Source organism: Campylobacter peloridis LMG 23910 (assembly GCF_000816785.1).
Lineage (GTDB): Bacteria > Campylobacterota > Campylobacteria > Campylobacterales > Campylobacteraceae > Campylobacter_D > Campylobacter_D peloridis.
Genome location: NZ_CP007766.1, coordinates 863,179 through 1,324,551, shown reverse-complemented (window position 1 = coordinate 1,324,551; position 461,373 = coordinate 863,179). Strand labels below are relative to the sequence as shown.

Here is a 461,373-nt window from a genome sequence, read left to right as displayed (position 1 = left end):
CAGCGAGGAAAATAAAAATTTAAGTCCAAAAAATTTACTTTATGCGATGATGATTATTGTGTTTGCTTTGTTAGTGTTTTTTCCACAAATTTACATAAGAAATCAAATTTATTATATAAGTAGGGATATTGCTGATTTAAGATCGCAAGAATGGGTTTTAGATGAAGAAAATAAAGAACTCCAAAGACAACTTGAAGCACTTTATTTTCAAAATCAAGTTTTGGATTATTTAGATTAATTTTGCGTTTGAATAATTTTTTCTAAAACATATTGTTCAAGTTGATTTTTTGGAATTTCTTCTTTAATAGCTTGGTTGTAAATTTCTTCAGCTATTTTTGAGTATTTTTCATAAGCAAAATATGGAAAATGCAACATCCAAGCTTTTTTTAGTAATTTTTTACTTATGATTTTTCTAGTATAAATTTTAAACAAATCATAACCTATAAATACACAAGCAGTTACAAAAACAGCACTTAGTATGCTAATATGAAAGTCAATGATGGTTAAAAAATAATGCGTTATGATGAGCAAAGGAACTAAAATAAAAACACAAAAAAGTGCATAAATTAAATAAGAATTAAAAACTCTAAATTTAAAATTTAATTTCGCAGGATCTATCATCATTCCTTCATTTAATAAAGCATTGGCTTCTAACAAATCTCTTAAATTAACAGGTTGATTAGAGATTTTAAAAATAAATTTTAAAACAAATTCTTGAATTTTCATTATTTTACCTAAATTATTTTTTGTGATTTTAGCATGTTAGTTTTTAAAAAAAATAAATTTTTAACTCTTGTAAATAACAATATTGTGTTAGAATTCATTTTATTTTATTGTTTGAGAAAGAAAAAATGGCTGATTCAAGATTTATGATGAATGTTAAGGGTATAGCTAAAAGTTTTATACCTAGAAAAATTTATCAAAATCAATTACAAAATATTTTAAAAGAAATTTTAAAATCAAAAAATATAGATAATATTATTACTCGTTTAAATTATTATAATCTGCAAAATGATTTTTTTGATATAAAAAAATTTGAAAATTATGAAAAAATAGGAAAATTTCCCTTTAAAAAAACTTCTTACGCTTATGATGCATATGCGATTAGTAAGTATTTTAATGATGATTTTTTATGGATTAAAGGCTTTGGAGATATTAGTTATAATCTTAAATATCCAAGTATAGCTAAATCAAGACCAGTTGAAAATGGATTTAATAATATCATTTTAAAATTAGATAAAAACAGGCATTTTAATTTTATACAAGATAAAAATCAATTTGAAGATAAAAAGGATTTACTTTTTTTTAGAGGTGCGATTTATCAGTCCCATCGTATTAAATTTTTTGAGAAATATTTTGATAATGAGCGTTGTGATATTGCTCATGTTGGTGGTAGAAAAATTCAAGCTGAAAAATGGATTAAAAAAATAAATTTTAAAATCAACAGAGCCTATCAAACTCAGTTTAAATTTTTACTTTCATTAGAAGGTAATGATGTGGCAAGTAACTTAAAATGGGTTATGAAAACAAATTCCTTAGTCTTTGCACCAAAAATGCGTTATGAGACTTGGTTTATGGAAGGAAAGTTAATCCCCAATGAACATTTTGCTTTAATTGATGATGATTATGAGAATGTAGAAGATTTAATTGATTATTATCTAACAAATCCGCTTAAAGCAAAAGAGATTATCCAAAATGCTCACAATTATATTGAACAATTTTTAGATGAAAAGATGGAATTTTATATAGGAATTTTAGTTTTAGCAAAATATTTTTACTATTCAAAGCAACTGGATTTACCACAAGATATTATTGATTTATTTGATTAAAGGAGCTTAAAATGCAAGAAAAAGAAATAGTATTTTTAAATGATGAATTTATGAAAGCTAATGAAGCAAAAATAAGTATTTTTGATAGAGGATTCATTTTTGGAGATGGAATTTATGAGGTAGTTCCTGTGGTAAATGCAAAAATGGCTGATAAAGAAGAATTTTGGGAGCGTTTTGAGCGTAGTTTGGCACAAATTGAATTAGAATTTCCCTATACTAAAGAAGAATTTGAAGATGTTTTAAAACAATTAATTGCTAAAAATTCTCTCAAAGAAGGTGGGCTTTATATGCAAGTTAGTAGAGGGGTTGCTAGTAGAAATTTTGCGCTTTTAAAGGGTTTAAAGCCTACTATTATGGCTTTTGCTTTTGAATGCAAGGTGATTGAGCATGAATTTGTTAATAGCGGAGTAAGCGTGATTTCAACACCTGATTTAAGATGGAAAAGAAGGGATATAAAATCAATTTCACTGCTAGCTCAATGCCTTGCTAAAGAAGAAGCGGTAAAAGCTAAAGTTTTTGAAGCTTTTATGATAGAAAATGCTTTAGTAACAGAAGCTTCTAGCAGTTCAGTTTTTATTATAAAAGATAAAACTTTAATCACCAAACCTTTTTCTAATGAGATTTTGCCAGGAATTCGCCGTAAAAATATTTTAAAATTTGCTAAAGAATTAGATCTTAAAATAAATCAAAGAGCTTTTAGTATGAAAGAAGTGTATGAGGCTGATGAGGTATTTATTTGTGCGGCTACTTTTTTGATTTTAGGAGTTATAAAAGCAGATAGTAAGATTATCAATGATGGTAAAATAGGCTTTTATACCCAAAAACTAAGAGAAAAATATGTAGAAAAAATTCAAAAAGAGGTTTTTTAATCAAAACCTGCATTAGCAAATTCTTCTGGATGATCAAGTGCGTAGCGAAATTTATCCCAGTCTATTTGTTTATCCCAAATAGCTACGATTAAAGCAGCTACGCTATTGCCACATAAATTTCCTACAGCACGGATTTCAGACATAAATTTATCTACTCCTAAAAGTATAGAAATAGCAGCCACAGGTAAAACTTCGCCTAAATTTGCTCCTAAGCCGTTGTTTGCCTCAGCTATATGCATATTAGATAAAGCTGCAAGTGTGCTTCCAAGTATGATAAAGCCCGAGCCAGTTACTCCAACTGCTCCTTTTGATGCTATCATTAAAACGATTAAAATACTAATTTCATGAGTTAAGGAAAGCTCTACATTGAAAGCTTGTGCTAGAAAAATTAAGCTCATTGCTAAGTATATATTAGTACAATCAAGATTAAAACTATATCCAGTAGGAAGAACCAAACCCACAGTGGCTTTTGAAATTCCTGCTTTTTCAAGTTTTCTCATAAGTGGTGCTAGGGCTGATTCGCTAGAACTAGTAGCAAAAACTATCAAAACTTCTCTTGATATAAAACGCATAAATTTAAAAATATTGACCTTAGCAATAAAGCAAATAATTCCTAAAACTCCAAAAATAAAAAGCAAAGAAGCAAGCAACATCACTACAAGTAAATACCCTAAATTTAGTAAAGATTCAAGCCCGTATTTTGCTACTAAAAATGCCATTGCTGAAAAAGCTGCAATAGGCGAAAAATACATAATGATTTCTAAAATTTTAAAAACAAAACTTTGCATAATTTCTAAAGTTCTTTGTATAGGCTTTCTCTCATCAATTCTCATTAGTGAAATGATAAAAGCACAAGCAATTGCAATAACTAGAATTTGTAAAGTTTTTCCTTCGCTAAAAGCTGCGATGATATCAGTTGGTATAGCATCTTTTAAAATATGTAATATTTCATTTTGTGCATTTAATTCTACATTGTTATTAACAAATTGTGCAACGCTATCTTTATCTAAGGTATTTGGATCAAGATTCATTCCTTTACCAGGTCCTAAAACATTAGCCATAAAAATTCCTATCGCTAAGGCAAAAGTGCTAACTACTTCAAAATATATCAAAGCTTTAGCACCTATACTGCCAACTTGCTTTAGGCTTTCAAGACTAATTACACCTAAAACTATGGTTAAAAATATAATAGGCCCAATTAAAATTTTTAAAGCATGTATGAAATAATCTACACCGATTTTACTAGCTAAAGCTAGTTCTTTATCTAATAAACCAAGGCTAATACCAGCAATAATTCCCAAAACAACCCAAAATCCCAAATTCTTTACTAATTTTTTCATTTTACTTGGTTTTTCATGAGTGATTACTAGCATAAAAACTCCTTTTATTTTATAAGCAGTGTATATTAGCAAATAAAAGTTTGTTTTAAAAGTAAAAATAAATAAAAAATAAATGGAATTTAGATTTTTGATAATTTTTTATCTAATTTTGTATAAAAAAGTAGCATTTTGTAGTATTTTTGTATGATTTATAATGAAATAAATAATGATAATGTTTATCTAAATTTAAGAATTTAAGTAATATACTTGCGACTATGATTTTAAAAATGAATATCATTTTTGGAGTAAAATAGTGTTAAAAAGAATAATTTTATTAATGATTTTTTCATTTTGTTCTATTGTTTATGCTAGAGAAATTGATTATCAAAAAGAAGTTCACTCAATCAAGCAAATTTTAGATGAGAGTATGAATTTATACAAAGAAAATAAAAATTTAGAAGCGAAAAAAAAGGCTGAAGATGCGTATTTTCAACATTTTGAAACCATGGAGGGTTCAATTGGTCGCAATGTAGGTAGAAAAGCCATCATTATGGAGCGTAAATTTGTTAATTTAAGAAAAATGTATAAAGATAAAGAAGATTTTTCTAAAATAGAGGCTTTAATTAGCAGTTTGTATTTTGATTTAGATGAAATAGTTCCTATTTTAGAGAAAGGTTTTCAACTAAAAGCTGAAGTTAGCGATACTAATTACAATGAAGAAGAAGCACAAAAGTCTTCTATAGAAGCAGAAAAACAGCGTCAAGCACAAGCACAAGCAATGTTTGCGGCTTTGCTTGGAGAAGATATTAAAGAGCAAATCCCACAAAATTCAACTCAAAATTTGGCCGCTCAAAAACAAAACACTCAAGAGGATGAAGCATTGTTAGCTTTACAAGAAGCTTCGGCTTTAGATGCAAGATTACAATTTTTGATGGATTCCATGATTTCAAAGCTTGATCAAGCTGCATTAGCTTTTGTAAATAAAGATTATCAAAAAGCTAAAGATTTGATTCAATCAGCATTGTTTGAAGACTATAGAAATTCAAAAGTAGAAGTTTTAGTAGCAAGATACACTAAAGCAGGTGTGGATAAAAAAATTCAAACCAAGCTTAGAACTATTATAAGAAAAATCAATGCTAATACTTTAGATGAAAAAACTATTAGAGATGAAATTGCAAATATATCAGATTTATTATATGAAGCATTTTTAGCTTTACCTAAAGAAGAATTAGCTTTACTTCAGGTTAAAGGCTATGATGAAAGTGCTATAAATGCTAAAAATTATACTAAAGTATATGATGATATCAAAATTGCTTTAAATGATATTTTGCAAAATTATGAAGGCTTTAGCTTAAATAGTATAGATGCTTTACAAAATGTTTATTTAGATATTTTTGAAGCAAGTGGTATGGAAAGTAAAATTGGTGCTATTGATAGTGCTTTAAAATTAAAAATAGAAAGTTATTTTTCAAAAGGTGTTGCACTTATTAAAGCAAGTGCTTCTAAAGAAGAATTAAAACAAAATTTTGACGAGCTTAGCACCTTGATAGAAAGCTCTTTAGATAAAATTCAAGAATCTTCGCCTATGTCTTTGTTTATATGGGCTTTGGGTATTATTTTAAGAGAAGGCTTAGAAGCTTTAATTATCATTGTAGCTATAGTTTCATACTTAGTTCAAAGTGGCAATAAAAAGCGTTTAAATATAGTATATTCAGCACTTTGGAGCGGGGTATTTTTAAGTTTTGTAACGGCATTTTTTATTTCATGGATTTTTAAAGAACAAGCAGGGCAAAGTAGAGAGTTATTAGAAGGTATTACCATGCTTGTGGCTGTGGCATTGCTTTTTTATGTTGGTTTTTGGCTTTTATCTAATGCACAAAATAAAAAATGGACAAATCACATAAAAACTCAAGCAATAGAGGCTATATCAAATAATTCAGCAAAAACTTTATGGTTTAGTGTGTTTTTAGCTGTATATAGAGAAGGTGCTGAGACTATTCTTTTTTATCAGGCTTTATTGTTTGATGCAAAAACAAGCACAGATTATAGTTTTATATTTATAGGATTAGCTAGTGGATTAATTATACTTATCATACTTTATTATTTATTAAAAGCTGGTGCTTTAAAAATACCAGTAAAACAATTTTTTTATATAACTTCATACATTATTTTTTACATGGTTTTTGTCTTTATGGGCAAAGGCATTGGTGAGCTCATAGAAGCTAAGGTTATCACTCCAAGCTTGCTTCCTTTTGATTTTGAAGGAATTTTATGGCTTGGAATTTATCCTTACTATGAGAGTATCATACCTCAGTTTATGGTTTTAATCTTACTCATTGTGGGTATTTTTATAACAAAGCAAATTTCAAATAAAAGGGAAAAAATATGAAAAAAACTTTATTAAGTTTGAGTGCAGCAGCTAGTATTTTAGCTAGTTCAGTTTTTGCAGCAGAGGTGCCAATTGGTGATCCATATGAGTTAAATGGTATGGAGATAGCAGCAGTTTATTTACAGCCAATCGAAATGGAGCCAAGAGGAATTGATCTTGCAGCTAGTTTAGCAGATATTCACCTTGAAGCAGATATTCATGCATTAAAGGGTAATAAAAACGGCTTTCCAGAGGGTTTTTGGATTCCATATTTAAGTGTAGCTTATAAGCTAACAAATTTAGACAATGGCAAAGTAAAAACAGGAACTCTTATGCCTATGGTTGCAGATGATGGCCCTCATTATGGAGCAAATATTAAAATGGATACAGGTATAGGTAATTATGAGTTAGTCTTTTTAATTGATAATCCAGAAAAACAAGGTTTTGGACGCCATGTTGATAAAGAAACAGGTGTTGGTAAATGGTTTGAGCCATTTTCTGTTAAATACAACTTTAAATACACAGGAAAACCAAAGTGATTCTTCCCTAGCTTTTGCTAGGGTTTATTTATGAAATTATTGATTTTATAAATAAATTCTATCAAAGAAGAGCCTATGTCGATTTATTTTGTTCATTTTTTTGGAGTATTTTTTTCTTATGCACTTTTAAGTGCTTTGTTTTTTTATAATCTAAAACATTCTTTAGTGTTTAAACTTGCTTTTGCGGGTTTTGTTTTTTCTTATTTTGCCTTTTTTATTAGTGCTAAGACGCTAAATTATGATTTGTTATATTTTTCTAATGATATTTTATTTGTTTTATTGTCGTTGATTATTATCATTTTTTCTTTTATACAAAATAATTTTTTAAAAGAAAAAATTCAAGCTATTTTGGTTTTTTTAGTATCTTTTGCTTTTGGCATAAAATACTTTCATATTTCTATAGATTTTCCTATATTAAGTTCAAATTTTTTAGATTCTTTAGCGATTAGCTCTTTTGGATTTATTTTGCTTGCTTTTGTTTTATGTTTTGGAGTTTATCTTTTTATGAGATGGCTAAGGGAATTTAAATTTAAGTTTTTAAATTTATTTTTACTCATTATCGTGATTTTTTACCTCAATGAAGCTTTAGCACAAATTTTATTATACCTTATGAGAGAAGGTGTGATAGAAACAGAAAGTTTGTATTTAAGCTATGTGGCAAAGAGTGTGTATTATGCTAAATTTTATACTTATGCATGGTTTTTACTGCTAGGAATTTGTATAGTTTTAGCCTTAAAACAAAGAGTGAGTGAAAATACTAAGAAAAAAGATTTTGATATAGAATTTAGAAAAAATCAAGCAAAAAATTCAACTATAACTAGCTTTAGTGCAAGCATTTTTAGTGCTATGATTTTGAGTCTTTGTATTTTTCTTTTTTATGATTTGCATGCTTCAAGGCCAGTAACTATAGATGAACCAACTTATGTAGAGCCAAACGAAAATGATGAATTTGTTTTTGATGTAGCGATTTTAAGAGATAACAACTTACACCGCTTTGCTTATATTAGCGATGAGGGCAAGGTGGTAAGATTTTTCTTAATCAACAAAAGAGAAGATAAAGACTCTCCAGTAGCTGTTTTTGACGCTTGTAGTATATGTGGGGATATGGGGTATGTTAAAAAAGGCGGAGAGTTAATTTGCATTTCATGTAATGTTAGAATTTTCTTACCAAGTGTAGGTAAAGCAGGTGGGTGCAATCCTATCCCTATGAAATATAAATTTGAAAATGGTAAAGTTATCATACCTTTTTCAGAAATTTTAGATGGGGTGAATTTTTTCACTCAAGTAGTAGAAAAAAAAGTTTATGATCCTATTGATAATACTGAGCTTATTAATCTAAAAGCACCAAAATCTTATGTCTATAAAGGAAGAACATATTTTTTTGCTAATGAAAAAAACTATGAAGAGTTTAAAAATGATCCTTTAAAATACATTGATATAAACAAAACTTCAAAATATAGAATTCATAATTTATTAGGAAGTGATTATGCAGGTTAAGATTATAAAAAATTCTATTTTTCAAAATAAAATTCAAAAATCTTTAGCTTTACTAACGATTTTTTTAGCTACTTTGCTTATGGCTACTATGTTAAACCTCACTTTGGGTATAGGTAATGAAATCACAAAAGAACTAAGAAGTTATGGTTCAAACATTTTAGTTTTGCCAAAAGGTGCAAGTTTAAGTGTAGAAGTGGGTAATAAAATCTATGAGCCTTTAAAAAATCAAAATTTCTTAGAGGAAAGCAAACTCCATACTATAAAAGAAATTTTTTGGAGAAATAATATCAATGCCTTTGCACCATTTTTAGATACTCAAGTAAAAATTCAAACTCCAAATGCAAGTTATGAAAATATCTCTTTGGTAGGAACTTATTTTGATAAGGCTATAAAAGTGCAAGATGATGATGATTTTTATGCGGGTATTAAAGAATTGTATAAATATAGTCAAATCAAAGGAAATTACCCAAAAGATGATAGTTTAGATGAAATAATGCTAGGAAAGGATTTAGCACAAAAATATGATTTAAAAATAAATGATGAAATCACCATTACACAAAATAATCAAAATTTTAAAGTAAAAATTGTTGGTATTATAGACTTAACTCAAGCCTTTTCAAATAAAATCATCACTTCTTTACTTTTAGCACAAAAACTTTCTAAAAAAGAAGGTTTATTTGCCAAAGCAGAAGTTTCAGCTTTAACTATACCTGAAAATGATTTAGCACAAAAAGCAAGACGCGATGTAGATAGTTTAAATCAGCTTGAATATGATCAATGGTATTGCACTGCTTATGTAAGTTCTATTGCCTATCAAATCGCAGAAGACTTTAAAGGTGCTAGCACAAAAGTTGTAAGCGCGATTTCTGATGCAGAAAGTTTAATAGTATCTAAAATTCAATCCTTAATGGCAGTGGTTAGCATTATATGTTTAATCGTATCTTCTATAGCTATATCATCTTTAATGAGTGCAGATATATTTAGAAGAAGAAGTGAAATAGGGCTTTTAAAAGCTTTGGGTGCTAGCACTTTGCAAATTTATATGATTTTTGCATTAGAAGGGGTTGTAGTAGCTTTAATTGGGGCTGTTTTTGGTTTTGCTTTTGGTATAGGAATTTCAGAGCTTATTGCTTTGAGTATATTTAATCATAGTATTGTAATTTCATGGATTATTTTACCAATTTGTTTGTTTTTTGCAGTGCTTATAGTATTTTTAGGATGTTTATTTTCTATCAAAGGAATTTCTAAACTTTCTACTTCAGAGGTTTTATATGGCAAATAATTTTTTTATACAAGAGGTTTTTAAATCTCTTATTTTTTCTTATAAAAGAGTTTGTGTTATTTTTATAGCTGTGTTTATGGGGGCTATGGTTAGTGCTTCTTTTTTTAATATTTATTTTGATATTGATACAAAATTATCTAAAGAATTAAAAGCTTATGGGGCAAATTTTATCATTACTCCAAAAGATGATGAGTTTTTAAGTATGGATGAATTTAATCAAGTCAAGGAAAATTTAAAAGCTAAAGCTTTAACCCCATTTTTATATGGTTTTTATAATCTTGAAAGTTCAAGTGCAGTGGTAGTTGGGGTTGATTTTGCAAATTTAAAGCTTACTAAGCCTTTTATGGAAGTTTTAAAAGGAAGTTTTTCTTTGAGTGATTTTAGTGAAGATAGTGCCTTTGTAGGGGCTGATTTAGCTAAACAATTAGAGCTTAAAATAGGACAAGAATTACAAATTTATAATCCAAGCATTTCTAAAATAGTCAAAGTAAAAATCAAAGCTATTTTAAGAAGCAATGATGAACAAGATGGGGTTTTAATTATCTCTTTAAAAAAAGCACAAGAATTAGCAGCTAAAGAAGCGATAAATTATGCTCAGGCTATTTTGTTAGGTGATTATGAAAGTTTAGATCAAAAAGCAAAAGAACTTAGTAAAGGTAATGTAGAAGCTAAAGTTATAGCTTCAATATCTATTAGCGAAGGAATTATTTTAGAAAAAATAAAGGCTTTAATGGCTTTAATTAGCTTAACCATTTTACTCATTAGTTCTTTAAGTGTAAATACCACTCTTAGTGCGGTGATTTTTTCAAGAAAAAAAGAAATAGCCTTACATCTTGCATTAGGAGCTAAACATAAAGAAATCATTAAGCTTTTTGGAGCTGAAGTGTTTGTTTTGAGTTTGAGTGCTAGTTTGCTTGGTGCTTTTTGTGGGTATTTTTTGGCTAATATTTTTGGATATTTGATTTTTAATGCAAGTATAGATTTTAGATTGAGTTCGGTGTTTTTTGCAGTGCTTGTTTCTTTGGTTTTTGCATTTTTTGCAAGTATTTTACCACTAAAAAAAGCTTTGAAAATCAATGTTTGTGAAAATTTAAAGGGTGAGTGATGAAAAGTATTATAAAAATTTCAAATTTAAATCGTAATTTCAATGAAGTTAAAGCTTTGCGTAATATAAATTTAGAAGTAAAACAAGGTGAATGGCTATCTATCATGGGTCCATCAGGTTCAGGCAAATCAACACTTTTAAATATACTTTCTTTAATGGATACTCAAAGTAGTGGAGAGTATATTTTAGATGGCAAAGAGGTTGGAAATTTAAGTGAAGAGGAAAAAAGTATAATTAGAAGAGAAAAGATAGGCTTGATTTTTCAGCAATTTCATTTAATACCTTATTTAAATGCTTTAGAAAATGTTATGCTAGCACAATTTTATCATTCTAGTATAGAGCAAAAAGACGCTATAATTGCTTTAGAAAAAGTAGGACTTTCACATAGGCTTACGCACTTACCAAGTCAATTAAGCGGTGGAGAGCAACAAAGACTTTGTATAGCAAGAGCTTTGGTAAATGATCCTGAAATTTTATTAGCAGATGAGCCAACTGGAAATTTAGATGAAGCTAATGAAAAGAACATTTTAGAGCTTTTTTGCAAGCTAAAAAAAGATGGAAAAACTATAGTTTTAATCACTCACAATCCAGATTTAGCTAAATTTGCTGATAGAACTATCATTTTAAGTCATGGAGTAATGAAAAGTGAAAATTAAAAATATTATTTTAGTTTGTTTGTGTGTGGTTTTTTTAGGTGCTTGTTTTGAAAACAATAACAAAAATGGTGGTAAAATAGGCTTAAAAACACCAGAAATTGCAGCAAAAAATTTAGAAGGAAAGAAAGTAAAACTAGCTGATTTTGATAATCTTATCATTTTAACTTTTGTAGAACAAGGTTGTGCATCTTGCTTAAAAGATTTACCACTTTTGGAAAAATTAGCTAATGAATACCCAAATAAAATGACTATTTTAGCGTTAGATTCCATAGACAAAGGCAAAGAATTTGAAGAATTTGCAACTAAATATAACTACAAAAATATCACATTTTTACAAGATGATTTAGATATTTCATGGCAAAGATTTAGTGTTTTTGCAGTGCCAACTACTTTCATCATTAAAGATGGCATAGTGCAAGATAAAATCATAGGAGAAAAACCATGGTCGCATTTAAAATCTTCTATAGCTTCTTGGCTTTAGTTTTTTTAGTATTTTTAAATGCATGCTCAAATAACGAATTTAAAGCCTTAAATTCAAGTCAAAACTACATTTTCAAATACAATGGTTTTGAAAAAACTTTAAAAATTCAAAATTCAAATCAAGCTTATGCTTTATTTTTTTTCACTCAAGATTGTGGTGCGTGTAAAGCACAAATTCCTATACTAAATGCACTTTATAAAGATAAAAATTTTACTATCATCGCTGTACTAAACGGAGTTAAAAATCAAGAGGAGGCAGAAAAAATTGCTTTAGAAAAAAGACTAGATTTTCCGCTTTTATATGAAAGTAAAGCTAGTTTGTTTTTATCTAAAGCAGTGGGTGGAATTTATGGCGTGCCTGTGATAGTTTTTTTTGATGAAAATGCTAATATAAATGAAAAATTTATAGGACTTACTCCAAAAGGTATTTTGGAAAATAAAATTAAATTCTTACAATGATTTACTATATCTCTTTAAAATTTTTTACAAATATTAACACAACAAAGTTTAATTTTAAGACTAAATTTACCAACAATACAATAACATTCTACAATCATTTATAATACATTAGTATTTATAAGAAAATTTGTTTAATGAAAGGATATCTTTTATGCAAAAGTTAAGTTTAAATAACCTAGTATGGGGGGGGGAATCGAATAATTTTGATTTAACCCCTTCTAAAAAACTAACTAATCACATCTTACTTTCAAGTATAGTTGCTTCATTACTTTTTTCACCTTTAGCAGCAATTAGTCCTAATGCCTTACCAAGTGGTGGTAAATTTACTCATGGCACAAGTGGAACTATAACTAAACCAAATAACACTACTATGAATATACATGGTAATAAAATTAATTCTGTTATCCAATGGGGTGGTGGTTTTAATATAGGCAATAAAGCTCAAGTAAATTTTGAAGGATCTGGTAAAAACTACCTAAACATAGCTCATGGAACAAATAAATCTACCATAGCAGGTATATTAAATGCAAAAGATAATAATGTATTTTTAATCAATCCTAATGGAGTAATCATTACTAAAACAGGCAATATCAATGCTAATCGCTTTGTAGCTTCTACTTCATCTATGAGTAATGAGGATATGAATAAATTTGCAAATTTATCACAAGAGCAAGGTAATTCTTTCTCTCCTGTATTTAAACCACAAAAAGCAGGTAGCGTAGTAAATATGGGTAATATCAATGCAAATGATGTATTGCTTATAGGCAATAAAGTAGATATACAAGGTGGTAAGGTAGGTAATAAAAATTCTACTACACATTTGGTGGGAAATGATTTAGTATTAAACCCTAGCTCTTTTGCAGAAAATAAAACTAATAATATCACAGCTTTAAACAGCGTTGAGCTTTCAGCTAGCATGAGTGCATTTGAAGATGGTGAATATAAATTTGTAGGTGGTGATAGTTTTACCTTAACTAACTATACAGACAATAACAATAAACTAACTGAAAATAAGGTTCAAAAAATAGATTTTAAACAATACCTTACTATAGATTCAGTAGGTGAATGGGTTATATTTGCTAATGCTTGGAATAACAATAAAGGCGATACAAGAAAAGTAAAAGAATTTAGACTTATAAATAATATAGATTTTAACAATGATTTTAAACCTGAGTATATGGTGGGGTATGTTTTTTATGATTCTAGTAAAAAAGCTTACGATTGGTCTAGTGCTTTTACATCAACTTTTAATGGTAATGGATACACTTTAAGTAATATTAAGTTAGATACCTCCTCTTATTCTTCTACAAATAAGCACAAAGATCATTATGTAGGAATTTTTAGTGGAGTTGGAAATGGCGGTGTTGTTAAAAACTTAAAAGTTGAAAATATCGCTACAAAAGGCCAAAGAGCTACTGGAACTATAGCTGGAGCTTCAGATGGTGGAAGTTTTTATGATATTAGTATGAAAAATATAAAAGAAGTATATGCGACTAATAACTATGCTGGAGGCTTTATAGGGCTTATTAGAGGTGCAAATGTTGGAAATTATGAAAGAATTAGCATAGATGGCATAGAAAAAGTTTATGCTAATGGTTATTCTGTAGTAGGTGCGGGTGCATTTACTGGAAGTCTTAGTGCTGGTATTTTTAAAGACATTAGTATAAATAATGTAGGAATTATTTACGGAACGGCTTCAGGTGGATTTGCTGGCATGGCTGGACAAGCTGGTAGCTTGGCTCCTAATGTAGAAAAAATGATTTTTGAAAATATCAAATTAACAGATTATGATGCAATAGGTGGTAATTGGACTTGGACTGGAGGATTTATAGCTAATTTTTGGGGACATAAAACAAAAGAAGTATTATTTAAAAATATTTTACTTGATGATATTAGAAAAATAACAGCAGAACAAGCAGTGGGAGGATTTATAGCAAGATCAGATAATGGAAAATACGAAAATATTACCTTAAATAATATAGGGGAAATTTCAGCCACTAGAGGCCATGATAGTTCAGGCGGATTTATAGGCATTATAGAAAATGGAGAATTTAAAAATATCAAATTAAATGATATAGATTTAATTAAATTTGTTGGAAATCAATATTATGGTCTTTTTGCTGGAGAAATTTCTAAAGGAAAATACGAAAATATTTCTATAAGTAATGTAAAAAATATAGATATAAAAAATTCTCGTTTTGGGTTGTTTGCTGGGATGATAGGTAAAAGTTATACACCAGGAAATTCAAATTTTAAAAGTATTATCATTCATGATATAAGTAATATAAAATATGATGGATATACAAGTGGTGGATATGGAGATCCTTATTATGGATATATGGGTGTTTTTGCGATAGATGCTAAAAATGCCACTTTAGAAAATATTTTTATATCTTTAAAAGGATTAACTATAAGCAATGATTATAGAGATGATTTGAGATTTCAAACAGCTTTTATATATAATAACGAGAGCAATACCGCTTTTTCTGATAATAATGTTATTTTTAAAAATGTTAATGTCTATTATGATAAGGATTTGTTTTCAGCTTATGATAAAGTAGATAGTGGAAAATATCAAAACAATGTAAATTTTTTACAAAATCAATATGATAACTTTATCGCCTCCGCTCAAACAGCTACAGGATTGCAATATGATAAAACCTCTAATTCTTTTCAAACTACCACAGATTTTAAACTAACAGATCCTATCTTTACCACCATAGGTGAAGGCGGAAATAATCCTAACGAAGTAAAACTTGATGAAAATGATTTGCTTCAAGAAATGATTAAAAAAGAAATAATTGCTAATATCACTAATGGAAAATATAAATTACATATAAGTGATTTATTGAAAATGCTAGAAGATAAAGCAAATTATTCTAATATGGGTGAAGAACAAAAGGTTGAATTTGTAGCTAAATACTTTTTAAGTGGTGATAAAACAAAAGCTTTAGAAGTAGTTCAAAGTTTAGATTTTCTTTTAGCTTATGAAAAAAATGGTTTAAGCACTGCTTCAAATGATAAATTCAAAGGAAATGGTTTTAGCACAAAAGAAAGTATATTAAAACAAGTAAATAATACAACTAAAAATATCAAAGATAAAATCAATCAGCTTAATGATGAATTAAAATCTTTAGCAAATGAATCAAAAGGATTTTTAAAAGATCTTATTGCTAAGCAAAATGAGCTTGATGTAGTTATTAAAGCTTACAATAAATATGTAGTTTTAATCAATAAAGGCTTAGCACATAAAAACGACCCAGAATTTGTTATATTAAAAAACAAAATAGATACCTTAATGAAAGACAGCCAAGATTTAGCGATTTTAATCAATACCAAGCAAAATGAACTATCTACTTGGCAAAACAAAAATAATACAGAAAATTTCAAAGTAATTGGTGCTTTTGCTAATGTGGTATTAAATACTAATCCCAAGTTAGATCAAATCAAAGGCGATGGAGGAGAAGGAGAAGATCCTAATAAACCTGAACTCCCTGAGATTGATTTAGAATTTGAACAAACTGCGTCTTTAAATTTAATAGGTGATGAAAGCTTAGAAGAAGAGGAAGAAGAGCATGAGATAGAAGAAGCAGCTATTACTCAAAGAGCTAGAACTTGTATAGTAAGTGATAATTTTAAAACTATGAATCCTTGTGTGGTTGGAGGCTATTAAATACATACTCAGAAAGAAAAACTTTCTGAGTATTATTGAGTAGTTATTTTTTAAATTAAATTCCATTAACTTAAGTATTTTTTTATAAATATAATATTAACATACATAAATTTTTTCAAACAAAGGATTTATTATGGCAGTATTTTCTCCACGGGGGGGGGGATCGAATAATTTTGATTTAACTCCTTCTAAAAAACTAACTAATCACATCTTACTTTCAAGTATAGTTGCTTCATTACTTTTTTCACCTGCATTTGCCTTACCAAGTGGTGGTAAATTTACTCATGGCACAAGTGGAACTATAAATGTTAGTGGTAATAATATGCATATAAATGGTAATAAAGTTAATTCTGTTATCCAATGGGGTGGTGGTTTTAATATAAATAAAGGTGAAAGTGTAAATTTTGGTGGTAATAGTAAAAACTACTTAAACATAGCTCATGGAACAAATAAATCTACCATAGCAGGTGTATTAAATGCAAAAGATAATAATGTATTTTTAATCAATCCTAATGGAGTAATCATTACTAAAACAGGTAATATCAATGCTAATCGCTTTGTAGCTTCTACTTCATCGATGAGTAGTGATGATATGTGGAAATTTGCAAATTTATCACAAGAACAAGCTGGAAGTTTTTCTCCTGTATTTAAAGCAAATAAACTTGGCAATGTAGTAAATATGGGTAATATCAATGCAAATGATGTATTGCTTATAGGCAATAAGGTTTTATTGCATGCAAGTGCAGGTAATGATAAAGGAAAATTATATTTAAACCAAGTTAATTCCAAAAATACACATTTAGTTGGAAATGAAGTATATGTTGATGTAGCTAATATAAACAAAAATAATAAATTAAATATCACAGCTAAAAATAAAGGTTCTATATATTTAAGTGCTACTGGGTATTATTATAACCCTGAAGCATTAAATATATTTTTAAAATATTCTACACCTTCATATGGGGGATATAAGCACAATGATAAGAACTTTAAAAAAGCACATTTTGTTTCTATAGCCAATACAGAAGACTGGTGGCATTTTGCTAAAGGTTGGAATGAAAATAAAAATGGTTTTAGAACTACTGCAAATGAATATAAATTAGTTTCTAATATAAATTTTGCTGGTAAAAATTATGCAAATTATTGCATAGATGGACTTGGTTGTTCTTCCATGATAGTAGGCAATACCAAAGATAATGCCTTTACTAAAAACTTTGATGGACAAGGTTTTGTATTAAAAGGTATGTATATAGATACAGCAAATTTAACAAATAATGATTCTAAAAAACATTATGTTGGTATATTTGGTGCAACTAAAGAAGCAAGCTTTACAAATATTAATGTAGATTATAGTGGTGGTGGCATTAATGCTAAAAATGAATATGTTGGAGGATTTGCTGGTTATTTAGATGGCTTTGTAGATAGAGCTAGTTTAAAGAATTTAACTAGTTTAAAAAATGATGTCAAAGTTGTAGTTGATTCTGGATATATTACTACTTATGGAACAGGTGGCTTTGCTGGAGATGCTAATGGTATATTTAGAAATATCACCTTAGAAAATATAAAAAATTTTGATGTGAAACATAGTGCTATTGTTGATATACCAGATGAAATAGATGCTTATTGGAAACACTATGCCTATGGAGTAGGTGGTTTTGCTGGTTCTATTTTTGGTTTTGTTGATGGAATTTCTTTAAAAAATGTGGAAAATTTAAGTATTAGAGAAAGTGAAATTCACAAACCTATATATGGTGGTGCATATATAAGCGAGTATTTTATCGGTTTAGGTGGCTTTGCTGGATATATAGCAAATGGAAATTTTTCAAATATATCTTTAAATAATATTAAAAATATAAATTTTAAAGCTACTCGAAGCAAACCTTCATATGATGAAAAATATTTTTGGAGTTTTTCTGAAGCAAACATAGGAGGCTTTGCAGGACGCATTGATGGTGGTAGTTTTGAAGATATAAATTTAAAAACTATACATGGTTTAACTCATGATAAAAATGATAAAGAAAATTCTATAGAATCTTCTTTAGGAGGCTTTGCTGGAGTGATAACTAATGGGGTATTTAATAAAATTGCATTAAATGATATAAAAAATTTAAATATGACTTTATATGGTAATTATAGGGCTATAGCTTATTTGGGAGGCTTTGCTGGAAGTATCGACTTAGGAGATTTTAAAAATATACTTCTTAATGATATTAGTGGTATTAAAATTCAAGCAACTGTTTCAAGTGATACATCTTGGTTGACAGATAAAGGAATTCTATTTGGAGGCTTTGCTGGAAGTATAGGGCAAACATATCTTAGTGAAATTAATCCTCCAAGATTTAATAATATTTCTTTAAAAAACATTAATAATATAAATTTATTCCATATTGAACAAAGTGAGTATTCATATGCAAGTATGAAAATTGGAGGCTTTGCTGGAAATATTGAAGAGGGTAAATATGAAAATATATATTTAGATAATATTAATGGTATTAATGCAAATGGAAGATATGGCTCTATTGGGGGTTTTGCTGGAAATATTTATATTAAGCATAATGATACGAATTTGTATAAAAATATTTATTTGAATAATATAGGAAATATTACTACTAGTGGTAATAGATTTTTGATTGGAGGTTTTTCTGGAGGAATAACCATAGGAGAAGTAGGTGGAAAATTTGAAAATATAATAATAAAAAATATACATGATATTAAACACAATATAAATGGAGATGAACATTTTAGATCTGCAAATATAGCAGGATTTGTTGCTGATTTTCATAGAAGTTATAATCATATATATGGAAAAATAGAGTTTAATGATATTTTTATAGATGGTATAAATAACATTAGCATTAAAAACCCTACCACGCAAAATTCAGCAATTTATGGTTTTGCTCCAAGTTATTATGATAGTGATAGAAGATTTAAATTTAACAAGATTCATGTTTATTTTCATCCAAATACAACATTTACAAATAACAATGTTAAAATATACAAATTTAGTGATAAAATCACTGATAATATGTCTAACATTCACATCTATCATCATGAAAAAGATTTTAAAGATATCATGAGTAATATAAATACAAATAATTTTACTACTCATATATATGGTGATGATAACAAAGATAAAACCTACCAAGAGTTTAAAAGCGAATATAATCTTGCAAAACCAGACATAAAAAAACCAAATATCACAAGTCCAGAACTACCTCAAAACTCAAACCAATCAATCCTTCCTAATCTAGATTTAATTCTTAATGAAAAACCTACTCTAAATAAAGATGATTTAATCTCTAATGCAGTATGGAATGATTATATTATTAAAGATATTGATAAGATTAAATATGTTATCAATATTAGATTATTAGATAAATTGCTAAAAGAATATAAAACTTTAGCCAATAAAACAGAAGATGAACAAGTTAAATTTATCACAGCTTATTTAGGTGTTAAAGAAAATGATGCTAGAGCTTTATTGCAAAGTTTAAGTTTTTTAAATACTTATAAAGATCATGATATAAATAAAGCTCAATTTGAAAATACTGCAAAAAAAGATTTTGAGCAATCCTTTAAAAAAGCAGATGATAAAATCAAAGACTTTAACAAAAACAAAAACTTATGGCATACTAAATTAGACAAACTAAATAAAGAAGTAGTTTCTTTGGGTTTAGATATAGAAAAACAATTAGAACAAAATCAAGCTAAACTTAAAAGATTTATAAAAGCTTATAATGATTTTTTAACCTTAATAGACAAAGGTATAAAAAATGAAAATGATCCTGCTTTTATAGCTATAAAAAATAATATAAAAGAACTAGACAAAGAAGCAAAACTACTTTATGCTAAATTATCTATACAAGAAAATAATCTTCAAATTTTTAAAGATAAAAACAATAACAATAAAGTTATAGTAATAGGAAAATTCAATACATCTTTAATAAATACCCCTAATGTAGACAAACCAACCCAAGGTGGTGGTGTTGAAAATGATGATTATCAAAAACTATCACGCCAAATAGCTAGCTCACAAAAACAAACACCTACTTTTAAATACGAAGAAGAAGAAACCCAAGAAATAGAAGAAGCAGCTATTACTCAAAGAGCTAGAACTTGTATAGTAAGTGATAATTTTAAAACTATGAATCCTTGTGTGGTTGGAAGTTATTAAATACATACTCAGAAAGAAAAACTTTCTGAGTATTATTGAATAGTTATTTTTTAAATTAAATTCCATTAACTTAAGTATTTTTTTATAAATATAATATTAACATACATAAATTTTTTCAAACAAAGGATTTATTATGGCAGTATTTTCTCCACGGGGGGGGGGATCGAATAATTTTGATTTAACTCCTTCTAAAAAACTAACTAATCACATCTTACTTTCAAGTATAGTTGCTTCATTGCTTTTTTCACCTGCATTTGCCCTACCAAGTGGTGGTAAATTTACTCATGGCACAAGTGGAACTATAAATGTCAGTGGTAATAATATGCATATAAATGGTAATAAAGTTAATTCTGTTATCCAATGGGGTGGTGGTTTTAATATAAATAAAGGTGAAAGTGTAAATTTTGGTGGTAATAGCAAAAACTATTTAAACATAGCTCATGGAACAAATAAATCTACCATAGCAGGTGTATTAAATGCAAGTGGTAATAATGTATTTTTAATCAATCCTAATGGAGTAATCATTACTAAAACAGGTAATATCAATGCTAATCGCTTTGTAGCTTCTACTTCATCGATGAGTAATGAGGATATGAATAAATTTGCTAATATGAAAACCTTTGAACAAGGTGCAACTTTTTCTCCTGTATTTAAACCACAAAAAGCAGGTAGCGTAGTAAATATGGGTAATATCAATGCAAACGATGTATTGCTTATAGGACATAAGGTAGATATACAAGGTGGTAAATTAGGCAATGCTAATTCTAAAACACACTTAGTAGGCAATTATGTATATATAGATGCAGATAGTGCAAATTTAAATTCTATTATCAATGTAACAGCCAAAAAAGATGGCTATATACAAAGAAAAATGATAAATTTTGCAAATGATGGTTATAGATTTGGTAACAATGTGAATATAAATAAAGTAAATTACACAGATAATACCAATGTTACCCATAATGGAATTTCTTCTAATTTCAAAAAAGCTCTAACTATAGGCAATATGGAAAATGAAAAAGCTAATGCTATAGAATGGCGATATCTTATAAAAGGTTGGAATGAAGGTTTGGGTGATACTAGAAGTATAGATGAATTTAAATTAGTAGGTAATATCAATTTTGATAACAAACTAATGGATCCTATAGGTATCAATGGTGCTTTTTTTAATAAAACTCTTGATGGACAAGGTTATACTTTATCTAACCTTCTTATCGATGGAAATGAAGGTGGTTTATTTGGAGTTATACAACTAGCTAATATAGGAAATTTAAATATAAATACAATAAATTTTGATTATACAAATGGAATTCCTAGATATATAGGTTCTATGGCATATAGAACTGATAATGCAAATTTTTACAATATAAATATCTCAAATATTGGCGATTTGCTTGCTGCTGGTGAAAATGCTATAGGTGTTGGTGGATTTGCAGGATATATAACATCAAGTAATTTTAACAATATAAGTATAAAAAACATAAAAAGCATAAAAGTAGATAGCAAGGCTGAACAATTATATACTGCATGGATAGGAGGTTTTGGCGGAAGAGTGGATAATTATCCTGTAGGTAGCAACGACCCTGGAGGAGCACCAAATGTATTTAAAAATATAACAATAAGTGGAATAGGAAGTATTTACGCTTCGGTTGGTTATAATTATTGGAGTAATTATGTAAGTATAGGTAGTTTTGCTGGTACTTTATACACAGGTAATTATTTAGAAAATGTATATATATATTTTGATAAAGGTTATACAATCGGCCAAAATGGTTTTAGTAGTTTTTATTTTGGAAAATTAAGCCCAATAGGAAGACCAAATGCACTTAAGAATGTTCATATTTATCACTATGAAAATGATTTAGCTAATGCAACAGCTGATCAAAGTTATGAAAATGATTTTAACCAAAACGGCTATATCCAAAATAAAATCAATATCCACACTTACACAGATGAAACTCAAGAAAGTGTATATAAAGACTTTTTATCTAAAGCAGACACTATAGAAAAACCTACCACCCCTGATAATCCAAATAAACCAAGTGATAGCGATGTTATCTTAGCAAGTGATGATGTAATTAGTGCAAATGATTTAAACAAATGGCTAGGTGAGATATTAAGTGGTAAGTATTGGATTGATATAAAAGATTTTAAAATTCAAGGATTAAGTGAAGAATTAAAGCAAAGCATATCTTTCTTAGAAGCTTTATATGGTCAAAAAGGTATGAAAGAAATACTAGAAGGAATTAGTCAAGAATATAAAAATACTTATGTTAAATTTAACCAATTTGCTATTAACAAAGCAAATCTTTTAGCATTTATCAATGATAAATTAAAACCTTTAGTTGATTCTTCTAATAATGCCTTAGCTCAATTAAAAACCATACAAGAGCAACTTAAAATAGCCATAACTAAATATAATGATTATGTTAAAAAAATCAATGAAAATCCAAGTATAAAAAATGAAGCAACTTTAGCTTCTTTAAAAGCTGAAGTAGATAGATTAAGCAATCTTAGTGGAGAATTAGCCACTACTATAGCTAATAATCAAATAAAACTAGAAACTTGGCAAAAACAAGCTAGTGATAAATCAAATCAACAATTTAACATAATAGGCAAATTTGATAATATAGCTTTAACAATACCTAATTTAGAAAAATTAAACAATTCTAGTGGTATTGAAAATGATGATTATCAAAAACTATCACGCCAAATAGCTAGCTCACAAAAACAAACACCTACTTTTAAATACGAAGAAGAAGAAACCCAAGAGATAGACGAAGCAGCACTAACTCAAAGAGCTAGAACTTGTATAGTAAGTGATAATTTTAAAACTATGAATCCTTGTGTGGTTGGAAGTTATTAAATACACATGTAGCCAAATTAAATTTGGCTACGCTAAATTCCAAAGAAAATTTCAGGTTTTAGTCTTAGCATTAGGCTATATGCAGCTAAGCAAGCTTGTTCTCTTATATAATTTCTTGCTCCTTGTATATGAATGCATTCTTGTAAAAAAGTCCCATCTTTATACATAGCTCCTATATAAATAGTCCCTGCTTTTGTGTTTTTATCATCATCTTCTCCAGCTACACCACTAATTGCTAATGCAAAATCACAATTTGTAGTTTTAAAAACCCCTTTTAACATAAAGTATATACAACGATCAGAATACTCACTCACACTTTCTAAGGTATCATTGCTTACACCTAGCCAAGAATTTTTTAAGCGGTTTGAATAAGTTATCAATGAACCTTCAAAAATGCTTGAAACCCCAGAAATTTCAGTCAGCTTTGAAGCACATAAACCACCAGTACAGCTTTCTGCAAAAGAAATTTTTAAATTTTTATCTAAAAGCTTTTTTGTGATGAATTTTATGGGGTTGTTATCTAAAAATACTTTTCCTTCAAAAAGTTTAAAAACACCTTTTAAAAAACCTTCTAATTTACCATATTGTGTCGCACTTGCTCTAATGCAGATTAAATTCTCAAGCAAAGCACTAGAACTTGTTTGAATTTCAAAAGATTTAGTTAGGGTATCTAGTAAAATATTTGCACTCATTTCATCAATATCTAATAAGCAAAAATAAGTGTAATTTATCTCAGGTTTGTTTAAAATTTGAGGTAATTTTAAATTAATACTAACATTTAACAAATTTATATGACATTGTTCAAACTCACTTACAAAGCTATTTTTGGTATAAATGGATTTTGATGGAACTAAAGTTTCATTTTCTAAAACTAAAACATCATCATTTAAGGTTGCTATAATCTTTGCAATCGTTGCATAATACTCATTTATGCTAAAAATAGTTATATAAGTGTATTCTAAAGACAATTTTTCAAGCAAAAAAGGAAGATCTTTATCAGGCTTGTTTATAAATTTAAGTTCATGTAGTTCTAAAAATCGTTTTTTGTATTCTTCATGAATATAACGCATATAATTTTCATTAACGATGAGTTCATTGCCTATGATGATGATTAAATGTTTCATGATTTTCCTTTTTTTCTTGCGATTATAACAAAAAAATAAGTGCAAATTAAAAGTATTTTAAGTAGAATTTACCATTTTAATTTTTCAAGGTGGATGAATATGGATTATAAAGATACGCTATTGCTTCCTAATACAACTTTTCCAATGCGTGCGAATTTAGCAGAGCTTGAGCCAAAACGCTTTAATAAGTGGTTTGAAAATAACTATGCTTATGAAAAAATGAAACAAAAAAGACAAAGTGCTAGCGAAAGTTTTACTTTGCATGATGGCCCACCATATGCTAATGGGCACTTACACATCGGCCATGCTTTAAATAAAATTTTAAAAGATATCATTATAAAAACGCATTATTTTCAAGGCAAAAAAGTGCGTTTTACTCCAGGTTGGGACTGCCATGGTTTGCCTATAGAACAACAAGTTGAAGTAAAACTAAAAGAAAAAAAACAAAGTTTGAGTAAAAAAGAAATTCGTGAATTTTGTAGGGAGCATGCGAGAGAATTTGTAAATATCCAAAGAGATGAATTTAAGTCTTTAGGGGTGATTGCTGATTGGGATGAGCCGTATTTGACTATGAAAAATGCTTTTGAAGCAGATATTTACAAAGCCTTATGTAAAATCGCTAAAAAAGGACTTTTGCTAGAAAGAAGCAAGCCAGTTTTTTGGAGCTGGGCTGCTAAGAGCGCATTAGCAGAAGCTGAAGTAGAGTATGAGGATAAAGAAGATTATTCTATTTTTGTGGCATTTGAGCTTGATAAAACTTCCCTTGAAAAACTAGGAGTAAAAAAAGCAAAAGCAGTTATTTGGACTACTACACCTTGGACTTTACCTGCAAATCAAGCCATAGCTTTAAATGCAAATGAAAAATATGTTATCACTAAAGAAGGCTTTATCTTTGCTAAAGCTTTACTTGAAGCGATGATAAACAAAGGCTTCACTCAAGGTGAAATTCAAAAAGAACTTTTAGGCTTTGAATTTGAAAATTTAAGTGCTATTAATCCGCTTAATCAAAGAAAATCCACTTTAATTTTAGGCGATCATGTTTTAATGGAAGGTGGAACAGGGCTTGTTCATACTGCACCAGGGCATGGTGAGGATGATTATTATGCGTGTTTGAGATATGGCATTGAAGTGATTATGCCAGTAGATGATGGTGGGTGCTATGATGAAACGCTAAGAGCTAAAGGGCTTTTACCAGAGCATTTGCTAAATGAATTTATAGGACTTCATATTTTTAAAGCAAATGAGCGTATTTTAGAACTACTTGGCGGAGCTTTGCTTGAAAGTTCTAAATTTATACATTCTTATCCATTTTGTTGGAGGACACATAAACCGGTTATTTATAGAGCTACAAAGCAATGGTTTATCTTAATGGATGAGAAAAAACTAGATGGAAAATCTTTAAGAGAATTAGCATTAGAGCAATTAAATAATGTAAAATTTTATCCAGAAAGTGGCATTAAACGCCTTAGCTCTATGATAGAAAATCGTCCTGATTGGTGTATATCAAGACAAAGAGATTGGGGCGTGCCTATAGCATTTTTTAGAGATAAAACCACCAAAGAAGTAATTTTTGATGATGATGTTTTAAACCACATAGTAGGAATTTTTGAAGCAAACGGAGCTGATGCTTGGTGGGATTTAGAAATAAAAGATTTATTGCCACCAAATAGCAAATATGATCCAAATAACTTAGAAAAAGTTTATGATATTTTAGATGTTTGGTTTGATAGCGGTAGCACTTGGGAAGCAGTGTTAAGCTCAGCAAGATATGATGCAGGAGAATACCAAGCTTCGATGTATCTTGAAGGAAGCGATCAGCATCGTGGGTGGTTTCAAAGCTCACTTTTAATTTCTACTGCGATTAATCACAAAACCCCATATAAAAATATACTTACTCATGGATTTACCGTTGATGAGAAGGGGCAAAAAATGAGTAAATCCAAAGGCAATGTGATTTTACCTCAAAATGTTGCTAAAAATTATGGAGTGGAAATTTTAAGACTTTGGATTATGCTTAGTGATTATTCAAGTGATTTAAAAATTTCAGATAATATCTTAAAACAAGTTAGCGAGCAATATAGAAAGATAAGAAATACCATAAGATTTTTACTTGCAAACACTAACGATATAGAATTTTTAGAAACAAAAAATTTCACACTTTTAGATAAGTGGATTTTAATGCGTGCAAAATTAGCTTTTGATGCGTGCGAAAATGCCTTCAAAAAATATGAATTTGCAAAAGGTTTTAGCGTGCTTTTGAACTTTTTAAGTGCGGATTTAAGTGGAATTTATTTAGACATTTGCAAAGACAGATTATATTGCAATGGCAAGGATGATACAAAAAGAACAAGTGCTCAAAGTGCAATGGTTTTAATAGCTAGAAAACTTTTTACTCTTTTAGCTCCAAGTCTTACTTATACCATAGATGAGGCTTTAGAACATGCAAATGCGCTTATAAAAGAAAATGCTAAAGATGTGTTTGATTTGGTGTTAAAAGATGGTTTTGATTATGAATTTGAGATTGAAGATGAATTATTTATCAAATCAAGAGAAAAATTCTTTGAACTTATAGATGTTTTGAAAAAAGAAAAACTTATTAAATCAACTTTAGAGCTATCTTTACAAACTAGTGCAAATGAGCTTTTAAGCGAAGATATAGAAGAAGTAGCAGATTGGTTTATGGTAAGTTTGGTTGAAAGTTTAGATGATAAAAAAGCTTTGAGTGAATTTAAAATAGGTGAACATAGTTTTAAAATCGTGCGTTCTTCATTGCATAAATGCCCAAGATGTTGGAAATTTTTAGCAAAAGAAGAAGAATGTTTATGCCCAAGATGTAATAGCGTGGAAAAAGCAAAAAATGTTTGAACAAGCTTTACCTTTTAGTGTGGTAGTGATTACTTTATTTTGTTTTTTATTTATTACGCTGTTTTTATTTTATTTGGTTAAAAAATTTAAGGATAAATAATGATAACTTTAAAACAAGCTTTGAAATTTTCAAATGAAGAATTAGAAAATCTAAAAAAAGAATTAAACGAAAAAGCACACAAACAAAAGCATTTAGGTGCTTATGTAGAGCAGTTTTTAAATAAAGACTTGAGTGCTTCAGGTGCGGGTGTGCCTATTGCTATAAAAGATAATATCAGTGTTAAGGATTGGGAATTAACTTGTGGTTCTAAAATTTTGCAAGGCTATGTAGCACCTTATGATGCAAGTGTTATTGCAAATTTACGCAAAAATAATTTTGCTCCATTTGGAAGGTGCAATATGGATGAATTTGCTATGGGAAGCACTAGTGCTACTTCTTTTTATGGTAAGAGTTTAAATCCGCTTGATAATACTAAAGTCCCAGGTGGAAGTAGTGGAGGGAGTGCTGCTGCAGTTGCTGCGGGTATAGCTTTAGCAAGTTTGGGTTCAGATACAGGGGGTTCTGTAAGACAACCTGCTGCTTTTTGTGGTTGTGTAGGATTTAAACCAAGTTATGGAAGGGTTAGTAGGTATGGTTTGGCAGCGTATTCTTCAAGTCTTGATCAAATTGGAGTTTTAACACAAAATGTTGAAGATGCAGCGATTTTATATGATGCTATTGCAGGCTATGATGAAAAAGATAGCACAAGTGCAAATATAGCTTTTGAAGCAACCACACCAAAATTAAATTCTAATAGAAAATTAAAAATAGCTGTGATAAAAAATTATATTGATCAGTGCAATGAAGATGTAAAACAAGCTTTGTTAAAAACTATTGATATGCTAAAAGCCAATAATCATGAAATCGTTTATAAAGATTTGATGGATTCTAAATTTGATGTAGCTGCGTATTATATCATAGCAGCAGCCGAAGCAAGTGCAAATTTAAGTCGTTATGATGGCGTGCGTTATGGAAGAAGAAGTGAGCATTGTCAAAATTTGGGCGAACTTTATGTAAACACTAGAAGCGAAGGCTTTGGCGAAGAAGTAAAAAGAAGAATTTTACTAGGAACCTTTGTTTTAAGTAGTGGGTATTATGATGCATACTATATCAAAGCACAAAAGGCAAGAGCTTTTATTAAGAGAAAATACGAAGAAAATTTACAAGATTGTGATTTGATTTTTATGCCAGTTGCTCCAAGCGTGGCTTTTGGTTTTAATGATGTTAAAACTCCAGTGCAAATGTATTTAGAAGATGTATTTACTATTTCAGTGAATTTAGCAGGACTTGGTGGTATAAGTGTGCCAGTGGCTAAAAATGAAAATAAACTCAATATCTCAGCCCAGCTTATCTGCAAAGCTTATGATGAGCAAACCTTGTTAGATGGTGCTTTAAGCCTAGAAGAAATGATTAAAAACAAATAAAGGAAAAAATATGAAAATCATCAAACGCGCTTTAACTTTTGAAGATGTTTTGCTAGTTCCTCAGTATTCTGAAGTTTTACCTAAAGAAGTAGATGTTAAGACAAAACTTACCAAAAATATCACTTTAAATATGCCTTTAATCTCCGCTGCTATGGATACAGTAACCGAACACAGAGCGGCTATAATGATGGCAAGACTTGGTGGTATAGGGGTAATCCATAAAAATATGGACATAGCCTCGCAAGTTAGAGAGATAAAAAGGGTTAAAAAAAGCGAAAGTGGTGTGATTATGGATCCTATTTATATAGGAGCTAAAGCAAGTGTTAAAGAAGCACTAGAACTTATGGCTGAGTATAGAATTTCAGGCGTTCCAGTAGTAGATGAGAATAAAATTTTAATAGGAATTTTAACTAATCGTGATTTAAGATTTGAAAACAATTTTGACAATTTAGTAGAAAATGTAATGACTAAAATGCCTTTAATCACAGCTAAAAAAGGTTCTACTTTAGATGATGCTGAAAGAATTTTTTCTACTAATAAAGTGGAAAAATTACCAATTGTAGATGAAAATAACCGCCTAGAAGGTTTAATCACCATAAAAGACTTAAAAAAACGCAAAGAATACCCAAATTCAAATAAAGATTCTTATGGAAGATTAAGAGTAGCTGCAGCAGTGGGTGTAGGTCAGCTTGATCGCGTGAGAGCTTTAGTAGAAGCTGAAGTAGATGTTATAGTAATGGATAGTGCACACGGACATTCTAAGGGTATAATTGATACGCTAAAAGCAATTAAGGCTGAGTTTAATGTAGATGTAATAGTAGGAAATGTTGCTAGTGCTAAAGCGGTTAAAGATTTATGTGAAGCAGGTGCTGATGCTATTAAAGTTGGTATAGGGCCAGGTAGTATTTGCACCACACGCATTGTTTCAGGTGTGGGTGTGCCTCAAATTTCAGCCATAGATGAGTGTGCGATAGAAGCAAGCAGATACGGCGTGCCAGTGATTGCTGATGGGGGTATAAAATACTCAGGTGATATTGCAAAAGCTATCGCAGCAGGAGCAAGTAGTGTGATGATAGGTTCGCTTTTAGCAGGAACAGATGAGAGCCCAGGGGAGTTATTTACCTACCAAGGAAGACAATACAAAAGCTATCGCGGTATGGGAAGTTTAGGTGCTATGCAAAAAGGAAGTTCGGATAGATATTTTCAAGAAGGAACTGCTCAAGATAAGCTTGTGCCAGAAGGCATTGAAGGTAGGGTGCCTTATGTAGGAAGTATAAAAAGTGTTATCCATCAGCTTTTAGGTGGGCTTAGATCTTCTATGGGTTATGTGGGTGCAGCAGATATTAAAAGCTTTCAAGATAGGGCTGAATTTGTTGAAATTACTGCAGCAGGCTTAAAAGAAAGCCATGTTCATGATGTCACTATCACAGCTGAAGCACCAAATTACAAAGTGAGTAACTAATGGAATTTGAAGATCATATCAAACAAGCTGAGCTTTCGTTGGAAAAACTAAATGATAAAGATTTGAATTTGAAAACCTGTGTTGAAATTTACAAAGAGGGTTTAAAAAATATAAAAGAAGCTAGAACTATGCTAGAAAAAGCTAAGTTGGAAATTGAGCATATAGATGAGTAGTATAGTTGCTTTACAATTTCCAACTTTAGCTTTGAGTGAGTCAAGATTAGAGTATTATTTAAAAGCTGCTAAAGAAAGTGGCGCAAATTTAGTAGTTTTAGGCGAGTATGTGCTAAATAGCTTTTTTAGTGAGCTTAAAACTATGCCAAAAAGTATGATTAAAGAACAAAGCGAAAGTAAAAAAGCAAGTTTGATAAAATTTGCAAAAAAATACGAATTAAGCATTATAGCACCTATTGTTAGTGTTGAAAATGAAGGTTTAAAAAAACTTTGTTTAAAAGTTAGTCCGCAAAATATAAAAAGTTATGAACAGCAAATTTTAATGCCTTATACGCATTGGAATGAGGAGAAATTTTTTAAAAATAAAAAAAATAAAGAATTAAAACTTTTTACTTTTACTCATGAAAATTTAAAATGTGCGTTGCTTTTTGGATTTGAAGCGCATTTTGATGTATTTTGGCAAATGATTATGAAAAAAAAGGTTGATTTAGTTATCATTCCTACAGCTAGCACTTTTGAGAGTAATCAAAGATGGTTAGAGCTTTTAAAAACAAGGGCTTTTTTAAACTCAACAAGTATTTTAAGGGTTAATCGCATAGGAAATTTAAAACAAGAAAATGAGTGGAAATTTTATGGCGATAGCTTTTTTATCGATGCTTTTGGTCAAGTTCAAGAACAACTTGGCGAGCAAGAGGAAATGCTTGTAGTAGAAGTTAATAAAGCAAATGAAGCTAGAAACTTATGGGCTTTTGATAAGATTATTAAAAATTATGAAAATTAGTTTATATTAGGGAAAAATATGAGAAAAATTATAACGCAAATTTTGTTTTTTAGTTTTGTCTTTATGGGAATTTTTGCTTTTACTAGATTTTTAATGCTAGTAAATTTAACCAGTGAAAGCCAAAATTCTTTTATGGTGTATATGTATGGTTTAGCTCATGATATGAGAACTTTTAGTAGTGCTTTTTTACCTTTGTTTTTGTGTGGTTTTTTGACTTATTTTGCATTTATTTTTAAAAATAAAAAAATAAAATTTATTGGGGGGGGGGTAATTACTAAATTTTATTATTATTTTTCTAGTTTTTATGTAGCATTTATTGCTTTTGTCGTTTTAATTTCTGCTTTTATTCATTATTATTATTTTCAACTTTATGCTAGTAAAATCGATATCTTTGTTTTTGGTTTAAAAGATGATGATACTAATGCTATTTTTTCTATAATTTTTTCTGATTATCCTGTTTTAAAAGCTATTTTTCTTGCTTTGATTTTTAGTGTATTTTGTTTTTTTATTAATATGAAAATTTTGCATTTAAAATTTAAAAATATTAAATTACCCTTGATTGTTGCTTTTGTGCTTAATGTTTTATTGATTTATTTTTATATTGTCGCTTTAAGAGGGCATTTTACATATAATGCTTTAAGAGCTTCAAGTTATGAATTTAGCACTATAAAATCTTTTAATGAAATTTCTACAAATCCTTTAATGGCCTTTTCATGGGCTTATAAAGAATACAAAAGTCAGCAAGAATTTAAAAATGTAGATTTAAACCAAATTAAACACTTAGAAGAAAAACTTTTTTCTATATTTAACACTACTTTAGCAAATAAATATCATGCAAAAAATCATATTTATCTAAACATAATGGAAAGTTTTGGTTTTAATTTGATCGAATTTAGTAATGAAAATCTAGATCTTTTAGGAAGTTTAAAAAAACATTTTGATCAAGATTTTGTCTTTGAAAGATTTTTATCTAGTGCAAATAATACCATTGAAAGTTTCAATCGATTAGTGTTTTTGAGTCCAAATATCATTTCAAATGGTATATACCAAAAAGAAAAATTAGCTTTATCACCTTTACAAATTTATAAAAATGCAGGTTATAAAATAATTTTTGTTTATAGTGGTAATGCTTCTTGGTATAACCTTGGAAGATATTTTAACTATCAAGGAGCTGATGAAATTATAGATGAAAATACCTTAATGCAAGAATTCCCACAAGCTAAAGAAACTAAACATAAATACGGCATAGCAGATGAATTTGCATATAAGAAAATTTATTCTATTTTTGAAAATGCTAAAGTTCCGACTTTAGTTATATCTCTTAGTATTTCAACTCATAGGCCTTATATACATAAAAGCAGAAAAAATTTAATTAATGATAATGGCCTAAACAAAAAAATATTAGATGAATTTGTTATAAGCAATCCAAAAAATGCTTTAGAAGCTTTTGCTTATGCTAGTGATGAGTTTGGAAATTTTTTAGATCAAGTAAAACAAAGTCAATTTAAAGAAAAAATCATCATTGCTGCAACGGGTGATCATAGGTTTAGAGATATTAAGATGAATTTAAATTCGCAAAAGGCTTTTGCATATAGCGTTCCATTTTATTTATATATTCCAAAACATCTAAAAAATGGTATTTATTATGATAAAAATCGCATAGGTTCTCATAAAGATATTTTTCCAACACTTTATAATCTAAGCCTTAGTAATACAAAATATTTAAGTTTAGGTGGAAGAAACATGTTAGCACCTATAGATAATGAAAAATTAGAATTTGGCTTTAATGAACTTGTTTGGGTTGATAAAAATGGAGTGTATGAAGGAACAAAAGGATATTTTTTTGAAAGTAATTCAAGTTTAAAAGATACTAATAAAGCTTTTGAGATAGATTCATATCATAAAGAATTTTCAAATTTATATAAAGAATTGTTTCAAAAACAGCTAAATTATAGATTGATAAATCAAGACAAAACAAACACTCCTTAAAAAAGTTTAAATTTTAATTTTAGTAAATAAATGATAGAATTTTGCCTTAAATTTTAAATAATTTTGAGGCAAAAATGCAAAAAATTCATTTTATAGGCATAGGTGGTATTGGAATTTCAGCTTTGGCTAGGTTTTTAAAAGAGCAAGGTTTTATCATTAGTGGTTCAGATATTAAAGAAAGTAAAATCACAAAAGAGTTAGAAAAAGAAGGTATAAGTATAAAAATCCCTCATCATAAAGACAATGTCAAAAATGTAGATTTGGTAGTATATTCAGCAGCCATAAAAGAAAATAACGAAGAATTAATAAGTGCAAAAGAACAAAATATCACAATACTTTCAAGAAAAGAAGCTTTGCCTATGATTTTAAAAGACAAAAGAGTTTTTGCAGTTGCAGGGGCTCATGGTAAAAGTACAACTTCAAGCATTTTAGCAAGCTTGATAGAAGCTTCTGTGATTATAGGTGCGGTTTTAAAAGAAAGTGGCACTAATATGCTTTATAAAGAAAGTCAAAATCTTATTTTTGAGGCAGATGAAAGCGATAGTTCTTTTTTAAATTCAAATCCATATTTGGCTATAGTTACCAATGTAGAAGCTGAGCATTTAGATCATTATGGAAATGATATTACAAAATTACACAAAGCTTATGCAGATTTTTTAAATTTGTCTAAAATTCAAGTTATAAATGCTGAAGATGAGTTTTTAGCAAGTTTAAATTTAAATAATGCAAAAAAACTTTATCCAAGTAAAGATATTGTAAATATTTATATGAAAGTGGAAAATTTCAAGCCAAAAACCTATTTTACTCTTAAGGGTTTAGGGGAATTTAGTGTTTTTGGTATGGGCGAGCATGTGGCTATGGATGCTGCTTTGGCTATTTTGGCTGCAAGTGAATTTATCAGTATAGAAGAAATTAGAACTAGACTTTTAAATTATCAAGGTATAAAAAAGAGATTTGATATTTTATTTGCAAACAAAAATATGGCATTAATAGACGATTATGGACATCATCCAACTGAGATTAAAACTACATTAAAAGCAGCTAATGAATATGCAAGATTAGCTGGGTATGAAAAAACTATAGTTATTTTTGAGCCTCATCGTTATACGCGTTTGAGTGCAAATATAGAGTATTTTAGTGCAGTTTTAGCTAGTGTTGATGAGCTTTATATTTTACCTGTATATGCAGCAGGAGAGACTAAAATAGAAATTAATATGCAAAAATATTTTCCAAAAGCTAAATTTATAAAAGAAATCAAAAGAGAAGAAAACGCCATTTATCTTGATGAAGAACTGATTGAAAATGGTTTAGTGATAGGTTTTGGTGCAGGAGATATAAGTGTAAAACTTAGGGGATTATATGTTTAAGATTTTTTTATATGTATTAGCTTTTTTTGCAATTTTACTTTTTTTTATTTTTTTGCGTAAAAAAATAGGAAAAATTAGTAATTATCTTTTGGTTTTAGTGTTGATTTTAGCTATAGCCTTTGCGGTTAAATTTGAACTAAGTGCTACAAGAAGTGGAGTAGCAAAAAAAGAAATACTTAATGCATTTTTGCAAGGACAAAGTTTAAAATGTAAAGATATTAATATAAGTAAAGAGTATTTTAATTTTGAATACGGCACGCAAAGTTTTGTCTCAAATGGTAAAAATAAGCAATTTAAAGCATTGATTTTTGATATAAAAGATTGCAAGGTAGAAAAATAATGCAAGAGCAATTTTTTAAAAAGTTAGATTTAGATGGCTATATAGGAGAATTTAAAGGACTTTTTGCAAGAGATAAGGATATATTTTTACAAGGTGATAGCAAACTTCATTTTAAAAGAATCAACGAACTTGCCTTGATAGAATTTAACTCCCCGCCCGCACTTAGTGAGTTAAATAGCGCTTTAATTCATCTTAGCAAGCAAGGAATTTTGCATTTAGATCAAAGTTTTGAATTTATAAAAATTTGTAAGTATTTTGAGTATTTGAAAAAATTAAAATTTGAAGAAAGCTTGAAAGAGTGGCTTTTGAAAATAGAAATTCCACAAGCTATAGTAGAACTTTTTGAATATTTTGATGAAAAGGGTGAGATTAAAGAAAGCATTGATGAAAGACTTATTAATCTAAATTTAGCTTTAAAAATGAAAAAAGAAAGCTTAGTGGCTGAGTTTAAAAAACTCACCTATACTAAAAGTCTTAGTGCGTATTTAATCGACACGCAAATTCATCTTATAAATGGCATGGAAGCACTTTTGGTGCGTGGTGGGTTTAATCATGCTTTAAAAGCAAAAGTTATAGGCAGAAGCAGTGGGGGTGGTTTTTATATAGTGCCTTTGAGCGTGGAAAAAATCCAAAGCCAAATAGATGAAATTAAAGACGCTAAAGAAGAAATTTTTTATGAATATGCTAAAAAAATTAGCTTGGTTTTTTATAAAAATTTGATGTTTTTAAAATTTATTAATAATGCTTTTGATTTGTTTGATCACTATAGTGCTAGGGTTTTGATGGCTAAAAAGTATGATTATGAGTTTGTTTTAGCAGATAATTCTACAAATTTGATTTTACATGATTTTGCACATCCTGCTTTAAAGAATGCAAAAAGCGTGAGTATAGATTTTAGTAAAAAAGCTTTGATTATCACTGGGGTAAATGCAGGTGGTAAATCTATGCTTTTAAAAGGAATTTTAAGTGCAGCTTTACTCGCAAAACATTTACTTCCTATGAGAATAAACGCACAAAAAAGCCAAATAGGCAATTTCAAAGAATTTGATGCGATTTTAGAAGATCCACAAAATGTAAAAAATGATATTTCTACTTTTGCAGGAAGAATGCTGCATTTTTCTAAGCTTTTGGGTAAGAAAAATGTTTTATTGGGAGTTGATGAGATAGAGCTTGGAACAGATTTTGAAGAAGCAGCTTGTTTATATACTGAGCTTATTTTAAAACTTTTAGAACAAGATAATAAAATCATCATTACAACCCACCATAAACGCCTTGCCATGCTTTTGGCTAAAAATGAGCAAGTAGAATTAATCGCTGCTTTGTATGATGAGGAATTATCACGCCCAAAATATGAGTTTTTAAAAGGCACTATAGGTAAATCTTATGCTTTTGAAACGGCTTTAAGATATGGTATAAGTGCGAATTTAGTGCAAAATGCTAAAAAACTTTATGGGGAAGATAAAGAAAATTTAGAAGAAATGGTAAGTAAAAATATCAATCTTGAACTTTCTTTACGCAAACAAAGCCAAGAGCTTGAGAAAAAAGAAGCAAGGGTAGATGAAATTTTACTTTCACTTAAAGATCAAAAAGAAAAAAACGAGCAAGAATTAAAAAAACTTATTTCAAATTTAGAATTTAAATACCACAAGGCCATAGAAGAGGCTAAAAAAACCATAAATTTAAAAGATATCAAAGAAAAACAAAGAAGCTTAAACAAAGCAAATGAGCTTAAAAAAAGCATTGTTTTGCCAAGTATGGAGCAAAATGAAGAGCTTAGAGTAGGGGATTTTGTAAAATATGAAAAAATCAAAGGTAAAATCACTGCAATTTCAAAAAATGATGCGATGATTCAAAGCGATGGTTTGAGTTTGCGTGTGCCATTAAAGCTTCTTAAAAAAAGCAATCAAACCCCAACACAAAAAGTAAAATCAAGTGTTAATATAACCCGCCCAAGCGCTTTAAATATGACTTTAGATTTACATGGTTTAAGAAGTGATGAAGCACTTGATAGGCTGGATAAATTTATATCTGATGCTTTGATAGTGGGTTTTGATGAGGTGATAGTTTATCATGGTATAGGCACAGGAAAATTAGCTTTTGCGGTAAAAGAGTTTTTAAAGGCCCATAAAAGTGTAAAAAGCTTTAATGACGCACCGATTAATCAAGGTGGTTTTGGTGCTAAGGTGGTGAAACTTTAAAGATGGCAAAAGTCTTTAAATATAGCAATGAGGTTTAGCAAATGAAACAAGTGATGATTTTAAGTGGAGCTGGGCTTAGTGCTCCAAGTGGTATAAAAACTTTTAGAGCTAGTGGTGGGCTTTGGGAAGAGCATGATGTGATGGAAGTTTGCTCAGCAACTGGTTTTAGAAAAAATCCTAAAAAAGTTTTGGAATTTTATAATAAAAGAAGAAAAGAATTAGCTAGTGTTAAGCCAAATCATGCACATGAAATCATTGCTTTTTTAAAAGAAAAATTCCCAAAACAAATAAGCATTTTAACGCAAAATGTAGATGATTTATTAGAGCGCGCAGGGTGTAAAGAAGTGGTGCATTTGCATGGTTTTTTGCCTGAGCTTAGATGTTTAGAGTGTGAAAATGTTTTTAATATAGGCTATGAAAGTAGTGATGATAAAATTTGTCCTAAATGTCAGAGTAAAAGTGTAAGACATAATATCGTGATGTTTGAAGAAATGGCGCCAAATTATAAGATTTTATATGAGAAATTACAAAATTGTGATTTATTTGTGTGTATAGGCACAAGTGGGCAGGTTTTGCCTGTGGGGGAGTATGCAAGAGTGTGTGCACAAAGTATATTAAATAATTTTGATGAGGATAAACACTTAGAAAGAAATTTCACAAAAGTTTATATAGAAGATGTTTGCACGGCTATTGATAAAATCAAAATCGATATAGAAAATTTCTTGGAAGCAAAATGTTAGAAGCGATTTTACATGGAATTATTTTAGGTATGGGCGTTGCTGTGCCTTTTGGGCCTGTGAATATTTTGATTTTAAATACAGCCTTATCATCTTTTAAAAATGCTTTTTGTGTAGGACTTGGAGCTTTAAGTGCGGATATAGTTTTTTTAATTTTAATTAATCTTGGGCTTTTAAGTTTTGCAAATAATGAAATTTTTAATAAAATACTAGCTGTTTTTGGATTTTTCTTTCTAAGTTTTATGGTGTTTTTAATGCTAAAAAAAACAAGAAATGTTAATCTAAATAAAGTTCATAAAACACATCCTCTAAAGGGTTTTAGTAAAGGATTTTTTTTAAATATTACAAATCCTTATGTGATAGGTTTTTGGTTGAGTGTAGCAGGACTTAGTATGCAAAGTAAAAATTCTTTTGCTTTGCTTTTTGGTTTGGTTGGATTTATTGTGTTTTGGGTTTTTACTTTATCTTTTTTTGTATCTAAATTTAAGGCTCTTGTAAAAGATAAACATATATTTTATATCAACCTTTTTTCAGCAATCATTTTAGAGTATTTTGCTCTTTCATTATTGTATAAAGCTTTTATAGGATAAAACATGCAAGTAGTTGAAATTTTTAAAGAATTGGTTAAATTTAAATCCATTACCCCAGATGATGATGGTGCGTTAAATTACATCGCAGTGGAGTTAAGCGATTTTGAAGCTTTTTTTATAGAAAAAGAAGGGGTTAAAAACCTTTTGCTGACTAAAAAATTTAGCGATGATGGCGTGCATTTAGCTTTTGGCGGGCATGTTGATGTAGTGCCTGCGGGTGAGGGTTGGAGTAGTAATGCTTTTGAACCTTTGGAAAAAGATGGATTTATCTATGCAAGAGGCGCACAAGATATGAAAAGTGGTGTGGCTGCTTTTATGTGTGCGGCTAAAGAAGCTGAAAATTTCAAAGGAAGAATTTCGCTTATTTTAACATCTGATGAAGAGGGTGAGGCCAAATTTGGCACGCTTGAAGTGCTTAAATTTATGCAAGAAAAAAATATGCTACCTGATTTTGCTGTGGTTGCTGAGCCAACTTGTGATAAAAAATTTGGAGATAGTATTAAAATAGGGCGTCGTGGTTCTATTAATGCAAAATTACTCATTAAAGGCAAACAAGGCCATGTAGCATACCCGCAAAAATGCATTAATCCTGTGCATAATTTTGCTTTTGCGTTGAAATTTTTAGCAGGGTTTGATCTTGATCCAGGTGATGAGGTTTTTGCACCATCTAAAATCGTTATCACCGATATACGCGGTGGTATGGAAGTGTGTAATGTCACTCCAAATGATTTAAAATTAATGTTTAATGTAAGAAATTCTCCACAAACTAGCCTAGAAGATGTAAAAGCTTATGTGGAAAAAATTTGCGAAGGGCTTGATTATGAGCTTTGTATAAATCAAAGTTCTAAGCCATTTTTAACTCAAAATGATTCTAAAATCGTGCAAAAGTTAAATGAAAGCGTGCAAAAAATCACCCAAGTGGTGCCAGAGCTTAACACTAAAGGTGGCACAAGTGATGCAAGATATTTTGCTGAGTTTGGCGTGAAGGTTGTGGAATTTGGCGTGTGTAATGATAGAATTCATGCTATTGATGAAAGAGTTAGCATAGAAGAGCTTGAAAAATTGTATTTGATTTTTAAAGATTTGATAGAGAATTTTAACTAGGAAATATTTTTGAAAATGCATAATAAAGAATTTAGAGTAGCCTCTCATTTAAGAGTACCTCGCAACTGACGGCAAGTTAGCCCTCTAAACTTCTGAAATTATAACATTAGTTTTTTAAAATATGATTAATAGGAATTAAAATGTCTTTTGAGCTTGATGTAAGTAGTTATGAAAAAATAGAAAAATTATTTATAAATTATAATTTAAAAAAAGACTTTAAATTTAGAATGATAAAAGGAATTAATGTCTTACATTTTGGTTATTTATGGGGAGCCTGTAAAGAAGCACAAAAAATTTTAGAAAAAAATCAAGAATGTGAAGACTTGTTTGAGTTGATTATGAAAATTTATTCTAAAAGGCGTAAAAATCATCAAGCAAATTTTTTACTTTTGCAATGTTATGAAAATGCTCTAAGAAGCACTTTAGCTGTAAAAATAGCAAATTTATACAATGAATTAGAAGATAATTGGTTTAGATTTGGTAATAATGATGTTTTTAATTTTGCATTAAAAAATCTTTTAAAAAAGGTCAAAAATAGATGTCAAAAAATAGATGATTATAAGAATACTTGGCAAATTTTTGATAATTTTTGTTTGATTGATTTAGAAGAGATATTAATAGATCATTGGAAAGAGTTTGCTTATATATTTAAAGATAAAAAAATATATAAAAATCAAATTTTACCAAGTTTTGGCACAAAAGAACATCTTAAAACAAAGTTAAGCCAAATAAGAAAAGCTAGAAATGAAATCTTTCATAATAAACCTACAAAAATAAAATTTAAAAAAGATTTAGAAATTTTGCTTTTAAGACTTGGTTATAATTTAGAAGATGCTATTGATATTGGAAACATAAAAGAAGCTATTGTTTTAAAATTTAATTATAATAATATAGGTAATTAAAATATTTTTAAGCAAATAAAGGTTTTAAATGATTATTAACGGGCAAAAGCTTGAATTAAAAGAGCTTAGATTTATGGATTATGTTAAAGAAAAGCAATTAAAAATAGAATTTATTGCTTTAGAATTAAATGGAGAAATTATCCCAAGGGATAAATTTGAAAATCTAATTTTAAAAGAAAATGATAAAGCAGAAATTGTTACTTTTGTAGGGGGTGGTTGATGAAAATTAAATTTAATGGTAGTATGGTAAATACAGCTTTTAAAAACACTTTGGAATTTTTTCAAAGTGTGAGTAAAAATGAAAATGATGTGTGGATAGTCAATGGTTTTGCGACAAAAGAAAATTTAGATTTAAAAGAAAATGATGAGCTTTTTTGTATAGAAAAAAACACTTTGCCCCCTTATGAAGCTCTTGATGCGATGATGAGAGCAAGACATACTCCAAAATTGCATGATAAATTAAAAAAAGCAAGTGTGGCAATTTGTGGGCTTGGTGGACTTGGCTCGCATATAGCTATAAATTTGGCAAGAAGTGGGGTTGGTAGGCTTCATTTGATTGATTTTGATGTAATTGAGCCAAGCAATCTTAACCGCCAAGCTTATATGATAGAAGATTTAGGCAAATTTAAAGCTGAAGCTTTAAAAGAACAAATTAGCAAGATTAATCCTTTTATAGAAGTGTTTGCACAAGTTTTAAAAATAGAAAAAGAAAACATAGCCGAGCTTTTTATAAATGATGATATAGTTTGTGAAGCCTTTGATAGTGCAAAATATAAAGCCCTTTTAGCACAAAATTTTCATAAATTTTATCCACAAAAACCATTAATTTGTGGTTCTGGTTTAGCAGGTTATGGAGATAGCAATAGCATACAAACAAGAAAAATAGCAAAAAATTTTTATGTGTGCGGGGATTTAAAAAATGAAGCAAAAGTAGGCAATGGACTTATGGCTCCGCGTGTAAATATTTGCGCAGGACATCAAGCAAATTTAGTTTTAGAGCTTTTAGTGGGTGAGTAATGGATAAATTAAAAATAGGAAAACATGAGTTTAATTCTCGTTTTATTTTAGGTTCTGGAAAATTTTCTTTTGAGCTTATAAAATCAGCCATAGAAGAAGCTAAGGTAGAAATCATCACTTTAGCTTTACGCAGGGTAAATGATAAAGGCATAGAAAATATACTTGATTTTATCCCAAAGCACATTAAGCTTTTGCCAAATACTTCAGGCGCAAGAAATGCTAATGAAGCTTTGCGTATAGCAAAACTTGCAAGAGAGCTTGGTTGTGGGGATATGATAAAAGTAGAAGTAATTGGCGATAGTAAGTATTTATTGCCAGATAATTATGAAAGCATTAAAGCTACTGAACTTTTAGCAAATGAGGGTTTTACACCTTTAGTTTATATGTATCCTGATTTATATGCAGCCCGTGCTATGGTTAGTGCAGGAGCTGCTGCTATAATGCCACTTGGATCACCCATAGGGAGCAATAAAGGCTTAAAAACTAAAGAATTCATACAAATTTTATTAAATGAAATTGCTTTGCCTATTATAGTAGATGCAGGTTTAGCAAACCCTGCACAAGCAAGTGAGGCTATGCAAATGGGAGTAAGTGCGGTGATGGCAAATACTGCTATAGCACAAGCTAAAGATGTAGCTTTAATGGCAAAAGCTTTTGCTTTGGCTATAAAAGCAGGAAGAATGGGGTATTTAGCAGGTTTAGCAAGTGAGGCTATGCCAAGTGCAAGTTCGCCTTTGAGTGGATTTTTAAGGGATTAAAATGCAATTTTATCCTCACATGCAAAAAATTGAAAGTGAAATTTTAACCAAGGTTTTTGATGCACTTAAAAATTTCGATGAAAGTAAAATCAAACCTTTAGATGTTAAAAAAGCTTTGAGTAAGGATTATTTAAATTCAGAGGATTTAAACATTTTACTTTCAAGCACAGCGCAAGATTTTATAGAAGATTTAGCACAAAAAGCAAATTTAATCACCCAAAGGAATTTTGGAAATTCAAGAAGTATTTTTACCCCCTTGTATTTGTCTAATTTTTGCAATAGCAAATGCACATATTGTGGCTTTCAAAAGGGTAATAAAATCAAACGCGCCAAGCTAAATGAGGCTGAAATTCACAAAGAAATGCAAGAGATTAAAAAAAGTGGCTTGGAAGAAATTTTACTTTTAACGGGTGAGGGTAGAGAGTATGCTAGTGTGGAGTATCTTGCTAAAGCTTGCAAGATAGCAAAAGAGTATTTTAAAGTCGTTGGAGTTGAAGTTTATCCTATGAATGTAGATGAGTATGCACTGCTTCATGAAAAAGGTTGTGAGTATGTAAGTGTTTATCAAGAAACTTACAATATCAAAAAATATTCTAAAATTCATATTGAAGGTGAAAAAAGTGTTTTTGAGTATCGTTTTGATGCGCAAGAGCGTGCTTTAAAAGCAGGTATGAGAGGGGTTGCTTTTGGGGCTTTACTTGGCATAGATGATTTTAGAAAAGATGCTTTTGCTACGGCTTTGCATGCGTATTTTTTACAGCAAAAATACCCTCATGCTGAAATTTCATTATCCACTCCAAGATTAAGGCCTATTTTAAATAATAAAAAAATTCATCCCAAAGATGTAAGCCAAACAAGACTTTTGCAAGTATTGTGTGCTTATAGATTATTTTTGCCATTTGCAAATATCACCATTTCAACGCGAGAAGATGCAGATTTTAGAGATGGGGTGATTAAATTTGTGGCTACGAAATTAAGCGCTGGAGTAAGTGTGGGCATAGGAGAACACCAAGGCAATAAAAAAGGCGATGATCAGTTTCAAATCAGCGATATACGCAGCGTTGATGAGGTTTTAGCTATGCTAAAAAATGCAAATTTGCAAGCTATAATGAGTGATAATATCTATGTGGGATAAAAAAATTATTGCCATTAGCACTGATTTTAGCACTCAAGATGATGCTATAAATTTTGTTGAAAAATTAAGTAAAAGCAGTGTTGATGCTCTAGTTTTAAGGCAAAAACAATTAGATGAGGATGGTTATTATGCCTTAGCAAAAGAAGTTTTAAAAATTTGTGCGAAAAAAAACCTTCATTGTATTTTGCATAATTTTTATAGGCAAAGTTTAAAATTAAATCATCGTTTTTTTCACGCGCCTTTAAATTTATTAAATCAAGAACCAAATCTTTATAAATATTTTCATAGTTTAGGCACTTCCATACACTCTAAAGAAGAATTAGAATTAGCTTATAAATTTAAAGTTAATTATGCTTTTTTTGGCCATGTTTTTCAAAGTGCATGCAAGGCTAATTTAAAGCCAAAGGGTATAGAAGAATTAAAAGCTATGCTAAAAATCTCAAAAATTCCCCTTTATGCTATAGGTGGGATAAATACTCAGACTATATTGCAATTAAAAAATTTAAATATAGCGGGTGTATGTATAAGAGAAGCTTTTTATAAAAGTGAAAATTTAAAAGATTATGTTTTAGAATGTAAAAATCTTTTAACCCAAAAAAGGGTTAAAAGATTAAAGCCAGAAGAAATATGCAATTACTGCTAAAGCTACAGAGCAGAAAATATTTAAAACTATTCCTACTTTTACCATTTCTTGTTGTTTGATATGGCCTGTTCCAAATACTATAGCATTTGGCGGTGTTGCAACTGGTAGCATAAAAGCACAAGAAGCGCCTATAGCAATGATTAATGCAAGTCCTAAAGCAGGAACCCCTAAAGTCTCTGCTATAGATATAAATAAAGGCACAAGCAAAGCTGCTGAAGCGGTATTTGAAGTAAATTCTGTTAAAAATACTATAAAAAGGGCTACTATTAAGCCTATGATAAACAAATGTCCATTCTCTATAAAAGAAATCATAGTATCAGCCATTACTTTACTTGCTCCTGAATCTTTTAACACAATACTTAGCGTTATACCACCACCAAAAAGCATCAAAACACCCCAATCTGTATTTTTTTGAATACTTTTCCAATCAATAACCCTAAAACTACAAACTAAAATAGCAGCTAATAATGCAATGATTGAATCAAGGTTTGCTATTTTATGTCCAAAGATACTTGTGATAATTGGGCTAATTTTGCTACTAAAAATCCAAGATAATGCTACAGCTAAAAAGATAACCAAAGTGATAATTCTAGGTCTTGTTAATTCTATATGTTCAGTATGAAGATTTACTTGCATATTAAATTTAGGTTTAAACATAAAATATAAGATAAAAATCATTGCAGGTAAAAAAATCAAAACAATAGGAATTCCATATTGAAGCCATTGTGCGAAGCTAATGTGTAATTGAGTAGCAACTATAGCATTTGGAGGAGTTCCTACTATAGTTCCTATACCACCTATACTAGCACTAAAGGCTATACCTAAAAGTATAAAAACATAAGTATTTCTTTCTTTTTCAGGATCAAGTGAAGCTAACATACCTATGGCAAGTGGAAGCATCATAGCAGCTGTTGCGGTATTACTCATCCACATAGATAAAAATGCAGTTGTTATGAAAATATATAAACTTGATAATCCTAAATGTCCCTTTGCTAATGTAAGAATTTTATGTGCAATCATTTTGTCTAGTTTTTGATGATGCATTGCAGCAGCTAAAGCAAAACCCCCAAAAAACAAAAATATATTAGAATCAGCAAAGCCTGCCAACGCTTTTGGTGTAGGCAATAAACCCAAAATAGCAGCCAAAACAGGAACTAAAATAGCTGTAATTGTAACATGCAAGGCTTCACTAAGCCAAAGTATTGCTATAAAAATTAGCAAAGATAAACCTTGATTAACCTTGGTTTCTCCAAAAGGCGAAAAATAAAGCAAGGCAATGAAAAGCACCAAATCTGCTATAACGATCAGTGTTTTTGTATTTGAACTCATTGAAATTACTCCTTAAAAAAATTGTAGTTTTGTAACATATTCTAGATGAATTTTCTTTTAAATATCAACTTTTTATTTAAATTTTTTATTTAATATCAAATTATGTGAAAAAAAGTAAATTTTTATTTAAATTTATTTTTTGGTATAATTTTTGCTGTTTTATATTTTAAATTCTTTTAAAGATTAAAATTCGAGGAAAAATTATGATAAAAAAAATACTTTTATTATTTTTGGTCTTATTTTTTAGTGCATGTGCGATAAATTCTAAAAATCAAGGTGTTGCAAGGGTAAATGAGGTTATAAAAATTCAAGCTCAATGCTATAATCCTTCAGACTCTAAAGCTTATGAAGCTAAAATTCAAGGGTTAAGATATATTAGCGATGTAGGATTAAAATATTGCTCCAATAAAAGAACAATAGACAAAAGTGCTTCACTAAAGAAAGTTTATATACATAGAATTTATGACTTAAATGAAAATTTAAAATATTCATCATCAAATGGAAAAAATTATTATATTAATGAAAATTTTAATTATTATTTTTATGTATTTTTAAAAGAAGAGTTAGAAAATAGAGGTATTATAGTGGTTGATGATACTCAAAATTCACCTTATATTTTAAGAGTAGATTTAAGTTTTAATGATTTTTATTCTAAATTTGATTCTAATTCGCTTTTTTCTATTGTAGCAAGCCAATTAGAGCTTAAAGATATTAATACAAATAAAAGAGTTAATATAAAAACAAAACAAGAAGTGCAAGGTTTTAACAAAATTACTGATTTGCCTTTTTATACGCAATTACTTATAAAGCAAGTGGCAAATAAAGCTGCTGATATTATTAGTTCTTTGTGAGATGTTTTAATTGCCATGGATTTTCTTTTGCAAGCTTTTGTCCAGCTTGCAAAGAAGAACTTTTGGAGTATTCTTTAGGTATTAGAGAACTTGAAGATGGATTAAAGGTTTATTATTTTTACCAATATGAGCAAATAAAACATTTGATTTATTTTAAACATAAATTTCAAGGATACTTTGTCTTAAATGCCTTAGCAAAATTAAGTTTTGCTAAATTTAAAGATTTTTTTAATCCACAATGTATGATTAATGCTATAGCTTTAGATGATAAAACATATGGAAATTATTCTCATACAGCTATATTAACACATCATTTAAAAACTAAATTTATAAAGCCTATGTATTTTACCTTGCAGGCTAGTTCTAAAATAAAATATAGTGGTAAAAATTTGCAATTTCGTAAAGAAAATAAAAGACTTTACAAACTTTTGAAATTTCCAAAATATCCAGTTATTTTGATAGATGATATAGTTACAAGTGGAAATAGCTTAATGGAGGCTAAAAAAGTTTTGGAAGAAAATAATATAGAAGTTCTTTTTGCTTTAGTTTTAGCTAATGCAAAATTTGATACAATTGGGTATTAATTTTAAGGATTTATATGGAAAATATTTTTAAAAAAGATATGGATATTGAAAATATCGATATAGAAAATTCTATAAAAAGTAGTTATTTAGATTATTCTATGAGTGTTATTATAGGCCGTGCTTTGCCTGATGCAAGAGATGGTTTAAAGCCTGTTCATAGAAGAATTTTATATGCTATGAATGATTTAGGCGTAGGAAGTCGTAGTCCTTATAAAAAATCAGCGCGTATAGTCGGGGATGTAATAGGTAAATATCATCCACACGGAGATGTTGCTGTTTATGATGCTTTAGTTAGAATGGCTCAAGATTTTTCTATGCGTTATCCAAGTATAGATGGTCAAGGTAACTTTGGATCTATAGATGGAGATGGTGCTGCTGCTATGCGTTATACTGAAGCTAGAATGACGATTTTAGCTGAAGAACTTTTAAAAGATTTAGATAAAGATACGGTTGATTTTGTTCCAAATTATGATGATTCTATGAGCGAGCCTGATGTCTTGCCAGCCCGTGTTCCAAATTTATTGCTAAATGGATCAAGTGGTATAGCAGTTGGTATGGCTACTAATATACCACCACATAGTTTAAATGAATTAATTGATGGGCTTTTGTATATTATAGATAATAAGGAAGCATCTTTAGAAGAAATAATGCAATTTATAAAAGGCCCTGACTTTCCAACCGGTGGAATTATATATGGTAAAAAAGGCATAATAGAAGCTTATCGCACCGGCCGTGGTAGAGTAAAAGTAAGGGCTAAAACTCATATAGAAAAAAGAGCTAATAAAGATATTATAGTAATAGATGAACTTCCTTATCAAACCAATAAAGCAAGATTGATAGAACAAATTGCTGATTTAGTAAAAGAAAAACAAATAGAAGGAATTTCAGAAATTAGAGATGAAAGCGATAGAGAAGGAATTCGCGTAGTTATAGAATTAAAGCGTGAAGCTATGAGTGAAATAGTTTTAAATAATTTATTTAAATCTACTGCTATGGAAAGCACATTTGGCGTTATAATGCTTGCTATTTATAATAAAGAACCAAAAGTTTTTTCTTTGATAGAGCTTTTAAAATTATTTTTAAATCATAGAAAAACCGTTATCATAAGAAGAACTATTTTTGAATTACAAAAAGCACGTGCTAGAGCTCATATTTTAGAAGGTTTAAAAATAGCTCTTGATAATATAGATGAAGTAATTGCTTTGATTAAAAATTCTCCTGATAATCCTAGTGCAAAAAATTCCTTAATGCAAAAATTTGGCTTAAGTGAACTTCAATCTAATGCTATTTTAGATATGAAACTAGGACGCTTAACAGGTCTTGAAAGAGAAAAAATAGACAATGAATTAAAAGAATTAATGCTAGAAATTCAAAGACTTGATGCTTTGTTAAAAAGCGAGCAATTATTAGAGAATTTGATAAAAGATGAATTAAAAGAAATAAAATCAAAATTTGATGTTCCAAGAATCACTCAAATAGAAGATGATTATGATGATATAGAAATAGAAGATTTAATACCTAATGAAAATATGGTAGTAACTATAACTCATAGAGGTTATATAAAAAGAGTTCCATCAAAACAATATGAAAAACAAAAAAGAGGTGGTAAAGGCAAATTAGCTGTTACTACTTATGAAGATGATTTTATAGAAAATTTCTTTACAGCAAATACTCACGATACTTTAATGTTTGTAACTGATAGAGGACAGCTTTATTGGCTTAAAGTTTATAAAATTCCAGAAGGTAGTAGAACAGCAAAAGGAAAAGCTGTTGTAAATTTAATAAATTTACAAGCTGATGAAAAAATTATGGCAATAATCCCAACTACAGATTTTGATGAAAGCAAATCATTATGTTTCTTCACTAAAAATGGTATAGTAAAAAGAACCAATTTAAGTGAATATCAAAATATTAGAAGTGTTGGTGTAAAAGCTATAAATTTAGATGAAAACGATGAGTTAGTAACTGCTATTATAGTAACGCGTGATGAAAATGAGTTGTTAAATAATGATGAAAACATTGATGAAAATAATGCAATTGATGGCAGTCAAAACGATGAAATACCTGAAAATTCAGCAGGTAAAATGCTTTTTGCGGTTACGAAAAAAGGTATGTGTATTAAATTCCCACTTGCTAAAGTAAGAGAAATAGGGCGTGTAAGTAGAGGGGTCACAGCTATTAAATTCAAAGAAAAAGATGATGAGTTAGTAGGTGCTGTAGTTATAGAAAATAATGAACAAGAAATTTTAAGTATTAGTGCAAAAGGTATAGGAAAACGCACCGATGCAGGTGAATATAGACTTCAAAGTAGAGGTGGCAAAGGTGTAATTTGCATGAAGCTTAATGCAAAAACAAAAGATCTAATAAGTGTTGTTATAGTAGATGAAAGTATGGATTTAATGGCTTTAACATCAAGTGGTAAAATGATTAGAGTAGATATGCAAAGCATTAGAAAAGCGGGTAGAAATACAAGTGGTGTAATAGTTGTAAATGTGGAAAATGATGAAGTTGTAAGCATTGCAAAATGTCCAAAAGAAGAAGATGAGGACTTAGAAAACGAAGCTAATGCAGATTTAAATTTAGAATAGTAAAATATTGGAATACTTTTTGCTATTTTAAAAAATATTTTAATAAATTGAAGGTGTAAAATGAAAAAATTTCTTTTAATGTTATGTTTGGTTTTTGGTTTTAGTGCATGTGCGCTAGATCAAAGAGGTTTGAATGCTACTCAGCCAAAAGCAGCTACTCAAGCAGCTAGTTCTGATGTTGTAATTCAAAAGGTAGACAAAGAGGATGTGCGTAATATCATTAGAGAAGAAAAAATGCTAGCTAATGATACAAGCACTGATAATGATTTAACATTTACAGCAGTTGGTGAGGGCATTGCTCCTTTAAATACGGTTTCTGTAGGACAAGCTTTAGCTTTAGCAAAAAGAGCAGCAATTACTGATGCTTATAGACAGCTAGCTAGTAAGTTATATGGGGTAAGAGTAAATGGTAAAGATACCGTTAAAGATGCTATGCTTAAAAGTTCAACTATAACAGCTCAAGTAAATGGTCTTATAAAAAATGCTAGTGTTGTTGATCAAGATTTTAAAGATGGTCTTTATAGAGTTAATGTAGAACTTAAAATTGATGCTGACAAGTGGAAAGAATTGTTTGCTTATTAATCCTTGTAATTTTTAAGGCTTTTGCCCAAGATGAATTTATATTTTGGGCTGAGCTTTCTAATAAAAATTTCATTCTTTATCATCAAAACGAAACTATATCTATTGCTATGACAAAAAGCAAAGATAAAAAGCTAGAATATGCCTGCGAACTTCTTTATACTTTAAGTGATTTAGAAAAATTTATTTATGATAGTTTTGGCAATATTGATGAAGAAAAAATGACAAAAATTGATAAATTTAATTTTTTAAACTCACATAAAAACGATTTAGTTGATTGCTTTTTAAATTCTAAAATAGATGTAAAAGATTTTACAAAAACAAATTTAGCAAGTGCTCAAAGTGAAACTTATGTTAGAATTTTACCTTTACGCTTTATAGTTGAATTTCACTCAAATAGTGCAATTGTATATTATTTAAAATAAACACAAAGCTTTTTTTTATACAAAAGTAGTTAAAATAATCAAAAAAATAAGAGTTTAAATGCATAAAAATATACCGCGTTATTTATTGTTTAAGTATCTTCGTTTTGATAAAGAACAACCTTTTATTATGCTTTCAAAAATTTTAGCATTTTTAGGTGTTAGTATAGGGCTTTGTGTGCTTTTAGTTGCAATGGCTATTATGAATGGATTTGATAAAGAATTTGAAAAAAAGCTTTTTACTATGAACTATCCTATTACAATACTTCCTCGCTTTGGAGCAAGTGTGGATGATAAATTATTGCAAGAGTTGAGAAATAAGTTTCCTAGTTTACTTTTTAGTCCCTATATTCATACGCAAGTTATAGCTAGAAATGATTTAAAACTAGAAGGTGGAGTGCTTTTTGGAGTTCATTTTGAAGATGAAAGAAAAATTAATGAAGTAGTTGATCAAGCATTAAAAGAAAAAAAACTTGATAGCTTTGATATTTTGATTGGAAATGGTTTGAAAACTGAATTTAATCTTGATTTTGATGATAAATTGACTTTAATTTTTTCTAATTTAGATGCAAGTGGATTTTCTTTAATTCCAAAAGTGAAGCGTTTTGATGTAAAAGCTTCTTTTTCATCAGGTTTGCTTGCTTATGATAAAGCATATATGTATGTTGATATTAAATCTTTAGCTAAAATTTTATCTTATCCAAAAGGTGTTTATGATGGTGTACATGTATATTCTAATAAACCTTTTGAAGAAATTAAGCAAATTGAGAATTTTTTAGGGCCTAAATTTGCTAGTATAGGTTGGTGGGAGCAAAATGGCAATTTTTTTGCAGCATTAGCTTTAGAAAAAAGAGCATTATTTATAGTTTTAATGCTGATTATTTTAGTGGCAAGTTTAAATATAGTAAGCTCCTTGCTTATGATAGTTATGAATCGTCGTAGCGAGATAGCTTTATTGCTTTCATTGGGTGTTAGCAAACTAGAAATTAAAAAAACTTTTTTTTCTTTAGGATTTTTAATAGGTGGTAGTGGAATTTTTGCTGGTATAGTGCTTGCTGGTATAGCTTTGTGGGTGCTTGGTAATTTTGATATTATTTCTTTACCAAGTGATGTTTATGGTATGAGTAAATTACCACTTGAGCTTTCTGTATTTGACTTTCTTGCCACTATTTTTGGGGCTATTTTAATAGTGAGTTTATCTTCTTATTATCCTGCAAAAAAAGCTACTCAAGTAGATATTTTAGACACATTACGCAATGAGTAAATTTAATAATTTACTCATTTAAGAATTTTTGTATATCATTGTAAAAATTTTCATAGCTTATATCGCTGATTGTTTTGACATAATTGCCTTTTTCATCGATTAAATAAAATTCTCCACTATGTGCTATAGAATAACCCATAGCAGAATCTTTGAGATTTATTTTTTCGTATACAACCCCATAATTTTTTGTAATTTTCTCTAATTCTTTTTCATCTTTTGCTACCAAAGCTGTAGAATCTGGATAAAAGTATTTTACCCATTGACTAGTTTGAGTTATGTTATTATCTCTTTGCGGATCTAAAGATATAAAAAGTACATGAGCTTTATCTTTATTTTTCATTTTATTTAACACATTGCCAATTAAAGCAAGTTCAGTTGGGCAAACATCTGGGCAGTAAGTATAACCAAAATATACTATTAACTTTTTGCCTGCAAAATCTTTTAAGCTAAGAATTCCTTTTTCAGAATTTAAATGAAAGTCGTATTTATTTTTTTGAAAATATTGTGTAGAAATAAAAAAAACACCAACCAATACCAATAAAAATAGACTAATTTTTTTCATAGTGTTACCTTTTTACATCAAAGTCAAAATAAAAATCAAGTGGCTTATCATCATTAAAAAGTTCTATTCTAAAACGCATTATATCAAGAGTGCAAGAGCTTAATACAAGTTTAGCATGATAAGAATTTGCATCCTTTTTAAATTTTGGCACTATATCACCCATATACATATTTAATCCATAAACTCTAGCGTTTAGTTTTTTAAAATCTCCAAGATTGGTAATGTTTAAGTCTAATTCTACCATAGCAGCTATAGGTTTTGGGTTTAAATTAATTAAAACTTGTTTTCCTCTAAAATCATAGCTACAATCTTGTAAATTTAAATCACACTGCAAAGGAGGAAGTGTTGTAAGTAATTCTCTTTTTTTTCCTAAAGTGTATGAAAAATTAGTGTAAAAATAAGCTCCTGCTATTGCTAAGACAATAGCAAGAGTGAAAAAAATAAAATTTCTCATTATTTTTTTATACTTTTTGAATTGATATTTTCTAATTTGATCGTGCTATTATCATCAAAATAAAGTGTTAAATTTGCTTTAGTATCTTGAGTGATATTTTGATTTAAGTTTAACACCATTATATGCATTCCACCTGGCTGTAAAATAGCACTTGAATGTGCTTTTATGGTAATTTGTGGAATTTGAACCATCATTTTTTTACCATTTTCCATTATATGATCATGAATTTCTGTTGTATCGCTTAGTGAGCTTTGTGCTTTAATTAATTTTACATCTTTATTAGAATTATTTTTAATCTCCATAAAAAAAGCTGTTGTTTTAGAATTAGGCGGAGTTTGTCTTACATATGGATCGTTAATAGTAATTTCATTTGCTAAAATGAAAGAACTTAATACACAAAGGCTTAGTATTTTTTTCATAATTATTCCTTTAAATTGAAGTTTTAATCATTAAAAATTATACATTTATAAAATTAAAAATTTATTTATTGTAAAAATATTATAATTTTGATTTTATTATTTAAAAATCACAGAAAGGTTTAAGTTGTTTAAAATTATATTAGCTTTACTTAGTTTGGTTATATTTTCCAATGCAAGTAATCTTGCAAAAATTTATCTTAATGATGGCATAGAAGCTGTTGAAAAAGTCTTAGAACAAGAATTAAGCAAAAAAGATTTTTGGCTAGGAGAATTAAAAGATAAAAATGTTAGTTTGGGTTATTATGATGATAATGTTGCTATTGTGCTTACAAATAAAAGCGATAAAATAATTAGAGTTTATCATTATGATGATGGAAAGATTAAGAAAAAATTTATACAAAAAGATGTTTTAACTGGATTAGCAGGAGATAAGGAAGTAGAAGGAGATTTAATTACTCCTATTGGTTTTTACGAGTTAGGTAAAAAATTTGATCCAGGTGATCCTTATTATGGTCCTTTTGCTTTTGCAACGACTTATCCAAATGTTCTTGATAAAACTTTAGGAAAAACAGGTGGCGGAATTTGGATACATGGATATCCATTAGATGGAACGCGTTTGGATACTTATAAAACTAGAGGTTGTATTGCAGTTCAAAACAATTTATTGGATGAATTTAATAAATTAGTAGCAGATAGAAAATCTTATGCGATGACAGAGGATAAAGATAAAATAACAACTAATGCAAATGAAGTTGCCACTTTACTTGCAAATTTATTTGCTTGGAAGGAAAGTTGGCAAAATAACGATATAAAAACTTATTTATCTTTTTATGATCAAAATATTTTTAAGCATAAAAATAAATACGCTTATGAGCAATTTGCAAAAACAAAAACAAGAATTTTTGCCAAAAATGAAAAAAAGATTATTAAATTTTCAGATTTAAGCATTAGTCCTTACCCAAATATAAAAAATGAAAAAATCTTTAGAATAGGTTTTTATGAGGATTATCGCACGGCAAGTTATAAATTTAAAGGAGAAAAAGTTATTTATGTCAGATTGCAAGATGATAAAATACAAATTTTAGCTGAGCAATAATGGCTTATATAAAACTTGATCGCTTAGCATACGAGTATAATCTTGATATGATTGCTAAAAAAGCTGGCGGATATAATAAAATCATATGTGTTTTTAAAGATAATGCTTATGGCCATGGAGCTAAACTTTTAGCTCCTATAGCTAAAGCAAAGGGTGTTGATTTTGTAGCAGTTAAAAACGAAGAGGAAGCAAGAGAATTAAAAACATTCTTTAAAAATATTCTTATTTTATCGCATCTTCCAAATTCTAATGAAAGTAAAGATTTTTTTTACGCTTTAAATGATAAAAATGATATAAAAAAATTTAAAAAAAATACCAAAATTCATTTGGTTATAGATACTAATATGCATAGAAATGGTATTGCGATTGATGAAATTGAAGAGGTTTTAGTTGCTTTAGAAAAACAAAAGCTACAACTACACGGAGTTATGATGCATTTTGCAGGGAGTGATGAAATTGATGGAAGTTATTTTGTTCAAAAACAAAAATTTCAATTAGCAAAAAATAAAATCTATTCTTTGTTAAAAGATAAAGCAAAAAATCTTATTTTTCATTCTCATAATTCTGAAGCTTTATTTCGCTCAGATAAACTTGAAGATGATGAATATTGCAGAGTAGGGTTAGTGCAATTTGGTTATGCATATTTTAATAAGAATTTGCATAAAGTTTTAAGTTTATGGGCTAATAAATTAAGCGATAGAATTTTAAAAAAAGGACAAAGTGTCGGCTATGGTGGTGTGTATAGTGCTAAAGAGGATATCCATATAGCTACATACGATTTAGGCTATGCAGATGGTTTATTTCGTTATAATGGAAAAAAAGAATTTTTTTTACCAAATGGTAAGAAAATGCTAGGAAAAATGTCTATGGATAGCTTTTCGTGCGAATATAGTGGAGATGAAATTTGTGTTTTAAAAGACGCAAATGATATGGCTAAATTTTTTCATACAATTAATTATGAAATTTTGGTTAAATTATCTCCATATTTAAAAAGAATTGTAATTTAAGCTAAAAGGTATTAAGATAACAAAAAAGGTGAAAATATGGCATTTTTAAATTGGATTATTTTGATTTTATTTTTATTTATTGTATTTTTGCTTATTAATCGTTATGAGAGAAAGATTAAAATTTTGAATAAAAATATCGAAATTTTAAAAAATGAGTGTAAAAAAAATACTGAAAATATAGAGAAAAATAGAATCTTAATAGAAAAAAATAGATCAAATATAGAAGAAATAAAACATCAAGATTGATTTAATCTTGAAGAATTTTTGCTATTAATTCTAAAGGATGTAGAAATTGAGTAGGAATTTTTTTATACTCTAAGGCATTTGAAATTTGCATTCTACATGCTGAACATTCCGCACTTATAATCTCTATATCACTTTTTTGTATATTTTGTGCTTTTTTTATACCAACTTCTAAGGCTTTATCATAATGCTCTGTTTGCATGCTAACACCGCCAAATCCACAGCATTCGTTAGAATTCAAAAGTTCTTTGAAATTATAATTACACTTAAGCAAAGCTCTTGGTTCTTTAAAAACACCTTGCATTTTTCTAGCATGGCAAGGATCATGGTATGCAATTTTTGTCATTATTCTTTTTTTGGTTTTTAAAAGTTCTTCTAAATTTGTATATTCGTATAAATATTTAGTGGCAAGTAAAATTTTTGATGAAACATTTTTAGCTCTTTGGGCCCATTCTTCATCACCTTGCATTTTAAAAAAATGTTCATAATCTATATTTAACATCGCTGAACAAGTTGCCTCAGGAACTATAATATAATCTAATGTTTTTAATTTTTCTTCAAAGTAAATAATATTTTTTTTAGCTAAAACTTCAACACTTTTAAAGTCACCAGTAAAATAATGCGGAGCACCACAACATGCTTGTTCTTTTAATAAATCTACATTGATTTTTAAATGCTTGCAAATTTCTAATAAGGCAAAACCAGTATTTGTGTAAGAATAATTTGCCAAACATCCTATGAAAATTCCTATATTTTTTTCGCCTTGATTATCGATAAAGTCTTTGCATGAATTCAAAAAACTTTTTTTAGATAAAGAAGGTAACAAGCGTTCTTTTTTAATTAAAGCAAAATTAAATTTAGCTTTCATGCCTAAATTTTTATTTTGTAATTTAAAAGCACAACTTTGAAAAACATAGCCTAGTTTTGCTAATAAGTCTAAAATCTTTCTTTGTCTTAAGAGAATAAATGCAATTTTTTTATACCATGCAATACCAAATTTTTTTGCTATATCAAAACGCATTTTTTCAATGGCACTATCTACTCTTAAATGGTTTGGGCAAGCTTCGACGCAATTAGTGCATAAAAAGCATGATTCAAAAGTTTTTTTCAAATTTTTATCAAGCTCTAATTCTTTATTTTCATAAGCACTAATTAAATCTAAAAAACCACGCGGAGATGTACTTTCATCGCGATTTATATCATGTATGGTGCAAACTGGAATACATTTACCGCATTTTACACAAGCATTAGAAATCTCAGAAATATTTAGCATAATCAAACCGTTTTAGAAAAGACTTTTTTATCTTCTGATATTTTCTTAAGATATTTATCAAAACACATGGCAATATTGCGTATTAAAAGCACACCTGTTTCATTAACTTTTATAAATTTTTTATCGATTTCTATAAATTCTTTAAGCTCATTTAATTCTTTTAAATCTTGCTTGAAATATTCAAAGAAATTTATCTTAAAGTTTTGTTCTATTTTTTCTATATTAAGTGCAAAATTGCTCATAAGTTCCATAATAACAGCTTTTCTTAGCACATCATCTTCATCAAGCATAATGCCTTTTTCACATGGTAATTTTCCTTCATCTATAGCTTTTTCATAACTTGGCATATCTTTGAAATTTTGCATATAATGCTTTTTTCCTTCGCCTATACTAGTTAAACCAATACCAATTAAATCTGTTCCACCTTTAGTGGTATAACCTTGAAAATTCCTATGCAATGTTCCATTTTCTAATGCCTTAAAAAGTTCATCTTGTGGTTTTGCAAAATGATCCATTCCTATCATTTTATAACCATTTTGAGTTAAAAATTTTTCACAATATTCTAAAATTTGAAGCTTGATATCAGGACTTGGTAGGGTGTTTTCATCAAATTTTCTCATATTTTTTTTAAGCCAAGGAACATGTGCGTAATTAAAGATTGCAAATCTATCCGGATTGATCAAAAGTGCTTTATCGAGTGTTTTTTTAAAGCTTTCTAAATTTTGATAAGGAAGTCCATAGATTAAATCCATATTAACAGAGCTTATACCCTTTTTTCTTACCATATCTACTGCATTTTTTGTAAGTTCAAAAGGTTGAATTCTATGAATTTCTTTTTGGACTTTTTCATCAAAGTCTTGAACACCAAAGCTTATACGATTAAAGCCATTGTTTATTAAAACATCAGCTTGCTCTTCGTTTAAAAATCTTGGATCAATTTCGCAACTTATCTCACTTTCTAAACTGAAATTAGGAAAAACACTTTTAATTTTTAAAATCAAATTTTCAAGCTGTTTTGCAGAAAAAAAAGTAGGAGTTCCCCCACCAAAATGCATTTGCAAAACACTTCTTTGTGTGTTGATTATTTTGGCTAATAAATCAAGTTCTTTAAAAAGGTAAGCTAAGTATCGTTCTTTGCTTTCTTCTTTGGCAGTATATATGACATTGCAGCCACAAAAATAGCAAGCACTTCTGCAAAATGGTAGATGAAAATACAAAGACAAAGGTGCTTTTTGTTCTTTTAAAGTTTGCAAATATTCTTCATAATTAAAATTTGTATTAAATTCAACAGCCGTAGGATAAGAAGTGTATCTAGGACCTGCTTTAGAATATTTTATAAAATTTTTATAATCTTTCATTGCTTTTACCTTTTTGTAACATTTGTTTGATATCTAAAAAAAGATTTGGATATTGTTTGTGTATATTGTTTACAAGTTTATCTAAGTCAATATTAATTTCTTTTACGCCATTTGATAATTGATTTTTTATTTCATCCATAGCCACAACCCATACATCGTTAAAGTCAATGGGAAATTTTTGATATATAGCCTTTTCTAATCTTAATTCAAAATTATTCTGTTGAATTTTTTGTGCATGTTGAAAAAAATCAGCTAAAGTTTTAACATAAAGCATTATTTTAACTTCATCATTTTCATCTACTATAAACCATGGTTCTAAAGTTTCTTTTGTATTAGAATTTGCTAAGCTTAATTTTATCTCATTTTCATTGATATGGCTTAGATGAAAAATATTTTGCTCTTTTTTGTTAATCCCCAAATATTTTGACAATTCATCAATTATTTTTTGTGATTTTTTTTTACTTATATTGCTCAAATTCTACCTTTGTTTGTGTTTAATAATTTTGCTATTTCTTTTGCATGATAAGTGATTATAAGTTTTGCACCTGCTCTTTTAAACGCAATCATAGTTTCAAGCATTACTTTTTCATAATCAATCACTCCAGCTTTTTGTCCAGCTTTTAATAAAGCATATTCTCCACTTACATTATATACACATAGTGGAAGTTTAGAATGATTTGCTATATCTTTTACTACATCTAAGTAAGCAAGTGCAGGTTTTACCATTAAAATATCTGCACCTTGTTTTTCATCTTCTAAACTTTCACATAAAGCTTCTTTGGCATTAGCAAAATCCATTTGATAAGTTTTTCTATCTCCATAACTTGGGGCAGAATCAGCTACATCTCTAAATGGTCCATAGTATGCTGAAGCAAATTTGGTAGAATAAGCCATAATAGGTAAATTTTCATAACCATTATCATCTAAAGCTTTTCTTAAAGTATGTATAATTCCATCCATCATTCCACTTGGTGCTATGATATCTGCTCCATTTTTTGCATGAATTAGTGCTTGTTTTGCTGAAATTTCTAAAGTTAAATCATTATCTACGCTTTGTGTTTTTGGATCTATAATCCCACAATGTCCATGATCGGTATATTCACAAAAACATAAATCTGTAATGATGATTAGATTAGGAAATTTAGCCTTTATTGCTCTTAAGCTTCTTGCAATCAATCCATCATCACTTAGTGCATCGCTACCACAACTATCTTTTTTATCATTTTTTAATACACCAAATAAAATTATAGCTTTTATATTAAGTTTTATAAGTTCATCACATTCTTTTAAAATTTCATCTAAACTCATTTGATATACACCAGGCATAGAAGAAATTTCATTTTTTACATTTGATCCTTCAACAACAAAAAGCGGATAGATTAAATCATCTACATGGAGAGAATTTTCTCTTACTAAATTTCTAATATTCTCATTTAATCTTAATCTTCTAAAGCGTTTAAACATAAATTTCCTTTTTGTTTGTTAAAATTCTTTAAATTCTAACATATTTTTTGTAAAAAAGGTAAGTAATAATGACTATACAAATTTCTGATATAGCAAAACTTCCTACGCATTTTGGTGAATTTAATATCCAAAGTTTTAAAGAAAACAATAAAGAGCATATTTGCATTTTTAAAGGAAGTTTTGAAAATGAAGTCAATATAAGAATACACTCAGAATGTCTTACAGGAGATGTTTTGGGTAGTTTAAAATGTGATTGTGGAGAACAGCTTGAATTTTCTTTAAAATACATCCAAAAACATGGTGGTATGATAATTTATTTAAGACAAGAGGGTAGGGGAATAGGTCTTTTTAATAAAATTAACGCCTATGCTTTACAAGATAAAGGGTATAACACTATAGAAGCAAATCATCAACTTGGTTTTAAAGCAGATGAGCGAAGTTATGAAGTAGTAGAGTTTATATTAAAACATTATGGAATTTCAAAAATAAATCTTTTAACCAATAACCCAGAAAAACTAAATTCACTAAAAGATAAAGTTGTTTTAAGGGTTCCAATTTTAATCAAGGCCAATCGTTTTAATAAAGACTATTTAGAAATAAAATACAAGCAAATGGGGCATTTAAGTTGAATTTATATTATGAAAAGTTAAATTTTATACAAAATACTCCAAATGATGATTTTTTTAAAAAAATTCAAATATATAAAAACTTACTAAATAAATTTAATGCTATCCATAATTTAACTCATCTTGCTAATATAGACGAAAATATCATTGATAGTTTAAAAATTTTAGATTTTTGTAATATTAATCATGCAAAAAAAATAATTGACATTGGAAGTGGAGCAGGTTTTCCTGCTGTGTTTTTGGCTTGTATTTTACAAGAAAGTGAGTTTTTTCTTTTTGAGCCTAATGCAAAAAAGGCTGCTTTTTTAAGAGTGATTAAAACAGAGCTTGGTTTAGATAAAATAACTATTATCAAAGAAAAAATACAAACTTATCCTAAATTTAAAGTCGATATTATTACCTCAAGAGCCTTAATGGATGTAAAACCTTTAATCAAAATTGCTAAAGGTTTTTATGATGAAAAAACATTGTTTTTACTTTACAAAGGAAGTGAAATTTATAAAGAAATTCAAGGTTTAAGCGAATATAAAATATATAATCAAGGCTATAGAAATTATTGCCTTATAAATGTAAAGGAATGAAATTATGTTAATTTTTGGTCATAGTTTAATAAAAACGCAAAAATTTGTTAAGCTAAAAGATGATTTTGATAAAACTAGTGTAAATTGTTTTGATTATAATGAAAAAGAAATTGCAAAAGCCAAAAAATTACAAATAGATTTTGCTATATTTGCTAAAAATGAAAATGAAATAATACTTTCCAATGCTTTGAATGCAAAATACATTTTAATTGACAATGAACAACTTGCGACAATAGCTTCAAAATTAGCTGAATTTTATTTATTTGATGCAAAAATTTTATTATTAGTGGATGATTTAGAAAATTTAATACATGCACATAAGTTAAAAGTAGATGGGGTTTGTTTAAAATCATATATTAGATAAAGTTAAACCCAAATTGGGTTTAACTTTCACTAAAATTTCTTCTTCTTAGCATCCTCTAAGATATCATTAGCAATTTTATTAACATTATCAGATATTACTGCACTATCATTAGCTATTTTTAAATTCTCTTGAGTTACATGATCAATTTGTGCTACTGAATCATTTATTTGAGTAATACCTGTAGTTTGTTCTTTTATACTCTCACCCATTTCATTAATAGATTGTACTAAGATATTAGTATTAGCTTCAATCTCACCTAATGATTTTTGAGTTCTTTCTGCTAAGTTTCTAACTTCATCTGCAACAACAGCAAAGCCTCTACCATGTTCACCAGCACGTGCAGCTTCAATAGCAGCATTTAATGCAAGTAAATTAATTTGATCAGCAATATCTCCAATAATAGAAGTAACATTTTTAATCTCTTCACTTTGAGCTATTACTTCACTAGTTTTATGAGAAACATTTTGCATAGAAGAAGTAATCTCTTCTAATGCAGCTGCTGTTTCTTCTAAAGAAGAAGCTTGAGAAGCTGAAGAATCTGTTAGGTTTTTAACAGCACTTTGTAATTTAGCACTTTCTGTAGCTAAAAGATTAGCAAATTCAGAAGATTGTCTTAACATACCTACTATTTCTTGACCTAAGACATTAGTAGTAACTTCTACTCCACCTTTAGCATTTTTAACTTCTGTAGTAAAGTCTAATGCTTTATAGCTATCAAATACTCTATTAATTTCATTCATATTAGAACCAACTTTTGCTTCTAATACATTAAGCATTTCATTTAATACATTCTTTAATTCTATTAATTGAGGATTAGCAGGAATTGCTGTAATTCTTGCTGTTAGATTACCACTTTCTATTTCTTTAGCAGTTTCTACTGATTGTTCTACTGCTTTAGTATCTTGTTCTAATGCATTTTTAGTTTTAGTGATGTTTTCATTAATGGCTTTAGCCATAGCTCCAAATTCATCATTAGTTTTTACATTGATTAAAGCAGAATCTTTTGTTTTATGATTGATAAAATCAAAGAAAGAATTTAGGCCTGATTGGATAATGGCAATTGGTCCAAGTAAATATGTAGCAAAAATTTTAACTAAAATTAAAGCAACGATTAGTGTTATAATTCCAATAATAAGTTGAGTTTTTAAAGCTAAATTACTAGCTTCTTCATAAGTATCACTTTCAATCATAGCACAAATGTTGATATTTGGATTTGGAGTTTTATCACATAAAACCGCTTGGGTTACTCCTTTATCATCTTTAGCATAAAATAAAGTATCGATATTATCTGGATCTAATAAACCAGGATCATCTGTGATTGCCTTAGAGATGTTTAATCCTAAAGTTGTTTTGGTTAGTATAAGGTTAGGATCTTGATGAAACATGGTTGTGCCATCTTGAGAATAAACAGCAGCAAATGAATTTTCAGTTTTTCCAAGTTCAAGTGCATCTGATGAGTATTTTTCTAAGCTATAAACACCTGCTACAACCCCTATAAATTTTCCATTTTCAATTAAAGGTGCAGAGTATGATATACCAAATAATCCCAATGTGATTGATTTATAAGGATCGCTTGTATATATTTTCATATCCTTTTTAGCACCCAAATACCAAGGTCTTGTTCTTCCATCAAAACCACCATTAGCATAGCGTTTTTTGCCAGAACTATCATAAGTTACCCCATCTTCTGTTGTTAAAAACACTATTTCAAAGCCGACAAATTTTTCTGTTAATTTTAAAGCGTTGTAAATATCACTTTCGCTATTTAAAATATCATCATTGATTACAGTTTGAGCTAGCGTTTCGATAGCTGCTTTGTTATCAGCCTCGTATGTGTTAAAAATATAACCAACATCGAATAAGACTTTATTGTGGTTTTCTCTTAGATACTCAAAACTACTTTGTTTTGTTTGAAAATAAGCTACACTTCCAATTATAACAATAGTAGCAACAAATAAAATACCAACTAGTATATTTACTTTTGAAACTATACTATTAATTTTCATAGATAAATCCTTTTATTTTTATTAAACCTCTAATTATGTGATAATACATTAAACATAAAAACCAATATAAATAAATAGAATATAATAAAAAATAAATAAAAAGAGATAAAAAAAGTATGATATAAAAGTATAAGAATAACTAGCAAGTTTTTAACTTGCTAGTTTAATTAACTAAAATTTCTTCTTCTTAGCATCCTCTAAGATATCATTAGCGATTTTACTTACATTATCAGCAACCAAAGAGCTATCATTAGCTATTTTTAAATTCTCTTGAGTTACATGATCAATTTGTGCTACTGAATCATTTATTTGAGTAATACCTGTAGTTTGTTCTTTTATACTCTCACCCATTTCATTAATAGATTGTACTAAGATATTAGTATTAGCTTCAATCTCACCTAATGATTTTTGAGTTCTTTCTGCTAAGTTTCTAACTTCATCTGCAACAACAGCAAAGCCTCTACCATGTTCACCAGCACGTGCAGCTTCAATAGCAGCATTTAATGCAAGTAAATTAATTTGATCAGCAATATCTCCAATAATAGAAGTAACATTTTTAATCTCTTCACTTTGAGCTATTACTTCACTAGTTTTATGAGAAACATTTTGCATAGAAGAAGTAATCTCTTCTAATGCAGCTGCTGTTTCTTCTAAAGAAGAAGCTTGAGAAGCTGAAGAATCTGTTAGGTTTTTAACAGCACTTTGTAATTTAGCACTTTCTGTAGCTAAAAGATTAGCAAATTCAGAAGATTGTCTTAACATACCTACTATTTCTTGACCTAAGACATTAGTAGTAACTTCTACTCCACCTTTAGCATTTTTAACTTCTGTAGTAAAGTCTAATGCTTTATAGCTATCAAATACTCTATTAATTTCATTCATATTAGAACCAACTTTTGCTTCTAATACATTAAGCATTTCATTTAATACATTCTTTAATTCTATTAATTGAGGATTAGCAGGAATTGCTGTAATTCTTGCTGTTAGATTACCACTTTCTATTTCTTTAGCAGTTTCTACTGATTGTTCTACTGCTTTAGTATCTTGTTCTAATGCATTTTTAGTTTTAGTGATGTTTTCATTAATGGCTTTAGCCATAGCTCCAAATTCATCATTAGTTTTTACATTGATTAAAGCAGAATCTTTTGTTTTATGATTGATAAAATCAAAGAAAGAATTTAGGCCTGATTGGATAACTTGGAGCGGAAAAAGCAATTTAGCTGAAAATAAATAAATTGTAAAACATGCAATAAACAACACAATTATAGATAAAATTATTTGTTTATATGTTTCTTGAATAACTAATTTTTCTAAGTCCTCTTGCTTTTGTGTTGTGCAAGCTATATAATCAACTTTAGCTTTTGGGCTGTTTATATTTGAGCATATTCCAAATCTTTTTTCATCTGTTCCAACGCTTAGGTATTCAAATGTTTGATAATCACCAAGTTCTTTGTGGTGTTGTTTGAGTAATTCTATATTAGGATAAGGCTTTAAAATCATTGATTTATTATTAGATGCAAAAGGTATAGAACTTGCTGTGTCAAATACAAAGACATTTCCTGGTAATTTTTCAAAAGTCTTTTGTAAAGAAGTTAATAATAAATCCATTCCTAAGATTCCTATTAATTTACCATCTCTTTTGATAGGAACAGAATAAGTAAAACTTGGAAGCTTAGTTACAGAATCTTCATACGCATCACTTATAAATACTCCATCATTTGCTATTGCACCTTTATACCAGTCTCTAGTAGTTGCATCATATTCTGGATCATCAAAGCTAGTGATTGCTCCACCTCTTTTTCTATAATTAACCCCTTGTTTATCAGAGACAGCATCACTAACTATCATTGAGCCATTTGCAAAACCTATATAAAGTGCTAAAGTATTGGAACCTTCTTTAAAAATTTTTAGATTATCTCCAAGAGAATTAGCTATAGTATCAAAATTAGCTAATTGCTCTTTTGGCATAGCATCAATATGTTTTTTAATGGCTAATAATATATCAACATAGCTATTGATATAGTTTTCAACTTGTGTGGTTGTTACGAGTAAGTAATCTTCATTTGCGTTTTTGCTATTTGATATAAGATTATCTCTACTAGAAATAAAAGCCATAATGGTAATGGTTAGTAAAGCTAAGAGGACTATTGTCCCAACGATGAGTGAAAGCTTGTTTTTTAAACTTTTCATAGATTGTTTCACAATGTTCTCCTGATTAATTTATAATTAAAATTAATCAATTGTCTAATAATACATTAAACATAAAAATCAATATATATAAATAAAATATAATAAAAAATAAATAAAAAGAGATAAAAAAGGTATGATATAAAAGTATAAGAATAACTAGCAAGTTTTAACTTGCTAGTTTAATTATCTAAAATTTCTTCTTCTTAGCATCCTCTAAGATATCATTAGCAATTTTATTAACATTATCAGATATTACTGCACTATCATTAGCTATTTTTAAATTCTCTTGAGTTACATGATCAATTTGTGCTACTGAATCATTTATTTGAGTAATACCTGTAGTTTGTTCTTTTATACTCTCACCCATTTCATTAATAGATTGTACTAAGATATTAGTATTAGCTTCAATCTCACCTAATGATTTTTGAGTTCTTTCTGCTAAGTTTCTAACTTCATCTGCAACAACAGCAAAGCCTCTACCATGTTCACCAGCACGTGCAGCTTCAATAGCAGCATTTAATGCAAGTAAATTAATTTGATCAGCAATATCTCCAATAATAGAAGTAACATTTTTAATCTCTTCACTTTGAGCTATTACTTCACTAGTTTTATGAGAAACATTTTGCATAGAAGAAGTAATCTCTTCTAATGCAGCTGCTGTTTCTTCTAAAGAAGAAGCTTGAGAAGCTGAAGAATCTGTTAGGTTTTTAACAGCACTTTGTAATTTAGCACTTTCTGTAGCTAAAAGATTAGCAAATTCAGAAGATTGTCTTAACATACCTACTATTTCTTGACCTAAGACATTAGTAGTAACTTCTACTCCACCTTTAGCATTTTTAACTTCTGTAGTAAAGTCTAATGCTTTATAGCTATCAAATACTCTATTAATTTCATTCATATTAGAACCAACTTTTGCTTCTAATACATTAAGCATTTCATTTAATACATTCTTTAATTCTATTAATTGAGGATTAGCAGGAATTGCTGTAATTCTTGCTGTTAGATTACCACTTTCTATTTCTTTAGCAGTTTCTACTGATTGTTCTACTGCTTTAGTATCTTGTTCTAATGCATTTTTAGTTTTAGTGATGTTTTCATTAATGGCTTTAGCCATAGCTCCAAATTCATCATTAGTTTTTACATTGATTAAAGCAGAATCTTTTGTTTTATGATTGATAAAATCAAAGAAAGAATTTAGGCCTGATTGGATAATGGCAATTGGTCTTAGATTTTTAATAATAGCAAATCTAATTAAAATTAAAGCTATAACAATAGCTATAATAGCAATGATGATTTGTTGGAATAAAACTTTATTTATAGCATCTGTATATACAGCATTATCTGTAATAGAACATACCATATATTTAGGATTTAAACTTTGCACACAAGTTGCAACTTGTGTTTTTCCGTTTTCATCTTTAGCATAAAATAAAGTATCTTGTTTATTTGGGTTGATTAAATCAGGGTTTGATTTTACAGCATTTGCTATGTTGATACTTAAATCATTTTTGGTTAGCATTTTTTTATTATCTTCGTGAAAGGTGATTGTTCCTTCCTTATCATATACTGCTGCATAAGAGTTGCGTGTTTTTCCTATAGCTAATACATCTTTAGAGAAGGTATTAAGATTATAATCTCCACCAACAACGCCTATAAATTTAGAACCAATATAAATTGGCATAGCATAGGTGATTCCTACTTGAGAAGTAGAAGCTGAAACATATGGTTCTGTAGTGATTACATCACCTTTATTTGCTGCTTTGGCTTCTTTATACCAACCTCTATTTCTTGTATCATATCCTTTAGATAAATCTAGTATTTCTCCATCTGATTGATAGTTTTTACCGCTATCTTCAAAGCCAATATATACTAGCTCAAAATTAGCAGATTTTGCTATAGTTTTAACCAAATCTAAAATTTCATTTTCTGATAAATGAGGATTTGATGCAATTTGTTCTTGCAATGCAACTATGGCAGATCTTTTAGCACCTGCATAAGATTCAAAAAATTTCGCAACATCAAACATGGTTTTAATTTGGATTTCTTCTAAATACGAACTTGTTGAATTTTTAGTATTATAGTAGCTAATTGTATTTACAATTACTAATATTGCAATAATTAGCGAACAGGTTATAAAAGTAAATTTGCTTGATAAACTTTTAAAATTAAACATTAATAAATCCTTTTTTAAAAAATTTCAAAACGGATATTATAGTATTAAATAAAAATAAAATCAAATTTCAAATTTATTTTAATAGTTGTAATAGATTTAAACAAGAGTGAGAAAGTATGCGATAAGTTTCATCAAAATCACCACTATACCATGGATCAGGAACTTCATCATATCCTAAATTTAAAGCATAAGAAGTAATTTTTTTAATTTTTTCTTTATATTGTGGAAAATTTTTACTTACTTTATTGAAGTTAGCATTATCCATTACTATAATATAATCATTTTCTTCACACATTTTTGCATTAAGTTTTTGACTAGTAAAGGGATTTGAGATGATATTTTTACTTTTTAATAAAGCTTTTGTTTTATAATGCATATCTTCTCCATCATGATAACCTGAAGTTCCAGCACTAGTGATGATGAATTTTTTGCTTAAATTTGCTTTTAATACAAGATCTTTCATAATAAATTCAGCCATAGGGGAGCGACAAATATTGCCTAGGCAGACAAAAATAATTTTAGTCATAAAAATCCTTGAAATTTTGTGTATTTTTTTCAAAATTATAGCAACAAAATAAAATATTTTTTAAGATTAGTTAAAACTAAGATATAATTTTTTTTCAGCAAATGAAGCATTTTAAAAAGAGTTTTGATAAATAAAACTTTTGATTTTATAATAAGGTTAAATAATGATACAAGCAAAAACTAAGAATAAAATTCCTATTTTAACTATAGCAGGAAGTGATTGTAGTGGAGGAGCTGGTATACAAGCTGATTTAAAAACTTTTAGTGCGCATAATTTATTTGGTATGAGTGTAATTTTAAGTGTGGTAGCTGAAAATACCGCTAGGGTAATTTCTTGTTTTGATATACCTACAAAAATCATTGATGAGCAAATGCTAGCTGTGTATGAAGATATAGAACCAGCTGCTGTGAAAATTGGCATGCTAGGTTCTAAAGAAATTATAACCTGTGTAAAAGAAAATTTATTAAAATTTAAAGCTAAAAATGTTGTGATTGATCCTGTGATGTTTGCAAAAAATGGTTATGCATTAATGCCTTTAGATAATTGTCAATTTTTTAAAGATGAAATTTTGTCTTTAGCTGATGTGCTTACTCCAAATATACCTGAAGCTGAATTTTTATGTGATTTTAAAATTTCTAATGAAGAGGATATGAAAAAAGCAGCTATAAAGCTTTGCAATGAAGGTGCAAAAAGTGTTTTGATTAAAGGTGGACATAGCAAAGAAAATACAAATGATGTTTTTTATGATGGAAAGGAATTTAGTATTTTTAAAGCAGAAAGAATTAATACTAAAAACACTCATGGCACAGGTTGTACTTTAAGTTCAGCTATAGCTAGTAATCTGGCTTTAGGTATGGAAAAACATGAAGCTATAAAATTTGCTAAAGATTATGTTTATGGAGCTATTTTAAATTCTTTAGCATTGGGTAAAGGTTGTGGCCCAACAAATCATTTTTATAAATTTGATAAGGAATAAAATGACAATTAAAAAAATAAGACAAGAAAATCCTTTGGTTCATCATATAACAAACTATGTTAGTGTAAATGATTGTGCAAATGCAACTATAGCAATGGGAGCAAGTGCTGCTATGGCTGATTTTTATGAAGAACAAGCTGAATTTGCTAAAATTAGCTCAGCTTTAGTATTAAATACAGGAACAATCAACCAACTAATAGCAAATTCTATGTTAAAAGCTGTTAAAGAATATATGCTTTTAAACAAACCTATAGTTTTTGATCCTGTTGCTTTAGGCGTGAGTAAAGCAAGAGATGGGATAAATTTTGAGTTATTAAATTTAAAAGGGATAAATATTATAAAAGCGAATGCATCTGAGATGGCTGGCGTTATAGGTTTAGATGGTAAAGCAAGAGGGGTAGATAATACTTTTAAAATTAATGAAGAATTTTTAGAAAAAGCTATGGTATATGCTAAAAAAACTAAGCGTGTTTTAGCTATAACAGGGGAGCTTGATTATATCATTGGTGAAGATAAGATTGCTAAAGTTTATAATGGATCGTTTATGGCTACAAAAATTACAGGAGCAGGATGTATGTGTGCTTCTTTGTGTGGAGTTTTTGCAGCAGTGATAGAAGATAAATTTCAAGCAAGTTTATATGCTTTGCTTAGTTTTGCTATAGCAAGTGAAATAGCGCAAGAAACTTGCAAGGGTAGTGGTAGTTTTAGAGTAAATTTAATGGATGCTTTGAGTAATTTAGATGATGATGATATAAAAAATAGGGCTAAATATGAAATCATTGAAAATTTATCTTGTTGCAAGTAAAGGTTCTAAAACTCAAGATGAGTTTTTAAATACCATAGAAGCAGCTTTAAAAGCTAAAGTTGATATTTTACAACTTAGAGAAAAGAATTTAAATACTTTAGAATTTTACAATCTTGCTTTAAAGGTAAAAAAACTTTGCGATAAATATGATAGTGCTTTTGTGATTAATGATAGAATAGATATTGCTATGGGTGTTAATGCAAGTGGTGTGCATATAGGGCAAAAAGATATGCCTTTGAAAAAAGCAAGAGAACTTTTGGGTAAAGATAAAATCATAGGACTTACAATTAATCATAAGCATGAGCTTATGCATACACAAGGAGCTAATTACCTTGGAGTAGGGGCTGTTTTTTCAACTCCTAGTAAAAAAGATTGTTCTGTGCTTGGTATAGAGGGTTTAAAAGAAATTGCAAATTTAAGTTCTTTGCCTATCGTTGCTATAGGTGGGATAAATGAGAATAATTTATCTTTGCTAAAAGAATGTAAGATTCAAGGCATAGCGGTAATTAGAGCTATTATGGAAGCTAATGATCCTTATATGGCTACTTTAAATTTAAGAACCTCTTTTGATAGTATGTTTATGGGAAAATAATGGTATATTTTATAGGAGATAAAGAATTTGATGGGGTTAAAAATATTAAACTAAATGAAATTAAATTTTATGATTTTGAAATAGATTTAAAAGATTTTGATTGTTTAATTATCAGTTCTAAGAATGCTCTAAAATCACTCATGCAAAGTAAAAGTAAAATTGATTTTAATATTAAAGTTTTTGCAGTAGGTATTAAGAGTGCAAATTTAGCTAAAGAATATGGTTTTAAAGATGTTAGTTATCCTAGTAAATCCTATGGGAAGGAATTGGCAAGTGAATTTTTAAGTGAGTTTAAAAATAAGAAATGTTTATATTTAAGAGCAAAAAAAATCAGTTCAGGGCTTAATGAGTATTTACTAAAAGAGGGGATTTATTTAAAAGAACTCATTGCGTATGAAAATATAGCTTTAAAACCAAAAGAAAAGATCATTTTGCGTCATCCTGCTGTTTTTGTTTTTAGTGCACCATCTAGTGTTGAGCAGTTTTTGAAATTTTATCAATTAAACAAAGAAGATAAAGCTGTGGTTATAGGAGAAAGCACAGCTTTAAAACTTAATAAATTTAAAAACTTATATATATGCAAGGAACAAGATTTAAATTCTTGTATTAAATTGGCTAAGAATTTAGATTTTTAAAAGTTTTTACAAGTAAAAATGCAATAACAAAAACCATTATAAAATCTGCTGCAAATGGAGCCAACCAAACTCCATTTAACCCTAAAAAAATCAATAAAATATGTAGTAATAAAAAAGGTAAGATTAAATTTTGCGCCATAGAAACAATGAAAGAATAAAAAGGCTTGTCTAAGGAAGTAAATACAGAGGTTCCAACATCTCCAAACCAATTAAGCAAAAAGGAAAAACAAAAAACAAACAAAGCATTGCTAGCTAGGGTTAAAAATTCCTCATCGTTGTTTTTATTAAAAAAAGAAACAATGCCCTCATGATAAAAAAAGCTTATAAAAAATATACTCAAAGAAAGTAAAGCTGAACCAAAAAGCATTCTTTTAAAAAGCGTTTTAATTCTTTCTGTGTTTTTAAGCCCATAATTATAACTTAGTGCAGGTTGCATAGCATCGCACATTGCCAAAATAAGCATATAAGTAAAAGTGCTTAAATAAAGTATGATGGAAAAAGCAGCAACGGCTGTATTTCCTGAAATTTCTAATAAAACTTTGTTAGCTAAAATAGTATAAATTGAGCTTGAAATATTAGAAAAAAATTCAGATGAGCCATTGTAAATAATATTTTTTAAAAGTTTAAGTTGAATACTTGGTTTTGTAAATTTTAAAATCAAATCGCCAAAAATAAAAGGGATAATTCCAAGCACTACTCCACAAAACATACCCAAACAAGTTGCCAAAGCAGCTGAAAAAAGTCCCCAACCAAAAACAACAATAAAAAGCCAATCTAAAAAGATATTTATCAAAGCCATACTGATGTTTGCAATCATACTATAATAAGTCTTGCCACAAATCCTTAAATAATTATCAATAGCAAAACCTATGATAGTAACAGGAGCAAAAAGTGCAAACACTTGCATGTATTGGGTGCAAAGTTCTTGTAAATTTGTATCAGCACCTAAAAATACACTCAATTTATTTGCTAAAAAATACCCTAAAATTCCCATTATACAAGATATAACAAAGATTAAGCATAGACAAAAAGAAAAAATACGCCTTGCTTTGTTTATTTTTCCTTTTCCAAGATTGATAGAAATTTGCACAGAGGAGCCTATGGCTATCATATCAGCCAAAGCAAAGCTTATCATGATAAAAGGCATCATTAAATTCATTGCAGCTAGAGCATTTGCACCTAGGTATTTTCCAACAAAAATTCCATCAACAATAACATAAAAATACAAAAAGGCCATGCTAGCAACATTTGGCAAGGCACATTTTAAAAAAAGTTTAGTAGGGTTTGATGTAACATAAAACTCATGTATAGACATAATTTTCCTTTATTAAAAATATTTTAAAAATTAAGTTTTTATAAAATAATCTAATAAAGAGATTCTATACCTTCGATAGTGTCTTTAAAATACGGATCAACAATAATTATGAAAAAATCTTTAAAAAGCATTTATATCACCTAAATTTTAAAAACTTGTAATTGATTTTTAATTATATCAAATTTTTGCCTTGAAAAACTGAGTTAAATCATAGCTTTAGAATGGATATTTAAATTTTTGAAAATTTTAGACAACAAAAATAAGGCAATAAATATAATCAAAACATCTCCTATTAAAGTTGCTAGCCAAACTCCATTTAACCCCAAGAAATAAACAAGAATGTTTAGAAATATAAATGGAAAAATAAGACTTTGCGTAATAGAAATTCCTAAAGAAAACAAAGGTTTATCAAGTGCTGTAAAAAAAGAGGCGCAAAATTTTCCAAACCAAGAAAATAAAAATGAAAATGAAAAAAGTATAGATGCATTTTTTGCTATATCTATAAATTCTTGGTTGTTATCTTTATTAAATATAAAAATAAAATAATCATGATAAAATTGAACGAGTAAAAATACAATTATACCAAGCAAAGCTGAGCCAAAAATCATTTTTTTAAAAAGCACTTTGATTCTGTCTATGTTTTTAAGTCCATAATTATAACTTAGTGCAGGTTGCATAGCATCGCACATGGCTATGATTAGAGCAAAAGTAAAAGTGCTTAAATAAAGTATGATAGAAAAAGCAGCAACGGCTATATTTCCTGAAATTTCTAATAACACGCTATTTGCCAAAATAATATAAAAAGAACTTGATATATTGGAAAAAAATTCAGATGAACCATTGTAAATAATATTTTTTAAAATTTTAAACTGAATGATTGGTTTTGTAAATTTTAAAATCAAATCACTAAAAATAAAAGGAATAAAACTTAAAATAACCCCAGTAAGTATTCCTATACAAGTTGCCAAAGCAGCTGAAAAAAGTCCCCAACCAAAAACAACAATAAAAAGCCAATCTAAAAAAATATTTACTACAGCCATGATAATATTAGCAACCATACTATAATAAGTCTTGCCACAAATTCTTAAATAATTATCAATCGCAAAGCTAATAATGATAAATGGAGCAAAAAGTGTAAACACTTGCATGTATTGGGTGCAAAGTTCTTGTATATCATCATTTGCACCTAAAAATACACTCAATTTATTTGCCAAAAAATACCCTAAAATTCCCATTATACAAGATATAACAAATATTAAACATAGACAAAAAGAAAAAATACGCCTTGCTTTGTTTATTTTTCCTTTTCCAAGATTGATAGAAATTTGTACAGAGGAGCCTATGGCTATCATATCAGCCAAAGCAAAGCTTATGGTTATAAAAGGCATCATTAAATTCATTGCAGCTAGAGCATTTGCACCTAGGTATTTTCCAACAAAAATTCCATCAACAATTATATAAAGGTAAATAAAAATAATGCCGGTCATATTTGGCAAGGCACATTTTAAAAAAAGTTTAGTAGGGTTTGATGTAACATAAAACTCATGTATAGACATAATTTTCCTTTATTAAGATATTTTAAAAATTAATTTTTTATAAAATAATCTAATAAAGAGACTCTATACCTTCTATAGTATCTTTAAAATACGGATCAACAATGATTATGAAAAAATCTTTAAAAAACATTTATATCACCTAAATTTTAAAAATATATATTTATTATAATGTAATTGCAATTATATAAATCTTAATATAAATTTTAAAAAGTTTTAACCGATTTTTATACACCCACAAAAAAGGAGCAAGGATGCAAGTAAATTCGTATTCTCGTGTGGCAATGGAGTCGCAAATTAGCAATAGGAAGGCTGATTTGAATACAAAGCATGAAGATACCAATACCAAAAGTGCTAATAGCACTAAGGATATTGATAAAGATAAGCTTAGTAAGCTTGCTAGCATAGGTGGTAAGGGCATTACAGAACTTTATGCAATAAGTTTTATGCAAGAAACTTTTAGTATGAGTTCAGCAAATGCTTTTTCGCAAGCTGGCGTGCTTGGTATGGCTGATTCTTCTAAGGAGTCTTTATCGGCTATATTATCTAATGTAGATTTTAAAGCTATAGGATATGAGGGTAAGGATATTCTTAGTTTAAATGCAGATGAAGCTAAGGAACTAGTTAGCGAAGATGGGTTTTTTGGTGTAGCAAAAACTTCTCAAAGATTGGCTGATTTTGTTATAAATGGAGCTGGAGAAGACATGGATAAGCTTCAAAAAGGCTTAGAAGGTCTAAAAGCAGGATTTGCGCAAGCGGAAAAAATGTGGGGTGGCAAACTTCCTGATATCAGCTATGAAACCATTGATAAAGCTATTGAAAAGGTAACTCAAAAAATCAATGAATTGGGTGGAAATTCTTTAGATATCAATGCATAAATAATCCCTAGTTTTACTAGGGATTAGTCTATTTTTAATACACTCAAAAACGCTTCTTGTGGTAAATGAACTTTCCCTATGGCTTTCATTCTTTTTTTACCTTCTTTTTGCTTTTCAAGCAATTTTCTTTTTCTAGTTATATCTCCACCATAACATTTTGCGGTTACATTTTTTCCCATAGATTTTACATTTTCTCTAGCTATTATTTTATTGCCTATACTAGCTTGTATAGCTACTTCAAAAAGCTGTCTTGGAACTATTTCTTTCATAGCTTTTACAAGCTCTCTACCTTTGCTTAAAGCTTTTTCATTTGGCACTATAATGCTTAATGCATCTACATTTTCTCCAGCTACTTTTATATCAAGTTTTACAAGATCACCAACTCTAAATTCTATAGGCTCATAATCAAAGCTAGCATAACCTTTAGTAAGTGATTTTAATTTATCATAAAAGTCCATTACTATTTCATTTAAAGGCAAATCATACTCAAGTAAAACACGCTGTGGTGTAATATAATCCATTTTTATTTGTATGCCTCTTTTTCTGCTTAAAAGCGTTATTAAATTTCCTAAAAATTCACTAGGTGTTATAATGGTAGCTTTAACATAAGGTTCTTTGATGTGATCGATTTTATTTACAGGTGGTAATTCGCTTGGATTTTGAATTTTTAAAACTTCCCCATCAGTTTGATAAATTTCATAAGTAACAGTTGGTGCAGTAGCGATTAAGTCAAGATTAAATTCACGCTCAAGTCTTTCTTTGATAACTTCCATATGCAAAAGCCCTAAAAATCCAACCCTAAAGCCAAATCCTAAAGCCAAAGAAGTCTCAGGCTCATAAGTAATAGAACTATCATTTAATTTTAATTTATCAAGCGCATCTCTTAAATCTTCAAATTTATCTGTTTCTATAGGGTATAATCCTGCAAAAACAAAAGCTTTTGCTTTTTCAAAACCACCAATAGCTTCTTTAGCCTTGTTTTTGCTTAGTGTTATGGTATCGCCTACTTGAACATCGGCTACATTTTTAAGCCCAAGCACTATAACTCCTACTTCACCTGATTCTAATTTCTCAGTTTTTATAGGACTTAGTGGATGTGGGTAAAAAAGATCTTGCACTAGGTGCTTTTTTTCTGTGCTCATGATTAAAACTTCATCATTTTTAGCAATAAGCCCATCATAAACCCTAACTAAGGCTAAAGCCCCTAAATAATTATCAAACCAAGAATCATAAATCAAAGCTTTAGTAGGTGCATTCTCATTTAGTTTTGGTGTGGGAACTTTAGTAATGATAGCTTCGATAAGCTCTTTTATACCTTCTCCAGTTTTAGCACTAACACAAATTGCTTCAGAACAATCTATACCTATAATATGCTCTATTTCGTGTTTTACTTTTTCAACATCAGCTGATGGAAGATCTATTTTATTTATCACTGGAATGATTTCAAGATTATTTTCCAAAGCTATATAAACATTTGCTATAGTTTGAGCTTCAACTCCTTGAGAAGCATCAACTACAAGCAAAGCACCTTCACAGCTTGCTAAAGAACGACTTACTTCATAAGAAAAATCCACATGCCCTGGGGTATCGATTAAATTTAAAATGTATTCTTCGTTGTTGAATTTGTAGTTTAAACGCACTGATTGAGCTTTGATGGTTATTCCGCGTTCTTTTTCTATATCCATAGTGTCCATAACTTGATTGCTCATTAATCTATCGCTAATTGCCCCACATTCGCTTATTATTCTATCAGCTAGTGTGCTTTTACCATGATCAATATGAGCGATAATGGAGAAATTTCTAATGTTTTTCATCATGATTCTCTCATTTTTCTTTTTGCCAATCCAATTTGCTCATAAGCATCTATTTCTTTTTTTAATCCTTTATATCTTTTTTTTAATTCATTATTTAAAAAAGAAATATTTTTAGGAGTGGAATTTGCATTTGCAGATATAGCACTAACAAAATCAAGTTTTCTTTTAGTTGCACTATCTTTTGGGTTGTTTCCAATTTTTTGTGTATTTAGAAAATGTAAAATTAGCTCTTGAATATCTTTTGAATTTTTTGTGGAATTAGCTTTTGCTATGAAATCTTCTATATTGTTTATTTTAAGAGAGTTTTTAGAAGCACTTGTTGCTTTTGTTTTATCTTTTTTAGTAAAAAATATAACAGCGATAATTCCTAGGACAATAAAGACAATTAAAGCTATTATTAAAAAAATTAAAAAAGAATTACTCATTGTATTTTCCTATAATTTTTTTGCATAAGATTTTTTAAAATAACTAAGCAAACTTAAAGCTACCATTGATAAAAATCCCCAATAAACATAACTTGGTATATTTACAGAATCACCTGCTGCATAAGAATGCATACCTGTTAAAAAGTAATTTACTCCAAAATAAGTCATTATAATCGCCCAATAAGCAAACATAGAGCATACAGCAAAAGTGTATTGGTTTGCCCATTTTGGAACTAATCTTATATGTAAAATTGCTGCATATACTAATATACTTATTAAAGCCCATGTTTCTTTAGAATCCCAGCTCCAATATCTTCCCCAGCTTTCATTAGCCCATATAGCTCCTAAAAAATTTCCCACAGTAAGTAAGCACAAGCCTAGTATCATCGCCATTTCGTTGATTCTAGTAGCTTCGGTTATGTTTCTTAGAATATTTTCATTGTGTTTTCCATTATTTTTTAACATTGTCAATAATACTAAAACAAAAATTCCAAGTAGGGCACAAAGTCCTAAAAATCCATAGCTAGCAGTGATTACTGATACATGTATAGTGAGCCAATAAGACTGCAATACAGGAACTAAATTTGTAATTTGTGGATCCATTTGACTAAGATGAGCTACACCTAAAGTTACCCCTGCTAAAATAGAAGTTAAAGAAAGAGCAATAGGGCTTTTTCTTGAGAAGAAAATTCCAGATAAAGATAAAGCCCAAGCTATATAAACCATACTTTCATAAGCATTGCTCCATGGAGCACGACCTGCGATATACCATCTTAATGCCAAGCCTAAAGTATGAATAAAAAATGCAAAGATATTAAAAACATAAACGCATTTAAAAACAAAGTCAATGCGAATTTTTGGCATAAGCATTTTAATAAAGACAATAATTAAAAGTAAAAACCCAGCAAACAAATACAATGGGGCAAGATTAACAAAAATTTCACTTTTATTGAAAAAGATTTCTGTGCTTATTTTGTTTGCACTAGGCATTACTTCATGTCCGTATTTATCTTGATAGTTTTTAATTTCGTTTAATGCTGTATGAGCACTTTGCCAATTATTATGCACGATAGAATTTGACACAGCATTAAAGTAAGTTTCTAATAATTTTCTAACTTCATCTCCTTCTTTATCTTTTAAACCAACAAAAGCTTGATAAGGAGATATCCATTGATTATTTGAGCTATTTTGTAAAGGTATAAATTTGAAAATTTCGCCTGAAAAAATTAAATTAAGTATATTAACTCTTTCATCTAATTTGATGATTTCTTTATCAAAAACACTTCTACGATTAGGATTTTTTCTATTTGCATTTTCAACATATTTTTGTAGCTTATAATGCTCTTTAGTAAAAAAGTCTTCAAAACTAGCATATGCAGAAGGTGTAATGCCTAAAATTTTAGAAATTTCTTCATTGATTAATTTACTTGTTGGCATAAAAATAACTTTTTTATCATACCAAGCACTACCATCAAAAATCATGGATATAATGGTGGCTTCTGCACTTTGGTTTTGATATTTTGTATCTTTATAAATTTTTTCCAATACTTCAATAGCTAGGGTATTAAAAGGAACCATTCTTCCATCTGGTTTTTGAACTATTAAAGAGGCAAGTTCTTGGGCATGATTTTCATCTACTTTTATTGGTTCTTTGGCATAAATATTTTGAGTGTTAAAAATACACAATGCTAAAAATAATGCTATTGTAGTTTTTTTCAATGCATCTTGATTGATTAATCTTGCTAAATTTCTAAATCTTGAATGAGGATTTAAAATATTTAAAAACATACCCAAGGTTAGTAAAAAATACCCTATATAAGTTGGTATTTTTCCTGGATCTTTATTTACCGAAAGTATAGTTCCTTGCTCATCTTGGTCATATGAACTTTGATAAAATCTATAGCCTTCATAGTCTAATACATTATTCATAAAAATTTTATAATCAAATTTTTCGTTTTTATTATCAATTTCAACATAACTAGCATAAGACATTGGTGACATTGAACCAGGATAGCGAAGTAGTTCAAAATCTTTTAAATACATCTCAAAAGGCATTTCTATACCTTTAGGGCCCCATCTTAAAAAGAAAGGTTCTCCTGCAATATCTATGCGTATTGGAGATGCATATTCTACCAAGAAAATATTTTTTTTCTCGCCTTTATAATTAAGCTGTAATTCTAAGGCATTAATAGCATTATCTGAAAGCTGTGTTGGCATATATTTAGTGCTTTGTGCAAAGTCTTTAAAATTATTAAGTAAGGAGTTATTCCAGTATTTTGGTTCACCAAAAATTGTAATCAAAGCATTTCTTCCAAGTTCTATCCAGCTAGTTGCAAACCATGTAAAAAAGCTTTCATCTTTTGGAGTGTTAATTCCTTCTAAGGTTTTCTTACCATGCAATGAAGCAAATTTAACCACTAAATTAATATCATTAAAAGAATATAATCTTTGATCCTTGGCATCAACTTTGTTTAAGGATTTTAAAATTCCTTCTTTTCCATCACTCATTGACATAAATTTTAAGTCAAAATCTGCGCTAAGTTTTAAATCTTTATCGATTTTTATATAAGGACTTGGAACATCATCGTTTAAAAATGCAATGTTGATTCCATTAATGTTTTCTATATCTCCTGCTTGAAAAATTAATTCTTTTGCGTTGTTATTTTGAGAAATCATTAGTGATAAAAGTGCTGAAGAATTAGAATCTTCTTTATAAACTTCCTTAGCATCAAGTATGAGATTTTTATAGGTAATATTTATTTTATCATCAGGTAAAAGTAAGTCAAATGAAAAATGATTAGCAAAAGGCAAAGTTGCTATGTATTCAGATTTAGCAGCGCTATAGACTTTATCATCTTTTAAAGTAGCTATATATACATAACTTTTTGAAGTTTCTATTATATTGTTTTTGTCATTTTCTCTAATATGTAAATTTCCTTCAAATCCCATATATCTTGTCATAGCAGAACCCAATAAAATAAATAAAAATGAAATATGAAATATAAATAAAGGAAGCTTTTTTTTGTTAAACATTTTGTATTTAAAAAGTGCGACAAAAAGGTTTATTCCTAAAAGGAATTGCAAAAAACCAAACCATGAACTTCCATAAATCATAGCCCAAGCAGTTGGTGTATTGTAAGCACTTTCTATAAAAGTGGCCAAAGCACAAAAAAGGGCAAAAATTAAAAATAAAACTATAGAAATTTTAATATCTCCAAAAATCAAGAGTTGGTTTTTCATAATTTTTAAGCTCCTAAATATTTTTTTCTTATTTCATCATTACCAATGAGATCTTTTGCAGGTGCATGCATAGCTATTTTTCCATTTTCTAAAACATAAGCATAGTCACTTATTTTCAAAGCTGAAAATGCATTTTGTTCAACTAAAAGTATGGTAATACCTTCTTCTTTTAATTTAACTATGATATCAAAAACCTCACCAACAATTTTTGGTGCAAGTCCTAAAGAAGGTTCATCTAACATTAAAAGTTTTGGTTCACTCATTAGTGCTCTTGATATAGCTAACATTTGTGCTTCACCTCCACTTAGAGTTCCAGCAAGTGCATTTTTTTTGTCTTTTAATCTTGGAAAAAGTCTATACATTTGATTTTTTAAATGCTCATAATTTTCGCCATTGTTAAAAGCACCAATTTTTAAATTTTCTTCTATGGTTAAATTGATAAAAACTCTTCTACCTTCAGGAACTAAGGCTATGCCTTTTTGCACTAAGGTATGCGGTAAGTGTCGTTGTGTATCATAACCCAAAAAACTTACTTCGCCAGTTTTTTTTACACAATTTAACATTGCATTTAAGGTTGAAGTTTTTCCTGCACCATTAGAACCAATTAAGCTAACAATGCTCCCAGTTTTAATGGTAAAATCAATTCCCTTAACTGCTTCTATAAGACCATAATAAACATGTAAGTCTTTAACAACTAGCATTGAAATCTCCTAAATATGCACTAATTACCTCAGGATTTAACACAGCATCCATAGGCTTGCCTTCAAAGATTGTTTTTCCATAATCAAGCACCATAACTCTATCACAGAGTTTATTTACAAATTTCATATCATGTTCTATTAATAATACGCTAATTTTTTTATTATCTCTAATATCAAAAATCAATTTTGCCAAATCATCACTTTCAGTAGAATTCATTCCAGCTGCAGGTTCATCTAATAATAAAAGCTTAGGTTTTGTTGCTAAAGCTCTTGCTATTTCAACTTTTCTTTGTTGTCCATAACTTAAGCTTGTAGCTTTTTCATCGGCTAAATGTGCTATGTTTAATTGTTCTAAAATTTCATATGCTGCTTTTTTGGCATTTTTTTCTTCTCTTGAAAATCTTCCCAAGTGCAAAAAAGCTTCAAAAATTCCATATTTTATACTTTGATCAAAACCGATTAAAACATTTTCTAAAACACTCATGCTTGAAAAAAGTCTAATATTTTGAAATGTTCTTGCTATACCCATATGGACTATTTTATGTGGTTTTAAGTGATCAATTTTTTTTCCTAGAAAAAAGACCTCTCCACTACTTGGCTTATAATTTCCAGTGATAATATTAAATAGAGTTGTTTTTCCTGCACCATTTGGCCCAATGAGACCAAAAATTTCACTTTCTTTTATAGCAAAAGAAGTATTAACTATAGCAGTAACTCCACCAAAATTTTTATGAATATTTTTAAGCTCTAAAATCATTTTTTATTCCTTTTAGAAAACTTAAACAAAATATCTGTTAATTCTTTATCTCCCATAATACCTCTTCTTGCAAATAGCATTACTAAGATTAATATAACAGAAAATACTACCATTCTAAGTCCAGGCATAGCAGGAGTTTCATAACCAAAAATATTCATACTCTCATCTAAGAATCTTAAATACTCACTTCCACCAATTACCAAAATAGCTCCTATAATAGCTCCACTTGTAGAGCCTAAACCACCTAAAACAATGATAATTAAAAGTTGAAAGGTAAATAAAAAGTCAAATTGTTCAGGTGAAACAGAAGCTAAAGCACAGGCTAGCAATCCTCCGCCAACACCTTCTAAAAATGCTGATGTGCTAAATGCTAGTGTTTTAACATTAAAAGTATTAATACCCATTGCTAATGCTGCATCTTCATCATCTCTAACAGCTTTCATAGCTCTACCAAATTTAGAACTTACGATATTTAAAATGATAATTACAGAAAATATTGCAATCCCACCACTCCAGTATAAAGTAGTATGCTTTGGAATATCATTTAAACCTAATGAGCCATTAGTAATAGAAGCAAAATTAATTGCCATTAATTTTATGATAATCCCAAAACCTAAAGTTACAATAGCTAAATAATCCCCTCTAACTCTAAAAACCGCAAAGGCTAAAATTAACGATAAAATCATAGCACAAAAGCCAGCAGCTAATAAAGCTATGATAAAACTAGGTGAGTGAATCATCAAAATAAAACTACTAGGATCTTCCAAAGAAAACTGATCTATTTTGCTTTCGCTTGTAAGTAAGATTAAAGCTGCAACATAGGCTCCAATACATACAAAACCATTTGGTTCTAAAGAAAATTGACCAGTCACGCCATTGATAAGATTATAGCTTACTGCTAAAATAATAAAAATAGCAATATTGCTTAAAATTCCTATTTTATAATCATTGAAAAAATAAGGCGATATAAAAATAAAAGCAAGAGCTATAATAAAAAAACTCAAGTATGTAATTTTTTTTGCAATCATATTAAAACCTACTTTTTTCAAAATTTATACCCAAAATTCCAGTTGGTTTAAAAAGTAAAATTAATACTAAAAATATAAAAGCAAAAGCGTCTTTAAACCCTGAAAGATCTGGAAAAATAGCAACTACAACTACTTCTGTAAATCCGATAATTAAACCACCTAATACTGCACCAGCTACTGAACCTATACCGCCTAAAACAGCTGCTCCAAATGCCTTAAGTCCAATAAGAGTTCCCATACTAGGATCTACTGAAGGATAACTTACTGCCCAAAAAATTCCACCAATAGCAGCTAAAGCTGAACCTAGTGCAAATACTATAGCTATAATGCGATTTGCATCAATTCCCATTAAATTTACAGTGTGTATATCAAAAGCTAAAGCTCTAATGGCAATTCCATATTTGCTTTTATAAAGTATAAAAAGCACGATTAGTAAAATAAAAAAAGTCAAAATTGGAACTAAAATACTATTTATACTTATGCTAAGATTATTAAAATTAATTATAGTTTCAAGATAGCTAGGAACAGGAAAATATTTAGGAGTTGAACCAAATAAAACATTAAAAACATTTTGTATTAAAAAACTAATTCCTATGGCTGTAATTAATAATGAAATTCTTGGTGCTTTTCTTAATGGCTTGTATGCAACTTTATCAATAGCTATACCTAAAGCAGCAGCAAAAAGCATTGCTAAAGATAAAGCCCCTAAAAAGGGAACATTCATATTTGTTACACAAAATAAAGCTGCATAAGCACCTACCATCATGATATCACCATGAGCAAAATTTATAAGTCTTAAAACTCCATATACCATGGTATAGCCTATGGCAATAAGCGCATACATGCTTCCTAAGCTAAAACCATTGATAACTTGCTGTAAAATTAAAGAATTATCCATTTGAACCTTTGAACCTTTTATGGAAAAATTATGTCTTTATAGACTTGTTTTTGATTTTCTATGGATTTTATAACAATAGAACGCGTAGCATTCCCGCTTTTATCTATACTGATAACACCACTTACACCCTCAAATTTGGAAGTAGAATGGATATTATTGTTAATACATTCTGTATTAAAATCATTAATGCATTTTTGCATAGCTTCAAAAATCACAAAATAAGCATCTGCTCCCATAGCACTGAAATTTGGAACTTCTTTGCTTTGCTTTTCTTTCTCATAAGCAAGAATGAAATCTTTAGAAAGTTGTGTTGGTGGGTTATGATAATCAAAACTATCAGTAAATATATATCCTTCAGCTGCATCTTGTGCTAAATTGATAAAAGTTTCATCAGCAACTCCATCTGCTGAACCCATAGGAATATTTAAACCCATAGATTTAGCTTGGCGTACAAATAAAGAAGCTTCAGTGTAATAAAGAGGAAGATAAATAAAATCAGGATTTAAAAGTTTTATTTGTGAAATAATAGCCTTAAAATCTTTATCTCCTGCAGTAACTCTAAATTTATCTAAAATTTTTCCGCCTTGTTTGCTGAATTCTTTTTCAAATGCTTTGGTTAATCCTAAAGAATAATCTGCACTTTGATCGCTAATGATAATGGCTTTATTATAATTTAATTTATTTTTTACATAGCTTGCTAAAGAAGAGCCTTGAAAGCTATCCATAAAACACACTCTACTTGCATACATTTTTTTATTTAAGATTTTATCTGCAGTAGCTGCTGGAGCTACTACGGGAACCTTTTTTTCTTCGCCGATTCTTATTACTTGTAAGGTATTTGCTGTTAGCATTTCACCGATTAATGCATAAGCTTTATTTTGAGAAACTAATCTTGTGCTTGCATTGGCACTTTCGATTTTATCCCCTTTTGTATCTACAACTACAAGATTGATTTTATCACCATTGCTTAAGGTGTTTTTCATAGAATTGGCAACTTTTATGCCATCTAAGGCACTTTGTCCATAAGCAGCGGTCGATCCTGTTAAAGGAAGAACTACGCCAATGTTGATTTCTTTTGCATGGATGATATTGGCAGCTATAATAGATAATATAGCTATGCTAATTTTTTTCATAGTTTAGCCTTTCAAGGATTAATAATAGTTTTATAAACTTGTTTTTGTTCTTGTATTTCTTTAATAACTACAGAACGACTCGCATTACCACTTTGATCTATACTAATAACACCACCCACACCTTCAAAATTTGATGTCGTATGGATTTTTTCATTTATGCATTGTGCGTTAAGATTGTTAGCGCATTCATTCATCGCATTTACCATTACATAATAAGCATCTGCCCCCATTGCTGAAAAAGCAGGAAGTTCTTTGGTTCCATGATCTTTTTCATATGCTTGTATGAATTTTTTGGATAAAGATGTAGGAGGGTTGTTGTAATCAAAACTATCTGTAAATACCACACCATTAACTGCATCTCCACCTAATTCTATGAAGGTTTTATTATTTACACCATCACCTGCACTTAAAAGTTTGTTAAAACCTACAGCTTTAGCTTGTCTAGCTATTAGTGCTGCTTCTGGATGATAAATTGGCATATATACAAAATCAGGATTTATATTTTTAAGTTGAGAAACGATAGCTTTGAAATCTTTATCTCCTGAAGATATAGTTAATTTTTTAAGAACTTTTCCACCATTTTGTTTAAATTCTTTTTCAAAAGCTTTAGCAAGTCCTAAAGAATAAACATTACTTTGATCAACAATCACTACAACGCTTTTTAAATTTAAATCTTTATAAGCATAGTTTGCAAATTTATCTCCTTGAAAACTATCCATAAAACATACTCTACTTGCATAAGTTTTTTTATCTAAAAGTTTATCTCCTGAAGCTACTGGAGCAATTGCTGGAATTTTTCTTTCTTCTGCTATAGATAAAACTTGCATAGTGTTTGGTGTAACAGCCTCACCTATTAAACCTAAAACTTTATCTTGGGATATAAGCCTAGTAGTAGCATTTGCAGCTTCTATTTTATCACCTTTTGTATCGATAGTTATAATTTTTATATCATCACCATTTTTTAATTTTGGATTTAAAACATTGGCTAATTTTATACCCTCATATACATCATGTCCATAAGCTGCCAAACTCCCAGTTAATGGTAATACAACTCCTATTTTTACTTCTGCGCTATAAATTGAGCTTACGCAAAGCATGCTAGCTAGTAAAAGACTTTTTTTCATAATTTAACTCCTTTTTTTGTTATTTTAAAAATGTATTATGCTTTGTTTTTGGTGCAGGTTCTTCTTCTAATAAATCCTTTTGATTAAGCTCTATAGAAAAATTTTGACCTTTTAAATATGCAATGATGTGATTAATATCGTTATCACTTAGCTTTTTTGCGTAAATTCCCATTTGGATATTTTCAGTATCATTGTTTTTATAATAGCCATTTGCATAATCTTTCAAAGAACCCTTAATCTGAGCAGGTGATAAATCTTTTATAGCCCTTTTATTGAAAGAAGTTTTTTCTCCATTATCACCATGACAAACATTACATTTGTTTTGAAAATATATATTTTTTGCTTTTTCTATATCATAACTAGTATTATCATTAAAAGTATAGGTTAATAATGATTTAACATTAAAAGCCATAAGCGAGCTTATAAATAAAAAACTAGTCAAAATAATACGAAACATGGTATTACCTTTTTATTAAATATAAATAAACTCCGATTATATCTAAAAAAAATAAACAAACCCACCTAAGTTTTATTTTTTTAAAAAATTCTAAAATATTAAGTCATTATGCTAAAGCTTATAGAGGTAAGATTTTAAAAATACTAGCATTACATGATATACAAACAAAAGAAGAATTATTTAATAATCTACCAAATGAGTTAAAAATAAAAGATATAAAAATACAAGGATTAAAAGAAGAGATAGTTTTAGAGATATTATAAGCTAAGCCTATAAGGCTTAGCTTTTGTAATTAGAATTTATATAAAGCTTCAAGTCTGATGAATTGATCATCTTTATCGCTTGTACCAGCTGTATTGAAATCTTCTGTTAAATAAGAATAGAATCCACTAAATGTAAGTTTTGGACTATAAGCATAAGATACACTACCTACAAATTCGTTTTTGTCTATATCATTTTTATTTGTTTGCTCAGTTTTACCACCAATATAGTCAAATCCTACTCTTAATGTTTCAGCAAAAGTATAACCTAAACCTGCAAAATAGAAGAAGTTTTCACCATATACATGAGTTAATTGGCTAGTATTTTTAGCATAGAAAATTTGTTGACCTGGAGCGATAACTCTACCTGTATCTTCTAAAGTAACTACAGTTTGTTTATCTTTATCACCATAGCCTAATAAACCTGCTTGGAAATCAAAAGCAGAGATTTGTCCGCTAAATTTAGCAGCATAGAAGTTACCATTGTCTACACCATGATTGTAGAATTTTTCAAAATCGCTATCTAAGCTATTTCCTAGGTATTGACCTTGGATTTTGAAGTTCATATCATTGAATGCAAATTTATAGCTAGCATCTACTGCATATAAGAATGCATTATTAGCTGAATAAGCTGCCCATAATTGGAAAGCAAATGGATCAAAATCACCTAATACAGCAGCACCATATAATGATGATTTAGGTAATTTTGTATCTGTATAATCACCATCATTGTTCCAGTTAAATGCATCAAACCAATAACCTGCGAAAGTTAAACCTTCTATAGAATTATTTACAACTTTAGCACCTGTTCCTACAGCATCATCAGTCCAAATTGAACCAACTTCCATTTTACCGAAAGTTAAGCTTGTAGCATAAGCTTCGTTAGTGTATTCTAAGTAAGCTTGGTTAACAACAAAAGGACTTTTAGTATCTGTTCCTGTTGTTCCTTGACCAAAACCATAGTCAGTTGTTTGGCCATATTGGAATTGAACAAAAGCTTTGAAGTTATCATCTAAAGCTGCTTTGAAATTTAATTGAGATTTAAATTTGTGCTCGTTGTTTTTAGAGCTGTTGTAACCATCGCTAATTACATTACCTTGCTCTTGTCTATCAGATTGGAATCTGTATCTAAACATTCCTGATACATCAACATCTTTTATAGCTTCTTCAAGTGAAACAGCGTTAGCTGCTGAAAAAGCACCTGCAGCTAAAGCTGCTACTAAACTAAGTTTAACTAGTTTCATGAGAATTCTCCTTATTAAAATTAAAACTATGGAGAGTATTATAGCATAGTTTTATATAAGAATTCTTAAAATAAAGAAATATTTATTAATTAACTAAAGAAAATGTGTAGCTTAGTTAGTTTATATAGACTTATAGCTATATAAATCTTTAAAGATCTAGAAAAACTAGATCTTTAAAAACTAAGGAGTTATCTATGAATGTTTGCTTTTACAAATGTAATTATGCTCTTTGAAGGTAAATGTTTAGAAACGAAAGAGGGTGGTTAACATTTTAGCTTTTTAATGATAGAGTCAAGTTTTTGATATTTACCATCTTTAAGATCTTCTAATGCTTCAATTGCTGGTGCAAAATCTTCCATTTCATCAAGATAATTTTCTAAAGCATCTCTTAGAATTTGTGATTTTTTCTTTTTTGAAAATTTTGCTGTTTGATCTAAGCGTTCATAAAGTTCTGTAGAAAGAGTTAATGTATAGCGTTTTGTTTTCATGATGTTTCCTTTATTTTAATTTTATATATTCTTGGCAAGTTTTGCATTTATATTGTGCTTTGCTTATTTGTATTTTTTGATGAATTTCATCTGTTACCTTATGAATTTTACCTTTGCATTTGCAAATATAATCATAGTTTTTATCTTGCTTTTGCGTAGGGTTGTTTGCGTTTTTTAATTTTTGCTGATGCCATTTTTCTATTTTCATATCCTCTTGCAATATATGCTCTAACAGCCATTTAGAAGCTATGATATTTAATTTTTCTTTTAAGTCGTTTGTGCTTTTTATGTTTTGTATAAGATCAATCATGGATTGAATAATACTTTTGTGTATTTTTTGGTGATTGGCAAGTTCAGGATAGCCTATTTTTGCCATATATTTTTCTTCATCGGCAAAATGTTCTTTCATATAGTTAAAAAAATCAGCTAGCAAAAATTTGACTTGACCTTTATGTATAGGTTTATCAGAAATCATTTCAACATTGGCAGCAAGTTCAAATAATTTTTTATGTTGTTTGTCGATAGCATCATTATGAATGCTATATTTATCACACCATTTTGGTAGCATATTTCAACCTTTAGTATAATTTTTTAAAAATTATATTTAACAAATTTTAAATTAAAATAAATTCTTAGTAAAATAAAAATTTATTCTTTAATATATTTTAAATTACAATTACATTCTTTACATTTAAAATTTACTTTCGTGTATTGAATTTTTAAATGAATATCATAAGGAACTTTGTGTTTTTTCTTTTCACAATTGCAATGATAAAAAAATACAGCTGGTTTTTGCTTTTCTACGCTTAAATCCTTTTCGTCTTTTTTTTCTTGACTTTTTCTCCAGTGTTCTATCATCATATCATGTTGTAATATATGCTCAATAAGCCATGAATTTACAACTATATATAGTTTTTCTTTTAAATCGTTGGTTGTTTTAATCTCTTGTATGAGATAAATCATGGATTTTGTTATTTTTTGGTGCATTAATTTATGTTGATTAAGATAAGGATAATTAAGTTCTTTCATATATGCTTCTTCTTCATGGAAGTGTATTTTTATATAGTTGAAAAAATCAGCAATAAGTTTTTTTAATTCTATTTTATATATAGGCTTATCAGACATTTCTTCAACTTTTGCAGCTAATTCAAACAATCTTTTATGCTGATGATCTATTTTTTCATTATTAATACTATATTTTTGCTCCCATTCTGGTAACATGTATTCTCACTTTTTGTGGTTTAAGCTTAATTAATATTTTATAAATAATAGTCTTTAATTCTAATAAAAATTCACTTTAAATTTATACAAAAAAAATATAATTTATTGATTTTATTATTTTCAAGGATTAAAATGTCTACAAAAATTCTTTTATTAGAAGATGATATAAATTTAGGTGAGATAGTGAGTGAATTTTTAGAAGAAGAAGGTTTTGATGTTACTTTGGTTGAAAATGCTCAAGAAGCACAAGATAAAGCATATGAAAAAAATTTTGATTTATGGATTTTAGATGTGAAAGTTCCACAAGGTGATGGTTTTAGTGTGCTTAAAAATTTAAGAGAGTCGGGTAAATATACACCAGCTATTTTTATGACTTCATTGAACACTACGATGGATTTGCAAAAAGGTTTTGAAAGTGGTTGTGATGATTATATTAAAAAACCTTTTGAATTAGAAGAGTTGAAAATAAGAATTAATGCTATTTTAAAACGCTCTTTTGCACATAAAAATGAAGATTATGAAGATCTTGGTAATGGTTTTAAATTTGCACTTATTTCTCAAACTTTATATCATAATGATAAAGCTTTGTCGTTGCCATTGAAGGAGTTAAAGCTTTTAGCCTTGCTTTTAAAAAATAAGGGTAAATTTATAGATACTGCGTATATTTTTGAAGAAATTTGGGAATATGATCAAGAACCAAGTGAGCTTAGTTTAAGAGCTTATATAAAAAATTTGAGAAAAATCTTAGGTAAGGATAGTATAGTTAATCAAAGAGGAAGAGGGTATTGTTATGTATGAAGCCAAGCGTGTTGCGTGGCAAATTCTTTCTTTGTATTTAGTAAGCATAGGAAGTGTGCTTGTAGTGCTTTTTGGAATATGGTATGCAAAGTTGATTGAAGAATTGGTTAATGAGCATACTATAAAACTAAGACAAGAGCATCGCTTTATAATTTCACAAATGGAGAAATCTCGTTTTGAGCCTATAGAAAAAAGTGCTAAAAAAATCGCTCAAATTTCAAAGATTAAATTTGCGATTTTTGATAGAACAAAGGTTTATTTTTCTAATCTTAATTTACCCGCTCAAACTATATTTTTTAATTTTAATAATACAAAAATATACAATAACAACACACTTATTTACATAGCAGATGTAAATTTAAATAGCTTAATGCTAAATAACACTCAAACACAAAATGCTTTAGAAATTTTAGGAGATGTAAATCGCTTGCGTGTATTAATACAAGGTGATGATATTTCTAAGGAACTTGGCTTTATCAGATTTAAAGTAGCTTTAGCTATGGTTTTTTCTTTAATTTTTGTAAGTATAGTTGGATACTTGATACTTAAATTCGCACTCAAGCCTTTGGAGGTGAGAATAAGATTTTTAAATAATTTTATTAAAGATACTACCCATGAGATTAATACCCCAATTAGTGCTATATTAATGAGTATAGAAAGTTTAGAAAGAAAGAAGAATTTTGAAGAAATTAAAGCATTAAAGCGAGTTAAAATAGCAGCTTTAACTTTAAATCATTTGTATTCTGATTTAACTTTTATGAATTTTTCTCAAGCTTATGAAGCTAAAAAAGATTGGATATTTTTGAAAAATTTGATTATAGAAAGAATGGAATATTTTAAAATATTTTTAGAGCAAAAAAATATAAATTTAGAACTTCACTTGGATAATGAAGGAAAGATTTATGCTAATAAAGAGCAATTTTTTAAGATGTTTGATAATCTAATTAGTAATGCTATTAAATATAATGTAAAAAATGGCCAAATTAAAATAACACTTTTGGAGCAAAAACTTATAATAGAAGATAGTGGTTGCGGGATAGCAAAGGAAAATTTAGTAAATATTTTTGAGAGATATTCAAGGTTTAATGAAAATCAAGGTGGTTTTGGTATAGGACTTTCTTTAGTAGATAAAATTTGTAAAGACCATCATATAAAGATAAAAGTAGAAAGCGAGTTAAATAAAGGAACTAAATTTATTTTAACTTGGAAAAATTAGTCTTATTTGTTACTCATTTTGGCTTTTTCTTTGGCGTTGATTAGTGTATTAATAAATGTTTTAAGTTCTTTGGTGTCGTTTTTACTTAGGTTTTTTAGATTATGATTTAACATTTGAGTAACTAATGCTTCGTTGCTTAAGTCGTTATCGCCAAATTCTTTGGCCTTTTGCAAAATTTTTAAAGCTAGTAAATTTTTTACTTCATACATTTTAATCCTTTAAATAAATTGCACTAACAATGCGTTTTGGGGTTTGATTTTTTCTATAAGAAAAAAATCTCTCATCATCAAAAGTACAAAGATTAATATCAAAAATATCTTTAATTTCTAATTCTTTTGCTTGAAATTTAACTAATGCTTTTAAATCTAATTTATTTTCATGTAAAAAAGGTGCAAAATGTTTTTTACTATAAGTTAAAAGCTCTCCATTAAGTTCATAGTTTTTAGCACCAATTCCTGCTGAGATGATAAGTTTTAAATTTTTTGTTTGAGTGTTGAAATTTTTTTGCATTTTTAAAACAGCTTCTTTTAGGATATTTTCAAAACACCCTTTTCTTCCAGAATGTAATGCTGCTATGGTTTTGTTTTTATTATCATATAAAAGTAAAGGCAGGCAATCAGCACTTAAAATACACAAAGCTGTGTTTTTCTCACTGCTAATAACCCCATCAGCATTAAAATGAAAGTCTTTATTGTAATGAGTGATGATATTAGAATGAATTTGATTTAAAAAGATGCATTTTTTTATAGATTTTTCCCAAGGAAAGACATTGGAGTGAATTTTTGCTCTAAAAATATTATAATCAAAACCAAAAGCAATAAAAGCTTTCATAAAATCATTTTCTAATAAAGTGATATGATTTTGTCTACTTGTTGCCATGAAATTTCTTTTTTATAATTTAGTTGTCTGTGTATGTATCTTGCTAAAAGATCACTTTCTATATTAACACGCCTTCTTATAGTATAAGTTTTAAATAAAGTTTCTTTAAAAGTTATAGGAATGATAGTCAAGCGAATACCATCATTTAAAACTTCATTTATGGTTAAACTTACACCATCTATAGCTACACTTGCTTTATTTGCCATAAAAATTTGTAAATTTTCAGGACATTTGATATAAAAGTCTACTCCATTTTCTTTTTTTACGATGTTTGTGATTTCTCCTATACCATCAATATGTCCTTGCATTAAGTGTCCATCTATTTTATCACCATATTTTAATGCAGGTTCAATATGAACAAAGTCTTTTAAATTTTCTACAGCTATATGGGTTCTTGTTTCATAAGAAAGCTCAAGATTAAAACCATCATCAAAAAGCTTTGTAACACTCAAACAAGCCCCATTTACTGCTATGCTATCACCCAAATTTGGCTTGTAAGTAGCTTTTAATCTTAAAGTATTATTTTGATATGATTTAACAAAGGCTAATTCGCGGATTAATCCATTAAACATTTAACACCTTTAATTTTTATGAGATTTTATCTAAAACTTTTAAATTTCAAAAAGTATTTTTAGTGTTTTATTTTAAAAAATATTATATAATTTTTGCCTTTTTTAGTAAAAATGAGGGTGAAATATGTATGATATAATCGTAATAGGCGGTGGGCATGCTGGCGTTGAAGCTAGTGCTAGTGCTGCTAGAATGGGTAAGAAAACCTTACTTTTAACAACCTTAATCGAACAAATCGCTGCTGCAAGTTGCAATCCTGCAATAGGAGGTTTAGCAAAAGGACACTTAGTAAAAGAGTTAGATGCTATAGGTGGACTTATGGGAGAAATTACCGATGAGGCTGGAATTCAATTTAGAATTTTAAACGAAAGCAAAGGCGTTGCAGTGCGGGGAAGTAGAGCACAAATTGATATGGATATGTATAGAATTTGTGCTAGAAATAAGCTTTTAAAGCTTGAAAATTTAGAAATTTCTCAAGAGCAAGTTTTATCTTTACTTATAGAAAATGATGAAGTTAAGGGTGTTAAAACCAATTTAGAAAATACATATTTTGCCAAAAAAATCATACTTACAACAGGAACTTTTTTAAATGGACTTATCCATGTAGGCCAAACTAAGCTTCAAGCAGGTAGGGTAGGTGAGCTTGCTTCTATAAATTTGGGTGATTTTTTAAAGCAAAGTGGCTTAAAAGTAGGGAGATTAAAAACAGGAACTTGCCCAAGGGTAGATGCTAAAAGTATTGATTTTAGTGTTTTAGAACTTCAAAATGGAGATGAAAACCCTAAGGCTTTTAGTTTTAAAACTAAAAATTTTAAACCCAATCAACTTCCTTGTTATATTGCAAGAACAAATCTTACCACTCATGAAATTATAAAAAATAATTTTTATCGTGCTCCACTTTTTACAGGGCAAATTGAAGGTATAGGGCCAAGATATTGTCCATCAATAGAAGATAAAATCAACCGCTTTGGCGATAAAGAAAGCCATCATTTATTTATAGAGCCACAAACTAAAGACGCAACTGAATACTACATTAATGGATTTTCTACTTCTTTGCCTTATGAAGTGCAAATTGCAATGCTAAGAAGCATAAAAGGCTTTGAAAATGCTAAAATTACGCGTTTTGGTTATGCTATAGAGTATGATTATATCGATCCAACAGAACTTAAACACACTTTAGAAACAAAAAAAATTAAAAATTTATATTGTGCTGGGCAAATTAATGGAACAACAGGTTATGAAGAAGCAGCTGCACAAGGATTTATGGCAGGGATTAATGCGGTTTTAGCAATTGACGAGAAAGAGCCCTTTGTATTAAGGCGTGATGAAGCTTATATAGGGGTATTGATTGATGATTTAGTGATTAAAGGTACAAAAGAGCCTTATAGAATGTTTACTTCAAGAGCTGAGTATAGGTTGCTTTTAAGAGAAGAAAATGCGATTTTAAGGCTTGGTGAATATGGCTATAAATTTCAACTTTTAAGCCAAGATGATTACGCTTATATTAGCAATATTAAGCAAAATGTAAATAAGGGGCTTGAGTTTTTATTGCAAACTACATGGACACCAAGCAATCAAAACAATGAATTTTTACAAAGCATTGAAGAGGAAAAGATCACTTCAATAGTGAGTTTGCAAAAAATTGTTGCAAGAGCAAGTTTTAATATAGAAAAATTAAAAAAATTAGATGCAATGTTTGCAAATATGGATGAGTATTCTTTAAATGAAATTTTAAATGAGGCAAAGTATTATCATTATATAGCAATGCAAAAAGCTCAGATTGAAAAAATGAAAACTTTAAGCGAAATAAAAATTCCTGAAAATTTTGATTTTAAAAGCGTGAGTGGTTTAAGCAATGAAGTAGTGGAAAAATTACAAAAATTTAAACCGCCTACTATTTTTGCTGCTTCGCAAATTAGTGGTATAACTCCTGCTGCTTTGGATATTTTGCATATTTATATAAAGATGAAAAAGTAGTTTATAATCATTAATAAAATATTTTAAAAAAGCTATATTTTAGTAAAAGAAAAAATTTATTATTTTTACGATAAACTACTATCTTTTACAATTATAAATCAAACAAAAGGAAGTAAAATGGCTACATCTGAAAGTAGACGAAGCTTTATGGGCTTTGCCTTTGGAACGGTAGCTGCTGTGGGTGGTGCTTTTTCATTAGTTGCAATGAAAAAAACATGGGATCCTCTCCCTAGTGTTAAAGCAGCAGGTATTACTACTGTAGATCTTTCTGGTATGAAAGAAGGGGAATTAAGAACTATTGAGTGGCGTAAAAAGCCTATATTTATCTTAAAAAAAGATGCGGATATGGCAAAAGATAGCAATAGAGATGTTGTTGTTGGTGATGTTGCATATACTGTAGTTATTGGACTTTGTACGCATTTGGGTTGTATACCAGCTTATGCTCCAAGTGAAAAATTATTCAAGTGTGCCTGTCATGGTGGTGAATTTGACACTAGCGGTAAAAATGTATTTGGTCCTCCTCCAAGACCTTTGGATATTCCTCCTTTTAGAATTGATGGAACAAAACTTGTATTAGGTGAAGAAGGTCCAGAATATAAAAAAATGATTGCGGAGGCTTGATATGGCACAAATTAAAAAAGCTAGTGGTATTATAGATTGGCTTGATCAAAGATTAGCTGTAAATAAGCTTTTTAATGTTTTAATGGCTCAATATTGGATACCAAAACAGATTAACTTCTTATGGGCAATGGGTGTTATTTTGACTACTCTTTTTGCTATTTTATTTATTTCAGGTTTATTTTTAGTAATGTATTATAAGCCAGATGTGGCTTTAGCCTTTGATAGTGTTAATAAAACTATCATGCAAGAGGTTGAGTATGGTTGGCTTTGGCGTCATATGCATGGTGTGGCTGCTTCAGTTGTCTTTTTAATCATATATATTCATATGCTAACAGGGATTTATTATGGCTCTTATAAAAAGGGTCGTGAAATGATTTGGATTAGTGGTATGCTTTTATTTGTTGTATTTTCAGCAGAAGCATTTAGTGGATATATGCTTCCATGGGGACAAATGAGCTTTTGGGCTGCTCAAGTTATTACTCAACTTTTTGGTGGAATTCCTTTTATAGGTGATGCTTTGGTTATTTGGATAAGGGGGGATTTTGCGGTTTCTGATCCAACTTTAACTAGATTTTTTATGTTGCATGTATGTTTATTACCAATTGTGATTTTAGCTATCATAGCTTTTCACTTTTATTCTTTAAGAATTCCTCATGTAAATAATGAAATTTCAGAAGAAATTGATTTTGATTTAGAAGCAGAAAAATATTTAGCAGGTGATACAAAAGGCTCTAAAGTGATTCCTTTTTGGCCAGGATTTTTAGCTAAAGATTTCATGTATATTTCTTTATTTATGATTTTTTTCTTTTATTTGGTATGTTTTAAATTTAATTTTGCAATGGATCCAATTAACTTTGATCCAGCAAATTCTTTAAAAACTCCTCCTCATATTTATCCTGAGTGGTATTTTTTATGGAGTTATGAAGTATTGAGAGGATTTTTCTTTGATGTTGGAAGTATAAAAGCTTTTGATATAGGACTTGCAGCCTTTGGTATAGCACAGGTTATATTCTTTTTACTTCCTTGGCTTGATAGAAGTGATGTAGTAAAACCAGCACATGAAAGACCAATGTTTTTTATATGGTTTTGGGTATTATTGATAGATTTAATTGTATTAACAGTTTATGGAAAGCTTCCTCCAACAGGTATTAATGCTTGGATAGGATTTTATGCATCTATGGTATTTTTACTATTATTATTAGTAGTGCTACCAATTATTACTATTATGGAAAGAAAAAGGGGCTAATAATGAGAGAATTAAAGATATTTTTTATAGTTGTCTTTTTCACAGGTTTGGTGTATTGGGGGGTTGAACCTTATGCACATTCAGTAATGAATCCTCCTTCAACTCCAGTTAATTTTGATTTTGCAAAAGCTGATGAGGAATTTAACAAAGCTGAGGTAGCTTTAAAAGAAAAAGCATTATTAGATGCTAATGCTTCAGGGAATGAAAAAGCCATAACTAATGCACAAAAAGCATTAGAGCTTGCTAAAAACCAAGAAGAAGCTACTAAACAGCTATGGGAAAAAATAGCAAAAATAGATTTTAGTAAAGGTAATGCTCAAAAAGGAAAAGAACTTTTTGAAGGAAATTGTATAGCTTGTCATGGTGTAAAAGCAGCTGGAATTCCTGCTACTATCACTGATTCTTCATTGGGTGTAACACCACCTGATTTAAGTGATGCAGGTTCTATTTATGATGAGAAATTTTTAGCTGCATTGATTGTTGATCCGGTTAAGGCTTTGCAAATTTCACATAAATTTAATGATGAAAATCCATTTTTAATGCCTGCTTATCCTTTAAGTGGTGATGAAGTACAAGATAGTCAAGATTTAGCAGATTTGATTGCATTCTTTAAAAATACAGCTAATGATTACGAAAAAGAATTTGATACAAAATTAAAAGCGGATTTAGAAGAAAAATATGCTAAAAATCAAGAATTATCAGAACAAGTAAAAGCAGCATTGATTACAAAAGAATTTAATTTTATGAAAAATAAACACACTTTTGAAAATGCTTGTGGAAGATGCCATGATGTAAAATATGATAATTTTGTTTCAAGTTCAAATATGAATGATTTGAAAAATTATCTTGGCATGACTCCTCCTGATTTATCTATGATGATTCGTTCTAAAGGTGCGCATTATCTTGAAATTTTCATCAATGAACCTCAAAAGAAAATTCATGGCACTGCAATGCCAAGAGTAGGTTTAAATGAAAAAGCACAAACTCAAGTTATTGATTATCTTGAAAAAGTTGGTGATAGCAAAAAAGAAGAAAGAGAACAAACTGGAATTTATATAATGATTTTCTTTGCAATTTTAAGTATTTTTGCTATAGGTTGGAAAAGATCGGTTTGGTCTAAACTTCATTAATCTATAAAATAACGCCATATTTTTTGGCGTTATTTCTTCTATAATAAGCTAAATATAAAAAAAATTTGATACAATATCGCTTCATTTCACACGCATTAATTTCCTTATTAGGTTGCTTATGGGTTAAAGAATGCGGAGGAATAAACCTAATTATTTTATTTTAAGGAGAATTTCATGGTTAGCATGAGAGATTTATTAGAATGTGGTGTGCATTTTGGGCACCAAACAAGAAGATGGAATCCAAAAATGAAAAAATTTATTTTTGGAGAAAGAAAAGGTATCTATGTAATTGATTTACAAAAAACACTTAGATATTTTAGATATACTTATAATATCGTTCGTGATGCAGCAGCTGAAGGTAAAACGATTTTATTTGTTGGAACTAAAAAACAAGCTGGTGGAGCGATTAAAGAATATGCTGAAAAATGTGGTATGCCTTATGTAAATCATAGATGGCTTGGTGGTATGATGACAAATTTTGGAACTATCCGCCAATCAATTAGAAAATTAGAAGTTATAGAAAAAATGGAAGAAGATGGAAGCATTAAACTTTTAACAAAAAAAGAAGCTTTAATGCTTACAAGAAAAAAAGAAAAATTACTAGCATATCTTGGCGGTATTAGACATATGAAAACACAACCTGATATGATTTTTGTAATTGATACTGTTAAAGAAAAAATTGCAGTGCAAGAAGCTAATAGATTAAAAATTCCTGTAGTTGCGCCTTTGGATACAAATTGCGATCCTGATTTAGTTGATTATCCAATTCCAGGAAATGATGATGCAATTCGCTCGGTACAACTTTTCTGTCAAGAAATGGCTGAAGCAATTAACGAAGGTAAAGCTTTAAGAGAACAAGATGGTGAAGTAAGTGAAGAGCAGCCAATTTCTGAAGAAGAGAAAAAAGAAGTTTTAGAAGAAGCTATGAGTGAAGAAGATTTTGAAGGAGATAAAGAATAATGGCTGAAATTACTGCACAAATGGTAAAAGAACTGCGTGAGAGTACTGGCGCAGGTATGATGGATTGCAAAAATGCTTTAAAAGAAACAGATGGTGATTTTGATAAAGCAGTTCAACTTTTAAGAGAAAAAGGCCTTGGCAAAGCTGATAAAAAAGCTGATCGTTTAGCTGCTGAAGGCTTAGTGAGTGTAAAAGTAAGTGATGATTTTAAATGCGCTACTGTTAGTGAAATCAATTCAGAAACTGATTTTGTTGCTAAAAATGAACAATTTATTGCTTTAACAAAAGATACAACAGCTCATATTCAAGCTAAAAGTCTTGAAAATGTTGAGCAGTTGCACTCAAGTGAGATTAATGGGGTTAAATTTGAAGAGTATTTAAAAAGTCAAATTGCAACCATTGGTGAGAATTTAGTTGTGAGAAGATTTGCTACTTTAAAAGCAGGAGTTAATGGAGTGGTAAATGGTTACATTCATACTAATGGCCGTGTGGGTGTTGTTATAGCAGCAGCTTGTGATAGCGAAGCTACAGCTAGTAAGTGTGGAGAATTTTTAAAACATATTTGCATGCATATAGCTGCAATGAAACCAAGTTATTTATCATATGAAGATCTTGATATGGAATTTGTGGAAAATGAATACAAGGCTTTGGTTGCTGAGCTAGAAAAAGAAAATGAAGAAAGAAGAAGATTAAAAGACCCAAATAAACCAGAGCATAAAATTCCAAAATTTGCAAGTAGAAAACAATTAACTCAAGAAGTAATTCAAGCAGCTGAAGAAGCTATTAAAGCTGAACTTCAAGCACAAGGTAAACCAGAAAAAATTTGGCCTAATATTATCCCAGGAAAATTAAATAGCTTTATAGCAGATAATTCTCAGCTTGATAGCAGACTTACTTTAATGGGGCAATTTTATGTAATGGACGATAAAAAAACTATTGAACAAGTAATTGCCGAAAAAGAGAAAGAACTTAATGGAACTATTAAAATAGTTGAATTTATACGCTTTGAAGTAGGCGAAGGTTTGGAGAAGAAAACTGAAGATTTTGCTGCAGAAGTTGCTGCTCAAATTGGTTAAATAATGATCACTTTAAAAGCGGAAAATTTAGGACATAGTTTCGATATTCCGCTTTTTAAAAATTTAAATTTTATTTTTAATGCAAAAGATTGTATAGCAATACAAGGAAGCAGTGGATGCGGGAAATCCACTCTTTTGCATATATTATCCACTCTTTTAAAACCACAAAATGGAAAAATTTTTTATAATAATCAAGATTTATATGCTTTAAACGATGATGATTTATTAAAAATTAGAAGAAATGATTTTGGTATTATTTTTCAAATGCATTATTTGTTTAAAGGGTTTTTAGCTTCTGAGAATATTGAACTTGCTAGTATCTTAAGTAATCAAAGTATGGATTTTAATCTTTTAGAAAAGCTTGGTATTGCTGATTTAATGGAACAAAAAATTACCAAATTAAGTGGTGGTCAGCAACAAAGAATAAGTATAGCAAGAGTTTTAAGTAAAAAACCCAAGGTAATATTTGCTGATGAGGCTACTGGAAATTTAGATTATAAAAATGCTTTAAATGTAATAGATATATTAATTGAATATGTAAAAGAAAATAATGGAATTTTAGTTTTTATCACTCATGATCAAGAACTTGCAAAAAAATGTGATAAGGTTTATTGTTTAAGTAATCATGGAATTTGTTAAGTATTTAGGTGATAATAATGTTGTGATATTCATGCTTTTATTTGCAAGAATGAGTGGTTTGATTGTTTTTTTTCCTTTTTTTTCGCATAATAGCATTCCTTTGGTAGTTAAAACAACCTTAGCTTTGTTTTTAACTATGTTTTTATATCCTTTGGCAAAGCTTGAAGGAAATTCACCTGATTCTTTTTTTATTTTATACCTTCTAAGTGAAGTGATATTTGGTATGATATCAGGACTTATTTTACAAATGATTTTTGCCATATTGCAAATGGCTGGTGAACAAATTTCATTTACTATGGGATTTTCTATGGCTAGCGTGATGGATCCTAGTACAGGTGTTAATTCCCCAGTGATTTCCCAAGTACTTAATTTATTAGCATTATTAATTTTTTTGGCCTTTGACGGACATCATCTAGTATTGCTTTTTTTATCGAATTCATTGGAATATATTAGTTTAGGTGGATTTTATCCTCATGAAAATTTAATGTTATATTTAAACAAAGCTATGGTGAATATTTTTGTGTTAGGTTTTTCTATGGCATTTCCAATTTTAGCCATTTCTTTATTGTCGGATGTGATTTTTGGAATGTTAATGAAAACTATGCCACAATTTAACCTTCTGGTGGTTGGTTATCCTATAAAAATATTTTTATCATTTGCTGTTTTAATAGCAATTTTGATTATTATGATGCAATATTTTAAAAGTTTAATTATAAAAGGTTTTGAACATATGGAATTATTATTTTTCAATATATAAGCAATAAATAATTAAAAATGTTTTACAATAAGATATTGTTTATTTTTTTTGGAGATAGATATGAAAGTTTTGCTAATAAATTCTAATGTTGCTGTATCTAAACTAGTTAGTTTGGGTGTGCAAAAATTAGGTTATGAATTTACCGAAATGTCAAATTTGGATGAGGAAATAGGTTTTTATGATATTATTATTGTTGATCATGAAATGGAAGTTGATTTAGAAAATTTACAAACAAAATGTGAAAGATTGATTTATTTATTACCAAGAAATCAAGAAGGCAAAGAGGGTTTGGAGTGTTTGCATAAACCATTTTTACCTACAGATTTCATTGAACTTTTAAATGGTGATAATGCTATAGAAAATTTAATTTCTCAAAATACAGATACTGCAGATGAAGAAGATAATAAAGAAGAAGATTTTAATGAAGATTTGTTAAATTTTGATGAAGAAAAAGAAGATGAATTGCTTATGGATAATACTCCTTTAGATGGAAATGAATTATTAGAAGGTATTAATATAGAAGAAAATATAGAAGAAAATATAGAAGAAAATATAGAAGAAAATATAGAAGAAAATATAGAAGAAAATATAGAAGAAAATATAGAAGAAAATATAGAAGAAAATATAGAAGAAAATATAGAAGAAAATATAGAAGAAAATATAGAAGAAAATATAGAAGAAAATATAGAAGAAAATATAGAAGAAAATATAGAAGAAAATATAGAAGAAAATATAGAAGAAAATATAGAAGAAAATATAGAAGAAAATATAGAAGAAAATATAGAAGAAAATATAGAAGAAAATATAGAAGAAAATATAGAAGAAAATATAGAAGAAAATATAGAAGAAAATATAGAAGAAAATATAGAAAAATATAGAAGAAAATATAGAAGAAAATACCGCGGCAATGGAAAATTTTGAAGAAGAAATTCCTAAGGTAGAAGAAATTGCAGAAAAAGAAATAAATTTTGACGACTTACCTCAAGATGCTCAATTTATAGGTGAGTATAATGAAAAAATAGAAGCTGAAATCGAAAATGAGCCTCAAGTTGAAGAATTATCAATGGAAGATAAAAGCGAAAAAATGGAATTTGAGGATGAAGAGTTAAGCACCCAAGATAAAATAAAAGAAGAACTTGCGGCTATTGATGAACTTGATGAGGAATTTAGTAACACAGATGAAAATTTAGAACAAGAGCTAAATATAGAAGGTGAAGATAATAATGAAGAATTAGATTTTGATGAAAGTATTTTAGGTGAGGAAAATATAGAGGAAAATATAGAGGAAAATATAGAGGAAAATATAGAGGAAAATATAGAGGAAAATATAGAGGAAAATATAGAGGAAAATATAGAGGAAAATATAGAGGAAAATATAGAGGAAAATATAGAGGAAAATATAGAGGAAAATATGAGCGCAGTTTTAGAAGATGATAAAGATGAATTTGCAAATTTAAATGAAAATGATATTAAACTAGCTTTAGGTGAGGAAATTGTAAATGAGGAAAAAAATACAATAAGCCTTATAGAAAAAGATGAATATGCGATTGATGAAACACAAACCAATCAAGAGGATGAGATGGTAAATGAATTAAGCAAAAGTATAGCACAAACTATCACATCAAGTATTACAGATGATACTTTAAAGGCAGCCTTAAAAGGTATGAAAATGAATATAAACATTAACATAAGTTTTGATGAGAGTAATAAACATTGAGTGGTCAAATTTTAGTAATTTCAGGTCCAAGTGGTGCAGGTAAAAGCACTTTGCTTCAAAGGCTTTTTAAGGAAAAAGACAATATTTATTTTTCTATATCAAGTACAACTAGATCTCCAAGAGCTAATGAAAAAAATGGAGAGGATTATTTTTTTGTTAGTGAAGATGAATTTAAAAAGGGTATAGAAAAGGGTGAATTTTTAGAATGGGCCTTGGTGCATAAAAATTATTACGGGACTTCTTTAGTACCCGTAGAAAAAGCATTAAAAGAAGGTAAAAGTGTTATTTTTGATATAGATGTACAAGGTTTTTGTATAGCTAAAGAAAAAATGCCTGAATATATCACTTCTGTTTTTATCACAACTAAAAACAAAAATGAGCTTGAAAAAAGATTGCTTAAGCGAAATACTGATAAAATAGAAGATATTAGCAAAAGATTGGAAAATGCTAGTGAAGAAATGGCTTATTTGGATCAATATGATTTTTTAATCATTAACGATGATCTTGAAAAAAGCTATAAGCAATTAGAGGCTATTTTTGAGGCCTCAAAATTAAAAAGTAAAAAGTATAATTTAAAAAAAATCCAAAATCAATGGAATAAAGGAGATTAAAATGCATATGCCAAGTGGAACTCAATGGTTGATTATACTACTTATTGTAGTGTTACTTTTTGGAGCAAAAAAAATTCCAGAGCTTGCTAAGGGTCTTGGGAAGGGTATTAAAACTTTTAAAGATGAAATGAATACCGAAGATGATAAAAAAATAGTGCAAGATGATGCACAAAAAATAGAAAAAATCAATGAAAAAGATATTCTTGCAAAAGAAAATGAAGAAGTAAAAAAAGCTTAAGGTTTATATTTTGAAGACTTTGGTTTATCAAAAAATTAAAGAAAAATTAGGAAAAGAAATTATTTTAGAAAGTCCTAAAAATAAAAATTTAGCACATTTTGCTACGCCTTTGGCTTTTTCTTTAGCTAAAGAATTAAGACAAAATCCTATGATAATAGCTAAGGATCTTGCTGAGAAATTAAAAGATTGTGATTGTTTTGAAAGCGTAGAAGCGCTTAATGGGTATGTAAATTTCAAGCTTTCAAAATCTTTTTTGAATTCTTTGGCTACTAAAGCTTTAAATGATGGTGAAGATTTTGCTAAAGATGATAAAAAAGAGCAAAGTTTTTTACTTGAGTATGTGAGTGCAAATCCAACAGGCCCTTTGCATATAGGCCATGCTAGGGGAGCTATTTTTGGTGATACTTTAAGCAGGGTTGCAAAGCATTTAGGATATAAATTTGATACAGAATATTATGTTAATGATGCGGGTAATCAAATTTATCTTTTAGGGCTTTCTATTTTGCTTGCACTCAAAGAACATTGCTTAAATGAAGAAGTAGTTTATCCTGAGGAATACTACAAGGGCGAATATATCATAGATCTTGCAAAAGAAGCTTTTAATGAATTTGACAAAGATTTTTTTATAGAAGAAAATATTTCTAAACTAGCCATTTGGGCTAAGGATAAAATGCTAAAAATTATTAAGCAAAATTTAGCTGATGCAAAGATTTTTATCGATACTTATGTGAGTGAAACTAGTTATTATGATGAGTTAGAAAATACTTTAAAAGCTTTAAAAGCTCACAATGGTATTTACGAAAAAGATGGAAAAATTTGGCTTGCATCTACTCTTAAGAGTGATGAAAAAGATCGTGTGATTATTAAAGATGATGGCAAGGGAACTTATTTAGCCGCTGATATAGTTTATCATAAAGATAAAATGAGTCGAGGTTATGATAAGTGTATTAATATTTGGGGAGCTGATCATCATGGTTATATAGCTAGGATGAAAGCGGCTATGGAATTTTTAGGTTTTAATAGCAATAATTTAGAAATCATCTTAGCGCAAATGGTGTCACTTTTAAAAAATGGTGCTCCTTATAAAATGAGCAAGAGAGCAGGAAATTTTATCTTAATGAGCGATGTTGTTGAAGAGCTTGGAAGTGATGTGCTAAGATATATATTTATTAGTAAAAAGTGTGATACGCATTTAGAATTTGATATAGATGAGTTTAAAAAAGAAGATAGTTCAAATCCTGTGTATTATATCAACTATGCACATGCAAGAATTCATCAAGTTTTTGCTAAAGCAAACAAAAGCGTTAATGATGTTATAGATGTTAAGATTGAAAATTTAAATGAAGATGGTATGAATCTTTTGTTTGAGAGTTTGAATTTAAAAGCAGTATTAAATGATGCTTTTGAATCAAGGTCTTTGCAAAAAATTCCTGATTATTTAAAGAATTTAGCTTCTTTATTTCATAAATTTTATAATGAAAATAAAGTTGTAGGTTCCACTAATGAAGATGAGCTTTTAAAACTTTTTGCTGTGTGTGCTTTGAGTATAAAGACAGCTTTTTCTTTGATGGGGATAGAGGCTAAAAATAAAATGAATCACAATTAGTATTAATTGTGATTTTTCTTTTTAATACTTCTTGTCATCATAAAACTTTGTTCAAAAAATAAAAGCAATGTAACGCTAACACCTATTGCTAAAGCTAATGTTACTGAAAGTGTTGTAAAAAAATAGTCAAAAAATTGTATTAAAAAATTAGTTTTTTCATTTATATTTTCAGATCGTATGAAAGAAATCAAATACAAAATAGCTTTATAAGCATAAATTCCAGGTATCATAGGAATAAGCGCTGGAAAAGCAATAATCTCGGCAGGGGTTTTAAAAATTTTTGCTAAAATCAAGCCTAAACATCCTATACTAAAAGAGGCAATAAAAGTAGCAATCGCCAAAGTTTGAAATCCAAAGTAGCCCATAAGAGTAAAGCGTAATCCATGAGCAATAGCAGCTAATAAAGCTGAAAGTATAAGGGTTTTAAATGGAGGATTGCATATATAAGCAAAACCAAATCCTGTTAAAGCCGCAAAAAACATATCCCAAAGTATAGAAGAATAATCAATCATCTTAAAATTCCAAAATCACTAATACTTAATGTAGTATAAATTCCAATAGCAATACAACAAACTAATATCACCACACTAATAATACGACTAAGTCCCATTAGTATATGATCTTTTAAAATATCAATAATAGAATTTATAAAATAAACTCCAGGTATTAAATATAATATACTAGAACCCAAAGCAACGCTTGCTTCTTGTATGAGTTTTAAATCTACTCCAAAAAATACAATAAAAGAAGATAAAAAAGAACAAAGAATGTATTGGATTCTTAAATCAATTTTTATTTTAGTAAATAAAACTCTTAAACTAAATCCTATTAAAGTGGCTAAAAAAACAAATAAGCACCCATAAAAGTCTCCACCAAAAAGTTTGCAAAAAGCTGAATTTGCAATAGATACTAATAATAAACTAGCAAAAAAAGGAGTTTTTTTAGTTTGAATTAGCCTGTTAAAAGATTCTTTGGCTTCTTCAAGATTAAATCGATGATCATGAATTTGCCAACTTAATGCGCTAAGTTCTAAAATAAGTTTAAAGTTAATATGATTGTGTTTATTAGGTATAATGTAAGTTCTTTGTATGGAATTATCATCTTTATCAAAAATATTTAGTGTGGTATGATGGAAGAAAAAATTCATATTAATTTCATAACCATAAGCATTAGCTATTCTTCCAACACATTTTGAAACTCTTGCTGTGTATGTTCCTGCACTTAAAAAAACACTGATATAGTCAATTAAAAAATTAGTTAAATTCTGAATAGATGGTTTTTTCATAAATTTACTTTAAAATAATTTTCTCAAGATTTTATCAAATTTAAAATATAAAGTATTATAAATTTGAAATATTTTTAGAAAATAAAAAAGATTAATTCTCTTTAATTGCTTGTATTGAATAAAAAAAGTTAAAATTAACTCTTAAAGCAAGGTAACTTATGTTAATTTTAACTTATGGTATTATTTTTCCTTTTTTGAATGTAAAAATAAATAACTAAAATCGCTCCAGTAAAGACAATGCAAGCAATGATAACTAAATGTAAATATTCTTTGATTAAATCTTCATTTTTACCTAAAATATATCCTAGTATGAGTAAAATTAAACACCAAATTCCAGCTCCTAAACTTGTGTAAAATATAAATTTTTTTAAATTCATTCTTGCAAGTCCAGCGGGTAGGGAGATATATTGTCTTAAACCAGGGATTAATCTTCCACTAAAAGTGGATATTTCCCCATGTTTGTTGAAAAACTCTTCAAATTTGGTAAATTTTGCTTCATTAACCCCAAAATATTTGCATATTTTCAAAACTATATTGCGTCCTAAAAAATAACATAAATAATAATTTAGTAAAGCTCCTAAAAGTGCTCCGAAAGTTCCGCAAAACAAACATAGCCAAAAATTAAGTTCATTTTGATGAGCTAAGTATCCAGCAGGTATCATTACCACTTCACTAGGAAAAGGAAAAAAGGAACTTTCTACAAACATAAGAAAAATAATTCCCCAATAACCCCAATCTTTTGCAAGTGTAAGTAAAAAATCAATAATATCACCAAGCATAAACAACCTTTAATTTTTAAACTAATAATATAAGCTTAGTTTTAATGTATTAAAAATATAACATCGCTTTTGCACAAATGATTATTAAAATACATAAAATTAACGCAATTAAGTGAGATTTTAATGGATCTTTTCTTTTTAGAAATTTTGTAAAAAATAAAGAATAACAAGTTAAAATCAACATTATTGCTAGCAATAAAAGTTTGGTAAATAAAAATATACCAAAATTACTTGTAAAAAAATCCCAAAAAGAATTAATTTCATAAAAACTCAAAAGATAAATTCCGCTAAGTAAAAGCAAGATAAAAATGCTAGCAAAAATAAAAATACTTGATTTAGTATAAGCTTTTTTGATTTTATCGCAATCATCTTTGCTTTCGTGTTTATAAGCAAAACTATAAACACACACATCAAAAAACACATAAGCTATAAAAAATATAGCACAAATTATATGAATACAAATAAAAATAAAATGCATATTAATCTCCTTAAAAATCATAGCACAATTTTAAGGAGATGTAAATTTAAAGTTTTTCTAAAATTTGGATAGTTTTGATTTTATCTCCTGCTCTAATGCTATCTAATACCTCTAAGCTTTCTTTGTCTTCGGGACTTATTTGTCCAAAAATAGTATGCACTCCATCCAAATGAGGTTGTGGACTATGGCAAATGAAAAATTGTGATCCACCAGTATCTCTCCCTGCGTGAGCCATAGATAGACTTCCTCTTAAGTGTTTGTGTTTTTGATCGTCGCATTCACATTCTATTTCATAGCCAGGGCCACCTGAGCCTATACCATAAGGACAGCCACCTTGTATAACAAAATTTGGAATCACGCGGTGAAAAACAAGTTCATCATAAAAACCATCATTAGCTAAATTAGCAAAATTGCACACAGTTTGCGGTGCTTCATCAGGAAATAATTCTAATTTCATGTCACCTTTTTCGGTGCTAATGATAGCAAAATTGTATTTTTTGGCATTTTTTGTGTCGATTTTTTTAAGCATAATTGCTCCTATTCTATATTGGTATAAACTGCTTGAACATCATCATCATCTTCTAATTTATCAAGCAATTTTTCAATATCTTGAAGTTGTTCTTCATTAAAGCTTACAGGATTGTTTGCAAGGTATTCAAGTCCTGCTTTTTTAAGCACCAAACCTTTTTTTTCTATGGCATTACTAAGCTCACCAAAAGCAGTGTAATCCCCTATAATTAGCAATTCTTCATCATTTTGCTCAAGTTCTTCAAGTCCTGCATCAATGAGTTCAAGTTCAAGTTCTTCTAAATCTCCATCGTATTTTTCAAGATGAAAAACAGCCTTGTGTGAAAACATAAAAGTTAAAGAGCCATTTTGTAAAATTTCTCCACCATTTTTGCTAAAAATTGCTTTTACATTAGCCACTGTGCGTGTAGGATTATCGCTCATACATTCTACGATAATTAAGGCCCCATGTGCTGCTTTGCCTTCATAGTGGATATTTTTAATATCAGCACTATCTTTACCACTTGCTCTTTTAATAGCTGCATCGATATTGTCTTTTGGCATATTATTAGCTTTTGCAGTAGCTATGGCACTACGAAGTTTTGGATTCATATCAGGATCAACCCCACCTTCTTTTGCTGCTACTTGTATAGCCTTTGCAAGCTTTGGAAAAAGTTTACTCATTTTATCCCATCTTGCTTCTTTAGAGGCTCTGCGGTATTCAAACGCTCTTCCCATAAATTCTCTCTTTCTTATATTGTTTTAAAGTTAAAAGTATAAACTAAGAAGTCTAAATTTGATTTTAAAGGAGTAAAAGAGTGATCAGAAAAGCTAGAAAAGATGATGCCAAAAAATGCATACAATTACTTGCTTTAGCAATGGATCATTTTATTTATAAACTTAGTGGTTACAATGAACATCAAAAAGCCATAGAGGTTTTAGAAAATTTTTTCACTCAAGAAAATAATCGTTTAAGTTATGAAAATATATGCGTTTATGAAGAAGATAATGAAATTTTAGGTGCGATTTGTTTTTATGATGGGGCTTTGGCAGATGAGTTAGATAGGCCTTTAAATGAGCATTTAAAGCTTTTAGGAATTAATGAAAAAGTTTTAAAAGAATGCGAAAATGAGTTTTACTTAGATAGTATTTGCGTGGATGAAAAAGCAAGAGGAAAAGGCATTGCTAAGAAATTAATCGAATATGCTTTTAATGAAGCTTTAAAAAACGACAAAAAGCTTTCATTGATTGTGGAGGATGAAAATATAAATGCAAAAATACTTTATGAAAAAATGGGTTTTAAATTTATAAAAAATAAAATTTTTCATTCTCATAAATACGAATACAGAGAAAAAGGAGAATAAATGATTATAAAAACCAAAAATATCAATTGCCAAAGTTGTGTAAAATTAATCAAAGCTTCGTTAGAGGATGAATTTGGCACCATGCAAATAAATGTTGAAAATAAAAGCATAGAGATTGATTTAAAAGCAGAGCAAGTTGATAAATTTAAAAAACAATTGCAAGATTTAGGTTTTGAGATAGATGAAGCATGAGTTAAAATTAAAAATAGGCAATATGACTTGTGTTAATTGTTCTAATGCTATAGAAAAAGTTTGTGCAAAGATTGATGGAGTAGATGATGTAAGTGTTTCTTATGTTAATTCTAGTGGAGTGTTTTTGCTTAAAGATTTATCTTTAGAATCAAAAATCAAAGAAAAAATTAAAGCTTTAGGTTTTGAAATACTGCAAGATGAACAAAATTTATACAAGTTTAAACTTAAAGAGCTTAAAAATATGAAAACAAAGCTTATTGTGAGTATAATCTTAAGCACTATTGTGATGTATTTTGAAATGTTTGTTCAAGGAAAGATTTCTGCTTTGATACAAATGTTTTTATCTATGATAGTGATTTTTTATTGTGGAAAAGGTTTTTTTATCCATGCTCTTAAGGGGTTAAGGCATAAAAATTTAGATATGAATACTTTGATATCCTTAGGCGCTTTTACTTCTTTTGTGTATTCTTTTTTTGTGTATTTTGAGGTATTTAGCAAAGATGGTTATTTGTATTTTAGCGGTGGAGCGATGATTATAAGCTTTGTTTTGCTAGGTAAATACTTAGAAGAAAAGGCTAAATTTAAATCTTTGGAATATCAAAACAAATTAAAAAATATAGATATTAAAAAAGCAAATATAATCTTAGAAGATGAGAGTATAAAAAGCATACCTAGTGCTTTTGTGAAAAAAGATGATGTGATTTTAGCAAAAGAGGGTGAGAGTGTTGTTGCTGATGGGGTGATTATAGCAGGTGAGGCTGAGGTTGATGTGAGTTTTTTAACAGGGGAATTTTTGCCACTTTTGAAAAAACAAGGTGATGAAATTTTAGCAGGAAGTGTGTTGATTAATGGAAGTTTAAAAATTAAAGCCAATAAAAAGGCAATTGAAAGCTCATTAGAACAAATCAAAGATCTTGTTTTTAAAGCGGGTAATGTCAAAACCCCTTTAGCAAATTTAGCTAATAAAATTTCAGCATATTTTGTAGCTGGTATTATAATTTTTTCGTTTTTTGTGTTTGCTTTTTGGTATTTTAAAGAAGGAATTAACGCAGCATTTTTACATGCTTGTGCCACGCTTTTAATTTCTTGTCCTTGTGCTTTGGGTTTAGCAACTCCTATAGCCATAATAAGTGCTTTAGCAAATGGTGCAAGAAATTTTATCTTAGTGAAAAATCCTGCGGTTTTGGAGAATTTAGCTAATATAAAATTTGCTATTTTTGACAAAACAGGCACATTAAGTAAAGATGATTTAAGTATTTATAAACATAATCTTACTCAAGGTGATTTTCAAAAACTTACGCAAATTGAAAATTTAAGCTCACATCCTATCGCAAAAGCTTTTTCTAAAGAATCAAATACAAGTATAAATTTAAAAGGAAAATTGAGTATTTTAATAGGTAGTGGTTTGCTTTATGAGGAAAATGAAAATGTGTATTTAATAGGCAATGAAAAATTAATGCTTGAAAATGATATTGATATACAAAAAAGCAAGCAATTTTTGCAAGAATTTGAAGATCAAGCACCTATATGTTTGTATTTTGCGAAAAATAAAATTTGTCTTGGTGGAGTTTGCTTAAAAAATGAACTTAAAAGCGAAGCTAAAAATTTGATTAGAAATTTAGATGAAAAAGGTATAAAAAGTGTTATTTTAAGTGGGGATAATCAAAATAGTGTTGTTAAAATAGCCAAAGAATTAAACATTAAGGAGTATTATTTTAACTTAAAGCCAAATGAAAAGCTTAATTTTATAAAAGAAAAAATGAAAAAAGAAAAAGTACTTTTTATAGGTGATGGTATTAATGATGCTCCTGCTTTGAATTTAGCTAATGCTAGTATAAGTTTTTCTAAAGCAAGTGAGCTTGCTAAAAAAAGCGGAGATTTAATTTTAATAAAAGATGATTTATCTTTAATAGCTTATTGTTTTGAGCTTTCTAGAAAAACAAAAAGAATTATCAAAATTAATCTTTTTTGGGCTTTTATTTATAATATTTTGTGTATTCCTATTGCAGCAGGCTTTGTGCCGTTTATCGTTTTAAGTCCGCATTTGGCGGCTTTGGCTATGTGTTTTAGTTCTATAATGGTTGTTTTAAATTCAATAAGACTACGCTAAATTAATTTAAACTCCAAAAATGGAGTTTAAATTTTATAATTCATTAACAGCGCGATATGCTTGATCAATAGCAGCATGCATATAAGCATCCCAATCAGAATCTGAATTAGCTATGGTAATGTTTCCAAAAGGTTTTCTTGCAAGTTCTATTGTTTTTTGTGCTTCTTCACTATCATCAAAAAGACTATTCTCTGTATATGAATAGCAGTGTCCCCAGCGATTTACAACTATAGCTTTTATATCTCTTTCGTGATTAAATCCAGCAGAACCCAACATACCTTGAAGTTGATCGCGGATAATTTTTTCGTGTTCTTCAAAACTCATAGTAAATAATAAATTTCTACCTACTCTAGCTCTATCTCTTGCATCCATTCCCTCAAGATCAATTCCTTGCATAGAAGCAAACACTAAAGGTGAACATACCATATGAACGCAAATTGGTTTTTTAGGATCTCTTGGGTGGTGGTATCCTCCCATATCCACAGGATAATCAAGCTTGGTTCTAGCATAAGGCATTTTTGGAGAGTAAATTTCATGAACGCCAAGTTTTATAAAAGGTTCCCAGTTGCTTATAATAACATTTGTATGCAAAAGTGAAGTTTTTACATTTTTACTTAAAGCATCTTTTTGTTCTTGAGGAAGAGTTGGAATGATGTAAGGGATCATGCTATTATAGTTTGCCATAACTACTTTTTTAGCTTTTACTCTGTAATTTTTGCCTTTATTAACATAAGTTACTAAAGCTCCATCTTTTGTGTTTTCTACATTTATAACAGTGCTATTTAATCTTAGGCGAACTTTATTCTTAGCTAAATCAAGTTTAGAATAATCAAAATGAGCCAAAGTAACTTCATCCATATCTTTACCCTTTTTAGATACTTCAGGAATTAATCTTCTAACCATTAATCTAGCAACTGTAGCATTACCATCAGCACAATGGTGAATGTATGGCTCTTCCATTTCAGCTAATGCCTCTCCTTCTATAGGATCAAGACCAAGTTTATCAAAACCAGGTAAAAAAGAAGCTCTAGCGTCTTCACAAGAAACAGCATCAATTCCTAAAGCCAAAAAGTCATCTGTCATACCTTCAAAGAATTTTACAGCTTGTGGAGAAAGTTTAACTTTTTCTTCTAAGAATTTTTTATAGCTTGTTTTTGCAACATATTCATCTCTTTGTTGCTTATTCATGCCTTTTAAGTAGTCTTTTTCGCTTTTAAATAAAGCAATTAAATCTTTTTTGTCTTTTTCGTTTAATGGAAAATCACCGATAAAAGCTTCAACGCTTCTACCATTGTGTCTACCTTCTGGTATATCATCACAAATTACTTTTCTAGGATTGCCACTTACTATTTTATCTACTCCAAATTCAGTTTTAGAAAAATACACCCCTCTACTTAGTTTTAAATCAGGATAGAAATTTACATCAAAGCGTTTTGCTAATTCATCAATGTCAATTCCTAAAGAATTTAATAACTCTATTACTTCTTTTGAGAACAAAGCATTTGGAGATTGAAAAGTTTCACTACCACCATAGCTTAAAATAGTTCCATCTTCTAATTGTATTTCATTCCTTCTAGCATGTCCACCAAAGTCATCATGGTTGTCAAGAATTAAAATTTTTTTATCTTTGCCAAATTTATTTTGATAAAAACAGGCTGCTGCTAAACCGCTAATACCTGCTCCAACTACAACTAAATCATATTCTTGTTTTGGTTTAATAGCGCTAAAATCAAATTTTTCACCATCTCTTAACATATGAGCAAATTCATAACTTGCATTATTACTACCTCTTAATCCAAGCCATTTTGGTGGGTAGTATTCTTTAGTGAAATCTTCTATTTTAGCTTCTTTACCATAAAGAACTTGCAATGGAGTCATTCCCGCAAGTATAGTTAAAGCCATTCCGTTTAAAAAATCTCGTCTTTGCATTATTTTTCCTTAAAATTAAGATATATCAAGTCTTATTTTAAAAAAATATTTATATTATTATGCTTAATGTCTTTTACTGTTTTGTGAAAATTTAAAATGAGGTTACTTTTTTTCTCTTTTTGTGATTTTTCCATATTTTAGTGAGTAAAAACAACACAGCTATACTCAGAGCTAAAATATGTGATATTTGTGGAATTTTTGCAGATAAAAAATAATGCCAAGATGCTATTAAAAAACAAATATAAGCTAATTTTCTTATTTTTATGAGTTTATTAAAAAACTTAAAAGAACTAATAAACATTAAAGTTAGCAGAAAAAATGCTATAAAGCCACTAAATTCTAAATTTTTATTAAAAGTATCTTTTAAAAAAAATATAAAATTTAAATTTTTTCCAAAAGCAAAATAATTTATAAAATGCACTATAGCCCAAAAAAATGCATAAAAACCTAAAAATTTAGGATAATCTTTTGTATATTTGTATTTTAAAAGTGAGAATAATAAGCTTAATCCAAAAAAGATTAAGCTAAAAATTCCACTATAAAAATAAATAGATTTTACAATATCAAATTCTTGTTTAATTTGATAGAAACTATAAAATATACTTAAAATAAAAAATAAAAATGCTATGATATTGCAGTTTTTTTTACTCATTAAAAATTAACCTTTAAATCCATATCTTTATACAAATGTGCCACTTCTTTTTCATATCCATTAAATATTTGCGTAGGCTTTGTAAAAAATTCTCCCAAAGGACGCTCATTTGCTTGAGACCATCTAGGGTGGGAAACATTTGGATTAACATTAGCATAAAATCCATACTCTCTTGGGTTTGCTAGCTCCCAAGTTGTTTTTGGTTGTTCTTTGGTAAATTCTATTTTAACGATAGATTTTATACTTTTAAATCCATATTTCCAAGGCACTACTAAACGAATTGGTGCTCCATTTTGTCCAAGTAAAGGTTTTTTATACATTCCTACAGCCATAAGTGTTAATGGATGCATGGCTTCATCCATTCTCAAAGCTTCTATATAAGGATAATCAAGAGTTGGAAAAAATGAAGCTTGATCAGCAAATTGGTTTTTATCAAAAAGAGTTGTAAATTTTATAAATTTAGCATCACTTTTAACTTTACATTTTTCAATCAGCGTGCGTAGCTCAAATCCTATCCAAGGAACTACCATAGACCAAGTTTCAACACAGCGAAATCTATAAATTCTTTCTTCTAAAGGAAGGGCTAGCAAATCTTTCATGGTTAAAGTTAAAGGCTCTTCAACTTCTCCACTAACTTCTATTTTCCAATTATTGGTGTTAAAATTTTTTGCAAGTTCTACAGCTCTTTTTTTATCAGTGGAAAATTCATAAAAATTAACATAATTAGTAGCTATTTTTTCATCGCTAATTTTTAAATTATCAGTATTATTGCTAGGGGTAAAATTTAAAGCCATAAGTTTGGATTGAATCAAGCTTGTTCCCACTAAAGCACCTACGCCAAGTTTTAAAAATTGGCGTCTTTTTTTGTATAAATTTTCAGGGGTAATGTTCATAAATTTCCTTTATATGTTTTTTGCAATTAAAACATATAAAAGAAAATGTAAGGATAATTTTTATTATTTTATAAAAAATATTTAAAAAATTATTTCATTTTGCTCTGATAATATAGGATTGTTTTTTGGAAAAGGCGAAGTATTGGTGTAGTATTCTCTTTTTTTCTCAAAAAAACCTTGATGAACTCCTTTGGGAATGCTAAATTTTCTTGCACTATCAGGGTAAAGTTCTAAATATTTAGTTAAAAATTCTTTAAAAACTGGCGCGGCCGTTCTTGCCCCACCTTCTATTTGTTTCATTGGTTTATTATCATCATTTCCATACCAAATGATAGCTTCTATTTCAGGAGTTAAACCACAAAACCATGCATCAATACTTTTGTTTGAAGTACCAGTTTTTCCAGCTATTTCTATGCCATCTACTTTAGCATTACGCCCAGTTCCTTTTTGAACAACATTTTGCATCATATCATTAACTAAAAAAGCTTGACTAGCATCACTAATCCTTCTTTCACCAGAATTATATTCTACAACAACCCTGCCATCTTTATCTAAAACTTTTTTAATTAAAACAAGATCTTTTTGAACTCCATAATTTCCAAAAACAGTATAAAGTTTAGCATAATCATAAATAGAAATACCAAAGCTACCTAAAACTATGGATAAATCAATAGGTATGTTTTTAAATCCCATGTTGGTAAGCTTATCATGGATTACATCAAGCCCTAAAGAAAGTGCTAGATTGATTGTTGCTAAATTCCTTGAACCTGTTAGTGCTTCTTTTAGAGTTATTAATCCTAAAAATTTACCGCCATAATTTTTTGGTTTCCAATCTTTTTCATCTTCTTTACTTGCTTCAAAAATTCTTGAAATATCTGCAACCTTACTCATAGGTGAATAACCCAAATCAATAGCAATTTGATATAAAAAAGGTTTAAAAGAGCTTCCAGGCTGTCTTAAGCTTTGAGTGGCACGATTAAAATTACTTTTTTCGTAATTTACACCACCTACTAAAGCTAAGATATCTCCTGTTTGATGGTTTGCTACTATCATTGCTCCATTTAAAGTGCTTAAATTTGCATCTTTATCTCTTTTGATGATTTCATCATAGCCAAATTTTAAAGCATCATGTGCGATATTTTGAACATCAAGATCTATAGCAAGTTCTATTTTATATCCGCCGCTTTTTAGATCTTTAATACCACTTAGTTGTTTTAGAACCTCTTGAGTTACATAAGGAGCTGCATTTTGAGTTAGTGTATCATCATAAATTTTTGGAATTTCAGCTAAAGCATTTTGGTATTCATCGTTTGAAATCCAGCCAAGATTATGCATTCTTTGAATGACACTATTTGCCCTAGCTAAAGATAAATCTAAATGCCTAGTAGGATCATAAGTGCTTGGAGCTTTTGGCATACCTACTAAAATAGCAATTTCTTTTAAAGTAAGTTCATCTAAATTTTTTCTAAAATATCCAAGTGCAGCTGTCTTAACCCCATAATACCCATGTCCAAAAAAAATAAAATTTAAATATCTTTCTAAAATTTGTTCTTTTGTAAGTAAAGTTTCTATCCTATAAGCTAATAGAGCTTCTTTGATTTTTCTGCTTAAAGTTCTCTCAGGAGTTAATTCAGTATTCTTGATAAACTGCTGAGTAAGAGTAGAAGCTCCTTCCATGGTTTTTCCACCACTTCTTATAATCTTTATAGCTGCTCTAAAAATTGCATCTATATTAACTCCACCATGTTCGAAGAAACTGGTATCTTCTATGGCTACTAAAGCTTCTATGAGTCTTGGAGGAAGCTCTTCATAAGAAGCATAAAAGCGGTGCTGCTCAAAAACATTGGCGACTAATTTTCCATTTTTATCAAAAATTTGTGTAGTAAGTGGTGGTTTGTAATCTTTAAATGTATATTGATTAAAATCTGAATCTGAAAACAAATAGGCAACAAAAATAAAAATTCCTACTGCACAAACTATACAAAAAGAAATAAAAATTTTTAATATTTTCATCATAAGAACGCTTTCAAAAGTTCTATATCAAGCCCTAAAGCAGTGCTTTCATGGCCTATCATTTTTTTAATGTATTTTTTGTGAAAACCCTCACACATTATCGCACCTGCTTTACCTTGGTAAAGCTTTGAATCAATGTATTCTTGCATATGTTTATGATCAAAATGATCTAAGATTAAATCACATTTGCTAAGAGAAAAAAGTTGTTTGTGTTCTAAATTTAATATCATTGCACTTAAAATACTAACATTTTTTCCACTTTGCAAATTTAGCATTTCAAAAGCTTGTGAGTCGTTTTTTGCCTTGGTAAAAATTGCATTTTCAATACAAACTATACTATCTGCAAATAAAACATTTTTAAAATCAGGATATTTTGTAAAAAACTGCCTTTGTTTTTCTAAAACAATTTTTTGCACATAAGAGCTTGGATTTTCTTTTTTTACCAAACTCTCATCATAATCTAAAATGATTTGTTCAAAAGCTATATTTGCTTTTTTTAACAAAGCAACGCGTGAGGGCGAACTTGAAGCTAAATAAAGCATTAAGCAAGACTTTCTTTTATGATTTTTTCAGCATGAATTAACGCTTGATCTATTTTGCTACTATCCTTACCTCCAGCAGTAGCAAAATCATCTCTCCCACCGCCATTTCCACCTAAAATTTGAGCGATTTCTTTTACTAAATTTCCTGCTTTTAAAGGAGCTTCTTTAACACCTGCTGCTATAAGGATTTTACCTTCTTTTTCTTGTAAAAGTAAAATCACAGCTTTATTAAATTTATTTTTAAACTCATCTATCATGGCTTTTATATCGCCATTATCAATTTTTTGCACACAATAAGTAGTTTTATTAAGCTCTTTAGAATCTAAATTTGTTTTGCTTGAATTTTTTAAATCATTTTTTAAATTCGTGATTTCATTTTTTAATTTTGCAACATAATTTAAAATATCTTGGGTTTTTAATTCTTCTTTTACTTGGTTTAATTCTTTTAAATTTTCATTCACATAATCAAGCGCAGCTTTACTTACAACTGCTTCTATTCTTCTAACTCCAGCACTAACCCCGCTTTCTTTGATGATGTAAAAACTTCCTATTTCAGAACTATTTTTCACATGGGTTCCACCGCAAAGTTCCTTACTAGTTCCTAAGGTTAAAACCCTTACTTTTTCTTGATATTTTTCGCTAAATAAAGCTATAGCTCCACTTTTTTTGGCCTCTTCTAAATCTAAAATTTCAATTTTAGCCTCATTTGCTTGCATGATGTAAGCATTTACTAAAGCTTGTATTTGGTTTAATTCTTCATGATTTAACGCCTTTGGATGAGTAAAATCAAATCTTAATTTATTGTATTCTACTAAAGAGCCTGCTTGGCTAATGTGTGAGCCAAGAATTTCTCTTAAAGCATGGTGCAATAAATGCGTTGCACTATGATGTCTTGCAATTTGCTCTCTTTTTTTAGTATCTATACAAGCTATAACTTCATCATTTGTTTTAAGATCTTGTTTTAATTTTACTTTGCTTAGGTTAAGTTCAAAGAATTTTTGTGTATCTAAAACCTCATTTTCATTAATAAAGCCTATATCAGCACTTTGCCCCCCGCTAGTTGCATAAAATGGAGTTTTTTCAAGCATTAACCATGCTATATCTCCTGCTTTAGCTTCGGTTATGATTTTAAAATCTTCATCTAAGATAGCTAAAATTTTAGTTTTTTCTTCATAATTTTCATAGCCACTAAAAGTGTTTTTGCCAAATTTTTCTAATAAAATTTTAAAATCTCCGCTAATTGCCTTATCTCCACTTCCTTTCCAAGAAGCTTTAGCTCTATTTTTTTGTTCTTGCATAAGTTCATTAAATTTAGCCTCATCTACACTAAGATTTTTTTCTCTTAGCATATCTTGGGTTAAATCAAGCGGAAAACCATAAGTATCATAAAGTTTAAACGCAACTTCACCGCTGAAAACATCTTTAGTATTTTTTAATTCTTCATTAAAAATTTCTATACCATTTTCAATGGTACTTAAAAATCTTTCTTCTTCTAGTTTAATTTGCTCTTTAATAAATTCTTTTTTCTCATTTAAGTAAGTATAATGCCCGCCCATTAATTCACAAACCACATCTACAAGCTCATACATAAAAGCTCTTTTAAGACCCAGTAAATATCCATGTCTTAAGGCACGACGCATAATTCTTCTTAAAACATAACCCCTACCTTCTTTATCAAAACCAACCCCTTGAGCAAGCAAAAATACACTCGATCTTATATGATCAGCAATTACTCTATAACTAGCTCCACTTTCATAAGTATAAGTTTTGCCACAAAGTTTTGCAATACTCTCAATAATTGGCATAAACAAAGAACTATCAAAATTGCTAAATTTTCCTTCTTTTATAGCACTAACCCTTTCAAGCCCCATGCCTGTATCAATACTTGGCTTTGGCAATGGGGTAAGCGTGCCATCAGCACTTCTTTCATATTGCATGAAAACTAGATTCCAAATTTCTAAAAATCTATCTCCATCACCACCCATATAATCTTCACTAGAATTAAAATGCTCAGCACCTTGATCATAAAAAATTTCACTACAAGGCCCACAAGGTCCAGTATCGCCCATTTGCCAGAAATTATCTTTATCGCCAAATTTGTAAATTCTTTCTTTTTCTATGTGCTCTTGCCAAAGCTCATATGCTTCATCATCGTTTTCATGGACACTTACATATAATCTTTCTTTAGGTAGTTTTAAAACCTCAGTTACAAATTCCCAAGCATAAGCAATGGCTTGTTTTTTAAAATAATCTCCAAAACTAAAATTCCCAAGCATTTCAAAAAAAGTATGATGGCGTGCTGTATAGCCCACATTATCTAAGTCATTGTGTTTTCCACCAGCTCTTATGCAAGTTTGACAGCTTGTTTTGCGTGGAGGATTTGGGCGTGGGATTTCTCCTGTAAATATGCTTTTAAAAGGCACCATACCTGCATTGGTAAAAAGTAAAGTCGCATCATCAGGTACTAAAGGGCTTGAAGGGGTTATTTCATGTCCTTTTGATTTAAAAAATTCTAAATATTCTTTTCTAATATCCATGGATTTTCCTAGCTAATTTTTTGCTCAAAATAATACCAAAAATACTTTAAATTAAGTAAAACTATCTTATAATCACAATTTTAAATTTACAAGGTTATACAATGAATATTCCTTTTATAGACTTAAATGCTCAATATAATGCGTATAAAAATGAAATTGATAAAGCTATTGGCGAGGTTTTGCAAAGTGCTTCTTTTATTGGTGGTGCAAAATTAGAAGAATTTGAAAGCAATTTGGCTAAATATGTAGGTATTAAACATGCTATAGGTTGTTCAAGTGGTACAAGTGCATTATTTTTGGCCTTAATGGCTTTGGGTGTGGGTAGGGATGATGAGGTAATAGTGCCAAGTTTTACCTTTATAGCTACGGCTGAAATGGTGGCTTTAATTGGTGCTAAGCCTGTTTTTGTAGATATTGATTTTAAAGATTATAATCTTAGCTTGGAAAAAGTTCAAAGTGCTATCACACCTAAAACTAAGGCTGTGATTGCTGTGAGTATTTTTGGACTTATGCCTGATATGTTTGCTCTAAAAGAACTTTGTAAAAGCCAAAACATTGCTTTGATAGAAGATAGTGCACAAAGTTTTGGAGCCAGCCAAAAAGGCGTAAAATCATGTGCTATAGCTGATATATCTTGCACTAGCTTTTTTCCATCTAAGCCTTTGGGTGCTTATGGAGATGGCGGGGCGGTTTTTACCCAAGATGATGAATTAGCACAAAAAATTAAAATTTATTTAAACCATGGGCAAGTACAAAGATATAAACACAAATACATTGGTATTAACGGAAGGCTTGATACTATCCAAGCAGCTATTTTAAATGTGAAATTGAAATATCTAGATGAAGAGATTAAAAAAAGAGAAGCCATAGCAAAAATTTATGATCAAAATTTAAAAAATTGCATTTTACCGCCAAGAAAAGATGGTTTTATGAGTGCCCAGGCTCAATATAGCGTGCGTGTAAAAAATAGAGAAAATTTCATACAAAAATTACAAGAGCAAGGCATACCTACTGCGGTGCATTATCCTTTAGGACTTCATTTGCAAGAAGCTTTTGCTTATCTTGCTTATAAAAAGGGTGATTTAATCAATACAGAGCTTTTGAGTGATGAAATTTTATCCTTACCTATGAGTGCATTTTTAAAAGAAGAGCACCAAGCTAAAGTGATTAAGGCTTTTGAATGAAAATAGGGCTTATAGGTCTTGGTAAAATGGGAAAAAACCATTTAAAAGAACTTGAAAAAAATCCAAATATCAAAGAAATTCATTTATATGATCCTTTTTGTAAAGATGAATTTAAACACTTTTTTCATAAAAATTTTGATGATTTTTTAACACAAAATCTTGATGGTGTGATTATTGCTACTCCAACTTCTACGCATTTAGATATAGCTTTAAAAGTTTTTACTCAAATAAAAAATGTTTTAATAGAAAAACCCTTAGCTTTAAATTTAAATGAAATTTTAAAGCTACAAAATCAAGCTATAAAAGATGGAGTTAGAGTAGGGGTAGGATTTTGCGAAAGATTTAATCCTGCGATTTTAACCTTAAAAGAAAAGCTTTTAAATGATGAAATAATTAGCATAAATATACAAAGAATTTCTGCTTATCCGCAAAGAATCAATGATGTAGGGGTATTAAGTGATCTTAGTGTGCATGATCTTGATTTGATTTATTTTTTAACGCAAGAGAAAATAATAGATGTAAAAATTAATAAAACACATCATCATGCTAAATTTGAAGATGAGGTGATGATTAATTTAAGATTAGAAAATGTTTTAGCGTGTATTCACAATAGCTGGAATGCTAATTTTATCATAAGAAAATTTATTGTTTTGGGTAAAAATTATAGCTATGAGCTTGATTTGAAAAATTATGAACTTTTTATTAATTCGCAAAAAATTGCCAATTTATATAATAACTCCCCTTTATATGGTGAGCATGAGGCATTTTTTGAGCTGATAAAAAATGGAGAAAGTAAGAATTTAGCAAGTATTGAAGATGCATTAAGGGTGCAAGAAATTTTAGAAGGTGCTTAAATGAAGTATGTATTTTTTTTGAATATGGGCGGGGTTAATAAGCTTAGTGAGTGTGAGCTTTTTTTAAAAAATATGTTTAATGATCCTTATATTTTAGGGATTAAAAATGTTTTTTTAAGAAAATTTGTAGCTTTTATAATAAGAAAATCAAGATTAAAAGCTATGAAACAAAATTACGAAAAAATGGGTGGTAAATCTCCGCTTACCGAGCTTACACAAAAATTGTGCAATAAGTTAAATATTAAAACTAAAGAATATAAATTTGATTTTATTAGCTTATATGTCCCTCCTTTTGCAAGTGATGTTTTAAAAAAATATGATTTTAAAGAAGATGATGAGATTATTTTATTTCCTTTATATCCTCACCATTCTAAAACAACGGTTAGTAGTTCTTTAGAAGTGGTGCAAAATGCCCTTAAAAATGCAAATATCAAAACTAAGTTAAGTATTATTGATGTCTTTTATAAAGATGCATTTTATAATGAAATTGTTATTAAACATATTTTAGAAAAAAATAAAAAGCATAACTTTAAAACCTTGATTTTTTCAGCACATTCTTTACCACTTTCAGTGATTAAAAAAGGTGATTTGTATGAAAAACATGTAAATGAGCATGTAGAGCTTTTAAAAGAAAGATTAAAAGATGAATTTGATCAAATTTTGCTTTCTTATCAATCAAAACTAGGTCCTATTAAGTGGCTTGAGCCAAACACGAGTGATGTTTTAGCTAATTTAGAACAAAAAGCTTTGATTTATCCTATATCTTTTTGTATAGATTGTTCTGAAACTATTTTTGAGCTTGGGATAGAATATAGGCATTTGGCTAAAAATGATTATGAGCTTATTGCTTGTTTAAATGATAGCGATGATTTTGTGGAGTTTGTTTTAAATCAAGTCAAAATGTAATTATTTATGCTAATTTTTTATAGCAGTATTAAAAAACATATGATTTTTTCTTGGAATATTTTTTAAATTCCAACTTGATAATTTTTGATTGAAGTTTTTGCATCCACTAAACATACTTTGCGTGCTTATAGCACTACATTTTAACTATTTACCCAGTAAACGGTTAAATCTTTTTGTAATTGTAAAACATTTTGTTTACATCCTAAGTTTCTATACCTATAAATTTTTTCGTAGGTATAATACAACCAAAAACACAAATAAAGTTATAAATAATAAAATCCAGTATTTTAAATAAGCAAAACAAAAAATCAATGTAAAAAAGATTAATATCGTGATAATTTTATTTTTTAACATCTTGTTCTTTTATAGGTTTTAAATAATTTTCTTTAATTAAAATATTAACAGTATCTTTAAATACAGGCAAAGCACTTTGTGCAGCATAATAACTATAAGCCTTAGTTGGATTTCTTACTAAAACGCCTATGGTGTAATGGTGTGTTTCATCATTAGCAAATCCAAAAAATGATGCATTATAGCGATTAGATGTATAACCTTTTCTTTCAGCTATTCTAGCAGTTCCTGTTTTTCCACCTATGATAATACCTTTAGTTTGGGCTTTTTTACCTGTTCCTTTTTCTATTACATTGATTAGAATTTGTTGCATTTCTTTGGCAGCTTTACTAGATAATATTTTATCTTTTTTAACATCTTCATCTAATTTAACCAAGCGACCATTTTGATAAAATTTATTTGCAATTTGTGGGCTTATATAAATACCATCATTATTAAAAACATTATAAGCGGCTAAAAGTTGCATAAAAGTTGTTTTTAAACCATATCCATAGCTTAATACCGATTTTTCAATATCTCTTAAATTTTTAGGGTTTGGAATTTCACCTTTTTGTTCATAAGGTAAGTCAATACCACTTTTTTCTCCAAAACGAAAAATTCTAAGCCCTGATATAATTTCAAGATTACTTAGTCTTTTGGCAATTTTAATCATACCAACATTAGAAGAGTAAGTAATAACTTCTTCCATGCTCATTTTATTTTTTTTGTGATCATCGCGTATAGTAAAGCGTCCTAATTTATATTGCCCACCATCAGTATCAATTATTTCATTTACTTTAATTTTATCTAGCATTAAAGCAGTTGTAAAAATAAAGGGTTTTATAACCGAACCTGCTTCATACCCATATTCTATGGCACTAGCATTTAGCACAGAAAGATCTCTTCCGCGATTTTGCGGATCATATCTTCTAGAACTAGCAAGTGCTAAAATTTTTCCACTTTTACTTTCCATTACTGCAACAATAATTTCATTTGCTTTTAAATCTTCATTTCTTTGGTCAATTTCTTTTTCAAGACTTTTTTGTAGTTTTAGTGATATATTCAAGTATAAATTACAACCATCAATTTTGCGTTGCTGGTTAGAATATAAATTTAAAATTATATTACCACCTATGTCTTTTAAACCTTGAATTTTAGCATTTTGTATAGGATTTAGGCAATCATTGTAGTATTTTTCTAAACCTTTAATGCCTATATTTTTGAAAATTTCACTTTCTTCATCCATATATGTTCTTGTATAGCCAATAACTGGAGTTAAAGAATCTTTTGGCATATACACACGATCTTCTTTGTGTTCTATTATATCAAGGCCTCTTGTCTCCACTCTGCCGTTGTTGTTTGTAAAAGCTCGAAAAAAACCTTGGGTATAAAGTTTTTTTGCTAATTCTCTTAGGTAGCTAGCATTTTTAGAATTAATATTTTGTAATAAAATAAAATTATAACTTCGCTTTTTTTTTGCAAGCATTCTTTTTTTTATATCTTGCATTTGTTCATCACTCGCACCGCTATAAATTTCAAAAAGCTTTAAAAATAAATCTTTTTTATCAGGATTTAAACTCCTTAAATCAATCTCTGCTCTATAAATTTGTCTACTTGAAGTGATGGTAAAATTATCGCTTGTAATGATATTCCCTCTTAATGCTGAAAAATATTGTTCTTTTTCTGTATTAGGAATATGGCGCTTTGAAGTAAGAAAAAATGTGGAGAGTAAAAATAATACCATAAAAAATAGAGCCATACAAAAAGCAAAAGCAACTTTTGAAACTCTATTTCTAATAGTGTTTGAGAGCATATATTAAATTTGTGTTCTTGAAATTTCTTTATATGCATTTATAGCTTTATTTCTAACCTCAAGCATAAATTTCATACTTGACTCAGCTTTGCTAATAGCTATTGCTGCTTGGTGTAAGTCTTTTACTTCTCCTGTGGCAATATCTACCATAGCAGCTTCAGCAGTTTCTTGTGTTTTGTTAAGATTGTTAATTGAATTTTTCAATAAATTTGAAAATTCATCGCCAATATTTGTGTTGTTACTATTATTTGTTTTGTTATTGATATTATTTAATTGATTAATGTTATTAATAGTATTCATTTATATTAACCTCTTAATAAATCTATAGCACTTTGTGCTATGGTTTTAGTGCTTGTAAAAGCACTTACATTAGCTTGATAAGCCCTTGTTGCTTCGATTAAATCGGCCATTTCAATCACTGGATTTATATTTGGAAATGCAACATAGCCTTGTTCGTTTGCATCAGGATGAGAAGGATCATATTTCATACGAAAATCTTTATCATCTCTAACAACTTTATCAACAACCACGCTCATTATAGCAGGTTTTGCATCTTTTTGCGAAGCCGGATCATTTAGTGGGTTTTCATATTCTAAAAAATTATTATCTTTGGCAATTTGTTTATTTAAAAGCTCATTAAAATCAGTCGCTTTAAAAATTACCTCTCTTCTTCTATAAGGCCCGCCTTCTGCTGTTCTAGTAGTATTTGCATTAGCTATATTTGAGCTAATTACATTCATTCTAAAGCGTTGAGCACTAAGTCCGTATCCACTAATATCAAAATCACTTAAATAAGCCATTATCTTTCTCCTAGCCTAATTTAGAACTTGTTTCTATGATGGTTGAAAAAATATTACTTTGCCTTCTTAAAACACCATCTAAAGCAGTAATCATCATAGTATTTTTACTCATTTCTGTAGTTTCTACATCAAGATCTACGGTATTTGCATCATTTCTTGCTAAATGTCCGTCTCTTAAATAAATAGTAGATTTATTTGGATCTGGAAACTTCCAAGGTTTTTGATGGTTTATATCAGTACTTGCTAGTTCAAGTTCTTTAGTATCTTTTCTTTTGAAAATTTCATTTGCTCTATTTACTAAAGCAGTTTCAAATTCTATATCTCTTGCTTTATAAAAAGGGGTATCGACATTTGCAAGATTAGAATTAATCATTTGACTTCTTAAGTTTCTTCCAGCTAATGCATCGACAATAAGTTCTTTTGACTTAAAAGGGCTTATCATAATTTTTCCTTTAAAATAAAGCTTTTACAGAATAAAAGCAAAAATCATTCCAAAATTTTTATGTGATTTCTTAGCTATAAGTATATCTTTTTATAGTAAATTTTTGAAATTTTTAAAGCCACTTTCAAGTGAAACTTTTTCTTCAAGTAGTTTTAAAAAATCTTTTTTTAGAATTTCTTTTGCACCCATAAATTTTAAATGATCATTTGGAACTTGACAATCTATTAAAAAATCGTATGGTTTTAGTGTTTCACAGAGTTTGATTAAGGCAATTTTTGAGGCATCTTTTTTAAGACTTATCATACTTTCACCAAAGAACATTTTGCCAATAATAAGTCCATATAAACCGCCAATTAAAACATCATTTTCATAAACTTCAACACTATGGGCTAAATTTTGCTCAAAAAGTTTTGTATAAACTTGTATAAATTCTTGACTTATCCAAGTTTTTTTTCTTTTTGCACAATGACTTATAAGCGAGTTAAAATCAAAATCAAGTCTTATTTCATAAGTTTTTAAAGCTTTTTTTATGCTTTTTTGTATACGCACTTCATCAGGTAAAAGCACCATTCTAGGAGAAGGGCACCACCAAGTAACAGGATTACTAGTCCATGGAAAAAGTCCTAGACTATAAGCATGAGGTATGAAATTTACTTCTAGTTTTTCACTAATAAAAACAGGTGCATCATCAGGACTTTTTAATAATTTAGAATACAAATTCGATTTTTTCATTTTTAGAAAGTTTGAGTTTTAATTTACCACCATTTTTTAATCTACCAAATAAAATTTCATCACTTAATCTTTCTCCTAATTCTTCAGCAATAATGCGTTTTAACAATCTAACTCCAAATTCTTTATTATTGGTTTTTTTAGCAAGGAATTCTTTTACTTTTTTATCAGCATCTATAGAGATGTTTTTTAAATTAGTGGCCATTAAATCAAGTTCTTTTTGAACAATTTGCTCTAAATTCTCTTGACTTAAATCATTAAAATGTATGATTTTATCTATACGATTTATAAATTCAGGCGCAAAAAAATCTTTTATAGCTTTATTGTTTTTTTCTTTATCGCTGCTTAAAAAACCAAGTTCATTACTTTCTTTTAAGCCTAAATTGGAAGTCATAATGATAATAGTATTTTTAAAATCAGCCTTTAAACCGCTATTATCTGTCAAACTTGCATTATCAAAAATTTGCAAAAAAGTGTTAGTTAAATCAGGATGAGCTTTTTCTATTTCATCAAATAAAACTACGCTAAAAGGATTTTTTCTAATACTATTGCTAAGCAAACCACCATCTTCATAACCCACATAACCAGCGGATGTTCCTATGAGTTTACTTACATCGTGTTTTTGTGAGTATTCACTCATGTCAAATCTTTCAAGATTAAGGTTTAAAATTTGTGCTAAATTTTTAGCAAGTTCAGTTTTACCAACCCCACTTGAACCGGTAAATAAAAACACACCTTTTGGGGTATTTTTGCCTTTTAATCCTGCATAACTTTGTTTTAAAATAGAACATAAAGCTTTAATGGCTTCATCTTGTCCAAAGATGTTTTGTTTTAAATCATGCTCTAAGTTCTTAAGAATTTTACCTTGATCACTTTCATAAATTTTATGAGAATGCGTCATTCTTGCTAAGGTATTTTCTAAATCTTTTATTTTTACTATTTTTTTACTTTTTTTGTCTTCTAGGGCAAAGCTTGCACCAAGCTCATCGATTAAATCAATCGCACTATCGGGTAAAAATTTATCATGCAAAAATTGTTTTGCTAGTTTTATGCTTGTTTGTAAAATTTCATCGCTTAATTTGATTTTATGGAAATTTTCATATTTATTTTTTAAACCTTGTAAAATCAAAAAACATTCTTCTTCGCTTGGCTCATCTATATCAATTTTTGCAAATCTTCTACTTAAAGCTTTGTTTTTATCAAAGGTATTTTTATACTCTATAAAAGTAGTTGCACCTATACATTTTATATTACCATTGCTTAGTGCAGGTTTTAATAAATTTGACATATCTGCATGACTTTCATTGCTTGCACCAGTTCCTACTATGGTATGAATTTCATCTATAAATAAAATAGCATTAGGGATATTTTCTAATTCTTTTATGATATCTTTTAGTCTTTTTTCAAAATCTCCTCTATATTTTGTTCCTGAAAGCAAGCTTGCCATATCAAGACTATAAATCTTTGAATTTTTCAAATGATTTGGAACTTTATTTTGAGCGATAGCTAAAGCAAGACCTTCTATAACAGCACTTTTACCAACTCCTGGTTCACCTACTAAAATTGGATTGTTTTTTTTGCGTCTGCTTAGAATTTGCATTATTCTTTCTAGTTCAAATTTCCTACCAATAACAGGATCTATTTTTTCTTTTTTTGCAAGTTCTACCAACTCAATAGTGTGATTTTTTAGATTTTCAAATTCAGTATTTTGTAATAATTCTTTTATTTTTTCTTCTTCTATTAGGTGTTTTTTTAAAATATTATAAGAATAAGCTTTTTCTTCTTTGCAAAGTGCGATGATAAAATCAATTACACTATTTTGTTTTTTTGAATTTAATTTTTCTAATATATTTTCTAGCACAATAGAAAAAATAGGTTCTATTTCTTTTTTTAAAATTTCATTGTTTTTGGCCAAATAATTTTTTAGCTCATTTTCTAAACCTTGCAAATCTCCATCGCCAATTTCTTCAAGCAAATTTTTAAAATCATTACTTAGTTTAACTACCGCAAAAAGCAAATGCTCGCAAGTGATAAATTCATGATGATTGATAAAGCTTAGATGCTTAGCATTGGGAATAAATGAATCAATTGTTTCTTTAAATTTCATTGTTCTTCTATCCTTGTTTGAAGTGGAAAATTATTAATTTTTGCTGCCATATCAACTTGCTGTTTTTTACTAAGAGCAATTTCTTCTGTATAAATACCACAAACTCCACTTCCTTGATGATGAATTTCAAGCATAATAGCACTAGCTTTTTCAAAATCATGATGAAAGATATTTACCAAAATTTCAATAACAAAATCCATAGTGGTAACATCATCATTTAAAAGCAAAACCTTAAACATTTTAGGTTCTGCTAATTTTTGTTGCTCTAAAACTTCATTTTTTAGACTCATTTAATATCCTAGTGATATCATCTTGCATAGTTTGAGTGGAAACTTTACCAAGGTAGTATTTGACATATTTTTTTGAATCTTTATTCCAAAAATCTGTTAAATCTTGATAGCTTCCATTTTTTAAAACTACTTTAAAAGGAAGCTGTTCCATGTTTTGATAGTTTATATCTTTTAAAGCTTGAGCTATTATTCTATCATTTTCCTTAGAATTGCTTAAAAAATAATATGCACCGTATTTAATAGCAAAGTCTTTTACTGCCTGATCGCTTACATTTTCAAAATGACTAAGCCCAATGATTATAAAATTTTTAGCATTTTTTTGCCATAAGCTAGTTAGATGAGGTGCTTCTTCTTGACAAGGGGTGCAAAAGGTTCCAAAAAAATCAAACATTAAAATTTTATCCTCTTCGCCTTTGATCACAAAGCCATTTTGCGTTCTAACTAGTGTTTTTTCACCTCCATTGACACTTTTTAATAAAATTTCATCATTTATTTTGTATTCTGCAAAAGCAAAATCATTTTCTATTCTTTCTTCTGTTGAACAAGCATTTATTAAAATTGCGAAAATACATGTTAAAAATAAGTAAGTAAATTTTTTCATTTTTTTCCTTTAATAGTGATTTTTCATTGCAGCTCTTGCTTCAAGATCTGCTTGTTTTTTCTTTAAACTTTCTCTTTTATCGTGCAAATTCTTTCCTTTGGCTAAAGCTATTAAAGCTTTTACTTTATTTTTTTCATTAAAATAAAGCTCTAGTGGAACTATAGTAAATCCTTGAGTGCTAATTTTTCCAAAAAGTTTATCAATTTGCTTTTTATGCATTAAAAGTTTTCTAGCTCCTTTTTCTTCGTGTTTATAAAAAGAATGAGTGGTGCTAAGATGGGAGATGTGAGCATTTAATAAAAAAATTTCACCCTTAATAATACGCACAAAGGAATCTTTTAAATTAGCTCTAAAAGCTCTTAATGCAACTACTTCAGAGCCTTTTAGCACGATGCCTGTTTCAAATTTTTCTAAAATTTCATAATCAAAAAAAGCTTTTTTATTTTTAACTATAGTTTTTTTCATTATCTAAGCCTTAAAAACTCCACTTCCACTTCCACTTAAAAAATAAGCATTATCAAAGAAAAATTGCATTTTAGGATAAATTTTTACACAAGGAGCAAACAAGTCGTTTAAATCTGTATTTTTAAATTTTAAAAGTTCGCTAGTTTTTAATGTTTTTAATGTTTTTGCTAATTTCAAGTTGGCTTTTAAATCATATTGACTATTATCAAATGCTTGATATACTTTAGCACTTGAACATTCAATAGAAGGAAAAACGAAATTTAAATTATAAAAATCATCTTCAAAATATTCTATGATTTCTCCACAACCACTTACATTAGCGCTTTCATAACCACTTAAAAAAAAGACTAAATCAGACCCAAGTTTTTGACAGATATTTACTAAATCTTGATGAGATAATTTTAAATTCAAAGCCTCATTAATCATCAATAAAAATGTAACTGCATCGGTGCTACTTCCGCCAAATCCTCCGCCTATTGGAATATTTTTTGTAAGTTTTAGGCTTTTGTCTTTAAAAAAATCTTTCAATTGATTAGCATAGCCAAGATTTTCTAATTCATTATAAGCTTTATGTATAATGGTATCTTGTGTGAAATTCCCTATAATTTCAAAACCATCTTTGTATTTTTCATTACTAAATTCTAATTCGTCAAAAATATTTTTTAACAACACAAAACGCGATTGTAATAAATGATAAGAGCGTAAATCAAATCCAATGATTTTTAAAAAAATATTAGCCTTAGCATAAGCTTTCATTTTTTTAGCTTTTTACTTAAATCATCAAGCTTGATTCTTTCATCACTTATTGCATGTAAATTTTCACTTTTTACTTGTTCGATAAGTTCTTTGCGTAAAATCATTAGTGTTTTTGGTGCTTCAATGCCTATTTTTGCATAACCTTTGCCTGTTTGAACTACTTTTATTTCTATGTTATCTCCAATTTTTATACTCTCATTTTCTTTTCTTGACAAAATTAACATTTTATAACCTTATTTAAGTAATATTGCACTTGTTTATCTTGAATAAAAATAATAGAAAAAAAATCTTTTTCTTCTAAAATATAACTACCTTCATCTTGAATTTCTAAATCGTCCAAAAAAATTTTTTGTCCATTATGTAATTTTTGAGGGTATTTTATCGTATTTTTTCTAAGATTTAAATAAGCTAAAGGGTTTAATTCTTTTTCGTTTTCATAAATAAATTCTCCTTCACTTAGTCGCTCTAATGAGCTTAATGTAGCATTAACACCGAGTTTTCTAGCAAATAATTCACAATATGAGCGTATATAAGAACCTTCACTTACGGCAATTTCTATGGTTAAAAACGGATGGTTATAATGTAAAATTTTTGTATTAAAAATTTCCATAATACATGGTTTTAAATTTACCTCATATCCTTTTTTAGCAAGCTCATAAGATCTTATTCCGTTTATTTTTTTTGCACAATATGCAGGTGGGATATAAGTGATTTTACCCAAAAGTTCATTTTTAACTTTTTCTAAAATTTCTTTTTTAAAAGAATTTACAAGAGTGATTTCTTTAATGTTTTGATTATCAAGACTTAAAGAATGCACTCCAAACCAAAGTGTTGCTCTGTATATTTTTGGATTTTTATTAAAAAAACGAAAAAGTTTTGTGTATTGGTTAAAGGCTATAAGCAATGCTCCTTTTGCAAAAGGATCAAGCGTTCCTGAAAAACCAGCTTTTTTAATTTTGTATCTTTTTTTGATTTTATTTAAAAAAGCGTTTGAACTTATATCACTTGGTTTGTAAGCAACAAAAATTTTATTCATATAACTTTTTCCACAAAACTTGACATAATCATTCTTTCTATGCCTCCAAAATTAATAGTAAGTTTTTCTTCAGCACCTATTTTGCTTACACTTGTAACTCTACCTATTCCAAAAATTTTATGTTTAATTAAATCACCCTTTTTATAAGAACTACTTTGATAATCTAAAGTAAGTTCTTTTTTCATCACATTACTTTCACCAAAGAATCTACTTTTTTCTAATCTTGCACGACTTCCTTTATAAAATCTAGAATTTGCATAGCTTAAATAAAGTTTTTTCTTTGCTCTAGTGATTGCTACATAAGCAAGTCTTCTTTCTTCTTCTATATTGCTTGATTCGCTAGTGAGTGGAAAAAATCCTTCTTCCAAACCTATAATGAAAACATAGTCAAATTCAAGTCCTTTGCTAGCATGTATACTCATAATACAAACTTTATCTTGATCTAAACTATCTTGTTCATTGAGTAAAGATATTTCATTTAAAATATCATCTAAAGTATCATAGTTTCCATGAGAAATTTTATCTTTTAAATTAGCATATAGTTCATCTATGTTTAAAAGCTTATCTTCGGATTCTGGATTATCTTTATAAAATTCTTTGATTTTAAATTCATCTTCTAAAGATAAAATTATTCCAAGTAAGTCTTCTTTTTCTTTGATTTTATGTATGCTTAATATAAATTTTTCTATTTCTTTATCTGTTTTTTTACTAAAAAATCCACTTCCTTGTAAAATACATAAGCTTTCAAACAAAGATAAATGATTTTCTTTAGCATAATTTTCTAGTTTTTCTAAACTTGCATTGCCAAAATTTCTTTTAGGGCGGTTGATAATGCGTTTAAAAGAATAATCATCATTTAAATTTGAGAGTAATCTTAAATAAGAAATGATATCTTTAATCTCAGCTCTTTCATAAAAGCGAATTCCACTTAGTAGTTTAAAAGGAATTTTTTCTTTGCTAAATGCTTCTTCTAAAGCACGCGATAGTGCATTAACTCTATAAAGTATAGCTATTTCACTTGGATTAACTTTTGAATTTAAAAGTTTTGAAATTTCTTTTGCTACTTTAAAACTTTCAATTTTTTCATCATCATTTTGTAAAATTTCTATTTCTTCACCTTTATCCTTTGTGCAAATTAGTGTTTTTCCTAATCTTTTTCTATTATGTTCTATAAGTTCGTTTGCAGCTTGTAAAATAGCATTTGTTGAGCGATAATTTTGCTCTAGTTTGACTAATTTTACATTGTTAAATTGTTCTTTGAAATTTAGGATATTTTCTATTTTAGCACCACGCCAGCCATAAATACTTTGATCATCATCACCCACTACACAGATATTTTCATGAGACGCACAAAGTTTTTTTAGAATTTGATATTGCAGAGCATTGGTATCTTGATATTCATCTACTGTTATGTATTGATAAATTTTGCTTTGTTCTTTAGCAAAATTTTCATCTTCTAAAATTTTATTTGTAAGCATTAATAAATCATCAAAATCCATAAAATTATTTTGTATTAAAAAATTTTCATATTGCTCATAAAGATGAATAATTTCTTCGTAGTTTTTACTTTTTTCATCTTTTAAAAATTCTAATTCTTTTCGAATTTCTTCAGCATTTTTGCTTTGATTTTTAAAATTTGAAATATAAGCTCCAATGCTTGCTAATGAGTTTTTTATGTTTTCACCTGCTAAATCCTTTAAAATTTTCTTTTTATCATCAGTGTCGATAATAACAAAATTATTTGCTCTTTTGATTCTTTCACTATAAAGCCTTAAAAATAATAAACCAAATTTATGAAAAGTACATAGAAGTGGATTGTGTAAATTTTGATCTTTTAAAAGAGCTAAAGCTCTTGTTTTCATTACGCTAGCAGCTTTATTTGTAAAGGTTAGTGTGAGGGTATTTTGCGCAGGAATGCCCACATGATCAATCAAATAAGCAAGTCTAGTGGTGATAGTTTTTGTTTTTCCACTACCTGCTCCTGCTAATATAAGCATAGCTCCATCAATATGCATGATAGCTTCTTTTTGGCTATCATTTAACCCTTGAAGTAAATTCATTTTTTAAATATATCTTTGTTTTTAGGATTATTTAAAAAGGCATTCATAGACTTTTCTTTTAGTTTTTGATCATTTTGCTTTTTGGAATAATTAGAAAAATTGACAAAAATAATATTATCTTCAACTTGAATTTGAGTAATTGCTCCCAAATCCACTTTCACAAAAGTTGCAAAATCATCAGGCCCAAAACCCGCATGAAATTCTATATGTTCATTTGTTAAAACTATGGATTTAAAAGTATATCCACCAAGAGCAAAAACACAATAAGGATTTTTATTTACAACATCTAATTCTGGTGGCAAGGGAGGTTCAAGTGTAACAAATTTTGTATTTACAATGATATTAAACTCAATATCTTCTTGGGTTAAAATTTGTAAACACTCATAAATGCTTTTTTGCATTAAAGTTATGAAATTTTTATTATTTAAAATTTTATCAATCATTGCTTAGCCTTAAAAATTCATCTACTAGTATTCTAACTTGTTTTAAACCTATATTCCAAAATTCATCACTTTCTATGTCAAATCCAAACATAGCTACAAGTTCTTTTGGGCTTTTACTTCCACCACTACTTAAAAATTCAATATAAATTTGAGTAAAATTAGAGCATTTACCACTTTTATATAAGCCATAAAGTGCTAAAACTAAAAGTTGTGCATAAGCATAAGCATAGCAATAAAATGGAGAATGTATAAAATGTGGTATATAAGAATACCATAAAGCATAATTTTTACTTAAAATTACGCTATCTTGAAACATTTTTCTTGATTCTTCAAGCCAAATTTCACTTAGTTCTTGAGCGCTAAGCTCTTCTTTTTTAGCATGAAATCTACGCTCAAAAGTAGTAAAATTAATTTGTCTATAAAGAGTGGCAAAAATATCTTCAATTTTTGCTGCATATAAAGACAAAAGTTCTTCTTTGTTTAAATTTTCTTTAATATAATCAAAAATCAACATCTCAGCAAACACTGAAGCAGTTTCTGCTGTAGTTAGAGGTGTATCTTGGTTTAAAAAACCTACTTTGTAAGAAAGTTTTTGATGTATAGTGTGTCCTAACTCATGAGCTAGAGTAAAAAGATCACGCCTTTGGTTGGTATAGTTTAAAAGTATGAAAGGATGGCTTAGTGGTGTGCTTGAGTGAGAAAAAGCCCCGCTTTGTTTAAATTCTTTAGGATAAACATCAATCCAGTTGTTTTCAAAAGCTTCTTTTGTTATGGTATAAAAATCTTTAGAAAAATTTTCAAAAGCCTTTAAAACTATATTTTTTGCTTGGCTAAATTCAATTTGCATTTCCTTTCCAATAGGTGCATAGCGATCATAATCTTTTAACTTTTTATATCCTAGAATTTTTTTCTTTGCATTGTAAAATTTAGAAACAATATCAAAGCTATTTTCACTAGCATTAATAAGCGCATCAACACTTTTTTTAGAAATTTGATTTCTTATATGCCTTGGGGTTTCTGGGCTTTCATAGGCTCTTAACTCGCAAATGTTAGCAAGTTCACTTTTAATCATATTAAAAATATAAACTAAGAGTTTGTTTTGTTTTTTTAAGGTTTTACTAAAACATTTTGAAGCTTTTTTTCTAATAATTCTATCTTTATCATAAAGTTTGCTTAGAATTTCTTCTTCGCTTAATTTTTGCCCATCAAGATTAAATTTTAAAGCGCTAAAGGTTTCATCAAATAATCTTGCAAATGCATTTGAGCCTGTGCTTGATAAAATAAGCATAACCCGTTCTTCTTTTTTAGAAAGATTGTGTTTTTTGTGTTTGATAAGGTTATGTAAATAAAACTCATAATCCTTGCAAAAAGCGATAAAACTTTTGTTTTTTTCTTCTTTTAGTTCACAAAATTCAAGTTCAAAAAATAAAAGATTTTCTTCTATTTTTTTACTTAAATTTTCGTATTTTGCATAAAAAGCACCTTTGGTTGTATCTTGAGCAAAATTTAAATACACATAAGTTAGTATGTGAGAAAGTTTTAAGATTAATTCTTCATAGTTTTTTAAAGCTTGTAAAAATTGCTCGCTGCTTAAACTATGAAGATTATTTTCATATTGTTTTTTAAATTCACAAGCTTCTTCTTGGGTTTTTTGTAAAAAAAGATTTAATTCTTGCTCATCTTTAAATAAAATATTTAAATTCCAATTATGCATAATTTTAACTTTCTAAAATAAGTTTTTTTAATACAGCCATTCTAATGGCAACACCATTTTTAACTTGAGTTAAAACTTTACATCTTTTATCGGCCATTACTTCATCGCTAATGTCAATATTTCTATGTACAGGACCTGGGTGCAAGATAATGAGATTTTTATCTTTTATCAAATCTTTACTAATACAAAAATCATTGGCATAATCTTTAAGCGATGCATAGGTTGGTATATTATGTCTTTCAGTCTGTGTTCTAAGACTCATGATAATATCAATATCATCAATAATTTCTTTTAGTTTATTTGTTTTTTTTATAGGATAATTTGGCATAAAATGAGGAGGAGCTACTAGAGTAATATCTATACCAAAACGAGGTAATAATTCTAAATTTGAAGCAGCAACGCGTGAATTTTTAATATCTCCTACTATTGCTATTTTTTTACCTTTAATATTATAATCAAAATGTTCCATTATAGTGAAAAGATCAAGTAAAGCTTGGGTAGGATGAGCGTGTTTGCCATCACCTCCATTAACTATAGGACAATGAGTGTAATTTGCTAAAGTATGAGGCACGCCTGAGTTTTTATGTCTAACCACAATAGCATTTGGTGCCATTGCATCTAAATTTGCAGCAGTATCAAAAAGTGTTTCACCTTTGCTAGAACTACTTCTTGAGACATCTAATTTTAAAACTTTAGCACCTAACCTTCTTGCGGATGTTTCAAAGCTTGATTGTGTGCGTGTTGAATTTTCAAAAAAAATAGTAGTAACACTTTTTCCTTCTAAATAAGTGCGTGGTTTTTCATCTAAGAATTCTTTTGCGTCTTTAAATAAAGCCAAAATTTCATCATTGTTAAAATCTTTTGTAGTAATTAAATGCCTCATAAGTCCTCCTTAAATTTTTAAATTTAATTCATTATCCGAACATATTGCACTAAATAAAACATCTGTAGAGCTATTTAAAGCTGTTTCAACGCTATCTTGAATTACTCCTATAATAAATCCAACCGCTACTACTTGCATAGCTATGTCATAATCAATATTAAATAAAGAACACGCTAAAGGGATAAGTAAAAGCGAGCCACCAGCAACCCCACTAGCTCCACAAGCTGCAAATGCAGCTAAAACACTCAAAAGCATAGCTTGTAAAAAATTAATTTCAATACCTACTGTATGAGCTGCTGCAAGGCTTAATATAGCTATGGTTACAGCTGCTCCTGCCATATTAATTGTAGCTCCTAGAGGAATAGAAATACTATATAGGTTATTATTGATATTTAATTTAGAGCAAAGAGCCATATTTACAGGGATATTTGCTGCAGAACTTCTAGTAAAAAATGCAAAAACAGCACTATGTTTTAAGCAAATAAAAATCAAAGGATAAGGGTTTTTCTTTGTGTAAACAAATACAATTAAAGCATTAATTACAAAAGCAACAAAAAACATGGTTAAAACTAAAATTACTAATAATTTAACATAGCTTAAAAGTCCAGCTGCACCTGTTTGAGCAACTGAATTTGCTACAAGCCCAAAAATTCCAAAAGGAGCAAGCTTAACTATAAACTTAACAATTTTTAAAACTCCTTCGTTAATGTCGGTAAAAAGTTGTTTTGCATCATTTGAGCAATGTCTTAGTGCAAAACCACCACCTATAGCCCAAGCTAATATACTTAAATAATTTCCTGAAGATAAAGCGTGGATGGGATTATCTACTATTTGAAAAAGTAAGGTTTTAAATACTTCACCTATATGTGTAGGACTTGTAGTTGAAGCTTTTTCGATATCGGTTAATATTAATTCTACAGGAAAAATAAAACTTATACTAACTGCACTTAAAGACGCTAAAAAAGTTCCAAAAATATATAAGAAAATAATATGTTTTATTTTTTCGCTACCATGATTAAATTCTTTTGTACAAATAGTTGTTAAAATTAAAATAAATACCAAAATAGGGGCTATAGCTTTTAATGCTCCTGTAAATAAAGAACCTAGTATATTAGCAAATACAGCTAAATCTTTAGAGAGCATGCCTACTAAAATTCCTAAAATAATTCCTATGCAAATTTGTAAAATAAGGTTTCCATTTTTATAGTGTTTGATTGCACAAGAGAATAAGTTCATTTATAGCCTTTTGTAGTGATAATTTTTATTTATTCTATCAAAGTAAAGCTTAAATAAGCTTTGTAATTTTTAAGCTAATTTTTGATAGAATTTAAAATTATTTTTTTAATATATAAGGAATAATCATGTATTTATTTACTTCAGAAGTTGTAAGTGCGGGGCATCCTGATAAATGTGCTGATATTATAGCTGATTCTATAGTAGATGAGTTTTTAACTCATGATAAAAATTCAAGAGTTGCAAGTGAAGTTTTTGTCGCAGGAAATAAGATTGTTATTGGTGGTGAAATAAAATCTAAACATAAATTAGAAAAACAAGATTATGAAAATATCGTAAAAAAAGCTTTAGCAGATATTGGTTATGATGGCCATCCTCATTTTAGCAAAAAACAATGCTTGCACCCTGATGAGATTGATGTGATGGTGTTTTTAAACGAGCAAAGCCCTGATATTAATCAAGGTGTTGATCAAGAAGATGGAGAAATTGGAGCAGGCGATCAAGGAATTATGTTTGGTTTTGCAAGTAATGAAGCTAAAGAATATATGCCAGCTGCGATTTCTTATGCAAGAATGCTTTGTGATAAAGTATATAATTTTGCAAAAAACAATCCTGACAAACTTGGGGTGGATATTAAAACTCAAGTTACGATTGATTATGTAAATAAAGAAAATTTTGAAAATTGCAAGCCACAAAGTATTCATACTATTGTAGTTTCAGCTCCTTGTGTTGAAAGTATGAAAATAGAAGATTTAAGAGCTTTGGTGATGGATTTGATTTTGGATTCAAATTTACCAAAAGAGCTTTTTTGCCCAGAAAAAACAAGAATTTTAATCAATCCTACTGGAAAATATGTAAATCATAGCTCATTGCATGATAGTGGCTTAACAGGAAGAAAACTTATAGTAGATAGTTTTGGCGGTTATGCTCCAATAGGAGGTGGCGCACAATCTTCTAAAGACTATACTAAGGTTGATAGAAGTGGGCTTTATGCTGCAAGATGGCTAGCAAAAAATATCGTCGCAGCAGGCCTTGCTAAAAAATGTATAGTGCAGCTTTCTTATGCTATAGGAGTGGCTAAGCCAACTTCTGTAAGTGTGGATTGTATGGGAACAAATACAAGATTAAATGATGATATTTTAAGTGATTTTGTAATGAAAACTTTCCCATTAACTCCAAATTGGATTAAAAACAAATTCAACCTTGATAAACCTAGCAAAGAAACTTTTTTATATGCTGATGTTGCAGCGCGTGGTCAAGTAGGTCAAGCTGATTATCCTTGGGAAAAATTAGACGCAATTGATGAATTTAAAGCATTGTAAAATGAAGCTTTTAAGCTTCATTTTGCTTTAAAAATTTTTTCTTTTATCTTTAAAATTAATATTTCTTTTGGCTTAATTACTGCATTTTCTTTTCCATTAACTGCATGATATATGCTTACATTATAATTATTTGCATAAAATTGCATTAAGAATTTTTGTAATTTATACTCACTTGAAAAATTAAACCAAGCATTATTTGAAGTAGCTATGATAATTTTTGAATTTTTATAGATTTTTTCTTTAGTAGCTTCAAAGCAAATAGCATTAGTAATGAGTTGATTGTTTATGCTGTATTGATTTAATTCTTTTCCTTTTGAAAATTCATCAATATCTAAAAGGTATTTTTTAAAAAAGTTTTTAAATATAGGAATTTCTTCTCCAAAAGGTACAAGATAATGTTTGTTAAAAACTTGTATGTTGCCATTGTCAAATACATAAGTGCTATTATAAAGATGGTTTGGTGTGATGCTAATAGCACCTGTGATGATGATGATTTGTTTTGAAAGTTCTTTTAAAGTCTGTAGATAATTTGGAGCTTTATTTAAAGCAAAGGCAAATGCAGTTTCAGGAAAAACAATAAGCTCTTTACCTTCTTTTATGGCTTGATTTATTTGGTTAAAAATATCTTTAGAATGAATTTGTAAATTCTCTTGTATGAATTTTTGATCTTGAGAAATATTAGTTTGAATTAATTTATAGTCTAAATTTAATGTTTGTGATTGTTTTTGATTATATTGAGCTCCAATTAAAATAAGTATTAAGATAATAGCTAATTTATAGTATCTTGAAATATACCTTTCATAATAAAAATAAGCAATTAAAAACATAGCTATAACACCTTGATAACTTGCATCAAAGATACCATACACACTTAAAACACCCCAATTTAACCAGTCAAAACCAAAAGGATGTATAAAACTAAGCAAGAAAATTCCACATAGTCTTAAAAAATCATATTTAAGAAAAAAACATATTAGAAATAAGATTCCATAAATTAAACCAATTAGTATTATTTCTAAAGGAATTAAATAAGTTAAATTAAAATAAATAGAAGATAATCCTACCCACCAAAACCATAAAATTCCAGTAAAAAAGCCTGTATAAAAATAACCAATTTTACTTTTGTTTCTTAGCAATAAAACTAAACCATATATACTTAAAAATGGGGATATAAGTTCAAAAAATAAATTTTCAAAAAAAGAAAAATAAATAAAATTTGATAATAAAAGTGCAGAAAAAAAGGCTTTTATTATTTTAAAAGTGGTAGAATTAGAATTTATGAATTTAAAAAAAAGGGGAAGAAATGGCAGAAAACGGAAATATTTGGACTTCATTGTTGCCTCTCATTGTGCTTTTTGCGATTTTTTATTTTTTGGTTATTAGACCACAACAAAAACAAGCAAAAGACCATAAATTAATGGTTTCATCCTTAGAAAAAGGGGACAAAATCATCACAAATGGTGGAATAATTTGCGAGGTGGTAAAACCAGAAGAAGATTTTATCAAAGTTAAGCTTAATGATGAAAATGTAGTTGTAAAAATTTCTAGAGATTTTATTGCAAAGAAAATTAATGCGTAGTGGAAAAATTACTTATAGAAGTATTATTTTCTTTGTAGTTTTTCTTATAGGACTTATTTTTTCTATACCTTCTTTTATGCAAACTCAAAGTGGAGCTAAAATAAATTTAGGGCTTGACTTGCAAGGTGGTTTGCATATGTTATTAGGTGTAGAAGTAGAAGAGGCTGTTAAATCAAAGATTAAATCCATAGCCTCTTCTCTTAGCTATTCTATCAATAAAGAAGATATTATAGTGGATAAAATCAAAGTAAATGATACTAGTATTGAATTTAGTTTATTAGATGAAAATGATGTAGCTAAAGTTGATTTGTTATTGAAAGATATCAAAGGTTTAGCTATAAAACATGAAAATTTACACTACACGCTATCTTTAACTCAAGAAGAAATTAAACTCACTCATGAACAAGCTATTTTGCAAGCTGTTGAAACTATAAGAAATAGACTTGATCAATTTGGCCTTGCAGAACCAAATGTTGCAAAGCAAGGTGAAGATAAAATATTAGTAGAACTTCCAGGTATTAAGACTGCTACAGATGAAGCTAGGGCTAGAGAATTGATTGCTAAAGCTGCACATTTGCAATTAATGGAAGTAGATGATGTAAGAATGGATCAGGTAAATAATCTTACTCCAGCTCAAGCTGCTGAGTATGGTGATTTGATTTTTGAAGATGCTAAAAATCCACAAATTAAATATCTAGTAAAGTCCATACCTATTCTTGATGGTTCTATGCTTACTGATGCAAAAGTAGGTTTTGGACAAAGTAATAATCTTCCAGTGATTAATTTTACTTTAAATTCTGAAGGTGCTAAAAAATTTGGAGATTACACAGGAAGTAATGTAGGAAAAAGACTTGCAATAGTTTTAGATAATAAAGTATATTCAGCTCCAAGAATCAATGAAAGAATAGGCGGAGGAAGTGGGCAAATTAGTGGTAGCTTTAGTGTTGAAGAAGCTCATGATGTAGCCATTGCTTTAAGAAGTGGGGCACTTTTAGCACCAGTTAAAATGCTTGAAAAAAGAAGCGTAGGACCATCTTTAGGTGCTGATAGCATCAAAATGAGCATGATAGCTTTAGCAGGTGCGTCTATTTTGGTGATTGCGTTTATGATAATATATTATGGTATAGCAGGAATTTTTGCTAATATTGCTTTAATTGCAAATATCTTAGTTATTATAGCAGTAATGGCTATGTTTGGAGCTACACTGACTTTACCAGGTATGGCAGGGCTTGTGTTAACCGTAGGTATGGCTGTTGATGCGAATGTTATTATTAATGAAAGAATAAGAGAATTATTACGAGAAGGTGCTAGTATAAGACAAAGTGTAGAAAATGGCTATAAACATGCAATGAGTGCGATTTTGGATTCTAATATTACTTCATTAATTACTTCGGTAGTGCTTTATGCTTATGGAACAGGTGCAGTAAAAGGTTTTGCGGTGACTTTAAGTATAGGAATTTTAGTTTCTATGATAACAGCAATTTGGGGAACTCATGGTATGTTTGAAATGTTTATGAATCGCATGGAAAAAAGTAATAATACAAGATTATGGTTTGGATATAGGAGACCTTGATGCAATTTTTTAGTCAAAAACATGTTTATGATTTTATGAGAATGAGATTTGCAGCTATCTCTTTGTCTTTCATTTTATTTTTTGGTTCTATTTTTGTCCTTTTTACTAAGGGTTTAAATTTTGGTATTGATTTTACCGGTGGGACTTTAGTGCAACTTCAATATGAACAAAAAGCACCTTTGGCTGAAATTCGTAAAGCTTTGTCTATAAACGAAAATTTAAAAGGTGCTAGTGTTACTGAATTTGGTAGTGCAAATGAAGTGATTATCCGTTTTTCAGGAAGCAGTGATAGTTTGGGCAGTGATATTGGAGTAAGTGTTGCAAATTTATTAAAAGATACAGGTAAATTTGAAGTACGCCGTGTGGATGTAGTGGGTCCAAAAGTAGGAGATGAACTGCGTAATAAAGGACTTATGGCGGTTGGAATTTCTTTAATTGCTATTTTAATTTACTTGGCTATAAGATTTGAGTGGCGTTTTGCTATGGCTTCTATAGTTTGCGAAATTCATGATATTGTCATTACTTTAGGAGCTATTGCTTTATTTGAAATAGATGTAAATTTAGATATTTTAGCAGCAGTTTTAACCGTGCTTGGTTATTCTTTAAATGATACTATTATTATTTTTGATAGAATAAGAGAAGGGATTAAAACAAGTAAAAATTCAAAACTTGATTTAATTATTAATGAGTCAGTTTCTGCGACTTTATCAAGAACAACTTTAACTACAGGTTTAACTTTAATCACTGTTGTTGTTCTTTATTTCTTTGGTGGTTCAATGATAGAAGGTTTTGCTCTAACTATGATAGTAGGGATTATAGCAGGAACAGCAAGTTCTATATTTGTAGCAAGTCCAGCACTTTTATGGTTTAAATTTAGTGTTGCTGGGTATCGTCAAAAAGAATTAGAAAAAGTCAAAAAAAAGCAAGAAAAAGAAAAACTAAGAGCAATGTATGAAAAAGGAACGATATAAAAATGAATTGGGGTAAGGTTATATATATATTTTTTGCTTTAATGAGTTTAACAACAACTGCAGGATTTTTATATGATCAAAATGAAGTTGCATTATTTATTGCAGCTTGTGTGAATTTGATTTCTACTTTATTAAAAATTGGAGTTAGAAATTTTTTAGCAGCTGAATTATTTGCAAGTTCTTTAGTGGCTGATTTGCATTTAATTCCAGCTTTTGCTTTGATACAAATTAATCCAGAAGCTAATGTAATGGTTTATACTTTAGCTATAGGGGCTTTAATAGCTAATATTTTTTCTATGATATTAGTTATAGTTGATTCTGTAAAAACTCATGAAGAAAACTAGGAGTTAATATGGCTTATGTTGCAAAAGAAATAGAAAAAAAATGGCAAAAAATTTGGGAAGAAAATAAATATTTTGAACCAAAAGATGATTATTCTTTGCCTAAAAAATATATTTTATCTATGTTTCCTTATCCTAGTGGAAGAATTCATATGGGACATGTTAGAAATTACGCTATTGGTGATGCAATGGCAAGATATTATAGAAAAATAGGCTTTAATGTATTGCATCCTATAGGATTTGATAGCTTTGGGATGCCAGCTGAAAATGCAGCTATAAAGCATAAAATTCATCCTAAGAAATGGACTTATGATAATATAGATTATATGCAAAATGAGTTATTTTCTTTAGGTTTTTCTTTTTCTAAGGATAAAATGCTTGCCACTTCTGATCCTTTATATACAAAATTTGAACAAGAATTTTTTATAAAAATGTATGAAAAAGGTTTAATTTATACAAAAGAAGCTGAGGTTAATTGGTGTGAAAATGATAAAACCGTTTTAGCTAATGAGCAAGTTGAAGATGGAAAATGTTGGCGTTGTAATCATGAAGTAGTTAGAAAAAAGATGCCAGGTTATTATGTGAAAATAACTGCTTATGCTGATGAATTATTAAAAGATTTGGAAAAATTAAAAGGTAAATGGCCAAATCAAGTATTAATTATGCAAGAAAATTGGATAGGAAAAAGCAAAGGCCTTAGCTTTGATTTAAAACTTGAAAAAAATAATAAAATTCAGCAAGAAAGTATAAATGTATTTACAACTAGAGCAGATACTATATATGGAATTTCTTACATAGCTTTAGCACCTGAACATAATATAGTTTTAGATTTAATTAATAATAAAAATTTAGATGATAATGTAATAGAAAAAATAAAAAATATGCAAAATCAAACTCCAAGACAAAGACAAAGTTCTGAAAAAGAAGGATATTTTTTAGGTATTTATGCATTACATCCTTTAACAAATGAAAAAATTCCTGTTTGGGTTGCTAATTTTGTATTAAATGATTATGGAAGTGGTGCTATTATGAGTGTTCCAGCTCATGATGAAAGAGATTTTGAATTTGCTAAAAAATATAATTTAACTATAAAACAAGTAATAAAAAAAGATGACAATGATAAATTACCTTTTGTATTAAAAGAAGGAATTTTAATCAATAGTGCTGAATTTGATGGCATAGAATGCAATAAAGCAAGAAAATTAATAATACAAAAACTAGAAAATGAAAAAATAGGAAAAGAAATAACTAATTTTAAAATTAGAGATTGGGGCGTATCAAGACAAAGATATTGGGGAGCGCCTATTCCTATGATTAAGTGCGAAAATTGTGGAGTTGTTCCTCAAAAAATAGAAAATTTACCTATAACTTTACCAGATGATGTAATTATAAATGGAGAAGGAAATCCACTAGATAAACATGAAAAATGGAAAGAATGTATATGTCCAAAATGCGGAAAAAAAGCAAGCAAAGAAAGTGATACTTTAGATACTTTTTTTGAAAGTTCTTGGTATTTTGCTCGTTTTGCAAGTGATAATAAAACTTGGAAAGAAAAAGCAATAGATGAAAAAAGTGCTAATTATTGGATGAATGTTGATGAATATATTGGCGGAATAGAACATGCTATACTTCATTTGCTTTATGCAAGATTTTTTCAAAAAGTTTTAAGAGATTTAGGATATTTAAAAGATGATGAACCTTTTGATAGATTATTAACTCAAGGAATGGTTACTAAAGATGGTGCTAAGATGAGCAAATCTAAAGGTAATGTTGTAGATCCTGATTATATTATAGAAAAATATGGAGCTGATAGCGCAAGATTATTTATACTTTTTGCAGCTCCACCTGCAAAAGAATTAGAATGGAATGATAGTGCTTTAGAAGGAGCTTATAGATTTATAAATAAATTATATGAAAAAGCTATGAATTTAAGTAATGCATCTTTAAAAGATATAGATCAAAATTCTTTAAATAAAGAAGAAAAATATGCAAGGGCAAAAGTTTATGAAGCTTTGAAAAAATCAAGTGAAGTTTATGAGCAAACTTATGCTTTTAATACTTTAATAGCTTCTTGTATGGAAGCTTTTAATGCTTTAAATGCTATAAATAATGAAGATTTATTAAAAGAAGGATTTTATATCATTTTAAATGTTTTAGAACCTATAATTCCTCATGTTTGTTTTGAGCTTAGTGATTATTTGTTTAAATGTGAAAATTTTAGAAAAATACCTTTAAAAGATGAAGTATTTGTAAAAGATAGTTTTGAATTTGTAATTAGTATAAATGGTAAAAAACGAGCTCAAATTGAATTAAATAATTCTTTAAACAAAGATGAAATAATAAATTTAGCAAAAGAAAATGTTAAAAAATGGCTTGATGGAAAAGAAATTGTTAAAGAAATATATGTAGATAAAAAATTATTAAATTTGGTGATAAAATGAAAAAATATTTATTTTCTTTCTTAAGCTTTTTTTTGGTAGCTTGTGGGTATATCCCATCTTCACAAATGGCTAACAAAGTTTTAGGGGAAAATGTTTTTTTAAAGATTAATATTAGCAAGCAAGATCCTGAAAATAGTGTATATATTACAGATATTTTAAGAGAAGCAATGCTAAATAAACTAGGTCGTAAAATTGTAGATGAACATAGTGCAAATAGTTCTATCGTAGTTACCATGAAAAAATTGAATTTTACTCCTATGGTATATGATAGAAATGGCTATGTGGTAAATTATAAAGCAGAGCTTTATTTAGAATTTATCTTACAATATAAAAATGGAAAAAAAGAAATTATAAATACAAAAGGAAGTTATAATTTTGACATTAGTCCAAATTCTATCATCAGCGATCAAGCAAGATTTGAAGCAATAAAAAATGCTTCTAGCGAAGCTTTTGATGAGTTTATTTCTATCATAGCAATTAGAGGGTATTGATGGCAAGCCATATTAATGAGATTGCAAAAGAAACATTAATAAAATTAAAAGAGCGTAAATTATATCCAACTCCAGAAAATTATAGTGAGGTTTTTGAAGAATGTGCTAAAAAAGCTGGTGTTGCGAGTTTTAATAAAGCTAGAATTGAAAAATACACTAATTTACTAGATGAAATTTACAAACAAGAATTAAAAAGAAAAAGTATACATACTATTGATGAGTTTTTGATGTTTTTAGTTTCTAGGCTCAATAGACAAGTTAGCAAAAAATACGAAGATGTGTTTGCATTGCTTGAACTTATAATCCAACAACTTAATATTAGTAAAGACAAAAAGATAAAAGAAATAGTTCAAATTACTCAACATAGATTATCTCAAGCTATGGATATAGAAACTATTTATCTTTTGCGTGCAAAATGGAGAGAATTTAACAAGCATTATGAAGATAGTGAGTTGATAAAAAAACTAGAAGAAATTGGCATTAGATCTTTTTTGGATTTTCATTCTTTAGTTGAAAAATTAATTTTTATGCTAAAAGAGCGTTCGTATGAAAAACAAGCAGAGCTTTTACTTTTAGCTTTAGAACCTTTATTTGGAGATAGTAAAGAAATTGATCTTTTTAAAGAGAAATTAAAAGAGAATCCAAGATTGATATCAAGAAAAGAATTTGCTCATGAATTTTATTTAATGATGCAAAAAAAAGAAGCTATAGATCGATACTATATACAAAAAAATCTTTCTTTTTTTAATAAGCATTTAGAAAGTTTAAATGAGATGGTTTCTAAGCTTTATGATAATAGTCAAGAGGATGTTAAATTTATCAACACTTTAACAAAAGATGAAAACGGGAATGTGCAGGTTAATTTTGATATTTTAAAAGACAAACTTTTGTATGCTAATGAACAAATTGCACAGATAAAAACTCAAATTCAAGCTACAAGCGATGATGAACAAAGAGAGCAGTGGAGTCTTGCACAAGAGCTTAAAAAGTTAGATGAAAATTATAAATTATATGCGGTTAATTATTCTTTGAGTTTTTTTAAAATTAGCAATATCGAATATGTTATTAATACATATGGCATTGATAGTTTTAAAACTATTAGTGAGAAATTTAAAAAAATTCTAAAAGATTTATGTAAGGATATGGAAGAAATTTGGATTTTAGATGAAAATTCTTATTTGATTATACTTCCTGGAAAAAATTTAGAATATGCTCAAATTTTTATAGAAAAAGCATTAAAACTCATCGATGATTATAAATTTATCTATAAAGATGATATAGTAAAGCTTTCAATTGCAACTGCATGTATAGAAAAAAAAGATTTTCATGAAAACGATATTTTAAAAGAATTAATTAATAAAGCATAATATGAAATTTAAAAAATTTTTAAATTCAAAAGCAATTTTTTATCATAAAATCAGTAGATTTTTTATGTTTGCCATGTATAAAAAATACGAAGATTATCTTCCTAAAGTAAAAAATATACAAATTATTGGCACCAATGGTAAAGGTAGCACAGGTAGATTTTTAGCACTTTTGCTTTTAGAACAAGGTTATAAAGTTGGACATTATACGAGTCCGCATATTTTTGAATTTAATGAAAGATTTTGGTTAAATGGGCAGATTGTAAGTGATGAAATTTTAGAAAATGCACATAAAAATTTAGAAGAATTATTTTTAGAAGATCTAAATAAACTTAGTTATTTTGAATATGCTACTTTTTTATCTTTTTTTGTTTTTAAAGATTGTGATTTTATTGTTTTAGAAGCTGGAGTTGGTGGAGAATATGATGCAACGAGTGTATTTAAAAGAGATTTTTGTATTTTTACTAATATAGGTTTTGATCATCAAGATTTATTAGGTAAAAATTTAATTGATATAGCAAGAACTAAATTAAAAGCTATGAGTAATGAGGCGTTTATTAGTTTTAAACAAGATCAAAGTGTATTAGATTTAGCTCAAAAAATAGCAAAAATAAAAAATGTTAATTTGCATATAAATTTTTTAGATCAAAACAAAAACATTTACAAAGTTGTTCAAGAGTATATACAAAAAAATAACTTAGCTTCTTTTTTGCAAGATAATCTTTTTTTGGCTTTAGGTGCTTTTTTAAGAATTTGTAACAAAGATGAAAAGGCATTAATTTATTGTATAAAACATTTATTAAAACTTGATTTAAAGGGAAGATGTGAAAGAATAAAAGATAATTTATATATAGATGTAGGGCATAATGAAATGGCAGCTAAAGTTTTAGTTGAAATTTTCAAGGAAAAAAAAGTTCATTTAGTTTATAATTGTTTTTTAGATAAAGATTCTTATAGTATTTTAAAGGTTTTAAAACCTATTATAAAAATAGTAGAAATTTATCATTATGAAAGCAAAGAAAGAGCATTAGCTGGTGATAAATTGATTGAAAACTTAGAAAAATTAAATATCGAGTATCAAAATTTTTCTAAGATTCAAAAAAATAATTTATATTTAGTTTTTGGTTCTTTTATGCTAGTTGAAAAATTTTTAAGAGGTTATAGTGAAAGATAAATTTACACTGACCATAACAGATGTTAATGGTTCTAGACATTTTTTATTAAGTCAGATAATTAAAAAAGTAGTAATTTATTTTACTTCTTTTGTTTTTGTTGTTATTGTTTTGGGTGCATTGTATATTAATTATTTAGCAGAAAAAAGATCAGAATTGTTAAAAGAACAAGAAGCTTTATCGGCTAAAAATAGTAAACTTTTTTCACAAAATGAAAGCATGCAAAAAAGTTTAGAGGAAAAAACAGCACTTTATAGCGAGCTTCAAACTCAGCTTGCAGATATAGAAGATAATTTAGGATTAAAGCAAGATGAAAGTTTAGATATTCCTGAAAGATTAGAAAAAGTTAAATTAACTAATGATCAAGCGTATTTATTTTTAACTCAAATTCCAAATGGACATGTAATTCCAAATAATGGCATTACCGGTGATTTTGGATGGAGACATCATCCTATACTAAATAAAAAAGAATTTCATCCAGGGCTTGATTTAAGAGCAGCTTTAAAAACTCCTATACATGCTCCTGCTAATGGAGTAGTGGAATATGCTGGTTATAGTAATAATGGTTATGGTTATTCAGTAATTTTAATACATAATTTTGGTTTTAAAACAGTATATGCACATATGACTCGCCAAGATGTTGTTAAAGCAGGGCAATTTGTAAAAAAAGGAGATTTATTAGGTTATACAGGAAACACTGGACTTTCAACGGGTCCACATTTGCATTATGAGGTTAGATTTATTAATAAACTTTTAGATCCTAAAATTTTTATAGATTTAAACCGAAAAAATTATGAACAAATTTTTGATAAAGAAAGGAGAGTTCCATGGCAATCTTTAATAAAGGCTCTATTGCTTCAGTATCCGAAACTACAGTCATTTCAAACGGAGCAAAAATAGAGGGTAAGTTTTTCTTTGATTCAATGCTTCATTTAGATGGTGAAATCACTGGTGTGATTAATTCTTCTAATGTTATAGTTATAGGTAAAAGTGGAGTTTTAAAAGGACAAGTTAGAGCTAGTAAAATAGTCATTAATGGAATTTTTGAAGGAGAGATGAATGTTGATTCTTTGGAAATTTTATCAGGTGGTGTGCTTAATGGAAATATCGTAGTAAAACAATTAAGCATAGAAAATGGCGGAAAATTTAACGGAAGTAGTAAGATAATTGAAAAAGAAGAAGAGCTTGCAACTATAGATGTTAGTGTAGAAAATTCAGAAAATGCAAGCTAAGTTATATGAGTATTTATTAAACAATAAAACAGAACTTGTAATTTGCGAAGATGATAAAGAAGCAGATGAATTAGCTCAAGTTTGTTTGTTTTTAAAATTTAAAACCTTTGTTTTACCTGATTTTAGAGCTGAATTTGGTAGTGATTTACGCTCTTTTTCTAAAGAGCTTTTTGAAATTTGTAAGGTTTTAAATGCTTATCATAAGGAGAAAGAAAATAAAATTTTAATTTCTCCTATAAAGACAATTTTACAAAAATTACCTGGAAAAAATCACTTAAAAAATATTAATTTGAAAAGAAATTCATTTCTTGCTTTGGAAAAGTTTAAAGGAGAAATTTTACATTGTGGATATGAATTTGTAGATATAGTTCAAGATAAAGGTGAGGTTTCAATACGCGGTGATATTATAGATATTTTTGCGATTAACGAAGAACAGCCTTTTAGAATTTTACTTTTTTCAGATGAAATAGAAAGCATAAGGTATTTTGATATTCATACACAAAAATCTATTCCAAATGAAATTTCTAGTATTGAAATTTGTCCATTTTTGAGTGCTTTTAATCAAGAGCAATATGAAAAATTACAAGAAAGAATTCAGAATTTTCAGAGTCAAAGTATTATTAACGATGTTAATTCTTTAGGTTTTTGGTGTATAGATGATTTTTATGATTATTTAAAATTGAATTTTGTTAGTATAAAAAAATTTGATGTAGATGATTTTGAGCAAAATATTGATAAAATCAATCAAAATATTTTGCCTGAGGCAAGATTTTGTAAAGATTTGGTAAGTTCTTATAATTATGATTTTTTTAATTTACATAAAGAACAAAAAATTTTAGTTTTAGCCAAAAATGAAGCACTATTTAAAGTCTTAAATTTACAAGAATTTTCAAATATTGAATTTAAAATTTCTCAAGAAAGAATCAACCTAATAACTCAAGATAAGCTTATTGTATCTTTAAATAAAAAAGAAAAAATTAAAAAAGCCAGAAAGGCTAGTTTAATTTTAGATGAACTTAGAATAGGTGATTATGTTGTGCATGAAGATTATGGCATTGCTAAATTTTTAGGACTTGAAATTATTGCTATAGCGGGTGCAAAGAAAGAATTTGTTGCACTTGGGTATTTGAATAATGATAAACTTTTATTACCTGTTGAAAATTTATATATGATAGATAAATACATTGGTGCAAGCGGTGGAATTCCTTTGCTTGATAAGCTTGGAAAAGGAAGTTTTTTAAAATTAAAAGAAAAATTAAAAGAAAAATTATTTGCTATTGCTTCAAGTATAGTTTCTTTAGCGGCTGCTAGAGCTTTGATAAAGGCAAAAGAGTTAAAAATTTCTCAAAATTTGCAAGATGAGTTTATTAATAGTGCTGGATTTTTATATACTCAAGATCAAACAAAAGTTTGTCAAGAAATTACTCAAGATTTAAAAAGCTCTCAAGTAATGGATAGACTTTTAAGCGGAGATGTGGGTTTTGGCAAAACAGAAATAGCTATGAATGCTATATTTACTTGTGTAAAAAGTGGTTTTAGTGCTTTGTTTTTTGTGCCTACTACTTTACTTTCTACGCAGCATTTTAAAACATTAAAACGAAGGTTTAGGCCTTTTAATATAGAGGTTTTTAAGCTTGATCGTTTTACAAATATCAAGGAAAAAAAGCAAATTATGGCTTTCTTAAAAGAAAAAAAACCTTGTGTTGTGGTTGGAACGCATTCTCTTTTAGGAGTTGAATGTGAAAATTTGGGTTTGGTTGTAATAGATGAAGAACATAAATTTGGGGTAAAACAAAAAGAAAAACTCAAAGAATTAAGTAAAAACTCCCATATTTTATCTATGTCAGCTACTCCTATACCAAGAAGTTTAAATCAAGCTCTTAGCTCTTTAAAATCTTATAGTGTTTTGCAAACTCCACCTGAAGATCGCTTAGATGTAAGAACCTTTGTTAGAGAAAGTAATGATGCTTTGATTAAAGAAGCTATTTCAAGAGAATTAAGAAGAGCAGGACAGATTTTTTATATACACAATCATATAGCAAGTATTGATGGGTGTAAAAAATATCTTTTAGATTTATTTCCAAATTTAAAAATTTTAATCTTGCATTCAAAAATTGATGCAAAAACTACTGAAGAGGAAATGATTAAATTTGAAAATAAAGAATATGATTTATTACTTTGTACTTCTATAGTTGAAAGTGGTATTGATCTAGCAAATGCAAATACCATTATAGTAGAAAACTCAGATCGTTTTGGCATGGCTGATTTACATCAATTAAGAGGAAGAGTAGGGCGTAGTGCTAAACAAGGTTATTGTTATTTTTTAATTGAAGATAAAGAAAGGGTTACAAAAGATTCTTTAAAAAGACTTACGAGTTTAGAAAGCAATTCTTATTTGGGTTCAGGTAGTGTGCTTGCTTATCATGATTTAGAAATTCGAGGTGGTGGGAATTTATTAGGCGTGGATCAAAGTGGGCATATAGAGCAAATTGGTTATAGCTTGTATCTTAAAATGCTAGAAGATGAGATTAACAAACTGAGTAAAAAAGAACAAACTCAAGAGAAAAAAATTGATTTAAAACTCAATATTAATGCTTTTTTAAATAGTGATTATATTAGCGAAGATCGCTTGAGATTAGAACTTTATAGAAGACTTAGTAAATGCATGAGTGTGAATGAAGTATATGAGATAGAAAGTGAGATGAATGATCGTTTTGGTAAACCTGATGTTTTTACTAAACAATTTTTAGACTTAATTATTATTAAAATTCTAGCTAGCAATCATTATAAATTAGTGAGTAATTATGAGCAAAATATTTGTTTTGTTAAAGATGATGAGAGTAAAGAAGTTATTAAGGCAAAAAGCAAAGATGATGATGATGTGATTGAGGCTGTGTTAATGCATTTAAGAAAGAGTGAAAAAGCATGAGTGGGTATGAAATTTTTAAAGCTTTAATTAATGCAAATATTGAGTATAAAGATTTTGAATGGTTAGAAAATAGTAATTTAAGTGAATTTGAAATTTTAATTTCTGTGGTTTTAACGCAAAATACTAACTGGAAAAATGTATTAAAAGCTTTGGCAAATTTAAAACAAGCAAATATCACAAAATTAGATAATTTACAAAATTTAAGCACACAGGATTTAGCACTTTTAATAAAACCAAGTGGATTTTATAATACCAAAGCAAAATATATTAAAAATTTTATTCAAAAATATTTTCAAGATTTTAGTTCTTTTGAAATTTTTAAAGATGCGGTAGATAGAGAATGGCTTTTAGGTATTAAAGGTTTTGGTCAAGAAAGTGCAGATGGAATTTTAAATTATATATGCAAAAAAGAAGTTTTAGTGGTAGATGCTTATAGTGCAAAAATAGCTAATTATTTAGGCTATGAGTATCAAAGTTATGATGAATTAGCAGATTTTTTTAAAAAAGACATAGCTAAAAATCAGCAAGAATTAAGTATTTTGCTAAAAAAAGAATGTGAGTTATATGAGCTTTATCAAATTTTTCATGCTTTAATTGTTTCATTTTGTAAAATGCATTTTCAGGGTAAAAAAGTTTCTTTAGAAGGTGCTGCTATGTTAGATCCTTTAAAATTTTAAATTTATTTTTTATTTAAAAATCTACTTTTTTACTTTTAAAGTGCTATAATGTATTTAACTTCAATAAAAAAGGAGAAGTGATGAATACAAGTATAGTTGGAAAGCAATTTGAGCTAACTGAGTCTATAAAAGAGTATGTAGAAAAAAGTTTTGATGCTTTAAGTAAATACGGCTTAGATGTGATTTCTGCGCGTTGTGTTATAAGTGCTGATGAAAGGCATGGAAAAAAAGGATTTTGGGCTGAATTTAGCATTAATTTAGCTGGTATTAATACTGTAGTGGTTAAACAAAAAGATAAAGATTTATACGCTGCAATAGATTTAGCAATTGATAGAATTTCTAAAGTTTTAAGAAGATTACATGATAAAAATATTACTCACAAACATCAAGATGAGATAAAAGAAAGTTTTGTGTTGCCAAGTGTGGTAGAAGAAGATGAAATAGTCCCAACCGAACTTGAGTTGTATAAGCCTTTAGAAATTGAAGAAGCATTAGAAAAGTTAAAAGCAAGTAAAGATATATTTTTAGTTTTTAACGATATTGATGCTAAAATGAGAGTCTTATTTAAGAAAAAAGATGGAAAATTTGGTTTATATTAAAATAAAACCTAGCCTGATATAGGCTAGGTTAAAATATTTTATTAAAGATTTTATCAATTGCCTGATCAACTTTTTTACCTGTATTTTTAGCCGCATCACTTGTGTTTCCGCCTATGGTATTTGCAATAGAATTTATAACACTTTTTGTATCAAGGTTTACTTTAGGATCTTGCGTTGTTCCTTTTATTATACCTTTAAAATTTGCCCTATCAATGATAACATTAAAAGGTATATTTAATCTCGAACTCTTTGTATCAATTTTACCTTTGTTAACATCAATCTTACTACGATCTGCTAATAAATTTAAGTTTAAATCGATTATATTTTTATTGATATCAATTTTTGCTTGACCATTGCGATAAACATCTTTTGTAATGTCTTTTTGTAAAAGTATCATTAATGCGTTTGTGATAAGATTTTTTTTCAATTGTCCATCAGCTAAATTCATCAATATCACTCCACTTTCTTTTAAAAGATTATAATTGATATCCAAATTTGCTTTAGCTTGGTAAAAATCAGGTAAATCTAAACTTTGAGCTAAATTAGAAAGATCAGTATTTTGTGTTGTGGCATTAAAAATATTATTTTTCAAGGTAGCGTTTAATATGCCATTAAAAATATTTTTACTAACTATACTTGCGTCAATTAAATTGTTTTTAAAATCAAATTTACCTTCAAAGTCAGCTTTTCCTTTTAAATTTCTTTCTACTAAAAATCCAAGTTTTGAAAAATCTTGTAAAGAAATGTTATACATGCTTGTTAAAGCCTGTTGGTTTAGATCAAATTTTCCTTTAAAAGAATTAATATTTGCAAAAGAACTTAGAGCTTTAGCATTAAAATCAATAATAGATTTAGAAATTTTTCCATCAAGATTGATTTTTGCTGAAGTATTTTTTGGAAATTTTTTCTCTAAAAGTTTGGATAATTCTATATCGTTAAAAGAAGAATTAATATTTGCTTTAAAATCACCATTAAGATTGGTAAAGTCAAGTGAATTTAATTTAACATCGGCATTTATATCCCCATAAGCTAGAATTTTTTGTCCTACTAAAGGAAAAATTTGCTCTAATTTTATATCAGATATTTTAGCCTGTAAACTTTTACCATTTGATACTGCATTAATAACCCCTTGCATGATTTTTATATTTGCATCAAGGTTTTGAATTTGATTTGCTTTAAGATCGACTTTAGCATCTAAATTTAAAGGCCCATTAAGTTCTTGCTTGGTTAGTGGTTTTAGTTTATTAAGATTATCTATAAATGCACTAATTTGTGCTTTTAAATCCTTGTTGATAAGATGGTATGAACCTTTTAAGGCGGGAATTTTTGCTATATTAGAATCAAGTAAAGCTTCATAATTAATAAGTGAATTTTTAGCATCAGCTTTAGCTTGTAATGTGAAAGTTGTTTTTGGAAAATCTAAGCCGCTAAATTTTTTAAATTCTGCGGTGTTGATGTTTGCATTGTTTATTTGTGTGTTCAAATTAAAATTACTAAAATCTAGTCCTTGTGACTTTAAATCTAAAATTAATTTAGAATCAATAAAAGCAGGTATAGAAATAGTTTTTAAAAGCTCTGCAATTTCTATATTGTTAGTAGAAATATTTAATATATTATTTTCTAATAATGCCTTTATATTGCCTCCAAAGCCAAGTAAATTAGCTTTTAATTTTTGTAATTGATTATTTGCCAAAATTAAATCACCTTGAATTTCACTTTTACCTTGAAGTTTTATTTTGGCTAGAGATGAAAATTGATCCAAATCATCTAATTTTATATCAAAATCGCTAGATAGACTTTGTCTTTGGATATCATAAATGCTTTTTTGTGTGTATAATTTAAAAAAATTACTTAAAATTTCACTTTTTGATAAGAGTTTATTTTCTTGGATTAAAGATCTTATTTCACCTTTGATATAGCTTTGTTTTGGTAAAGTTAGATTAAAATCTTTTTGGATTAAAGCATTGTTTATAGAATTTGTATAAAAATAAATCAGAGCATTCCCATTAGGTTTTAGATCTTTTGCTTGTATATCGCTTACAATGCTAATTTTTCCTTGAGCATATCTTGGGAGATTGGCAAAATCTAAGACTTGAGCGATGTCAATATTTTTACCTATAAATTCAAGATTAATCGGAGAGAAATTTACAATTTTTGCATTGAGACTAAGATTAGAATCAAATAAAAATCCATTACCTTTTATTGTAAAATCACTACTTTTTCCTATAACATCTCCCTTGAAAGTAAAATCTTTATCGCTTCTTAAACCTAAATTTTTAATATAATTTTGATTTAATCCTAAAAGATAATTTATATTAAATCCTAATTTTAAAGGTGAAATATCTCCTTTGATATTGGCAAAAAAATTATTATCAATATTTGCTTTTATATCGAGTGTAGAGAAGTTAATTTTAAATGTTTCAAATTTGACATTTAAACCACTTTTTTGAGTAATAAGTTGTTCAATTCTTGGTTTTAAAAACGCATTGCCAATATTTGTAAAAAGTAGTGTATATATACTTAATAGTATAAAACAAAATATACCTAAGATGGTGAAAAGAATTTTTTTCATGACAAACCTTTATAGTAATATATCATATAAGTTTAGTTATATTGGCTAAACTTATATGATATATTTTACTTAATTTATTGACAATTTACTTTATTTTTTATATAATATTATCACTCAAAAACAAAGAGTGCTAATAATAACTCATTTTAGAAAGGATAGAAAAATGAATTTTCAACCTCTAGGAAAGCGTGTATTAGTTAAACGCGTTGAAGAAACTAAAACAACTGCTTCAGGTATTATTATACCAGATAATGCTAAAGAAAAACCATTAATGGGTGAAGTTATAGCTGTAAGCAAAGAAGTAGAAGATATCAAAGCAAATGATAAAGTTGTATTTGCTAAATATGGCGGAAGTGAAATAAAACTTAACAATGAAGAATATTTAGTTTTAAATACTGATGATATTTTAGGAATTTTAAATTAAGGATAACAAAATGGCAAAAGAAATATTTTTTTCAGATGAAGCAAGAAACAAACTTTATGAAGGTGTTAAAAAATTAAATGATGCAGTTAAAGTTACTATGGGACCAAGAGGCCGTAATGTATTGATACAAAAAAGCTTTGGTGCTCCTACTATCACAAAAGATGGTGTTAGTGTTGCTAAAGAAGTAGAATTAAAAGATTCTTTAGAAAATATGGGTGCTTCTTTAGTAAGAGAAGTAGCTAGCAAAACAGCTGATCAAGCTGGTGATGGAACAACTACAGCAACCGTTTTAGCTCATGCGATTTTTAAAGAAGGTTTAAGAAACATAACAGCTGGAGCAAATCCTATAGAAGTTAAAAGAGGTATGGATAAAGCTTGCGAAGCTATAGTAAATGAGCTTAAAAAATTATCTCGCGAAGTAAAAGACAAAAAAGAAATAGCTCAAGTTGCTACAATATCAGCAAATTCTGATGAAAAAATAGGAAATTTAATAGCTGATGCTATGGAAAAAGTAGGCAAAGATGGTGTTATAACCGTTGAAGAAGCAAAATCTATAAATGATGAATTAAATGTAGTAGAAGGTATGCAATTTGATAGAGGATATTTAAGTCCTTATTTTATAACAAATGCTGATAAAATGCTAGTTGAATTACAAAGTCCTTATATATTGTTATTTGATAAAAAAATAACAAATTTAAAAGACTTATTGCCTATATTAGAACAAATTCAAAAAACAGGAAAACCTCTTTTAATAATAGCTGAAGATATAGAAGGAGAAGCTTTAGCAACTTTAGTTGTGAATAAATTAAGAGGTGTTTTAAATATATCAGCTGTAAAAGCTCCTGGATTTGGTGATAGAAGAAAAGCTATGCTTGAAGATATAGCTATTTTAACTGGTGGTGAAGTTATTTCAGAAGAATTAGGTAGAACATTAGAAAGTGCTACTATACAAGATTTAGGACAAGCATCAAGTGTTATAATAGATAAAGATAATACTACAATAGTAAATGGTGCTGGCGAAAAAGCAAGTATAGATGCAAGAGTTAATCAAATCAAAACTCAAATCGCTGAGACAACAAGTGATTATGATAAAGAAAAATTACAAGAAAGATTAGCAAAATTAAGTGGAGGAGTAGCTTTGATAAAAGTAGGAGCTGCTACAGAAACTGAAATGAAAGAGAAAAAAGACAGAGTTGATGATGCATTAAGTGCTACAAAAGCTGCTGTTGAAGAAGGTATAGTAATAGGCGGTGGAGCTGCGCTTATAAAAGCAAAATCAAAAATTAGCTTAAATTTACAAGGTGATGAAGCAATAGGTGCTGCAATAGTAGAAAGAGCTTTAAGAGCACCTTTGAGACAAATTGCTGAAAATGCTGGATTTGATGCTGGAGTGGTAGTAAATACGGTTGAAAATAGCAAAGATGAAAACACAGGATTTGATGCTGCAAAAGGTGAATATGTAGATATGATACAATCAGGTATTATAGATCCTGTAAAAGTAGAAAGAGTTGCTTTATTAAATGCTGTTTCTGTTGCTAGTATGCTACTTACTACTGAAGCGACAATAAGTGAAATCAAAGAAGATAAACCTGCTATGCCTGATATGAGTGGTATGGGTGGAATGGGAGGTATGGGTGGAATGATGTAATATTCCTCTCTTTTTTTCTTTTTAAGTATTTTAGTTGCCTTTTTAAGGCAACTTTTCTTCTTTTTTATATTTATGGTATGTTTTTACTTTTGTTGTATTATTATGTAAAATTGGCAATAGAGGCTTTAGATGAAAAATTTAAAAGAAGAGCAATTTTGTAATTCTAAATATGTTAAACCAAAAAGATATACTTATATAGGTAAAGATAATAAAAAATATACTTGGGATTTTATAGAAGCAATGGATAGTGTTTCTGTGTTTTTGTATCATACTCAAAAAGATGCTTTTATTTTTGTAAAACAATTTAGGATTCCATTGTGGGATTATCAAAAACGCCACAATTTGCAGCCAAATGAATTAGGTTTTAGTATAGAATTATGCTCAGGACTTGTAGATAAAAATTTAACCTTAGAAGAAATTGCTATAGAAGAATGTGTTGAAGAGCTTGGTTATCAGCCAAAGCATATAGAAAAAATAGGTGAATTTTACACAGGATTTGGTTCAGGAGTTAATAGACAATTTTTATATTTTGCAAAAATTAACGAAAATGATAAAGTTAGCAATGGAGGAGGAATTGATGGAGAAGATATTCAAGCTGTATGGGTAAAAAAAGATGAATTTGAGCAATTTTCAAAAAATAATCCTATCAAGACACCTTTGCTTGAATATGCTTATTTATGGTTTAAGGGTAAAAAATAAAATTTACCCTTAGTTTTCTTCTTTATTTTCTATGGTTGTATCTTTTTCATCAAGCATTTCTTTGAAAATTTCAAATAGATCTTCAGAAGCTTTTTCAGCATTGATGCATTTATCGATGATTTGGTTTTGAACAAGTTTATTGGAACTATCCTCTTGGCTAGCTAAAGTTATTGCTTGATTCATATTTTCGTGAACTTTTTGATGAGGTAAATTTATTTTACCAAAAGCTCTATTGTTAGAGAATCTTTCTTTGCCAATTCCTGCTATCCATTTTGCTAGCCTACAACTTAAATGATCAGATAGTGTTTTACCAGAAGCATGTATAACTTCGTTGTAGCCATTTAATTTAAAGGCAATATGATCTAGCTTTGCAAGTGAAATAAAAATTTCAGAAGTTATACTTTTTGCATGAGCACTGGTGGAATTTGCATTAGAGATTAATTGGGTAAATTTACTAGAAAATTGAACGATATGTTCATTAGATTCTAATGAAACTTTTTCAACTTGCTCACTTTGTCCATACATTTCATCAGCATTTTGTTTTAGTAAGTTAATGTTTAACTCAACCTCAGAGGTAGCTTTTTGTGTTTTTTCTGCAAGTTTTCTAACTTCATCCGCAACAACAGCAAAACCTCTACCATGTTCACCAGCTCTTGCAGCTTCAATAGCAGCATTTAATGCTAAAAGATTGGTTTGATCAGAAACATCTTTGATTAAGTTAATTACATTGGTTATTTCATCTACGCTTCGATGTAAATTTCCTGCTGTATCTCTTGAGCGATTAGCTGATTCTATAATACTTTGAAGCGATGAAATAATAGATTGAGTGATAGAGTTTAACTCTTGCATATCACCTAATGAAGAATCAGAATATTGCGAAATCATCTCAGCTTTATTAACATTTTCTTGCATATCACCTTGAACATTTGCTATACCTTTTAGAACTCCATTGAGCAACATTTCTAAAAGATGTGTTTCAAGATCTGTTTTACCAAGATCTTTTTGAATTTCTTTTTCATATTTTTCTATTAATTCTTTTTTTTCTTGATGAAGTTTTTTATTTTCTTCTTCCAAAAGCTGAATTTTATTTTGTAATTCTTCATAATCTTGTTTTGAAATTTTGTTTTTTCCAAACATTGTTATTCCTTGGTTTTTGTTTGATGGATTATTTTTTATAATTTGATAAATAAGTGTTTAACTCATCTTTTAATCTTAATTTTTCTTTTTTTAAACTAGCTATTTCCAAGCTATCTAAATGAATTCTGCCTTCTTCAGCATCTTTGATTTTATGATCTAAATCATTGTGCTCTTCAAACAATTTATCAAAGTGTTTATCCTTGCCTTTTAGCTCTGTGATTAAATCTCTAAATTCATGCAACATTGTTTTCCCCTTTTTTATTAATATAAAGCTAATTATAATCTAAATATATTAAATGTATTTTAATTCATCTGGTTTATGCTTGTTTTTGATAATTTTTTTAGCTATTTTAATGCTATCAGCCGTGCCAACTAATAATAATTTAGCACCAGTCCCAATAAGAGTATCTCCTCTTGGCATAGGAGTAAATTTTTTATTTTCTAAAATTCCTACTATACTTACATTTGCCATATCTCTTAAGTGTATTTCTTTTAATCTTTTAAATCTAACCCAAGATTCATCAGGTATTTTTACCTCTTCAAGATCAATAGGGCTATTTTTCTTATAAAGATAGTTTTCTAATAAATTTTCCATATCTGGTCTTGCTGACATAGCACTAAGTCTTTGTGCAACTAATTTTGTTGCAGAAACTATAGAATTTGCACCAAGTTTTTTTAATTTTTCTGTTTCATCTTCATTACTTGAACTTGCTAGAATAAAATAAGGATTAATCCTTTGAAGTTCTTTTTCAAATAATCTTACTGAAGCTATAATAGCAATATTATCAGCTATATTGCTGCTAAGGGTTATTACACCTTTTGCGCTTGAAAGGTTTGATTTTAAAAATGCTATATTTGTATGCGGAGCACTTTCTATATAATAAGGGTAGTTATATTTTTCTGCAATTTCACTGAAATTTTCAATTTCATCTACAACAACAAATGGTATATGATTTTCCCTAAATTGCTGAGCTAATTCTATGGTAAAGTCGTTGTGATAACATATAACAAAATGATTTTTTAATCTAGCAACTTTATGAAGCATTCTTCTTTCCTTAATGATTTTAGACAAGACACCTTTTTTTACTATTTCAATCACCAAACCCATGCAAAAAGTAAATATAGTAAAAGTAGATAATACATATATAACGGTAAAAATTCTTCCCGCTGTTGGTATAGGATTTACTTCGGTATAACCTAAAGTAGTAAAAGTCATACCTGCTTGATAAATAGCATCGTTTAGATTGTAATTGCTTGTTAACATATAGCCAAAAGCTCCAATTAAAGTCATCATTACAACGGCAATAAGCGGAATTCTTAAAAATTTAAGTTGCTCATAAAGCTCATCGTTTAGACTAATTGAAGGTTTTGGAGAAGGGGACCAATTGAGGAATTTTTGAAGCTTTTTTAAAAAAGACATTGCAATTCCTCTGAGTTAGTATTACAAGGATTATTTATTACTTTGTTTTTTAAGAGTTCTTAAAGTTGAAGCAGCAACTCTAACTTTTCTAGTTGTTCCATCTTCTAAAGTAATACGGATAGTTCTTAAATTTGGTAAAAAGCGTCTTTTTGTTTTATTATTAGCGTGGCTAACATTGTTTCCTACCATAGGTTTTTTTCCAGTAATTTGACACATTCTTGACATAAATTTTCCTTATAAAATAAAAATATTTTTGGCATTTTATCTAAAATAAGCTTAAAAAAATCAAATATTAAAAAAATAAATAAAGAAAAATTGATATAAGATATGTTAGAATTATCTTTTTATTATAGTGGAGAAGAAAATGTATGTGGCACCAAGTTTACTTTCTGCAAATTTTTTAAATTTAGAAAGGGAAATTAAAGAAGTATGTGAAGCTGGAGCAGATTTATTGCATATTGATGTTATGGATGGACATTTTGTTCCAAATTTAACTTTTGGACCTTGCGTGATAGAAAATATTTCAAAGATTACTTCTGTGCCATTAGATGTGCATTTAATGGTGCATAATGTAAATGATTTTATAGATTTATTTATACCTATTAAACCTAAATTTATAAGTTTTCATATAGAGGCTGAAAGTCATCCTATTAGAGTGTGTGAATATTTGAAAAAAAATAATATTCATCCAGCTATTGTTTTAAATCCACATACTCCAATTTCAAGTATAGAGCATATTTTGGAATTTGTAGATATGGTGCTTTTAATGAGTGTTAATCCAGGTTTTGGTGGACAAAGTTTTTTACCATTAGTGTATAAAAAAATTCGTCAATTAAGAGAGATGATAGATAAAAATAATTTGAAAGTTTTTATAGAAGTAGATGGTGGGGTTAATGGTTTAAATGCACCTGATTTAGATGAAGCGGGTGCTGATATTTTAGTAGCTGGTAGTTATATATTTTCTTCACAAGATAAAAAAACAGCAATTAACTCTTTAAAGCTTGAATTTTGAGTCAGCAACAAATTGATGAATTAATTACAAAATTAAGTAAGGAAAATAAACCATTTCCTTGGGTTTTAAAAGAGCTTGAAAAAATAGAAGAGTTAAAGCATTATGATTTTGATGTTTATATTTTTGAACTTTTAGGTCTTGGGGTTGAACTTAATGCACAAAATTGTTTGTGTTTAAAAACTAAAAATACAAAAATAAAAGATGAAATTTTTTGTGTTGTAGATATTGAAAGTACTGGAAGTATAAAAAACGGCCAAATTTTAGAAATAGGTGCAGTAAAAATTCAAAATTATAAAGAAATTGATCGATTTGAAAGCTTGATTAAAGTTGATTTTATACCTGAAAATATCACAGAATTAACAGGTATTTCTTTGGATATGATAGAAAATGCACCTTCTTTAAAATTTGTATTAAATCAATTTAAACTTTTTTTAAAAGATAGTATTTTTGTGGCACATAATGTGCGTTTTGATTATAATTTTCTTTCAAAATCTTTGTATGAGAATGATTTTGGTGTTTTATTAAATAAGAAATTATGCACAATAGATTTAGCAAAAAAATGCATTGAAAGTCCAAAATACGGACTTGATACCTTAAAAGATTTCTTAGGTATAAAAAATCAACATCATAGAGCTTTAAATGATGCTTTAGCAGCAAGTGAAATTTTAAAGTATTGTCTAAAAAAAATTCCTTTTTATATTAAAACCACTGAAGAATTGTTACATTTTAGCAAGCAGGCAAAAAATCAATTGAAAAAATAAATTTTTGTTTTAGTTTTATTGATATACTAATTTTTGCATAAATGACGGGAGCTTGTGTTACAGGCTGAGAGTAAGCTAAAAGCTTAGACCGAACCAGAACTAGATAATGCTAGCGTTGGGAAAATTTATCTCACATACCCTTCATTTATCCAAAATTATTTTTAAGGATAAATCATGAAAACTCAAATGAAATTCGCCAAAGAAGGCATATTTACAAAACAAATGCAAATAGTCGCACAAAAAGAACAAGTAAGTGAAGATTTTTTACTTGAAAATATAGCAAGTGGTAAAATTATAATACCAGCAAATATAAACCACAAAGCCTTAGATCCAAATGGCATCGGTTATGGGCTTAAAACAAAAGTAAATGTAAATTTAGGTGTTTCAAATGATTGTGTTGATTATAGTGAAGAAATGAAAAAAGTAGAATTAGCACATAAATTTAATGTTGAAGCTATTATGGATCTTAGCAATTATGGAAAAACTAGTCGCTTTAGAGATGAATTAATAGCTACTTCAAAAGCTATGATAGGAACGGTGCCTGTTTATGATGCTGTTGGATTTTTAGAAAAAGATCTAAAGGATATTAAAGCCAAAGATTTTTTAGATGTAGTTTATCATCATGCAAAAAGTGGAGTTGATTTTATGACTATTCATGCAGGTATTAATTTGCGTGCAGCTAGAGTTTTTAAAGAATGCAATAGAATAACTAATATTGTTTCAAGAGGAGGATCTGTGCTTTATGCTTGGATGCAAATGAATGAAGCTGAAAATCCATTTTTTGAATATTATGATGATTTATTAGCAATTTGCAAAGAATTTGATGTAACTTTATCTTTAGGTGATGCATTAAGACCTGGTTGTACTCATGATGCAAGCGATGGAGCACAAATTGCTGAATTAATAGAACTTTCACTATTAACAAAAAGAGCATGGGAGCAAGATGTGCAAGTAATGATAGAAGGACCTGGACATATGGCTATAAATGAAATAGAAGCTAATATGCAAATAGAAAAAAGAATTTGCAATGGTGCTCCTTTTTATGTTTTAGGGCCATTAGTAACTGATATTGGCGCAGGATATGATCATATAAGTGGTGCAATTGGAGGAGCAGTCGCAGCAGCAGCTGGAGCTGATATACTTTGCTATGTAACACCAGCTGAACATTTAAGACTTCCAAATTTAAACGATGTAAGAGATGGTATAGTAGCCACAAAAATAGCAGCTCACGCAGGAGATATAGCAAAACTTCCTAAAGAAAGAAAAATAGATGATGAAATGAGCAAAGCTAGACAAGATATTAACTGGGAAAAAATGTTTAAATTAGCAATTGATGGAGAAAAAGCTAAAAAAATGTTTAACGAAAGAAAACCTGAAGAGCTTGATTCTTGCTCTATGTGCGGTAAAATGTGTGCAATGAATACTATGAATAAAATTTTAAAAGGCGAAAATGTAAGCTTGATAAAAGAATAAACCCTCATATTGAGGGTTTATTTTAATTAATCTACCACTTGATAATTATAAGGTTTTAGATTTTTATCATCTTCAAGAAGTTTTGCTGGTGGATTGCCATTTATTTCTTGATGTTTATAATAACGATCTCCTGCTTTGTTGCCATTTAAATCTGTTTTATAGCGAATTTCACCTGGGTTGAATTTTTGTATATCTTCAAAACCTAAGTTAGATGTTTTAAAATCTTTTATACCATTTTTAGCTGCAATTTCAGCTAACTTAGCTTGACCTTGTCTTGACATATCAACTGATTGTAAAAGCATTCTTGAAGCTTCTCTAGGATTGTGAAATCCTGTTGAATTTTCTGCACCAACAAAATCTGCTCTAACTTGAGATTTTCTATGAAGCTCTAATACTTCATTTAATTCTGCTGAAATTTTAGCATCATCTGCTTTGCCATCGGTTTGATATTGTGGCATTTTACCAAGCTCAGCACGCATTTTTTCAACATCTTTAATTAAGCTAACTAAAGAATACTCAGCTGTTCTTAAATCATAAGCTACAGAATTTTGTATATCTTTTACTTGTTGTATTAAATAGCTTTCACTTTGAGTATGGCAAGTTTTACAAGCTGAATTTACATCTACTAAAGGTGAAGTTATATTGTGATTTGTAACTTTTTTAGCTCCTTTTCGAATATAAGGCATGTGACAATCCGCACAACTTACTCCATTTGCTGCATGAACTCCACCACTATAAAGTTCACTTTCTGGATGTTGAATTTTTAACATAGGTGCTTTGGTGATTTTATGAACCCAATCGCTTGAAAAATTAGCTCTATGTTTTTCATAATAATCATCAAACATTTCTATTCTAAAAGGTTCTCCTTTTTTCCACTCACTCCATGGAAAAGCTAGCTCTATACCATCAACTTCAATTTGTGTTGGTTGGTTACCATCTCTCCAAGAGTCAAACTCATCATAAGTTTTTTGAGTTCCATTCCACCATTTTTTCGAACTATCATTAGCTATACTTTCACCTATGGTTTTTACTTTAGTGCCTGTTGGTTTAAAATAATACTCAACATGACATTGAGAGCATACTAAAGTTCTCATCTCGCTTCTTGAGGCTTTTATACCTTGTTTTTCATCGGCCTCATAACCTCTTGAAATTAAAGCCTTAATTAACGCTGGTCTTGTAAGTCTTAAACTCATATCTGTAGGATTATGACAATCTGCACATGTTACACCCATTCTTTTTCCACCATGTGGACCACTATGCTCTGGGGAATTTTCTTTAGCACCATTTACAGCAGGAACTGTTTTGATCATAGTCCAGTATTTTGCAGAATTAAACGCAACCCAATCACCTTTTGCTGTATTATTTAAAAGCCAAGGAGTCCATCCACTATGGCAATTCATACATGCTGTTGGTTGACCACCAAAACCCGCAAAACCATGAGCATTTAAAAAATCCTTATTGTTTCTAGCTGTGTCCATTTGATCAACTTGAACCCAAAAATGTCCTCTTTCCTCGTTAGCATCAATACTAAATGGATAACCTGCCCAAAGTATTGTTAATTGTGGATAACGGATTAATTTAGAATACGCTAAATTTCCACCAAATTCTGTTGGATTTGGAGTTTGTTTTTCTACAGCCGTATGCATATCTAAATAATCAGGAAAGTTCTTTCCCCAGTAATCAAAAGTAGGATTTTCATCTCCAAGTTTGACTATTTCTTGGGAAATTATTCCGCCTACTGCTTCATTGGTTTTAGCTGTGATATCTTGATTTAGCCACAGCACACCAGCAATTGCCACTATAGTAGCACTTATAGCACTATATAAAATGCCTTTGTTATTCATTGAATACTCCTTTCATTTAAAATCCTCTTTTATGCCCAACACTTTGATGACAAGATACACAGCTTAAAGAATTATCTTTATGTGGATCTAAAGTAGGGTTGATAGTGTTACTTGCAATTTCTTTATGACATTGTATGCAGTTGTTTTGAACTATTTCTTTACTTTTTGCATTTGCACTTAAATGTGTAGGTAAAGAATCTAATTTAAAAGTAAATGCATAAGCATGTCCTAAACCACTTTGAGCTTTAGCTATCCATTTTTCAAAGAAACTATGTGGTAAATGGCAGTCATTACAACTTGCTAATGTTTTACCATTTATTTCTTTAGAATGTGAAGCTTTTAAATAGTCATTATAAACTTCGTTCATAATATGACAATTATTGCAGCTTTCACTGGCATCACTAAAATAAGAAGTCCCTTTGGCATTATGGAAGGTGTAAATTCCAACGCCAGCTAAAATTACAAGCAAGAAGAGGAAAACAGCAAAAAGTTTTGAGTTTGCTTTTTTCAAAGTCTCTCCTTTGAATGAAGTTTAAGCTACAAGAGCTTGATTGTTATTATATAGCTCATAAATATAAATAAAGTAAATATTAATTTACTTATCATTAATTAATATATATTTAAGAGTAAAAAAGTATTATTTTTTATATTATTTTATTTACAAATAAAACAATAAAATAAATTTAATAAAAAAAATACTAAAATAAAAATATATAAGTAGTTTAGGTAGGTGAGTAATGCAATTTCAACCATCAATGTTTATTAATAGAGAGCTTTCTTGGCTTGCTTTTAATTCTCGTGTTTTAGATCAATGTTCAAAAGATTTGCCTTTGTTGGAAAAGCTTAAATTTATTGCCATATATTGCACAAATTTAGATGAATTTTATATGATAAGAGTAGCAGGTTTAAAGCAGCTTTTTGTAGCAGGAGTTAGCACAGCAGGGAATGACGAAATGACTCCGCTTGCTCAACTTAAAGCTATTAGGAACTATTTACATGAAGAAAAATATGTAGTTGAGCAATATTTTAATAAAATCACTCAAGAATTAGAAAAAGAAAATTTATTTATAAGATCTTATGAAGAATTAGATGAGGATTTAAAACAGCAATGTAATGAACATTTTTTTTCACATATTTTTCCTGTAATTGTCCCAATTGCTGTTGATGCAACCCATCCTTTTCCTCACTTAAACAATCTTTCTTTTTCTTTGGCTGTTAAGCTTTGTGATCCTATGCATCCAGAACTTTTAAAATTTGGTATGATTCGTATGCCAAGGGTTTTACCAAGATTTTATCAAGTAAGTTCTAATATATATGTTCCTATAGAAAGCATAGTGCGCCACCACACTGAGCATATTTTTCCAGGATATAAACTTTTATCTTCAGCTGCTTTTAGGGTTACTAGAAACGCTGATATGGAGATAGAGGAGGAAGAAGCTGATGATTTTATGCTTATTTTAGAACAAGGTTTAAAACTTCGTAGAAAAGGCGCTTTTATACGCTTACAAATAGAAAAAGACGCAGATGAGCAGCTTATAGAATTTTTGAGTTCACATATGAATATTTTTCATAAAGATATTTATGAGTATAGTATACTTTTAAATTTACCATCTTTATGGCAAATTATTTCCAATAAAGAATTTACTCATTTGTTAAGTCCTTTGTATACGCCAAAAATGCTACCACCATTTGGTGATAATTTATCAGTATTTAGTGCAATGGATAAGCAAGATGTTCTTATTTTTCAACCTTATGAAAGCTTTGAGCCTGTTTATCAATTTATCAAAGAAGCTAGTAAAGATCCTAAAGTTGTCTCTATAAGAATGACTCTTTATAGAGTGGAAAAAAACTCAAGCATAGTCCAAGCTTTAATTGATGCTGCAAGCGATGGTAAGCAAGTGACCGTGATGGTGGAATTAAAAGCACGCTTTGATGAAGAGAATAACTTACATTGGGCAAAATCATTGGAAAATGCAGGAGCACATGTTATATATGGAATCACTGGTTTTAAGGTTCATGCTAAAGTAGCTCAGGTGATTAGAAAAGAGGGCGATAAATTAAAAATTTACAACCATTTAAGCACAGGTAATTACAATGCAAGTTCAGCTAAAATTTATACAGATGTGAGTTATTTCACCTCCAAAGAAGAGTATTCTCAAGATACTACAACTTTTTTTCACATATTATCAGGGTATAGCAAAAGCCGTCGTTTAAAAACTTTATCTATGAGTCCAAAACAAATTAAAGAAAGAATTTTAGACATGATAGCTAATGAGGCAAATTTTGGTAAAGAAGGTGCGATTATAGCTAAAATGAATGCTTTGGTGGATGCTGATGTTATAGAGGCTTTATATGAAGCTTCAAATAAAGGAGTAAAAATCGAATTAATTGTGCGTGGAATTTGTTGCTTAAGACCTGGTGTAAAAGGTTATAGTGAAAATATAAAAGTAAGAAGTATAGTAGGAAAATATTTAGAACATGCTAGAATTTTATATTTTAAACATACAACGCCAAATTATTTTATATCAAGTGCAGATTGGATGCCAAGGAATTTAGAAAGAAGACTTGAATTAATGACACCTATATATGATGAACATTCTCGTGCAAAATTAGCTCAAATTTTAAAATTACAATTAAGCGATAATGATTTAGCTTATGAGTTAGATAGCGAAGGGAGATATCGTAAAATTTCATTACAAAATGATGAAAAAATAAATAATTCTCAGCAAACTTTGGAAGAATACATTAGCCGAATTTTTAATACTTTGAAAAAAGATACTGATCAAAGTAGAGCAGCACATTTAGCTACAAAACTTTTTAGGGATAATTAATCCTTGTATTTATTTACAAGGATTATTTCCATCCTTCTATGTAGTTTTTAAGTTTTCTACCAACTTTTGGATGTTTTAATTTTTTAATCGCTGAGCTTTCTATTTGACGTACTCTTTCTCTTGTAACATTTAATTCTTTGCCTATTTCTTCTAAAGTTCTATCACTCTCATCATCCATCAAACCAAATCTCATTCTAATAACAGCTTTTTCTCTGTCGTTTAATTGATCTAAAACTTCATCGATTTGTTCTTTTAAATCATCTTTTAAAATATGATCCATAGGTGAAAGCGATGTTCTATCTTCAACAAAATCTCCAAATTTACCATCATCTTCATTGCTAATTGGAGCTTCTAAAGAAATTGGTTCTTTGGTGATTTTTATAACTTGTTTTACTTTGTCAATGCTTAAATTTACCTCTTTTGCAATAATACTTACATCAGGTTCTTTACCTTCTTTTTGTAGGTATTCACGGATAATTTTATTAATTTGATTAATTGTTTCTATCATATGTATAGGAATTCTAATTGTTCTTGCTTGATCAGCTATTGCTCTTGATATAGCTTGTCTTATCCACCAAGTAGCATAAGTTGAAAATTTATAACCTCGTTTATATTCAAATTTATCAACCGCCTTCATAAGCCCTATATTACCCTCTTGTATGAGATCTAAAAATGGCAAGCCTCTATTTGTATATCTTTTAGCTATACTTACAACTAAGCGTAAATTTGATTTTGCCATTCTAGTTTTTGCTTCATCAGATATTTTTTTACCGCGTTTTATTTGTTCTAAAATTTCTTTAAGTTGATCTTTTTCTAAGTCGAATGAATTTTGACTAGCTTCTTTTGTTTGGATTAGTTTTTTAATCTCCATATAAGTACTAACCATTGTTGTTTCTAACGCACGCTCAGTAATTTCTTCTTTGCTAAGTTTGGTAATATCTTTTAATATATCTGCATGTCTTTGTTTTAGTTCATCTGAAAACATTGGTAAGCGATATTCTAATCGTTTTAATTCTTTATCAAATTCCTCATCGCTTTTTAACGCTGTTTCCATGGATTTTACTATTTCTGATATTAGCTTTGAAGTAGGGCCTAGATCCATTAATTTTTCTTTTAAGATATTTTTTTTAAATGCTATTATTAGTTTATCTAAAAGTTCATCTTCATTCTTTTCTGCACTAATAGTAGAAATTGTTTTTAACCATTCTTTTTTTGCTTTTTCTAAAGCTTTAAAACTTTCTATGACTTTTAATGTTCTTTCATCTTCTTTTTTATTTGTTTTTTTAGGTTTTTTATCATTAGAATTTTCGTTTTCTTCATTTTCATTTTCTTCTTCAGAATCTAATTCTTCCTCATTTTTATCTTCCTCATTTTTATCATCTTCTTCAAAACTTTTAAAAAGTTCTTTTACTCTTCTTTCTCTATTAATTAAAGGTTCTTTATAATCTAATATAAAATCAATCAAATAAGGCACCGAGCAAAATGCATCGATTATTATATCTTCACCTAATTCTATTTTCTTAGAAATTTCTATTTCTTCGTCTTTGTTCAAAAGAGCAATTTGCCCCATTTCTCTTAAATACATTCTTACTGGAGAATCAGATCTACTCCATTCTAGTAAATCATTTTCATTGGCTAAATCAAATTCATTTTCTAAACTCGTATCTTGTAATTTTTGTTTTTCTTCTTGTAATTTTTTAGCTTCTTCTATATTTCTTTTTTTTGCAATTTCAGCAGAAGAAATTAATTCTACTTTATATTTATTCATTAAATCACGAATTTTTTTAGCACTGCTTGCATTTGGAAGTTTTTGAAAATGCTTGACAAGTTTTTCATATGTGATATAATCTTTAGAATTTTCCTTAAATAATGTTTCTAAAGCATTCGTTTCATTAGCCATATTTTTCCCTTTAAGGTAAGTATATAAAACTAAATATTATGCCTAAGTTTTAATTAAAAACAAATAAAATTTTTTTGGAACGACTATTGCTTTAGTTTTTGAAAATTTTAGATTTTAGTTAGGAAAAACTATGCAAAATGGATATTATCAAGCTACTGGTGCTATGGTTACGCAATTTAATCGCTTAGATGTAGTAACCAATAATTTAGCAAATGTAAATACAAGTGGGTATAAAAGAGATAATGTTGTTATTGCAGATTTTAAAAGGATTTTTAAAGAAACTCAAGATGAGTTACCTATACAAAATCATACAAGAGACGCTGCTAGATTTGTAAATACTACAATAGACAGGGTTCCACAGGTAAATCATGTTTATACAAATTTTAGCGTAGGTTCTATGAAAATGACTCACAATCCTTTAGATCTTGCTTTAACACGCGAAGATACCTTTTATTTGATTAAAACCAATAACGGAGAAGTAAGACTAAGTCAAGATGGAAATTTTCAGCTTGATGAGGATGGATATTTGGTTAATCGTCAAGGATATAGAGTTTTAAGTAGTGATTATTTTAACGATCCGCAAAATGATGGAATTCGTATAGGAGACTCTACTTCTTTTATAAATGTAGATAAAAACGGAATAGTAAGTGCTTCTAATCAAAATATCGCAAGATTATTTGTTGCTCAAGTAGATGATTTAAGAGATTTGCAAAAAGATGGCGATAATATGTATAAAATAGAAAATTTAAATAAAATTAGAGATTTGCCAAATTCAAATGCCATAAAGCAGGGTTTTACTCAAGGATCAAATGTTAATCCAGTTACAGAAATGGTAGGATTAATAGAAGCAAACAGAATGGTTGAGATGTATCAAAAAGTTATGACTTCTCATATGGATGATTTAAATCAAGAAGCTATTAATAAATTAGCAAGTACTAAATAAAACTAAGGATAGATAAAATGTTAAGATCATTATATACAGCAGCATCAGGGATGGTATCACAACAAACTCAAATTGATGTAACATCAAACAATATTTCAAATGTAAATACGGTTGGATATAAAAAATCGCGTGCAGAATTTGCAGATTTGATGTATCAAACTATGAAATATGCAGGAACTTCAACCTCAAGTACTACAAAACATCCAAGTGGTATTGAAGTGGGACTTGGAGCAAGGGTAACTGCAATTAGTAAAATTTTTAGTGAAGGAAGTTTAAAGCAAACTTCAACCGCAGGACTTGATATGGCAATTGCAGGTAATAATGGGTTTTTTCAAATTCAAATGCCTGATGGAACTATAGCTTATACAAGAAATGGTCAATTTACAAAAGATGCTGAAGGAAATATAGTTAATTCAGATGGATATAGACTTTTACCTGAAATGACTATACCTGAAGATGCAATAGCTATTAATGTGGCAAGTGATGGAACAATTTCTGTTATGCAACCAGGAAATACAGCTGAAACTCAAATAGGGCAAATCGAACTTGTTAATTTTATCAACCCTGCAGGTTTACATGCTCTTGGAGATAATCTTTTAGTGGAAACTGATGCAAGTGGAGCACCTATTGCAGGTATAGCAGGCGAGAATGGTTTTTCTGTTATCAAACATGGTTTTGTGGAGCTTAGTAATGTGCAGCTTGTTGAAGAAATGACAGATCTTATAACAGGACAAAGAGCTTATGAAGCAGGATCTAAAGCAATTACTACAAGTGATGATATGCTTGGTATTGTAAATCAATTAAAACGCTAGATTAACTAGCGTTTTATAATATGCATTATATTTAAAAAAATACTAAAAAACTCCTAAATATAAACTTTTATAAAATATTCTTCGTATAAATTAAATTTAAAATAAATATAGTAATATTTTGTTTATGTATATTTTATATACATAAAATTAAACAATAACGAGGTACAAAATGAACAGAAGGGACTTCATTAAAAATACCGCTATTGCTAGTGCTTGTAGCGTTGCAGGTCTTAGTGTTCCAAGTAGTGTGCTTGCAAATACTGAAAACAAATGGCGTTGGGATAAATCTGTTTGTAGATTTTGCGGTACAGGTTGTGGAATTTTAGTTGCAAGTTTAGATGGCAAAATTGTCGCTGTAAAAGGTGATCCAGCAGCTCCGGTAAATCGTGGGTTAAATTGTATTAAAGGTTATTTTAATGCAAAAATTATGTATGGAGAGGATCGCTTAGTAACACCTTTGCTGCGTGTAAATGCAAAAGGCGAATTTGACAAAAAAGGGAAATTTCAACAAGTTTCTTGGCAAAGAGCTTTTGATGAAATGGAAAAACAATTTAAAAAAGCATATAAAGAAAAAGGACCTGAAGGGATTGGTATTTTTGCAAGTGGACAATATACCATTCAAGAAGGATATGCTGCTGCAAAATTAGTGAAAGCTGGTTTTAGATCAAACAATATAGACCCAAATGCTCGCCATTGTATGGCTAGTGCGGTTGTTGGTTTTATGCAAACTTTTGGAGTTGATGAACCTTCTGGTTGTTATGATGATATAGAGCTTACTGATACTATTATTACTTGGGGTGCAAATATGGCAGAAATGCATCCAATTTTATGGTCAAGAGTAAGTGATAGAAAATTAAGTAATTTAGATAAAGTTAAAATCGTAAATTTATCTACTTTTTCTAATAGAACTTCTCATATTGCAGATAGTGAAATCATTTTTAAACCAAATACAGATTTAGCTATTTGGAATTATATTGCAAGAGAAATTGTTTATAATCATCCTGAGGCTATGGATAAAGAATTTATTGAAAAACATTGTATTTTTACTACAGGTTATGCTGATATTGGTTATGGTATGAGAAATAATCCAAACCATCCTAAGTTCAAAGCAAGCGAGAAAGATACTGTTGCTAAGCAAAATTCTATTATTTTAGATGAAGAAGAAGCCATATCTTTGGCTTATTTGGGAGTAAAAGCAGGTGATAAATTTGAAATGAAACACCAAAATACCCCTGATGCACACTGGGAAATTTCTTTTGAAGATTTCAAAAAAGCATTAGAACCTTATACGCTTGATTATGTTGCTAAAGTTGCTAAGGGTAATGAAGATGAAAGCATTGAAGAATTTAAGAAAAAACTTCAAGAATTAGCTAATTTATACATAGAAAAAAATAGAAAAGTTGTAAGTTTTTGGACTATGGGCTTTAATCAACACACAAGAGGAACTTGGGTAAATGAGCAAGCTTATATGGTGCATTTTTTACTTGGAAAACAAGCAAAACCTGGTAATGGAGCATTTTCACTAACAGGACAACCAAGTGCTTGTGGAACTGCAAGAGAAGTAGGGACTTTTTCTCATCGTTTGCCAGCTGATATGGTGGTTGCAAATCCTAAACATAGAGAAATTAGTGAAAAAATTTGGAAAGTTCCTGCAAAAACGATTAATCCAAAACCAGGTGCTCCATATTTAAAAATTATGAGAGATTTAGAAGATGGAAATATTAAATTTGCTTGGGTGCAAGTAAATAATCCTTGGCAAAATACAGCTAATGCAAATCACTGGATAGCAGCAGCTAGAGAAATGGATAATTTTATAGTAGTAAGTGATTGTTACCCAGGAATTAGTGCTAAGGTGGCAGATTTAATTTTACCAAGTGCAATGATTTATGAAAAATGGGGTGCTTATGGAAACGCTGAAAGAAGAACTCAGCATTGGAAACAACAAGTTTTACCTGTAGGTGATTCTATGAGTGATACTTGGCAAATTATGGAATTTGCTAAGCGTTTTAAATTAAATGAAGTTTGGGGTGAAACTAAGGTTAATGATAAACTTACTCTGCCAAGTGTTTTAGAAGAAGCTAAGAGTATGGGATATAGTGAAGATGATACTTTATATGATGTATTATTTGCAAATAAAGAAGCAAAAAGCTTCAAAGCAAATGATAATATAGCAAAAGGTTTTGATAATTCTGAAGTATTTGGTGATGAGAGAAAAGTTATAGGCAGCGATGGAGAAGAATTTAAAGGTTATGGATTTTTCGTGCAAAAATATCTATGGGAAGAATATCGCAAATTTGGTTTAGGCCATGGACATGATTTAGCTGATTTTGATACTTATCATAAAGTAAGAGGTTTAAGATGGCCTGTAGTAAATGGTAAAGAAACTCAATGGAGATTTAATACCAAATTTGATTATTATGCTAAAAAAGCCGCTCCAAATTCAGATTTTGCATTTTATGGAGATTTTGCTAAAGAATTGCCAAAAGGAGATTTACTAGCTCCACAAACTAAAGAAAAATATAGTCTAAAAAATAAGGTAAAAATTTTCTTTAGGCCATTTATGAAAGCACCAGAAAGACCAAGTAAAGAATATCCATTCTGGTTAAGCACAGGTAGGGTTTTAGAACATTGGCATAGTGGAACAATGACGATGAGAGTTCCTGAGCTTTTCCGTGCAGTACCAGAAGCACTTTGCTATATGAATGAAGATGATGCTAAAGCAATGAAAATTAATCAAGGCGATGTTGTTTGGGTAGAATCACGCCGTGGTAAAGTAAAAGCAAGAGTAGATTTTCGTGGAAGAAATAAACCTTCTAAAGGGCTTGTTTATGTACCTTGGTTTGATGAGAATGTGTATATTAATAAAGTTACATTAGATGCAACTTGTCCATTGTCAAATCAAACAGATTTTAAAAAATGTGCCGTAAAAATCACCAAAGCATAAAAAATGAATAAAAGAAGAGAATTTTTAGCCTTTACTTTTAAGCTTTTGTGTATAGGAAGTGGAAGTGCATTTTTAGCAAGCTTAGCATTTAGTTCAAATCAGGAGTATTTTTTAAGACCTCCTGGAGCAGATGATGAAAAAGAATTTTTATCAAAATGCATACGATGCGGACTTTGTGTAAAAGCATGTCCTTATGATATTTTAAAATTAGCAACTTTAAAAGATAATGCTAAAAATGGAACGCCGTTTTTTGTGGCTAGAGAAAATCCTTGTAGATTGTGTGAGGATATTCCTTGTATAAGAGATTGTCCTACAAATGCACTAGATCATAAGTATTTAGAGCAAAAAGATGGGATATATAAAACAAAAATGGGTATAGCTATTATCGATAGTGCAAGTTGTGTGGCTTATTGGGGAATTCAATGCGATGCTTGTTATAGGGCTTGTCCTTTGATAGATAAAGCATTGAAACTTGAAGCAAAACGCAATGAAAGGACAGCAAAGCATGCGTTTTTATTGCCTGTTGTTGATCATGAAGTTTGTGTAGGTTGTGGGCTTTGTGAAAAAGCTTGTATCACGCAAAAAGCAGCTATTAGAGTTTTACCTAGAGATTTTGTTTTAGGAAAAGCAGGGGATAATTACATAAAAGGTTGGGATGAAAAAGACGAAAAGCGTTTGCAAGATGTAAATACAGATAAAAATTTCAATCACAATAAGGCTAAAGATTACTTAAATGATGGAGAATTGTTATGAAGTATCTTGTTTTAAGAAAAATTGTTCAATTTTCTATTTTAATATTTTTTTCTTTTAGTGTGTTTGATTTTATATTAAAAGGAAATTTAAGCTCTTCTGTTTTATTTTCTACTATACCGCTTAGTGATCCTTTTGCGTTTTTACAGCTTGCTTTAGCAAGTTTGCAGGTAGATATAGTAGCTTTAAGTGGAGCTTTTATAGTATTTTTATTTTATGCTATTTTTGCTGGAAGAGCGTTTTGTGCTTGGGTTTGTCCTGTGAATATCATTACAGATTTTGCTTATTTTGTTAGAGTAAAATTAGGTTTTAATCAAGCAAGGGTTTTTAATGTAAATAAAAATTTGCGTTATTATGTACTAGTTTTTGTATTGGTTTTTTCTTATGTTTTTTCTTATCCTATTTTTGAGGAATTTTCATATATAGGAATAATTCAAAGAGGAATTATCTTTGGAGGAATTTCTTGGCTTTTTATAGCTTTGATTGTATTTTGTATAGATGTGTTTTTTAGTCCAAGATTTACTTGTTCACATTTTTGTCCTTTGGGAGCTTTTTGGGCGATTAGTTCGCATTTTTCATTATTAAAAGTAAGATATAACTTACAAAAATGCACTAAATGCTATAAATGTCTTGGAGTATGTCCTGAAAAACAAGTGCTTTGGATGATAGGTAAAGAAAATCAAGATGTAAAATCAGGTGAGTGCATAAGATGTGGAAAATGTATTGATGTTTGTGGTGATGATGCTTTAGGCTTTAGTATAATAAATTTAAGGAGAGAAAATGAAAAATAAAATCTTTTTATCCTTAGCAGCAGCTGTTTTGATAAGTGCATGTGGGCTTGCTGTTAAAAGTGTTGATTCAAAAGATATAGGTTTAAGAAAAGCAAGTTTAGAAAATGAAAATGTGGAGTTGTTAGATGTGAAATATTCTCAAGCAATGGCTGGAGAATCTGTTTTAATTGAAAGATCGTTTGAAAATGCTCCGCCTTTAATCCCTCATACTTTAGAGGATATGCTTCCAATTGTTAAAGATAACAATATATGTTTAAGTTGCCATGATAAGGCTATTGCTAAAGATGTTGGTGCTATTCCTCTTCCAAGTAGCCATTATTTTGATTTTAGAACAAATAAATCTACTAAAGATGTTGTTAGTGAAGCAAGATTTAATTGTACTCAATGTCATGTGCCACAAAGTGATGCAAAACCTTTAGTAGGAAATAGTTTTGAAGCTAAATTTAAAAATGAGGATTTAAAGAAAAAATCAAATTTATTAGATGTTTTAAATGAAGGTGTAAAATAAAACATGAAAAAAATATTTTTAATCTTGCTAATTGGGATTTATTCTTTTGCTTATGAGCTTATACTTGATTCTAATTTAAATGCTTTAAAGCTTGTAGGAAATGATTTGATTGTAGGACTTGATAATGGAGAAATTTATAAATACTCTATTAAAGAGAAAAAAATGCAAAAAATCACTCAGCTAGCTAAGATTAAAAATTTCTATGAAGAAAATTTTAGCCCTAGAATTTATAGTATTGACTATTTTGATGGGGCTATTTTGATTTTAAGTGAAGGTGATTTTGGTAGCAAGAAATTGCATGTTTATAAAAATCATCAACTTGCAAGTTATGAATTATCTAATGATAGTGTAAAAAAAGCTTTGTTTTTAGATAGTGATACTATTTTATTAGCTTTATTAGGTTCTAATATAGAGCTTTTTAATCTAAAAACAAAAAATATTATAAAAAATTTTACTTTTTCTAATTCGAGTTTAAGTGATGTTGTTTTAAATGAAACAAAAACCCAGTTAGTGGCTGGTTTTGAAAGTGGCGAAATTATACTTTTTGATATAAAAAATTGGAAAAAAATAAAAAGTTATAAAAATATCCATAAAGATAATATTTATCAGTTAGATTTTAAAAATAATATTATTACAAGTTGCGGTACAGATCGCAAATTAGGAATTGTTCAAAATAATAATGAAAAAAATATAGAAAGAAATTTTTTAATCTACACTTGTGCTTTAAATATGGATGGTTCTATAGCAGTTTTTGGGGATAATGAAAAAAATATCATAGAACTTATAGACACTAAAAATTTAAAAACAATAAAAAAATTTCAAAATAAAGATTTTTTGCTAGAATATCTTATATTTTTAAATGATAACAATTTCATAGGCGCAGGCTATGAAAATAAAATTTTATTTTGGAGCATAGATGAATCTTTCTAGTGTTTTAATTTTAACTACAGAAGAAAAAATAGAAAAACTTAAAGAGCAAATTCAAAAAGTTCCATGTTGCACTATAGAATTAGTTCAAGATGAGAAAATTATAGTGGTGATTGAAAGTAAAAATTTAGATGATGAGTTAAAAGCATATAAACAATTAGAACAACTTGATGGAGTTGTAAGTATTAATATGGTTTTTTCCTATCAAGATTTAGATGAAGAAAGAGAAAAAATTCTAAAGGCAAATCTTAAAATAAATTCTTTTGATGAAAAACTAAATAATAATGATTTAGAATATTATGGAAATATCTATAGAAAGTATTAAAAAATGGTTTTTCTAATTCCTTTGGTTTTAATTATTTCTTCTATTTTTTTGATTGATCATTTTTATTTTTCTAAAGAAAATGAAATATTAAAAAGCCAAAATCAAATAGAACAAAAACATACCAACAAAGAAAGCAAGCAAAAATACATTGAAGATATTTTAAACCAAAAATAACCATGAGTACACAAGTATTATATAAAAAATTCTTTTGGATTAATGCCTTAGTCGTTGTAGCTTTTGCTTTAAATTTAAGAGCACCTATTACTTCTATAGGACCTATGATAGAATATATACAAGAATACTATAAAATTAATTCTACTTTAGCAGGTATGTTAACAACTTTACCTTTAATTGCTTTTGGTCTTATATCTTTTTGCGTAGCTTTATTTTCACAAACCAAAGCTTTATTTTTTGCATTAGTTTTAATTATTTTTGGAGAAATGATTAGAAGTTATGGTGGAATTTTTGGTTTGTTTTCTGGGGTGTTTTTAATGGGTGGAGGTATTGCTATTGCCAATGTGTTGTTACCTTCGTTTGTTAAAGAAAAATTCGCAAAAAATACACATAAAATTATGGGTTTATATGGATTTATTTTAGGATTTTCTTCTATTATAGGTGTAGCCTTTTCGTTACCTTTACTTAGTATTTTTGATGTTCCTCAGGCTATGTTTTTTTGGGTTATTTTAGCTTTAATTGCTTTATTTTTTTATATCCCACATTTAAAAAATAAAAGGCTATTGCGTCCTAAAAAGAAAAAAATAAATAAAATGAATATTTTTTCAAATTCTACAGCTTGGAAAATAACTATTTTAATGGGATTGCAAAGTTTTTTATCTTATAGTCTTTTTGCTTGGCTTAGTGTTATGATTAGCGAGAAAGGTTATGATATTAATTTTGGTTCAAGTATTTTATTATTATCACAAATCATTGGTTTGCCTGTAGCATTGTTTTCGCCTATGATTTTAAATCAATTGACAAACAACAAGAAAAACTTATATATTATATTATTAAGTTTTTTATATCTTTTGAGTTTTATTATAATTTTATTTTTTAATGCTAAAGTGATGCTATATATAGCGGCTATTTTTATGGGTTGTGCTTCTAGTGGTGTTTTTATTATAGCATTGTTATTTATCGCAACAAAAAGTGCAAATTCTATTATAGCAGCAAAGCTTTCTGCCATGTCACAAGGAATAGGGTATTTAATAGCCGCTCAAGCTCCTTGGATTATAGGATTATTTCATGATTATTTTGGAAATTTTATTTTTGGATTTATTTTGCTTGTTATAGTTGGTATAATTTTAAATATTTTTATATTTTTAGCTTATAAAGCTCCGGTTATTAAGTAAAAATTAAATTAAATTAAAGTCTTTTTAGATAAGATAATAAAAATTTCATTATTGTGAGTTTATAAATGCATTATACTGTGACTGAAGCTTCTATATATGAAGCACAAGGTTTGAAAAAAGAAGCTTTAGAAATTTATAAAAATATTTTAAAACAAGATCCACAAAATAAAAATGCAATTGATGCTATAAGGCGTTTAAGTGGCTTGCGATCAAATCATGAAAATTTAAACTATGAAATGTTGGATTTTTTTGTTCATATGAAAAGTGAAGAAGAAATTAATGAATTTAAAAGGTGGTTGATTAAATTATGAATATAGAAGATTTAGCAAAAATGGCGATTGATGAAGTAAATTCAGAATTAGATAATAAAAAAAATAAGAAAGAAGAATTTACTCCGGTAGTAGAAGAATTAATGCAAGAGCAAAAAATCCAAAAAGCTCAAGATGAAAAAATTAAAGAAGAAATTAATAGAGTAACTCAAGATTTGATGCAAGAACTTGATGAATTAGAGGTAAACATAAAAGAAGAAAAACCAACAATAATCGAAGTAAAAGAACTTGTAGATAAAGAAGAAAATTCACAAAATAATGAAGAATTTTTTTTAAAAAATCTTAGAGAAAGAATTTTGGTATTATTTGAAGGTTTAAAAAATACCAAAGATGAGCATTTAGAAAAAAGACTAGATATAACCATTACTTTTTTAGAGTTTTTGCTTGCAAAAATTGAAGATAGACTTAAAAAATGATAAAGATTTTTTAAGAATAAAAGATTTGTTAAAACCTTACACACAGAGGGTATATTTTGTAGGGGGTTGTGTAAGAAATTCTTTTTTGAATTTAACAAGTGATGATTATGATATAGAAGTTTATGGTATAAAACCAAATCTTTTTGATGAGCTAATGCAAAAACTTGGTGCAAATGGAGTTGGAAAGAGTTTTTTTGTATATAAATATAAAAAATTCGATTTAGCTTTAGCACGTTATGAAAATAAAATTGCAAAAGGCCATAAGGGTTTTGAGGTAAAAGTTTGTGATGATGAAAAAGATGGAGCAAGAAGAAGAGATTTTACAATCAATGCTTTGATGGTAAATATTTATACTTTTGAATTTTTAGATTTTTTCAATGGTTTGAAGGACTTAAAAGAAAAAGTTATAAGACATATTAACGAGCAAAGTTTTATAGAAGATAGCTTAAGAATTTTACGAGCTATTGCTTTTGCTTGCCGTTTTGATTTGAAAATTGCAAAAGAAAGCTTAGAACTTATGCAAAATATGGATATAGCGGATTTATCCAGAGAAAGGATAAATAACGAACTCTATAAAATTTTTAAAACATCAAATCTTGATAAAGCTTATGATTATTTTAAAATTTTAAATTTAGAAGAAAAAATTTTTTTTCATAAAAAAAATGATGAAGATTTTGAAAAACTTTTAAAAAATTCTCAAGCTTATGTTAAAGATGAAGCTTTGTTTTTGTATTTATATTTAAATTTTTTTCATATAGATAAGGTAGATTTTTTCAAAAAAACAAAGTTAAAAAATGAGCTTTTAAAAAAATGTGAGCAAGAATTTATTTTAGAAAAAATTGATGATTTTGCTTTAGCTAAGATCGCTTTAAAAATGCCACTTTGCAAGTGGCTTGGACTTTGGGATTGTAAGCGCATAATGCAAGCAAAAAAATTAAATTTATATTATCATGCTTTTGAAAGTAAAATTAATGCTAATGATTTATTAAAGGAAGGATTTGGTGGGAAAGAACTTGGAATTGAACTTGAAAAAAGAAAATTACAAGAATTAAAAAACTATATAAAGGAGTAAAAATGAATGAATATATTTTAAAAATTTCAAGTAGTGATGAAAAAGGTTTAATTTATAGGATTTCAGATGTTATTTTTAAATATAGAATAAATATTATTAAAAACGATGAATTTGTTGGCGAGAATCGCTTTTTTTTTAGAGCGCATTTAGAAGGTGAGCTTGATATAAAAGCTTTTAAAGGAACACTTGAAGCTATGCTTCCTGATAATGCACAAATTGAAATTACTCCAAAAAGAAAAAAAGATATTATAGTTTTAGCTACTAAAGAAACTCATTGTTTAGGTGAGCTACTTATCCGTCAATTTAGTGGAGAATTTAATGCAAATATTAAAGCAGTTATTGCTAATTATGATATATTAAAACCATTGGTAGACAAATTTAATATACCTTTTCATACTATTTTAGCACAAGATTTAAGCAGGCAAGAGCATGAAGAAAAAATGCTAGAGTGTTTAAAGCAATATGAGTTTGATTATATTGTTTTGGCAAAATATATGAGAATTTTATCTCCTTCTTTTGTAGAACATTTTGAAGGAAAAATAATTAACATCCATCATTCTTTTTTACCTGCATTTATTGGAGCTAATCCTTATAAACAAGCTTATGAGCGAGGAGTTAAAATCATAGGAGCAACGGCACATTTTGTGAATAATAATTTAGATGAAGGGCCAATTATCACTCAAGATGTTATACCAGTTACCCATGAGTATTCTTGGCAAGCTATGCAACAAGCTGGTCGTAATGTAGAAAAAAATGTATTTTCTAAAGCATTGGATTTAGTGTTTGATGATAGGATTTTTATACACGAAAACAAAACAATAGTATTTTAAAATTTGATGCCCAAAATGGCATCAAATTTAACAAGAATAACAAGTTTTAAACTCATATGCTGTTGGTCTAGCTTCAACTGGCCAAACTTGTGTTTCAAATTTCATATGTTGATAATCATCTATAAAAACATCACTCATAACAGGTTTTAAAAAAGCATTTTTACGAATAAGTGCTTCTAATGAACCTCTCAAGGTATGTGGTAATTGTTCTATACCTTTTTCTCTAATTTCATCTAAAGTTAAAGCAAATAAATTTTCATCCATTGGACCAACAGGTTTTGTTTCATTCTTTATACCATCAAGACCTGCCATTAGCAAACTTGTAAAAGCCAAATAAGGATTTGCAGTGCTATCAGGAAATCTTATTTCAACTCTTGCGCTTTTATCATTAATCCCATAAGGTACACGACAACTTGCAGAGCGATTTTGGCAAGAATAAGTCAATATACAAGGTGCTTCAAAACCTGGAACAATTCTTTTGTATGAATTTGAACTTGGATTTGTAAAAGCAGCAACACTTCTTGCATTAGCTAAAATTCCACCTATATAATTAATGGCACATTTGCTTAATTTACCATATCCTTTTTTATCGTAAAATAAATTCACTCCTTCTTTCCAAAGACTCATATGTACATGCATACCGCTTCCATTGTCTCCATACAATGGTTTTGGCATGAAGGTGGCAGTTTTTCCATTTAAGTGTGCAACCATTTTTACTACATATTTATAAATTTGCACATTATCAGCAGCTTCAACTAAGTCTCCAAATTCAACTCCAATCTCAGCTTGACCTTGTGCTACTTCATGGTGGTGAACAAAAGTTTTTAAACCAACCCTTTCTAAAACTTGTACCATTTCAGCTCTAATATCCATACTAGAGTCAATCGGACTTACTGGAAAATATCCACCTTTATTCCTTGGACGATGTCCGCTATTATAGCTGTCTATAAAATCTTTATTATCATTCCACTCACCTTCTTCTGTATCTACTTCATATTTTGCACAATTAGAAGAATCAACTATTTTTACATTATCAAAAATAAAAAATTCATTTTCAGGACCAAAATAAGCCTTATCTGCTATATTGCTTTGTGATAAATATTGCATAGCTTTTTTTGCTATACTTCTTGGACATTTTTCATACATTTGTTCTTTATAAATATCATATACATCGCAAATTACTATTATAGTAGGATCAGCTGTGAAAGGATCTAAAAACGCACTTTTTACATCAGGTTTTAAAATCATATCTGATTTTTCTATAGGTTGCCATCCATGCAATGAACTTGCATCAAAAGGAATTCCATTTTCAAAAGTTTTATGATTAATTGCCTTTATGTTATAAGTAAGGTGGTGCCAAGTTCCTATCATATCTGTAAATCTAAAATCAACAAACATTACCTCATGCTCTTGAGAATAACTAAAAAACTCATCAATATTATTAACAAATTTACCCATTTTGTCTCCTTCTTAAATTTTAAGATTTATTTATTTTTGAGATTGTAGTATATTTTTATTAAATTAAGTTTAAATTAATATTTTTTTTATAGTCAAGTTAAAAATGTTTGTTATGAAATAAAAAATGAAAATAATTAAAAAATTAATTTTCGATTATAGTTTTTTATAATATAATCTTGAATTAGTTTTTATTATAAAGGTGAAAGATGACGCAAGAAGAATTAGATGCTTTAATGAATGCTTCAGATGATTTAGATCTTGAAAATATAGAAGAGTCAAAAGCAGAATCTGAAACAGATTATGAAGATGAGGAAAAAAACAAACAACTTGTTGATAATATGATTAGTGGAGATTATAAAGCAAGGGCTGATATGGCTTGGCCACCACCTCCTCCAAGTAAAGAGCATAAAGTAGTTCATCAATTAGATGATGTTACAAGAGATAGTGAGATAAAAGCTACTGAAATGATGGAGAAGTTAGAAGCTATTAATGATTTTTTTGCAAATTCTGAAAATGAACTTTGCACAATTAGTGAGGCTTTAAACAAAAATATTGAAATTTTTGAAAAATTAAATGCAAAATTTCCTAATGTAGCAAGTTTTAAAGAGGCTATAGATGTAAATAATAACGCTAAAGGTATCATTGATGAAATTACAGGTTGCTTGCAAACTGGCCAAGATGAGGTTATGATGGCTATGGATGCTATGCAATATCAAGATATACATCGACAAAAAATTGAGCGTGTTATTAATGTTATGAGAGCCTTAAGTAGATATATGAGTAGTTTATTTGAGGGTAAAATTGATGATGAAAAACGCGTTGGATCAGCAGTGCATATTGAAGGTGATACTACTGCAGATGTTGTAAGCAATGATGATATTGAGGCACTAATTGCTAGTTTAGGTAAAAAATGATAATACCTGAAATAGTTTCTCCAGCAGGTAATTTTATAAAATTAAAAATAGCATTAGCATATGGAGCTGATGCTGTTTATGCTGGAGTAAATAATTTTTCTTTAAGAGCAAGAACAGCAAGGGATTTTAACTACGAAACTTTTAAAGAAGCTATTGATTATACTCATGCAAAAGGTAAAAAAATTTATGTTACCATCAATGGATTTCATTTTAGCTCCCAAATAGAAGGTTTAAAAAAACATATTATAAAATTAAAAGAAATGAAGCCTGATGCGTTTATTGTAGCTTCTGTAGGCGCTATGCGTTTAGTGAGAGAACTTGCTCCAGAAATTAATCTTCATGTTTCAACTCAAGCAAATATTTTAAATTACTTAGATGCTCAAGTTTATAAAGACATGGGTGCAAAAAGAGTTGTTATTGCAAGAGAGCTTGGATTAAAAGATGCAAAAGATTTAAAAAATAATTGTGATATAGAACTTGAAAGTTTTGTTCATGGTTCTATGTGTTTTGCATATTCTGGTAGGTGCTTAATAAGTTCAGTTCAAAGTGGCCGTATGAGCAATCGTGGTTCTTGTGCAAATGATTGTAGGTTTAATTATGAACTTTATGCAAAAAACCCAGAAACTAATACACTTTTTAGACTTGAAGAAGATGAAAATGGAACTCATGTTTTTAATTCTAAAGACTTAAATTTAAGTTCATATATACAAAAAATTATGCAAGAAAATTGCATAAATGCATTTAAAATAGAAGGTAGAACTAAAAGTGAGTATTATGTAGCATTAACAACAAGAACATACAAAATGGCAGTAAATGATGTGTTAAATAATACTTTTGAATCTAATAAATATGAAAGTGAAATACAAACTTTAAAAAATAGAGGTTTTACAGATGGTTATTTAGTTTCAAGAGCTTATGAAAAAAATGATTCTATAAATCATGATACTAGTATAGAAGAAGGAACTCACCAAGTGCATGCTATAAGTGAAGATGGTGAATTTTTTAAATGTAAAGGTAAAATAGAATTAAACAAAGAATATGAAATTTTAGCTCCATTAAATTCCAATGTAGAGTTAGGAGAAAATAACTTAGGTTTAGTATATGAAAATAACGGAAAAAAATTCATTGTATTTAAACAATTATTAGCAAAAAATAATAAAGAATTTAACGCAATTCATAGTGGGAATGAAAATGAAATTATTTTACCATTTAAGCTTCCAGAATTTAGCTTTTTAAGAAGGAGTGTTGAATGAGATTTGTGTCTATATTGATGGGAAGTAAGAGTGATTATGATATAGTAAAAGAGGCTTTAGGAATTTTAGAAAAATTTGATGTAAAGTATGAAATATTAATTACTTCAGCACATAGAAGTCCTCAAAGAACACAAGATTATATCAAAGAAGCAGAAAATAAAGGTGCTAAAGTGTTTATTGCTGCAGCAGGTATGGCAGCACATTTAGCAGGGGTTGTAGCAGCACATACGACTAAACCAGTTTTAGGCATACCTATGCCAGGAAGTAACTTAGCTAGTATGGATTCTTTATTTTCTACTGTGCAAATGCCAAGTGGTATTCCTGTAGCAACTGTAGCCATAGGTAAGGCAGGAGCTATTAATGCTGCTTATTTAGCTGTGCAAATTTTAGCAATTGATGATGAAAATTTAGCACAAAAACTAAAAGAAGATAGAAAAAAACAACAAGAAAAATTAAAAAAAGATTCTAGCGAGATTGAAGTTTTTCTTTAAGGGATGTATATGCAAACTTATTTGGAATTAAAAGAATTTTGTCAATTAGTTCATCTAAATGAAGATGTTGTTAAAGGTATGATGGCAAATGGTGCTTTAAATTTTAAAGAGGAAGAAGGTAAAATTTATATTGAAGCAAATCAAGGGACTTTTAGCGTAGTGCCAATGAGCTCAAAACAACCTGCTATGGTTAATTCAATGACTTTAGCAGGAGAAAGTTTTGTTGAAAAAACTATAGGAACTATTTTAAATTTACATGAAAAAGTTTTAGATGCCAAAGATGAAACTTTAGAAGCCTTAAAAGGTGAAAATAAATTTTTAAAAGATGCTTTATACTCTATGCAAGAATTATACGATGAAGATAGAAAAACCATAGAAAATTTAAATGAACAGCTTAAATATGCACGCAATGAAGTAGAATTTCTAAAGAGAAAATATAAAATGATGTGGAATAAAACTATCGAAATTTATGCAAATTCACAAGAAAAGCCAGAGGAATTAAAGGAAGAATGATGACTTTTTCTCAGATGATTTTAAAATTACAAGAATATTGGCAAAAACAAGGTTGTGCTATAATGCAACCTTATGATTTTCCTGCAGGAGCAGGAACTTTTCATCCAGCAACTTTTTTAAGAAGTTTAGGGAAAAAACCATGGGCAGCTGCTTATGTAGCTCCTAGTAGAAGACCAACCGATGGAAGATATGGAGAAAATCCTAATAGATTAGGCGCATATTATCAATTTCAAGTTTTAATGAAACCTAGTCCTGATAATATCCAAGAGCTTTATTTAAAAAGTTTGGAAATTTTAGGATTTGATTTAAAATCACATGATATACGATTTGTAGAAGATAATTGGGAAAGTCCTAGTCTTGGTGCTTGGGGGCTTGGATGGGAAGTGTGGCTTGATGGTATGGAAGTCACTCAATTTACTTATTTTCAGCAAGTTGGTGGTATAAGTGTTGATTTAGTAAGTGCTGAAATTACCTATGGTTTAGAAAGACTTGCAATGTATCTGCAAGATGTTGATAATGTGTATGATATAGTATGGAGCGAATTTAACGGAGAAAAAATAAGCTACAAAGATGTTCACAAACAAGGTGAATTTGAATTTAGTAAGTATAATTTTGAAATAAGTGATCTTAAAACTTTAAACACACAATTTGAAAATGCCTATAATGAATGCAAAAATATTCTAAAAGAAGGATTAGCTTTACCTGCGTATGATTATTGTATGCTTGCAGCACATACTTTTAATTTACTTGATGCAAGAGGTGCTATATCTGTTGCACAAAGGCAAGAATTTATGCTTAAAATTAGAGAATTATCTAAAAATTGTGCTTTGGTCTATAAAGAAAGTTTAGATGAAAATTGAAAAATTATATAATTATTTAGATACTATTAGTCCTTTTCAAACACAGAGTTCATGGGATAATAGTGGATTATTGCTTGGCTGTTTGGATGATGAAGTAAAAAGAGTATATTTGAGTTTAGATATAGATGAGTATTTGATAGAAAAAGCAGAGCCAAATTCTCTTTTTATCGTGCATCATCCTTTAATATTTAAAGGTTTAAAAAATATCAGTGGCAAGATATATCCTCAAAATTTAATTACAAAAATGATACGAAAAAACATAGCTTTGATTGCAATGCATACAAATTTTGATTTAAGTCACTTAAATTTTTATTTTGTAAATAATATTTTAGGATTTAAAATTAGAGAAAAAGAAGATTTTTTAATTTATTGTGATGTTGATTTTAGTTTTGAAGATTTAATTAATCATATAAAAAAAGTTTTGAAATTAAATTATATTAGAGTGGTTGATGCGCATCATATAAAAATTAAAAATTTAGCAGTTTGTACAGGTAGTGGTGGAGATTTAATACCAAGTGTTAAGGCAGATTGTTTTTTAAGTGGAGATTTTAAATATCATCAGGCTTTGGAAAGTTATCACAATAAACTAAGCTTGATAGATATAGGTCATTATGAAAGCGAAAATTATTTTAGCGAAATTTTAGCAAAAGATTTGCAAAAATTTGATTTAGAGGTTATAATATCAGTTTCAAAAAATCCATTTCAATATTTTTAAGGATAAACTCAATGAATAAATACTTAGATCAACTTATAAAGTTATCTCAAATTGACAAAGAGCTTGATAGTTTTAGTGTAAAAGTAGAGGATGCAACAAAAAATTTAAAAGAAAAGCGTATTTTGTTAGATAAGATAGAAGAAGAAATTGCTACTTTTAATAAAGATATTAAAGATATAGAAACTCAAAAAATACAAAACAACAACCATATTGCCGAATTTGGAGCAAAAATTAAAGAATTAGCCAAAAAGAGTGCAGCTATCAAAACAGAAAAAGAAGCTAATGCATTAAAAATTGAAGAAGATATAGCTAAAGAACAACTTGATGCAGCAAATGAAGAAATTGAAAGATTGGATAAAATTTTAGACAACAAAGAAAAACTAAAACAAGATCTTGAAGTAAAGAGAAGCGAACTTGAAAATGAAGTGGATGAGGTTGATAAACAAACAAAAGAAGTTCTTGTTGATATAGAAAAAGAAAGACTAGCAATTTATGATAAAAAAGTAAAACTCGTTGGTGAAATAAATCAAAAAGTTCTCACTTTTTATGAAAAAATTAGAAAATGGGCTAAAAATACAGCTGTTGTTCCTGTTAAAAAACATGCTTGTTATGGTTGTTTTATGAGAATTTATGATAAAACTTATTTGGCTGTATTAAAAGGAGAAGAAATCGTTACATGTCCACATTGTGGAAGAATTTTATATAAAGAAAAAGAAGAAAATCAAAATTGATTTTTTTTTACTACTTGCTTGCCATAATTGTTTATATAATTATGGCTCCTTTCTTGCTTATATTAAGTTTTTTGAAACAAAAATATAAACACTCGCTTAAATCGCGTTTTTTTCTTTACAAAAATACAAAACAAAAACAAGGTGAAATTTATTTTCATGCTTGTTCTTTTGGTGAAGTAAAAAGTATGGCTTTATTTTTTAAAGAATTTTCAAATTTTACAATTTCAACCATAACTCAAACAGGTTTTAATGAAGCATTAAAATATACCAAAAAGGTAAATTTTTTGCCTTTTGAAATTTTTATACCTTTTTGGATGAAACCTTGTAAGGTTTTGGTAATTTTTGAAGCAGAGCTTTGGCTTATGCTCGTTTTTATGGCTAAGTTTTATAATGCAAAAGTTATTTTGATTAATGCAAGAATTAGTGATAAATCTTTAAAAAACTATAAACGCTTTAAATTTTTTTATCAATTAGTATTTAGTTATATCGATGAGGTTTTTGCACAGAGTTTAAAAGATAAAGAAAGACTTGAAGCATTGGGTGCTAAAAATGTAATTGCATATAAAAATATAAAGGCAAGTATTGCTTGTAAGGATATTAAAAAATATTCTAAACTAGATGCTAGAGTTATTGTATTTGCTAGTTCACATGAAAAAGAAGAAAAAATTTTGCTTTCTAATATTTCATTAGAAGAAAATGATAGATTAATCATAGCACCAAGACACCCTGAGCGTTTTGCTGAGGTTGAAAATATCTTGAAAGAATATTGTTATAAAAATAATTATAGTTTGCAAAAATTTTCTAATTTAACTATAAAGGAAAATAATCTAAAAGAAGTTTTTAAAGCAAAGTGTTTATTACTAGATTCTTTAGGCGAGCTTGAAAATTTTTATAGAATAAGTGATATAGTATTTTTATGTGGTTCATTTGTTGAAAATATTGGAGGACATAATCCTATAGAAGCTGCAAGGTTTAATAATATTATTATTTCAGGAAAATATTTTTATAATCAAGAAACTTTATATAAAGAAGTTGAGAATTTATATATTTGTGAAAATGTAGAAAAAATTGATTTTCTTTTAAAACAAAATTTAAATCAAGCAAAACTTAAAGAACAAAGTAATTTATGTGAAATAATATCAAGTATAAAAGAAGGTTTAAATGCAAGAAAAAGCTTATAAGATACTAGCAATGCAAGAAAAAATTTCTAATAATTTAGCAAAAGAACTTATAGATAAAGGTTGTGTTTTTGCTATGGGAAAAAAGGTGCTTATAGCAAGAGCTTTAATGAATTCAAAAACTAAATTTATGATACAAAAAATTAAAAAACCAAAAATTCTTTTTGAAGATAATGATATTATTGTTTTAAACAAACCTTATGGCGAAATTAGTGAAAAATTAGAAAAAACTTTTAATGCAAAATTAATCAATAGACTAGATAAAGAAACAAGCGGAGTATTGCTTTTGAGTAAAGAAGAAAAATTTAGATTAAAATGCATTCAAGAATATAAAAAACAAAATGTCTATAAAAGTTATTTAGCTATAGTTGATGGTGTTATTGCAGAGGATCTTGAAATTTGCGAAAAAATTACAACAATTAAAAATAAAAATGGTGCTTTTAGCAAGATAGATAAATTTGGACTTGAAGCACACACGCAGGTAATACCTTTAATGGTAAATGCTAAAAAAACTTTAATCAAAGCCATAATAAAAACAGGAAGAACACATCAAATTAGAGTTCATCTAAATCATATTAAGCATGGTATTATTGGTGATGAAAAATACGCTAGGATTAATGCTACTAGGATGTATTTGCATTCTTATGAAACGCATATTTTTGATTATAAATTTAAAGCTTTTTTAGATGAAAGTTTTAACGCATATGGTTTTGAAGTAAAAAATTTAAATTTTTAAAGCCGTTTAAAGCTAAAAGAATATATAATGAAGCTTTTTAATTTATTAATATATAAGGGAAAATAAAGTGTTTGAAATAGTTAGCGAATCGTTTAAATCTGCTGTTAATAAACTTCGTTTTGTTGATGATGAGAAAGCTTTAAAAAATGCTATAGACACTTTGAAAAAATCCCTTTTAAAAGCTGATGTTCATCATAAAGTTACAAAAGAATTGTTATCTTTAATAGAAAGCGATGTTAAAGCCAATGGTATTGGTCAAAAGCAATTTTTAGATTCTATTAAGAAAAATTTAGAAGAAATACTTAGTGTTAAAGGTAAAAACCAAGGTTTTGTTTTTGCAAGTAAACCTCCTACAATTGTTTTAATGTGTGGTTTACAAGGTGGAGGTAAAACGACCACTACTATTAAACTAGCTAATTATTTAAAATTAAGAAATAAAAAAGTTCTAGTTGCAGCTTGTGATTTGCAAAGACTTGCTGCGGTAGAGCAACTTAGACAACTTGCACAAGCAAATGATATTGATTTATTTTTTATAGAAAATGAAACAAACCCTTTAGTTGTAGCACAGCAAGCATTGGCAAAGGCTAAAAATTCTATTTATGATGTTTTGCTTGTAGATACTGCTGGTCGTTTAGCTATTGATACAGAATTAATGAATGAATTAAAAGAAATAAAAAATATTATAAATCCAGATGAAATTTTTTATGTTGCTGATGCTATGAGTGGACAAGATGGAGTTAAAACTGCAAATAGTTTTAATGAGGTTTTGAATGTTAGTGGAGTGATTTTAAGTAAATTTGATGCAGATACTAAAGGTGGTGTTGCATTGGGTATAGCTAAACAAGTTGGGATTCCTTTAAGATTTATCGGTGTAGGGGAAAAGGTTGCGGATTTAGAGGTATTTATTCCTGATAGAATTGTTAATCGTATTATGGGTGAGGGTGATTTAGCTACATTGGCTGAAAAAACTGCAGCAATCATTGATGAAAAAGAAGCTAAAAAACTCAATAAAAAAATCAAAAAAGGTGAATTTAATTTTAATGATTTTTTAAATCAAATGGAAAGTGTAAAAAAACTTGGAAGTATGAAGTCAATTATTGGAATGATACCTGGTTTATCATCTATGGCTAGCAATATAAAAGATATAGATTTGGATAATTCTAAAGAAATTGTTCATATTAAAGCTATGATTTCTTCTATGACTCCAAAAGAAAGAGAAAACCCTGATTTGTTAAATAATGCAAGAAAACGCCGTATAGCAGAAGGTGCTGGGTTGTCACAAATGGAAGTTAATCGTTTTTTAAAGCAATTTAGCAATGCTGCTAAACTTGCTAAGAAATTTTCAAACAAAAAAGGAATGGAGAATTTTATGAATATGCTTGCACAAGCTAAAAGACCTCAGTGATTAAATTTTTTTTATGGATATATAAGTTAAAATATCTATAACAAAAATTTATTTTTTAGGAGTATTAAATGACAGTGATTAGACTTACAAAAATGGGGCGTAAAAAAAGACCATTTTATCGTATAGTTGTAACTGATAGTAGAAAAAGACGCGATGGTAGCTGGATAGAAAGTATTGGGTATTATAATCCTATGGTTGAGCCTGAGGTGATAAAATTTGACGCAGAGCGTTTGGCTTATTGGAAAAGTGTTGGAGCTAAACTAAGCGATAGAGTAGCAGCTATTACAAGCAAATAAAATGGTTGAAGATTTTTTAAGAGAATATGCAAAATTAATTGTTGATTTTCCTGAAAAAATTGATATTCAAAGGCAAAATTTAGATAATGACTTTGCTGAAATTATCATATATGTAGATCCTTTAGATACCGGAAAATTGATAGGAAAAAATGGAAAATTAATCAATGCTATAAAGACGGTAATTATGGCTTATAAAGTAAAAGATGCAACTTCATATCGTATAACGGTAAAAGCTATTGAATAATAATCTTGTCCAAGTTGCCAAGCTTGGAAAATGTGTTGGTTTAAAAGGTTATGTTAAATTACATAATTTAAGTGATTTTAATGAGCAGTATAAAAAAGGTGCTAGATTTTTTGATAAAAATCAAAAAATTTACACCATAAAAACTTTTGATAAATCAAGATCTATAGTTTTGTTTGAGGGATTTGAAAGTATAGAGCTTGCTAGAAATTTAACCAATATTACACTTTATCAAAGCATAGAACTTACTAGGCAAACTTGCAAATTAAAAAAAGATGAATATTTTTATTTTGACATCATAGGTTGTGATGTTTATGAAAATGAACAAAAACTAGGTGTAGTAGAAGATATATTAGAAAGTGGTGCTGGATTTTTATTTTGCATAAGATGTGATGAGAGCCTACAAGTAAAGGTAAAAAATTTTTATATCCCTTATGTTGATAAATATATTCAAAAAATTGATATAGAAAATAAAAAAATACTAAGCCAATTTGCTTTAGATATATTAGAAAATTCATGAAATATACTTTTGTAAGTTTATTCCCAGAGCTTATTGAGCCTTATTTTAAAACTTCGATTTTATCCCGTGCTATTGGTAATAATTTTCTAAAATTAAATTTTGTAAATCCACGAAAATTTACCAAAAACAAACATTTAAAAGTTGATGATTATAAAATAGGTGGTGGTGCTGGACTTTTAATGCAAGCACAACCTTTATTTGATTGTTTGGATTATTTAAGAAAACAAGATCAAAATACACATTTTATCTTTCTTTTACCTTGTGCTAAGCAATTTAAACAAATTGATGCAAAAAGACTTAGTAAAAAAAAGCATATTTGCTTTGTATGTAGTAGATATGAAGGTTTAGATGAGCGTATAGTAGAAGAATTTGCCAATGAGGTTTTTTCAATAGGTGATTTTATACTTACAGGAGGTGAGTTAGCATCTTTGGTAATGTGTGATGCTATAAGTAGAAATATAATAGGTGTTCTTGGCAATAGTGATAGTTTAAATGAGGAAAGTTTTGAAGATGATTTGCTAGAAGCGCCTTCTTTTTCAAAGCCTTTTATTTTTACAAAAGAAAATAAAAATTTTTATGTGCCTTCAGAGTTTTTAAAGGGAAATCACGCTAAAATCACAGCTTTAAAAACTACTTTAGCGTCTTGCAAAACGAAATTTTTTCGTCCTGATTTGTATCAAAAGCATGAACGCAAATTTTAAGGAATATCATTATGAAAAATAAATATATAGAGCAATTTGAGCAAAAACAAATTGAAGGTAAAAATGTTCCAGAATTTCGTGCTGGAGATACTTTAAGACTTGCTATTCGTATTAAAGAAGGCGATAAAACAAGAATTCAAAATTTTGAAGGTATTTGTATAGCGCGTAGAGGAAATGGTGTAGATGAGACTTTCATTGTCCGCAAAATTGGTGCTAACAATGTTGGTGTTGAAAGAATTTTTCCTATTTATAGTGAAAGTTTAGAAAGCATTAGTGTTTTAAGAAGAGGTCGTGTTCGCCGCGCAAGATTATTCTATTTAAGAGATAGAAGAGGTAAAGCTGCGCGTATTAAAGAGCTTAAAAAATAATTGTGAAATTTAGAACTCAAATGTATGAAGTAGTTTCTTGGGAGCAAGAAATTCAAAATGGTGTAAATATTTCCAAAAAAATAGAAAATGATTATGCCAAAGAAATCTGTATAAGTATGTCAAAAGATAGCTTTATGAAAGATCATAAAGCTCCTTTTGCTATAACTATACATATACTAAAAGGCTCTATTGAACTTGGAGTTTTAAGTGATAAATTTATACTCAATACTTTAGATAGTATAAGTTTAAAAGCTAATCAAATTCATAATCTTACTGCTTTAAAAGATTCTATAATTCGTTTAACTTTATACAAACAAGATTCTTTTGAAAGGGTAAAAGATATCGTAAAATCTTAATTTAAGCCCATTGTTGTATAATTTTAGCTTTACTAAAATAAGGAAAAACGATGAAATGGGCAAAAGATTCTTGGAAAAACTATAAAATTCAACAACAACCTCATTATGAAAATGAAAATGATTTAAAACAAGTTATTGATAAATTAGAAAAACTACCACCTTTGGTTTTTGCAGGTGAAGTAGATAAATTAAAACATTCTCTTGCTAAAGTTGTAAATTCTCAAGCTTTTTTGCTTCAAGGTGGTGATTGTGCAGAAAGCTTTGTAAATTTTGGTGCTGATAATATAAGAGACATGTTTAAAGTTATGCTTCAAATGGCTATAGTATTAACTTTTGCAGGTTCTTGTCCTATAGTTAAAGTAGGGCGTGTTGCTGGGCAATTTGCAAAACCTAGAAGTAATGATTTTGAAGAAATAAACGGGGTAAAACTTCCAAGTTATCGTGGAGATATTATCAATGGGTTTGAATTTGATGAAAATTCAAGAAAAGCTGATCCAAAAAGAATGTTAGAGGCTTATTATCAAAGTGCTACAACTTTAAATTTATTACGCGCTTTTTCAAGGGGTGGTTTGGCTGATTTAAGAGTGGTGCATAAGTGGAATTTGGGTTTTTTAAAAAAAGCAGAACTTGGTAAAAAATACGATAAACTTAGTGAAAAAATCACTCAAGCTTTAGCCTTTATGCAAGCTTGTGGTATAACAGATACTCCAAATCTTTCTCAAACTGCATTTTATACTTCGCATGAAGCCTTGCTTTTGCCTTATGAAGAGGCATTAACTAGAGTAGATAGTTTAAGTGGGGAAATTTATGATTGTTCAGCTCATATGCTTTGGATAGGAGAGAGAACACGCAATGTAAATGAAGCACATGTGCATTTTTTAAGTGGTGTAAAAAATCCACTCGGTGTTAAACTTAGTGCTAATTATGATTTAGATGAAATTAAAAAATTAGTAAATATTTTAAATCCAAACAATGAAGCAGGAAGGTTAAATTTTATCATTCGTATGGGATGTGATAAAATACAAAATGCTTTGCCAAAATTATTTAAAGAGTTAAAACAAGAAGGATTTAACATACTTTATAGTGTTGATCCAATGCATGCAAATACAACTAAATCAGGAAATTTCAAAACAAGAGAATTTGATAAAATTATGCAAGAGGTGCGTGCATTTTTTGAAATAGCGATGAGTGAGGGGGTTTATCCTGGCGGGGTTCATTTGGAAATGACAGGACAAAATGTTACTGAGTGCGTAGGAGGAAGTTTTAATATAACCCAAGATGAACTTTCAAAACGCTATGAAACACAATGTGATCCAAGATTAAATGCTGATCAGGCGTTAGAATTAGCATTTTTGATTGCAGATTTAGTTAAAAAGGCAAGACAATGTTAAAATTTTATGGTATTAAAAATTGCAATAGTGTTAAAAAGGCTATGGATTATTTAAATTCCAAGCAGATTGAATTTGATTTTTTAGATATTAAAAAATTAGATGAGGAAACTTTAAATTTTTGGCTTAGCAAAAGAAGCGTTTTAGAGCTTGTAAATACAGCGGGTATGAGTGCTAGAAAAATAGGATTAAATAAAGAAAAATTACAAAATTTAAGCCAAGATGAGATTAAAATGATGATTTTACAAAACCCAACACTCATAAAACGCCCATTAATTGTAAAAGATAATGAAATTTTTATAGCCAAAGAATATGAGGGTTTTTAAAAATGCTAGAGTAAAAAACTCTAGCATTTAGGAGTTCTCAAAAGAAATTTAGAATTTATATTTAAAGCCTACTTGTCCACTTACATAAGTTTCGTTTTTATTATCTGTTTTACCAGCTAGTATTTGTTTAGCTCCAATACCTGCATTTAGGCTAAATTGCTCATTAATATCTACATTGCCACCTATGATGATTTGTCCATAAGTTTTTTTCTTATCATTGCTTTTTACGCTAGGTAATGCAACTCCATTTAAACTTGCTACATAATCATCTCCATTATTCATAACATATTGTTCTATTTTTGGAGTGATAAATAAATACGATGTTTCGCTCATGTATTTTCTAAATTCAGCACCAAGTTCTAATGAAATGGAATTATTGCTAGCACTATTAACATCTTTTCCAGCAATTCCATTTTCTTTATAACTTGGAGTGTGCCCATAGTAGTAGTTTGTCCCAGCAAAAGGTTTGATAAATAAGGTATTATTACTAAAATCAAAAACATACCCTACATTGGCATTTAAACCAAAGAATTTTCTGTTAAAATCAGCACTATTTATAGTGTTAAATCCTCTATTTATGATATCTTGATTTGTTGGGGAAATTTGAGCATAGGCTTTAACATTCACTTCAACTTTTGGAGTTATATAAATGTTAGAATAAGCACCAAATTGAAAGTTATCTGATTTTTGTGTTAAAAGATTATCTTTTATCTTAGCATTTGCATAAGTAAAATAAGCACCTATTATAGTTTCATCATTTATTTTTCTATCCATACCTATAGTAGCTCCATATAAAGCACCACTATCTCCGTCTATGATGTTTGCACCGCCTATTACATTAGCCCAAATGCTGTTTTTATAATTATCTACATAATTTCCCATATAATCATTTGCAGCAAATCTTATTTGAGATAATTTTGTAGCATAATTTCCATAAGGATTATTCAACATAGCTACACGAGAACCTATAGATACATCATTTGATACATTAATAGTTGAGTTTATACCTGATGAGGCTTGATTTACATTTGAGATAGATTTGGCTGAATCTTTTATATCATTTGCTACTTGCTCTCCAGCTTTATCAAATTTAATACTACCTATTGCATTAAAATCTCCACCAAGCTTAAGCCCGTCTAAAATTTTAGAAACAAAATCTTTATTAGAAGCTGAAACACTAGAATCATTTTTAATATAATCATCGTTAGAAATTTCTCCATCCCCAGCATTGCTAATCATTTCTTGAATTTGTTTTATTTGCTCTTCAATTTTTGCTATGGCTTCATCTATTTTTTCTTTATTAACACCTTCATCATCTTTGGCATCTTCTAAATCAGTTTTAATTAATTCTAGATATTTTTTATCACTTTCTAAAATCATCTTATTGTTATTTACATTTTTATTTGCACCACCGCTAATTAAAAGCTTATTATCTTTAGTAGAAAGTTCATATTTAACAAAATCTTTTACATCTATAGCTCTTACAACTTCATAATCAAGTCCTAAGTCTTTGCTACTCATGCCAACAATACTTTCAAAATTTTTACTTATATTTGCACTGGCTTTGTTTGAGTTTGTTATATCTTCATTAAATCCTTCGCTTGCACTCATGAAAACATAATTATTTAAAGCTAAATCACCAAAGCTTGTTGTTCCTATGGAAAAGTTTGAATTTGTGATATTTGCTTTACCATTTACTTGTATGTGGTTTTGACTTTTATTACCACCTATGGTAAATAGAGTAGATTTATCTGCTGTGAAATTTCCATTTACTTCAAGAGAACCTTGCAATCCATGTCCATCAGCGATTAATATAGCTGAAGATTTTACATCATCTAAAACACCCTCTACAGGATTAGATGAACCTTTTATGCTAAAATCTCCATTAACTATAGACTTTCCATCTAAGCTTTGAAATATCACATCTGTAGCTTCTGTTTTTTTAGCATTAATGGTATAGTTTGTTACATAACTAGCACTTTCAGAGGTATTTTTAAAAGTAAGATTATTAGAATTTAAGTTAATATTTACTCTTGAGAGATCTTTATATTTATCATTAACTATACTATTAGCTAGGTCTGTGTGAAAAAGATTTAGGGTTAAATCACCATTAGTATAATCTTTTTTTAAATTGAAATTTCGTCCATCGCTAGTTTCAAAATACTGGTTCATAGTGCTATCGTTAATAGTTATCTCTTGTGCTAAAACTGCACTGCTTAATAAAGCACTAATGCTAACTCCCATTAAAACTTTACTTGTATGATAAGAAAGTTTCATTTGATTGCTCCTTTAAATTTAAATTGAAAAAAGGCATTATACCCCCCCCCATAAATTTAAGTTTAAAGTAAATGAGAATTTAAAAAAATGTTTAAATTTTTTTTCTTTGGTAAATTTTTTTAATTTTTTTATCTAAATTATAAGTAAATTTAAACAAAGCAGGCACTACTAAAAGTGTAAGTAAGGTTGAGCTAATAAGGCCAAATATAATAGCAATAGCCATAGGAGAATTTCCTTCAAAGCCAGAGCCTTTTGAAAGTGCTAGTGGAAGCATAGAAAAAATCATAGCAAAAGTAGTCATTAAAATAGCTCTTAAACGACTTTTTCCTGCATAAATTAGTGCTTTTTCTACTTCCATACCTTCATCGCATTTTTTATTTGCTACATCTACTAATAATATAGCATTTTTACCTACCATGCCAAAAAGTAAAATGATAGCCACAAGCACAAATAAAGAAAAATGATTTCCCGTGATAAAAATTCCAAAACATGCTCCACCAAAGGCTAAAGGCATGCTTATCATGATGATTAAAGGAAGTATTAAACTAGAGTATAAAGAAGCAAGGATTAGATAAATTAAAATCATTCCCAAAGATATAGAAAACAAAAATCCACTAATGGTATCATCTAAAAAGTCTAAAAAACCAGAATAAGCAAAAGATAAATTGTTATCACCTAAGATATAAGCTAAATTAGATTCAAAAATTTTTCTTACATCACCCAAAGAAATATTTTCTATGCTTGAAGTTAGTTTTATACTAGTAGTTTTATTATGCCTGTTGATTGAAGAAAGATCTTTTTTGTAAGAAAAATCAGCTATGCTAGAGAGTTTTATATTTTCATTGTTTTGATTTTTTATTTCGATTAAATCAAGACTAGATGGATTTTGCTTAAATTTTTTATCAAAGCTAAGTATGATTTCATCTTTAAAATTTTTAAAATCCATACTACCAACACTTAAATTTCCAAAAGAATAAGCTAAAACATAAGCCAATTCTTGAGGATTAATGCCAAGCTTTGCAGCCTTTTCTCTATGGATAGTGATGGCTATTTCTTCTTTTAAATCTCCTTCATTATCATCTATAGTAACAAAACCTTCGTGTTTTAAAAATACTTCTTTCATTCTATCAATGGCTTCTTTTATTAGTTTTAAATCATCACCTAAAATTTGAATTTGAACTGGATCTTCAATGCCTGCTCCTTCTATTTTTGGAAGTTCTAAGACTTTTATTTTTAAATCTTTATATGAGTTTAATTTTTCTTGAAAAATGCTAATAAGCTTAGGCTGTCTGAATTTTCTTTCATTTAAAGGTTTTAATTTTGCATAAATTTTTGCCTTTTTAATTTCTTTTGCATCGTTATACCCTATGAGTAAATATGCATAAGCTATATTTGGATCTTGTTTTATATCTTCATATACTTTTAAGCTTTTTATTTTCATAGCTTCTAAAGATAAATCTTCTTTACTTTCTAATAAAATTTGTATTTGGCTATCTTCTTCTATAGGCAAAAAATCTAAGCCTATTTTTGGTGCTAAAGAAAAGCATAAAAAAATTATGATAATCGTTGATAGGATAAATTTAATTTTATTAGCCAAAATTTTATAAAGTAGATTTTCATAAAATAAATCAAGTTTTGTAAATAAAAATTCACTTTTTTTATAAAATGTGCTTTCACTAGTATTTAAAAATCTAGCACTTAAAGTAGGAATTAAAAACACACTGACAAGATAACTTATAATCACCCCTGAAGCAACACTAGTGGCTAAAACATTAAAAAATAAACCAGGCACTGAATTCATATAAGCAATAGGTATAAACACACACAATAAAACCGCACTAATACTTAAAACACTAAAACCAATTTCTTTAATGCCTTCAAATGAGGCTTCTAAAGGAGGTAAGGTTTTTGCTTTTTTGGCGATACTTTCTATGATAACTATAGCATCATCTATAAAAATTCCTATACTTAAAGTAAGAGCTATGATGGTTAAGCGATTAATATCATAACCTAAAAGATCAATCAAAAAAAAGCTAGAAATGATAGAAGTTGGTAAAACAATAAAAGCTAAAATGGTAGCACTAATATTTCTTAAAAATACATATACTATTAAAAGAGTTAAAATCACGCCAAAAACCATATCAAAAATAACTTGATTAATATGTTTTAAAATATTTTGACTTTTATCATAAACTATTTTTATTTCAATATCATTTCCTGCTATTTTTTGTAATGCTTTTAAGGAATTTTTTATATTTTTTATAACTTTTAGGGAGTTATAGCCAGAAATTTTATTAAGTTCGAGTAATACACCATCTTTTACATCAAGCATTGCAAGTTGTTTTTGATCTTCTAAACCATAGCTAATATTTGCTACATCTTTTAAAAATACACCACTAAAAATGCGTATGTTTTCTAACTCTTTTAAATTTTGTGCTTCAAAATATCCTTTGATTGTAAAATTATCTTTTGAATTTTCAAACTCACCTAGGTATTGTTTAAAATTATGGCTTTGAATGATTTTAGCTACATCAAGTGCGTTAATGTGGTATTTTTGCAAAGCATTAGGTGAAAGATTTATTTGAACTTGAGGTTTTAAAAAGGCTATATCATTAATAACTCCAACACCTGCAATTTTTTGTAAAAAAGGTTTTATATCATTGTCTATTTTACGCATAAGTTTTAATTTATCATTAGAACTTAAAAATAAAGACACAACCGAACCCGCATCCGGTGAGATTTTTTCTAAAGTTGGTTTTGCTGGAAGGTTGATAGTGCTAAGTTTATCTCTAATATCATTAGCTGCGATTTCTAAATTTTTTCCTAGTTCAAATTCAACAATTGAAATAGAAAAATTATTATAACTTGTAGAGTTGATATTTTTAATTCCTTGTATGTTAGAAATTGCATTTTCTATTTCTTTGGTTATTTTTGATTCTATGAATTTTAAATCTCCATTAGCAGCAGTGGTGATTTTAATTAAAGGAATATCTACTTTAGGATAAAGATTAATAGGCATACTAAAAATAGAAAAAACACCAAAGATTATTAATGCGATAAAAAACATTAAAATGGCAATAGGATTATTAATAGCAAAGCGATACAAAATTAATCCTTAGTAATGATTTTTCCTTCTCCAAAAGCACCTGGAGTAAAATTTAAAGCTTCAACTTCTGCATAAATTTTACGCGTTTTTATATCTATACTTGGGTAAATAAGTGTGATTTTACCTTGATATTCTTTTTCATTTGAGTCTATTTTGTAAATGAAAACATCATTTATTTTTACTTTATCTTTAAATTTTTCATCAAAACTTAAAAGTAATTTTACCTTTGGATAAGAAAAAAAATCAAACAATACATGAGAAATTCCACCAACGCCTTCACCTATATCTATGTATTTTTTAGCAATAATACCATCATATGGAGCTTTTAAAGTCTTTTTTTCTATTAAATCTTTATAATATTGTATATTTAAAAATGCTTTTTGTTGTAAATTTTGAGCTTTTTGGAATTCAAATAATACATTCTCATAACTTTGTTTATCAATCACATCTTGAACTTTTTTAAATTTTTCTAAAGAATTCTTGGCGTGATTGAGTGTAAGAGTGGCAAGTTTATATTCATTTTGTGCTAGTTTTAGTGCGATTTGTTCGCTTGTATCATCAAGTTTAAGTAAAATTTGATCTTTTTTAACTTTATCGTTAATATCTACATAGATTGCCTTAACTAAGCCAACGCTTTGTAGGGATAATTTAGATTGATTTTTTGCAAATACATCAAAACTTGCATAAATTTCCTCAGCTTTTAATACCATCAATGAAAGCATGATTAAAAGTATTATTTTCATTGTAAAACCTTTGAATTTATATCAATACCTGCTTTAAAATAATATCTTGCTTTTGCAATTTCATAATCATTTTTTGCAAGTTCAAGTTGGCTTTGACTTTGAAATTTTATTTCAAGTGCGTTTAGGTATTCTACATATGAACAAAGCCCTGCGTTGTATTTTTTTTCTATTGTATTAAAAGCTAAATTAGCAGCATTTAAACTTGCATTTAGGGCGTTGATTTTAACTTTAGAAATTTGAATTTCTTGCAAGAGATTGTCAAGTTCTATATTTATTTGTCTTTTGGTTTTTTCTAGTTCTAATTGGGTGATTTTACTTGCGTATTTTTGTGCTTCTAGGGCTTTTTTGTTTGCACCAAAATCAAATATTCTCCATTCAAAAGTCAAAATAAACCGATTATTTTGTCCATGCTCTTTTAAAAAATTCTCCCCGAAGTTTTTAAATTCTTGAGGTAGTTTTGGATTATAATTCATATCATAAAAGCTAAAATTATTTTGTAAGAATATTTTTGGAAATAATTTAGATTTCGCAGAATCAATCTTAAAATTTTCTAAATTTAATTTTTCTTGCATAAAAGCTATTTCATAACTTTTGTTTTCTTTTGTGTTGGGTTCTTCTAGGATATTTTCAACTGAAGGTATAAAAGAAGTTTTGCTAAGATTAAACATTGCGTTTTTTAATTCATAAAGCTTTAATTCTTTTTGTGCAAATTCATAAACACTAAGTTCGTATTTTGCTTTTATACTCTCAAGCTCGCTTTGACTTGCAAGGCCTGCTTGATAAAATTTTTCTAAACGCTTTAGTTGATTTTGTAAATAAATTTCTTTTTGTTTATAGCTTTGTGTGATACTTTTTAAACTAAGGTAATTAAAGTATAAAATACTAGCATTTAAAGCTATGAAATTTGCCATATTTTCTTTTTCAAGATATGCAAGTTGCCTTAGACTTTGCATGCTAGCAATCTTTGCTTCTTTGTTGCCTCCATCAAAAATCAAAAATTTAAGAGAAAGCGTGGTCATTAAACTTTCTTGGGGCTCTATAATAAAACGATCTTTATTTGAACCTAAATAAGAAATTTCAAGATTTAAATTGGGTAAGTAAGAATTTTCAATGCTATCTTGTTCTAAAATACTTTTGGAAAAATTAAGTTGCTTTTGTATGTAATTTTCATTATTTAGACTCAATTGTATAAATTCTTTTAGATTATTAGCAAGTAAAAAAGAAACTAAAGCTAATAAAAATACAATAATTTTCATTTTTTAAACTTTTTGATTTATTATAAAAAATATAACTTAAAGTAATTATAAAGCAAGAAAATTTCTAAGCAATTTTTTACCATTTTGGCTTAATACAGCCTCTGGGTGAAATTGAATCCCATAAATAGGGTATTTTTTATGTTTTAAAGCCATGATGATTTTATCTTCACTCCAAGCTAAAATTTCACATTTTTTGCCTATATTGCTAACATACAAGGAATGATATAAGCAAATTTTAAAATTTTGTTTAAGTTGGTTAAAAAGTGGATTTGGTTTAAAATTTATGGTTTTTACCTTGCCATGAGTTGGATTTGGAAGTTTAGAAATTTTACCACCAAAAGCATGCACAATGCATTGATGGCCTAAACAAATCCCAAGTATTTTTTTCTTTTTTTTAAAGTATTTAATAGCCTTTAAACTAAGTTTTGATTCTTTTGGTGAATTTGGACCTGGTGAGATGATTAAATGAGAAAAATGGTATTTTTTGAGTTTTTTTGCTTTTTTAAATTTATCATTTTTTATGATTTTGTATTTAATACCAAGTTCTTTTAAATAAAAAGCTATAGTATAGGTAAAAGAGTCATAATTATCTATGATTAAAACTTTCATTATAACTCTTAAAATTAAGCTTTTTGTTGTTGGCTTGTTAATTCTTGAATTTGAGCTTGGATTGCTTGTGCTTGAGCGGTTAAGCCTTGCATTTGCGAGTTATACATATTTATTTGTTCTTCATTAGCATTTGCCATTTTAGCACTAAGTTCTGCTATTTTTTGAGTAATTTGTGCTAGCTTTTCGTATAATTTGCTAAGCATATCATCATCTTTTGAATTTTCTTTATTATTTTCTTTAGGATTTGTTTTTTGTGCTAATTCTTTGACTTCTTTGCTAAATTCCATTTTTACATCAGTTTGTGTTTTTTGCATTTTTTCTTTTGTGTTTTGTTTTGCTTCTTTTTGATTTATTTGTTGCAAAGAAGTGTTTTCTAAAGACTGATTTAAAAACATTTGTTGATTAATTTGCATTTTTTCTCCTTTGGATAAATATCGTCATTATATAAAAAAGTTAAATTTTAACCCTTTTTAAACCCCTTAAAGAATTTATAGCATAAATTTCTTTAGCATTTAAAATTTCTTCTTTGCTAATATCTTTTTCTTTAATAAGTGCATATTTTAAAAGCTCTTGTTTGTAGATACCATTTAGACAATTTTTAGCATAAGGAGTAAAATAAGTATTAGCAATTTTTACAATGATATTAGTTCTTGAACCCTCGCAAAGCATGCCTTTTTCATCAAAAAAAGCTATATCATAGCAAGTATTTTTTTTCCATAATTTTGAATTTACATCATATAAACTACGCAAGGAAGTTTTGTGATGATTTAAAAAATTTATTTTAACAAGCTCATTACTAAGAAGCAATTTATCGCTTGAATTTTCTTTTATATCAAAAAAATCAAATTCATAAAAACCATCTTTAAAAAGTTTTAATTTTACAGCTTTTTTACCTTTTTGTAAAAAAGTGCTTTTGCTAAAATAATGTTTATTTTTATAGACAAAATTGTTGAATTTTTCTAAAGATGTAAAATGCATTTTTTTATCTTTTCTTAGCAGTATATTTTCAAATTCTTTTTTTAATTTTTCCCCATTAAAGCCAAAAAATGAAGCTGAGTTTAAAATTCTTTGTAAATGCTCTTTGAAAAATAAAATAAAGCAATCCTCATAATACATTGTTTCAAATAAATAAAAATTAGGATTTAAAAATTCAGCCTTTAGTTTTAATTCTTCAAATTCATCTTCTTTTTTTGAATCCCACACAAGCCCGCTACCTACGCCATAATGTAAAATTTCATTGTCAGATTTTTTTTCTAAAGTGCGTATGGCTACGCTAAATTTTGCTCTTTTTTTATGGATTAATCCTATGGCACCACAATATATACTGCGATTTTCTTGTTCTAAATTTTGTATGAGCTTGATTGTCTCTAATTTTGGTGCACCTGTAATCGAACCACATGGAAATAGGGCTTTAAAAATTTCAAAATACCCTAAATCTTTTTTTAATTTACCGCTTATTTTTGAAATAAGTTGGTGTAAAGTAGGGTAGGTTTTAACCTTAAAAAGCGTGCATTTTAAAGAATTTTTCTTGATGATTTTAGATAAATCATTGCGTAATAAATCCACTATCATTACATTTTCACTAATAGTTTTTTCATCTTGTTTTAAAAAATTTTTTAAATTCTCATCTTCTTTTATGTCTTTTGAGCGTTTGATTGTGCCTTTCATGGGTTTTGTGGTGATTTTTTTATTTTTTATTTTAAAAAAAAGCTCAGGTGAAAAAGATGCAAGTTCTAAAAATTCATTCTTTATATAGGCTTTATAAGGGGTGTTTTGCTTAGGATAAAGACTTAAAAAACTTTCATATAAATTAAGATTTGATTTTAGTATTATTTTTTGTGTAAGGTTTGTTTGATAGCTTTGACCCTTTGCAATAGCTTCTTTTACTTTGTAAAAACTTCCAAAATATTTTTCTTGATTTAAATTCGATACAAACAAAGGACAAAAGTCTGAATTTGACTTTGAATTTTTAAAAATCTGCCTTGTTTTAAAAGCATAAAAATACAAAAAAGGCTCTTTACTTTCATAGTTTTTATCTTCTAGATATTTATAAAATTCATATTGGATATAGCCTAAAAAATAATACTTTGCTTTATTTTTTTCTATAAATTTAAAGATTTTTTTGCTTTGTTTTTGATTATAAGCTTTTAAGGTGTAAGCTTTGTTAGTATAAATATATTTTCCAAAAATTGCAAACATTATAAACCTAGATTAAAAAATACACCCAAATAGGTAAAGAAATAAATGCAAAAACTATCCCAAAAGCTACTGCACTTACTGCTAGATTAGTATCAAGTTTGGCTTTCATAATCATAGCTGCAACCATAGTCATAGTAGGCATAGCTGATTCAAGTAAGGCTATGATAGCACTTGCATTAAGCTCGAAATTTAAAAGTTTTAAAAACATTAAAAACATAAAAGGAGCAAGTATCATTTTGCTAAAAAGAACTATAAAAGTAGCTTTATAAGAAGTTTTAATACTTAAAAAACCTAAATTTAAACCTATGGCAAAAAGTGCTATAGGAGTAGCACTAGATCCAAGCATACGCAAAGGTTCAAAAATAAATTCAGCAAGTGCGATTGGTTTAAAACAAATTCCTAAAATCAAAGCCACAAAAGGAGGGAAGGTAAAAACTTTTTTAAGGTTTTGTAAAAAATTGCTTTTTTGCTCACTAGCTAATGAGATGATAAAAGGGGCTAATAAAGCCACAGGTAAAGAAGTTGCAAGGGCATCATAAAGTATAATTTCACCCAAAAAATGAGAATCTTGATAAATTCCACTAATAATAGGTATACCAACAAATAAAGTATTGCCAAAACTAGAAAGTAAAAAAATGCTAACTAAAGTGCTTTTACTAAATCGAAAAAAAAGAGCCAAAAGCGTGCAAAAAAGGGCAGATAAAAGAGAGCAAAAAAGAGCAAGTAAAATAATAACAATCAAAGAAAAATCAAAATTTAAATGATAAGCACGCTCAAAAATTAAGCATGGCAAAGCAAATACAATGGCAAAATCCAAAAAAGCACGCGCTTGTTTTTGTTTTAAGATATTGACTTTTTTTGCAAAATATCCGCCAAAAAGTAAGCAAAAAATACTAAATAAAGGGGTAAAAATAAACATATTATTTTTTCTAAGTTAAAAAGCTTTTAACTAAATTTTGAATGAGTAAATTCCATCCATCAACCAAAACAAAAATAAGTAGTTTAAAAGGCATAGAAATCATCACAGGTGGAAGCATCATCATACCCATAGACATCAATACAGAGCTTACAACCATATCAATAACCAAAAATGGTAAAAAAAGTAAAAAGCCTATTTCAAAAGCAGTTTTAAGCTCGCTTATCATAAAGGCGGGGACTAATACTGTTAATGGAACATCATCTATAGTTTTAGGATTTTCTAAATTTCTAATTCTATAAAAAAGTGCCAAGTCTTTTTCTCTAGTATTTTTAAGCATAAAATCCTTAAAAGGTTTAACGCCTTTTGTAAAGGCTTCTTCATAGCCAATTTGTTCTGCTATGTAGGGTTTTATGCCTTCATTGTATGATTTTGTAGCAACAGGCTCCATGATAAAAAAAGTTAAAATCAAAGCTAGGGTAACTAAGATAGTATTTGGTGGCATAGTTTGAGTTCCAAGAGCAGTTCTTAAGAATGAAAATACCACTATGAGTCTTAAAAAAGAAGTCATTACAAAAATAATAGTTGGAGCAAGAGCTAGTATGGTTAAAACTATAACTATATTTAAGGTTGTTACAAGTTGTTGAGGACTATTTGGTGCACTAAGGCTTAAATTTACGGTTGGTATAGTTGCTTCAGCAGCTAAAAGAGTTAAGCTTGATAAAAGTAAAACAAATAAAACCCTCATTTTTTTCCTTGATTAAAAATAAAAGCAATATTTTAGCAATTTTACTCTTAAAAAATGCAATTTTAAATTACTAATTTTGTTGTCTTTTTAAAAATGCTAGAGTAAAAAACTCTAGCATTTAGGAGTTCTCAAAAGAAATTTAGAATTTATATTTAAAGCCTACTTGTCCACTTACATAAGTTTCGTTTTTATTATCTGTTTTACCAGCTAGTATTTGTTTAGCTCCAATACCTGCATTTAGGCTAAATTGCTCATTAATATCTACATTGCCACCTATGATGATTTGTCCATAAGTTTTTTTCTTATCATTACCTTTGATAATGAAATTTGAATTTGAACCAACAAATCCAGCTACATAATCATCTCCATTATTCATAACATATTGTTCTATTTTTGGAGTGATAAACAAATACGATGTTTCGCTCATGTATTTTCTAAATTCAGCACCAAGTTCTAAAGATATGGAATTATTTGTCATGCTTTGAACTTCTTTTGCAAACATACCGCTTTCTTTATAACTTGGGGTGTGTGCGTAGTAGTAATTTATACCAGCAAAAGGCTTGATAAATAATGATGAATTTGGATTAAAAATTCTACCAGCATTAGCGCTGAAACCAAAGAATTTACTATCAAAATCAGCCTTATTAGAATCATTTAACATTACAACACTTTGATCTGTTGGAGAAATTTGTCCATAAGCTCTTAGATTAATTTCCCATTGATCGTTTGGGTTGATTAAAGAATAAATACCAAATTGATAATTATCTGATTTTTGTTCCATAACTCCATCTTTGATGGTTGAATCAGCATAAGTAAAGTAAAAACCAAGCAAAGCATTATCATTGATTTTTCTATCAGCACCTAAGGTAAATCCATATAAAGCACCACTATCTCCATCTATGATGTTTGCACCACCAAAAACATTACCCCAAAAGCTATTACTAAATGAAGAATTTCCATAATAATTATAAACATCACTTGCTAGTGCTGCTATATGGGTTGTAGCAAATTTTTCTACTAAAGCTTTATCTTGATAAGGATTTGAAAGTTTTGCCACTCTTGTTCCAATGGCTAGGTCATTTGCCACACCTATAGATGAATTAACAGAAGAATTTTGAGCATTATTTACTATAGCTTTTGCACTTGCTTTTGTATTTGCTGTAAGTGTGTTTAGATTTTTTCCTGTGGTATCTAGAGTGAGTGCTGCGATAGCATCATTGCTAAGTTTAGAATCTAAAATACTATTTAGCATATTTACAGCTAAATTTTTATTTTCTAAGCTAATATCTTTCATATTTTCAACTAAATCACCACCATCAAATTTTCCACCATTATCTTGTATATCTTGGATTTGTTGTTCTAATTTTTTAATTTGTTCTTGCAGTTCTTTTTCAGCTTGAGCTATGGCCTCAAGCATAGCATCATCGCCAATATATCCTGGTTTTTGGTAGGAATTTTTGTTATATTCTTCATCATATTTTATATTCTTTTTTATATTCTCAAAAGTATCTAAGGCTTCTTTTCTAATATCAATTTCAGATTTTAATATTTTTGCTAAATCTTTTACATTTTCATTAGCACCACCGCTAATTAAAAGACTTTTACCATCATTAGAAACACTAAGTTTATAATCTGTAAATTGAGCCAAATCAGTATCTTCAAAAAATACATTTTTTGGAAGTAAATTGCTTGTTTCAAGCATGCTCGTTATATCTTTAGTATATAGTGCCGTTACTATGTTTTTATCTATATCCTCATTAAAACCGCCTGTAGTTTTTATAGCTACATAGTTGTTTATACCTAAATTTGAAACACTATTTGTGCTTATGCCTATAGCTGAATCTTTTATATTTACATCTCCATCTACAGAGATTAAACCACCTTTTTTATTTGCATCATATATACCGATAAAAGAATTATTTACATTTAAATTTCCTTGTATATTCATATAGCCATCTTTTTGGCCATATCCATTCCATACATCTAAACTAGGTCTATCAAGTTCTTCATTATGTATATTATCATTTGTTATAGGCGAGCTACCTTTAAGTGTAACATTTCCTTTTATATTGAAAGCTTTATTTGCTTCTAAGGCAGTTCTATCAGAATTTAAAATAATTTCTTTTGCTTCTAAATTAACACTATATAAATCATATTTTGCTTCATTAGTTGAAGTGCTACCTACATCTATCCAGCCTGAATCAGATCCTATGGTTAAAACGCCACTTGTTTTGATATTAAATTCTTTTATAGGTTTATCATGGTTTTCTTTACCATAATATGCTTGAATGCTTCCAGGTTGTATTTTTAATTCTATATTTTGTTTAGAATCTAAACTCCAAATTCCATCTTTATAATTGAAATAATCAGTAAAATTTTCATGATTTATTTCTTGTGCTAAAGCTGCACTGCTTAAAAAGCACTAATGCTAACTCCCATTAAAACTTTACTTGTATGATAAGAAAGTTTCATTTGATTACTCCTTTAAATTTAAATTGAAAAAAGGCATTATACCCCCCCCCATAAATTTAAGTTTAAAGTAAATGAAAATCTATAAAAAATAAACAATAATTAGTAATAAATTTTTTACTTTAGCTTGTTAAAATAAACAATAATTTTTATACAAAGGTAATTTATGAAAATTTCTGTGCTTATACTAGCTGCTGGACTTGGCACGCGTATGAAATCACAAAATCCAAAAGTGCTTCAAAAAATTTGCTCAAAAGCAATGATTTTACATATTTTAAAACAAGCTTATAAAATCAGTGATGATGTGTGCGTGGTGCTTTCTCATCAAAAAGAAAAGGTTGAGCAAGTTGTTTTAGAGCATTTTCCAAATACACGCTTTTTAGAACAAGATTTGCAAAATTTTCCAGGTACTGCAGGGGCTTTAAGGGCTTATGAGAGTAAGCATGAAAAAGTATTGATTTTATGTGGTGATATGCCTTTAGTTAGGGCAAATGATTTAGAAAAAATAGCTTTAAATGAGAGTGATTTTAATGTGGCAGTTTTTAAGACAAAAGATCCAAAAAGTTATGGAAGAATAGTTTTAAAAGAAAATAAAATTCAAAAAATAGTAGAAACAAAAGATGCAAATAAAGAAGAACTTGCTATAAATATTTGCAATAGCGGTGTTTATGCTATAAAAGCACAAATTTTAAAAGAAGTTTTACCTTTGATAAAAAATGATAACAAAGCCAAAGAGTATTATTTAACCGATGCGGTATATTTAGCAAAAGAAAAGGGCTATGAAATCGATGCGGTGTTTGTAAATGAGCAAGATTTTATGGGAGTAAATGATAAAATAGAGCTTTGCCTAGCTCAAGATCTTATGCAAGAGGCGATTAAAAAAGAATGGATGAAGCAAGGGGTGATTTTTCACATGCCTGCGACGACTTTTATTTCAGATGAGGTTGAGTTTGTAGGCGAGTGCGAAGTGTATGAAAATGTGCGTATAGAAGGAAAATCAAAAATCATTAATTCTATCATTAAAAGTTCAAGTGTGATTGAAGATAGCATAGTAGAAAATAGCGATGTAGGGCCTTTGGCACATTTGCGTCCAAAATGCAAGCTTAAAAATACCCATATAGGAAATTTTGTAGAATGTAAAAATGCTTTATTAAATGGGGTTAAAGCAGGGCATTTGAGTTATTTGGGTGATTGTGAGATAGATGAGGGCACTAATATAGGTTGTGGCACTATTACTTGTAATTATGATGGGGTTAAAAAGCATAAAACCATCATAGGTAAAAATGTTTTTGTGGGTTCAGATACGCAATTTATCGCTCCAGTTGAAATAAAAGATGAGGTAATCATCGCAGCAGGAAGCACCGTATGCAAGGATGTAGAAAAAGGCTCTTTGTATATTAATAGAGCAAAAGCTCAGATTGTAGAAGATTTTTATTATAAAAAATTAGGTAAAAAATGAAAACTATCTTACTAGCAGTAAGTGGAAGTATAGCTTTTTATAAAGCTTATGAGCTTATTTCTTTATTAAAAAAAGAAGGCTTTAGAGTTAAAGTTTTGCTTAGTTTGGGGGCTTTAAAATTTGGGACTAAGCTTAGCTTTGAAGCTTTAGCAGATGAAATTTTATGCGAAGAAAATGAAAGTTGGCAAAATACTAACAATCATATAGCTTTTAGCAAGACTTGCGATTGCGTGCTTTTTGCACCTGCTAGTATAAATTCTATCAATAAGCTAAACTATGGTATAGCGGATAATTTATTTATCCAAACTTTAATAGCAGTAGATAAAAATAAACCATTTTTAATAGCACCTGCTGCAAATACAAATATGTATTTGCACTTTAGCACTCAAAATTCATTAAAAAATTTAAAAGAACAAGGTTTTATCATCATTAATCCTATAGTTAAAACTCTAGCCTGTAAAGATGAAGGTTTAGGAGCTTTGGCTGAACTTGATGATATAATTTATGCTTTAAAAAGAAGCTTAATGCAAGATGAATTTTTTAAAAATAAAAGCTTTGTTATAAGTGGTGGTGGCACAAGAGAAAAAATTGATGATGTAAGATGTATAAGTAATTTTTCAAGTGGAAAAATGGCAAAAGCAATTGCAGATGCTTTGTATTTTTTAGGTGCTAAAGTAGTGCTAGTTAGCTCAGTAGAGTTTAAAACACCCTATAAATTAGAAAAATTTGAATCTTCTTTAGAATTAAAAGAAAAATTACAAAAATATAAAGATTTTGATGCTTTGATTATGGCTGCTGCTGTGAGTGATTTTACTCTTGAGGCTTATAAGGGTAAGATTAAGAAAAATGAGTATTTAAATGGACTTGATTTAAAACTTAATTTAAACGAAGATATCTTAAAAAATTTAGATTTTAAAGGTAAAAAAATAGGTTTTAAAATGGAATTTGATGAGCAAAATGCCTTAGATAATGCTAAAAAATCATTAATAGAAAAAAAATTAGACTTGGTTTGTTTAAATATTTTAAATGAAAATATAAATTTTGGAAGCGATGAAAATAGCATATGTTTTATCACTAAAGATAGTATCTCTCAAAGTTCTAAACAAAGTAAAGAAAAACTTGGTTTTATTTTAGCACAAGAGTTAAGGAAGCTTTGGTGAATATCATCAACTCAACCCTACCTGTAAGAATGCAAATTTTAGAAAAAAAATCATACAATCGCTATATCATGCTTTTAAATACAAAGAAAATTGAAACAAAAAGCATGATAGAGCTTGAAGTAGGAGAAGAATATTTAGCTGAAGTTTATGAAGATAAAGGAGTAATTTCTTTTAAAAATCTTTTGAAAAAACCTAAAATAAGGCTTTTTGAAGAAGGTATAGAGCTCATTGAAAAACTTTTAGAAATTGGTGATGAAAATGCTTGGTATAAAAATTTCATTATTCAAAAGCTCATAGAAAGTAAAAGCGCTTATGAATTTGAAAATTACAAAGAAATGTTTTTTGCTTTTTTTGAAGGAATTTATCATATACCTTTTGTTTATGAAGGAAATAGAGCTTTGTTTGAGGCTAAAAAAAATGGAGATATTTTAGAGGTGTATTTGTATTTTGAAATTTTTGGTGCTATGAAAATTTTTATTAAAGAAGGAAGGGTTATACGCATTCAAACTCCTTTTGCTAAAGTGGCACAATTTTTAAGCCAATACTTTAAATTTGAACTTACAAATACACTTTTACCAATGTTTGTTTTTAAGAGATTGATGGATATTAAGGGTTAGAATGAATGAGTTAAGACATCTTGCTATAGTAATGGATGGCAATAGAAGGTGGGCTAAAAAAAATGGACTTTTAGAAAAAATTGGTTATAGTCAAGGTGCTAAGGTAGTTGAAAAAATTATTGAAATTTGTATAGAAGAAAAAATTCAAAATCTAACACTTTATGCTTTTAGTACAGAAAATTGGCAAAGACCAAAAGAGGAAGTGGATTTTCTTTTTAGATTATTAGATAAATATCTTGAAGAATCTTTGGATAAATTTATAGCTAATGAAGTGCGTTTTAAAGCTATAGGAAATTTAAGTCTTTTAGATGATAAAATTTATAAAAAAATACAAAATTTTCAAGAAAAGACAAAAAAATATACAAAATTATGCGTCAATTTAGCAATTTCTTATGGTGCTAAAGATGAAATTGTTAGAGCAGTTAAAAAAGTGATTGAAAAAAATCTTGAAATAAACGAAGCAAATATACAAGCTAATTTAGATTTAAGTGAAGATGTTGATTTATTTTTAAGAGTAGGAAGTGCAAAGCGTATATCTAATTTTTTACTTTGGCAATCAAGCTATGCAGAAATTCATTTTAGCCAGACTTTATTTCCTGCATTGACAAAAAAGGAGTTTTCAAACATTATAGCAGAATACAAAAAGCGTAAAAGAACTTTTGGTAAATGATATTTTTTATTATATTAGGACTTTGCATTGGTTCTTTTGTTAATGTGGTGATTTTAAGAACTATAAAAAACCAAAGCATTGTAAAACCAAGATCACAATGCTTTAAATGTGGCAAAACTTTAAAATTTTATCATCTTATTCCATTAATTTCTTTCATATTTTTAAAAGGAAAATGTGCTTTTTGTAATGAAAAAATTTCATTTATATACCCTTTTAATGAGTTATTTTGTGCATTTTTGTTTGTATATTCTTTTTTATCTTTTGAAAATATTTTTGTTGCGTTGATTTTTGCATGTATGTTAGCAATATTTTTAATACTTTCTTGGATGGATTATTATTTAAAAGCAGTCAGTGAAATTTGGCTTTGGTTGCTATTTATTTTAGCTATTGTTTTTGATTTTATAAATGGCAATTGGAAAATAATGTATTTTGAAGAAACTTTTTTATTTAAAGCATGTTTTGGCGCAGGAATGATTTTTTTGCTTAAAAGTTTGATAAATTTTTTTAAAAATTTTAAAAAAAGAGACGAAAATTTAGAAAGTTTAGGGGAAGGTGATGTTATAATAATAGCCTTGATTTTTGGAATTTTTGGCTATGAAAAAGGTTTTTTTATTTTATTTGTTGCTTGTTTTTTAAGTTTTTTATTATTTTTGAAAATAGCAAAAAAAGATTATCAAATGCCTATGATTCCTTTTTTATTATGTGGTATTTTAGTTAATTTAAGCATAGAAAGTATGATATGAAATTAGTTTATAAGTATTTACTTAATCAGTTTTTAAGCACAATGTTATCTTTATTTTTTACTTTATTTATTATTGTTTCTATTGTGTTTTTTATTCAACTTGCTAAAATTACTGCTTATATTGAAATTTCATTTTTTGAACTTATAAAATTATATATTTTTCTTTTGCCAAAAACTTTAGCTTTTACCTTACCTATTTCTTTTTTTATCGCATTAACTTTAGCATTTTATAGACTTTCAAGAGAAAATGAAAGTATAGTTTTATTTGCTTTGAGTGTTGCACCCAGTGTTATTGCAAAATTTTTTATGAAAATTGCAGCTTTAATAAGTGCTTTTATGCTTGTGGTGGTTTTGGTTTTTATACCTATTTCTTTTGAGCTTTTTGACAATTTTGTTGATTATAAAAAAATTAGCACAAAAGTGAATATAAAAACAGGAGAATTTGGCCAAAGATATGGAGATTGGCTTGTTTTTATTGATTCAAAAGATGTAAATGAAAATTATAAAAATATTATAATGTATCATCCAAAAAAAAATGAACAAGATAAAGAACAAGTTATTTTAGCTACACAAGGAAGACTAGAAACAAATGATGGCATTATTACTTTTAAACTTGATGAGGGTAGGGCATATGAAATTAAAGAAGATAATTGGCATATTTCAAGTTTTAAAAATTTATTGATTAAAAGTAAAATATCTTCTAAAAATCTTGATACTCAAAGTTTTTATAAGTACTGGTTTGATATTAATACAAATAAAGACAAAGCTAAAGAATTTGTAATTTATGTTTTAATAGCTTTATTTCCTTTAGCTAGTGTTTTGTTTGCTCTTTCTTTTGGTATTGTGACTTATCGTTATGAAAAAGGTTTTGCTTATTTTGGAATTTTTGTGATTATTTTTGCTTATTTTAGTCTTTTAATTAGCTTTTATAAACCACCATTTATTGCTATTGGATTGATTTTTTCAAGCTTTTTTATAGCTTCTATGGTGTATTTTAATAAAAAAATAGCAAGTAAATACTAATGCTTTTGAAATTAGTATTTTCTTATGATGGTTCTAAATTTCAGGGTTCAGCTACACAACCGCATAAATTAAGTGTTCAAGATGCTTTGGCAAAAGCTTTATCTCATTTAGGAATTTATGAAAAACTTTTATTTGCTTCAAGAACGGATAAAGGAGTTCATGCATTTAATGCAGTTGCTTGTGTAAAAGCAGGTAATCATTTTAAAGATTTTATGTATTTAAAAAACAAAATCAATCACTTTGCTCATCCATTTATCCACATTAAATATATACAAGAAGTTCAAGAAGGTTTTCAGGTGCGTTTTGATGTTACAAAAAGAGCATATCGTTATATTATAAGCCATGAAAAATATAATCCTTTTTTAGCTTCTTATGTGCATTTTTATCCAAAAATTGATTTGAAAATTGCTAAAAAAATAGCTAGTTTATTTGAAGGAGAGCATGATTTTAAATTTTTTCAAAAAGAAGGATCAGACAATAAAACTACTATAAGATTTATTTATAAAAGTAGAGTGTATAGGTATAAAAACTATACTATATTTTATTTTGAAGCAAATGGTTTTTTAAGATCGCAAATTAGAATGATGATGGCAAGTATTTTAAAAATTCTTGAAAAAAAAATGAGTGAAAAAGAACTTTTGGAGCAAATTAATACTAAAAAAGCTTATTGTAGATTATTAGCACCGGCTAGTGGTTTGTATTTGAGTAAAATTTCATACTATAAAAATAAACATTTTTAAAAAAATTGTTTGCTTAAGTTAAAATGATTAAAAACTAAATTGCACCTTCAAGTTGAAGTAAAAAATTTTTAATATCCAAACCACCGGTATATCCACCTAAATGGTTTTTAGCTACAACTCTATGGCAAGGTATGAAAATGGCAAGTTTGTTTTTAGCATTTGCATTTCCTACTGCTCTATAAGCTTTTGGGTGATTGATATATGAAGCAATTTCTTGATAAGTTTTAGTTTGTCCATATGGAATGTCTAGTAAAGTTTGATAAACTTTTTTTTCAAAAAAACTTCCTTGTATTAACAAAGGTATTTCAAATTTAGTCAATTTATTAGAAAAATAAAGATCTAATTCTTCTTTAGCTTGTTCTAAAATCATACATTTTTGTTTTTGAAATTTAGGTTTAAAAGAGCAAAAATCAACGCTAATAAGCTCTTTGGCATTGCTTTGTAAAATGATATAGGCAAAATTGCTTTTATAAAAAGTTTGATACATTTTTATCCTTTATGATAAAACTAACTATTGTATGAATTTTAGATTAATTAATTGTTATTAAAGCAAAAATTTAGTTAAAATAGTGATTTATTTTACAATTAAAGGAAAAATAGTTGAAAATTATATTTTTTAGTTTATTTTTATGTTTAAATGTTTTAGCTTTAGATTTTAGTTGTGATTATGTAAAAGAAAATAAGACAACATTTTTTCAAGAATTTAAACCACAAAATATGCAAGATTTTGCACAAGTTGACTTAAATTGTGAAAGTTCTTTAAAAAATAATAAAATCACCCAAAAATTGTATATGCTTGCAAATGAAATTAGAGGTAGCAATAGTGCTTGTATGGGTGGAGAATATTTTAGTGATTTAAGAAAATTTGATTTTAAACTATTAAAAATAGCTCTTAACCCACAAAGTTATCAAAAGGATTTACAAGATCCTATAGTTCTTGAAAAAAAATTTGCTAAATTAAAATCATATTTTAGATTTTGGGCTTATCAAAGTATAGGTAATTTTAAACTTTTTAAAGAATTTTGGAAAGAATATAACAATGCCATTAACCCTCTAACAATATATTTTCAAACTAATTTTAATTTAGACAAAGCAAGTGCGATTTATTATGCTAGTAATGCTTTGAATGAATTTTTAAATTGGGCTGTAGGGGAAACTAAAATTTTTAAAGATATTTCTAATTTTGAAAAATTTGTAGCTAACCCAAATAATTCTTTAGAACAAATTCAAGAATATATTTATTCTAAAAAAATTAGCAATTTAGAATTAAATAATGGTTTTAAGTCTGCTTTGTTAAATAATAGAGAAAGTCAAATTATACTTGAGTTTATAAAACTTGGTGTAAAAATAAACGAAGGTTATGAATCTTCTTTATTTTATGCATTAGATAGCTATGATAATGTAAAAGTTTTATTAGAAAATGGTGCTATGGTAGATTATAAAAATTCCTTTGGTAAAACTCCATTATTTTATGCTGTTGAATATAACAATTATGCAGTTGCTAAGCTTTTGATAGAAAATAATGCCAATGTTAATCAAAAATACATCAACGATAATGAAAAATTATCTATAGCAAGTATAGGTTCTAATGCACCTTATTATATTACTTTATGTGCATTAGAACATACTTCTAAAAACATTTTTATGCATGCTGCTAATTTTGCAGATGTGAAAATGTTAAAACTATTGTTGGAGCATAAAGCTGATATTAAAGAAGTTGATGATTTAGGCTTTAATGCACTTGATTTTGCTATTTTGGCTAAAAAGGAAGAAAATATTAAATATCTTAAAAGTTTAGGATTAAAAGAGAATGAAAATTTGATGTTTTATGGAGAGATCGAACCATGAAAATTGCTTTAATTAGTGGTGCTAGTTCAGGTTTTGGTTTAGAAACTTTAAAGGCATTAGTAAAGCTTGATTATAAAGTTATAGCTATAGCAAGGCGTAAAGAAAGATTGGATAAATTACAAGAAACTTATGGAGATAAAATTTATCCACTTGTGCTTGATATTAGAGATAAACAAGCAGTTTTTACAGCGATTGAAAATTTACCAAAGGAATATAAAAATATTTCTTTACTTGTAAATAATGCAGGACTTGCTTTAGGTTTGGAAAAATTTGATTTTTTAGATATTGAAGATATAGAAACTATGGTAGATACAAATATTAAAGGCTTTTTATATGTAGCAAGAGCTACATTGCCTTTACTAAGAAAAGCAAAAAATGCCCATGTGATTAACCTTGGTTCAATTGCGGCAAATGTTCCTTATTATGGAGGAAATGTGTATTGTGGAACTAAAGCTTTTATAGCGCAATTTTCTAAAGCTTTAAGAACAGATTTACGCGGAAGTAATATAAAAGTAACCAATATTGCCCCAGGACTTTGCAAGACTGAATTTAGTGAAGTTAGATTTAAAGGTGATATAAAAAAAGCTGATGAAGTGTATGAAAATACTAAATATATCAAGGCTGAAGATATTGCAAAAATTATTACTTTTATTATTAGCTTGCCTGAGCATATTAATATCAATGAAATAGAACTTATGCCTGTTACTCAGACTTGGGCTGGAACTTTTAGCGAAAAAATATAAAACTTAAGGAAAAATATGAGAATTGTTTATTTATTATTAGCTCCATTATTTTTGTTTGCTGATGCACAAACTAATGCAGAGCTTTTTGGAGTATGGACTCTTTTACCACCTGTAATAGCTATTATCTTAGCTTTTATTACTAAAGATGTGGTGCTTTCTTTGTTTATCGGTGCATTAAGTGGAACTTTTATGCTAGGACTTATTGAAAATAGTATTTACCATGCTATTATAGCTTCCTTTACGGGTTTTATTGCTAAAGTAGTAAATGCTATGGCAAGCCCAGGTAATGCAGGAATTTTATTGCAAGTTTTAACTATAGGTGGGGTTGTAGCTCTCATTACAAAAACTGGAGGAACAAAAGCAGTAGCTCTTTGGCTTTCTACTAAAGCTAAACAGGCAAAAAGCTCACAATTTGCTACTTGGTGTATGGGGATTTTTATTTTCTTTGATGATTATGCTAATTCATTAATCGTAGGGCCTATTATGCGTCCAGTGACTGATAAATTTAAAGTTAGCCGTGAAAAATTAGCTTTTATAATGGATGCAACAGCTGCACCTATTACAGGACTTGCTATAATATCTACTTGGATAGGGCTTGAAATTTCACTTATTCGTAGCGGTTATGATTTAATCGATGATGCAACCTTTGTGCATTTGGGTATAGTAAAAGAAGAAATCAATGCTTTTGAAATTTTTGTTCAAACCTTACCTTATAGATTTTATAATCTTTTTATGTTAATCTTTGTTGTTTTGACTATTTATACAGGTAGAGAATTTGGACCTATGTTAAAGGCTGAGCTTAGAGCTAGAGCTGGAAAATTTTCTCACGGGCATGAACAAATTGATAATATAGAAGATAAAGTTTTAGAACCAAAAGAGCATGTAAAATTACAAGCTTCTAATGCTATTATACCTTTGGGTGTTTTAATAGCTTTTTCTTTTATAGGTTTTTATTTTAGTGGCTATAATGCCCTAGAAGATGTGAGTATTAAAGCACAAATTGATGCAGCACCGTTTAGTTTATTTGCTTTTAGAGAAACTTTTGGAGCAGCAGATGCTTCTGTTGTATTGTTTCAGGCTGCACTTTTAGCTACCATAGTGGCTATTATTTTAGGAATGTATAGAAAAATATTTACTTTAAAAGAGGCGATTGCAGTTTGGACTCATGGTTGGAGAACTATGATTATGACCGTGATTATTTTGCTTTGTGCATGGTCGCTTGCTTCTGTGATTAAAGATTTAGGGACTTCTAAATATTTAATTGATTTATTTTCAGATAAAACACCTATTTATTTACTTCCTACAGCAATTTTTATTTTTGCTTCTATTATTTCTTTTTCAACGGGAACTAGCTATGGAACTATGGGTATTTTAATGCCTTTGGCTATTCCTTTGGCTATGGCTGTTGGGGTTCATAATGAATTAAACGGAGTAGAGTTGCATCAATATATGATTATAAACATATCAGGTGTTTTAACAGGGGCTATTTTTGGAGATCATTGCTCGCCAATTTCTGATACAACTATACTTTCTTCTATGGGAAGCAAGTGTGATCTTTTAGCTCATGTTAGCACACAAATGCCATATGCTTTAAGTGTTTGTGCTATTAGCATACTTTGTGGGTATTTGCCAGTTGCATTAGGGCTTAATGTATGGCTTGGACTTGTTTTTGGGGTTATAGCTATGATAGCCTTACTTTTTGTTGTTGGTAAAAAGGTAGATGCATAAATGCATTTTGAAGAAAAGATTACTTTAAATAAAGCATTGTTTTCTTCTTTATATGATGGAGAAATTCAGTGTTTTAACTCACCTTTAAAAGCTTATAGAACTAGAGCAGAATTTTCTATATATCATCATGAAAATGGAGAAATTTCTTATGCAATGTTTGAAAATAAGAAAAAAATTCCTATTGTAAAATTTGATATAGCAGATATAAAAATCCAAGAATTTATGCCTATTTTATTAAATAATCTAAATGAAAATTTAAAACATAAGCTTTTTGGGGTGGAGTTTTTGGCTACAAAGTTGGATTTAAGTGTGACTTTGCTTTATCATAAAAATATAGAGCTAATTACACAAGATTTACAAGAATTAGCAGAAAAATTAAACATTAAACTCATAGCAAGGAGCAGGGGTAAAAAATTTGTATTTAATGGGGAAAATTTAAGACAAGCTTTGAAAATAAATACAAATGAATTTTTATATGAGTTTAATAATGATTGTTTTATTCAGCCTAATACTTTTATCAATGAAAAGATGATAGAATGGGTTGTATCTTGCATTGGGAGTGATTTTAAACAAGATTTTTTAGAGCTTTATTGTGGTTATGGAAATTTTACCATAGCTTTAGCAAGAAATTTTAAAAAAGTTTTAGCCACTGAAATTTCTAAAAAAAATATAGAATTTGCTTTAAAAAATTGTGTTTTAAATTCTATTAAAAATATAACTTTTACAAGGCTTTCTAGCGAAGAATTAAGTCAAGCTTTAAAAAAAGAAAGAATATTTAATCGTTTAAAGGGTATAGATTTAGATAGCTTTAAAATATCTCATGTTTTAGTTGATCCTCCAAGGGCAGGGCTTGATATAAGTGTGATAGAACTTATAAAAAAATACGAAAATATCATCTATATTTCATGCAATCCAATTACCTTAAAAAACAATTTAGAGCTTTTGTGTAAAACACATGAAATTTTAAATTTTGCTTTTTTTGATCAATTTGCTAATACTTCTCATCTTGAGTGTGGTGTGTATTTAAAAAAGAAAAATTAAAATAAAGCATAAATTTATAAAAGTCTTGCTACTATAAATATAGTTGATTTAATCAATTAATTTATATTAAAGGATTTCTCATTTTTTTTCAAAAAATTACTTATCTTAATAGAAAAATACTTCATAAAATTAATGAAATATTAGAACCTTTTGATTTAAAGTCAAGCGATTGGAGAGTTTTTGTATATTTAAGTCATTGTCAATATAGCACCTTAGCTCCAATATGTGAATTTTATAATATGGATAAAGCAATGCTTTCTAGAATAGTATCAAAGCTAAAAAAGCAAGCTTATATAGAATTTTTACAAGCTGAAGATAAAAGAGAAAAAATCATTACTTTAAGTCCAAGAGGTAAAGAAATTTATTTTGATGCAAATGTTCGTATAAGGCAATATGAAAAGGAAATTTTGGATATATTAAAACAAGATGATCAAGATAAGCTTTTGAAATTACTTGATTATATCAATGAAAAAATTTAAAATAAGGATTATTATGGGTCTTAGCAAAAAATATAATTTATTTAATATAAACTTTTTTTGTCTTTTTGGTATAAATTTTATTATATGTCTTGTTTTTTATATGAGTACTATTTCTAGTACTGATTATGCTTTAAGTGTGTTAAATCTTCAAACTAGTACTGCAGGTATTATAATGGGTGCATTTGTTGTTGGTGCTTTATTGTCAAGACTTTATATTGGTTCGATTATTGATGGTATTGATATAAAAAAAATTATCATTTTTTCTCTTTTGGCGTATTTTTTTATAAATTTAATGTATCTTGATTTTTATAATGTTTATGTGTTAATTTTGATTCGTTTTTTAGCCGGTGTATGTTATGGAATTTGCTCTTGTGCTTGCGGTGCTGCTGTTGCAAGGATTATTCCTAGTAATAAAAGAGGTGTAGGTATAGGTTATTATGCAATCAGTGTTGTTTTAACTTCAGCACTAGGCCCTTTTTTGGCAATAAAACTTGACTCTATCAATCAGTTTTGGTTAAGTTTTTTAATAGCTAGTGTTAGTGTTGTTTTTGCATTGTTTTTATCTTTTTTACTTAGAGTTAGAAGGTTTAAAAAAAATTCTACAAGGTATAAAAAATTTAGTATTTATAATTATTTTGAAAAATCTGTTTTAAATCTGGCCATAATAAGTTTTTTAATTGCTTGTCCTTTTGGTGCTATAGTAGCTTATATGAGTGCTTATACTCAAAGTTTAAATTTAAGTTTTGCTGGCTCTATGTTTTTTGTTGTATATGCTAGTTTTTCGATGATTTTTAGACCCTTTGCTGGAGTTATATTTGATAAATATGGAGCGCATATAATAATGTTTTTATCATTATTTAGTTTTGTTTTATGTTTATTGTTGTTAGCTTTTGCGTATAATTTTTATATGATATTAATTGCTGGTGTATTTTGTGCTCTTGGCTATGCAAATGCTACTTCAAGTGCTCAAGCACTTGCTATTAAAATAGCTCCTAAAGATAAAATTGGTTTAGCTAATTCTACTTTCTTTGTAGCGTTAGATTTTGGTATAGGAATTAGTCCTTATTTGTTAGGAACTATAGAACCAATTATTGGATTTTCTTATGTATATGCTTTGTGTGCTATGGTAGTTTTATTTGCTTTGTGTTTGTATTATTTGTTAATTTTCAAAAAACATTCTTTTAATTGATTTTAGATACAATATAAAATCCCAAAATTAAGGAAAATGGTGCAAGATATTAGTAAAATTTTAAATTCCATGAGATATATTGCCATTGTAGGCCTTAGTCCTAATAAAGAAAAAGCATCATATTTTGTTAGCAAATACTTGCAAGATTGTGGTTTTAAAATTTATCCGATTTATCCCAAGGAAGAAATTATTTTAAATGAAAAGGTATTTAGAAGTTTAAAAGAAATTCCATTTTTGATTGATACGGTTGTGATGTTTAGAAAATCAAGTTATGCAAATGAACTTTTTGAAGAGCTTTTGTTTAAAAATGTTAAAAATTTTTGGATGCAACTTGGTATTATAAATGATGAAATAATGCAAAAATGTCAAAAATATGGTATAAATTGCGTTCAAGATCGTTGTATTAAAATAGAACTACAAAAAAAGGTATAAAATTATGATAGAGTTAAATAAAATTTATCAAGCAAAACAAAAAATAGCGGATTTTGTTTTAAAAACCCCTTTTGTGCATTCTTCTTTTTTAAGTGATTTTTTACAGACTGATGTATTTTTAAAATGCGAAAATTTGCAAAAAACAGGTGCGTATAAAATTAGGGGTGCATATAATTGTATAGCTAATTTAACCAAGGAACAAAGACAAGCAGGTGTTATAGCAGCAAGTGCTGGTAATCACGCACAAGGAGTGGCAATTAGTGCTAAAAAATTTGGCATTAAAGCTGTGATAGTTATGCCTGAAGCTACTCCATTATTAAAAGTGAGTGCAACTAAAAATTTAGGTGCTAAAGTTATTTTAAAAGGAGATAATTTTGATGAAGCCTATGCTTATGCTATAGAGTATGCTAAAGAAAATAATTTAAATTTTATTCATCCGTTTGAAAATGAAAACATTATGGCAGGACAAGGGACTTTGATGCTTGAAATGCTAGATGAAGTAAGTGATTTAGATATGATTTTAGCTCCAGTAGGTGGAGGTGGGTTAATCAGTGGTATTGCAAGTGCTGCAAAACAAATAAATCCAAATATTAAAATTATAGGAGTAAGCGCAAAAGGTGCTCCTGCTATGTATGAAAGTTTTCACAATAAAAGTATTATTAATTCAAAATCAGTTAGAACCATAGCAGATGGTATAGCTGTAAGGGATGCTAATAAAATTAATTTTGACATTATTCTTGAGTGTGTTGATGAATTTATTCAAGTCGATGATGAAGAAATAGCTAATGCGGTTTTGTATTTACTTGAAAAACATAAAATGATAGTAGAGGGAGCAGGTGCTTCTTGTGTGGCTGCTTTGTTGCATAAAAAAATTCCTTTGGATGGATATAAAAAGATCGGTGTGGTTTTAAGCGGTGGAAATATCGATGTACAAATGTTAAATATCATTATAGAAAAAGGTTTGTTTAAATCTTTTAGAAAAATGCTTATTAATGTAACATTGATTGATAAACCTGGAGCATTGAGTGCTTTAAGTGATGCGATCAAAGAAGCTAAAGCTAATATAGTTAAGATTGATTATGATAGGTTCTCTACTAAGCTTGAATACGGCGATGCAATGATTTCTATCACTTTAGAAACTAAAGGAAGAGAACATCAAGAGCTTGTTAGAAAAACTCTTTTTGAAAAGGGCTTTAATTTTAATGAAATTTTATAAAAAATCAAATATAATAAACAAAAAATAAATATTTATTAAAATAAGGAGTAAAATGTCACAAGAGAAAATTTTAGAGCCAGATACATTAATTACCTCTAAGACAGATTTAAAAGGTGATATCATTTATGCAAATGATGATTTTTTAAAATACGCTGGTTATAAAATGAATGAAATTTTATATAAACCACATAGTATTGTTAGACATCCTGATATGCCAAGAACCGTTTTTAAATGCTTGTGGGATTATATACAAAATGGAAATGAAATTTTTGCTTTTGTAAAAAATAAAACTAAACAAAATGATTATTATTGGGTTTTTACTAATGTAACCGCTTCTTTTGATGAGCAAGGAAATATAATTAATTATTACTCTGTAAGACGAAAACCTAAAAAAGAAGCTATAGCAACTATAGAAAAAGTTTATAAAATTCTTTTAGATGCTGAGAAAAAAGGTGGAATAAAAGCAGGTGTAGAAGAATTAATGAAAATAGTAAACTCATATGGCATGAGTTATAATCAATTAATTTTAGAACTTCAAAAATAATGGAGTAGAAAATGAAAAAAATGTTTTATATCGGGATAATTTTAAATGCAATAGCAATAATTAATGCTATATATTTTCAAGAATTCTTTTCAGCTTTATTTTTCGTATTAATACTACTTGTTTTTATTGTTTGTATGTATTGTGATAAAACTAATGAGCATTTTATAGATAAGATATTAAAATTAAGCAAAGAGTTAAAAAATGGAAATTTTGATGGACGCATTGTTTATATTAGATGTAATAATAATAAATTAAAGAAAATTGCAGATAATCTTAACAATACCATAGATGGCTTAGAGGCTTATTTAAGAGAAATTAATACCTCAATTGCTTGTTCGCAAAAAGGAGAATATTATAGAAGAGCTATTCCTGAAGGATTAAAGGGTATTTTTGTTCATAATATTAAATTTATCAACAAAGCTTTAGATGATATAGAAAAAACTGGAAAATCTGTATTTAAAAATGCATTATCAAGAAAAATGATGGATTTAAGTTTAAACAATCAAAACCAAAATTTAATCAATGTATCTCTAGCTTTAAATAACAATATTAAACTAATGAGAGAAGTGTTTGGCGATATAAATGTTATTTCAGATACAGCACAAAAAAATGGCCAAGAAGTTGATGATCTTAAAAATTCAGTAGATATGATGATGCAAGTTGCTGAAGAGAGTAAAGGAGTGATTAATACATTTGTTTCTAACTCTCAAAATATTAATTCTATAGTTGCGGTGATAAGAGATATTGCCGATCAGACTAATCTTTTAGCCTTAAATGCGGCTATAGAGGCAGCAAGAGCAGGTGAGCATGGGAGAGGTTTTGCTGTAGTTGCTGATGAGGTTAGACAGCTTGCTGAAAAAACTCAAAAAGCAACAGGAGAGATTACTTTAGCAATACAAGTGATGAATCAAGAAATAGGTTCTATTCAAGAAAATAGTGAAAAAGTTTATAATATCGCTAATTCATCTGATCATAAAATTTTAGATTTTAGCAAAGCTTTTAAAGAGTTAGAAGAAAAAAGTTTATATTTAGGTAGAGAATTTGTAGGTTTTGCATCAAATTTAACCCTTTGTGCTATGAAGATTGATCATATTTTATATAAATCTGATGTTTATTTAACCCTTAATGGTTCAAAAGATAAATTGCAAAATTTAGATCCAATTTCTACCTTGTGTAAAGATGAAGATGCACAAAGTATTTTTTGTGCTTTAGTTTCACCACTAGAATTAGACAGCAAGCGTGAATTGATACAAAAAAAGGCAAATAAAGCAGTAGAGCTTTCTAAAAATGAAATTATAGATAAAGAAATTTATGACACTATAGTTTGTGATATACAAGATCTTGAAAAAGAAAGTAAAATAATAATGGACAAGTTAGAAGCTTAAAGAAAGCTTCTAGCCTTATTTTTCTACAAGAGCTATTTTTAACACCTCTTCTAAATTTTTAACTCCAATAATTTTCATATTTTTTATTACCTCTTGAGGTATGTCTTGCAAATCTCTTTCGTAATTTTTAAGTGGAATTATAGCTGTTTTAATTTCAGCTTTATATGCGGCTATAAGTTTTTCTTTTAAGCCACCTATTGGTAAAACATTACCCATTAAATCAATTTCTCCAGTCATAGCAACATCAGATTTTACTTTTTTGTTGCTAAAAATAGATGCAATAGCTGTGCTTATAGTTATACCCGCACTTGGTCCATCTTTTGGTGTAGCCCCATCAGGAACATGGATGTGTAAATTATACAAATTATAAATATTTTCATCTTTGTTATAAATAAGTTCTTTTGGAGATTTGATAATATTTTGATCGATTAAATTTTTTATAAGACTATGAGAAATTTTAGCTGATTCTTTCATCACATCACCTAGACTTCCAGTGAGTGTTAATTCGCCTTTGCCTTTGATTTTAATAGCTTCTATTTTTAAAACATCTCCACCTACTGCAGTCCAAGCTAAACCATTGACTTGTCCAATTTTATTATCTTTTTCATGCTTTTGAATTTCAAAAACTTTTTTACTTAAGAAATCTTTTAAATTTTTAGCATTGATTTTAATGCCTTTTGTTTCTTTTTCTAGAAGTATTTTTTTAACGCATTTTCTACAAATTTCAGCAATTTTTCTTCTTAGATTTCTCACTCCTGATTCTCTAGTATATTCATTTACTATAAGCTCAATGGCATTTTTTTCAAAAATAATCTCCTCTTTTTTCAAACCATGTTTTTTGATTTCATCTGGTATAAGATATTCTTTGGCAATTTGAAATTTTTCTTGAGGAGTGTATGAGCTTAATTCTATAAATTCCATTCTATCTTTTAATGGAGCAGGAATTAAACTTGCATCATTTGCTGTTGCTATAAAAATGATTTTACTTAAATCAATGTTGAAATTTAAATAATAATCTCTAAATTTTGTATTTTGTTCAGGATCTAAAATTTCAAGCAATACTGCACTAGGATCGCCCCTGTGATTATGACTTAATTTATCAATCTCATCTAAAACCACTACAGGATTACTTTGTTTTGCTTCTATTAAACCCTGTATTATACGCCCAGGCATAGCACCTATATAAGTTCTTCTATGGCCTCTTAGTTCATTTACATCTTCTAAGCCACCCAAGGCAATACGAACTAATTCTCTTTTTAATGCTTTTGCAACAGAATTTGCTAAAGAGGTTTTTCCAACCCCTGGAGGACCAACTAGGCATAAAATAACTTTAGCTCCATCTCTATCTTTTATTTTGCGTTTTTCTAAAAGCTCTTTTACTGCGAAATATTCTTCTATACGCTCTTTTGGTTTTTCTAAAGCATAATGATCTTGATTTAATTGTTTGGAAACATCTGTTAAATTTAATTTTTTCTTTGATGAGTGTTCAAAAGGTATATCTAATACTGTTTCTATATAGGTTTGAACCATAGAAGCTTCTGAATTATCTTGATGAATTCTTTCATATTTTTGAATTTGCTTTTTGATTTCTTTATAAGCTTCTTCATACATAAAAGCTTTTTTCTTTTCTAATTTTTTATTGTATTCTTCAACTTCACTTTCTTTTTGTATATCGCTTCCTAATTCTCTTTGAATTTGTTTTAGTTGCTCTTTAAGAAAATATTCTTTATTAACTTTATCTATTTTGGAATGGACTTTGTTTTTAATTTCTTTTTGAATTTTATTAGCTTCTATTTCTTTGGCTAAATGATCTATTAAATTTAAAAGTTTTGTTTCTAAATTTGTTTCTATAAAAAATTCATAAGCTTGGTGTTTTTTGATTTTAATAGAATTTAAAATCAAATCACAAATTCTACTAGGTTCAACATCTTCTTCTATAGTTCTTAAAAGATCAGGTGGAAAATAATGACTTACCATTGATAAGGCTTTTGCTTTTTCTCTTAAAACTTCCATAATAGCTTCTTTTTTTGTGCTGCATATTGGTTCTTGATGGATTAAGTCTACTAAAGCATATAATGGATTATTTGAAACTTGTTCTATAATTTTTGCTTTAGCATAACCTTGAAATAAAATCTTTATTCTACCATCAGGAAGTGGAACTTTTCTCATGATATTTCCAATAACACCACAATCATAAATATCATCAAAACTTCTTCCTCCTTCTATCTTAGAAGGAGCTACAAAAATCATGCTTTCATTTTGGATTGCTTCATCTAAAGCTTGTATATTTTGTGCATCATTTAAAAAAATAGGTGTAATCATAAATGGATATAAAAACAACTCATCTTCTACTATAACAGGAAGTTTTGCTGGATAATTTTGAATATTTTCAATTTTCATTACATTATACCTTCTTCAAATATTTTTCTATACCAAGGAAGTTCAGGTTTTATCATGTCTATTTTATTAAAATCAGAATTTTCTAATTTATTTTTGTAAATTTCATAACTTTCTTTTTTGTCTAGTTTGTTATAAAGTTCTGCTATGCTTGAGTCTAAATAAAAAACAGCAAGATTAAATTTAGTAAGCATGGTGTCAATTAAATCTTTATATTGAGTATTTGGATAAGATTTGTTATATTCGTTAATTTCTTGTATGGTTTTTAGCATCAAAGCTTGATTGCGATTTGGAACAGCAAAAGAGTCAAATTTAGCTTTTATTTTTAAATATCTTATATAGGCTATATTCTGAGAATCACCAAATTTATTTAGATATTCATCTAAATAAAAATTAGCCATTTCATATTCTTCTTCTACGATATGAGCTTGTGCTAAAATAAGTAAAGTTTGTTCCAATAAAGGATCAGCTATATGCTCAGCAGCCATTGAAGTGTAGTGTTTGTCTGCAGATTCTAAATTTTTTTCTTGCAAGTCTTTAATGATTTGTTCATACCATTGCATAGCACTAAGATTGTATAAATCCTCAGTTTTTTTAGAACTACAAGCTGCTAAAAATAAACTTGTAATGATAATACAAAAAAAAGAAAATTTTTTCATTGATTTTACCTTGATATAAATTTACATAATTTTTATTTAAAAGTATAATTATAGTATTTTTAGTTTATGATTTTGTTAATTTTAAAAAACTAGAATTATAATTTATAAAATAAGCGTTTTTATTTTTGGAACTAATTTTGCTTATAATGTTGTAATTTCTTAGTCAATAGATTTTAGGAGGCACAATGAACTTAGAAGTTAAATGTCCTATTTTGGGTTTTGAAGAAACCAAAAATATGAATTTTTACAAGATTGATGAAGTATTTTACAGATTAAAAAGTCTTGATGGAAAAGATTTTTCTTTTGTGATGATTGATCCTTACATGATTCGTCCAGATTATGATTTTGAGGTTCCTGATTATTATCAAGAATTATTAGCATTAAACGAAAAAACTAATTTTGGTGTTTTTGTTATAGTTGCTGTAAATGAACCATTAGAAGAATCTACTGTGAATTTTTTAGCTCCTGTTGTGATGAATTATGATAATAATTCTTTAGTGCAAGTGATTTTAGATACCACAAAGTATCCAAATTATTTTCAGTCCGAAAAAATTTCTACTTTTATAAAATCATCAAAAACTAATGAATAAAATTTATATTTTAGGAAATGGTGCTATGGCAAGTGCTATAGCTAAAGGACTTGAAGATAGTTATGAAATTATTGTTGTAGCTAGAAATCCAAAGAAAGTTACAAATATTAATGCCAAAATAATATCTTATGATAATTTTGATTTGGAAGGCAAAAATATTCTTTTGGCTTTTAAACCTTATGCTTTAGATGAAGTTGCTAATTTGCTAAAAGGTAAAGCAAGATGGCTTATTTCGGTTTTGGCTAATACTACTTTTGAGCAACTTTATTGTATTAAATCACAAAATTATATAAAAATAATGCCAAATATTGCTGCTGAATTTAAAGCTTCTACGACTGGTTATTTAATAGAGAATGATTTATATAAAGATGAAGTTATATCGGTGTTAAATACTTTTGGGAAATCATTTTTACTACAAAATGAAAAAGAATTTAATGTAGCTATGGTTTTAAGTGGTTGTGCACCTGCTTTTTTATCTTTGGTTGCAGAAGCTCTTTCAAATGCTGGATTAAAAAATGGATTAAAAAATGATTTGAGTTATCAGTTAACTAGATCTACTTTTGAAAGTTTTAGTGCTTTATTAAACCACGAGCATCCTGCTATCATAAAAGAGAAAATTTGTTCTCCAGCAGGAGTTACCATAAAAGGAGTAGAAGCTTTAGAAAAGAAAGCTTTGCGTGGTGCATTTTTTGAAGCTTTTGAGGCAAGTTTAGGTAAATGAAGCAAGCTTTTAGTCTCCTAGAGCTTGCATTTTGTATTGTTGTTTTAGGTTTTGTTTTTAGTTTTTATTATTTGATTTTTTTAAATCCTTCATTAGATAGTATATACTATAATCAAAAACTTTTTGATGAAGAAAAAGAATTATTGAAACAAAGCAGTATGGTTCAAAAAAAGGAGGTTATGATTAACAATCATTATTTTTTTGAGCTAAGTACTAAAAAATTTAATCTTAAATCTTTAACACCCAAAGATTTATCATATCAAAAAGCTTATTTAGATGAAAAAAGCTTTTAGTTTATTAGAACTTGTTTTAAGTATTTTAATTTTTTCTATTATAATAGCTATTTTGAGTAATCCTTCTATACAATTATATGATAAAGTTTTTCAAGTAAAAAAAACCAATGAAGTGTTTTTTGACTTAAATCAAATTTTATTAAAAATTGAAAAAATCCAGCAAGATTGTATTGAGTTTAAATATAATAGCCATTCTTTTGAGTGTTATGTAAGTGCTAGTAATGATATATTTTATGATAATTCTTTAAATAGGATGAATTTTAGCGGGGTTATTTTAGAAGATAATAAAAGTTTTTTTAGCCCAAAAAGTAATTTTTATATTATTGAAAATGCTGTTTTAAAAGGTATTTTTGCTAATTATAAAGATATACATAGTATAAGAAAACAAAAAATATATCCTAGTGATTTTATGTTTGTTTATAATTTAAAAGAACAAAAAATACATAAAATTTTTGTAGAAAATAATGAAAATATTAATTTTTATGGTGATAATTTTAGTGGTTTTTATAATATCTTATATGCGTATATAAAAATATATTTTAATAATGAAAAAATTTTTATGCAAATAGATAATTTGCATGGCGATACAAAAGAATTTTTATTTATGCAAAATATTTCTAAATTTGAACTTGATAGAGAAAATAATTTATTAAAAATAAAAATCTGCGAAAATGCACTCAATGAATGCCTAAGTAAGTGGATACATCTATGAAAAAATCTTTTATAATGTTTTATACTATATTTTTTATTTTATTTATATCTTTTTTGTGTTTTTTTATTATCAAACTCTCATCTTATCCTCTAAGAATTATCAAAGACTTTGCATTTTATACTCAGGCTAAAATTTTGCTTCATAATTCCAAAGAGCTATCAAAATACTTTTTATATCAAGCTTATAATGAGAAAAAAGAATGCATAGAAACCATTTATTTTCAGTATGCAAATTCAAAAATAAGACTTGATTTTGTATATCCATTAGGAGAATGTAAAAATACAAAATTTAAAGCAAATTATGATAATGCCATGTCAATAGTTGCTGTTAATGCCAGTGTGTTAATAAATGATAATAAAGGTGTTAATGAAGAAATTTTTTTACAAAGAAGCTTTTTTATTTATCCTAAGTTTGATTGAATATAAGCTTCAATTCCAATGGCCATCATTTTAACTCCCATTGCCATGATAAAAACCAAAGCAATACGCGAGAATACATAAAGAACAAGTTTGCCTATTACTTTTTCAATGGTTGCAGAAAAGTGAAAAAGTCCAAAGATAAAGGTAAAAGTTAAGAAAATAGAAGCAATGGCAATACCCAAATTTTGATCTTCAGAGATAACAACTATAGTCGAAAGTGTTCCAGGTCCAACTAACATAGGAAAAGCCATAGGAACTATACTTTTTTTCAAAAGTTCTTTGTGATTTAAATCTTGATAGTGTTGAAATTGACTACTAGATGGAGTAAAAAGTAGATTTTTTGTGCTCATTATAATTAAAATCAAACCACCAGCGACTCTTAAATCATTGATATTTATTTTAAATAAATATTTCATGATAAAGGGGCCTAAAAGTAAAAATACTAAAACAATGCAAAAAGCAGTATAAATAATATTTCTAAAAAGTTTTTTTCTTTTATCAGCATCTAATCCCTCTGTCATTGCAAGAAATTGAGGAAGATTTCCAAAAGGATTTAATACAGCAAGGATAGTAATTGATGCAAGCAATATAATATAAATTTCAGATTCTATATCTGAAAACATAATCAACCTTTTAAATTCTAAGCTTGAAATAAGCTTAGAATATTTAATTATAGTCCTTCAAAAGGATTAGTAACAACTTCTTTTCTATCAACTATATAAGGTATAAGTGCTACATGTCTAGCGCGTTTTATAGCAACTTCTACCATTTCTTGATGTTTTTTGCTAGTGCCAGTTAAACGGCGTGGCATTATTTTAAATCTTTCTGATAAAGCGTGCTTTAATAAAGCTGTATCTTTATAATCAATGAAGTCAATTTTTGCTTCAGTGTATTTGCAATATTTGCGTGAATATTTTCTTTTTTCTGCCATGTTATTTTCCTTTAAAATGGTAATTCTGTATCATCATCGTATTTGTCTATATCAATTTCTTTCATAGGTGTTTCTTTTTGAGAGTTATGATATGAATTTTGCGATGGATTTGCTCTAGTTTGTGCTTGAGCAGCGTAAGGATCATAGCTTTGTTCTTGGTGGAAATTTTGATTATGGTTTTGACTAGCAAAGTTATTTTGTTGGTTATTTTGCATAGCCGAACCAAGCATTTCTAAATTTTCAACTTGAACACTATGTTTTGATCTATTTTGTCCATTTTGATCACTCCATTGCTCAAATCTTAAACGACCTTCAATTAAAACTTTACTTCCTTTTCCAAGGTATTGGTTAGCAATTTCTGCTGTTCTTCCAAAAAAACTGATATCGATAAAGCAGGTTTCTTCTCTTTTTTCTCCCATATTAGTGCTGAATTTTCTAGTTACAGCTATAGCAGAACTTCCTATTGCACTACCTGATGGTGCATAACGCATTTCTATATCCCTAGTAAGATTACCTACTAAAACGACTTTGTTAAACATTCTCAGCCTTCTGTATTTTCGCTAGCTTTAATTTCTTTTTTATTTTGTTTAATGCCTTTGCTTAGCTTTTCCCAAGCAGCAATTTCTTTTTTGTTTTCATATTTTACGATTAAAAATCTTATAACTTCTTCTGTGATTCTTAATACCCTTTCAAGCTCTGCGATTAAAGTTGTTGGAGCTTTAAAATAAATCACGAAATAAGTTCCTCTTTCGTATTTTTTGATTTTATACGCAAGTTTTCTTGTCCCCATAGGAACAATGCTTTCAATTTGCGCACCATTTTTGGTTAGGACTTCTTTTATGAATTCCAACTTAGCACTCACTTCTTCTTCGGTAAGTGTTGGTTTTAATATAAATAAAACTTCATAATGTTTCATTAATTTTTTCTCCTTGTGGATATAAAGCCTAAAATTTAGGCAAGGATTTTGCAAAAATGCAAATTTTATTTTATCATAGCTTTGCTTAATTTAACTTTTTAATATAGAGCTAATTTGCAAAAGTGTTGAGATTAAAAATTCTTTTTTTTCTATTTTAGAATTTTTTTTCAATTCATATTCACATTGTGCTAGTGTAAGAAAAATATTTTTATATTGTGGGATTTTTATCATAAACGCTTGTTTTTGCAAATTTTGTGCTACATAAGCAGGAGGAGTATAACCTAAAATTTCTTTTAATTCTAAATTGCCATGTGTTTTTACATGTAAGCTTATTTTAAATAACCTTAAAAAACTAGTATATAAGGAATTAAGTATAGCAATTTCATTATAGTTATCTAATATTTTTTCAAGATCATTTCTTAAGTCTTTTTTTTGCATAAGATTATCAAAAAAGCTTTCAAAGCTAATAGTACTTAAACTATAACAATAATCTTGTATTATTTTTTCATCGATATTTAAACCACTGAATTTATTTAACTCATTAGCTGCTAAATACAAATTTTCATTAAAATTATAAAATAAAGCAAAAAGAGCATTTTGTGTTATTTTTATGTTTAATTCTTGAGCTTTTAAAGCTAGTAATTCTATACCTTCTTTAGCTGAATTTACTTTGTAGAATCTACAAAAATTATTAGAAAAAATTTTTTCTGCTTCATTTTGTTTGGAACTTTCATCATAAATTTCAAGTAAAAAATAATTATCTTGTGAATTTTGACATAAATCAACAAGTTGCTTAAGTTCTTTACTTGGAATTTTTTTTTGAGTTTTGATTTCTAGTAGTTTTTTTTCGCTAAACAAAGAAGCACTAGATAAATAATCATATGCTTGTTTAAAATCATATTCTTCAAAATAAAATTTCAAGCTTTCATCGAATGTAAATTTATCTTTGATAAATTTGGCATAGAGTTCTATTTGAAAATTATCCGCTCCATAAAGTAAGAAAAAATTAGGAATATTATTTTGCTTGAGTAGATTTTGAAGCTGATTTTTATACATTTTTTTCTCTTTCTAAGTTAAAATGCTTAGTTATTTTTCCAAAAATTTTAGCATTTATAATATCTACTTCGCAAATTTCAACTTCTACGCGTTCTAACAAATTTGCTCTTGAACCTATGATGATAACCAAAGCCCCTTTGATTTCATCATCTAATTTTACTTCTAAAGTATTTTGATTTTCCACAACCAAGGCCTTGAATTTTTTTCCTAAATTTTTACTTGCCCATCTTGCAAATTTTCTATCCATAAAATCCCAAGCAACTTTATCTGCCTCTCTTTCTAAAATACTTAATTGCTCACAAGTACTTTGTATATTTAAAAGCAAATAATTAAACATTTTCTCATCTTGATTGATTTTTGCCTTTAAAAGTCTATGTAAAATAAGATCTGAATACCTTCTAATAGGGCTTGTAAAATGAGTGTATTTATCAAAACCCAAACCAAAATGTCCAGCATTTTCGCTAGCATATTCTGCTTTTTTTTGAGCTTTGATAATGAGTTTATCAACCTCTTCTCTTATATTTAACTCATTTGCTAAAGCTTGTATATCCTTAATAAGCTCTATAGCGTTATTTTTAGGGGTTATATCTATACTAAGAGTTGAAAGATCAGCTAGTAATTGATTGATTTTTTTATAATCAGGACTTAAATGGTTTCTAAAAATTCCTATATCTATAAGTTTTGCTGCTGCTTTATTGGCTAAAAGCATGCAATCTTCTATTAGATTATGTGAAGCTGTATCACTTTCTAATCTTGTGCTTATGAGTTTGTTATTTTCATCTAAAGTCATTCTAAGTTCTTGGGTTTTAAACTCGCATGCATTTTTTAAACGCTTTTTGCGTAAAGCTTGTGTGATTTTAAAAGCATCATAAAGCCAATTGATATTGTTTAAATTTTGATGCGTTTTTAAATACTCATCAACTTCATCATAATTAAAACGGCGTTTTGAATTAATAATAGCTTCAAAAAGCTCTTCTTTGATTACTTCATTGTTTTGATCTAAACTTATTTTAAAACAAAAGGCTAGGCGATCTTCATTGGGTTTTAAAGAGCAAATATTTTCACTTAAAGCCCTTGGAAGCATAGGTATAGCAATATGAGGAAAATAAATAGAAAAACCCCTAGCTCTTGCTTCTTTATCAATAGCGCTATATGCATGCACATAAGCACTCACATCAGCTATAGCCACATAAATAGCATGTTCGTTTTTATCATAATAAATAGCATCATCAAAATCTTTTGCATCAACTGGATCTATGGTGCAAAAATTTAAATTTCTAAGATCCTTTCTTGATGGATACATACTTGCATCTACGCTATTTCCATAAGCTTTAGCTTCATTTTCACATAAATTATCAAAAATTGCATTTTTGTTAAAAAGTGCTAAAGAAATTTTTTCATCAACAAAATCATCATCAATATGCCCTATAACTTCTGTGATGTTGTTATTGTGATTTTCTATTTTTAAAATAGTCCCTAAAGGCAAAGTTTTTAATGATTTTTGAGAGGCTTTTAAAGCACATGCAAGTCCAGTTTGTATATTAACCCCAAGCACAGCTTCGCCGTATTTTTTAGTTACAACTAAAGAGGTTTCATGGGCTCGTTTTAGTATCAAAACAACCTTAGCACTAGGACGCTTTTTTTTAAGAGGGAGTAATTTTGCTACAACTATATCAGCATAATTTGCCCCTTTTAAATTTTTATTTTCAATTAGCAAATCTCTTTTAAAAGCAATATCATAGCTTTGTAAAAATCCTGTTCCATTAGCAGAAATGTCTATTTTTCCAAAAGTAAAACCATCTTTTAAATAGTATTTATTTTTATAAAATTTAATAATCTCACAAGTTAATAATTCTCTAATGATTTGCTTGTTTTTATTGGTAATTTCATTAGCATTTAAACCATAGCTTAGTTGATTAAATAATTCTTTCATTTTGCTCTTTTTTAAGATTGATTAAAACTTAAATTTTATCACAAAAGCTTTAAATTTATATTTTTTAGTTATAATCTTTGATTTAAAATTCAAAAATTAGGAGCAAAGATGGCTGTAAGTATTTATTATGATAAAGATTGTGATGTAAATTTAATAAAATCAAAAAAAGTTGCCATTATAGGCTTTGGCTCTCAAGGACACGCTCATGCTATGAATTTAAGAGATAGTGGTGTGGAAGTTATCATAGGTTTAAAAGAAGGTGGGCAAAGTTGGGCAAAAGCACAAAATGCTAATTTTGTGGTAAAAAGCGTAAAAGAAGCGACTAAAGAAGCAGATTTGATTATGATTTTAGCTCCTGATGAAATTCAAAGTGAAATTTTTAATGAAGAAATTAAACCAGAATTAAAAACAGGTAAAACTCTAGCATTTGCACATGGATTTAATATCCATTATGGACAAATCATTGTACCAAGTGGTATAGATGTGATTATGATAGCACCTAAGGCTCCAGGACATACTGTAAGACATGAATTTAGCATAGGTGGAGGCACGCCTTGCTTAATTGCTATCCATCAAGATGAGAGTAAAAATGCAAAAAATTTAGCTTTAAGTTATGCTTGTGCTATAGGCGGGGGTAGAACAGGTATTATAGAAACGACTTTTAAAGCTGAAACTGAAACAGATTTATTTGGCGAGCAAGCAGTGCTTTGTGGAGGATTAAGTGCTTTAATTCAAGCGGGTTTTCAAACCTTAGTTGAAGCAGGGTATGAGCCTGAAATGGCGTATTTTGAGTGCTTACATGAAATGAAGTTGATTGTGGATTTAATCTACCAAGGAGGCATTGCTGATATGAGGTATTCTGTTTCTAATACTGCTGAATATGGAGATTATATTAGTGGGCCTAAAATTATAAACGAAGAAACTAAAAAGGCTATGAAAGAAGTTTTAAAAGATATACAAAATGGAAGCTTTGCTAAAGACTTTATTTTAGAAAGAAGAGCAAATTTTGCAAGAATGCATGCAGAGCGTAGATTGATGAATGATTCTTTGATAGAACAAACAGGGCGCAAATTGCGTGCAATGATGCCTTGGATAAGTGCTAAAAAATTAGTAGATAAAGAAAAAAATTAAGTTGAAAAAAATTAAAAAACAATACAAAGTGCTTTTAGCACTTTGTGTAATTATATTGGGGATTATTCTTTTTGCTTTTAGTGCTTTGTCTTTTAAAAAAACAGAAAATAAGTTTTATGAAATTAATAATAGCACTATAATAGAACAAAATGCTTCATCTTTACAACAATCAAGTATTCATTTTGAAGAGGTAAATTCTACCTTATATGATGAAAAATTAGAATTTCTAGATAAAAATATCAGTGAAATTTTAAATTTAAAAACACATGAATTAAATACTACAAAAAACGATGATAATTTAAGTGAAAACAATGTAAATTATATTGAGAAAAATCAAATTGATTTAAGCGAAAAAGAAACAAATACATCTAAAGAGCAAAATATTTCTTCTTTAAAAAATAATCAGCAAAACAAACAAAATACCAAAAATATCTTACAAACAAAGCCTCAGCTTGCTATCATTATAGATGATATGGCAAGTCATACTCATGTAGATATGCTTAAAAAAACGAATTTAAAATTAATACCATCATTTTTTCCGCCCGATAAGCGCCATCCATATACGGCTGAATTTGCTAAAGATTTTGATTTTTTTATGGTGCATTTGCCTTTGGCTGCGATAAAATACGATAAGGCAGAATTAAATACTTTAAATCCAAATGATAATAAAGAAAAAATTACAAAACGCATTGAATTTATAAAAAATGAGTTCCCAAATTTAAAATTTATAAATAACCATACAGGTAGTTTATTTACTTCAGATGAAAAAGCAATGGAGCGACTTTTTGATGCGTTAAATAAAAATGGCTTTATTTTTGTTGATTCTAGAACAATTGGAAATTCTAAAGCCAAAAAGTTATCTAAAAAATTTCATCAACCATATATTGCAAGAGATATTTTTTTAGATAATGAAGATAATGTAGAATACATAAAAAAGCAAATCATTCAAGCGATAAACGAAGCAAAAAAGAAAGGTTTTGCTATAGCCATAGGACATCCTAAGGAGAAAACTTTTGAAGCTTTAGTTCAAAGTAAAGATTTGTTAAATTCAGTCGAGCTTGTATATTTAAATGAAATTTATTGATAATATTTGCGAATTTAAAGATCTTTTAAATCCTCCTTCTAAGATTTATTACAAAGGAAACTTAAATTTATTAAATTCAAGAAAAATAGCCATTATCGGTTCAAGAAAAATGAGTATGTATACTAAAAATTGTATCAGTGAACTTGTTTCTTGGCTTAAAAAAGCTAATGTTTGTATAGTAAGTGGAGGAGCTTTGGGGGTGGATATTACTGCTGCTAGGGCAGCCTTTCCGCATACTATAGCTGTTTTTGCCAATGGACTTGATGAAATTTATCCTAAGGCAAATAAAAAAGATATAGAAGATATTTATAAAAATGCACTAGCTTTAAGTGAGAATGAGTCAAATTATAAAGCCAAACCTTATGATTTTTTATTAAGAAATAGATTAATTATTGCTCTAAGTGAAGTTGTAGTGATAGCGCAAGCTGATTTAAAAAGTGGTTCATTGCAAAGTGCAAGAATTGCTTTGAGTATGAATAAACCTATTTATGTTTTTGCTCAAAGAAGAAATGAAAGTGAGGGGACAAATTTGCTTTTAGCACAAAATAAAGCAAAATTGATTTATGATTATAAAGAATTTGCGTCAATGTTTGGGGAGATTAAACAAGAGCAAAATCAAGATGAAATTATAAATTTTTTAAAACAAAGTGATGATTTAGAAAAAGCTTTGGAAAAATTTGGTGATAAAATTTATGAGTATGAGCTTGAAGGTTTGGTTGAAATTTCGGGTGTAAAAATAAGGCCTTGCCTATGAAAACCTTAGCTTTAGATATAGGTTTAAAACGCATAGGAATTGCTTTGTGCATTGATAAAAGCATAGCAATGCCACTTAATGCAGTTATTAGAAAAAATCGCAATCAAGCAGCAAAAGAAATTAAAGATTTGATTTTAGAATATAATATAGATGTTTTAGTGGTTGGAATTCCTATAGGTGGTTTAAGCGAAGATGAAATGAAAAGAAGAATTAAACATTTTGTTGATTTAATTGGCTTTGAAAAAGAAATTTTTTTTGTAGATGAAAGCTTTAGTTCAAAAAATGCACAAGAACTTCAGATTGCAAATTTGAAAAAAAAAGATGGTAAACTTGATTCTTTAGCTGCGTATTTAATTTTAAAGAGTTTTTATGGCATTGTTTGATTTGCAAAGTGCTTTAGATGAGATTTATACAAAAGAACAAAAAGAGCAAATTTTGCAAAGTTTTATCGAAGAAAAAAATATAAATATTTTTAGAAATGCTTTGACAATAAATGCATTAGAACTAGAAAAAATTTTAAATAGCGAACAAATTTTATATGAGAAAATAAGTGAATTTTGTTATAAAATTCCATACAAATATAAAAGCAATCTAAGCTCGATGAAAGCTTTTAATGAAGGATTTTTTTATATACAAAATTATTCTTCTTATCTTTGCGCTAAAGCTTTAGATGTAAGAGCAGGCCAAAATGTGCTTGATATGTGTGCTGCACCAGGTGGAAAAAGTATTAATTTAGCTAATTTTATGCAAAATGAAGGTTATTTAGCTTGTGTTGAAGCAAGCAAAGATAGATTTTTTATCCTTCAAGAAAATTTAAAAAAATATGGTGTTAAAAATGCAAAAACTTTTTTAAAAGATGCTAAGAGTATAGGTAGAATATGTCCTTTAAAATTTGATAAAATTTTACTAGATGCTCCATGTTCAACTTTTGCAAAAATGGGTTTAAAAATACAAAAAAACACTAAAGAGATTAAGCAAATTACCAGTTTGCAAAAAAAACTACTTCATTCAGCTTTATTAGCTTTAAAACATGGTGGAGAATTAGTTTATAGCACTTGTACTTTTTTACAAGAGGAAAATGAAGAAGTGCTTGAAAATGCATTTAGAAATAAAGATTTTAATTTACAACTACTTGATTTTGAATTATTAAATGCTGATTTTGTTCAGGCAAAAAGCAAGGAATTTGATTTATCTTTTGCTAAAAGAGTCTTGCCAAATGATTATGTAGATGGATTTTTTATCGCAAAAGTGAAAAAACTTTAAAAATCAATAAATTTAAATGTGAAAAATATTTTTATATGAAAAACTTAAAGTCCTATTTTATGGTATTTTGAGTATAAAATCACATCGTGAAACTCTTGTGAATAAAATGTTAAATTTTTGAAACTTAAATTAAGAAAAAATGAAGAAAATAAATAAAATTATAAAAAATATTAAGCAAAGATAAATAAGCAAAAGCTTATTTATCTCTTAAATTTAACTCGTTGATTAATTTTGCATAAGCTTGATAATCTTTTCTTTTAAGATAAGCTAAAAGTCTTTTTCTTTGTCCAACAAGTTTTAAAAGTCCTAAACGAGATGAAAAATCTTTTTTGTAAATTTTCAAATGTTCTGTTAAGTCTGCAATTCTAGCACTTAAAAGAGCGATTTGAACTTCTGGAGAACCAGTGTCTCCTTCTTTTCTAGCAAATTTTGCAACTATTTCTGCTTTTTTAGCCGAATCTAAAGCCATAATAGACCTCCTGAGCGGTATTTAAAATTTTAAAAATGTAATTATATATAAAAAAACAAAAAATATGCTGAATTTTAAAATAAATATAAAATAAATTTAATTTTTAAACCATAAGATATTTTTGGTATAATAAAAACTTTATAAATTTCAAGTTAGTTATTAGAAAGGATAAATGTGTTATTTACCAAAGCTAGCGAATACGCTTTATTATCTTTAATACATATAGCAAAATCCCAAGATCCTCAAGATGTTGATACTATGTCTAGTGTTTTAGATATACCAAAAAGTTTTTTGGCTAAAATTTTACAAGCTCTTGCAAAAGATGAGCTTTTAAAATCCTATAAAGGCGCCAAAGGGGGATTTGCCTTGGTAAAAAAACCTAGTGAATATACTTTAAAAGAAATCATTAATAGCGTAGAAAAAAAATCTATTAATGTTTTTGAGTGTAGTAATGGAGTATGTCCTTCCCAAAAAGGAGATAATTGCAACATAATGCCAGTGCTTGTAAGACTTCAAAATAAAATAGATGATTTTTTAGTTTCAATTACCTTAGAAGATATCATTAAAAATAATGGCTAAAAGAAATATTCTTACCTTGGTTTTGCCATGGATTGCACCTCTTGTTGCACCTATAGTAAAAGCTAAAAGTTTAACCGTAGTGGCTATGATCATAGCGATTTTAGCCATTATTATCGTGCCTTTACCAAGTATAGTTTTGGATTTTTTTCTTGCCTTAAGTATTGCAATTTCAGTTTTAATCATTTTAATTTCTTTATACATACCTAAACCAACTGATTTAACAACTTTTCCTACTATGATTTTAATTATTACACTTTTTAGACTTTCGCTTAATATCGCTACAACGCGTATGATTTTAAGCGAAGGGCATCAAGGGCCAACCGCAGTAAGTGACATAGTAGCAAGTTTTGGCGAATTTGTTGTGGGTGGTAATTATGTTATAGGTATGGTTGTATTTTGTATTTTGGTTTTGATTAATTTTATGGTTGTAACCAAAGGTAGTACAAGGGTTTCTGAAGTTCAAGCAAGATTTACTCTTGATGCAATGCCTGGAAAACAAATGGCAATTGATGCGGATTTGAATGCTGGTTTGATTGATGAAAAAACCGCAAGAGAAAGACGCCAAGAAATTATAGCAGAAGCAAACTTTTATGGAGCTATGGATGGTTCTTCTAAATTTATAAAAGGAGATGCTGTTGCTGGAATTATTATAACTATTGTAAATTTAATTGGTGGGTTTATGATAGGGTATTTTCAGCATGATATGGAACTTGGAGAATGTGCTTCAACTTATACTATTTTAACTATAGGCGATGGACTTGTGTCTCAAATTCCTGGACTTATTACTTCAACAGCAACTGCGATTATTATTACGCGTGCTAGTAAAGATGAGGATAATTTTGCCGAAGGCTCGATTAATCAATTATTAGGAGAATATAAAACTTTATTAATTGTAGGCTTTATTTTATTTATTTTTGCTTTAGTTCCTGGTTTGCCACATTTTTCTTTAGGTTTTATGGCTTTAGTATTTTTAGGACTTGGTTATATGATAAAACAAGTTCAAGAGGGTAAAATTCAAATTAATGCAATTTCTAGTAAAAAATCTCAAGAAGCTCATGATGAAGAGCAAACTAGCAAACCACAAAAACGCACTGAAGAAGAAATTTTAAAAGAAGAAGAAAATAAAATTACTGATATTTTAAAACTTGAAATTTTAGAATTAGAATTAGGTTATGGACTGATTAAGCTAGCAGAAAGTGAATTAACAGAACGCATTAGATCAACAAGACGCAATATAGCTCAAAGTTTGGGCTTTTTAATGCCTAAAATTAGAATAAGAGACAATTTGCAATTAAAACCAAATGAATATGTTTTTAAACTTAAAGGTGTGGGTATTGCAAGTGCTGAAATTTATCCTGATAAATATCTAGCTATGGATAGTGGGTTTATCACTGAACCTGTTGAGGGTATAGCCACTAAAGAACCTGCGTTTAACTCCGATGCTTTATGGATTGATGCAAATTTAAAAGATGAAGCAACACTAAATGGTTATATAGTTATTGATCCAGCAAGTGTAATTTCAACGCATATGAGTGAGCTTATTAAAGCTAATGCGTCTGAACTTTTAACCAAACAAGAGGTTCAAAATCTACTAGATAAGATTAAAAATGATTATCCTATAGTTGTAGATGATTGTTTAAGAGTAGCTAGTATAGGTTTAATCCAAAAAGTATTAAAAGCCTTGTTAAAAGAGCATATTCCTATTAAAGATATGCTAACTATTTTAGAATCAATCAGTGATATAGCCGAAGTTAGTAAGAGTTTGGATATGATTATAGAGCATGTAAGAGCTTCTTTGGCTAGGGCAATTACAAATTTATATGTAGATGAAAAAGGCCAAATTAGTTTTTATATTTTTGATGCTGCTGCTGCTGCGAAATTAATGGAACATGTGCAGTTTAAAGATGGAACTTATCATTTGATGATAAATGTATCTCAAACTGGAGCCTTGGTAGAAGCATTAAAAGCTGAGCTTGCAAGTGTTGCAAACACAAGAATTAAACCTTTCTTGCTTTGTGTTGAACCACAGCTTAGAAAATTTATTGCAGATATTTGCTCTAATTTTGGCATTAATATCACGGTTTTAAGTTTTGCTGAAATTGCAGAAAATACTAAATTTGAAACCGAAGGTATTATAAAAGTAGATGACTTATAATAAAGGGAATATATGAAAATTTATCATCTTTCGCATACAGATTTAGATGGCTATGCGTGTCAGTATGTGCTAGATTTTTACTTTAAAAATTGTTATTTTTTTAATTCTAATTATGGTAAAGAAATTAATGAAAATTTTAATGTTATTTTTAAAAGCATAGAAGAGGATTTAAAGCAAAATCCTAATGAAGAATTTGTTATATTAATTACGGATTTAAATTTGACACCAAGTCAATGTGAAGACTTTCAAAAGGCCATAGAAGGTAAAAAAATCAAACTACTGCTTTTAGATCATCATCAAAGTGGTTTAGAATGTATGCAAAAATATCCTTGGTATTTTTTAGATAGCTCAAGATGTGCAACGAAAATTGTTTATGATTTTTTTAGTAAATGCTATGGGGAAAATGAATCTTTATCTTCTTTTGTAGATGTGGTAAATGCTGTAGATATTTGGTTGAGTGAGGATAAAAATTTTGAACTTGGCAAGGTTTTATTGGGTATGGTTTCAACGGCTAAAGAAATCAATAAAACAATGTTTGCACAAGAGAATATAAAATATCTTTTTTATCTTTTTGATAAATCAAGACAATTTATCCATAAGAAAAATTCTCATATTGCTTTGGATAATGATTTACATAAAATAAAAAAAGATTTTTTCAAAAAAGAAGAAGATGATACCTTGAGTAATTTAATCTCTAAATTTGTAGTTGAAAGATTAAGCATAAATAAAGAAAAATTTAGTGTATATTACAAAGGACACAAAGGCTTGCTAACTTCTAATATAGGCAATACTTCTGTTATAGGAAATGATTTTTTATTGCAAAATCCTGAATTTGATTTTTTTGTAGATCTTAGTTCAAGAAAAACTTTAAGTTTTAGGGCTAATAATAAACTAGATGTAAGTTTAATGGCTAAATATTTAGTCAATGGGGGAGGGCACAAAAACGCTAGTGGAGGCTTATTTGCTGCGTATAAAGATAGTGCTAATTATGATTTTATAAAAGCTCAATTTATAGATTTAATTAAAAGCAAAGAATTAAAGGAAAATAATGAGAACAAATCATGATTTTAAAGAAGAAATAGAAAATTTACAATACGAACTAAGCATAGTTTTAGAAGCTATGCTTTTGTATGCGGGTGTAAAAAAGACTAAATTAGAAAAAGCTATAGAGCTTTATATAGATTGTATTGATGAAGTTTGTCAAAATACACAAAAAGAAGGGGTTGATGAGATTTTAGAAGTGGTAGAACACTTAAAAAAACATCATAAAGATTTATTTGAATGAAAATTTTATTAATTCTTTTTGTTTGTGTTTTTACACATGCAAGTATTTATGAAGTGCTTAATGATTTTGCTTATAATAAACAAAATACCATAAATTTAAACACAAGTTCTGCTTTACTTTTAGAAGTAAAAGATGAAAAACAAGCATGTGTTGATATTTTGCTTGCCAAAAATAAAGCTTATATAGTAAAAATTTATCCAAAATGCAAAAATCTAAACGAAACATCTTTAAATGAATATTTAAACACAAATTTTTTAAATTTATATACAAAAGATTTAACTAAACTTAGAAAAGAATTAGCTGATATAAAAAATATCATGCGAGATTTTATGATTTATTACACATTAAATCATTCTTTTGCAAATGATATTAGAAAAATGAGCAAAAGTGATAAATTGCAGGTATATACGCTAGATGAAAAAGTGGGTGGAAAAATTTTATACAAGGTTAATGATAAAGCTTGTGTAGTTTTTGATCTTTACTTAGATGAAAATTTGCAAGCAAGTATGCAAATTAGCGGAATGGAAAATTTAGATAAAGCATGCATGGAGTTAATCTCATCCCCTGAATTTAAAGATTTATCTTTTACTAAAGAGGGTATGAGAAAATATAAATTAAAAAACTAATCTAAAAAATTTTAGATAATAAAATTTAAAAATTCTACCAAAAGCCATTTTTTTTCTTTCTATATTAGAAAATACATAAGCTTCTAAGTCTTTTTTTTCTCTTAAAGTAAGATTTTTCATATTAGAACCTTTATTAATATCGCTAAGCGTGATTATAGTATTTTATTCTTTTAAAAAAACTGAAAATGATGTTTTTTATATTTATTTATATAAACTAAAAAAACTTTAGTCTAATAAACTAAATAATATTAAATAATTTTATTTAAAAATAACTTGACATAATTATACTAAAGTTGTATAATTGTTTTGTCACTTAAAAACATTGAGTGCTAAATTTAAAGTCAAGGTCTTAAAGTGAAGTCGTTTAGCAAAAAAGATTTAATTTTAAAAACCATCATAGAAACTTACTTAAATGGGAATAACCCTGTAGGCTCTCATGAATTAAATCATAAAGTTAGCATACCAGCTTCTACTATAAGAGTTTATTTTAAAAAATTAAGTGATGAGGGAATTTTAACTCAACTTCATATTAGTAGCGGACGCATACCAACGATTAATGCTATGAGAGCATATTGGTATGAACAGCTTATTGAGGAAGAAGTGGTTTTAAATGATCTTGATTTATTGAAATTTTTACTTGATAAATTTGAAATTTATGCTTTAGTTTATGGTGGCGATGAGTTAATTTTACAAGACATAGCTGTAGTAAATACTAAGTTTATTATTCTTGATTTTGGTGAAAATGAACTTATTTTAAGGTATTCTCAAGATAATTTGCTTTTTATGCAAAGGCTTGTTGGGCTTGATTTAAAAAGTATAGAAAATTTAGCCTTTAAAGTAAATTTTGAAGAATTATTAGAAAAAATTTTTATACTAAAGCAAGCTAAGATTTACTATAGATACAATGAGAGTAAGGCTTATCAAATTTATCAAAATGATAAATTTGCTAAGCTTTTATCTCCAAAAATAGGATTTTATTTTGATGAAAAATTAAAATTTGAACCCTTGTTTGAGGAAGGATTTATGGGATTAAAGCTTTCGAGTACATTTTTAGGGCAAAAATCAAATATTATTTTTGCAGGAAGTGTGTATTCTGATTTTAAAACAATGTTAAATATTATTAAGGAGGCTGCGTGAGCGAAGAAAAGCAAAATGAAGCAATGCAAGATGAAGCACAAGAAACAATGCAAGATGAAAATGCTGAATTTCAAAAGCTTCAAGAAGAATATAACGCATTAAAAGATACTTATTTAAGAGCAAATGCTGAATTTGAAAATATCAAAAAAAGAATGGAAAAAGAAAAAATTTCAGCAACCATTTATGCAAATGAAAGTTTTGCTAAAGATTTGCTCGATGTAGTTGATGCGCTAGAAGCGGCTATAAGTGTAGAAGCTAGTGATGAGCTTAGTTTAAAGATTAAAGAAGGTGTGCAAAATACCCTTGATTTACTCTTAAAAAAGCTTGAAAAACATATGGTTAAACCTATAGAAGCTGATGGCGAGTTCAATCCAAACCTACATGAAGCAATGTTTCATGTAGAAAGTGCTGATCATGAAAGCGGGCATATTGTTAATCTTTTACAAAAAGGTTATATGATGAATGATAGAGTGATTAGATCAGCTAAAGTTAGTGTTGCAAAATAAATTTTAATAAAAGGATAAAAAATGAGTAAAGTAATAGGAATAGACTTAGGAACAACCAATTCATGCGTTGCAGTGTATGAAAGAGGTGAAAGCAAAGTTATACCAAATAAAGAAGGTAAAAACACAACTCCATCAGTAGTAGCATTTACTGACAAAGGCGAAGTTTTAGTAGGTGATAGTGCTAAACGCCAAGCTGTAACAAATCCTGAAAAAACTATTTATTCTATAAAAAGAATTATGGGCTTAATGATAAATGAAGATGCAGCAAAAGAAGCTAAAAATCGTCTTCCTTATCATATTACAGAAAGAAATGGAGCTTGTGCTATTGAAATAGCTGGAAAAATTTATACTCCACAAGAAATTTCAGCAAAAGTTTTGATGAAATTAAAAGAAGATGCCGAAGCTTTTTTAGGGGAAAAAGTAGTAGATGCTGTTATAACCGTTCCAGCATATTTTAATGATGCTCAAAGAAAAGCTACAAAAGAAGCAGGAACTATAGCAGGATTGAATGTATTAAGAATTATAAATGAGCCTACTTCAGCGGCTTTAGCTTATGGTCTTGATAAAAAAGATAGCGAAAAAATCGTAGTTTATGATTTAGGTGGTGGGACTTTTGATGTTACCGTTCTTGAAACAGGCGATAATGTAGTAGAAGTTTTAGCAACCGGAGGTAATGCATTTTTAGGTGGTGATGATTTTGATAATAAATTAATCGACTTTTTAGCAAGTGAATTTAAAGATGAAACAGGCATAGATTTAAAAAATGATGTTATGGCTTTACAAAGATTAAAAGAAGCAGCTGAAAATGCTAAAAAAGAATTAAGCTCAGCTAATGAAACAGAGATAAATTTACCATTTATCACAGCTGATGCAAGTGGCCCAAAACACTTGGTTAAAAAGCTAACAAGAGCTAAATTTGAAAGTATGATTGATGGTTTGGTTGCTGAGACTATTAGTAAAATCAATGAAGTTGTAAAAGATGCAGGACTTGATAAAAGCGAAGTAAAAGAAATAGTTATGGTTGGTGGTTCTACGCGTGTGCCTTTAGTTCAAGAAGAAGTTAAAAAAGCTTTTGGAAAAGAGCTAAATAAATCAGTAAATCCTGATGAAGTTGTTGCAATTGGTGCTGCTATTCAAGGTGCTGTTATAAAAGGTGATGTAAAAGATGTGTTATTGCTTGATGTAACTCCACTTTCTTTGGGTATTGAAACTTTAGGTGGGGTTATGACTAAAATTATAGAAAAAGGCACAACTATACCAACTAAAAAAGAACAAGTTTTCTCAACTGCAGAAGATAATCAAAGCGCAGTTACCATAAATGTTTTACAAGGTGAGAGAGAATTTAGTAGAGATAATAAATCTTTAGGAAATTTCAATCTTGAAGGAATTCCACCAGCACCGCGTGGTATGCCACAAATTGAAGTTACTTTTGATATAGATGCTAATGGTATTTTAACAGTTAGTGCAAAAGACAAAGCAACAGGCAAAGCACAAGAGATCAAAATAACAGGATCAAGTGGGCTAAGCGAAGAAGAAATCAATAACATGGTAAAAGATGCAGAATTACACAAAGAAGAAGATAAAAAACGCAAAGAAGCTGTTGAAGCTAGAAATGCTGCTGATTCTTTAGCTCATCAAGTAGAAAAATCTTTAAATGAGCTTGGCGATAAAGTAAGCGATGAGGATAAAGCAAATATCCAAAAAGCACTAGATGATTTAAAAGAAACTTTGAAAAATCAAAATGCTACTAAAGAAGAAATAGAAAGCAAAATGAAAGCTTTAAGCGAAGTTTCTCATAAATTAGCAGAAAATATGTATAAAAAAGATGAAAAACCAGCTGATAATAAAGACAAAAAAGACGATGATGTAATAGATGCAGAAGTAGAATGATCCAAAACATGTAGCCAAATTTAATTTGGCTACATATAATTTAATAATACTCTACCACACAAGGATTCATAGTTTTATAATTATCATTTACTATGCAAGTAATAGATCTTTGCTCGCCTTGCGTTTCACCTATTTCTTTCTCTTCTTCCTCTTCATATTTAATTAAATTTAAAGAAGCAGTTTGTTCAAATTCTAAATCAATATTTGGAAATTCTGGATCTGGTTTAACATCTGGTTCCTTCCCACCATCTCCATTTGGTTTGTTTAAATTAGGATTATCAATCAATTGCTCATAATTAAATTTACCTAAAATCACAAAGTGTTCATTTGAATCATTTTTAGATTTATTTTGCCATTTTGATAAAACAATCTGTTTATTATCAATTTCAGTAGCTAGAGTTTTGCTTTGAAATATTAACTTATTTATATTTTTTTTAATAGCTTCAAGTTTAGCATCATCTCTTTCAGCTTTATTACTATTGATTAAATCTACATAGGCGTTATATTTTAAAATAGCATCTTTTAAAGCTGTTTGAGTATTCTTGAGTTCTTGTAGTAAGTTGTTTGTATAATCAACCAGCCATTTAAGTCCATTTTTTTTGTTTTGTAAAAAATCAACTATAAGATCTTGCTCATAAGATAAAGTTTTTTTAACATTACTCTGAATTGCTCTATTTGCGGTTATTGTCTCATCATTTTTCAATAATCCATTTTTTTCAGCATTTTCTAAACCATTGGTTTTATAAGCTAATAAAAAATCTAAACTTTCAACCACCTCTTTAGCTTCTTGTTCGCTTTTACTTATAAGTAAATGATTTTTTATAAAATTAATTCTTTCTTCTTTTGAATTATTGGAATTTAATTTATTGTAAGTTTTTAATAGATCATCTAGAGTTTTAATGTCAACAAAATAGTATTTTTTTATAATGTCTTCTATAATTTCTTTTTGAATAGTATCTTTAAAAAGATCATCTTTTTCTAAAATAGTAATTTCATTTTTTATTTTTTCTACATCTGGTAAATCAAGCAATTCCTTATTATTAGATTGAAATAATCCTATATTTGGTTTTGTGGTTTGATCTTTTGTTGTAAATTCATTATATTTTTGCTGTTCATTTATTTTTACATATTGTTGAAGATTGAATCCACTATAATTCTCACTTCTTGAGCCTGCAAAATTTTCTGCAATATAGTAAAAATTTGAATTATTAAAAGATAATCTAGAGTCTGTGCTTTTACCTATGATTTTACCAACATTATGATTTTCACCAGTAATTCTCATGTTAGAATCAAAAAATAAATTAATACTAGAAAAATTATAATTTGCATTAAAGTTATTAAAAATTATTCCTATTAACCCACCTGTATAAGCTCTTGAATTGCTTTTTATGTAAAATTTACCGATTTTATCAATAGTTATATTGTTAAATATGTTACTAGTGTTTTCTCCAGTAGGTGCATTAATACTTGAAACTTTACCTATAAAACCTCCAGCATAAGCATCAGATGTATTTATAGCTTTAATCTCATTAATATCTTTTATGTATACATTTGTTATTATAGTATTTTTTTTGTTGTTATTAGATCCAGTATCCATAGCACCAGCAAATCCTCCAGAATTTGCACTTTCTATGATACCTATATTGTTTATAGAAATATCACTATACTCTCCTGGAGATAGTATTCCAGCAAGCCCACCTGCTGAGTTTTTACCTAATATTTTATTAATCTCTTCTATTTTTATATTTTCAGTTTTTACTCCTGTAGCACTTCCTATAAATCCACCTGAATATAAACCATCAATAGCTCCTATATTTGCTATGTGAATATTTTTAAAAAACACAAAATCCTTCCAATTGGTTGAAGAAGAAGAAGTACCACCGATAAATCCACCAGCATTATAAATATCACTTTTAATGCTATTGATATTTTTGACATAAATATTTTCAAATATACTTCCTTCGCTACCACTGGCTATAAAACCCCCAACATTACTTCCAGTACTGCTTATTTTCATAGTATTTCCACCATCAATAAGTATATTTTTAAAATTTACATTTTTTTCAGCAATTCCTATAAATCCTCCAACACCAAAAGTATTAGTAGCGGTAATTTTGTTTATGTTTTTTAATGATATATTTCTTATGGTTGAATTTTCAGCAATTCCTATAAATCCTCCAACACCAATATAACTATTATTGGGTGTATATTTTGCATTTATACCACCACCTTTATAATCAATATTAACATTTTCTATAGTTGCATTATTAATGTATCCAAAAATTCCTACATTTTGTTTTTTACCACTTTCGTTTATATTGATGTTAATATTTTCTAACTTATAACCTTGTCCGTTAAATATTTTATTAAATGCATTAGTATAATTTACCCCAATTATCATACTAATGCACTCAAATCCATCTATGCAATAATTAGCATAGTTTTTTCCTTCACTAGCTCCAAAATTTATATTATTAGTTAATCTATATTCACTAGCTGTATTTCTAAAACCTTCTTTGTTATCATTCCAACCTTTAGCAAAATGCCACCAATCTTGCACAGAACCTATACCCACATATTTATATACTTTAAAATTGCTATTTGAATTTCTATATTTATCAAAAACTAAAAAAGAATTAGGATTATAATAATATCCACTAGCATTTAGATACATAGAACCTTTATCTGCAGAAATTTTTATATTTTGAATTTTATCTCCATTTATATTGCCAACATCTACATATACTTCTTTACCTTCTAATGTAATATTATTAGCTGATATAAATTTATCTTTTTCAGTATAGTTTGTATTTGCATTTAAGATTACTTTATTGCCTTGAAATGTAATGTTTTTAACATCAAGAATACCACCCATATTAACTACATTACCACCATTTGGTTTAAACACAGGCGAGAAAGAATTACCTTGCTCTTGTGATAAATTTGCAAATTTATTCATATCCTCATTACTCATCGATGAAGTAGAAGCTACAAAGCGATTAGCATTGATATTACCTGTTTTAGTAATGATTACTCCATTAGGATTGATTAAAAATACATTATTATCTTTTGCATTTAATATACCTGCTATGGTAGATTTATTTGTTCCATGAGCTATGTTTAAGTAGTTTTTGCTATTACCACCAAAATTTACACTTTCACCTTTATTTATATTAAAACCACCACCCCATTGGATAACAGAATTAACTTTATTACCATTTATATGCATATTATTACCACTAACATTTATAGTTCCACTTGTGCCATGAGTAAATTTACCACCACTTGGTAAGGCAAACGCAGGTGAGAAAAGCAATGAAGCAACTATACTTGAAAGTAAGATGTGATTAGTTAGTTTTTTAGAAGGAGTTAAATCAAAATTATTCGATCCCCCCCCCCGTGGAGAAAATACTGCCATAATAAATCCTTTATTTGAAAAAATTTATGTATGTTAATATTATATTTATAAAAAAATACTTAAGTTAATGGAATTTAATTTAAAAAATAACTATTCAATAATACTCAGAAAGTTTTTCTTTCTGAGTATGTATTTAATAACTTCCAACCACACAAGGATTCATAGTTTTAAAATTATCACTTACTATACAAGTTCTAGCTCTTTGAGTAATAGCTGCTTCTTCTATTTCTTGGGTTTCTTCTTCTTCGTATTTAAAAGTAGGTGTTTGTTTTTGAGAACTAGCTATTTGGCGTGATAGTTTTTGATAATCATCATTTTCAATACCACCACCTTGGGTTGGTTTGTCTACATTAGGAGTATTTATTAAAGATGTATTGAATTTTCCTATTACTATAACTTTATTGTTATTGTTTTTATCTTTAAAAATTTGAAGATTATTTTCTTGTATAGATAATTTAGCATAAAGTAGTTTTGCTTCTTTGTCTAGTTCTTTTATATTATTTTTTATAGCTATAAAAGCAGGATCATTTTCATTTTTTATACCTTTGTCTATTAAGGTTAAAAATTCATTATAAGCTTTTATAAATCTTTTAAGTTTAGCTTGATTTTGTTCTAATTGTTTTTCTATATCTAAACCCAAAGAAACTACTTCTTTATTTAGTTTGTCTAATTTAGTATGCCATAAGTTTTTGTTTTTGTTAAAGTCTTTGATTTTATCATCTGCTTTTTTAAAGGATTGCTCAAAATCTTTTTTTGCATTATTTTCAAATTGAGCTTTATTTATATCATGATCTTTATAAGCATTTAAAAAACTTAAACTTTGCAATAAAGCTCTAGCATCATTTTCTTTAACACCTAAATAAGCTGTGATAAATTTAACTTGTTCATCTTCTGTTTTATTGGCTAAAGTTTTATATTCTTTTAGCAATTTATCTAACAATCTAATATTGATAACATATTTAATCTTATCAATATCTTTAATAATATAATCATTCCATACTGCATTAGAGATTAAATCATCTTTATTTAGAGTAGGTTTTTCATTAAGAATTGAATCTAGATTAGGAATAGGACTAGTAATAGTTGGTTTTTCTATATCAAAATCTGTAGTAAAAATCAAACATTTTTTACCATTATCACAATCAATTTCCTTTAAACCATCTATAGTTAAAGCTTGTTTTTTAAAATCAGTGTAGCCTTGGGTTTTATCTGTGTAAGTGTGGATGTTGATTTCACCATTGATATTAGCATTAAAATTTATAAGATTATTTTTCCAATAAGCTTGATCAGCTGTTGCATTGGTTAAATCATTTTCATGGTGGTAAATGTTGATGTTAGAGAAATTAATACCAAAATCTGAAACTTCTTTTATCATTCCAAAAAATTTACCAGATAAACTTTCTGATCCACCACTAGCAAGTATACTAGCTCCTTGATCCATAAACATAAAAATATTATTAATATTAGCTCTATATGTTAAAAAACCTACAAAACCTCCACTATATATACCAACCTCTTTATGACTTGTATCAGTTTTAATACTTTTAATAGTGCCTATATTATTTAAAGAAATATTATTAAAATATCCTCCAGTAATATATCCAGCAAAACCACCAGATGAAGCACTCCTACCTAAACTATCTTTGTTGTTATTTTCACTTATAATATTTTTAATATTATTTAAAGATATATTTTCAAATTTAGCACCACCTCCTAATAATTCTCCAGCAAAACCACCTGTTGCAGTAATTTTTCCTAAACTTTTTATAGTTCCTATATTATTAATGCTTACATTAAATATATCATATGCACCTCCACCATAAAGCCCTATGCTGCCAACAAACCCACCAGCCTTAGCAGTGTTATCTTTTCCACCATAAATGCCATAATCACCAGAAGCAAAAATACTATTAATATTATTAATATATATATTTTTTAATATAGTTCTACCAGCATATATACTATACAAATCTCCAGCAAATCCACCAGCATGTCCGTCTTCATCTCTTATTGTGTTAATATTATCAATATATATGTCTTGAAAATATACATTATCTTTATAGTTACTATCAGGTTGGCTGTAAAATCCAACAAATCCACCAGATGCAGCTTTACCACTTATCTCTTTTATATTATTTATATGTATATTATAATAAGCTCCTCTATAAGCATCTGCTATAAACCCACCAGATCTATGTCTTGCTTGAATTAATCCTATGTTAGATATTTTCATATTATAGAATTTAGAATCTGAAGAACTTGCTATAAAACCTGCTGCATAATAACCAATCACACTCCCACCCATATAATCAACATTTATATTTTTAAAAGTAGCATTTCTAGCGTCTCCAAATATTCCTGCATAATATGTATTATCCAATTTCGTCGTATCTATATTTATATTTTTAAGTGTATATCCTTGCCCATCAAAGTTTTTACTAAACTCACTATTATAATCTTCACCCACAATCATACTGGTAAATTCATTATCTTGTTTTATGCCATCTGCGTTTAAATCTACCCAATAATTTGCATAATTTTGTCCAGTGCATATTCCATTTTTGCAATTAGCATTGAAATTTATATCATTGATTAGTCTATATTCACTTGCAATGGTTCTAAAATCATTACTTTCATTCCAGCCTTTAGCAAAATGCCACCAGTCTACATCAGAACCTATGCTGATAAATTGATTATATGTTTTATTGATTTTATTATTAATAGAATTAAACTCATTATATTGTCTTTTAGGATTATAATAATACCCAGTAGCACTCAAATATGCATTTCCTTTGTTTGCTGTGATATTTATTTTATTTGTTTTAGTTGTTGCAACATCCACATATGCTTCATTAGCTTTTATAGTAAGATTATCAGTTGTAATTTGATTTAGTTTGATATTATTAGTATCTTTATCTAAACTAGTTTCAGCTTGCAATAATACTTTATTACCTTGTAAGGTAACATCATTTGCATTGATATTACCCATATTAATTACATTACCACCTTTAGGGTTTGGTTTAAATACAGGAGAGAAAGCTAAACCATCATTAAAGGTTTTCATATTAGCAAATTCTTGCATAGCCTTACTATCCATCGATGAAGTAGAAGCTACAAAGCGATTAGCATTGATATTACCTGTTTTAGTAATGATTACTCCATTAGGATTGATTAAAAATACATTATTACCACTTGCATTTAATACACCTGCTATGGTAGATTTATTTGTTCCATGAGCTATGTTTAAATAGTTTTTACTATTACCACCAAAATTTACACTTTCACCTTTATTTATATTAAAACCACCACCCCATTGGATAACAGAATTAACTTTATTACCATTTATATGCATATTATTACCACTGACATTTATAGTTCCACTTGTGCCATGAGTAAATTTACCACCACTTGGTAAGGCAAATGCAGGTGAAAAAAGTAATGAAGCAACTATACTTGAAAGTAAGATGTGATTAGTTAGTTTTTTAGAAGGAGTTAAATCAAAATTATTCGATCCCCCCCCCCGTGGAGAAAATACTGCCATAATAAATCCTTTGTTTGAAAAAATTTATGTATGTTAATATTATATTTATAAAAAAATACTTAAAATTAATAATTTATATAATTTTTACAATCTTGTTTAAAATAATTGCGATTAAATTCAGCAAAATTATCGTTATTTGGCACTTTATAGCACTCTGTATAGTTTTTAGCTTTTAAAATTTTTACATAAAAACTAGGTATAGCGATATTGTTTTTTATGCGTTTTGGATTTTGTTCATAAATGATTAAATTTAAAACTTCAAGTTCTTTGTATTTTTTTGCTAAATACCTTTCTCTTTGTTCGATTTCATTCCAAATTTTAGCGTTGATTTCTTTTTTTTGTGGAGTGATATTGCTCATTAAAAAAGTGCTAAGTTGAGCTTGCTTGGTTGCATTCATGGATTGATTAGGCACAACATGCCCTCTTGTATACCCACTTCTTAAATAATCCTCCCAGTAAGTGCGGTATTTTTTAGCTATGTTTGTATCTTCTGAAAATCTTGGGCGTTTTTTGATATGGCCTTGATTTAAAATTTCAGCTTCTAGTTTATAAGCTATAGCCTTAGTGCCTTTGTAATTATAATCATAACAATTGATATAATAATACTTATCCATAAGCAAAGAGCACTCTTGAAAGTATTTTTTAAAACTAGGGTGCAATTCATATTGTGTATAAGCAAAGGCATTAAACACAAAAAAGCAAAGCAATAAAATTTTTTTCATGCTAAAAGTTTCCTTACCATTTCGTTAAGTCTTTTGCCATCAACACTTGCTCCAAAAGCCATTTTAGCTTCTTTCATTAAAATTCCTTGCTCTTTTAGGGATTGAATTTGCAATTTTTCTATAAGCTTTTTTAATTCATTTTCTAATTCTTCATCGCTTAATTGTTTAGGTAAATATGCACTTAATATAGCTACTTCTTGGAGTTCTTTTTGTGCTAAATCTTCTCTAGCACCTTTGCTAAAAGCTAAAGCTGCTTCGTTTCTTTTTTTGATTTCACTTGCAATGATTTTATAAATTCTTTCATTATCAAGCGTTATTCTCTCATCAACTTCGATTTGTTTAAAACAAGCATTGAGTGTTCTTAAAGTATTTCTTTTAAAGTCGTCTTTACTACGCATAGCTTCTTTTATATCTTCTAAAATTTGATCTTTTAAACTCATTTTTTCTCCTTTAAAATTGGATATTTTTAAAATGTGCTATACACACACCTTCTCTAACACCATCATCAATAACTATCAGTTTTTGTTTGCTAAATAAAGCAAAAAGTATCATTGAACCTGCTATGAGGTATTTTTTTCTATTTTCACCAAGATAAATTTTAGCTTTTTTTTGTTCTAAATTCCAAATTTTTAATGCAAAATTAAAAAAATCTTTTTGGTGAAGTATTTTTCCATTTACGCTTTCTTCTAGATAGTCTTTGTATTTTATGCCTTGTTTGTAAGCACAAAGTGTAGTTGGAACGCCTGAATTTAACACAAAGAAATTTCCTTTTAAATGTTTTTTAATATTTTCAGTGATATTAAAAGCATTTAAAGCAAGCTGTTTTAAATGCATAGGGTAGGGGCTAAGATGAATTTTTAATTTTTTATCTTTAATGATAGAAAGATTTTTTGGATATTTTTTAAAAAGTTTTACATAAGCATTTGGTTTTAAATTTTTAAAATGCATTCTTTCATAAAAACTAATAATGCCAAAATCATAGCTTTTGCTAAAATCATCATTTGAAATTTCGCATGAAGCACCCCCTAAATCACAATAGCTTAAATTTTTTCTAAAAAGACTTAAGCTCTTTAGTCGCTCTTGCATACCCAAAACGCTTAATTTTGCTTCGGTTTTTGCATCGATAATCTTTACTTTGAGTTTGAATTCTTTTTCGATTTTTTCAAAAATGCTATAGCTATTTTTTGCCTTTCTAAAAGCAGCTGTAGCAACTGCCATAGCTTTGCTTAAATCATAATTTTTTTCTTGTAAATTTTTTAAAGCATTAAATAATCTTTGCACCGCTTCATCACTAATTAAATCATTTTGCATATTTTTAGCAGCAGCGATGATAAATTCCTCGCTTTTTAATTTGTTTAAATTCTCATCCATCAAAACAGCTCTTAGGGTATTTGAGCCTATATCAATACCTAGCACTAGCTCTCCTTAAAAAAATAAAGTATAATAGCTAAAAATTTTATAAGGAAAACTTATGCTTTTAGGGGTTAATATCGATCATATTGCGGTTTTAAGAGAAGCTAGAAAAGTAAATGATCCAGATTTATTAGAAGCTGCGATTTTGAGTGCAAATTTAGCTGATCAAATCACTATCCATGTAAGAGAAGATCGTCGCCATGCTAATGAATTTGACTTAGAAAATATTTTAAAATACTGCAAGTGTATAGTAAATCTTGAGTGTTCTATAGATATGATAGAATATGCTATAAAATACAAACCTTCACGCGTTACTTTAGTGCCTGAAAAAAGGCAAGAGCTTACAACAGAAGGCGGGCTTAATCTTGAGAATGAAAAACTAAAAGAAGCCATTAATGCTTTGAAAAAAGAGCAAATTGAGGTTTCTTTGTTTGTTGATCCTAATTTAAAAGACATTGAAAAATCATCTGCTTTAAATGCTGATTTTGTAGAACTTCATACAGGCTTTTATGCTAATGTTTATAATGCTTTATATACTAATATCAATCAAACTCCTTATGCATTGCCTGAATTAATTTTAAGTAAAAATGAACTCAAAAAGCTTTTAGAAAATGAACTACAAAGACTAAAACAAAGTGCAAATTTAGCTAAAAGCTTGAATTTAGAAGTGGCTGCTGGACATGGGCTTAATTATAAAAATGTAAAAAATATCGTAGATATCTTAGAAATCAAAGAGTTAAATATAGGACAAAGTATAGTAGCAAGATCAGTTTTTGTGGGCTTAGAAAAAGCTATATTGCAAATGAAAGCTTTGATTAAAAGATGAAAAAAATTGCTATTAGTATAGGGGATATAAATGGCATAGGCATGCAAATTTTATTAGCTTCTCATGATGAGTTAGTAAAGATTTGCAAGCCGTATTATTTTGTGCATTATGATTTAATCAAAAAAGCAAGCAAACTTTTAAATTTAAAACCAAAAGCTAAAATGAATTTAGTTGAATTTGTAAATTGCGAGCAAGAAAATTTTAGCTTTAAAGAAGAAAAAGAGGATTTTGTAATTTATACTTTTTCTCATAAATTAAATTATGAGTTTGATTATAAATTTGAGTTAAATCCTGCTAATTTAGATGCAAAAAGTGGGATGTATTCTTTTTTAAGTTTTCAAGCAGCTAGTTATTGTGCGTATTTATTTTTAGATGCTTTATTAACCTTGCCTATAAATAAAAAAACTTGGCAAATGGCAGGCATAGAATATAAAGGGCATACTGAGGCTTTGAGGGATTTTTTTAAACAAGATGCTATTATGATGCTTGGTTGTGAAAAACTTTTTGTGGCTTTATATACTGAACATATAGCTTTAAGAGAGGTTTATAAACACATTAAAGCCTTAAAACTAGCTCAATTTTTAATAAATTTTTACAAATGCACTTTGTTTGAAAATATAGGAGTTTTAAGTTTTAATCCCCATGCAAGTGATGATGGGGTTATTGGCGGAGAAGAAGAAATAGAAATAAAAAAAGCCATAAAAATGGCAAATGTATTTTTAAAAGATGAAAATTTATCCTTGCTAAATTTAGAAGATATTTCTTTTTTAAAGCAAAAAGAAGCAGAATTAGCTCATAAAAAAGATGTTTTTTTAAGCCAGCCTTTAGTGGCTGATAGTGCTTTTACACCTTTTTCTTTAAGCAAGTGTAAGTATTTAGTAAGTATGTATCATGATCTTGCTTTAGCACCTTTAAAGGCTTTGTATTTTGATGAGAGTATAAATGTAAGTTTGAATTTACCAATTATCCGCACAAGTGTAGATCATGGAACAGCTTATGATAAAGCTTATAAAAATGAAAATATCAATTTGCAAAGTTATATGCAAGCAGCTAATGCGGCTATAAATTTTGCAAAAATCAAAGAAAAAAATAAGTAAAAGTTATTAAAATGATATTCTCAAAATAAATTCTTAAGGAGAATACTTGAGTAGAGATAATGCTATTGCATTTTTTATTTTTATTGTGAGTGTTTTGTGCTTTTTTGTTTGGGGGTATAATTACATCCCTGATAATTCCATGGTTTTATTTGTTCTTGCAAGTGTTTTTGGAATTTTTATGGCCTTTAATGTAGGCGGAAATGATGTTGCAAATTCTTTTGGAACTAGCGTTGGTGCTAAAACAGTTACCATTAAACAAGCTTTGATTATCGCTGCTGTGTTTGAATTAAGTGGTGCTGTGTTTGCCGGTGGTGAGGTAACTAATACCATTAGAAGCGGTATAGTTGTTTTGCCTGATGGGGTTGATCCTATGGTTTTTGTTTGCGTTATGCTTTCGGCTTTGCTAAGTTCAGGAATTTGGCTTTTTATTGCAAGTAAAAAAGGTTTACCTGTTTCTACAACGCATAGTATTATAGGAGGTATAGTAGGTTCAAGCATTGCTATGGGATTTATGTTTTTTGATAAAGAACAAGCTTTTTCTATGGTAAATTGGAATGGCATTTATAAAATTGCTATGAGTTGGGTGATTTCTCCTTTGCTTGGGGGGATTGTAGCATATTTAATTTATGCTTATATTTATAAAAAGATTTTAAAACCTTCTGAAGAAATTAGTTTAAAAGTGAAAGCAATTAAGGCTGAAAAAAAGACTTTTAAAGAAGAATATTTTTTAAATTTAAAAAATAAAACCCATGAAGAGCAAATCAAAGAATTAAGTGCTATTGTTTTAGATGATGAGGAAAATAAAAGTGCTTATAAGTTAAAAATCAAAGAATTAAAAGAAAAAGAAAAAAGTATTGATGTTTTTTCTAAAATGAAATTTCATGTTCCTTTGATTGCTGCTATTGGGGCTTTGATTATAGCTTCTATGTTTTTATTTAAGGGCTTAAACAATGTTTCTACTTTGGATTTAATGCAAAATTTATGGATAGTTTCTATTATAACTATTTTTGCTTATATAGTAACCTTAGCAGTGGTAAGACTTATGAAAAAAACACAGGTTAATAAAACCATAGAAAAAATATTTTCTTGGTTTCAAATTTTTACTGCTTCAAGTTTTGCTTTTTCACATGGAGCAAATGATATAGCCAACGCTCTTGGGCCTTTTGCTGCGATTTTAGATGTACTTAAAAATAATACCATTAATCCAAATTCCCCTGTGCCTTTTGCTGTAATGCTGATGTTTGGTATAGCTTTAGTGGTAGGACTTTGGTTTTTGGGTAAAGAGGTTATTCAAACCGTTGGTTCAAAACTTGCTGAAATTAAGCCAACTACAGGTTTTAGTGCTGAACTTGGTGCAAGTATTGTTATACTTTTAGCCACTCAACTTGGAATTCCAGTTAGTTCAACGCATATTTTAATCGGTGCTATTTTGGGTATAGGTTTATTTAATAAAGATGCTAAGTGGGCTATGATGAAGCCTATTGGTTTAGCTTGGGTGATTACTTTACCAGTAGCAGGAGTGCTTTCGAGTATTATTTTTATTTTCTTTATTAATTTTTTAGGCTTGTAAAATTAATTTTACAAGCTTTTCTTTTGCTTGCTTTGGATTATCATTATTAAGATAAAAATCAATTTTTTGTGGTTTTTTATATACTCTATCGTAGTATTTTATAAGCATTAAAACACAAGATTTTAAATCATTATTTTCATAATTTTGACAAAGTATTGTTTTAAAATCTTTACTTATATAAGGACTAATTTTTTCTACACATTCGTAAAAATAAGATTTTTCAATATGTGCATAAATTTTTAAAATCCTTTCAACGCGTAAATTTAGAGCACACTCACACCATATTTTTCTACCTTTTTGCATTGCATTATATAAGTTAAGAGGTAGGGTTAAATTTCCTATTTGTCTGCTTTCTGCTTCTATAAAACAAATCTTATAAGAATAATTTTTTAAAAAATAAAACAACTCATCCTCAAATGCTTTTTGGCTAGGTTGCTTGCCATAAATTTTGCCAAAACTTGAACCCTGATGATTAGCCAGCTTTTCTAAATTTAAAGCATAAGGTAAAGAATCAATAAGCTCACTTTTGCCACTTGCTGTATTTCCACAAAGGCATAAAAAATCAATTTTCAATTCTTTTTGAAAAAATGCACTAACATAGCTTCTATATGCTTTATAACCACCTTCTAACCTAACAACTCTATATCCTAATTCAGCTAAAATCAAAGCAATAGCTTTGGATCTTTTTCCGCCTCTAGCACAATAAATTCCAACTAAAGAACCTATTTTATAAGCATTATAAATTGTATTAATATGATAACTCATATTTTTACATATATAGCTTGCACCTTTTATCTTAGCTAAGCCTTTATTTTTCTTATAAAGTGTGCCTATTTCTTCGAATTCATCATCATTCAAAGCATAATAATTTTTAGCATTTTTTATATGAGCATGAGTATATTCTCTAGGGCTTCTTGCGTCTATTAAAAGTTCAAAATCATAAGTTAAAAATTTTTGAAAATCAACTTCTTTATACATATTGTTTAAAGGCTTTATATAAGGTTGTATAAATTTTTCCTAAATCACTCCCACAAACCCTTGTTTGTCCTATAGTAGTGATAAAATTTGTATCACCAGCCCATCTTGGTATTAAATGATAATGACAATGAGGTGCTATACCAGCACCTGCTGCACTGCCTAAATTCATACCTATATTTACACCTTTAGCTTGAAATTCTTGTTTTAAAATTTTTACTCCAATTTGCACAAAATGACTAATTTCAAGCCAAATATCGCTTTCTAAATCTTCTATATTTTCTAAGTGTTTATAGGGAATGATCATAAAATGCCCTGGACTATAGGGGTATTTATTCATAATGCCAAAACATTGTTTAGCTCTAAAAATCACTCCAAGTTTTTCATCTTCGTTTAAATTTTGCACACAATGACAAAATGGGCAAAAATCTTTGTCTTTATTGCTAAAATAAACATCTCTCCAAGGTGCGTATAAATACTCCATGGTTATTCCTTTACATAAGAGTGTAAATTTTGAATACTTTTACTAATAAGAGCTTTATTTTTTGGAATCAAAGGTAGAAGTTTTTCATCTTCAATAAGAAAAATTCTAGCTCCAGCTAAAATAGCATTGTTTATATCTTTTTTACTTTCAACATAAAAAATTGCTTCTAAACCAAGATGTATAGCAAAATTATATAATTTTTTCAATTGTAAAATTTTTAGCATTTTAGGAAAAATAATAAAAGCATCAGCACCATAAACTAAACTTTCTAAAATTTGGTATTCATCAAAAATAAAATCAAATTGTATAAGAGGTTTTTCATGGTAACGCCTAAAAAAACTTAAATTTTGTATATCTTGTTTTTCTAAAGGACTTGTTGGTAAGATAATGCCATCAAAGTCTTTTTTGTTAAAATCTAAATTTTTAGCATAAAATAAAATAGAAAGTTTTTGTTCTAATAAAAGTTTGTAAATGTCTTTAGGGTAAAAAGCATTAGAGGCTAAGCTTCTACCTAGCATATCATAAGAAAATAAGGCTTTCTTTTCTTCAAGAATTTTTTGTGTTTTTAAAAAATATTGTTCTAAATTTATTTTTTCAAACATTTTTTAATAGCCTTTAGATGTGCTTTGCTTTCATCTGAATTTGAAAATTCTTTATCATGTAAAGTTTTTTGTAAAATTTCATAAGCTTTTTTGCAATCTTTTAATTTATAATACCCCCAAGCAAGAGAATCAAGATAATAAAGATTATCAGGTTCTTGTTCTAATGCCCAATTGACTAATTCTATACCTTTTGCAATATCTATATCATAATCAATTAAAGCATAACCATAGTAGTTTTGATACAAAGCATCACTGCGAATATCTACACTTTGTTCAAATTTGCTTAAAATAGAAATTAGTCTTTGTTTATCATCAATTCTTTTACTTTTAGGGTTGGTGTAGATTTCAAATTCTAAAATTCCTGCCATAGCTAGGTATTTTTTGTTTTTACTAAGTTCATAATGTTTAAGAGCTAAATCATAAGCTTTTTTATAATTTTTCGTTTGAGTGTATAGAAAAATTTTTGTATCTGCGTCTATGTTATAATCTTGTGTTATTTTTAAAGCTTGCTCATAATCTTTTTGCTGAATTAAAAGTTCAATGATAGCATAGATGTATTTTATATCATTGTTAAGGGTGTATAATTTTTTAAGGGTATTAATACTTGCTTTATTATCGTTTTGCTCTTGATAAATTTTTAAAAGTAAAGTGCAAGTTTTTAAAGTACATCCAAAATTTTTATTAAAATCTTCTAAAGCAATTTTGGCTTTGTTTATTTCATTATTTCTTATATGAAGTTGGACAATTTTTAGCAATAAATGCTCATAAGCAAATATTTTATACGCTTGATTATACTGCTGCAAGGCTTTATTAAACAAACCTTTTTTTGCATAAATATCACCCAATAATTCATAATTTCTATAATCTTTTTCTTTGTTTATGAGTTTAAACACAAGATCCTCAGCTTTTTGATAGTCTCCTTGTTCAAAAGCATATAAAGCGTGCAATCTTGCAATAGATGTTAAATTTAAAAAATCATCTGATAATTTTAAGAGTTCTTGTTTTTGTTTTAAATCATTGCTTAATGATAAAAATAAAGCTTTTTGCAGATAAACACTTTCATTGCTTTCTTTGAATAAGCTAGTGTAAATATCGCAAGCTTGCTGGAATTGTCCATACTCTTCATAAATAAGTGCTTGTAAGATTTTATCCTCGTTTTTTGCTAAGGCAAGATTAGTTAAAATAAAAAATATAATTAATGAAAACAAACCCCTATGCATTCTTTTTTTAGCTCCTCTTTGTGTGTTTTAAAGTATTCCCAAAATGGAAAGGTTTTGCATTGTTTTGGCCTATACTGATAAATTAAACATTTTTTATACATTGTATCAAAAAAAACACAACGATAACCATTTTCATACTTCACTTCTTTAAGGCTATACTTAAATCCTACTTTTATAAGGTATTGGTTTTTAAAAGCTTCAAAGCTTAAATTTAAAAAATTAGCTATATTCTCTAGCTCTTCTTTGCTAGCATAGATATATCCACTTTCTCCAGTGCAACATCGTCCGCCACATTTTTGACATGCATTTTCATCAAAAGAAAAATCATAGTCTTTTTTATATATCATAACTCATAGTTCCTGTAGTTTTATAAATTTCATCAATTTTTGGATTTAAAATATTTTGATTATACATAAAAAGTGTAGGCATAATTGTGCATGGACTTTTGCTATTTTTTTTAATATGCATTAAAACAATTCTAGCGTTTTTTTGTGTATTAGTATGAACGCATTGAAGCTTTATCAATTTAAGTTTAAATTGTGATAAATAAGAACAAATTTCATCTAAAAAACTAGCATCATAACACATAAAAAAATCACCATTTGGCTTAATCAAAGAATTAACTTTAGCTAGCATTTTTTCAAGAGGCATAAATTCTTGATATCTTGAAATACACAAATGCAAATCTTGACTTTTTTGTGTATTTTTTTTATAAAATGGAGGATTAGAAATTAAAACATCAAATTTAATTTTACTTGTATAATTTAAAAAATTTTCGCAAAAGCTTTGAATCTCAAGGTTGTTTTCTTTGGCGTTTTTGTTAGTAAGATTAATGTTTTGTTCTTGGATATCAAGCAAAAAAACTTTAGTTTTTGGAAATTTTTGCTTTACTAAAAGTCCTAAAATTCCACAACCACAACCTATATCTAAAATATTTCCTTTTAAATTTTGCTGAGATAAAAAGTCAAAAAGTAAAAGACTATCATTATTGTAGCGATAGCCTTTTTTGTTTTGAAAGAGTTTTAGCATTTATAAAGATAATCACAAATTTTAAAAGAATCATTTAAACCAACAACTATAGAAGCTCCATTTTTACTCGCTATATCTCCAGCTACAAATAATCCTTTTACATTACTTTCTTTATTTTCATCAAAGCTTGGCACACCTTTTTCATCTACTTCTATAGAGCATTTTTGTAAAAAATCAAGTGGAGTTGAACCACCAATAGCATAAATTATACGATCATAAATTTCATTTGTATCATTAGTAAAATTTACTTTAGCTTTACCATTTTCATCTTCAATGCTAGTTATATCTATGCCAAGTTTTGCTTTTACGCTACCTTCTTCAAAAGCTTTTTGAATATCACTAAGATTGATATCGTTTAATCTTGAGAAAGTCTCTCTTCTATAGCAAAGCGTCACATCATTATTTTTAGCTAAATCTATAGCATATTCTGCTGCTGAATTTCCACCACCTACAACTAAGATTTTTTCGCCTTGACTTGCTGAGTTTGCATTAAAATTTATAATTTTGGTTAAGGTTATAGGTAAGGTATAACTTGGCTTGTTTGGTTTACCCATTCTACCTATAGCAATTACTGCATTTTTGCAAATATAATTTTCATTTGCAGTGCTAACTATGAAATTTTCTCCATCTTTTTTTACACTTTCAACTTCACTAGAAAGTTTTACTTCAAGATTGTGCTCTTTGATGGCGTTTTGAAAAGTTTCTATAGTGCTTTCTCTAGTTCCATCTTCAAAATTTATATGCCCATAATTTGTGCTATCACAACCCTTATAAGCTTTATCAACTCTTTTACCTTCTTTATAAAATTTCACTAAGGTTTGACAGATTGCATCAGCTTTTTCCAAAACTATAACTTCTTTATTTTTTAACTTAGCCTCTACTCCTGCTGCAATACCCGCAGGACCAGCACCAATAACTACCATATCAAAAACTTTCATTATTTCCCTTTTTTTAAAATATTTTAATGCGTAAATGTAGCAAAAAAATAATAATAAATATCAAATACTAAAAATTATATTAAATTTTTAGCTAAATCCTTAGCCCCTTTTAAATCCACTTTACCAGAACCTAAAAGTGGAATTTGATCTACTTTAAAATATTTGCTTGGCTTGAAAATCGCAGGCATATTGGAATTTTTAATTGCTTCGCAAATTCCTTCAAAATCTTGCTCTTGGCATTCTACCAATAAGCATACCATTTCACCTTTTTTCTCATCTTCTAAAGCTATGGCACAAAATTTCACTACTTCTGTGTTGATAAATTTAGCAATTTCTTCTTCTAAGGCTCCTAAAGATATCATCTCTCCGCCAATTTTTGCAAAACGAGAATAACGATCCACTATATACAAAAAACCATCTTCATCTACATGGCCTTTGTCGCCGGTATTATACCAGCGTATGCCATCGATTTCTTTAATAACTTCATCGGTTTTTTCTTTATTGTTTAAGTAACCTACCATAACTTGATGACCACCAATGAGTATCAATCCATCTTCTTTGTGATTTAAACTTTCATAAGTAGATGGATCTACTATGCGTATAGCACTTCCAGGTAAAGGCATACCCACACTACCTTCTTTATTTGCACGATGCAAAATCCAATAATCAGGATCAAATTTATTTGGTAAATTTACACTTGCAACAGGGGTGGTTTCAGTAGCTCCGTATCCTTCAAAAATAGGCTTTTTAAATTTCATTTCAAAAGCAGATCTTACTTCGCTTTTGAGTTTTTCAGCACCTGAAACGATGATTCTTAAACTTTCAAACATAATCGCATCTAATTTTTTATTTCTTGCATAAATACCTAAAAAAGTTGAAGTAGCACACATAATGCTAACATTATTTTTTACTATGGCTTTTGCAACCCCTAGTGCATCTGTTGGATCAGCATGTGTTACGCTTTTAATCCCTTCTAATAAAGGCATAAAGGTAGTTACGGTTAATCCAAAAGCATGAAAAGGTGGTAAAGAGGACAAAACAACATCTTCATTTTTTGCACACAATACATCTGAAATTTGAGCTATATTGCTTAAGATATTGCGGTTATTTAACATTACTCCTTTTGGCATACCTTCACTACCGCTACTAAATAAAATAGCAGCTATGGCAAGATTTTGTTTATTAGGTGCAAATAGTGCTTTTATTAAACAAGTAGGTAAAATGCTTACTAAAGCAAGCATGGAAAAGATTTTAAGTTTTTGTTTTTTAAAACTTGTGATAATATCTTCCATAAAAAGAAGCCTAATATGAGGTTTAAAATCTAATTTTATACCTTTGCTTTCTAATTTTTCTATAAATTTTCTAGAAGTGTAAATTTGATGAATTTGAGAATTTTCTATGGCTTGGTTGATTGCCTTTGTTCCTGCTGTGAAATTTAGATTAACTACTATTTTATTTGCTAGCAATACACTTAAATTGCAAAGTGAGCTAGCCATGGAAGCAGGAAGTAAAATTCCTACACATTCTTCTTTTGGAGCATAATTTCCTTGGGTTGGTTGGATATTTAGCTCATGTGATTTATTTTTTATAAAAGAACTAAAAACTAAACTTAAAGCAAGCATTTTTCTATAAGTAATACCGCCTATTAAAGGATCAACAATAGCTATTTGACTTAAATTTCTTTTTGCACTATCTATCCAAGCTCTAGCAATAGTATGCATACTTTCGCATTGGGATTTCCAAGCAATGAAAGAAAGTTCAAACACCTTTGCTTTAACAATCTCTTTTTTAGTGTGTATTGGTAAGCTTTTTCCAAAAGCAATAGCGATTTTTCTTTTACTTATTTTACGATTTCTTGCTGAAAATTCTTCATCGCTTCTTGAAAAAGCACTTCCCCAAAGCCCTCTAATGTAAAAAGGTAAAATTACTCCATCTTGATCTTCTAATTTTGAGCAAACTAGTTCAAATCCACCTTTAAATTCATTTAATTGTCCGTGGCGTGAAAGCACACCTTCTGGAAAAAGACAAACTAAATTTCCATTTTTTATATGTATAGCAATAAGTTCTAAGCTTGATTTGCTAGAAGCACTTGAAACTGGAATAACTCCAAATTTATCAAGAAAAATTTTAATATACCATTTAGAATAAATACTTTTTTCCATAACAAAATATATTTTTCTTGGTATAGCCATTTGCACTATGGCCCAATCTATAAAAGATATATGATTACCCAGCAATAATGCTCCGCCTTTTTCAGGGATATTTTCAAACCCTTCTACTAATAAACGATAGCGTTGAAAAAAAGCTACGCTCATTAGCAAACGCACCAATGAAAAAGGTAGTTTAACAAGAACATATAAACTACCAAAAAAGGCTACTAAAATAATAAAATAAAACAAATTAATTACATCAAGTTTAGCATAAGCTGCAAAAGTAGCCAGTGCTAAAAATCCTAACATAAAAATATTTTGTATGAAGTTATTTCCTGCTAAGACTTTTCCTAGTTCATTTTCTTTGGCATGAAATTGTATAAGAGAATTTAATGGTATGATAAAAAATGCTCCACATAAACCAAAAATGAAAAATACTACACTATAGCTTAGTAAGTTTTCTAAAAATGGCATTAAAATACTCATTAGAAAAATTCCTAAAGCTCCTAATGGTATCAGACCTAATTCTATATAGTTTTTAGAAAATTTACCCGCAATAATCGAACCTAAAATCACTCCTATACCAGAAAAAGCTAAAGAGCATTGCACATAAAAGGTATTTTCTATAAAAAGATCATTTTTTGCATATACAGGAAAGATTACTAAATAAAGTTGTGATATGGCCCAAAACAATGAAATTCCAACAATACAAAGCCAAATGATTTTATGTGAAAAAATTGTATTTAAATTTGAGGCTAAAAGTTTTCCTTGAAAATATTGTTTTTTATCAAAGCTTAAATTTTTATCTTCTTCTTTTAAATTTGGAAGTTTGTAAGTTAAATAAAGCTCTAACAAAGCAAAAGCGATTAATATAAAACCCAAAGGTGCAATTTGCTGTAAAATATCAGCTTGAGTGTTAAAATTTGATTCAAAAAGTATTTCAAAGCTTAAAGAAAATACAGCCATACCCGCTAAAATAGCTACTATGCTTACTGCATTTACTGCACCATTTCCCATAGCTAAAAGCTCTTTTCCTACTAGTTCTTTTATATAACCATATTTTGCAGGTGAGTATAAAGCAGATTGCACTCCCATAATAAAAGTCATAATAAATGCAAGCCAAAATGCTCCAAGATAATAGCACAAGCAAATAATACAAGTTAATATTACTGAAAAATATGCAGATATTTTCATGATTTTATTTTTTGGAAATTTATCTGCTAAAAATCCAGAAGGTGAAAGCATCAATATAAAAGGTAAAAGCATTAAAGCATTTACAATAGCACTTAATAAAAGTTGAGTATTATCTTCATAAAATTTATAAATGGTATTTTGTATGATGATTTTGTGTCCTAAATCTACAAAAGCATTTATAAAAGCTATTGTTAAAAAAGGCAATATGCCAAAAATCTTTAAAAAATTTCTTTGCATTAAAAACTCCGTTTAAATTTAAAAATAATATTTTATTATAAAAAAATTAAACAGAGTTTTATGTTTTTAGTCTTTAAATTCTACAATTTCATCAAAATTAAAACGCATTTTTTCTACATGTGTAGTTGTTTTAGTATGCCCTAAAGTTACAAGTAAAGATACTCTTTCTTTGTTGGTGTTTAGATTAAGGTATTGATTAATTTTATCTTTATCAAAACCTCCTATAGTGCAAGAGCCTAAATTTAAACTAAAAGCAGCGTTGATAATGTTAGTAAGAGCAATATAGCTTTGTTCTTTAGCATAAGCAAAACTTTGTTCTAAATCCATTTTATCTATAAAAGGTTTGTAAGTTTGTATGCGTTTTGTAAGTTCTTCTTGATTTAACCCTCTTTTTTTAAGTTTTTCTTCAAAATAATCTTTAAAATCTACTCTTGAAACAATGATAATAACAGCAGCGCAATTTGCTACATGGGGTTGATTATTAGCTATTTTGGCAATTTCTTGTTTATGCTTATCATCTTGAAATACTAAAAATTTCCAAGGTTCAAGCCCTAAAGAACTAGGGGATAATCTAGCACATTCTAAGATATATTCTAAATTCTCTTTAGAAATTTTTTCATTAGTATAAGATCTAATTGAAGATCTGTTTTTCATTAGTGTTAAATAATCTTGCATAATATCTCCTTTTTTAAATATCTTATATTTTATAAGCTTTAAAATTGTTAAAATTGTATTTTATTGCTACAATTTTATTTTTACTTCATACAAGTGTTTTAATATTTTGTTTAAAAAAGGTAATTTAATGAAAAAAATAATTTATTTGCTTATATTTTTGATTTTACTAGCTTTGGGGGTGTGGTTTTTCTTTTTTGCTAACAAAGAAGAATATAATTATCTAACTTATGAAGTAAAAAGGCAAGATATCACTCAAAGCATAGAAGCAATTGGCGAAGTTTATGCTAAAAGTCAGGTTGATGTGGGCGCACAAGTTAGCGGACAAATCACCAAGCTTTATGTAAATTTAGGCGATCATGTAAATGAAGGTGATTTAATCGCACAAATTGACAAAGACAAACAACAAAATGATTTAGACATAACCAAAGCCAAACTTCAAAGTGCCAAAGCGAATTTAGAAAGTAAAAAAATAGCGCTAAATATAGCCTCTAAACAATATGAAAGAGAGCAAAAACTTTATGCAAAAAAGGCTGCTTCTTTAGAAAATCTTGAAAATTTAAAAAATACCTTTTATAGTTTAAAAGCAAGTGTAGCAGATTTACAAGCACAAATTACCCAGCTTGAAATTTCTTTAAAAAACGCACAAAAAGATTTAGCTTATACAACAATAACCGCACCAAGTAAGGGTGAGATTATCAATGTAGCAGTTGAAGAAGGACAAACCGTAAATGCCAACCAAAATACCCCAAGTATAGTGCGTTTGGCTGATTTAAGCGAGATGGAAATTCGTATGCAAATAGCTGAAGCTGATATTAATAAAATTAGCGTGGGTAAAAAAGTTAAATTTAGCATTTTAAACGAGCCTGATAAAAAATATGAAGCTATTATCTCAAGTATAGATCCAGCAAATACTACCATAAGCGATGCAACAAGCAATACCAACTTAAATTCAAGCTCTAATACTAGCGCTAGTGCGGTGTATTATTATGCAAGGGTTTTTGTTAAAAATGAAAACAATTTTTTACGCATAGGTATGAGTACAGAAAATGAAATCGCTATTAAAACAGAAAATAATACCTTAGTTATACCAACTTTGGCTATAAAAAGTGATGCAAATGGGTATTATGTAGAAATTTTAAAAGAACAAAACAGCGTTAAAACGCCGGTAAAACTTGGTATTAAAGATAGCTTAAATACTCAAATTATAGAAGGCTTAAAAGAAGGCGATGTGATTATTTTAGGTAAAAACAAAAAATGATACATTTAGAAAATATCCAAAAAAGCATTAATGCTACCCCTATACTAAAAAACATAAATCTTAGCATACAAAAAGGTGAATTTGTAGCTATTATAGGCCAATCAGGAAGCGGTAAGACTTCGCTTTTAAACATCATAGGCACACTTGATGAACCAAGCTCTGGGAAGTATTTTTTAGATGAATTTGAAGTTACAAATTTAAGCAAAGATGAAAAAGCAAGGCTTAGACGCGAAAAAATCGGCTTTATTTTTCAGCGTTATAATTTATTAAGCTTATTAAATGCAAAAGACAATGTCGCTTTGCCCGCTGTTTATGCAGGTAAAAGCAAACAAGAACGCTCACAAAAAGCTAAAGAATTGCTTGCATTTTTAGAACTTGATCATAAAGAATTTTCTAAACCCAATGAATTAAGTGGCGGACAACAACAAAGAGTTTCTATAGCAAGAGCTTTGATGAATGGTGGGGAGCTTATTTTAGCTGATGAGCCAACGGGTGCGCTTGATTCTAAAAGCGGAAAAATCGTTTTAGAAATTTTAACCAAGCTTAATGAGCAAGGCCATACCATAGTCTTAGTAACACACGATAAAGAAATAGCAGCCAAAGCTAAAAGAATCATAGAAATTAAAGATGGCATTATCATAAGCGATAGCAAAGCTAGCACCTTACAAACCCCAAATTCAAAAACCATGCCAAAAGAAAGAAAAAATTTCAATCTTTTAAAAAACCAAATTTTTGAAAGCTTTACTATGTCGCTTTCTTCTATCATCGCGCATAAATTGCGTTCTTTGCTTACTATGCTTGGTATTATTATAGGTATAGCTTCTGTAGTTTGTGTGGTGGCTTTAGGACTTGGAGCCCAACAAAGCATATTAGCTTCCATAAGCTCCATTGGAACCAATACCATAGAAGTAGTTTCTGGAAGGGGCTTAGGCGATATAAGATCAGGCAGAACAAGGCTTAATTTAAGCGATTTAAAAACCTTAAGTTCTTTGTCTTATTTAGAAGCAGTAGAAGCTGATGTTGGTAAAATAGGCGTTGTAACTTATAAAAACAATTCTTTGCAGGCTAGAATTTATGGAGTAGGGCCAAACCATTTAAGGCTTAGAGGGCTTGTAAATACAGCAGGCAGGTTTATCAATAATGAAGATATAAAAGAAAATACCAATATTTGCATTATCGATGAAAATGCTTTGCGAATTTTATTTGATAATATGAGTGCGGCAAATGTTTTAGGCAAAAGTATAATTTTTAACAAACAACCCTTAACTATAGTCGGAGTTTTAAAAAAAGAAAGGGATAATAAAGGCTTTAGGGCTGATGAAAACACCATAAAAATTTACACCCCTTATACTACCTTGATGAATAAAATAACCGGTGATAAACAAATAAGAGCCATAGTTACAAAGGTAAAAGATGATGTAAATCCGGCTTTAGCCGAAGAAGCTATGGTAAAAATTTTAGAAATCAAACGCGGACAAAAAGACTTTTTTACTATAAATTCAGACGCCATTAAAAACGCCATAGAAGAAAACACTGCCACACTAACCTTGCTTATCTCATCTATTGCGGTGGTTTCTTTGATAGTTGGGGGCATAGGGGTTATGAATATTATGTTAGTTTCAGTGAGTGAAAGAACAAGAGAAATTGGCGTTAGAATGGCTATTGGGGCTAGAAAAGAAGATATTTTAATGCAGTTTTTAATAGAAGCGGTTTTAATCTGTTCTTTTGGAGCACTTTTTGGGGTAATGCTTTCTTTTGTGATTATTGAAGTGTTTAATTCTTTAAATATAGGCTTTACCATGATACTTTCTTTAAATTCGGTATTTTTAGGACTTTTAAGTTCGGTTTTAATCGGCCTTATTTTTGGCTTTTTTCCTGCAAAAAACGCAGCCAATTTAAACCCTATCAATGCTTTATCAAAGGAATAATATGAGAATATTTTTATTAGTTTTTTTTATTTTATTTTTTAATGCTTGTGTTGGGGTTAAACTAGAACAAATTAATCAAGAAAAAATTCAAAATGAAAAATTTGAAGAATTTAATGCAAGTAAGCCTTGGTGGGAAAAATATAACAACAAAGAATTAAATTATTTATTACAAGCTATTATAGATAATAATAAAGATATTAATTTAGCTAGAATAAATCTTTTAAGTTCTTTGTCAAAATATAAACTTTTAAAATTAGATTTTTACCCAACACTAAGTGGAAATTTAGGAGCTAATATACGAAAAAATTTAAATAGTGGTTTAAGTAATCATGATTTTTCTAATGGAATTATGTTAAATTATGAGCTTGATATATATGGTAAAATTTCAGATCAAATTTCTTCTTCTATGTTTTTAGCTAAGGCTAGCGAGTATGAATTACAAAAACTAAAACTTGATGTTGTTAATATTGCTATTAATTCTATTTTTGAGCTTATTTATTTTAATGATGTAGATATTTTACTCAATAATCATCTTAAAAATCTTGAGCAAATGCTAGAAATATATACTGCTAAGTTAGATTATGGCAAAGCAGAATATATTGATCTTTTAAATATTAAAAAATCACTATTAAATACTAAGCAAAATATTATTAGCAATCTTCAAAATAAAGAAGAAATTTATAAAAATTTAAAAGATTTATTAGGAGGAAAAAACACCGCATTAATTGATAAAATGCTTCATTATAGTTTAGATGACTTTACTTTGATAAAAAATGATTTTGATATTGATTTAAAAATGTTAGCCTATACTCCACAAATTCAAGCAAAACTTAATCAGTTAAAATCTTCATACAAGGATTATTCTAGTATGGAAAAAAGTATCTTACCAAGTATTAAAATACTTGGCAAGATAGATGGAAATGATGAAAATATAAATGAGAGTTTTAAATTTTTAATTTTAGGAGGAAATGTTGTTATAGATTTACCTTTTTTAGATTTTTATAGAGTAAAGCAAAATGTAAAAATTTCAGAACTTGCTTATACAGCAAAACTTATAGAATACAAAGATGCTTTAGAAAAAACTATACATGAATTTAAACTATGTTACGAAAATGACAAATATTATGCTTCATTGTTAAATTTAGTAAAAGAAATCAATACTAATCAAGCAAAAATTACACAGCTTTATCTAGAAAAATACGAACTAGGACGCAGCGAGTTGAAAGATTATCTTGATGCGGATGCTTTATTGATTAATTCTTTGCAAGAATTAAAAAGAGCTAAATTAGCATGGCTTAAAAATTCAAATTTATATCATAGCATCGTCTTGATTTCTAAGTGAACCTAAAAAGTGTTTCATTTGGTAATAAAAACTAAGGCTATATGTGTAGAATTTCTTTCTTTAAAGGCTTTTTATTTTAAAATGCTTTAATAAATCTAACAAAGGAGATATATGAAATTTGATTTTTATGCAACATTAGTTGTTATGGTTGCAGTATTATTGCTAGGTGTGTTTGTTATAAAAAGAGTAAAATTTTTACGCGATTATAACATTCCTGAGCCAGTGGTAGGTGGCGGTATTGCTGCTATTATTCTTTTAATTTTACATAGTGCTTTTTCATTAAATATCAAATTTGATGAATCTATGAAAGATCCTTTAATGCTAGCATTTTTTTCAAGTATAGGTTTATTAGCTGATTTTGCTTCACTAAAAAAAGGTGGTAGAAAATTAGCAATATTTTTAGTTGTTGTTGTAGGCTTGCTTTTTGCACAAAATATAGTTGGTATAGGTGTGGCAAGTGCTATGGGACAAAATCCACTAATGGGACTTATCGCAGGTTCTGTTACAATGAGTGGCGGTCATGGAACAGGTGCAGCTTGGGCAGCAGAATTTATAAAAGAGCCTTATTTATATTCAAGTGCAACGACAGTTGCTATTGCTTGTGCTACTTTTGGACTTATTTCAGGTGGTATTATAGGTGGACCAGTGGCAAGATACTTAGTAAATAAATATAAGCTAGTAGTTCCAAAACAAAATGATGATAAAGATGCGATTTTAAATTTCCAATCTCCAGAAAAAGAAAGATTAATCACGCCATCATCTTTTATAGAGTCTTTAGCGTTAATTGCTTTATGTTTACTAATAGGTAGTGCTTTATCTAGCTATATAAAAACAAATACAGGTTTTACTTTGCCAACTTTTGTGTATTGTCTTTTTGTAGGGGTAATTTTAAGAAATGTTTTATCAGCTACAAAAATACACCATGTATTTGATAGAGAAGTTTCAGTTTTAGGTAATGTAAGTTTATCTTTATTCTTAGCTTTAGCTTTAATGACTATCAATCTTTGGGATTTAGTAACTTTAGCTTTACCAATGCTAGTAATTTTAGTAGTTCAAGTTGCTATGATGGCTGCTTATGCTATATTTGTTACTTTTAGAGTGTGTGGAAAAGACTATGATGCAGCGGTTTTAGCAGCTGGACATTGTGGTTTTGGTTTAGGGGCAACTCCTACTGCTATGGTAAATATGCAAACTGTTACAAATCATTATGGAATGAGCCATATGGCATTTATTATAGTTCCTTTAGTTGGAGCATTTTTTATAGATATAGTAAATGCTTTAGTGATTAATGCTTTTTTATATTTACCTTTCTTCCATTAAAATCATCTAGCACTAATTTTTAGTGCTAGATTTAATCTTTTTTATCCTTACTTTTACATAAATAATTTAAAAAACACTCTTTACATAAAGGATTTTTAGCTTTGCATGTGTAGCGTCCAAAAAGAACCATGGCTTGATGAAGATAGTTAAGATTATCTTTAAAAATTTTAGTTAAATCTTTTTCAGTTTCTTCGGGAGTTTTTGCTTTGCTAAGATTGAGTCTATGAGAAACTCTAAATACATGCGTATCTACAGCCATGCAATTAGCCCCGCACCATTCTATCATCACTACATGTGCGGTTTTTTGTCCTACTCCTGCTAGAGTTTTTAAATCTTGTTCATTCATGGGAATTTCACCATTAAATCGTTCGCATACTGCTTGAGCCATTTTGATTAAATTTTGAGCTTTATTATTATAAAAAGAGCAAGAATTAATCAAAAGTTTTAAGCTTGATAAATTTGCTTTGGCCAAATCTTGCACACTAGGATAAGCTTTAAATAAAGCAGGAGTTATGAGGTTTACTCTTTTATCGGTGCATTGAGCTGAAAGCATAACACAAACTATAAGTTCATAGGCATTAGTAAAAACTAATTCTGTCTTTGCTTGTCCAAAATGCTCTAAAAATAATTTTTTAATTTCTAAATTTCTTTTCATAAACTTATTGTATGTTAATCGGCTTTAAATAAAGTTTAGATATAATAAAATTAACAAAACTATTTTAAAGGATAAACAATGAAAAAAATTTCTTTAGTTGCTGCGGCTTTATTAACAGGTTTAAGTTTAAATGCTGCAGTGGTTGCAACTCTTGATGGACAAAACATCACCGATACTCAGGTGAATGAATTTTTTGCTCCTATGTTAAGAGGTGCTAAAATTACTGATTTACCAGCTGATCAAAAAAAGGCTGTTATTGATCAATATATCGTTCAACAACTTGTATTAAAGGATGCTAAAGCTCAAAAAATAGAAAATGATCCTTTATATAAAGAAGAATTAGAGCGTGCTAAAGAAGCTATTTTAGTAAATATTTATCAAAAGAAAATTTTTGATTCTATTAAAACTAATGAAACAAAAGCTAAAAAATACTATGATGATAATAAAGCACAATTTGTTAAGCCAGCTCAAGTAAAAGCTAGACATATCTTAGTAACTGATGAAAAAGAAGCTAAAGATATTATTTCTCAACTTAACAAATTAAGCGGAAAAGCTTTAACAGATAAATTTGCCCAACTTGCAAAAGAAAAATCAATCGACAAAGGCTCTTCAGCTCAAGGTGGCGAGCTTGGTTGGTTTGCTGAATCAACTATGGTAAAGCCATTTGCTGATGCAGCTTTTTCTATGAAAAAAGGAACTATTTCTAAAACTCCTATTAAAAGTGATTTTGGATACCATATCATCTTAAAAGAAGATGCTAGAGCAAAAAGCACTATGAGTTTTAATGAAGTAAAAGCAGGTATCGAAAATAATATGAAAATGGAAGAATTTAAAGAGCTTTTAAATAAAAAAGCAGAAGAACTACATAAAAAAGCAAAAGTGGAATACAAATAATGGGTATTTTAGATCTTGTTAAACCAGGCGTATTAAGTGGCGATGATCTAAATATTGTTTATAATCATGCAAAAAAAGAAGGTTTTGCTATCCCTGCGGTAAATGTCGTGGGGACAAATTCTATAAATGCTGTTTTAGAAAGCGCTAAAAAAGTTAATTCTCCTGTAATTATCCAATTTTCAAATGGAGGAGCTAAATTTGTAGCAGGAAAAGCTTGCCCAAAAGCTGATGTATTTGGCGCAATAAGTGGTGCTAAACATGTGCATTTAATGGCTAAAGCTTATGGAGTTCCGGTGATTTTACACACAGATCATGCTGCTAGAAAATTACTTCCTTGGATTGATGCATTGCTTGAAGCAAATATTGAGTTTAAAAAAGAAACAGGTAAGCCTTTGTTTAGTTCTCATATGATTGATTTAAGTGAAGAGGATTTAGAAAGCAATCTAAACACTTGTGAAAATTATTTAAAACAAATGTCTGAGCTTGGAATCTCTTTAGAATTAGAACTTGGTTGCACAGGTGGAGAAGAAGATGGGGTAGATAATACCAATATCGACAATGCAAAATTATACACTCAGCCTGAAGATGTAGCTTTAGCTTATGAAAGATTATCTAAGATTAGTGATAGATTTTCAATCGCAGCTAGTTTTGGGAATGTTCATGGGGTTTATAAACCAGGAAATGTAGTTTTAAGACCAGAAATTCTTAAAAATTCTCAAAATTATGTAAAAGAAAAATTCAATCTTAGTGAAGAAAAACCTATTAATTTTGTTTTTCATGGTGGTAGCGGTAGTGATATAGAAGATATTAAAGCAGCACTTAGCTATGGCGTGATTAAGATGAATATTGATACAGATACACAATGGGCTTTTTGGGATGGTGTTAGAGAGTATGAGCTTAAAAATAAAGCTTATTTGCAAGGTCAAATTGGCAATCCAGAAGGTGATGATAAACCAAATAAAAAATACTACGATCCTAGAGTATGGCTTAGAGCGGGCGAAGAGAGTATGATTAAGCGTTTAGAATGTGCATTTAGCGACTTAAATTGTATAGATAGAAACTAAGAGTTGTAAGCTCTTAGTTAATTTTTCTGTGAAGATTTTAAATTTTTAGAGCAAAATTAACAAAGGTTTATAAAATGGAAGTTAAAACAACAGATGATTTTTCTGATCTTGTATTGCCTGAGGGAAAAGGCAGCACGGGGATTATTGCTTATTTTAAGATTATTTTTATTCCGACTTTATTATATATTTTTGTAATTTTAGGGTATTTTGGCAAAATAGATTTTAAGGTTGAATTGCATAGTGTTGTTATGATAGGAGTGATTTATTTAATAGCTTTGATTTTTGCAAGACATAGTGCTGATTATGCTTCTAGTATTTTTGAACAACAAAAAGATGAATTTAAACTTGTATTAAAACGCTATATTATGAGACATTTTTTAGCTATAGGTAAGGAAACTAAATCCAATGCTAGTTTTGATGAATTTGCTTATGCTTATGTTAAAGATTTAAGGAATGAAAATTTTGCTTCAGTAGGAGCTGCTATTTTTCCTATGCTTGGAATTTTAGGAACTTTTATAAGTATAGCTATGTCTATGCCAAATTTTAATTCTAGTGACACAGCAGGATTAGAGCAAGAAATTTCAGTTTTATTAAATGGAGTAGGAACGGCTTTTTATGTTTCTATTTATGGAATTTTCTTAGCACTTTGGTGGATTTTTTTTGAAAAATATGGTAATAGCAAATTTCAAAAATTATTAAATCGTCAAAAAAATGCAACAAGTGATTTTTTTTGGTCCAAAGAAGAAATTGATAGAAAATACCTTCAAGAAAGTCTAAAGCATTTTGAAAAAATAGGAACAATTTTTGAACATGTTAGTAATGAAGAATTTTTTAAAGAATTAGATAACACTATAGATAGAAAATTTAAAGTATTTCAAGAACTTGTTAATGCTGAAGAAAAAGCTGTAAAACTTAGTAGCGAACATGTAAAACAAACTATGAGTGATTTGTCTAAAACTCAAAGAGAACAAAAAGATATAGTTAAAATTTACTCTGAAATTGCAAATGCGGTAAATATGTTAAATTCTAATGTAAAAGATCTTACACTTAGAATTTCAGAGCAATATAACAGACTTTTAGATATTAGTTCAAATAAAATTACTCATTTAGATAAAAGTGTAAATTTGCTTGATGATAAAATTGAGAATTTTTCAAATAATATAGAAAAATATCAAAATCTTATGTTAGAAAATCAAGCTAAACTTTTTGAGGGCTTTAGAGCAAGTATTATAGAGGGTATGCATACTTTTAAAGAAGCTTATGAAGAAGAAAAGAGCATAGATGAGAAAATTTCTTTAATGCAAGAATTTAAAGAAGAAAGTAAAGAGTTAGATGAGCAAACTACGCAAGTTATTGCAAAGCTTGAAAATCAAAAAGAAGATGAAAAAATAGATGATAAAAAATAGCCAAAATAACGAAGAAAATAATTTTTGGATTGCTTATGCAGATTTAATGGCGGGCTTGCTTTTTATATTTATATTGTTAATTGGAGCTATAGTTGTTAAGTATGTTTTAACCCAAAGTGATTTGCAAATCATAAAAGAAAATTTACAAAAACAAGAAGAACGCTTAAGAGAAAACAAAGAAGAATTAAGTCAAAAAGAAGATATTCTAAAAAATCTTAGTCAAAAATTAACTAATACCTCAAGCACACTTGATAATGTTAATAAACAAAAACAGGCTTTAGAGGCTAATATAACTAAATTAAATCAAGACTTAAATTCAAGCTTAGATGAAAAAGATCAGCAAATTTTTTCCTTGCTTGAAAGATTAAATAAAAAAGATGAAGAAATCAAAGAATTAGAGCGTAATTTTGATGAAGCAAAAACTAAAATCAAAGAATTAGGTTTAATCAAAGAAAATACCATTAAAAACCTTCAGGCTAAATTTGATACCAATATTACTTTAGATTCTAATTCAGGTGCTATAGTTTTGCCTTCTGAAGTGCTTTTTGATACAAATTCTTTTACTTTAAAAGCACATGCTAAAGAAAATTTAAAAACTATATTAACGCAGTATTTTGATAGTATTTTAAAAGATGAAAATATCTTAAATAGCATAGAAAATATAGTCATAGAAGGACATACAGATAGTGCAGGTTCTTATATATATAATCTTGATTTATCACAAAAAAGAGCTTATGCTGTGATGAGTTTTATACACTCATTTTATAAAGATCCAAGATTACAAAAGCTTTTAATGGCAAGTGGTAGGTCTTATTCTGATGTGATTATGAAAGATGGTAAAGAAGATAAAGAAGCAAGCCGTAGAATAGAGATTAAATTTAATATCAATACAAATAATGCTTTAGAAAAGGTTGAAAAATACCTTGATAGCAAGTAGAATTGATGTTTTAAAATATAAAGATTTTGAATTTTTACTCAAAAGAGATGATTTATTAGGTTATATCAATGGAAATAAGGCTAGAAAACTAGCCTTATTTGAAAAAAACAAACATTTATTTAAAAAAGGACAAAGATTTATTTCTTTTGGTTCTTCTCAAAGCAATGCTTTGGTTGCTTTGGCAAAATTTTGTTATGAAAATGATTTTTCGCTTATTTTTGTTTGTGAAAAAATGAGTTCTTTTTTAAAAGAAAATCCTCATGGAAATTTAGAATTTGCATTAAAACATGATGTTGAGTTGATAGAAAATGTAAATTATTCTACAAGAAGATTACAAGCTTTAGCTTTAAAAAAAGAGGATGATATTTTTATAGAAGAGGGCGTGGCTATTAAAGAAGCTGAATTTGGTTATAAACAATTAGCCTTAGAGCTTAATGAGCAGATAAATGAAAATGTAAGTATTTTTTTACCATCAGGCACAGGAACTTCTGCAGCTTTTTTAGCTAAACATAGTAAATTTAAAGTTTTTACATGTGCTTGTGTAGGAGATAGTGCGTATTTAAAAGAACAAATTTTAACTTTAGAGCCAAATTATGATTTTAGCAATTTAACCATACTAAATCCACCTAAAAAATATCATTTTGCTAAGCCTTATTTGGAATTTTATGAGCTTTATGAAGATTTAAAAAAAGAATGTGGAGTGGAGTTTGATTTGCTTTATGATATGGTAGGTTTTAAAACTTTACTAGCCTATAAAGAACAAATTAATGAAAAAATCTTATATATCCATCAAGGAGGCCTTGAAGGAAATATAAGCATGCTAAAGCGTTATGAGTATAAATTAAAAAATGCCAAAATAAAAAATCACTAAGATAATCAAAGGTATAATAAATTTAACATAATAATACCATAGTTTAAAAATACTTCCTTTTAGAGTATTTTGATTAGAAAGTTCATAAATCGCGTCTTTTTTAAGCACCCAACCTACATAAATACAGCAAAAAAATGCAGTTAAAACAAAGAATATATTTCCACTAATAAAATCAAAACTATCGAAAATATTTTTTCCTTTGATGATGGTGATATCTTTTAAAGGTCCATAAGTAAGTATACATGGTAAATTTCCCAAGACAAAAATGCTTCCAAGTGTTAGATTAATAGCGGTATTTTTAGCTAGTTTAAATTTTTCTTCTAAGACACTAATGATTACTTGATAAATTGGCAAGCTTGTAGTAAGTGCAGCGATGATTAAAAGCAAAAAGAAAAACACGCAAATTATACTTCCAAAAGGTATATGTGAAAAAGCAACAGGCAGGGTTTTAAAAACCAAAGATGGACCACTATCAGGAGTTAAACCTACGCTAAATAAAGCAGGGAAAATCATAAAACCAGCAAGAACAGCTATAAGTGTATTTAAAACTCCTGTATAAATAGAAGTTTTGATTAAATTCTCATTTTTATTAAGGTGTGATGATAGGGTTATCATTACGCCAAAGCCTAAAGAAAGAGCAAAAAATACTTGGCCTAAAACATCTATAAATAATTTAGGAGTTATTTTAGAAACATCAGGAGTTAGATAAAATTTTATTCCTTCGCCAGCTCCATCCAAAGTTAAATTTCTTATAACAACTATTAAAAGACAAATGAATAAAAACGGCATAAGGTATTTTACTGACTTTTCTATACCATCAATCACACCTTTTTTTAAAATAATCCAATTAATTATTACAAATATAGTAGTAAAAATTCCTATTAATAAAGGGCTATTTTCTATAGTAGTGCTATAAAATTCGCTTGTATATTGAGCATTAATTGGATTTGAAAGATTAAAATCACCTATAATTATTTTAAAAATATAAGCTAAAACCCATCCGCCTATTACCATATAATAAGCCATAATTCCAAAACTACCTAAAAGTCCCATGTAGCCAACACCTTGCCAAGAATTAGATATCTTAACTCCATCACTTGTTTTTCCACCAAAAGCATCGACTGAATTTAACATTCTGCGTCTTCCTATAACATTTTCAACTAAAATTACAGGAATTCCTATAAAAATCATTGCTATACAAAAGGCTAAAACATAAGCACCGCCACCATTTTCACCTACTAAGTATGGAAAACGCCAAGTGGCTCCAAAACCAATTGTCGCTCCTGCTACAGTGAGTATGTATGTTAGCGTATTGCTCCAAGTTTGTCTTTGCATACTTTTTCCTTACTAAATTTAAATAAAAAATATTTTAAGATAAAAAATAATACCATTATGCCAAATTTTTATTTATTTTTTTATCAAATTAAAGGAAAATCCATGCAAAAAAAGAAAATTTTGTTTTTAGGTGCAGGATATGCTACTTTATCAGCTATAAAAGCTTTGCCTGATGAGTTTTTTGAAAAAGCACAAGTGAGTTTGATTAATAACAATTCTTATCATTATCATACTATTTTATTACATAAGGTAGCTTCAAATGAAGATGTTTATAGTTCAAAATATGATCTTTTTCCTTTATTAAATCCAAAAATTAACTTCATTCAAGATGAAGTTTTAAAAATTTCTAAAGACAAAGTTTTTGCTAAAAATAGCGAATTTGACTTTGATATTTTAGTATGTGGGCTTGGTTTTACTAAAGAAACTTTTGGTATTAAGGGTATGCAAGAATATGCTTTGAGTATAGATAATTATGAAAATGCTTTAAAAATCAATGAAATTATATATGAAAAAATAAAAAATTATAAAACCACTCAAAATGAAGATGATTTAAAAATAATAGTCTGTGGCGGGGGTTTAAGTGGGGTTGAATTTGTAGCTTCTTTGGCTAAAGAGCTTAAAATCTTTTGTAAAAAAGAACAAATTGCATACGAGAAATTAGAACTTTTTCTCATTGAAGCTATGGATCAAATTTTACCTATGTTTGATAAAAGTTTGGCTTTGAAAGCAAAACAAAGACTAGAGGCACTTGGTGTGAAAGTATATGAAAAATCTAAAATCATAGAATGTGAAAAAAATGGTATAAGAATTGATGAGAAAGAATTTGTTAAAGCTAATACTATCATTTGGACTGCAGGAGTTAGAGGTAGTAGCGTTATAGAAAATAGCCCAGATTTTCCAAGCGCAAGATCGCGTATAGAAGTAGATGCATTTATGCATCCATTAAATGTTGAAAATCCATCAAAATACTTTTTTATAGGTGATAATAGTTTATTTAAAAATCCTAAAACTAATACTCCCTATCCTCCAACAGCCCAGCTTGCATTAAGAGAAGGAGCTTATGTAGCTAAAGCTTTAATGGCTATGGTTGATGAAAAAGAATTTAAGCAAGAATTTTCTTTTGTGAGTGGGAATACCGTTTGTTCTATCGGAAATGATTATGCTGTAGGAACAATTTTGCATAAACCAATTAGTGGTTATTTGGCAATAAAACTTAAAATTTTTATAGAAAAACTATGGCAGTATCAGCTTGAAGGAATAAAAGGTTTTTTAAAATAAAGTTAATTTTAAATAGAGTCCTTTAAGGAACTCTATTTAAAAAATCATTTGCATCCACATAACCTATAATGCGTCCTTTTTCCTCGCCTTTGTTAAAAAATATCATCACAGGAGGCCCAAAAACTCCAAATTCTTTCATAAGAGCTAAATCTTCATGGCTATTGTGTGTTACATCTGCTTTTAAAAGTGTGTAATTAGTAAGCAAATTTTGCACTTTAGTATCTGTAAAAGTGTATTCTTCTAAAAGTTTGCAGTTTTCACACCAAGCGGCTGTAAATTCAAGCATAACTGGCTTGGTGGAATTTTGCAATTCTTGCTTGAGTTCTTTTAAGTTTTTAATGGTTTTAAAACTTAAACTAGAGCTATTTTCTTTTGAAGCAAGGTTAAATTCAAGAGGTTTTAGCAAGCTTTTTGAACCCATTGAGCCACCTAAGATTAGACTTAAACTATAAGCTAAAACTAAAATCATACTTGCTTTTTTAAATTTATCAAAATTAGTTTTTGCTTCATCAAATAAACCCATAAAACTAGCAAAAAATACACCTATAATTCCATAAAGTATTAAAATGATATTTGCGCTAAGTATTCTTTCTAGCATCCAAACTGCCATAATGAGCATGATAAAACCAAAGAAAATCTTTACTTTAAGCATCCAAGCTCCACTTTTTAAAAAACTTCCTCCAAGTCCTATTAAAAGCAAAGGTATACCCATACCAAAACTCATTATAAACAAAGAAAGCCCTCCTAAAAATACATCTCCGCTATTGGTAATATAAAGTAAAGCTCCTGCTAAAGGTGCTGCTACACAAGGACCTACAATAAGAGCTGATAAAAAGCCCATGATAGCTACACCAAAAACACCATTTTTTCCTTCTATTTTTTTATTGATAAAATTTTGGAATTTAAGTGGTAGTTGTAACTCATAAAGGCCAAACATAGAAAGTGAGAGCACTACAAAAATACCCGCAAAAATAATGATAATCCAAGGTTGTTGTAATAAGCCTTGCACATTAGCTCCTGCAAGGCCTACTAAAGCACCAGCTATAGCATAAGCTAAGGACATAAAAAAGACATAGACAAAAGATAAATAAAAGCTATGTTTTTTAGATGGTTTGTCTTTGAGTTTCATAGCAATTAATGATGAAAGAATAGGTATCATTGGTAAAATACAAGGAGTAAGTGCTAGCAATAAACCATAACCAAAGAAAGTTAAAAGCGTGATAAATATATTTTGCGTGCTTAAATCATTAGCAATTTGCTCATCTTCATTTTGCTTTTTAAATTGATCCTTAGTGGATTTTATAGCATAAATTCCATTTTGCTTATTAAGTTCATAATTTACATATACAGGGCGATAGCACAAACCTTCTTCTGAGCAACCTTGATAAGTTAATGTGATTTTTGCTTTATTGTTTTTGATAAAATCATCTAGTAATAATTGTGGTATAAAAAGTTCAAGTTGCTTAAAAATTACTTCTTTGTTCTCTCTAATATCAGTTTTTGGAAAATTAAGCAAGGAAGTTATATCGTTAGAATCAAGTTCGACTTTGACTTGATCTTTGTAAAGATAAATTCTTTCTGCAAGATTTATTTTTAAAAAAATTCCTTGATTATCGCTATAGGTATTTAATTTAAAAGCTTCATTAAGCGATAAAACACCATTATTTGAAAAAGCTAAATTTAAAAAAATAAACAATAATGCCAAAAAACGCATTTTTCTCCTTGAGCTTAAAATAAATTTGGCTTATTTTACATATTTGTGGTAAATTTAAGTTAATAATTATCCTAAATTAAGGAGTTTTGCTTTGGATGAGAAAAAATACACCCTTATTAAAGTAAAAAAATCAACACTTGAATATGAAAGTGAGCTTAAAAGACTACAAATTGAGCTTTTGAAATTCCAAAATCATGTAAAAGATAAAGGATTAAAGGTTTTGATTTTAATCGAAGGACGCGATGCGGCGGGAAAAGGTGGTGCTATAAAAAGATTAATTGAGCATTTAAATCCCAGAGGTTGCCGTGTAGTTGCACTTGAAAAACCAAGTGATGTGGAAAAAACACAATGGTATTTTCAGCGTTATGTGGCGCATTTACCTGCAGCAGGTGAAATAGTGATTTTTGATAGATCTTGGTATAATAGGGCAGGGGTTGAACCAGTAATGGGTTTTTGTTCTCCAAATGAGCACAAAAAATTCTTACGCGAGGTGGCATCATTTGAAGAAATGCTACTTGATAGTGAAATTTTGTTTTTTAAATTTTATTTTTCAGTCTCTAAGCAAGAACAAAAAAAGCGTTTTGAACAAAGAAGAAAAGATCCGCTTAAACAATATAAACTTTCTTTTGTTGATGAAAAATCACAAGAATTATGGGATAAATATACTTTAGCAAAATACTCTATGCTTTTAGCTTCAAATACTCCAAAATGTCCATGGGTTATTATAAATTCAGATAATAAAAAGAAAGCAAGAATAAATTTATTTAAGTATTTACTTAATGCCTTAGAATATCCAAATAAAATTAAGAATAAATATTTTAAATTCGATAAAAAATTAGTACGAAGTGGTGAGGATGAAATTCGCAAAATGGAATTAAGTTTAAATGATGAAAAACTTAAAAAATTTGATAAAAAATAAAGGCTAATCTTGAATAATCTTTTTATAGTCCATAATAAATTTAATGAGTATAAAAAAATAAGCTTAAAGGCTTATATTGTTAATGCTTTGTTGCTTGCTTTTTTAATGTTTTTGTTTTTTTATTTATCATTTTTGAGTGCTAGTTATAATTTTGATTTTAAAGCTATTTTAGAATACAAAGATAAAATGATTAATGGCTTTTTTACAAGTTTTTTTATTAGTATTTTATCTTTGGTTGTTGGTGTAGTTTTTGCTTTGATTTTGTGTTATATGAGTCTTTGTAAAATTATAATTTTCAATATGTTTGCAAGAGTTTTTATAGAACTTATTCGTGGCACGCCTTTACTTGTGCAAATTTTATTGATTTATTATATTTTTGCAGATAATTTAGGTTTGGATAATCGCTATGTTTGTGGAGTTTTGATTTTAGCTTTATTTGCAAGTGCTTATATTTGTGAGATATTTAGAGCAGGAATTTTAAGTGTTGATAAAATGCAATATGAAAGCGCTAAAGCTTTGGGGTTGAGTGAATTTGAAATTTATAAAAGTGTGATTTTTCCTCAAGCTTTAAAAAACATTTTAGCACCACTAAGTGGGCAACTTGGTAATTTAATCAAAGATAGTTCCCTTTTAAGTGTGATAGCTATTTCAGAACTAACTCAAAATGCTCAAGAAATCAATGCTTTTACTTTTTCTACTTTAGAAATTTATATTCCTTTAGCGCTTTGTTATTTACTTTTGACTTTACCCATTTCCATTTTTTCAAGAAAGCTTGAAAAGAGTTTTTCTTAAAAGAAAAACTCAAGTTCTTGTTCTTTAAAAATTTCTTTCATTTCCTTAAAATATTTTTGACTTAATGTATCAAAAAAGCCATTTTCTTTTGATTTTTTAATAAATTCATTTAATTCTTCTTTTAATTTAACATTGTTTTTATTTAATGCTATGGCCCATTGCTCAGGAGTTTTTTCAAAAGGGGTAAAAATAGCTTTTGTTTGTTTTGGGTGTTTTTTCCATGCTTTGTAAATACTCATTTGATCATAAATAAAAGCATCAGCTTTTGCTTGAATAACTTCTAAAATGGCTGCATTTTCTTTATCAAAGACTAAGATTTTTGCATTTTTAAGATTTTTTTGAGCGTATAAATGCGCGCTAGTTCCTCTTTTTAAAGCAAGAATTTTACCCTTTTGGTTTAAATCTTTTATGGAATTAATATTTGATTTTGTAGCACTTAATATCGCTAAATTTGCCCTAGCATAAGGCAAGGTAAAATCTATCACTTTTTTTCTTTGCTCACTTATGCTCATAGAAGACATGATTAAATCAATTTTTTGACTTCTTAAAGCAGGTATAAGCCCATCCCAAGCGATATTTTGAATTTTTAGCTTATAATTTTTTTCTTTAGCAAAAGCTTGCAAAAAATCCACACTAAAACCACTTGGATTGCCTTTATTATCACTCATTTCAAAAGGAGGATAAGCTAACTCCATACCTACGATTAAATCTTTAGCATGAAGGGTAAAAATAAAAACAAATAATAATAAAATTTTTTTCATTTTTTAGCTCCAAATTTAGCCAAAGCTCTTTCATAATCTTCTTTTGTATCTATACCTATGCTTTGGCTTTGAATTTTTAACATTTTGATTTTTTTGCCATTTTCTAAGGCTCTTAATTGCTCGAGTTTTTCACATTCTTCTAAGGCTGAATTTTTTAAGTTACAAAATTCTTGCAAATTTTCAACCCTATAAGCATAAATGCCAAGATGGGCTTTAAATTTTTGCTTATAATTTGCTCTTTCATAAGGAAGTTTAGATCTTGAAAAATATAAAGCAAAATCATTACAATCAGTTACTACTTTAACTAAATTTGGATCATCACAAGCTTTTGCATCTACTTCTTTATAACAACTACTCATAAAACAAAGCTCATCTTTAAAAGCATTTTGGCTAAATTCTTTGAATTTTTTAATATTTTGTGTTTCTATAAAAGGTTCATCAGCTTGGACATTGATAATGAGTTCTTTTGGATTTAGTTTTAAAATTTGGCAAGCTTCGTTGATCCTATCAGTGCCACTTTCGTGATTTTTACTTGTTAAAACAGCATTTATATTGTGCTTTTGTGCTATTTTTAAAACTTCTTCATCATCTAGTGCAACGCAAACTTCATCAACTTCTTGCATTTTTTTAGCCGTATAAATAAACATTGGTAAATTATCAATTTCACATAAAATTTTATTTTCAAAACGGCTTGATTTTAATCTTGCGGGTATGATTATCATTGTTTTATCCATTCTATGATAGTTTGTTTTAAATTTTCAAGCTTACAAATTTGATTTTGCTTTTGTGTGTTTGCAAATAAGCTTGCGATATTTGGATGAATTTCTTGCTTAAATTCTTTTGCAAGTTCTTGCATACAAGCTTGTTCATCTTGACACTTTTTGCCATAAATTGCTTGATACATACTTGGAGTAAATTTGCTCCATTGTGCTGTGGAGGTTATGAGCGTGGTGGTGTTAGGATCAAGCATTTTAAAACAAGTGCAAGTGTGAGGATCTAAAAGCAAATGGCTGTATTTTTTAATATAATGCATACATTCATCATCATTACAAAAATCAGCTTCAAAATCCTCTTGCAAAAGCTCTAACTCTTTTTGGCTAAGCTCATAATATTTTTCATTTTTCAAAGCTTGCATAAGCTCTTTAGTGCGTTCATCTTTAAATTTATCAAAAAGCAATCTTTCAATATTTGATGATATGAGTATATCCATAGCTGGAGAAATAGTCTTTTTTAAGCTTTTGTTTCTTAAATCGTATTTGCCTGTATTAAAAAACTCACTTAAGATATTATTTGAATTGGAAGCAATTTTAATTTTTCCTATATTTGCACCCATTTTTTTAGCATAATAAGCCCCCAAAGCATCGCCAAAATTTCCACTTGGAATGATGATATCAATTGGTTTATCAATTTTCAAACTAGCATAATAATGATAAATAATTTGAAAAAGTATTCTTCCAAAATTAACTGAATTTGCAGCACTTAGGCTAAGTTTTTCTTCTTTTAAAATGTTTTTAAAATCTTCATCATTTAAAAGCGTTTTTAAAGCATTTTGTGCATCATCAAAATTGCCTTCAATGGCTATGGATTTTAAATTATTTGCGTTTAAATGCGTCATTTGCAAAGCTTGAGTTTTGCTAGTGCCATTGTTTGGATAAATACAAACTACCTTAATGCCTTTTTTATTTTCAAAGCTTTTAAGTGTAGCAGGGCCTGTATCGCCACTTGTAGCGCACATAATCAAAAATTCATCCTCTTTTTTTAAATGCTCTAAAAGCACTCCAAAAGGTTGCAATGCCATATCCTTAAAGGCTCTTGTTGGCCCATGGAATAATTCATTGATATAAAGCTTATCATTGATTTTTCTTAAATTAATAGGGCAAGTTTTATCATCAAAACCTTCATAAGTTTTTAAGGCTTTTTCAAAAATTTCAAGCTCAAGATCAAAATCAAAAGCAGCAATGATTTTTAAGGCTAATTCTTTGTAATTTAAATTTTTTAAAGCTTCATTGTTAAGTTTTGGTAAATTTAGCGGTGCATATAAAGCATTATTTGGCGCACTTGGGCTAAGTAAGGCTTTTGAAAAGCTTACTTGGTGGTTTTTATCTTGGGTTGAGTGTAGTAACATTTTCTTCCTTTTTGTTAAATTGCTTAATATAATTTTTTAAAATTTGCTTGAAATTGTCTTTTAAAACAATATCAAGATGGATTAATTCTACCTTAAATCCAAAGTCTTTTACCTTAACATAGTCTTTAAAAGTTAGCATTAGGGTATCGCAATTATGTTTTTTTAACAGCTTTTGTAATTCTTCTTTTTTAAAAGCATAATGATCGGCAAAAAAATAACAAGCCCTAGCTTTGATAAAATGCTCATATAATCTAAAAGGCTTTGCAATAGAGCTTATTAAAATGGCTTTTTGATTTTCTTTCACATAAGAATAACGCAAAAAATCTTCATCCTCATATGCTATAAAATCAGCCCTTTTAGCAAAAGATTTTGGCAAACGATAAGCCCCACTAGGCAAGGTAAAATCAAAAAAAGGTTTTTGCTTACTTTGCAATAAAATATTAAGCTTTTTAATGTGAAATTTAGAAAAAGCATCGTCTAAAAGTATGATTTTTGCACCAAGCTCAATAGCCTTTTGTATGCCTTTGATTCTATCTTCACTTACTATCACTCCGCTAATGTGCTTAGTAAGTGCATATTCCATAGCCTCATCACCACTTTCTTTAATACTACATAAAATTTCATCTTTGTTTTTAACGACGATTAAACCTTTACTTTGTCTTTTATAACCTCGTAAAATGATAAAACAATTTTCAAATTCAGCTGCTATAGCTTTGCAAACTGGGGTTTTGCCATTGCCCCCTAGGGTTAGATTGCCTATACTTATAATGGGTAAATTAAAATCAATTTCTTTTTTAAATTTGGTATTTAGCACAGCTATAAGTGCATATAAAAAGCTAAAAGGCAAAAGTAAAAAAGCTAAAATTTTTTGCAAGAAATTGGGTTTAAAAAAATAGCGATCAAGCCAAGTCATATATACTCTTTAAGTGTTGCTGGAAGCTTTCTTTTAAAAGCATTATTTTGCACGCGCTTTAAAACTAGATTTTTTAAATTCTCATCAAATTTTTCTAAGCTTTGATTATTTTCTAAGGCTTTTAAAACTTCATCTAAAACTTCATATTTATAACCAAGATCACCCTCATCACTTTGATTTGGCCAAAGATCAGCACTTGGGGTTTTTTTGATGAAATTTTCATGCAAATGCATAAATTTAGCAAGCTCAAAAACTTCACTTTTATAAAGCGTGGCTAAAGGATTAAAAGCACAAGCTAAATCCCCATAAATAGTTCCATAACCAAGCATAAGCTCACTTTTATTAGAAGTGCCTACTACTAAAGCATTATGCAAAGCAGAATAATCATAAAGCAAACTCATACGCACTCTTGCAGCTAAATTTCCAAAGCGTAAAGGGTTTAAATCTTGACAAATTTTTTCATAAGCACAAAGCACTTCATCAATATAAATAATCTTATACTGAATTTGCAAATCTTTACAAAGCATTAATGCATCATCTAAATTTTCTTTGTTTGAATGTTTTGTTGGCATTAAAAGCACAAAAAGTTTTTCACCCACTGCCTTTTTACAAAGATGAGCTACCAAAGCTGAATCTATCCCACCGCTTAAACCTAAGATGAGATTTTTATTTCCTGCTTGTTCTTTTATAAAATTTATTAATAATTCTTGTAATTTTGTATAATTCATAAAATTTCTTAATGTTAAATTTTTAAAATTATATTTTATTTTGTTAAAAGGAAGTTTATATGCGTATTTTAAAACAAGCTTGTGGGATGTATGAGACAAATTGTTATATCATAGATCATAATAACAAGCAAATTATCATTGATCCAGGCGAAAATGCTTATGAGTTTATCAAAGAAAATGCAAACAAGCCTTTAGCTATTTTAAATACTCATGGGCATTATGATCATGTATATGATAATGCTAGGGTTAAAAAAGCTTATGAAATTCCCATTTATATCCATAAAGATGATGCTTTTATGTTAAAAGATCCTTTTAATTACGGCTTTGAGCACTCAGATGCTGATGTTTTAATAGAAAATGAAAACGAATTTAGCATAGATGTGTTTAAATTTAAATTCCATCATTTTCCAGGACATACTCCAGGATGTTGCATGATAGAACTTGTGGATGAGGATGTGTTTTTTAGTGGAGATTTTTTGTTTTATCGTAGTATTGGTAGGTGGGATTTTCCTTATTCAGATGCAGAAAAAATGAAAGAAAGCTTGCTAAAAGTTTTAGCTTATGAAAAAGATTTTAAACTTTTTCCAGGACATGGAGAAGAAAGTTCTTTAAAAGAAGAACAAAAGGCAATTCCTGCTTGGCTGAGGTATTTTAACTAATGGATAAGATTTTATATTTTCTAAGTTTTTTACTTATTTTAAGTGCTTTATTGAGTTTTTTTAAACCAAAAAATACAGAAATAAAAAAGAAATTTTTTCACAAATGTCCTTGTTTTAAAGCAGTAGAAAATGGATTAATGAGTAGAATTTGTATTTATGCGGGAAGTTTTGGTTTTATGTATTCTGTGCTTTATATTGGTTTTGGAGTATATGATAAAAGGCTTTTTATTATTTTATTTGTATCTTTTGCTATATGGTATTTTGCTTGGATTTTAAAAAAAGAGTAAAAATCTATCATTAAAAATGCTAAAATACTTTTTTAATTATCAAAAAGGGTATTAAAATGAGAAAAAGCATAGCAGAATGGGAAAAACAAGAATTACTTTTGCTTTCTTTGCCCCATAAAAATAGCGATTGGAAGCCTTATTTAGAAGATATTTTGCAAAGCTATGAAGAATTTATTAAGGCTGTGGCAAATTTTCAAAAAGTTTTGCTTATTGCTCCAAGTGAAGATGATTTTAAAAAATTTAAGCACATAAAAAATGTAGATTTTTTTAAGTGCGATACAAATGATACTTGGATTAGAGATTTTGGTGCTATTGATGTGCGTGAAAATGATAAACTCATAGGGCTTGATTTTATTTTTAATGCGTGGGGAAATAAATTTCAAAGTACCTTAGATAATGCAGTAAATTCAAAGCTTTTTACGCAAAAATTATACTCAAAATTAGAAAAAATTGATTTTATTTTAGAAGGTGGGAGTGTTGATTTTAACGGACAAGGAGTAATGCTTACAACGAGTGCTTGCTTGTTAAATGAAAATAGAAATTCACATTTAAGCAAAGAGCAAATTGAAGCTAAGCTAAAAGAAATTTTTGGCTTAGAGCAAATTATATGGTTAAATTATGGTTATATAAAAGGCGATGATACTGATCATCATATAGACACTCTAGCAAGATTTATCAATGAAAAAACCATTGCTTATTGTGTGTGTAAAGATGAAAATGATGAGCACTATAAGCCTTTAAAAGCTATGGAAGAGGAGCTTAATAAAACAGGTTTTGAGCTTTTAGAGCTTCCTTTACCTGCACCAATTTATTATGAAGGTAAAAGACTTGGCGCAACTTATGCAAATTTTGTTTTTGTTAATGATGCTTTGATAGTGCCAACTTATAATGATAAAAACGATGCTTTAGTTTTAGAAAATTTACAAAAAGTATGCAAAGATAGAAAAGTAGTAGGCGTTGATGCAAGAGTATTTTTAAGACAAAATGGCTCTTTGCATTGTTCTTGTCAAAATCATTATGCGGGCTTAAGATGAGTTTGCAAAAAAGCGCAACCATTATCGCAAGTATTTGTGCTATTTTTTTAGCTTTAGTTAAATTTATAGTAGGACTTAGTTCAGGCTCTGTTGCAGTGCTTGCTAGTGCGATTGACTCTTTGGTTGATTTTGCTGTGTCTTTGTTAAATTTTTTTGCTTTAAAAAAATCCTCTCAAGGCTCTAGTAAAGAGTATAATTTTGGCCTTAGCAAAATCGAAGCCTTAATGGGGCTTTTTGAAGGTTTTGTTATTAGTGGGATTGGGGTTTATATTTTTTATGAGAGTGTTTTAAAAATTCACAATCAAGAAAGCGTAGAAAAGCTTGATCTTGGAATTTATGTTATGGCTTTTGCCATGATAGTTACTTTATTTTTGGTGATTTTTTTAAATTATGTTGCTAAAAAAACTAAAAATTTGATTATAAAAGCAGATAGTTTGCACTATAAAATAGACTTTTTAACTAATGCATTAACCCTTTTAGCGCTTGTGATTATAGCTTTTACAAATTATCATTTTATCGATGGTTTATTTGGTATAGCTATAAGTTTATATACGATTTTTTCGGCTTTTAAAATCATAAAAGAAAGCTCTAAAATTTTATTAGATGTAGCTATTGATAAAGAACAAGTTGAGATGATTAAGCAAATTATAAATGCAAATGAAGAAGTTAAAAGTTTTCATCATTTAAAAACCAGAAAAAGTCCTGATATACTTTATGTTAGCGTGCATTTGGTTTTTGAGCCTACAATATCACTTTTAAAAGCTCATAAAATCGGCGATGAAATTGAAGATAGCATAAGAGAGTATTTTAAAGATGATTTTTGGAATATCCATATACACTTAGATCCTTATGATGATTCAGAAGAAGAAAGGAGTAAAAATGAAATTAGCACTCATTCAGCAAGAATTTAAGCAAAATAAAGAAAAAACCATAGAAAAAACATGCGAGCTTATTAAACAAGCAGCAAAAGAAAATGCCGAACTTGTGTGTTTGCAAGAGCTTCATCAAACCCAGTATTTTTGCCAAAGTGAAAATACAGACTTTTTTGATTTGGCTAATGATTATGAAGAGGATGTTAAATTTTGGTCTAATGTAGCTAAAGAAAATAAAGTTGTTTTGGTAACTTCTTTGTTTGAAAAAAGAAGTGCAGGGCTTTATCATAACACTAGCGTGGTATTTGAAAAAGATGGTTTTATAGCAGGAAAATATCGTAAAATGCACATTCCTGATGATCCTTGTTTTTATGAAAAATTTTATTTTACTCCAGGTGATTTGGGTTTTGAACCTATACAAACAAGTGTGGGAAAGCTTGGAGTTTTGATATGTTGGGATCAATGGTATCCTGAAGCTGCTAGGTTAATGGCTTTAAAGGGAGCTCAAATTTTGATTTATCCTACAGCTATTGGTTGGTTTGATAAGGATGAAAAAGAAGAAAAACAAAGACAGCTTGAAGCTTGGATTGGCGTGCAAAGAGGCCATGCCATAGCTAATGGCTTGCCTGTAGTGGCTATTAATAGAGTGGGTTTTGAAAAAGATGAAAGTGGTGTGGAAGAGGGTATAAGATTTTGGGGGAATTCTTTTGTTTTTGGAGCTCAAGGTGAAGAACTTTTTAGAGCTGATGATAAACAAGAATTGTGCAAAATCATTGAGATAGATATGCAAAGATGTGAAAATGTGCGTAGATGGTGGCCGTTTTTACGCGATAGACGCATAGAATATTTTCATGAGTTAAATAAAAGATTTATTGATTAAAAAGGAGAAAAAATGAAAAAAATTTTAGTACCTTTGGCAAAAGGTTTTGAAGAAGCTGAATTTATAGGTATAGCTGATGTTTTAAAAAGAGCAGGGGAGGCTAGTGGAAATTTAGAAGTTATTATTGCTTCACTAGATGATGAGCTTTTGGTGCAAGGTGCTAATGGAATTTGTATAAGGGCTGATATGAGTTTGGCTAGTATTGATCAAGAAAATTTAGATGCAATTGCTCTTGCAGGTGGGTTTGAGGGAATGATGAATTTAAAAAACAATCAAGCTATCATAAAAATCATACAAGATTTACATGCTAAGAAAAAAATCGTAGCGGCTATTTGTGCTTCACCTATGGTATTGGCAAAAGCAGGAGTGATTAATGGAGAGTTTTCTTGCTATCCTGGTTGTGAAGTGGGTATTGAAGGTGTAAGAGTAAATAAAGCAGTTGTGGTAAATGAAAATGTTATTACAGCAGCTGGACCTGCTACGGCTATTTTATTTGGTTTAGAGCTTGCTAAACATTTATGCTCAGAAGAAATTTATCAAAAACTTTATGAAGGTATGCTTGTTCCTTTAACAAAATAAACCCTCGCTAATGAGGGTTTAGCTTATATTTGTTTTATAAGCTTGGTGATTTCACCCTCATGAGGAAATCTATCTACTTCGCAGTTAAATAAGTCTTTTTTAGAATAAATGATTTTACCATCTACTTCTACTATAAAATGTCCACCACCTTTTTCTATGGTAGAAATTTGTGCATCTTTGAATTCATTTTGTATTTCTTCTGCAACCCTTGCAGCTTGTGGTTTGTAGTTTCAAAGATTACAATAATAAATCTTCACTTCCATTTTTTACTCCTTTTTTGAAAGTAAGCTATTATACATTTTTTATCCTTGTAAGTTTTAAATTTAAGGTTTTTTTTTATAATTACAAAAAAATTCAAGGGAAAATATGAGCCAATTTACACATTTACATTTACATACAGAATATTCTTTGCTTGATGGAGCAAATAAACTCAAAGAGCTTGCTAAAACACTAAAAACTCAAGGTGCAACTAGTGTTGCTATGACTGATCATGGAAATATGTTTGGAGCCATTGATTTTTATAAAACGATGAGGGCTGAAGGGATTAAGCCTATTATAGGGCTTGAAGCGTATTTGCATAATCATGATGATTTAAGTGATAAAAGCTCAAGGCAACGCTTTCATATTTGCTTATTTGCCAAAAATGAAATTGGTTATAAAAATTTAATGTATTTGAGCTCACAAAGTTATATACATGGTTTGTATTATTATCCAAGGATTAATAAAAAACTTTTAGAAGCTCATAGCGAAGGACTAATTTGTTCTTCAGCATGTTTACAAGGTGAGGTAAATTGGCACTTAAATACACAAAATGAAAAAAATATTAAATTTGGTGCTAAAGGTTATGAGGGAGCAAAAGAGGCCGCACTTTGGTATAAAAAGGTTTTTGGGGATGATTTTTATCTTGAGATTATGCGTCATGGCATTGATGATCAAAAATTTATTGATGATTCTATCATTAAACTTGCAAAAGAGCTTGATATAAAAATCATTGCAACCAATGATACACACTACACTTTTAAAGAAAGAGCAGCCGCACATGAAGTATTTATGTGTATAGCTATGGGGGTTAAACTTGATGATCCAGGTCGTTTAAGACACGAGGTGCATGAATTTTATGTAAAAACTCCAGAGCAAATGAATGAACTTTTTGCTGATATTCCAGAAGCTATTGAAAATACTCAAGAATTAGCAAATAAATGTAATTTAGAGTTAAAACTAGGCGATCCTACTCCACCTAATTTTAAATTTACTAGAGAATACGCAAAAAAATATAATTTGAATTTAGTAGAAGAAAATAAAGAATTTAGTTTTGATAATGATGATATTGTATTTGAATATCTTTGCAAAAAAGGCTTAGAAGAAAGACTTCAATTTATCGATGAGAGCAAACATCAAGAGTACAAAGATAGGCTTGATTTAGAAATTGACATTATAAAAAATATGAAATTTTCAGGTTATATGCTTATTGTTCATGATTTTATTGCTGCAGCTAAGGAAAAAGATATACCAGTTGGTCCAGGGCGAGGAAGTGCTGCTGGAAGTTTGGTTTCGTATTGTTTGAAGATTACAGATTTAGATCCTATACCTTATAATTTACTTTTTGAGAGATTTTTAAATCCTGAGCGTGTATCAATGCCTGATATTGATGTAGATTTTTGTCAAGATAGAAGAGGAGAAGTAATTGATTATGTAATTGATAAATATGGAGCTGAAAAAGTAGCACAAGTAATTACTTTTGGTAAGCTTTTAGCTAAAGGAGTGATTAGAGATGTAGCTAGGGTTTGTGATATGAGTATACCTGATGCTGATGCATTGGCTAAATTAGTTCCTGAAGAATTAAAAATTACACTAGAAAAAGCTTATGAGCAAGAACCAAAAATAGCTGAGTTTATACAACATCATCCTAAAGGACACCAAGTTTGGGAATTTGCTAAAGCATTAGAAGGGTTAAATAGAAATGCGGGTATGCACGCAGCAGGGGTTGTGATATCAAACGAAGCTTTGTGGAATAAAGCTCCTTTATTTAGACAAAGCAAAAATGATGAACGCCATTTGGTAACGCAGTATTCTAAAGAATATCTTGAAGATGTTGATTTAATTAAATTTGACTTTTTAGGGCTTAAAACATTAACCGTGATTAATAATGCTATTAAGTTGGTTAAAAAAAGATATAACAAAGATATTATATGGGAGAAAATTAATGTAAACGATCCTAAGGTTTATAAAACCATACAAAGTGGTAATACCTTAGGTATTTTTCAAATAGAATCAGGCGGTATGCAAAATTTAAATGCTAGATTAAAACCCGAAAGATTTGAAGATTTAATCGCAGTTTTAGCTTTATATAGACCAGGACCACTTGATAGCGGGATGGTGGATGATTTTATTGATATTAAGCATGGAAGAAAAGCTGCTACATATGCATTTGAAGATTTAAAGCCTATACTTGAAAATACCTATGGGGTTATAGTATATCAAGAACAAGTTATGCAAATAGTGCAAAAAATAGGTGGTTTTTCTTTGGGTGGTGCTGATAATGTGCGTCGTGCTATGGGTAAGAAAAAAAGAGAAATCTTAGATAATCTTAAAGCAGAGTATTTAGAAGGTGCTAAAAAGCAAGGTTATGATGAAAAAAAGGCCGATGATTTGTTTGAACTTATTTTAAAATTTGCTGAGTATGGTTTTAATAAATCTCACTCAGCTGCCTATGCGCTTATAACCTTTCAAACAGCATATTTAAAGACTTATTATCCAAGCGAGTTTATGGCTGCACTTTTAACAAGTGAAGAGAGTAATGTTGATAAGGTTGCAAAATATATAGAAGAAATGAAAAGAATGAATATAAAACTTTTACCGCCAAGTATTAATAAAGCCCAGAGAGAATTTAGCGCAACCAAGCTTGAAGATGGAAGTGAGGCTATAGTTTATGGACTTGGGGCTATTAAAAGTGTAGGAATTCCTGCTATTGAAAATATCATGGCTATACGCAAAGAAAATGGTTTTAATGATTTTGATGATTTTATAAGTTCTATTGATCCTACTAAAATTAATAAAAAAACTATTGAAAATTTGGCAAAATCAGGTGCTTTTGATGAATTTGGTTATACTAGAAAGTGTTTGATAGAAAATATTGAGCTTATTTCAGAAACTAGTAGAAAAATAGCTGAAGTTAAAAGAAATGCAAGCATTTCTCTTTTTGGAGAAGAAGAAATTGCAGGTGATATTAAAGTTAAAATTCATGATAATAAAATTGAATTTGATATTATGGAAAAATTAGGTTATGAAAAAGAAATTTTAGGAATTTATGTTTCAGGACATCCTTTGGATAAATTTTCAAGTCAAATGGAAGGTATAGAATACTTTAAAAGTATGGATTTTGACGAGCTTAAGGGAAATGGTGAAATTTTAATTATAGGTAAAATAGAAGATTTTAAATCCATGATGAGTAAAAATGGAAAAAGATATGCAAAAGCTGTGATTTTAGATTTGTATTCTTCTTTTGATATTGTTATTTTTGAATCTCAAGTTGAAAAGGTTGAAGGATTATACAAAGAAGACAAAGATCAAGCTTTTGCTTTTATGCTAAATTACAAAAATAATGATAGTGATTTAAGTTTTAATCTTAATGAAATTTATACTTTAGATGAAATAAAAGAAAAAGAAATTAAAGCTATTAATAAAAAGAAAAATTTTACAAAAAAAGAAGAAAACAATAACTTCACTCAAGAGCCTATGAAATTTGAAGAAAATATTATAGAGTTAGATATTAATAAGCTTAATAAAGATATGGTTTATGAAATTTATTCTTTAGCAAATTCTAAACATAATCCAAAAGATGCTAATAATAAAAAATTAATTTTAAAAGTTATTGATATGGGAAGTTGCCTACTTTATCATACAGGCTTTGTTATCTCTCAAGAAAGTTTTGATGAGATATCGCAAAAATGTAAAAATTAATTTTTATTAGAGTGTGTAAAAAACGATTAAATATTTACTAATTTTAAGAAAAAATCCTTTTTTATAATTTAAAAAAGACTAATTTTATGTATATTATAAAAAAGGAGGGTTTTGATGGAATTAGAAAATAATGAAAGTTTAAGAAAGAATTTTTTTACTTTAATTTTACTTTCTTTTTGCGGTTCTATAATTTATGGCTTGCCGTATTTTAGAAAGTATTATTATGATGATTATATGAGTCTTTATAATCTTAATAATTTTGAAATGGGGCTTTTGGGTAGTGCTTATGGTTTGTTAGGTTTATTTTCTTATGCTCTAGGAGGATATCTTGCAGATCGTTTTGCTCCTAAAAAATTACTAATTTTTTCTTTAGTTGCTACAGGACTTGGTGGGTTATTGCACTTGTATTTTACTTCATTAAATGCATTGCTAGTTATTTATGGGGTATGGGGAATTACTTCTTTGCTTACTTTTTGGCCATCATTGATGAAAATAGTAAGAAGTTTAGCAAATTCTAAGGAACAAGCTAGAGCTTATGGTATTTTTGAAGGTGGAAGAGGGGTTGTGGGTGCTGCACATTTGGCAATTGCTACGAGTATTTTTGGATATTTTCAAACAAAAGCTTTAGCAGCACAAGGAATAGAAATGGTAATTATTTTTTACTCAGTAGCTCCTATTGTTAGTGCTATTTTATTATTTTTTCTTTTAAAAGATAATATACAAGATGAAAGTGAGAAATTAAAATTAAAAGATTTAGCTTTTCTTTTGAAAAATTCTGCTCTTTGGCTTGTTGTAGCTATTACTTTTTGTACTTATTTTTTCAATATGAGTTTTTATTATTTTACTCCTTATGCGAGTAATATCATAGGAACATCAGCTGTTTTTGCAGCTATTTTAACCGTGTTAGCTCAGTATATTCGCCCTGTTTCTTCTACTATAGGTGGATTTATTGCAGATGGATATGGAAAAGCTAAAATAATGATGATAGGTTTTATTTTAATGGGTATTGGTGTTGTGTTTTTGATGCTTAGCTCTAATTTAAGTGGATTTTTACAAATGAGCATCTTAACTTCAGCTTGTGTTGTGATTTATGTAGCTATGTATTCTAATTTTGGCATATATTATTCTTTATTAAGTGAGGGTAAAATTCCTATGCATTTAACTGGTATGGCTATTGGTATTGTTTCTACTTTTGGATATTTACCAGAAATTTTTGCACCACTTTTAGCAGGAGATTTGCTTGATAGATACCCAGGCGTAAAAGGATATCACATTTATTTTAGTATTATGATAGTTATGGCAATACTAGGTGTGATATTTTGTATGGTTTGGATTAAAAAATACAACAAAAAGGATGTAAAATGAAAGAAATTATTAATAATTTTAAAAATGAAGTAAAAGTGATAGAAAATGAATGGATAATATTAAAAGATGGCACCAAGCTTTCATCACGAATTTGGTTACCTCAAGTTAAAGAAAAAGTTCCTGCGATTTTAGAATATATTCCTTATAGAAAAAATGATGGAACAAGAGGTAGGGATGAACCCATGCATGGATATTTTAGTGGAAATGGATATGCTGTTGTTAGGGTTGATATTAGAGGAAGTGGAGAATCTGATGGATTATTAGAAGATGAGTATTTAAAGCAAGAACAAGATGATGCTTTAGAAGTTATAGAATGGATTGCAAATCAAGAATGGTGCAATGGAAATATTGGTATGATGGGTAAATCTTGGGGAGGATTTAATTCTTTACAAGTTGCAGCAAGAAGACCCAAAAATTTAAAAGCTATTATAGTGGTAGGTTTTACTGATGATAGGTATAATGAAGATATTCATTATAAAGGTGGATGTTTGCTTAATGATAATTTTTGGTGGGGAAATATCATGCTTGCTTATCAATCTCGCTTTGTTGATCCAAAAATAGATTCAAATGGAAGAGAAAAATGGTTAAATAGGCTTGAAAATATGCCTTTATGGCCAGCTTTATGGCTTGAACATACTTTGAAAGATGATTATTGGAAACATGGATCTGTGGGGGAAAATTATGATGATATTCAAGTTCCAGTTTTTGCATTAGATGGTTGGGCTGATTCTTACACTAACACCGTATTTACTCTTATGCAGGGTTTAAAGGTTCCAAAAAAAGCTATTATAGGTCCTTGGGCTCATGTTTATCCTCATGATGGAGCACCTTTACCTGCGATTGGTTTCTTGCAAGAGGCTTTAAAATGGTGGGATAAATGGTTAAAAAATGAAGAAAATGATGTACTTAAAGTTCCTATGATACAAGCATATATTGAAAATAGTATGAAACCAAGTGCGAATATTAAGTCTGTAAATGGGCGTTTTGTGGGTATTGATAACTTTGAAAAAAATATCAAATATAAAAATTATTGTTTAAATCCATATAAGCTAACCCAAAATAAGTCAAATGATATAGTAAAAATTAATACTCCTTTAAATCACGGACTTTTATCTGGAGAATGGATGGGAGCGGGTGTATTAGGAGAAAGCCCTTGCGATCAAAGATTAGATGATGGAATGGCTGTTATATTTGAAAGTGATATTTTAGAGAATGATTTAGATGTCTTAGGTTTTCCGTTATTAAGTGTAAAAATTTCTAGTGACCAAGAAAAAGCTATGCTTTTTGCCCAACTTAGTGAAGTAAGAGAAGATGGTTTTGTAAAAAGGGTGAGTTATGGAGTATTAAATTTAGCTTTAAGCGATGATAAAGAAAAATTTATTGGTTTAAGCGATAATAAATTTATTAATAAACAGCTTAAGCTTGATGCTTGCGGATATAAATTTTCTAAAGGTTCTAAAATAAGATTATCACTTGCAAATTCATTTTGGCCTATGTTTTGGCCTATGCCTAAAATTGCAACCTTAACTTTGGAGTTAAATGAGTGTGAGCTTGCCTTACCTTGTTTTGATGGAAAGGATAGCGATATGATTAACATGCAAGCACAGAGTGCAGCTTTAACTCCTATTACTTTACTAAAAGAAGGTAGAGTGGATAGAAACATCTCTTATGATATCTTAAGCGATACTTGGACTTGTGTAACAGATGGAATTGGCGGAGTTTTTGGTGAAGGGGTTTATAAATTTGATGAGGTAGATGTTTTAGTAGAGCATAATTTAAAAAGAGAATTAAGTCTTCAAAATGAAAACCCACTAAGTGCTAAATATAGTATTATACAAAAAATGAAAATAGGACGACAAGGTTGTATGATGGATGCGGATATAGTTTTAACCCAAACAAGTGATTTGGAATATTTTTATATAAAAGGTGATATGAAAGTCAAAGAAAATGATATACTTATTTTTGAAAAAGAATACAATTATAAAACAAAAAGACATAGTCTTTAATGATTAATTAACTTAAGGATAAATGATGTATAAAAAAATTTTAACTTTTTCATCTTTGGCTTTATTTTTGTGTGCTTGTTATGATAACAAAACATCTTTTGAATACACCCCTAAAGATAGAAGCGAATTAGTTGCTTTATTACAAGATGAAAATATTTCTTTAGATAAAATAAATACAAGTAATATAAAAGATATGAGTTTTTTATTTGCAAAATTTACAAAGGAAAATTGTCAAATGCAATTTAAAGATTATGATATAGCAAATTGCAAATACAATGCGCAAGAGAGAATAAATTTTAATGGTATTGAAAAATGGAATATGGCAAATGTTGAAAATGCAAGTTATATGTTTGCAGGTCTTGTAGATTTTGATAAAAATATTACCAACTGGAATGTTTCAAAATTAAAAAACGCTAAAGGTATGTTTTATTTTACTAGTGAGTTTAATCAAAATTTAAACAATTGGGATGTAAGTAATGTAACTAACATGCAAGAGATGTTTAAGGGTGCTGGAAAATTTAATCAAAATTTAAACAATTGGGATGTAAGCAATGTAACTAATATGCAAGAGATGTTTGCATTTGCAGGAGATTTTAATCAAGATTTAAATTCTTGGAAAGTTTTACAAGATGCAAATACTACAGATATGTTTAAATACACACCTTTAGAAGATCATTTACCTAAATGGTATAAAACACAAGATTTATAATAGCTTTCATTTGGTTTTAATGATGGCTATGGGGGAGGGGTATGCGATTAATTGTAAAAAAATTTATTGAGCTAGATACAAAAGAAGTATATAAAATTTGCAAGTTAAGACAAGATGTATTCATTGTAGAACAGCGATGTATTTATAGTGATTTAGATGATAAAGATTTACAATGTCTTCATGTATTTTATGAAGATAATGCAAATGAGATTATAGGCTATTGTAGAATAGTGCCTAAAGGGATAAATTTTGATACTATATCTATTGGTAGGATTATTGTAAATCAAAAATATAGAAATCAAGGAATAGCGAAGAAATTATTATTAGAAGTATTTGAAATTATAAAAAATAATTATAAAGAATTTAAAGTAAAAATTAGTGCGCAAAATCGTTTAAAAGGGTTTTATAAATCTTTGGGTTTTGAGGAAATTTCAGATGTTTATGATGAAGATGGGATTTTACATATTAATATGCTTATAGACTTAAAAAATGCAAATAATTTTCATAATTCTTAAATGGTGCCCGAGCTCGCCATGTAATTTACCAACCAAATCCCTAAATATCCATACTTTAATGAAATATTTTTCATTTGCACATACTTTTGCACATACTTTGTATTTTATTGTAAAAATGTGTAAAAAAGTGATATTGTTTTGCTAAATAGGTGATGTATTAAAATTTTTAGAGTGTGAATTTCAAGGAAAGAATATTGTGTATTTAAATTCTAACAAAGAAAAATACTGCCTGACTAATGAAGAGTAAGTGTTTAATATATTCAAGAAACAATTTTAAAAATAGAATATTTGCTATTATATGAATTGCCAAAGTAGATTAAATCTTATTTTAAAGATTTAACCCTTAGTATAATTTTAGCTATTTTTTCAAAGCTATAAACATTTTTTAAAATCATTACCATTTAAATTTTTTCTAATATCTATAATTCTACATTATACTATATTAAATATTTTATTTTATGTCCTGCTTATACTGTAAAATAAAATATAAATGCTATGCTTTAGATAGTTTTAGAAGTTAGTAAAGATATTGTATGTTTAAAACAATAACTATTTTAAATGTAATAGTTGTGTTTTAAAAAAGCACTAGCCATATCGAAGATGATGATGCTCAAGTTGGTATTAATGATGAAAATAATAATGGTTGGGAAGATGATGGTTCTTGTGGAGGACAAATTTTTATCTTTAATGGAAAAGATAATAGATGTCGCTCTAAAGACAAATTTTTGGCTTAACTGGGGGTGGTTGCTGTGATAAAGATAAAGTATTTATAGGGCTTATACCTTGTAAAGAAGATAAAAAAAGCTAGCTAAACTCAATAAGCAAAATAGATGTGTAGAAGTTGGTGAATATTGCTCTAAAAAAAATTAAATTCATAGCTTGTATTCAGCATAAAAAAACACATTGTTGTTTTAATTCAAAATTAGCAAGAATATTTAATGAACAAGGACGCCCACAAATTAAAAGAGGTTGGGATTCTTCAAAGAGTCCTGATTGTAGAGGATTTATTCCAGAAGAATTTCAAAAGTTAGATTTTAGTGAAATAGATTTAAGTGATTTTATTGCTGATATTGTTGGAAGTATTGATGTAGATAAAATACAAGCTGATTCTATAAAAATACAAGAAAAGATTGAAAGCAATCTTGAGAATTTAACAAGAAAACCTACTAATTAAAAAGAAAAATAAAATTATAGAAAGGAGATAGAGTTTAGTTAAAAGTTTGTTTGGTAAGCCAAAGGGATTATCCTAAACCCTGCAAAAGCAGGGGATACTCAATAAGCCTTGACATAGCAAAGTGTTAAGAGTATAATTATAAGGATAATTTTTGTTAGCATTATGCTCATCTCCCTTCTGGGCGGTAAATTAACGCTAAAGGGTTGCGCCCCTTTGGCGTTGCACCCTTAATATAATTATATCAAACAAACTCTTTAGCTTCTTTAATACAATTGATGAAAAGATTTTACATTTTATTCCTTAGTGCTTTAATTTTTCACTTTCTTTATTATTTGGTGCTACAAATATAGATGATAATCATATTATCTTTACTTGGGGCTATGGTGAAGTAGCAAATGATATTTTACAAGTTATAAAAGATGTTATATTTTTGCTTCAATTAACTAATAAAAGTAAAGAATCTTTTCATATCAATATCTTAATCAATAGTGATACACTTTATAAAAATCCTTTATTGCAATATAATATAAATAGAAAAATTTCTAAAGATGATAATATCATTTATGCTTTAAAAAATACTTCTAGTATAAATCAAGCTTTTAAAAACTTAAAACAATTACAAGAAGCATTATTAAAAGAAAATATATTTTTAAATTTTATAGACTTAAATAGTAAAGAAAGCCTTTTAAGTTTTTACAATCAAATATTAAGTAATCATCATCTTAAAGATTATTTTTATATAAAAAATAATCAATTTTTTATTAAAGAAGATATAAAAAATAAAATTATATTTCATAATATCAATTCTTCTTCTATTATAAGTAATTATCTTAGCTTGTTAAATGATTTTAATACTTTAAGTAAGATAGAACTTATAAATATATTAGAAAGTTTAAGTTTATACAATCTTTCAACTTTAATACAAGATATACAAAAAAGATACCTAAAACTAGAATATAACTTAAAAAGCTTTGATAAAGATAGTATCTTTTTATCTAATATGATTATGAATGTGAGGTTGAAGTAGAGTTTTGGATTAATATAAGCTTGTTGTTAATTTATGGTTATTTTCATAATATTGGGTATTATTAAAATTTAATAATATCAATAGTTTAAATAATAAAAATTCAGATCTTATGTATTTGATTTTAATATAGATGAATAAATGATATATTTTGATAAATATAAAAATTATTCATGAAGTTTAATATGTATTATTTCGTAATTTTTTATTTTTTTTCCTAAAATTTTACCCCATCCTAATTTGGAGTGAGAGTAATCTCCTAGCTTAAACAGCATTCTTTTATTAAAAATAATTTTAAGATATAAATCAACACAAAATTCATTGTTAGTTAGAAATAATATACTTTCTTTAAGCTCTTTGTATTTTTCTGCGTTTGGAAAGTATTTTAAAGCTTCATCATAGTGTATATCTTTTATATAAATAGCTATTTTATTTTGGTAAGATAGAAATTTTTTTCCTAAGATTAGATTTTTTCCTAAAATATGATTTTTACTTCCTAATTTATTTAATTGTATGTGTCTTATGTAAATTTGATGGGGTATATTTTCTATAATATTTAATTGATTTTGTAAATTAAAAGTGATTTGTAAAATTCTTTCAATATAACTTTTAGGTCTTCTTAAACTTAGTAATAACGGTGCAAAAGGCAGATATCTCTTTGCAATTTTTGTGTCATTGATACCTAACATAGAAAATAGTATTTTAGAAATTCTATCGTTGAAGTTAATATCAAAACTTTTTGGATAATTGTTAAGAGTGGTAATTTCAAAAAAAATCCAAAGAAGATAGTGATTGAAGAAATCAAAAAATAAACTCCATCCATCCCCGCCATCCTCATTCCTAGAGAGCTTGTCTAGTATATAAGAAGGGAGTTGTGATGTATTACCTTGTAGACCCATAAAATTAATCATAATTTCAATGGGAAAATCACTAATATTTTTATTGAATTTTACATATTCGATTTCTTTGTTAGGATGCATTAGGGCATTATTTACCCTTAGAAAAATATCTTCTTTGGGATGATCTTTTAATAATTTTTTAAGAAGTTTATAAAAGGTATAAGAGTTTGCATTGTTCATAATATAGGTTTAATTCCTTTTTTAAAAGGATAGTGTATAGTCACTTTTGAGTTTATGCATTTAATTTTTAATTCACAAAATGAATTAATACTCACAAAGGATGATAAAAATTCTGAAATTATTAATCCTAACTTATAAACTTCACCTAAAGAATAAAATTTAGAATCATCTATACTTATAATACTCATAGTGCCTTTTTTTGTAATATGCTCATCAATTAAGTAGCTTGGTTTTGACTGTATGTCAATTATTGAAGAGGTAAGTAATTGACATACTACTTCAGAAGTTTTATCATCGGGAAAGCTATAGCTTTCTAAAACTTGAAAAAAGGATGTTTTTGTTAAAAGAGTTTGGTAACTAAATGACAAAATAGAAACTAATTTCCATAAAAGATTACCATTGGTTTTAACTTGCTTGATCGACGTTGGAATGGTAATGTTTTTCGTAATAGCATCTTTATAAAAAGGTATAAGATTAATATCGCCTATTTTTAAATGGGTCGGTAAATTTTTATTACAGCATAATACATCTATTGTGATTGTTTCATTTGTATTGTTTGAGGAAAAAAACGATATTTCTTTGAAGTTATCTTGCTTGGAATTTGATTTATTTGTAATGTAGTAAAAATCTTGTATTTTATTTTGCATAAATTCAAAACGTTCAAAATTTTTATAATTTTTTAAAATTCTACTCCCGCTGTCGCTATTATGTGCTTTGACTTGTTTTATTTGAACTATATCATATGCATTTAAATTTGTTCTATCGATGAAAATTCTATATCCATTTTTCGAGTGATTATTGATGATAGGTTCTGCTGTTTTTTCGAAAATATTAATGATTGGTGTTGTCGATAATGAGAATAATTCATTTTTTATAATACAATTTTTAGGAAGTGTCTTATTAAATTTAAAAAAAATGCTAATTAACTTACCTTTACACTCATGTAAAACATCCAAGCCTTGTATTGAGATAAAATTAAATTTTTCAGGCAAAAAAAAGTATTCTCTTAGCAAGGAAAAAGATTCAAATCCTAAGTCATTATAAAATAGGCAACTTTCGTTTGGCTTTAAACCCATAGTTTTAATATTATGGGTATTTATTTTAAATTCTTCTTTTGTGTCATGAGATATGACTTTTATTTCTTCTAAATATTGATGCATATAAAAAAGTAATGTAGATGATGTGTAAACATCATCCCCTAAGTATATACTTAGTTTATCTAAACCTAGATGTTCTATGTTTAAATCTTCTCTACTAACTCTAAGTTGTATATCTAATGTATGATATTGTCTTTCACTTCCTAAAAAAACATTCTCTATATTTAATGGATATAGATATACATCATATACTGTTTTAAATTCACATTCACATTTTTCTATAGATACAGATTTAACTGTACTATTTTTAGGAATAATTAATCTGTTGAGTTTGCTGTTTTCGCTAAATTTGAATTCTTGCATACACATAGAAGGTAGAATGTTGGTGTAATTTGGAGAAAGAATATTAATTAGAGATTCTGCAATATAGGGTATATTTTGATCTAATTCTTGATGAATTTTAGAGGTTAATATTGCTAAATTTTCAATAATTCTTTCTATATCTGGATCTTTACTATCGTAAGATAAAAAAGGGGTTAACTTGGGAAATTTATCTATAAAAATTTTCCGAGCATGATTAAGATAAGCAATCTCCTTTTGATAATAATGTATATCATCTTGTGTCATTTTAGATAACCTCGCAATATCGATTATTTTTAAATATAATTTCAATTGCAAATTCTTTAAAATTATCATTACAAAAAACACATTTTAGTAAAAATGAAAGTTGCCAAGGTTTTAAAGAATCATTATATGTGATAGAATTAATTATAATTCTTTTTTCGTATTTACTTATGAGTTTATGAATTTCTTTTGCCATGTTCAAGCAAAGTTCTGTCGAGCTTAAATTTAGATTTTCCATACTAGATAATCCAAAATCTTCAACACTTAAGCAGTCATCAAGTTTTGCATTAAGCAAAACTTGTATATTATTTTTTATTTCTTGAAATTCATTTTGATAAAAAGGGATATTTTGATATTGCTCATCCAATGAATGAATAATTTTATCCAACAAAGACATTTATTATTCTTTATCCAATTTACCTACTAAAGATAGTTCAAAATTTCCACCCATATATTTAAAGTGAGGACGAACACTCAACCCAATCTTATACCATCCAGGCTCCCCTGGTATATTATCCACTTTTACTTGAGCCCCTCTAAAAGGTCTTCTACTTCTAACCTCTGCTGGTGGATTTTCTTGATCTGAAATATATTGTCTAACCCATTCGTTTAAACCATTTTCAATATCACTTCTTTCCTTCCAGCTTCCAATTTCTTCTCTTTGTAGTACTTTTAGATAATGTGCTAATCTTGAAATTAAAAATACATAAGGCAATTGAGTGCCTAAGCGGTAATTTGTTTCAGCCTCTTTTCCTTCTGGTGTGTTTGGAAATATTTTAGGTTTTAAAGCAGAATTTGCTGAAAAAAATGCTGCATTATTGGTGTCTCTTCTTAGAGTTAAAGTTATAAACCCATTTTCTGCAAGTTCATATTCTCTTCTATCTGTAATCAAAACTTCAGTAGGAATTTTAGCTTTTAAGTTTCCAAAATTTTCATAAAAATAAGTAGGAAGATCTTTTACGCTTCCACCGCTTTTTGGTCCTATGATACTACCACACCACCTGTATTTAGCAAAACTTTCTGTTAATCTTGTTGCGAAAGCATATGCTGAATTTCCCCATAATAGATGATTGTGAGATGCATGAACATTTTCTTTGTAATTAAAGCTTTTGATGGGATTTTCTTCACTATCATAAGGCGATCTTGTCAAAAACCTCGTAACCATTAATCCTGTGTATTTAGAATCTTCATTTTCTCTAAAAGTTCTCCATCTTGTGTATTGTGGACCCTCGAGAAGACTTTGTAAATCCTGAATATTAGCTAATTCTGAATAATTTTCTAAACCAAAAAATTTAGGTCCTAAAGAAGTTAAAAATGGAGAATGACTCATTGCTGCTATGCTTGACATTTTATTTAAAAAAGTCATATCTGGACTTGTAGTGCTTAGTTGGTAATCACCAATTATAGCACCAACTGGTTCTCCACCAAATTGTCCATATTCTGAAGAATAAATATTTTTATAAACAACACTTTGGGTGATGTCTGGATTATTTTCGAAATCTTCTAAAACTTCTTCCTTTGTAATATCAAAAAGATTAATTTTAATATTTTCATTAAAATCAGTTCTTTCTACTAAGAAGAAAAGTCCTCTCCAAGTCGATTCTAATTTTTGAAATTCTTCATTATGTAAAATCTCATCCATTTGTTTTGATAATAAATCATCGATATGGGCAATCATTTCATCAAGTGCAAATTTGTTGATTTTATCTTCTATGTTATCGCTTTCAACTATTGCGGAAATAAATTCGGCTACTCCTCTTTTTGCTATACTATAGCTTTCATCATTTCTAGCATATTTGCTTTTTTCCATAATACTTTCAATAATTGGAGTATCAATTACTTTATCTTTTGACATATTATGTTTCCTTTATTCTTCGTTATTTTCTTTTTTGATTTCTAAAAGCAACTGCTCTTTGGTTTTTTCATTTTTTAGAGCATCTAAAACAGCTTTTCTAAAATTTGGAATATTACCCATGGGTCCTTTTAGAGCCATTAATGCTTCTCTAAGGCGCATTAGTTTATTTAACTCTGGCACTTGTTGCACTATATTATCAGGCGAAAAATCTTTCATACTAGATATTTTTAGGTTGATATCTAATTCTTCAGCGCCTCCACCCAAAGTATTTTTAACATTAAATTGGGTTTTGATGTCTAGTTTTTGCATAACTTGATTAAAATTTATTTTGTTGATAGACACAATTTCTCTATCTTCTAAATTTTGTTCATTTTTACCTGTTAAATTAGCCATTATCATAAGTTTTAAAGGTAATTCTATCTCTGCATTTTGCCCGTTTGTTTTTGCCTTGTAGGTTATATTTATGCGTTCTTTTGGTGCACTTGATCCATCAGACATTTTACTTCCTTATTTTTTGAATTAAAATTTATTTTTTAAATTATACATAAAACTAAATAAAGAATAACTAAGTTTATATTTTTTTATTAGTTTTGTTTTTTGCATAATTATACTCATCACTTAAGTAATCCTTTAATAAGGTTTTTTCCATAAGTTCAACTAGTTGTAAGTATATAATTTTTGCATTATTTTTCATATTGTTTGTTTCAAAAACTTGTGCCATGGCTATTAAAGAATTTATATTACAAAATAAAGAATTATTATAATTTTCATTGTTTATTTCAATGAGTAATTGCTCTACTTTTTTATTTTTATCGGATGTGGTGTGTGTTTTTTTATTAGTTTCTTGATTTTGTTTTACAAAATAATTAAATGTATCTTCTTTACACATTAATTCGCCGTTGTCAAATCTTAACTTGGTAATATCTTTGAATTTGAGAATAAAATTACAAGTTAGTAAATTTAAAATTTTCAAGGAGTGTTCTTTTTGATGATGATGTAAAAAATCACAAAATAGTTTAAATCCTTCTATCCAGAAAGGGTTAAGTGAAAGGTTATTGATAAAACATTTTATTTGATCTAACTCATTCGTATTTTTATCTAATAGTAATTTTATTAAATTTCTATCAGGATATCTTACTTTAGTGACAAAATCTGAATGCGGTGGAAGGGTTTTTAATCTTCCCCAAGCTGCTTCTGCAAACAATGAATAAGCATTAGTATTTTCAATGTTATTTTCTAGTAATTCTATTGCTAGATTATTTAATAATGTTCTGTATTCTCTATCGCTAAGATTAGATAATTTTGTGTTTTTTATATCGATATTTACTTGTGTCACTGGAGATTTAAGAGGTGATTGTTTAGTTTGAGTTATTTCTTCTTTAATGTTTAATTTTGCAAAATTACAATTTAAAATTTCGTGTAATTTTTCAAAATATTCATTTAAACTTTTAGCTGTGACTTGTGAGCATTTTGGTGAATTTTTATTAAATTCATTAATAAAATTTTCAACAATTTGTTTGTATTTCTTTTTTTGATTTAATAGTATAGAAGATGTTTTACTTATATTTTCAGGTTTTTCTCGAAATAATTTTTCTGTAAAAATTATTATTTCTAAAAATATTTTAAAACACTCTTCGTTATTTAATGCTAAACATGATAAAGAAAAGTAAGCGAAAATTTTCATATCCATCGAGTTGTTTTGTAAAATATCTAATGAGTATTCATATACCTTATCCCATTGTATTTTTTCATGATTTAATGTTTTGTATTTTGTCATCTCTTCTTCAAGTAAATGAAATATCTCTAAGTTTTCTAAATTTTCTTCATAATGATCACAGAAAATCATTTTTTATCTCCTAAGCACTATTGAAAGTTTTTTTAATTATAATAAAAAATAAAATTATAGTGTTATTTATTTAAGTATTTTTTTAAGGATGGGAATGAGAAAAATTTTTGTTATGTTGCTCATGGGGTTGTTTTTAAGTTCTTGCTCTAGTGTTGTAAGTGTAAAGATTGATAATATAAAAAATTCTAATTTAAATAGTAGAAATGATGATGTTCCTTTGACTGTTATTGTGTATCAACTAAAAGATGTAAATAAATTTATAAAGGCTAGTGATTTAGAGCTGATTAATAGAGAGGATGCTATACTCGGTAGAGATAAAATTGACTCGATTAGACTACAAATTGCCCCTAAAGATAATATTATTGCTTTTAAAGTTATAGATGAAGAAGTGCCGTATATTGGTATTTTGGTTTTATTTGCAAATAATACTAAAAAGGTAACAAAAATTTGGGCAAAAACAGATGATGCTAATGGTTTTGGAACTAAAAAAACATTAAAATTTGAAATAACAAAAGATGGTGTTAGACATATTTAATCTAAGGAAAATATAATGGCGGATAAGCTAAAAGTAGCTTGGTTTAATGGGCTAAATATTGATAAAATTCATTTTGAGCAACAAGAACGATATTTTGAAAGAAATATTAATCTTAAAACAATTTCAACTTTCAATAATTTATATGGAATAATTGATTTAGAATTTTCCAATGAAATGTTAATGCAAGGAAAAATAGCACTTAAAAGAATTTCTGGAATTGCTAAAGATGGTAGCATTTTTAATGCACCAGAACAAGATGAGCTTCCAGAGCCTTTGGAAGTTAATTATGATTCTTTGGTAAATTCTATTATTGTTATTAAAATTCCTATGGGTTTATCCTCTATAGCAGATATATCTTTACACAATAATATACCTAATTCAAAATACATTAGTTTAAGAAGTGTTGTAGCTTCAAGAATATATGATGATAATACTAATGATGTTTTTAAACATACTGATTTGGAAGATGAATATGAGAATGATAATATTACTTTCTCTCAAGAAAAAATAAGCATTACTTTAGCTAGTTTAAGATTGAAATTGGGCTTTTTAGGTAGTAAAACTCCAGATGAACTTGAAATTCCTATAGCAAAAATCAAAAATATTGATTTAAATAAAAAAATAGAGTTAGATGAAAGTTTTATACCCACTTGTTTAGATTTAAATAAATCTTCGTATATTAAATCATTTTTAGAAGAAATTTCGCATTCAATTAAACAGCATAAAGAAATACTCACTGAAGTATTTAAGGGTATAGATCAAACTAAAAACACCTTGGATTTTAGTACTTATTTATCGCTTAATCTTTTAAAAAAATGGTATTTTATTTTTTCATATATAATCAATAAAGATAAAATACATCCTGAAAATTTATATGAAAAATTAGTTGATTTTCAAGGAGATCTTAGTGCTTTTGGTACTGAAAGCTCCTTTTCTGATTTTATAGTATACAATCATGATGACTTGACTAACACTTTTTTACCACTTACTAATCAACTGAGAGTTTTATTTGCAAAAATAACTTCTCCAAAATATACTATGGCTCAAGTAATTGATAATAACAATGGATTTTATGATTTGTTGTTTGACAATCCTACGGTTATTGAAGAGGGCGAATTATTTTTAGCTATTAGTGCTGATGTTAATCATGAGTATTTATTATATAATTTTAAAACTCAAAGTAAAATTCATACTCAAAGTAGGATAAAAAGTATAGTAACAACACAATTACGAGGGATAAACATAGAGCAAATTTCAAATATTCCATCTTCTATACCTTATTTAAATGGTTATATTTATTACAAGTTAGACAAAAAAGATGAGCTGTTTAAATACTTTAAGGGCGAAAATGTTATAAGTTTATATCTAACAACAAATATAAAAAACCCTGATATAAAAATGTGGGCTGTATTTTAAGGAGTAATATGCAAAAAGAATCACATTTTAAAGAAGGATCTTTACTTTTAGAAAGTGATTTAAAAGGTTTAGAAATCAATAAAGTTGTTGATAATTGCTTGGAAATTCTTTTACTTGTTTATAGATTATCTAAGGTTCATTCTTTGGATGCTGCTTATATAGAGAATTTAAAAGAAAAGCTTGTAAATGAAATATTGGTTTGGAGTTCAAGATTAAGTACTTTTAAAGAGTATGATGAGAAAGATATTATAAAATTAAGATATTGTTTATGTGTATTTGTAGATGAAAGTCTAATGAAAAATGATTTATTTATTAATAGCTCTTGGGCAAATCATACTTTAACCGTGAGGTTATTTGATGAGACTCTAGGTGGTGATAATTTTTACGATATAGCGCTTTCTTGGTTGTCTAATCCATCCAAAAACAAGGATTTTTTGGAATTCATATATGTTTGCTTGATTTTAGGATATAGAGGAAAATATTCTCATGAAAAAGATGTTGAGGAAAAAATTATTTATTTTTGTAACAATATAGCATCGGCTTTAACTCCTCTTATAAATTTAACAGATGAGACAGCTTTTGATAAGGCTTATAATGGAGCTAATAGGGAAAAATTTTGGCAGTATTTTCAACGCAGATTTATGAAATTTGCGTTAGTTGTTATACCTATTGGATGTATTTTAGGTTTTTTCATTTTTGCAATTTTTGATTTGCAAACTCATAATATTAAAATCGATTCTAATATTAGCAGTTTGATTAAGAATATAGAAAAAATATAAGATTACATTTTTTCAATCATTTCTTTACTCCATCCTTTAGGGAGATTTTTTATACTAGGATAATATGGTTTTAAAAGTTCAAAGAAAACTTCTTCGTGGTATCTGCTTATTTGAAAATAGTATTTGCCTAGAGTAGAGGGAGTGTAGAACTCATCCTTTTGGTTGTTTTTTTTAGTGTATTGAATATTAGGTGTGTTAATAAAATTATATTTATATTTGATTCCAAATTTTATTTCATCATTATATTTTAATCTGTTTATAGTTTTTGAATGCAAAATATTTGGAAAATAATCATCTAGATTAATCTCAAAAAACCCATTATAATTAAAATTATAATCAAAATAGTCCACAAAATAACTACCTTGTTTTTCAAATCCCATATTAAATATTTCTTTTTCGTATTTTTTGCTTAATTCATCATTTAAATTTATATAATTTATTTTTGTATCAGCTATATAAGCTGCAGGATTAAAAAGAGAGTTGATTTCATTTTGAAGCATACCTTGAGAAAGTTTTAATATAAAACCGCCTAAGCTAAAAACAAAATAATCATAAAAATACTCATCATCAAAAGTAATCAAATAATCTTTACTTTTTCTATCTTGCCCAGCCAAATAATCTAACATAGTAAGCAATAAGGAATTTTTCTTAATTAAACGATTATTTTTAAAACCTTCTACTTGTCTTTGAGTGATTATTCCTAAATTACCCAATTCTTCATAAAATTCATCATCAAACGCATAAGGTTTCATGCCATTATCTTTATAAATTTGGTCTATATAGCCTTGAATTATTCTTACATTTTCACTATGAATTTCTTTTACATAAGATACGATTTGTTCTTGATTTAGTATAATTGTATTTTTTTCTATTTTACATTGGTATTCTAGGTTTTTTGGGTTTGTTATATGGTAATTGCCTCTAGTTGTTTTTATTTTTTTACCAAGAATATTATCTTCAAAAAAAATCGCTTCAGGTTCAACATAATCATTATTTTTTTCAGCTATCCATAGAGGATTCTTTATTTTCTTAACCTCTTCTTCTAAATTTTCAATACTTGTAGGTATGTATTTTGGTAGGAGTTTATTGCCTTTTTTGTTAAATATGATTTTACCTAAATAAATGCCAAATTTGGGATTATATGTAATGTGGATTTTATTTTCTAAATCAATATGGTTGAAAAAATACCAATAATTTTTTTCGCTAGGGCATATATTATTAAAACATTTTATATTAGTATTTACACCTAGATAAAGTGCATTTGGTTCTTTTCTAGTTTGTAAAAATTGTTCGTGTTTTTTTGTATCTGGTTTCTTGTATCTCATCTTAACTCCTTGATGATACTTTCTTCTATTGCTCTAGCTTCTGCTTCGCTTGGCTGAAAAAAATAAACATCCGGTATTGTTTTATTTCCAAATTTTTGATCTGTTTTATTAAAATAAATATATTGATTGCTATAATAAATATAGTGTTGCAAGACATCATTATTTGGTTTTTTTTGATGCATGTATGCGTGTCGTATTTCGTGTATAATAGTTTTTAATATTTCCTCTGTATTTTCTATATTGTTTATATTGATTTCAATAATAGCTTTGTCTTGATTATAAAAACCAAATAAACTACTATCATCTGATGAGATAAATTCTGTTTTTATATTTAATTTAAATTGATTGTAGATTTCTTCAATTAATTTTTCCCAATACGCAATAGGATAATTTTTATTGGAATTATAGTTGTGTTTTTGTATTGTCTTTTTAATTGTATTTTCATAGTAAATTATATCTTGAAAATAATCCCCATATTTTATTTGCATATTCTTTGTTGATTTGACTTGAAAATATATTTTCGCTAAATCAAACCTATAATAAATATAAGCAATTTTTCCAGCAAGTTGAGGGTAGGTTTTTAATTTTTCAATTGAAAATTGATCTATACACAAAAATGTAGATAATAAAAAATTATAAGCGTCATTAAAATTTGCTATTAAATTCAAATCGAGCCATTGTTTTAAGTATTTAGTATCGCTTGGTATTTTACCCCCAAGCACCCCCTCTCTTACACTATCATCATCTCCAACTCCCACTCTAAAGCTCATATCTATGATGATATAATGATCTTCTAAATTAGGTATAGTTTTTTCACTGCTATAAGCAAATAAAACTATATAGTATTTATAATCTTGTATGTCTTCTTTAGGCTCATTGCTTCTACTTATAGGTAAGCAAAAAGATAAAACATTATCTTCATAGCTTTCATTATAAATCAAATCATCATTTTCAAACAATACCTTAAGATTTTTTTCATCAATATAGCCGTTACAATCATGTAATAGCAAGTCTAATTTTTCTTTGCTTTCACATTCTACAAAAGCCCATTTTAGTTTTTCATCGCTTTCTTTTTCTAGTTGTAAGCTTATATAAGTCCCAGGTGCAAAAGAGGTATTTAAATCTATATTATTACTTGTAAATACAATTTTATTGTTTAGTCTTTGAGGGTATTTAACTTCTAATTCGCAAAGCAATTCTTCTTCATTTACAATATAACTTAAATGCTTTAATAAATCTTCAAACAATACTCCATTAACTATTCCTATGCTGCCATTGCTGCCAAATTCTCCCTTTTCATTAATGTTATAAAGATACAAATCCCCCTTACTCATACTTTCTTTATTCTTGCTTTTTTCTTTTTCATTATTTGGATTTGAAATTTCTATTTCTTTAAAACTTTTAGAGCATTCTTTATCTGTGTATAATCTAACACAATACTTTCCCCAAGTCTTACCTATGCTAAAAGGGTAATCTTTTAAAAAATCAGGTTGTTTGTTGTAATTAATCTCATTGATTTTAAAATAATACTTTCCTTCAGGTAAGCTTCCAAATTTATCTTTAATACTTTCATCATCATAGTAAAAATATGCTTTTTTCTTGGTAGTTTTATCTTTTATATCTTGATAAAAACTAAAAGCAATTTGTTTATTTGATGGTTTTAAATTATCAGCTTTAGCTACTCCACTTCTTGCTATATAAGAAGCTATTAAATCTTTTCCTTTAAAATGATATAAATAAAAACCATCATATTTAAAATAATCTTTATTTTTAAACCTAAGTATAAGTCCTATTTTATGATTGATATAATTATTAAATATTCTTTTGCTATCTTGTAAGGGTTTGGCTAAATAAGCTTTATTATCTTCTAATCTAACTTTAAAACTATGACAATTACTAAAGTCTTTTTCTCTATCAAATCTTATTTTACCTTCTTTATTAGTTTTTAATCTCAATACGCTTTGCTTGATTAGTTTTTCATGATCATACCCTTTTATACTAATGCTAGCATTATCAATAGCCTTGCCATGTTCATCTTGTATGATAAGGCTGATGTAATTTGAAGTAGCAGTGTTGTTTATAATGCTAGTGTTATTGTGGGTTAAATTTAGATCTTGATGGTTTAAATCATCATAAGCATAGTGCTTGCTTATCTTTTTAGGTTCTAATTTTATATTTAAACTATTTTTAGCTAAAACATAGTTTTTAATCTTACAATGATAATAATCATAAGTAATGTTTAAATCTTTGAAAGCATATAAATTATTCTCATCATATTTAAGATAATAATTTATTTTTTCATCATTGAAAGAAAAAATTTCATCTTCCTTTGCGCCTAAAAGAAGTTTTTCATAAAAAAATACTCTTGTTTTTAGTTTATTAAAATCTAGATTATAGTTTTGTTCTAATAAAGCTATATCGATTAATGACTCATCTTTAACAAATATATCACAATTGTTCTCATAAAGATGTAAAAGATTTGACATAGATGAAGCATTGTCAAAAAATATAAGCTTTTTATTTTTATCTTTGTTTTCTAAGATGAAGTGGCTTAGGTTTTTAAGGTGATAAGATACAATCTTAAAATCTTCTTTTGTATCACTTTTTTGATTTAAGTTTTTATTTATTTCTTTATTTTCATTTTTGTTTATTGTTTTATCTTTACTATTTAATTCTTCATTGATAATAAAAGAACTCATATAAGTTTGATAAGCATGTTCTAAATCTTTAAAACCAAGTCTTTTAAACTCATCAATACTTTTATAAAGTTCTTTTCTTGCATTTAAATAAGTATCATTTAGTTTGTTTTTATGAGAGATAAAGATAGTATAAAAACTAGAGTTAAATTCTAATTCTTTTATTGTGTTTTCATCAAATAAAGCTTGCTTATCTTTATCATATAAAACATAATCTTCACAAAAATATAAAGCTTTTAATAGATAGGGTTTTGAATCAATGTTGATGTTGTTGATATCTTGCAAGTTTAAAGTCTTTAGTAGGTATTGTTTATTAGCAATAATACTTAAGCTTTGATTGGAGTTTAAAAAAGTATTTCTTTCTTGTTTTAATTGAAAGCTTAGCTTTTCATTTAAAGATTTAAATAAAGAATTAAAAATTTCATTTTTTATTCTATTATCTTCTTTATAAAGTTTTAAATCCAATTGATATTTTTGTTCTTCTTGTTCAATGATTTTTTCTTGTTCTTTTAAATCTTGTATGTTTTTTAAATATTTTTCATCTATAAAATTGTAAGTTGTAGAAGCTATACTTGTTTTAGTTATAAGTTCTTTTTTCTTTGCTAGAGCAAGTTTGTATTGTTTTGAATGGCTAGGGTAGGGGCGTGGAGTGAAGAGGGAGAAAGGATTGATTAGTTTTTGAAAAAAATCATTTGGATGATCAATACATTGACCATTAGGTGTTATAGAATTACTAGGGCATACAACAGGAGGTTTAATTTTATCTGCGATTTTATTAAGCAAATCTTGAGTATTTATTAGCAGTTTTTTTGCTAATTCTTTAATGTTTTCAGAAAAATAGTAAGATATAACACTTCCTCCAGCAAAAATAATTATACCAAAAATAATTTTTCCTCTAAACAAGATAAGTGCTATTTCTTTGGAAATATCTAAGCCTTTTTTTAAAACAAAATCTTGTATAACTTCTTCTCCTAATTTTACTAAAACTTTAGTTATATCACCATTGTTAATATACTCTAAGGTATATTCAGTAATTTTTAGTTTGCTATCCACTTTATCTGTAATAACTTGAACTTTTTGAATATAAGGTTGTAGGGTTTCTTTAGTGGGAGAGTTAGGGGAGAAAGATATTGTTTTGTCGGATATATTTACACTATTATTAAACAATCCATTGACTTCTCTACTATTCTCTACAATTTCTTGTCCTTCTCTTAGAGCTTCTTTTATACTTTCTTTAATGTTAATAGTGGTATTGTTTTCATTATGAACACTAATATTATTTTCATTTGCATTCATCTAAGGCCTTTTGGATTTTGTTTATTGTATCTTCTATAAAGATTGATACATTTTTGCGGTAATCTTTCCATTCTTTTCCGAGTGTCTTATCGAGAAGTTTTGAGCTATTTGGATCTAAATTATTAAATATATTATAGTTTTCTTTCATGTTTTGAAATATGAAATTTGTATCCTTAGAAGAACACAATTGATTGTTATGAAATAAAAGAAGACCTCGAATTGTTATTTTTGGATAGATTGCCATAGTTTTATACCAAGAACCCTTATTCAAATAGCCTATGCTATCTAAATAATCATAAAATTCTTCATAGTGCTTTATAAATTTAAGTTTTTCTTCAAAAATTTGTTTTTCTAAATCTTTAGTAGAGGCTCTTAAGTTTAGGTATTTTTGTTTCTCATTTGAATTTAAATCGCTTATGAAATTAAGATAATTAAAATAAGTATGTTCTTTGCCATGTAGAAAAATGAAAAGACTAATGTAGCTTTTAAGAGAAACTTCAAAGTACCTATCCTCAAATCCAAATAATTTAGCCACCTTAAAATCAAAAATAGCCTTTTGCATTTTTGTATTTAAATCTCTAAAGTCTTCTAGTTTAGGCTGATAATCATCTACAATTTTAATCATATCTTTAGGACTTGGATTTAAAGTCATTTTTTCAAAAATTCTAAATTCTTGTTCTTTTTTAGGAAAATGATACATTCCCCAATAAATCGTATATAAAGGAGAATAAAGTAATTTTGCAAGCACGGCAAGTATTATGATTAATATAATACAGGGTATATAAAATCTTTTAAGTTTATAAAAAGGTTTTTTCATTTATATTCCTTGATATTCTAAAAATAGTTTTTTATATATTTTTTGTAAAAATTACAATGAAAGTTTTTTAATATTTTAAGCAATTTTTTTACCTTTAAGGTTAGTATTGTTTATTATAGCATTGTTGTACAAATCCCCCTTACTCATACTTTCTTTATTCTTGCTTTTTTCTTTTTCATTATTTGGATTTGAAATTTCTATTTCTTTAAAACTTTTAGAGCATTCTTTATCTGTGTATAATCTAACACAATACTTTCCCCAAGTCTTACCTATGCTAAAAGGATAATCTTTTAAAAAATCAGGTTGTTTGTTGTAATTAATCTCATTGATTTTAAAATAATACTTTCCTTCAGGTAAGCTTCCAAATTTATCTTTAATACTTTCATCATCATAGTAAAAATATGCTTTTTTCTTGGTAGTTTTATCTTTTATATCTTGATAAAAACTAAAAGCAATTTGTTTATTTGATGGTTTTAAATTATCAGCTTTAGCTACTCCACTTCTTGCTATATAAGAAGCTATTAAATCTTTTCCTTTAAAATGATATAAATAAAAACCATCATATTTAAAATAATCTTTATTTTTAAACCTAAGTATAAGTCCTATTTTATGATTAATATAATTATTAAATATTCTTTTGCTATCTTGTAAGGGTTTGGCTAAATAAGCTTTATTATCTTCTAATCTAACTTTAAAACTATGACAATTACTAAAGTCTTTTTCTCTATCAAATCTTATTTTACCTTCTTTATTAGTTTTTAATCTCAATACGCTTTGCTTGATTAGTTTTTCATGATCATACCCTTTTATACTAATGCTAGCATTATCAATAGCCTTGCCATGTTCATCTTGTATGATAAGGCTGATGTAATTTGAAGTAGCAGTGTTGTTTATAATGCTAGTGTTATTGTGGGTTAAATTTAGATCTTGATGGTTTAAATCATCATAAGCATAGCGCTTGCTTATCTTTTTAGGTTCTAATTTTATATTTAAACTATTTTTAGCTAAAACATAGTTTTTAATCTTACAATGATAATAATCATAAGTAATGTTTAAATCTTTGAAAGCATATAAATTATTCTCATCATATTTAAGATAATAATTTATTTTTTCATCATTGAAAGAAAAAATTTCATCTTCCTTTGCGCCTAAAAGAAGTTTTTCATAAAAAAATACTCTTGTTTTTAGTTTATTAAAATCTAGATTATAGTTTTGTTCTAATAAAGCTATATCGATTAATGACTCATCTTTAACAAATATATCACAATTGTTCTCATAAAGATGTAAAAGATTTGACATAGATGAAGCATTGTCAAAAAATATAAGCTTTTTATTTTTATCTTTGTTTTCTAAGATGAAGTGGCTTAGATTTTTAAGGTGATAAGATATAAGATTAAAATCTTCTTTTGTATCTTCTGCAATGGTATTTCTTTGTTTTGTTTTTAAAGAAGTTTCATTGTTAAAATTTGTGTTTTTTATTATAGTGCTTGTATTTTCTTTTGTATTGTTTTCTTGATTTGAATTTTCATCTTGATTTAAGTTTTTATTTATTTCTTTATTTTCATTTTTATTGATTGTTTTATCTATGTTATTTAATTCTTCATTGATAATAAAAGAGCTCATATAAGTTTGATAAGCATTTTCTAAATCTTTAAAACCAAGTCTTTTAAACTCATCAATACTTTTATAAAGTTCTTTTCTTGCATTTAAGTAAGTATCATTTAGTTTGTTTTTATGAGAGATAAAGATAGTATAAAAACTAGAGTTAAATTCTAATTCTTTTATTGTGTTTTCATCAAATAAAGCTTGCTTATCTTTATCATATAAAACATAATCTTCACAAAAATATAAAGCTTTTAATAAATAGGGTTTTGAATCGATGTTAATGTTGTTGATATCTTCTAAAGATAGTTTTTGTATATAGGCTATTTTTAAATTATTGATTACTTGTATAGACATAAGTTTATAATTATTATATTCTTGATTAAAGTGATTAAGATTTTCTAAAAATATTTTATACTCATTGATATATTCTTTTTCATCTTGTATATTATCTAAATATTTAAGACTTTGATTGAAAATATTATTATTGTAAAAATTACAAGAAAAACTATCAAAATTAAATTCTTTTAACAAATTACTATTTTTATCATCTATAGAACATAAAGGAGTAAAGGAATTTTGTATGTTTTTGTAGTAGGGGTAGAGAGAGTAGGCGGTGGATTTGTAAGTTTTATTACTTGTAAAGGAGTCAATTAAATTAAAAGTAAATTTTTTTGCTTCTTCTCTAGAGTTTTCAATATTTTTTATGTTATCAAGTGTCATTCCTAAATCCATAATGGTGGAGATGATAATTGTTAAATCAGCCATTCTATCTATTCCTAAATTAGCTATAGCTTTGCTTACGCTTTTTTCTTCATCCCAAACCAAAATAAAATTGATAATATCGCCAGTAATAGGAATTTTTTTGCAAATTAATCCGCAAGAATTGAAAGTTTCTAAAATAGTATTTCCATAATCTAAAATAGGTTCTATTTCATTCCAAGCTTGTCTAATCTCTTCGGGTATTATTAAGTCATCTTTATCTGACATATTTATTCCTTATATTTTAAAGCTTCTTTTGTAAGCATTAAAGTTTTTTTTGTTTGATTGTAAATTGCAATGAGTTTTAAAATTTCACTCGTTCTTTTTGGAAAAATTTGAATAAAATCATCTTTAAAATCAAATTTTCTTTTTAGATTGGTGTTAAAATAAGTAAACGCATCGCTTTGAAAAAATCGTCCCATTAAAATAATATATTCTTTTCTTTTGATTATTTTTTTATATTTTTGTTCATTCAATGGTAAATCAATATTTAAGCTTGATATTGCTTTATCGTAAGTAATTAAAGCATTTTGCAAAAGCACGAGTTTATCTTCTTTATTTGAAATTTTATTCATTGTTTTTAAAAGTGTTTCTAAAAGTTTTAATGCTTCATTTTTATCATAAGCAAGAGCTAATCTTTGTGGATAATTTTTAGCTTCATTTATAAGTAAATTTGTATTATAAAGAAAGATTAATTGATTGATATTTTTAAGAGAGAAGATATCTTTATTTGAATTTTCAATATACTTTAAAATTTCTTTATTTTCTAGTTTGCTTTGCTCTATAAGATTGGAAGAAATATCAATATAATCTTTTGCAATTTCGTTTTTATGTAAAATTTGATCTGCTAAAACAAAAAAGTTTTGTAATTCTTTTTTCTGATTTAATGTTAGGATATTTTCTATTTGCTTATAATGAGATTTTCTTAAGTTTTCAAGGTTTGAAATATCGTTTTTTTGTACAGAAAAAAAAATTTTTAAAAAATTCAAATCAAGTTTTAGATAAAAAAGTGCTTCATTAAGATAGATGACATAGCTTAGTGTTTTTAATTCTTCTTTGTTCAGATTAAAATAAATCGCCTTAAGTTCTTCTAAGTTTTGTAAATATTCTTTTCGAGTAAGATTGTTGTAATAGTATGTCTGATTGTTTATATTACATTTAAAATTAACTTGATTTAAATTTGTATTTTGTATAAATTTTAAATCCTCATCGCTCAACTCATCAGTACACAAAGCATAAGCGGTGTTGTAAATAAAAAATGTAAAAAAACATAATTTTAATACCCTTTTTAAAATTTTATCTCTCATTTTCTAGCCTTTTAATTTGCAAAGAAGAAGTAAAACAATATTTATTAGTTTTCTACTAAAAAGAATGATTATTGATAAATAACATATCATTTCAAATAATCCATATTTTGAAAAATATCTACCTAAATATATGAAATTTAAAAATACAATTGGTGGAAAGAGTAATAAGTTTTCACAAAAAATACTATACACCCAATCTATAACTTTATTAGAAACACCATATTTATTTTTACAATTTTTACATTTTATTTCTAATTTGCCTGAGAATATATTCCAAATATTTTGTAATTTATTGATTTTTGTTTTACAAACTTCACATTCTTTATAAATAGACATTTATTTTTCCTATATAATTTAAAAATTATCTTTAAAATTTAAATTATTTTTGGCATGCATTTAATCTTCCTTTAGCAAAATTTATTAGACGATTAGGTTTTTAGCGCCATATATTGTTTCGTATAATTCTTGATATTCGGTTTTTAAATTTATATCATACAATAAATTCATTTTTTTATAAGAATTAATCATATTTTCTAATAACTGTTCTTTTTGAGGTATAGAACACATAAGATTTATATCTAAAGTAAAACCAAAAAACAAGATATTATAAGTCATAAAATTAATTTCAAACATTATTTTACCTGGATTATACTTAGATGATAATTTTTCAATTTCACTCATAAAGACAAGCAACTCATCCGCAACATTTAAATAATTATTAATTTCTTTTAAATCAGTGCTATTGGAAATAAAATAAAAATAATTAAGACTATTTTGCATTTGTAAAGTAAATAATACATCCTTATTTTTAAGAGCTACCAAATAAGCATTGTCTAAACCTAAAATTTGCATAAATTTAAAATCTTTTTTAAAATTATGCATATAATTTAATAATTCTTTTTGATTAAGTTTTAATTCTTGATTTAAGTTTTGTCCTACAAAAACTTTTTTAAATTCTTCTTCGTTGCTCCAGAATAATTTAGATATCTCTTTTCTAATTTGATTTTCTTTTTCATAATAATACTTATCCCAAAAGATAAGCTCTAAAGGGTGATAAGCTAAGCTTATAAAAATAATCAAAGCTATAAGCAAACCGCAGGGTATATAAAATTTTTTAAGTTTATAAAAAGGTTTTTTCATTTATATTCCTTGATATTCTAAAAATAGTTTTTGTGTCTTTTTTTGTTTCGTTTAAGGTTTTATTTTGAGTGTTAAGTTTTATCTCATTCATTTGTGCATTCTTTTAGTTTAGATTGTATGGATTTAAGTTTATTAGTTTGTTTTTGATCGAGTCTGAATTTCTTAAAAATATAGATCAATTTTTGAAGGTTTTTTATTAAATTATTATCATCAGTATAAGCATATTTTTCTAATTCTTTATTAAAAAATAATAAAATTCTATTAGAAGTAAAATCAATTTTGCTCATACCATTTAAAATTGTCATAGTTTTAGGGGTATTTAAATCACAAATATAATCTTGTAAAAATTCACTCAAATACATACTAGTAAATCCACTATTATAGCCAATTAGGTCGCTAACATACGTTCCGATTCTAACTACATCAAAGCTATCAAACTTATGAATATCTTTTTGTAAAAAATCCTCTTCTAAACGAGTATTTAGAAAAAATAAAAAATCTTCAAAAACTTTAAATCTTTCCTTATCAAATAAAAAATAAGTTTTATGATTTGTGATATTTCTTTCATTGTATAAAAGATAAAGTATAATATCAGTATTTGAATTTGTTGTAACATGCCCAGCTTGTCTTATAAGCTCAACATCTTCTTCTGTAGGATAGTAAGAGGTTAAAGTTCTTACATCTTCAATACTAGCTTGTATCATCTTAAGATTTTTAATAATCATTTGTGTAACTTTTTCTTGATTATAGTTTTCTTTGCTTAAATTCTTAGCATATTCTAATTCTTCCTTACCTTCGTTTTCACTCCATTTGATTAAAGCACTAAGATTTTCTCTTGCTTTATTTTCATTAGCTTCTTTAAATTGTAAAGCTTCTTGGATAAAGTTATAAGCATTACTAACAATTATAATAAAAACTAATACAATAAAAACTATAATAGAAATTCTTTTTGATATTTTAAGCAATTTTTTTACCTTTAAAGTTAGTATTATTTATTATAGCATTATTAGATACAATCTTAAAATCTTCTTTTATATCATCTATAATGGTATTGCTTTGTTTTGTTTTTAAAGAAGTTTCATTGTTAAAATTTGTATTTTTTATTATAGTGTCTGTATTTTCTTTTGTATTGTTTTCTTGTTTTAAATTTAAAGAAAGTTCTTTGAAATTTATACTTTCTTTTGTATTACTTTTTTGATTTAAGTTTTTATTTATTTCTTTATTTTCATTTTTATTGATTGTTTTATCTTTGTTATTTAATTCTTCATTGATAATAAAAGAACTCATATAAGTTTGATAAGCATGTTCTAAATCTTTAAAACCAAGTCTTTTAAATTCATCAATACTTTTATAAAGTTCTTTTCTTGCATTTAAGTAAGTATCATTTAGTTTGTTTTTATGAGAGATAAAGATAGTATAAAAACTAGAGTTAAATTCTAATTCTTTTATTGTGTTTTCATCAAATAAAGCTTGCTTATCTTTATCATATAAAACATAATCTTCACAAAAATATAAAGCTTTTAATAAATAGGGTTTTGAATCAATGTTGATGTTGTTGATATCTTGCAAGTTTAAAGTCTTTAGTAGGTATTGTTTATTAGCAATAATACTTAAGCTTTGATTGGAGTTTAAAAAAGTATTTCTTTCTTGTTTTAATTGAAAGCTTAGCTTTTCATTTAAAGATTTAAATAAAGAATTAAAAATTTCATTTTTTATTCTATTATCTTCTTTATAAAGTTTTAAATCCAATTGATATTTTTGCTCTTCTTGTTCAATGATTTTTTCTTGTTCTTTTAAATCTTGTATGTTTTTTAAATATTTTTCATCTATAAAATTGTAAGTTGTAGAAGCTATACTTGTTTTAGTTATAAGTTCTTTTTTCTTTGCTAGAGCAAGTTTGTATTGTTTTGAATAGCTAGGGTAGGGGCGTGGAGTGAAGAGGGAGAAAGGATTGATTAGTTTTTGAAAAAAATCATTTGGATGATCAATACATTGACCATTAGGTGTTATAGAATTACTAGGGCATACAACAGGAGGTTTAATTTTATCTCCGATTTTATTAAGCAAATCTTGAGTATTTATTAGCAGTTTTTTTGCTAATTCTTTAATGTTTTCAGAAAAATAGTAAGATATAACACTTCCTCCAGCAAAAATAATTATACCAAAAATAATTTTTCCTCTAAACAAGATAAGTGCTATTTCTTTAGAAATATCTAAGCCTTTTTTTAAAACAAAATCTTGTATAACTTCTTCTCCTAGTTTTACTAAAACTTTAGTTATATCGCCATTGTTAATATACTCTAAGGTATATTCAGTAATTTTTAGTTTGTTATCCACTTTATCTGTAATAACTTGAACTTTTTGAATATAAGGTTGTAGGGTTTCTTTAGTGGGAGAGTTGGGGGAAAGGTTGAATATATTGCCTAAAAAATGAGAGGTATTGCTTATTTCTCCGGTTGCATCTCTACTATTCTCTACAATTTCTTGTCCTTCTCTTAGGGCTTCTTTTATACTTTCTTTAATGTTAATAGTGGTATTGTTTTCATTATGAACACTAATATTATTTTCATTTGCATTCATCTAAGGCCTTTTGGATTTTGTTTAAATAATTACCTATAAAGATTATTATTGCTTTATGATTACTTTTCCACTTTTTATTTATTTCTTCATTAGAAAATTCTAGTGTATCTAATTTTTTAAGTGTATTATAACTTTCTTTCACTTGTTTGAATATTGTCAATTTGTCTTTAAAAGAACATAATTGGGTGTTGTAAAGTAAAAACATTCCTTGAATTGATACTTTTGAGTAAAGAGCCATAGCTTTATACCAAGCTCCCTTATCCAAATAGCCTATGCTATCTAAATAATCATAAAATTCTTCATAGTGCTTTATAAATTTAAGTTTTTCTTTAAAAATTTGTTTTTCTAAATCTTTAGTAGAGGCTCTTAAGTTTAGGTATTTTTGTTTTTCATTTGAGTTTAAATCGCTTATGAAATTAAGATAATTAAAATAGGTTTGCTCTCTACCATGTAGAAAGATAAAAATATCAATGTTGCTTTGAATAAAATTTTGGCAATACCTATCCTCAAATCCAAATAATTTAGCCACCTTAAAATCAAAAATAGCCTTTTGCATTTTTGTATTTAAATCTTTAAAGTCTTCTAGTTTAGGCTGATAATCATCTACAATTTTAATCATATCTTTAGGACTTGGATTTAAAGTCATTTTTTCAAAATTTTTAAAATTTAATTGAGCCTTAGGATGATGATATATTCCCCAATAAATCGTATATAAAGGAGAATAAAGTAATTTTGCAAGCACGGCAAGTATTATGATTAATATAATACAGGGTATATAAAATCTTTTAAGTTTATAAAAAGGTTTTTTCATTTATATTCCTTGATATTCTAAAAATAGTTTTTTATATATTTTTTGTAAAAATTACAATGAAAGTTTTTTAATATTTTAAGCAATTTTTTTACCTTTAAGGTTAGTATTGTTTATTATAGCATTGTTGTACAAATCCCCCTTACTCATACTTTCTTTATTCTTGCTTTTTTCTTTTTCATTATTTGGATTTGAAATTTCTATTTCTTTAAAACTTTTAGAGCATTCTTTATCTGTGTATAATCTAACACAATACTTTCCCCAAGTCTTACCTATGCTAAAAGGATAATCTTTTAAAAAATCAGGTTGTTTGTTGTAATTAATCTCATTGATTTTAAAATAATACTTTCCTTCAGGTAAGCTTCCAAATTTATCTTTAATACTTTCATCATCATAGTAAAAATATGCTTTTTTCTTGGTAGTTTTATCTTTTATATCTTGATAAAAACTAAAAGCAATTTGTTTATTTGATGGTTTTAAATTATCAGCTTTAGCTACTCCACTTCTTGCCATATAAGAAGCTATTAAATCTTTTCCTTTAAAATGATATAAATAAAAACCATCATATTTAAAATAATCTTTATTTTTAAACCTAAGTATAAGTCCTATTTTATGATTGATATAATTATTAAATATTCTTTTGCTATCTTGTAAGGGTTTGGCTAAATAAGCTTTATTATCTTTTAATCTAACTTTAAAACTATGACAACTACTAAAGTCTTTTTCTCTATCAAATCTTATTTTACCTTCTTTATTAGTTTTTAATCTCAATACGCTTTGCTTGATTAGTTTTTCATGATCATACCCTTTTATACTAATGTTAGCATTATCAATAGCCTTGCCATGTTCATCTTGTATGATAAGGCTGATGTAATTTGAAGTAGCAGTGTTGTTTATAATGTTAGTGTTATTGTGGGTTAAATTTAGATCTTGATGGTTTAAATCATCATAAGCATAGTCCTTGCTTATCTTTTTAGGTTCTAATTTTATATTTAAACTATTTTTAGCTAAAACATAGTTTTTAATCTTACAATGATAATAATCATAAGTAATGTTTAAATCTTTGAAAGCATATAAATTATTCTCATCATATTTAAGATAATAATTTATTTTTTCATCATTGAAAGAAAAAATTTCATCTTCCTTTGCGCCTAAAAGAAGTTTTTCATAAAAAAATACTCTTGTTTTTAGTTTATTAAAATCTAGATTATAGTTTTGTTCTAATAAAGCTATATCGATTAATGACTCATCTTTAACAAATATATCACAATTGTTCTCATAAAGATGTAAAAGATTTGACATAGATGAAGCATTGTCAAAAAATATAAGCTTTTTATTTTTATCTTTGTTTTCTAAGATGAAGTGGCTAAAAGAAAGATTATAAAAGCGTAATAGCTTAGAATCTTCTTTGGTGTCGTTTTTCTCTAAATTCTCAAGTAAGGTTTTATTTTGAGAATAATTAAATTCTATAACGCTTTTATAAAGTTCTTTTCTTGCATTTAAATAAGTATTTGTGATTTTATCTTTGTGCAATAAGAATATAGTATAAAAGCTAGAATGATAAGGAAATTTTTCTTCGTTAAATAAGGCTTGATTGTTTTGATTAAAACTTGTAAAACTTTCACAAAAATATAAAGCTTTTAATAGATAAAATTCTGAGTTAATGTGGATGTTATCTATTGTATCTTTTAGTTTTAATGCTTTATAATCTTTTGATATGCTTTTGAGTAAGCTTTTTTCATTAAGTAAAGATGGCGTTTTTTTAACATCATAAAAAGGATAGTAATAATTTTTTAAATCTTTTGAAATCTTACCATCATAATATAATTGAATTCTTTGCATATTTTTAATTTGTGTTTGATGACAATGTGCTAAGTTATAATAATATTTTTCTTCAGAACTTAAATGAGTTTCATATTCTCTTATAAAATCAATAAAAGAAATACCACTATCTTTTAACCAATCTTCTATTTTAGAATTAATCCACCAAAGAATTATCATACCAGTGCCAACAATACTAATGGCTGCTAAAACACCTAACAAGGTGCTACTTGTAATTGCTATTGCACTATAAGTTGTAATGGCTGCTGTGCTTATTATCGGTATTCCTATTGTAAAAATTTGTGAAGCAATAATTTCAGAACCAATTTTTACAGAAACTTTTAAACCATCTTTTGTTTTTTGATATTCTATTAAAGCATCAATTCCACTAAGGGTATTATCTGCTCTTTTTATGATGATTTTAAAAGGGAGTAGGTAGGGTTCGAGATTTTTGAAAATTTGCTTTGCAAAATCAAATAAATTTATACTTGTTCCAGTAGCACCTTTCACGGTTTGAACTTCATTTTGATGCATAAAATTTTCCGTTTTATTTACATCTTCTACTTCTTTAAGTAGTTTTTCTCCTATTTCATCTACACCTGCATCTTTTAAAAGAAATTGCAAATCTTTTTCTGTTTCGTTTAAGGTTTTATTTTGAGTGTTAAGTTCTATTTCATTCATTTGTGCATTCTTTTAGTTTGGTTTGTATGGATTTAAGTTTATTAGTTTGTTTTTGACCGAGTCTGAGTTTTTTAAAATTATAGATTGCTTTTTCTAATTGCATTTTTAAATGACTATCAGTGTGTATTTTTAATTCTTTATTTAAAAACAATAAAACTTTGTCAGTAGCAGTGTTAATTTGACTCATACCATTTAAAATTGTCATAGTTTTAGGGGTATTTAAATCACAAATATCTTGAGGAAATTCACTCAAATACATATCAGTAAATCCACGATTATAGGTGATTAGAACATTAGCATATATTCCAATTCTAATTATATCAAAGCTATCAAACTTATGAATATCTTTTTGTAAAAAATCCTCTTCTAGATAAGTATTTAAAAAAAATAAAAAATCTTCAAAAACTTTAAATCTTTCCTTATCAAATAAAAAATAAGTTTTATGATTTGTGATATTTCTTTCGTTATATAAAAGATAAAGTATAATATCAGTATTTGAGTTTAAAATAACATGCCCAGCTTGTCTCATAAGCTCAACATCTTCTTCTGTAGGATAATAAGAGGTTAAAGTTCTTACATCTTCAATACTAGCTTGTATCATCTTAAGATTTTTAATAATCATTTGCGTAACTTTTTCTTGATTATAGTTTTCTTTGTTTAAATTCTTAGCATATATTAATTCTTCTTTGCTTTCGTTTTCACTCCATTTGATTAAAGCACTAAAATTTTCTCTTGCTTTGCTTTCATTAGCTTCTTTAAATTGTAAAGCTTCTTGGATGAAGTTATAAGCATTACTAACAATTATGATAAAAACTAATACAATAAAAACTATAGTAGAAACTCTTTTTAATATTTTAAGCACTTTTTTTACCTTTAAAAATAATATTGTTTTGTATTATAATCTTATCAAACAAAAGATTAAAACCTTGTTCTTTTATACTACTTGTATTTTCTTTTGTATTGTTTTCTTGATTTGAATTTAAAGAAAGTTCTTTGAAATTTATACTTTCTTTTGTATCACTTTTTTGATTTAAGTTTTTATTTATTTCTTTATTTTCATTTTTATTGATTGTTTTATCTTTGTTATTTAATTCTTCATTGACAATAAAAGAGCTCATATAAGTTTGATAAGCATGTTCTAAATCTTTAAAACCAAGTTTTTTAAATTCATCAATACTTTTATAAAGTTCTTTTCTTGCATTTAAATAAGTATCATTTAGTTTGTTTTTATGAGAGATAAAGATAGTATAAAAGCTAGAGTTAAATTCTAATTCTTTTATTGTGTTTTCATCAAATAAAGCTTGCTTATCTTTATCATATAAAACATAATCTTCACAAAAATATAAAGCTTTTAATAAATAGGGTTTTGAATTAATGTTGATGTTGTTGATATCTTCTAAAGATAGTTTTTGTATATAGGCTATTTTTAAATTATTGATTACTTGTATAGACATAAGTTTATAATTATTATATTCTTGATTAAAGTGATTAAGATTTTCTAAAAATATTTTATACTCATTGATATATTCTTTTTCATCTTGTATATTATCTAAATATTTAAGACTTTGATTGAAAATATTATTATTGTAAAAATTACAAGAAAAACTATCAAAATTAAATTCTTTTAACAAATTACTATTTTTATCATCTATAGAACATAAAGGAGTAAAGGAATTTTGTATGTTTTTGTAGTAGGGGTAGAGAGAGTGGGCGGTGGATGTTGCTTTTCCTCCTAAAGAAGTTATGTTTATTATGAATAGTTTTTTTGTTTTGGTTATTTTTTTAATTGTTGTTAAAATTCCTGATGGTGCTAAATAATACAAAGGTCTTTCATTGATATCTTTTATTAAATATTCTAGTATAATATTTCTAGAAGTTTCATTTTTAACAATATCTTTTAAAAAGTCTAATTCTTCTAGTGTCTGCCTTTTATGAAAATCATCTAAAATAACACTTTTTTCTTGCCAATCTCTAAAACCTGAAATTCTAGCTAAAAAATCTCCAAAATCATAAAGTCCTATATAACAATCTGCAATACCATCTTTAATATCCTTAAGATGTTCCATTAATCCTTTATCTCTCATTTTCTAGCCTTTTTAATTTACAAAGAAGAAGTAAAACAATATTTATTAGTTTTCTAACAAGAAGGATAATTGCTAATAAGTAAAGCACTACTAATAATCCATATTTGACAAAAAAATATCCACCAAAAAATATTATAATTAAAAGCATACTATCTGGAATAAGCAATAAATATATAAAAGTATCATATATCCAGTTTATAATCTTACTAGAAACACCATATTTACTTTTACAATTTTTGCATTTTATTTCTAATTTGCCTGAGAATATATTCCAAATATTTTGTAATTTATTGATTTTTGTTTTACAAACTTCACATTCTTTATAAATAGACATTTATTTTTCCTATATAATTTAAAAATTATCTTTAAAATTTAAATTATCTTCCGCATGCATTTAATCTTCCTTTAGCAATATTTATGAAATAATTATATCTTTTTGCTTCATATATTGTTGGGTATATCATTTCTTGAATTTCGGTTTTTAAATTTATATCATACAATAAATTCATTTTTTTATAAGAATTAATCATATTTTCTAATAACTGTTCTTTTTGAGGTATAGAACACATAAAGTTTTTATCTAGGCTTGAAGCAAATGGGATTAAATTAAAAAGAAAATAATCGGCATTAAAGGCTATTTTCATAAGTGCATAAGTGTCAGGCAATGCATCTATTTTGTTAATAAAAATGATATATCTATCCATAATGCTTATAAAATTATTCATTTCGTTTAAATTGGTAGTGCTATTAGAAGCAAGATAAAAATAATTAAGATTAGTTTCACTTTTTCTTCCAAATATACTTACTTTATTTCTAAGAGCTACCAAATAAGCATTGTCTAAACCTAAAATTTGCATAAATTTAAAATCTTTTTTAAAATTATGCATATAATTTAATAGTTCTTTTTGATTAAGTTTTAATTCTTGATTTAAGTTTTGTTCTACAAAAACTTTTTTAAATTCTTCTTCGTTGCTCCAGAATAATTTAGATATCTCTTTTCTAATTTGATTTTCTTTTTCATAATAATACTTATCCCAAAAGATAAGCTCTAAAGGGCGATAAGCTAAGCTTATAAAAATAATCAAAGCTATAAGCAAACCGCAGAGCATATAAAATCTTTTAAGTTTGTAAAAAGGTTTTTTCATTTATATTCCTTGATATTTTAAAAATAGTTTTTGTGTCTTTTTCTGTTTCGTTTAAGGTTTTATTTTGAGTGTTAAGTTCTATCTCATTCATTTGTGCATTCTTTTAGTTTAGATTGTAGAGTGTTAAGATTTGTCAATGTCTTCTTGTTGAAGTTTTCTAAAATTTTATTAATATTTTCTTTTAGCTTCTCTTTAACTTGATTATCTAAAAAAAAATCTTTACAAATTCTTCTTGTAACATTATCTGTAATTTTATTTAGTTTTCTCATTGTATTTAAAATTATTGCAGTTTTAGAATTATCAAATTTACATGTGAATTTTTTAGAAAGATCTCCAATATAAATATGGGAAAATCCCCAGTTGTTTCCAATTAAAGAAGATGTATAATAAACAATATGTGAAAAATCATGACTTTTGATTTTATTTTGCAAAAAATCCTCTTCTAAACGAGTATTTAGAAAAAATAAAAAATCTTCAAGTGCATCAAATCTTTCCTTGTCAAATAAAAAATAAGTTTTATGATTTGTGATATTTCTTTCATTGTATAAAAGATAGGATATAATATCGTTATTTAAATTTAAAACAATTCGACTAGCTTTTCTTGAAAGTTCCTCATCTTCATCTAGGAATGAATAAATAGTTAAAATTCTTACATCTTCAATACTAGCTTGTATCATCTTAAGATTTTTAATAATCATTTGTGTAACTTTTTCTTGATTATAGTTTTCTTTGCTTAAATTCTTAGCATATTCTAATTCTTCCTTACCTTCGTTTTCACTCCACTTAATTAAAGCACTAAGATTTTCTCTTGCTTTATTTTCATTAGCTTCTTTAAGTTGTAAAGCTTCTTGGATCAATTCGTAAATACCAATAGCTAGGATAAAAACTAATATAATAAAAACTCTTTTTGATATTTTAAGCAATTTTTTTACCTTTAAAGTTAGTATTATTTATTATAGCATTGTTAGATACAATACTTTATATTATTAGATATATTACATTTTTTCAATCATTTCTTTACTCCATCCTTTAGGGAGATTTTTTATACTAGGATAATATGGTTTTAAAAGTTCAAAGAAAACTTCTTCGTGGTATCTGCTTATTTGAAAATAGTATTTGCCTAGAGTAGAGGGGTTTAGTATGCATTTTTTTATGGAGTTTTTATCATGGCAAATAGTATTAGGTGAATCTAAACTAGAAGCCAAATTCAGCTCATCATAATACGACCCATTATATTTGTTAATCTCAAAAAACCCATTATAATTAAAATTATAATCAAAATAGTCCACAAAATAACTACCTCTTTTTTCAAATCCCATATTAAATATTTCTTTTTCGTATTTTTTGCTTAATTCATCATTTAAATTTATATAATTTATTTTTGCATCAGCTATATAAGCTGCAGGATTAAAAAGAGAGTTGATTTCATTTTGAAGCATACCTTGAGAAAGTTTTAATATAAACCCACCCAAACTAAAAACAAAATAATCATAAAAATACTCATCATCAAAAGTAATCAAATAATCTTCATTTTTCCTATCTTGCTTAACTAAATAATCTAACATAGTAAGCAATAAGGAATTTTTCTTAATTAAACGATTATTTTTAAAACCTTCTACTTGTCTTTGAGTGATTATTCCTAAATTACCCAATTCTTCATAAAATTCATCATCAAATGCATAAGGTTTCATGCCATTATCTTTATAAATTTGGTCTATATAGTCTTGAATTATTCTTACATTTTCACTATGAATTTCTTTTACATAAGATACGATTTGTTCTTGATTTAGTATGGTTGTATTTTTTTCTATTTTGCATTGGTATTCTAGATTATTCGGATTTGTTAAGTGATAGCTTTGTCCTTCTGTTGTAGGTGTAAATTTAGGTTCAACATAATCATTATTTTTTTCAGCTATCCATAGAGGATTCTTTATTTTCTTAACCTCTTCTTCTAAATTTTCAATACTCGTAGGTATGTATTTTGGAATAAGTTTGTTGCCTTTTTTATCAAATATGATTTTACCTAAATAAATGCCAAATTTGGGATTGTAAAATTTATCAAGTTCACTATCTATTAAGTATCCAATTAACCAACCTTGTTTTTCGCTAGGGCATATATTATTAAAACATTTTATATTAGTATTTACACCTAGATAAAGTGCATTTGGTTCTTTTCTAGTTTGTAAAAATTGTTCATATTTTTTTGTATTTGGTAAAGACCCTATGTTATTATTCATTATATTATCCCTGTTTTTTCTCTAAATTTACCAGCAGTAATCCTAGCATCTCTTTCACTTGGTTGTATAAAATATAAAGGAGAATCTGTTAAATTCTTTTTTTTATCTTTTGTAACTACAATCTTTTTTCTACTTTCGTAGTAAGTTTCATCTATAAAACATTTTTTTGTTCCATGTTCTACACTATCAAAAAGCAAACATTTTTTATTGTAAGCATTAAAAATATCATGATAATTCCATTGTATATACAAATTTACTGTATTTAAAAAAAGTAATCTTTCTAAGCTATTGTTGGAGTTGATATTTATATGACTAATATAAAAATGTCTAAATTCATGTATGATGGTATCGATTAAATCAATAGAATATGCTTTTAAATTTAAACTTAAAATGTTATTTGCAAAATCATAGGTTCCAGAATCTCCGCTATTAGGACTATTTGTAATTATAGGTAAATCTTTTTCATTTATATTTAATCTTTTGGCAAAGTTTTTTAAAAAATCTTCTATGATTTCTATATTAATATCCTCATTTTGATTTTTTTCAAAAGCAAGTTTATGAATAGGATTTTTATTATAAACTTCCGATGCAACAGTATAAAATTTCTCTCTTTTTTTTATGTATTCATCTCCATCTTTTACGCTTTTTATAAATTCTTCGTTGGCTAAATCAAACCTATAATAAATATAAGCAATTTTTCCAGCAAGTTGAGGGTAGGTTTTAAAAAAGATATTATTATTTGTTTTGTTTTTCTCTTGTAATTTACAACAAGTTTTTAAAAAATCTATAGCTTCTAATACGCTAAAAATATAATTTGTATAAATGATGTCTTTTGCTAAATTGCTGTTGTTTGTGTTATTTATACCCCCAAGCACCCCCTCTCTTACACTATCATCATCTCCAACTCCCACTCTAAAGCTCATATCTATGATGATATAATGATCTTCTAAATTAGGTATAGTTTTTTCACTGCTATAAGCAAATAAAACTATATAGTATTTATAATCTTGTATGTCTTCTTTAGGCTCATTGCTTCTACTTATAGGTAAGCAAAAAGATAAAACATTATCTTCATAGCTTTCATTATAAATCAAATCATCATTTTCAAACAATACCTTAAGATTTTTTTCATCAATATAGCCGTTACAATCATGTAATAGCAAGTCTAATTTTTCTTTGCTTTCACATTCTACAAAAGCCCATTTTAGTTTTTCATCGCTTTCTTTTTCTAGTTGTAAGCTTATATAAGTCCCAGGTGCAAAAGAGGTATTTAAATCTATATTATTACTTGTAAATACAATTTTATTGTTTAGTCTTTGAGGGTATTTAACTTCTAATTCGCAAAGCAATTCTTCTTCATTTACAATATAACTTAAATGCTTTAATAAATCTTCAAACAATACTCCATTAACTATTCCTATGCTGCCATTGCTGCCAAATTCTCCCTTTTCATTAATGTTATAAAGATACAAATCCCCCTTACTCATACTTTCTTTATTCTTGCTTTTTTCTTTTTCATTATTTGGATTTGAAATTTCTATTTCTTTAAAACTTTTAGAGCATTCTTTATCTGTGTATAATCTAACACAATACTTTCCCCAAGTCTTACCTATGCTAAAAGGGTAATCTTTTAAAAAATCAGGTTGTTTGTTGTAATTAATCTCATTGATTTTAAAATAATACTTTCCTTCAGGTAAGCTTCCAAATTTATCTTTAATACTTTCATCATCATAGTAAAAATATGCTTTTTTCTTGGTAGTTTTATCTTTTATATCTTGATAAAAACTAAAAGCAATTTGTTTATTTGATGGTTTTAAATTATCAGCTTTAGCTACTCCACTTCTTGCTATATAAGAAGCTATTAAATCTTTTCCTTTAAAATGATATAAATAAAAACCATCATATTTAAAATAATCTTTATTTTTAAACCTAAGTATAAGTCCTATTTTATGATTAATATAATTATTAAATATTCTTTTGCTATCTTGTAAGGGTTTGGCTAAATAAGCTTTATTATCTTTTAATCTAACTTTAAAACTATGACAACTACTAAAGTCTTTTTCTCTATCAAATCTTATTTTACCTTCTTTATTAGTTTTTAATCTCAATACGCTTTGCTTGATTAGTTTTTCATGATCATACCCTTTTATACTAATGCTAGCATTATCAATAGCCTTGCCATGTTCATCTTGTATGATAAGGCTGATGTAATTTGAAGTAGCAGTGTTGTTTATAATGCTAGTGTTATTGTGGGTTAAATTTAGATCTTGATGGTTTAAATCATCATAAGCATAGCGCTTGCTTATCTTTTTAGGTTCTAATTTTATATTTAAACTATTTTTAGCTAAAACATAGTTTTTAATCTTACAATGATAATAATCATAAGTAATGTTTAAATCTTTGAAAGCATATAAATTATTCTCATCATATTTAAGATAATAATTTATTTTTTCATCATTGAAAGAAAAAATTTCATCTTCCTTTGCGCCTAAAAGAAGTTTTTCATAAAAAAATACTCTTGTTTTTAGTTTATTAAAATCTAGATTATAGTTTTGTTCTAATAAAGCTATATCGATTAATGACTCATCTTTAACAAATATATCACAATTGTTCTCATAAAGATGTAAAAGATTTGACATAGATGAAGCATTGTCAAAAAATATAAGCTTTTTATTTTTATCTTTGTTTTCTAAGATGAAGTGGCTAAAAGAAAGATTATAAAAGCGTAATAGCTTAGAATCTTCTTTGGTGTCGTTTTTCTCTAAATTCTCAAGTAAGGTTTTATTTTGAGAATAATTAAATTCTATAACGCTTTTATAAAGTTCTTTTCTTGCATTTAAATAAGTATTTGTGATTTTATCTTTGTGCAATAAGAATATAGTATAAAAGCTAGAATGATAAGGAAATTTTTCTTCGTTAAATAAGGCTTGATTGTTTTGATTAAAACTTGTAAAACTTTCACAAAAATATAAAGCTTTTAATAGATAAAATTCTGAGTTAATGTGGATGTTATCTATTGTATCTTTTAGTTTTAATGCTTTATAATCTTTTGATATGCTTTTGAGTAAGCTTTTTTCATTAAGTAAAGATGGCGTTTTTTTAACATCATAAAAAGGATAGTAATAATTTTTTAAATCTTTTGAAATCTTACCATCATAATATAATTGAATTCTTTGCATATTTTTAATTTGTGTTTGATGACAATGTGCTAAGTTATAATAATATTTTTCTTCAGAACTTAAATGAGTTTCATATTCTCTTATAAAATCAATAAAAGAAATACCACTATCTTTTAACCAATCTTCTATTTTAGAATTAATCCACCAAAGAATTATCATACCAGTGCCAACAATACTAATGGCTGCTAAAACACCTAACAAGGTGCTGCTTGTAATTGCTATTGCGCTATAAGTTGTAATGGCTGCTGTGCTTATTATCGGTATTCCTATTTTAAAAATTTGTGAAGCAATAATTTCAGAACCAATTTTTACAGAAACTTTTAAACCATCTTTTGTTTTTTGATATTCTATTAAAGCATCAATTCCACTAAGGGTATTATCTGCTCTTTTTATGATGATTTTAAAAGGGAGTAGGTAGGGTTCGAGGTCTTTGAAAAAGCTAGATATTGTATCGTTTGCATTACTTATAAATCCAGTAGCACCTGTGATGGCTTGAACTTCATTTTGATGCATAAAATTTTCCGTTTTATTTACATCTTCTACTTCTTTAAGTAGTTTTTCTCCTATTTCATCTACACCCGCATCTTTTAAAGGAATTTGCAAATCTTTTTCTGTTTCGTTTAATTTTTTTCTAGGTAATTCTTCTTTTTGCAATTCTTCGTTCATTGTTTACACTCTTTTAGTTTGGATTGTATGGATTTAAGTTTATTGATTTGTTTTTGACCGAGTCTGAGTTTTGGATAATTATTGTTTATATTTTCTATTTTCATTTTAAGATAATCATCTTTATAGGCAATAAATTTAATTTTTGAATTTATAAGATTGATATATCTATCAACTGCAATATTAATTTTTTCTATGCCATTTAGAATTGCTATGGTTTTGGGATTATTTAAATCACAAATAGGAGCTATTGAAAGTTCTCTTAGGTACATATTATTAGCAAACGCACCATCTAAGCCAATCAATAGATTAATATATGTTACAATTTCTATTATTTCAAAATCATTATCATTTTTTTTCAAAAAATCCTCTTCTAAACGAGTATTTAGAAAAAATAAAAAATCTTCAAAAACTTTAAATCTTTCCTTGTCAAATAAAAAATAAGTTTTATGTCCTATAAAAGTTTTTTCATTATCTAAAAGATAAAGTATAATATCCATATTTATTCTTAAAACAATTCGACTAGCTTTTCTTGAAAGTTCCTCATCTTCATCTAGGAATGAATAAATAGTTAAAGTTCTTATATCTTCAATACTAGCTTGTATCATCTTAAGATTTTTAATAATCATTTGTGTAACTTTTTCTTGATTATAGTTTTCTTTGTTTAAATTCTTAGCATATATTAATTCTTCTTTGCTTTCGTTTTCACTCCACTTGATTAAAGCACTAAAATTTTCTCTTGCTTTGCTTTCATTATCTTCTTTAAATTGTAAAGCTTCTTGGATGAAGTTATAAGCATTACTAACAATTATGATAAAAACTAATACAATAAAAACTATAGTAGAAACTCTTTTTAATATTTTAAGCACTTTTTTTACCTTTAAAAATAATATTGTTTTGTATTATAATCTTATCAAACAAAAGATTAAAACCTTGTTCTTTTATACTACTTGTATTTTCTTTTGTATTGTTTTCTTGATTTGAATTTTCATCTTGATTTAAGTTTTTATTTATTTCTTTATTTTCATTTTTATTGATTGTTTTATCTTTGTTATTTAATTCTTCATTGATAATAAAAGAACTCATATAAGTTTGATAAGCATGTTCTAAATCTTTAAAACCAAGTCTTTTAAATTCATCAATACTTTTATAAAGTTCTTTTCTTGCATTTAAATAAGTATCATTTAGTTTGTTTTTATGAGAGATAAAGATAGTATAAAAGCTAGAGTTAAATTCTAATTCTTTTATTGTGTTTTCATCAAATAAAGCTTGCTTATCTTTATCATATAAAACATAATCTTCACAAAAATATAAAGCTTTTAATAAATAGGGTTTTGAATCAATGTTGATGTTGTTGATATCTTGCAAGTTTAAAGTCTTTAGTAGGTATTGTTTATTAGCAATAATACTTAAGCCTTGATTGGAGTTTAAAAAAGTATTTCTTTCTTGTTTTAATTGAAAGCTTAGCTTTTCATTTAAAGATTTAAATAAAGAATTAAAAATTTCATTTTTTATTTTATTGTCTTCTGTATAAAGTTTTAAATCAAATTGATATTTTTGTTCTTCTTGTTCAATGATTTTTTCTTGTTCTTTTAAATCTTGTATGTTTTTTAAATATTCTTCATCTATAAAATTGTAAGTTGTAGAAGCTATACTTGTTTTAGTTATAAGTTCTTTTTTCTTTGCTAGAGCAAGTTCGTATTGTTTTGAATAGCTAGGGTAGGGGCGTGGAGTGAAGAGGGAGAAAGGATTGATTAGTTTTTGAAAAAAATCATTTGGATGATCAATACATTGACCATTAGGTGTTATAGAATTACTAGGGCATACAACAGGAGGTTTAATTTTATCTGCGATTTTATTAAGCAAATCTTGAGTATTTATTAGCAGTTTTTTTGCTAATTCTTTAATGTTTTCAGAAAAATAGTAAGATATAACACTTCCTCCAGCAAAAATAATTATACCAAAAATAATTTTTCCTCTAAACAAGATAAGTGCTATTTCTTTGGAAATATCTAAGCCTTTTTTTAAAACAAAATCTTGTATAACTTCTTCTCCTAATTTTACTAAAACTTTAGTTATATCACCATTGTTAATATACTCTAAGGTATATTCAGTAATTTTTAGTTTGCTATCCACTTTATCTGTAATAACTTGAACTTTTTGAATATAAGGTTGTAGGGTTTCTTTAGTGGGAGAGTTGGGGGAAAGGTTGAAGCCACTGCTAAAAAAATCGAAAGTATTACTTGCTTTTCCTATTCCTTCTCTACTACTTTCTATAACCTCTTGTCCTTCTCTTAGAGCTTCTTTTATACTTTCTTTAATGTTAATAGTAGTATTGTTTTCATTATGAACACTAGTATTATTTTCATTTGCATTCATCTAAGGCCTTTTGGATTTTGTTTATTGTATCTTCTAGAAAAGGTAATATATCCTTACGATAATTCCTAAAATTTTCTTTTAATGTCTTATCGAGAAGTTTTGAGCCATCAGGATCTAAATTATTAAATATATTATACCCCTCTTTTATTTTTTGTAACATGAAATTTCTATTTTTAAAAGAACATAATTGATTGTTATGAAGTAAAAAAGAGCTTGGAATTGATATTTTAAAATAAATTGCTGCATTTTTATATTCGGTTCCCTTATCCAAATAACCTATGCTATCTAAATAATCATAAAATTCTTCACAATGCTTTATAAATTTAAGTTCTTCTTTAAAAATTTGTTTTTCTAAATCTTTAGTAGAGGCTCTTAAGTTTAGGTATTTTTGTTTTTCATTTGAGTTTAAATTACTTATGAAATTAAGATAACGAAAAAAAATTCGTTCATTACCAACTAAAAAGTAAAATGTGTTAGCATAATTTTGAAGAGAAGCTCGGTAATACCTATCCTCAAATCCAAATAATTTAGCCACCTTAAAATCAAAAATAGCCTTTTGCATTTTTGTATTTAAATCTTTAAAGTCTTCTAGTTTAGGCTGATAATCATCTACAATTTTAATCATATCGTCAGGACTTGGATTTAAAGTCATTTTTTCAAAAATTCTAAATTCTTGTTCTTTTTTAGGAAAATGATACATTCCCCAATAAATCGTATATAAAGGAGAATAAAGTAATTTTGCAAGCACGGCAAGTATTATGATTAATATAATACAGGGTATATAAAATCTTTTAAGTTTATAAAAAGGTTTTTTCATTTATATTCCTTGATATTTTAAAAATGGTTTTTTATATATTTTTTGTAAAAATTACAATGAAAGTTTTTTAATATTTTAAGCAATTTTTTTACTTTTAAGGTTAGTATTATTTATTATAGCATTGTTGTACAAATCCCCCTTACTCATACTTTCTTTATTCTTGCTTTTTTCTTTTTCATTATTTGGATTTGAAATTTCTATTTCTTTAAAACTTTTAGAGCATTCTTTATCTGTGTATAATCTAACACAATACTTTCCCCAAGTCTTACCTATGCTAAAAGGGTAATCTTTTAAAAAATCAGGTTGTTTGTTGTAATTAATCTCATTGATTTTAAAATAATACTTTCCTTCAGGTAAGCTTCCAAATTTATCTTTAATACTTTCATCATCATAGTAAAAATATGCTTTTTTCTTGGTAGTTTTATCTTTTATATCTTGATAAAAACTAAAAGCAATTTGTTTATTTGATGGTTTTAAATTATCAGCTTTAGCTACTCCACTTCTTGCTATATAAGAAGCTATTAAATCTTTTCCTTTAAAATGATATAAATAAAAACCATCATATTTAAAATAATCTTTATTTTTAAACCTAAGTATAAGTCCTATTTTATGATTAATATAATTATTAAATATTCTTTTGCTATCTTGTAAGGGTTTGGCTAAATAAGCTTTATTATCTTTTAATCTAACTTTAAAACTATGACAACTACTAAAGTCTTTTTCTCTATCAAATCTTATTTTACCTTCTTTATTAGTTTTTAATCTCAATACGCTTTGCTTGATTAGTTTTTCATGATCATACCCTTTTATGCTAATGCTAGCATTATCAATAGCCTTGCCATGTTCATCTTGTATGATAAGGCTGATGTAATTTGAAGTAGCAGTGTTGTTTATAATGTTAGTGTTATTGTGGGTTAAATTTAGATCTTGATGGTTTAAATCATCATAAGCATAGCGCTTGCTTATCTTTTTAGGTTCTAATTTTATATTTAAACTATTTTTAGCTAAAACATAGTTTTTAATCTTACAATGATAATAATCATAAGTAATGTTTAAATCTTTTAAAGCATATAAATTATTCTCATCATATTTAAGATAATAATTTATTTTTTCATCATTGAAAGAAAAAATTTCATCTTCCTTTGCGCCTAAAAGAAGTTTTTCATAAAAAAATACTCTTGTTTTTAGTTTATTAAAATCTAGATTATAGTTTTGTTCTAATAAAGCTATATCGATTAATGACTCATCTTTAACAAATATATCACAATTGTTCTCATAAAGATGTAAAAGATTTGACATAGATGAAGCATTGTCAAAAAATATAAGCTTTTTATTTTTTTCTTTGTTTTCTAAGATGAAGTGGCTTAGGTTTTTAAGGTGATAAGATACAATCTTAAAATCTTCTTTTATATCATCTATAATGGTATTGCTTTGTTTTGTATTGTTTTCTTGATTTGAATTTAAAGAAAGTTCTTTGAAATTTATACTTTCTTTTGTATCACTTTCTTGATTTAAGTTTTTATTTATTTCTTTATTTTCATTTTTATTGATTGTTTTATCTTTACTATTTAATTCTTCATTGATAATAAAAGAACTCATATAAGTTTGATAAGCATGTTCTAAATCTTTAAAACCAAGTCTTTTAAACTCATCAATACTTTTATAAAGTTCTTTTCTTGCATTTAAGTAAGTATCATTTAGTTTGTTTTTATGAGAGATAAAGATAGTATAAAAACTAGAGTTAAATTCTAATTCTTTTATTGTGTTTTCATCAAATAAAGCTTGCTTATCTTTATCATATAAAACATAATCTTCACAAAAATATAAAGCTTTTAATAAATAGGGTTTTGAATCGATGTTAATGTTGTTGATATCTTCTAAAGATAGTTTTTGTATATAGGCTATTTTTAAATTATTGATTACTTGTATAGACATAAGTTTATAATTATTATATTCTTGATTAAAGTGATTAAGATTTTCTAAAAATATTTTATACTCATTGATATATTCTTTTTCATCTTGTATATTATCTAAATATTTAAGACTTTGATTGAAAATATTATTATTGTAAAAATTACAAGAAAAACTATCAAAATTAAATTCTTTTAACAAATTACTATTTTTATCATCTATAGAACATAAAGGAGTAAAGGAATTTTGTATGTTTTTGTAGTAGGGGTAGAGAGAGTTATTGGAAAGATTAAATGCTTGTTGAGTTTTATTTGCACTGAAATAAAGAATTTTTTGCGTTGGTTTTTTGATTAAAGAAACCACAGCGCCTGGTCCAACTATACTCCCAATATAATATAACGGTTGTTTTTGAAAATCTTGTTTTAAGAATTGAAATGCTTGCTTTCTAATTTGATCATTTGAGATTATAAGTTTAATGGCTTTATAAAAGACTTCGGCTTGTTCAATAGCTTCATCTTGTTTTGTGTTGTCATCTAAAATTATATTTTCAACTCCAATAATTTTTATTACAAAATGTCCAAATTCTAAAGCCGTCATAACTGTAGAGTCAAATATACCATTTACTAAATCATCAATATGTTGCAAAATATTCTTATTGTTAGACATTTTATTAGTCCTTTATTTTATTTAAATAGATAAAATATACTAAAATAATTTTATAAAATAAATAAAAAACTATTGAAAAAATAATTTTTAAATTTGTATTTAAATGAAAGAATTCTAACAAATCCATAAAATAATTCCACAATATAAACAAAATTAAAATATCATTAAAAATGCTATATAAAAAAATAAATAATGAATTTGCTTTATATTTGGCTTTACATTTTTTACAAACTAGTTCTTTACCAAAGCCCAATAAAAATACATTTGATGCATTTTGTAATTTATTGATTTTTGTTTTACAAACTTCACATTCTTTATAAATAGACATTTATTTTTCCTATATAATTTAAAAATTATCTTTAAAATTTAAATTATTTTCCGCATGCATTTAATCTTCCTTTAGCAAAATTTATGAAATAATTAAGTTTTTTTGTTACATATATTGCTTCGTATAATTCTTGATCTTGAAATTTTAAATCCGCATCATGAAATAAATTTATTTTTTTATAAGAATTAATCATATTTTCTAATAACTGTTCTTTTTGAGGTATAGAACACATAAGATTTGTATCTAAAGTAAAACCAAAAAACAAGATATTATAAGTCATAAAATTAATTTCAAACATTATTTTACCTAAATTATACTTAGATGGTAATTTTTCAATTTCACTCATAAAGACAAGCAACTCATCCGCAACATTTAAATAATTATTAATTTCTTTTAAATTAGTAGTGCTATTAGAAGCAAGATAAAAATAATTAAGATTATTTTGCATTTGCAAACCAAATAATACATCCTTATTTTTAAGAGCTACCAAATAAGCATTGTCTAAACCTAAAATTTGCATAAATTTAAAATCTTTTTTAAAATTATGCATATAATTTAATAGTTCTTTTTGATTAAGTTTTAATTCTTGATTTAAGTTTTGTTCTACAAAAACTTTTTTAAATTCTTCTTCGTTGCTCCAGAATAATTTAGATATCTCTTTTCTAATTTGATTTTCTTTTTCATAATAATACTTATCCCAAAAGATAAGCTCTAAAGGGTGATAAGCTAAGCTTATAAAAATAATCAAAGCTATAAGCAAACCGCAGGGTATATAAAATCTTTTAAGTTTATAAAAAGGTTTTTTCATTTATATTCCTTGATATTCTAAAAATAGTTTTTGTGTCTTTTTTTGTTTCGTTTAAGGTTTTATTTTGAGTGTTAAGTTTTATCTCATTCATTTGTGCATTCTTTTAGTTTGGTTTGTATGGATTTAAGTTTATTAGTTTGTTTTTGATCGAGTTTGAGTTTCTTAAAATTATAGATCGCTTTTTCTAATTGTATTTTTAAATGACTATCAGTGTGTATTTTTAATTCTTTATTAAAAAACAATAAAACTTTGTCAGTAGCAATGTTAATTTGACTCATACCATTTAAAATTGTTATAGTTTTAGGGGTATTTAAATCACAAATATAATCTTGTAAAAATTCACTCAAATACATATCAGTAAATGCACAATTATAACCAATTAGAGTGTTAATATACATTCCAATTCTAACTACATCAAAGCTATCAAACTTATGAATATCTTTTTTCAAAAAATCCTCTTCTAAACGAGTATTTAGAAAAAATAAAAAATCTTCAAAAACTTTAAATCTTTCCTTATCAAATAAAAAAGAAGTTTTTTGATTTGTGATATTTCCTTCATTATATAAAAGATAAAGTATAATATCAGTATTTGAATTTGTTGTAACATGCCCAGCTTGTCTCATAAGCTCAACATCTTCTTCTGTAGGATAATAAGAGGTTAAAGTTCTTACATCTTCAATACTAGCTTGTATCATCTTAAGATTTTTAATAATCATTTGTGTAACTTTTTCTTGATTATAGTTTTCTTTGCTTAAATTCTTAGCATATTCTAATTCTTCCTTGCCTTCATTTTCACTCCATTTGATTAAAGCACTAAGATTTTCTCTTGCTTTATTTTCATTAGCTTCTTTAAATTGTAAAGCTTCTTGGATAAAGTTATAAGCATTGCTAGCAATTATGATAAAAACTAATACAATAAAAACTATAATAGAAATTCTTTTTGATATTTTAAGCAATTTTTTTACCTTTAAAGTTAGTATTATTTATTATAGCATTATTAGATACAATCTTAAAATCTTCTTTTATATCATCTATAATGGTATTGCTTTGTTTTGTTTTTAAAGAAGTTTCATTGTTAAAATTTGTATTTTTTATTATAGTGTCTGTATTTTCTTTTGTATTGTTTTCTTGTTTTAAATTTAAAGAAAGTTCTTTGAAATTTATACTTTCTTTTGTATTACTTTTTTGATTTAAGTTTTTATTTATTTCTTTATTTTCATTTTTATTGATTGTTTTATCTTTGTTATTTAATTCTTCATTGATAATAAAAGAACTCATATAAGTTTGATAAGCATGTTCTAAATCTTTAAAACCAAGTCTTTTAAATTCATCAATACTTTTATAAAGTTCTTTTCTTGCATTTAAGTAAGTATCATTTAGTTTGTTTTTATGAGAGATAAAGATAGTATAAAAACTAGAGTTAAATTCTAATTCTTTTATTGTGTTTTCATCAAATAAAGCTTGCTTATCTTTATCATATAAAACATAATCTTCACAAAAATATAAAGCTTTTAATAAATAGGGTTTTGAATCAATGTTGATGTTGTTGATATCTTGCAAGTTTAAAGTCTTTAGTAGGTATTGTTTATTAGCAATAATACTTAAGCTTTGATTGGAGTTTAAAAAAGTATTTCTTTCTTGTTTTAATTGAAAGCTTAGCTTTTCATTTAAAGATTTAAATAAAGAATTAAAAATTTCATTTTTTATTCTATTATCTTCTTTATAAAGTTTTAAATCCAATTGATATTTTTGCTCTTCTTGTTCAATGATTTTTTCTTGTTCTTTTAAATCTTGTATGTTTTTTAAATATTTTTCATCTATAAAATTGTAAGTTGTAGAAGCTATACTTGTTTTAGTTATAAGTTCTTTTTTCTTTGCTAGAGCAAGTTTGTATTGTTTTGAATAGCTAGGGTAGGGGCGTGGAGTGAAGAGGGAGAAAGGATTGATTAGTTTTTGAAAAAAATCATTTGGATGATCAATACATTGACCATTAGGTGTTATAGAATTACTAGGGCATACAACAGGAGGTTTAATTTTATCTCCGATTTTATTAAGCAAATCTTGAGTATTTATTAGCAGTTTTTTTGCTAATTCTTTAATGTTTTCAGAAAAATAGTAAGATATAACACTTCCTCCAGCAAAAATAATTATACCAAAAATAATTTTTCCTCTAAACAAGATAAGTGCTATTTCTTTAGAAATATCTAAGCCTTTTTTTAAAACAAAATCTTGTATAACTTCTTCTCCTAGTTTTACTAAAACTTTAGTTATATCGCCATTGTTAATATACTCTAAGGTATATTCAGTAATTTTTAGTTTGTTATCCACTTTATCTGTAATAACTTGAACTTTTTGAATATAAGGTTGTAGGGTTTCTTTAGTGGGAGAGTTGGGGGAAAGGTTGAATATATTGCCTAAAAAATGAGAGGTATTGCTTATTTCTCCGGTTGCATCTCTACTATTCTCTACAATTTCTTGTCCTTCTCTTAGGGCTTCTTTTATACTTTCTTTAATGTTAATAGTGGTATTGTTTTCATTATGAACACTAATATTATTTTCATTTGCATTCATCTAAGGCCTTTTGGGTTGTATTTATCCATTGTCTTTGTTGAATTGAAAATTCTTTATGTAGATATTTCCAATTTTCCTCTGTTAATCCATCGGGAAGTTTTGTTGAAATATTTAAATCTAAATTATTAAATACTTTATAACTTATTTTCATTTTTTCAAACATTAGGTTTCTATCTATAAAAAAACATATTTCAGAATTTAAATTTAGAAAAAAACCATATAACAAAATTTTAATCATATTTGCCAAACCTTTATACCAAGAACCCTTATTCAAATAGCCTATGCTATCTAAATAATCATAAAATTCTTCATAGCGCTTTATAAATTTAAGTTTTTCTTCAAAAATTTGTTTTTCTAAATCTTTAGTAGAGGCTCTTAAGTTTAGGTATTTTTGTTTTTCATTTGAGTTTAAATTGCTTATGAAATTAAGATAATTAAAATAGGTTTGCTCTTTTCTTATCACTGAAAGAAATACTCTAGCGTAATTTTGAAGAGAAGCTTGGTAATACCTATCCTCAAATCCAAATAATTTAGCCACCTTAAAATCAAAAATAGCCTTTTGCATTTTTGTATTTAAATCTCTAAAGTCTTCTAGTTTAGGCTGATAATCATCTACAATTTTAATCATATCTTTAGGACTTGGATTTAAAGTCATTTTTTCAAAATTTCTAAATTCTTGTTCTTTTTTAGGAAAATGATACATTCCCCAATAAATCGTATATAAAGGAGAATAAAGTAATTTTGCAAGCACGGCAAGTATTATGATTAATATAATACAGGGTATATAAAATCTTTTAAGTTTATAAAAAGGTTTTTTCATTTATATTCCTTGGTATTTTAAAAATAGTTTATAAAATTTTCTATAAAAATCATAATGATATTTTTTATACTATTTATTGTATTACTAATATTTGGCATTCTAAAATTTTAAAATATAGTATTTATTTTCAAAAAAAATACTATATATTTACTCTGCTTTAATTTCTCCACCTTTAACAACAAGACCCTTAGAATCTATCACTACTTCTACTCCACCTGCTTTAATGATAACACAATCTGGTTTAGCATTAATCAATGTTTCTCCTACTTGTATAGTTGCCTCACTATCAGCCCTTAGATAATGAGTTGTTTTTGCATAGGTAGTGATATTATCAGCCACCATACTTGTATTTTTATCGCTTTCAAATCCCATGGATTCATTGCTTGTAAAAAGAATATTGTCTTTACTTTTATAATCTATCTCTTTTTCGCTCAAGACTTGTATTTTATTGCTTGTATTTATATTGTAATAACCTTCTATAATTTCTTTTTTGTTTCCTTTAACATTTCTAGTTTCATCTTTATGTATAATGGTATTTTTGTTTGCGCATATTTCAGTGTCTTTATTTTCTCCTATATATTCACTTGAATTTTTAGCTACTCTTAACTTGTTGTCTACTCCTACATTTAAAGTGTTAGATAATCCAACTATGGTGTCTTTAGATAAACCTACATTTATTAGATACTCAGCACCAACATTGACATTTTTAGCTAAATCTATGGTTTGCGTATGAACTTTTTTAATTCTTTCATTATAAATTCCATCCACCATAGAATCTTTATCATTTAAAATTCTTTGAGTAAAGTTGTGCTGAACCAATTCATCATAATCTCTTTCTGCTTTTAGATAGATTTGTTCTTTATCTTTTAAGTTGGATAAAGTTAGTTCATTGTATCCTTGTTCATATACTCCTATAGTTTTAGAGCTAATGGAAGTTTTGTGATCATGGTGTGGCAACGATACAAGAGGATCATTCACCCCATTATATAAACTTCCACTAATAAAAGGCTTGTCTATATCATCATCTAAAAATGAAATAATAACTTCATCTCCTATTCTTGGTGTATGATAAAAACCTGAATGATTGCTTGCTACATTACTAGCTACTCTTAAGAATGGACTATGGTGATACATGTTTGTTTTATTATCTAATTCTTCTTGATTAGCATAAAGATTAATCCTTACTTTTACTCTTCCATATTCATCTGTGTATATGGTATTTCTTTGATTTTCTATATTAGAATCTTCTCCTATAACTATACCCATGGTATTAATTGGAGGTTTTGGTTTGGATTTAAAACTAGGTGTAAAGGTTAAAAAAGATGGGGTAAGGGTTAAATTATTTGTATAAGATTTGCTTAGATTTAAGTCTTTAATATTTAAATTATCATTGGTATTGATAGTATTAGCTAAAATAGCATCATCAATTAAAATTTGTTCTTTTGCTATAATGGTATATTCTTTGGTGGTTTCTTCTTGAATATTAATTTTAATACTTTCATTTAAACTAAGATGATAAATATTGCTTTTTGCTTTTAGTATATTATTAAGCATAGTATTTCTTTTTTCTTTTAGGGTAGGGGATTGTTTTAAATTAATATTTTGTGTAAAGGAATACTCACTTTCATAAGAATGCTCATTATAATGTGTATTGGCATTTTGTGCTTTAGTGCTTAAGGAATATAAACTTAAAGGTTGTTTGGAATTATTACTAGAATGAGTAAAAGCATTAGTTTGTATTTGTTTTTCTTTATTTAGTGCGTAAATACAAGTTTCATTAAGATGGTTGTTGATATTAGGATTAAAAACTATATCTTTTATTTTGCCTTTATGAGTATAAAAATCATAAAAATAAATATTATCTTTATCTTCATAAAAATAAATACCATGATTGTGTGCTAATCTTGTGATAAATTCTAAATCACTTTCATTGTATTGAGAAATTAATTCTTTAGTTTCATATATATGATGAATATTAGAAAAATCAATGTTTTTATTTAGCTTGGTGTTATAATAGGCTAAGGTTTGTTTAATTACTTCTATTATGTTTGTATGAGTATAAATACGATTTGCTTTATTAAAATCAAGTCTTATTAAAGGAGAATGCAAGTTAAACTTAAAAAAATGTTTATGGTTTAATTGTTTAAAATTTTCTTTTACAATATTGCTAGCACTGCCTTGATTAACACCTAAATAGTCAACATAAGATATTATTCCCCGATAAATCATATCAATATTAGTTGAAAAGTCTATCTTTTTGTTTTCATAAGGATTTTTAATTATAAGTGAAGCTTCTTTATCAATAAGCATATTAGGATTAAATTCAATATTATCATCACTAAAAATATCATTATTGATATTTTCATAAAAACCTTCACATTCACATAAAAAGATCTGATCCAAGCTTTCTTTTATAATGGCTTTTGTGATTTTAAAATCAAGTTTGTTAATTTTTAAATTAAGATAAGAGTTGTTTGTATTCATTAAAAAACCTTTGTTGGTATTGGGATTGAAATACAATTGAGTGTTTCTTGAAGATTTTCATATTCATTTATCCAATACAATTGTATTTTTTTTGCCCCAAAGGGTGTAACAAGCGTAAAATATCTAAAATCTTCTATTTTAAGATTAAAAATTTTATCAAATTCGATATAGTTCATTAAGCCGTAATCTTTAAAATCACATTCTTTGTATATAGATTTTAAAAATTTTGGTATTTCATTGACAATGAAAAGTATTTTTATTTTTTCTTTTGATAGATTAATAGTTAGTTCTTTTACTATATTATTTGGATATTCTTGTTTAATGATATCTAATAATTGTTTGTTGCTACAATTTTCCAAGCTATCAAGTTTAATTTCAAAATCTTTTTTAATTTCTAATTTTGTAGGTGTATATTGTAATTTATGCTCTTTATTAGATTGTGGCAGCAGTATATTAATTTCTTTTTTATCTTGAATAATTATTTTAGCAATACCCATAATTTTTGTATTTAAATCTAATAAAATTTGTAAGTCTTTTTTAGAGATTATGTTTTCTATATCTTTTTTAAAACTATTTAGATTTAAATTTTCACTAGATAAAAATTGCATAAGTTTATTTAAAAATATGGGTTGAGGAAGTATCATAGTTCTTTCAATCTTAAATTTTTAAGTTCTTTTAAATTTATAGCTCTAATTAAAATTCTTTCTTCTGATTGTATTAAAGCAAATTCTTGTAATTTTTCTAAAGCTTCTTTATATTCTAAATATCCTAGAGGTTTATCTTCGCTAATACTAAAAAAACTTAACCTCCATTCTACTTCTTCATTTTCATCATCTAGTTCAAAATTTTCCCAAGGTTCTTTAAATAAAATAGTATCTGTATCTTCACTAAGAGTAAAATTTACTATTGTTTTGTCTAATGCATCATAAAGTTTAGGCATAGCCTCATAAGCTTCTTCCCAACGCTTTTGTAAAAGTTTTAAATCTTTCATAAATTTTTTCCTTAAATATAAAATGAAATTATAACTAAGAAATTTTATATTAAATCATAAGGAAAGTATTTATACTGTTTAAATTCTTCTTTATCCAAATTCATTAGTTTTACAATTGCAGCACCTTCAAGATCCCAGGTATCTAAAGGATCCCTTAACCTTGTATGTTTTTTCATATATTTATGTAAAAACTCAATATCTTGTGTGGCTATAAATTCTTTAATCAGTTCATGTTCTTTGCAAGCACATTTGCGTTCTAAATTTAACTTCTTACCCTTAGAACCTATAAAATGTAAAAACCAATCTCTATTGAGTATATCCCTTCTTTTTCTCTCATCTTCTTCTATTAATTCTAGCAAACAAGTAGTATCCATATCTAATAATACTCTAACGCAAAGTTCAATAGCATTTCCCCTGTAATAGCCAATATCAATTGCAAATTCTAAACGATTTTTTTCTTTTTCTAGTATGTATGCTTCTAAATCTTTTTTAACTATGTTTATATCATCACCGCGAGAGTATTTATCTAAAGCAATACATTTTTTTCCATCTGTTATAGAAAAAAAATAATTTTCCCTTCTTTCATCTCCTAGTGGAAGTTCTAAGAGTCTTTTTTCATCTTCTTTAACTTCTTCTTCCCATTCTAATATACGTTCAGTAAAATACGCTTCATCTTTCTTAGTATTTCTTAACATTTTCTATCCTTTAGGTTTTTTAATTTTATTTGCATCTTTATCTAAATAATGAATGGTTTCTTTGCCTCCTTCATCAACATGAAATAAATCTTTTCTGATTTCATCATTGCTATTTTCCTTAAGAAGTTTTTTTATTTCCTTTGCTTGTTTTTCCCCTACAATACCAAGTCTATTTTTATCCTTTTCTGTTATCCAATCATCACTCATTTGCTTAGTTTTTCTATTTAACTTGCTTGTTCCAAACTTAGCTTCTGCGATGATATATTTTGGATTTTTATTGGGGTTATAATAAATTCCATCAATTCCTTGATGAATTTTATCATCAAGTCCTTGAACTTTGTTTAAGCTAATTCTTTTATAGCCTTGATTTAAATAATGCAAATGCATTTTAGCTTCGCCATAATTTCCTTTTTGTTTATTGCTTAATTTATCAATGCCATTTAATTTTTGTATCTTTTTTTCCATATTTGCTAAAACTTTTTTAGCTTCTTTTTGTTGTGCTTGAACTTCTTTTAAAAATACTTGTTGTTTATTTACTTGTTTTCTTCTTTGTGCTGCTTTTAGCTTACCTCCTATCCCTTCCCATCTTATCTTGTCCCATTTAATCTTAGCAAGAGGATTAGCTTGTATTTTAGCTAAAGCAAATTTAATCTTATTTTTCTTAGGTATAGCTAATATAGGATAACCTTTATTACTTACCCCTATTAAACCCATTTGTAATACAGAATGTTTATGATTTACTTTATGATTTGAATAAGTATGAGCAAATACTAAAGCTACTTTAGTACAAGGTCCTCCTAGCATAGGTGGATTTACACATCCACTTATACTAGCTCCTTGTATTTCGTTATTAAGCATAATAGGAACATTATCTGATTTTATTCTTTTAGCATTCTTTGCTTTTAACTTAACCTTACCTCCATGTATACACAATAAAGTATTATCTTCTAATATAGGATGCAAACAAGAAGTATCAGGACTTATATCAATATCTTCTATTCTAGGAAGAGTTATTTTTCTTTTTTTAGCCATAAAAAGCCTTGTGGGTTTTTAAACCCACTAAGATTATATTAAATCATAAGGAAAGTATTTATATAAAGCTAATCTTATTTTGTTTAATCATTCTGGCACGATTGATAAGAGCATAAAGGGCTAGAAATTCATCGTTATAGGTAGAAGTGTAATTATATTTTTCTAAAAATATAATAACTTCCCCATCAAACTCAATACTTCTGTATTCTATAATTTCTGCTTTAGCATTAGTGATAAAAGAAATATATTTATCTCTTTGTTTATCGTGTTTGATACCTGCTCGCATTGGTTTAAGTGCTTCATCATACCAAATCACTTCTAAATTTTCTTCTTTGATGATTCTTAGTGCTACTTCTTTTGTTAGATATTCTTTAATATCTTTTCCATCATATTTTTTCGCATATAATTCATCTGCAACATTTTATCAATAGCTTCTTTTTCACTATCAAAAGAATAGTTAAGACTAACACTCCCCCCTTTCTCCAACATAGAAAGTTTTATATTTATTATTGTTAGGATTAAACCACATAGTAAGATGATATTCCCCTAAATGTTTATAAGAAGGATACCAAGTTGTATTAATCAACTTTTCTTCTTCTATAATTAGTTCTGCTTGTTCTCTTGTTGTTTTTTATCCTTTGTTTAGTCTATAAAATCTATATTAAAATACTTACAAGTTAAAGTAATATATTCTAAATCATTATCAAAATATATGTTTATCAACATCTCTTCTTCTTTTTCAATATAGCCTGTTATATCATCCCAATTATTTCTTATCAAATCTATAAAATTAGCTTCTAATTGATTAAAATTTTTACAATATGATTTTGAATGTAGTAACTTATAATCATAAAAAATAATTTGCAAATCTTGTATATCTTTTTTTTCTGATTTAAAAAATATTTCTAAAGTTTTTTCATTCATTGTGATAGAATAAACAAAAAAGTCATTTTTCAAATCTATTTTTACATCCTTAAGGTAAAATTCTCTTTTGAATAAACTTCCATGCTTTAAATTCTCAAATTTCATTATTTTGCCTTTTTAAATAATTTTCTACAATATCTAAATCTTTATGAGATATTGGCTCTACTAAACCCTGTGACATTCTATACTTTGTTGGATCTTGAGGATTTATATGTTTAGTATATTCTATTTTATGAGGTGTATCAATTATTCTCTTTGATGTCTTCTCATAATGTGGTTTACCATCTAAATCATATCTGGTGAGTTTATCTTTTGTCTTTATAGAAACACTATTATGTCCTCCATTTAAAGTATTTTTTATTTCCATGGCTCTTTGTTTGATATTTAAAATAATCTCCCCATCTTCAAGAATATAATCAGGACTTCTAGGTTTTGGAGTATCTTTAGGCCATATTCCATTATGTTTATAAAGATGAACTTCTTTATCGCTTACCCTACCTTTTTTATTTTCATTTTCCAAATATAAAAGCATTTTTGCTTTCTCTTTACTTTTTTCTCTTCTCCTTCTTTGTGCTGCTTTTAGCTTACCTCCTATCCCTTCCCATCTTATCTTGTCCCATTTAATCTTAGCAAGAGGATTAGCTTGTATTTTAGCTAAAGCAAATTTAATCTTATTTTTCTTAGGTATAGCTAATATAGGATAACCTTTATTACTTACCCCTATTAAACCCATTTGTAATACAGAATGTTTATGATTTACTTTATGATTTGAATAAGTATGAGCAAATACTAAAGCTACTTTAGTACAAGGTCCTCCTAGCATAGGTGGATTTACACATCCACTTATACTAGCTCCTTGTATTTCGTTATTAAGCATAATAGGAACATTGTCTGATTTTATTCTTTTAGCATTCTTTGCTTTTAACTTAACCTTACCTCCATGTATACACAATAAAGTATTATCTTCTAATATAGGATGCAAACAAGAAGTATCGGGACTTATATCAATATCTTCTATTCTAGGAAGAGTTATTTTTCTTTTTTTAGCCATAAAAAGCCTTGTGGGTTTTTAAACCCACTAAGATTATATTAAATCATAAGGAAAGTATTTATACTGTTTAAATTCTTCTTTATCCAAATTCATTAGTTTTACAATTGCAGCACCTTCAAGATCCCAGGTATCTAAAGGATCCCTTAACCTTGTATGTTTTTTCATATATTTATGTAAAAACTCAATATCTTGTGTGGCTATAAATTCTTTAATCAGTTCATGTTCTTTGCAAGCACATTTGCGTTCTAAATTTAACTTCTTACCCTTAGAACCTATAAAATGTAAAAACCAATCTCTATTGAGTATATCCCTTCTTTTTCTCTCATCTTCTTCTATTAATTCTAGCAAACAAGTAGTATCCATATCTAATAATACTCTAACGCAAAGTTCAATAGCATTTCCCCTGTAATAGCCAATATCAATTGCAAATTCTAAACGATTTTTTTCTTTTTCTAGTATGTATGCTTCTAAATCTTTTTTAACTATGTTTATATCATCACCGCGAGAGTATTTATCTAAAGCAATACATTTTTTTCCATCTGTTATAGAAAAAAAATAATTTTCCCTTCTTTCATCTCCTAGTGGAAGTTCTAAGAGTCTTTTTTCATCTTCTTTAACTTCTTCTTCCCATTCTAATATACGTTCAGTAAAATACGCTTCATCTTTCTTAGTATTTCTTAACATTTTCTATCCTTTAGGTTTTTGAAAAAGTGCTAATATTTCTTTTTCGTATTGACTTTGTTTTAAAATTTCATAAAAATCTTTATCATAAAAAGTTCCAAGCTTTTGTATATCTACATTATGACTTGCAAATTCTATTAAAATGTCTTTTATTGGGTATTCTTTACCATCAAGGTCTAATCTATCCTTAAAATTATCTAAAAAAATAAGCAACGCAGGGGCTTTTACTCCAGTATGATATTCTATAATAGAATCTGCACGCAATAAATTATGTCTTAAAAGCTGTAAAAATCTTGATACTCTTCCCTTTACTTCATAAGCGAGCATTTTCTGAATCGGCGCTAAGTAATACCTTCCTACTATATTTAGATCATATGGTATATTTTTTAAATCTATTTTTAATCCATGTTTAAAAAGTAAATAAATAAGATCGCTATGCACAAACATAACTAGTAGTTTTTCATCAAGCATCTCTTTAGGGTAACGCTTTATTAATTCTTGAAAGAAAAAATCAAGTGTTTCATCATCTGCATCGCAAAATCTTATATTAGGCGTTTGATTAAGTCTAATATTTTCAAAAAATGTAGTATCGATTTTACTATCAAGATTATCCAAGATAAACTCTAAAATATTTTTAATTTCTGTGCTCAACTTATGTTCTAATGCAACAGATAAACCAAATTTGTTTTCTTTAGTAATTACTACTTTATAGCCTAATGTTCTAAGAAATTTAGCATATTCTAGTTTATCAAAACGCAAACAAGTATGCATCACTTCATCACTAATAGGAATATGAAAGCCTTGAGATTTTGCATTTTTTACAAGAGTACTAAAAAAATCCTCATCTGGCATTGCATTGCTTGTCGTTCCTTTTGGTACATAAAAACAAAGCTGAGTGATATGTTTGTATTGTTCATTTTGCAAAGGAATTATTTTTTCTAAAATAATCTTAGCCTGCTTATAATCACGCGCCTTAACAAGCTTACATAATAATTCATAGCTTGGATTATCCATATCAAATACTGCTTTATACCATGAAGGTGGATTATTTTGTAAAGGGCAGTCGCTAAATATATTGTTTGATTGTTCTACTAATTCGCTTGGTAGATTCCATTCGCTTAAATCGCAGTCAAAAGATTTTGCTCCATGAAACATAGAATTGATATTTTCAGCTTTTTTTGGTTTCCATTTAGATAAATCACTTTTAAAAGACTCACAATCACAAAACATATCTTCAAAATCTTTTACATTTGTAACTTTCCACTTGCTTAAGTTTGCATTAAAATCTTTTAATCCTTTAAAAAGTCCATTCATGTATTTGATTTGGCTCACATCCCAAGACTCTATCCCGCTAAAATCTTTCCTATTTGTATGCAAATGAATGATTTCCATAGAATAACTAGCAAAAAGTTGATTTAGGTCTTTTATATAACTTAAATCAATTTGCCCTAAAGATATAAATTCCATCTCTACTAATATTTTTAATTCAAAAAGATTAAATGGAATATAGCAAAGATTTGGATGTTTTGGTTTAAATTTGCCTTTTTTATCATAAAAAGCACAATCGCGCAAAGTGCTTTCTATGCTTTTACCTTTTATAATATCTTCTAAAATCTTTCTTAGTTCGTAAAGACTGCTTTTTTTAAGTTCTTTCCTTACGCTCTTGCTATAATCTTTATAACCATCATTATTATAATCAATGCAAATAAATTCACTAAATTCTATATAAATACCATCTCCTATATTTTTACCTTTGTTAGAATCTACTACAACTTTATCGATTAACTCATTTATAGCATCATCACATATTTTTAAAATGTCTTTGTCTATGCTTTTAATAGTGCCATTTTGTAATAAATTTAAAGCTTTTAAAACTTTAAAATTTTGTACAGCATCTATAAGCTCTTTAGGAGTTTTTCCTAAAATTATTGTAGTTTCTTGTGTTGAAACTTTATTTACATCTTTTTTTTCTCCATTCTCCTTAGCCTTTTTTATAGCATCGTTTAAAAGTTTGGAGCATTCATCACGATATTTACCCAATAAATCAAAGTCAGTTTTTCCATTAATTTCACAATGAGAAGAATCATATGCTGGTAAATTATATTTTTTTCTAATTTGCTCTGAAGTCATTGCTCCTGCATCTTTTAAAAGCTTTTTATTTCTAGATCCTCTTGCATCATCTAAAGGAGTTCTTGGGGTAGCAAAATTCACATTAGCTCCAAGTTCGATTAAAAGCTTTGTAACCTTATAAGTTTCAGGTTCGCTTACAGCTTCAAATAAAAGAGTTTCATTGTGTTCACTCTCTTGAATAAGTCGGGTTTGCATATCTACATTAGCTCCTCCTTTAATAGCTAGTTCTAATAATTCATAATTATTTTGCATAACCCAAAAATGCATAGGAGTTCTACCGGAAAATCCTTCATTATGCACTTCAAATTTAGCTCCACGATTGACTAGATATTGTATGATTTGAGAATTTGGGTTTTTAGCATTGAGTATATATGCGTAGATTAGAGCGTTTTTATAAATATTAGGCTCGCCTTCTACTTCTTTCATTAAGATGTATTTTTCATTAGCTTCTTTGATATGTTTCATGTCGGGAAAAGCAAAATTATATTTAGGATCTTTTAAACTTAAACCATACTCATCAAATAAATAATCTAAAATAGAAAAATCATTATTATTTTCTTCACAAGCAAATGCGGCCCTTAATAAGCTTGCTGCTGGATCAAATAAAGATAGCTCATAATCTTCATTATTATGATGGTATGTAAAATGTGCCTCATAAAAGCTTTCTTTTATGGGATAATCTTTTAAAAGATTTTTAACATTTTCTAAGTCATTATTACTAATAAAATCAAATAATTGTTTTTGAATTTGCATTTTTTCTTCAAAACTCATAGCTTTGATATCTTCTAATGTTTTCATTGTTTTTCCTTTAGTTTTTTTGTATTTGTTTGTTTTTGTTTAATTCTTCTTCTATATGAACAGGGTCATTTAAATTTAATCTTTTTATTACTATTTTATTAGGTGCTGCTCCTTTGATATGGTGTAGATATATTTCTTTAAATATTGTCTTTATGCTTCTGTGAGCATGTCTGTGGTAGATAAAACCACTTCTTGATCCTTTATGGTTTTTATTGTCTTTATTAAATATCTCTAGATTAGTTATATTATCTATTAATTTTGTGTAATGATTGCATAAAAATAAATAATCAAGCTCATATTCTCTAGCAAGTTTTAACTCAAAGCTTATTTGTTCTGTTAAAGCTTGATCTTGAACATTTTTAACCTCTACTAAAGTAGGGTAATCATTTAGCGTTACTAAAAAATCAGGTATGGTGTGATTAAAACCTTTAGTATTAAAATTAGTATCTAGTTTTCTTCTATTAGATAAATACCTAGTTGATCTTTTAGTAAAAAGCATAGAAGCAGCATATTCTCCTGCATCTCCTATATCTTTAGAATTGATATTTTTATTTTTTTGTTCTTCTTGGTTTGGAGTGGTGCTTTGTTTTTGTTTGTTTTTATTTGTCTTAGATGGTTTTTTCTTTTTATTGCTATTATTAGCATCATCTTTTTCATTATCACCAGCTTGTTGAGGGTTTTGAAGATCTTTGATTGTTTTTTTATAATCTTTAGCTTTTTCTTGATTTCTTTGTAAAAATTCAAGTCTGCCCAGTAAGCTTAGTTCTTTTGGTGATTTGTTTTGCTTATCTCGTAATCTGCCAATTTCTTTCTTTAATTTTTCTTCATCTCTAATAATATCTTTTAAACTTTCATCATCTTTAAGCAAGATTTTAGTCATTTCATCTGCTTTTTTCGCGCAAGCTTTTTTAATACCCATTGCTTGTTGTATTTTATCATCTTCTGTAAAATCTCTATTGTCATTTAAAGCTTGTAGGAATTCTTTAGGACTTTGCAAAACTAAATTAGGATTTTTTATTTTAGCTATGCTTCTTTGAAAGCTTAAATCTATATTTTTTTCTCCCTTTTTTCCCTTTCTAAAATCAGTCACTACAAAGCCCTTATCTTCTAAAGGCACAGGATCAAAGTGTAATGTTTCATTTTTATCTAAAGATACTAATCTTGGTATTAAAACATAAATTCCTTTTTCAAAGCATTTATCAAAAAAATCTGCTTCAACTTTAGCTATACCATCTTTTACTTCAAAGCCATCATATCCTAGCTCTTCATTTAAACTTTTGATATCATTATCTTTACTTGTATAAACATCGTAAAATATATCATAGTCTTTAAAATTTTCAGTATTTCTTGATAAAGGTTTATCTTTTCTTTCTTTATAGGCATCATTTAGCGTATTAATATTCTTCTTATCAAAATAAGCATTGATTGTATTATTTCCATATTCATCGTTGCTAAATAATACTTCTTTATCCTTTATTATTTTATCTCTTGCTTCTTCTCTTGTTTTTATTTGGTTTTGCTCTGAAGTTTTATCAATGCCTATAGTTTTTCCATCCTCGTCTATAAGATAAACTTCGGACTCGCCCTTTTTTTTCACTTCTTTTACTTCTTCCACTTCTTTTCCATTTTGTGTTTGCAAATGAAAAGGACTGTAAAAATACAATTTACAATTTTCTAGTATATAAACCTTTTGAAATTCTTTAATATGAAAATTGACATCAGTAAAGTTAATTTTTATCACTCTACTCATTATCCTTGGCTTTTTTTATGGCATCGTTTAAAAGTTTGGAGCATTTATCAAGATATTTACCCAATAAATCAAAGTCAGTTTTTCCATCAATTTCACAATGTGAAGAATCATATGCTGGTAAATTAAATTTCTTTCTGATTTGCTCTGAAGTCATTGCTCCTGCATCTTTTAAAAGTTTTTTATTTCTAGATCCTCTTGCATCATCTAAAGGAGTTCTTGGGGTAGCAAAATTTACATTAGCTCCTAGTTCGATTAAAAGCTTTGTAACCTTATAAGTTTCAGGTTCGCTTACAGCTTCAAATAAAAGAGTTTCATTATATTTACTTTTTGGATCAAGCAAGGTTTGCATATCTACATTAGCCCCTCCTTTAATAGCTAGTTCTAATAATTCATAATTATTGTGTCTAGCCCAAAAATGCATAGGAGTCCTACTGGAATATCCTTCATCATGCACTTCAAATTTAGCCCCACGATTGACTAGATATTGTATGATTTGAGAATTTGGATTATCGGCATTGAGTATATAATAATAGATTAGGGCATTTTTGTAAATATTAGGCTCGCCTTCTACTTTTTTCATTAAAATATATTGATCATTAGCTTCTTTGATATGTTTCATATCAGGAAAAGCAAAATTATATTTAGGATCTTTTAAACTTAAACCATACTCATCAAATAAATAATCTAAAATAGAAAAATCATTATTATTTTCTTCACAAGCAAATGCGGCCCTTAATATCAAATTTATAGGTTCAAATAAAGGATATTCTTCATTTTTATTTTTAAAATGAAGTTCGTAACAAGATATTTTTACAGGATAATCTTTTAAAATATCTTTTACCTTGGCCAAATCATTATCATCTATAGCTTCAAGAACTAAATCTTCTAATTCATCTTTTTGTTTATAATTCATAGCTTTGATATCTTCTAATGTTTTCATTGTTTTTCCTTTAGTTTTTTTGTAATTTTAGTTTTAATTCAAGAAAATTGCTTTTAATCTGCTCTTAAATCACCTCCTTTTACCCTTAAACCTTTATCATCTATAATTACTTGCATTTTTCCTACTTGAAGTATAATCTTATCTTTTGTTTGTGTGATAGTGGTATTTTTACCTACTTGAGAGATGATTTGTTCTTGTGCTATTAGAGTGCTTTCTTTATTAGCTAAAGTATTTATTTCATCAGCTGTAAAGGAACAATTATTTTTAGCTTTAAAACTAATAGAATCATCAGCTTCAGCTTTGAAATGTTTCTTATTTTTTTCTTCCAATATTGACTTTATATCAACTTCTTTTTTATCTTGAATAATTATTTTAGCAATACCCATAATTTTTGTGTTTAAATCTAGTAAAAATTGTAAGTCTTTTTTAGAGATTATGTTTTCTATGTCTTTTTTAAAATTATTTAGATTTAAATTTTCACTAGATAAAAATTGTATAAGTTTGTTTAAAAATATAGGTTGAGGAAGTATCATAGCTCGTGTAATCCTAATTTTTTAAGCTCTTCTAAACTCATAGCTCTAATCAAAACCCTTTCTTCTGATTGTATTAAAGAAAATTCTTGTAATTTTTCTAAAGCTTCTTTATACTCTAAATATCCTAAAGGCTTATCTTTGCTAATGCTGAAAAAACTTAGCCTCCATTCTACTTCTTCATCTTCATCATCTAGTTCAAAATTTTCCCAAGGTTCTTTAAATAAAATAGTATCTGTATCTTCACTAAGAGTAAAATTTACTATTGTTTTGTCTAATGCATCATAAAGTTTAGGCATAGCCTCATAAGCTTCTTCCCAACGTTTTTGTAAAAAGTTTAAATCTTCCATAAAATATCCTTGTGTTAAAATAGCATTATAACTAAAAATTTTTATATTAAATCATAAGGAAAGTATTTATACTGTTTAAATTCTTCTTTATCCAAATTCATTAGTTTTACAATTGCAGCACCTTCAAGATCCCAGGTATCTAAAGGATCCCTTAACCTTGTATGTTTTTTCATATATTTATGTAAAAACTCAATATCTTGTGTGGCTATAAATTCTTTAATCAGTTCATGTTCTTTGCAAACACATTTGCGTTCTAAATTTAAATTCTTACCCTTAGAACCTATAAAATGTAAAAACCAATCTCTATTGAGTATATCCCTTCTTTTTCTCTCATCTTCTTCTATTAATTCTAGCAAACAAGTAGTATCCATATCTAATAATACTCTAACGCAAAGTTCAATAGCATTTCCCCTGTAATAGCCAATATCCAATCCTGTTTCTAAACGATTTTTTTCTTTTAATAGCATAAGTGCTTCTAAATCTTTTTTAACTATGTTTATATCATCACCACGAGAGTATTTATCCAAAGCAATACATTTTTTTCTATCTTCTATACAAAAAATACAAGTTTGTCTATCTCCAAAAGGAAGTTCTAAAAAAATTTCTTCGGATTTCTTGATATCTTCTTCACACTTTATTATATGTTTCGTAAAATACGCTTCATCTCTCTTAGTATCTCTTAACATTTTCTATCCTTTAGGTTTTTTAATTTTATTTGCATCTTTATCTAAATAATGAATGGTTTCTTTGCCTCCTTCATCAACATGAAATAAATCTTTTCTGATTTCATCATTGCTATTTTCCTTAAGAAGTTTTTTTATTTCCTTTGCTTGTTTTTCCCCTACAATACCAAGTCTATTTTTATCCTTTTCTGTTATCCAATCATCACTCATTTGCTTAGTTTTTCTATTTAACTTGCTTGTTCCAAACTTAGCTTCTGCGATGATATATTTTGGATTTTTATTGGGGTTATAATAAATTCCATCAATTCCTTGATGAATTTTATCATCAAGTCCTTGAACTTTGTTTAAGCTAATTCTTTTATAGCCTTGATTTAAATAATGCAAATGCATTTTAGCTTCGCCATAATTTCCTTTTTGTTTATTGCTTAATTTATCAATGCCATTTAATTTTTGTATCTTTTTTTCCATATTTGCTAAAACTTTTTTAGCTTCTTTTTGTTGTGCTTGAACTTCTTTTAAAAATACTTGTTGTTTATTTACTTGTTTTCTTCTTTGTGCTGCTTTTAGCTTACCTCCTATCCCTTCCCATCTTATCTTGTCCCATTTAATCTTAGCAAGAGGATTAGCTTGTATTTTAGCTAAAGCAAATTTAATCTTATTTTTCTTAGGTATAGCTAATATAGGATAACCTTTATTACTTACCCCTATTAAACCCATTTGTAATACAGAATGTTTATGATTTACTTTATGATTTGAATAAGTATGAGCAAATACTAAAGCTACTTTAGTACAAGGTCCTCCTAGCATAGGTGGATTTACACATCCACTTATACTAGCTCCTTGTATTTCGTTATTAAGCATAATAGGAACATTATCTGATTTTATTCTTTTAGCATTCTTTGCTTTTAACTTAACCTTACCTCCATGTATACACAATAAAGTATTATCTTCTAATATAGGATGCAAACAAGAAGTATCAGGACTTATATCAATATCTTCTATTCTAGGAAGAGTTATTTTTCTTTTTTTAGCCATAAAAAGCCTTGTGGGTTTGAAGTATGCTTTCTAATTGCTCATCTTTAGCATAAAGAAGTTTTTCTTCCAAAGAACAATCAAAATTTGAAGGAAAAGGTTTTATGGTATCCTTGCTTAGAAATTTTTGCCAAAGTATAGAGTTTTTTTAAAAACTTTTAATTGTAAGGTTAACTTTTTCATTTTCAGCTAGTTGTAAGACCTTTTTAAAGAGTTCTATAAAATCATTACCATCGCTTGTTATAAAATAATTCGATAGATTTGTAATGTCGCTACTAATATTATCGCCCCAAGGTGGCATGAGAGATAAATTTTCAATATCCCAAATTATTTGTTTTGGAGTAAAATTCTTAAATTCTTTTTGTATATTCTCTAGTTCATTTAACGCCAAAGAAGCTTGTGAAAAATTTAATTCACCTTGATATACTTCATTCATTAAGATAGGGAATCTGCTCCCCCAATTTCCTTTTTCAAGATGATAAGCCACATTGCTAAAAAATGCATGTAAAAAATCACCATTGCCTATTTCATACCAAAGATCATTTATATTAAAACCCACCATTGATTTTCCTAAATTTACTTAGTTTTAAATTGAATAAGTATATCACAATTTAATTTAATGCGAATTTTTTGTTTTATTTTTTCTTGTATTTCTTTAGATATATTTTGTCCTCTAGAATCTATAATGAAGATTTGTTCAGTTTTTGGTGGCAAATGTTGCAATCTTTGTTGATATTGTTTGGTAATAATATTAATTAAATTGTTTACACTGGATGTTTCATCAAGATTATAGTTTTTAATTTCAATGCTAGAACCATTTTTGTATAAGTCTGGACGAACAGAATGTTTCGTTCCGTATGGAACTTCCTTGCTATTAAGAAAAGATTTCTGTTTTTCATAATCATGGTATAATTTTGATATATCTTCTTCAGATTCTCGCCAATGAGGTTTTTTAGGTATATTTGATATAGATATTTGTTTTATTTTGCTATCGTTTTTATTTTCATTTTCCAAATATAAAAGCATTTTTGCTTTCTCTTTACTTTTTTCTCTTCTCCTTCTTTGTGCTGCTTTTAGCTTACCTCCTATCCCTTCCCATCTTATCTTGTCCCATTTAATCTTAGCAAGAGGACTAGCTTGTATTTTAGCTAAAGCAAATTTAATCTTATTTTGCTTAGGTATAGCTAGTATAGGATAACCTTTATTACTTACCCCTATTAAACCCATTTGTAATACAGAATGTTTATGATTTACTTTATGATTTGAATAAGTATGAGCAAATACTAAAGCTACTTTAGTACAAGGTCCTCCTAGCATAGGTGGATTTACACATCCACTTATACTAGCTCCTTGTATTTCGTTATTAAGCATAATAGGAACATTATCTGATTTTATTCTTTTAGCATTCTTTGCTTTTAACTTAACCTTACCTCCATGTATACACAATAAAGTATTATCTTCTAATATAGGATGCAAACAAGAAGTATCAGGACTTATATCAATATCTTTTATTCTAGGAAGAGTTATTTTTCTTTTTTTAGCCATAAAAAGCCTTGTGGGTTTGAAGTATGCTTTCTAATTGCTCATCTTTAGCATAAAGAAGTTTTTCTTCCAAAGAACAATCAAAATTTGAAGGAAAAGGTTTTATGGTATCCTTGCTTAGAAATTTTTGCCAAAGTATAGAGTTTTTTTCTAATGAGAAATTCCAAAAATCATCTTTGTTATTATAAACATAGTCTTTATAATCTATAAAATTTACAAAGTTGATATTTACATTTTTTTGCTTAGAAAGCATACCTTGTATGTTTTCTTCTTCTGTGTTTTTTGGAATTTTATTATAGTTTTTAAGATAATGATTTATTCTATTGTTATTTAAGTTTTGATTTTCAAGTTCATTTAAAAGTTCTTTAGAATAATAATTTAAAAAATAATTATTTGCATATTCTTCTATATGCTCTTTAAAGCTTCTTTTATAAATTAACTCATCATAACTAATAGGGTAAGATTTTAAAGTATTATTTTTAGAATTTAATATATAATCATACCCTGCAAAAAAATAAGAAAAATCCATAAAAGCATAATCAGCACTTATGCCTTTACAAAGACTTAAAAAAATATTTTCAAGTTCTAAGATGATTTTTTCATCTTTACTTAAATTTAACTCTTTTTGAAGTTGTTCTTGGGTTTTTGGGATAAAACCATAATTAAGTTTATCTTCATAATTTTTTACTAGATAATTTAAATTTTCATCATTAAGATTAAAAGTAAGGTATAGTGATGAGTTGAAATAAATATCATATTTATTAAAGTAGGGCGCTAGATTATCTTTTTCTATAAGAGTATTGATTTGGCTTTGAGAGAAATTTTCTCCTTTTTCATCCCAAAAAGGTAAATTAGGGGAGAGGTTTTTAAGAGTTCCTATTTCACTTAATTCATCTTTTTGATAATATCTATGTAAAATGTATTTGCTTTTATCCCTACATAAACGATTATAAATTTGAGTATAATTTGAAGGTAAAAAATTTAACCATTCATCCTCACTGTGTAGATTTATACCTTCAAATTTATCAATACTAAAACAAGCTTTAAGTTCTTGTATAGCTTTTAAGGTATTTTCTAAATGTTTATTATAAAAATTATTTTCATTAGCTTTTTTAAAATCAAGCCATTCTTGTAAATTAAGGCGATTACCTTTTAAACTCCAAGCGTCAAGGTATTTTTCATCACTAAAAGTTTTTTTAGATAAAAGATGAAAGCTAATTTGATTGGCACTTAATGTTTGTTTCATTTAAAAGCTTTCAAAGCATCAATTTTTTCACACCATTTGTTAAAGTGTTGACATTTTAATCTTATGTTGTCTATACCAATTTCTTTTGCGATCTTGCTACCATGCAAAACTTTTTTATAGCTAGGAGAAGAAAAAATCTTTTTTAGCCTGTGTGACGGACTTGTTTCCTTGCTATTGTTGATGAATTCTGGATTATTGTATTTTTCGATAATACATTCTAATTCGCAAATGAGTTTTTCATCCCATTCAGCGTCTGCTTCAATGATTTTTGTAATATCACTAAAAAGCAAACTTTCAAATTCATGTGGTTGTATATAGCTAAAAAATTTATTTGTATCGCATTTTTGTTTAATTGCTTCATCAAAATCTTTTTGTATTTTTTCAATATATTCATATATATCAGTATTAGCTTTATTTTCTTTTAAAAATTCATCATCTAATCCATAATAATCAAACATAGTTGTCATGAAAGCTTGTGTATCTTGTTTTAATTTTTTAACGATAAAATCAACCACTCTCTCATATGAAAGCGCACCGCCTTTGTGTCCTTTAGATGTAGGTATTGTAAGTGGAGTGAGATAAATTTTGACATTGTGAAAATACGGACTTAAAGTTTCATTGATAAATTTTTCTTCACTTTGCCCTTCGCAAATTACATAGCATCTTGTAATATCTGACATTATTTTGGCCTCCCACCTATAAGATTACTAGCCCAAATTTCTCCAAGTGTGTATTCTTCAAGCCAAGTTTGTAGTTTTTCATTGTCCATTCTTGTAAAAATAGATTGATCACCTTCTTTATCTACAACTATAATATCTTGTGCTTCAAAATGATTTATCAGTTCTACAGATTGAGAAGAAATAATGAGTTGTTTTTCTTGAGCTACTCTTTTAATGATCTCGCTTAAAATTTTTAACGCATAAGGATGTAGTCCTAATTCAGGCTCATCGATAATAATTGTTCCTGACATTAGCTCAAAAGGCTGAAGCAATAAAGTAGCTAAGCATATAAACCTTAAAGTTCCATCAGAAAGCATATGTGCTTTGAAAGGAGTATCAGGATCGTTTTTATGATGCCATTCTAATTGTATATTATCACTATTTCTAAAAATAAATCCCCCAAAAAAAGGAGCAATATCTTGTATAGTAGTTAAAATTTGTTCATAATGTTTGTTGTAGTTATCATGGAGCATTTTAAGATAAGCTGCTATATTTTGTGCATCTTCTTTGAAAATAAGATTATCATTTGCATCACATATACTTTTCATTTTAGATGTATCTCCAGTATCATGAAAATGATAAAGCTTCCATTTTTTAATTTCGCTTATAGTATAATCAGCAACTGCTTTGGATCTAGAATATTCTTTTGCTTCAGAAATATTACTTTCGTATACATTCTCTCCTATAATGTATTCGTGAGGACCAAAATAAATTCTTTCTTTTTGTATAAGCATTTTGTTTTCTTGCGTGGCTACGATATCTACTTTATATCTATTTGGGTTAAAAACAAAGTCAAAATGCAATTTTTCGGTTTCTTTTCTACCAAAATACAAAAAACTATCAGGTCCTTTATCTTGTGTATAAAATTGCAAATTTTTATTAAACAATACATTAAGCATTTTAAATACCGAGATAAAATTACTTTTACCTGCACCATTTGCACCGATTAAGATATTTAAATTTTTAAGTTCAAATTCGGATAAATCTTTTATAGATTTATAGCCTTTGATTGTTATGTTATTTAGCATTTATATCCTTTAGCTTCTAATATTGAAGTTGATTATTTTTCTCTATTACCTTTAGCCTTTTTATTGCTTTATTTAATAAGAGACGATATTTATCACTATTATATTTATAATCTATAAAATTTACAATACTTAATTAGCACTAAATAGCATTTTAAAAGCTTTCAAAGCATCAATAAAATCTTTTATATCTTTTACTTGATCTTCTACCCAATCTTCCACTGTATAATCCTCATCACATTCGCTATCTTCACTATAATAATCTCCTCCTTCAAAATCAGCAGGATTATCATAAAGTTCCATTTCTATATGTTCTAATTCAAATTCCAAATCATTTATAAAATTTCGAAGAATCGTCCCATTAAAATTCTTTTTATCATAGTTTAAAATAGTGATTAGATTAGATGGTAAAACAACCTTATCTTTTTCATTAAATTTTAAGTTGTTGTTTTCTACTAAATTTTTATATTCATAACTTAAGATGTTACTTATGAAAGTTCTTCGTTTATGTTTTTTTAAACCATCTAAAGCACCTTTTACATAATTATCATTTTCAAGATAGTAATTAAACGCTTCTTGTATATCTTTATCTAATAAAATTTTATTTTTCATTGTTTTTCCTTATGATTTATTTTACCTAAAGTTAATTTTTATCACTCTACTCATTCTCCTTAGCCTTTTTTATAGCATCGTTTAAAAGCTTGGAGTATTCATCATGATATTTACCTAATAAGTCAAAATCAGTTTTTCCATCAATTTTACAATGAGAAGAATCATATGCTGGTAAATTATATTTTTTTCTAATTTGCTCTGAAGTCATTGCTCCTGCATCTTTTAAAAGCTTTTTATTTCTAGATCCTCTTGCGATATCTAAAGGGGTGGTTGGGGTAGCAAAATTCACATTAGCTCCTAGTTCGATTAAAAGCTTTGTAACCTTATAAGTTTCAGGTTCGCTTACAGCTTCAAATAAAAGGGTTTCATTATTGCATTTTCTTAATTTACTAAAAGTTTGCATATCCACATTAGCCCCTCCTTTAATAGCTAGTTCTAATAATTCATAATTATTGCGTCTAGCCCAAAAATGCATAGGAGTCCTACCGGAATATCCTTCATCATGCACTTCAAATTTAGCTCCACGATTGACTAGATATTGTATGATTTGAGAATTTGGGTTTTTAGCATTGAGTATATATGCGTAGATTAGAGCTTTTTGATAAATAATGCTATTTCCTTCTACTTTTTTCATTAAGATATATTTATCATTAGCTTCTTTGATATGTTTCATATCTACAAAGCGAAGATTGTATTTAGGATCTTTTAAACTTAAACCATACTCATCAAATAAATAATCTAAAATAGAAAAATCATTATTGTAATTTCCACAAGTAAATGCAGCTCTTACTATAGTTGTGCAAGGATCAAACAAAGACAAATCATCCTTGCTGTTTTTGTTTTTAAAATGCGCCTCATAAAAGCTTTCTTTTATGGGATAATCTTTTAAAAGATTTTTAACATTTTCTAAGTCATTATTACTAATAAAATCAAATAATTGTTTTTGAATTTGCATTTTTTCTTCAAAACTCATAGCTTTGATATTTTCTAATGTTTTCATTGTTTTTCCTTTAGTTTTTTTGTATTTGTTTGTTTTTGTTTAATTCTTCTTCTATATGAACAGGGTCATTTAAATTTAATCTTTTTATTACTATTTTATTAGGTGCTGCTCCTTTGATATGGTGTAGATATATTTCTTTAAATATTGTCTTTATGCTTCTGTGAGCATGTCTGTGATAGATAAAACCACTTCTTGATCCTTTATGGTTTTTATTGTCTTTATTAAATATCTCTAGATTAGTTATATTATCTATTAATTTTGTGTAATGATTGCATAAAAATAAATAATCAAGCTCATATTCTCTAGCAAGTTTTAACTCAAAGCTTATTTGTTCTGTTAAAGCTTGATCTTGAACATTTTTAACCTCTACTAAAGTAGGGTAATCATTTAGCGTTACTAAAAAATCAGGTATGGTGTGATTAAAACCTTTAGTATTAAAATTAGTATCTAGTTTTCTTCTATTAGATAAATACCTAGTTGATCTTTTAGTAAAAAGCATAGAAGCAGCATATTCTCCTGCATCTCCTATATCTTTAGAATTGATATTTTTATTTTTTTGTTCTTCTTGGTTTGGAGTGGTGCTGTTTGTTCCACTATCTGAAAAATCATCATCAGCATCATCTTGCTTACCATTGCTAGTCTTTTGAGGGTTTTGAAGATCTTTTATAATGTCTTTATAATCTTTAACTTTTTTTTGATTTCTTTGTAAAAATTCAAGTCTACCTAGTAGATTTAGTTCTTTAGGTGATTTGTTTTTATTTTTTTGCAATTCACTTATTTTCTTCTTTAATTCTTGCTTATCTGTAATAATATCTTTTAAACTTTCATCATCTTTAAGCAAGATTTTAGTCATTTCATCTGCTTTTTTCGCGCAAGCTTTTTTAATACCCATTGCTTGTTGTATTTTATCATCTTCTGTAAAATCTCTATTGTCATTTAAAGCTTGTAGGAATTCTTTAGGGCTTTGCAAAACTAAATTAGGATTTTTTATTTTAGCTATGCTTCTTTGAAAGCTTAAATCTATATTTTTTTTATCTTTTCTTCCCTTTCTAAAATCAGTCACTACAAAGCCCTTATCTTCTAAAGGCACAGGATCAAAGTGTAATGTTTCATTTTTATCTAAAGATACTAATCTTGGTATTAAAACATATTTTTTTTCTTTTAAGCATTTATCAAAAAAATCTGCTTCAACTTTAGCTATACCATTTTTTACTTCAAAGCCATCGTTATATTTTAACTCTTCATTTAAGCTTTTGATATCATTATCTTTACTTGTATAAACATCGTAAAATATATCATAATTATCAGGATCGATTTGTCGTTGTTTTTTAGTTTGTAAGATGAAGTTATTTTCATCAAATTTATTTATCTCTTTATCGATTTTTTGTGCATAATCTTTTGTGATATCTTCTTTTTCATCTGATTGATCTTGAGAATTTATTTTTTTAATTTCTTGTTCTTTATGAATTGTTCTATTTTTATCTTCAAATTCTTTTCCATTGTTTTTATCTTCTGTTTGTAAATGAAAAGGCTTATAAAAATACAATTTACAATTTTCTAGTATATAAACCTTTTGAAATTCTTTAATATGAAAATTGACATCAGTAAAGTTAATTTTTATCACTCTACTCATTCTCCTTAGCCTTTTTTATAGCATCGTTTAAAAGTTTGGAGCATTCATCACGATATTTACCCAATAAATCAAAGTCAGTTTTTCCATTAATTTCACAATGAGAAGAATCATATGCTGGTAAATTATATTTTTTTCTAATTTGCTCTGAAGTCATTGCTCCTGCATCTTTTAAAAGTTTTTTATTTCTAGATCCTTTTGCATTATCTAAAGGAGTTCTTGGGGTAGCAAAATTCACATTAGCTCCAAGTTCGATTAAAAGCTTTGTAACCTTATAAGTTTCAGGTTCGCTTACAGCTTCAAATAAAAGAGTTTCATTGTATTCACTCTCTTGAATAAGTCGGGTTTGCATATCCACATTAGCCCCTCCTTTAATAGCTAGTTCTAATAATTCATAATTATTTTGCATAACCCAAAAATGCATAGGAGTCCAACCAAAGTCATCTTTATGCACTTCAAATTTAGCTCCACGATTGACTAGATATTGTATGATTTGAGAATTTGGGTTTTTAGCATTGAGTATATATGCGTAGATTAGAGCGTTTTTATAAATAATGCTATTTCCTTCTACTTTTTTCATTAAAATATATTTTTCATTAGCTTCTTTGATATGTTTCATATCTACAAAGCGAAGATTGTATTTAGGATCTTTTAAACTTAAACCATACTCATCAAATAAATAATCTAAAATAGAAAAATCATTATCATAATTTCCACAAGTAAATGCAGCTCTTACTATAGTTGTGCAAGGATCAAACAAAGACAAATCTTTAAAATGTGCCTCATAAAAGCTTTCTTTTATGGGATAATCTTTTAAAAGATTTTTAACATTTTCTAAGTCATTATTACTAATAAAATCAAATAATTGTTTTTGAATTTGCATTTTTTCTTCAAAACTCATAGCTTTGATATTTTCTAATGTTTTCATTGTTTTTCCTTTAGTTTTTTTATAAATTGGGTTTCTTTGTGATTTTAGTTTTAATTTAAAAAAATTGCTTTTAATCTGCTCTCAAATCACCTCCTTTTACCCTTAAACCTTTATCATCTATAATTACTTGCATTTTTCCTACTTGAAGTATAATCTTATCTTTTGTTTGTGTGATGGTGGTATTTTCACCTACTTGAGAGATGATTCGTTTTTGTGCTATTAAAGTGCTTTCTTTATTAGCTAAAGTATTTATTTCATCAGCCGTAAAGGAACAATTATTTTTAGCTTTAAAACTAATAGAATCATCAGCTTCAGCTTTGAAATACTCATTTGTTTCTATGCTTAGATCTTTTTTGGAGTGAAATTTTATACTTTGATTGGTTTGAAGCACATAAGAACCTTTTATGGTTTCATTTTTATTATGTCCTATTCTTTGGATAAAATCATTTTTGATATCTTGCTCTAGGTTATTGTTGATGATTACTCTTTTATCATTTCCTATTTTTTCTTCATGATTTTGTCCGATATTGACTTCATTACTAATTCCTACATTCAAAGTATTACTTAAACCCACATTAGTATCTTTAGAAAGCAGGGTATTTTCTAGATACTGCGCACCTACATTGACATTTTTAAAACCTATGATATTTTGCATATGTCCTAAAGTAATAAATTCGGTATATAAAGCTCCTACTTCTGAGGTTTTGTTATTTTTTATAGTTTGCTCATAGTTATTGCCTATTTCTTCTTTATAATCTTTTTGTGCTAAAATGTAAAATTCTTCCTTGTCTATATCATTTTTTAAAGCGATTTCATTTCTTGCTTTTGCATCGGTATTATCTTTTCCTATAGTAGAATTAGAGATAGTTAGATAATGTTCATTTTTATAATTTAGATTATATTCTGTATTTTCTTGTAGTTTAAGTTCATCTAAGCCTTTATTATACATAGGTATAGCACTTAGATAATTTAGTGTTTGTCCAGCGATTTCTCTTTTGTATCTTGGGTAGTTATATTGTGGCATAGTATTCACCCCATTATACAAACTCCCACTAATAAAAGGTTTATCTATATCATCATCTAAAAATGAAATAATAACTTCATCTCCTATTCTAGGTGTATGGTAAAAACCTGAATGATTGCTTGCTACATTACTAGCTACTCTTAAGAATGGACTATAGTGATACATGTTTGTTTTATTATCTAATTCTTCTTGATTAGCATAAAGATTAATCCTTACTTTTACTCTTCCATATTCATCTGTATATATGGTATTTCTTTGATTTTCTATATTAGAATCTTCTCCTATAACTATACCCATGGTATTAATTGGAGGTTTTGGTTTGGATTTAAAACTAGGTGTAAAGGTTAAAAAAGATGGGGTAAGGGTTAAATTATTTGTATAAGATTTGCTTAGATTTAAGTCTTTAATATTTAAATTATCATTGGTATTGATAGTATTAGCTAAAATAGCATCATCAATTAAAATTTGTTCTTTTGCTATAATGGTATATTCTTTGGTGGTTTCTTCTTGAATATTAATTTTAATACTTTCATTTAAACTAAGATGATAAATATTGCTTTTTGCTTTTAGTATATTATTAAGCATAGTATTTCTTTTTTCTTTTAGGGTAGGGGATTGTTTTAAATTAATATTTTGTGTAAAGGAATACTCACTTTCATAAGAATGCTCATTATAATGTGTATTGGCATTTTGTGCTTTAGTGCTTAAGGAATATAAACTTAAAGGTTGTTTGGAATTATTACTAGAATGAGTAAAAGCATTAGTTTGTATTTGTTTTTCTTTATTTAGTGCGTAAATACAAGTTTCATTAAGATGGTTGTTGATATTAGGATTAAAAACTATATCTTTTATTTTGCCTTTATGAGTATAAAAATCATAAAAATAAATATTATCTTTATCTTCATAAAAATAAATACCATGATTGTGTGCTAATCTTGTGATAAATTCTAAATCACTTTCATTGTATTGAGAAATTAATTCTTTAGTTTCATATATATGATGAATATTAGAAAAATCAATGTTTTTATTTAGCTTGGTGTTATAATAGGCTAAGGTTTGTTTAATTACTTCTATTATGTTTGTATGAGTATAAATACGATTTGCTTTATTAAAATCAAGTCTTATTAAAGGAGAATGCAAGTTAAACTTAAAAAAATGTTTATGGTTTAATTGTTTAAAATTTTCTTTTACAATATTGCTAGCACTACCTTGATTAACACCTAAATAGTCAACATAAGATATTATTCCCCGATAAATCATATCAATATTAGTTGAAAAGTCTATCTTTTTGTTTTCATAAGGATTTTTAATTATAAGTGAAGCTTCTTTATCAATAAGCATATTAGGATTAAATTCAATATTATCATCACTAAAAATATCATTATTGATATTTTCATAAAAACCTTCACATTCACATAAAAAGATCTGATCCAAGCTTTCTTTTATAATGGCTTTTGTGATTTTAAAATCAAGTTTGTTAATTTTTAAATTAAGATAAGAGTTGTTTGTATTCATTAAAAAACCTTTGTTGGTATTGGGATTGAAATACAATTGAGTGTTTCTTGAAGATTTTCATATTCATTTATCCAATACAATTGTATTTTTTTTGCCCCAAAGGGTGTAACAAGCGTAAAATATCTAAAATCTTCTATTTTAAGATTAAAAATTTTATCAAATTCGATATAGTTCATTAAGCCGTAATCTTTAAAATCACATTCTTTGTATATAGATTTTAAAAATTTTGGTATTTCATTGACAATGAAAAGTATTTTTATTTTTTCTTTTGATAGATTAATAGTTAGTTCTTTTACTATATTATTTGGATATTCTTGTTTAATGATATCTAATAATTGTTTGTTGCTACAATTTTCCAAGCTATCAAGTTTAATTTCAAAATCTTTTTTAATTTCTAATTTTGTAGGTGTATATTGTAATTTATGCTCTTTATTAGATTGTGGCAGCAGTATATTAATTTCTTTTTTATCTTGAATAATTATTTTAGCAATACCCATAATTTTTGTATTTAAATCTAATAAAATTTGTAAGTCTTTTTTAGAGATTATGTTTTCTATATCTTTTTTAAAACTATTTAGATTTAAATTTTCACTAGATAAAAATTGCATAAGTTTATTTAAAAATATGGGTTGAGGAAGTATCATAGTTCTTTCAATCTTAAATTTTTAAGTTCTTTTAAATTTATAGCTCTAATTAAAATTCTTTCTTCTGATTGTATTAAAGCAAATTCTTGTAATTTTTCTAAAGCTTCTTTATATTCTAAATATCCTAGAGGTTTATCTTCGCTAATACTAAAAAAACTTAACCTCCATTCTACTTCTTCATTTTCATCATCTAGTTCAAAATTTTCCCAAGGTTCTTTAAATAAAATAGTATCTGTATCTTCACTAAGAGTAAAATTTACTATTGTTTTGTCTAATGCATCATAAAGTTTAGGCATAGCCTCATAAGCTTCTTCCCAACGCTTTTGTAAAAGTTTTAAATCTTTCATAAATTTTTTCCTTAAATATAAAATGAAATTATAACTAAGAAATTTTATATTAAATCATAAGGAAAGTATTTATACTGTTTAAATTCTTCTTTATCCAAATTCATTAGTTTTACAATTGCAGCACCTTCAAGATCCCAGGTATCTAAAGGATCCCTTAACCTTGTATGTTTTTTCATATATTTATGTAAAAACTCAATATCTTGTGTGGCTATAAATTCTTTAATCAGTTCATGTTCTTTGCAAGCACATTTGCGTTCTAAATTTAACTTCTTACCCTTAGAACCTATAAAATGTAAAAACCAATCTCTATTGAGTATATCCCTTCTTTTTCTCTCATCTTCTTCTATTAATTCTAGCAAACAAGTAGTATCCATATCTAATAATACTCTAACGCAAAGTTCAATAGCATTTCCCCTGTAATAGCCAATATCAATTGCAAATTCTAAACGATTTTTTTCTTTTTCTAGTATGTATGCTTCTAAATCTTTTTTAACTATGTTTATATCATCACCGCGAGAGTATTTATCTAAAGCAATACATTTTTTTCCATCTGTTATAGAAAAAAAATAATTTTCCCTTCTTTCATCTCCTAGTGGAAGTTCTAAGAGTCTTTTTTCATCTTCTTTAACTTCTTCTTCCCATTCTAATATACGTTCAGTAAAATACGCTTCATCTTTCTTAGTATTTCTTAACATTTTCTATCCTTTAGGTTTTTTAATTTTATTTGCATCTTTATCTAAATAATGAATGGTTTCTTTGCCTCCTTCATCAACATGAAATAAATCTTTTCTGATTTCATCATTGCTATTTTCCTTAAGAAGTTTTTTTATTTCCTTTGCTTGTTTTTCCCCTACAATACCAAGTCTATTTTTATCCTTTTCTGTTATCCAATCATCACTCATTTGCTTAGTTTTTCTATTTAACTTGCTTGTTCCAAACTTAGCTTCTGCGATGATATATTTTGGATTTTTATTGGGGTTATAATAAATTCCATCAATTCCTTGATGAATTTTATCATCAAGTCCTTGAACTTTGTTTAAGCTAATTCTTTTATAGCCTTGATTTAAATAATGCAAATGCATTTTAGCTTCGCCATAATTTCCTTTTTGTTTATTGCTTAATTTATCAATGCCATTTAATTTTTGTATCTTTTTTTCCATATTTGCTAAAACTTTTTTAGCTTCTTTTTGTTGTGCTTGAACTTCTTTTAAAAATACTTGTTGTTTATTTACTTGTTTTCTTCTTTGTGCTGCTTTTAGCTTACCTCCTATCCCTTCCCATCTTATCTTGTCCCATTTAATCTTAGCAAGAGGATTAGCTTGTATTTTAGCTAAAGCAAATTTAATCTTATTTTTCTTAGGTATAGCTAATATAGGATAACCTTTATTACTTACCCCTATTAAACCCATTTGTAATACAGAATGTTTATGATTTACTTTATGATTTGAATAAGTATGAGCAAATACTAAAGCTACTTTAGTACAAGGTCCTCCTAGCATAGGTGGATTTACACATCCACTTATACTAGCTCCTTGTATTTCGTTATTAAGCATAATAGGAACATTATCTGATTTTATTCTTTTAGCATTCTTTGCTTTTAACTTAACCTTACCTCCATGTATACACAATAAAGTATTATCTTCTAATATAGGATGCAAACAAGAAGTATCAGGACTTATATCAATATCTTCTATTCTAGGAAGAGTTATTTTTCTTTTTTTAGCCATAAAAAGCCTTGTGGGTTTTTAAACCCACTAAGATTATATTAAATCATAAGGAAAGTATTTATATAAAGCTAATCTTATTTTGTTTAATCATTCTGGCACGATTGATAAGAGCATAAAGGGCTAGAAATTCATCGTTATAGGTAGAAGTGTAATTATATTTTTCTAAAAATATAATAACTTCCCCATCAAACTCAATACTTCTGTATTCTATAATTTCTGCTTTAGCATTAGTGATAAAAGAAATATATTTATCTCTTTGTTTATCGTGTTTGATACCTGCTCGCATTGGTTTAAGTGCTTCATCATACCAAATCACTTCTAAATTTTCTTCTTTGATGATTCTTAGTGCTACTTCTTTTGTTAGATATTCTTTAATATCTTTTCCATCATATTTTTTCGCATATAATTCATCTGCAGCATTTTACCAATAGCTTCTTTTTCACTATCAAAAGAATAGTTAAGACTAACACTCCCCCTTTCTCCAACATAGAAAGTTTTATATTTATTATTGTTAGGATTAAACCACATAGTAAGATGATATTCCCCTAAATGTTTATAAGAAGGATACCAAGTTGTATCAATCAACTTTTCTTCTTCTATAATTAGTTCTGCTTGTTCTCTTGTTGTTTTTTATCCTTTATTATGGTATTTGTTTGATAAAACCTAATAAGTTTATATAATTTATAATTATAATATTTTTATATATTTATTAATTTTCATATACCATAACTTCACTAAAACTAAAACCTAATAAATTGTTTTCTCTCACTATTTTTCTAAATTCACTTGATACAAAAACAGGTATTTCATCATCTTTAATTCTAAATATATGACTTCCATCAAGTTTTGATTTTTTTAAAACAGCCTTAGTAATACTTAGATATTCATTATTATCACCCATATAAGTATATACAGAATGTTCATAATCTAAAGCCTCAAGTGATTTTGTTACATGCATAATTTTACAATCATAATAATTTATTTCCTGACTTTTAATTTCTACATCTAAATATTGCACACAATCTTTGATTAAATCTTGCATTAAATTTATAAATTTAGGAGAGACTATACGCCAACCACAGTCATTGTGTATAAGATCAGTCAGTATTTTACCATCATCTTTGTCTATTTCAAAACTAGGTGTTTGCCAATTTATAATAGGTTTAGATTCTAAAAGTGCATATTCATCATTATTTTTTATATCTACAAGATCACAAGAGTACCAATTATCTACATCATTATGATTATAGTTATACATCATTTTATAATATCTCATTATTTTCTCTCCTTATAGTATTCTTTATTAAGTAAAGCAGGATTATTTTTTATTTCTTCTTTTAGTTTTTCAAATTCTTTTAAGAATTTATTCTTATCTCCTCTTGCTATTTTATCAATTTTACTCATTTTTTCAAGAATATATTCATGATATTCATTAGGATGTCTTCCGCGATGTGGCATTTTAACTTTGTTCCAATCTCCATCTAATTCCAAGCCATATTTTTTTGTTATTTTTTGAAATTCTTTAGTAAATCTTTTATTCTTATCAGTAGCAATATGATGGGTTTGAATTGGTGATTGTTTGTTATCATCTCCTATCCCTTCCCATCTTATCTTGTCCCATTTAATCTTAGCAAGAGGATTAGCTTGTATTTTAGCTAAAGCAAATTTAATTTTATTTTTCTTAGGTATAGCTAATATAGGATAACCTTTATTACTTACCCCTATTAAACCCATTTGTAATACAGAATGTTTATGATTTACTTTATGATTTGAATAAGTATGAGCAAATACTAAAGCTACTTTAGTACAAGGTCCTCCTAGCATAGGTGGATTTACACATCCACTTATACTAGCTCCTTGTATTTCGTTATTAAGCATAATAGGAACATTATCTGATTTTATTCTTTTAGCATTCTTTGCTTTTAACTTAACCTTACCTCCATGTATACACAATAAAGTATTATCTTCTAATATAGGATGCAAACAAGAAGTATCAGGACTTATATTCATAGCTTCTATTCTAGGAAGAGTTATTTTTCTTTTTTTAGCCATAAAAAGCCTTGTGGGTTTGAAGGTAATCTTAAATTTTTTGAAAATTTTTACAAATACACTTTTTTATTAGTGTCTGATAATAACTTAATAAAAATATCATTATCATCCCAAGAGTAACACTCAATCATTGATAATAAACCATTTTCAATATAAATCATAGCTCCACCTATCACAACACCATTTAAACATAGATTTAAAGAATTGGTAAAACCATTGACTTGAATTTTTGGTCTTGCGGGATCAGTTTTTATATTAACAAAATATCCACACTCATCAGCTTTTCTAGAAACAATATTAGCATGCCTAAAATGATCTAAAAGTAATTTTTGTTCTTTGGAAAAATATTCAATAATTTTTTTCTCCAATTCTTGAATATTAATTAAATGTTCTAGGTAGAAACATTGTTCCAATTTTTGCTTTTCCATTTTTTATAACTCCTCTTGCTTCAATATTAAATCCATTAATGTTTATAATATGCCCTTGTATAAAATTTTCAGAAACTTTACCGCTTACATAATCTTTTTCTATTCTTTTTACAACTGCCTCATAAGCTTTTTCTTTCGAATTACCAAAAGACTTTAAAAAATCATCTAAATCATGTTCTTTTTTATTAAATATATGGTTGAGTTTATTTTGAATATTATTAGTTTGATTAGCACTTTCTAATAAATTAAACTTCTCTTTTGTTGTATCTTTTATAATATCTAAATTTTCTTTATTTATACCTTTTTGCCTTTGCTGATTATTTTTTAATGCTTGTATTTGCCTTGCTCTATCATTTTTATTTTTCTTACTTCTTTTACCTCCTATCCCTTCCCATCTTATCTTGTCCCATTTAATCTTAGCAAGAGGATTAGCTTGTATTTTAGCTAAAGCAAATTTAATCTTATTTTTCTTAGGTATAGCTAATATAGGATAACCTTTATTACTTACCCCTATTAAACCCATTTGTAATACAGAATGTTTATGATTTACTTTATGATTTGAATAAGTATGAGCAAATACTAAAGCTACTTTAGTACAAGGTCCTCCTAGCATAGGTGGATTTACACATCCACTTATACTAGCTCCTTGTATTTCATTATGAAGCATAATAGGAACATTATCTGATTTTATTCTTTTAGCATTCTTTGCTTTTAACTTAACCTTACCTCCATGTATACACAATAAAGTATTATCTTCTAATATAGGATGCAAACAAGAAGTATCAGGACTTATATCAATATCTTCTATTCTAGGAAGAGTTATTTTTCTTTTTTTAGCCATAAAAAGCCTTGTGGGTTTTTAAACCCACTAAGATTATATTAAATCATAAGGAAAGTATTTATATAAAGCTAATCTTATTTTGTTTAATCATTCTGGCACGATTGATAAGAGCATAAAGGGCTAGAAATTCATCGTTATAGGTAGAAGTGTAATTATATTTTTCTAAAAATATAATAACTTCCCCATCAAACTCAATACTTCTGTATTCTATAATTTCTGCTTTAGCATTAGTGATAAAAGAAATATATTTATCTCTTTGTTTATCGTGTTTGATACCTGCTCGCATTGGTTTAAGTGCTTCATCATACCAAATCACTTCTAAATTTTCTTCTTTGATGATTCTTAGTGCTACTTCTTTTGTTAGATATTCTTTAATATCTTTTCCATCATATTTTTTCGCATATAATTCATCTGCAGCATTTTACCAATAGCTTCTTTTTCACTATCAAAAGAATAGTTAAGACTAACACTCCCCCTTTCTCCAACATAGAAAGTTTTATATTTATTATTGTTAGGATTAAACCACATAGTAAGATGATATTCCCCTAAATGTTTATAAGAAGGATACCAAGTTGTATCAATCAACTTTTCTTCTTCTATAATTAGTTCTGCTTGTTCTCTTGTTGTTTTTTATCCTTTATTATGGTATTTGTTTGATAAAACCTAATAAGTTTATATAATTTATAATTATAATATTTTTATATATTTATTAATTTTCATATACCATAACTTCACTAAAACTAAAACCTAATAAATTGTTTTCTCTCACTATTTTTCTAAATTCACTTGATACAAAAACAGGTATTTCATCATCTTTAATTCTAAATATATGACTTCCATCAAGTTTTGATTTTTTTAAAACAGCCTTAGTAATACTTAGATATTCATTATTATCACCCATATAAGTATATACAGAATGTTCATAATCTAAAGCCTCAAGTGATTTTGTTACATGCATAATTTTACAATCATAATAATTTATTTCCTGACTTTTAATTTCTACATCTAAATATTGCACACAATCTTTGATTAAATCTTGCATTAAATTGATAAATTTTGGAGAGACTATACGCCAATTATATACATTAGATATTAAATCAGTCAGTATTTTACCATCATCTTTGTCTATTTCAAAACTAGGTGTTTGCCAATTTATAATAGGCTTGGATTCTAAAAGTGCATATTTATCATTATTTTTTATATCTGGTTTGATACAATTTATCCAATTATCTACATCATTATGTTGTCCATTATACATCATTTTATAATATCTCATTATTTTCTTTCCTTATAGTATTTTTTATTAAGTAAAGCAGGATTATTTTTTATTTCTTCTTTTAGTTTTTCAAATTCTTTTAAGAATTTATTCTTATCTCCTCTTGCTATTTTATCAATTTTACTCATTTTTTCAAGAATATATTCATGATATTCATTAGGATGTCTTCCGCGATGTGGCATTTTAACTTTGTTCCAATCTCCATTTAGTTTTAAATCATATAAATTAAGTATCTCTTGAAATTTTGGAGTATATTTTTTATTCTTATCAGTAGCAATATGATGGGTTTGAATTGGTGATTGTTTGTTATCATCTCCTATCCCTTCCCACCTTATCTTGTCCCATTTAATCTTAGCAAGAGGATTAGCTTGTATTTTAGCTAAAGCAAATTTAATCTTATTTTGCTTAGGTATAGCTAGTATAGGATAACCTTTATTACTTACCCCTATTAAACCCATTTGTAATACAGAATGTTTATGATTTACTTTATGATTTGAATAAGTATGAGCAAATACTAAAGCTACTTTAGTACAAGGTCCTCCTAGCATAGGTGGATTTACACATCCACTTATACTAGCTCCTTGTATTTCGTTATTAAGCATAATAGGAACATTATCTGATTTTATTCTTTTAGCATTCTTTGCTTTTAACTTAACCTTACCTCCATGTATACACAATAAAGTATTATCTTCTAATATAGGATGCAAACAAGAAGTATCGGGACTTATATCAATATCTTCTATTCTAGGAAGAGTTATTTTTCTTTTTTTAGCCATAAAAAGCCTTGTGGGTTTGAAGTATGCTTTCTAATTGCTCATCTTTAGCATAAAGAAGTTTTTCTTCCAAAGAACAATCAAAATTTGAAGGAAAAGGTTTTATGGTATCCTTGCTTAGAAATTTTTGCCAAAGTATAGAGTTTTTTTCTAATGAGAAATTCCAAAAATCATCTTTGTTATTATAAACATAGTCTTTATAATCTATAAAATTTACAAAGTTGATATTTACATTTTTTTGCTTAGAAAGCATACCTTGTATGTTTTCTTCTTCTGTGTTTTTTGGAATTTTATTATAGTTTTTAAGATAATGATTTATTCTATTGTTATTTAAGTTTTGATTTTCAAGTTCATTTAAAAGTTCTTTAGAATAATAATTTAAAAAATAATTATTTGCATATTCTTCTATATGCTCTTTAAAGCTTCTTTTATAAATTAACTCATCATAACTAATAGGGTAAGATTTTAAAGTATTATTTTTAGAATTTAATATATAATCATACCCTGCAAAAAAATAAGAAAAATCCATAAAAGCATAATCAGCACTTATGCCTTTACAAAGACTTAAAAAAATATTTTCAAGTTCTAAGATGATTTTTTCATCTTTACTTAAATTTAACTCTTTTTGAAGTTGTTCTTGGGTTTTTGGGATAAAACCATAATTAAGTTTATCTTCATAATTTTTTACTAGATAATTTAAATTTTCATCATTAAGATTAAAAGTAAGGTATAGTGATGAGTTGAAATAAATATCATATTTATTAAAGTAGGGCGCTAGATTATCTTTTTCTATAAGAGTATTGATTTGGCTTTGAGAGAAATTTTCTCCTTTTTCATCCCAAAAAGGTAAATTAGGGGAGAGGTTTTTAAGAGTTCCTATTTCACTTAATTCATCTTTTTGATAATATCTATGTAAAATGTATTTGCTTTTATCCCTACATAAACGATTATAAATTTGAGTATAATTTGAAGGTAAAAAATTTAACCATTCATCCTCACTGTGTAGATTTATACCTTCAAATTTATCAATACTAAAACAAGCTTTAAGTTCTTGTATAGCTTTTAAGGTATTTTCTAAATGTTTATTATAAAAATTATTTTCATTAGCTTTTTTAAAATCAAGCCATTCTTGTAAATTAAGGCGATTACCTTTTAAACTCCAAGCGTCAAGGTATTTTTCATCACTAAAAGTTTTTTTAGATAAAAGATGAAAGCTAATTTGATTGGCACTTAATGTTTGTTTCATTTAAAAGCTTTCAAAGCATCAATTTTTTCACACCATTTGTTAAAGTGTTGACATTTTAATCTTATGTTGTCTATACCAATTTCTTTTGCGATCTTGCTACCATGCAAAACTTTTTTATAGCTAGGAGAAGAAAAAATCTTTTTTAGCCTGTGTGACGGACTTGTTTCCTTGCTATTGTTGATGAATTCTGGATTATTGTATTTTTCGATAATACATTCTAATTCGCAAATGAGTTTTTCATCCCATTCAGCGTCTGCTTCAATGATTTTTGTAATATCACTAAAAAGCAAACTTTCAAATTCATGTGGTTGTATATAGCTAAAAAATTTATTTGTATCGCATTTTTGTTTAATTGCTTCATCAAAATCTTTTTGTATTTTTTCAATATATTCATATATATCAGTATTAGCTTTATTTTCTTTTAAAAATTCATCATCTAATCCATAATAATCAAACATAGTTGTCATGAAAGCTTGTGTATCTTGTTTTAATTTTTTAACGATAAAATCAACCACTCTCTCATATGAAAGCGCACCGCCTTTGTGTCCTTTAGATGTAGGTATTGTAAGTGGAGTGAGATAAATTTTGACATTGTGAAAATACGGACTTAAAGTTTCATTGATAAATTTTTCTTCACTTTGCCCTTCGCAAATTACATAGCATCTTGTAATATCTGACATTATTTTGGCCTCCCACCTATAAGATTACTAGCCCAAATTTCTCCAAGTGTGTATTCTTCAAGCCAAGTTTGTAGTTTTTCATTGTCCATTCTTGTAAAAATAGATTGATCACCTTCTTTATCTACAACTATAATATCTTGTGCTTCAAAATGATTTATCAGTTCTACAGATTGAGAAGAAATAATGAGTTGTTTTTCTTGAGCTACTCTTTTAATGATCTCGCTTAAAATTTTTAACGCATAAGGATGTAGTCCTAATTCAGGCTCATCGATAATAATTGTTCCTGACATTAGCTCAAAAGGCTGAAGCAATAAAGTAGCTAAGCATATAAACCTTAAAGTTCCATCAGAAAGCATATGTGCTTTGAAAGGAGTATCAGGATCGTTTTTATGATGCCATTCTAATTGTATATTATCACTATTTCTAAAAATAAATCCCCCAAAAAAAGGAGCAATATCTTGTATAGTAGTTAAAATTTGTTCATAATGTTTGTTGTAGTTATCATGGAGCATTTTAAGATAAGCTGCTATATTTTGTGCATCTTCTTTGAAAATAAGATTATCATTTGCATCACATATACTTTTCATTTTAGATGTATCTCCAGTATCATGAAAATGATAAAGCTTCCATTTTTTAATTTCGCTTATAGTATAATCAGCAACTGCTTTGGATCTAGAATATTCTTTTGCTTCAGAAATATTACTTTCGTATACATTCTCTCCTATAATGTATTCGTGAGGACCAAAATAAATTCTTTCTTTTTGTATAAGCATTTTGTTTTCTTGCGTGGCTACGATATCTACTTTATATCTATTTGGGTTAAAAACAAAGTCAAAATGCAATTTTTCGGTTTCTTTTCTACCAAAATACAAAAAACTATCAGGTCCTTTATCTTGTGTATAAAATTGCAAATTTTTATTAAACAATACATTAAGCATTTTAAATACCGAGATAAAATTACTTTTACCTGCACCATTTGCACCGATTAAGATATTTAAATTTTTAAGTTCAAATTCGGATAAATCTTTTATAGATTTATAGCCTTTGATTGTTATGTTATTTAGCATTTATATCCTTTAGCTTCTAATATTGAAGTTGATTATTTTTCTCTATTACCTTTAGCCTTTTTATTGCTTTATTTAATAAGAGACGATATTTATCACTATTATATTTATAATCTATAAAATTTACAATACTTAATTAGCACTAAATAGCATTTTAAAAGCTTTCAAAGCATCAATAAAATCTTTTATATCTTTTACTTGATCTTCTACCCAATCTTCCACTGTATAATCCTCATCACATTCGCTATCTTCACTATAATAATCTCCTCCTTCAAAATCAGCAGGATTATCATAAAGTTCCATTTCTATATGTTCTAATTCAAATTCCAAATCATTTATAAAATTTCGAAGAATCGTCCCATTAAAATTCTTTTTATCATAGTTTAAAATAGTGATTAGATTAGATGGTAAAACAACCTTATCTTTTTCATCAAATTTTAAGTTGTTGTTTTCTACTAAATTTTTATATTCATAACTTAAGATGTTACTTATGAAAGTTCTTCGTTTATGTTTTTTTAAACCATCTAAAGCACCTTTTACATAATTATCATTTTCAAGATAGTAATTAAACGCTTCTTGTATATCTTTATCTAATAAAATTTTATTTTTCATTGTTTTTCCTTATGATTTATTTTACCTAAAGTTAATTTTTATCACTCTACTCATTCTCCTTAGCCTTTTTTATAGCATCGTTTAAAAGTTTACAGTATTTTTCCATATAGCTTTTATCTTTTTCACACTCTTTGCTATCCCAGTATATATTGTATTTTTTATCAAGTTGTTCTGAAGTCATTGCTCCTGCATCTTTTAAAAGTTTTTTATTTCTAGATCCTTTTGCATTATCTAAAGGAGTTCTTGGGGTAGCAAAATTCACATTAGCTCCAAGTTCGATTAAAAGCTTTGTAACCTTATAAGTTTCAGGTTCGCTTACAGCTTCAAATAAAAGAGTTTCATTGTATTCACTCTCTTGAATAAGTCGGGTTTGCATATCCACATTAGCCCCTCCTTTAATAGCTAGTTCTAATAATTCATAATTATTTTGCATAACCCAAAAATGCATAGGAGTCCAACCAAAGTCATCTTTATGCACTTCAAATTTAGCTCCACGATTGACTAGATATTGTATGATTTGAGAATTTGGGTTTTTAGCATTGAGTATATATGCGTAGATTAGAGCGTTTTTATAAATAATGCTATTTCCTTCTACTTTTTTCATTAAAATATATTTTTCATTAGCTTCTTTGATATGTTTCATATCTACAAAGCGAAGATTGTATTTAGGATCTTTTAAACTTAAACCATACTCATCAAATAAATAATCTAAAATAGAAAAATCATTATCATAATTTCCACAAGTAAATGCAGCTCTTACTATAGTTGTGCAAGGATCAAACAAAGACAAATCTTTAAAATGTGCCTCATAAAAGCTTTCTTTTATGGGATAATCTTTTAAAAGATTTTTAACATTTTCTAAGTCATTATTGCTAATAAAATCAAATAACTGTTTTTGAATTTGCATTTTTTCTTCAAAACTCATAGCTTTGATATTTTCTAATGTTTTCATTGTTTTTCCTTTAGTTTTTTTGTATTTGTTTGTTTTTGTTTAATTCTTCTTCTATATGAACAGGGTCATTTAAATTTAATCTTTTTATTACTATTTTATTAGGTGCTGCTCCTTTGATATGGTGTAGATATATTTCTTTAAATATTGTCTTTATGCTTCTGTGAGCATGTCTGTGGTAGATAAAACCACTTCTTGATCCTTTATGGTTTTTATTGTCTTTATTAAATATCTCTAGATTAGTTATATTATCTATTAATTTTGTGTAATGATTGCATAAAAATAAATAATCAAGCTCATATTCTCTAGCAAGTTTTAACTCAAAGCTTATTTGTTCTGTTAAAGCTTGATCTTGAACATTTTTAACCTCTACTAAAGTAGGGTAATCATTTAGCGTTACTAAAAAATCAGGTATGGTGTGATTAAAACCTTTAGTATTAAAATTAGTATCTAGTTTTCTTCTATTAGATAAATACCTAGTTGATCTTTTAGTAAAAAGCATAGAAGCAGCATATTCTCCTGCATCTCCTATATCTTTAGAATTGATATTTTTATTTTTTTGTTCTTCTTGGTTTGGAGTGGTGCTGTTTGTTCCACTATCTGAAAAATCATCATCAGCATCATCTTGCTTACCATTGCTAGTCTTTTGAGGGTTTTGAAGATCTTTTATAATGTCTTTATGTTTTTCAGCTTTATCTTGATTTCTTTGTAAAAATTCAAGTCTACCTAGTAGATTTAGTTCTTTAGGTGATTTGTTTTTATTTTTTTGCAATTCACTTATTTTCTTCTTTAATTCTTGCTTATCTGTAATAATATCTTTTAAACTTTCATCATCTTTAAGCAAGATTTTAGTCATTTCATCTGCTTTTTTCGCGCAAGCCTTTTTAATACCCATTGCTTGTTGTATTTTATCATCTTCTGTAAAATCTCTATTGTCATTTAAAGCTTGTAGGAATTCTTTAGGGCTTTGCAAAACTAAATTAGGATTTTTTATTTTAGCTATGCTTCTTTGAAAGCTTAAATCTATATTTTTTTTATCTTTTCTTCCCTTTCTAAAATCAGTCACTACAAAGCCCTTATCTTCTAAAGGCACAGGATCAAAGTGTAATGTTTCGTTTTTATCTAAAGATACTAATCTTGGTATTAAAACATAAATTCCTTTTTCAAAGCATTTATCAAAAAAATCTGCTTCAACTTTAGCTATACCATTTTTTACTTCAAAGCCATCGTTATATTTTAACTCTTCATTTAAGCTTTTGATATCATTATCTTTACTTGTATAAACATCGTAAAATATATCATAATTATCAGGATCGATTTGTCGTTGTTTTTTAGTTTGTAAGATGAAGTTATTTTCATCAAATTTATTTATCTCTTTATCGATTTTTTGTGCATAATCTTTTGTGATATCTTCTTTTTCATCTGATTGATCTTGAGAATTTATTTTTTTAATTTCTTGTTCTTTATGAATTGTTCTATTTTTATCTTCAAATTCTTTTCCATTGTTTTTATCTTCTGTTTGTAAATGAAAAGGCTTATAAAAATACAATTTACAATTTTCTAGTATATAAACCTTTTGAAATTCTTTAATATGAAAATTGACATCAGTAAAGTTAATTTTTATCACTCTACTCATTCTCCTTAGCCTTTTTTATAGCATCGTTTAAAAGTTTGGAGCATTCATCACGATATTTACCCAATAAATCAAAGTCAGTTTTTCCATTAATTTCACAATGAGAAGAATCATATGCTGGTAAATTATATTTTTTTCTAATTTGTTCTGAAGTCATTGCTCCTGCATCTTTTAAAAGCTTTTTATTTCTAGATCCTCTTGCATCATCTAAAGGAGTTCTTGGGGTAGCAAAATTCACATTAGCTCCAAGTTCGATTAAAAGCTTTGTAACCTTATAAGTTTCAGGTTCGCTTACAGCTTCAAATAAAAGAGTTTCATTGTATTCACTCTCTTGAATAAGTCGGGTTTGCATATCCACATTAGCCCCTCCTTTAATAGCTAGTTCTAATAATTCATAATTATTGCGTCTAGCCCAAAAATGCATAGGAGTCCAACCAAAGTCATCTTCATGCACTTCAAATTTAGCTCCACGATTGACTAGATATTGTATGATTTGAGAATTTGGATTATCGGCATTGAGTATATAATAATAGATTAGAGCGTTTTTATAAATATTAGGCTCGCCTTCTACTTCTTTCATTAAGATGTATTTTTCATTAGCTTCTTTGATATGTTTCATATCAATAAGAACAAAATTATATTTAGGATCTTTTAAACTTAAACCATACTCATCAAATAAATAATCTAAAATAGAAAAATCATTATTATTTTCTTCACAAGTAAATGCAGCTCTTGTTATCAAGTTAAAAGGATCAAATAAAGGGAAGTCTCCATCCTCATCTTTGATATTAAGCTCATAACAAGATATTTTTACAGGATAATCTTTTAAAATATCTTTTACCTTGGCCAAATCATTATCATCTATAGCTTCAAGAACTAGATCTTCTAATTCATCTTTTTCTTGATAGTTCATAGCTTTGATATTTTCTAATGTTTTCATTGTTTTTCCTTTAGTTTTTTTATAAATTGGGTTTCTTTGTGATTTTAGTTTTAATTTAAAAAAATTGCTTTTAATCTGCTCTCAAATCACCTCCTTTTACCCTTAAACCTTTATCATCTATAATTACTTGCATTTTTCCTACTTGAAGTATAATCTTATCTTTTGTTTGTGTGATGGTGGTATTTTCACCTACTTGAGAGATGATTCGTTTTTGTGCTATTAAAGTGCTTTCTTTATTAGCTAAAGTATTTATTTCATCAGCCGTAAAGGAACAATTATTTTTAGCTTTAAAACTAATAGAATCATCAGCTTCAGCTTTGAAATACTCATTTGTTTCTATGCTTAGATCTTTTTTGGAGTGAAATTTTATACTTTGATTGGTTTGAAGCACATAAGAACCTTTTATGGTTTCATTTTTATTATGTCCTATTCTTTGGATAAAATCATTTTTGATATCTTGCTCTAGGTTATTGTTGATGATTACTCTTTTATCATTTCCTATTTTTTCTTCATGATTTTGTCCGATATTGACTTCATTACTAATTCCTACATTCAAAGTATTACTTAAACCCACATTAGTATCTTTAGAAAGCAGGGTATTTTCTAGATACTGCGCACCTACATTGACATTTTTAAAACCTATGATATTTTGCATATGTCCTAAAGTAATAAATTCGGTATATAAAGCTCCTACTTCTGAGGTTTTGTTATTTTTTATAGTTTGCTCATAGTTATTGCCTATTTCTTCTTTATAATCTTTTTGTGCTAAAATGTAAAATTCTTCCTTGTCTATATCATTTTTTAAAGCGATTTCATTTCTTGCTTTTGCATCGGTATTATCTTTTCCTATAGTAGAATTAGAGATAGTTAGATAATGTTCATTTTTATAATTTAGATTATATTCTGTATTTTCTTGTAGTTTAAGTTCATCTAAGCCTTTATTATACATAGGTATAGCACTTAGATAATTTAGTGTTTGTCCAGCGATTTCTCTTTTGTATCTTGGGTAGTTATATTGTGGCATAGTATTCACCCCATTATACAAACTCCCACTAATAAAAGGTTTATCTATATCATCATCTAAAAATGAAATAATAACTTCATCTCCTATTCTAGGTGTATGGTAAAAACCTGAATGATTGCTTGCTACATTACTAGCTACTCTTAAGAATGGACTATAGTGATACATGTTTGTTTTATTATCTAATTCTTCTTGATTAGCATAAAGATTAATCCTTACTTTTACTCTTCCATATTCATCTGTATATATGGTATTTCTTTGATTTTCTATATTAGAATCTTCTCCTATAACTATACCCATGGTATTAATTGGAGGTTTTGGTTTGGATTTAAAACTAGGTGTAAAGGTTAAAAAAGATGGGGTAAGGGTTAAATTATTTGTATAAGATTTGCTTAGATTTAAGTCTTTAATATTTAAATTATCATTGGTATTGATAGTATTAGCTAAAATAGCATCATCAATTAAAATTTGTTCTTTTGCTATAATGGTATATTCTTTGGTGGTTTCTTCTTGAATATTAATTTTAATACTTTCATTTAAACTAAGATGATAAATATTGCTTTTTGCTTTTAGTATATTATTAAGCATAGTATTTCTTTTTTCTTTTAGGGTAGGGGATTGTTTTAAATTAATATTTTGTGTAAAGGAATACTCACTTTCATAAGAATGCTCATTATAATGTGTATTGGCATTTTGTGCTTTAGTGCTTAAGGAATATAAACTTAAAGGTTGTTTGGAATTATTACTAGAATGAGTAAAAGCATTAGTTTGTATTTGTTTTTCTTTATTTAGTGCGTAAATACAAGTTTCATTAAGATGGTTGTTGATATTAGGATTAAAAACTATATCTTTTATTTTGCCTTTATGAGTATAAAAATCATAAAAATAAATATTATCTTTATCTTCATAAAAATAAATACCATGATTGTGTGCTAATCTTGTGATAAATTCTAAATCACTTTCATTGTATTGAGAAATTAATTCTTTAGTTTCATATATATGATGAATATTAGAAAAATCAATGTTTTTATTTAGCTTGGTGTTATAATAGGCTAAGGTTTGTTTAATTACTTCTATTATGTTTGTATGAGTATAAATACGATTTGCTTTATTAAAATCAAGTCTTATTAAAGGAGAATGCAAGTTAAACTTAAAAAAATGTTTATGGTTTAATTGTTTAAAATTTTCTTTTACAATATTGCTAGCACTACCTTGATTAACACCTAAATAGTCAACATAAGATATTATTCCCCGATAAATCATATCAATATTAGTTGAAAAGTCTATCTTTTTGTTTTCATAAGGATTTTTAATTATAAGTGAAGCTTCTTTATCAATAAGCATATTAGGATTAAATTCAATATTATCATCACTAAAAATATCATTATTGATATTTTCATAAAAACCTTCACATTCACATAAGAAGATCTGATCCAAGCTTTCTTTTATAATGGCTTTTGTGATTTTAAAATCAAGTTTGTTAATTTTTAAATTAAGATAAGAGTTGTTTGTATTCATTAAAAAACCTTTGTTGGTATTGGGATTTATTGAGATTATTTTTAATGAAAGTGATAAGGATATTAAATAGCATATAAAGCTCATTGTTTAACAATGAGCTTATTGTGTTACGAATTTGCTTCTCTCCAATCATCACTTCCGCTTGTTCCAGCCGCTGTATGCTCCCAAATAACTTTTCTGTAATTTAAAGATACCTTAAAAAGCTCTGTTTTGTCATGATTGTTTGCTTCTTGAGCATTTGGCATTACTAAGGTAATATCTGTAATGATAGCATCTTCTAATTTAGTTGTAAAAAAATGTTCTTGTCCGCCACTTGTTGATGTTCTAAACCAATGAACTTCAACACTCGGAAGTCTTTCACCTTTTGTAAGTGCATTGTAAAGTAGAGGAACTGCTTTATTTAGAGAGCAAGTGAAAGTAAAAGGCTTATGAACTCTTTGTCCTGATGGTTGTCCACTTTGTTGATCAACTGGAACTGTTACAATATGAGAAATTTCTTGAGCCATAATCTCATCTTCGTGTCCTGCTTGATAGCGATTTCCTATACTTGCTTCTGTAGAAGCACCACTTGAAATAAGTCCTTGTGTTGAACCTTCGATTTTGATATATGCTGGTTGTGCCATGTTTTTCCTTATGATTATAATTTTAACTTTATATTTATATTAAAAGCTTTTAATATTTTAATACAAAATAAGTAAAAATAATATAAAATTAATAAATAGAAATAAAAATTATTTGAATTTATATTAGGAAAAATTATGTTTCAAAAAATAATGCAAATTTTAAAATCTAGGATTTTCGTAATCACATTAATACTTATTATTTTAGTTGTCTTAAGTTTATTTTTTTGGGCTTATGGTTCTTTATTTGCGTTTAATGAAATTTATGTTTTTAGTAATTCTTATTTAAGATTTGGGATAATTTTTATATTTTGGTGTTGTATTTTTTTGTTTTTCCTTTTAAAGCCTTTAAGTAATTTTATAAAATCTTTTAAGGATGACAAAAGAATAAGACTTAAAGAAATTAAAAAAGAATCTAATGAATTTTTATACAAAGCAAAAAGAAATTTCTTTATCGCATTAAAAGATGCCAAACAAACATGGAAAAAAGATATCAACACTAAAAATTTGCCTCTTGTTGTTATTGTAGGAAATGAAGGTGCTGGTAAAAGTACTTTTATAAATTATTCTGATATAGAATATCCTTTAAGTGATAGTTTAGAATCATATAAAAAGATGCATAAGTCCACCAATAATTTTAGCTTATATGTTTCCAAGAAAGGCGCTTTGCTTGATACTGAGGGAAATTATTTTTCTCAAGAAGATTTTTTTCATCCTAATAGTAGCGATGAGTTACCCGAAGATGATATAGAGAAAAATAGAGACTTTTTAATTAAAAAGAGCATTTGGCAAAATTTTTTAAAATTTTTAAATAAGAATTATTTTCATAGTAAATTAAATGGCATTATTTTAATAATTGATACTCGATTGTTTTTAGAAAACACAAAAGAATATTCTAATAATTTAATTCGTTATTTAACAAAAAGGGTGCATGAGTGTGAAAAAATTTTAGGTGTACAATTACCTATTTATGTTGTTTTTTCAAAATTAGATTTAATAGAAGGTATGAGAGAATTTTTTGATATTTTTAATGAAAAAATTCAAAAAAAAGCTTTTGGTGTAAGTTTTGCAGAACATTTTAAAGAAGAAGATATTCAAAAGTCTTTTGAAGAGATAAGCAAATCTTTGTTTTTACGTTTTGTTGATAAAAATTCTTCTATATACACTATAGAGGAAAAAAATAAAATTTATTTATTTTTAAAGCAGTTGGATAATTTATTTGTATTGAGCAAAGACTTTATCGTGCAACTCCAAAATGAAAATATTTTAAAAAATAGTTCAGTTTTAAGAGGGGTATATTATGTAAGTGCTTATCAAGAAAATGTGCCAAGAAATTTTATGCTTGATACAATTTGTGAAAAGTATAATATAAAAAAACCATTAGCTCAAGTAAAACAGTCTTTTAGCAAGCAAAGTTATTTTGTTCAGTCTTTGCTTGAAGATATTGTCTTTAAAGATTCATCGCTAAGTAGAATTAAAAGTTTTTATAAAAAGATATCGCTTGTGGGTCTAACTATATTTTTGAGTTGTATGACTTATTTTATTTCATCTTATTTTATTCTTAAAAGTGAGCAAGAAAAAAAAATATCTCAAAGTGTTTATACTGATCTTTCATTTTTGTTGAAAAATATGCAAGATTACCCCATGATGAGTATAGAAGAAAAAGCAAAATTATTAGTTGATTTAAGAAATATACTAAGTGTATATCCGCAATTAATCGAAAAGGCAAGTTTGTTTGAATATTTTAGCTTAAACATAACATACAAAGGCTTTAAAAAAGCACAAAATTTATATTATAAAATTAGTGAAGATGTGTTGAAAAATACCCTATTAAAAGAAATGGAAATAATATTACAAACTGATGATAATTATGATAACTTAATTAAAACTTTATATGTATATAAATCATTGTTTGAGCAAAAATATCTTGATAAAGATTTATTAAAAATATGGATTAATGAAAATTGGAATTTTTTAGAAAAATATAAAATTTCTAAAGAAAATTTTCTATCTGGTATCGATGAACTTCAAAAGATTGATTTAAGCACTTCTCAGCAAGATGACATTTCGGTTAAATTATCTATTGAAAAACTATATAATGTAGCAAAAATTCAAAGAATATATACTTTACTTAACTTTATCATTCTAGATAAAAACAATAAAGTATATAATTTTAAAAATGAATTAGGATTTGCTGCTAACAATGTTTTCTCAGAGTCTATTAAAATTGATAGTATTGAAGAAATTTACACAAAAAAAGGTATGGCCGACTTTTTGCAAACGTTAAATGTAAAAATAGATAAAGCCATTGAGATTGATTCGTGGATTTTAAATGATTTGTCAAATTCTGAAAATAGAAGCAATATGGCAATGGGAATTATTAAAATTTATTTAACGCAATATCAAAATAAATGGCAAGAAATTTTAAATTCACTTGCACCAAAAAAGTTTATTTCCAAAAGTTCTATGCTAAATGAACTTAATATACTATCTAAAAAAGAAAATCCTTTAATGAATTTTATAAAAATTGTTAGTGTAAATACCAATCTTAACGATGCTACCTTACTAACTCAAGCATATAATCTCGGTGTTAATGCTGCTGAAATAAAGACAAGTTTTATGGGGATTACCAGTTCGTTTGATGCTTATCATAAAATTATAGAACAAAATTCTATTTTAAATACGGGTGCTACTGCTGTAGGTTTAGATGTTGGAAGTCATCAAAAAACCATGGAATTAATAAATACAGATTTGTCTAATATTCATAAAAAAATAACTGACTTTACAACAAATAACTCGCAAACTATTGAGGAAAAAATAAAATACGCTTTAAGCGATAGTAAAGATTCTAGCGACCCATTTAGTTCTCTTGAACAAAATATTAAAAATTTACCAAGTGAATTGGAAAAATATTATGCAACTCTTTCTTTGTATGCTTGGAATATTATAGAAAACCATGGAGTTTCTTTGTTTAATACTGTTTGGTTGAATGAGGTTTATACACCATTTGTTAATGATATAGCTCCTTTTTATCCTTTTAATTTATTAAGTTCACAAGATTTAAGTATAGATTCTTTTAAAAATTTCTTTGGTAAAAATGGAATTTTAAATAAGTTTTATGAAAAATATTTAACAAATGTTCTAATTAAAAGAAAAAATGTTTACTCTATTAATTCTAAATTTAGCTCAAGATTAACTTTTTCCAAAGAATTTTTGGATTTTATTACTAAGGCTGGTAATTTATCAGAGTTAATGCTAAATGCAAATGATGTAATGAGAGTGCGCTTTACTTTACAAAGTCTTGACTTAAGTGCCGATTTTTCTTTTGTAAAAGTTCAATATAATGATACTTCTATTATATATGATCACACATTGCATACAAAATTAGATGTTATAACTGATGAATTTAACAATGGAACTAGTTTTGATTTCACTGCGTATTCTTATTTAGATGCTAATATAAATTACACAAAATCATATAAAGGAGAATGGGCCTGGTATAAATTATTACAGGAAAGTAAAAATTCAAATTCATCTTACAGTGTTTTATTTAATGACAATAAAAAAATGTATTTTGATTTCAAACTTAATAATAACAACTCAGATATTAATAATATAATTATGATATTAAGCGATTTTAAAATAGTAGAAAATATAACAAAGGCTCAAAATGATAGATAAAGAAACCATAGGATTAATAATTGAAAATATTGACGAAAATATTACAAAAACAGTAGCTTGTGTATTTGATGAAACTGGTGGACTTGTTGGATCAAGTCCAGAATGTTTATTTTGGATACAAGATAAAAATAATTCTGTTAAAGAAAAACATATGAAGATCACTTTTGAAGAAGGTTTTTTTACTATGACGCCTATAGAAGGCAGTGATATTTTTTATAATAATTCTTTTTCTAGATTGGAAGATGGTTATGAAATTATTATCAACAAAGGCGATGTTCTAAAGTTAGGTCTTATTGAGTTGCGTTTTGTTGATTCAAAAGAGATTAAACAAGAAACTTTAAAGCAAGCAAAAGAAATAAAAGAAATAGAAAAACACACACAGATGGATGAAATAGAGCTAAAACCTAGAGGAAAAATAGATGGCTTAGATTTTAAGGCAAAAGAAAACATTAAAGAACTTATTGAAACAAAAATAGATTATAGTTTTATAGAGGATAATAATATTAAAAATTCTGAAGTTATTATGGAGTCTAATTCTTCTGTTAATTTAGATTTTACTTATGAAAATATAGAAAAAATTTTAGATAAATTACAAAATGAATTATCACAAAATCGTAAAAAAACAATACTAAATGATAATTTCCAAAAATTAAATATAGATGATTTTCAAACAGTTATTTCAAAAATTCCGCTTATTAAAGATATAAAACTAATTAATCTTGTTGTGTTAAAATTAATTACTAAAGAATTGTATTCGCCTGTATTTAAAGAGATGGAAGAAGATATTTTTATGACTTATTTGCAAAACGCCTTGCAAAATATCATCAAAAATGATCAAAATATATTTGAAAATTTGACTTTACTGTCTTTAAATAAATACAAAGAAAAATAATTTTTTTTTCAAAGTAAAGTAAGATAATTTTCCAAAATTAATTTTAAAAAGGAGTATCAAATGAAAATCACAATGATAATTCTAAGCTTGTTTTCTTTAGTATCTTTAGGTGCATGTGCTTTTAAAGAAAATAAAGCAAGTGAATTAGAAACTCTTGCAAGTAATTATGGTGGAATTTATATCTTTGATAAAAAAATAAGAGAAGAGATATTGGAATTAGAGAAAAAAAGAGAAGAATTTCGTAGCAAGTATTTAGGGAGTGAAATCAAAGTAGGAAATGAAACTCATTTTGTGAATTTTTCTTATTTGAAGAAAAAATTCCCTCAAGTCCTTTCTAATGGTTGTAAATATTATCGTAGTGATTATAGATATAAAGGTAAAGCTAATTTTGGTTTCAAAGATAAACCCGAATTTGCATACTATGAAGATCAATTTAAAGCATATATGGGTGAAGAAAACTATAAAAAATTAAGACCTTATTTAGGTATGACAACTTATTATGTGTGTGAGGGTAAAAAATATCCTGTTGTTTTTGCTACTATGATAGATTATAAAGTAAAAAGTTATGGATTATTTGGAGATGAAGGAAGAGGATTTAGCTTTTCTAGCATTAGTCGTAAAAGTGCAGGAGGAGGATCTTTTCATTATTTTACTAATAATAAATTTATAAAAAGTGATGAAAAATATACAGGACAAAGTTACTGATGAACCCTAAAGAACTTATCTCTCAAATCAAAGACTATGCTAATATAAGATGCTAGTTATGCTATGTTGCAATATGTTTGGGAAAATATAGAGCAAGATGAAAAGAATAATATTTATAAAGCAGATAAACTTACTTTTGGTGATAAATTAAAGCAAGATATTGTTATGAAAAATAGTAAAAGGGAAAATATTGTAAAACCTAAAAATACAAACACAGCTTATGCTTGTGCTATACAAGCTCGTTTTGAACAAAATAAAATAGTTAAAATAGAACCTAAATATTGTATTTCTCTTATAAATACTTGTTTTGATAGTAAAGAAATAACATTGGATAATGATATTAGTAGGGTAGGATTAAATGATGCACTGAGTAAAAGAACTATTGATTTTGTAAATAGATTTAAACTTTTAAAACATCAGCCCAACACTACAAATTGTCTTATGAAAAAACAGAGAAAATTAAGAGGAGTTAATAAATGCTAGAATTCTTTATTAATCTTTTAATATTTATTCTTATATTTTTCTTTTTTGTTTTTATATTTTCTATTATTTTATATTTTATCTTTAAAATTTTTTATAAATTAAAAAATAAAACAAAAACTATAAATTTTAAAACAATATTTAAAAAATTTACTTTGTTTCTTTTACCTGCATATCTTTTATTATTCTTAGTAGGAGGATGTTCTTATAAATATATGGATCCGCAGTATTATGAGTTTAGGAGCTTGTGTAAAGATATAGATAATAAAGTAATAATTTACAATAAAGCTTATTGGGAATTGCATAGCGATTTTACAAAAAAAAAGCCTTCTATAGAAAAACGAGTTAAGGATGATGGTTATGAATATTTTTATTATGAAAAACTTAATGAAACATTTACTTATTATGATATAAAAGATACGATAAAATCCGAGAAACGAAATGGCAATATTATAACCATAGTATATGATAAAAAATATAAAAAAATGCCCAAGCCTTTTGCTACATATATAAGATATAAATATGAAAATGATGGTGTATTCTTAAGAGGCGATGAGGGTTCTGGATTATATTTTAGATATGAAGAAGTATTCACTTGTAGCTATTTTGATAATTTTAAGTAAGGATATAAATGAGCAAAAACATTAAAACACAAGAAGCTAAATTAGACTTAATCACTAAATTTTTAGACTATGCTAATTGTGCAGATGCTAGTTATGCTTTATTAGATCCAGTTTTTACAGGTGTTATTATTGATAATCAAGGAAAGGAATTAGAAAAAGATTTAGATAACCAAAGACTAGGTGATAAACATAATAATCAAAATTCTACCTATGCAAGAGCTATACAAGCTCGTTTTGAACAAAATAAAATAGTTAAAATAGAACCTAAATATTGTATTTCTCTTATAAATACTTGTTTTGATAGTAAAGAAATAACATTGGATAATGATATTAGCAGGGTAGGGTTAAATGATGCACTGAGTAAAAGAACTATTGATTTTGTAAATAGATTTAAACTTTTAAAACATCAGCCCAACACTACAAATTGTCTTATGAAAAAACAGAGAAAATTAAGAGGAGTTAATAAATGCTAGAATTCTTTATTAATCTTTTAATATTTATTCTTATATTTTTCTTTTTTGTTTTTATATTTTCTATTATTTTATATTTTATCTTTAAAATTTTTTATAAATTAAAAAATAAAACAAAAACTATAAATTTTAAAACAATATTTAAAAAATTTACTTTGTTTCTTTTACCTGCATATCTTTTATTATTCTTAGTAGGAGGATGTTCTTATAAATATATGGATCCGCAGTATTATGAGTTTAAGAGCTTGTGTTATTTTAATTTGGGAAAAGTGTTGATTGAGGATGAATCTATAAAGAATAAAACGAATATAATAGTGACACCTAAAAGTAAGCAAATAAAAGATAGGATAGTGGAAACTAGATTTGAAAGAAAAAATGAAAACCAAGTAGTGTATTATCGTATTAATACATATTTTTATGATAATTATGGTATATTCTTGAAAGGCGATGAGGGTGCTGGATTATATTTTAGATATATGGAAGTATTAAGTTGTAAGAATATTGACAAAAAATTTAAGAAAGATGACTGGCAAGTTGAAACTTTGGAATAACAAATGAGCAAAAACATTAAAACACAAGAAGCTAAATTAGACTTAATCACTAAATTTTTAGACTATGCTAATTGTGCAGATGCTAGCTATGCTATGTTGCAATATGTTTGGGAAAATATAGAGCAAGATGAAAAGAATAATATTTATAAAGCAGATAAACTTACTTTTGGTGATAAATTAAAGCAAGATATTGTTATGAAAAATAGTAAAAGGGAAAATATTGTAAAACCTAAAAATACAAACACAGCTTATGCTTGTGCTATACAAGCTCGTTTTGAACAAAATAAAATAGTTAAAATAGAACCTAAATATTGTATTTCTCTTATAAATACTTGTTTTGATAGTAAAGAAATAACATTGGATAATGATATTAGCAGGGTAGGGTTAAATGATGCACTGAGTAAAAGAACTATTGATTTTGTAAATAGATTTAAACTTTTAAAACATCAGCCCAACACTACAAGTGGCTTTAGTGCTACTTTGTTTGAAGATACTAAAGATAATAATCAAAAGATTATAGTCATACGAGGAACAGAGCCTACAAGTAATTTTAGTGTAGATATTTTGGATGCTGATGTTGATTTAGCTTTAGGCAAAGTTCCCTATAATCAATATCTTGATATGATTAAATTTTATTCTGAGTGTGTTAAAGAATTTCCAAATATTATAAAAGACAAAGGTTTGGTAATTGTAGGTCATTCTTTAGGCGGAGCTTTGGCACAACTACTTACTCTTTCATTAGCGAGTGTTAATTCTAGTGCTAATGTTAAAGAAATCTACACTTTCAATTCGCCTGGTGCAAAAGAACTAAAAGCTTTAAATTTAAATCAAATTTACAGAATAGATGGAAAAATTATCAATTCTGATAATAAAGAGCAAGCATTGTTTTATCAAATAAGATCTTATAAATATCAAAAAAGTATAGAAATAAACTTAATAGGATATGATTCTAATTTATTTCAAAATATAAAATCATACTTTCACAATAAAACAAACTTAAAAGAACATTATATCTTTATAAAAACAAATATAATTTATAGTAAATCAACGAATTATTTTTATGATATTTTTGAAGTTGATGAAGTATTTATAAATTGTGTTAATCAGCTCCTTGCTAATCTTAATATCAAAAATATTTTAGCTACAAGTGATAATACTTATCATATTGAAACAGATACTGATTCCGATGCTTCTAATACAAAAGGGGTGATACAAGATTTAGGAGTAGATATAGACGGGAAGCATTATATTGTTAATTTAGGGGATCGATTTTGGGATTCTCATTTTTTAGAGCCTACTATCATAGAATTAAATTATATTTTAAATCTTATGAAAAATAAAGAAATTGATAACCTTTTAGAGTATAATATAAATAAGGATGAAGAGCTATGGACTTTTATCAAATACCATAATAATGTTTTGGCTACCGCAAGAACTCGTTATGATGATCGTATTTTGTCATATTTTAGCATTCCTAAACTATCTAATGATTTTTCAAATTCTTTGGAATATTTGCAAATTCATTATTTACCAAAAGAACCCAAAAAACCTTTATTTGCAGCAAATATTCAAGGTTTCTCATCTACGCAATTGCAAGCTTTGGAGGAATATAAAATAAAAAAAGCTAAATATGATGAGGAGTTAAAATGGTATGAACTTTATAAAGTAAAATATGAAAGAGAACAACAAATTTTTAATCAGAAATTTAAAGAGTATTTTTCAGAAATAATTTTTTATCAAAATAGACTCTATTCTCATAAAAAAACACAAGAGAAAATTATATTAAATGCAATAATACAACAAATTAATCAAAAAGATATAACATATTTTAATTTGTATTCTGTGATAGAATTTTTAAAAGAAAACAAGGCTTATTATAAATATATAGATTTAAATGAAATCCAAGATTTAATTTTAAATGATTTAGATAATAAATTGGGTTATTTTTATTGCCTTTATGTATGTATAAATTTAATAGTATTAAGAGAAGATAAAAATACTTATTTCACCCAAGCTACCGCTATAAACAATCTAGGCTATAATTCTACTTTCACAAAGATCTTCATCCTAGATAAAGAAAACCTTAATAATACCTATCTTGATGCTAGAAAAAGGCTTTATAAATCTATCAATACTTTAAAAGAAAAAAGAAATGAAAAAATAAAAGATATCCAAGCCTATTTAGATAAAGAAATTTCCTTACAAGATAATCTAAATAACCAAAGCTTTAATACTAAGGAAAATGATGTTAATTTAATTTTAAACGAAGTATTTAACATAGAGCAATTTTATGATAAAAATACCAATACCATAGTATTAAAGACAAATAATATAAAAATCATATTCTTAGATAAAGTAAATTTACAAGATTTGCAAGATAATTCTAACAATACTTCTTTCATCTCTATGTCAAATTTAATCCATATTTATGATAATCATTGTGATATTTTTGCAAAAGATAGAAGTGTTTTGGATATAAAGGACATAGAAGAAAAATATCAAATAGATTTTGAAAGTTTAGATACAAAAATCTTTTTAAACTCTACCCTCCTTACAGGCTCAAGTGAACTTCCTAATAATCCTTTTTACTTTGGAGAATTAGATCAAGATAATGCTATAAAACAAGATACACCTAGTTATTATTTTTCTCCTAAAGATGAAGATAGTGGCAAAGGAAAACTTAGCATCTTTTATAAAAATGATGAACTTTGCTTGCTTAATTATTCTATTATAGAAAATTCTTTAAATATCAAATTAGAATGTTTAAGCAAGCAAAGCTTAGAGTATAAAGACTTAATTTCAAATACCCTAAAAGAACAAAAAACCATACAAATAAATAAAAAACAAGCTATAGCTAAACTTCATGCCCTTTTAGAAAATCAAAACCTAGAATGTATCCATGGAGGTAAAGTCATACTTCAATCAAACAAAGGAAAAACTTTTAAAGATGGTGGTGTGCCTATTATGCTAGAAAGTGATTTACTTAATTCTAGCATAAGTGGTTGTCCTAATACTATAGGAAAAGTAAGCTATCCTTGTACTAAGGTAGTAGATGTTAAAGGCTCTTTATCTCAAAAGAAAGTTAATAATGAATATGTAATCTTACAAGAACTCATCTTAGCTTGTGTCACAGATAAAGGCTTTCCTTTAAAAGTAAGCTTTGTACCTACTAAGTTTAAATTTGATCATAGTTTTAATCCTAAGGATGGTTTAGCCAAACAAAACAAAAACCAAACAAAGCTAAAAGAGTCTATAATAAGACTTCATTATAAAAGTGATAGATTTCAAAAAGATAACCTACCTATCTATAACCTTTTAATTAATAATGAAAAAAAAGAACAAAATAAAGCTTTAAGTGAATTAAATATAGATCAAAAAGATTTAAAAGATATAGAAGATGTTAATATTCTTAATCAATTCAAACAAGACTTTAGTAAAGATTATGAATTTAAAGAATTAAATTTTAGTTTTGATACTAATTTAATCAAACTTTATTTTATTATCCCAAAAAATATTGCTAAAGTTTATAAAAGTGCTTATAAAGAATTTGAATATAAAGATTTAGGAGCAGGGTATTTTACACAGCTACATGAGTATGATAAAATCATCAAAAATTCCCTAGAAGATAATAAAGAATTAAACGAATATCATTTTAGTTTTTTAGCTCCTGCTAAAATGCAAAATTTAAAATTTCAAATCGCAAATGGACTAGATGAGATCTTAGAAGATGAAGATAGAAAACAAGAGCTTTATGTTTGTAAATTTGTAGTAGTGAATGGGATTAAAATATGAAAATAAAAGATTTCACCTTAATTACATCAAATCATAATTTGGAAATTGAGTTAAAAAATCTTACCGAAAATGCTAATAAAATTATTTTTATATGTGGTGATTTTGATGGATATAAAGAAGCTAAGAATTCTTTGTATAAGACACTACATACTATTGAATATAAATTTAAAAGTAACAAGAAAAAAACTTTTAAAATCATACATTTAAATCAAGCTAATAAAGATGAAATCACAAAAGAACAAAAATTTAGTTCTGATAAAAATTTATCTAGTATTAAAAAAATTATCTTTAATAATTTAAATTTTTTAAATGATGTAATCAATCAAAACAAAAATAAAACACTCAATAAAATTATTGATGAGAGCAATGAAAAAAATATTGAAAATTTTTTAAAAGGAATTCAAAAAGAATTAAATGCATTATTAAAAAATATCAAAGAATCTGATTATTTTGAGCAAGAGATTAAACCAAAGATACAACTTACCCTAGATACACTTTTTAATACACTTTTAAAAAATATCACTCAATCTAATGATGATGAATATAAGCAAATTATTAGAGCTATAGCAAAATTTTTTATCAATATATTAGATTCTGTAACCAATCTTAAAAAACCTATCTCTTTAGTTAAAAAAAATCCTTATGTTTTTGTTGTAAATACATTATTTGAAGTTTATAATTCTTCTTCTGACTATCAAGAGTATAAGGAACAAAAATATTATTATGATTTTGCTTATCCACTTTTAGAGCTTATTACTAGTAAGCTTTATCCTATTATCGCTTTGTGCAATGAAGAAATTTTATCTGATGTATTGATTATAGATGATAAAGTATTATTAGATTTTTCATCTTATTCTAATGCACCTTCTATTAGTCTTTATAAAAATAGTTTTTATAAAGTTATTTTAGATGAAGAATTTCAAGGTATTTTTGATCATTTTTTAGAAAATAATCCAAAAATTAAAAATGAAAAGTTAGATAATACGCTTTTAATTAATTCTAGTTTAAAAAATTTTGATACAACATTAAAAAAAGCAATCAATTCAAATATCTCTGAACTTAATCATTTCTTTTATGCAGAATATCCTGATTTAAATTCTTCTATACTAGTAGAAATGATACTAGATAAAAAAAATACTGATCAAATCAATACAACCAAAATGGGTAAAAATTATTTGTTTATTACCAATCCACCACAGCTTAACAATGCAGCACTTTGTGAAGATTTGTATCAAAAAAAATTAGGAGCAATAATAAAAAATCGCCCAAAAGCTCTTACAAAAAATGAAAAACTTGGATTAAAAGAGCAATTTCCTAGTAAAAGAGATTATGGTTCTTATTTTATAGAAAGAGATGTTAAAAAGGAAGATGATTTTGTATTGCAACTTTGTCCTTTTGTGAAACTTGATGGACAGATTTATCAAAAATATAAAAGGTATTTTAATTTTTATAATCAAACATATTCTCGGTTATTGTTTGATTTATTAGAGAGTACAAAACAATCAGTTGAGCAAGATTTTGCTTATATTGATAGCTTTTTTAAATTACCCAAAGAACTGGAAGAAATTAGCGAAAAAGAAAAAGAAAAAGTAAAAGAATATATCGGGCTTTTTAATAATTATTTAGATAATATCAATTCTTATTATGATCAAATGCAATTTTTTCTTGAGTTAGATCCATCAATATCCAAAACATATGAAAATGTAGATTTTAAGAAATACTCACCTTTAACGGTTGTTTTATTGACTTTAACTTTGTATGTTTTACAAAAAGACTTAGCTTCTACACAAGAATATTCTCTTGGTGTTAAAAATATTGTAATTCCAAATTTAGATTATGGTGATAAAGAAATTACACTTAATTATCAAAAGATTAAAATACCAAATTATTTTAATGAGTATATTTCATTTATCCCTGATGATATTTATTTTTATGATAATGATAAAAAAATTTACATCTTTTTATCTAAAGAATTAAATAAAAATAAAAAAGAAGATGAAGTTATCTATTTAGATGAATTAGCTAAAGCTATGTTTGAAAATGATTTTGAAGAAGAAGATCAAACTTATGTGAATTTTTTAAAAACCTTAAACGAAAGCTTTGATGAGGAAATTGAATTTAAAGAAAATACACAAACAGATAAAACTCTTCCTTTGAAAAAAGATTTAGATAAAAGTATTCAAGAAATTATGCTTGATAATGAACTTGCAAAATTATCCATAGATATCACTTTTTTTAATATCATTAAGCAACTTTTTCCTTTTGCAGAATTTTTTATGAGCCAGCCTGATTTTTTTAAAAAAATGATTTTATTTTTTATAAATTCAAGCTTTGATAAAAAGCATTATGGCAATAAATTATTTTCTAGTTTTAAAGCACATTTTTTTAAAGAACTAGGGATATTTTATGCACTTAATCCTAAAGGGCATTTTATAAAAATTAATCCAAAAAGTAAAAAGCCACTCAATAAGCTTTTTTTATATCAAATAGGAACAAATTATTATTATTTTAATCAATTAGAATATGCAAGCGAGTTGAAAAAGTCAAAGAGTTTTTCAAGATTGGATAAAGCTAAGCAAATTCATTTGATATCAAAAGTAAAAAAACAATTAGCTATTGATTTTTCTATTAAAGTAAGTAAAAATTTAAGTGTAGATGTGTTAAAAAATTTAGCAGGATCTTTTATCGATACACTTTTGCCTACAAATTATGAAAGGTTAAAAATTTTATATGAAAAACTAATGTATGAAAAATTTACTTACAATTATGATTTTCCTTTAGCTGTAAAAAAAGAAGAATACTTAACCTATCCTTTATTGATAAATTCTAGATTTATGAGTTTTGATTTATCTGAGTTTATTTTTGGTTCTTTATTATGCACAGGTGGGCTTAATTATTATCCTAGTATTGCTTGTGCTACAACTTCAAGCAAAGCTAGGGAATTTGCCTTAAAAAGACTTTTATCTTATATTATTTTAGATGAAAAAAGAAGTGCTTTTAAGGAAGATAAAATTAATGAGGGCAAATACATCTTAAATGATAAGGAATTTTTTGAAAAAAACAATATAGAACTTAGAAATTGTAATATATATAAGCTAGAGCATTTTCAAAGAAAAGAAGAGTATAAAACACAACACCCAGTGATAAAACAACACCCTATCTTAGCTTATAATGATGCTATACAAATTTTATATGAATATGCAAATGGTATTTATAGCACTACTCAAGATGAAAAGGGTAAGTTCATAGAAGATAGGCAAAAAGCAAGAAGATTGATGGAAAATTTAGAAGCTATAGGACAACATAATTTAGAAGTGATGTATAAGGGGATAGGGGATGAAAAGATAAAAGATGAAAGAAAAAATGAAAATGATGATGATGAAAGTGATGATATTGGTAAAATACAAGATTATTCTAATAAGTTTATAGGGAGATTAGCCACTACTATAATCATGGAAGATGGTTTATATATAGGATGAAAGGATAAAAATGAGTGAAACTTATGAAATTTATATGCCTAATGGTGTTATATTAGATGTAGAAAAAAAAACGAATAAAATTTTATTATATGATGGGGGAGCTAAGGTAGGCAAATACACCCAAGAATATTCTAAAGCTTTGTTTGAAGCACACAATATCAAACAAAACTCTCCCTACAAAGACTATAAACCAAGATATTTAGATCCTAATCTTTACACAGGGCAAAGTTCTACTTTACTTGAGTTTAAAGATTGGCAAAGTATTTATTTAAAAGATCCTATTAAAGGAAGCATAGCTCCTTGGACTAAAGCAGAAAAAGCTTATTATAAATCTTTAAAAACTAAAAAAGAAAGATATAAGTATTTAGTTATAAGAAGTGGTATAAGAAGTGTTGTTATAGATATACCTTATGAAGCTATAGGGGCTGTAGATGAAAAAGGAAATGTAGATCCTAAATATGAAAAATTATATAGAATAGTAGATGATAATAAACATAATCTAAGATCAAGTTTATTTCATAATGAATGGGGTATGGCAGCAGGAATATTAGGTGATTATAAATATCTAGCTAATGATATGTCTCAAAATGGTTTTAATGCAAGATTTATCCAAGCTACTATACTTTATATACAATTAAGTGGAGGAAGTAGTATATTAGATAAACCTAATTTATTAGGTGCTATTTATGGTTATGCTGATATTGCTGTAGGAAGTGGTTTAGTGGGAGTGCATAAAAATCCTTTAAGAGAACAAGAGATTAAAACCTTAGCTAAGACTTTAAAACCTGATGAATTTGGTATGCTTCCTTTTATAGATGAGATTATGGGAGTAGATTGGGTAATTGATTTAAATAAATATAGATTGGCTAATGATCAATTTGGAAGTATATACAAAGCCTTAAGAAGTGATATAGTTGAGGGTAAGATAAAAGATCCAAGGGATGTAGATTCTACTTATGAAAGCAGAAGAGAATTTGATCGTTATAGGGTTGGATATAGAAAGGGTATGAGGCAAGGTTATGAAACTGATACACCTAATGATTGGAGCGAAGAAAGAGCACAACTTTTTAATGATACTTTAATACTACATGCCAAACTAGCAGCCCTAACTCCACCTCAAGGCTATCCTAATGCACCTTATTATTTTACCCCTGAAAACCTAGAATGGTATTATAAAAGACATAAGCTTGATAGACTCCTTGATCCAAGAATTCCTGCCATATATAGATATAATTTCCCGCAAGAACTTCGAGCTAAAATACTAGCTTATGCTAAAGAACATAATATAAAAGAGTAATTTAATCAAAACAAAAAAATATTTAAAGTAAAATTAAAATAAAAGGATAAACAATGCAAAAAATACTTCAAATTGATTTAGAAAAAAGAAAAGCTTTAGAGAATTTAAAAAATTTAAGCTTATTGGGTTTTGGTGGAGTTATGTTATTTAATCTAAATAAAGATGATTTGATTAAAGATAATGATATTTTTTCTATGCATAATATGAATCATTTTTTACAACTTAGTTTAGATCAATTTTACATACCTAATGCTTTTTTAAATATTTTAGAATTTTTACATATTAAAAAACATATTGATATAAAAGAATCTTTTCATATCAATATCTTAATCAATAGTGATACACTTTATAAAAATCCTTTATTGCAATATAATATAAATAGAAAAATTTCTAAAGATGATAATATCATTTATGCTTTAAAAAATACTTCTAGTATAAATCAAGCTTTTAAAAACTTAAAACAATTACAAGAAGCATTATTAAAAGAAAATATATTTTTAAATTTTATAGACTTAAATAGTAAAGAAAGCCTTTTAAGTTTTTACAATCAAATATTAAGTAATCATCATCTTAAAGATTATTTTTATATAAAAAATAATCAATTTTTTATTAAAGAAGATATAAAAAATAAAATTATATTTCATAATATCAATTCTTCTTCTATTATAAGTAATTATCTTAGCTTGTTAAATGATTTTAATACTTTAAGTAAGATAGAACTTATAAATATATTAGAAAGTTTAAGTTTATACAATCTTTCAACTTTAATGCAAGATATACAAAAAAGATACTTAAAACTAGAATATAACTTAAAAAGCTTTGATAAAGATAGTATCTTTTTATCTAATATGATTATGAATGTGAGGTTGAAGTAGGTAAATGGTAGATTTAGCAGGTGTGGTTTGTTAATGAAAATAAAAACTCTTTTTTAATATTTTGAATATAATTTACCAAAAAAACACTTGGGAGTAAAAAACAAATGGTGCCCGAGGTCGGACTCGAACCGACACAAGGTTGCCCTTACCAGATTTTGAGTCTGGCGCGTCTACCAGTTTCACCACTCGGGCTTTTTTTGGAGTTTAAAAAAAATAAATTCTAGGATTTGAGATTATACTAAAAAAAAATTAAAACAATATAAAATATTTTATATAAAAAATTTAAATATCATTAAAATTTGGAACTTTTTTTGCTTGTAAAATTTGAAAATTTATTTGTGGAGCAAACAATGAGAATTAGTAATCAATATACTTTTTATACTTCTATACAAAATTATACTGATGGGCAATCTTTACTAAATAAGTATAATTTGCAATTACAAACAGGGCAACTCATTCAACATTCATTTGAACACGCTAATACTTATATAAATGGTTCAAGATTAGAATATGAAATGGCAAATATAAATCAAATCATAGAAGGAACACAAGCTGCACAAGAAATGGCTAAAAATACAGATACAGCTTTAAAAAACATCACAGAGCTTTTGGAAAAATTTAAAACACTTCTAACAAAGGCAGCAAGTGATGGTAATTCTCAAACATCAAGAGAGGCTATTGCTAAAGAGCTTAAATTAATTAAAGAATCCATAGTAAACATAGCAAATACTAGTATTAACGGACAATATCTTTTTGCAGGTTCAAATACAGCTACAAAACCTTTTGATAAATATGGTAATTATAATGGAAATAAAGACAATATTTTTGTAGTAAGTGGTTCTGGAACTCAAATCCCTTATAATATACCTGGATGGGATTTATTTTTTAAACCAGATTCTAATATCAATAAGCTTATATCCACAAATGTTTCTATGATTGATAATAGGTATGATGTTATAAAAAATCCTGATCAAAAAAAATTTTTAGATGAAGAATCAAAATTTTCATATTTGATAGGACAAAATTATGTTCAAGGTGGTGGACTTGATCCAGATAAAGATTTTGATTATGCAGATAGTAAATTACCTTTTCCAAAAAGTTCTATGTATATACAAGGTGTAAAACCTGATGGAACAAGTTTTAAAGCAACGATTAATATAGGACCTGAAGATAAAATAGGTGATGTTTTAGAAAATATTGGAAAACTTTATGGCAATACAGATACAAATAAAGTTGTCGAAGTTAAAATGAATGATAGTGGACAAATTGAGATTAAAAATTTAAAAGAAGGTAATAGTTCTTTAGATTTTCACGCTGTTGCTATGACACCACAAGTTCAAGATAAAGGGCAAATTAATGCCTTAAAAGAAGCTGCTGATGCTGAGGGTATAAGTATGGATCAACTAACAGATCGCATTATGCAAGCAGCTCATAATGGAAATATAAACAATGTAACAAGTCCTGTAACAATTCAAGTTAATGGTCAAGACTTTGAAATAAATATTCATCAAACAGATTTTATTAAAAGCAATATTAATGGCAATAAAACCAATGGTAAGGAATTTGATGTTCCTTTTGAAAAAGATGGAAACACAGTATATGGTAATGTTTCTCAGATTATAAAAGGAACAAGTCAATATGCTAATGATAGCACAAAATTAAGCGAAGTAATAGCAAATTCAAATGGAAGTATGGCTGGTCAGCAACTTCAGATGAATATTACTTCTAAAAGCGGACAAAGATACGATGTAACAGTAAATTTAGAAAATTCTTTAGTTAGTTTTACAAAGCCAGATGGAACTTTAATACAAATTCCAATCATGAATGTAGATCCTAATAATCCAAACAATGCTATTGTTACTAATCCTGAGGATATTACTTATAGACAATTAAATGATATTATAGGTATGATTGCTTCTGATAATATACCTGCAAATACCCTCACTCCTGCTAATGTAGCTAATTTTAAAGAATATCAAAGATTGGTTGCAAATTCAAAAGATTCTGTAGAAGTAAATATGGACTATAAAGGTCGCATTAGTATCACTGATAAATTTTCTACCAATACAAATATCGGAGTGAGTATAAAAGACTCTAATTCAAATACTAATTTTCCAACTACCGGTGGAGGAGTAACGCAAGGTTCAGGCTTTACTTTTAGTGCAAATAATTCTTTAACTATAGATGATCCCAATGTTGATTTGATTAAAGATTTAGATGAAATGATAGATGCTGTTTTAAATGGCAATATGAGAGCAGATTCTGAAGGAAGCGATCCTAGAAATACAGGTTTGCAAGGTGCATTAGAAAGACTTGATCATTTACAAGATCATGTTAGAAAAACACAAACAACTATAGGTTCATATACAAATTCTATAGAAGAAACAAATAAAAGAATGACTTTTTTAAATGTTAATGTCGCTACTATAAAAAGCGGAGTAACAGATGCTGATTATGGGCAAACATATATGCAGTTTATGCAAACAATGGTTTCGTATCAAGCTATGCTTTCTGCGACTTCTAAAATTTCTCAAATTAGTTTGTTAAACTACTTATAATTTTTTGATATAATAGCCTTTTTTCTTTATAAAGGATGCGTTATAAAAAAAGAGGCTATTTTTGTAATTTTAAATATTTTTATTTTTTATTTTTGTCTGAGTGTTTTAATACCTGAACAAACATTAGTAAGTGTTATAGGGTATTTTTTAGCAAAACTTAGTTATTTTTTATTTGGCTCTTTAAGTAAATTTTACCCTTTTGTGTTTTTTTGGTTTAATTATCTTTTATATAAAAATGATTATAAATTTGAAATTATAGAAAGAAGATATGTAGTTGCTATTAGCTCTTGTGTTATAGCATTGCTTATTTTTAGTGCGATGTTTTTGCAAGATAAAGGCTATATAGCCTCGGCAATGTTTATTATACTTGATGGCCTTTTTGGAAAAATTGGTTGCAGTGTTTTAATTATTTTACTTTTTGCGTTCGCATTTACTATAAGTTTTCCGCAAATTATTAAAGATATTTTTAAAATAGAGATTGATTTTGACTTTTATTTAAAACTTGAGACTTTAATTAAAAATAAAATTTTTGGATTTTTTGGTGGAGATAAATATGAAAATGAAACCAAACAAGAACAAGAGCAATTAAAACAAGAATTACTAATTAAAGAAAAAAAAGAAGAGTTTGAAGATATCAAAATAAAAACGACTCAAGAAGAAAATCAGGATAAAAATGAAAAATTTGATCTTGAAAAATTAAAAAATCAAACATTAGATGAAGTTGTTATTAGCGATGAAGATAAAAAAATGAGTTCAAGCTATATACATGAACTTTCAAAACCTATAGCAAATTTTGCTCAAAAAGCAAGTAAAACAAATGTGAAGGAAACGCAAATGACCCCTGAAGAGTATTTAGCAAAATACAAAAACAAAAGTGAAGATGTGTATACTCAAAGTTTAATTAGTAAAAATTTAGACGAACCAAGTTATAAAAGACGCAATATAGATGTAAATGAAGAAAAAGAAATTAATGAGGATTCTTTTTTTGCAAAAGAAATAAAACAAAGACAGAAAATGTTGCAAAAGGCAAAATTATTAGAAGAATATAAAGCTTTACAAAAAGAAAAAATACTAGAAGAATTAAATGAAGATTTTAAAAAGATAGAAGAATTAAACGCTATAGAGGCACAAAAAGAAGCAGAATTTAAAAAAATTCAAAACAAAACCAACTTTTTAGGGGCGGATACAAAGGAATTAAAAGATGAGGATTTTATTCCGCAAAATGAAGTAAAAGAACTAGATTTCAATGAGGATGATTTTATTAAACCAAAAAGCATTGAAGAACTTAGAATTAAAAAAACTTATGATGAAGTTTTTGTTGTAGAAGAGATTGAAAATAAAGAGCAAGAAAATATCGTGGATATAGTTGAAAATAAAAATCATCTAATTAGTGATGAAGTGAGTGAAAATAAAGCTTTATTAAAGGAGCTTGATTTTGGAAATTTTGAAAAACCAAATGATTTTACTTTACCACCTTTGGATTTTTTAACTATGCCAAAAGAAGGCAAAAGCGAAATCAATGAAGAAGAAATTGATAGAAAAATTTATGATTTACTCGAAAAATTAAGACGATTTAAAATAGGCGGAGATGTTGTAAGAACTTACACAGGCCCTGTTGTAACTACATTTGAATTTCGTCCAGCTGCTGATGTAAAGGTTAGTAAAATTTTATCCTTACAAGATGATTTAGCTATGGCTTTAAAAGCCCAAACTATAAGAATTCAAGCTCCAATTCCAGGAAAAGATGTAGTAGGTATAGAAGTTCCAAATGAAAAAATTGAAACTATTTATTTAAGAGAAATTTTAGAAAGTGAAATATTTAAAAATTCAAGTTCACCTTTAACCATAGCCTTGGGTAAAGATATAGTAGGTGATCCTTTTATAACAGATCTTAAAAAACTTCCTCATCTTTTAATCGCAGGAACAACAGGAAGTGGAAAAAGTGTGGGTATAAATTCTATGCTTTTATCTTTGCTTTATAGAAATTCTCCAAAAACATTAAGACTTATGATGATAGATCCTAAAATGCTTGAATTTAGCATTTATAATGAAATACCACATTTGCTTACACCAGTAATTACTGATCCTAAAAAAGCAGTTAATGCTTTATCAAACATGGTAGCTGAAATGGAACGCAGATATCGCTTGATGGCTGAAGCAAAAACTAAAAACATAGAAAATTATAATGAAAAAATCAAAGAACAAGGTGGAGAAATCTTACCATTTATTGTGGTAATCATAGATGAATTAGCAGATTTAATGATGAGTGCAGGTAAGGATGTAGAATTTTATATAGGTCGTTTAGCACAAATGGCAAGAGCAAGTGGAATTCACTTAATCGTAGCTACACAACGCCCATCAGTAGATGTTGTAACTGGGGTTGTAAAGGCGAATTTACCAAGTAGAATTTCTTATAAAGTAGGGCAAAAAGTTGATTCTAAAGTAATTTTAGATGCTATGGGAGCTGAGAGTTTGCTAGGAAGGGGCGATTGTTTATTTACTCCTCCTGGTATGAGTGGTTTAGTGCGTTTGCATGCGCCTTTTGCAAGTGAAAATGAAATAGAAAATATAGTAGAATTTTTAAAAGCTCAACAAGTAGTAGAATATGATGAGAGTTTTTTAAAAGATGATAATCAAGAAGGTGCTTTTAAAAGAAGTGAATTTGATGATGGGGATTTAGATGAACTTTATGAAGAAGCTAAAGCTGTGATTTTAGAAGATAGAAAAACTAGTATTTCGTATTTGCAAAGACGCCTTAAGATAGGCTATAATCGTGCGGCAAATATCATAGAACAACTTTCACAAACTGGCGTTTTAAGCGAACCTGATGCAAAAGGACAAAGAGAAATTTTATAGTTAATTTCTCATTGCTTTATTATGCTCTTGAAGAGTAGAAGTAAAAATATGTTTGTTTGTTTTTTTATCTCTTACAAAATACAAATACTCTGTTTTAGCAGGAAAAATAGCTGCTTTAATTGCTTCAAAAGAGACATTACAAACAGCTTCTTTTGGTATACCATTAAATTTATAAGTATTGTAAGAGCTATTGTCTGATCTTATTCTTTGTGGAGTGATTTTTTCGTGAGAGTATTTGCCATAATTTAGTGTCCCATCCATTTGAAGCTTCATTCCCTTTTTTAGACGATTACGAATAACAGAAGAAACTATAGGCATTTCTTCATTGTTCGCTGCTTCTTTTTGTATAATAGAAGCTATGATGATATACTCGTGCCATTTTTTTTCATTATATTCTCTAAAAATTTTGTAAGAAAGTTTTTTAAATTCATTTGCAGAAAAAGCTAAAAGGTATTTTACTAAAAGCTCTTCTGTAATACCTTTTGGAATTTTATAAGTTTCTGGAAAAAGCATTCCTTCTTTAAAGGGGCTTTGTTTATAAAATTCTTGCATTAGTATTTTGGAATTTAAATTTAACTTTTCTGCCAATTCTTCAAAGAAAATTGCAGTAGTTTCTCCAGGAATTAAAGTAATAGTTTCAAGTGCTGCTTTGGCTATAGTAAGTTTGTGTAAAAATTCAGCTCTATTTAGTTCTTTTGTGCCTATATTTATCCAGCCAGATTGTGGGTGACCTAAAAAATATAATGTGTATTTGTCAATATTACTCATTTTATAGTTATTTTTATCTAATTGCGTTATAATTTTACCAACAGAACCTTGTGGAATAAAAACCACAGAGTTTGTTTTTATAGGTAAAAGTAGATAGTAAAAAATGGACAAGAGAAAAATCAAAATAAAATCACAACATATTAAAAAGATTCTTAAATTTTTGATATTACCTATAATACTTTTCATTGCTTTGTTTATTTACCTTAAAAATGGGATTTATATAGAAAAATTAGAATTTTCTTCTATTCATTTGGAGAAATTATATATTAAATTAGATAAAAAACTTATTTTAAATGCTAAAAAAGTTATTCTTAATTCTCAAAATCAAAACACCAAAAATGAAACTAGTGCAAGTAAGGCTTTGCAACTTATAAAAGATGTTAAATATATTTATTGGTTTTTTCAAGAAATAAATATAGAAGAAATTTTTGTTAATAATTATCCTGTGGAATTAGTTTATAAAAATAATTTGTTTTTTGTTAATAGTAAAAATCTTCTTGTAAAAATAGACTTAAAAATTAGCGATAAAAATATACAAGCAAATATTAATAATTTTCTTTTAAAAGATTATAATCTTAGCATTATAGGTTCTTTAGCAATTAATCCTAAGACTAAATTTTATAATTTTAAAGGAAAAGTAGATAGTGAATTTTTAAAAAGTAATGTTAAGTTTTCTTTAAAAAGAGAAGAAATAGCATATGAATTAGATAATATACAAACAAATAATATAAGTAAAATTTTTGCAGTTTTAAAAGAAAACAACATTCACTTGCCAAGTGATTTAGAACTTTGGGTAGGTGGTAAAGTAAAAGCTGATTTTTATTTTATAGAGAAGTTAAATGGTTTTGCTGATTTTGGAAAACATAGATATTATTTAGACGATATAAAAGCTTTTGGTTATGTAAATAATCTAAAAATTACACTTGATAATGGTATAGATCCTATCCTTAGTCCCCATGTAAGACTTAGTTTTAGCAAACAAAGGCTTGATTTTGACTATGATAAATTATATTTTAATAATTATGATCTTAAGCAAAGTAAAATTTATATAGATGATATGCTAAATCATAAGGCTAGGATTTTTATCCATATTAAAAGTAATAATGCAAGATTAGATTATAGGGTAAATAAAATTTTAAAACTATATGATATAACTTTACCTTTTTTGCAAAATAATGGAGTTACTAAAACTGACTTGATTTTAAAAATTCCATTTGATCACCCTGAAAAAATTACTTATAAAGGTATGTTTGATATTGTAAATTCAAATATTAACATCAGTGATTTTAAAATTAATCAAGCAAATGTAGAACTAAAAAAAGACAAGGTTGAGATAAAAAATGCAAGCATAATGAGTCAATTAATAAATGGTGATTTTAATGCTAGTATTGATTTAAAACAAAAACAAGGAAATTTTAAAACCTATATTAAGCAAATTATATTGCCACAAGATAGTTTAAATCTCCAAGATAAATTTTTGGATTTAGAATTGAATTTTGATAAAAACACAAGTATTTATAATAAAGAATTCCTCACAACTATGGTTTTAGATCAAGGATTATATATTCATATAGCAAGACTTATAAAATTAAAAGAATATTCTAAAATAATGCAAAAAAACAAAATACACGATGGGGAATTAACATTAAACACCATAAATTTTCAAGATTTTAATATAGATTTAAACAATACAACTTTTGATTCTTTTTTGCTTCATAAAGATAATAATCCATATGAGTATGATAATTTTAATATAAAAATTAGAAATGGCGATTTTAATTTAACTACTCAAAGTAATTTTCTTTTTGTTCAAAAGCAAAATCATGATACAAATATCACATTAAACAATGTAAATTTACTTCTTTCGCAAAAAGATACAGAAAATACTTTAGATGATCTTATGGATACTAATTATAATATTTTTGCCCAAAATGTAGATATTATTTTGAAAGATTATAATAAAACTTTAGATTTTGATAAATTAAATGCAAAGCTAAAAAAAGATTTTATACAAGCTAGTGCAAATAGAAGCGAATCGAAATTTAATTTATTATTGAGTAAAGATAAATTTAGCCTTCAAGCTCTAAAAATGGATGATGATTTTTTAAATACCTTTATGAGAGAAAATATTTTTGATAAAGGTGAGTTTAATCTTTATATAGATGGCAATAGCACGGATTTTTTTAAAGGTAAATTTTTATTTAAAAATACTTATTTAAAAGACTTGAAATTTCATCAACAACTTTTAAGCTTTATTGATACTATACCTAGTTTATTGCTTTTTAAAGCACCAACTTTTAATGAAAAAGGATTTAGTGTTGAAAATGCAGGAGTTAGCTTTAATAGAAAAAAAGATCTTTTTGAAATAGATGCTTTAAATTTCAATGGAGATAGTGCTGATGTTTTAGGGCAAGTTAAGATAAATTTGCGTAGTAGTAAAGTTGATGGATTGTTAGAACTTAGAACCTTAAAATCAGCTACTTCTGTGATTTCTAAGGTTCCTATTATTAATCAGATTATATTAGGAAAAGATAGACAAATTAGCACACAAATTAAATTAAGTGGAACAATTGACAATCCTGAATTTAAAACTCAATTAATCGCACAAAGCTTGCAACTCCCTTATCATTTGATAAAAAATATTTTTGAATTACCTGCTAATTTGATTAAATAGCAAAAAAGGAGAGAAAATGAAAATAACTATCATTGGAGCTGGAAATGTAGGTTTAAGTATAGCTTATGCTTTAATTTTAAGAGAATTAGTAGATGAGTTAGTATTAATTGATATTAATGAAGATTTGCTTTTAGCAAGAGAGTTGGAGTTAAACCAAAGCATTGGAGCTTTTAATTTTGATATAAAATTAACATGCACAAGCAATTATGAATTCTCCAAAAATTCACAATTAGTAATTTTTAGTGCTGGAATTGCTAGAAAAGAAGGCCAAAGTAGAGATGAATTGTTTGAAATTAATTCCAAAATAATGCTAGATTGTGCTAAAAAAATAAAAGAATTTAACGAAGATCCTTTATTTTTTATTGTTAGTAACCCAGTGGATTTTATGTTAAATGCTTTATATGAAAGCAAGTTGTTTTCGGCTAAGAAAATTATTGCAATGGCAGGAGTATTAGATAATGCAAGATATAAATATGAAATTGCAAAAAAATTAAATTTAAACATATCATGCATAGATAGCAAACTTATAGGTTTTCATAATGATAGCATGGTTTTAATTAAGTCTCAAACCAAGGTTAAAAATAAATTTTTAAATGAAGTTTTAAATCAAGAGGATATTAAGCAAATCGAACAAGAGGTTAAAACGGGTGGAGCTAAAGTGATTAAGCATTTAAAAACTTCGGCTTATTTGGCTCCTGCTAGTGCATGTGTTAGAATGATTGAGGCTTTAAGAACTGGTGAGTTTTTACCTATGTGTATAGTTTTAAATGGAGAATATGGCATAAATAAAAAAGCTTTTGGTGTAATGGCTAAAATTAGTCTTGATGGAATACTTGAAATTTTAGAACTAAAATTAGATGAAGAAGAAAATTTAGCTTTGGAAAAATCTCTTATCCAGTATGCGTATAAATAATTTTTAGGAGTTTTATACTCCTAATGTTACTTTGCGTTATAAAATATCATCACTTTTGCTTTATCTTTTAAATATTATTTTATCAGTATATAAATTCGCTATAATAAAAAGTTTGTTTTAAATAATTTTTTTAATAAAAAATCATTAAATATTGTAATTTTTATGGAAAGGAAATTTTCAATGATTACTCCAAAAGATACTCCAGTTTGGGTAGATGAGAGTAGGTGTAAGGCATGTAATATTTGTGTTAGCTATTGTCCTGCAGGGGTTTTAGCTATGAGAGATGAAGTTAGTGCGGTTTTGGGGCAAATGATAGAAGTGGTGCATCCTGATTCTTGTATAGGTTGTAGTGAATGTGAGGTGCATTGTCCTGATTTTGCTATTTTTGTAGCAAAAAGAGATGAGTTTAAATTTGCTAAACTCACCCCAGAAGCTAAAGAAAGAGCACAAGCTGTAAAAGATAATAAATATAAAAAACTAAATGCTTAGGAAAAATAATGAGAGAAGTTATATCAACAGGTAATGTTTTAGTAGCAAAAGCAGCAATTGATTGTGGCTGTAAATTTTTTGGTGGTTATCCTATAACTCCAAGTTCTGAAATAGCACATGAATTAAGCCATTTATTGCCAAAAAATGATGGAACTTTTATACAAATGGAAGATGAAATTTCAGGAATTAGTGTGGCAATAGGTGCAGCTATGAGTGGGGTTAAAGCTATGACAGCAAGTAGTGGGCCTGGAATTTCTTTAAAGGCTGAACAAATAGGGCTTGCATTTATAGCTGAAATTCCTCTTGTTATAGTAAATGTTATGAGAGGCGGGCCTTCAACGGGACTTCCAACTAGGGTTGCTCAAGGTGATTTGTTTCAAGCAAAAGCTCCTACTCATGGAGATTATGCTAGTATAGCTTTAGCGCCAGCTTCTTTAGAAGAGGCTTATAGTGAGACTATTAGAGCTTTTAATTTAGCTGAAAAATATATGACTCCTGTGTTTTTGCTTTTAGATGAAACTATAGGGCATATGAATGGTAAGGCTTTTTTACCAGAAATTAAAGACTTAAACATTATAAATCGTAAAAAATTTACCGGTGATAAAAAAGATTACAAGCCTTATGCAGCAGGGGAAAATGAAGCTGCAACGCTTAATCCTTTCTTTGAAGGCTATCGTTATCATATCACAGGGCTTCACCATGGAGATATAGGCTTTCCAACAGAAGATGGTGCAATAGTAGATAAAAATATAAAAAGACTTATAGGAAAAATAAAAAACAATGTAGATGATATATGCACTTGGGAAGAATTTATGCTTGATGATGCTGATTTTTTAATTATAGCTTATGGAAGTGTTGCAAGATCTGCAAAAGAAGCGATTTTAAGACTTAGAGAAGAAGGTATAAAAGTAGGGCTTTTTAGGCCTATAACTTTATATCCAGTAGCTGAGAAAAAAATAGCTCAAGTTGTGTCTAAATTTGAAAAGGTTATGGTAAGTGAGCTTAATATGGGGCAATATTTAGAAGAAATTCAAAGAGTTAGCAAAAGAGATGATTTTATCAGTTTGCACCGTGCAAATGGACGCCCTATCACTCCAAGTGAGATTATTGCTAAAGTAAAGGAGAATATATAAATGGCTTTTGATTATGATGAATATTTAAGAGTAGATAAACTTCCAACGCAGTGGTGTTGGGGATGTGGAGATGGCGTTGTTTTAAAAGCTATTATTAGAGCTATACAAAAAATTGGTTGGAATATGGATGATGTTTGTTTAGTTTCTGGTATAGGTTGTAGCGGTAGAATGAGTTCTTATGTAAATTGCAACACAGTTCATACAACTCATGGCAGGGCTATAGCTTATGCAACTGGTATAAAGCTTGCAAATCCAAAAAAACATGTTATAGTAGTAAGCGGTGATGGAGATACTTTAGCAATAGGTGGAAATCACACAATTCACGGATGTAGAAGAAATATAGATTTAACACATATTTTAATAAATAATTTTATTTATGGACTTACCAATTCTCAAACTTCACCAACTACTCCACAAGGTTTTTACACCGTTACTGCTCAAGCGGGTAATATAGATCCTAATTTTGATGCATGCGAGCTAACAAAGGCTGCAGGTGCTTCTTTTGTGGCAAGAACCAATGTTATAGAATCAAACAAGCTTGAAAATATCATTTATAAAGCCTTAGCACATAAAGGATACAGCTTTGTTGATGTATTTTCAAATTGCCATATAAATTTAGGTAGAAAAAACAAAATGGGAGAAGCTGTGAGTATGCTTGAGTGGATTAAATCTCGTTGTGTTGAAAAGGCTAAATTTGAACAATTAGATTATGAGCAAAGAGTGGATAAATTTCCTACAGGAATTTTACACCAAGATGAGAGTAAAGCAGAGTACTGCCAAGCTTATGAAGAGGTTAGAAGGGCTTTGAAAGAAAAAAGAATGGTTGATTTAGGAGCGCTAAAATGAAATACCAATTAAGATTTTGTGGTGAAGGCGGTCAAGGGGTAATTACTGCTGGTGAAATACTAGCAAAAGCTGCTATCAAAGAAGGACGCAATGCTTTTAAGGCATCAACTTATACTTCTCAAGTAAGAGGCGGGCCTACTAAGGTTGATATAATTATTGATGAAAATGAAATTTTCTTTCCTTATGCAGTAGAAGGTGAGGTTAGTTTTATGCTCTCAACTGCTGATAAGGGTTATAAGAGTTTTAAAGATGGTGTTGCAAAAGGTGGTATTATAGTTATAGAGCCAAATTTAGTTCATCCAAGCAAAAGTGATTATGAGGATTGGAAAATTTATGAAATTCCTATTATATCTATAGCCAAAGATGAAGTGGGTAATGTTGCAACCCAATCAGTTGTAGCTTTGGCCATTGCTGCTTATATGAGTAAATGTATAGACATACAAGCTCTTAAGCAAACTATGCTTGATATGGTGCCTGCAAAAACCAAAGATGCAAATGCTAAAGCTTTTGATTTAGGCATAGAATACGCTCAAAAAGCAATTTCTTGAAAATATCAAGAAATTGCAATATAAATTTTATTAAATTATCGTTATAATACTCTCCACTTTTAATTAAAGGTATAAAATGAAAGAGCTAAATGGCTCGCAGATGATTTGCGAAGCATTAAAAGAGGAAAAAGTTAAGGTAGTTTTTGGTTATCCTGGTGGTGCAGCTTTAAATATTTATGATGAAATTTTTAAGCAAAATTATTTTAAACATGTTTTAGTTAGACATGAGCAAGCAGCCTTACATAGTGCTGATGCGTATGCTAGGATGAGTGGGGAAGTAGGCGTTGCTGTAGTTACAAGTGGTCCTGGATTTACTAATGCTATTACAGGTTTAGCTACAGCTTATAGTGATTCTATTCCTTTGGTTTTAATTTCAGCTCAAGTGGCAAATTCATTAATTGGAACAGATGCATTTCAAGAAATCGACGCTATAGGAATTTCAAGACCTTGTGTAAAACATAATTATCTTGTTAAAAATATTCAAGAATTACCTAAAATTTTAAAAGAAGCCTTTTATATTGCTACAACAGGTAGAAAAGGGCCTGTGCACATAGATATACCTAAAGATGTTACAGCAGCATTTGGAAAATGGCACTATCCTAAAGAACTTACCATGAAAACCTATAAACCAGTATATAAAGGAAATATTAAACAAATTAAAAAATTAGTTAGTTTGATAAAAGAAGCTAACAAACCTTTGTTTTATCTTGGTGGAGGTTGTATAGCATCAAATGCAAGTGATGAAATAAGACAACTAATAAAAACAACTCAAATTCCAGCTGTTGAAACTTTAATGGCTTTAGGAACTCTAAGAAGTGATGATGAGCTTAATTTGAAAATGGCTGGTATGCATGGGAGTTATTGTGCAAATATAGCATTAAGCGAATGCGATTTATTGATTGCTGTTGGTGCTAGATTTGATGATAGAATCACTGGAAAAACAAGTGAATTTGCAAAACATGCCAAGATTGTGCATATAGATATTGATCCAAGTTCTATTTCTAAAATTATCGAAGCGCATTTTCCTATAGTTGGAGATATTAAAAATGTTGTATTAGATATACTTGAAGAATTAAAAAAAGAAGTAATTGATACTAAAAAATATCAAGAATGGTTTAAAACTTTACAGCATTATAAGCAATTATATCCTTTGATTTACGAAGATAGTGATGAAGTTTTAAAACCTCAATGGGTTATACAAGAGTGTGCAAAATTAGCTCCTGATGCAAGAATTATTACAGATGTAGGACAACATCAAATGTGGGTAGCACAATTTTACCCATTTAATTATGCAAGACAGCTTGCAACTAGTGGTGGTCAAGGAACTATGGGGTATTCTTTACCTGCTGCACTTGGTGCTAAACTTGCTGTGGGTGAGGAAGTGGTTGTAAATTTTGTAGGTGATGGTTCTTTTTTGATGAATATCCAAGAATTAATGACAGCAAGTGTCTATGGTATTAAGGTGATTAATATCATTTTAAATAATTCTTTTTTAGGCATGGTAAGACAATGGCAAAGTATGTTTTATAAAGAAAGATTTTCAAATACAGATTTAAGTGATCAACCTGATTTTATTAATATCGCAAAGGGTTTTCATTGTGAAGGTTTTAATGTTTTTAGTAAAGAAGAATTTAAAGATGTGTTCTTAAAAGCTTTAAAATCAGATAAAACCTGTGTTATAAATGTGGCTATAGATCGTTACGAAGATGTTTTACCTATGGTTCCTGCAGGTGGAGCAATTTATAATATGATTTTACCTAGTTTTAAAAACAAGGATAAAAAATGAAAAGAAGAGTAATTTCTGTCATTGTATTAAACGAACATGGTGTTTTATCGCGTGTAGTTGGACTTTTTTCAGGTAGGGGTTATAATATAGAATCCCTCACAGTTGCACCACTTGATGATAAAGAATTCTCAAGGATAAACATTGTAACTTTAGGAGATGAAAGAGTTTTTGAGCAAATTATCAAACAGCTTCATAAGCTTATACCAACTTATAAAGTAATTGATTCTAGTGATTTTATTGAAAAAGAAACTGCTTTAGTTAAAATTGCTTTAAATGAAAATTTTGCAGGATTAGATGCTATTTTAAAAGCATATAATGGAAGTATAACTTACAGCGATAATGAAACTATCATAGCGATGGCAACTGATGAATCTTGTAAAATTGATAATTTTTTAAAGACTATGAAAAAATATAATCCAATTAGCGTTGTTAGAAGTGGTTCTATTTTAATGGAGGTAAAATGAAAATTAGTGAAATAGCTGACTTTTTAGGCATAAAATATTGTGGAGAAGATATAAATATTACAGCATTAAATTCTTTAGATAATGCAACTTTTACAGAGCTTAGTTACTGCGATGGTGAAAAAAATTCAAAAAAAATACCAACTAGTGGAGCTGGTGCTATTTTAGTTTCTAAAGAATTTGAGAATTTAGTTTCTAAAGATACTATAAAACTAGTTGTTGAAAATCCTCAGCTATCTTTTGCGCTTTTAAGTAAGCTTTATGCAAAAAAAATATTTTGCGAAAATAAAATTAAGAAAAATAAAATAGCCAAAAGTGCAAAAATCATGCCAAATGTTTATATAGGAGACAATGTAGAAATAGCAGATCATGTAATTATAATGGCAGGAGCTTATATAGGGGATAATGTAAGCATTGGAGAATATAGCATTATTCATCCTAATGTAGTAATTTATAATGATACAAAAATAGGAAAAAAATGCCATTTACTTGCCAATTGTGTTATTGGAAGTGATGGTTTTGGCTATGCGCATACTAAAAATGGAGAGCATTATAAAATTTATCATAATGGTAATGTAATTTTAGAAGATTTTGTTGAAGTAGGAGCATGTTCAACTATAGATAGAGCTGTTTTTGAAAGTACTATTATAAAACAAGGAACTAAAATAGATAATCTTGTCCAAGTAGGGCATAATTGCCAAATAGGTGAAAATTGCCTCATAGTAGCACAAAGTGGTATTTCAGGTTCAAGTATTTTAGGTAAAAATGTTATTATGGGTGGACAAAGTGCTACTAGCGGACATTTAGAAATTGGAGATTTTGCTACAATAGCCGCAAGAGGTGGAGTTACTAAAAATTTAGAAGGTGCTAGGGTGTATGGTGGATTTCCTATAATGCTTCAAAAAGATTGGTTAAAATTCCAAGCAAAAATCATTACAGCTTTTAGGGATAAACATGAGTAAAAAAATACTAAAAACTATAGAATTACATGGTAGCAAAAGTGGAGAAATAAGTCTTTGCAATCTTTCTAATCCTTATGGTATAGGTAGTGGAGATATTTTAAGTATAGGTATTGCTTTAAAAAAAGAAAATGGGGTTGATTGGAAAATACATATTCCGTATGAAAATTTAAAAGATCTTATTTTAGCTCTTCAAGAGATAGAAAAAAATAAAGCCTAGTTTTTAAAAACTAGGCATTTTTAAATCCCGTTTAAAACCTGCACTAATAATCAAAATTAAATTAATTAACACCAAAATATAGACAAAAGTTGGTATAGGAATAAAATCTCCATTGGCATATGAATGAAGTCCTGATAGGTAGAAATTAACTCCAAAATAAGTCATTAAAATACTATAAAAAGCTAACACGCTTGCGCTTGCAAATACATATATATAATATGCTTTAAAAATAAATCTTAAATGCAATACCATAGCATAAATAACAATGGAAATTAAAGCCCAAGTTTCTTTTGGATCCCATCCCCAATATCTTCCCCAGCTTTCATTAGCCCAAACTCCACCTAAAAAATTTCCTATAGTAAGCATTGCAAGCCCTATAATCATAGATATTTCGTTGATACAATGTAGTTTTATAATATTTTGATCTATAACTTCATTATTTTTTCTAAAAATAAAAAGTAGTAAAGTAAATAAACCAACCATGAAACAAAGGGCTAAAAATCCATAACTAGCAGTAATAATTGACACATGTATATTCAACCAGTATGATTTTAAAACAGGGATTAAATTTCCTATTTGAGGATCCATAAAACCAAGATGTGCTACAAATAAAGAAATTCCACTTAACATGCTAGCAGCACAAAGTGCAAAAGGAGAATTTTTAAAAAACACAACCGCGCTGATTATGCATGAAAAAGCAATATAAATCATGCTTTCATATGCATTGCTCCAAGGAGCATGTTCTCCTACATACCATCTAATAATTAAAGCTAAAGCATGAACTATAGCGCAAACAACCAAGGTAAAATAAAAAATTTTATAAACTAATTTAGTTGTCTGAATGTTTTTAATTACAAAATAAAAGCTAATAACCATAAAAACAAAACCAAAACTGATATAAATATAGGTTAGATTGTCAAATATATTATAATGATTAAGTAAAATTTCAAGTTCTATACGCTCTTTTTTGGGTATAACTTGACTACCATAATGAAGCTGAAAATCTTTTATTGTTTGTAAATTTTCATTAGCATTCTGCCAATTGTTTGTTTTTATGGCTTTATGGACTTCTAAAAAATAATTAACCAAAAGTGTTTGAATACGCTCTGTATCTTCCTTTGCAAAAGGTAAAATTTGGGTAGGTGAAAACCACTTTAAACTTTGTTCTGTAACATCAGGAAAAATTGTTAAAGCCCTTCCACTATAAATATAATATGCATGATTTATTCTTTCATCTAAAGCTAATACATCTTTATCAAATTGGGTTCTTAAATTAGGTTTTTTTCTATTAGCTTCTTCTACCAAATTTGTTAGTTTATAAATACCCTCATTAAAAACATCATCAAAGGCTAAATATTTTTCATTTGGATTTACACCTATTAATTCTCTTAGCTGCTTTGTTTTAGTTGGTATCATTTTAATTTGTCTAAATTCTTTTGGATATATCATCATAGCTAAAAAAATTTGATTATAATTAAGATTTAAAAAATCATCTTTTTGTGTTATTTTGTGGATAAATTCCATTGCAAGTGTGTCTAAAGGCTTGATTCTTCCATTAAAATCTTGAACTAAAAGAGTTCCAAAATCCAAAGAATGTTGATAAGAATTTTTTTGAACATGGGCAATTAAATCCAAGATTTGTTCTTTATTATCTTGTGCAAATGATGGATTTTTAAAACTAATCAAGCATAAAATAATAATAGCTATACTTTGTCTTTTTTTTAAAAAATTAGAAAGTTTTGTAAATCTTGAGTTTTTATCAAATAAAATCCATAAAAATCCTATTATAAGCAAAGCATAGCCTATATAGGTAGGAATTTTTCCTGGATCTTTATTAACCGAAAGTATAGTTCCTTGCTCATCTTGATCATAAGAACTTTGAAAAAATCTATAACCACCATAATCAAGCACATTATTCATGAAAATTTCATATGAAAAATTTGCATTTTTATCATAATCAATAATTTTGATTTTAGAAAGATATGATGAAGGACTCATAGAGCCTAAGTAACGCTCTAAAATAAAATCATCAAGATGTAGTGCAAATGGAAGCTTAATTTCTTTTGGCCCCCATTGAATACCGATAGTTTTATTATTGATAGTGTATTTTTCCATATTTTTATTTGAAAAATTTGGGCTTAAAAATATAAGTTTATCTGTGTTTTTATAGTGTAGATTTATCTCTAAAACTGCTGGAGTGATGGAATCTTTTTGGGGAGTATATTTTTTTGAGCTTAGGATTATTTCTTCGTTATTTAATGGTATTTTTTCTTGAAAATGTCTTTGAGTAAGAGTGCTAAAGCTAATGGGAAATTCATAACTAATATTTTGATCATAATCAATTAATTTAATAAATTCTTCCCTTGTTACTATGGTATTGGAATTTTCCCCTTCTCTTATATGCATTCCACCTTCTAATCCAAAGTATCTTGTAATGGCAGCACCAAGTAAAATTACAAGTAAAGCACAATGTAAAATTAAACTTGAATATTTTTTTCTTTGTATAAGTTTTGCATAAAAAATTATACCAAGTAGGTTAAGCCCTAATAATAAATGCAAGATATCAAACCAAGCATTGTTATAAATTAAAGCTTTTGCAGCGCTAACTCCATAATCATTTTCTATAAATGTAGCTATAGCACAAACTAGAGCATACAAAAACATCAACAAAAAACTCATATAAAATGAAAAAAAATATTGCATTATTTCTCCATTTGATTAAATATTATTTTCTTTATAAAAATGTAAAAGTTTTTTAGCAATTATCTCTTCGCTTAAATTTTTAATATCATCTTTATTTAAAAATTCCATAGTAGCTTTTAGTCTTTTAGCACTAATAAAACCTGGATAATTAAAAAGTGTTTGGCTGTTTTTATTTAGTATTACTATAGTTGGAGTTGCTACAATGTTATATAAACTAGAAAGTTCAGCCGTACTTAAATCGCTTGTATGGTTTTTGTTAAATGTATGAATTTTTTTATAACTAATATTGATATAGTAAGAATTATAATCATCTTTGATTAAATTTTGTAGTTTTTTATCATTTAGAATTTCTTCTTTTAATTTATCACAATACACGCAATGATTTGCACTAAAAATAATTAAAATATTTTTTTCTTTACTTTGAATTTGTGTATTATCTTTGAACAAATGTGCAATCTCTTGATAGGATTTTTTATCTATATCATTTGTTTGTTGAGCATACTCTTTTGTAAATTTGGCACCGCTTGATATCAAATTCGTATCAACTTTTTCATCACATGCGCTAATAAATAAAGCAATTAAACTAATAATTATTATTTTGTAAAACATATTTTAAATCCTTATAAAAAATAAAGGAAGAAAACCTTATTCGCTATTATAGCGAATAAGGCTGTAAATTACATTATTGTAGATACGAAAGTATAAAGCATTAAGAATAAAAAGATTAAACCAATAATAAGCATAGCAAAACCAGCTAATTTTGCAAGCCATTTATAAGCTGAAAAATTACTTTTTGTTTCATAAAGTTTTGCCAACTTTCCACTTTCTTTTAAGCGTTTATACCAAACACTTCTTTCTTGTTTAATTTCTTCTTCGCTAATGCTACCTGAGAAAATCACCATATCCATAGGGAAGCGATCTGCTCTAAAGTGTGTATTAAAAAAGTGTATAGCAAAAATAAATCCTGTTGCCAGTAAAGCTTCATCTGAATGTAACAATGTAGCAAGATTTATTGCTTCACCTGGTAAAAATTTACCAAAGAAAGCAGGGAACCATAAAATAAGCCCTGAAATTCCGATGATAAACATACCCCAAAATACAGCTAAATAATCAAATTTTTCCCAATAAGTCCATCTATCAAATTGAGGTCTTGGACCAAACCCAAAGAACCATTTAAAATGATCTTTCATATCTTTAAAATCTTGCCAATTTGGCATTAAAGAATCAGGACCAAAAGTAGCTCTTAAAACATTCATAATGCTTATTTTACCAGTTTTAGGATCTCTAGCTACATCACGACGCTTCCAATTAACTATGATTATTTCTCCAATGTGTGAGAAGAATACTGCAAACATTATTATTGCAGATATATGATGAATTGTAGCAGCATCAATTATATCTCCTCCCATTAAATCTATCATTGGTTTAGCCCAAGGCGCATCATAAAATTTTTGCGGTAAACCAGAGAATGCAAGCCCGAGAAAACTTGTTGCCATAAAAAAGTGTTGAATTCTGTGAAAAGTGCTAAATCTTCTTATTTTTACCTTATCTTCATGTGCTGCTTTTCTTGCTTCTTTCCATTCTTTAGGATACTTAATACGCATAGCAATCAATCTAATACACCAAAGTATAGTATGAGCTCCAAAGAAAACAAATACAGAAATCACCAAAGCAGTCATAAATATATATGCTCCGTGTAAACCTGGATAATTTTGTCCATCACTATGATCAGCATGTGCCATCCAATTGGCAAAATTTTCATTAGAATTTGGGTGGCATGATTTGCAAGTTTCAACACGATTAATTGGTGATAAAGTTGAATTTCTTTCACTTGATTTTAAAATATTATGCTTACCATGGCAATCAGAACAAGTAGCCACACTTGGAGTTTCACCTGGTGTGCTTAAAACCATACCTTTACCATGAAATGTCATATGAAAAGTTTTTGTTTTTTGTTTGTGACATTGTGCACATTTTTGATCTACTAGTTGCTTTTGAGAAAAAATTCCTGAGTGTTTAGGTGTTACATGTATAGAGTGACAAGTTGCACATGAAGGCTTTTCTTTTTTCTTTTCTCCGTTTTGAACTGGTAAAAAATTTTCAACTCCATGAGCACTTTTTGCTAAAGCATTACTTGCTTTTTCATGGCAGGTTGCACATTTTTGATTAATTAAATTTTTGCTAGCTGCAATATCTGCTCTAATTCCTTTACCACTTTGTGCGTGACAATCACGACATGATGGAGTATTGCTAAATTTAAATCTAGAATGTATAGTATCTTTAAATTCGATAATATCTTTAGCTTTTTCCCATTTGATAGTGTCTATTTTTTCTACTTTTCTACCAGAAGTAGCCCATGCTTCTATACCATCTAACATTACAACTGAATTTTTATAACCAAGTTCAATTGCAACTGCTGCAGCTTGAGAAGCTTCAAATCTAAAACGATTTAAACCATAAAATACCAAATTTGCATTTTTATCATTAGGTAATAAATTTTGCCAATTTTCAACATAAGTTGATATAGAATTTGGTATATAACCATTAGCATATCTATCTTGTTCTGAATTTACATCAAAAAAATAAGTATTATTTTGATCAAGTAGTTTTTCAGCTTGTGATAAACTAATGCTTTTTACACCTTCTATCGATCCAATTTCTCCATTTGCCTCAGCAAATACAAATCCTGATGGCAGAAAAAGAGTAAAAAGAATGATAAAAATTTTAGTCATTAATTTTTTCAAAACTTACTCCTTAAGTTATAGGAAGAATTATTGTAATTCTTCCTGTGTTTTATCTACCATTTAGGATACCTTGAGCTTCTTGGGTATAAATTAAAGCTTCTTCGATGATTTTTTTAGAATAAGCAGGTCCATGAACGCCCCAAGATCCATCTTTTTCCAATCTATCTGCTATAGCTTGTGCTTGATTGGTAAGATTTAAAATTCTTGATTTTTTCTCTACAGAAAGATTTGTTTTTTCAGCAAATTTCTTATCTATATCTGCAATAGCTTTTCTAATTTTTTCATATCCTTCTTTAACAGGATTTTGCCACTCCATTACTTTATCATAAATCATCTCTTGGTTTGTAAAATGTAATTTTTCAGGTAAGGTTGATTGAACAGCACTATGGCAACCACTTGCACCTGGACCCATTAAATTAATATCACTAAAACTTGTTCTACCGCAACTCCACATTAAATCAAGGAAGAATTTACCCTCATCATCTCTAGCTATAGTCCATCCACCAACTTTAGGTGATCTTTCTTTGCCTTCTGGTGGGTTGAGTGTTTTTGCTGTTTTATCTACTTTTATATTCCATATATGAGAAGCTCTAACATTATCAAAACCACCTTTATCAGGATTTTGAACAGCCGCAAAATTCTCACAACTCATCATATTTGGCATATGGCAAGCTGTACAGCTATCTTTTGCATGAATTCCGCCTTTTTTGAAAAAGCTTGCTTGTGTTTCATGACAATCTTTACATGTTTTTTTAAGTTTAGTTTTAGTATAGCCACTTTTCCAATCATTAAATGTTACTTCATGTGGATCATGGCAAGTTGAACATCTCATGCCCTTATCATAGTGTGCTGAAGAATACATTTGAGCACCTTCTGTTCCACATGCTGGACAACTTGATTTAAAATATGCATTGAAAGGTTTTCTTGGATTTATTTTTGCATCAGTTTCGTTGTATGAAAATCTTTGATGACATCTTTCACAATTTGATGGCATACCAGCACCTCTTGCACCATAAAGGTGAGCTCCAGCCCCGTGGCATTCTTCACAAGTAATACCTTTTGAAATTGTATGTTTTTGAAGTTCTTTTGGATTACCTAATGCTTTATAAAATTCTTCTTTACTCTTGAAGTCGAATTTAAAAGTATGACAGGTTTCACAATATGCAGTTGCAGGTTGAAAAAGTGCTTTTTCTTTATAACTTGCTGCGTAAGAATTTGTTCCCCAAACTTGAGAACCATTACCGCCAAAATCCTCCATTTTTGTAGGAAAACCAGGGGCAAAAGCTGCTATTTTTTGTGCCATATCAGGAGTTAAAAATTCACTCCAAAGTCTTGAAAATTGATTACCTCCAGCAGTTAATTTACCGGTTAAGTTACTTAAATTTCCATCTTCTACATGGTAAGTTCCACGAACTAGCCATTTATCAATAAAACCATATTTAGTTCTTGGAGTTCCAATCAAGGCATAAACATCATCTGGATAAATTCCATCAGGCAAAATGGTAGCTTGAGAATTATACATAGGTTTTTTTAATCCACTAGCACCGCCAACTTCTTCCATTTCATGCGGAAAACGCACTGTTTTTGCATGGCGTGAACGCTCCCAAGAAGCATATTGGGCAGGATGACACTCACCACATTTTTTAGGACCTACGAATTTGTTTGGAAAATCCAAAAAAGACTCATAAGGCAAGCGATAAGTAATTGAAGCATTTTCTAAACCATGTTCTTTTGCGAATTTTGGGCCATTTTGATTTTCCACCCAATTTTCTGTTCTATCGCTATGTGTAAATTTACCTACTAAACGCCCATCTTTTTCATATTTAAAGATTGGATGGTTTTTATATAGATAATCAAAAAAAGCATCCTCTTGCTCTACATAACCTTCAAGAGTTCTAGGCTGTGAAGATGCAAAAACTTGAGTACTCAAACCAATGCTCAAAGCCAAACAAGCATAAGTAGCAACTTTAGCTAACTTGTGTTTCATAACTTCCCTTTCATATGGTTTGTTAACAGATAAAAACACTCTTATTTTCTATTTGTTAACTTTTAAAGTATAATTGTTACTTTTTTTATATAAAAGTTAACTTAAATTGCTATTATTATTAACTTTTTATTTATAGTTAATAAAAATTATTAATTAACACTTTTAACTAAATTCTACTAATAGTTCCTACAACCTTACCTACGATTAAAAAATCTCCATTTTGATAATGCACATCTGCATAGCTAAGATTAAATGAGTGTAAATAAACTCCTCCTTTGTTGCTTTTAAAAATTTGTTTTATAAATAAACCATCTCTAGTATTTACTGCAAAAACCCCACCATCTTTAAAACCTTTGTTTTTATCTACCAAACACAAGGAATCATCTTTTATTTCAGGCTCCATACTATCGCCTATACAAGGGATAATATCACAATCTTTTGAGCCAAAAAAATCACTTAATTTTTCATCTATAATCACCTCAGAAAAACTAACATTATCATTTAAAGCACCACCTCCCATAGAAGCATTTACATCGTAATATTTTAAAACATTATAGTTTAGATCAAGTGTTGGGGTATTATTTTCAAGGGAAATTTCATAAAAAAATGTATTGATATTGATGTTTCTTTCATTTAAAAAATTTAATATTTGTTTATATGGTATGGAATTTCTAAATTTCATACCATAAAAGGTATCAGGATTGATATTTAGCACTTTAGCTACATCAGAGTCTTTAGCGTTTTTTATACCTTCTTTTTGGAGTATAAATTTAAGTTTATCAGTAATTTCAGTCATTTGCATAAAAGTCCTTTTAAATAAAAAGTATTTTAGCAAATTTACTTTTATTTTGCAATAATTCTTTTAAAATGAAAGAAAATTAGCTTCTAAATTTTATTTTAGAAGCTGAAAGATTATTTATTAATTAAGCTTTTGATGTATTGATCTACCATGTATAAACCATTGCCATTATCGCTTATGAGTTTGATTTTATCTACTATGCCTCTAAAAAGTGCTTCTTCTTCGTGTTGTTCGCTTACATACCATTGTAAGAAATTAAAAGTAGAATAATCCTTACTCGAAAGCATAAAATCTACAAGATTGTTAATAGAAGCAGTGATGCTTTGCTCATGCTCGAAAGTTTTTTCAAACACATCAAGTAATGATTTAAATTCACTATCAGGTTTTTTAACTTCTTTTAATTCTACTTTAGAATCAGTTTCGTTTAAATAAGTGATGAGTTTTCTTGCATGATCACTTTCTTCTCTTGCATGCTCAAACAAAAATGCCCCCGCACCATCAAAACTATGCTCATAGCACCATGAACTCATACTCAAATATAAATTTGCCGCATACATTTCTTTGTTAATTTGCTCATTTAATAAAGCCACTACTTCTTTTGAAAGCATTTTTTCTCCTTTTAAAATAATTTTATAATGATATATTTTTTAGTTTAATTTATAGTAAAATTATATTTTTTAAATTTAAAGGCTCAAAAATGATTATAAATCAAACTCACTTTATAAATTCAAGCGATGATATAGAGCTTAATATAAAAAGAGAAAACAAATTAGAATACAGCATTAGCTATGATGATAACAAAGAAATGAAAGCTATTGTTTGTATTATCCCTGGTTTTGGAGAAGATACACAGAGTGATTATAAAAAGCATTTAGCACAAAGTATTTGCGAAGCTTACGATGTGGTTGTGCTTAGTGTTGAATATCATTGTATAGGATCAAGGTTAAATAATGGAGCAAGGATAGTATTTAATGATATTGATAAATTTGTTTTAGAGCATTCTTGTAAAGTTTTTAATATAGAGCAAAATTTTAATGATTTTTCTTATGATGATTTAAAATACATCGATGGGCAACTAAGTAAGCAAAAAGCAGTAGGTAAAATCCAAGATCAACTTAAAATGCAACTTAGTGCCACATTTAAACCAAGTAAAAATGAATATCAAAATTTTGGCATAATACAAGCAATAGATATTATAAACGCTATATTACATACAAAAAAATACTATAAAATGGGGGGGGGTATTCCAGTAGTTTTGATAGGTAGTTCTCATGGAGGATATTTAGCAAATTTATGTGCCAAAATATGTCCATGGATAGTTGATGGTGTAATAGATAATTCTTCTTATGCTTTAACGCCACTTGTATATTTAGGTTTTTCTAAGGAAATTGATTATACTAAATATTATGAATTTCATTTAAGATATTCTCATAATATTGATTTATTTATTTTCACTAAGAGCTTTTGGACTTCTAATCAATACTCGCCTTTTTATTTTTCCAATGCAAGAAAATTCATCAGAGATATTTGTAATTATGAACATTTAAAACTTCAAGCAAACTATAAGAAAATTCCTTATATTTGTTACCATAGTATATATGATATGATAGCTCCTTTTAAAGATAAAGAAGAGTTATATAAAGCCTTAGACAATTTAGGTTTTAAAGCTTGTTTGCATAAAATTGCTTCTCAAGATCAAATAGATGGAAGATTAATTAAAAATTTAGATCATGGTTTAGGAATGTCTATAAAAACTTTAATTAAAAAACATTTAATGCAAATTTTGGAAGAAATTTCGCAAAATGATGTTTATGAAAAAGAAATTTCATATAAAAGTGATGATTTAGTCTATACCTTTAAAGAACAAAACAATCAAATTCTCTTAAATATTGAAAAGACAAGATAAATAATTGAAAAATAATGTTCTTTTGATTAAAATTGCAAGTTTATTTATTATCAAAGGTTAAAAATGCAAGATTGGTTAAAGCTAGATGAAGAAACTTTAAAAAACAAAGTGCGTGAGGTGTATTTTTCAAAATTTTCTATAGTTGGTTCTAAGATAGATTTTATCATCACGCAAAAGCACAAAGACTTAGGCGAGATTAATTTATTTTGGGCTGAAGCCAAGCAAGGCATAAGTGATATTAAAAAATCATTCATTCAACTTATTTTAACCATAGGAAAGCATAAATTTCACACCGAGCAAACACCTGCTTTAATAGGTGCGTTTGATGCTGAAAAAATTGCATTTTTATCTTTTTCTAAAATTCAAGAAATTTTTTATAAAAACGACATAGATTGGAGTGTAACACCAAGCGATCACACAAGCGAGCAGTTTTTAAAGCTTTTAAAAGAATTAAATGAAATTTTAAATGAAGCTTTGATTTTTTATTATAAAAAAAATGATGAGGAATTAAAAAAATTCATAAAAGAAAATTTAACAAACGAAAATATAAGTAAATTTAAAATCGACAAAAACAACTTTGTAAGCATATATCACAAATGGAGCAAAAGCGTAAAAGAAAGCATAAGTATAGATTGGGATTTAGCAAAGAAAAACGGCATTATCGATGCGGACTTTTATCTAGCTGATTTACTCTCAAACGAAAATCAAACTATAGTAGAAAAGCTTTTTGCTATCTTAAAAAAAGATCATTATGAATTTAATGCCAAAAAGACAGATCTAGGCTCTATCGCTACAGAAAAAACGGGCTTTAAAGACAATCAAAAAGCACATAAAGATTTTTGGGCTATTTATGAGCGTCCGCCTTTGGAGGAATTTTGGGATTATATGATAGAGCGTAGGGATTTGCTTGTAGATCAAGACATTAGAGAAAGAAAGGGAGCGTTTTTTACTCCAAGAATTTGGGTGGATAAAGCATGTGAGTATTTATCAAAGGCTTTAGGTAAAGACTATGAAGAAAAATACTATATATGGGATCTTGCTGGTGGGACAGGAAATTTGCTAGCAAATTTTACAAATGCAAAAAATATTTTTTGCTCTACCATAGATAAAGCAGATGTTGATGTAATACATGAGCGTATAAAAAATGGAGCAAATTTATTTGAAAAGCATGTTTTTCAATTTGACTTTCTAAATGATGAATTTTTTGATAAAGTAGATGATAAAGGCAATGTTATTTATAAATCAAAACTACCTTCAAATTTACAAGAAATTTTAAAAGATAAAAACAAACGCAAAAAACTCATCATTTTTATAAACCCACCTTATGCAGAAGCAGGTGCTACATCAACTATGTCAGGAAGTGGAAAGCATAAAAAAGGTGTTAGTCTTGATAATTATGTTTATGAAAAATACAAAGATATTTTAAGCAGTGCTAGAAATGAACTTTTTGCACAATTTTATATAAGAATATATTGTGAGATCGATGGAGCTGTGCTAGCTACTTTTTCTACTTTAAAATATGTAAATAGTTCTAATTTTTCTAAATTTAGAGAAACTTTTAAGGCTAAATTTTTAAAAGGCTTCCTAGCACCTTCTTATACTTTTGATAATGTAAAAGGAAAATTTCCTATAGGATTTTTGATATGGGATATGAGTCAAAAAGATGAACTTAAAAAGGTAAAACTTGATATTTTTAATGAAAATGGAAATTTTTTAGGTAAGAAAAATTTTCATAGCAATCATAATTTGCATATAGGAAAATGGATATCTAAATTTAAAAATAAAAATATGCCATTGAATTTAGGCATGATGAATACTGGAAGAATGGATTTTCAACACCAAAATCTTGTTTATATTATGCATGATACAAAAGATCTTGGGCATTCTATATTTTTAACTTACAATAATTTAATAGTTTGTGCTATATTTTTTTCAGTACGCCATGCTATAAAAGCTACTTGGTTAAATGATAGAGATCAATTTTTATACCCAAACAAAGCATATCAAAACGATAAAGAATTTCAAAGTGATTGTCTTGCTTTTATGCTTTTTCATGGACAAAATCGCATAAGCACAAAAGAAGGTGTAAATCATTTCATACCTTTTAGTGAGAAAGAATTAGGCATTACTCAAGAAGCATTTAAGAGTGATTTTATGTATAAATTTATAAATGGCAAGATAAAAAATGAAGATGTTTTGTTTGATGATACGCTAGGCAAGGTGGAATTTTCTAATGAAGCAAAAGAACTTTTAAAAGCAGGTAAAGAACTTTTTAAGTATTATCACACGCATAAAGAAAAGGCAGGGTATTTAGTAAATGCTTCTTTGTATGATATAAAAGAATTTTTTCAAGGTAGAAATGAAAAAGGCAAGATGAATATGCCTAGTAAAGCAAAAGATGAGCATTATAAAATTTTACTTGGTGATTTGAATTTGACTTTAGACATCTTGTCTAAAAAAATCGAACCAAAAATTTATGAATATGGTTTTTTGAGAGATTAACATGGCTAGCAAACAACTTTCGCTTAAACATCTTAGTATGCCTATATTGCTTGAGATGTTTTTAAGGTATTTTTCTTTAATCATTAACACCGTTATGGTTTCGCAGTATTCTAACTTTTTGGTTGGAGCTATGGGTGCTGGTAATCAAGTAGCGGATTTATTTATCATTATTTTTAGCTTTTTAAGTGTGGGTTGTAGTGTGGTGATTGCACAAGCTTTGGGGGCTAAAAATTATACTTTGGCTAGGAAGGTGATACATCAGAGCTTGTTTTTAAATGCCTTGCTTGGCTTTGTGTGTGGAAGTTTGATTTTATGGCATGGAGAGCTTTTGCTTTATCTTTTGCAAATTCCAAATGAGCTTTTAAAAGATAGCGCAATTTACTTGCATATGCTTGGAATTTGTTTGTTTTTTGATGCTATGGGTATAGTTTTAGCCGCTATTGTCAGGGTTTATAATATGGCTTATTGGGTTATGTTTACTACCTTGTTGATGAATATAGTTATTTTTATAGGGAATTTTTATGTTTTGCATTTTACTAAATTAGAACTTTTTGGAGTAGGGCTTAGCAATATACTTGGGCGTTTGGTTGCTTTTTGTATGCTTGTTGCAATACTTAGTTTTAAACTAAAAATTCATCTTAAATTTAAAGAAATGATTAGCCTTGAAAAAAATGTGCTTAAAAAGATTTTTAATATCGGTGGTTTTGCAGCAGGGGAGCATTTGATATGGTTTGTTCAATACACCATAGCTTTTGCTTTTGTAGCAAGCTTGGGTAAAGAAAATTTAAGCGTTCAAACGATTTATTTTCAAATTTCTTTACTTATCATGCTAGTAGGTCAGGCTATAAGCGTGGCAAATGAGATTATCATTGGAAAATTAGTCGGTGCAAAATACTTAAATGTGGCTTATAAGCACACTTGGGTGGCTTTATATTTTAGCGTGATAGCAAGTGCTTTTGTGGCTTTATTAAATTTTGCTTTACAAGATTTTACTATGGATATAGTAAAGCTTGAAGCGAGTTTAAAAGAGCTTATGATACCGCTTTTTACCCTTTCAATCTTCTTAGAAATTTCAAGAACTTTCAATATAGTCATGGTAAATTCACTAAGAGCTACAGGTGATGCTAGGTTTCCGTTTTTAAGTGGAGCTGTGTTTATGCTTGGGGTTTCATTGCCTGTGGGTTATGTGCTTTGTTTTTATGCTGGACTTGGAATTTTAGGGATTTGGATAGGTTTTTGTGCGGATGAATTTTTGCGTGGTATTGTAAATTCATATAGATGGAAAAGCAAAAAATGGCAAGGCAAAGCGTTAGTATAAAAGGAATTTTAGAATTTAAAGAATTTCGTTTTGTTTTTGAAAAGAAAAAACTTAAATACTTAAGACTTAGAATAGATAGAAATTTAAATTTCAAACTTAGTATACCGCTGTATTATGAGCAAAGAGATGTTTTAAGATTTTTAGAAAAAAATGAAAACTGGATTAGAACTAAAGAAAAAGAACTTGCTCTAAAAAGAGTAGTTTTAGCTAGCGATGAGTTGTATTTTTTGGGTAAAAAATACAAGCTAGTTTTAGATGAAAATCACAAAAAAGTTTTTATAAAAAAGGATATTTTTTTTGCAAAAGATCAAAAGGCTTTAGATGCATTTTTAAGGCATAGTGCTAGGGTAATTTTTGAATTTTTTATAAAAAAATGGGAATTTGCCTTTGAAAGAAAGGTGCAAAGAATTTGCATTAAAGAAATGATATCAAGATGGGGTTCTTGCAATCATCAAAAAGCATATATAAACTTAAATTTAAAACTTATACAAAAACCTACAAAAGCTATAGAATATGTAATCTTACATGAACTTACGCATCTAATCTACCCTCATCATCAAAAAGAATTTTATGATTTTTTATATAAATTAATGCCTGACTATAAAAAAAGAGAGCTTTTTCTTAAAAGTCTTATTTTTTAGCAATAATTTATTTTAATTTAAAAAAATATTTATTAAAATTAATAGTTTTTAAATATCTTTTAAAGGAAAAACAATGAAAAGAAGAAGTTTGTTAAAGGTAGGTGCTCTTGGTTTAGCTGCTATGCTTTTTAGTTCAGTTGCTCTAAATGCAAAAACAGATATGGTGGATTTTCCAAAAGATAAGCAAAAAGCTTTACTGCTTTCAAGTTCAGGATATAAAGACACAGGGTATTTAAACCATGCTTTACCTTGGCTTAAAGAATTTGTTGAAAAAAATAATTTAAAAGGTAAAAAAATAGCTTTTATTCCTTATGCTGGTGTGAGAAAAACTTACGAGCAATACGAAGCACAAGTTGCTAAAGCTTTAGAAAGTTTAGGAATTCAAATAATTAGTGTGCATAGAGGAAATGCAGTTGATATTGTTAAAAATGCTGATGCGATTTTTGTAGGTGGTGGAAATACATTTGAGTTGGTAAACCAACTTTATAATAACAATCTAGTTGAATTAATCGCTAAAAGAGTAAGCGAAGGTGTGCCTTATGTTGGTTGGTCAGCAGGTTCAAATGTAGCGGGTGCGACTATGAAAACAACTAATGATATGCCTATTGTAGAGCCAAAATCATTTAATACTTTTAATATTTTTCCACATCAAATCAACCCACATTTTATATCAGGTAAACCAGTAGGACATAATGGTGAAAGTCGTGAGGAAAGATTAGAAGAATTTTTAATTGTAAATAAAAATTCCACTATATATGCTTTGCCTGAAGGTGTTGCGTTATTACTTGATGGTAAAAAAGCAAAAGTTTTAGGAATGGACAAAAACGCTCCGCTTTTAAAACTTGAATATAAAAAAGAAATTCAAAAAATTGCCATAGGCTCAGAATTTAACTACTAAAAATTTAAAAGCTATCTAAAATTTAGATAGCTTTTTAAGCTTTCCTTAGAATTAAAATTGTTATATTTATGTTTTAAATTTTTATTTTAAGGTTTTAACTTGCTTTTAAAAATTACTTTTGATTATAGATCTAAAAATGATATTTTTGAGTATTTATTATATTTTTATGCTAAAAATTATATTTATGATTATGAGCAAAAAGACGAAAAAATAATCATTAAATTTCAAGGTGAAAAAGAAGAAATTCAAGCATTTTGTTCTAATTTAGAAAATATCAGCCATAGTATTTTTTTGGATAAATTTGATTTAAAAATTATAGAGGAAAATTTTACACCTATAAAAAAAGAAAAAAATTTTACTAAAAGAAGTTTTTTAACAAGACTTAATGCAAATGCTTACACTCAAGGTGAGCTTTTAGAAAATGAATGGGGTATTTTTGTAGAAGAAGAATTTAAAATAGAAGATGAATTTATAAAAATCACTAAAGAAAATTTTCACGATAATTTAAAAAAAGCCTTAGAAAAATTAAAAAATAAAGAAAAAATACACTTTAAAAATTCAAAAGGAATTTATGCTTTTGAAATTTTTAATGAAAATTTAGATGATTTTTTAATGCCAAGCGATCCAAAACATATTAATGCATTTTTTTCATGCAATAATGAGCAATTAAAAATACTAGCTGGTGTTGAAAAACCATTAATGAAACTTAAATTTAATGCTATTTTTAGACAAAATCATCAATTAAAGGATGATTATTTTAAAATGAAAATTTATGATAATCTTTTTTTATTTGCTATATGTTTTGAGCTTGAAAAAGAAGGGGTTAAATTTTTAAATTTTAAAAAGATTGAGCATTTTGAAGATGATTTTGAAGTAGCTTTGATAGAAAATAAATTATTAATTTGCAAGGGTTATGATTATATCTTGCCTGAGTTTAAAAATTTAATTTTTCAAAAAGAGGATAAAAATTTTGCAAGAATTTCTTGTATGTTGTCTGATTTTAAAAATAAAAAGCCTTTGCTTTTAGAACTTAGTAAAAAATATGATGATATTATCTTGCTTGATAAAGAATTAAATCTTTTAAAACTTTGCCTGCCAAAAAGCTTTGATGAGTTTTATAAAACTATAAGTCAAGATGAAGTAGCTAAAAGATTATTAACAAATTATACAAAAGAATTTACATTACCCCAAAAAAATCTTAATGTAACTAATAGTTTTTTTAGTCTTTTTGGTATGGTAGGAATGATTTTAGAGCTTGATAATGATGAGCAAAATGCTGCATTAAAACTTTTAGCTTTAGCAGATGAAAGTAAAATGGCAAAAGGTGTTAGAATAGATTTTAAATTTAATGAGCAAAATGAATTTGATTATACTAAAACCTTAAGAAGCGTGATGAGTTTTAAATTAGCTGGAGTTGAAAATCAAATTATAGCTTTAGGTGTTGTTGAGAGTTTGGCTTATTTTTTAAGGGATTTGTTTGATGATTTAAAGGCTAAAAATCAAACAGATTGTGCTTTGCTTAGTGGAAGTTTATTTGAGCATAAAAGTCTTAGTAAAAATGTGTTTAAACATATACCATTTTTTAAGTTAAGTGATGTCCCACTTTGGATATGAAATTCATATTAAAGGCTTAGTGCAAGGCGTTGGCTTTCGTCCTTTTGTTTTTAATATAGCTAAAGAACTTAACTTAAAAGGTGAAGTTTATAATAATAGTTTAGGTGTTGTTATAATCCTTGAGTGTGATGATAAAAAATTAAATTCTTTTAAAGAAAAAATTTTTACTAAACTACCACTTTTAGCTAGGATAGATGATTTTAGTTTTTCTTATAAAAAACTTCAAAAATCCTATAAAGAATTTAGTATAAGTTCTTCGCAAGAAACTGATAAATTTAGCCCGATTTTAAGTGATTTTGCTCTTTGTGAAGATTGCTATAATGAATTTTATGATGAAAAAAATCCGCGTTTTAAATACCCTTTTATCACTTGTACAAATTGTGGGCCAAGATTTTCCATTATTAAAAAACTTCCTTATGATAGAGCTAATACAACTATGGATGAATTTAAAATGTGTTCTTTTTGTCAAAATGAGTATGCAGATCCTAACAATCGTCGCTTTCATGCACAGCCACTTTCATGCCCAAAATGTAAAATTACTATCTTTTTAAAAGATAAAAATCAAAATATTTTAGCCAAAGACGAAAAAGCTTTTATTTTACTTGCTAAATTTTTAAAAGAGGGTAAGATTATAGCTTTTAAAGGTATGGGTGGATTTCATTTAATTTGTGATAGCACAAATGAAAATGCTATAAATGAGCTTAGAAAACGCAAAAATCGCCCTAAAAAACCTTTTGCTATCATGGCAAAAGATCTTAAAATGGCCCAAGAATTAGCTTTTATAAATGAAACCGAATCAAAACTTTTAACTTCAAATTTAAAACCTATAGTTATTTTAAAAAGTAAAAATATCCATGAAAGCTTAGCACCAGATACTAATAAAATAGGTATTATGTTAGCTTATATGGGGACGCATTTATTGCTTTTTGAGTATTTTAAAAAGCCTATTATTGCAACTAGTGCTAATCTTAGCTCGCAAAGTATTATTTATGAAGAAACAAAGCTTTTAGAGCAACTTTACGATGTGTTTGATTTTTATCTTGATTATGATAGAGCAATACACAACTCAAGTGATGATAGCATTGCTCAAGTTATTGACGAAAAAGTGATGTTTTTAAGAACCTCAAGAGGTATTAATCCACTTTATATCAATACAACAGGTATTTTTAATACAAAAGAAAATATTCTAGCCCTAGGAAGTGAGTTAAAAAACGAATTTGCGTGTTTTTTTAAGAAGCAAATTTTTATTTCACCTTATATAGGTGATATGAAAAATTTAGATATACAAGAGAGATTTTTTAAAATTCTAAATTTTTTTCAAAATGCTTATGAGGTGGAATTTGATCAAATACTAAGCGATAAACATCCACAATTTAGTTATGTAAAAGAATTTAAAGATTATAAAAATTTTCGCGTGCAACATCATTATGCACATTTATGTGCTTGTTTGTTTGAGCATAAAATTTACAAAAATGATGTTTTAGCTTTTATTTTTGATGGAACAGGATATGGAGATGATGGTGAAATTTGGGGAGGAGAGGTTTTTAAGGCAAATTTAAAAAGCTATAAAAGATTGGCATATTTTAAAAATTTTAAACTTATAAATATAGATATTAAAAACATCACCAATTTAGCACTAGCTTTGATTTTTGATTTAAATTTAGAAAATGAAGCTAATAATTTTTTAAATAAAATCAATCCCACAAAACTTAATAATCTAAAAAAAATTCATTCTCAAAGCACTTTATATACTAGTTCTCTTGGAAGAATCATTGATGCTTTTGGAGCTATTGCTTTTAATCAAGAAAAACTTGATTATGAAGCACAAATTGGACTTTTAATGGAAAAATACTATGATGAAAATCTTGATTATAGTTATAAATTTGACATTTTAGAAAATGAAATTTGTATTAAAAATGCTTTTTTACAAGCTATAAAAGATAATGATAAAATAAAAATTAGCACAGGTTTGTTAAATGCTATTGCAAATTTTATTATTGATTATTCTAGATATTTTGATGAAGAAGTTATTTTAAGCGGTGGAGTATTTCAAAATAAAACTTTATTAGAAATTTTATATAGAAAAAAATTCAAATTTAAAACTTCATTGGAATTTCCTTGCAATGATAGTTCTATTGCACTAGGACAACTTGTGCATTATTTATCTTTAAAAACTTAATAAAACTCATATTTTTTTAATACTTTTTTATATAAAATAATAAAAAAATACTAAGGATAAATTATGTGTAAAGATTGTGGTTGCTCTATAAATGGACATGAACATCATCATAATCATGAAAATCCAGCTTTAAAAGATGAAAAAACCATTAATGTTATTAGTAAAATTTTATCAAAAAATGATCACCAAGCAGCTCATAATAGAGAGCATTTTAATGAGTATAATACTCTTTGTATTAATCTAATGAGTTCTCCAGGAAGTGGTAAGACAACACTTTTAGAAGAAACTATAAAAACTTTAAAAGATGATTTAAAAATAGCCGTGGTTGAAGGAGATTTAGAAACTAACAATGATGCAAATCGCATTATCAAAGCAGGAGGCTTAGCTCATCAAATCACTACAGGCCAAACTTGCCATTTAGATGCTTTTATGGTGCATGAAGCTTTACATCATTTCAAACTTAGCGAACTTGATATAGTTTTTGTTGAAAATGTAGGAAATTTAGTATGCCCTGCAAGTTATGATTTGGGCGAGCACTTAAATGTGGTTTTGCTTTCTGTAACTGAAGGTAGTGATAAGGTAGAAAAATATCCTGTTATGTTTAGAAAGGCTGATTTGTTAGTTATTACTAAAGCTGATTTAGCTCAACATTTTGACTTTGATTTTAAAGCAGCTTCTATGGCAGCTAAAAGATTAAATCCTAAAATAGATATTATGATTTTAGATAGTAAAACAAAAACTGGATTTGATCTTTGGATAAATTATCTAAAAATGAAAAAGGAGCTTAACTAATGTGTCTTTCTATACCTTCTAAAATTTTAGAAATTGATGAATTAAATTCAGCCATAGTAGAGACTTTAGGAGTTAAAAGAAGAGTGAGCTTAGACTTGATAAATGAGCCTTTAAAAGTAGGTGATTATGTGCTTATACATGTGGGTTTTGCTATGGAAAAAATCGACACTCAAGCTGCGCAAGAGAGTTTAAAAATTTATACAGATATAGCAGAGAAAATGCAAAATGGGCAAATCGATGAAAATGAAGGCGATATGGGGCTAAAAAATGGATTTAATTAATGATTTTAGAGATAAAGAAAGAATTTTAACCCTAAAAAAACTCATTGCTTCTAAAATTACTAAGCCTATTAATATCATGGAAATTTGTGGTGGACATACGCATAGTATTATGAAATTTGGTTTGCCTGATTTATTGCCAAAAGAGATTAATTTTGTGCATGGTCCAGGCTGTCCTGTGTGTGTTATGCCAAGAGAGCGTATTGATATAGCTTTAAAACTTGCAAGTATGCCAAATACTATCTTTTGTGTATTAGGTGATATGCTAAAAGTGCCAGGAAGCTATGAAAGCTTGATTGATCTTAGAGCCAAAGGGGCTGATGTTAGAGCACTTTACACACCTTTAGATGTGATAGATATAGCCATAAAAAATCCTGAAAAAAATGTAATCTTTTTTGCTATAGGTTTTGAAACAACTACACCTATGAGTGGGGTGATTATAGAAAAAAGCATAGCTTTAAATTTAAAAAATTTATTTTTTCACATCAATCATGTATTAGTTCCGCCTGCAGTAGAAGCTATCATGCAAGATGAAAATGTAAAAATTGACGCCTTTTTAGGACCTTCTCATGTAAGTGTTATCACAGGATCAAACATTTATGAACCTATTGCTAAAAAATACAAAACTCCTATAGCTGTAAGTGGTTTTGAACCAGTTGATATAATGTTTAGTGTGTTAAATATAGTAGAACAAATGAATGCAAATACTTTTGAAGTTTATAATGAATATCACAGAGTAGTTAGCAAAGAGGGAAATTTAAAAGCCAAAGCTTTAGTAGAAAAATACTTTAAACCTTGTGATTTTGAATTTAGAGGACTTGGAGTGATTGCAAATGGTGGACTTTGTTTAAAAGATGAATTTGCACATTTAGATGCTAGCAAAGTGTTTGATTGTAAAGTGCAAAGCAAAGATGAAAGTAGAGCGTGTATTTGCGGTCAAATTTTAAGAGGCTTAGCTAAGCCTTATGATTGTAAGGTGTTTGCAAAAGCTTGCACTCCAAAAAATCCTATAGGTAGCTGCATGGTTTCTAGCGAAGGAGCTTGTGCAGCTTATTATAAATACTATCAAGATAAGGTTTAAAATGAAGCAAATTACTCTAGCCCATGGTGGCGGTGGCGAAGAAATGAATGCTTTGGTAAATGAAATTTTTTCTATTTTTGAAAATGATGTTTTAAAAGAAGCAAATGATGCTGCTATTTTAGATGATTTGGCTTTTAGCACTGATTCTTTTGTATTAAACCCTATCTTCTTAAAAGATATAAACATAGGAAAATTAGCAGTTTGTGGTAGTATAAATGATGTATTAATGGTAGGGGCAAAACCGCTATATTTGTCATTAGCTTTGATTTTAGAAGAGGGTTTTGAGATAGAAAAGTTAAAAATCATACTAAAATCCATAAAAGAAGAATGCGATAAAGCAGGAGTAAAACTAGTTTGTGGAGATACCAAAGTCGTTCCTAAAAATAAAGGCGATGAGATATATATTAATACTTCATGTATAGGCAAAAATATGCAAAAAATCAACACTAAAAACTTAAAAAGTGGTTGTAGTATATTAGTTTCAAGAGATATTGGAGCTCATGGTTGTGCGGTTTTGATTGAAAGAAATAATTTAGAAGCAAATATAAAAAGTGATTGTAAAAGCTTAAAAGATGAAGTTTTAGCACTTTTAAATGCAGATATTTCCATAAAAGCAATGCGTGATGCTACGCGTGGCGGACTTAGTGCGGTTTTAAATGAATGGAGTAAATTAAGTGGTTTAGAACTTTTGGTGCATGAAGAAAGAATTCCAGTTTGTGATGAAGTTTTAGGAGTTTGTGAGCTTTTTGGCTATGAGCCTTATGAGCTTGCAAATGAAGGAACTTTTATTATTTGTGTTGATAAAAAAGATGAGCAAAAAACATTAGAAATTTTAAAGCAGTTTAATCCTAGTGCAGCTATTATAGGTGAAATCACAGCTAATGAAAAAGCAAGAGTGGTTTTAGAAAATGCTTATGGAGCAAAACGCATTTTAGAAGCTCCAAAAGGCGAACTTTTACCAAGAATTTGCTAATGCATGAATTAAGTATCACAGAATCTTTGCTAGAGCTTTGCGAAGAATATGCCCAAGGAAAAATTGTTGAAGAAGTGCATGTTAAAATAGGGCGTTTAAGTGGGGTTGAACCTCCGCTTTTGCAAAGAAGTTTTGAAACTTTTAAAGAAAATAGTCCTTTATGCAAGAATGCTAAATTTATCATGCATATTCAAGAGGTGGTAGTGGAGTGTCA

Annotated in this window: 430 protein-coding genes, 1 tRNA gene, 4 pseudogenes and 1 riboswitch (2 of these 436 cut by a window edge); of the genes and pseudogenes, 225 read left to right on the top strand and 210 right to left on the bottom strand. The window is 27.8% G+C overall.

What is annotated here, in order from left to right:
- On the top strand, positions 1–238 hold the final stretch of the coding sequence (locus CPEL_RS09470; protein WP_044599119.1) for a hypothetical protein. Its footprint begins 692 nt before the window's first position; only the last 238 of its 930 coding nucleotides appear in the window; its start codon lies off the left edge, out of view; its stop codon occupies positions 236–238.
- Here the strand turns inward: CPEL_RS09470 and CPEL_RS06485 are convergent.
- Positions 235–729: a hypothetical protein gene (locus CPEL_RS06485; RefSeq protein WP_044599118.1), complete on the bottom strand. Its 495-nt coding sequence runs from the start codon at positions 727–729 to the stop codon at positions 235–237. The genes CPEL_RS09470 and CPEL_RS06485 overlap by 4 nt on opposite strands.
- A gap of 122 nt (positions 730–851) precedes the next feature.
- Here CPEL_RS06485 and CPEL_RS06480 point away from each other — a divergent pair, with 122 nt between their 5' ends.
- Together CPEL_RS06480 and CPEL_RS06475 are read left to right on the top strand one after the other, a co-directional pair.
- A complete protein-coding gene (locus CPEL_RS06480; protein WP_044599117.1) occupies positions 852–1,829 on the top strand; it encodes a glycosyl transferase family 90 in 978 nt (325 codons plus the stop codon).
- 11 nt (positions 1,830–1,840) lie between these two features.
- Positions 1,841–2,698, top strand: coding sequence for an aminotransferase class IV (locus CPEL_RS06475; RefSeq protein ID WP_044599116.1), 858 nt, complete (start codon positions 1,841–1,843; stop codon positions 2,696–2,698).
- Here the strand turns inward: CPEL_RS06475 and CPEL_RS06470 are convergent.
- A complete protein-coding gene (locus CPEL_RS06470) occupies positions 2,695–4,071 on the bottom strand; it encodes a C4-dicarboxylate transporter (RefSeq protein ID WP_044599115.1) in 1,377 nt (458 codons plus the stop codon). The genes CPEL_RS06475 and CPEL_RS06470 overlap by 4 nt on opposite strands.
- A gap of 283 nt (positions 4,072–4,354) precedes the next feature.
- Here CPEL_RS06470 and CPEL_RS06465 point away from each other — a divergent pair, with 283 nt between their 5' ends.
- The 11 genes from CPEL_RS06465 to CPEL_RS08790 all read left to right on the top strand — a co-directional run bounded on the left by CPEL_RS06465 (position 4,355) and on the right by CPEL_RS08790 (position 23,116).
- Positions 4,355–6,406, top strand: coding sequence for a ferrirhodotorulic acid transporter inner membrane protein (locus CPEL_RS06465; protein WP_044599580.1), 2,052 nt, complete (start codon positions 4,355–4,357; stop codon positions 6,404–6,406).
- The gene (locus tag CPEL_RS06460; RefSeq protein WP_044599114.1) at positions 6,403–6,924 is read left to right on the top strand and encodes a ferrirhodotorulic acid transporter, periplasmic binding protein; all 522 of its coding nucleotides are present in this window, start codon (positions 6,403–6,405) and stop codon (positions 6,922–6,924) included. Before CPEL_RS06465 ends, CPEL_RS06460 begins: the two co-directional genes overlap by 4 nt.
- Positions 6,925–6,999: 75 nt before the next feature.
- Complete coding sequence (locus tag CPEL_RS06455; protein WP_044599113.1) at positions 7,000–8,421, top strand: ferrirhodotorulic acid ABC transporter membrane protein; 1,422 nt, start codon at positions 7,000–7,002, stop codon at positions 8,419–8,421.
- Positions 8,411–9,703, top strand: a complete 1,293-nt coding sequence (locus CPEL_RS06450) for an ABC transporter permease (RefSeq protein ID WP_044599112.1) — start codon at positions 8,411–8,413, stop codon at positions 9,701–9,703. Before CPEL_RS06455 ends, CPEL_RS06450 begins: the two co-directional genes overlap by 11 nt.
- Entirely contained in the window at positions 9,693–10,808 is a 1,116-nt protein-coding gene (locus CPEL_RS06445) for an ABC transporter permease (RefSeq protein WP_044599111.1), read from the top strand. The genes CPEL_RS06450 and CPEL_RS06445 overlap by 11 nt, the downstream gene beginning before the upstream one ends.
- A complete protein-coding gene (locus tag CPEL_RS06440; protein WP_044599110.1) occupies positions 10,808–11,464 on the top strand; it encodes an ABC transporter ATP-binding protein in 657 nt (218 codons plus the stop codon). Before CPEL_RS06445 ends, CPEL_RS06440 begins: the two co-directional genes overlap by 1 nt.
- Positions 11,454–11,945: a TlpA family protein disulfide reductase gene (locus CPEL_RS06435; RefSeq protein ID WP_049984600.1), complete on the top strand. Its 492-nt coding sequence runs from the start codon at positions 11,454–11,456 to the stop codon at positions 11,943–11,945. The genes CPEL_RS06440 and CPEL_RS06435 overlap by 11 nt, the downstream gene beginning before the upstream one ends.
- Positions 11,906–12,403: a TlpA family protein disulfide reductase gene (locus tag CPEL_RS06430; protein ID WP_044599109.1), complete on the top strand. Its 498-nt coding sequence runs from the start codon at positions 11,906–11,908 to the stop codon at positions 12,401–12,403. Before CPEL_RS06435 ends, CPEL_RS06430 begins: the two co-directional genes overlap by 40 nt.
- A 151-nt stretch (positions 12,404–12,554) precedes the next feature.
- Positions 12,555–16,076: a two-partner secretion domain-containing protein gene (locus tag CPEL_RS06425; protein WP_044599108.1), complete on the top strand. Its 3,522-nt coding sequence runs from the start codon at positions 12,555–12,557 to the stop codon at positions 16,074–16,076.
- A gap of 133 nt (positions 16,077–16,209) precedes the next feature.
- Complete coding sequence (locus CPEL_RS08795) at positions 16,210–20,250, top strand: two-partner secretion domain-containing protein (protein ID WP_049984599.1); 4,041 nt, start codon at positions 16,210–16,212, stop codon at positions 20,248–20,250.
- A 133-nt stretch (positions 20,251–20,383) separates the two neighbouring features.
- Complete coding sequence (locus CPEL_RS08790; protein ID WP_049984598.1) at positions 20,384–23,116, top strand: two-partner secretion domain-containing protein; 2,733 nt, start codon at positions 20,384–20,386, stop codon at positions 23,114–23,116.
- A gap of 32 nt (positions 23,117–23,148) precedes the next feature.
- Here CPEL_RS08790 and CPEL_RS06410 read toward each other — a convergent pair whose 3' ends face one another.
- Positions 23,149–24,240: a CinA family protein gene (locus tag CPEL_RS06410; protein ID WP_044599107.1), complete on the bottom strand. Its 1,092-nt coding sequence runs from the start codon at positions 24,238–24,240 to the stop codon at positions 23,149–23,151.
- A 99-nt stretch (positions 24,241–24,339) separates the two neighbouring features.
- Here CPEL_RS06410 and ileS point away from each other — a divergent pair, with 99 nt between their 5' ends.
- The 18 genes from ileS (at position 24,340) to CPEL_RS06320 (ending at position 43,765) form a co-directional block, all read left to right on the top strand.
- Positions 24,340–27,105, top strand: a complete 2,766-nt coding sequence (gene ileS, locus CPEL_RS06405) for an isoleucine--tRNA ligase (protein ID WP_044599106.1) — start codon at positions 24,340–24,342, stop codon at positions 27,103–27,105.
- A 99-nt stretch (positions 27,106–27,204) separates the two neighbouring features.
- On the top strand, positions 27,205–28,569 hold the full coding sequence (gene gatA, locus CPEL_RS06400) for an Asp-tRNA(Asn)/Glu-tRNA(Gln) amidotransferase subunit GatA (protein ID WP_044599105.1): 1,365 nt from the start codon (positions 27,205–27,207) through the stop codon (positions 28,567–28,569).
- Positions 28,570–28,579: 10 nt separating this feature from the next.
- Positions 28,580–30,031: an IMP dehydrogenase gene (gene guaB, locus CPEL_RS06395; protein WP_044599104.1), complete on the top strand. Its 1,452-nt coding sequence runs from the start codon at positions 28,580–28,582 to the stop codon at positions 30,029–30,031.
- Positions 30,031–30,204, top strand: coding sequence for an exodeoxyribonuclease VII small subunit (gene xseB, locus CPEL_RS06390; RefSeq protein WP_044599103.1), 174 nt, complete (start codon positions 30,031–30,033; stop codon positions 30,202–30,204). Before guaB ends, xseB begins: the two co-directional genes overlap by 1 nt.
- Complete coding sequence (locus CPEL_RS06385) at positions 30,197–30,985, top strand: carbon-nitrogen hydrolase family protein (protein WP_044599102.1); 789 nt, start codon at positions 30,197–30,199, stop codon at positions 30,983–30,985. The genes xseB and CPEL_RS06385 overlap by 8 nt, the downstream gene beginning before the upstream one ends.
- A gap of 18 nt (positions 30,986–31,003) precedes the next feature.
- The gene (locus CPEL_RS06380) at positions 31,004–32,974 is read left to right on the top strand and encodes an LTA synthase family protein (protein ID WP_044599101.1); all 1,971 of its coding nucleotides are present in this window, start codon (positions 31,004–31,006) and stop codon (positions 32,972–32,974) included.
- 74 nt (positions 32,975–33,048) lie between these two features.
- On the top strand, positions 33,049–34,341 hold the full coding sequence (murC, locus tag CPEL_RS06375; RefSeq protein WP_044599100.1) for a UDP-N-acetylmuramate--L-alanine ligase: 1,293 nt from the start codon (positions 33,049–33,051) through the stop codon (positions 34,339–34,341).
- On the top strand, positions 34,334–34,681 hold the full coding sequence (locus CPEL_RS06370) for a hypothetical protein (protein ID WP_044599099.1): 348 nt from the start codon (positions 34,334–34,336) through the stop codon (positions 34,679–34,681). Before murC ends, CPEL_RS06370 begins: the two co-directional genes overlap by 8 nt.
- Positions 34,681–36,879, top strand: coding sequence for an endonuclease MutS2 (locus CPEL_RS06365; protein ID WP_044599098.1), 2,199 nt, complete (start codon positions 34,681–34,683; stop codon positions 36,877–36,879). Before CPEL_RS06370 ends, CPEL_RS06365 begins: the two co-directional genes overlap by 1 nt.
- 41 nt (positions 36,880–36,920) lie before the next feature.
- Positions 36,921–37,619 (top strand): SIR2 family NAD-dependent protein deacylase, encoded by a 699-nt coding sequence (locus CPEL_RS06360; protein WP_044599097.1) that lies wholly within the window; start codon positions 36,921–36,923, stop codon positions 37,617–37,619.
- Positions 37,613–38,206, top strand: coding sequence for a LysE family transporter (locus tag CPEL_RS06355; protein WP_044599096.1), 594 nt, complete (start codon positions 37,613–37,615; stop codon positions 38,204–38,206). Before CPEL_RS06360 ends, CPEL_RS06355 begins: the two co-directional genes overlap by 7 nt.
- Positions 38,207–38,209: 3 nt before the next feature.
- The gene (gene dapE, locus CPEL_RS06350) at positions 38,210–39,310 is read left to right on the top strand and encodes a succinyl-diaminopimelate desuccinylase (RefSeq protein WP_044599095.1); all 1,101 of its coding nucleotides are present in this window, start codon (positions 38,210–38,212) and stop codon (positions 39,308–39,310) included.
- Positions 39,311–39,450: 140 nt separating this feature from the next.
- Positions 39,451–40,212, top strand: coding sequence for a hypothetical protein (locus CPEL_RS06345; protein ID WP_044599094.1), 762 nt, complete (start codon positions 39,451–39,453; stop codon positions 40,210–40,212).
- A 28-nt stretch (positions 40,213–40,240) separates the two neighbouring features.
- Complete coding sequence (thiS, locus tag CPEL_RS06340; protein WP_044599093.1) at positions 40,241–40,432, top strand: sulfur carrier protein ThiS; 192 nt, start codon at positions 40,241–40,243, stop codon at positions 40,430–40,432.
- Entirely contained in the window at positions 40,429–41,229 is an 801-nt protein-coding gene (gene thiF, locus CPEL_RS06335; RefSeq protein WP_148308783.1) for a thiamine biosynthesis protein ThiF, read from the top strand. The genes thiS and thiF overlap by 4 nt, the downstream gene beginning before the upstream one ends.
- Positions 41,229–41,987, top strand: coding sequence for a ThiGH complex, thiazole synthase subunit ThiG (locus tag CPEL_RS06330; RefSeq protein ID WP_044599091.1), 759 nt, complete (start codon positions 41,229–41,231; stop codon positions 41,985–41,987). The genes thiF and CPEL_RS06330 overlap by 1 nt, the downstream gene beginning before the upstream one ends.
- A gap of 1 nt (position 41,988) precedes the next feature.
- Positions 41,989–43,122, top strand: a complete 1,134-nt coding sequence (gene thiH, locus CPEL_RS06325) for a 2-iminoacetate synthase ThiH (RefSeq protein ID WP_147575786.1) — start codon at positions 41,989–41,991, stop codon at positions 43,120–43,122.
- Positions 43,112–43,765: a thiamine phosphate synthase gene (locus CPEL_RS06320; RefSeq protein ID WP_044599089.1), complete on the top strand. Its 654-nt coding sequence runs from the start codon at positions 43,112–43,114 to the stop codon at positions 43,763–43,765. Before thiH ends, CPEL_RS06320 begins: the two co-directional genes overlap by 11 nt.
- Here the strand turns inward: CPEL_RS06320 and CPEL_RS06315 are convergent.
- Positions 43,733–45,094, bottom strand: a complete 1,362-nt coding sequence (locus CPEL_RS06315; protein WP_044599088.1) for an SLC13 family permease — start codon at positions 45,092–45,094, stop codon at positions 43,733–43,735. The two genes, CPEL_RS06320 and CPEL_RS06315, sit on opposite strands and share 33 nt — an antisense overlap.
- A 203-nt stretch (positions 45,095–45,297) precedes the next feature.
- Between CPEL_RS06315 and mapA the strand changes: the two genes are divergently transcribed.
- From mapA to CPEL_RS06285, 6 genes are read left to right on the top strand one after another with little or no spacing between them, the layout of a single operon-like run.
- Entirely contained in the window at positions 45,298–45,945 is a 648-nt protein-coding gene (gene mapA, locus CPEL_RS06310) for an outer membrane lipoprotein MapA (protein WP_044599087.1), read from the top strand.
- Positions 45,942–46,529, top strand: a complete 588-nt coding sequence (locus tag CPEL_RS06305) for a ComF family protein (protein ID WP_044599086.1) — start codon at positions 45,942–45,944, stop codon at positions 46,527–46,529. Before mapA ends, CPEL_RS06305 begins: the two co-directional genes overlap by 4 nt.
- Positions 46,530–46,543: 14 nt before the next feature.
- Complete coding sequence (gyrA, locus tag CPEL_RS06300; RefSeq protein WP_044599085.1) at positions 46,544–49,117, top strand: DNA gyrase subunit A; 2,574 nt, start codon at positions 46,544–46,546, stop codon at positions 49,115–49,117.
- A 60-nt stretch (positions 49,118–49,177) separates the two neighbouring features.
- Entirely contained in the window at positions 49,178–49,699 is a 522-nt protein-coding gene (locus CPEL_RS06295) for an LPP20 family lipoprotein (RefSeq protein WP_044599084.1), read from the top strand.
- Positions 49,675–50,121, top strand: a complete 447-nt coding sequence (locus tag CPEL_RS06290; protein ID WP_044599083.1) for a hypothetical protein — start codon at positions 49,675–49,677, stop codon at positions 50,119–50,121. Before CPEL_RS06295 ends, CPEL_RS06290 begins: the two co-directional genes overlap by 25 nt.
- 58 nt (positions 50,122–50,179) lie before the next feature.
- On the top strand, positions 50,180–51,382 hold the full coding sequence (locus CPEL_RS06285; protein WP_044599082.1) for an ABC transporter permease: 1,203 nt from the start codon (positions 50,180–50,182) through the stop codon (positions 51,380–51,382).
- A 10-nt stretch (positions 51,383–51,392) separates the two neighbouring features.
- On the opposite strand, the gene CPEL_RS06280 is transcribed toward CPEL_RS06285, so the two are convergent.
- From CPEL_RS06280 to CPEL_RS06270, 3 genes are read right to left on the bottom strand one after another with little or no spacing between them, the layout of a single operon-like run.
- Positions 51,393–51,944 (bottom strand): cytochrome oxidase biogenesis protein, Sco1/SenC/PrrC family, encoded by a 552-nt coding sequence (locus CPEL_RS06280; RefSeq protein ID WP_044599081.1) that lies wholly within the window; start codon positions 51,942–51,944, stop codon positions 51,393–51,395.
- A gap of 4 nt (positions 51,945–51,948) precedes the next feature.
- Positions 51,949–52,398, bottom strand: a complete 450-nt coding sequence (locus CPEL_RS06275) for a hypothetical protein (protein ID WP_044599080.1) — start codon at positions 52,396–52,398, stop codon at positions 51,949–51,951.
- The gene (locus tag CPEL_RS06270) at positions 52,398–52,817 is read right to left on the bottom strand and encodes a copper chaperone PCu(A)C (protein WP_044599079.1); all 420 of its coding nucleotides are present in this window, start codon (positions 52,815–52,817) and stop codon (positions 52,398–52,400) included. Before CPEL_RS06270 ends, CPEL_RS06275 begins: the two co-directional genes overlap by 1 nt.
- A gap of 124 nt (positions 52,818–52,941) precedes the next feature.
- On the opposite strand from CPEL_RS06270, the gene CPEL_RS06265 reads away from it, so the two are divergent.
- The 3 genes from CPEL_RS06265 to CPEL_RS06255 are packed head-to-tail and all read left to right on the top strand — an operon-like array spanning position 52,942 to position 55,166.
- Positions 52,942–53,913, top strand: coding sequence for a L,D-transpeptidase family protein (locus CPEL_RS06265; RefSeq protein ID WP_044599078.1), 972 nt, complete (start codon positions 52,942–52,944; stop codon positions 53,911–53,913).
- Positions 53,913–54,920, top strand: a complete 1,008-nt coding sequence (locus tag CPEL_RS06260; RefSeq protein WP_044599077.1) for an alanine racemase — start codon at positions 53,913–53,915, stop codon at positions 54,918–54,920. The genes CPEL_RS06265 and CPEL_RS06260 overlap by 1 nt, the downstream gene beginning before the upstream one ends.
- 36 nt (positions 54,921–54,956) lie before the next feature.
- Complete coding sequence (locus CPEL_RS06255) at positions 54,957–55,166, top strand: hypothetical protein (protein ID WP_044599076.1); 210 nt, start codon at positions 54,957–54,959, stop codon at positions 55,164–55,166.
- A 1-nt stretch (position 55,167) separates the two neighbouring features.
- On the opposite strand, the gene CPEL_RS06250 is transcribed toward CPEL_RS06255, so the two are convergent.
- From CPEL_RS06250 to hemB, 4 genes are read right to left on the bottom strand one after another with little or no spacing between them, the layout of a single operon-like run.
- Positions 55,168–56,436, bottom strand: coding sequence for an anaerobic glycerol-3-phosphate dehydrogenase (locus CPEL_RS06250; protein ID WP_044599075.1), 1,269 nt, complete (start codon positions 56,434–56,436; stop codon positions 55,168–55,170).
- Positions 56,437–56,438: 2 nt separating this feature from the next.
- Positions 56,439–57,794 (bottom strand): oxygen-independent coproporphyrinogen III oxidase, encoded by a 1,356-nt coding sequence (hemN, locus tag CPEL_RS06245; RefSeq protein WP_044599074.1) that lies wholly within the window; start codon positions 57,792–57,794, stop codon positions 56,439–56,441.
- Positions 57,781–58,269: a DUF2603 domain-containing protein gene (locus CPEL_RS06240; RefSeq protein WP_049984596.1), complete on the bottom strand. Its 489-nt coding sequence runs from the start codon at positions 58,267–58,269 to the stop codon at positions 57,781–57,783. Before CPEL_RS06240 ends, hemN begins: the two co-directional genes overlap by 14 nt.
- Positions 58,266–59,258: a porphobilinogen synthase gene (gene hemB / locus CPEL_RS06235; protein ID WP_044599073.1), complete on the bottom strand. Its 993-nt coding sequence runs from the start codon at positions 59,256–59,258 to the stop codon at positions 58,266–58,268. The genes CPEL_RS06240 and hemB overlap by 4 nt, the downstream gene beginning before the upstream one ends.
- Before the next feature lie 68 nt (positions 59,259–59,326).
- Between hemB and ribA the strand changes: the two genes are divergently transcribed.
- Genes ribA through CPEL_RS06220 form a run of 3 tightly spaced genes read left to right on the top strand, consistent with a single transcriptional unit; the run spans position 59,327 to position 60,829 of the window.
- Positions 59,327–59,887, top strand: coding sequence for a GTP cyclohydrolase II (ribA, locus tag CPEL_RS06230; protein WP_044599072.1), 561 nt, complete (start codon positions 59,327–59,329; stop codon positions 59,885–59,887).
- Positions 59,884–60,465 (top strand): 16S rRNA (guanine(527)-N(7))-methyltransferase RsmG, encoded by a 582-nt coding sequence (gene rsmG, locus CPEL_RS06225; protein ID WP_044599071.1) that lies wholly within the window; start codon positions 59,884–59,886, stop codon positions 60,463–60,465. Before ribA ends, rsmG begins: the two co-directional genes overlap by 4 nt.
- A gap of 4 nt (positions 60,466–60,469) precedes the next feature.
- Positions 60,470–60,829 carry a hypothetical protein gene (locus CPEL_RS06220; RefSeq protein ID WP_044599070.1) on the top strand — a complete coding sequence of 120 codons (360 nt, stop codon included), beginning with the start codon at positions 60,470–60,472 and terminating at the stop codon, positions 60,827–60,829.
- A 29-nt stretch (positions 60,830–60,858) separates the two neighbouring features.
- On the opposite strand, the gene CPEL_RS09800 is transcribed toward CPEL_RS06220, so the two are convergent.
- The 7 genes and pseudogenes from CPEL_RS09800 to CPEL_RS06200 all read right to left on the bottom strand — a co-directional run bounded on the left by CPEL_RS09800 (position 60,859) and on the right by CPEL_RS06200 (position 67,724).
- Positions 60,859–62,214: a methyl-accepting chemotaxis protein gene (locus tag CPEL_RS09800; RefSeq protein ID WP_470266820.1), complete on the bottom strand. Its 1,356-nt coding sequence runs from the start codon at positions 62,212–62,214 to the stop codon at positions 60,859–60,861.
- Positions 62,215–62,322: 108 nt separating this feature from the next.
- Positions 62,323–62,835 (bottom strand): annotated as a pseudogene (locus CPEL_RS09795) (PDC sensor domain-containing protein); the annotation flags it as partial.
- A 171-nt stretch (positions 62,836–63,006) separates the two neighbouring features.
- Positions 63,007–63,447, bottom strand: a complete 441-nt coding sequence (locus CPEL_RS09790) for a methyl-accepting chemotaxis protein (RefSeq protein WP_417903558.1) — start codon at positions 63,445–63,447, stop codon at positions 63,007–63,009.
- A gap of 942 nt (positions 63,448–64,389) precedes the next feature.
- Positions 64,390–64,950 (bottom strand): annotated as a pseudogene (locus CPEL_RS09785) (cache domain-containing protein); the annotation flags it as partial.
- Positions 64,951–65,212: 262 nt separating this feature from the next.
- Complete coding sequence (locus tag CPEL_RS09780; RefSeq protein WP_414437345.1) at positions 65,213–65,653, bottom strand: methyl-accepting chemotaxis protein; 441 nt, start codon at positions 65,651–65,653, stop codon at positions 65,213–65,215.
- A gap of 789 nt (positions 65,654–66,442) precedes the next feature.
- Positions 66,443–67,051: pseudogene (locus tag CPEL_RS09775) on the bottom strand (cache domain-containing protein); the annotation flags it as partial.
- A gap of 220 nt (positions 67,052–67,271) precedes the next feature.
- Complete coding sequence (locus CPEL_RS06200; RefSeq protein WP_044599067.1) at positions 67,272–67,724, bottom strand: low molecular weight protein-tyrosine-phosphatase; 453 nt, start codon at positions 67,722–67,724, stop codon at positions 67,272–67,274.
- 163 nt (positions 67,725–67,887) lie between these two features.
- Here CPEL_RS06200 and thiD point away from each other — a divergent pair, with 163 nt between their 5' ends.
- From thiD to CPEL_RS06180, 4 genes are read left to right on the top strand one after another with little or no spacing between them, the layout of a single operon-like run.
- Entirely contained in the window at positions 67,888–68,700 is an 813-nt protein-coding gene (gene thiD / locus CPEL_RS06195; RefSeq protein ID WP_148308782.1) for a bifunctional hydroxymethylpyrimidine kinase/phosphomethylpyrimidine kinase, read from the top strand.
- Position 68,701: 1 nt separating this feature from the next.
- Entirely contained in the window at positions 68,702–69,505 is an 804-nt protein-coding gene (gene thiM, locus CPEL_RS06190) for a hydroxyethylthiazole kinase (RefSeq protein ID WP_044599066.1), read from the top strand.
- A complete protein-coding gene (thiE, locus tag CPEL_RS06185) occupies positions 69,471–70,097 on the top strand; it encodes a thiamine phosphate synthase (RefSeq protein ID WP_044599065.1) in 627 nt (208 codons plus the stop codon). Before thiM ends, thiE begins: the two co-directional genes overlap by 35 nt.
- Positions 70,097–70,732, top strand: a complete 636-nt coding sequence (locus tag CPEL_RS06180; RefSeq protein ID WP_148308781.1) for a uroporphyrinogen-III synthase — start codon at positions 70,097–70,099, stop codon at positions 70,730–70,732. The genes thiE and CPEL_RS06180 overlap by 1 nt, the downstream gene beginning before the upstream one ends.
- Here CPEL_RS06180 and CPEL_RS06175 read toward each other — a convergent pair.
- The gene (locus CPEL_RS06175; protein ID WP_232088173.1) at positions 70,713–72,041 is read right to left on the bottom strand and encodes an MATE family efflux transporter; all 1,329 of its coding nucleotides are present in this window, start codon (positions 72,039–72,041) and stop codon (positions 70,713–70,715) included. The two genes, CPEL_RS06180 and CPEL_RS06175, sit on opposite strands and share 20 nt — an antisense overlap.
- A 209-nt stretch (positions 72,042–72,250) precedes the next feature.
- Positions 72,251–73,597: an MATE family efflux transporter gene (locus CPEL_RS06170; protein WP_167332829.1), complete on the bottom strand. Its 1,347-nt coding sequence runs from the start codon at positions 73,595–73,597 to the stop codon at positions 72,251–72,253.
- A 257-nt stretch (positions 73,598–73,854) separates the two neighbouring features.
- Between CPEL_RS06170 and CPEL_RS06165 the strand changes: the two genes are divergently transcribed.
- Complete coding sequence (locus CPEL_RS06165; RefSeq protein ID WP_044599061.1) at positions 73,855–74,478, top strand: hypothetical protein; 624 nt, start codon at positions 73,855–73,857, stop codon at positions 74,476–74,478.
- A 23-nt stretch (positions 74,479–74,501) separates the two neighbouring features.
- Here the strand turns inward: CPEL_RS06165 and lepA are convergent, their stop codons facing one another.
- The 14 genes from lepA to CPEL_RS06095 all read right to left on the bottom strand — a co-directional run bounded on the left by lepA (position 74,502) and on the right by CPEL_RS06095 (position 89,268).
- A complete protein-coding gene (lepA, locus tag CPEL_RS06160) occupies positions 74,502–76,298 on the bottom strand; it encodes a translation elongation factor 4 (RefSeq protein ID WP_148308780.1) in 1,797 nt (598 codons plus the stop codon).
- Complete coding sequence (locus CPEL_RS06155) at positions 76,292–76,717, bottom strand: hypothetical protein (RefSeq protein WP_044599060.1); 426 nt, start codon at positions 76,715–76,717, stop codon at positions 76,292–76,294. Before CPEL_RS06155 ends, lepA begins: the two co-directional genes overlap by 7 nt.
- A 9-nt stretch (positions 76,718–76,726) precedes the next feature.
- Positions 76,727–79,957 (bottom strand): c-type cytochrome biogenesis protein CcsB, encoded by a 3,231-nt coding sequence (ccsB, locus tag CPEL_RS06150; protein WP_044599059.1) that lies wholly within the window; start codon positions 79,955–79,957, stop codon positions 76,727–76,729.
- A gap of 5 nt (positions 79,958–79,962) precedes the next feature.
- Positions 79,963–80,658, bottom strand: a complete 696-nt coding sequence (locus CPEL_RS06145; protein ID WP_044599058.1) for a high-affinity branched-chain amino acid transporter, ATP-binding protein — start codon at positions 80,656–80,658, stop codon at positions 79,963–79,965.
- Positions 80,645–81,415: a high-affinity branched-chain amino acid transporter, ATP-binding protein gene (locus CPEL_RS06140; RefSeq protein ID WP_044599057.1), complete on the bottom strand. Its 771-nt coding sequence runs from the start codon at positions 81,413–81,415 to the stop codon at positions 80,645–80,647. Before CPEL_RS06140 ends, CPEL_RS06145 begins: the two co-directional genes overlap by 14 nt.
- Positions 81,412–82,443 carry a branched-chain amino acid ABC transporter permease gene (locus CPEL_RS06135; protein WP_044599056.1) on the bottom strand — a complete coding sequence of 344 codons (1,032 nt, stop codon included), beginning with the start codon at positions 82,441–82,443 and terminating at the stop codon, positions 81,412–81,414. The genes CPEL_RS06140 and CPEL_RS06135 overlap by 4 nt, the downstream gene beginning before the upstream one ends.
- A 1-nt stretch (position 82,444) precedes the next feature.
- On the bottom strand, positions 82,445–83,341 hold the full coding sequence (locus CPEL_RS06130; RefSeq protein WP_044599055.1) for a branched-chain amino acid ABC transporter permease: 897 nt from the start codon (positions 83,339–83,341) through the stop codon (positions 82,445–82,447).
- Positions 83,342–83,358: 17 nt separating this feature from the next.
- Positions 83,359–84,474 carry an ABC transporter substrate-binding protein gene (locus CPEL_RS06125; RefSeq protein ID WP_044599054.1) on the bottom strand — a complete coding sequence of 372 codons (1,116 nt, stop codon included), beginning with the start codon at positions 84,472–84,474 and terminating at the stop codon, positions 83,359–83,361.
- An 11-nt stretch (positions 84,475–84,485) separates the two neighbouring features.
- Positions 84,486–85,598, bottom strand: coding sequence for an ABC transporter substrate-binding protein (locus CPEL_RS06120; RefSeq protein ID WP_044599053.1), 1,113 nt, complete (start codon positions 85,596–85,598; stop codon positions 84,486–84,488).
- 19 nt (positions 85,599–85,617) lie between these two features.
- Positions 85,618–86,055, bottom strand: a complete 438-nt coding sequence (locus CPEL_RS06115; RefSeq protein WP_044599052.1) for a c-type cytochrome — start codon at positions 86,053–86,055, stop codon at positions 85,618–85,620.
- Between the two features lie 292 nt (positions 86,056–86,347).
- Positions 86,348–87,559 carry a major outer membrane protein gene (locus CPEL_RS06110; protein WP_044598444.1) on the bottom strand — a complete coding sequence of 404 codons (1,212 nt, stop codon included), beginning with the start codon at positions 87,557–87,559 and terminating at the stop codon, positions 86,348–86,350.
- A 263-nt stretch (positions 87,560–87,822) separates the two neighbouring features.
- Complete coding sequence (locus tag CPEL_RS06105; protein WP_044599051.1) at positions 87,823–88,047, bottom strand: ribbon-helix-helix domain protein; 225 nt, start codon at positions 88,045–88,047, stop codon at positions 87,823–87,825.
- A gap of 10 nt (positions 88,048–88,057) precedes the next feature.
- Positions 88,058–88,615, bottom strand: a complete 558-nt coding sequence (locus CPEL_RS06100) for a bacteriohemerythrin (protein ID WP_044599050.1) — start codon at positions 88,613–88,615, stop codon at positions 88,058–88,060.
- An 80-nt stretch (positions 88,616–88,695) separates the two neighbouring features.
- On the bottom strand, positions 88,696–89,268 hold the full coding sequence (locus CPEL_RS06095) for a bacteriohemerythrin (protein ID WP_044599049.1): 573 nt from the start codon (positions 89,266–89,268) through the stop codon (positions 88,696–88,698).
- Between the two features lie 132 nt (positions 89,269–89,400).
- Here CPEL_RS06095 and dccR point away from each other — a divergent pair, with 132 nt between their 5' ends.
- Positions 89,401–90,066 carry a two-component system response regulator DccR gene (dccR, locus tag CPEL_RS06090; RefSeq protein ID WP_044599048.1) on the top strand — a complete coding sequence of 222 codons (666 nt, stop codon included), beginning with the start codon at positions 89,401–89,403 and terminating at the stop codon, positions 90,064–90,066.
- A complete protein-coding gene (locus CPEL_RS06085) occupies positions 90,059–91,282 on the top strand; it encodes a sensor histidine kinase (RefSeq protein WP_044599047.1) in 1,224 nt (407 codons plus the stop codon). Before dccR ends, CPEL_RS06085 begins: the two co-directional genes overlap by 8 nt.
- A 2-nt stretch (positions 91,283–91,284) precedes the next feature.
- Here the strand turns inward: CPEL_RS06085 and CPEL_RS06080 are convergent, their stop codons facing one another.
- The 3 genes from CPEL_RS06080 to ribE are packed head-to-tail and all read right to left on the bottom strand — an operon-like array spanning position 91,285 to position 92,733.
- On the bottom strand, positions 91,285–91,491 hold the full coding sequence (locus CPEL_RS06080) for a hypothetical protein (protein WP_044599046.1): 207 nt from the start codon (positions 91,489–91,491) through the stop codon (positions 91,285–91,287).
- 1 nt (position 91,492) lies between these two features.
- Entirely contained in the window at positions 91,493–92,161 is a 669-nt protein-coding gene (locus tag CPEL_RS06075; protein ID WP_044599045.1) for a multi-copper polyphenol oxidoreductase laccase, read from the bottom strand.
- Complete coding sequence (ribE, locus tag CPEL_RS06070; RefSeq protein ID WP_044599044.1) at positions 92,125–92,733, bottom strand: riboflavin synthase; 609 nt, start codon at positions 92,731–92,733, stop codon at positions 92,125–92,127. Before ribE ends, CPEL_RS06075 begins: the two co-directional genes overlap by 37 nt.
- 124 nt (positions 92,734–92,857) lie before the next feature.
- On the opposite strand from ribE, the gene mnmG reads away from it, so the two are divergent.
- The 13 genes and pseudogenes from mnmG to argS all read left to right on the top strand — a co-directional run bounded on the left by mnmG (position 92,858) and on the right by argS (position 105,309).
- Entirely contained in the window at positions 92,858–94,708 is a 1,851-nt protein-coding gene (mnmG, locus tag CPEL_RS06065; protein ID WP_044599043.1) for a tRNA uridine-5-carboxymethylaminomethyl(34) synthesis enzyme MnmG, read from the top strand.
- A 117-nt stretch (positions 94,709–94,825) separates the two neighbouring features.
- Positions 94,826–95,329 carry a ubiquinol cytochrome c oxidoreductase, 2Fe-2S subunit gene (locus CPEL_RS06060; RefSeq protein WP_039618773.1) on the top strand — a complete coding sequence of 168 codons (504 nt, stop codon included), beginning with the start codon at positions 94,826–94,828 and terminating at the stop codon, positions 95,327–95,329.
- Between the two features lies 1 nt (position 95,330).
- A complete protein-coding gene (locus CPEL_RS06055; RefSeq protein ID WP_044599042.1) occupies positions 95,331–96,575 on the top strand; it encodes a ubiquinol cytochrome c oxidoreductase, cytochrome b subunit in 1,245 nt (414 codons plus the stop codon).
- 2 nt (positions 96,576–96,577) lie between these two features.
- On the top strand, positions 96,578–97,705 hold the full coding sequence (locus tag CPEL_RS06050; RefSeq protein ID WP_044599041.1) for a ubiquinol cytochrome c oxidoreductase, cytochrome c subunit: 1,128 nt from the start codon (positions 96,578–96,580) through the stop codon (positions 97,703–97,705).
- Between the two features lie 174 nt (positions 97,706–97,879).
- Positions 97,880–98,665, top strand: a complete 786-nt coding sequence (rpsB, locus tag CPEL_RS06045) for a 30S ribosomal protein S2 (RefSeq protein WP_044599040.1) — start codon at positions 97,880–97,882, stop codon at positions 98,663–98,665.
- Positions 98,665–99,741 carry a translation elongation factor Ts gene (gene tsf / locus CPEL_RS06040; RefSeq protein WP_044599039.1) on the top strand — a complete coding sequence of 359 codons (1,077 nt, stop codon included), beginning with the start codon at positions 98,665–98,667 and terminating at the stop codon, positions 99,739–99,741. Before rpsB ends, tsf begins: the two co-directional genes overlap by 1 nt.
- A gap of 3 nt (positions 99,742–99,744) precedes the next feature.
- Positions 99,745–100,380 carry an ABC transporter ATP-binding protein gene (locus tag CPEL_RS06035; protein WP_044599038.1) on the top strand — a complete coding sequence of 212 codons (636 nt, stop codon included), beginning with the start codon at positions 99,745–99,747 and terminating at the stop codon, positions 100,378–100,380.
- Positions 100,367–101,137 (top strand): flagellar biosynthetic protein FliR, encoded by a 771-nt coding sequence (gene fliR, locus CPEL_RS06030; RefSeq protein WP_044599037.1) that lies wholly within the window; start codon positions 100,367–100,369, stop codon positions 101,135–101,137. Before CPEL_RS06035 ends, fliR begins: the two co-directional genes overlap by 14 nt.
- Before the next feature lie 60 nt (positions 101,138–101,197).
- Positions 101,198–102,058 (top strand): hypothetical protein, encoded by an 861-nt coding sequence (locus CPEL_RS09195; RefSeq protein WP_049984595.1) that lies wholly within the window; start codon positions 101,198–101,200, stop codon positions 102,056–102,058.
- Between the two features lie 655 nt (positions 102,059–102,713).
- Positions 102,714–102,854, top strand: a pseudogene (locus tag CPEL_RS09770) (hypothetical protein); the annotation flags it as partial.
- Positions 102,851–103,465, top strand: coding sequence for a deoxyguanylate kinase / guanylate kinase (locus CPEL_RS06015; protein WP_044599035.1), 615 nt, complete (start codon positions 102,851–102,853; stop codon positions 103,463–103,465). The pseudogene CPEL_RS09770 and the gene CPEL_RS06015, both read left to right, overlap by 4 nt.
- A 1-nt stretch (position 103,466) precedes the next feature.
- Entirely contained in the window at positions 103,467–103,703 is a 237-nt protein-coding gene (locus CPEL_RS06010; protein ID WP_044599034.1) for a twin-arginine translocase TatA/TatE family subunit, read from the top strand.
- A gap of 10 nt (positions 103,704–103,713) precedes the next feature.
- Entirely contained in the window at positions 103,714–105,309 is a 1,596-nt protein-coding gene (gene argS / locus CPEL_RS06005) for an arginine--tRNA ligase (protein WP_044599033.1), read from the top strand.
- A 2-nt stretch (positions 105,310–105,311) separates the two neighbouring features.
- On the opposite strand, the gene CPEL_RS06000 is transcribed toward argS, so the two are convergent.
- From CPEL_RS06000 to CPEL_RS05975, 6 genes are all read right to left on the bottom strand, one after another.
- Positions 105,312–105,821, bottom strand: coding sequence for a threonine/serine exporter family protein (locus CPEL_RS06000; protein ID WP_044599032.1), 510 nt, complete (start codon positions 105,819–105,821; stop codon positions 105,312–105,314).
- Positions 105,818–106,594 (bottom strand): threonine/serine exporter family protein, encoded by a 777-nt coding sequence (locus tag CPEL_RS05995; RefSeq protein WP_044599031.1) that lies wholly within the window; start codon positions 106,592–106,594, stop codon positions 105,818–105,820. The genes CPEL_RS06000 and CPEL_RS05995 overlap by 4 nt, the downstream gene beginning before the upstream one ends.
- A gap of 167 nt (positions 106,595–106,761) precedes the next feature.
- Positions 106,762–107,373: a DedA family protein gene (locus tag CPEL_RS05990; RefSeq protein WP_044599030.1), complete on the bottom strand. Its 612-nt coding sequence runs from the start codon at positions 107,371–107,373 to the stop codon at positions 106,762–106,764.
- Between the two features lie 49 nt (positions 107,374–107,422).
- A complete protein-coding gene (locus CPEL_RS05985; RefSeq protein WP_044599029.1) occupies positions 107,423–107,851 on the bottom strand; it encodes a hypothetical protein in 429 nt (142 codons plus the stop codon).
- 46 nt (positions 107,852–107,897) lie between these two features.
- On the bottom strand, positions 107,898–108,380 hold the full coding sequence (locus CPEL_RS05980) for a peptidylprolyl isomerase (RefSeq protein ID WP_044599028.1): 483 nt from the start codon (positions 108,378–108,380) through the stop codon (positions 107,898–107,900).
- Positions 108,381–108,388: 8 nt separating this feature from the next.
- Positions 108,389–109,096, bottom strand: coding sequence for a YebC/PmpR family DNA-binding transcriptional regulator (locus CPEL_RS05975; RefSeq protein ID WP_044599027.1), 708 nt, complete (start codon positions 109,094–109,096; stop codon positions 108,389–108,391).
- Between the two features lie 80 nt (positions 109,097–109,176).
- Here CPEL_RS05975 and CPEL_RS05970 point away from each other — a divergent pair, with 80 nt between their 5' ends.
- From CPEL_RS05970 to CPEL_RS05960, 3 genes are read left to right on the top strand one after another with little or no spacing between them, the layout of a single operon-like run.
- Positions 109,177–109,722 carry a GNAT family N-acetyltransferase gene (locus CPEL_RS05970; protein WP_044599026.1) on the top strand — a complete coding sequence of 182 codons (546 nt, stop codon included), beginning with the start codon at positions 109,177–109,179 and terminating at the stop codon, positions 109,720–109,722.
- Positions 109,723–109,914 (top strand): heavy-metal-associated domain-containing protein, encoded by a 192-nt coding sequence (locus CPEL_RS05965; protein WP_044599025.1) that lies wholly within the window; start codon positions 109,723–109,725, stop codon positions 109,912–109,914.
- Positions 109,904–112,024: a heavy metal translocating P-type ATPase gene (locus tag CPEL_RS05960; RefSeq protein ID WP_044599024.1), complete on the top strand. Its 2,121-nt coding sequence runs from the start codon at positions 109,904–109,906 to the stop codon at positions 112,022–112,024. Before CPEL_RS05965 ends, CPEL_RS05960 begins: the two co-directional genes overlap by 11 nt.
- A 33-nt stretch (positions 112,025–112,057) precedes the next feature.
- On the opposite strand, the gene CPEL_RS05955 is transcribed toward CPEL_RS05960, so the two are convergent.
- From CPEL_RS05955 to alaS, 6 genes are all read right to left on the bottom strand, one after another.
- Positions 112,058–113,953 carry an NAD(P)/FAD-dependent oxidoreductase gene (locus tag CPEL_RS05955; RefSeq protein WP_044599023.1) on the bottom strand — a complete coding sequence of 632 codons (1,896 nt, stop codon included), beginning with the start codon at positions 113,951–113,953 and terminating at the stop codon, positions 112,058–112,060.
- A 91-nt stretch (positions 113,954–114,044) separates the two neighbouring features.
- A complete protein-coding gene (locus CPEL_RS05950; RefSeq protein ID WP_044599022.1) occupies positions 114,045–114,605 on the bottom strand; it encodes a ferric reductase in 561 nt (186 codons plus the stop codon).
- Positions 114,605–115,498, bottom strand: a complete 894-nt coding sequence (msrP, locus tag CPEL_RS05945) for a protein-methionine-sulfoxide reductase catalytic subunit MsrP (protein ID WP_044599021.1) — start codon at positions 115,496–115,498, stop codon at positions 114,605–114,607. The genes CPEL_RS05950 and msrP overlap by 1 nt, the downstream gene beginning before the upstream one ends.
- A gap of 81 nt (positions 115,499–115,579) precedes the next feature.
- On the bottom strand, positions 115,580–117,511 hold the full coding sequence (locus CPEL_RS05940; protein WP_044599571.1) for a transglycosylase domain-containing protein: 1,932 nt from the start codon (positions 117,509–117,511) through the stop codon (positions 115,580–115,582).
- Positions 117,511–118,053, bottom strand: coding sequence for a septum formation inhibitor Maf (maf, locus tag CPEL_RS05935; RefSeq protein ID WP_044599020.1), 543 nt, complete (start codon positions 118,051–118,053; stop codon positions 117,511–117,513). The genes CPEL_RS05940 and maf overlap by 1 nt, the downstream gene beginning before the upstream one ends.
- A complete protein-coding gene (alaS, locus tag CPEL_RS05930) occupies positions 118,053–120,590 on the bottom strand; it encodes an alanine--tRNA ligase (RefSeq protein WP_044599019.1) in 2,538 nt (845 codons plus the stop codon). The genes maf and alaS overlap by 1 nt, the downstream gene beginning before the upstream one ends.
- A gap of 107 nt (positions 120,591–120,697) precedes the next feature.
- Here alaS and CPEL_RS05925 point away from each other — a divergent pair, with 107 nt between their 5' ends.
- From CPEL_RS05925 to hemH, 3 genes are read left to right on the top strand one after another with little or no spacing between them, the layout of a single operon-like run.
- The gene (locus tag CPEL_RS05925) at positions 120,698–121,774 is read left to right on the top strand and encodes a DegT/DnrJ/EryC1/StrS family aminotransferase (protein WP_084083590.1); all 1,077 of its coding nucleotides are present in this window, start codon (positions 120,698–120,700) and stop codon (positions 121,772–121,774) included.
- Positions 121,771–122,628 carry a Gfo/Idh/MocA family protein gene (locus CPEL_RS05920; protein ID WP_044599017.1) on the top strand — a complete coding sequence of 286 codons (858 nt, stop codon included), beginning with the start codon at positions 121,771–121,773 and terminating at the stop codon, positions 122,626–122,628. Before CPEL_RS05925 ends, CPEL_RS05920 begins: the two co-directional genes overlap by 4 nt.
- The gene (hemH, locus tag CPEL_RS05915) at positions 122,629–123,534 is read left to right on the top strand and encodes a ferrochelatase (protein ID WP_044599016.1); all 906 of its coding nucleotides are present in this window, start codon (positions 122,629–122,631) and stop codon (positions 123,532–123,534) included.
- 9 nt (positions 123,535–123,543) lie between these two features.
- On the opposite strand, the gene CPEL_RS09765 is transcribed toward hemH, so the two are convergent.
- The 18 genes from CPEL_RS09765 to sstT all read right to left on the bottom strand — a co-directional run bounded on the left by CPEL_RS09765 (position 123,544) and on the right by sstT (position 139,239).
- Positions 123,544–123,648, bottom strand: coding sequence for a BspA family leucine-rich repeat surface protein (locus CPEL_RS09765; RefSeq protein ID WP_084083574.1), 105 nt, complete (start codon positions 123,646–123,648; stop codon positions 123,544–123,546).
- A 226-nt stretch (positions 123,649–123,874) separates the two neighbouring features.
- Positions 123,875–125,677: a cell division protein FtsI/penicillin-binding protein gene (locus CPEL_RS05910; protein WP_044599015.1), complete on the bottom strand. Its 1,803-nt coding sequence runs from the start codon at positions 125,675–125,677 to the stop codon at positions 123,875–123,877.
- Positions 125,678–125,680: 3 nt separating this feature from the next.
- The gene (gene fliE / locus CPEL_RS05905) at positions 125,681–125,977 is read right to left on the bottom strand and encodes a flagellar hook-basal body complex protein FliE (protein WP_044599014.1); all 297 of its coding nucleotides are present in this window, start codon (positions 125,975–125,977) and stop codon (positions 125,681–125,683) included.
- Positions 125,978–125,982: 5 nt separating this feature from the next.
- Complete coding sequence (gene flgC / locus CPEL_RS05900) at positions 125,983–126,477, bottom strand: flagellar basal body rod protein FlgC (RefSeq protein ID WP_044599013.1); 495 nt, start codon at positions 126,475–126,477, stop codon at positions 125,983–125,985.
- Positions 126,478–126,487: 10 nt separating this feature from the next.
- Complete coding sequence (flgB, locus tag CPEL_RS05895; RefSeq protein WP_044599012.1) at positions 126,488–126,919, bottom strand: flagellar basal body rod protein FlgB; 432 nt, start codon at positions 126,917–126,919, stop codon at positions 126,488–126,490.
- Positions 126,920–127,009: 90 nt separating this feature from the next.
- A complete protein-coding gene (gene aat / locus CPEL_RS05890; protein WP_044599011.1) occupies positions 127,010–127,651 on the bottom strand; it encodes a leucyl/phenylalanyl-tRNA--protein transferase in 642 nt (213 codons plus the stop codon).
- Positions 127,626–129,755 carry an ATP-dependent ClpAP protease, ATP-binding subunit ClpA gene (locus CPEL_RS05885; protein ID WP_044599010.1) on the bottom strand — a complete coding sequence of 710 codons (2,130 nt, stop codon included), beginning with the start codon at positions 129,753–129,755 and terminating at the stop codon, positions 127,626–127,628. The genes aat and CPEL_RS05885 overlap by 26 nt, the downstream gene beginning before the upstream one ends.
- Positions 129,752–130,045: an ATP-dependent Clp protease adaptor ClpS gene (locus CPEL_RS05880; RefSeq protein ID WP_044599009.1), complete on the bottom strand. Its 294-nt coding sequence runs from the start codon at positions 130,043–130,045 to the stop codon at positions 129,752–129,754. The genes CPEL_RS05885 and CPEL_RS05880 overlap by 4 nt, the downstream gene beginning before the upstream one ends.
- Positions 130,029–130,646, bottom strand: coding sequence for a thioredoxin domain-containing protein (locus CPEL_RS05875; RefSeq protein ID WP_044599008.1), 618 nt, complete (start codon positions 130,644–130,646; stop codon positions 130,029–130,031). Before CPEL_RS05875 ends, CPEL_RS05880 begins: the two co-directional genes overlap by 17 nt.
- Before the next feature lie 9 nt (positions 130,647–130,655).
- A complete protein-coding gene (gene smpB / locus CPEL_RS05870; RefSeq protein WP_044599007.1) occupies positions 130,656–131,111 on the bottom strand; it encodes an SsrA-binding protein SmpB in 456 nt (151 codons plus the stop codon).
- A 3-nt stretch (positions 131,112–131,114) separates the two neighbouring features.
- Positions 131,115–131,867, bottom strand: a complete 753-nt coding sequence (locus CPEL_RS05865; protein WP_044599006.1) for a 4-(cytidine 5'-diphospho)-2-C-methyl-D-erythritol kinase — start codon at positions 131,865–131,867, stop codon at positions 131,115–131,117.
- Positions 131,864–132,091, bottom strand: a complete 228-nt coding sequence (gene csrA, locus CPEL_RS05860; RefSeq protein ID WP_044599005.1) for a carbon storage regulator CsrA — start codon at positions 132,089–132,091, stop codon at positions 131,864–131,866. The genes CPEL_RS05865 and csrA overlap by 4 nt, the downstream gene beginning before the upstream one ends.
- Positions 132,085–132,903 (bottom strand): pseudouridine synthase family protein, encoded by an 819-nt coding sequence (locus tag CPEL_RS05855; RefSeq protein WP_044599004.1) that lies wholly within the window; start codon positions 132,901–132,903, stop codon positions 132,085–132,087. The genes csrA and CPEL_RS05855 overlap by 7 nt, the downstream gene beginning before the upstream one ends.
- Entirely contained in the window at positions 132,900–134,963 is a 2,064-nt protein-coding gene (locus CPEL_RS05850; RefSeq protein WP_044599003.1) for a UvrD/REP family helicase, read from the bottom strand. The genes CPEL_RS05855 and CPEL_RS05850 overlap by 4 nt, the downstream gene beginning before the upstream one ends.
- Complete coding sequence (locus tag CPEL_RS05845; protein ID WP_044599002.1) at positions 134,960–135,406, bottom strand: hypothetical protein; 447 nt, start codon at positions 135,404–135,406, stop codon at positions 134,960–134,962. Before CPEL_RS05845 ends, CPEL_RS05850 begins: the two co-directional genes overlap by 4 nt.
- A complete protein-coding gene (locus CPEL_RS05840) occupies positions 135,399–137,120 on the bottom strand; it encodes a M3 family oligoendopeptidase (RefSeq protein ID WP_044599001.1) in 1,722 nt (573 codons plus the stop codon). Before CPEL_RS05840 ends, CPEL_RS05845 begins: the two co-directional genes overlap by 8 nt.
- A gap of 4 nt (positions 137,121–137,124) precedes the next feature.
- Positions 137,125–138,003, bottom strand: a complete 879-nt coding sequence (locus CPEL_RS05835) for an aspartate carbamoyltransferase catalytic subunit (protein WP_044599000.1) — start codon at positions 138,001–138,003, stop codon at positions 137,125–137,127.
- A gap of 9 nt (positions 138,004–138,012) precedes the next feature.
- The gene (gene sstT, locus CPEL_RS05830) at positions 138,013–139,239 is read right to left on the bottom strand and encodes a serine/threonine transporter SstT (protein ID WP_044598999.1); all 1,227 of its coding nucleotides are present in this window, start codon (positions 139,237–139,239) and stop codon (positions 138,013–138,015) included.
- Between the two features lie 125 nt (positions 139,240–139,364).
- Between sstT and metK the strand changes: the two genes are divergently transcribed.
- Entirely contained in the window at positions 139,365–140,558 is a 1,194-nt protein-coding gene (gene metK, locus CPEL_RS05825) for a methionine adenosyltransferase (protein WP_044598998.1), read from the top strand.
- 17 nt (positions 140,559–140,575) lie between these two features.
- Here the strand turns inward: metK and CPEL_RS05820 are convergent, their stop codons facing one another.
- Positions 140,576–141,892, bottom strand: a complete 1,317-nt coding sequence (locus CPEL_RS05820) for an apolipoprotein N-acyltransferase (protein WP_044598997.1) — start codon at positions 141,890–141,892, stop codon at positions 140,576–140,578.
- Between CPEL_RS05820 and yajC the strand changes: the two genes are divergently transcribed.
- The 13 genes from yajC to hpf all read left to right on the top strand — a co-directional run bounded on the left by yajC (position 141,862) and on the right by hpf (position 155,927).
- Positions 141,862–142,137: a preprotein translocase subunit YajC gene (gene yajC, locus CPEL_RS05815; RefSeq protein WP_044598996.1), complete on the top strand. Its 276-nt coding sequence runs from the start codon at positions 141,862–141,864 to the stop codon at positions 142,135–142,137. The two genes, CPEL_RS05820 and yajC, sit on opposite strands and share 31 nt — an antisense overlap.
- On the top strand, positions 142,130–143,710 hold the full coding sequence (secD, locus tag CPEL_RS05810) for a protein translocase subunit SecD (protein ID WP_044598995.1): 1,581 nt from the start codon (positions 142,130–142,132) through the stop codon (positions 143,708–143,710). The genes yajC and secD overlap by 8 nt, the downstream gene beginning before the upstream one ends.
- On the top strand, positions 143,710–144,681 hold the full coding sequence (gene secF, locus CPEL_RS05805) for a protein translocase subunit SecF (protein ID WP_044598994.1): 972 nt from the start codon (positions 143,710–143,712) through the stop codon (positions 144,679–144,681). Before secD ends, secF begins: the two co-directional genes overlap by 1 nt.
- 2 nt (positions 144,682–144,683) lie before the next feature.
- Positions 144,684–145,025, top strand: coding sequence for a DUF6394 family protein (locus CPEL_RS05800; RefSeq protein WP_044598993.1), 342 nt, complete (start codon positions 144,684–144,686; stop codon positions 145,023–145,025).
- Positions 145,026–145,033: 8 nt separating this feature from the next.
- Positions 145,034–147,463, top strand: a complete 2,430-nt coding sequence (gene leuS, locus CPEL_RS05795; RefSeq protein WP_044598992.1) for a leucine--tRNA ligase — start codon at positions 145,034–145,036, stop codon at positions 147,461–147,463.
- Positions 147,460–147,954, top strand: a complete 495-nt coding sequence (lptE, locus tag CPEL_RS05790; RefSeq protein WP_044598991.1) for an LPS assembly lipoprotein LptE — start codon at positions 147,460–147,462, stop codon at positions 147,952–147,954. The genes leuS and lptE overlap by 4 nt, the downstream gene beginning before the upstream one ends.
- Entirely contained in the window at positions 147,954–149,321 is a 1,368-nt protein-coding gene (locus tag CPEL_RS05785; protein ID WP_044598990.1) for a hypothetical protein, read from the top strand. The genes lptE and CPEL_RS05785 overlap by 1 nt, the downstream gene beginning before the upstream one ends.
- 1 nt (position 149,322) lies before the next feature.
- Positions 149,323–150,492 carry a bifunctional tetrahydrofolate synthase/dihydrofolate synthase gene (locus CPEL_RS05780; protein ID WP_044598989.1) on the top strand — a complete coding sequence of 390 codons (1,170 nt, stop codon included), beginning with the start codon at positions 149,323–149,325 and terminating at the stop codon, positions 150,490–150,492.
- Entirely contained in the window at positions 150,479–151,390 is a 912-nt protein-coding gene (locus CPEL_RS05775) for a zinc metallopeptidase, M23 family (RefSeq protein WP_049984594.1), read from the top strand. Before CPEL_RS05780 ends, CPEL_RS05775 begins: the two co-directional genes overlap by 14 nt.
- On the top strand, positions 151,318–151,722 hold the full coding sequence (locus tag CPEL_RS05770; RefSeq protein ID WP_044598987.1) for a bactofilin family protein: 405 nt from the start codon (positions 151,318–151,320) through the stop codon (positions 151,720–151,722). The genes CPEL_RS05775 and CPEL_RS05770 overlap by 73 nt, the downstream gene beginning before the upstream one ends.
- Positions 151,712–154,651 (top strand): transcription-repair coupling factor, encoded by a 2,940-nt coding sequence (locus CPEL_RS05765; protein WP_044598986.1) that lies wholly within the window; start codon positions 151,712–151,714, stop codon positions 154,649–154,651. The genes CPEL_RS05770 and CPEL_RS05765 overlap by 11 nt, the downstream gene beginning before the upstream one ends.
- Complete coding sequence (locus CPEL_RS05760; RefSeq protein ID WP_044598985.1) at positions 154,648–155,328, top strand: 3-methyladenine DNA glycosylase; 681 nt, start codon at positions 154,648–154,650, stop codon at positions 155,326–155,328. The genes CPEL_RS05765 and CPEL_RS05760 overlap by 4 nt, the downstream gene beginning before the upstream one ends.
- Positions 155,329–155,408: 80 nt before the next feature.
- Positions 155,409–155,927, top strand: coding sequence for a ribosome hibernation-promoting factor, HPF/YfiA family (gene hpf, locus CPEL_RS05755; protein WP_044598984.1), 519 nt, complete (start codon positions 155,409–155,411; stop codon positions 155,925–155,927).
- 28 nt (positions 155,928–155,955) lie between these two features.
- On the opposite strand, the gene CPEL_RS05750 is transcribed toward hpf, so the two are convergent.
- Positions 155,956–158,499 (bottom strand): translocation/assembly module TamB domain-containing protein, encoded by a 2,544-nt coding sequence (locus tag CPEL_RS05750; protein WP_044598983.1) that lies wholly within the window; start codon positions 158,497–158,499, stop codon positions 155,956–155,958.
- Between the two features lie 163 nt (positions 158,500–158,662).
- Between CPEL_RS05750 and groES the strand changes: the two genes are divergently transcribed.
- The 3 genes from groES (at position 158,663) to CPEL_RS05735 (ending at position 161,270) form a co-directional block, all read left to right on the top strand.
- The gene (gene groES, locus CPEL_RS05745; RefSeq protein ID WP_044598982.1) at positions 158,663–158,923 is read left to right on the top strand and encodes a co-chaperone GroES; all 261 of its coding nucleotides are present in this window, start codon (positions 158,663–158,665) and stop codon (positions 158,921–158,923) included.
- Positions 158,924–158,933: 10 nt separating this feature from the next.
- Positions 158,934–160,571: a chaperonin GroEL gene (gene groL, locus CPEL_RS05740; RefSeq protein WP_044598981.1), complete on the top strand. Its 1,638-nt coding sequence runs from the start codon at positions 158,934–158,936 to the stop codon at positions 160,569–160,571.
- Between the two features lie 129 nt (positions 160,572–160,700).
- Positions 160,701–161,270: a nudix-type nucleoside diphosphatase gene (locus CPEL_RS05735; RefSeq protein WP_044598980.1), complete on the top strand. Its 570-nt coding sequence runs from the start codon at positions 160,701–160,703 to the stop codon at positions 161,268–161,270.
- Between the two features lie 9 nt (positions 161,271–161,279).
- Here the strand turns inward: CPEL_RS05735 and CPEL_RS05730 are convergent, their stop codons facing one another.
- Genes CPEL_RS05730 through rpmB form a run of 4 tightly spaced genes read right to left on the bottom strand, consistent with a single transcriptional unit; the run spans position 161,280 to position 164,052 of the window.
- Positions 161,280–162,407 (bottom strand): MCP-domain signal transduction protein, encoded by a 1,128-nt coding sequence (locus CPEL_RS05730; protein ID WP_044598979.1) that lies wholly within the window; start codon positions 162,405–162,407, stop codon positions 161,280–161,282.
- 28 nt (positions 162,408–162,435) lie between these two features.
- A complete protein-coding gene (locus CPEL_RS05725; RefSeq protein WP_044598978.1) occupies positions 162,436–162,651 on the bottom strand; it encodes an HP1242/YdcH family protein in 216 nt (71 codons plus the stop codon).
- Between the two features lie 48 nt (positions 162,652–162,699).
- A complete protein-coding gene (locus CPEL_RS05720) occupies positions 162,700–163,827 on the bottom strand; it encodes a potassium channel family protein (protein WP_044598977.1) in 1,128 nt (375 codons plus the stop codon).
- A gap of 30 nt (positions 163,828–163,857) precedes the next feature.
- A complete protein-coding gene (gene rpmB, locus CPEL_RS05715; protein WP_044598976.1) occupies positions 163,858–164,052 on the bottom strand; it encodes a 50S ribosomal protein L28 in 195 nt (64 codons plus the stop codon).
- Positions 164,053–164,191: 139 nt separating this feature from the next.
- Between rpmB and rpe the strand changes: the two genes are divergently transcribed.
- From rpe to thiC, 3 genes are all read left to right on the top strand, one after another.
- A complete protein-coding gene (gene rpe, locus CPEL_RS05710) occupies positions 164,192–164,839 on the top strand; it encodes a ribulose-phosphate 3-epimerase (RefSeq protein WP_044598975.1) in 648 nt (215 codons plus the stop codon).
- Positions 164,836–165,600 (top strand): 3'-5' exonuclease, encoded by a 765-nt coding sequence (locus CPEL_RS05705; protein WP_044598974.1) that lies wholly within the window; start codon positions 164,836–164,838, stop codon positions 165,598–165,600. The genes rpe and CPEL_RS05705 overlap by 4 nt, the downstream gene beginning before the upstream one ends.
- Positions 165,601–165,634: 34 nt before the next feature.
- Positions 165,635–165,739: riboswitch (TPP riboswitch) on the top strand.
- A 35-nt stretch (positions 165,740–165,774) separates the two neighbouring features.
- The gene (gene thiC / locus CPEL_RS05700; RefSeq protein WP_044598973.1) at positions 165,775–167,073 is read left to right on the top strand and encodes a phosphomethylpyrimidine synthase ThiC; all 1,299 of its coding nucleotides are present in this window, start codon (positions 165,775–165,777) and stop codon (positions 167,071–167,073) included.
- A 26-nt stretch (positions 167,074–167,099) separates the two neighbouring features.
- Here thiC and CPEL_RS05695 read toward each other — a convergent pair whose 3' ends face one another.
- Positions 167,100–168,917, bottom strand: coding sequence for an ammonia-forming cytochrome c nitrite reductase subunit c552 (locus tag CPEL_RS05695; RefSeq protein ID WP_044598972.1), 1,818 nt, complete (start codon positions 168,915–168,917; stop codon positions 167,100–167,102).
- A 16-nt stretch (positions 168,918–168,933) separates the two neighbouring features.
- Positions 168,934–169,428, bottom strand: coding sequence for a cytochrome c nitrite reductase small subunit (gene nrfH, locus CPEL_RS05690; protein ID WP_044598971.1), 495 nt, complete (start codon positions 169,426–169,428; stop codon positions 168,934–168,936).
- A gap of 226 nt (positions 169,429–169,654) precedes the next feature.
- On the opposite strand from nrfH, the gene CPEL_RS05685 reads away from it, so the two are divergent.
- Positions 169,655–171,748 (top strand): RNA degradosome polyphosphate kinase, encoded by a 2,094-nt coding sequence (locus tag CPEL_RS05685; RefSeq protein ID WP_044598970.1) that lies wholly within the window; start codon positions 169,655–169,657, stop codon positions 171,746–171,748.
- 22 nt (positions 171,749–171,770) lie between these two features.
- Here the strand turns inward: CPEL_RS05685 and rpoD are convergent, their stop codons facing one another.
- Positions 171,771–173,648: an RNA polymerase sigma factor RpoD gene (rpoD, locus tag CPEL_RS05680; protein ID WP_044598969.1), complete on the bottom strand. Its 1,878-nt coding sequence runs from the start codon at positions 173,646–173,648 to the stop codon at positions 171,771–171,773.
- Between the two features lie 130 nt (positions 173,649–173,778).
- On the opposite strand from rpoD, the gene CPEL_RS05675 reads away from it, so the two are divergent.
- The 14 genes from CPEL_RS05675 to purU all read left to right on the top strand — a co-directional run bounded on the left by CPEL_RS05675 (position 173,779) and on the right by purU (position 185,644).
- Positions 173,779–174,591, top strand: coding sequence for a flagellar hook-basal body protein (locus CPEL_RS05675; protein WP_044598968.1), 813 nt, complete (start codon positions 173,779–173,781; stop codon positions 174,589–174,591).
- Between the two features lie 17 nt (positions 174,592–174,608).
- Positions 174,609–175,403, top strand: a complete 795-nt coding sequence (gene flgG, locus CPEL_RS05670) for a flagellar basal-body rod protein FlgG (protein ID WP_044598967.1) — start codon at positions 174,609–174,611, stop codon at positions 175,401–175,403.
- Positions 175,404–175,572: 169 nt separating this feature from the next.
- The gene (napA, locus tag CPEL_RS05665) at positions 175,573–178,347 is read left to right on the top strand and encodes a periplasmic nitrate reductase subunit alpha (protein ID WP_044598966.1); all 2,775 of its coding nucleotides are present in this window, start codon (positions 175,573–175,575) and stop codon (positions 178,345–178,347) included.
- 3 nt (positions 178,348–178,350) lie between these two features.
- Complete coding sequence (napG, locus tag CPEL_RS05660; protein WP_044598965.1) at positions 178,351–179,100, top strand: ferredoxin-type protein NapG; 750 nt, start codon at positions 178,351–178,353, stop codon at positions 179,098–179,100.
- Positions 179,097–179,888: a quinol dehydrogenase ferredoxin subunit NapH gene (napH, locus tag CPEL_RS05655; RefSeq protein ID WP_044598964.1), complete on the top strand. Its 792-nt coding sequence runs from the start codon at positions 179,097–179,099 to the stop codon at positions 179,886–179,888. The genes napG and napH overlap by 4 nt, the downstream gene beginning before the upstream one ends.
- Positions 179,878–180,396: a periplasmic nitrate reductase, small subunit, cytochrome c550 protein gene (locus CPEL_RS05650; RefSeq protein WP_044598963.1), complete on the top strand. Its 519-nt coding sequence runs from the start codon at positions 179,878–179,880 to the stop codon at positions 180,394–180,396. The genes napH and CPEL_RS05650 overlap by 11 nt, the downstream gene beginning before the upstream one ends.
- Before the next feature lie 3 nt (positions 180,397–180,399).
- Entirely contained in the window at positions 180,400–181,326 is a 927-nt protein-coding gene (locus CPEL_RS05645) for a nitrate reductase accessory protein (protein WP_044598962.1), read from the top strand.
- On the top strand, positions 181,313–181,648 hold the full coding sequence (locus CPEL_RS05640; protein ID WP_044598961.1) for a chaperone NapD: 336 nt from the start codon (positions 181,313–181,315) through the stop codon (positions 181,646–181,648). Before CPEL_RS05645 ends, CPEL_RS05640 begins: the two co-directional genes overlap by 14 nt.
- Before the next feature lie 3 nt (positions 181,649–181,651).
- The gene (locus CPEL_RS09415) at positions 181,652–181,822 is read left to right on the top strand and encodes a hypothetical protein (RefSeq protein WP_167332819.1); all 171 of its coding nucleotides are present in this window, start codon (positions 181,652–181,654) and stop codon (positions 181,820–181,822) included.
- A 2-nt stretch (positions 181,823–181,824) separates the two neighbouring features.
- The gene (locus tag CPEL_RS05635; RefSeq protein ID WP_044598960.1) at positions 181,825–182,997 is read left to right on the top strand and encodes an MFS transporter; all 1,173 of its coding nucleotides are present in this window, start codon (positions 181,825–181,827) and stop codon (positions 182,995–182,997) included.
- A 65-nt stretch (positions 182,998–183,062) separates the two neighbouring features.
- On the top strand, positions 183,063–183,308 hold the full coding sequence (locus tag CPEL_RS05630; RefSeq protein ID WP_044598959.1) for a hypothetical protein: 246 nt from the start codon (positions 183,063–183,065) through the stop codon (positions 183,306–183,308).
- Complete coding sequence (gene ciaD, locus CPEL_RS05625; protein ID WP_044598958.1) at positions 183,305–183,742, top strand: effector protein CiaD; 438 nt, start codon at positions 183,305–183,307, stop codon at positions 183,740–183,742. Before CPEL_RS05630 ends, ciaD begins: the two co-directional genes overlap by 4 nt.
- A complete protein-coding gene (locus CPEL_RS05620) occupies positions 183,711–184,814 on the top strand; it encodes a multifunctional tRNA nucleotidyl transferase/2'3'-cyclic phosphodiesterase/2'nucleotidase/phosphatase (protein WP_044598957.1) in 1,104 nt (367 codons plus the stop codon). The genes ciaD and CPEL_RS05620 overlap by 32 nt, the downstream gene beginning before the upstream one ends.
- A gap of 2 nt (positions 184,815–184,816) precedes the next feature.
- The gene (purU, locus tag CPEL_RS05615; protein ID WP_044598956.1) at positions 184,817–185,644 is read left to right on the top strand and encodes a formyltetrahydrofolate deformylase; all 828 of its coding nucleotides are present in this window, start codon (positions 184,817–184,819) and stop codon (positions 185,642–185,644) included.
- A gap of 27 nt (positions 185,645–185,671) precedes the next feature.
- Here purU and glnA read toward each other — a convergent pair whose 3' ends face one another.
- Positions 185,672–187,102, bottom strand: a complete 1,431-nt coding sequence (glnA, locus tag CPEL_RS05610) for a type I glutamate--ammonia ligase (protein ID WP_044598955.1) — start codon at positions 187,100–187,102, stop codon at positions 185,672–185,674.
- Positions 187,103–187,308: 206 nt separating this feature from the next.
- Here glnA and CPEL_RS05605 point away from each other — a divergent pair, with 206 nt between their 5' ends.
- The 18 genes from CPEL_RS05605 (at position 187,309) to CPEL_RS05520 (ending at position 200,094) form a co-directional block, all read left to right on the top strand.
- Complete coding sequence (locus CPEL_RS05605) at positions 187,309–188,016, top strand: hypothetical protein (protein ID WP_044598954.1); 708 nt, start codon at positions 187,309–187,311, stop codon at positions 188,014–188,016.
- Complete coding sequence (locus CPEL_RS05600) at positions 188,013–189,269, top strand: peptidase U32 family protein (protein WP_044598953.1); 1,257 nt, start codon at positions 188,013–188,015, stop codon at positions 189,267–189,269. The genes CPEL_RS05605 and CPEL_RS05600 overlap by 4 nt, the downstream gene beginning before the upstream one ends.
- Positions 189,266–189,760 (top strand): 5-(carboxyamino)imidazole ribonucleotide mutase, encoded by a 495-nt coding sequence (purE, locus tag CPEL_RS05595; RefSeq protein WP_044598952.1) that lies wholly within the window; start codon positions 189,266–189,268, stop codon positions 189,758–189,760. Before CPEL_RS05600 ends, purE begins: the two co-directional genes overlap by 4 nt.
- A 9-nt stretch (positions 189,761–189,769) precedes the next feature.
- A complete protein-coding gene (locus CPEL_RS05590) occupies positions 189,770–190,273 on the top strand; it encodes a DUF3972 domain-containing protein (protein ID WP_044598951.1) in 504 nt (167 codons plus the stop codon).
- A complete protein-coding gene (glyQ, locus tag CPEL_RS05585; protein WP_044598950.1) occupies positions 190,273–191,133 on the top strand; it encodes a glycine--tRNA ligase subunit alpha in 861 nt (286 codons plus the stop codon). The genes CPEL_RS05590 and glyQ overlap by 1 nt, the downstream gene beginning before the upstream one ends.
- Entirely contained in the window at positions 191,123–191,848 is a 726-nt protein-coding gene (locus CPEL_RS05580; RefSeq protein WP_044598949.1) for a Nif3-like dinuclear metal center hexameric protein, read from the top strand. Before glyQ ends, CPEL_RS05580 begins: the two co-directional genes overlap by 11 nt.
- An 11-nt stretch (positions 191,849–191,859) precedes the next feature.
- Positions 191,860–192,579: a zinc ribbon domain-containing protein gene (locus tag CPEL_RS05575; protein WP_044598948.1), complete on the top strand. Its 720-nt coding sequence runs from the start codon at positions 191,860–191,862 to the stop codon at positions 192,577–192,579.
- Positions 192,576–193,760: a lipid IV(A) 3-deoxy-D-manno-octulosonic acid transferase gene (waaA, locus tag CPEL_RS05570; RefSeq protein WP_044598947.1), complete on the top strand. Its 1,185-nt coding sequence runs from the start codon at positions 192,576–192,578 to the stop codon at positions 193,758–193,760. The genes CPEL_RS05575 and waaA overlap by 4 nt, the downstream gene beginning before the upstream one ends.
- Positions 193,741–194,493, top strand: a complete 753-nt coding sequence (locus tag CPEL_RS05565; protein ID WP_044598946.1) for a 23S RNA-specific pseudouridylate synthase — start codon at positions 193,741–193,743, stop codon at positions 194,491–194,493. The genes waaA and CPEL_RS05565 overlap by 20 nt, the downstream gene beginning before the upstream one ends.
- A 67-nt stretch (positions 194,494–194,560) precedes the next feature.
- Positions 194,561–195,898, top strand: coding sequence for a signal recognition particle protein (ffh, locus tag CPEL_RS05560; RefSeq protein WP_044598945.1), 1,338 nt, complete (start codon positions 194,561–194,563; stop codon positions 195,896–195,898).
- A 68-nt stretch (positions 195,899–195,966) separates the two neighbouring features.
- The gene (rpsP, locus tag CPEL_RS05555; RefSeq protein WP_039650314.1) at positions 195,967–196,194 is read left to right on the top strand and encodes a 30S ribosomal protein S16; all 228 of its coding nucleotides are present in this window, start codon (positions 195,967–195,969) and stop codon (positions 196,192–196,194) included.
- A 1-nt stretch (position 196,195) separates the two neighbouring features.
- Positions 196,196–196,438, top strand: a complete 243-nt coding sequence (locus CPEL_RS05550; RefSeq protein ID WP_044598944.1) for a KH domain-containing protein — start codon at positions 196,196–196,198, stop codon at positions 196,436–196,438.
- Positions 196,431–196,955 (top strand): ribosome maturation factor RimM, encoded by a 525-nt coding sequence (gene rimM, locus CPEL_RS05545; protein ID WP_044598943.1) that lies wholly within the window; start codon positions 196,431–196,433, stop codon positions 196,953–196,955. The genes CPEL_RS05550 and rimM overlap by 8 nt, the downstream gene beginning before the upstream one ends.
- Complete coding sequence (trmD, locus tag CPEL_RS05540; RefSeq protein WP_044598942.1) at positions 196,952–197,656, top strand: tRNA (guanosine(37)-N1)-methyltransferase TrmD; 705 nt, start codon at positions 196,952–196,954, stop codon at positions 197,654–197,656. Before rimM ends, trmD begins: the two co-directional genes overlap by 4 nt.
- An 11-nt stretch (positions 197,657–197,667) precedes the next feature.
- Positions 197,668–198,024 carry a 50S ribosomal protein L19 gene (gene rplS, locus CPEL_RS05535; protein WP_044598941.1) on the top strand — a complete coding sequence of 119 codons (357 nt, stop codon included), beginning with the start codon at positions 197,668–197,670 and terminating at the stop codon, positions 198,022–198,024.
- A 2-nt stretch (positions 198,025–198,026) separates the two neighbouring features.
- A complete protein-coding gene (locus tag CPEL_RS05530; RefSeq protein WP_232088167.1) occupies positions 198,027–198,380 on the top strand; it encodes a cupin domain-containing protein in 354 nt (117 codons plus the stop codon).
- A 50-nt stretch (positions 198,381–198,430) separates the two neighbouring features.
- Positions 198,431–199,771: a class II 3-deoxy-7-phosphoheptulonate synthase gene (locus tag CPEL_RS05525; protein ID WP_044598939.1), complete on the top strand. Its 1,341-nt coding sequence runs from the start codon at positions 198,431–198,433 to the stop codon at positions 199,769–199,771.
- Positions 199,765–200,094 carry a Spx/MgsR family RNA polymerase-binding regulatory protein gene (locus CPEL_RS05520; protein ID WP_044598938.1) on the top strand — a complete coding sequence of 110 codons (330 nt, stop codon included), beginning with the start codon at positions 199,765–199,767 and terminating at the stop codon, positions 200,092–200,094. Before CPEL_RS05525 ends, CPEL_RS05520 begins: the two co-directional genes overlap by 7 nt.
- Positions 200,095–200,142: 48 nt before the next feature.
- Here CPEL_RS05520 and CPEL_RS05515 read toward each other — a convergent pair whose 3' ends face one another.
- The 10 genes from CPEL_RS05515 to CPEL_RS05470 form a co-directional block, all read right to left on the bottom strand.
- Complete coding sequence (locus CPEL_RS05515; RefSeq protein WP_044598937.1) at positions 200,143–202,371, bottom strand: autotransporter domain protein; 2,229 nt, start codon at positions 202,369–202,371, stop codon at positions 200,143–200,145.
- 91 nt (positions 202,372–202,462) lie between these two features.
- Positions 202,463–205,477 (bottom strand): efflux RND transporter permease subunit, encoded by a 3,015-nt coding sequence (locus tag CPEL_RS05510; protein WP_044598936.1) that lies wholly within the window; start codon positions 205,475–205,477, stop codon positions 202,463–202,465.
- 2 nt (positions 205,478–205,479) lie between these two features.
- Positions 205,480–206,220, bottom strand: a complete 741-nt coding sequence (locus tag CPEL_RS05505) for an efflux RND transporter periplasmic adaptor subunit (RefSeq protein WP_044598935.1) — start codon at positions 206,218–206,220, stop codon at positions 205,480–205,482.
- Positions 206,217–207,476: a TolC family protein gene (locus tag CPEL_RS05500; protein ID WP_044598934.1), complete on the bottom strand. Its 1,260-nt coding sequence runs from the start codon at positions 207,474–207,476 to the stop codon at positions 206,217–206,219. The genes CPEL_RS05505 and CPEL_RS05500 overlap by 4 nt, the downstream gene beginning before the upstream one ends.
- 45 nt (positions 207,477–207,521) lie before the next feature.
- The gene (locus CPEL_RS05495; RefSeq protein ID WP_044598933.1) at positions 207,522–208,088 is read right to left on the bottom strand and encodes an anthranilate synthase component II; all 567 of its coding nucleotides are present in this window, start codon (positions 208,086–208,088) and stop codon (positions 207,522–207,524) included.
- Between the two features lie 11 nt (positions 208,089–208,099).
- Positions 208,100–208,498, bottom strand: coding sequence for a flagellum-secreted nonflagellar protein FspA (gene fspA, locus CPEL_RS05490; protein WP_049984593.1), 399 nt, complete (start codon positions 208,496–208,498; stop codon positions 208,100–208,102).
- A 40-nt stretch (positions 208,499–208,538) separates the two neighbouring features.
- Positions 208,539–210,284, bottom strand: a complete 1,746-nt coding sequence (locus tag CPEL_RS05485; protein ID WP_044598932.1) for an aminodeoxychorismate synthase, component I (aminotransferase-4 domain-containing) — start codon at positions 210,282–210,284, stop codon at positions 208,539–208,541.
- Positions 210,285–210,291: 7 nt separating this feature from the next.
- Entirely contained in the window at positions 210,292–211,203 is a 912-nt protein-coding gene (locus CPEL_RS05480) for an AEC family transporter (RefSeq protein ID WP_044598931.1), read from the bottom strand.
- Between the two features lie 10 nt (positions 211,204–211,213).
- Positions 211,214–211,948, bottom strand: a complete 735-nt coding sequence (fliP, locus tag CPEL_RS05475; protein WP_044598930.1) for a flagellar type III secretion system pore protein FliP — start codon at positions 211,946–211,948, stop codon at positions 211,214–211,216.
- Positions 211,949–212,087: 139 nt separating this feature from the next.
- A complete protein-coding gene (locus CPEL_RS05470; protein WP_049984592.1) occupies positions 212,088–213,896 on the bottom strand; it encodes an autotransporter outer membrane beta-barrel domain-containing protein in 1,809 nt (602 codons plus the stop codon).
- Between the two features lie 687 nt (positions 213,897–214,583).
- Here CPEL_RS05470 and glmU point away from each other — a divergent pair.
- Genes glmU through truA form a run of 7 tightly spaced genes read left to right on the top strand, consistent with a single transcriptional unit; the run spans position 214,584 to position 220,828 of the window.
- A complete protein-coding gene (gene glmU / locus CPEL_RS05465) occupies positions 214,584–215,876 on the top strand; it encodes a bifunctional UDP-N-acetylglucosamine diphosphorylase/glucosamine-1-phosphate N-acetyltransferase GlmU (RefSeq protein WP_044598929.1) in 1,293 nt (430 codons plus the stop codon).
- Positions 215,873–217,036 carry a bifunctional phosphopantothenoylcysteine decarboxylase/phosphopantothenate--cysteine ligase CoaBC gene (gene coaBC / locus CPEL_RS05460; protein ID WP_044598928.1) on the top strand — a complete coding sequence of 388 codons (1,164 nt, stop codon included), beginning with the start codon at positions 215,873–215,875 and terminating at the stop codon, positions 217,034–217,036. The genes glmU and coaBC overlap by 4 nt, the downstream gene beginning before the upstream one ends.
- The gene (locus CPEL_RS05455; protein WP_044598927.1) at positions 217,033–217,653 is read left to right on the top strand and encodes a hypothetical protein; all 621 of its coding nucleotides are present in this window, start codon (positions 217,033–217,035) and stop codon (positions 217,651–217,653) included. Before coaBC ends, CPEL_RS05455 begins: the two co-directional genes overlap by 4 nt.
- Position 217,654: 1 nt before the next feature.
- Positions 217,655–218,323 (top strand): polyprenyl diphosphate synthase, encoded by a 669-nt coding sequence (gene uppS, locus CPEL_RS05450; protein WP_044598926.1) that lies wholly within the window; start codon positions 217,655–217,657, stop codon positions 218,321–218,323.
- A complete protein-coding gene (locus CPEL_RS05445) occupies positions 218,320–219,066 on the top strand; it encodes a prepilin peptidase (protein ID WP_044598925.1) in 747 nt (248 codons plus the stop codon). Before uppS ends, CPEL_RS05445 begins: the two co-directional genes overlap by 4 nt.
- The gene (locus tag CPEL_RS05440) at positions 219,063–220,088 is read left to right on the top strand and encodes an LptF/LptG family permease (RefSeq protein WP_044598924.1); all 1,026 of its coding nucleotides are present in this window, start codon (positions 219,063–219,065) and stop codon (positions 220,086–220,088) included. Before CPEL_RS05445 ends, CPEL_RS05440 begins: the two co-directional genes overlap by 4 nt.
- Positions 220,088–220,828 carry a tRNA pseudouridine(38-40) synthase TruA gene (gene truA, locus CPEL_RS05435; protein ID WP_044598923.1) on the top strand — a complete coding sequence of 247 codons (741 nt, stop codon included), beginning with the start codon at positions 220,088–220,090 and terminating at the stop codon, positions 220,826–220,828. The genes CPEL_RS05440 and truA overlap by 1 nt, the downstream gene beginning before the upstream one ends.
- Before the next feature lie 34 nt (positions 220,829–220,862).
- Here truA and CPEL_RS05430 read toward each other — a convergent pair whose 3' ends face one another.
- On the bottom strand, positions 220,863–221,315 hold the full coding sequence (locus CPEL_RS05430) for an O-6-alkylguanine-DNA/cysteine-protein-methyltransferase (protein WP_044598922.1): 453 nt from the start codon (positions 221,313–221,315) through the stop codon (positions 220,863–220,865).
- 113 nt (positions 221,316–221,428) lie between these two features.
- Between CPEL_RS05430 and CPEL_RS05425 the strand changes: the two genes are divergently transcribed.
- The 10 genes from CPEL_RS05425 (at position 221,429) to CPEL_RS09695 (ending at position 231,433) form a co-directional block, all read left to right on the top strand.
- Complete coding sequence (locus CPEL_RS05425; RefSeq protein ID WP_044598921.1) at positions 221,429–222,676, top strand: ankyrin repeat domain-containing protein; 1,248 nt, start codon at positions 221,429–221,431, stop codon at positions 222,674–222,676.
- Positions 222,673–223,419, top strand: a complete 747-nt coding sequence (locus CPEL_RS05420) for a short-chain dehydrogenase/reductase, subgroup 5 (protein ID WP_044598920.1) — start codon at positions 222,673–222,675, stop codon at positions 223,417–223,419. Before CPEL_RS05425 ends, CPEL_RS05420 begins: the two co-directional genes overlap by 4 nt.
- 15 nt (positions 223,420–223,434) lie before the next feature.
- Positions 223,435–225,147 carry a Na+/H+ antiporter NhaC family protein gene (locus tag CPEL_RS05415; protein WP_044598919.1) on the top strand — a complete coding sequence of 571 codons (1,713 nt, stop codon included), beginning with the start codon at positions 223,435–223,437 and terminating at the stop codon, positions 225,145–225,147.
- Positions 225,148–226,188 carry a tRNA (uridine(54)-C5)-methyltransferase TrmA gene (gene trmA, locus CPEL_RS05410; protein WP_044598918.1) on the top strand — a complete coding sequence of 347 codons (1,041 nt, stop codon included), beginning with the start codon at positions 225,148–225,150 and terminating at the stop codon, positions 226,186–226,188. It begins immediately after the preceding gene.
- Between the two features lie 251 nt (positions 226,189–226,439).
- Complete coding sequence (locus CPEL_RS09850; RefSeq protein ID WP_044598917.1) at positions 226,440–226,667, top strand: helix-turn-helix domain-containing protein; 228 nt, start codon at positions 226,440–226,442, stop codon at positions 226,665–226,667.
- Positions 226,668–226,680: 13 nt separating this feature from the next.
- On the top strand, positions 226,681–227,856 hold the full coding sequence (locus CPEL_RS05400) for an MFS transporter (RefSeq protein ID WP_044598916.1): 1,176 nt from the start codon (positions 226,681–226,683) through the stop codon (positions 227,854–227,856).
- 36 nt (positions 227,857–227,892) lie between these two features.
- Positions 227,893–228,288 carry a CoA-binding protein gene (locus CPEL_RS05395; RefSeq protein ID WP_049984590.1) on the top strand — a complete coding sequence of 132 codons (396 nt, stop codon included), beginning with the start codon at positions 227,893–227,895 and terminating at the stop codon, positions 228,286–228,288.
- A 4-nt stretch (positions 228,289–228,292) separates the two neighbouring features.
- Entirely contained in the window at positions 228,293–229,504 is a 1,212-nt protein-coding gene (gene ilvA, locus CPEL_RS05390) for a threonine ammonia-lyase (protein ID WP_044598914.1), read from the top strand.
- Between the two features lie 52 nt (positions 229,505–229,556).
- On the top strand, positions 229,557–230,048 hold the full coding sequence (locus CPEL_RS05385; protein WP_044598913.1) for a PAS domain-containing protein: 492 nt from the start codon (positions 229,557–229,559) through the stop codon (positions 230,046–230,048).
- Positions 230,049–230,059: 11 nt separating this feature from the next.
- Complete coding sequence (locus CPEL_RS09695; protein WP_044598912.1) at positions 230,060–231,433, top strand: MCP-domain energy taxis signal transduction protein; 1,374 nt, start codon at positions 230,060–230,062, stop codon at positions 231,431–231,433.
- Positions 231,434–231,448: 15 nt separating this feature from the next.
- Here the strand turns inward: CPEL_RS09695 and lon are convergent, their stop codons facing one another.
- Both lon and CPEL_RS05370 read right to left on the bottom strand, forming a co-directional pair.
- Entirely contained in the window at positions 231,449–233,833 is a 2,385-nt protein-coding gene (gene lon, locus CPEL_RS05375) for an endopeptidase La (RefSeq protein ID WP_044598911.1), read from the bottom strand.
- Positions 233,833–234,489 (bottom strand): outer membrane protein assembly factor BamD, encoded by a 657-nt coding sequence (locus tag CPEL_RS05370; protein ID WP_044598910.1) that lies wholly within the window; start codon positions 234,487–234,489, stop codon positions 233,833–233,835. The genes lon and CPEL_RS05370 overlap by 1 nt, the downstream gene beginning before the upstream one ends.
- Positions 234,490–234,674: 185 nt before the next feature.
- Here CPEL_RS05370 and fliW point away from each other — a divergent pair, with 185 nt between their 5' ends.
- From fliW to CPEL_RS05345, 5 genes are read left to right on the top strand one after another with little or no spacing between them, the layout of a single operon-like run.
- The gene (fliW, locus tag CPEL_RS05365) at positions 234,675–235,079 is read left to right on the top strand and encodes a flagellar assembly protein FliW (protein ID WP_044598909.1); all 405 of its coding nucleotides are present in this window, start codon (positions 234,675–234,677) and stop codon (positions 235,077–235,079) included.
- Positions 235,072–235,800: a pyrroline-5-carboxylate reductase gene (locus CPEL_RS05360; protein ID WP_044598908.1), complete on the top strand. Its 729-nt coding sequence runs from the start codon at positions 235,072–235,074 to the stop codon at positions 235,798–235,800. Before fliW ends, CPEL_RS05360 begins: the two co-directional genes overlap by 8 nt.
- Entirely contained in the window at positions 235,797–236,093 is a 297-nt protein-coding gene (locus CPEL_RS05355) for a hypothetical protein (protein ID WP_044598907.1), read from the top strand. Before CPEL_RS05360 ends, CPEL_RS05355 begins: the two co-directional genes overlap by 4 nt.
- A complete protein-coding gene (locus CPEL_RS05350; RefSeq protein ID WP_044598906.1) occupies positions 236,077–236,805 on the top strand; it encodes a prepilin-type N-terminal cleavage/methylation domain-containing protein in 729 nt (242 codons plus the stop codon). The genes CPEL_RS05355 and CPEL_RS05350 overlap by 17 nt, the downstream gene beginning before the upstream one ends.
- Positions 236,802–237,224, top strand: a complete 423-nt coding sequence (locus CPEL_RS05345) for a hypothetical protein (RefSeq protein WP_044598905.1) — start codon at positions 236,802–236,804, stop codon at positions 237,222–237,224. Before CPEL_RS05350 ends, CPEL_RS05345 begins: the two co-directional genes overlap by 4 nt.
- Here the strand turns inward: CPEL_RS05345 and CPEL_RS05340 are convergent.
- The 6 genes from CPEL_RS05340 to CPEL_RS05315 form a co-directional block, all read right to left on the bottom strand.
- Positions 237,206–237,847: a MarC family protein gene (locus CPEL_RS05340; RefSeq protein WP_044598904.1), complete on the bottom strand. Its 642-nt coding sequence runs from the start codon at positions 237,845–237,847 to the stop codon at positions 237,206–237,208. The genes CPEL_RS05345 and CPEL_RS05340 overlap by 19 nt on opposite strands.
- A gap of 47 nt (positions 237,848–237,894) precedes the next feature.
- Entirely contained in the window at positions 237,895–238,155 is a 261-nt protein-coding gene (gene rpsR, locus CPEL_RS05335) for a 30S ribosomal protein S18 (RefSeq protein WP_039665671.1), read from the bottom strand.
- Positions 238,156–238,166: 11 nt separating this feature from the next.
- Positions 238,167–238,694: a single-stranded DNA-binding protein gene (locus CPEL_RS05330; protein WP_044598903.1), complete on the bottom strand. Its 528-nt coding sequence runs from the start codon at positions 238,692–238,694 to the stop codon at positions 238,167–238,169.
- A 2-nt stretch (positions 238,695–238,696) separates the two neighbouring features.
- On the bottom strand, positions 238,697–239,071 hold the full coding sequence (rpsF, locus tag CPEL_RS05325) for a 30S ribosomal protein S6 (RefSeq protein ID WP_044598902.1): 375 nt from the start codon (positions 239,069–239,071) through the stop codon (positions 238,697–238,699).
- 90 nt (positions 239,072–239,161) lie between these two features.
- A complete protein-coding gene (gene holA, locus CPEL_RS05320) occupies positions 239,162–240,127 on the bottom strand; it encodes a DNA polymerase III subunit delta (protein WP_044598901.1) in 966 nt (321 codons plus the stop codon).
- The gene (locus CPEL_RS05315; RefSeq protein ID WP_044598900.1) at positions 240,120–242,060 is read right to left on the bottom strand and encodes a VacB/RNase II family 3'-5' exoribonuclease; all 1,941 of its coding nucleotides are present in this window, start codon (positions 242,058–242,060) and stop codon (positions 240,120–240,122) included. Before CPEL_RS05315 ends, holA begins: the two co-directional genes overlap by 8 nt.
- Before the next feature lie 108 nt (positions 242,061–242,168).
- Here CPEL_RS05315 and ilvC point away from each other — a divergent pair, with 108 nt between their 5' ends.
- The 5 genes from ilvC to CPEL_RS05290 are packed head-to-tail and all read left to right on the top strand — an operon-like array spanning position 242,169 to position 246,292.
- Positions 242,169–243,191, top strand: a complete 1,023-nt coding sequence (ilvC, locus tag CPEL_RS05310) for a ketol-acid reductoisomerase (protein WP_044598899.1) — start codon at positions 242,169–242,171, stop codon at positions 243,189–243,191.
- A 1-nt stretch (position 243,192) separates the two neighbouring features.
- Complete coding sequence (locus CPEL_RS05305) at positions 243,193–244,275, top strand: divergent polysaccharide deacetylase family protein (RefSeq protein WP_049984589.1); 1,083 nt, start codon at positions 243,193–243,195, stop codon at positions 244,273–244,275.
- Entirely contained in the window at positions 244,262–245,029 is a 768-nt protein-coding gene (locus tag CPEL_RS05300; protein WP_044598897.1) for a DNA-processing protein DprA, read from the top strand. Before CPEL_RS05305 ends, CPEL_RS05300 begins: the two co-directional genes overlap by 14 nt.
- Complete coding sequence (gene ruvX, locus CPEL_RS05295; protein WP_044598896.1) at positions 245,026–245,412, top strand: Holliday junction resolvase RuvX; 387 nt, start codon at positions 245,026–245,028, stop codon at positions 245,410–245,412. The genes CPEL_RS05300 and ruvX overlap by 4 nt, the downstream gene beginning before the upstream one ends.
- A complete protein-coding gene (locus CPEL_RS05290; RefSeq protein ID WP_148308775.1) occupies positions 245,399–246,292 on the top strand; it encodes an RsmB/NOP family class I SAM-dependent RNA methyltransferase in 894 nt (297 codons plus the stop codon). The genes ruvX and CPEL_RS05290 overlap by 14 nt, the downstream gene beginning before the upstream one ends.
- A gap of 196 nt (positions 246,293–246,488) precedes the next feature.
- Here CPEL_RS05290 and rpsO read toward each other — a convergent pair whose 3' ends face one another.
- Positions 246,489–246,761, bottom strand: a complete 273-nt coding sequence (gene rpsO / locus CPEL_RS05285) for a 30S ribosomal protein S15 (RefSeq protein WP_044598895.1) — start codon at positions 246,759–246,761, stop codon at positions 246,489–246,491.
- Positions 246,762–246,935: 174 nt separating this feature from the next.
- Here rpsO and CPEL_RS05280 point away from each other — a divergent pair, with 174 nt between their 5' ends.
- From CPEL_RS05280 to CPEL_RS05260, 5 genes are read left to right on the top strand one after another with little or no spacing between them, the layout of a single operon-like run.
- Positions 246,936–247,340, top strand: a complete 405-nt coding sequence (locus CPEL_RS05280; RefSeq protein WP_044598894.1) for an Rrf2 family transcriptional regulator — start codon at positions 246,936–246,938, stop codon at positions 247,338–247,340.
- The gene (gene flhA, locus CPEL_RS05275) at positions 247,333–249,495 is read left to right on the top strand and encodes a flagellar biosynthesis protein FlhA (protein ID WP_044598893.1); all 2,163 of its coding nucleotides are present in this window, start codon (positions 247,333–247,335) and stop codon (positions 249,493–249,495) included. Before CPEL_RS05280 ends, flhA begins: the two co-directional genes overlap by 8 nt.
- A gap of 12 nt (positions 249,496–249,507) precedes the next feature.
- Positions 249,508–250,560, top strand: coding sequence for a DHH family phosphoesterase (locus tag CPEL_RS05270; RefSeq protein WP_044598892.1), 1,053 nt, complete (start codon positions 249,508–249,510; stop codon positions 250,558–250,560).
- Complete coding sequence (locus tag CPEL_RS05265) at positions 250,544–250,780, top strand: hypothetical protein (protein WP_044598891.1); 237 nt, start codon at positions 250,544–250,546, stop codon at positions 250,778–250,780. The genes CPEL_RS05270 and CPEL_RS05265 overlap by 17 nt, the downstream gene beginning before the upstream one ends.
- Complete coding sequence (locus CPEL_RS05260) at positions 250,777–251,406, top strand: hypothetical protein (protein ID WP_044598890.1); 630 nt, start codon at positions 250,777–250,779, stop codon at positions 251,404–251,406. The genes CPEL_RS05265 and CPEL_RS05260 overlap by 4 nt, the downstream gene beginning before the upstream one ends.
- Here CPEL_RS05260 and CPEL_RS09650 read toward each other — a convergent pair.
- Positions 251,395–251,526: a hypothetical protein gene (locus CPEL_RS09650; RefSeq protein WP_256378928.1), complete on the bottom strand. Its 132-nt coding sequence runs from the start codon at positions 251,524–251,526 to the stop codon at positions 251,395–251,397. The two genes, CPEL_RS05260 and CPEL_RS09650, sit on opposite strands and share 12 nt — an antisense overlap.
- 234 nt (positions 251,527–251,760) lie before the next feature.
- Between CPEL_RS09650 and CPEL_RS05255 the strand changes: the two genes are divergently transcribed.
- Genes CPEL_RS05255 through dnaK form a run of 3 tightly spaced genes read left to right on the top strand, consistent with a single transcriptional unit; the run spans position 251,761 to position 254,939 of the window.
- Entirely contained in the window at positions 251,761–252,543 is a 783-nt protein-coding gene (locus CPEL_RS05255; protein ID WP_044598889.1) for an HrcA family transcriptional regulator, read from the top strand.
- Positions 252,540–253,049, top strand: a complete 510-nt coding sequence (gene grpE / locus CPEL_RS05250) for a nucleotide exchange factor GrpE (protein ID WP_044598888.1) — start codon at positions 252,540–252,542, stop codon at positions 253,047–253,049. Before CPEL_RS05255 ends, grpE begins: the two co-directional genes overlap by 4 nt.
- A gap of 21 nt (positions 253,050–253,070) precedes the next feature.
- On the top strand, positions 253,071–254,939 hold the full coding sequence (gene dnaK, locus CPEL_RS05245; RefSeq protein WP_044598887.1) for a molecular chaperone DnaK: 1,869 nt from the start codon (positions 253,071–253,073) through the stop codon (positions 254,937–254,939).
- Between the two features lie 40 nt (positions 254,940–254,979).
- Here the strand turns inward: dnaK and CPEL_RS08775 are convergent, their stop codons facing one another.
- From CPEL_RS08775 to CPEL_RS05220, 5 genes are all read right to left on the bottom strand, one after another.
- Positions 254,980–258,357 carry a two-partner secretion domain-containing protein gene (locus CPEL_RS08775; RefSeq protein WP_049984588.1) on the bottom strand — a complete coding sequence of 1,126 codons (3,378 nt, stop codon included), beginning with the start codon at positions 258,355–258,357 and terminating at the stop codon, positions 254,980–254,982.
- A 133-nt stretch (positions 258,358–258,490) separates the two neighbouring features.
- Positions 258,491–261,898: a two-partner secretion domain-containing protein gene (locus tag CPEL_RS08770; RefSeq protein ID WP_049984587.1), complete on the bottom strand. Its 3,408-nt coding sequence runs from the start codon at positions 261,896–261,898 to the stop codon at positions 258,491–258,493.
- Between the two features lie 65 nt (positions 261,899–261,963).
- On the bottom strand, positions 261,964–262,620 hold the full coding sequence (locus CPEL_RS05230) for a DNA/RNA endonuclease G (protein ID WP_044598886.1): 657 nt from the start codon (positions 262,618–262,620) through the stop codon (positions 261,964–261,966).
- Complete coding sequence (locus tag CPEL_RS05225) at positions 262,617–263,060, bottom strand: GatB/YqeY domain-containing protein (protein WP_044598885.1); 444 nt, start codon at positions 263,058–263,060, stop codon at positions 262,617–262,619. The genes CPEL_RS05230 and CPEL_RS05225 overlap by 4 nt, the downstream gene beginning before the upstream one ends.
- Positions 263,061–263,070: 10 nt before the next feature.
- Positions 263,071–264,036 carry an exopolyphosphatase, Ppx/GppA family gene (locus CPEL_RS05220; protein WP_044598884.1) on the bottom strand — a complete coding sequence of 322 codons (966 nt, stop codon included), beginning with the start codon at positions 264,034–264,036 and terminating at the stop codon, positions 263,071–263,073.
- 55 nt (positions 264,037–264,091) lie between these two features.
- Between CPEL_RS05220 and CPEL_RS05215 the strand changes: the two genes are divergently transcribed.
- From CPEL_RS05215 to CPEL_RS05205, 3 genes are read left to right on the top strand one after another with little or no spacing between them, the layout of a single operon-like run.
- Positions 264,092–264,859 (top strand): pyridoxine 5'-phosphate synthase, encoded by a 768-nt coding sequence (locus tag CPEL_RS05215; protein WP_044598883.1) that lies wholly within the window; start codon positions 264,092–264,094, stop codon positions 264,857–264,859.
- A complete protein-coding gene (gene pdxA / locus CPEL_RS05210; protein ID WP_044598882.1) occupies positions 264,856–265,956 on the top strand; it encodes a 4-hydroxythreonine-4-phosphate dehydrogenase in 1,101 nt (366 codons plus the stop codon). Before CPEL_RS05215 ends, pdxA begins: the two co-directional genes overlap by 4 nt.
- A 46-nt stretch (positions 265,957–266,002) precedes the next feature.
- On the top strand, positions 266,003–267,526 hold the full coding sequence (locus CPEL_RS05205) for an inorganic phosphate transporter (RefSeq protein WP_044598881.1): 1,524 nt from the start codon (positions 266,003–266,005) through the stop codon (positions 267,524–267,526).
- Here CPEL_RS05205 and mnmH read toward each other — a convergent pair.
- From mnmH to CPEL_RS05160, 9 genes are all read right to left on the bottom strand, one after another.
- Complete coding sequence (gene mnmH / locus CPEL_RS05200) at positions 267,515–268,504, bottom strand: tRNA 2-selenouridine(34) synthase MnmH (RefSeq protein ID WP_044598880.1); 990 nt, start codon at positions 268,502–268,504, stop codon at positions 267,515–267,517. The two genes, CPEL_RS05205 and mnmH, sit on opposite strands and share 12 nt — an antisense overlap.
- Positions 268,497–268,985: an HIT family hydrolase, FHIT branch gene (locus tag CPEL_RS05195; RefSeq protein ID WP_044598879.1), complete on the bottom strand. Its 489-nt coding sequence runs from the start codon at positions 268,983–268,985 to the stop codon at positions 268,497–268,499. The genes mnmH and CPEL_RS05195 overlap by 8 nt, the downstream gene beginning before the upstream one ends.
- Positions 268,986–268,987: 2 nt before the next feature.
- Positions 268,988–269,587 (bottom strand): beta/alpha barrel domain-containing protein, encoded by a 600-nt coding sequence (locus CPEL_RS05190; RefSeq protein WP_049984586.1) that lies wholly within the window; start codon positions 269,585–269,587, stop codon positions 268,988–268,990.
- On the bottom strand, positions 269,572–270,807 hold the full coding sequence (locus CPEL_RS05185; RefSeq protein WP_049984585.1) for a tetratricopeptide repeat protein: 1,236 nt from the start codon (positions 270,805–270,807) through the stop codon (positions 269,572–269,574). Before CPEL_RS05185 ends, CPEL_RS05190 begins: the two co-directional genes overlap by 16 nt.
- Positions 270,783–271,154, bottom strand: coding sequence for a YkgJ family cysteine cluster protein (locus CPEL_RS05180; protein ID WP_044598878.1), 372 nt, complete (start codon positions 271,152–271,154; stop codon positions 270,783–270,785). Before CPEL_RS05180 ends, CPEL_RS05185 begins: the two co-directional genes overlap by 25 nt.
- Positions 271,144–271,836 carry a tRNA1(Val) (adenine(37)-N6)-methyltransferase gene (locus CPEL_RS05175; RefSeq protein ID WP_044598877.1) on the bottom strand — a complete coding sequence of 231 codons (693 nt, stop codon included), beginning with the start codon at positions 271,834–271,836 and terminating at the stop codon, positions 271,144–271,146. Before CPEL_RS05175 ends, CPEL_RS05180 begins: the two co-directional genes overlap by 11 nt.
- A complete protein-coding gene (locus CPEL_RS05170) occupies positions 271,830–272,774 on the bottom strand; it encodes an NAD(P)-binding domain-containing protein (RefSeq protein ID WP_044598876.1) in 945 nt (314 codons plus the stop codon). The genes CPEL_RS05175 and CPEL_RS05170 overlap by 7 nt, the downstream gene beginning before the upstream one ends.
- A 74-nt stretch (positions 272,775–272,848) precedes the next feature.
- Positions 272,849–276,355, bottom strand: coding sequence for a 2-acylglycerophosphoethanolamine acyltransferase / acyl-acyl carrier protein synthetase (locus tag CPEL_RS05165; RefSeq protein WP_044598875.1), 3,507 nt, complete (start codon positions 276,353–276,355; stop codon positions 272,849–272,851).
- A 66-nt stretch (positions 276,356–276,421) separates the two neighbouring features.
- Complete coding sequence (locus CPEL_RS05160; protein WP_044598874.1) at positions 276,422–277,030, bottom strand: nitroreductase; 609 nt, start codon at positions 277,028–277,030, stop codon at positions 276,422–276,424.
- 127 nt (positions 277,031–277,157) lie between these two features.
- Here CPEL_RS05160 and CPEL_RS05155 point away from each other — a divergent pair, with 127 nt between their 5' ends.
- The 4 genes from CPEL_RS05155 to gltS all read left to right on the top strand — a co-directional run bounded on the left by CPEL_RS05155 (position 277,158) and on the right by gltS (position 282,878).
- Positions 277,158–278,288, top strand: a complete 1,131-nt coding sequence (locus tag CPEL_RS05155; RefSeq protein ID WP_044598873.1) for an efflux RND transporter periplasmic adaptor subunit — start codon at positions 277,158–277,160, stop codon at positions 278,286–278,288.
- Positions 278,285–280,216: a MacB family efflux pump subunit gene (locus CPEL_RS05150; RefSeq protein ID WP_044598872.1), complete on the top strand. Its 1,932-nt coding sequence runs from the start codon at positions 278,285–278,287 to the stop codon at positions 280,214–280,216. Before CPEL_RS05155 ends, CPEL_RS05150 begins: the two co-directional genes overlap by 4 nt.
- Position 280,217: 1 nt before the next feature.
- On the top strand, positions 280,218–281,558 hold the full coding sequence (locus CPEL_RS05145) for a TolC family protein (RefSeq protein WP_044598871.1): 1,341 nt from the start codon (positions 280,218–280,220) through the stop codon (positions 281,556–281,558).
- 111 nt (positions 281,559–281,669) lie between these two features.
- Positions 281,670–282,878 (top strand): sodium/glutamate symporter, encoded by a 1,209-nt coding sequence (gene gltS, locus CPEL_RS05140; protein ID WP_044598870.1) that lies wholly within the window; start codon positions 281,670–281,672, stop codon positions 282,876–282,878.
- A gap of 31 nt (positions 282,879–282,909) precedes the next feature.
- Here gltS and nth read toward each other — a convergent pair whose 3' ends face one another.
- A complete protein-coding gene (nth, locus tag CPEL_RS05135; RefSeq protein WP_044598869.1) occupies positions 282,910–283,533 on the bottom strand; it encodes an endonuclease III in 624 nt (207 codons plus the stop codon).
- A 78-nt stretch (positions 283,534–283,611) separates the two neighbouring features.
- On the opposite strand from nth, the gene CPEL_RS05130 reads away from it, so the two are divergent.
- The 5 genes from CPEL_RS05130 to CPEL_RS05110 all read left to right on the top strand — a co-directional run bounded on the left by CPEL_RS05130 (position 283,612) and on the right by CPEL_RS05110 (position 288,705).
- On the top strand, positions 283,612–284,427 hold the full coding sequence (locus tag CPEL_RS05130; protein WP_044598868.1) for a major antigenic peptide/PpiC-type peptidyl-prolyl cis-trans isomerase: 816 nt from the start codon (positions 283,612–283,614) through the stop codon (positions 284,425–284,427).
- Complete coding sequence (fbaA, locus tag CPEL_RS05125; RefSeq protein WP_044598867.1) at positions 284,427–285,491, top strand: class II fructose-bisphosphate aldolase; 1,065 nt, start codon at positions 284,427–284,429, stop codon at positions 285,489–285,491. Before CPEL_RS05130 ends, fbaA begins: the two co-directional genes overlap by 1 nt.
- A gap of 74 nt (positions 285,492–285,565) precedes the next feature.
- Positions 285,566–286,897: a MotA/TolQ/ExbB proton channel family protein gene (locus tag CPEL_RS05120; protein WP_044598866.1), complete on the top strand. Its 1,332-nt coding sequence runs from the start codon at positions 285,566–285,568 to the stop codon at positions 286,895–286,897.
- Positions 286,884–287,834 (top strand): OmpA family protein, encoded by a 951-nt coding sequence (locus CPEL_RS05115; protein WP_148308774.1) that lies wholly within the window; start codon positions 286,884–286,886, stop codon positions 287,832–287,834. Before CPEL_RS05120 ends, CPEL_RS05115 begins: the two co-directional genes overlap by 14 nt.
- The gene (locus tag CPEL_RS05110; RefSeq protein ID WP_044598865.1) at positions 287,821–288,705 is read left to right on the top strand and encodes a 1-aminocyclopropane-1-carboxylate deaminase; all 885 of its coding nucleotides are present in this window, start codon (positions 287,821–287,823) and stop codon (positions 288,703–288,705) included. The genes CPEL_RS05115 and CPEL_RS05110 overlap by 14 nt, the downstream gene beginning before the upstream one ends.
- Here the strand turns inward: CPEL_RS05110 and CPEL_RS05105 are convergent.
- Positions 288,676–290,040, bottom strand: a complete 1,365-nt coding sequence (locus CPEL_RS05105) for a sodium-dependent transporter (RefSeq protein WP_044598864.1) — start codon at positions 290,038–290,040, stop codon at positions 288,676–288,678. The genes CPEL_RS05110 and CPEL_RS05105 overlap by 30 nt on opposite strands.
- A 102-nt stretch (positions 290,041–290,142) precedes the next feature.
- Here CPEL_RS05105 and CPEL_RS05100 point away from each other — a divergent pair, with 102 nt between their 5' ends.
- Entirely contained in the window at positions 290,143–291,318 is a 1,176-nt protein-coding gene (locus CPEL_RS05100) for a type II NADH dehydrogenase (RefSeq protein WP_044598863.1), read from the top strand.
- 22 nt (positions 291,319–291,340) lie between these two features.
- On the opposite strand, the gene dsbD is transcribed toward CPEL_RS05100, so the two are convergent.
- Positions 291,341–293,032, bottom strand: coding sequence for a protein-disulfide reductase DsbD (dsbD, locus tag CPEL_RS05095; protein ID WP_044598862.1), 1,692 nt, complete (start codon positions 293,030–293,032; stop codon positions 291,341–291,343).
- A 91-nt stretch (positions 293,033–293,123) separates the two neighbouring features.
- On the opposite strand from dsbD, the gene ppk2 reads away from it, so the two are divergent.
- On the top strand, positions 293,124–293,951 hold the full coding sequence (gene ppk2 / locus CPEL_RS05090) for a polyphosphate kinase 2 (protein WP_044598861.1): 828 nt from the start codon (positions 293,124–293,126) through the stop codon (positions 293,949–293,951).
- Positions 293,952–293,960: 9 nt separating this feature from the next.
- A complete protein-coding gene (locus CPEL_RS05085; protein ID WP_044598860.1) occupies positions 293,961–294,743 on the top strand; it encodes an amino acid ABC transporter permease in 783 nt (260 codons plus the stop codon).
- Here CPEL_RS05085 and CPEL_RS05080 read toward each other — a convergent pair.
- From CPEL_RS05080 to CPEL_RS05060, 5 genes are read right to left on the bottom strand one after another with little or no spacing between them, the layout of a single operon-like run.
- A complete protein-coding gene (locus tag CPEL_RS05080) occupies positions 294,740–295,504 on the bottom strand; it encodes a transporter substrate-binding domain-containing protein (RefSeq protein WP_044598859.1) in 765 nt (254 codons plus the stop codon). The genes CPEL_RS05085 and CPEL_RS05080 overlap by 4 nt on opposite strands.
- The gene (gene kdsB / locus CPEL_RS05075; protein ID WP_044598858.1) at positions 295,501–296,226 is read right to left on the bottom strand and encodes a 3-deoxy-manno-octulosonate cytidylyltransferase; all 726 of its coding nucleotides are present in this window, start codon (positions 296,224–296,226) and stop codon (positions 295,501–295,503) included. Before kdsB ends, CPEL_RS05080 begins: the two co-directional genes overlap by 4 nt.
- Positions 296,223–297,629, bottom strand: coding sequence for a threonine synthase (gene thrC / locus CPEL_RS05070; RefSeq protein ID WP_044598857.1), 1,407 nt, complete (start codon positions 297,627–297,629; stop codon positions 296,223–296,225). Before thrC ends, kdsB begins: the two co-directional genes overlap by 4 nt.
- The gene (locus CPEL_RS05065; protein ID WP_044598856.1) at positions 297,604–298,542 is read right to left on the bottom strand and encodes a tetraacyldisaccharide 4'-kinase; all 939 of its coding nucleotides are present in this window, start codon (positions 298,540–298,542) and stop codon (positions 297,604–297,606) included. The genes thrC and CPEL_RS05065 overlap by 26 nt, the downstream gene beginning before the upstream one ends.
- Positions 298,539–299,270, bottom strand: a complete 732-nt coding sequence (locus CPEL_RS05060) for an NAD+ synthase (protein WP_044598855.1) — start codon at positions 299,268–299,270, stop codon at positions 298,539–298,541. The genes CPEL_RS05065 and CPEL_RS05060 overlap by 4 nt, the downstream gene beginning before the upstream one ends.
- 59 nt (positions 299,271–299,329) lie before the next feature.
- On the opposite strand from CPEL_RS05060, the gene CPEL_RS05055 reads away from it, so the two are divergent.
- The 6 genes from CPEL_RS05055 to CPEL_RS05030 are packed head-to-tail and all read left to right on the top strand — an operon-like array spanning position 299,330 to position 303,581.
- Positions 299,330–299,929 (top strand): MBL fold metallo-hydrolase, encoded by a 600-nt coding sequence (locus tag CPEL_RS05055; RefSeq protein WP_044598854.1) that lies wholly within the window; start codon positions 299,330–299,332, stop codon positions 299,927–299,929.
- Entirely contained in the window at positions 299,929–300,216 is a 288-nt protein-coding gene (locus tag CPEL_RS05050; protein ID WP_049984584.1) for a hypothetical protein, read from the top strand. Before CPEL_RS05055 ends, CPEL_RS05050 begins: the two co-directional genes overlap by 1 nt.
- A gap of 56 nt (positions 300,217–300,272) precedes the next feature.
- A complete protein-coding gene (locus CPEL_RS05045) occupies positions 300,273–301,250 on the top strand; it encodes an agmatine deiminase (RefSeq protein ID WP_044598853.1) in 978 nt (325 codons plus the stop codon).
- Positions 301,247–302,161 (top strand): cation diffusion facilitator family transporter, encoded by a 915-nt coding sequence (locus CPEL_RS05040; protein ID WP_044598852.1) that lies wholly within the window; start codon positions 301,247–301,249, stop codon positions 302,159–302,161. The genes CPEL_RS05045 and CPEL_RS05040 overlap by 4 nt, the downstream gene beginning before the upstream one ends.
- Positions 302,130–303,002, top strand: coding sequence for an N-carbamoylputrescine amidohydrolase (locus CPEL_RS05035; protein ID WP_044598851.1), 873 nt, complete (start codon positions 302,130–302,132; stop codon positions 303,000–303,002). The genes CPEL_RS05040 and CPEL_RS05035 overlap by 32 nt, the downstream gene beginning before the upstream one ends.
- A 12-nt stretch (positions 303,003–303,014) precedes the next feature.
- Positions 303,015–303,581: a 4-methyl-5(beta-hydroxyethyl)-thiazole monophosphate synthesis protein gene (locus tag CPEL_RS05030; RefSeq protein ID WP_044598850.1), complete on the top strand. Its 567-nt coding sequence runs from the start codon at positions 303,015–303,017 to the stop codon at positions 303,579–303,581.
- Between the two features lie 23 nt (positions 303,582–303,604).
- On the opposite strand, the gene CPEL_RS09660 is transcribed toward CPEL_RS05030, so the two are convergent.
- On the bottom strand, positions 303,605–303,844 hold the full coding sequence (locus CPEL_RS09660; RefSeq protein ID WP_257720072.1) for a SelT/SelW/SelH family (seleno)protein: 240 nt from the start codon (positions 303,842–303,844) through the stop codon (positions 303,605–303,607).
- Between the two features lie 103 nt (positions 303,845–303,947).
- Here CPEL_RS09660 and dnaE point away from each other — a divergent pair, with 103 nt between their 5' ends.
- The 7 genes from dnaE (at position 303,948) to CPEL_RS04995 (ending at position 314,337) form a co-directional block, all read left to right on the top strand.
- A complete protein-coding gene (gene dnaE / locus CPEL_RS05025; protein ID WP_044598849.1) occupies positions 303,948–307,541 on the top strand; it encodes a DNA polymerase III subunit alpha in 3,594 nt (1,197 codons plus the stop codon).
- Positions 307,542–307,655: 114 nt separating this feature from the next.
- On the top strand, positions 307,656–308,906 hold the full coding sequence (locus tag CPEL_RS05020; protein WP_044598848.1) for an MFS transporter: 1,251 nt from the start codon (positions 307,656–307,658) through the stop codon (positions 308,904–308,906).
- Positions 308,903–310,912 (top strand): CocE/NonD family hydrolase, encoded by a 2,010-nt coding sequence (locus CPEL_RS05015; protein ID WP_044598847.1) that lies wholly within the window; start codon positions 308,903–308,905, stop codon positions 310,910–310,912. The genes CPEL_RS05020 and CPEL_RS05015 overlap by 4 nt, the downstream gene beginning before the upstream one ends.
- 25 nt (positions 310,913–310,937) lie before the next feature.
- Positions 310,938–311,621 carry a BspA family leucine-rich repeat surface protein gene (locus tag CPEL_RS05010; protein ID WP_049984583.1) on the top strand — a complete coding sequence of 228 codons (684 nt, stop codon included), beginning with the start codon at positions 310,938–310,940 and terminating at the stop codon, positions 311,619–311,621.
- Between the two features lie 41 nt (positions 311,622–311,662).
- Complete coding sequence (locus tag CPEL_RS05005) at positions 311,663–312,136, top strand: GNAT family N-acetyltransferase (RefSeq protein ID WP_044598846.1); 474 nt, start codon at positions 311,663–311,665, stop codon at positions 312,134–312,136.
- Between the two features lie 844 nt (positions 312,137–312,980).
- Positions 312,981–313,310, top strand: a complete 330-nt coding sequence (gene traN / locus CPEL_RS05000) for a conjugal transfer protein TraN (protein WP_232088166.1) — start codon at positions 312,981–312,983, stop codon at positions 313,308–313,310.
- 430 nt (positions 313,311–313,740) lie between these two features.
- Positions 313,741–314,337 (top strand): hypothetical protein, encoded by a 597-nt coding sequence (locus CPEL_RS04995; protein WP_232088165.1) that lies wholly within the window; start codon positions 313,741–313,743, stop codon positions 314,335–314,337.
- 164 nt (positions 314,338–314,501) lie between these two features.
- On the opposite strand, the gene CPEL_RS04990 is transcribed toward CPEL_RS04995, so the two are convergent.
- The 6 genes from CPEL_RS04990 to CPEL_RS04965 all read right to left on the bottom strand — a co-directional run bounded on the left by CPEL_RS04990 (position 314,502) and on the right by CPEL_RS04965 (position 320,835).
- Entirely contained in the window at positions 314,502–315,413 is a 912-nt protein-coding gene (locus CPEL_RS04990) for a type VI secretion system baseplate subunit TssG (RefSeq protein ID WP_044598845.1), read from the bottom strand.
- Positions 315,410–317,137: a type VI secretion system baseplate subunit TssF gene (gene tssF, locus CPEL_RS04985; RefSeq protein WP_044598844.1), complete on the bottom strand. Its 1,728-nt coding sequence runs from the start codon at positions 317,135–317,137 to the stop codon at positions 315,410–315,412. Before tssF ends, CPEL_RS04990 begins: the two co-directional genes overlap by 4 nt.
- Position 317,138: 1 nt before the next feature.
- Positions 317,139–317,531 carry a GPW/gp25 family protein gene (locus tag CPEL_RS04980; protein WP_044598843.1) on the bottom strand — a complete coding sequence of 131 codons (393 nt, stop codon included), beginning with the start codon at positions 317,529–317,531 and terminating at the stop codon, positions 317,139–317,141.
- Positions 317,532–317,534: 3 nt separating this feature from the next.
- The gene (gene tssC, locus CPEL_RS04975) at positions 317,535–318,989 is read right to left on the bottom strand and encodes a type VI secretion system contractile sheath large subunit (RefSeq protein ID WP_044598842.1); all 1,455 of its coding nucleotides are present in this window, start codon (positions 318,987–318,989) and stop codon (positions 317,535–317,537) included.
- 12 nt (positions 318,990–319,001) lie between these two features.
- Positions 319,002–319,487 carry a type VI secretion system contractile sheath small subunit gene (tssB, locus tag CPEL_RS04970; protein ID WP_039626294.1) on the bottom strand — a complete coding sequence of 162 codons (486 nt, stop codon included), beginning with the start codon at positions 319,485–319,487 and terminating at the stop codon, positions 319,002–319,004.
- Positions 319,488–319,560: 73 nt separating this feature from the next.
- Positions 319,561–320,835 (bottom strand): TssA family type VI secretion system protein, encoded by a 1,275-nt coding sequence (locus CPEL_RS04965; protein WP_044598841.1) that lies wholly within the window; start codon positions 320,833–320,835, stop codon positions 319,561–319,563.
- A 94-nt stretch (positions 320,836–320,929) separates the two neighbouring features.
- Here CPEL_RS04965 and tssJ point away from each other — a divergent pair, with 94 nt between their 5' ends.
- The 3 genes from tssJ to icmH are packed head-to-tail and all read left to right on the top strand — an operon-like array spanning position 320,930 to position 323,565.
- A complete protein-coding gene (gene tssJ / locus CPEL_RS04960; protein ID WP_044598840.1) occupies positions 320,930–321,370 on the top strand; it encodes a type VI secretion system lipoprotein TssJ in 441 nt (146 codons plus the stop codon).
- Positions 321,371–321,385: 15 nt separating this feature from the next.
- Positions 321,386–322,786, top strand: coding sequence for a type VI secretion system baseplate subunit TssK (gene tssK, locus CPEL_RS04955; protein ID WP_044598839.1), 1,401 nt, complete (start codon positions 321,386–321,388; stop codon positions 322,784–322,786).
- Positions 322,787–322,794: 8 nt separating this feature from the next.
- Positions 322,795–323,565, top strand: a complete 771-nt coding sequence (gene icmH / locus CPEL_RS04950) for a type IVB secretion system protein IcmH/DotU (protein WP_044598838.1) — start codon at positions 322,795–322,797, stop codon at positions 323,563–323,565.
- Between the two features lie 2 nt (positions 323,566–323,567).
- Here the strand turns inward: icmH and CPEL_RS04945 are convergent, their stop codons facing one another.
- The 22 genes from CPEL_RS04945 to CPEL_RS09380 form a co-directional block, all read right to left on the bottom strand.
- A complete protein-coding gene (locus CPEL_RS04945; protein WP_044598837.1) occupies positions 323,568–324,890 on the bottom strand; it encodes a hypothetical protein in 1,323 nt (440 codons plus the stop codon).
- Entirely contained in the window at positions 324,887–326,086 is a 1,200-nt protein-coding gene (locus CPEL_RS09760; RefSeq protein WP_044599560.1) for a hypothetical protein, read from the bottom strand. The genes CPEL_RS04945 and CPEL_RS09760 overlap by 4 nt, the downstream gene beginning before the upstream one ends.
- 2,782 nt (positions 326,087–328,868) lie before the next feature.
- The gene (locus CPEL_RS09000) at positions 328,869–329,699 is read right to left on the bottom strand and encodes an Abi family protein (RefSeq protein WP_044598836.1); all 831 of its coding nucleotides are present in this window, start codon (positions 329,697–329,699) and stop codon (positions 328,869–328,871) included.
- Positions 329,700–329,774: 75 nt separating this feature from the next.
- Positions 329,775–332,291, bottom strand: a complete 2,517-nt coding sequence (locus tag CPEL_RS09405) for a hypothetical protein (RefSeq protein ID WP_167332818.1) — start codon at positions 332,289–332,291, stop codon at positions 329,775–329,777.
- Positions 332,292–332,293: 2 nt separating this feature from the next.
- Positions 332,294–333,370, bottom strand: a complete 1,077-nt coding sequence (locus CPEL_RS04915) for a hypothetical protein (RefSeq protein ID WP_044598835.1) — start codon at positions 333,368–333,370, stop codon at positions 332,294–332,296.
- A gap of 3 nt (positions 333,371–333,373) precedes the next feature.
- The gene (locus CPEL_RS04910; protein ID WP_167332817.1) at positions 333,374–333,706 is read right to left on the bottom strand and encodes a hypothetical protein; all 333 of its coding nucleotides are present in this window, start codon (positions 333,704–333,706) and stop codon (positions 333,374–333,376) included.
- Between the two features lie 84 nt (positions 333,707–333,790).
- Positions 333,791–334,510 carry a hypothetical protein gene (locus CPEL_RS08755; protein WP_232088162.1) on the bottom strand — a complete coding sequence of 240 codons (720 nt, stop codon included), beginning with the start codon at positions 334,508–334,510 and terminating at the stop codon, positions 333,791–333,793.
- Between the two features lie 83 nt (positions 334,511–334,593).
- Positions 334,594–335,475, bottom strand: a complete 882-nt coding sequence (locus CPEL_RS04900; RefSeq protein WP_044598834.1) for a hypothetical protein — start codon at positions 335,473–335,475, stop codon at positions 334,594–334,596.
- Complete coding sequence (locus CPEL_RS09400) at positions 335,468–337,090, bottom strand: hypothetical protein (protein WP_167332815.1); 1,623 nt, start codon at positions 337,088–337,090, stop codon at positions 335,468–335,470. Before CPEL_RS09400 ends, CPEL_RS04900 begins: the two co-directional genes overlap by 8 nt.
- Positions 337,077–337,901 carry a hypothetical protein gene (locus CPEL_RS08995; protein WP_044598833.1) on the bottom strand — a complete coding sequence of 275 codons (825 nt, stop codon included), beginning with the start codon at positions 337,899–337,901 and terminating at the stop codon, positions 337,077–337,079. Before CPEL_RS08995 ends, CPEL_RS09400 begins: the two co-directional genes overlap by 14 nt.
- 75 nt (positions 337,902–337,976) lie before the next feature.
- Positions 337,977–340,400, bottom strand: coding sequence for a hypothetical protein (locus tag CPEL_RS09125; protein WP_148308772.1), 2,424 nt, complete (start codon positions 340,398–340,400; stop codon positions 337,977–337,979).
- On the bottom strand, positions 340,393–341,262 hold the full coding sequence (locus tag CPEL_RS04875) for a hypothetical protein (protein ID WP_044598832.1): 870 nt from the start codon (positions 341,260–341,262) through the stop codon (positions 340,393–340,395). The genes CPEL_RS09125 and CPEL_RS04875 overlap by 8 nt, the downstream gene beginning before the upstream one ends.
- Positions 341,255–342,484 (bottom strand): hypothetical protein, encoded by a 1,230-nt coding sequence (locus tag CPEL_RS09460; protein ID WP_197556447.1) that lies wholly within the window; start codon positions 342,482–342,484, stop codon positions 341,255–341,257. Before CPEL_RS09460 ends, CPEL_RS04875 begins: the two co-directional genes overlap by 8 nt.
- A complete protein-coding gene (locus CPEL_RS04865; protein ID WP_044598831.1) occupies positions 342,474–342,818 on the bottom strand; it encodes a hypothetical protein in 345 nt (114 codons plus the stop codon). Before CPEL_RS04865 ends, CPEL_RS09460 begins: the two co-directional genes overlap by 11 nt.
- 43 nt (positions 342,819–342,861) lie before the next feature.
- The gene (locus tag CPEL_RS04860) at positions 342,862–343,629 is read right to left on the bottom strand and encodes a hypothetical protein (RefSeq protein ID WP_044598830.1); all 768 of its coding nucleotides are present in this window, start codon (positions 343,627–343,629) and stop codon (positions 342,862–342,864) included.
- Positions 343,630–343,712: 83 nt separating this feature from the next.
- The gene (locus CPEL_RS04855) at positions 343,713–344,552 is read right to left on the bottom strand and encodes a hypothetical protein (protein ID WP_044598829.1); all 840 of its coding nucleotides are present in this window, start codon (positions 344,550–344,552) and stop codon (positions 343,713–343,715) included.
- A 72-nt stretch (positions 344,553–344,624) separates the two neighbouring features.
- The gene (locus tag CPEL_RS04850; RefSeq protein ID WP_044598828.1) at positions 344,625–345,866 is read right to left on the bottom strand and encodes a hypothetical protein; all 1,242 of its coding nucleotides are present in this window, start codon (positions 345,864–345,866) and stop codon (positions 344,625–344,627) included.
- Positions 345,866–349,711: a hypothetical protein gene (locus CPEL_RS09585; RefSeq protein ID WP_232088161.1), complete on the bottom strand. Its 3,846-nt coding sequence runs from the start codon at positions 349,709–349,711 to the stop codon at positions 345,866–345,868. The genes CPEL_RS04850 and CPEL_RS09585 overlap by 1 nt, the downstream gene beginning before the upstream one ends.
- On the bottom strand, positions 349,708–350,577 hold the full coding sequence (locus CPEL_RS04830) for a hypothetical protein (protein ID WP_044598827.1): 870 nt from the start codon (positions 350,575–350,577) through the stop codon (positions 349,708–349,710). The genes CPEL_RS09585 and CPEL_RS04830 overlap by 4 nt, the downstream gene beginning before the upstream one ends.
- A complete protein-coding gene (locus tag CPEL_RS09390) occupies positions 350,570–352,087 on the bottom strand; it encodes a hypothetical protein (RefSeq protein ID WP_167332806.1) in 1,518 nt (505 codons plus the stop codon). The genes CPEL_RS04830 and CPEL_RS09390 overlap by 8 nt, the downstream gene beginning before the upstream one ends.
- Positions 352,074–352,904 carry a hypothetical protein gene (locus CPEL_RS09385; protein ID WP_044598826.1) on the bottom strand — a complete coding sequence of 277 codons (831 nt, stop codon included), beginning with the start codon at positions 352,902–352,904 and terminating at the stop codon, positions 352,074–352,076. The genes CPEL_RS09390 and CPEL_RS09385 overlap by 14 nt, the downstream gene beginning before the upstream one ends.
- A gap of 75 nt (positions 352,905–352,979) precedes the next feature.
- Entirely contained in the window at positions 352,980–355,481 is a 2,502-nt protein-coding gene (locus tag CPEL_RS09380) for a hypothetical protein (protein ID WP_167332816.1), read from the bottom strand.
- 170 nt (positions 355,482–355,651) lie between these two features.
- Between CPEL_RS09380 and CPEL_RS09185 the strand changes: the two genes are divergently transcribed.
- On the top strand, positions 355,652–355,801 hold the full coding sequence (locus CPEL_RS09185) for a hypothetical protein (protein ID WP_158336790.1): 150 nt from the start codon (positions 355,652–355,654) through the stop codon (positions 355,799–355,801).
- A gap of 51 nt (positions 355,802–355,852) precedes the next feature.
- Here CPEL_RS09185 and CPEL_RS04800 read toward each other — a convergent pair whose 3' ends face one another.
- From CPEL_RS04800 to CPEL_RS04545, 53 genes are all read right to left on the bottom strand, one after another.
- The gene (locus CPEL_RS04800) at positions 355,853–356,617 is read right to left on the bottom strand and encodes a hypothetical protein (protein WP_044598825.1); all 765 of its coding nucleotides are present in this window, start codon (positions 356,615–356,617) and stop codon (positions 355,853–355,855) included.
- A gap of 83 nt (positions 356,618–356,700) precedes the next feature.
- Positions 356,701–357,573 (bottom strand): hypothetical protein, encoded by an 873-nt coding sequence (locus tag CPEL_RS04795; protein WP_044598824.1) that lies wholly within the window; start codon positions 357,571–357,573, stop codon positions 356,701–356,703.
- Positions 357,566–359,188, bottom strand: a complete 1,623-nt coding sequence (locus CPEL_RS09375) for a hypothetical protein (protein WP_167332815.1) — start codon at positions 359,186–359,188, stop codon at positions 357,566–357,568. The genes CPEL_RS04795 and CPEL_RS09375 overlap by 8 nt, the downstream gene beginning before the upstream one ends.
- A complete protein-coding gene (locus CPEL_RS04785; RefSeq protein WP_044598823.1) occupies positions 359,175–360,008 on the bottom strand; it encodes a hypothetical protein in 834 nt (277 codons plus the stop codon). The genes CPEL_RS09375 and CPEL_RS04785 overlap by 14 nt, the downstream gene beginning before the upstream one ends.
- A gap of 147 nt (positions 360,009–360,155) precedes the next feature.
- Entirely contained in the window at positions 360,156–362,492 is a 2,337-nt protein-coding gene (locus tag CPEL_RS08865) for a type VI secretion system Vgr family protein (protein ID WP_044598822.1), read from the bottom strand.
- Positions 362,492–363,100, bottom strand: coding sequence for a hypothetical protein (locus CPEL_RS04775; RefSeq protein WP_232088160.1), 609 nt, complete (start codon positions 363,098–363,100; stop codon positions 362,492–362,494). The genes CPEL_RS08865 and CPEL_RS04775 overlap by 1 nt, the downstream gene beginning before the upstream one ends.
- A gap of 32 nt (positions 363,101–363,132) precedes the next feature.
- Entirely contained in the window at positions 363,133–363,483 is a 351-nt protein-coding gene (locus tag CPEL_RS04770; RefSeq protein WP_044598815.1) for a DUF4299 domain-containing protein, read from the bottom strand.
- 44 nt (positions 363,484–363,527) lie between these two features.
- Positions 363,528–364,178: a PoNe immunity protein domain-containing protein gene (locus CPEL_RS04765; RefSeq protein WP_044598814.1), complete on the bottom strand. Its 651-nt coding sequence runs from the start codon at positions 364,176–364,178 to the stop codon at positions 363,528–363,530.
- A 3-nt stretch (positions 364,179–364,181) separates the two neighbouring features.
- On the bottom strand, positions 364,182–365,210 hold the full coding sequence (locus CPEL_RS09370; protein WP_167332812.1) for a hypothetical protein: 1,029 nt from the start codon (positions 365,208–365,210) through the stop codon (positions 364,182–364,184).
- A gap of 58 nt (positions 365,211–365,268) precedes the next feature.
- Positions 365,269–365,526 carry a hypothetical protein gene (locus CPEL_RS09755; RefSeq protein ID WP_232088158.1) on the bottom strand — a complete coding sequence of 86 codons (258 nt, stop codon included), beginning with the start codon at positions 365,524–365,526 and terminating at the stop codon, positions 365,269–365,271.
- Positions 365,527–365,852: 326 nt separating this feature from the next.
- Positions 365,853–366,239 (bottom strand): hypothetical protein, encoded by a 387-nt coding sequence (locus tag CPEL_RS04750; protein ID WP_044598821.1) that lies wholly within the window; start codon positions 366,237–366,239, stop codon positions 365,853–365,855.
- Positions 366,229–367,185, bottom strand: coding sequence for a hypothetical protein (locus tag CPEL_RS09365; RefSeq protein WP_167332814.1), 957 nt, complete (start codon positions 367,183–367,185; stop codon positions 366,229–366,231). Before CPEL_RS09365 ends, CPEL_RS04750 begins: the two co-directional genes overlap by 11 nt.
- Positions 367,186–367,218: 33 nt before the next feature.
- Positions 367,219–367,869 (bottom strand): PoNe immunity protein domain-containing protein, encoded by a 651-nt coding sequence (locus CPEL_RS04735; RefSeq protein ID WP_044598814.1) that lies wholly within the window; start codon positions 367,867–367,869, stop codon positions 367,219–367,221.
- Positions 367,870–367,872: 3 nt separating this feature from the next.
- Positions 367,873–370,794 carry a BspA family leucine-rich repeat surface protein gene (locus CPEL_RS09685; protein ID WP_084083569.1) on the bottom strand — a complete coding sequence of 974 codons (2,922 nt, stop codon included), beginning with the start codon at positions 370,792–370,794 and terminating at the stop codon, positions 367,873–367,875.
- Between the two features lie 10 nt (positions 370,795–370,804).
- The gene (locus CPEL_RS04725; protein WP_044598820.1) at positions 370,805–372,544 is read right to left on the bottom strand and encodes a putative toxin; all 1,740 of its coding nucleotides are present in this window, start codon (positions 372,542–372,544) and stop codon (positions 370,805–370,807) included.
- A complete protein-coding gene (locus tag CPEL_RS04720; protein WP_084083568.1) occupies positions 372,537–373,484 on the bottom strand; it encodes an ankyrin repeat domain-containing protein in 948 nt (315 codons plus the stop codon). The genes CPEL_RS04725 and CPEL_RS04720 overlap by 8 nt, the downstream gene beginning before the upstream one ends.
- A 53-nt stretch (positions 373,485–373,537) precedes the next feature.
- Positions 373,538–374,017: a hypothetical protein gene (locus tag CPEL_RS09455; protein WP_049984581.1), complete on the bottom strand. Its 480-nt coding sequence runs from the start codon at positions 374,015–374,017 to the stop codon at positions 373,538–373,540.
- Positions 374,014–374,364 carry a DUF4299 domain-containing protein gene (locus tag CPEL_RS04710; protein ID WP_044598819.1) on the bottom strand — a complete coding sequence of 117 codons (351 nt, stop codon included), beginning with the start codon at positions 374,362–374,364 and terminating at the stop codon, positions 374,014–374,016. The genes CPEL_RS09455 and CPEL_RS04710 overlap by 4 nt, the downstream gene beginning before the upstream one ends.
- 41 nt (positions 374,365–374,405) lie before the next feature.
- Positions 374,406–375,050 carry a PoNe immunity protein domain-containing protein gene (locus CPEL_RS04705; protein ID WP_044598818.1) on the bottom strand — a complete coding sequence of 215 codons (645 nt, stop codon included), beginning with the start codon at positions 375,048–375,050 and terminating at the stop codon, positions 374,406–374,408.
- Positions 375,051–375,053: 3 nt separating this feature from the next.
- On the bottom strand, positions 375,054–376,082 hold the full coding sequence (locus tag CPEL_RS09360; RefSeq protein WP_167332812.1) for a hypothetical protein: 1,029 nt from the start codon (positions 376,080–376,082) through the stop codon (positions 375,054–375,056).
- Between the two features lie 145 nt (positions 376,083–376,227).
- Positions 376,228–376,641, bottom strand: coding sequence for an immunity 70 family protein (locus tag CPEL_RS04695; RefSeq protein ID WP_002779727.1), 414 nt, complete (start codon positions 376,639–376,641; stop codon positions 376,228–376,230).
- Between the two features lie 14 nt (positions 376,642–376,655).
- Positions 376,656–377,624: a hypothetical protein gene (locus tag CPEL_RS09355; RefSeq protein WP_167332813.1), complete on the bottom strand. Its 969-nt coding sequence runs from the start codon at positions 377,622–377,624 to the stop codon at positions 376,656–376,658.
- Positions 377,617–378,867, bottom strand: coding sequence for a hypothetical protein (locus CPEL_RS04685; protein ID WP_044598810.1), 1,251 nt, complete (start codon positions 378,865–378,867; stop codon positions 377,617–377,619). The genes CPEL_RS09355 and CPEL_RS04685 overlap by 8 nt, the downstream gene beginning before the upstream one ends.
- A complete protein-coding gene (locus CPEL_RS04680) occupies positions 378,864–379,547 on the bottom strand; it encodes a DUF4276 family protein (RefSeq protein ID WP_044598809.1) in 684 nt (227 codons plus the stop codon). The genes CPEL_RS04685 and CPEL_RS04680 overlap by 4 nt, the downstream gene beginning before the upstream one ends.
- On the bottom strand, positions 379,547–380,614 hold the full coding sequence (locus tag CPEL_RS04675) for an AAA family ATPase (RefSeq protein WP_044598808.1): 1,068 nt from the start codon (positions 380,612–380,614) through the stop codon (positions 379,547–379,549). The genes CPEL_RS04680 and CPEL_RS04675 overlap by 1 nt, the downstream gene beginning before the upstream one ends.
- Before the next feature lie 129 nt (positions 380,615–380,743).
- Positions 380,744–381,223 (bottom strand): hypothetical protein, encoded by a 480-nt coding sequence (locus tag CPEL_RS04670; protein ID WP_044598817.1) that lies wholly within the window; start codon positions 381,221–381,223, stop codon positions 380,744–380,746.
- Between the two features lie 46 nt (positions 381,224–381,269).
- Complete coding sequence (locus tag CPEL_RS04665; RefSeq protein ID WP_084083567.1) at positions 381,270–382,223, bottom strand: ankyrin repeat domain-containing protein; 954 nt, start codon at positions 382,221–382,223, stop codon at positions 381,270–381,272.
- A 10-nt stretch (positions 382,224–382,233) separates the two neighbouring features.
- Complete coding sequence (locus CPEL_RS04660) at positions 382,234–383,856, bottom strand: putative toxin (RefSeq protein ID WP_044598816.1); 1,623 nt, start codon at positions 383,854–383,856, stop codon at positions 382,234–382,236.
- A complete protein-coding gene (locus tag CPEL_RS04655; protein WP_084083566.1) occupies positions 383,849–384,781 on the bottom strand; it encodes an ankyrin repeat domain-containing protein in 933 nt (310 codons plus the stop codon). The genes CPEL_RS04660 and CPEL_RS04655 overlap by 8 nt, the downstream gene beginning before the upstream one ends.
- A 70-nt stretch (positions 384,782–384,851) precedes the next feature.
- Positions 384,852–387,320 (bottom strand): type VI secretion system Vgr family protein, encoded by a 2,469-nt coding sequence (locus tag CPEL_RS09565; protein ID WP_044598805.1) that lies wholly within the window; start codon positions 387,318–387,320, stop codon positions 384,852–384,854.
- Complete coding sequence (locus tag CPEL_RS04645) at positions 387,320–387,928, bottom strand: hypothetical protein (RefSeq protein WP_232088160.1); 609 nt, start codon at positions 387,926–387,928, stop codon at positions 387,320–387,322. Before CPEL_RS04645 ends, CPEL_RS09565 begins: the two co-directional genes overlap by 1 nt.
- 32 nt (positions 387,929–387,960) lie before the next feature.
- On the bottom strand, positions 387,961–388,311 hold the full coding sequence (locus CPEL_RS04640) for a DUF4299 domain-containing protein (protein ID WP_044598815.1): 351 nt from the start codon (positions 388,309–388,311) through the stop codon (positions 387,961–387,963).
- A gap of 44 nt (positions 388,312–388,355) precedes the next feature.
- Positions 388,356–389,006, bottom strand: coding sequence for a PoNe immunity protein domain-containing protein (locus CPEL_RS04635; protein WP_044598814.1), 651 nt, complete (start codon positions 389,004–389,006; stop codon positions 388,356–388,358).
- A gap of 3 nt (positions 389,007–389,009) precedes the next feature.
- Positions 389,010–390,038, bottom strand: coding sequence for a hypothetical protein (locus CPEL_RS09340; RefSeq protein ID WP_167332812.1), 1,029 nt, complete (start codon positions 390,036–390,038; stop codon positions 389,010–389,012).
- Between the two features lie 58 nt (positions 390,039–390,096).
- On the bottom strand, positions 390,097–390,354 hold the full coding sequence (locus CPEL_RS09750) for a hypothetical protein (RefSeq protein WP_232088158.1): 258 nt from the start codon (positions 390,352–390,354) through the stop codon (positions 390,097–390,099).
- Positions 390,355–390,398: 44 nt separating this feature from the next.
- Entirely contained in the window at positions 390,399–390,623 is a 225-nt protein-coding gene (locus CPEL_RS09745) for a hypothetical protein (protein WP_232088157.1), read from the bottom strand.
- A gap of 124 nt (positions 390,624–390,747) precedes the next feature.
- Positions 390,748–391,314, bottom strand: a complete 567-nt coding sequence (locus tag CPEL_RS04620) for an imm11 family protein (protein WP_044598813.1) — start codon at positions 391,312–391,314, stop codon at positions 390,748–390,750.
- Entirely contained in the window at positions 391,314–392,090 is a 777-nt protein-coding gene (locus CPEL_RS09550) for an AHH domain-containing protein (protein ID WP_232088159.1), read from the bottom strand. Before CPEL_RS09550 ends, CPEL_RS04620 begins: the two co-directional genes overlap by 1 nt.
- A gap of 47 nt (positions 392,091–392,137) precedes the next feature.
- Positions 392,138–392,515, bottom strand: a complete 378-nt coding sequence (locus CPEL_RS04610) for a hypothetical protein (RefSeq protein ID WP_044598812.1) — start codon at positions 392,513–392,515, stop codon at positions 392,138–392,140.
- Positions 392,466–393,356: a hypothetical protein gene (locus CPEL_RS09330; RefSeq protein WP_167332811.1), complete on the bottom strand. Its 891-nt coding sequence runs from the start codon at positions 393,354–393,356 to the stop codon at positions 392,466–392,468. The genes CPEL_RS04610 and CPEL_RS09330 overlap by 50 nt, the downstream gene beginning before the upstream one ends.
- A 58-nt stretch (positions 393,357–393,414) precedes the next feature.
- Positions 393,415–393,672, bottom strand: a complete 258-nt coding sequence (locus CPEL_RS09740; RefSeq protein WP_232088158.1) for a hypothetical protein — start codon at positions 393,670–393,672, stop codon at positions 393,415–393,417.
- Between the two features lie 44 nt (positions 393,673–393,716).
- A complete protein-coding gene (locus CPEL_RS09735) occupies positions 393,717–393,941 on the bottom strand; it encodes a hypothetical protein (RefSeq protein WP_232088157.1) in 225 nt (74 codons plus the stop codon).
- 124 nt (positions 393,942–394,065) lie between these two features.
- Positions 394,066–394,632 carry an imm11 family protein gene (locus CPEL_RS04595; protein ID WP_044598811.1) on the bottom strand — a complete coding sequence of 189 codons (567 nt, stop codon included), beginning with the start codon at positions 394,630–394,632 and terminating at the stop codon, positions 394,066–394,068.
- Positions 394,632–395,408 (bottom strand): AHH domain-containing protein, encoded by a 777-nt coding sequence (locus CPEL_RS09535; protein WP_232088156.1) that lies wholly within the window; start codon positions 395,406–395,408, stop codon positions 394,632–394,634. Before CPEL_RS09535 ends, CPEL_RS04595 begins: the two co-directional genes overlap by 1 nt.
- Positions 395,401–396,651: a hypothetical protein gene (locus CPEL_RS04585; RefSeq protein WP_044598810.1), complete on the bottom strand. Its 1,251-nt coding sequence runs from the start codon at positions 396,649–396,651 to the stop codon at positions 395,401–395,403. Before CPEL_RS04585 ends, CPEL_RS09535 begins: the two co-directional genes overlap by 8 nt.
- Positions 396,648–397,331 (bottom strand): DUF4276 family protein, encoded by a 684-nt coding sequence (locus CPEL_RS04580; RefSeq protein WP_044598809.1) that lies wholly within the window; start codon positions 397,329–397,331, stop codon positions 396,648–396,650. Before CPEL_RS04580 ends, CPEL_RS04585 begins: the two co-directional genes overlap by 4 nt.
- On the bottom strand, positions 397,331–398,398 hold the full coding sequence (locus CPEL_RS04575; RefSeq protein WP_044598808.1) for an AAA family ATPase: 1,068 nt from the start codon (positions 398,396–398,398) through the stop codon (positions 397,331–397,333). The genes CPEL_RS04580 and CPEL_RS04575 overlap by 1 nt, the downstream gene beginning before the upstream one ends.
- Before the next feature lie 129 nt (positions 398,399–398,527).
- Positions 398,528–399,007, bottom strand: coding sequence for a hypothetical protein (locus CPEL_RS04570; RefSeq protein ID WP_044598807.1), 480 nt, complete (start codon positions 399,005–399,007; stop codon positions 398,528–398,530).
- Positions 399,008–399,053: 46 nt separating this feature from the next.
- A complete protein-coding gene (locus CPEL_RS04565) occupies positions 399,054–399,959 on the bottom strand; it encodes an ankyrin repeat domain-containing protein (protein ID WP_084083565.1) in 906 nt (301 codons plus the stop codon).
- Positions 399,960–399,969: 10 nt separating this feature from the next.
- A complete protein-coding gene (locus tag CPEL_RS04560) occupies positions 399,970–401,592 on the bottom strand; it encodes a putative toxin (protein ID WP_044598806.1) in 1,623 nt (540 codons plus the stop codon).
- A complete protein-coding gene (locus tag CPEL_RS04555) occupies positions 401,585–402,529 on the bottom strand; it encodes an ankyrin repeat domain-containing protein (RefSeq protein WP_084083564.1) in 945 nt (314 codons plus the stop codon). Before CPEL_RS04555 ends, CPEL_RS04560 begins: the two co-directional genes overlap by 8 nt.
- A gap of 70 nt (positions 402,530–402,599) precedes the next feature.
- Positions 402,600–405,068: a type VI secretion system Vgr family protein gene (locus CPEL_RS09530; RefSeq protein WP_044598805.1), complete on the bottom strand. Its 2,469-nt coding sequence runs from the start codon at positions 405,066–405,068 to the stop codon at positions 402,600–402,602.
- Positions 405,069–405,175: 107 nt separating this feature from the next.
- On the bottom strand, positions 405,176–405,691 hold the full coding sequence (locus CPEL_RS04545; RefSeq protein ID WP_039626225.1) for an Hcp family type VI secretion system effector: 516 nt from the start codon (positions 405,689–405,691) through the stop codon (positions 405,176–405,178).
- A 135-nt stretch (positions 405,692–405,826) separates the two neighbouring features.
- Between CPEL_RS04545 and tssM the strand changes: the two genes are divergently transcribed.
- The 11 genes from tssM to CPEL_RS04485 all read left to right on the top strand — a co-directional run bounded on the left by tssM (position 405,827) and on the right by CPEL_RS04485 (position 422,533).
- Positions 405,827–409,369, top strand: a complete 3,543-nt coding sequence (gene tssM, locus CPEL_RS04540; RefSeq protein WP_044598804.1) for a type VI secretion system membrane subunit TssM — start codon at positions 405,827–405,829, stop codon at positions 409,367–409,369.
- A complete protein-coding gene (locus CPEL_RS04535; RefSeq protein ID WP_044598803.1) occupies positions 409,359–410,261 on the top strand; it encodes a hypothetical protein in 903 nt (300 codons plus the stop codon). The genes tssM and CPEL_RS04535 overlap by 11 nt, the downstream gene beginning before the upstream one ends.
- A 291-nt stretch (positions 410,262–410,552) precedes the next feature.
- Positions 410,553–410,966 (top strand): tRNA 2-selenouridine synthase, encoded by a 414-nt coding sequence (locus tag CPEL_RS09670; protein WP_167332823.1) that lies wholly within the window; start codon positions 410,553–410,555, stop codon positions 410,964–410,966.
- 63 nt (positions 410,967–411,029) lie between these two features.
- Positions 411,030–411,449, top strand: coding sequence for a methyltransferase (locus CPEL_RS04525; protein WP_232088155.1), 420 nt, complete (start codon positions 411,030–411,032; stop codon positions 411,447–411,449).
- On the top strand, positions 411,443–412,069 hold the full coding sequence (locus CPEL_RS04520) for a hypothetical protein (RefSeq protein ID WP_044598801.1): 627 nt from the start codon (positions 411,443–411,445) through the stop codon (positions 412,067–412,069). Before CPEL_RS04525 ends, CPEL_RS04520 begins: the two co-directional genes overlap by 7 nt.
- Before the next feature lie 8 nt (positions 412,070–412,077).
- A complete protein-coding gene (locus tag CPEL_RS04515; protein ID WP_039626159.1) occupies positions 412,078–412,542 on the top strand; it encodes a hypothetical protein in 465 nt (154 codons plus the stop codon).
- Positions 412,536–413,090, top strand: coding sequence for a hypothetical protein (locus CPEL_RS04510; protein ID WP_044598800.1), 555 nt, complete (start codon positions 412,536–412,538; stop codon positions 413,088–413,090). The genes CPEL_RS04515 and CPEL_RS04510 overlap by 7 nt, the downstream gene beginning before the upstream one ends.
- A gap of 3 nt (positions 413,091–413,093) precedes the next feature.
- Positions 413,094–416,882, top strand: coding sequence for a lipase family protein (locus CPEL_RS09520; RefSeq protein WP_232088154.1), 3,789 nt, complete (start codon positions 413,094–413,096; stop codon positions 416,880–416,882).
- The gene (locus CPEL_RS04495) at positions 416,879–420,361 is read left to right on the top strand and encodes a hypothetical protein (protein WP_044598799.1); all 3,483 of its coding nucleotides are present in this window, start codon (positions 416,879–416,881) and stop codon (positions 420,359–420,361) included. The genes CPEL_RS09520 and CPEL_RS04495 overlap by 4 nt, the downstream gene beginning before the upstream one ends.
- 10 nt (positions 420,362–420,371) lie before the next feature.
- Positions 420,372–421,658 carry a hypothetical protein gene (locus CPEL_RS04490; RefSeq protein WP_044598798.1) on the top strand — a complete coding sequence of 429 codons (1,287 nt, stop codon included), beginning with the start codon at positions 420,372–420,374 and terminating at the stop codon, positions 421,656–421,658.
- A 53-nt stretch (positions 421,659–421,711) separates the two neighbouring features.
- Positions 421,712–422,533 carry a hypothetical protein gene (locus CPEL_RS04485; RefSeq protein WP_044598797.1) on the top strand — a complete coding sequence of 274 codons (822 nt, stop codon included), beginning with the start codon at positions 421,712–421,714 and terminating at the stop codon, positions 422,531–422,533.
- 105 nt (positions 422,534–422,638) lie between these two features.
- Here CPEL_RS04485 and CPEL_RS04480 read toward each other — a convergent pair.
- A tRNA-Leu gene (locus CPEL_RS04480) sits at positions 422,639–422,725 on the bottom strand.
- A 158-nt stretch (positions 422,726–422,883) separates the two neighbouring features.
- Between CPEL_RS04480 and flgL the strand changes: the two genes are divergently transcribed.
- Together flgL and CPEL_RS04470 are read left to right on the top strand one after the other, a co-directional pair.
- Positions 422,884–425,091: a flagellar hook-associated protein FlgL gene (gene flgL / locus CPEL_RS04475; RefSeq protein ID WP_044599532.1), complete on the top strand. Its 2,208-nt coding sequence runs from the start codon at positions 422,884–422,886 to the stop codon at positions 425,089–425,091.
- 318 nt (positions 425,092–425,409) lie between these two features.
- Complete coding sequence (locus CPEL_RS04470) at positions 425,410–427,947, top strand: DNA translocase FtsK (RefSeq protein ID WP_414437352.1); 2,538 nt, start codon at positions 425,410–425,412, stop codon at positions 427,945–427,947.
- On the opposite strand, the gene mltG is transcribed toward CPEL_RS04470, so the two are convergent.
- On the bottom strand, positions 427,948–428,838 hold the full coding sequence (gene mltG / locus CPEL_RS04465; RefSeq protein ID WP_044599531.1) for an endolytic transglycosylase MltG: 891 nt from the start codon (positions 428,836–428,838) through the stop codon (positions 427,948–427,950).
- 37 nt (positions 428,839–428,875) lie between these two features.
- On the opposite strand from mltG, the gene CPEL_RS04460 reads away from it, so the two are divergent.
- From CPEL_RS04460 to CPEL_RS04415, 10 genes are all read left to right on the top strand, one after another.
- A complete protein-coding gene (locus tag CPEL_RS04460) occupies positions 428,876–431,389 on the top strand; it encodes a YhdP family protein (protein ID WP_044598795.1) in 2,514 nt (837 codons plus the stop codon).
- Positions 431,390–431,405: 16 nt separating this feature from the next.
- A complete protein-coding gene (locus CPEL_RS04455; protein WP_044598794.1) occupies positions 431,406–432,302 on the top strand; it encodes a malate dehydrogenase in 897 nt (298 codons plus the stop codon).
- Positions 432,303–432,464: 162 nt separating this feature from the next.
- Positions 432,465–432,791, top strand: a complete 327-nt coding sequence (locus tag CPEL_RS04450; RefSeq protein ID WP_375154884.1) for a 4Fe-4S binding protein — start codon at positions 432,465–432,467, stop codon at positions 432,789–432,791.
- 8 nt (positions 432,792–432,799) lie between these two features.
- Positions 432,800–433,924 carry a 2-oxoglutarate synthase subunit alpha gene (locus CPEL_RS04445; RefSeq protein WP_044598792.1) on the top strand — a complete coding sequence of 375 codons (1,125 nt, stop codon included), beginning with the start codon at positions 432,800–432,802 and terminating at the stop codon, positions 433,922–433,924.
- A complete protein-coding gene (locus tag CPEL_RS04440; RefSeq protein WP_044598791.1) occupies positions 433,925–434,770 on the top strand; it encodes a 2-oxoglutarate ferredoxin oxidoreductase subunit beta in 846 nt (281 codons plus the stop codon).
- Positions 434,767–435,318, top strand: coding sequence for a 2-oxoglutarate:acceptor oxidoreductase, gamma subunit (locus CPEL_RS04435; RefSeq protein WP_044598790.1), 552 nt, complete (start codon positions 434,767–434,769; stop codon positions 435,316–435,318). Before CPEL_RS04440 ends, CPEL_RS04435 begins: the two co-directional genes overlap by 4 nt.
- Positions 435,319–435,394: 76 nt before the next feature.
- Positions 435,395–437,104 carry an acetolactate synthase III, valine-sensitive, catalytic subunit gene (locus tag CPEL_RS04430; protein ID WP_044598789.1) on the top strand — a complete coding sequence of 570 codons (1,710 nt, stop codon included), beginning with the start codon at positions 435,395–435,397 and terminating at the stop codon, positions 437,102–437,104.
- A complete protein-coding gene (gene ilvN / locus CPEL_RS04425; protein WP_044598788.1) occupies positions 437,101–437,568 on the top strand; it encodes an acetolactate synthase small subunit in 468 nt (155 codons plus the stop codon). The genes CPEL_RS04430 and ilvN overlap by 4 nt, the downstream gene beginning before the upstream one ends.
- Positions 437,565–438,527, top strand: a complete 963-nt coding sequence (gene lpxD / locus CPEL_RS04420; RefSeq protein WP_044598787.1) for a UDP-3-O-(3-hydroxymyristoyl)glucosamine N-acyltransferase — start codon at positions 437,565–437,567, stop codon at positions 438,525–438,527. Before ilvN ends, lpxD begins: the two co-directional genes overlap by 4 nt.
- Complete coding sequence (locus CPEL_RS04415) at positions 438,520–438,744, top strand: hypothetical protein (RefSeq protein WP_044598786.1); 225 nt, start codon at positions 438,520–438,522, stop codon at positions 438,742–438,744. Before lpxD ends, CPEL_RS04415 begins: the two co-directional genes overlap by 8 nt.
- A gap of 3 nt (positions 438,745–438,747) precedes the next feature.
- Here CPEL_RS04415 and CPEL_RS04410 read toward each other — a convergent pair whose 3' ends face one another.
- The 6 genes from CPEL_RS04410 to ftnA all read right to left on the bottom strand — a co-directional run bounded on the left by CPEL_RS04410 (position 438,748) and on the right by ftnA (position 447,585).
- The gene (locus tag CPEL_RS04410) at positions 438,748–441,447 is read right to left on the bottom strand and encodes a cytochrome c biogenesis protein (RefSeq protein WP_044598785.1); all 2,700 of its coding nucleotides are present in this window, start codon (positions 441,445–441,447) and stop codon (positions 438,748–438,750) included.
- Positions 441,448–441,462: 15 nt separating this feature from the next.
- Entirely contained in the window at positions 441,463–442,056 is a 594-nt protein-coding gene (locus CPEL_RS04405) for a SoxW family protein (protein WP_044598784.1), read from the bottom strand.
- A 68-nt stretch (positions 442,057–442,124) separates the two neighbouring features.
- Complete coding sequence (locus CPEL_RS04400) at positions 442,125–444,191, bottom strand: cytochrome c family protein (protein WP_044598783.1); 2,067 nt, start codon at positions 444,189–444,191, stop codon at positions 442,125–442,127.
- 49 nt (positions 444,192–444,240) lie between these two features.
- Complete coding sequence (locus tag CPEL_RS04395) at positions 444,241–446,178, bottom strand: cytochrome c family protein (RefSeq protein WP_044598782.1); 1,938 nt, start codon at positions 446,176–446,178, stop codon at positions 444,241–444,243.
- Positions 446,179–446,344: 166 nt separating this feature from the next.
- A complete protein-coding gene (locus tag CPEL_RS04390) occupies positions 446,345–446,980 on the bottom strand; it encodes a S24 family peptidase (protein ID WP_044598781.1) in 636 nt (211 codons plus the stop codon).
- A gap of 110 nt (positions 446,981–447,090) precedes the next feature.
- Positions 447,091–447,585, bottom strand: coding sequence for a non-heme ferritin (gene ftnA / locus CPEL_RS04385; RefSeq protein ID WP_039618354.1), 495 nt, complete (start codon positions 447,583–447,585; stop codon positions 447,091–447,093).
- A gap of 89 nt (positions 447,586–447,674) precedes the next feature.
- On the opposite strand from ftnA, the gene CPEL_RS04380 reads away from it, so the two are divergent.
- From CPEL_RS04380 to CPEL_RS04325, 12 genes are all read left to right on the top strand, one after another.
- Positions 447,675–448,883 carry a DUF2920 family protein gene (locus CPEL_RS04380; protein ID WP_044598780.1) on the top strand — a complete coding sequence of 403 codons (1,209 nt, stop codon included), beginning with the start codon at positions 447,675–447,677 and terminating at the stop codon, positions 448,881–448,883.
- Between the two features lie 63 nt (positions 448,884–448,946).
- A complete protein-coding gene (locus CPEL_RS04375) occupies positions 448,947–451,385 on the top strand; it encodes a hypothetical protein (RefSeq protein ID WP_044598779.1) in 2,439 nt (812 codons plus the stop codon).
- Position 451,386: 1 nt separating this feature from the next.
- Entirely contained in the window at positions 451,387–452,703 is a 1,317-nt protein-coding gene (locus CPEL_RS04370; protein WP_044598778.1) for an MATE family efflux transporter, read from the top strand.
- Positions 452,679–453,344: a M48 family metallopeptidase gene (locus tag CPEL_RS04365; protein ID WP_044598777.1), complete on the top strand. Its 666-nt coding sequence runs from the start codon at positions 452,679–452,681 to the stop codon at positions 453,342–453,344. Before CPEL_RS04370 ends, CPEL_RS04365 begins: the two co-directional genes overlap by 25 nt.
- A gap of 73 nt (positions 453,345–453,417) precedes the next feature.
- Positions 453,418–454,242: a dipeptidase PepE gene (pepE, locus tag CPEL_RS04360; RefSeq protein WP_065757278.1), complete on the top strand. Its 825-nt coding sequence runs from the start codon at positions 453,418–453,420 to the stop codon at positions 454,240–454,242.
- Between the two features lie 99 nt (positions 454,243–454,341).
- A complete protein-coding gene (locus CPEL_RS04355) occupies positions 454,342–455,856 on the top strand; it encodes a Kae1-like domain-containing protein (protein ID WP_044598776.1) in 1,515 nt (504 codons plus the stop codon).
- Positions 455,837–458,035 carry a carbamoyltransferase HypF gene (hypF, locus tag CPEL_RS04350; protein WP_044598775.1) on the top strand — a complete coding sequence of 733 codons (2,199 nt, stop codon included), beginning with the start codon at positions 455,837–455,839 and terminating at the stop codon, positions 458,033–458,035. Before CPEL_RS04355 ends, hypF begins: the two co-directional genes overlap by 20 nt.
- Positions 458,036–458,098: 63 nt before the next feature.
- Positions 458,099–458,827, top strand: a complete 729-nt coding sequence (hypB, locus tag CPEL_RS04345; protein ID WP_044598774.1) for a hydrogenase nickel incorporation protein HypB — start codon at positions 458,099–458,101, stop codon at positions 458,825–458,827.
- Positions 458,827–459,108 carry a HypC/HybG/HupF family hydrogenase formation chaperone gene (locus tag CPEL_RS04340; RefSeq protein WP_044598773.1) on the top strand — a complete coding sequence of 94 codons (282 nt, stop codon included), beginning with the start codon at positions 458,827–458,829 and terminating at the stop codon, positions 459,106–459,108. Before hypB ends, CPEL_RS04340 begins: the two co-directional genes overlap by 1 nt.
- Positions 459,095–460,186, top strand: a complete 1,092-nt coding sequence (gene hypD / locus CPEL_RS04335) for a hydrogenase formation protein HypD (protein WP_044598772.1) — start codon at positions 459,095–459,097, stop codon at positions 460,184–460,186. The genes CPEL_RS04340 and hypD overlap by 14 nt, the downstream gene beginning before the upstream one ends.
- 1 nt (position 460,187) lies before the next feature.
- A complete protein-coding gene (hypE, locus tag CPEL_RS04330) occupies positions 460,188–461,159 on the top strand; it encodes a hydrogenase expression/formation protein HypE (protein WP_044598771.1) in 972 nt (323 codons plus the stop codon).
- Positions 461,159–461,373 carry the 5' portion of a hydrogenase maturation nickel metallochaperone HypA/HybF gene (locus CPEL_RS04325; RefSeq protein WP_044598770.1) on the top strand. 130 nt of this gene lie beyond the right edge of the window, so 215 of the gene's 345 nt are visible here — the first part of the coding sequence; the start codon lies at positions 461,159–461,161; its stop codon lies beyond the right edge, outside the window. Before hypE ends, CPEL_RS04325 begins: the two co-directional genes overlap by 1 nt.

What these genes read in the sequence shown, in the direction of transcription:
- CPEL_RS06480 (WP_044599117.1), top strand. Translation starts at nt 852, where the DNA reads ATGGCTGATTCAAGATTTATGATGAATGTTAAGGGTATAGCTAAAAGT.
- CPEL_RS06475 (WP_044599116.1), top strand. Translation starts at nt 1,841, where the DNA reads ATGCAAGAAAAAGAAATAGTATTTTTAAATGATGAATTTATGAAAGCT.
- CPEL_RS06470 (WP_044599115.1), bottom strand. Translation starts at nt 4,071, where the DNA reads ATGCTAGTAATCACTCATGAAAAACCAAGTAAAATGAAAAAATTAGTA.
- CPEL_RS06465 (WP_044599580.1), top strand. Translation starts at nt 4,355, where the DNA reads ATGATTTTTTCATTTTGTTCTATTGTTTATGCTAGAGAAATTGATTAT.
- CPEL_RS06460 (WP_044599114.1), top strand. Translation starts at nt 6,403, where the DNA reads ATGAAAAAAACTTTATTAAGTTTGAGTGCAGCAGCTAGTATTTTAGCT.
- CPEL_RS06455 (WP_044599113.1), top strand. Translation starts at nt 7,000, where the DNA reads ATGTCGATTTATTTTGTTCATTTTTTTGGAGTATTTTTTTCTTATGCA.
- CPEL_RS06450 (WP_044599112.1), top strand. Translation starts at nt 8,411, where the DNA reads ATGCAGGTTAAGATTATAAAAAATTCTATTTTTCAAAATAAAATTCAA.
- CPEL_RS06445 (WP_044599111.1), top strand. Translation starts at nt 9,693, where the DNA reads ATGGCAAATAATTTTTTTATACAAGAGGTTTTTAAATCTCTTATTTTT.
- CPEL_RS06440 (WP_044599110.1), top strand. Translation starts at nt 10,808, where the DNA reads ATGAAAAGTATTATAAAAATTTCAAATTTAAATCGTAATTTCAATGAA.
- CPEL_RS06430 (WP_044599109.1), top strand. Translation starts at nt 11,906, where the DNA reads ATGGTCGCATTTAAAATCTTCTATAGCTTCTTGGCTTTAGTTTTTTTA.
- CPEL_RS06425 (WP_044599108.1), top strand. Translation starts at nt 12,555, where the DNA reads ATGCAAAAGTTAAGTTTAAATAACCTAGTATGGGGGGGGGAATCGAAT.
- CPEL_RS08795 (WP_049984599.1), top strand. Translation starts at nt 16,210, where the DNA reads ATGGCAGTATTTTCTCCACGGGGGGGGGGATCGAATAATTTTGATTTA.
- CPEL_RS08790 (WP_049984598.1), top strand. Translation starts at nt 20,384, where the DNA reads ATGGCAGTATTTTCTCCACGGGGGGGGGGATCGAATAATTTTGATTTA.
- CPEL_RS06410 (WP_044599107.1), bottom strand. Translation starts at nt 24,240, where the DNA reads ATGAAACATTTAATCATCATCATAGGCAATGAACTCATCGTTAATGAA.
- ileS (WP_044599106.1), top strand. Translation starts at nt 24,340, where the DNA reads ATGGATTATAAAGATACGCTATTGCTTCCTAATACAACTTTTCCAATG.
- gatA (WP_044599105.1), top strand. Translation starts at nt 27,205, where the DNA reads ATGATAACTTTAAAACAAGCTTTGAAATTTTCAAATGAAGAATTAGAA.
- guaB (WP_044599104.1), top strand. Translation starts at nt 28,580, where the DNA reads ATGAAAATCATCAAACGCGCTTTAACTTTTGAAGATGTTTTGCTAGTT.
- xseB (WP_044599103.1), top strand. Translation starts at nt 30,031, where the DNA reads ATGGAATTTGAAGATCATATCAAACAAGCTGAGCTTTCGTTGGAAAAA.
- CPEL_RS06385 (WP_044599102.1), top strand. Translation starts at nt 30,197, where the DNA reads ATGAGTAGTATAGTTGCTTTACAATTTCCAACTTTAGCTTTGAGTGAG.
- CPEL_RS06380 (WP_044599101.1), top strand. Translation starts at nt 31,004, where the DNA reads ATGAGAAAAATTATAACGCAAATTTTGTTTTTTAGTTTTGTCTTTATG.
- murC (WP_044599100.1), top strand. Translation starts at nt 33,049, where the DNA reads ATGCAAAAAATTCATTTTATAGGCATAGGTGGTATTGGAATTTCAGCT.
- CPEL_RS06370 (WP_044599099.1), top strand. Translation starts at nt 34,334, where the DNA reads ATGTTTAAGATTTTTTTATATGTATTAGCTTTTTTTGCAATTTTACTT.
- CPEL_RS06365 (WP_044599098.1), top strand. Translation starts at nt 34,681, where the DNA reads ATGCAAGAGCAATTTTTTAAAAAGTTAGATTTAGATGGCTATATAGGA.
- CPEL_RS06360 (WP_044599097.1), top strand. Translation starts at nt 36,921, where the DNA reads ATGAAACAAGTGATGATTTTAAGTGGAGCTGGGCTTAGTGCTCCAAGT.
- CPEL_RS06355 (WP_044599096.1), top strand. Translation starts at nt 37,613, where the DNA reads ATGTTAGAAGCGATTTTACATGGAATTATTTTAGGTATGGGCGTTGCT.
- dapE (WP_044599095.1), top strand. Translation starts at nt 38,210, where the DNA reads ATGCAAGTAGTTGAAATTTTTAAAGAATTGGTTAAATTTAAATCCATT.
- CPEL_RS06345 (WP_044599094.1), top strand. Translation starts at nt 39,451, where the DNA reads ATGTCTTTTGAGCTTGATGTAAGTAGTTATGAAAAAATAGAAAAATTA.
- thiS (WP_044599093.1), top strand. Translation starts at nt 40,241, where the DNA reads ATGATTATTAACGGGCAAAAGCTTGAATTAAAAGAGCTTAGATTTATG.
- CPEL_RS06330 (WP_044599091.1), top strand. Translation starts at nt 41,229, where the DNA reads ATGGATAAATTAAAAATAGGAAAACATGAGTTTAATTCTCGTTTTATT.
- thiH (WP_147575786.1), top strand. Translation starts at nt 41,989, where the DNA reads ATGCAATTTTATCCTCACATGCAAAAAATTGAAAGTGAAATTTTAACC.
- CPEL_RS06320 (WP_044599089.1), top strand. Translation starts at nt 43,112, where the DNA reads ATGTGGGATAAAAAAATTATTGCCATTAGCACTGATTTTAGCACTCAA.
- CPEL_RS06315 (WP_044599088.1), bottom strand. Translation starts at nt 45,094, where the DNA reads ATGAGTTCAAATACAAAAACACTGATCGTTATAGCAGATTTGGTGCTT.
- mapA (WP_044599087.1), top strand. Translation starts at nt 45,298, where the DNA reads ATGATAAAAAAAATACTTTTATTATTTTTGGTCTTATTTTTTAGTGCA.
- gyrA (WP_044599085.1), top strand. Translation starts at nt 46,544, where the DNA reads ATGGAAAATATTTTTAAAAAAGATATGGATATTGAAAATATCGATATA.
- CPEL_RS06295 (WP_044599084.1), top strand. Translation starts at nt 49,178, where the DNA reads ATGAAAAAATTTCTTTTAATGTTATGTTTGGTTTTTGGTTTTAGTGCA.
- CPEL_RS06285 (WP_044599082.1), top strand. Translation starts at nt 50,180, where the DNA reads ATGCATAAAAATATACCGCGTTATTTATTGTTTAAGTATCTTCGTTTT.
- CPEL_RS06280 (WP_044599081.1), bottom strand. Translation starts at nt 51,944, where the DNA reads ATGAAAAAAATTAGTCTATTTTTATTGGTATTGGTTGGTGTTTTTTTT.
- CPEL_RS06275 (WP_044599080.1), bottom strand. Translation starts at nt 52,398, where the DNA reads ATGAGAAATTTTATTTTTTTCACTCTTGCTATTGTCTTAGCAATAGCA.
- CPEL_RS06270 (WP_044599079.1), bottom strand. Translation starts at nt 52,817, where the DNA reads ATGAAAAAAATACTAAGCCTTTGTGTATTAAGTTCTTTCATTTTAGCA.
- CPEL_RS06260 (WP_044599077.1), top strand. Translation starts at nt 53,913, where the DNA reads ATGGCTTATATAAAACTTGATCGCTTAGCATACGAGTATAATCTTGAT.
- CPEL_RS06255 (WP_044599076.1), top strand. Translation starts at nt 54,957, where the DNA reads ATGGCATTTTTAAATTGGATTATTTTGATTTTATTTTTATTTATTGTA.
- CPEL_RS06250 (WP_044599075.1), bottom strand. Translation starts at nt 56,436, where the DNA reads ATGCTAAATATTTCTGAGATTTCTAATGCTTGTGTAAAATGCGGTAAA.
- hemN (WP_044599074.1), bottom strand. Translation starts at nt 57,794, where the DNA reads ATGAAAGATTATAAAAATTTTATAAAATATTCTAAAGCAGGTCCTAGA.
- hemB (WP_044599073.1), bottom strand. Translation starts at nt 59,258, where the DNA reads ATGTTTAAACGCTTTAGAAGATTAAGATTAAATGAGAATATTAGAAAT.
- ribA (WP_044599072.1), top strand. Translation starts at nt 59,327, where the DNA reads ATGACTATACAAATTTCTGATATAGCAAAACTTCCTACGCATTTTGGT.
- CPEL_RS06220 (WP_044599070.1), top strand. Translation starts at nt 60,470, where the DNA reads ATGTTAATTTTTGGTCATAGTTTAATAAAAACGCAAAAATTTGTTAAG.
- CPEL_RS09800 (WP_470266820.1), bottom strand. Translation starts at nt 62,214, where the DNA reads ATGTTTCATCAAGATCCTAACCTTATACTAACCAAAACAACTTTAGGA.
- CPEL_RS09790 (WP_417903558.1), bottom strand. Translation starts at nt 63,447, where the DNA reads ATGCAAAATGTTTCTCATAAAACTAGTGAAGTAATAGCTCAAAGTGAA.
- CPEL_RS09780 (WP_414437345.1), bottom strand. Translation starts at nt 65,653, where the DNA reads ATGCAAAATGTTTCTCATAAAACTAGTGAAGTAATAGCTCAAAGTGAA.
- CPEL_RS06200 (WP_044599067.1), bottom strand. Translation starts at nt 67,724, where the DNA reads ATGACTAAAATTATTTTTGTCTGCCTAGGCAATATTTGTCGCTCCCCT.
- thiD (WP_148308782.1), top strand. Translation starts at nt 67,888, where the DNA reads ATGATACAAGCAAAAACTAAGAATAAAATTCCTATTTTAACTATAGCA.
- thiM (WP_044599066.1), top strand. Translation starts at nt 68,702, where the DNA reads ATGACAATTAAAAAAATAAGACAAGAAAATCCTTTGGTTCATCATATA.
- thiE (WP_044599065.1), top strand. Translation starts at nt 69,471, where the DNA reads ATGAAATCATTGAAAATTTATCTTGTTGCAAGTAAAGGTTCTAAAACT.
- CPEL_RS06180 (WP_148308781.1), top strand. Translation starts at nt 70,097, where the DNA reads ATGGTATATTTTATAGGAGATAAAGAATTTGATGGGGTTAAAAATATT.
- CPEL_RS06165 (WP_044599061.1), top strand. Translation starts at nt 73,855, where the DNA reads ATGCAAGTAAATTCGTATTCTCGTGTGGCAATGGAGTCGCAAATTAGC.
- CPEL_RS06155 (WP_044599060.1), bottom strand. Translation starts at nt 76,717, where the DNA reads ATGAGTAATTCTTTTTTAATTTTTTTAATAATAGCTTTAATTGTCTTT.
- ccsB (WP_044599059.1), bottom strand. Translation starts at nt 79,957, where the DNA reads ATGAAAAACCAACTCTTGATTTTTGGAGATATTAAAATTTCTATAGTT.
- CPEL_RS06145 (WP_044599058.1), bottom strand. Translation starts at nt 80,658, where the DNA reads ATGCTAGTTGTTAAAGACTTACATGTTTATTATGGTCTTATAGAAGCA.
- CPEL_RS06140 (WP_044599057.1), bottom strand. Translation starts at nt 81,415, where the DNA reads ATGATTTTAGAGCTTAAAAATATTCATAAAAATTTTGGTGGAGTTACT.
- CPEL_RS06135 (WP_044599056.1), bottom strand. Translation starts at nt 82,443, where the DNA reads ATGATTGCAAAAAAAATTACATACTTGAGTTTTTTTATTATAGCTCTT.
- CPEL_RS06130 (WP_044599055.1), bottom strand. Translation starts at nt 83,341, where the DNA reads ATGGATAATTCTTTAATTTTACAGCAAGTTATCAATGGTTTTAGCTTA.
- CPEL_RS06125 (WP_044599054.1), bottom strand. Translation starts at nt 84,474, where the DNA reads ATGAAAAAAATTAGCATAGCTATATTATCTATTATAGCTGCCAATATC.
- CPEL_RS06120 (WP_044599053.1), bottom strand. Translation starts at nt 85,598, where the DNA reads ATGAAAAAAAGTCTTTTACTAGCTAGCATGCTTTGCGTAAGCTCAATT.
- CPEL_RS06115 (WP_044599052.1), bottom strand. Translation starts at nt 86,055, where the DNA reads ATGTTTCGTATTATTTTGACTAGTTTTTTATTTATAAGCTCGCTTATG.
- CPEL_RS06110 (WP_044598444.1), bottom strand. Translation starts at nt 87,559, where the DNA reads ATGAAACTAGTTAAACTTAGTTTAGTAGCAGCTTTAGCTGCAGGTGCT.
- CPEL_RS06105 (WP_044599051.1), bottom strand. Translation starts at nt 88,047, where the DNA reads ATGAAAACAAAACGCTATACATTAACTCTTTCTACAGAACTTTATGAA.
- CPEL_RS06100 (WP_044599050.1), bottom strand. Translation starts at nt 88,615, where the DNA reads ATGCTACCAAAATGGTGTGATAAATATAGCATTCATAATGATGCTATC.
- CPEL_RS06095 (WP_044599049.1), bottom strand. Translation starts at nt 89,268, where the DNA reads ATGTTACCAGAATGGGAGCAAAAATATAGTATTAATAATGAAAAAATA.
- dccR (WP_044599048.1), top strand. Translation starts at nt 89,401, where the DNA reads ATGTCTACAAAAATTCTTTTATTAGAAGATGATATAAATTTAGGTGAG.
- CPEL_RS06085 (WP_044599047.1), top strand. Translation starts at nt 90,059, where the DNA reads ATGTATGAAGCCAAGCGTGTTGCGTGGCAAATTCTTTCTTTGTATTTA.
- CPEL_RS06080 (WP_044599046.1), bottom strand. Translation starts at nt 91,491, where the DNA reads ATGTATGAAGTAAAAAATTTACTAGCTTTAAAAATTTTGCAAAAGGCC.
- CPEL_RS06075 (WP_044599045.1), bottom strand. Translation starts at nt 92,161, where the DNA reads ATGGCAACAAGTAGACAAAATCATATCACTTTATTAGAAAATGATTTT.
- ribE (WP_044599044.1), bottom strand. Translation starts at nt 92,733, where the DNA reads ATGTTTAATGGATTAATCCGCGAATTAGCCTTTGTTAAATCATATCAA.
- mnmG (WP_044599043.1), top strand. Translation starts at nt 92,858, where the DNA reads ATGTATGATATAATCGTAATAGGCGGTGGGCATGCTGGCGTTGAAGCT.
- CPEL_RS06060 (WP_039618773.1), top strand. Translation starts at nt 94,826, where the DNA reads ATGGCTACATCTGAAAGTAGACGAAGCTTTATGGGCTTTGCCTTTGGA.
- CPEL_RS06055 (WP_044599042.1), top strand. Translation starts at nt 95,331, where the DNA reads ATGGCACAAATTAAAAAAGCTAGTGGTATTATAGATTGGCTTGATCAA.
- CPEL_RS06050 (WP_044599041.1), top strand. Translation starts at nt 96,578, where the DNA reads ATGAGAGAATTAAAGATATTTTTTATAGTTGTCTTTTTCACAGGTTTG.
- rpsB (WP_044599040.1), top strand. Translation starts at nt 97,880, where the DNA reads ATGGTTAGCATGAGAGATTTATTAGAATGTGGTGTGCATTTTGGGCAC.
- tsf (WP_044599039.1), top strand. Translation starts at nt 98,665, where the DNA reads ATGGCTGAAATTACTGCACAAATGGTAAAAGAACTGCGTGAGAGTACT.
- CPEL_RS06035 (WP_044599038.1), top strand. Translation starts at nt 99,745, where the DNA reads ATGATCACTTTAAAAGCGGAAAATTTAGGACATAGTTTCGATATTCCG.
- fliR (WP_044599037.1), top strand. Translation starts at nt 100,367, where the DNA reads ATGGAATTTGTTAAGTATTTAGGTGATAATAATGTTGTGATATTCATG.
- CPEL_RS09195 (WP_049984595.1), top strand. Translation starts at nt 101,198, where the DNA reads ATGAAAGTTTTGCTAATAAATTCTAATGTTGCTGTATCTAAACTAGTT.
- CPEL_RS06010 (WP_044599034.1), top strand. Translation starts at nt 103,467, where the DNA reads ATGCATATGCCAAGTGGAACTCAATGGTTGATTATACTACTTATTGTA.
- CPEL_RS06000 (WP_044599032.1), bottom strand. Translation starts at nt 105,821, where the DNA reads ATGATTGATTATTCTTCTATACTTTGGGATATGTTTTTTGCGGCTTTA.
- CPEL_RS05995 (WP_044599031.1), bottom strand. Translation starts at nt 106,594, where the DNA reads ATGAAAAAACCATCTATTCAGAATTTAACTAATTTTTTAATTGACTAT.
- CPEL_RS05990 (WP_044599030.1), bottom strand. Translation starts at nt 107,373, where the DNA reads ATGCTTGGTGATATTATTGATTTTTTACTTACACTTGCAAAAGATTGG.
- CPEL_RS05985 (WP_044599029.1), bottom strand. Translation starts at nt 107,851, where the DNA reads ATGCATTTTATTTTTATTTGTATTCATATAATTTGTGCTATATTTTTT.
- CPEL_RS05980 (WP_044599028.1), bottom strand. Translation starts at nt 108,380, where the DNA reads ATGCTTAAAAAAATCGACACAAAAAATGCCAAAAAATACAATTTTGCT.
- CPEL_RS05975 (WP_044599027.1), bottom strand. Translation starts at nt 109,096, where the DNA reads ATGGGAAGAGCGTTTGAATACCGCAGAGCCTCTAAAGAAGCAAGATGG.
- CPEL_RS05965 (WP_044599025.1), top strand. Translation starts at nt 109,723, where the DNA reads ATGATTATAAAAACCAAAAATATCAATTGCCAAAGTTGTGTAAAATTA.
- CPEL_RS05960 (WP_044599024.1), top strand. Translation starts at nt 109,904, where the DNA reads ATGAAGCATGAGTTAAAATTAAAAATAGGCAATATGACTTGTGTTAAT.
- CPEL_RS05955 (WP_044599023.1), bottom strand. Translation starts at nt 113,953, where the DNA reads ATGCAAAGACGAGATTTTTTAAACGGAATGGCTTTAACTATACTTGCG.
- CPEL_RS05950 (WP_044599022.1), bottom strand. Translation starts at nt 114,605, where the DNA reads ATGAGTAAAAAAAACTGCAATATCATAGCATTTTTATTTTTTATTTTA.
- msrP (WP_044599021.1), bottom strand. Translation starts at nt 115,498, where the DNA reads ATGAACATTACCCCTGAAAATTTATACAAAAAAAGACGCCAATTTTTA.
- CPEL_RS05940 (WP_044599571.1), bottom strand. Translation starts at nt 117,511, where the DNA reads ATGAAAATATTAAAAATTTTTATTTCTTTTTGTATAGTTTGTGCAGTA.
- maf (WP_044599020.1), bottom strand. Translation starts at nt 118,053, where the DNA reads ATGCTTTATTTAGCTTCAAGTTCGCCCTCACGCGTTGCTTTGTTAAAA.
- alaS (WP_044599019.1), bottom strand. Translation starts at nt 120,590, where the DNA reads ATGGATATTAGAAAAGAATATTTAGAATTTTTTAAATCAAAAGGACAT.
- CPEL_RS05920 (WP_044599017.1), top strand. Translation starts at nt 121,771, where the DNA reads ATGAAAATAGGGCTTATAGGTCTTGGTAAAATGGGAAAAAACCATTTA.
- hemH (WP_044599016.1), top strand. Translation starts at nt 122,629, where the DNA reads ATGAAGTATGTATTTTTTTTGAATATGGGCGGGGTTAATAAGCTTAGT.
- CPEL_RS09765 (WP_084083574.1), bottom strand. Translation starts at nt 123,648, where the DNA reads ATGTTTAGTGGATGCAAAAACTTCAATCAAAAATTATCAAGTTGGAAT.
- CPEL_RS05910 (WP_044599015.1), bottom strand. Translation starts at nt 125,677, where the DNA reads ATGCTCTCAAACACTATTAGAAATAGAGTTTCAAAAGTTGCTTTTGCT.
- fliE (WP_044599014.1), bottom strand. Translation starts at nt 125,977, where the DNA reads ATGAATACTATTAATAACATTAATCAATTAAATAATATCAATAACAAA.
- flgC (WP_044599013.1), bottom strand. Translation starts at nt 126,477, where the DNA reads ATGGCTTATTTAAGTGATTTTGATATTAGTGGATACGGACTTAGTGCT.
- flgB (WP_044599012.1), bottom strand. Translation starts at nt 126,919, where the DNA reads ATGATAAGCCCTTTTAAGTCAAAAGAACTTATTGTCGATGCATTAGCT.
- aat (WP_044599011.1), bottom strand. Translation starts at nt 127,651, where the DNA reads ATGAAAAAATCGAATTTGTATTCTAAATTATTAAAAAGTCCTGATGAT.
- CPEL_RS05885 (WP_044599010.1), bottom strand. Translation starts at nt 129,755, where the DNA reads ATGAAATTTAAAGAAACAATTGATTCATTTATTCCCAATGCTAAGCAT.
- CPEL_RS05880 (WP_044599009.1), bottom strand. Translation starts at nt 130,045, where the DNA reads ATGAGTCTAAAAAATGAAGTTTTAGAGCAACAAAAATTAGCAGAACCT.
- CPEL_RS05875 (WP_044599008.1), bottom strand. Translation starts at nt 130,646, where the DNA reads ATGAAAAAATTTACTTACTTATTTTTAACATGTATTTTCGCAATTTTA.
- smpB (WP_044599007.1), bottom strand. Translation starts at nt 131,111, where the DNA reads ATGAAAAAAACTATAGTTAAAAATAAAAAAGCTTTTTTTGATTATGAA.
- CPEL_RS05865 (WP_044599006.1), bottom strand. Translation starts at nt 131,867, where the DNA reads ATGAAAGCTTATGCTAAGGCTAATATTTTTTTAAAAATCATTGGATTT.
- csrA (WP_044599005.1), bottom strand. Translation starts at nt 132,091, where the DNA reads ATGTTAATTTTGTCAAGAAAAGAAAATGAGAGTATAAAAATTGGAGAT.
- CPEL_RS05855 (WP_044599004.1), bottom strand. Translation starts at nt 132,903, where the DNA reads ATGAATAAAATTTTTGTTGCTTACAAACCAAGTGATATAAGTTCAAAC.
- CPEL_RS05850 (WP_044599003.1), bottom strand. Translation starts at nt 134,963, where the DNA reads ATGAATTTACTTCAAGGGTTAAATGATAGCCAAAAAGAAGCTATCATG.
- CPEL_RS05845 (WP_044599002.1), bottom strand. Translation starts at nt 135,406, where the DNA reads ATGATTGATAAAATTTTAAATAATAAAAATTTCATAACTTTAATGCAA.
- CPEL_RS05840 (WP_044599001.1), bottom strand. Translation starts at nt 137,120, where the DNA reads ATGCATAATTGGAATTTAAATATTTTATTTAAAGATGAGCAAGAATTA.
- CPEL_RS05835 (WP_044599000.1), bottom strand. Translation starts at nt 138,003, where the DNA reads ATGAGGCATTTAATTACTACAAAAGATTTTAACAATGATGAAATTTTG.
- sstT (WP_044598999.1), bottom strand. Translation starts at nt 139,239, where the DNA reads ATGAACTTATTCTCTTGTGCAATCAAACACTATAAAAATGGAAACCTT.
- metK (WP_044598998.1), top strand. Translation starts at nt 139,365, where the DNA reads ATGTATTTATTTACTTCAGAAGTTGTAAGTGCGGGGCATCCTGATAAA.
- yajC (WP_044598996.1), top strand. Translation starts at nt 141,862, where the DNA reads ATGGCAGAAAACGGAAATATTTGGACTTCATTGTTGCCTCTCATTGTG.
- CPEL_RS05820 (WP_044598997.1), bottom strand. Translation starts at nt 141,892, where the DNA reads ATGAAGTCCAAATATTTCCGTTTTCTGCCATTTCTTCCCCTTTTTTTT.
- secD (WP_044598995.1), top strand. Translation starts at nt 142,130, where the DNA reads ATGCGTAGTGGAAAAATTACTTATAGAAGTATTATTTTCTTTGTAGTT.
- secF (WP_044598994.1), top strand. Translation starts at nt 143,710, where the DNA reads ATGCAATTTTTTAGTCAAAAACATGTTTATGATTTTATGAGAATGAGA.
- CPEL_RS05800 (WP_044598993.1), top strand. Translation starts at nt 144,684, where the DNA reads ATGAATTGGGGTAAGGTTATATATATATTTTTTGCTTTAATGAGTTTA.
- leuS (WP_044598992.1), top strand. Translation starts at nt 145,034, where the DNA reads ATGGCTTATGTTGCAAAAGAAATAGAAAAAAAATGGCAAAAAATTTGG.
- lptE (WP_044598991.1), top strand. Translation starts at nt 147,460, where the DNA reads ATGAAAAAATATTTATTTTCTTTCTTAAGCTTTTTTTTGGTAGCTTGT.
- CPEL_RS05785 (WP_044598990.1), top strand. Translation starts at nt 147,954, where the DNA reads ATGGCAAGCCATATTAATGAGATTGCAAAAGAAACATTAATAAAATTA.
- CPEL_RS05780 (WP_044598989.1), top strand. Translation starts at nt 149,323, where the DNA reads ATGAAATTTAAAAAATTTTTAAATTCAAAAGCAATTTTTTATCATAAA.
- CPEL_RS05770 (WP_044598987.1), top strand. Translation starts at nt 151,318, where the DNA reads ATGGCAATCTTTAATAAAGGCTCTATTGCTTCAGTATCCGAAACTACA.
- CPEL_RS05765 (WP_044598986.1), top strand. Translation starts at nt 151,712, where the DNA reads ATGCAAGCTAAGTTATATGAGTATTTATTAAACAATAAAACAGAACTT.
- CPEL_RS05760 (WP_044598985.1), top strand. Translation starts at nt 154,648, where the DNA reads ATGAGTGGGTATGAAATTTTTAAAGCTTTAATTAATGCAAATATTGAG.
- hpf (WP_044598984.1), top strand. Translation starts at nt 155,409, where the DNA reads ATGAATACAAGTATAGTTGGAAAGCAATTTGAGCTAACTGAGTCTATA.
- CPEL_RS05750 (WP_044598983.1), bottom strand. Translation starts at nt 158,499, where the DNA reads ATGAAAAAAATTCTTTTCACCATCTTAGGTATATTTTGTTTTATACTA.
- groES (WP_044598982.1), top strand. Translation starts at nt 158,663, where the DNA reads ATGAATTTTCAACCTCTAGGAAAGCGTGTATTAGTTAAACGCGTTGAA.
- groL (WP_044598981.1), top strand. Translation starts at nt 158,934, where the DNA reads ATGGCAAAAGAAATATTTTTTTCAGATGAAGCAAGAAACAAACTTTAT.
- CPEL_RS05735 (WP_044598980.1), top strand. Translation starts at nt 160,701, where the DNA reads ATGAAAAATTTAAAAGAAGAGCAATTTTGTAATTCTAAATATGTTAAA.
- CPEL_RS05730 (WP_044598979.1), bottom strand. Translation starts at nt 162,407, where the DNA reads ATGTTTGGAAAAAACAAAATTTCAAAACAAGATTATGAAGAATTACAA.
- CPEL_RS05725 (WP_044598978.1), bottom strand. Translation starts at nt 162,651, where the DNA reads ATGTTGCATGAATTTAGAGATTTAATCACAGAGCTAAAAGGCAAGGAT.
- CPEL_RS05720 (WP_044598977.1), bottom strand. Translation starts at nt 163,827, where the DNA reads ATGTCTTTTTTAAAAAAGCTTCAAAAATTCCTCAATTGGTCCCCTTCT.
- rpmB (WP_044598976.1), bottom strand. Translation starts at nt 164,052, where the DNA reads ATGTCAAGAATGTGTCAAATTACTGGAAAAAAACCTATGGTAGGAAAC.
- rpe (WP_044598975.1), top strand. Translation starts at nt 164,192, where the DNA reads ATGTATGTGGCACCAAGTTTACTTTCTGCAAATTTTTTAAATTTAGAA.
- thiC (WP_044598973.1), top strand. Translation starts at nt 165,775, where the DNA reads ATGAAAACTCAAATGAAATTCGCCAAAGAAGGCATATTTACAAAACAA.
- CPEL_RS05695 (WP_044598972.1), bottom strand. Translation starts at nt 168,917, where the DNA reads ATGAATAACAAAGGCATTTTATATAGTGCTATAAGTGCTACTATAGTG.
- CPEL_RS05685 (WP_044598970.1), top strand. Translation starts at nt 169,655, where the DNA reads ATGCAATTTCAACCATCAATGTTTATTAATAGAGAGCTTTCTTGGCTT.
- rpoD (WP_044598969.1), bottom strand. Translation starts at nt 173,648, where the DNA reads ATGGCTAATGAAACGAATGCTTTAGAAACATTATTTAAGGAAAATTCT.
- CPEL_RS05675 (WP_044598968.1), top strand. Translation starts at nt 173,779, where the DNA reads ATGCAAAATGGATATTATCAAGCTACTGGTGCTATGGTTACGCAATTT.
- flgG (WP_044598967.1), top strand. Translation starts at nt 174,609, where the DNA reads ATGTTAAGATCATTATATACAGCAGCATCAGGGATGGTATCACAACAA.
- napA (WP_044598966.1), top strand. Translation starts at nt 175,573, where the DNA reads ATGAACAGAAGGGACTTCATTAAAAATACCGCTATTGCTAGTGCTTGT.
- napG (WP_044598965.1), top strand. Translation starts at nt 178,351, where the DNA reads ATGAATAAAAGAAGAGAATTTTTAGCCTTTACTTTTAAGCTTTTGTGT.
- napH (WP_044598964.1), top strand. Translation starts at nt 179,097, where the DNA reads ATGAAGTATCTTGTTTTAAGAAAAATTGTTCAATTTTCTATTTTAATA.
- CPEL_RS05650 (WP_044598963.1), top strand. Translation starts at nt 179,878, where the DNA reads ATGAAAAATAAAATCTTTTTATCCTTAGCAGCAGCTGTTTTGATAAGT.
- CPEL_RS05645 (WP_044598962.1), top strand. Translation starts at nt 180,400, where the DNA reads ATGAAAAAAATATTTTTAATCTTGCTAATTGGGATTTATTCTTTTGCT.
- CPEL_RS05640 (WP_044598961.1), top strand. Translation starts at nt 181,313, where the DNA reads ATGAATCTTTCTAGTGTTTTAATTTTAACTACAGAAGAAAAAATAGAA.
- CPEL_RS09415 (WP_167332819.1), top strand. Translation starts at nt 181,652, where the DNA reads ATGGTTTTTCTAATTCCTTTGGTTTTAATTATTTCTTCTATTTTTTTG.
- CPEL_RS05635 (WP_044598960.1), top strand. Translation starts at nt 181,825, where the DNA reads ATGAGTACACAAGTATTATATAAAAAATTCTTTTGGATTAATGCCTTA.
- CPEL_RS05630 (WP_044598959.1), top strand. Translation starts at nt 183,063, where the DNA reads ATGCATTATACTGTGACTGAAGCTTCTATATATGAAGCACAAGGTTTG.
- ciaD (WP_044598958.1), top strand. Translation starts at nt 183,305, where the DNA reads ATGAATATAGAAGATTTAGCAAAAATGGCGATTGATGAAGTAAATTCA.
- purU (WP_044598956.1), top strand. Translation starts at nt 184,817, where the DNA reads ATGAATGAATATATTTTAAAAATTTCAAGTAGTGATGAAAAAGGTTTA.
- glnA (WP_044598955.1), bottom strand. Translation starts at nt 187,102, where the DNA reads ATGGGTAAATTTGTTAATAATATTGATGAGTTTTTTAGTTATTCTCAA.
- CPEL_RS05605 (WP_044598954.1), top strand. Translation starts at nt 187,309, where the DNA reads ATGACGCAAGAAGAATTAGATGCTTTAATGAATGCTTCAGATGATTTA.
- CPEL_RS05600 (WP_044598953.1), top strand. Translation starts at nt 188,013, where the DNA reads ATGATAATACCTGAAATAGTTTCTCCAGCAGGTAATTTTATAAAATTA.
- purE (WP_044598952.1), top strand. Translation starts at nt 189,266, where the DNA reads ATGAGATTTGTGTCTATATTGATGGGAAGTAAGAGTGATTATGATATA.
- CPEL_RS05590 (WP_044598951.1), top strand. Translation starts at nt 189,770, where the DNA reads ATGCAAACTTATTTGGAATTAAAAGAATTTTGTCAATTAGTTCATCTA.
- glyQ (WP_044598950.1), top strand. Translation starts at nt 190,273, where the DNA reads ATGACTTTTTCTCAGATGATTTTAAAATTACAAGAATATTGGCAAAAA.
- CPEL_RS05580 (WP_044598949.1), top strand. Translation starts at nt 191,123, where the DNA reads ATGAAAATTGAAAAATTATATAATTATTTAGATACTATTAGTCCTTTT.
- CPEL_RS05575 (WP_044598948.1), top strand. Translation starts at nt 191,860, where the DNA reads ATGAATAAATACTTAGATCAACTTATAAAGTTATCTCAAATTGACAAA.
- CPEL_RS05565 (WP_044598946.1), top strand. Translation starts at nt 193,741, where the DNA reads ATGCAAGAAAAAGCTTATAAGATACTAGCAATGCAAGAAAAAATTTCT.
- rpsP (WP_039650314.1), top strand. Translation starts at nt 195,967, where the DNA reads ATGACAGTGATTAGACTTACAAAAATGGGGCGTAAAAAAAGACCATTT.
- CPEL_RS05550 (WP_044598944.1), top strand. Translation starts at nt 196,196, where the DNA reads ATGGTTGAAGATTTTTTAAGAGAATATGCAAAATTAATTGTTGATTTT.
- trmD (WP_044598942.1), top strand. Translation starts at nt 196,952, where the DNA reads ATGAAATATACTTTTGTAAGTTTATTCCCAGAGCTTATTGAGCCTTAT.
- rplS (WP_044598941.1), top strand. Translation starts at nt 197,668, where the DNA reads ATGAAAAATAAATATATAGAGCAATTTGAGCAAAAACAAATTGAAGGT.
- CPEL_RS05525 (WP_044598939.1), top strand. Translation starts at nt 198,431, where the DNA reads ATGAAATGGGCAAAAGATTCTTGGAAAAACTATAAAATTCAACAACAA.
- CPEL_RS05520 (WP_044598938.1), top strand. Translation starts at nt 199,765, where the DNA reads ATGTTAAAATTTTATGGTATTAAAAATTGCAATAGTGTTAAAAAGGCT.
- CPEL_RS05515 (WP_044598937.1), bottom strand. Translation starts at nt 202,371, where the DNA reads ATGAAACTTTCTTATCATACAAGTAAAGTTTTAATGGGAGTTAGCATT.
- CPEL_RS05505 (WP_044598935.1), bottom strand. Translation starts at nt 206,220, where the DNA reads ATGAAAATAATACTTTTAATCATGCTTTCATTGATGGTATTAAAAGCT.
- CPEL_RS05500 (WP_044598934.1), bottom strand. Translation starts at nt 207,476, where the DNA reads ATGAAAATTATTGTATTTTTATTAGCTTTAGTTTCTTTTTTACTTGCT.
- fspA (WP_049984593.1), bottom strand. Translation starts at nt 208,498, where the DNA reads ATGCAAATTAATCAACAAATGTTTTTAAATCAGTCTTTAGAAAACACT.
- CPEL_RS05485 (WP_044598932.1), bottom strand. Translation starts at nt 210,284, where the DNA reads ATGTTTGCAATTTTTGGAAAATATATTTATACTAACAAAGCTTACACC.
- CPEL_RS05480 (WP_044598931.1), bottom strand. Translation starts at nt 211,203, where the DNA reads ATGTTTATTTTTACCCCTTTATTTAGTATTTTTTGCTTACTTTTTGGC.
- fliP (WP_044598930.1), bottom strand. Translation starts at nt 211,948, where the DNA reads ATGAGGGTTTTATTTGTTTTACTTTTATCAAGCTTAACTCTTTTAGCT.
- CPEL_RS05470 (WP_049984592.1), bottom strand. Translation starts at nt 213,896, where the DNA reads ATGAATATACAAGGAAATTTAAATGTAAATAATTCTTTTATCGGTATA.
- glmU (WP_044598929.1), top strand. Translation starts at nt 214,584, where the DNA reads ATGAAAATTTCTGTGCTTATACTAGCTGCTGGACTTGGCACGCGTATG.
- coaBC (WP_044598928.1), top strand. Translation starts at nt 215,873, where the DNA reads ATGAAAACTATCTTACTAGCAGTAAGTGGAAGTATAGCTTTTTATAAA.
- uppS (WP_044598926.1), top strand. Translation starts at nt 217,655, where the DNA reads ATGAATGAGTTAAGACATCTTGCTATAGTAATGGATGGCAATAGAAGG.
- CPEL_RS05445 (WP_044598925.1), top strand. Translation starts at nt 218,320, where the DNA reads ATGATATTTTTTATTATATTAGGACTTTGCATTGGTTCTTTTGTTAAT.
- CPEL_RS05440 (WP_044598924.1), top strand. Translation starts at nt 219,063, where the DNA reads ATGAAATTAGTTTATAAGTATTTACTTAATCAGTTTTTAAGCACAATG.
- truA (WP_044598923.1), top strand. Translation starts at nt 220,088, where the DNA reads ATGCTTTTGAAATTAGTATTTTCTTATGATGGTTCTAAATTTCAGGGT.
- CPEL_RS05430 (WP_044598922.1), bottom strand. Translation starts at nt 221,315, where the DNA reads ATGTATCAAACTTTTTATAAAAGCAATTTTGCCTATATCATTTTACAA.
- CPEL_RS05420 (WP_044598920.1), top strand. Translation starts at nt 222,673, where the DNA reads ATGAAAATTGCTTTAATTAGTGGTGCTAGTTCAGGTTTTGGTTTAGAA.
- CPEL_RS05415 (WP_044598919.1), top strand. Translation starts at nt 223,435, where the DNA reads ATGAGAATTGTTTATTTATTATTAGCTCCATTATTTTTGTTTGCTGAT.
- trmA (WP_044598918.1), top strand. Translation starts at nt 225,148, where the DNA reads ATGCATTTTGAAGAAAAGATTACTTTAAATAAAGCATTGTTTTCTTCT.
- CPEL_RS09850 (WP_044598917.1), top strand. Translation starts at nt 226,440, where the DNA reads ATGCTTTCTAGAATAGTATCAAAGCTAAAAAAGCAAGCTTATATAGAA.
- CPEL_RS05400 (WP_044598916.1), top strand. Translation starts at nt 226,681, where the DNA reads ATGGGTCTTAGCAAAAAATATAATTTATTTAATATAAACTTTTTTTGT.
- CPEL_RS05395 (WP_049984590.1), top strand. Translation starts at nt 227,893, where the DNA reads ATGGTGCAAGATATTAGTAAAATTTTAAATTCCATGAGATATATTGCC.
- ilvA (WP_044598914.1), top strand. Translation starts at nt 228,293, where the DNA reads ATGATAGAGTTAAATAAAATTTATCAAGCAAAACAAAAAATAGCGGAT.
- CPEL_RS05385 (WP_044598913.1), top strand. Translation starts at nt 229,557, where the DNA reads ATGTCACAAGAGAAAATTTTAGAGCCAGATACATTAATTACCTCTAAG.
- CPEL_RS09695 (WP_044598912.1), top strand. Translation starts at nt 230,060, where the DNA reads ATGAAAAAAATGTTTTATATCGGGATAATTTTAAATGCAATAGCAATA.
- lon (WP_044598911.1), bottom strand. Translation starts at nt 233,833, where the DNA reads ATGAAAATTGAAAATATTCAAAATTATCCAGCAAAACTTCCTGTTATA.
- CPEL_RS05370 (WP_044598910.1), bottom strand. Translation starts at nt 234,489, where the DNA reads ATGAAAAAATTTTCTTTTTTTTGTATTATCATTACAAGTTTATTTTTA.
- fliW (WP_044598909.1), top strand. Translation starts at nt 234,675, where the DNA reads ATGAACTTAGAAGTTAAATGTCCTATTTTGGGTTTTGAAGAAACCAAA.
- CPEL_RS05360 (WP_044598908.1), top strand. Translation starts at nt 235,072, where the DNA reads ATGAATAAAATTTATATTTTAGGAAATGGTGCTATGGCAAGTGCTATA.
- CPEL_RS05355 (WP_044598907.1), top strand. Translation starts at nt 235,797, where the DNA reads ATGAAGCAAGCTTTTAGTCTCCTAGAGCTTGCATTTTGTATTGTTGTT.
- CPEL_RS05350 (WP_044598906.1), top strand. Translation starts at nt 236,077, where the DNA reads ATGAAAAAAGCTTTTAGTTTATTAGAACTTGTTTTAAGTATTTTAATT.
- CPEL_RS05345 (WP_044598905.1), top strand. Translation starts at nt 236,802, where the DNA reads ATGAAAAAATCTTTTATAATGTTTTATACTATATTTTTTATTTTATTT.
- CPEL_RS05340 (WP_044598904.1), bottom strand. Translation starts at nt 237,847, where the DNA reads ATGTTTTCAGATATAGAATCTGAAATTTATATTATATTGCTTGCATCA.
- rpsR (WP_039665671.1), bottom strand. Translation starts at nt 238,155, where the DNA reads ATGGCAGAAAAAAGAAAATATTCACGCAAATATTGCAAATACACTGAA.
- CPEL_RS05330 (WP_044598903.1), bottom strand. Translation starts at nt 238,694, where the DNA reads ATGTTTAACAAAGTCGTTTTAGTAGGTAATCTTACTAGGGATATAGAA.
- rpsF (WP_044598902.1), bottom strand. Translation starts at nt 239,071, where the DNA reads ATGAAACATTATGAAGTTTTATTTATATTAAAACCAACACTTACCGAA.
- holA (WP_044598901.1), bottom strand. Translation starts at nt 240,127, where the DNA reads ATGTATAAAAATCAGCTTCAAAATCTACTCAAGCAAAATAATATTCCT.
- CPEL_RS05315 (WP_044598900.1), bottom strand. Translation starts at nt 242,060, where the DNA reads ATGAAAGAATTATTTAATCAACTAAGCTATGGTTTAAATGCTAATGAA.
- ilvC (WP_044598899.1), top strand. Translation starts at nt 242,169, where the DNA reads ATGGCTGTAAGTATTTATTATGATAAAGATTGTGATGTAAATTTAATA.
- CPEL_RS05300 (WP_044598897.1), top strand. Translation starts at nt 244,262, where the DNA reads ATGAAATTTATTGATAATATTTGCGAATTTAAAGATCTTTTAAATCCT.
- ruvX (WP_044598896.1), top strand. Translation starts at nt 245,026, where the DNA reads ATGAAAACCTTAGCTTTAGATATAGGTTTAAAACGCATAGGAATTGCT.
- CPEL_RS05290 (WP_148308775.1), top strand. Translation starts at nt 245,399, where the DNA reads ATGGCATTGTTTGATTTGCAAAGTGCTTTAGATGAGATTTATACAAAA.
- rpsO (WP_044598895.1), bottom strand. Translation starts at nt 246,761, where the DNA reads ATGGCTTTAGATTCGGCTAAAAAAGCAGAAATAGTTGCAAAATTTGCT.
- flhA (WP_044598893.1), top strand. Translation starts at nt 247,333, where the DNA reads ATGGCTAAAAGAAATATTCTTACCTTGGTTTTGCCATGGATTGCACCT.
- CPEL_RS05270 (WP_044598892.1), top strand. Translation starts at nt 249,508, where the DNA reads ATGAAAATTTATCATCTTTCGCATACAGATTTAGATGGCTATGCGTGT.
- CPEL_RS05265 (WP_044598891.1), top strand. Translation starts at nt 250,544, where the DNA reads ATGAGAACAAATCATGATTTTAAAGAAGAAATAGAAAATTTACAATAC.
- CPEL_RS05260 (WP_044598890.1), top strand. Translation starts at nt 250,777, where the DNA reads ATGAAAATTTTATTAATTCTTTTTGTTTGTGTTTTTACACATGCAAGT.
- CPEL_RS09650 (WP_256378928.1), bottom strand. Translation starts at nt 251,526, where the DNA reads ATGAAAAATCTTACTTTAAGAGAAAAAAAAGACTTAGAAGCTTATGTA.
- dnaK (WP_044598887.1), top strand. Translation starts at nt 253,071, where the DNA reads ATGAGTAAAGTAATAGGAATAGACTTAGGAACAACCAATTCATGCGTT.
- CPEL_RS08775 (WP_049984588.1), bottom strand. Translation starts at nt 258,357, where the DNA reads ATGGCAGTATTTTCTCCACGGGGGGGGGGATCGAATAATTTTGATTTA.
- CPEL_RS08770 (WP_049984587.1), bottom strand. Translation starts at nt 261,898, where the DNA reads ATGGCAGTATTTTCTCCACGGGGGGGGGGATCGAATAATTTTGATTTA.
- CPEL_RS05230 (WP_044598886.1), bottom strand. Translation starts at nt 262,620, where the DNA reads ATGAAAAAAATTTTATTGCTTTGCTTTTTTGTGTTTAATGCCTTTGCT.
- CPEL_RS05225 (WP_044598885.1), bottom strand. Translation starts at nt 263,060, where the DNA reads ATGAGTTTAAAAGATCAAATTTTAGAAGATATAAAAGAAGCTATGCGT.
- CPEL_RS05215 (WP_044598883.1), top strand. Translation starts at nt 264,092, where the DNA reads ATGCTTTTAGGGGTTAATATCGATCATATTGCGGTTTTAAGAGAAGCT.
- pdxA (WP_044598882.1), top strand. Translation starts at nt 264,856, where the DNA reads ATGAAAAAAATTGCTATTAGTATAGGGGATATAAATGGCATAGGCATG.
- mnmH (WP_044598880.1), bottom strand. Translation starts at nt 268,504, where the DNA reads ATGTATAAAGAAGTTGATTTTCAAAAATTTTTAACTTATGATTTTGAA.
- CPEL_RS05195 (WP_044598879.1), bottom strand. Translation starts at nt 268,985, where the DNA reads ATGGAGTATTTATACGCACCTTGGAGAGATGTTTATTTTAGCAATAAA.
- CPEL_RS05190 (WP_049984586.1), bottom strand. Translation starts at nt 269,587, where the DNA reads ATGTTTGAAAAAATAAATTTAGAACAATATTTTTTAAAAACACAAAAA.
- CPEL_RS05185 (WP_049984585.1), bottom strand. Translation starts at nt 270,807, where the DNA reads ATGCATAGGGGTTTGTTTTCATTAATTATATTTTTTATTTTAACTAAT.
- CPEL_RS05180 (WP_044598878.1), bottom strand. Translation starts at nt 271,154, where the DNA reads ATGATATATAAAAAAGACTATGATTTTTCTTTTGATGAAAATGCATGT.
- CPEL_RS05175 (WP_044598877.1), bottom strand. Translation starts at nt 271,836, where the DNA reads ATGCTAAAACTCTTTCAAAACAAAAAAGGCTATCGCTACAATAATGAT.
- CPEL_RS05170 (WP_044598876.1), bottom strand. Translation starts at nt 272,774, where the DNA reads ATGAAAGTTTTTGATATGGTAGTTATTGGTGCTGGTCCTGCGGGTATT.
- CPEL_RS05165 (WP_044598875.1), bottom strand. Translation starts at nt 276,355, where the DNA reads ATGCAAAGAAATTTTTTAAAGATTTTTGGCATATTGCCTTTTTTAACA.
- CPEL_RS05160 (WP_044598874.1), bottom strand. Translation starts at nt 277,030, where the DNA reads ATGCAAGATTATTTAACACTAATGAAAAACAGATCTTCAATTAGATCT.
- CPEL_RS05155 (WP_044598873.1), top strand. Translation starts at nt 277,158, where the DNA reads ATGAAAAAAATAATTTATTTGCTTATATTTTTGATTTTACTAGCTTTG.
- CPEL_RS05150 (WP_044598872.1), top strand. Translation starts at nt 278,285, where the DNA reads ATGATACATTTAGAAAATATCCAAAAAAGCATTAATGCTACCCCTATA.
- CPEL_RS05145 (WP_044598871.1), top strand. Translation starts at nt 280,218, where the DNA reads ATGAGAATATTTTTATTAGTTTTTTTTATTTTATTTTTTAATGCTTGT.
- gltS (WP_044598870.1), top strand. Translation starts at nt 281,670, where the DNA reads ATGAAATTTGATTTTTATGCAACATTAGTTGTTATGGTTGCAGTATTA.
- nth (WP_044598869.1), bottom strand. Translation starts at nt 283,533, where the DNA reads ATGAAAAGAAATTTAGAAATTAAAAAATTATTTTTAGAGCATTTTGGA.
- CPEL_RS05130 (WP_044598868.1), top strand. Translation starts at nt 283,612, where the DNA reads ATGAAAAAAATTTCTTTAGTTGCTGCGGCTTTATTAACAGGTTTAAGT.
- fbaA (WP_044598867.1), top strand. Translation starts at nt 284,427, where the DNA reads ATGGGTATTTTAGATCTTGTTAAACCAGGCGTATTAAGTGGCGATGAT.
- CPEL_RS05120 (WP_044598866.1), top strand. Translation starts at nt 285,566, where the DNA reads ATGGAAGTTAAAACAACAGATGATTTTTCTGATCTTGTATTGCCTGAG.
- CPEL_RS05115 (WP_148308774.1), top strand. Translation starts at nt 286,884, where the DNA reads ATGATAAAAAATAGCCAAAATAACGAAGAAAATAATTTTTGGATTGCT.
- CPEL_RS05105 (WP_044598864.1), bottom strand. Translation starts at nt 290,040, where the DNA reads ATGCAAAGACAAACTTGGAGCAATACGCTAACATACATACTCACTGTA.
- CPEL_RS05100 (WP_044598863.1), top strand. Translation starts at nt 290,143, where the DNA reads ATGCAAAAAAAGAAAATTTTGTTTTTAGGTGCAGGATATGCTACTTTA.
- dsbD (WP_044598862.1), bottom strand. Translation starts at nt 293,032, where the DNA reads ATGCGTTTTTTGGCATTATTGTTTATTTTTTTAAATTTAGCTTTTTCA.
- CPEL_RS05080 (WP_044598859.1), bottom strand. Translation starts at nt 295,504, where the DNA reads ATGAAAAAAATTTTATTATTATTTGTTTTTATTTTTACCCTTCATGCT.
- kdsB (WP_044598858.1), bottom strand. Translation starts at nt 296,226, where the DNA reads ATGATAATCATACCCGCAAGATTAAAATCAAGCCGTTTTGAAAATAAA.
- thrC (WP_044598857.1), bottom strand. Translation starts at nt 297,629, where the DNA reads ATGTTACTACACTCAACCCAAGATAAAAACCACCAAGTAAGCTTTTCA.
- CPEL_RS05065 (WP_044598856.1), bottom strand. Translation starts at nt 298,542, where the DNA reads ATGACTTGGCTTGATCGCTATTTTTTTAAACCCAATTTCTTGCAAAAA.
- CPEL_RS05060 (WP_044598855.1), bottom strand. Translation starts at nt 299,270, where the DNA reads ATGAATTATACAAAATTACAAGAATTATTAATAAATTTTATAAAAGAA.
- CPEL_RS05055 (WP_044598854.1), top strand. Translation starts at nt 299,330, where the DNA reads ATGCGTATTTTAAAACAAGCTTGTGGGATGTATGAGACAAATTGTTAT.
- CPEL_RS05050 (WP_049984584.1), top strand. Translation starts at nt 299,929, where the DNA reads ATGGATAAGATTTTATATTTTCTAAGTTTTTTACTTATTTTAAGTGCT.
- CPEL_RS05045 (WP_044598853.1), top strand. Translation starts at nt 300,273, where the DNA reads ATGAGAAAAAGCATAGCAGAATGGGAAAAACAAGAATTACTTTTGCTT.
- CPEL_RS05040 (WP_044598852.1), top strand. Translation starts at nt 301,247, where the DNA reads ATGAGTTTGCAAAAAAGCGCAACCATTATCGCAAGTATTTGTGCTATT.
- CPEL_RS05035 (WP_044598851.1), top strand. Translation starts at nt 302,130, where the DNA reads ATGAAATTAGCACTCATTCAGCAAGAATTTAAGCAAAATAAAGAAAAA.
- CPEL_RS05030 (WP_044598850.1), top strand. Translation starts at nt 303,015, where the DNA reads ATGAAAAAAATTTTAGTACCTTTGGCAAAAGGTTTTGAAGAAGCTGAA.
- dnaE (WP_044598849.1), top strand. Translation starts at nt 303,948, where the DNA reads ATGAGCCAATTTACACATTTACATTTACATACAGAATATTCTTTGCTT.
- CPEL_RS05020 (WP_044598848.1), top strand. Translation starts at nt 307,656, where the DNA reads ATGGAATTAGAAAATAATGAAAGTTTAAGAAAGAATTTTTTTACTTTA.
- CPEL_RS05015 (WP_044598847.1), top strand. Translation starts at nt 308,903, where the DNA reads ATGAAAGAAATTATTAATAATTTTAAAAATGAAGTAAAAGTGATAGAA.
- CPEL_RS05010 (WP_049984583.1), top strand. Translation starts at nt 310,938, where the DNA reads ATGTATAAAAAAATTTTAACTTTTTCATCTTTGGCTTTATTTTTGTGT.
- CPEL_RS05005 (WP_044598846.1), top strand. Translation starts at nt 311,663, where the DNA reads ATGCGATTAATTGTAAAAAAATTTATTGAGCTAGATACAAAAGAAGTA.
- CPEL_RS04990 (WP_044598845.1), bottom strand. Translation starts at nt 315,413, where the DNA reads ATGAACAATGCAAACTCTTATACCTTTTATAAACTTCTTAAAAAATTA.
- tssF (WP_044598844.1), bottom strand. Translation starts at nt 317,137, where the DNA reads ATGACACAAGATGATATACATTATTATCAAAAGGAGATTGCTTATCTT.
- CPEL_RS04980 (WP_044598843.1), bottom strand. Translation starts at nt 317,531, where the DNA reads ATGTCTTTGTTGGATAAAATTATTCATTCATTGGATGAGCAATATCAA.
- tssC (WP_044598842.1), bottom strand. Translation starts at nt 318,989, where the DNA reads ATGTCAAAAGATAAAGTAATTGATACTCCAATTATTGAAAGTATTATG.
- tssB (WP_039626294.1), bottom strand. Translation starts at nt 319,487, where the DNA reads ATGTCTGATGGATCAAGTGCACCAAAAGAACGCATAAATATAACCTAC.
- CPEL_RS04965 (WP_044598841.1), bottom strand. Translation starts at nt 320,835, where the DNA reads ATGATTTTCTGTGATCATTATGAAGAAAATTTAGAAAACTTAGAGATA.
- tssJ (WP_044598840.1), top strand. Translation starts at nt 320,930, where the DNA reads ATGAGAAAAATTTTTGTTATGTTGCTCATGGGGTTGTTTTTAAGTTCT.
- tssK (WP_044598839.1), top strand. Translation starts at nt 321,386, where the DNA reads ATGGCGGATAAGCTAAAAGTAGCTTGGTTTAATGGGCTAAATATTGAT.
- icmH (WP_044598838.1), top strand. Translation starts at nt 322,795, where the DNA reads ATGCAAAAAGAATCACATTTTAAAGAAGGATCTTTACTTTTAGAAAGT.
- CPEL_RS04945 (WP_044598837.1), bottom strand. Translation starts at nt 324,890, where the DNA reads ATGAGATACAAGAAACCAGATACAAAAAAACACGAACAATTTTTACAA.
- CPEL_RS09000 (WP_044598836.1), bottom strand. Translation starts at nt 329,699, where the DNA reads ATGAAAAAACCTTTTTATAAACTTAAAAGATTTTATATACCCTGTATT.
- CPEL_RS09405 (WP_167332818.1), bottom strand. Translation starts at nt 332,291, where the DNA reads ATGTCAGATAAAGATGACTTAATAATACCCGAAGAGATTAGACAAGCT.
- CPEL_RS04915 (WP_044598835.1), bottom strand. Translation starts at nt 333,370, where the DNA reads ATGAGAGATAAAATTTTAAAAAGGGTATTAAAATTATGTTTTTTTACA.
- CPEL_RS04910 (WP_167332817.1), bottom strand. Translation starts at nt 333,706, where the DNA reads ATGTCTATTTATAAAGAATGTGAAGTTTGTAAAACAAAAATCAATAAA.
- CPEL_RS08755 (WP_232088162.1), bottom strand. Translation starts at nt 334,510, where the DNA reads ATGAAAAAACCTTTTTATAAACTTAAAAAATTTTATATACCCTGCGGT.
- CPEL_RS09400 (WP_167332815.1), bottom strand. Translation starts at nt 337,090, where the DNA reads ATGAATGCAAATGAAAATAATATTAGTGTTCATAATGAAAACAATACC.
- CPEL_RS08995 (WP_044598833.1), bottom strand. Translation starts at nt 337,901, where the DNA reads ATGAAAAAACCTTTTTATAAACTTAAAAGATTTTATATACCCTGTATT.
- CPEL_RS09125 (WP_148308772.1), bottom strand. Translation starts at nt 340,400, where the DNA reads ATGAATGAAATAGAACTTAACACTCAAAATAAAACCTTAAACGAAACA.
- CPEL_RS09460 (WP_197556447.1), bottom strand. Translation starts at nt 342,484, where the DNA reads ATGAGAGATAAAGGATTAATGGAACATCTTAAGGATATTAAAGATGGT.
- CPEL_RS04865 (WP_044598831.1), bottom strand. Translation starts at nt 342,818, where the DNA reads ATGTCTATTTATAAAGAATGTGAAGTTTGTAAAACAAAAATCAATAAA.
- CPEL_RS04860 (WP_044598830.1), bottom strand. Translation starts at nt 343,629, where the DNA reads ATGAAAAAACCTTTTTACAAACTTAAAAGATTTTATATGCTCTGCGGT.
- CPEL_RS04850 (WP_044598828.1), bottom strand. Translation starts at nt 345,866, where the DNA reads ATGAATAATAACATAGGGTCTTTACCAAATACAAAAAAATATGAACAA.
- CPEL_RS09585 (WP_232088161.1), bottom strand. Translation starts at nt 349,711, where the DNA reads ATGAACGAAGAATTGCAAAAAGAAGAATTACCTAGAAAAAAATTAAAC.
- CPEL_RS09390 (WP_167332806.1), bottom strand. Translation starts at nt 352,087, where the DNA reads ATGAATGCAAATGAAAATAATACTAGTGTTCATAATGAAAACAATACT.
- CPEL_RS09385 (WP_044598826.1), bottom strand. Translation starts at nt 352,904, where the DNA reads ATGAAAAAACCTTTTTATAAACTTAAAAGATTTTATATACCCTGTATT.
- CPEL_RS09380 (WP_167332816.1), bottom strand. Translation starts at nt 355,481, where the DNA reads ATGTCTAACAATAAGAATATTTTGCAACATATTGATGATTTAGTAAAT.
- CPEL_RS09185 (WP_158336790.1), top strand. Translation starts at nt 355,652, where the DNA reads ATGCTATATAAAAAAATAAATAATGAATTTGCTTTATATTTGGCTTTA.
- CPEL_RS04800 (WP_044598825.1), bottom strand. Translation starts at nt 356,617, where the DNA reads ATGAAAAAACCTTTTTATAAACTTAAAAGATTTTATATACCCTGCGGT.
- CPEL_RS09375 (WP_167332815.1), bottom strand. Translation starts at nt 359,188, where the DNA reads ATGAATGCAAATGAAAATAATATTAGTGTTCATAATGAAAACAATACC.
- CPEL_RS04785 (WP_044598823.1), bottom strand. Translation starts at nt 360,008, where the DNA reads ATGAAAAAACCTTTTTATAAACTTAAAAGATTTTATATACCCTGTATT.
- CPEL_RS08865 (WP_044598822.1), bottom strand. Translation starts at nt 362,492, where the DNA reads ATGAATACAAACAACTCTTATCTTAATTTAAAAATTAACAAACTTGAT.
- CPEL_RS04775 (WP_232088160.1), bottom strand. Translation starts at nt 363,100, where the DNA reads ATGCAATTTTTATCTAGTGAAAATTTAAATCTAAATAGTTTTAAAAAA.
- CPEL_RS04770 (WP_044598815.1), bottom strand. Translation starts at nt 363,483, where the DNA reads ATGAAAGATTTAAAACTTTTACAAAAGCGTTGGGAAGAAGCTTATGAG.
- CPEL_RS04765 (WP_044598814.1), bottom strand. Translation starts at nt 364,178, where the DNA reads ATGTTAAGAAATACTAAGAAAGATGAAGCGTATTTTACTGAACGTATA.
- CPEL_RS09370 (WP_167332812.1), bottom strand. Translation starts at nt 365,210, where the DNA reads ATGGCTAAAAAAAGAAAAATAACTCTTCCTAGAATAGAAGATATTGAT.
- CPEL_RS04750 (WP_044598821.1), bottom strand. Translation starts at nt 366,239, where the DNA reads ATGAAATTTGAGAATTTAAAGCATGGAAGTTTATTCAAAAGAGAATTT.
- CPEL_RS09365 (WP_167332814.1), bottom strand. Translation starts at nt 367,185, where the DNA reads ATGGCTAAAAAAAGAAAAATAACTCTTCCTAGAATAGAAGATATTGAT.
- CPEL_RS04735 (WP_044598814.1), bottom strand. Translation starts at nt 367,869, where the DNA reads ATGTTAAGAAATACTAAGAAAGATGAAGCGTATTTTACTGAACGTATA.
- CPEL_RS09685 (WP_084083569.1), bottom strand. Translation starts at nt 370,794, where the DNA reads ATGAAAACATTAGAAGATATCAAAGCTATGAGTTTTGAAGAAAAAATG.
- CPEL_RS04725 (WP_044598820.1), bottom strand. Translation starts at nt 372,544, where the DNA reads ATGAGTAGAGTGATAAAAATTAACTTTACTGATGTCAATTTTCATATT.
- CPEL_RS04720 (WP_084083568.1), bottom strand. Translation starts at nt 373,484, where the DNA reads ATGAAAACATTAGAAGATATCAAAGCTATGAATTATAAACAAAAAGAT.
- CPEL_RS09455 (WP_049984581.1), bottom strand. Translation starts at nt 374,017, where the DNA reads ATGATACTTCCTCAACCTATATTTTTAAACAAACTTATACAATTTTTA.
- CPEL_RS04710 (WP_044598819.1), bottom strand. Translation starts at nt 374,364, where the DNA reads ATGGAAGATTTAAACTTTTTACAAAAACGTTGGGAAGAAGCTTATGAG.
- CPEL_RS04705 (WP_044598818.1), bottom strand. Translation starts at nt 375,050, where the DNA reads ATGTTAAGAGATACTAAGAGAGATGAAGCGTATTTTACGAAACATATA.
- CPEL_RS09360 (WP_167332812.1), bottom strand. Translation starts at nt 376,082, where the DNA reads ATGGCTAAAAAAAGAAAAATAACTCTTCCTAGAATAGAAGATATTGAT.
- CPEL_RS04695 (WP_002779727.1), bottom strand. Translation starts at nt 376,641, where the DNA reads ATGGTGGGTTTTAATATAAATGATCTTTGGTATGAAATAGGCAATGGT.
- CPEL_RS09355 (WP_167332813.1), bottom strand. Translation starts at nt 377,624, where the DNA reads ATGGCTAAAAAAAGAAAAATAACTCTTCCTAGAATAAAAGATATTGAT.
- CPEL_RS04685 (WP_044598810.1), bottom strand. Translation starts at nt 378,867, where the DNA reads ATGAAACAAACATTAAGTGCCAATCAAATTAGCTTTCATCTTTTATCT.
- CPEL_RS04680 (WP_044598809.1), bottom strand. Translation starts at nt 379,547, where the DNA reads ATGTCAGATATTACAAGATGCTATGTAATTTGCGAAGGGCAAAGTGAA.
- CPEL_RS04675 (WP_044598808.1), bottom strand. Translation starts at nt 380,614, where the DNA reads ATGCTAAATAACATAACAATCAAAGGCTATAAATCTATAAAAGATTTA.
- CPEL_RS04670 (WP_044598817.1), bottom strand. Translation starts at nt 381,223, where the DNA reads ATGAAAAATAAAATTTTATTAGATAAAGATATACAAGAAGCGTTTAAT.
- CPEL_RS04665 (WP_084083567.1), bottom strand. Translation starts at nt 382,223, where the DNA reads ATGAAAACATTAGAAAATATCAAAGCTATGAGTTTTGAAGAAAAAATG.
- CPEL_RS04660 (WP_044598816.1), bottom strand. Translation starts at nt 383,856, where the DNA reads ATGAGTAGAGTGATAAAAATTAACTTTACTGATGTCAATTTTCATATT.
- CPEL_RS04655 (WP_084083566.1), bottom strand. Translation starts at nt 384,781, where the DNA reads ATGAAAACATTAGAAAATATCAAAGCTATGAGTTTTGAAGAAAAAATG.
- CPEL_RS09565 (WP_044598805.1), bottom strand. Translation starts at nt 387,320, where the DNA reads ATGAATACAAACAACTCTTATCTTAATTTAAAAATTAACAAACTTGAT.
- CPEL_RS04645 (WP_232088160.1), bottom strand. Translation starts at nt 387,928, where the DNA reads ATGCAATTTTTATCTAGTGAAAATTTAAATCTAAATAGTTTTAAAAAA.
- CPEL_RS04640 (WP_044598815.1), bottom strand. Translation starts at nt 388,311, where the DNA reads ATGAAAGATTTAAAACTTTTACAAAAGCGTTGGGAAGAAGCTTATGAG.
- CPEL_RS04635 (WP_044598814.1), bottom strand. Translation starts at nt 389,006, where the DNA reads ATGTTAAGAAATACTAAGAAAGATGAAGCGTATTTTACTGAACGTATA.
- CPEL_RS09340 (WP_167332812.1), bottom strand. Translation starts at nt 390,038, where the DNA reads ATGGCTAAAAAAAGAAAAATAACTCTTCCTAGAATAGAAGATATTGAT.
- CPEL_RS04620 (WP_044598813.1), bottom strand. Translation starts at nt 391,314, where the DNA reads ATGAGATATTATAAAATGATGTATAACTATAATCATAATGATGTAGAT.
- CPEL_RS09550 (WP_232088159.1), bottom strand. Translation starts at nt 392,090, where the DNA reads ATGGCTAAAAAAAGAAAAATAACTCTTCCTAGAATAGAAGCTATGAAT.
- CPEL_RS04610 (WP_044598812.1), bottom strand. Translation starts at nt 392,515, where the DNA reads ATGGAAAAGCAAAAATTGGAACAATGTTTCTACCTAGAACATTTAATT.
- CPEL_RS09330 (WP_167332811.1), bottom strand. Translation starts at nt 393,356, where the DNA reads ATGGCTAAAAAAAGAAAAATAACTCTTCCTAGAATAGAAGATATTGAT.
- CPEL_RS04595 (WP_044598811.1), bottom strand. Translation starts at nt 394,632, where the DNA reads ATGAGATATTATAAAATGATGTATAATGGACAACATAATGATGTAGAT.
- CPEL_RS09535 (WP_232088156.1), bottom strand. Translation starts at nt 395,408, where the DNA reads ATGGCTAAAAAAAGAAAAATAACTCTTCCTAGAATAGAAGATATTGAT.
- CPEL_RS04585 (WP_044598810.1), bottom strand. Translation starts at nt 396,651, where the DNA reads ATGAAACAAACATTAAGTGCCAATCAAATTAGCTTTCATCTTTTATCT.
- CPEL_RS04580 (WP_044598809.1), bottom strand. Translation starts at nt 397,331, where the DNA reads ATGTCAGATATTACAAGATGCTATGTAATTTGCGAAGGGCAAAGTGAA.
- CPEL_RS04575 (WP_044598808.1), bottom strand. Translation starts at nt 398,398, where the DNA reads ATGCTAAATAACATAACAATCAAAGGCTATAAATCTATAAAAGATTTA.
- CPEL_RS04570 (WP_044598807.1), bottom strand. Translation starts at nt 399,007, where the DNA reads ATGAAAAATAAAATTTTATTAGATAAAGATATACAAGAAGCGTTTAAT.
- CPEL_RS04565 (WP_084083565.1), bottom strand. Translation starts at nt 399,959, where the DNA reads ATGAAAACATTAGAAAATATCAAAGCTATGAGTTTTGAAGAAAAAATG.
- CPEL_RS04560 (WP_044598806.1), bottom strand. Translation starts at nt 401,592, where the DNA reads ATGAGTAGAGTGATAAAAATTAACTTTACTGATGTCAATTTTCATATT.
- CPEL_RS04555 (WP_084083564.1), bottom strand. Translation starts at nt 402,529, where the DNA reads ATGAAAACATTAGAAAATATCAAAGCTATGAACTATCAAGAAAAAGAT.
- CPEL_RS09530 (WP_044598805.1), bottom strand. Translation starts at nt 405,068, where the DNA reads ATGAATACAAACAACTCTTATCTTAATTTAAAAATTAACAAACTTGAT.
- CPEL_RS04545 (WP_039626225.1), bottom strand. Translation starts at nt 405,691, where the DNA reads ATGGCACAACCAGCATATATCAAAATCGAAGGTTCAACACAAGGACTT.
- tssM (WP_044598804.1), top strand. Translation starts at nt 405,827, where the DNA reads ATGTTTCAAAAAATAATGCAAATTTTAAAATCTAGGATTTTCGTAATC.
- CPEL_RS04535 (WP_044598803.1), top strand. Translation starts at nt 409,359, where the DNA reads ATGATAGATAAAGAAACCATAGGATTAATAATTGAAAATATTGACGAA.
- CPEL_RS04525 (WP_232088155.1), top strand. Translation starts at nt 411,030, where the DNA reads ATGTTGCAATATGTTTGGGAAAATATAGAGCAAGATGAAAAGAATAAT.
- CPEL_RS04520 (WP_044598801.1), top strand. Translation starts at nt 411,443, where the DNA reads ATGCTAGAATTCTTTATTAATCTTTTAATATTTATTCTTATATTTTTC.
- CPEL_RS04515 (WP_039626159.1), top strand. Translation starts at nt 412,078, where the DNA reads ATGAGCAAAAACATTAAAACACAAGAAGCTAAATTAGACTTAATCACT.
- CPEL_RS04510 (WP_044598800.1), top strand. Translation starts at nt 412,536, where the DNA reads ATGCTAGAATTCTTTATTAATCTTTTAATATTTATTCTTATATTTTTC.
- CPEL_RS09520 (WP_232088154.1), top strand. Translation starts at nt 413,094, where the DNA reads ATGAGCAAAAACATTAAAACACAAGAAGCTAAATTAGACTTAATCACT.
- CPEL_RS04495 (WP_044598799.1), top strand. Translation starts at nt 416,879, where the DNA reads ATGAAAATAAAAGATTTCACCTTAATTACATCAAATCATAATTTGGAA.
- CPEL_RS04490 (WP_044598798.1), top strand. Translation starts at nt 420,372, where the DNA reads ATGAGTGAAACTTATGAAATTTATATGCCTAATGGTGTTATATTAGAT.
- CPEL_RS04485 (WP_044598797.1), top strand. Translation starts at nt 421,712, where the DNA reads ATGCAAAAAATACTTCAAATTGATTTAGAAAAAAGAAAAGCTTTAGAG.
- flgL (WP_044599532.1), top strand. Translation starts at nt 422,884, where the DNA reads ATGAGAATTAGTAATCAATATACTTTTTATACTTCTATACAAAATTAT.
- CPEL_RS04470 (WP_414437352.1), top strand. Translation starts at nt 425,410, where the DNA reads ATGTTTTTGCAAGATAAAGGCTATATAGCCTCGGCAATGTTTATTATA.
- CPEL_RS04455 (WP_044598794.1), top strand. Translation starts at nt 431,406, where the DNA reads ATGAAAATAACTATCATTGGAGCTGGAAATGTAGGTTTAAGTATAGCT.
- CPEL_RS04450 (WP_375154884.1), top strand. Translation starts at nt 432,465, where the DNA reads ATGGAAAGGAAATTTTCAATGATTACTCCAAAAGATACTCCAGTTTGG.
- CPEL_RS04445 (WP_044598792.1), top strand. Translation starts at nt 432,800, where the DNA reads ATGAGAGAAGTTATATCAACAGGTAATGTTTTAGTAGCAAAAGCAGCA.
- CPEL_RS04440 (WP_044598791.1), top strand. Translation starts at nt 433,925, where the DNA reads ATGGCTTTTGATTATGATGAATATTTAAGAGTAGATAAACTTCCAACG.
- CPEL_RS04435 (WP_044598790.1), top strand. Translation starts at nt 434,767, where the DNA reads ATGAAATACCAATTAAGATTTTGTGGTGAAGGCGGTCAAGGGGTAATT.
- CPEL_RS04430 (WP_044598789.1), top strand. Translation starts at nt 435,395, where the DNA reads ATGAAAGAGCTAAATGGCTCGCAGATGATTTGCGAAGCATTAAAAGAG.
- ilvN (WP_044598788.1), top strand. Translation starts at nt 437,101, where the DNA reads ATGAAAAGAAGAGTAATTTCTGTCATTGTATTAAACGAACATGGTGTT.
- lpxD (WP_044598787.1), top strand. Translation starts at nt 437,565, where the DNA reads ATGAAAATTAGTGAAATAGCTGACTTTTTAGGCATAAAATATTGTGGA.
- CPEL_RS04415 (WP_044598786.1), top strand. Translation starts at nt 438,520, where the DNA reads ATGAGTAAAAAAATACTAAAAACTATAGAATTACATGGTAGCAAAAGT.
- CPEL_RS04410 (WP_044598785.1), bottom strand. Translation starts at nt 441,447, where the DNA reads ATGCAATATTTTTTTTCATTTTATATGAGTTTTTTGTTGATGTTTTTG.
- CPEL_RS04405 (WP_044598784.1), bottom strand. Translation starts at nt 442,056, where the DNA reads ATGTTTTACAAAATAATAATTATTAGTTTAATTGCTTTATTTATTAGC.
- CPEL_RS04395 (WP_044598782.1), bottom strand. Translation starts at nt 446,178, where the DNA reads ATGAAACACAAGTTAGCTAAAGTTGCTACTTATGCTTGTTTGGCTTTG.
- CPEL_RS04390 (WP_044598781.1), bottom strand. Translation starts at nt 446,980, where the DNA reads ATGCAAATGACTGAAATTACTGATAAACTTAAATTTATACTCCAAAAA.
- ftnA (WP_039618354.1), bottom strand. Translation starts at nt 447,585, where the DNA reads ATGCTTTCAAAAGAAGTAGTGGCTTTATTAAATGAGCAAATTAACAAA.
- CPEL_RS04380 (WP_044598780.1), top strand. Translation starts at nt 447,675, where the DNA reads ATGATTATAAATCAAACTCACTTTATAAATTCAAGCGATGATATAGAG.
- CPEL_RS04375 (WP_044598779.1), top strand. Translation starts at nt 448,947, where the DNA reads ATGCAAGATTGGTTAAAGCTAGATGAAGAAACTTTAAAAAACAAAGTG.
- CPEL_RS04370 (WP_044598778.1), top strand. Translation starts at nt 451,387, where the DNA reads ATGGCTAGCAAACAACTTTCGCTTAAACATCTTAGTATGCCTATATTG.
- CPEL_RS04365 (WP_044598777.1), top strand. Translation starts at nt 452,679, where the DNA reads ATGGCAAGGCAAAGCGTTAGTATAAAAGGAATTTTAGAATTTAAAGAA.
- pepE (WP_065757278.1), top strand. Translation starts at nt 453,418, where the DNA reads ATGAAAAGAAGAAGTTTGTTAAAGGTAGGTGCTCTTGGTTTAGCTGCT.
- hypF (WP_044598775.1), top strand. Translation starts at nt 455,837, where the DNA reads ATGTCCCACTTTGGATATGAAATTCATATTAAAGGCTTAGTGCAAGGC.
- hypB (WP_044598774.1), top strand. Translation starts at nt 458,099, where the DNA reads ATGTGTAAAGATTGTGGTTGCTCTATAAATGGACATGAACATCATCAT.
- CPEL_RS04340 (WP_044598773.1), top strand. Translation starts at nt 458,827, where the DNA reads ATGTGTCTTTCTATACCTTCTAAAATTTTAGAAATTGATGAATTAAAT.
- hypD (WP_044598772.1), top strand. Translation starts at nt 459,095, where the DNA reads ATGGATTTAATTAATGATTTTAGAGATAAAGAAAGAATTTTAACCCTA.
- hypE (WP_044598771.1), top strand. Translation starts at nt 460,188, where the DNA reads ATGAAGCAAATTACTCTAGCCCATGGTGGCGGTGGCGAAGAAATGAAT.